Source organism: Bacillus paranthracis (assembly GCF_024296885.1).
Lineage (GTDB): Bacteria > Bacillota > Bacilli > Bacillales > Bacillaceae_G > Bacillus_A > Bacillus_A paranthracis.
Genome location: NZ_CP101135.1, coordinates 3,486,550 through 3,947,922 on the forward strand (window position 1 = coordinate 3,486,550; position 461,373 = coordinate 3,947,922).

The following is a 461,373-nucleotide window of genomic DNA, read 5'->3' on the forward strand; positions in this document are numbered from 1 at the left end:
AGGTCCAAAGAACAAAAATAAAATAATCGCATTTACAATTACAGAAAGCGTTATCACAATAGGAGCATAGCTTTTCTGATTTGTTGATTGATCCACCAAAATGGTCACTCCCTCTTCCTTCAAATATGTATACGTAACCTCACTATTTTAACATACTATTCACAGTGTAAATGTGACAATAGTTTGACACAGCAAGGCAAAACAAAGAAAAAATCCTTCTTAATAAAACTTCTTAAGAAGGATTTTATCGCTTTATTATTCAAATAGCAATGCGATTAGTTTTTGTTAAAAAATGTATCGCTATATGCTTGAAAAATTTCAGACACTTGATATCCCATTAAAGAAATTGCTGTTAATGAAAAGAAACCAATCATAAGAAATCGAAACCACATATAAATCTCCTCCTTGTATTTAGCTTAAAGAACATTCGCTATATTACAAGTTGAGTGGCACTCTTCATCGTCACTTTCCTTTTTCTTTACAATTGCTGTAATAAATCGAATCATAAAGAAAAATACAAAAGGAAATTGTTCGTAATTTACCTTGGCATAGTTCAGCAACGGCTCGCGTTGCATATCGAACGGGGATGAGAAGGAATAGAACATACCTTGCTCTTCCATATATACAATTACAATTTTCATACAAAATACGATTCCTAGAAACGAAACAATATCTTGCCATTCTGTCGTATATAGCAGGTTATACAGCTCTAATACGTACTCTTCCATCGTCATCCCCCCTTCCTTTTTTATCATTTTGCTCGCCTTCGTATAAAAAGTCAAGAAAAAAGTTTATATTCACTATGACAATAGTAATTACTCATTTTTATGATTATATATGATTCTTTTATAGCAATGATTGGGTGTAACTCTCTTCGAAAACAAGAAATTAGAATCGCACAGATTCCTCATTCTTACTTGTAGTATTCGATACTGTACTATTTTTATTTCTATTAAAAATAAAATAAGAAAGTATTATAAGAACAGTAACAAGCATCGTCAAAAGTGCTTGTGAACGTAAAGATTCAATTGCAAGCATCGCAACTAAAACAGCTATAATAGCGGCAATTGTAACATACGTTACATACGGGAAAAACCACATTTTCACTTTCAAATTTTGTTGTTCTACTTTCCCCATTTTTTTACGGATCTTTAAATGCGAAACAGCTATAACGAGATAAACGAGTAACGCAATTCCGCCAGATGCATTGACTAAAAATAAAAAGACTTTATCTGGAGATATATAACTAAAAACAACTCCAATATAAGCGAAGAACGTTCCGAATAAAACGGCCCGAACTGGAACACCACTACTATTCAATTTCAAAAATGCCTTTGGAGCATCTCCTCTTTCTGCCATTGAAAAAAGCATTCTTGAGTTCGTATATAAACCAGAATTTAAACAAGAAAGTACAGCTGTTAAAACGATAAAATTCATAATTTGTGCTGCCGCTGGTATCCCTATATGTTCCAGTACCGCTACAAACGGACTTTTTAATATGTTCGCTGAATTCCATGGAAGAAGTGTAACAACTACAGCAATCGATCCAATGAAAAATACGAGAATACGCCAAATTACACTATTTGTTGCTGTTTTTACTGCTTTTACAGGTTCAGCAGATTCTCCAGCAGCTACTGCAACAATCTCAGATCCCATAAATGAAAATATAACGACAGTAATTCCAAGTAGCACCGAACTTATACCGTTTGGCATAAATCCTCCTTGTCCTACTAAATTCGAAGTGCCAGGTGCTTCCGTTCCTGGTACAAATCCTAAAATAACAGCTAGTCCAAGACAAAGGAACAAAACAATACTTATTACTTTAATAAAAGAAAACCAATATTCAAACTCTCCAAATGATTTCACAGAAAAAACATTCGTCAATGTTAATAAAATCGTTAATATTAGGCTTAATAACCAAAGAGGGATTTCTGGAATCCAGTATTGAATAATACCAGCACCTGCTGTGGCTTCTATTGCAATAACAATTACCCAGAAAAACCAATATAGCCACCCAATTGTATAACCGGCCCATGGACCAATTGCTTCTCTTGCATATGTTGCAAATGACCCACTTGTCGGGTTAATAGCTGCCATTTCCCCAAGCATTCTCATAACGAAAACGACTAGAAGTCCTGCTAATGCATATGAAACGATAGAACCTGGTCCTGCTGAATGCACAACTGCCCCACTTCCAACAAACAAACCAGCTCCTATTACGCCGCCAATTGAGATCATTGTAATGTGGCGTATTTTGAGGTCTTTCTTAAGATTTTTATCCAACTCTTATACATCCCCTTCCAAACGTAATTTTGAAATTTATGTAAGAGTATTATGTGAAAACCTTGCCTACACTTTAAAATATATCAAAATATTCTGAATTTAACAATTGTAATGCAAGCTCCTATAAAAATTATTACATTAGGTTTAATAATTTTCCATATACAATTGTTGAGAAAATTATAGCTACCTTACGAAAGAACGAATTTTCAGATATCATTAAATAAACAAGATTATACATCTAGACAACTTTTTGTATAGGAGTGTTGATATGTTAAACAAGTTCAAATTCATTTGTTGTACGTTATTCATTTTTTTACTGCTACCACTAGCCCCCTTTCAAGCACAAGCAGCAAACAATTTAGGATCAAAACTACTCGTTGGATACTGGCATAACTTTGATAACGGTACTGGCATTATTAAATTAAGAGACGTTTCACCAAAATGGGATGTAATTAATGTATCTTTCGGGGAAACTGGTGGTGATCGTTCTACTGTTGAATTTTCTCCTGTGTATGGTACAGATGCAGAATTCAAATCAGATATTTCTTATTTAAAGAGTAAAGGAAAAAAAGTAGTTCTTTCAATTGGTGGACAAAATGGAGTCGTTTTACTTCCTGACAATGCCGCTAAGCAACGCTTTATTAATTCCATACAATCTCTCATTGATAAATACGGTTTTGATGGAATAGATATTGACCTTGAATCAGGTATTTACTTAAACGGAAATGACACTAATTTCAAAAACCCAACTACTCCTCAAATCGTAAATCTTATTTCGGCTATTCGAACAATCTCAGATCATTACGGTCCCGACTTTCTATTAAGCATGGCTCCTGAAACAGCTTATGTTCAAGGCGGTTATAGTGCATACGGAAGCATCTGGGGTGCATATTTACCGATTATTTACGGAGTGAAAGACAAACTGACATACATTCACGTTCAACACTACAACGCTGGCAGCGGGGTTGGAATGGACGGTAATAACTACAATCAAGGTACTGCAGACTACGAGGTCGCTATGGCAGATATGCTCTTACATGGTTTTCCTGTAGGTGGTAATGCAAATAACATGTTCCCAGCTCTTCGTTCGGATCAAGTAATGATTGGACTTCCTGCAGCACCAGCGGCCGCTCCAAGTGGTGGGTATATTTCTCCAACTGAAATGAAAAAAGCTTTAGATTATATCATTAAGGGAATTCCTTTCGGAGGAAAGTATAAACTTTCAAATGAGAGTGGCTATCCTGCATTCCGCGGCCTAATGTCTTGGTCTATTAATTGGGATGCAAAAAACAACTTTGAATTCTCTAGTAACTATAGAACATATTTCGATGCGATTCCCTTGCAAAAATAATGAAAACAACAATAGGTTTTATATGACCTATTGTTGTTTTTTATTTACCACCAATTAACATCGCTCGTTCATCAAAATCAAATTGAGAATGATGATGTGGAATTGAATACATTAGTTACTCTTTTGCTTCAATATAAATACTGAAAGTTCAGGTACACTCCAAAATCTAACAGGCATTCGGGTTGTCCCAATACCACGATTTACATATAAATATAACGGCTTACTCTTCCCCTCTACTTCATACATACCTTCAACATGACTCTCAGCTAGTTTTGTCGTAATGAATGGACCGATAAAAGGAATTTGAACTTGTCCTCCGTGACTATGGCCTGACATTTGAAAATCAACTGGGTAACGTGCTACTTTGTCTACAACATCCGGCTCATGTACTAATAACATATTGAAATCTTGTTGCCTTACATGTTTTAAAGTTGAGTCTATTTGCGGCTTACCTAATAAAAAATCATCCAAACCTGATATTGTAATATATTTGCCGTTTTCCGCTTTAATTTTCTGCACTTCATTGACTAACACAGCGAAACCAGCTTCCTCCATATATTTTTTATAAAATAAACTACCTCCGCCGCCTCTATCATGATTCCCAAACACTGCATATTTCCCTAAGGGTGCATGTATTTTTTGTAAAATCCCTTTCGCTTCTTCTCTTTCGGCTTTATACGATCCAAACTTATCTATTAAATCCCCTGTGAAAACTACTACATCCGGACTTAATGCATTTATCTTCTCCACCAAATTTTCTAATTGTTTCAGTGTGAATTCTGGCCCTAAATGTACATCTGAGAACTGCAATATTTTTTTATTATGAAACTCTTTAGGAATTGTAGAAGATTCTATTTCATTCCACGTAACTGTTACTAGTTTTCGTTCTATTTCTGTCGCATAGAAATACAAACTTATAGAAATCATTACTACACTTACAAAACTAATTATAGATACCTTGACGATTGATTTTTTTTGTTCTTCTTTTACGTGATACGTATTCATGTTCTCACCTCTAGAAGTACTTTAAAACCTTATTGTTACATGAATGTGACAACACGAACAATGTTAGTTATATTTAATTCCAGCCCTGCTCACTTTGACAAATTTATACAGAAGTCATAACATATTTTTATAATACATAGATTCTTAAAAATGTTCCATTTATTCTTTTATCATTTTATTAAGGAGAGATTATTCATGTCTGTATTTACACCAGAAGAAATTACGGAACTTGCTGCTAATTCCGGAAGAAAAAAAGCTCATTTATCATTACTCCCTATGCTAATTCTCGGTTTTTTTGGCGGTGCTTTCATAGCATTAGGGTATTTACTCGATATTCATGTTATTGGAACAATGCCAAAGGCTTGGGGATCATTTACTAGTTTTCTAGGCGCTGCTGTATTCCCTATCGGTCTTATTCTCGTTATTCTTGCAGGCGGTGAACTAGTAACTGGTAACATGATGACAGTTTCCATGGCCTGGCTTCAAAAGAAAATTACTTTATTTTATTTCATACGAAATTTAATTATTGTTACATTGAGCAATTTCATAGGTGCTGTATTCGTTGCTTATTTTTTCGGTCATATCGTCGGATTAACAGAGGGAGCTTTTTTAGCAAAAACAGTTTCTATTGCGCAAGCTAAACTACAAGATCCACCACTACAAGCCTTCATTTCTGCAATCGGATGTAATTGGCTCGTTTGTTTAGCTGTTTGGCTTAGTATGGGAAGTAAAGAATTTATCGGAAAGATTATCGGCATTTGGTTCCCAGTTATGACTTTTGTTGCAATTGGATTTCAACACGTTGTAGCCAATATGTTTGTCATCCCAGCTATAATTTTTGCAGGTCATTTAACTTGGTTTGAATATTTTCCAAACTTCATTTTTGTTTTCTTCGGAAACTTAGTAGGAGGTATGTTATTTGTAGCGTTACCTTATTTCATATCTTATAATAAGAAACTACCTTCTACTAAAGAACAAACGGAATTAAAGAAAAAATCTGTATCCGCTTAAATGGAACGACTATACAGCAATCCTGAAAAATATTACAAATTCCATTTTTTTTATGAATATATGTGCGTACACTTGTTCTCGAATGTTTTATACGTTATAATAACAACTTAAATAGCATTATTTACATATGAGGTGAAAAACATGAACAAAACAGAATTAATCAAAAACGTAGCACAAAATGCTGAGATTTCTCAAAAAGAAGCTACTGTAGTTGTACAAACTGTAGTAGAATCAATCACTAACACTTTAGCTGCTGGTGAAAAAGTACAACTTATCGGATTCGGTACATTCGAAGTTCGCGAAAGAGCTGCTCGTACAGGCCGTAACCCACAAACTGGTGAAGAAATGCAAATCGCAGCTTCTAAAGTACCTGCTTTCAAAGCTGGTAAAGAACTAAAAGAAGCTGTAAAATAATGAAAAATAGCCTTCTCGTTTACGAGAGGGCTATTTTTTTCATTACATAATTAATAAAAATCTGACCATTATGCTCTTTCTTTTGTTCCTTTATGCAAATAAAGCCTTTACTTTCAAAAAAGGGTTTTGCTGTAATACTTGCTTCTGTATAAATCCCCCTATGCCCCAAGTTCACTGCTTCTTGTTCTAACTTTTGTAGTATGTATGAAGCTATCCTTTTCCCTTGATAATCTTTATGTGTAAATAAACGATCTACGTAATGATCCTCATTATAATCCCCAAATCCGACTATCATACCGTTATAATCCGCTACATAACTAATATTCTTTTCTAAAGACTTTAACCAGCTTTCCCTATCTAGTTGATCTGGTGCCCATGCCTGTAGCTGTAACACGTTATAATCTTTTGCATTAATTGTATGAACTGTTTCATAGAACAACTGTAATACTTGTTCTAAATCCTCTTTATGGAATGTTCTAATGATCATATCTTTTAACATATATGAACCTCCTTACTACACTATCATTTAACTTTTCTACCATCTAGTATTCAATATTTCTGCTTTATTATATCTTTTTTCTTTCTATATAAACAAAAAACAATACTTATTTCAAAGTATTGTTTTTTGTTTAAAAGCCTATGAAATTACTCTATAGATTTACATTTTTATTATTTTAACTTCACTCTTTGCAATCGTAATGCATTTAATACGACCGATACAGAACTAAATGCCATCGCTGCTCCTGCAACCCAAGGCGCTAAGAAACCAAGCGCTGCAATCGGGATTCCTAAGCCATTATAAGCTAGTGCCCAGAATAAATTTTGCTTAATATTTCTTATCGTCATCTTACTCATAAAGATTGCATCAGCAATACTATTTAAATCGCCACGAATTAACGTAATATCTGCCGCTTCCATCGCTACATCCGTTCCTGTTCCAATTGCCATACCGATATCCGCTGTAGCAAGTGCTGGAGCATCATTTATTCCATCTCCAACCATTGCTACTTTCTTACCTTGCGCTTGAAGTTTTTTCACTTCTTCTGCTTTTCCTTCTGGTAATACTTCTGCAATTACGTGTTCAATACCAACTTGCCCCGCAATCGCCTGAGCAGTTTGCGTATTATCTCCTGTAATCATAACAACGTCTAGACCCATTTTCTTAAGCCTTGTAATAGCTGCTTTTGAAGTATCTTTTACAGTATCTGCAACAGCCACTATACCAGCATATTCTTTATTAATTGCAATAAGCATTGCTGTTTTACCTTCTCGTTCTAACTCTTCCATCGATTTAGAAACTTCTTCAATATCAATATTGAATTTCTTCATTAATCGGCGTGTACCAATTAATAATTGTTTCCCTTCTACGACTGATTCAATACCGAATCCAGGAATCGCTTCAAACGTTTCTGAACTTGGAATATCAATTTTCTTTTCTTTAATTCCTTCTACAATCGCTTCTGCAAGTGGGTGTTCAGAATTTTTTTCTGCCGCACCTACTAAACGTAATATTTCTTCTTCATTGAATCCATCTGCGACAATTACATCCGTTAACACTGGCTTTCCATTTGTCACAGTACCTGTTTTATCTAGAATAACTGTATCCAATCGATGCGTTGCTTCTAAATGCTCTCCGCCTTTAAATAAAATACCATACTCAGCTGATCTTCCTGATCCAGCCATAATAGATGTAGGTGTCGCAAGACCTAATGCACATGGACAAGCGATAACAAGTACTGCTATCATTTTCTCAAGTGCTCCGCCAAAATCACCTGGTGTAACAAATATCATCCACACTGCAAATGTAATAATAGCAATCACAACTACAACCGGTACGAAAATACCTGAAATTTGATCTGCTACCCTTTGAATAGGAGCTTTTGAACCTTGAGCCTCTTCTACTACTTTAATAATTTGAGCTAATGCAGTATCTCTTCCTACCTTAGTTGCTTTCACTTTTAAAAATCCATTTTTATTCATTGTAGAACCGATTACTACATCCCCAATTGTTTTATCAACTGGAATACTTTCACCTGTTAACATCGATTCATCTATTGCTGACTTTCCTTCTACAATCTCACCATCTACCGGAATTTTTTCACCAGGCTTTACATAAACGATATCACCAGCTACTACTTCTTCGATTAAAATTTTCATTTCTGTTCCATCTCGCACAACTGTAGCTGTCTTTGCTTGTAAACCCATCAACTTTTTAATTGCTTCTGATGAACGTCCCTTTGCTTTTGCTTCAAATAATTTTCCTAAAATAATTAGTGTAATAAGTACCGCACTCGTTTCAAAATATAAGTCTGTCATATGTTCCGAAGAACCGATAGATTGAATACTTAAATATACACTATAGAAATAGGCGGCCGACGTTCCAAGTGCCACAAGAACATCCATGTTAGCACTTTTATTACGTAACGCTTTATAAGCCCCAACATAAAACTGTCCACCAATGATAAATTGAACTGGCGTTGCAAGAGCTAGTTGCACCCAAGGGTTCATAAGCATATCAGGTAAATAAATAAACGATGTAAATGAGAAGTGACTTACCATTGCCCACAGTAACGGGAATGATAAAATAAACGAAATAATAAACTTCTTCTTTTGTCGCTCAATTTCTTGTAAGCGATGATCAGTTGATCCATCTTGCTCATCTGATTTCACTTCCAATTTATATCCTAATTTCGTAATTGCACTCTTCATTTCATTTACATTAATTTCATCAGGATTAAAATCTACTGTAGCCGATTCCAAAGCGAAATTTACTGTCGCCTCGTTCACACCTTCTAACTTATTTAAACGCTTTTCTACTCTATTGGCACATGCTGCGCATGTCATTCCTGAAACAGTAAATTCAGCTTTATCACTTACAATTCCATATCCTAATGATTCAACTTTTTCTTTAAACTGTTGCGGATTTGTTTTTTGGGGATCATACATTATTTTAGTTTTTTCAAGTGCAAAATTTACATTTGCATCATGAACACCTTCTACTTTTTTTAGACCTTTTTCAATTCTATTTGCACATGCTGCACATGTCATTCCTGATATTTGAAGATTGGCCTCTTTTTGTTCATTCATGTCTCTCACCTCTATATACCCTTATGAGGTATAATTATTAGCAAAATAAATCGTACTTCCTATAAAGTACGATTTATTTCCATATCTAAAAATAATTATTGAACATCGTATCCTTGATCTTCAATTACAGCAACGATATCTTTTAATGTTACAGCAGACGAGTCGATAGTAACTTCAACAGTTCCTTCTGCTAATTGAACTTTCACTTGTTCAACACCGTTTAGCTCTTTCACACTGCTTTCGATAGCATTTACACAATGTCCACAAGACATACCTTCAACTTGTAATGTTAACTGTTCCATTTAAAATCCTCCTCTTGTTTATTCATTGTTTGTTAATCACAGTTACATCTTACCATACCCCCCTAAGGTAATCAATGGTTTTTTATCATGATTTTTCAATTATTTTCTAAAAGTTTATTTTACACACACTTTTTCACACCAATACAAGGATAAACAAAAAACAAGCTAGTTACACACTAGCTTGTTTTTACGCTTTTGAAAAACGTTCAAATACTGTCATTAATTCTTCGATTGCTTCGTCACCATTACCATTTTTAATTGCACCTGAAACACAATGACTCGTATGGTTTTTTAATACACCCATTCCTACTTTTTTCATCGCTGCATTAATCGCTGAAATTTGCACTAAAATATCCACGCAATACCGATCATTTTCAATCATATTTTGAATACCCCGAACTTGCCCTTCAATTCTCTTCAATCTATTTATAATTTGCTCTTTTTCTTTTTCTGATCTATGTGTTACTGCTTCATGCTCTTTATGCCCCATATTATCACCTTCTTAAAGTTTCTCTTCATCCAATAAAACAATTACTTTTACGAGTATACCAATTATAGCATTAAATATCTATGCATGATACCCCATATGAGTATATTTCCACTTTATGATTATTCTTAACACATTGTTAGCTTCTCAGTCTTAATTTTCATTATACCCTTTCCTTTTTTTAAAAAACAATAATAAGCGAGGGTTGTCCATCCCCGCTTATTATTCATTCCCAAATATAAAAGCCTCAATCTTCACACATGTAAATTGAGACTTTTTCTTCCTATATATAATTATTGCTGATCACATACTTTTGTATCATTCACTACTGAAGTTCCTTCAACGGTTACCGTATGAAAACAGTCATTTACACGAACTGTCACAACATTATCTTGCCGATCAATGATATGATATTCATTAAAATTTTTATTTAGAGCACTGCGAATTTGTTCTCCTTCATAAATTGGGATACCATGCGATAAAACCCAAATAAGTCCAGCGATAGCGAGAATAGTTTTCATACGATCTACCTCCTTGAGAATATAGTGAACTTTTCATCCGTGCTTTTTCAGCTCTACGAATCATAATTGGAATGAACCAAGCCTTTTCGGCAATAAGTTCATTTCGTCTATTTTATGTTTATGCTAATTGTGAACGAATTGTGACAACTTTTTGTCTCTTTAGACGAAAAATTGAAACAAAACTTTCAAAAAGGACAATTCTACCTCTCAAAACAAAAGGCTATGGAGAATTTCTCCATAGCCTTTTGTTTGCACTTTATTAAACAATCGTTTTATTATCTAACCTACTACAGATCATAGAAAAATGTGGATTCACTCAAATCACTAACCATTTAATCGATGGATACTTGACTAATGAATCTCAATCCTTTACTTAAAGAAGTCGGTACAACAGATGCATGGTTCTCCCCTTCCGCCTCATAAAACGTAAATCGAAACTGATCGTGTTTTACTTTGAAAAGGCGCTCTGATAATTCGTTTGCCCCTACAACCATATGCTCTCGTTCAAGTGAACCAACTGTAAGAAATACTCCTGTTTTAACCTTTGCCTTGTTTAATTCATTTATAAGATTCCCTTCTTTTTCAAGCACAGATTGGTTATTCCACCAAATAGATGGACTACTAATAAAATAATTTTGAAAGGCATTTATGTTTGTAAATAATATATGTAAAGCAAATAGTCCACCTAAAGAATGCCCAAATAGTGTTTGCTTTCCTTTATCAATTTCAAAATTCTTTTCAATTTGCGGCTTTAATTCTTCTTCAATAAAAGTAAAGAAATGATGTGCTCCTCCTGTTTTAGGCCAAGGTTTACCATCTGGTTTTAAAGCCGCATCTTTTGAAATTACGCTAGGCGTAAAATCATAACATCTTTCTTCACCTGAAAATGCCCCTTCGATTGGATAACCAATACCTACTATAATGGCTGGTGAAACACCTGTTTTTTCCGCTCTAACTGATTGTATTTTAACCGCTTCATGGAATGTTTGAAAAAAGGCATTACCATCTAATACGTAAATGACAGGATATCCTGAATCCAGTGCTGGTTGCCTCGGCTTTGAAATATGAATTTGATATTCCTTACCATCTAATTTTGAATACATGTTCCACTGTTCAGTATTAGATGTTACAATCTGCTGTTTTTCAATCGTAGTGTTCATCTTATATCCCCCCTTCTTAACTCGTTACATATATTTCTACTTTTTCTTCTTGAAATACAACGCTATCATAACCGAAGCAAACAGGAGACCCATTATACGGATCAATCATGACACGTGCATCAATATGAAATACTTCTTTTAACACTTCATTTGTAATGATTTCTTCTGGGCTACCAGTTGTAACGATTTCTCCTTCCTTCATTGCAATAATTTCATCTGAAAACCTTGCTGCATGGTTAATATCATGTAATACCATAACGACCGTACAATTATGGTCTTTATTTAATTTCTCCACAATTTGTAATACATCTAATTGATGAGACATATCAAGATATGTAGTTGGCTCATCTAATAACAACACTTCTGTCTCTTGTGCCAAAGCCATCGCTAGCCATACCTTTTGTCGTTGACCACCTGATAAATTTGCAATTTGTCTCGTTCGAAATGCAGAAGTTTTCGTTATATCTAATGCCCAGTCAATCATCTCTTTATCTTTTGAAGTTAACTTATTTACATTATTTCGATGTGGATAACGTCCATAAGAAATTAATTCTTCTACTTTAAGCTCTCCTGGTGCAATTGGAGTTTGCGGAAGTAGAGCTAACTGCTTCGCAATTTCTTTCGTTGGAATTGTATGTAAATCCTGTCCTTGCAAATATACTTTACCACTCTTTTGCTTTAAAATTCTTCCCATCGTTTTTAACAGTGTCGATTTACCGCACCCGTTTGGTCCTATAATTGTCGTTACTTTTCCTTCTTGTATTTCCACATTTAAATCGCGAAACACTGTAAGCTTTTCATAACTTGTTTCTAAATTTTTCGCACTTAAAATACTCACTTTTATTCCTCCTCTTACGCTTTCGCCTTATAAAGTAAATATAAGAAATAAGGTACACCGACAATAGAAATAACGATTCCAACTGGTAACTCTACAGGTGTGAAAACTGTTTTTGCGATAAAGTCTGAAGCAATTACAAGAAACATTCCAATTACTCCGCACGTAGGAATGACATGCTTATGCTGAATACCGACAAGTCTTTTCGCTATATGCGGTGCCATTAATCCGATGAAACCAATACTTCCTGAAACTGCAACACATGCGCTTACAAGTCCGATACTACTTAATAGTAAAATTGATTTCTCTCTTTCTACTGAAACACCTAAACTTGTAATACTCGTTTCTTCCAATTGAAATAAATCTAATAAATAAGCTTTCTTTTGTATAAGTGGAATTAGTATGATAAGCCACGGTAACATTGCAATAATATACTTCCAGTTTGCACTATATATACTGCCTGACACCCAAACTGCAGCCATCTCGAAATCAGTTGACTTCATTTTGAGTGATAGGTACATAGAAAATGCTCCAAATCCTGATCCAATTGCAATCCCTGTTAATAAAAGACGCTGCGAATCTAACTTACCATTTTTCCAAGAAAACAGATAAATGATGATAGCTGCACCTAATCCGCCTACTAAACCAAACATTGGCATCATCATAATAGAAACCCAGTCTGTGCTTTTTAATTGCCCTTGGAAGAAAAACATAAAAATGACGATTGCTGTTCCTGCTCCTGCATTAACTCCTAAAATACCTGGGTCTGCCAATCCATTTCTCGTAATTCCTTGAATAACAGCACCTGCAACACCGAGACCTACCCCTACTAATCCCGCAATTATGATGCGCGGGAGACGAAACTCAAAAATAACTAAATCATGGTCTGGTACTGGATCTATTCTAAGGAGTGTTTTACATACATCTGTAATCGTAATATCAAACGTACCATTCGTTAAACTAATATAAATAGCACATAGTATTAAAAATATACTAATCCCCATCGTCATTCCAAAACGTTGACTTGAACTTTTAAGCATGTCTCTCTCCTCCTCTTGTACGGATTAAATAAAGGAAGAAAGGAATTCCAATTAAGGAGGTAACGACTCCAATCGGTGTTTCAAATGGATAGTTTACAAACCTACTTAAAATATCACATAACGCTAGAAAAACGCCGCCAATAACGCCTGCGCATGGCAAAATCCACTTATAATCTACCCCAATTATAAAGCGAGTAATGTGCGGAATAATTAAACCTACAAAACCAACTTTCCCCACCAAAGCAACTGCCGTTCCTGTTAAAAAGATAACTGATAAAATAGCCATCGCTTTAACTAGTTTTGTACGCTGCCCTAGGTTAATAGAAACTTCTTCTCCTAAAGAAAGAATCGTAATAGATTTTGATATTAACAGCGCTAAAACTATTCCAATTATCCCAAACGGTATCGTAATTTTAATGATATTAGGGTCTACTTGGTCTAATTTTGCATTAAACCAAAAACTAACATTTTGAGAAATTTGGAAGTATGAAGCCATTGCAGCAGACACACTGCTTAAAAATGTTCCAATAACTGTCCCAATAATCGCTAACCGAACTGGCGATAAACCATTTTGAAGGAGCGAACCAAAACCAAATACGATACCGGCTCCTAATGCAGAACCAATCATTGAACATACAACCATACCAATCGATGACATTCCCGGAAGAAAAATCATACAAAGTGTAATAACAAAAGCTGCCCCATCCGTCACACCCATAATAGAAGGGGATGCAAGATAGTTTCTTGTCATCCCCTGCATAAGTGCTCCTGATATGGCTAGAAATGCTCCAACTAAAAGAGCTGCAACTACCCTTGGTAAACGTGAAGTAATAATAATATTATGATTTACATCACTTGAATCAAAATGAAATAACGCGTTCCACACCGTTTCAGCATCAATACTTTTCGCCCCATACAAAATAGAAAGTATAACTGTAAATAAGATGAGTATGGGTGCTATACATAATATAGTTACTGGTACTGCATTTGTTTTCTGCATATCATTCAACGCACCTTACTTATTGTATTATTTAGATAAATTTTTCACTGCTTCTTTTAAGAACGCTGTTTTACTCCAAGCAGTACCACCTTGTGCCATTGGATCAACAACGTTTACAAATACTTTCTTTTCTTTCGCAGCATTCATACTTTGCCAAATTGGATTACTTTCAATTTCTTCTAGCACTTTCGGGTTTTTATTTTCAGTTGTTTCATATTGTAAGAAAATATAATCTGGGTTTAGTTCAGCAAGTTTTTCAAATGAAATTTTCTCTTGTGCTTTTACAGTTTTCAATTGTTCTGGAACAGTTAATCCAAGATCTTTATAAATTACAGGGTTGAAGTATACTCCTTCTGGGTATAGGAATAATTCGTTTGCTCTTAGTCTAATTACAAGGACTTTTTTGTCTTTTAACTTATCTCCTAGTTTTGCTTTTGCTTTTTCAGCGTCCGCATTGTAATCTTTAATAATTTTTTCAGCTTTATCTTTTTTACCAGTTAATTCTCCCATTAACTTTAAGTTATCCTCCCAATTTGTTGAAACATGTGATACCGGGAATGTAGGAGCTACTTTCGTAAACTTTTCAGCTGTTTCTGCTGGGAATTTCGTACTAGATGTAATAACGTCTGGTTTTAATTGAAGTAATGTTTCGAAATTTGGTTGCATTTTCTCACCAACAGATTTCGCACCTTCTAAATCTTTCTCCAGATACTTTGGTAATTTACCACCAACCGTAATCGCACCAACTGGTTTAATTCCAAGTACTGCTGCATCTTCCATTGACTCTAAACTAGCTGTTGCAATTTTATCTACTTTTGCTGGCACTGTATATTCTTTACCTAAATATGTAATTTTTCGTTTTTCGTCTTTTTTCGTCTCACTAGCCTTTGTCTGTTGAGTTTTTTCTCCTGAAGTTTTATCCGCACTATTACATGCTGCTAGTCCTACACTTAAAACTGTTACCATACCTAATGTAAATAACTTCTTATTCATCTTTAAATATCTCCTCTCGAATTTCCAAACTATATTCTCAATAAAATTTAACTATATGAAACTTGTCCTACATATATATTTTATTAGATTAATAATTCTATCCAGAACTCATTCTCATTCACTTCCCCTAAGCTATAATTCTTTTATACCTCACCCATTGATAATATTTTTCATTGATAATGATTATCGTTACTAATTATATATTTAATATGCAATTATTTCAAGAAAGATTTGAAAAATTTTAACAAACTGAATTAAAAAAGAAGTATCCGCCTCATGTTAGGTAGATACTTCTTTTTTAGAAATTTATATGTAATTCAACTGGGCAATGGTCTGACCCCATTACTTCACTATTAATTTTCGCCGCTGTTATTTGGTCTTTCATTCTTTCAGAAACAACAAAATAATCTAAACGCCATTCAATATTTTCACCTTTGTAATCTTGCTCTTACATTTATGAATACATACATACACACTTTATTCAGGTTATACTAATTTCAGAGGTGATGTTCTTTGCACAATGAAGGAGTTACGTTAACAAATGAACATTGGCAAGCAATTATCCATAATGATCCTTCCTATGATAGTAAATTCTTTTATGCTGTGAAATCAACTGGAATCTTTTGCAGGCCATCATGCAAATCAAGAATACCGAATAAAAACAATGTACGAATTTTTCATCATGCAGAGCAAGCATTAAATGAAAACTTTCGCCCGTGCAAGCGTTGTAAACCAAATGGGCTCACTTTACCTAATGAAGAGTGGGTAGAACAAATTAAAGAGTATATCGAAAAACACTTTGATGAATTATTAACTCTAGACATACTTGCGGAAATGTGCCATGGTAGCCCCTTTCATTTACAACGCACTTTCAAAAAAATGACAGGAATAAGTCCGATAGAATATATACAGCAGTTCAGAATTGTTAAAGCAGCAGAACACCTTTTACACACAAATCAACCCATTAAAGAAATTAGTACTGCCGTCGGGATAGAAAATCCAGAATATTTCGCAACTTTATTTAAAAAGAAAACTGGATTTACCCCTACTGAATATCGAAAAAAGAATGAAATGAAAGAGGGATACAATAATGAATTCTTACAAAAATAATTATATATATTGGACGCTACTTACACATGCAAATTGGAAGTTTCATATTGCTGCAACTGAAACTGGACTATGTTTCATCGGATCACAAAACGAAACCTTTGAAGAAGTAAATATATGGGCTAGAAAAAAACTGCCTCAACATATATTGATCCATAGTCCAGATTACTTACAAGTATATACAAAAGAAATTATCGAGTATTTAGAAAACAAGAGAGAAACCTTTACATCCCCTATCGCTGCTTACGGAACTGCATTTCAATTATCTGTTTGGAGTACGGTACGTGAAATTCCTTATGGAAAAACATATTCTTATACAGAAATTGCAGATAGAATTCAAAAACCTACAGCGGTACGTGCCGTTGCGTCTGCTATTGCTGCCAACCCAATTCTCATTATGATTCCTTGCCACCGTGTTATTGGAAAGAATGGTAAACTAACTGGTTTTAGAGGGGGATTAGAAATGAAGAAAGAATTGCTTGCATTAGAAAAATTACAGGTGGAATTCATATGACAGCCGAATATAGTAACGCATTAACTTTAACAGTTCCAACAGAATTTAGTTTTCAAGAAAATTTACGCTATCTATCCCGTTCTAACAATGAATGTATGTTCCACATTGAACATAACAAAATTTATAAAGTTATCCCTGTTCACGATGTAAATCCTTTAGTTGAAATTAGTATGAATGCGGATGATACTATTCAAATACGTTTTTTAGGAGAAGCCTATATCTCTGCAAAACCGATACGCGATGCTGTAGCTAACTATGTAACTGAATGGTTTGATTTAACTACTGATTTAGCTCCCTTTTATACATTAGCTAAACATGATGTACTCCTTCAAAGACCAATTGAACAATATTATGGCCTTCGTACTTTAGGTATTCCAGACTTATTTGAGGCACTTTCCTGGGGAATTATCGGGCAACAAATTAACCTCACTTATGCTTATACACTAAAAAGAAGATTAGTCGAGACATTTGGAAGTTATGTAGAATGGAACGATAGAAAGCATTGGATATTCCCATCACATGAAACAATTGCCAATTTACACGTAGAGGATCTCAAAAATTTAAAAATGACGACTAGAAAATGTGAATATTTAATCGGTATTGCAAAGCTTATTACAGAAGGAAAACTATCAAAAGAATCTTTACTACAAACACAAGATGTAAAGATTGCTGAAAAACAATTAACTGCTATACATGGTATAGGTCCATGGACTGCTCACTATGTTTTAATGCGCTGTTTACGATTCCCTTCCGCTTTTCCAATTGACGATGTTGGTTTGCACAATGCAATTAAATATATAACAGGTTCTAAAAGTAAACCGACTAAACAGGAAATAAAAGATTTTGCGGCAAATTGGATCAACTGGGAGTCTTACGCAACTTTTTATTTGTGGCGAGTATTATACTAAAAAACCAAGTAGCGTTTTTGCACTACTTGGTTCTTTTTTAAGCTTGTTCTTCAAATCGTCTTGCAATTTCTATAATAACTTGAACAGCTTTTTCCATAACATCTACCGAAACATACTCAAATTTACCGTGATAGTTTTCACCACCTGTGAAAATGTTTGGGGTTGGTAATCCCATATACGATAATTGTGATCCATCTGTTCCACCGCGAATCGGATGAATATTTGGTTCGATATTTAAACTTTTCATTGCCTCATATGCAATATCAACAATTTCTCTCACTGGTTCAATCTTTTCAAGCATGTTATAGTATTGATCATTCATTTCTAAAACGACTGCATCTCGTCCATACTTCTCTTGCATTTGCTTCACAATATTTTCAACGTTATGTTTACGCGCTTCAAAATTTTCACGATCAAAATCTCGAATAATATAATACGCTTTACTTTGCTCAACATCACCATTTAAAGAAAGTAAATGATAGAATCCTTCATACCCCTCTGTATATTCTGGTGCCTCTTCTACTGGTAAATAGCTATTAAACTCCATAGCAAGTTTAGTTGCGTTACGCATTTTATTTTTCGCTGTTCCAGGATGTGTATTTGTTCCGTTAAACGTTAACTTAGCACCTGCAGCATTAAAGCTTTCATACTCTAAACCACCTAATGGACCTCCATCCATCGTATAAGCAAATGAAGCGCCAAACGCTTCTACATCAAAATGCGCTGGGCCGCGGCCAATTTCTTCATCCGGCGTAAACGCAACTCTAATTTTCCCATGTTTAATTTGCGGATTATGTATTAAATAATTCATTGCAACCATAATTTCTGTAAGACCAGCTTTATCATCTGCTCCTAACAGTGTTGTACCGTCCGTTGTAATAATCGTATGACCTTTATAAGACGGTAATTCTGGGAACTGTTCTGGTGTTAATACAACATTAAGCTCTTCATTTAATGTAATTGCGTTCCCGTCAAAGTTTTCATGAATTTGTGGTTTTACATTTTTCCCAGTAAAGTCTGTTGCTGTATCTAAATGTGCTAAAAATCCGATTACAGGAACATCCTTATCCGTATTAGCCGGAAGTGTTGCCATTACATATCCGTTATCGTCCATCGTTACTTCTGTTAACCCAATTTCTTTTAACTCTTCAACTAATAACTTACCAAACTCAATTTGTCCTGGTGTTGTTGGCACTGTATGACTGTCTTCATTTGATTGCGTATCAATCTTTACATATCTCGTAAATCTTTCAATAAGTTCTTGTTTCAAATTCATTCACTCCCTTTTATACTTCTTTCTCTATTATAATCCTTGAGACGAAATATTTTAACTTTTTTGACTGTGAATACATATATTTCATTTGTATTTTAGCTATTTTAAATACCGGCTGAAAAGTCGTAAAATTTGTACATTAAAACCCTTACATGTAATATACATAATTATACAATATGGGAGGTTTTAAAAATGAGGCTAACTCTCTTTCGCTATTTTCTTTTTTTCTTAGGGTTAATCTTCTTTGGGCTTGGAAATGCTCTTGCAGTCAAAGTAAAATTTCTCGGTTTACATCCTTGGGAAGTTTTAAATATGGCTCTCTACCAAAGGTTTGGATGGACGATTGGTACGTGGAGTGTCATATGTGGGTTATGTCTCGTTCTCATTTCTTTACTAGTAGATCGAAAATATATAAATGTGGGAACATTTTTAAATGCACTACTTATCGGTCCCATTATGGACTTTTTCTTACAATCAAATATTCTTCCAAACGCTAGTGATTATTTATGGATAAACTTACTCATTTTATTTTCTGGTATTGCCATTACAGGTATCGGTGGAGGTATGTATGTTGCGGCTGGAATTGGTGCTGGACCTCGTGATGGATTCATGCTTACTATTTCCGACAAAACAGGTCTATCTATTAGCCGTGCTCGAATCATTGTAGAATGCATTGTACTAGTTATTGGATTTATGCTAGGGGGTCCTGTTTTTATCGTAACTTTTCTGTATACCTTTATTCAAAGTCCAATCTTTCAGCAATCATTTAAGGTATTTCAAACACTTTTACATACTCTACATAACAAAAAGAAAATTAATGAACATGTTTAAAGTACAATTTAATACAAATAAATTCACCCTATTTACGATTCTCACCGCAAATAGGGTGTTTCTTTTTTATTCCATAATTTAAGAAGATATACTAACCATTCACAATAAAAGTATATACATCGTTATAAATACAACCATTTACCCTAATAACGTACTTCCCGGGTTTACTAAAACGAATTGTGTATTTATTTAGCTGAATTGCTTCTTTATCTCCAGAAAGAATATCAATGCTTCTGCCACTTAATACATATAATTCATTTAGATTCATCGATACATCAATTGCATTGAAATTCTCCTCTTTCACTTGCTGTAATTCCGCAGCGCTTATACTTGGTTCTAAAAACAGTAGTCCACTTAATCCAATCGTCCCCGCTAAAGCAACTCCCGCAAACTTTTTAATTTGTTTCATTACAATGACCTCCTTATAGATTTTGCGTAAAGGTGATGTCCTCCCTTACACCACAAAGCCTATATGTAATGAAATAAAAAGTAAACGAGGACAGTAAGACAAACTTCTACATCTTTTTCTCCTATTGAATATAAATCCAACGTTTGGAGTTTTGTCACATTTAAAATTGTTTACTTAAACCAACTTTCAATTATATTATTCAGAAACTGAATAATTACTTATTGATTTAACATTCTAAAAATAGTTGATAAAAATGCTTTCTATTGAAATAAAAAAGATTTTGCTATAAAAGTAACTTTTACAACAAAATCCATACAACCAACTTTATTCCGCTTTCCATAATCTCTCTACATTCATTAATTGTTCTTCATTAAATTCCATCTTATATATATCTGGTTTTGACGTATTCATTAAAAATTCAAAAAAGCCTTTATCATTTTATATGCAATTTTGCATCTCTACTTTCAAATCACTAAAAAACCTTTACAATTCAAAAGATGACTAAATATACAATTTCTATTTAAAATCTTTATACAGTATATACTATCAAATGCAATATTTTTCATTTTTTAGAGCAATTACACTTTTCAAAACTTCCTTATAAACATGATTTTTATAAGGAAATCTGATACAATTCTTAAATAATATTATTATGTATAGATATTACGAATATAGTGCATAATTAAAGAAGGTGATTTTATTGAAATTAAATAAAAATTTACAGCTATGTATATTAATTGGAACATTAATGTGTTATTCAATCTATTTTATGTTTTTCTATCTGTTCCCCACTCATTTTTCAAATTCGGATGTACGCTTCGCTTCACTTATTGTTGAAGCCATTACATTTGTATCACTCATTTATTCTATATATTCTAAAAAAGTTAGTTCAAATCCGTTTTGGATATGTATCACGATAGCAATTGGTAGTTTTTTATTAGGAAAAATAGTATATACATATCAAGAGAGCTTCTTCAAAATTCCAATACATCGTTTTACTATTTCTGATGTGTTTTATATGCTTTTTCTACTCTTCTGTCTTATCGCTTTCTGCTATAAAATCCTAAAAGAATGCGATAAATGGGAAAAAGCGTTCTTTATTTGTGATATATGCATAGTACTTACTTCCATATTCACATTGGAGTGGTATTTATTTAATCAACCAAATTTAAATATATTCTCTCTGTCACTAGGAGATGTTTTCCTTTCATTTCTATATCCAATTGCAGATTTATTATTTCTTCTACTAGGTGTTAGTCTCTTTTTCCGTCCAACAATTTTTAATTCTAAACGGAAAATTTATATCTTTATTTTTGTATTAATAAGTTCTGCAACTTTTAACTATATTTATTTTTACTTACATAACCATTTATCAACTGAAACGATAACATTATTACGTCTTTTATATAGAATACCTATATTACTTATTGCAATAGCTGGATCTATTTCAGAAGATCATAATAGCCATAAAAATTATTTCATTGTTAACCCTATAATAGGAAAGAAAGCTTTAGTTATATTTCCTTATCTTGCCGTTGCAATACTAATCGGGTTTACGTTAAAAGAACAAACAGCATCTTCCATTCTCATTACGGGAAATTGTATTGCTTTTATTTTCGTACTCATTCGTCATTCTATTGTACGTATGCAAAACAATTCCCTAACCAAACGTTTACAAGTATTCAATGCCCAATTGGAAGAAAAAGTTAGATTACGAACTTCAGATTTAGTTCATAAATCAGAGGCTCTATCTCAAAAGCAACAAAAATTCAAATCATTATATGAATATCATCCTGACCCTATTTTTACAATTGATTTAAATGGCGTATTCTTAAATGTAAATAAAGCTGGAAGTATACTACTCGGTGCACCAACGGATGAGTTACTTGGTGAAACTTGTTTTTCGATTATTTTAGATGAAGACAAATATAAACTAGCATCTGCATTAGAAAAAGTGAAACAACAAGAATCAGCATCCTTACAACTTAGTTCTCAATATAAAGATGGATTTACTTATTCTTTATACGTTACCATCGTCCCTATTATGATAGACGGGCAAATTTCAGGAAGCTATATTATGATGAAAGATATTACTGCGCTAAAAAAACAGCAAGAAGAAATAAAATATTTAGCATTCCATGATACTGTAACGAAAATTGGGAACCGTGCCTTTTTTCATAAGAAATTAAAAAGAATTATAAAAAATGCTAAAACGACAGAAAGCGAGTTTGCATTATTATATTTGGACTTAGATCGCTTTAAAGCAGTTAACGATACACTTGGACATTCGGCAGGAGACTACATATTAGAAGAAGTAGCGAAGCGATTCCAATCCTGTCTTCCATCACATACTCATCTATCAAGAATCGGTGGCGATGAATTTACAATCTTAATTGAAAACTATACTGACGAAGATTCCTTATTCCAGTTATGCAACCAGTTATTTAAATGCATGGAAAAATCGTTTGTCATATATGAACATACATTAACTTTATCAATAAGTATCGGCATCGCTATTTATCCACATTCTGGAATCGATACCGCTACACTTCTGAAAAACGCTAATGTTGCAATGTATGATGCGAAAGCAAAAGAACTTAATTCTGTCTCTATTTATGATGATGTAATTGCAAAAAAAATTGAAAGACGATTACGATTAGAAAAAGATTTACCAAATGCAATTCAAAATGAAGAATTGTTCCTTTTATATCAACCTCAAGTTGATAGCAAATCTAACAAAATTATCGGTGCTGAAGCTTTAATTAGGTGGAATCATCCTGAATTAGGTGTTATTTCTCCATACGAGTTTATTCCGATTGCAGAAGAAACGCTACAAATCATTCCAATAGGAAAATGGACACTACAACAAGCTTGTGAACAAATGAAACGTTGGCACACAAGCGGATATTCACATTTGAAAATAGGTGTAAATTTATCTGCTAAAGAATTTGAACAAGAAGATTTTGTAAAGTCTATTTCTGCTACATTAACAAATACTGGTTTACCAGCAAGTTCTCTCGATCTTGAATTAACAGAGCGAATTGCAATGATGGATGAGCGAGAAACATTAATAAAACTACGTACACTAAAAAGTTTAGGGATTCATATTTCAATCGATGACTTTGGTACAGGCTATTCTTCGCTAGCTTACTTACCTTTATATCCAATCGATACGTTAAAAATCCCACGAGAATTTATTACAATGTCTGAAACATGTGACGATGGAATGGAAATTATTAAAACAATCATCACATTAGCAAATACATTAGGAATGTCAGTTATCGCTGAAGGTGTAGAAACGAAAAAACACGTGAGTTTCCTTCAAAAAAATAATTGTCAATTGATTCAAGGCTACTACTACAGCAAGCCTATTCATGCTGATTCATTTTCTACTCTTCTCAAAAAAGGTGTTCGTTATAACCATTAGCGCAAATACATACAAGAAAAAGGAAGAAGAGCCCGTCTCCTCTTTCTTTTTTTGTGCTTTGCAACTTTTCATTTCCTTCACATATCATTTATGTAAGTAGTTACTAATATATTTATGATAACAGACTTGAATTGGAGGGAATTACATGCAGCACGACAATCCAAATCATAAACTTTACAAAAACATTCCCCTATCCCTCTTCTCAATAAAAAATGAGCTAAAACAAAAATGCACCAACGCAAATAACTTTCTTTACCCCTTTTCGAAAGAAGAAGAAATATTAATACATACAATTAAAGAAAGAACAAAATTATTAAATCAAAATAATGTGACAAGAACTCGCGCTTACTATCAATTTTACAAAAGGTATCCTGAAATACATTGGGCATTACTTGGACATATGGTTTCGCGTAACGGCGGTTGGAACATGACAGATTTAAAGGGGGATTTATATACGAAGTTGTTATCTGAGAAAGATCAATTTACTTTCTTTTCTTTTTTAGAACGGGGGAATTGGCTTATCTTTCAAGATGTGTATCCACAATTTTTGTTATATGAACAGAGTGTAAAAAAATCCAAAAATCTTTTTTATCTCCTCCCTCATCTCAATGTGTCAACATTTATGGAAACGATGTGGAACTTTTTTTGGAAAACCGGAAACAAACAAATATTAGCTATTTCCACTATTATTAATGAACAAAACTACTTAGAAAAAAGAGTAATTCAAAATAAACACTTCAAAAAAAATGTACTAAATAGTATTGGATTCAAACTTTTTGATTTCTTTCAATTTAATCATATCCTCTTCCCTTTCTGCGAAGAAAAGCCTATACAGAAAACAAAATTAATTGGTGATACAATGAAACACTTCACTTCCTTACACGAACGAATTTTGCTCGGAAAAAGATTATATGCACTATTATTTCATGATGAGCATGTTTTAGCTCGTATACTACAATGGGCTGACACTCATCCACACACTGGATCACGAAAAGATTATTGGCCACATTTATTTTCAAGCGTAAATGAATCCTTTTCAAGAGAGTTTTATAAACGAAGAATAAAGAAATGCCAATTAAAAAGTGATGCCTACCGTATATATAGCCCTGCACTTATGTATGCATGGAAAAATATGAAACATGAAGAAGCAGAATATGAAGATTGGTTTAACGACTGGCAAGTCATACATTATTTAACTGATAAGGAGGAAAGGATACATGGACAAATCACAGAAGACTACTGTAAAACACTCGAAAAGATTGAACTGGCCATTCTTGCAAAGAAAAATGTTCTCCTTCGAGAAGAAGAATAACCTTTTCGCATTAGTCGTTACAATCTTACTCTCTTCTATTATCGGCACTTGCTTAGATGCTTTCTTTGTTGCGAAACAAATATATTCCTTTCCGGTTAGACCATTCTCATCCATATTTTCAGTTAACATAGGCTTTACTTTGTTTGTACTACCGATTTTAACAACAATTTTCATACACATTTCAAAAAACCTATCTGTATTTTCTAGGATTCTATTTATTCTTACAATAGGTATTTGTGCTAGCATTTTTGAACAGATTGCTGAAAGATTAGGTTTCTTTACTCATAGTGTAGATTGGAATCATACATACTCTTTATTTGGCTATATGATATTCTTTTTTTTTATTTGGAAAGTATATCATTGCATAAAAAAATAAAGAGATCATTATAGATCTCTTCTTAAGCATAATCTTTAGTTATTACTAATGGTGCACGGGTTTGAAGGCTTTTAGATCGTAAACGATAGGCAACGACTTTCTTCTTATATTGCTTTATTACGTCAACGTGTTCCTCATAGCTGTATAGAGAAAATCTAATCTCTTTATTCCCTTTTTTCGTATCAATGACGATTGGTATTCCTTCCCCGCGCGGTGGAAAATAATGTTTATCTAAAAATAAAGCTTCATTAAATTCATGAATAACTTGTAGTTTCGTTTCTCCCTCTATATTTTTTCCATCTATCGATATAGAGGTATTCTCCTCATCAAGTTTTTGATGTAATTCAAATCTACTAATAATAGATTCTACAACTGAAGTTGGCATACTAGAAACGAGTACTTTAAGGGCACCAAAAATAAATAATGTAACTATAAACCATGTTGTCACTTTCATCATCTCCATTACAATTTAAAATATAAATTTCGTTCCATATGGTATAAATATACTGATGAGTATTCCTGTTACAATCATAGTCACCGAACCGATTGTCGCTTCTTCAAACCACTTTAATGGTAAAATACGAGTGGAAAGGAGCAGAAACAGCATTAACATCCCTATTAAACTTCCTAGCATTGATAAATGGAATACTCCATCCACGTACCAACTAAACTAAATACATACAGCACGCCTACTTGAAGTAAAAGCATCACGTACTTCATTTCTTTCCCTCATTCCAATATTACGCCTCTCTATTATGAAATCTCATTTAACGTTTCAGCAAACCTCGTCATTCCCAGCTGAATTTGTTCGGCATTTACTCTCCCAAAAGTAAAACGAATATATTCACTTTTAGTACCTAAAACACTACCAGGGACAAACGCTACACCATTTCGTATAGATTCACCTAATAAATGATACTCATCAAACGTTCCTTGCACTTTGCACCATAAATGTATTCCACCCTCTGGAACAAAAAATTCAACCTGGTCTCCTAATATTTCTTCAAGCTTTCTAATTAATACATCTCTTCTTTCTTTCAATTGTCTACGAAGCATTGTAATATGCGCATGAAAATCGTCTGATTCTAAAAATTGATTTGCTACCCACTGCGTAAATACACTGTGCCCAAAATCAACTTGCTGCTTCGCATCCGCTAAACGTTCTATTACACGCGTAGGACCAATTACCCAGCCAATACGTAATCCCGATGCAACAATTTTTGATAATGAACTTACATAAAGAACATTCCCGTTTTGATCCATTGATTTTAATGTTGGATTCACTTCTCCATTAAAGGACGTTAAACTATACGGATCATCTTCTACAATCGGTATACCAAATTCAGAAGACAGTTCTAAAATCTTTTTACGTCTTGCTAATGACAGCACAGTTCCCGTTGGATTTTGATAATCTGGATTTAAAAATACCATGCGAATACGATGCTTTTTATGCAAATCAATTAGGTCATCTGGATTCATTCCATGCTGATCAATAGGTAAATGAAATATTTTCAAACCAGCAGATTTAAACATCGGCAATGAGAAACAATACGAAGGGTCCTCAATTGCAATCGCATCACCAGGTTTTAATAAGCACTGAACGATAAGATTAAGTGCTTGTTGTGCTCCAGATGTAATAAGAATAGAATTCGAATCTGCTTCAATTTGTTTATATTGCTGAACATGTGCTACAATTGTTTTTCTCAACATTTCATTTCCAAGTGGATGGTCATAACCGAGGTTTTCCATAAATGTTTTCTCCGACAAGATCGTTCGGAATCTATCACTTGGAATTAATTCTGGTGATAATTCACCACTCGCTAAATTAATTAAGTCGTCTTTTTGCGTTTCCGTTCGAATTTGTTGAACGAGTGGTACGTTAGGTAAGAACGATCCATCCTCAACGTACCTACCCCAGTTCGGTATTCGTTTATGTGACACACCCCATATGTCTGTATTCACCCGTGTTCCGCTTCCTTTTTGCCGTTCTACTACTCCAAGTGATTTTAATTCTTCATATGCAGCAACTATCGTACTCCGGTTCACTTGTAATTCTTTTGCTAACATACGCTCAGAAGGTAACTTGCTATCAGAAGGAAACTCACCCGAAGAAATACCCCTTTCAATATAATCTGCGATTTGTTTATATACAGGCGTCTTATCTGCACGATTTGGTTTCCATTCCATATAGTTGCCTCCTTTCAAAGCTAACTATCCTCAATTTATTACTAACAGTATTTACCGTAAAAATAGTATTAATTAGTCACATTCTCTCATCCTAAAATGGATATATTAAAATAGCTCCGTTTCTGATTACTCGATAGCTTCTGAAATTCCAGCTTCATACTCTCGTTGCAGTTCTGTTACAAACTATCAAATTATTACCGCATACCACGTTACCCCAACAAGTAGTACGAAAAGAAGGATAATATAAATAGTTGATAAGTTTTTCACATTTCTCTTTGTAGACTTGCCGTAATTCTCCTCCACATTCCGTGCAACTAGTACGGTTCCAAACAGTGATCCAATTACAATAATAACGACTAGTGAAATCGCAAAGCTCATAGTACTTTCACCTCTCTAAGGCCAGTCTATTTTTATTAAGAACTTCCTCTTTAAAACGTTAATAACATACTACCTTTCTTCTCTTATCATAATAGATGTTTACAAAAAACGGACCAACCACTTTTATGTTTTTTTGCTCATCCACTTTAAAAATAAAAAGCAACTGAACACTTATGATTAGTTGCTTTTTTGCAGGATTATTTATGCTAATTTTCATTTGAAATTAATTTGATTTAAAACTTTAGCCTCTTCATAATGAAACATCGATTGAGATAACTCAAAAATTGTTCCATTTACAAGATACACTGTTTTTTAATAAGAAGCGACGTATTTTATCGCTTCTTACTCTCATCATCTTTAATCTCTTATTAATGATTTATTCGCTCTTATAACTTCTTGATACAGCAATGGTGACCACTTTTCATTTATGTAGTCTTGAATGATCCAACCTACTCTTGTAGGACTCTTTTGTTTTATATAGTTTGCAATTTCAGGATTTATGTAAGAGGCGTAGTAATATGGACTATTCCATGCTGTACCACCAGAAGACAAGCTTGCAAAATTAATATATAGATGATGTAAGTCCTCACTATTATTCATCGTTTCATTGATCGTATCTTTAATAGATTTTACTTTCTCATCATAACCCACTTTATATTTATCTTGTACCGTTACATTTACGTTGTGATTTACAGTTGTCGTAAACGTCTCATTATCTGGCCAATAAAAATTATTATATCCTCCAGATTCATTACTACCGCCATATCTTTTTAGTAGTACAATTTTCCCACGAGCATCTCCAAGTTTTATATTTCCTTCTGTTTTTAAAAAGATAGGATCAACAAAATAATTTTTTTCAAACGTATTACTAAAGGAACCTTCTGCTCCTTTCATATCCTCATACTCTTTTTTTAAAGACATAATAATTGTTTCACTCGGGTTATCTTTTAAAAATTGTTTCGCTTCATTTATGAATTCATGCAGTGTTACATAAAGATATAATGGCCCATGATGAAGAACTATCGTATTATCATCTGTTAAGCGTCCTCTTATATCAAAAATGCGAGCTCCATGATCCATTTGATAGCGAAAATCATACTCTTGCGTCATTCCCCATACTTGCTTAATCGGATTTTGCAACTTAAACGTTCCACTATCATGTGTTCCTGGAATTGAAATTCGTGCTAATGGGATATTATCAGGTATAGGTTGCATCCACTTTGACCAATTTTCAAACTCATTAACAGAGCTAGCCGCAACTACTTGCTCATCATGTAAAGCAAATACAAATGTGATAAATATCGTACTACATATAAATAATTTCAAAATAAATTTCTTACTGCTCATTATCATTCCTCCTTTTTCTGTTTTATATCAAACTTATTGAATATAATATAATCTGGTGAGTAAAAAATAAATAACATTTCATAAATATGAAATATTACATAGAAGTAAAGTTAAAAAATCATTCACATATCCTAAATTAGAAAAATTTAAAGGAACTTCAATGTATTTTTATATGCAATATTTCATATTCGGACTCTACACTAAATAAATAAGAAACTTATAATGATTATTTATTTTATATGTGCTAATATACTTACATTAAAATATTATATGTAGACATTTTAAGCTACATTACTTAACCGTTTTACCTTATTTTTCCTAGGAGGATTTACAATGAAATTATTAAAAATAAAACATATAATCCCTTTATCTGCGGCTGCAATTACATTCGTATGTAGTCAAAGTACAGCTGAGGCTTCTACCATTCATACAGTAAAAAAGAATGATACACTTTGGGGCATTAGTAAACGATACGACGTTTCAATACAATCCATTAAACAGGCTAACCATAAAGGAAACGATCAAACTTTCATTGGCGAACAGTTACATATTCCAGGTTCCGTCAACTCAAATGAAATCACTGTTCACCAAAACGCCAAACCTGCGAACATTTCTGAGCAAATTATTTATCAAGTACAACCGGGAGATTCATTGGAAACGATAGCAAAGCGTTACAATGTTACCGTTCAATCTATAAAACAAATTAACAATACAGTCGGAAACAAGCTCTATGCAGGACAACATTTGAAAATCAACTCAAGCATTTCAGAAAAAGAAAAAGACTTAATGGCACGCTTAGTTACCGCTGAAGCAGGTGGAGAATCGTATAAAGGAAAAGTAGCAGTAGCGAAAGTTATACTAAACCGTGTAAACGCAAAAGGTTTTCCAAATACAATAACAGGCGTTATTTATGAACCTATTAAATACGGATATGCATTTACTCCTGTTACAGATGGAAGAATTAATCAGCCTGCAAGCGCAGAAGCAAAAATGGCTGTAGAAGAGGCTATCTCCACAAATGGAATACATTCTGATTGGCTTTATTTCTATAACCCGAAAACATCAACAGACAAGTGGATTACGACACGTCAAACAGTAGCAGTAATTGGTAACCACGTCTTCGCTAAATAACATTTAAAATCATTAACAGACCTCTTCACTTAAAAGGTCTGTTTTTTTGTATGTAAGAATTTATTTATCATGTGATATAGTGGGCTTTGAAAACTAATTCTTCTTGTAAATAAAGACACTTGTATTTACTTCATCACTCTAAGAAATTAAAAAAGCGTCAAGTTCAAAAACTCCCCTTTATTAATAAAATTTATTTCTTACCTTCATAAAATTGTTATACACTAGAAAAATAAAAAACAAACTATTCGTTAGCAGGTGAAAGAATATGTATGATGTTACAATTATCGGCGCTGGAGTAAGTAGCATTTTTATGGCTTATTTACTAGTTAAAAGTAACAAAAAGGTTTTAATTGTGGATAAAACTCAATAATCATTTTGAAACGAGTATACATGGACTATTTTTAGTTGGGGATTGTTCAGGCGTCACTCATTCATTATCTCAAGCTGCTGCAAGTGGGTTATATGTTGGAAAATATTTATCTGACATCTAATTGCATAATTAAGATACCAATCAAATATTTTAAGTTTCACAACGTTTTATTTATGTAGTAATAGCATAAATCACTATCCTCCCTCCGCTAACGATTATCCCACAAGGAATCGAGATTTCATGAGATACATATGTAATATAAACGTGTATATATAACTATTGACATTCAATTCTAACAAATTGAATGTCAATAGTTTTACAAGCCTCTATTCAGTTCCACCTTCATTTGTTCGATATTTTGTAACATCATCATAGTGTTTAATATGTTAGGATGTCTATAAGTATTTTTTACTACAACTATGACTTTTTCTGCCTGTTCTAAAAAATAGATTGGCGCTTGAAAATTCCTCATTGTACGTATGTGAATACTTTATATTTTTACCTTTAGAAACCATTAGCTAATTGATTCATTACACTCTAATAGTTATAAAAATATAATATATAACACAAGTTAAACAAATTATATAAAGAAGGAGTAAAAATGAAAAATAAAATCAATTTACAAATGCAAAATATAAGCTTTGTTTTAATAATTGCTTTAGCAGTATGGTTAAAAACATATCTTATTACAAGATTCAGTTTTGATTTAAAAATTGAGTCTTCTACACAAGAGCTGATTTTATTTATTAGCCCTCTCGCTGCTTCATTAGCTTTTGTCGGATGCGCATTATTTGCAACCGGTGAAAAGCGAAATTATATCGCGCTATGTATTAATTTCTTATTAACAATTGTACTTGTTGGGAATGTAATGTTCTATGATTTTTATAGTGATTTCGTTACGTTACCAGTACTTGGACAAACATCAAACTTTGGCCAATTAGGCGGTAGTATTATAGAAATATTGAACTACAAAATTATACTCGCATTCGCAGACATTATTTTCTTCTTTATTTTATTAAAGAAGAAGGCACTAGTCTTCCAAACGGGGCGCGTAACTCATTCGGCACGCTTGTTATATTTTCTCTTAACGATTGGTGTATTTTTTGCAAATCTACATCTTGCAGAAAAAGAGCGACCTGAATTACTAACGAGATCATTCGACCGAGTCATGCTTGTTAAAAATTTAGGACTATACACGCATCAAGTATATGATTTAACACTACAAGTAAAAGCAGGATCACAAAAGGCACTTGCTGATAGTAGTAAATTACAAGAAACAGAAAACTACGTGAAGGCAAACGAAAGTCAGCCGAATCCTAACATGTTTGGTGTAGCGAAAGGAAAAAACGTAATTGTTGTTACTCTTGAATCCTTACAAACCTTTTTAATAGGCGCAACAGTTAACGGACAAGAAGTTACACCATTTTTGAATGAATTCATAAATGAAAGCTATTACTTTGATAACTTTTTCCACCAAACTGGGCAAGGAAAAACATCCGATTCTGAATTTCTAATTGATACGTCGTTATATCCATTAAATCGAGGAGCTGTATTCTTCACACACGGTAACAATGATTATACTGCGACTCCAGAAATTTTACGTCAGCAAGGTTATTTCACTTCTGTATTCCATGCGAATAACGCAACATTTTGGAATCGTAATATCATGTACTCTGCTCTCGGTTATGATCGTTACTATAATGAACTTGATTACAAAATTACGCCCGAAACTAATTTAAATTGGGGATTAAAAGATATCGAATACTTCGATCAATCAGTAGATATATTAAAAACTGTTGATCAACCATTTTATGCTCGTTTCCTTACTTTAACGAACCATTATCCATTTACGTATGATGAAGATACAAAATTCATTGAACCATATAACTCTGGTAATGGCGTATTTGATCGTTATATCGTAACAGCACGTTACTTAGACGAATCAATTAAAAAATTTATTGAGCGTTTAAAAGCCGAGGGAATGTATGATGATTCTATTATTGTATTATACGGTGATCATTATGGCATTTCTGAAAAACATAATCGTGCAATGGCACAGTTTTTAGAAAAAGATCAAATAACAGAATTTGATACTTTAAATTTACAACGTACACCTTTATATATTCATGTCCCTGGACAAACAGAAGGTCAAACGATTTCAAAGCCTACGGGACAAATCGATATGAAACCTACTATTCTCAATTTATTAGGGATTGATACTACGAACGATATTCGTTTTGGTCATGATATGTTTTCAGATGAATATACCGGTTTTGTTGTTTTACGTGATGGTAGCTTCATTACAGACAAATATGCATACAAAAACAACACTTTCTATGACCGCATAACAGGTGAAATTGTAGATTTACCAAAAAAAGAAGCTCAAGCACTCATTAACCGTGCACAAAATGAATTACGAATGTCTGACAAAATTATTGAAGGAGATTTACTACGTTTCTCAGAAAGTAATAAAATTAAAACTGGCGAAGTACAAACTAAAATTAAAGAAACTGAAAAATAATGTGAATATGCAAAGGGAGCAACTCATTACAGTTGCTCCCTTTTACTCTCTTATAACATGTGATGCAATTTCACATAAAAAATCTTATATATTTTACTTTTATTCTGCACTTGTTTCTAAAATTACATCTGTATAAGTATGATCATCACCCATATGTAAAATTACTTCACATTGACGTAATCTCAATTCAAAGAGCATGATAGAATCATGATAAACTTCAGGGTTTGATTTCATTTTATGTAACATCTCTTGTTTTTCTTGTATTTCTAATTGCATATTTTCTACAGCTTGTTTCAAGGAGTTAAATGGATTCCTAAAGAATATATGAATATCTCGCTCTTGTGTGTTTTCGAATAGCTCAAATTGCAAGAAAAATTTCTTCATAATAGAATCCGTTACCTCAGTATAATCTTCATTTTCTACATACTGTTTGTATTTGTTATATAACATAGTTTTATTTTTAGGAAGAACTCCAAATAATTTACCGGCACTTTTCAGTAAAAATTGTGCTGGCGTAAATCGACGTAAAATATTTACTTCATCCATTTGTATGCTAGTCGTCATTCTGTCAGTATCTCTGCGCCAGTCATCCAGCACTTTAAAGTCACATTCTAACTGTATTCGATTTTCTCCAAATAAAGAATTAAGTCCTTCACTAAGTTCTTCTAAGTACGATTGACTTTGAAGGAGCTCATTATGAGAAGTTGCAATCCAATTTTGCATAGAAAGAGCAAGATGAGGTAATACCGTTTGTTCTAAATATTTATGCACTCTTTCATTCATTGCTTTATTTAGTTGCGTATCCATGTGACCGAAATCGCTTTCTTCACTTATTAAATCAGAACAACTCTGTAATATCTTCGGTATATTTTCAGTAAGATCATTCGTAATTTCCGTTTTCATTGTACGATATGACTCTGTAATGAAATGAATTTTTTCCCTCTCAAATGCAGTAAGGTTATTCATGCTACCGTTTAGTTTCACTAGCATATCTTCATTCCACTTAATCGCATCCACTAGATTGTTTTCTTTCTCAACGCGTTTAGCTAAAAGATATGTAATTGTTTTTCGGATGAAGAACAATAGCTTTTCAGTACGTTCTGCATCAATATTTTTATAATTAAAGTTAAAATGAATAAATTCAGTTAACTCATTCAATTGTTGATTACTCGTATATAACGAAGAATAAGGGAAAATCCTCGCATGCGGGAAATATGTGTTTATTCTCGCTGCCGTATCATGTAATACTCTTTTCACTTCTGCTTCACTATAAATGTTATCAATTTTATTTAATAAGAAATGCACTTGTAAATTTGGTGTATGTTCTTGAATGCTTAATAGAATATCACGCTCTTTATCAGTAAAAGGTGAATCCGCATTCAATACAAACAATAATTCATCTATGGAATTTAGATATTCAAATACCTCATCCCTAGTGTCGTTATTCCTATTAAAGCCAGGTGTAACTACAAATGTAAGTTTATTTTCACTTAAAAATTTGCATGGTAATTTAAATTCAACACATGCTCTATCTCTATACGTTTGATGGTGTTGAGACATCATATTATGATAATCAGAGATATCTTCCGTTGTTGTAATTGCAGCATCTGTTATGGCGTTAATTTCTGTATGAGCACCATTTTTTAAAACTACTACATTCGAAATTGATTTTTCTAATATATTTTCTCCTAATATAGAGTTGATAAATGTAGTTTTTCCGTTCCCTGAAGTTCCTGTTACTAAAATACGATTTGTTCTTAAATCTGCAAGTTCGTCAACTAACCATCTAAATCGTTGACCTATTTCTATATTGTTCTTTTGTGCCCACTGTGTAATAGATTCAAAAAGATGTAGACTGTACTCTAAACCATTCACATGATTCATAGAATATGACAGTAGCTTTTCCGCATGTTGTATATCGCCTGAATCTATTTTAGATGGAAAAATCTCATCCCATGCCAATACAGCTGCTGATGGAAATACAGCATAAGACGGATTGACTACTTTTAACCAATTTGTTAAAAGACTTGGAATGATATCGTGTAATCGTTTAAGCATATATTGCCCTTGAATTAATGCAAAGTATGTTTCTTCGTAAAGAGAAGAAATTTTGTCCCATATATCGGACGACTCTATTTCAATATGTAAGAAAAATTCATTTATTGTGTTAAGCCACAATAAGTAATTTTGTTCATTTTTATAACTGTTCCAAAGTGATGAAACCATTTGCGTAAATTGTACTTGATCTACATTATTTAATGTAACTAATGCATCATAAAAATAATCTGGTGAAATATGTTTAGTAAATCCTTTATCGATATATCCTTTTAACACCTCAAACCAAGGATAAGATTCTATTCGAATTAACTCATTCACAGCAAGCTCTACTGCACTATCAAAATCTTGTTGTTCCTCATAAAAGGAACGGGCAATTTTTGTGACATTCGGATAATCCGGATTTAAAGAAACCGCTTCTTTAATAACAGCGAAAGCTGCTTCAAAATTATTTTGCTCTATGTAAAGAGAAAGTAATTGTAATCTAATTTCTGTCATCAATATTATATTATCAGTAGCAATGGAAGTATAAACATTTTCAGCAACTGCTAATTGATTCAGTTCGAAATAAGCATCCGCAATATTTTTTTGTGCCCATGGTGCTAATTCATTACTAACCTTCTCCCATTTAAAAATAGCTGCTTCAAAATCTTGATGCTGATAATAAAATTCACCTTGCGCAAAACGAATATAAGATCCATCAGAAATCTCATTTTTTTCTTCGTTTACATAAGCTTCTCCAAGTACGTCAAGAGGTGATTTTGTTACATTCTCCATTAGGAATGTTTCATAATACATCTTTTTTATTAATTGTTTTTCTATTCTCATCTTTTCCCCCACTATATCTTGAAAATACGTTTTTAAGATATGTCAACACTTTATTTATGTATGCTTTTTATCTTAACAAAGAATATCTTTTGGAAAATTTCATTTTCCTTTCATTTTTCAAGTTAGATTGAATTTTTATGAGAAAAATTTCAGTTTTTTTTCAATTCCCTTTCAGTTATGAAACAGCATTAAATGTTCCTAATAACATAATAACACTATAATATTCCGCATTATATTATCAGGAAAAACCTATATGAATCATATTATAAAAACAATTTATAACGAATATATATGCAAAAACACCTCCCCAAACAAATAACAAAAATCAATATCATATATTTCACAAATTATTTTCCTTTAAAATATTTCAGTAGTTTCGTAATTAAATTCCATTAACCTCTATAAATAACTAGTCCAAAAAAAATCTATATGCATATCATGTTATAGTAAAGAATTCAGGAAATCCTAAAAGGAGGCATTTTCATGTTTGAAGATAAATCTAAAATAAACTACCCATATGAATTTACTGAAACTACAACAATCCCGCTAAAAAACCCTATCAATAAAAATTTCAAAAACGGCTCTGGTACACATACTTTCCCAATTAAGAAGCATTATAAAGAGCAGGTGCTATATACGGAAAAAATTAATAATAATAAAAATAAATAAGCGTATAGGCTCTTATAACAATTAATCAAATAAGAATCTATATTAGACCTTGTATAGTTATAGGTAATATATAAGTTTTTCTTATACAACTCATGTACTTTTAAAAAGTGCTGATATACAGCGCTTTTTTATACATAGATAATAGAAGAACCAAAAAGGTATGGATATGTTCCACACCTTTTTGGTTCTTTACTATTTATAAATAAATTCCACCTTCACTGCTCCTTAGCCAATGCTCCTAGCAGCAAAATTCTACTCGTTGGAGTCATTGAAGAAAGGAGTAGATTTATGATAAATCCCAAAGTTAAAGAAGCATCCAAGAATGATATAAACCATTATTGCTCTATTATATATATTCAAAAATGCACCAAACATTGTTTCAAAGCTACTTAGTTTTCATAAAATATTTTTTGTTTCCGTTGGAACGGATAGGCTTTAATCTCATCTGTATCTAAATTTTCATGAAATAAATGAACAGCTATAATTTGTCTACAATCGTAAGTATGATAATAATATGTTCCGGACTCCATACACATTACGCTTGTATATATGGTATTATCTAATGCACCTTCTTCTGTTATTACTCCGCCTTTAGGTACCTCGCAATTTGATAAGATATGAAAAAGGGCGGATACTCCCTCTTCTTCACTATCTATACCTTGAATGTTTTGTTTGCCATATGCTGCCCGCACAAACCTCGATGGCGGGGTGAAATCCCCTGGAAGTCCCATTGAGCCTGAGCCCTGGCCAAAAGCACTTAATGGTAAATTACTCCATTCTGTTGGCGCGAATGGCTGCGATTTAAGGCCAATATATTGTCTTAAATTTTGCAAATGCCAATTAAACTCCGGACTATTCGTCATCACTCCTAGTGGGTTATCATACATCTTTAATCCTTCATTTGTCGGCTCCAGTACAATGCAATCTCCCCATTTATCGGCTAAGATCCAATGTAGCGGTGGCGTAAGTCCTAAATCCGGTAACGGTATATCCAAAAAGGTAATGCTATCTACAGATTTCTTTAACTCTTTGACAGAATTGAATTGTGTAAGACTCCAAGCTACAAAATCAAATGGAGCTAAATTCGTTTTATTGTCATCTATGCTTTGACTATAAGTAGCGAATCCTGGAAAATAGAGTGTTGCACATGTCATACCTGCTTCATTTACTCCGTCCCCCATAATGATCCTTCCTTGATGATTAATTCCCATTCCGACCGTAGCATGTTTCGTATTAATGATTTCACCAGTTATATTATTCCACTGGTAATGCCGAGGAATGATTATTACTTCTTGATTCATATCTAATGTGAAATCCATCGTTCTTGCAAAAAGATGCTGACCGTTTTTTGTCTCTAATGTCAAACTAGTACACATAAAGAACACCCCATTTTATGGTTTTATCTACACTTTACATAATTCTGATAAGTCTGTAAATTAAAAACCTCTTTCCTTACAAACAAATTAAGAACGTACATATAAATTACAAATAGGTTGAGGTTATCTCTAGTTTATAAATGAATTTTTTACATATAGTTGTAAAAGAATTATATTAAAAAGGAGCGAATTGTTACTATCGCTCCTTTTGATTTCTCTCTATATTTTACTAAAATAACCAGAAATCATTTTTTCACTATGAACATTATCCCTACATAACCCTCTTAAACATCTTCTCCAACTCATAAGTAGAATGATGCACAAGAATTGGTCTTCCGTGCGGGCATGTGTATGGGTTTGTTGTTGTACGAAGTTCTTCCAGTAAAGCAAATATTTGATCGTTCGTTAAATATTGATTTGCTTTAATTGAAGCTTTACAGCTCATCATGATGGCTGCTTCTTCACGTAATTTTTTAATATCAACTTTTTTTAGTTTAACGACCTGCTCCATCATTTCATCGATAATTTCTGTTTCTTGCCCTTTCGGGAACCACGTTGGATGCGAGCGAACGATAAAGGATTGATGGCCGAATTGCTCCAAAAATAGTCCAACTTTTTTTAGTTCTTCTAGTTGCTCTTCGACACGTAAAAATTCGGTAAGAGATAAATCGATACGATATGGTACGAGTAGTTCTTGTACTTCTTGTGCTACTCGTCCTACTTTATCACGGAAGTATTCATAATTAATACGTTCCTGCGCGGCATGTTGGTCAATCATATATAAGCCTTTGTCATTTTGAGCGAAAATATATGTTCCATGCATTTGTCCAATTGGATAAAGCGGCGGTAAATCATTACCGTTCATTTCGATTTCTTCTATTTCCTGAACTTCTTCTTCCAATTCCTCTAATTCAAAGTCTTCATCGTTACTGTTCCACGATTTCTCTTCTCGAATCGGTTCTTCTATTATCGATTTTGTAGATGGTTGCCAACTTTGTTCTTCTCTCACGAGCGACTGTGGTGGTTGCCATTCTTGCTTCGGTGGTTGCCAAAGCTGCGCTGGCTGTTTCACAGCCTGCGGTTCTTCTTGTTTTTCATCCATGCCCGTCGGTAAAACGATCTCCGGCATAGATGGCTCCTTCGGCTTCGCATGCTCAAACTTGAACTGTTCTTGCACACTTTCATCTTTTTCTTTTTTCTTCGTTGTCACACCCGCATCTGGAATGAGCTGTATTTTTTTGAATGCTGCTTGCAATGTTTCTTCGATAAGCTTTAGCAATTCTTGTTCTTTACTAAAACGAACTTCTAATTTCGCAGGATGTACGTTAACGTCAACTAGCATTGGATCCATTTCAATCGATAAGAAGCCGATTGGATATCGTCCGACTGGCAATAATGTATGGTATCCTTGCTGAATAGCTTTCATTAATACGAAATTTCGAACGTAACGACCATTTACAATCGTTGACATATAATTTCGAGATGCTCTCGTTACTTCTGGTAATGTTACATAGCCTTTAATTGTGAAATCTAAAGATTCCGCTTCAATTGGAACAAGCTTCTTTGCAACTTGAATGCTATAAATCGATGCAAGTACTTGTCTTACATCACCATTTCCTGATGTATGAAGCAATTTCTTTTCATTATGAAATAGCTTTAACGATACTTCTGGGTGTGACATTGCAATACGATATACGATATCTGTAATATTCCCAAGCTCTGTATGAATAGTTTTCATATATTTAAGACGCGCTGGTGTATTAAAGAATAAGTTTTGTACTGTAATATCTGTTCCTTTTCGGCTCGCTGTTTTCTCCTGCTTTATAATGTCTCCACCTTTAATAATAAGGTGCGTACCAGGTGCATCACCTGTGCTAGTGATTAATTCTAATTCACTAACTGAGGCAATACTCGGCAATGCCTCACCTCGGAAACCGAGTGTTCTTATGCGAAACAGATCGTTTTCATCTTTAATTTTGCTCGTCGCATGTCGTTCAAAAGCGACAATACAATCTTCTTCTGCAATACCATCACCGTTATCAATGATACGAATTTTCGATAACCCAGCTTCTTCTAAGTGGATTTCAATAGATGTACTATTCGCATCGATAGAATTTTCCACAAGTTCTTTTACAACTGAGGCCGGACGCTCTACTACTTCCCCTGCCGCAATTAAGTTTGAGAGTTGGTCATCGAGTTTGCGAATTTTCCCCATCTACTTACTCATCCTTTCTTTAACTTTTTCTGTAAGCGATACAGTTCATTCATCGCTTCTAAAGGTGTCATATCAAGTAAATCAATTTTTTTAATTTGCGCAAGTACTGCCGTTTCTTTTGTATCTAGAACTGGCTTGTCTTGTTTTTTCGGGGACTGTTCTCCACCAAAGAATGATAGTTGTGATTCTTCTTCATTCTCTACCTTTGTTTCTTCTATTTCTACTGGCGCTTCTTTTACAACTACAGGTTCTGGAATTACTTCTTGCTCTTGCATTTTCACTTCTACACGCTTTGGAATAATAATTTCTTCTTGTCCTTCTAATTGCGCTAACACTTCTTTCGCACGAGCAATTAAGCTATCTGGAAGCTCCGCAAGTTGCGCAACGTGAATTCCGTAACTTTTATCTGCTGCCCCGTCTTGAATTTTATGAAGGAATACTACTTTTCCGTTCTCTTCAATAGCTGAAACGTGTACATTCTTCAGTTGATCCAAACTTTCTTCTAGCACTGTCAATTCATGATAATGTGTAGAGAATAACGTTTTTGCACCAATTTGGTCGTGAATATGTTCAATGATCGCTTGTGCAAGTGCCATACCATCATACGTAGATGTACCGCGTCCAATTTCATCAAATAAAATTAAACTTCTTTCTGATGCGTTTGCAATTGCATTTTTCGCTTCTAACATTTCGACCATAAATGTACTTTGACCTGAAATTAAATCATCTGCTGCGCCAATTCTCGTAAAGATTTGGTCAAATACAGGTAATACTGCTTCTGTTGCTGGTACGAAACAACCGATTTGCGACATAACCGTTACAAGTGCTAATTGTCTCATATACGTACTTTTACCAGACATGTTCGGTCCTGTAATTAAAAATACATCCATATTCTCTGGCATAATACAATCATTCGGTACATACAATTTCCCGTTCAATACTTTTTCTACGACAGGATGACGACCATCTTTAATGAAAATTTCGCGCTTCGTTGTTAGTACAGGTTTTACAAACTGTTCCTCTTCACTCACTGTCGCAAAACTTTGCAGTACGTCTAATTCACTAATCACTTTCGCTAAATGCTGTAATTTCGGAATAAATACTTTTACTTCTTCACGAAGCGCTGTAAATAAATCGTATTCTAGTTGTACAATTTTTTCTTCAGCTTCTAAAATTAATGTTTCTTTTTCTTTTAGTTCATCTGTAATGAAACGTTCCGCATTAGCAAGCGTTTGTTTACGCTCATAACGGCCTTCTGGTAATGCTCCAAGGTTCGCTTTCGTTACTTCAATGTAGTAACCGAAAATACGGTTGTATCCGATTTTTAACGATTTAATTCCTGTAATATCACGCTCTCGTTTTTCAAGCTCAGCAATCCACGTTTTTCCGTTTTTACTCACGTAACGATATTGATCAAGCTTGTCATTATAACCATCTTTAATAATATCTCCATCTTTAATAGAAAGCGGTGGATTTTCTTGAATACTTCTTCCTAGTAATTCTGTTAAGCTCTCGCATGGATCTGCACCTTGAATTAATCTCGCTGCATACGCGTTATCTAACAAACTAATCGCTTCTAAAATAGCTGGTACTTGCAGTAAAGATCGTCTTAACTGTAATAAGTCCCTTGCATTTACATTACCGAATGCCACTTTCCCTGCTAAACGTTCTAAATCATATACTTCTTTTAACTTTTCTTTTAAATCTTCACGCAAGAAGTAATCATTTACAAACGTTTCAACCATTTCTAAACGCTCTTCAATTCGTTCTTTCTGTATAAGTGGACGTTCCATCCACTGTTTTAACATACGACCACCCATAGCAGTCTTCGTCTTATCTAATAGCCATAATAATGATCCTGTTTTTTCTTTCGTTCGAAGTGTTTCTGTCAGCTCTAAATTTCGCTTTGAATGCACATCAATTTTCATAAATTGATTCGTATAATAAATTTCCACTGGCTGCAAATGATCTAATGAACGTTTTTGCGTTCTTATTACATAGTTAAATAAGCGTCCAACTGCTTTAATTAACTTTGCTTGTGAAACGTTTTTCACAAGATGTTCTAGCCCTTCAGGAATTGCCGTTGCATCTTCATATGAAATCGTCATTTTTAACGTTTCAGTTAACTTGTTTAGTTCATCTTTAGAAAAGGAAGAATCTACAACAATTTCTTTCGAACCAGTTGCATACACTTCTAATAAAATATCTTCAACTGAACCAGTCAATAACGTTACCGTATTTTGTCCAGTCGTTAAATCGTTACAAGCTAACGCATATGATCCATCTTCAAAATGTGTTAATGCGGCTAAAAAGTTATTTTCTTTCTCATCAATCGTACGCCCTTCCATCATCGTTCCTGGCGTAATTAATTGTACTACTTCACGGCGCACTACACCTTTAGCTGTTTTTGGGTCTTCTACTTGCTCACAAACCGCTACTTTATATCCTTTTTCAACAAGTTGTTCAATATAGTTTTTAGCCGCATGATACGGTACACCGCACATCGGTATACGTTCACTACTACCACCGTCTCGGCTCGTTAATGTAATTTCAAGTTCGTGGGCTGCTTTAACCGCATCCTCAAAGAACATTTCATAAAAATCACCTAAGCGGAAAAATAAAAAGGCATCTTGATAGTCTGCCTTAACTTTTAAATATTGCTGTATCATAGGCGTATATTGCGTCATACTTATCCTCCATAATTCTTACATAATAATCTATATTCATATATGTCACATTTCACGGACACTCTTATCTCCTATTTCAGGAGTCTTTCTTCATTATAGCACATTTCATTAGCAATCATGTTCATCTAAGCACCACTTATGTAAAGTAAAAAGCTAGGAAGAACTTCTCCCTAGCTTTCTATTACTCTTCTTCTGCATCAACGATAAAGTTCGGATCTAACTCTTCAAACTCATCATCTTCAATTTGGAAAGCATCATCTGATTCTACACAACCTTCAGGGTTTACACTTACACAAATTTTCGTTTCGCCAACTACTTCTGTTACAAATTCACGTTCTACCGTTACAACAATTTTATTACCATTTGGTGATACAAGAGCTTCTAAACAATTTGGTGGCTGAATGACACGAGCAATAATTTCTAAATCATCACCAGAAAAGTTTTTATCACGATATCCAATGCTTACTTCATCTGTGTAGTTTACACGTTCTGTTACAACTTCTGTCTTTGTATTGCCATCGAATGAATACCAAGTGTTCACATCGTAGAAACCTTCAATTTCCACATGTTTTCCATTCTTTCTTGCTTCGTACGAGTGGTTAATTACCCAGCACCCTAAAATACTTGTTGGCTCATTATTCGATTCACATGTATGCGTTGACTTTGTATACTTACGTCCTTTTCCAACCACTGCTTTTGTAATAATCTCTCTAAATTCGGACATTCGTAACCCTCCTCAATCACTATTCACTTAATCATATGCGTGACAATAGCGGAATGTGTCATTCTTTTTTTGAGAAGAACTTACGTTTAATTCACTAAAAAAAGAGATGTCAATTCGACATCTCTTTAACAACCACAATTTCCTTTTTTACTTTCTACCGCTGCGCCCGTTTCACCCTTCAATACATCGCCATTAGTTGAAATTAATATTTCATCTGTTACGTTGTTAGAAATCGTACTTGCAACTAGCTGTAGTAAGTCATTTACATATGTTTGTGAAGATTTAAATTCTTGTACAACTGGGATACTATCTAACTTATCTTGCAGGGCATCAATTTCAGCTTCTACTTTTTTCAAAGCTTCCCATTTCCCGTAATGTTGCAAGTTTACTGCTTGTTTTTGCAGTGCTTTAATTTCATCAATTGCGCGCTTCACATTTTCATTTTTATGAATTTGCGCCTCTGCTTTCTTAAAGAAATCAACTTCTTCTGTTTCAGAAATCATTTTTGCTAATTCTTTCGCTTGCTCAACAATTTCATCTTTCGAATATACTTTCATCTATTATTCCACCTCAATCGGCTCTTCAACTAATTCTCCGTTAAGAGACCATGTTTTTGCATCCGTTACTTTTACTTTCACAAGCTGACCAATTAAAGACTTTGGAGCAACGAAATTTACAAGTTTATTCGTACGAGTATAACCTGCAAGTACTTCTGGATTATTTTTACTTTCCCCATCAACTAACACTTCTACAATTTGACCTTTATAACGATTATTCTTTTCAATTGCCAATTTATTTACTAATGCATTTAAGCGTTGCAGACGTTCTTTCTTTACTTCCATCGGTACATTGTCTTTCATTTTTGCAGCTGGTGTACCTTCACGCGGAGAATAAATAAAGGTAAAGGCAGTATCAAACCCTACTTCACGATATAACGACATCGTTTCTTCAAATTGCTCATCTGTTTCATTCGGGAAACCGACGATAATATCAGTTGTTAATACCGCATTTGGAATTGCTTCTTTAATTTTTCTTACAAGCTCTAAATAATGCTCACGTGAATATTTACGCGCCATAATTTTTAACATTTCTGTGCTTCCAGATTGAACTGGTAAGTGAATATGTTCTACTAAGTTGCCACCTTTTCCAAGCACTTCAATTAAGTGATCATCGAAATCGCGTGGATGGCTCGTTGTAAAACGAATACGGGCAATATCAACTTTACGGAGTTCGTCCATTAAATCGCCAAGACCGTATTCTATATCTTCAAAGTCTTTACCATATGCATTTACGTTCTGTCCAAGTAACGTAATTTCTTTATAACCATTCGCAGCTAAATGACGAATCTCTTGGATAATGTCTTCTGGACGTCTGCTTCGCTCTTTTCCGCGTGTATACGGTACGATACAATATGTACAGAACTTATCACAGCCATACATAATATTTACCCAAGCTTTAATATCACCACGACGTACTTTCGGAAGATTTTCAATTACGTCTCCTTCTTTGGACCAAACTTCAACTACCGTCTCCTTCGAGAACATTGCATCTTTTAGAATGTACGGTAATCTATGAATATTATGCGTTCCAAACACCATATCTACATGCTGATTTTTTTGCATAATTTTATTTACAACAGATTCCTCTTGGGACATACAACCACATACACCAATTAAAAGATCAGGATTTCTTCGTTTTAGTGCCTTTAAATGCCCTAGTTCACCGAACACTTTATTTTCAGCATTTTCACGAATAGCACAAGTATTTAATAATACTACATCTGCTTCTTCAGTTGAAAAGGTTGGTTCATATCCAAGTGCAGTGAAAATACCCGCCATTACTTCTGTATCGTGCTCATTCATTTGACAACCATATGTACGAATATAAAACTTTCTTCCTGTACCGAAATTGCGAAACTCTTCAGGTAAGCCAAAATCCCGTTCAATTTTAACTTCTTCTTTCCCTCGCTTTTTCGCGTCTTTTAAGGAAGGTGGTTGGTATACACTTTCAAAGTATTTGCTATAATCTTTCTCTTCTTTTTTCGTAGAGGAATTCACTTGTTGACTTGCTAATCGTTGTTGCTCGTTCATCGGTAATCTCCTTTCACCCTTAACTATACACACTTTGTAGTCCATTTTAATGCGCTTAGACCCACCTCAAAAATGGTTAGATAGCTTGAGAGATACTTGTCCTTTGAAACTTGAGTAATCAATCTAATCATCTATAAGAATGAAGTCTTCCCCACACAAATAGACATTCCCTTTTTGTATTTCTTTTGTCCTACTCAAAAGCATATTGCTTTATCCCTATACACATTACCATAGTATGAAGTGTTTCGCCAATTTTTACAAAGAAGAAGGCTTATCCTATTATTACATTTCCTAGTTAATGAACATGCAATTTTCATACAACGATTTATATATTATTTTACCATTCTGAATTTTCCAAGTAAATAAGACTGCTTTATATTTTTACTCATTAAAAAAGGCTGCCAAATGGCAACCTCCTCTTCTTACATTACATAAATTCAGCAACAAGCTCATCAAACATTTTCTGATCCATGTTTAAATCAGATTGCACTAAAGGCTTCTCACTATAGCCTTTTACTAGTTCTTGGTATGAAGGCTGCGCTGTATTTTGATAAATTAACCCTGTTACTAATCCGTTGTTTTCCATTAATGTTTGCATAGCCATCATGCGATTAGACGGATCATATCCCTCTACTGTACTTAGTTTTGTTAAATTCTCTTTAAACCAATCATAAGTATTTACTTTATTGTAAGTAACACATGGGCTGAATACGTTAATTAATGAAAATCCTTTATGGTTAATACCAGCTTCAATAATTTGTGTTAATTCTTTTAAATCACTTGAAAAGCTTTGTGCCACAAATGTTGCACCAGCTGTTAAAGCCATTTCCATAACATTTAGTGACGGTTCAATTGAACCTTGTGGTGTACTTTTCGTTTTAAATCCAGCTTCACTACGTGGTGAAGTTTGCCCTTTTGTTAATCCGTAAATTTGGTTATCCATTACGATGTACGTAATGTCAATGTTACGACGAATAGAATGGATCGTATGTCCCATACCAATCGCAAATCCATCACCGTCACCACCTGATGCGATAACTGTTAAATCACGGTTTGCCATTTTTACACCTTGTGCAATTGGAAGGGCACGACCATGAATACTATGCACACCATATGAATTAATATAACCTGAAATACGACCTGAACAGCCGATACCAGAAATAACAGCAAGTTCATCTGGATTTAAGCCAACGTTAGCTGCCGCACGTTGAATTGCAGCTTGCACCGAGAAGTCTCCGCAACCTGGGCACCAGTTTGGTTTTACACTGTTACGAAAGTCCTTAAATGTTGCCATTTAATACAACCCCTTTTTTGCATTCGTTGTAAATCTCTTTCGGCAAGAATGGGTTCCCATCATATTTTAAAAGACTAGAAATTTTCTCACCGTTACCAAGATTCATTTTCATAATGTTAGCAAGTTGACCTGTTGCATTGTTTTCTACCACTACAACACGCTTCGCATTTTTCACAAGTGGATCGATTTCAGCTGTTGGGAACGGGTGAATTAAACGCACATGAGCATGGTTTACTTTCATACCCTCTTGTTCTAAGCGCTCCATTGCTTCTTCGATCGCACCACGAGTTGAGTTAAATCCAACAAGCAATACGTCTGCTTCTTCATGCTTAACATTTTTATAAACAGGGGTATTAAACTTCAAGTTCTCCATTTTACGGAAACGTTTGTCCATTTGATCTTTACGGTTTAATGCTGATTCAGATGGTTTACCAGTTTCATCATGTTCTACACCTGTAACATGGTGAACACCATTTTTCATACCAGGTAAAACACGTGGTGAAACGCCATCTTCTGTTACTTCATAACGCTTGAAGTATGCTTTATTTTCACGTTCTGGTAATTCCGCTTCTAAATCAAGCTTACCACGACGAATTTCCACTTTATCTAACTTAAGTGGTTCTACTGTCTGTTTCCCTAAAGAAAGCTGTAAATCTGTTAAGAAAATAACAGGTACTTGATATTCTTCAGATAAGTTAAACGCTTCTACAATATCATAGAAAGCTTCTTCCACTGTACTTGGCGCCATTACGATTTTTGGAATTTCACCGTGCGTACCGTAAATCATTGCCATTAAATCAGACTGCTCTTGTTTCGTTGGTAATCCTGTACTTGGACCACCACGTTGTGTATCAACAATTACTAATGGCGTTTCTGTAATACCTGCTAAACCAATCGCTTCCATCATTAAAGATAGACCTGGACCAGCAGATGCAGTTAATGTACGAACACCAGCATAGTTTGCACCGATTGCCATTGTACAAGCTGCAATTTCATCCTCAGTTTGGATTACTGTTCCGCCGACTTTTGGCAATTTTTTAATTAAGTATTCCATAATTTCAGATGCAGGTGTAATTGGATATGCAGACATAAAGCGAGCACCACCAGCTACTGCACCAAATGCGATCGCATCGTTCCCAATCATAAACATGCGCTTCTGACCATCAGCTTTTTCAAGCTGCATCATGTTTACTTTCTCACCTAGTAACTCTTTCATATATTGAGAGCCGCGCTTAATTGCGTCCATGTTCTTTTGAACGACTTGCTCTCCTTTACGACCAAAGATCTCTTCAACAACATCTAAATAAGCTGTTTCATCTAATCCTAATACCGCACTTGATGCTCCAACAGCAACCATGTTTTTCATTAATGATGTGCCTAATTCTGATGCAATATCTGTAAACGGTATCACATATAGATTTACATCTGTATTGTCAGGTATTGTCGGATTAAATTTCGCATCTGCAACTACAATCCCGCCCGGACGTAGTTCGTGGAAGTTAAAATCAATTGTTTCTTGATCAAAAGCAATTAAAATATCTAAATCATCTGAGATCGCGCGTACTTCTGTTGTACTTACACGAATTTTATTATTTGTATGGCCGCCTTTTATACGTGATGAGAAGTGGCGGTAACCGTATAGGTAATATCCTAATCGGTTTAATGCAATACAGAAGATTTCTCCTGTACTTTCAATTCCTTCACCTTGTTGGCCTCCAACTTTCCATGAAAGTTGACTAATCATCTCCTACACCCCTTTTGGCTGCATTCATTGTAGTGTATTTTTTTACAGTAATAGTTTAGCATTTTTTATGCAAATAAACTACAATGGACGCAAATTATGCCTCTTCTGATTTCCCTGAATCTTTAGTATAAAGCTATTTTGTTTTTCATTCTAGTATTAGGTCTTAAAAAAAGCAATAATATCAAATGAATTAATTCTAATTTTTCTGGATTTTTAAAACAAAAATTTTAAAAGCTTATATGTTCAACAAAATTATCATATAAAAATCGCTCTACAGTAGATGCAGCATAGTGTTTACAAAGCTCGTTCATTACATTTTCATAATCTCGATACGCTGATACATCTACAACCGTTTCTAATATCCCATCAAAATCCGAACCAAACCCTATATTGTTCTCTCCACCTAATGAACAAATATATTCGATATGTCTTATTATATCTGTTATATTCGCTTGTTTTTCATTTGTTAGAAACTGCGGTACAAAAGTGACACCGATCATGCCATTTCGCTTTATAAGAGCTTTAAGTTGTTCATCGTTTAAATTACGTGGGTGCTGACAAAGTTTCATACAATTTGAGTGGGAAGCAATAGGATTTTTTGCAATTTCAATCACATCCCAAAAACTTCTTTCATTCAAATGAGACACATCAGTCCATACATGTAACGCATTCAGTTCTTGTACAACATGTTTACCAGAAGTCGTTAAACCTGCCCCACGTGTCTCTAGCGCACCATCAGCTAATAGATTGGCATAATTCCATGTTAGTCCAAAAGAACGTACTCCTAGGCGATACAACAACCGTAATTTCATTGCATCTTTTCCAATTGCTTCGCATCCTTCTAATGTTAATATCGCTCCAATCTCGTCCTGTTTTAACATGTTCATATCATCTTTTGTCTGAATAAACTTCACACCTGGTAAGGATAAAATTTCATTATAAAAAATATCTACCATTTGCAATGCTACTTCAAATCGGTTTTCATATGCCACTGTTTCTGGCACATATATAGCAAAACATTGTATACTTCCTTTTCTGTTCTTTAACTGTTCAAATGTAATATGTAATTGCGAATCATGTTTAAAATCCTTTCTCCCTTGTGCACTCCATAACTGAAGAAGCACATCACAATGAGCATCAAAAATTTTCATTTTCATTCCTCCATTATAAAAACAACCTGTTTGCATACTGCAAACAGGTTGTTTAAACTTAACGAGGTTCTACAATTAATTTTATTGCTGTACGCTCTTCCCCATCAATCATAATATCCGTAAACGCTGGGATACAAATCAGGTCCAAACCACTAGGCGCTACAAATCCTCTTGCAATTGCTACTGCCTTTACCGCTTGGTTCAATGCACCTGCACCAATGGCTTGAATTTCTGCTGTTCCGCGTTCGCGAATAACACCTGCAAGTGCACCAGCTACAGAATTAGGGACCGACGTTGCTTTAACTTTTAATATTTCCATTCCGCGTTTCCTCCTCGTTTCTATAAAAAGTATTAGCAATTATTTCACTTTAACTTATATTCACGAGGAATGACACGTATTCCTGCTAAATTTCTGTAATTTTTCTAAAAAATTAAAAAATAATAACTTATCTAAATTTTAATAGGAATTACTCAAAAAATGGCTGATCATCATTAATTAAGATACGCTCAATTTTCTTAGCTTTTCCCGTATTAGGGTCCACATCAATTAGCACTGCACTTAATTGTGTTCTACCATTTGTCACTTCAAATCGTACTGGTAAGTTTGTTAAAAACTTCTTCAATACTGCTTCTCGGTCCATACCTAAAATTCCATCGTACGGCCCTGTCATACCGACATCTGTGATATATGCCGTTCCGCTTGGTAAAATGCGATTATCTGCTGTAGGAACATGCGTATGTGTACCTACTACCGCTGTAGCACGACCATCTACATACCAACCTAACGCTTGTTTTTCGCTTGTAGTTTCCGCATGGAAATCAACAAAAATAATATTCGTACGTTTTTTCGCAATGTTAATTAATTCATCCACTTTACGGAATGGACAATCAATCGGAGGAAGGAACGTACGTCCTTGTAAGTTAATAACTGCAACTTCTGTTCCATTACAGTTCACAAAAATAAGCCCTTTTCCTGGAGTGCCTTCTGGGAAGTTAGCTGGTCTTGCAAGATATTTTGCATCATCAATAAATTCAAATACTTCACGGTTATCCCAAGCGTGATTTCCAAGTGTAACCGCTTGTGCTCCGCATTCTAAAAAGTTTCGGTATATTTTTTCCGTAATTCCACGTCCACCTGCTGCATTTTCCCCATTAATAATGGTTACTGTAGGTGTATATTTCTTCTTTAATGCCGGTACGTATTGTTGAATCATACCTCTACCAGGAGATCCTACTACATCCCCAACAAATAATATTCTCATATGTCTTACCCTTCCTATGTACTACATTTTTTATTACTATAGCTTCAAGTAATTATCTTACAATATATTTATTATAAGTTTGTTTCACTTGTATGCTAGGTATAACTAATTTCCTTTATTTTAACCAATTCCAACACAAAAAAATAAAGTGGTGTTTCACCACTTTATTTTGCGTATTCCACTGCGCGTGTTTCACGAATAACAGTTACTTTAATATGCCCTGGGTAATCCAGTTCATTTTCAATACGTTTTCGAATATCACGAGCTAAACGATGAGCTTCTAAATCATCAATTGTATCTGGTTTTACCAGAATACGAACTTCTCGTCCTGCTTGAATTGCGAAAGATTTTTCTACGCCTTCATAAGACTCTGAAATCTCTTCTAACTTTTCAAGACGACGAATATAGTTCTCAAGTGTTTCACTACGAGCTCCAGGTCTTGCAGCTGATAATGCATCTGCTGCTGCAACTAAAACTGCAATGATAGAAGTTGGTTCTGTGTCCCCATGGTGAGATGCAATACTGTTTATAACTACAGGATGCTCTTTATATTTCGTTGCGAGTTCAACACCAATTTCAACGTGGCTACCTTCTACTTCATGGTCAATCGCTTTACCGATATCATGTAATAGACCAGCACGTCTTGCTAGTTTTTCATCCTCACCAAGCTCTGCTGCCATAAGTCCAGTTAAATATGCAACTTCCATAGAGTGTTTTAAGACGTTTTGCCCGTAACTTGTACGGTATTTTAAACGACCTAAAATCTTAATTAAATCTGGATGTAAACCGTGAACACCCACTTCAAACGTTGTTTGCTCTCCGACTTCACGAATATACTCGTCCACTTCACGTCTTGATTTTTCGACCATCTCTTCAATACGCGCTGGGTGAATACGTCCGTCCTGTACTAGTTTATCAAGAGCGATACGAGCTGTTTCACGACGAATTGGGTCGAATCCAGAAAGGATAACCGCTTCTGGTGTATCATCGATAATTAGGTCAATACCTGTTAACGTTTCTAACGTACGAATATTTCGACCTTCACGTCCGATAATACGTCCCTTCATTTCGTCATTTGGAAGATTTACAACCGAAACGGTTGTTTCAGCAACATGATCAGCTGCACATCTCTGCATTGCAAGAGATAAAATCTCTTTTGCTTTCTTATCTGCTTCTTCTTTCGCACGAACTTCACTTTCTTTTACCATTACGGCAATTTCATGAGAAACTTCACTTTCTACTTTACCAAGAATAATTGCTTTCGCTTGTTCGCGTGTCAGATTGGAAATGCGCTCTAATTCTGTTTGTTGCTTTTGAACTAACTCTCCCACTTTGCTTTCCAACTCTTCAATCTGTTGTTGTCTCGCTACAAGAGAATCCTCTTTCTTTTCTAACTGTTGCTCGCGTTTATCGAGCGTTTCGTCTTTACGATCAAGGTTCTCTTCTTTTTGCATTAAACGATTTTCTTGTTTTTGTAATTCGCTTCTACGGTCACGAATTTCTAATTCAGCTTCTGTACGAAGTGTATGAATTTCATCCTTTGCTTCTAAAAGCGCTTCTTTCTTAAGTGCTTCAGCTTCACGATTCGCTTCATCTATAATACGTTTCGCTTCATTAGCTGCACCATTAATCTTCGCTTCAGCAATAGACTTTCGAACAAAAAAGCCAACAACTGCACCGACTGTTGCAAGCAAAATGGAGATGAGTATCCAAACTGCAGTACTACTCATGATTTCACCTCCCCTTGCTATGAATGAAAAAAGACTGTCGGCATGTACATTGAATAACAACATACAGCAAAGACCGTCGTCCCGCTTTTTTAAGGGACTTTCTTCATTTCACAATTAAAATGTCATATTATTATTTCGGCAAGATTTAAGTCTTACTCCGAATATTACTTCTCTTCTTGAGAAGAGTGTTTCGTATATAAGAAAAAATATACATTCTCATTGTATCTATCGCAATTTTCATTGTCAAGCGTTGTCTACTTTTACTTTCTTTACCTTCAGCTCTAATTTATATAGGAATTTAAAAAGCAGAGAGCATATTATCCTGGAAAACCTTAGTAAATTCCAGTTTATTCATGTAAAACACGCATATATCCCTCTGTACACATACTGTTTTAGATGGATTAAATATTTTATCTCCAACGATATACAACGCTTTCATAATGATACAAAAATAAAAGACACGAAGCCGTGTCTTTTATCCCACTTTAATCAAGAAGACTTGGATCTTCCATATCTTCAGCACCTGAATCTTCGCTAATTCCGTGATGCTCACGAATAAAGAAGGCAATTTCTTCTCTTAAATCCGTATTTTCTTTTAAGAACTGCTTCGAATTTTCACGACCTTGCCCTAAGCGTTCTTCATTATAAGAGTACCAAGCACCGCTCTTTTGAACGATATCAAGTTCAGAAGCCATATCTAAGATTTCACCTTCTCTTGAAATACCTTCTCCGTACATAATATCAACTTCCGCAACACGGAATGGTGGTGCCACTTTATTTTTAACTACTTTTACTTTTGTTTTATTACCAACAATGTCGTTACCTTGTTTTAATTGCTCCGCACGACGTACTTCAAGACGAACAGTTGAATAGAATTTCAACGCACGACCACCTGGAGTTGTTTCTGGCACTATCTATAGATTTTCCATCTCTATAGTCCGGACTATCTCTTCATCTCTTTACAGAGAGCCTTGCACTTCCAGCAGTAGCCTATCATCTGCCGTACCCTACTCAGTTAACTAAAAGTTCTTTTCGGTAGTCTCTACACCTTCCCCATATCACTATGGAGCTTGGCACGGTATTACCCTAAATAATGGTGGGCTTCACCGTTAGCAACTATATGGATAGTTACACCCTTAGGCAATAAGGTTCACAAGGTTTTTAACATGCTATCACTAGCAAGGGAAACCCATGGTAAACTCCTTAATCTTTACGATTAAGCAACTTGTAGTTGATTTCCGAACATAACCCCAACTTTTTCACGAATTTGGTTAATAAAGATTGCGATTGTTTTTGATTTATTGATTGCACCTGAAAGTTTACGAAGTGCTTGAGACATTAGACGAGCTTGTAAACCTACGTGTGAGTCACCCATGTCTCCTTCAATCTCAGCTTTTGGTACAAGAGCTGCTACAGAGTCAATTACGATAATATCAACCGCACCACTTCGTACAAGTGCTTCTGCGATTTCTAAACCTTGCTCCCCTGTATCAGGTTGTGATAATAGTAATTCATCGATGTTAACACCTAATTTTTGTGCATATACAGGATCCATTGCATGCTCCGCATCGATGAATGCTGCTTGTCCACCTTGGCGCTGTACCTCTGCAATTGCATGTAATGAAACTGTTGTTTTACCTGAACTCTCAGGTCCATAAATCTCGATAATACGGCCACGTGGGTATCCGCCTACCCCTAATGCCACATCAAGTGCTAAAGAACCACTAGAAACTGTAGAAACTCTACGCTCCGCTTGTTCTCCTAATTTCATAATTGAACCTTTACCGAATTGCTTCTCTATTTGTTTTAACGCCATATCTAATGCCGCTTGACGATCACTCATTCAAAATTCCTCCTTAACTGAATTGCTAATCTTATTATACCTATTTTCAATTCAATTTGCCAACAAAAATCGAACATTTATTCGTTTTTTTTATTTTTCATTAAATATAACCACATTTAACCATTAAAAAAAGCTAAAAGAGACTTATATCTCTTCTAGCTTTTTATACAAATGATAAAATCCATATTTTGCTGAGCGTTCCCTAATTTGTTGACGACTTCCGCTTAAATTTAGAGGAAAGACTACAGTTGGTTCATCTTTAATCGCCAATCCAACAAATACAGTTCCCGGCTCTTTATGTTCTGAAGCATCCGGTCCTGCTACCCCAGTGAAACTAATTCCGATATCCGCTTTTAATAATTCTCTAACATTTTCAGCAAGATAACGAGCACATTCTTTACTAACTGCACCGTCAGTAGACAAGACTTCCTCAGGTACATGTAATACATGTTGCTTCACATCATTATGGTAACAAATGACACCGCCTTTAAATACGGAAGACACACCAGCGTTTTCTGTTACTTGATTACCAAATAGACCACCTGTTAAACTTTCCGCACACGCTAAAGTTAATCCTTTTTTCTTCAATAACTCTATCGCCTTATAATGTAGAAACTCTTGGTCATACCCGTAGAAAAATTCTCCAACTCTTTCTAAAATCAAATCTTCCACATGCTGAATGAGTTTCTCCGCTTCATGAACATTTTGATGTTTAGCCGTTAAACGTAATGTTACTTCTCCATCATTGGCAAGCGGGGCGATTGTCGGATTCGTTTGTCCATCAATTAAATCTTGAACTTTCACCTCTAATTGAGATTCCCCAATTCCAAAGAAGCGAAGCACGCGAGAATAAATGTTTTCTCCTGTTGTAAAGTTACGTAAAAAAGGCTCTACATAACTTACATACATTGGCTTCATTTCTTTCGGTGGTCCTGGTAATAAGATATAAACTTTTCCGTTCTTATTTAACCCCATACCAGGTGCCATACCGTGATCATTTGCAAATACAGTTCCTCCATTCAAAACGAGTGCCTGCTTTTTATTATTTTCAGTGAACTCACGACCTGTACGTTTAAAATAATTACTTATTAATGCTAATGCATTTTCATCATATACAAGCTTTTCCTCTAAGCTAGACGCAATTGTTTCTTTCGTCAAATCATCTTTTGTCGGGCCTAATCCACCTGTAAAAATAAGCATGTCCGCACGTTCTTCTGCAACCTCAATCGCCTGCTGTAATCGTTTGTTATTATCTCCAACTACTGTATGGTAGTACACATTAATGCCGATTGAAGCTAACTTTTCAGATAAAAACTGGGCGTTTGTATTTGCAATTTGTCCAAGTAATAATTCTGTTCCAACCGCAATAATTTCAGCATTCATCCCAATTCCCCCATAAACTTCTATTTTGAGTTTACAAAAGCAGCTCTATTTTTCCAGAAATAATCCCATCCTGAAATAACAGTAAAAATTAACGCAATCCATATAAAGATATCAGCAACTGGAATATGGATTAAATTTAAAGGTACATCGTGTAATAAGTATGCCGCAATCGCGATGATTTGTGTCCATGTCTTAATTTTCCCTAGTTGATTTGCCGCAACTACTTCCCCTGTTCCAGCAAGTACAAGACGTAAACCAGTTACCGCAAACTCACGGCTTATAATGACAATAACGATCCAAGCAGGTACGTATTGCATCTCAACTAACGTAATAAGTGCTGCTGAAACAAGTAATTTATCCGCTAACGGGTCAAGGAACTTCCCTAAATTTGTTACAAGATTATACTTTCTCGCGTAATGTCCATCAATCCAATCTGTAGCCGAAGCAACAATAAAGATAAGCGCTCCTACTAAATGTTGAATTGGTAAATCAACATCACCAATTGTGTATGAACCCCAATCAAAGGGTGCTAACATAATTACCATAAAAATTGGAATTAAGCAGATTCTAGATATTGTAATTTTATTTGGTAAATTCACAGCTATTCCTCCATCATATCAAAAACATTTGTTCATTGAAAAAAGTCATCGAAGCGATGACTGTTATTGTGCAGGTTGCTCTATCCCTAGATTTTTAATCAAGAATTTTTGATGATAATTCTCTTCTGGATTCAACGGGAATGTAACCACTTGGCCATTTAATTTAAATTCAACATTCGGTGCACTTCCTATATTAAGGTTTACCACTTTCGCTGTTGATAAATCATATTTTTGAGTTTGACCTTCCTCTATTGTTCCACTAAAGATATCATTTCCTGCCTCATTTTTAATACCTACATAACTTGCACCTTTTGTTGTAATTTCTAATTCTAACGTTTTATTGTTATGAATTTCCAAAGTAGACTCCTTACCAGTTGTCCCAACTACTTTGATTTCTTGTTGTCCTGTTGGTTGCGCTGGTTGTTCTTCTTTCTTTGGCTCTTCTTTTTTCGATTCTTCTTTTTTTGGTTCCTCTTTTTTCGGCTCTTCCGCTTTCACTTCATCTTTCTTCGTATCTAACGGAGAATTTTCCGCTTTTTTAACTTCAATTTTCTCACTTTGAGCATTCGGAACCTTCTCATCACCTTTTCCAGTTAACGCTTGGAAAATAAACCAAATTACCACTCCAACTGCGATTACTAACAGCGCAACTAAGATTTTCGGCATATGATCTGCAATTGGCCATGATGAAGATTTCTGCATTGTTTCTTGTGTTTTTTGTCCGGTTGACACTTGTGGAACGTCGCGTTTTTCAGATTGTGGTATCGTACTCTGATATTCTACAAGCAGTTCCTCTCCATTTAATCCAACCGCATCTGCGTATTGTTTAATGAATGCACGCGCATAAAAAGCTCCTGGCAATACATCATAACTGCCTTCCTCAATTGCTACTAAATGGCGTTTTTGAATTTTTGTAATCTCATGCAGCTGATCAATAGACAAGCCTTTCGTTCCTCTTGCTTCTTTCAGCTTTTGTCCTAATTCTGTCACTACTAACACCTCAATATTTCTTTAAAAGTCAAACATAGAGAAATTATTTTGCGTACCTTGCTCAATTTCATCTACTAAATTATATTGAATTTCTTCATCATAATCGTTACGCAACTCGATAATATAATCAAAATCATCCAATGTGTATTCTGACTGACTCACAAATACGTCAGGATGTTCCACAACTTTCGTTGCAGGCAATCTCATAATTTCACGAACAAGCTGCCAATGCCTTTCGTTAGCACGCTTTGTTGACACGATTCCATCTAAGATGAAAATATTGTCGTCGCTATACTCATCTTCAATCAATTGACTACGAACAGTTTGCTTAATAAGAGTAGACGATACAAATAACCATCTTTTATTTGCACAAACACTTGCGGCAACAATGGATTCTGTTTTTCCAACACGAGGCATTCCTCGTATACCAATTAGCTTATGGCCTTCTTTTTTCATTATTTCAGCCATAAAGTCTACAAGTAACCCTAATTCATCACGCACAAACCGAAATGTCTTCTTATCATCTGCATCTCGTTGTATGTACCTACCATGTCTAACCGCTAGCTTATCTCTTAGCTTTGGCGGACGATATTTCGTTACCGTTATGTTATCCATCGTATTTAAAATTGATTCTAGTCTAGAGATTTGCTCTTGATTATCACACATAAGGAGTAATCCACGCCTTGCATTATCTACACCATTAATTGTGACAATATTAATGCCGAGCATACCGATTAACGAAGAAACGTCACCAAGCAAGCCAGGTCGGTTTTTATGTATTTCATATTCAAAATACCATTCAATCATCCAAGATCACTCCCCTTGCTTACTTTACACCTACGTACTATATTATATGATTTCACCTTAATAGGGAAGCTAAATGTATAATCTATCCCTTTCAATTATTATACAAAAAAAATAGAGAGGAGAATCCCCTCTCTATTTTTTACTTATGTTGTACAAACTTTACCATTAAGTTTGCGATTGTATGTTGCTCTTGTTCGTCAGCAACTTTCCAAAGTTCAGCTAATAATTTCTCTTGATCGTTGCGTGCTTCTACTTCATTTGCTAAATAATCACCAACACGAAATGCCATATCTGATACAGCACCACCATCAAGACCTTTTCCTTGCGCTTGTTCTAAACGTTCTCCTAAAAAGCTCTTCCATTGATCAAAATTATCTAAAACTGACATGTGTAAGCACCTCACTACTTAGTAATAGAATCATGCTTAATTTGTACAGTTTTTCATTTTTTATGTAAGAAATTTTTAGCAATGCCACCCGCCATTTACTCCAATAATTTGTCCAGTTATATAAGATGCACCTGGTGATACGAGAAATGACACAGTTTTTGCTACTTCTTCCGGTAATCCTAATCGTCCTAACGGAATCTCTTCCGCAATTTCATTCTTATCCTCTTCTGAAAATACGTTTAACATTTCCGTTTCAATTGCACCTGGCGCCACCGCGTTCACTCTTATTCCACTTAATGAAACCTCTTTTGCTAAAGCTTTCACATATGAATTTTGCGCACCTTTTACCATCGAGTAAAGAACTTCACATGACGCGCCAATTTGTCCCCATATAGACGAAACAAGTACAATATTACCGCTTCTCCGTTGAATCATAGATGGCAATGCCATCGATAATAATTTATAGATACTCTTCACTTGAAGTTCTACCATATCATTCAATTCATCGTTCGTTACATCTGTTACGAGTCCAAAAATACTCTTCCCAGCTGCATATACGATAACATCAAGAGGATGTTCAATTTGTTTCCACAATTGCTCTGCTCCATCAGTAGAAGCTAAATTTGCTTGAACAGGAATTACTTCACCCCATTCTTTCTGCAACTCATTCACTTTCTCTTCACTGTTATTATAATGAACATATACTGTATATCCATCTTGAATTAATTGTTTCGAAATAGCAGAGCCAATCCCTCCGCTCCCTCCAGTTACTAATGCATACTTTTTCATACAATTCCTCTCTTATCTCAACAAAATCTTTTCCCTACAAATAAATAATACCCTCATCTTACAATTTATCAATGATAAGATGAGGGTATTATTATGAAACCTTTTATTTTTTTGGTAACACTTGACAAACGCTCATTTTTTCTTCTGATAATAATAATTTTGCTACTTCTTGTAAATCTTGAACAGTTAAACTTTCTAATACAGTCAATGCATCAAACAGACTCGATTCATTAAACGCATATCTTGTAAATTGATTTGCAATATATTCCGGTGAATTCAAGGAACGTAAAAAGCCACCTATTTTCTTTTTCTTTACTCGTTCTAATGCCGCCTCATCTAATTGATCATAATTTGTATTTAATAAAATACCTTTCAAACGCTCTTCCAGCTCATCAGGTTGCTTCGTATCGCCGCCAACCATTGCAAAACCGAAGTTATTCTCTTCCGTATAATCATACGAGAACGAATCATCAATGAGCCCTTCATTATATAAAGATTCGTAATGAACGGAGCTTTTCCCAAATAAATAATCTAAAAGTAACGTAAGCGCAATTTCTTGTTTTAAAAGGGCTTCCCCTTTTTCTTTTAAGTTTGTCGCTTTAATACCAACTAAACATTTCGGAGTTTGTACAGGCATTGAAATAATTTTCTTCTTTTCATTTACCTCATCTGGTTCTTCTTCGAATGAACGTACTATTTCTGGTTGGTTTTTATAATCTTTTTTCGCTTGATTTTCACGTATCAAATCCATCGTTTTCTCTGGATCAATTGCACCTACAACAAACATTAACATATTGCTTGGATGATAAAACGTTTCATAACATTCATATAGTAGATCTTTCGTAATTTTACTAATAGACTCGATTGTACCCGCAATATCAATTTTAATCGGGTGCTTTACAAACAAGCTATCAATTAACCCAAAATATAAGCGCCAATCTGGATTATCTTGATACATTTGAATTTCTTGCCCAATAATACCTTTCTCTTTTTCAACTGTTTTTTCAGAAAAGTAAGGCTCTTGTACGAAATTTAACAATGTATTTAAATTTTGTTCTACATTTGATGTACATGAAAAAAGGTAAGCTGTTCTTGTGAATGATGTAAAAGCATTTGCCGATGCCCCTTGTTTACTAAACAATTGGAAGGCATCGTGATCTTCTTTTTCAAATAGTTTATGCTCAAGAAAATGAGCAATCCCATCCGGCACACGAATCATTTCTTCTTTACCTAGTGGTACGAATGTATTATCCACAGAACCATATTTTGTCGTAAACGTTGCAAATGTTTTATTAAATCCTTGCTTCGGTAAAATATATACATCTAATCCATTAGGAAGTTTTTCATAATAGAGTGTCTCTTTTAATTGCTCATAAACAATTTTCTCCATTTATTCTCCCTCCGTTCCGTGTAAAAAGTAAATTGTATCTAATTCAATATTTTTAGCAACTTTCACAATCTCTTCTTTCGTCACACTTTCAATACCTGTAAGCCATTCTTCAACCGGACGCGTACGATCTGAAATAATACCATGATACAGCATTTCCACAAATCCACGCGGTGTATCAATTGCTTCTAATATTTGATTTCGAATAACACTTTTCGTTTGATGCATCTCTTCTTCAGAAAAATCACCATTTTGCATTGCAAGCATTTGCTCTTTAATAATCTCAACCGCTTTTTCATAATTTTTCGCTTCGATTCCTGACATGACAAATAATAAACCTTTATGACTTTCAAAGCGAGATGCTGCATAGTACGCTAAACTATTTTTTTCACGAACATTAACGAATAACTTCGAATGAGAAAATCCTCCAAACAATCCATTAAACAATTGCAGCGCAAAATAATCTTCGTCTTTATACGTAATAAATGTACGATATCCGATGTGTAATTTACTTTGTTTTAATTCTTGTTTTTCCACAACTTCTTTTTCTTCATTATTTCTCTTATGAAGAAGTACATTTCTTTCCCTCACAGGACGTGCTGAAATAGAAAAATACTTACTTACAAGATCAACTGCGTTTTCTGAAATATCACCAATAATGTATAGGTCCATTTCATCTTCCGCTAACACTTTTTGATAATATTGATACAAACTTTCATTTGTAATAGAAGAAACACTCTCTTTTTTCCCATTTGCGCTTAAACGATACGGTTCTACTTTGCACATTTCTTCAATTAAACGCTCGTTTGCATAACGCATTTTATCATCATACGTCGCTTCAATTCGTTGTAAGAGCGCTCTCTTTTCACTTTCTACAATAGAAGGCAGAAAACCATTCCCCTCTTTCGCTGGATGTAAAACGATATCCGATAACATAGAAAGCGCTTTTTCAAATAACGGTGGTGCATCATGTAAATATACTTCATTTGCAATGTCTACATAAATAGAGATGATATGATCTTCTCCTTTTTTACTTACATCTACCGCCAAAGAAGATCCGTATAATTCTTCTAAATATTGACGAAGACGAATTACAGAAGGAAGCTTTTCTGTCGCACTTTGCAATACGTATGGCAATAGGGCACGCTCTGTCACCGTCTCCTCATTTAAAGGTGCTTTCAAACGAAATACAAATGTATTTGTTTTATATTTATCAGTTGGAATAATATGTACTCGTAAACCACCTAACTCATGTAACTGTTGTTCCATCAGTTTCATTTATAGCCCTCCTTTACGTATATAGGAATATTCCTCTTCAATATACAGTTTTTAGAAATGAAAAATCAACTTTTCTTCCTCACTATACTTACATTAGGCCCTTTCTAAAAACTGTAATATGTAAGGAACATAGTAAAATTCCGTATTAAATATAGTCTATGTAAAAAAGCCCGCACTAATGTGCGAGCTTTTTTTATACTTATCGTTTTCCTTTTTCATAAGGAGTTCCTAATGCTTTCGGAGCTTCAGAACGACCTACAAAACCAACAAGCGCTAATATTGTGAATACATACGGTAATATCGTTAAGAATACACTTGGAATTTCTTTTAGTACTGGAATTGTACCGCCTGTTATTCCTAATGATTGAGCAAATCCGAAGAACAGAGCCGCTCCAAGAGCACCGAGTGGATTCCATTTACCGAAAATCATTGCTGCTAACGCCAAGAAACCTTGTCCAGTAATTGTAGCACCTGAGAAGTTACCAGAAATCGACATAGCGAAGACCGCTCCACCAACTCCTGCAAACATTCCAGATATAGCAACTGCAATATAACGCATTTTATATACGTTAATCCCCATCGTATCCGCTGCCATTGGATGCTCACCAACCGCACGAAGACGAAGACCGAACGGCGTTTTATAAATGATATACCAAACGACAAACGCTAAAATAATAGCAATATATGATGTTAACGGTACATTAGAGAAAAAGATTTTTCCGATTACCGGAATATCCGAAAGACCCGGAACATCGATTTTTTCAATGCGGTATTGAATGAAATCAGTTTGTCCTTTGCCAAAGATTTTCTTAATCGCAAATACTGTTAAACCAAGTGCTAAGAAGTTAATTGCTACTCCGCTCACTACTTGATCTGCACGGAATGTAATGGATGCTACTGCGTGAAGAAGTGCAAACAATCCACTACCAATTGCTGCTAATAATAATGCAATCCAAGGAGTCATCGATCCCCACGTATCACCCATTAATAACGTTGTAACAATACCAATAAATGCACCAAATAACATTAAACCTTCTAACGCTATATTTACAACTCCAGAACGTTCACTGAACACTCCACCTAACGCCGTAAAAATAAGTGGCGCTGCCGTATATAACGTACCCGTCACAAGAATGGCTAAAATATCTAAAAAGCTCATTTATTTCCCCTCCTTGCTCATGCGTGTAAGTGCCCAGCGTAAAACATAACTGCACGCTACAAAGAAAATAATACATGCAATAATAACGTTAATTAACTCCGAAGGTACATCTGCTTCGAAATTCATTTGTGGTGCTGCACTTTTCAAACCACCAAACAGTAAAGCTGCTAATAGTATACCAAATGGATTATTTCCGCCTAAAAGTGCTACCGCAATCCCATCAAATCCAATACCAGTAAACGAAGACATTGCTGTCATACTTTGGAATGTCCCTAATCCTTCCATAGCTCCACCAATTCCTGCAAAAGCACCAGCAATTGTCATTGATAATACAACATTACGCGATACTTTCATTCCTGCGTATTGAGAGGCATTTTGGTTAAAACCAACCGATTTTAATTCATACCCTAACGTTGTTCTATCTAATAAGAACCACATTACAATCGCAATGATAATAGCCACAACAATTCCCCAGTGTAAACGAGATCCATCTGTCAATGAAGATAACCAATCAGAAGCTAACGAAGCACTTGCTTGTACGTCATAAGATTTTTCATTACCTTCGTGGATAAAACGTTTAATAAGATCATACGTAACATAAAGTGCAATGTAGTTCATCATAATTGTAACAATTACTTCATTTACTTTAAGTTTCCCTTTTAAATATCCAGGTATAAAGCCCCATAAACCGCCGACAATTGCCGCCACTAAAATAGATAACGGAATATGCAAAATTGCTGGTAACGACACTGCATATCCAAACCAAACAGCAGCGAGCCATCCAACTAATAACTGTCCTTCCACCCCAATATTGAAAAGACCTGTACGAAATGCAAATGCTACTGAAAGACCAGCTAATACAAGCGGAATCATCGTACGCAACGTCTCACCGATAGCTTGTGGATTGCCAACCATCCCTTCCCAAAGCGCGGCATATCCAACAATTGGATCATATCCACTAACTAACATTACAATGGCACCAACAAGTAAACCGAAAACTACGGATAACACAGGTACTAAAATATTAATTGTTCGTTCTGTTAAAAATTTTTTAGCCATTTGTGTTCACCTTCTCTTTCCCTGTCCCGCCGGCCATTAATAATCCAAGCTGTTGTTCATTTGTTTCTTTCGCATCCACAATTGCTACAATTTTCCCTTCATATATAACAGCCACTCGATCGCTTACATTTAAAATTTCATCCAGTTCTAAAGATAAAAGCAATACTGCCTTACCATTATCTCTCTGCTCAATTAATTTTTTATGAATAAATTCAATCGCACCTACATCTAAACCACGTGTCGGCTGTGCTGCAATTAGTAAATCTGGATTACGATCTACCTCACGTGCAATAATTGCCTTTTGTTGGTTTCCACCAGATAGAGCGCGAGCTAACGTTTGTTCACTAGGTGTACGTACATCAAACTGTTCAATAAGTGCTTTCGCTTTTTCTGTAATTTTACTAAAATTTAAAATCCCTTTCTTTGAAAATGGATTTTTATAGTATGTTTGTAAAACAATATTGTCCCGAACAGAAAAATCGAGAACAAGCCCGTGTTTATGACGGTCTTCAGGAATATGACCAATCCCCTCTTCTGTTATTCTTCGAACAGGCCAATTCGTTATTTCTTTTCCTTTAATTGCAATAGAACCTGACTCAACTTTTCGTAAACCAGTAATCGCCTCTATTAATTCACTTTGACCATTTCCATCAATCCCTGCAATCCCAACGATTTCTCCTGCACGAACAGTTAAGTCAAGGCCTTTTACAGCAGGTAACTTGCGCGTATCATGAACAATTAGGTTTGCAATAGATAGTACTTCTTCCATTGGTTTAGCTTCTATTTTTTCTGTTTTAAAATTCACTTGACGTCCGACCATTAACTCTGCAAGTTTATGCTCATCCGTTTCCGCTACATCAACAGTACCAATCCCCTTACCTTTACGAATAATTGTACAACGATCGCAAACTTCCATAATTTCTTTCAACTTATGTGTAATAAGGATAATAGATTTCCCCTCTTGCACAAGCTTTTTCATAATTTGAATCAACTCATGAATTTCTTGAGGAGTTAACACCGCGGTTGGCTCATCAAATATTAAAATCTCAGCACCACGATAAAGAGTCTTTAATATTTCAACCCTTTGCTGCATCCCAACAGAAATATCTTCAATTTTCGCATGTGGATCAACAGCCAAACCATACTGTTCAGATAATTGCTTAATTTCTTTTGCCGCTTCTTCAACAGCAATTTTCCCGTTTTTCTTCGGCTCATTTCCAAGAATAATATTCTCTGTAACTGTAAAATTATGAACAAGCATAAAATGCTGATGGACCATCCCAATACCAAGGTCATTTGCTATATTCGGATTTGTAATTTTTACAGGTTTTCCTTTAATTTTAATTTCACCTTGTTCTGGTTGGTACAAACCAAATAGTACATTCATCAATGTGGATTTCCCTGCACCATTTTCTCCAAGTAAAGCATGTATTTCTCCCTGTTTTACTTGCAGCGTAATATCGTCATTCGCTACAATGCCTGGGAATACTTTTGTAATATTGTTCATCTCAATTACGTATTCCATTTTGTTCCTCCTTTTAGCAGGGAACACTCCCTAATTACACTCTATTAAAAGTATTTTTATATATGCAAAGGTTAGTTCTACGAACTAACCTTTGCTATTTCTCTATTATTATTTCTTTAGAGAAGCTTCATATGTTTTATATTCTTCATCAGTTGCAGGGACTTTAATTTCACCGTCAGTGATTTTCTTCTCAAGCTCTTCTACTTTTGTTAAGATTTCTGGATTTACTTTTTTCACATTGTCAGTAGTTTTCGCAATACCAACACCGTCATCTTTTAATCCGAATTCTTCTACTTTACCGCCTTTTAATTTACCGTCTTTCGCTTCTTGTGCTACTTTTGCTACTGCAATATCAACACGTTTTACCATTGATGTTAAAGTTACGTTTTCAGGCATACCTTCTTGATTTTGGTCACGGTCAACACCGATTACCCAAACGTTTTCACCTTTTTTCTTACGGTTTTTCGCTTCTGTGAATACACCGTTACCAGTTGCACCTGAAGCATGATAAATTACGTCAACTCCACCACCGTACATTGCTGAAGCTAATACAGAGCCTTTTTCTGGTTTATCAAATGCATCAGCATATTGTGATACGATTTCGATATTTGGATTTACTGCTTTTGCACCAGCTTTAAAGCCTGATTCAAATTTTGTAATTAATGGGCTTTTTACACCACCAACAAACCCAACTTTATTTGATTTTGTCGTCATCGCTGCTACAGCACCAACTAGGAATGAACCTTCATGGTCTTTAAATGTAATACTTGTTACGTTTGGCTTCTCTACAACTGTATCTACAATCGCAAATTGCTCTTTTGGATATTGTTCAGCTACCTTTGCAATTGATTTTTCCATTAAGTAACCAATACCAAATGTTGTGTTATAATGATCTTTCGCAAACTTCGTTAAGTTCGGGATATAATCAGCATCTTTACTTGATTGAAGATAACGATATCCTTCATTTTTCTTTAAATTATTGTCTTTACCGAATTTCGTTAAACCTTCCCAAGCTGATTGGTTAAATGATTTGTCATCAACGCCCCCAACATCCGTAACCATACCAACTTTAAACTCTTTTTTGTCGCTACTCGCTTTATCCGAGTTACCACATGCACCTAACACCGCACTTGCTGCTAATGTTAATGATAATAAAAGACCTGTTTTTTTCTTCATACTAGAAACCCCTCCTGAAATGATTTGTCTATTTTTTATACGCTGCTGTCCCTAACTTCTTGCTGTCACCTCCCTAAAAAGGAACCTACCTACATACGTTTTCTTAATACGTGGAAGCTAAACTTATCAGCTCTAAAGTAATTGATAGAATATAAGATTGGCTCATCATTTTGATCATAGTGCATTTGTTTTAATACTAGCAATGCCGTTTCCGGTTCACATTCCAAAATCGGTGAGATTTTCGGATGATAGCCAATTGGCTCAATATGAGCAACTGCGTATGTGATACGTTTGTGCGTATTGTTATGTATCACTGTAAGCAATGATTCTTCGTTGTATCCCGATAAATCTGGCAAGATTTCTTTTGCAAGTTTATCGATACAATATACAACAGGTTCCCCATCTGCTGTACGCACACGCTCAATCATCACTGCATTAAAACCATCTTCACTATTAAACTTCTCTTTTTCTTCTTCTGTTAAACTTGTTGTAGATGATGATAAAAAGATAGTTCCTGGTGTTTTCCCCACACTAGAAATCATATCTGTAATACTAGAAAGTTGTTCAATCCCAGAAGAAAATAACGGTTTTGCATTTACAAATGTTCCTACACCATGTCTACGAATGACAACATTTTCCTCTTCTAAAATACGCAGCGCTTCCCTTAAAGTCGCTCTACTTACGCCAAGTTCTTTCGCTAAATCAAACTCTGATGGCAACTTTTGTCTTTCTTTGTAAGCCCCATCTTTAATCTTTTCTTTGATGTGATCAATCACCCGTAAATATAGGTGACGACTATCGGATTTTACTGACATAAGACTCCCCCGCATTTCAATTATTCGACCTCTGATGTAAGACTTCTTTTCTCTTTTTTCAACTTACAACATAATAAAAATTGCTAAATACTAAAAATAAGCATAATTGTCGAATAAATATTAATAATTTTTTAAAATAAAATTTTCACTCTTTACTGCATAAAAAAAACTTTGCACCATAAACATTCCTCATAGCGAGAAAAAGTTCGGCACAAAGATCTCTTACATCCTTTGTTACACACTTTTCCCCTCATAGTCTAGCAATTCATGGTTGCCAGGTAGAAACTTATGGACCTTATCTCCAAGATTATATGAGGCAGTGATTCTTTTCGAAGTAATCTTACCACTTGCTCCCATACGTGTCAACAAAATTTAACATTTTTCTACATTAAATATCGAACGTTCACAAAAAACCATACAAAAGTATTCGTATTCTAAAGAACCACCTTAAATGTAAGCCCTTTCTTTAACACTGAATATAGTATATAACAAAACCAGCATATAAAAAAGCCTAATTGTAAAAACAATTAGGCTTTTTTCATGAACTTTTTTCTTGTACATCATTAATGAGCACTTCACGTGGTTTACTACCTTCATACGGACCTACTACACCATTCATTTCCATTGCATCAATTAATCGGGCAGCACGGGTATAACCAACTCTAAACCTACGTTGCAACATAGAAACAGAGGCTGTTTGCATTTCCACTACGAGCTGAACTGCTTCATCATATAATTCATCTTCTACTTCCTGCTTCGTATCAGGAACATCTTGCGGGATCATATCTTCTTGATATTGCGCTTTTTGCTGACCAATAACATATTCTACAACTCTCTCAACTTCATCATCTGATAAAAACGCACCTTGTACACGTACAGGTTTCGATGCACCAATTGGTATAAATAGCATATCCCCACGACCTAGCAGTTTCTCTGCACCACCGCCGTCAAGAATTGTACGAGAATCTGTTTGAGATGATACAGCGAATGCAATACGTGACGGAATATTCGCTTTAATAACTCCCGTAATGACATCAACTGATGGACGTTGCGTTGCAATAATTAAATGAATACCGGCAGCACGAGCCATTTGCGCTAGACGCATAATCGCATCCTCTACATCCGACGAAGCAACCATCATTAAATCTGCTAACTCGTCCACAATTACGACAATATAAGGTAATTCCGGTTGTTTCGCTTCTGATTGATTATTATGCTCTTTTATATAATCATTATATCCTTCAATATTTCGCGTGCCACTATGAGCAAATAACTCATAACGACGCTCCATTTCACTTACAACTTTTTTCAATGCTTGCGATGCCTTTTTCGGATCCGTTACAACTGGTGTTAACAAATGAGGCACACCGTTATATACATTTAACTCTACCATTTTCGGATCAATCATCATTAATTTTACTTCATGTGGTTTTGCACGCATTAAAATACTAACAATAATACCGTTAATACATACACTTTTCCCGCTACCTGTCGCACCTGCCACTAGCAAATGGGGCATTTTATTTAAGCGGGCTAATACAGCTTCACCTGTAATATCTCGTCCAAGGCCTATTAACAACTTCTCTTCCGGATGATTGTTAGCTTTAGAATCAAGAACTTCTCTAAGCGTTACCATGGAGACTTCTGAGTTCGGAACTTCAATTCCTACAGCTGATTTCCCGGGAATAGGCGCTTCAATACGAATGTCTTTCGCCGCTAACGCAAGTGCTAAATCATCACTTAAACCGACGATTTTGCTTACCTTTACTCCCATATCAGGATACACTTCATATTTTGTAACTGCAGGACCTCTATGTACTTTTGTTACTTTCGCTTTCACTCCAAAACTTTGGAAAGTACGTTCTAATTTACGAGCATTCTCATAAATTTCCGCATTTTCATTTGTAACTTGCTTATTCTTTGGAAATTTCAATATATCAAGCGCAGGAAGCTTGTAATCTTTATTTTCTACATTTGAAAATTGCATAGGAGGTGCTTGTGTTTCCCCCTCTAGCGATTCAACGATTTTTTCTCCACGCTTTTTCTTCGGCTCTTCAACTGGTGGAGCCTCTTCAATAAACGGTGAAGTGATTAACTCTTCTTCCTCTACTTCAATTCGTTTATCCTCTTCTTCATTTACAGGATAATTCTCAGTGAAATTCGAAATAATCGGAGGATCAATTGAGATTTCTTCCATCGGCTCAATAATTTCTTCATGTTCTGCAGCACGTTTGCTCCTTGTGCTTCTTGTTGTTTTTTTCTTTTCTGTTTGTTCAGCCGTTCTTTTGGCTCTCCAATCTTTATAGTCCCCTTGCATCACTTGAAATTGACTTCTAAGAATTCTACCAACTGGAGCTAACACTTCTCCAATATGCTTATTTGTTATACAAAGTATACCGAGAATAACTAAAATAATACCAATAATATAAGCTCCTACTTCGTCAAATAAGAAGTAACAAGTGGCGAACATAAGTGCACCAAACATGCCACCACCTAAATGAACGCTATCCGGCCCTTTTTTCATTTCAAGAAAGAAATTATCTTTCGTACTTACAATAACAGAAGTATTTTGCACTGTTCCATCTTTCGTAAGAAGGTTAAATAATGTAATATGACTAAACATTAATATCGCCAATACTATTAAATAAAAACCGATTAACCGTTTATTTAAAAGGTTCGGCCATCCACGTTTTATAACGAATGAAACGGATAAAGCTATTACACCTAACACACCAATTATGTACCACTCACCAAAGAAGAAGCGAAAAAATAACACAAACGATTTTCCTACAACACCTAGCTGTAAAATCGTAATGATTGAAAGTGCAAAAAGAGTTAAACCGACGATTTCATAATACAAAGTTGGCTTTATCGTACGTCTTGCCTTTGCCTTCGTCCCTCTTTGCTTTTGTTTTGCCATTTCTTCACCTCGTGATCTACATATAAGTAAAAATTCCTAAAAAACTCTGCTTATATGTTTATTTTCTCTATTTTTTCAGGTCTTTATATCTTCTATTTTTACACTTCTTGTAAAATGTTAAATAAACAGAAGAAAGCAGCCCTCTCATGGCTGCTCAACCGTCTTGTTTTTTATATTATACCATAGCTTCTAAACAAAATCCTTCTTTTTGCTAAAAGGTTATTTTCTGTCCCGGCTCAAACTCTAAGTAGTGAAGCGGATCCGTACTTAACACGCGTACAATAGAATAATACCCATGTTCTTCTTCTGAAACCATTAATTCAACACCATTTATATTTACGACTTTTTGACTTTCACATTGCGAATAATCGGCTGGATACACGAGTTGCTCTGGCATAATTGTATATAAAATCATTGTAACATTGTCCCTTCTGCATGATCATCCGCACGATTATCTATTAATTCGTTTAATTTTCGAATCGCATTTCCGATACCACCGACATCATCTATAAGACCATACTTCACTGCATCTCCACCAATTACATTCGTACCAATATCTCGCGTCAAATTTCCTTTCGCAAACATAAGCTCTTTAAAACGATCTTCCGTTACTTTCGAATGCTTCGTCACAAATCGAATGACTCGTTCTTGCATTTTATCTAAATACTCAAATGTTTGCGGCACCCCTATAACAAGACCTGTTAGACGAATCGGATGAATTGTCATCGTCGCAGTTTCCGCAATAAATGAATAGTCAGTAGAAACGGCAATCGGCACACCGATAGAATGCCCTCCACCTAAAACTAAAGATACTGTCGGTTTTGAAAGTGAAGCGACCATCTCAGAAATTGCTAGCCCAGCTTCAACGTCACCTCCAACTGTATTTAACACTAAAAGCAAGCCTTCAATTTTCGGATTTTGTTCAATCGCAACAATTTGTGGAATAATATGCTCATATTTTGTTGTTTTATTTTGCGGTGGCAACTGAACATGACCTTCCACCTGTCCAACAATTGTTAAACAATGAATACGTGATTCATTCATTTGCGGTACATTCGTTTGTCCAAGCTGTTGAATTTTTTCCACTATTGAAGCTTCTTTGCCAGTTTCTTTCGGCTCAGCCTCTTTCTCTTCATTTGTATAACGATCACGTTCTGTCATATCGCATCCCCTTTCACTCGTATATAATTAGTATTTCTTAAGTTATAAATTTCATTCGATAGAGTGAAAAAAGAAAAAAGATCACCCGTAAAGGTGATCTTTTTTATACTTCCATAATAATCGGTAAAATCATAGGTTTTCTCTTCGTCTCTTCGTACAAGAACTGTCCTAATAATTCACGAATATTTTGTTTTAACATAGACCATTCAATTGAATATTCTTTAATTGATTGCTCAACAATCATACGTACAATCTCTGTAGAACGGTCAATTAACGCTTCTGATTCACGTACATATACAAATCCACGTGAAATGATTTCTGGACCAGAGATAATTTTCTTTTCGTCTTTACCCAGTGTTACAACAACTACTAATATTCCATCTTGAGATAACATTTTTCTATCTCGAAGAACGATATTACCAACATCACCTACACCTAATCCATCAATTAACACATTGCCAGCTTGCACTTTGCCAACTAAGTTCGCTTCATCATCACCAAAACCAATTACATCGCCTTTTTCTACAATAAAGATATTTTCTCTTGCAATACCTACATCTTCAGCTAAGTATGCATGTGCTTTTTGCATACGGAACTCACCATGTACGGGTACAAAATATTTCGGTTTCATTAAATTTAACATTAATTTTAATTCTTCTTGGCTACCGTGACCTGAAACGTGAACTTTTCTTTCACCGTAATAAACAACTTCAGCTCCCGCTCTAAATAACAAGTCAATAATTTTTGATACAGATATTTCATTACCTGGAATTGGAGATGCCGCGATAATAACCGTATCACCTTTACGAATTGAAATTTGTTTATGAGCTTGCTTTGCCATTCTAGAAAGGGCTGCCATCGGTTCACCTTGGCTACCTGTCGTTAAAATAGCTACCTTTTTCTCTGGGAAATTGTCTACTTCTTGTAGTGAAATAACCATACCTTCTGGAACATCTAAATAACCAAGACGTCTTGCGATATCTACCACTTTCACCATACTACGTCCTACAACCGCTACTTTTCGTCCTGTTTCAGCAGCTGCATCAAATACTTGTTGAATACGATGTACATTCGATGCAAATGAAGCAACGATAATACGTCCTTCTGCGCCGTAGAACACTTTAGAAATTTCTACACCAACTTCTTTTTCAGAACCTGTATAGCCTGGACGCTCAGCATTTGTACTATCAGATAATAAGCATAGAACGCCTTCATTTCCGATTTGAGCCATTTTCCCAAGGTCTGCTCCACTATTTCCAATTGGAGTTTGATCGAATTTAAAGTCTCCCGTATATACGATCGCACCTTTTGATGTATGGAAACAAACACCAACAGAATCTGGAATACTATGTGTCGTTCCAAAGAATGACACCGTTGTAGTATTGAACTCTACTGTTGAATTTGAATCGATTGTTTTTAAATCTACACGGCCTAACATACCCGCTTCGCCAAGTTTTTCTTGTATAAGTCCTACCGTTAATTTCGTTGCATACACTGGAATTGATAATTTACGAAGTACGTAAACAATGCCACCAATATGATCTTCATGACCGTGAGTAATAAATAAACCTTTTACTCGCTCTTGGTTTTCTACTAAATATGTAATATCAGGAATAACGATATCAATTCCAAACATTTCATCTCCCGGGAACATTAACCCTGCATCTACAATAAAGATTTCAGAATCAATTTCAACACAGTACATGTTTTTCCCGATTTCACCTACTCCACCAAGAGCAAATACTTTAACAGACTCATTCTCTTTTCTCTTCATGTTGTTGCCTGGTTTAAAAATCTTTCAAACACTGATTTCACTAAAATTGCAGAGACACCAGGGGAAACTCTACAACCACCATATATTCACCGTCCAAGACGAATGTCCTTACCGTTATGCGATATCATGTCCTTGTTTATTTTTTAAACCAGGTTTCACCTCTCTTTCATTATATAAATCAAATATCTTATTCGATATGATATGAAAATGTAATCAAATTATAATTTTTACCAATTTTGCTAAGCATACCCGTACTAAGCTACTTAGCCATATTATACCTGATACAAGAAATAGAACACAAGTTAAATCGTGCGAAAGAAAAAGGAAAAGAACGCATTCCCAACAAACTTATCGAACTGATGTCCTTTATATTTACTCCGATTTCGTACCCCATATCGTTTTGAAGAAATAGCTATAAATACTCTAAATTTATTTCATAATATAGATTTTAAAGACTTATTTTTCTAAAATTGAACAAAAACACTTACAAAATGGAGTTTTTTTATGAATTACATCCTATTTGAAGGATTTTCTCTAAAAACAAAACCGGTAGTTTATTATGTTCATACAAATGTTTATTCTATAATGACTATGATTTTTTAATTCCTTTAAAGGGGTACGATTATTTTCTTATACATGTTGCAATACATAACAAAAAAGTGATTAGTTAGGTGCATAATATAGATCTTATAAGAATGTATCTAGATGAGAATAGAGAAGAAAAGATTTCATACCAATAAAAAAATGACCTAGTTCTACACTAGGTCATTTTTTATTAACGAGGGATAGATTGCATAACAGATTGTAACGTTACTCTTTCTTCTTCTGTTAATGGAAGAAGTGGTAAACGTACAGAACCTACATCTAATCCAACCATTTGTAACGCTGTTTTTACTGGTGTTGGACTTGGCGCCATAAATAATGAATCCGTTACTCTTACAAGTAATTGATGTAATTTTTGCGCCTTCTTAAATTCACCTGCTTGGAACGCTGCAATCATTTCTTGCATTTCATTTCCGATAACATGAGATGCTACAGAAACGATACCTTTCGCTCCAACTGCCATAGCTGGTAGCGTTAAACCGTCATCACCGCTGTATACTGCAAAGTCGTCCGCTGTTTTTTCAATGATTTCTGTCATTGTTAACACATCGCCGCCTGCATCTTTAATCGCAACAATGTTTTCTATTTCTGATAAACGAACAACTGTATCAACGGAGATTTGTACAATAGATCGTCCTGGAACGTTATATAGCATAACCGGAAGCGGCGTGCTTTCAGCAATTGCTTTAAAGTGCTGATACATTCCTTCTTGACTCGGTTTGTTATAATACGGTGCTACTAGCATTACTGCATCAACACCAACCTCTGTTGCCTTTTTTGTTAAGTCAATAGAAGCATGCGTATTATTACTACCTGTTCCAGCGATTACGGGCACCCTTTTATCGACAACAGATACGACATGGCGATATAACGCTACTTTTTCTTCTGAAGTTAATGTAGGAGATTCTCCTGTCGTTCCTCCTACCACGATTGCTGTTGTACCGTTATCAATTAAATAATTTACCAATTTCGTTGTCTTTGCAAAATCGATATTGCCGTTTATATCAAACGGTGTTACCATCGCGGTTGCAATTGTCCCAAAATCTATCATGGTCTCACTCCTTATTGTTCCAGTTGCTTTTCTTTTGAAAGCTCAAACGCACTATGTAATGCATTTACAGCCTCCACTAAATCAGTTTCTTTTACAAGAACCCAAATAGTTGTATGACTATCTGCTGATTGCAGAATTTGAATACCTTTTTCAGCTAAAGCTGTAACGATTTTCGCAGTAACCCCTGGGTATCCTGCCATTCCAGCTCCTACAATAGATACTTTCGCACAATGCTCTGTCACAATTGGCTCATATCCAAGGTTTTGTAATAGTTCAACTGCACGATTTGATACATTATCACTCACCGTATAAGCTACCCCAGTAGGTGAAATGTTAATTAAATCGACACTGATTCCTTCATTCGCCATTTCTTTAAACACATGCTGCTGCAAATCATATGCTGTTTCTTTTGCAAGTACTTTAATTTGCGTCACATTTGATACATGTGCAATACCTGTAACAGGACGTTCTTCTACATCACGGCCTTTTGTAGCGCCGTCAGATGCTGAAATAAGCGTACCTTCACTATCAGAGTACGTAGAACGTACACGAAGCGGTACTTTTGCATGCATCGCAATTTCAACTGCACGTGGATGAACGACTTTTGCACCTTGGTATGCCATGTTACAAATTTCGTTATACGTTACAGTTTGAAGATGACGTGCATCTTTTACAATGCGAGGATCCGCAGTCATCACACCTTCTACATCTGTGAAGATATCGATATATTCAGCATGAAGCGCAACACCTAAAGCTGAAGCTGAAGTATCACTACCTCCGCGTCCAAGTGTTGTCGTATCACCTTTTTTCGTTTGTCCTTGGAATCCTGTCACAACGATTACATCTACATTTTCTAGCTCTTCGTGTATACGATCACAATTCATTTCAATAATCTTAGCATTTGTAAAATCATCATTTGTTACAAAACCAGCTTGTGCACCATTTAATGCCGCCGCTTTTATACCGTTCTCATTTAACATGTTAGAGAAAACGATTGCTGAGATTAATTCTCCACATGATAATAATAAATCTTGCTCACGATTAGAAATGTGAGATTCCTCTTGATTTACAAGACTTAACAACGTATCAGTTGCATATGGTTCACCTTTACGACCCATAGCAGATACGACAGTCACTACTTTATAACCCGCATCTAGCGATTTTTTTATATGATGAAGCGCATGCTTACGTCCATTTTCATCACGTACAGATGTGCCACCAAATTTTTGAACAATAATTTTCATATTTTGCACCTTCTCTTAGCCGTTTACACTAATTGTAATTTTACTAAGCGCTCTGCAATTTGAACAGAATTCCATGCAGCGCCTTTTAATAAGTTATCAGATACGACCCAAAGATGGAATCCTTTATCGTTATTTAAATCTTTACGGATTCTTCCAACGAATACTTCGTTTTTACCTACTGCAGTAGCTGGCATTGGATATAATTGCTCTTCTGGGTTATCTTGCAGAACGATACCTTCCGCATTTGCAAGTAAGTTCTTTAATTCCTCTACTGTTACGCCCTCTTTTTCTACTTCAATGTAAACAGACTCAGAGTGACCTGATACAACTGGTAAACGTACACATGTTGCCGCTACTTCTAGCTCTGGCATATGCATAATTTTTTTCGTTTCATTAATCATTTTCATTTCTTCAAATGTAAATCCATTATCTTGGAACTTATCAATCTGTGGAATCGCGTTGAAAGCAATCGGGAAATGTTTCTTATCACCTGATACAGGTAAAACATTCGCCTTCACTTCTTCACCATTTAAGATTGCTTGTGATTGTTCATGAAGTTCTTCAATCGCTGCCGCACCAGCACCTGATACAGCTTGATATGTGGAAACGATTACTCGTTTTAAACCATATTGCTGACGAACTGGCTCAAGAGCTACTACCATTTGAATTGTAGAACAGTTTGGATTTGCAATAATACCGTTATGTTCTTTTAAGTCGTTTTCATTTACTTCAGGTACAACAAGTGGCACGTTTTCTGTCATACGGAATGCACTTGTATTATCAACAACAATCGCACCGCGCTTTGCTGCTTCTGGCGCTAATTGTTTTGATACAGATCCACCAGCACTAAATAGTGCGATATCTACTCCTTCAAAACTTTCAGGAGTTGCCTCTTGAACTGTAAATTCTTCGCCTTTAAATACAAGTTTCTTACCTGCAGATCGTTTAGATGAAAGTAACGTTAACTTCCCGATTGGAAATTCTCGTTTCTCTAAAGTATTTAACATTTGTTCACCAACTGCGCCGGTTGCTCCAACTACAGCGACATGAAAAGTTTTTTGCTTTTCCATCACTATGCCCCTTTCTAGATACCAATCCTTCTATAACTTAGAATGAGAAGGAGTATAGAATACCCCTTCTAATCTTAATAACGTTAATTTTATCATATTCTACAGTAAGAATGATGGTTTCATCAAAAATTGTCCGTTTTTTTTCGTTTTTCAATTCATATATCTGAATTTTTCTACGACAACCGGTTGCAATTGCTTCCCTTGCAGTGCTTCTAATACTGTATCTTCAAGCAGCTCCATGCGAGCTACCATTGAGTTCGGTTTTTTCTCTGGTGCGTCTTGACCGAATGGGACGAAGTAGATGTTTTTTGTGGCCATTAGGCGCATAAGGTTGACGCCAACAGGGTGATGACAAAAAATTCCATCTTAATTTCTTCTATTATAATATAATACAGGATAGTGAGCTTAATTATTTTAATTCAACATAATATGTACTAATTGAAAACTAATAATTAAATTGCTGCAAAATAACCAGGAAATAGAAAGGTGGTTAGGTGATCCCTACAACCCGCCAACTCTAGGGTTTAGGTATAGAGGTGATGAAGTGATTGGTCGATCTATTGTAAGAGGATCTGAAAATGTTTTAGAGGTAACTAATGCTAAAATTATCTTAAAAAAAGACGGACAAGGAAGTTATATTCGAACAGGATATCCCGTAAGATAGAAATTTAGGAGGATACTTATGAATGATAAATATTATATGTATGAAGAATTAAGTGATTTTTTAGATGGAACATTTCATCCAGATATGGGAACAGTAGAAAAAGCCTTAAATGAATTTATAGAAGAAGCTCATAAAGTGTGTATAGAAAATACCGTAAAGTACATAACTGAATTTTTAAGAAGTGATTTATCCACGCAAAAAAAAGAAGCGTTCATTGAATATTATACTGAAATTTTTTTTCCTTCTTTAAAACTTAATCCTATAGAATGGCTTGAACAAACAGTTAAAACGATAAAACAAGCATTAAAAAATAATTAGTAAAAATTGACCGCCCGTAATAGGCGGTCGTTTCTTCGTATTACATAACAAAGCCGTCCAATTATGAAGTGACCCCCAAAAGTTAGACAGGTCGTTTCATTAGGCAGCCTCTAGGGTATGAGCCCGGTATTGTACTGGGCTCATACCCTAGAGGCTGCCTTAATTCTTTTATGGTTATAGTATTCTATGTACTTTGCTAATTCTTGTTTGAAATGTGTTATATTTTCAAATTCTTTTCGATACAGAAATTCCGATTTCATGATACCGAAGAAACTTTTAATAACGGCATTGTCATAACAGTTTCCTTTGCGAGACATACTTTGAGTTATGCCACAATTCTTAAGAGAATGACGGTATTGTTTCATTTGATAGTGCCAGCCTTGATCAAAGTGAATGAGGAGTTTATCCGGATCTGTTACACAATAAAGAGCTTGGTCCAACATTGTGGAAACAAGAGAGTAGGTCGGTCTTGAACCAATTGTATACGTGATAATTTCACCATTAAATAAATCTAACATTGGCGATAGGTATAACTTCTCCCCAACTAACTTAAACTCAGGGCAATTGAACTGTTTTATCCAATAATAGTACGTACTACATGGAATCTTGGCGAGTTGAAGTAACTCCTTGACAGGAAATTCATGCCTTAACTCATAGATTACTTGCGCTTTATCTTGTTTTTGATTTCCCCTTGTTTTGAACTAAGACATTCAACTTTTTTAAATATGCATTTTCCATACGTAAACGCTCATTTTCTGCTTGTAAGGCTTCGATAGATTCTTCCACTACTGATTTTATTTTTATCTTTCATCATGGTTAGACGCCCCTTTTTCTTTGATTGTAGGGCATCCACTCCTCTTGTTTCATACGCTATTTTCCATTTCCGAAGCGTTTCATAAGACGGAATATTGAAAAGTGCCGCTGTTTCTCTGATAGATGTCCCGTGTTCATTCATATAATAAAGTACATCTAGTTTATACTGGGCTGAGTAGAATGTATAGCACTTTTCAAAGGCCTTTTCACCTGAAGATTTATATCGTCTAATCCACTCACGAAGTACGCTAGGAGTAACTCCTATAGATTTAGCAATTGTTTTCCACTTTCTGTACCATCTAAATATCGTTTCACTGCTTGAATTTTTTCTGTTGAAGAAAATTTAGCCATAAAAACTGCACCCCAATTGTTAGACTGTGTCTAACAATTGGGATGCACTTCATTTTCAAATCTTATAGTAAATGATTGTTAAAATGCACTATGTAATGATATAGATTCTTTCTTAAAAACATGTTGATTAAACATATCATCAATATATTCAATAATATTATAATGAATAGTATCACCTTCTAATTGTAATTTTATCGCTTGTTTCTTATACGATTGACAATCAACAATTTTACTCAGCGTTTTATCTTTAATATTATAACGATAAATATCTCCTCCGACACCAACTGTTCCATGCAACATACCTATAATAAGAATTAAGTTTGAATCATCCACCCATACTACATCTTTTACCTTTTCAGTATCCTTATCAATATCCAGTTCTAATTCAGAGCGATCACCTGTCGCTAAGTCTAATAAAATTAACTTGCTGTCTACTTCCCATTCTAATGGTGTAATATACACAATTTTTCTACTGTTTGGAGATAGCTTGGGTTCGCTAGAAAAACTTTCTGCTACTACCTCTCTATGTCCGTTTTCATTTTCCAACGTGATAATACCAGCAGAATCATCATAAGAAAATTTATACATCTAAAATCCCTCCTCTTTAATTTCCATTAACTTCACACCTTCAGGTTCTTCTTTTGTTTTTGGAAATTCGCCTGTTAATAAAACGTGCTCTAGTTCAGGATATTTATGTAAGATTTCTTCTATCTGGACCAATGTAATTAACTGTACTTTACAATTAGCAATACTCTTAAAATGCTCTTCCACATAATCTTTATAATCGTTTTTTTGTGCACTTGGCTCAAGTGGAACAACTAACACCCAATAATCAGGTTTATGCTCTAACGCAGCAGCAAACTCACTCAATAGCACTACTTTATCAGGCATTTTAGACCAACGTTTGCACTGAAAAACCCATTTCCTTTCATATCCTAACCCAAAAGGAAGTTGTTCAAACGTTTTTGCAACAACGTCTCTCCCTTTATCGCCACCACCTTTTCCGAACCATATACGGTTATAAAATTTTTCACCTTCATAAGCAAGAAGATAATACACAAATTTTTCGAAGTATTTATCATCTATTTCATTCCATTTCGTAATCGGCATATCTATTCTCCTAACTATTTATTAACGTAATTTTATCGTAATAATCCTTTTATTGTCCACCTTATCTATTGGAACAAAAACGCAAGCGTTCACAGCTCTGCCACTTTTTATGATTTTATAGTTTTTAAGAATGCCTCTGCACGAGCTGGTCTAGAAATAAGATCATCGACTATGTAATTTATTAACCCAAATAACGTATATGCATATTCCGGCTTATCATCTAAATTTATTTTCCCTGCATGTACTGCAGCATTTCCAACTAATCTTACTGCATTTAATGCTTTATTTATAGGTTCCGAGAGTTTCCCCTCTTTTTGTAAAAGTTTAATATTATCATTTATACTGTTTTTTGAAGGACATTTCAATCCCTCTACAAGTAATTTCTCAACCGCTAATCTTAACAAAGCACAAGCTGACCTTGGAGATAGATTTACAATTCCTCTTGCCTCATTGTATAACTTTTTAACTTCTTCAGGCATATCTTCATATGGATCTTCTATAGTATGACAATTAGGATAGTCAACCTTACTATCCTTCCAAATTAAATGCTCTGAACATATAGTACAAATACTCATATCTATGTGCCACTCTTCTGATGAAAACACCAAATATTTCTCGTCATCTGGTACTTCCATATCTTCTCCTATGTGCCATAATTCACGTCTTTTGGCTTGTATACGATCATTATAAAAATTCGTGGCTTCTATTAATACAGGTTCTTGATCACCACAACCACGTACTAAATACCACATATGCTTCGTTTTACTATTACAGTGTGGACACTGAAATACTTCCGATAAAAATTTCGGTTCTAGTTTTTTACTTTTCATTTGAATCCCTCCTTTTTTAAGGATACACCGTATTATTCAGATTATATAATATCATTAAATCTCAACCCACTTACCCATATCTTATATTTTGTGTAACTGCCCCTGTCGCTGAATCCCTTGCTATTCATAGCTTCATAATACTTTCTCTTTTGAGTTACACAACACAATAAAAATGGTTAACTGTAAAAAACAAACAATAAAAAGGATGCTGCTATATTTTAAATCGCGTCATAGCTTTATCCATTGCATCTTGGTTTACACCTATATATCTAAGTGTAACTTTCTCGCTTGAATGATTGAATATCTCCATCAGTAAAGCGATATTCTTTGTTTGCATGTACATATGGTAACCGAATGTTTTTCTTAATGTATGAGTGCCTATTTCCTTCAATCCAAACTCTTCTGCCGTGCTTCTGAGTATCTTATAAGCCATACTGCGTCTGATTGGTCTATTAGTACCTTCCCGACTCTTAATTACATACTCACTGTCATCTCGTTCTTCAATGTACTAACGTAGTTCTCTTTTTAACGCTGGAGTTAACTGAATGCGTTTTTGTTTCCCAGTCTTTTTTTCTCTCATTGAAATATGGCTACCTTTTAAATCACCTATCTTCAATTTGAGAATGTCACTAATACGTAAACCTGTGTTAATTCCCATTACAAACAAAATAAAATTACGTTCGCTGTTTTCTTTCAGATATTCTTTAATCTGTTGTATTTGCTCTAGATCTCGAATAGGTTGCACAAAATTCATTGTTCGTACCCTCCAATACTCTCTTCTGTTTCATATACCTCTAACCTAAGAGCAAAAGCCCTTCCTCGTATTAACAACAGGTTTTGATTTTGGAATTAAAATCGAGAAACAACATATCATTTAATCCTCACTATCACCCATGGTCCTTACGATCCATTTGAATTATAAAGAAATGTAAAAAACGTTTTCCGCCGTTTCTCACAATACAAATATAACACATCTAAAAACTAATTTCGTCCGCAAATCGTTCGCAAATCCTCCGCGAAAAGTTCGTAAATCGTTCACGAATCGTTCGCATTTTACAAATAAAAAAGCTACTCTTTAATACAAGCAGCTTTTCTAAAACAGTATTTATCTTAGTTCTCTAATCTTATAGTGTGTCACATTTACTAGGTTAACTCTTACATCTTCATCCCCATACCATTTACTAGTTTCAATACCCTGAATTACTTCATTGCGATTAGCAGCCTCAACTACTAAACTTCTTGTATTCTCGTTATCAAAATAAAAAATAATCTTAAAATTTTTCTTTACTTCTTTCATATATATTTCTCCTTCCAATATTAATCTCTTTAATTATCTTTATAAACAAATTTTATGTCAAACGAGGAATTCTATGCCACATAATCTCAAATACTATATAAAACAGATTAATAACGAATACATTTTCAAGCTTTATATATATTTTTTGGTTGAATTTTATCTGTTATCTTTAAAAATGAATTCGCTACAAGTCATATTGTGTTGAATTAACCCATCGCAATTCAGCTTAGAAACATCAAACTTTTCAGTACATCAGCAAAACCAATTCGACACTTTTCTTTTGTAGCAAATTCAAAAATTACATAAAAAAATAAAATTCTTAGATTCTGAATTTCTTTTGATAATCATTTAATGTATCTTGTTCTATTCCAATGTACCTCAATGTTTCTTTTTGATCCTTATGATTTAACATTCGCTGCAAAACAACTACATCTTTAAACTGCTTATAGTGATGATATCCATATGTTTTTCTAAGTGAATGAGTACCAATTCGCTCCAAGCCAAATTCCCTTGCTGCCTGATTCAATATCACATATGCCATGGATCTAGTAATTGGTTTGTTCTTACCGTTTTTACTCTTAATAAGGAATTCATTCTTCGGCCTTCCGTTCACATATTCTCTTATCGCTCTCTTTAGTTCAGACGGCATCTTCACTTCTTTAACTTTCTTTGTTTTCTTTTCCCGGATGAAGATACTCCAGCCTTCTACATCACGTATTCGAAGACGCAATATATCAGAAATCCGTAATCCAGTATTAATACCTAAAAGGAACAAAATGTAATTACGCTCATTCTGTTCCTTAAAAAATTCTTTAATTTCTTGAATAGCTTCTTTATCACGAATTGGCTGAACTAAATTCATGCTCTTTTCACCTCTGCCTGTCTATGATTCTTTTTATATACTTCTATTTTTAAAATGAAAGCCAACCGTAATAATGCTTGTCCTTTCAATTTGTAATACTTTGTTTTTCCCACTCCTAGATCTAGCCAAATATCAGGATCATACCCTGGTAGGTCTCCCATAAATCTTTCTAATATTATTCGATGCTCATCATCCTTTAGACGATTGACACCATCGTAGATCCAACTCATGAATTCGTTTCGTTCCTGCCCGTATTCTATTCTTTCAATAGCAATCTCTTCTGTAGAACTATGAAATGCATTTGTAAATGATGGAGGAATAATAGAATAAGCTGGTGTAACTTTAGGTAAGATATCACTTGGCATTGTTGCTAAATACTGACGATACACTTCGAATACTTCTTCAACCGCTTGTTTCGTTCTCTTTCCATCTACAACTGGCATTTTGAATGATAATTGTTTTTTCATATTAATTCCTTCAAGGTTTTTATTTTTGTCTAAGGGCTCCGCCATGACCGCGCTCATATCTTGGTTTACGGATGCCCATTAATTCCTCTATATCTCGAATGCTTAACTTTTCTTTCTTATGCTGCCTATTCTATTTCTTTTGCTGCTGATTACGAATCTTTTTCATTCCCATCACCTCTAAGCAAAATAAAAAAAAGCGGACACCAAACTACAGAGCAACATTGCTGACACTCTTATAGTTCGATGTCCGCTGGTTCTTCCAGTAGGACTAAATATTTAATTTCTATTATACCATTAATTTACTTACGTATTTTTTTTGAACATATAATACTTATCAAAGGCCGTTTTAATCCCGCCTAAAAGGTGATCACACATTTCTTTCGAAAAAATTCCTTTATTAAAATGCGAAACACTATTTCTATAAGCAAAGATATTTTTCAAATGGCTTACATCTCTTTTATTGATTTTAAATGGTTCTTTTTTTAACTGTCCAATATATTCACCAGCGGTCGAATTTTCATTTGTTTTGATAGCATCTTCTGAAACATGTTGCTCAATTGATAAATATAGTAAATGTTCTAGCACACTACCTAAACCAGCTGCACATACAAAAAACTTTTCATTCTCGTATGCATCAATACATTCCTCTAATTCTAAAGTGAATTGATCATTATTAATTGTTTTAATCATTTCTGCAAATTCATAGATTTCTTTATGAATTTTTAGTGTATTAAAAGAAACTTTCTCAAAAGCAGTACTGAGTTGCGGCTTCCAATTACGGTCATATTCTCTCTCAAAAAGTCGGCTACCTAACTCTCTAATATCACCAGCAAAAAACACACCAGCATCTATAATTTTTTCAGGAGTAATATTAATTTTCTCCTCTTGAATTAAAAATGAAATAATAGAACGTTCATCTAAACTAGTAATTTCATAAGGAATTTTTTGTTGAGTAAAATCATAAAGAATTATTGTTCCTAATTTATCTGTTTTTGAAAAAAAGAAAATTTCATGAATTTTTCTACCATTTTTATAATAAATAACATTAATATCTAATTTTTTTGAAGCCCAAGAAAAATAATCATTCATATTATCTGGTTTTTTACCCAGCCCTTCAATACACTCTATGTAATTTTCATATATAAGTTCATACCCCTCTCTCTTTTCCTCTGACGTTATCTGTTGTATCTTCTCACTAGTTACTTCATATTGAAATACCATGAAAGTATTTCTCATTCCCATATCATTCATCCTCTTTAATTTTCAGAATATCTTTCTCAACTCAATAAATTTTTCTTATCTTATTTTACACCAATCTCACATATCAAACACCAAATTATTCTTATATTCAATTCATATTTCTTAATCCCTCTTGAAAAGGATTATTTTATTTAAAATTACCTTAACAAACAAACCTTTGGTAACCAATTTATCAAAATTACAATTTTAAATATCCAGACAATTAATATATCTTCTAATAAAAAAACAAAGTATAAAAAAGGAAATCAAACTAGTCAGTTTGATTTCCTTTTTCTCAGTACATTAAACCTTATATTTTTATACATTTACTTTTTCATTGCTGCTTTTATAATAATAACTATTTAGAAACAGTTCCTACTACGAAATCCAGTGCATATGCTTTTTTACTTGGTAATGTCATTTTATATTCTTTCATATCATTCTCTAAATCATAAGCAAATAATACATTCTTTTCAGAGGCAGTTTGACTACCAGGTGTTAAAGCATATATGAAATTATCTTTTATTCTCGTTCTTATCCATACATACTTAGAATCTGTCACATTATGTTCTTTTATTACATTATATTCTTTATCTATTTCTACAATATATCCTTCACCAAACGTTACAATGAATTTGTCTTTATATGGATAAAAACCCAGTGTTTCTACATAAGGTAAAGGTATCTCTTTAATAGCCGCTGTATTTTTATCGAATTCTACTAGGGCACCAGGAATTACTCCCTGCGGTTTCTTAGCTCCATCTGGAGTACCCGGCGTACCAGCTTTACCACTTGTACTAAAAATAATTTTATCATTTATTACTTCAAAATTTTTAGGCATACCTATATTAGATGTTTTCAAACTGAATTCTTCCTCTTTTCCAGAATTCACATCAACAACATATATACTATCAGGATCATCTGTAACTTTATCACCATAGATATAAATTTTCCCTCTACTAGAATCATAGTGAATTTGAACAATTACCCCTTTTAATTTTATCTGGTGATTAACACTGCTACTAACAATTTCTAAAGTCGAATCATCTAATCCATCATTGTAACCAACAATATCAATCTCTTCATCTTGATATCGTGCAGAAATACCGTTCTTTTCTTTTTCTATATCAAAATTTTTATTGTCCCCTTGAATAAAAACTCGTTTACCTTCAATAAACGACTGTATTACGCGCTTACCTTTGTATTTATCAGTATCTTCAAAATAGAAAGCTGTTCCGTCAATTTTTGTTGAAGACTGTTCTTTAGCCTCCTGAATGAATACATATTCAGAGTATGGTAAAATATTAGGCTTAAAATACAAAACTCCAATATCTGTAAATAACAAATTGTTCTTTGATGTAGAAGGTGTAGTTGAAATCTTATCCTGCTTATTGCTACTCATATAAAAATAGATAGCTGGGCAACAAATTACTATAACTAAAATAATAATAATATATCTATATTTCATTTTAGTATTCTACCGTTTTACTTGACTCTCTCAATTCCCATGGCCACACTCCACCGTTCCATGCATTAACATCTAAATCATAACCTTGTTTCAACCATGCCATCCAAACTAGTTTAGAACAATAAAAACTTCTTTCATTACGTAGACCATCCACGATAGAATACGGTTTTGCTGCTCTCCACTGTAAAAAAGCATAGTGCTGGGCCGAGCGATATTGTTCTGTATTTGCGCCTCTTATATAAGAAGCTGATTTATCACTATAAGAATGATTCCAATAATTACCTAATCTTTGCACACCTGCTGATTGCCCTTGTTGTGCATTAGGATTTGATTCAAACACCCAACTATTATCATCCGCAACAATTCCTGCATGTCCCCATCTCGGATTCCAACCACCAATATCTTTCCCATTATCTAATGTTACTAGTACGTCTCCCATTGTACCAAGCTTAGGACCAGACCATGCTCTTTGTACACCTGATTCCCCTTCACGTTTCTGGTTATTTTGGGCCTCTTCAGATTTTTGCGAAGCTGCTTCAATCCCTCTAATAAATGCCTCTTTTTCTTCAGGCGTACGATTATTGTACTCTTGAATATACGGATCATTCTTTAACTCTTCTAACCATTTTTTCTCTAACTCTGCAAAATTAGCCTCTTGAACCTTTTGAGTAATTGCGTCTAATTGTTTTGAGCTTTCATTAGACGTTTCAGCCATTCCTACATTAGAAAAACTAGTTAAACAAACACCACTAACAGTCAAAATACTTAAAACTTTTTTCATCCCCATTAAATTTCCCCCTTAAACACTTCGATTATTTTTAATATTCATATTACTCAATTATAATAGCACAAAACCTGTAACAAAAACCATATTTTTATTAAAATTTACCAAAAAAACTTTTTTTAGGTAAATTTTACTTTCATACCCTTAATTATTCAACTCCGATAAAATATTTTTCCGTCTCTAAAACCCATAGTATTCTCTCCATCTCTTAGTTCCTAAATTTGTATTAAAATAACTTATTTTGTTTTATTTTTTATTCATTGAATTAATCCCTATATAGTTCCACCAACTGTAATAACTATCCATGCTATTACAATCGCTATTGTTATGAGCAGCATTCCCATCAATTATGCTGTCCATGAAAGATAACCGTCTCTCTTCCACCGTTTATGGAGGAACAGATTGAACCCCATCATCTCTCTTTCTCCTATATCGTTGTAATAGTGCCAAGTCATAATTCGATTCAACAAATTCGATACATAATGATTTATCGACATCATTACCTAACCTGTCCTAAATAAGATTCATGTCAACTTTACTGAATTTTGTCCCTAACACCCCATTGAATCTTTTTTATACGATTCTAGCTTGGTAGTCACTCAAACTCTTTGCAATCGATTTTGATAACCACCACTGAAACCTTCTAGAAACACAACTTGTGATCCGTTAGTCGTTGCAAATTAATCCGTTCTACAAGTCCAAATTTTACCGTTGTAATGCCCGGCTTCCACACATGTATGTATTACTATTTTATTGCCCTGTTTCAACTTCATTTCTCATTTCCCCCTTTTGTAATTCAATAACACTTTTATTCAATATCTATCTTTTCCACCCCTTAAACATTTGTGTTTAACTTCTTTAAAGCCGAATACCCAATAATATCCTAAGAAGAGATATTTTATTTTAGGATTCAAAGTTATATTCCCTATGGAAGTTTTCATTTCTTACTTCCCCACTTTTCTACAAAATTCAAATTGTATGAAGTTTAGAGGAAAGTAACTTAACAACATTACTCTCCCTCATTGAACTTCTCGTTTAAACTGCCGCTAACGAAAACACCCTCAGTCTTTAAATACTTTTCAACAGTACCATATATTTCTATTTTATTTTTATTAAACATATCCGTATGTACAAACTGTTCTTCTGCCGTATCTAATTTACACCACAATTCATAAACTAACTTCTATTTATCCTTACGTAAACATGTCACTCAATCGCCTACTTTTGTCATTAAAGTAAATTTATGTTTCAATCTTTGTCAAAAACTAAAATATCCGAATGTAACCTTAACGTAAAACACTCGTTAAGATTGCTGTAATTCGCAACATTTGCTTCCCTCTCACAATACGCAAAAAACATTTAATTATTCTTATGTTATTTCATTAAAATGTAATTACAAGTTAACTTGTCTCTTTTTTTCACAAAAAAGAGGAATTACTCCTCAATATTTTCTTTTGTTTGCAATTCATCGATGATGGCCCAACTTGCCTTATAATATGCCCTACGGATTTTATCGATATCCTTTTGTGGTTTCGGCTCAGGAGCCACTACATAAACTTGCGTTTTCCCAAATTTATAAGACGCTGCATATTCTTCTTGTTGGCTCATGGTTTCACCTCTTGAAGTGCTTTCTATATTTGTATGCTGCCGATCTGTTGGTACTGCCATGTTAGCTACTGTAATTTTTCACCTAATTTTATATAAGATATTTCACAAACCACAATTCCACTTTACGTGGAATTGTTATTCAAAAAAATTGCTGGTTTTTCATTCAATACCTTTTCAACACACTTTAATTCCTGTGCTTTAAACGAACATTTCCCTGTCTCCTTCATGTTATAAGCTGTTACAGAAATCCAAAGCTCTTTAGCTACAAATACCTGTGAAATGCCTTTAGAAATTCTTAATTCTCGTATTTTTTGATTAATCTCCAATTTAATATCACCTCATTCCACGAAACGTGAATGTCAACTGATTATTTAACTTTTCGCAAATAAAGTTTCACATAACTTGAAATGTTGTTAAAATAATTAACATAAAGACAAATAATAGAATGGAAGGGGGAATTATGACATTAGGCTATAAATTAAAAAAAGAAAGAGAAAAGCGAAATTGGTATTCCCTTTCAAATTACGAGCGTGACCCCGATACAACAAATTTAGGAAAGTTAGCCGATTTATATGAGGTATCTACAGCCGAACTATTAGGTAGACTTCAAAACTTATCATCTCTTTCCAAAAAAAAAACGCGATATCGCGCGTGATTTAGAAAAAACATTAGAGAAATTAGATAGCATTAATGTTTGATGGGGAACCAACCGACGAACATACAAAGGAAATGATTCGTATTTCTCTTGAAAACTCAATGCGCATGGCAAAGCAACTGGCTAAACAAAAATTCACTCCTAACAAATATAAAAAAGATTGAGTGGAGTGAACTAATGGACATCAAAGAATTCGTACTAAACATTACAGAAAAACACGGAACAACAAATCCATTTGAAATTGCTAAAAACAAAGAAATTATCGTGTTGTTTGAAGACTTAGGGAATACCCTTGGTTTTTACAACACTTATAAGCGGTTTAAATTCATTCATATTAATAATCAAATTGACGAAATCACTCAACGATTTGTTTGTGCACATGAACTGGGGCATGCTGTGCTCCATCCTAAAGCAAATACTCCCTTCTTACGTAACCAAACATTCTTTTCGGTGGATCGCTTAGAAATTGAAGCAAATACATTTGCGGTGGAGTTGTTACTTACAGATGAAATGATTGCTACTTATGAAGATACTCGTTTGTCTATTCAAGAAGTTGCAGAGATTCATGGGATTCCCGGAGGATTCGCTCGTTTAAAAACTTATGGTTGTTAAAAAACATAAGCAATTCAATTAAATTATGGAGGATTAATGATGAAAAAATATCTAGTACCATTTACAGCTCTATTCTTATCTATTGGACTAGTTGGTTGTGATGCTAACAATCCAGAACAGCAAAAGGCTAAGGAAGAAGCTAAACAACAAAAAGAACAAGAAAAACTAGAGAAAAAGCAACAGAAAGAAGAAGAAAAAGAACGTAAAAAGCAAGAAAAAGAACAAGAGAAACAACAAAAAGAACAAGAGAAACAACAAAAAGAACAGGAAAAATTAGAGAAAAAGCAACAAAAAGAAGAAGAGAAGGAACGTAAGCAACAAGAAAAATTAGAAAAACAGAAACAAGAAGAACAAGAAGAACAAGAAAAACAAGAAGAACAAGAAAAAGAGCGTATAAAACAAGAGAAAGAACAAAAAAACAAAGAAAAAAACGAAGATTCTCAGTTTACTACTGATACTAATGTAAAAGATTATGTAGCCAAATTAGATGGATATATAAAAGAGCTAGACTCGGAATATACTAGTCGAAAACCTTCAAACAACATAGATAGCTGGGGCGTATTCGGATCTAATTTCAGAGAAAAAATGAATGCATTTACCAAAGAAATTGACAATACATCTTTATCTCAACAACAAAAATTCTATCTAAAAGTTTCTGCTACTGAGTTAGTTATGCTAATGAGCGCTTATGGAAGTGATTTAAATGGACAAAATCAAGACGATGACATTAAATTATATAAATCTCATATTCAAGAGTACAATGATCAATTAAATGAACTAATGAAGTAGATTATCAACAATTCAAAATATCATTTTTGTTCAGAAAGTGTGCGGTAAAGGAGAATCACAATGGAACAAATAAATACTATACTTTCTTTTTTCACTAAAGAAATTTGGGCTTTTCTAGCTACTATCGCTCCAGTAATTGGTATTATTATTACCTATACAAATAAAAGTAACTTTGACTTACTTTTCGAAACAAAACGAACTCGCTTATTAGTAAAAACGACAAAATTGTTAGTATCATTCTTTTTCTTCTACATAATTTTTCAGGTGGTAGCATTTGCGTTTTCTTATAGTATAAGCAGCTTAAGTTTCCTTACATCTAAGATATTTTATCAATTCATCACAATATCTTTTACCCTAGCTGTACTTATAATTCTTATCTATGTAGTGTTAACTTTCATAAAAACTCAGATACCTCAAAACTGGTATCGTGTATTAAAGTTTTTAGCCTTTTGTACAAAAAATACAGGCTTTATCTTGTACTGTTATTTTTTTATGGCATGTATCTATCTTCAGACTTTATACTATTTAACCCTAAAAGAAGATTTATTTGCACTTAAGTTAACTAAAGAACAAACAATTAATCTTTTCTTCTATCCTTTTATAGCAGTCATATTTCTAATTGCAATTTTATACTTACACCTTATTAATCGAGGTGGAATTAAAAAATATCATTATTTAATGCAAATCCTTACATATGATAAAATAAAACACCTAAAATTAGTACATTTATATACTAAAAGTGAGAACGAATGGATTCTTGTAGAAAAAAACGATGTACATACCCAAAATACTGTATATATATTTAAAAAAGATAGTGAAAAATGCTACAAATATACTAAAGTTGAAATAAATCCCCCTTCCTAGGACTCTTTGAGGGGGATTTTCTTCACACTTCAGTTTGTTTTCTTCTGTTCTTCAATCCATTCCCGTATAATAACTACTAATAAGGAGGTCTATCTATGAAAACCGCAATCTACCTAAGAAAATCCCGTGCTGATCTTGAAGCCGAAGCACGCGGCGAAGGTGAAACGTTAGCAAAGCACCGCACTACCCTGCTGAAAATAGCGAAAGAAATGAACTTAAATGTTTTAGCTGTTCGTGAGGAAATTGTTTCTGGTGAGAGCTTAGTGAAGCGTCCTGAAATGTTAGCGCTGCTTGAAGAAATTGAAGATAATAAATATGATGTTGTTCTTTGTATGGATATGGACCGTTTAGGTCGTGGTGGTATGAAAGAGCAAGGAATCATTTTAGAGACGTTTAAACGCTCAAATACGAAGATTATGACACCTAGGAAGACTTATGACCTTAATGATGAGTGGGACGAAGAATACAGCGAATTTGAAGCGTTTATGGCACGTAAGGAGCTAAAGATTATTACACGTCGTATGCAACGCGGTCGTGTTGCTAGTGTAGAGGCTGGGAATTACCTTGGTACACATGCACCCTTTGGATATGATATTCATCGCTTAAATAAGCGAGAGCGTACTTTAACGATTAATCCAGAAGAAGCTTCAGTTGTAAGAATGATATTTGATTGGTATGCAAATGAGGATATGGGAGCAAATGCAATTAGGAGCAAGTTAAATGATCTTGGCTACAAAAGTAAGTTAGGGAATGATTGGAACCCTTATAGCATCTTGGATATATTAAAGAACAATGTGTACATCGGAAAAGTAACGTGGCAAAAGCGAAAAGAAGTAAAACGTCCTGATGCTGTAAAAAGAAGTTGCGCACGACAAGATAAGTCAGATTGGATTATTGCTGAGGGCAAACATGAGCCAATCATACCTGAAAGCTTGTTTGAACAAGTACAAGAAAAGTTAAATTCAAGATATCACGTTCCTTACAATACGAACGGCATTAGAAATCCTTTAGCTGGCATTATTAAATGTAGTAAATGTGGTTATAGTATGGTTCAACGTTATCCGAAGAACCGTAAAGAAACGATGGATTGTAAGCACCGTGGTTGTGAAAACAAATCAAGTTATACGGAATTAATTGAGAAGCGTTTACTCGAGGCATTAAAAGAATGGTATATCAATTATAAAGCTAATTTTGAAAAACATAAGCAAAGTGACAAATTAAAAGAAACACAAGTGATTCAAATGAATGAAGCTGCATTACGAAAGCTTGAGAAAGAATTAGTGGATGTCCAAAAACAGAAAAATAATTTACACGATTTATTAGAGCGTGGTGTTTACACGGTAGATATATTTTTAGAACGATCAAAAGCCGTTTCCAATCGTATCAATGAAATCACTTCTACAATGGAAAACTTAAAGAAAGAAATAAAAACAGAAATTAAGAAGGAAAAAGTAAAAAAAGATACAATACCTCAAGTAGAGCATGTTCTTGATTTGTACTTTAAAACAGATGATCCCAAAAAGAAAAACAGCCTCCTAAAGTCGGTTTTAGAAAAGGCTGTTTATAAGAAAGAAAAGTGGCAAAGGCTCGATGATTTCGAACTTGTGCTTTACCCTAAGCTCCCTCAAGATGGCGACATATAAGCGTTCGCGCTTTGTCGTCACCTTGTTGGTGCAATTAGATTTACTCCATTAAGCCCTAAAGCATCATTCGTCGAAACAGCTAATACGACAGGCTTGCCATTTCTTAGCGTCGCTTTTGCTGCCATTAGTACTGGAGAGTCTGTCATTGCATTCGCAAATTTACTCATAGAATTTCCTGTTAAAGGAGCAATTACCATACAATCTAATGGGATTTTAGGTCCAAGTGGTTCTGCGCCAACGATTGAATTAATCGCTTTAAAACCTGTTACTTCTTCAATCTTTTTAATCCATTCTGCCCCTTCGCCAAATCTCGTATTTGTTGATTGAACAGTGTAAGAAACAACTGGACGCACTTCAGCTCCCTCAGCAATTAACTTTTCTAAATGAGGCATTACTTCTTCGTACGTACAATGTGAACCCGTAAAACCAAACCCTATTCTTTTCCCTTTTAAATTCATTCCCCATTCTCCTTTCTTGCGATTACATCTTCTGCTAATAACTGAGAAAGAACGTTCGCTAAAATTTGTCCTGCTGTTTTTGGAGCAACAATACCTGGTAATCCAGGTGCTAACAGCGCTTTGACTCCTCTTTTTTCTGCATATCTAAAGTCGGTACCGCCTGGTTTAGAAGCTAAATCAATTACTAACGTATGAGCCGGCATTTTTGAAATGACATTCGCTGTCACAACGAGATGCGGAATTGTATTAATGACAATATCGATATCCCCTACTTCTTTCTCAATGTTCTGCATATGAAAAGGAGAAAACATCATTTCTGTAATACGTGCAATATGTTCCGATCGTCTTGCTCCAACTTTGACATGGGCTCCTAATGATTGAAATGCTCTGGCAACGCTCATCCCTGTTCTACCAAATCCTAAAACCATTACATTAGAACCATGAATTGTATAGTCGGTATGTTGAATTACCATCATTAATGTACCTTCTACAGTTGGTATAGAATTGTAGATTGCCACATCATCACGATCAAATAATTTAATTAGTTTACGGTTTGTAGTAGATACGAGATTTTCCAAGTAAGGCGTACCAATACCTGAATATATAGTAAAATGTTCTGGTGTATTTTCAATTTGTTCTTTCGTTATAGAAACTTTTTCATTTGAAAAAATAGTATCTACTTCTCCCTTGGCATTTGTACCTGCAACTGGCAAAATAATTGCATCTAAAGAAGTGAAATCTAAATTTTGTATACTTTCTTTTGCTGCCCCTGTGAAGCCATGGTCTAACTGATCAAACCCTATCAATGAAAGTTTCGCATCCAATTCAACGAGCTTGCGAATTACTTCTAGCTGTCTTGCATCTCCTCCTATGACAGCAATATGCATCTCAGTCAACATTCCCTAATTCACCTTCTTTTTCTGTCATTTATAAGAAAAGTGCCTACTTTTTCTTTTTCCTCCACATCATATGTAATGTACGAGTTTTAGGTGATTGAAAAACAAAAAGCACCTATCATGTATCCCGCTATTTGTATGTAGGAAGGCCCTACCTCAAAATTCGGCATAGGAAAGATATTCTGTTGGATTTTGCTCTGAGTAAAATGAACAAAAAAAGATGGCCAAAATGGCCATCTTTCACTTCGAATTTGAACGATCTGTAATATCACAAAGAATCATATCATGCCCCACTTTTTTAATTTGCCTCCATGCTACTCTTATTTCTTGTGGTTCCTTTTTGAAACCTCTCCATTTCCCAGCAGGTATAATAAGAGCCTGTATTTGTCCATCCTTCTCATCAACCTCTAAATCCACATAACCTAAAACCCCCATTTTTTCTGCTCTTTCTAAATTAACAATTTCTTTCCCACTTAGTTCACTTAATCGCATACTCTCTCCCCCTACCCAAATTATTCATTTAAGTTATCCATAATTAGTACCTATTCTATATACCCACAAAAAATAACCGTATCTCATTTAAAAGAGATACGGTTATTTTTAAATCATATATAGTAATTACAGTTTTATTCCTTTTGGAAGTTTTCCATTTGGACTAATTAATGCTGCAGAAAATTCATCTGTAAACATGTTACGAATTAACTCATCTACATTTTCTTTTGTTACCGTGTTTACACTTTCAATAATCTCATCAAGTGAACGGTGCTTACGAAGTAGCAATTCATTTTTACCATTACGGCTCATACGACTATTCGTACTTTCTAAACTTAACATTAAGTTTCCTTTTAATTGCTCTTTACTATTCATAAGCTCTTTTTCTGTAATACCTGTATTTTTCAATGTTTCTAATGTTTCTTGCATTGTTTCATACAGTGTATCCAATTGTTGGCTACCTGTTCCACCATACAGCGTTAACATACCTGTATCTTCATAAGAAGAATGGTAAGAGAATACTGAGTAAGCTAACCCGCGTTGCTCACGTACTTCTTGGAATAAACGGCTACTCATACTACCGCCTAAAACGTTATTTAATACAATTAAGTTATAAATATCTTCGTGTCCCATTTGTAAGCCTTTATATCCTAAACATAAATGAGCTTGTTCTGTTTCCTTTTTACGTGCTACCTTATTAAAATGGAAAATTGGGCTATGTACTTGTTCACGGTTTGTCGTTCCTTCATAACTACCGAAATATTGCTCTACTGTTTGTAAAAAGGCTTCATCAATATTTCCTGCAATTGATACAACTACATTTTCAGGTGTGTAATGATCCTTAATATATTGACGTAGCGTATCACCTGTAAACGTATTAAGCGTTTCTTCTGTTCCTAAAATAGGATATCCAAGCGGATGCGTTTCATATGTTGCTTTCGTTAACATATCATGCACAATATCATCTGGAGCATCTTCGTACATTTTAATTTCTTCACATACGACATTCTTCTCTTTTTTCAGTTCTTCTTCATCAAATGTTGAATTAAAGAACATATCTGCTAATACATCTAAAGCATATTTAGCATGCTCATCTAGCACTTTTGCATAGTAACAAGTGTATTCTTTTGAAGTAAAAGCATTCACTTGCCCACCAATGCTATCAAATGATTCTGCAATTTCACGTGCACTACGTGTTTCTGTTCCTTTAAAGAACATATGCTCTAAAAAGTGAGAAATCCCGTTATTTTTTTCATTTTCATTTCTTGATCCTGCATGGATCCAAATACCAATCGCAACCGATCTTACAGTTGGTATATTCTCCATAACTATTCTTACACCATTTTTACAAGTATATTTTTTAATCAAAAACTTTCCTCCTACTGCCAGTTTCTCTAAATAAGTGCTATTATTTAATGATAACAAGTTTAAGGATGAATGTCATGCAAATGTATTTAATCTACACGTTTTTCATCCAGTAATTCTGTTATATTCCCTACTTTATATCCTTGTTCCTTCAATTTTGTAATCATTGTATCTAATGCTTCTGTTGTGGACGAAGTAGGATGCATTAATACGATAGCACCTGGATGTATTTTTCTCATTACTCTCTGCAATAGTACACCTGGCTCAGGTCGCTTCCAATCAATTGTATCAACAGTCCACATAATCGTTCCCATTTGAAAATCATCTGCAATTTTCACGACTTCATCCCGAAAACTTCCACTCGGCGGTGCAAACCATCTTACCTTTTGATTCGTAGCTGCTTCGATCATTCGATTTGTTTTTTGTAACTGATCTCTTATTTCATCAGACGATAACGTTTTCATATTAGGGTGTGTGTAAGAATGATTTCCAACTTCTTGATTTGCATCGACAATCATTTTTGCAAATCGTAAATTTTCTTTCACCCAACGTCCTTCTAAAAAGAAAGTCGCCTTCACATCATGCTTTTTCAATATTTCTAATATACGAGGCAAATATTCATTTCCCCATGCCACATTTATTGTTAACCCGACCATCTTTTTATCCGGATGACCTCTATAAATTGGTGCTGGTGATAAATCTTCTAAGTGGACACTCGGTGATACTTCCTTGAATTCAAGATGTTTTTGATCAAATTTCTTTAACTTCTTCATATTTTTATAGGATGCTTCCATATCAACTTGTCTTCCATTATATCCTGGTGTGGCTTTCCATATCTTATCAATCATCGCATTTTGCGGTGCAATCTCATATTGTTTTGCATGCTTTTGAATTTCTTCATATAAGTTATCCTGTGCAAAAACGGAATAAGAGCCTACACTGACATATAAAAAGAATATACATATGTATGCCAATATACGAGCTTTCATATAAACCCTCCCATTAACTATATAAAAACCATTTTTCTTCTTATCTTTGTTAATTTGAGCGTTATAATGAAAACTATACCTATACTGACATAAAAATATATGTAAATCATATTTTTACATAACAAAAAAAGCCAGTTAAACTGGCTTTTACTTATTGCTGCTCTTGTTTGTTTTCTTCTTTAGCAGCTTCTTTTTCTTGCTCTTCTTTTAGCAATACTTTTCTAGATAAATTCACGCGACCTTGCTTGTCAATCTCGATAACTTTAACTGTAATTACATCACCGATTTTCACAACGTCTTCTACTTTACCTACACGCTCAAGTGCAAGTTCAGAAATGTGAACTAATCCATCTTTACCGCTGAATAATTCAACGAAAGCACCGAATTTCTCAACACGTTTCACTTTTCCTTCGTAGATTTCACCTACTTGTACTTCGCGAACGATATCCTCGATAATTTTCTTAGCTTTATCGTTCATTTCTTGATTTATTGAAGAAATGAATACTGTACCATCTTGCTCGATGTCAATTTTAACGCCAGTTTCTTCAATAATTTTATTGATTTGTTTACCGCTTGGTCCGATAACGTCACGGATTTTATCCGGGTTAATTGTCATTGTAATAATCTTTGGAGCGTACGCTGATAATTCAGTGCGTGGCTCTGCAATTACAGATAACATATGATCTAGAATGTGCATACGACCAACTTTCGCTTGTTGTAATGCCTCTTCTAAAATTTCACGAGATAGACCATCGATTTTAATGTCCATTTGTAGTGCAGTTACACCGTGTGCTGTACCTGCTACTTTAAAGTCCATATCACCTAAATGATCTTCCATACCTTGAATATCAGTTAAAATTGTGTAATGCTCACCTGATTTAACTAGACCCATTGCAATACCTGCAACTGGAGCTTTAAGTGGAACACCAGCATCCATCATTGCTAAAGTACTACCACAAATACTCGCTTGTGAAGTAGAACCATTTGATTCTAATACTTCAGATACAAGACGTACTGTGTATGGGAAATCTTTTTCAGACGGAATTACAGGCTCAAGAGCACGTTCTCCTAGTGCACCGTGACCAATTTCACGACGACCTGGTCCACGCATTGGTCTTGTTTCACCAACACTAAATGATGGGAAATTGTAATGGTGCATAAAGCGTTTTGATTCTTCTACACCAAGGCCATCTAAAATTTGCACATCGCCTAATGCGCCTAATGTACAAATACTTAATGCTTGTGTTTGTCCACGTGTGAATAAACCAGAACCGTGTGTACGAGATAAAATGCCAACCTCTGATGCTAATGGACGGATTTCGTCACCTTTACGGCCATCTGGGCGGATTTTCTCAACTGTAATAAGACGACGTACTTCTTCTTTTACAATTTTATATAAAATCTCATTTACTTGTCCTAATGTATCAGCATCAGCTTCTTGCGCTTCGTAATGCTCAATTACACGCTTTTTCACTTCGTTAATTGCATCTTCACGTGCATGTTTCTCATGTACTTGAATTGCAGAATGCATATCCTTCTCAGCCATTTCACGTACAGCTTGGTTAAGATCAGCGTCAACTTCATAAAGTTTCACTTCTGATTTCTCTTTACCTACAGCTTGTACAATCTCTTCTTGGAATGCAATTAGACGTTTAATTTCGTCATGACCAAACATAATTGCTTCTAACATTGTTTCCTCAGGCACTTGATCTGCTCCTGCTTCAACCATGTTAATTGCATCTTTCGTACCAGCTACAACAAGGTGAATATCACTTTGTTCTTGCTGTTCTACTGTTGGGTTGATAACGAATTCGCCGTTAATACGACCAACTGTTGCACCCGCGATCGGACCTTCAAATGGAATGTCTGAAATCGATAACGCTAATGAAGAACCAAGCATAGCTGCCATTTCAGAAGAACAATCTTGATCAACACTCATTACGATGCTGACAACTTGTACTTCGTTACGGAATCCATCTGCGAAAAGTGGACGAATTGGACGGTCGATTAAACGACTTGCCAAAATTGCTTTTTCACTTGGACGACCTTCACGTTTAATGAAACCGCCAGGAATTTTTCCGACTGCATATAAACGCTCTTCATAGTTTACTGTAAGTGGGAAGAAATCTACATTTTTTGCTTCTTTTGATGCAGTTGCTGTAGATAGAACCGCTGTATCGCCATATCTTACTAATACTGCTCCGTTCGCTTGCTTTGCAAGCTGACCTGTTTCAACTGTTAGCTGGCGACCAGCTAAATCTATCGAGAAGACTTGCTTTTCTTGACTCATTTAAGTACCCCTCTCAATTTAAAGTATTCAATTCTTCTATGTAAATGGATAGTATATCACAATATTCTACCTCTAGTATTACCGAAAATGAAGTAAGCTATAAAGAGTAGAAGATATATTTTTACCTAACAAAAAAGCGGGAATATTCCCGCTTCTTTGACTATCGACGTAAGCCAAGCTTTGTGATTAATTCACGGTAACGTGTGATATCGCTATTACGAAGGTAAGTTAGTAAGTTACGACGTTTACCAACCATCTTTAATAGACCACGACGTGAATGATGATCTTTCTTGTGAGTACGTAAGTGCTCGTTTAGAGTGTTAATTTGCTCCGTTAGGACAGCAATTTGAACCTCTGGAGAACCAGTATCAGTCTCATGAGTTCTAAATTGTGCAATGATTTCATTTTTACGCTCTTGTGTTAAAGCCATCCTATTTCACCTCCTATTAATTAAACCCCCGATTACCTAGCAAGCGTCGGTGAGTCGCAATGCCAAGCAATGGTTGTCATAAAGTACATAACATAGAATACTACTTTTCATTTGAAAAAGCAAGTATATTATTTTCGTTCGCAAAATATTCTTGTGCTGTTTTCTTATCTTTTGCGATTTGTTCAACTAACTCATCGATGCCATTGAATTTCTTCTCTTCTCTTATACGCATATGCCACTCTACTGTAACATTTTGATCATATATGTCTTTGTTAAATTCAAATAAGTGCACTTCAATAGATAGTTGGCGCTCATCTTCTTTAAAGGTTGGTTTATATCCAATATTACATACACCATCGTACCATTCATCGTGAACTTTTAATCTCACTGCATAAACACCTACAGGTGGTAATAGATACTCATCACTTAAACCTACATTAGCTGTTGGGAAACCAATTTGACGTCCACGTTTATCACCGTGTACAACCGTTCCTCCTACTGTATATGCTCTACCTAAAATAGATGGAATTTGCTCCATTTCGCCATTTCGAATTAACTTTCGTAATGCCGTAGAACTTACTTTCTCTTCTTGAAATTCAACTTTTTCAATCACAGTCTGTGTAAACTCCCCTCTTGCATGAAATGGTAAAGTCTCCATCTTTCCTTTTCCTAAACGTCCATATGAATAATCAAACCCTGCTACTACATGCTTTACATTTAAACCAATAATATAATCATCTACAAATTGTTGTGGCAATAAGCCTGCAAATGATTCATCGAATTTAACAACATATAATATATCGATTCCTAAACTCTCGACTATTTTTTCTTTATCACACATTGGTGTAATATACTCCGCATGCGCTTCCTTTTTACCTAAAACAACAGATGGATGCGGATAAAATGTCATCACTGCACTTTTATATCCCTTTTCATCCGCTATTTGTTTCGCAGTTCGAATCACACATTGATGTCCTAAATGAATGCCATCAAAAAATCCTAATGCCATTACAGTAGGTGGTAATTCTAATTTATTTTGTTCATGTGGATGAGTTAAATGAATAAGTTTCACGCTTGAATTCACCTTTTTCTGTAATAATCCTTCCAATAATTCATTATAGCTTTAGTTCTTGATTATTCACAAGTACTTTCATCGGCTTTAGCATACCAGGGTGCTTTGGATGGTGCTCATAAATTGCAAGGCAGCGATCGTTTTTATCAAACACTGTTATAAATGGCGCCGTTATTTGCAATTCATTTTTTAAGAACATACCATTTTTTATTTTTTCTGCTTGCTTTTCATCTACAACCATTTTCGGGAACTTACTTAATGCTTCATCAATTGAAATGAAGATAGACTCTACTGTTCCATTTTGCACGTTTTCTTCAATTTCTTCAAATGATATGCAATCTTCTAATACAAATTCACCTGAAGCCGTTCTTACAAGGTGAGACATATGTGATGGAAAACCAAGTTTTTCACCAATCATTACCGCTAATGTTCTTACATATGTTCCTTTACTACACGTTACACGGAAACGGAATGAAATATTTTCTCCTTCAAACACTTCACGATCATCTAGTAATACAAATTCATGAATTGTAATTGTACGAACTGGACGTTCAACCTCTTGTCCTGCTCTTGCATATTCATATAATTTTTTTCCGTTAACTTTTACAGCCGAAAACATCGGAGGCATTTGCTCAATCGTACCTGTTAATGCGGCAAGAACCTCCTCCACTTCTTTACGAGTAATAACACGATCTACATATTTCGTTTCCACAACTTCACCTGAAGCATCTTCAGTTGTTGTTGAAAACCCTAATGTTACTTCCCCTTCATATGTTTTCGTTTCACTTGTTAAAAATTGTGCAATCTTCGTTGCTCGTCCAACACAAATAGGCAATACTCCTGTTACATCTGGATCTAATGTTCCTGTATGACCAATTCGTTTTTCACGCAATATCTTTCTTAATTTAAATACACAATCGTGTGATGTCATGCCTTTTGGCTTATGTAATAATACTACACCTTCCATATATGTTCACCTCATCGTAATTCTTTCATAATCATTACCTAAAACTTATTTTACATTGAAAAAATGGATAGACAAATGTCTATCCATTATTCTTCACGTTTACCTTCTTTATTAATTTCATGTAAAAGTGTATCAATTCGATGACCATATCCGATAGATTCATCAAATTCAAAGGAAATTTCAGGCGTTTTACGAAGACGAATACGTTGGCCAATTTCTGAACGAATGAAACCTTTTGCCTTCGCTAAACCTTTTAGTGTACTTTCTTTCTGCTCTTCATCACCTAAAACAGAAATATACACTGTAGCAATTTGTAAATCTCCACTCACTTGTACATCTGTTACAGTAACAAATCCGACACGTGGATCTTTAATTTTACGACTGATGATGTCGCCTAATTCTTTTTTCATTTGCTCGCCTACACGGTTTGCACGTAATTTCATAACTCTTCACCTCATTCAATACCATTCCAATTGTGTTATCGTACGTTCAATTTCAGGAAATGAATCAATATACTCAAGTACACGATTCATTTCTTTTTCACAAATAACACGATTTGAGGATACGGAAACAATCGCAATTTCTGTACGTTGCCATACATCTTGATGCCCTACTTCTGAAACAGCTACGTTATAACGCTGTTTCACACGAGTTAACACCCGTTGCAAAATTGCTCGTTTCTCTTTTAAAGAATGCACATCGTAAATCATACACTCAAATGAGAGAGAAGCGATAATCATCGCTTCACTTCTTCCATAATGTACGCTTCAATGATGTCCCCTTCTTTAAGATCGTTGTATTTCTCAATTGTAATACCACACTCATAGTTTTGAGCAACTTCTTTTACGTCGTCTTTGAAACGTTTTAACGTATCAAGTTGACCTTCATAGATTACCACACCATCACGGATAATACGCACGCCGCTATCACGTGTAATTTTACCATCTGTTACGTAACAACCTGCGATTGTTCCAACTTTTGTTACTTTAAACGTTTGACGTACTTCAGCTTGACCGATTACTTTTTCTTCAAATTCTGGATCTAGCATACCTTGCATCGCTGCTTCGATCTCTTCGATTACTTTATAAATAATGCGGTGTAAACGAATATCAACGTTCTCTAATTCAGCTGTACGCTTCGCATTTACATCTGGGCGTACGTTAAATCCAATTACAATTGCATTAGATGCAGAAGCTAAAATGATATCAGATTCTGTAATCGCACCTACGCCTGTATGGATAATTTTAACTTTAACACCTTCAACATCAATTTTACGAAGTGATGCTGCCATTGCTTCTACAGAACCTTGTACGTCCGCTTTCACAATTAAGTTAATTTCTTTTACATCGCCCTCTTGGATTTGTTGGAATAAATCTTCAAGGCTTAATTTAGATTTCTCACCACGTTGAGCAAGTAACGCTTCTTGTGCACGTGATTCACCGATTTGACGAGCTTTCTTCTCATCAGCGAATGCCATGAAACGATCTCCTGCTTGTGGTACTTCATTTAAACCTGTAATTTCAACAGGAGTTGATGGACCAGCAACTTTTACACGACGACCAATATCACTTACCATTGCACGAACACGACCGAATGTAGTTCCAACAACGATTGGATCTCCTACTCGAAGCGTACCGTTTTGAACAAGTAATGTCGCAATAGTTCCTTTACCTTTATCAAGCTGGGCTTCGATTACAGTACCAGTTGCATAGCGGTTTGGATTTGCTTTATACTCTTCTACTTCACTTACAAGAAGAATCATTTCTAGTAAGTTGTCAATTCCTTCGCCTTGAATCGCAGAAATTGGTACGAAAATTGTGTCTCCGCCCCATGCTTCTGGAACTAATTCATATTCTGTTAGTTCTTGCATTACGCGATCAGGGTTCGCAGCTGGTTTATCCATTTTATTCACAGCAACAATAATTGGTACTCCTGCTGCTTTCGCATGGTTAATTGCTTCAACTGTTTGTGGCATAACACCGTCATCAGCTGCAACAACAAGGATTGTAATATCCGTTACTTGTGCACCACGAGCACGCATCGTTGTAAACGCCGCGTGACCAGGTGTATCTAAGAATGTAATTTTCTTGTCATTTACTTCAACTTGGTATGCACCAATATGCTGAGTAATTCCACCCGCTTCACCAGCAGTTACTTTAGAGTTACGGATAGAGTCAAGCAATGTTGTTTTACCATGGTCAACGTGTCCCATGATTGTAACTACAGCTGGACGCTCTTTTAAGTTCTCTTCATCATCTTGCTCATCGATGAATGTTTCAAACTCAGTTTCGCTTACAATTACTTCTTCTTCTACTTCAATACCGTAGTCGTTAGCAATTAACTCAATTGTATCTTTATCTAAATCTTGGTTAATTGTTGCCATAATTCCAAGCATGAAGAGCTTTTTAATAATTTCAGATGGCTCTTTGCTTAATTTCTTAGCAAGATCACCTACTGTAAGACTTCCAGAGAAAGTAATTTTATCTGGTGTTTCTACAGTTTGTGTTTGTTGTCTTCCAGCAAAGTTCTCTTGACGCTTATCTTCGTTTCCTTTGCCTTTTTTCTTTTTCTTATTGCTGTTCTTTTTACTACGAACAACTTTTTCTTCTACTTCAAACTCATCTGCAACAGAAGGTTTTTCAGCTTGATACTCATTATCTAATTTGTTTACTACTTCATCGTCTAACATTGTCATATGATTCGAAACCTCGATATTCATTTCTTTTAGTTTTGTCATAAGATCTTTACTTGAGATATTATGTTTTTTCGCATATTCATGCACTCGAATTTTACTCATACCTTCACCCCCGGTAATTTGTATCGAGCATGCTACGCAGCTTTTTCGCAAAGCCTTCATCTAACACAGCTACAACGACTCGCTCATCTCTCCCAATCGCATGCCCTAATTGTTGTCGATTTTCGACCTTTCTCATTGGTACGTTGTAGTACGTCGTTTTATCCGTGATACGCTTTGTAGTATTTACTGACGCATCCTCAGATAGCAACACAAGTTTTGCCTTGCCACTTCGTACTTCCTTTAAAACGAGTTCTTCACCCGAAATAATTTTTCGAGCCCGGTTTGCTAGTCCTAAAAACGATTTCCAATCGGACACTTATTTCGACTCCTTCTCAACAAGCTCAAGAAGTTCTTCATAAAGAGAACTGTCGATTTTCGCTTTTAGATGATGTTCCAAAACATTTTTCTTTTGAGCTTGAAGAATGCTTTCTTTATCTTTTGATAAATAAGCACCTCGTCCTGATTTCTTTCCAGTTAAATCAATAGACACTTCTCCCTCTTTGGAACGAACAATGCGAACGAGCTCTCGTTTTGATTTCATTTCTTGCGTTGCAACACATTTTCGTAACGGAACTTTTCGATTGCTCATACTCATCACCTCTATTCGATTTCGTCTTCAACAGAATCGAATCCGAATGCGACTACGCTATCTTCTTCTGTTACAATACCAAGTTGTTTCGCATCAGACTCACTCTTAATATCAATTTTCCAACCTGTTAATTTAGCTGCAAGACGTGCATTTTGTCCACGTTTACCGATAGCTAATGACAGTTGGTGGTCTGGAACAACAACTGTTGTTGCTTTTTCTTCTTCATCTACAAGTACTTTCACAACTTGTGATGGGCTTAAAGCATTGGCAACATATTCTACTGGATCATTTGACCAGCGAACGATGTCAATCTTTTCACCTTTTAGTTCGTCTACAATGCGTTGTACACGTTGTCCTTTCGGTCCTACACAAGAACCTACTGGATCTACATCAATGTTCTCTGCATGTACAGAGATTTTAGAACGATCTCCTGCCTCACGTGCTACAGAACGAATTTCAACCGTTCCATCATAGATTTCAGGAACTTCCATTTCGAATAAACGTTTTAAAAGACCAGGATGTGTACGTGATACGTAAATTTGTGGTCCTTTTGTTGTTTTTTCTACTTTCGTAATGAATACGCGAATACGATCATGTGGTTTGTATTGTTCGTTTGGCATTTGCTCACTTACAGGTAATAAAGCTTCTACTTTTCCTAAGCTTACATAGATGAAACGAGCATCTTGACGTTGTACGATACCAACCATGATATCTTCTTCACGGTCACTAAACTCAGAGTAAATAACACCACGCTCAGCTTCACGCACTCGTTGTGTTACAACTTGTTTTGCAGTTTGTGCTGCAATACGACCGAAATCTTTTGGTGTTACTTCAATTTCTAGTACGTCACCATCTTGATAGTTTGGATTAATTTGTCTTGCTTCTTCAACAGAAATTTCAAGACGTGGATCAAACACATTATCAACAACGTCTTTACGTGCTAAAACTTGGATTGTTCCCACTTGTGGGTTAAAGCTCACACGAACGTTTTGTGCTTGGTTAAAATTGCGTTTATAAGCAGAGATTAACGCTGCTTCAATCGCATCAATAATAATATCTTTGCTAATTCCTTTTTCTGACTCTAATACGAGCAAGGCATCTAACAACTCAGTGCTCATGAAGATCCCCCTTCTAACTAAAACGTAACAGCAAGTCGCGCATTTGCAACTTTGTCCATTGGAATTTGGATTTCTTTTTTACGTGTTTTAATTGTTAATAATAGTGTAATTGTAGTACCATCGTAGGAAAGCATTTTTCCTTCAAACATCTTTTCACCATCAATCGGCTCATATGTTTTAATTGCCACTTGTTTTCCTACCGCTTGCTGGAAGTCTTTCTCTTTCTTTAATGGACGTTCTGCTCCAGGAGATGACACATCCAAAAAGTAAAGATGAGGAATTGGATCCTCTTTATCTAAAGCTTCGCTTAAACGTTCACTCACCGCACCGCATTCTTCAATGTCGACTCCCTTTTCAGAATCGATGAATACGCGTAAGAACCAGTCTTGTCCTTCTTTCACATACTCTACATCTACAAGTTCAAGATTTAACTCTTCAACAATTGGCTGCGCAAATGCTTCTACAACTTCTGTGACTTTCTTATCCATAAACAGCCTCCTTCCTGCCGCCATGTACCATTCACAAGAAAAGACCCCGTCCATAGAACGGTCTATCTTATTCTTTCTCGTTAGCTAACAAAAGCCCCTGCCGTTAAGCAGGGAATATCTGTCTTAGTATTACCAAATTTAAGAAGTAAAACTTGTAACAAAATATGTATATACGACAGAAATTTCTTACCTCTCCACATCAATAAAATGTAGATAGTAACACGAAAGAGTGGGTTTCCCCACTCTTCTTTTCACACAATATACATGACATGGTTATCTCGGTTAATAGTATACCATACCAAATGTTGATTTGCAAAGACTTTTCCTACCTATCAGAACAGCGATAACTGGTTTTGATCCGGCAAATCACCTAAACAACCTTGACTATCTAAATACTCAATAATTGTTTTCGAAACCTTACTACGCTGCTGCAAGTCTTCTTTTGATAAGAATTCTCCATTTTTGCGTGCTTCCACAATACTTAAAGCTGCGTTTGTACCAAGACCAGGCACCGCATTAAATGGAGGGATTAATGAGTCTCCATCAATAATAAAGTCTGTTGCATGTGAGCGATATAAATCCACCTTTTGGAATGAGTATCCACGCTCACACATTTCAAGTGTCATTTCTAGTACAGTCAATAAACTCTTCTCTTTCGGTGCTGCATCTAAACCTTTTTGCGCAATTTCATCAATTCTTGCACGTATAGATGCTGAACCTTTTGCCATCGCTTCTACGTCAAAGTCATCTGCACGAACCGTAAAGTATGCCGCATAGAATAAAAGCGCGAAATGTACTTTAAAGTATGCGATACGCACAGCCATAAGTACGTAAGCAGCCGCATGGGCTTTCGGGAACATGTACTTAATCTTCTTACATGAATCAATATACCAACCTGGTACATTATTACTTTTCATGTCCTCTTCCCATTCTTCTGGTACACCTTTACCTTTACGTACTGACTCCATGATTTTGAAGGCTAATGATGGGTCTAAACCTTGATAGATTAAATATACCATGATGTCATCACGACAACCGATAACTTCACTCAGCGTACATGTACCGTTATAAATTAACTCGTTTGCATTACCAAGCCATACGTCCGTACCATGTGATAACCCAGAAATTTGGACTAACTCTGAGAACGTCGTCGGTTTCGTCTCTTCTAACATCTGTCTTACGAATTTCGTACCAAACTCTGGTATACCAAGTGTACCTGTTTTACAGTTAATTTGTTCCTCCGTTACGCCTAACGATTCTGGCCCTGAGAAAATTTTCATTACTTCTGGATCGTCCGTTGGGATTGTTTTTGGATCAATACCACTTAAATCTTGTAACATACGAATAACTGTCGGATCATCGTGTCCTAGTATATCAAGCTTCAGTAAATTATCATGAATAGAGTGGAAGTCAAAGTGTGTTGTTCTCCACTCAGCACCTATTGAATCTGCTGGATACTGTATTGGTGAGAAATCAAAAATGTCCATATAATCTGGCACAACGATAATACCACCTGGATGCTGCCCTGTTGTACGTTTTACACCGGTACATCCTGCTACTAAGCGGTCAATTTCTGCATTTCGAATTGTTAAGTTATGATCATTTGCATAACCTTTTACATATCCATAAGCAGTTTTTTCCGCAACTGTACCAATCGTTCCTGCACGATATACATAATCTTCACCGAATAGTACTTTCGTATAGTTATGGGCACGTGGTTGGTATTCCCCGGAGAAATTCAAATCGATATCGGGTACCTTATCTCCTTTAAATCCAAGGAACGTTTCGAACGGAATGTCATGTCCATCTTTTACATATGGAATATTACAAGTTGGACATTCTTTATCCGGTAAGTCAAAACCAGAACCTACAGAACCATCATTAAAGAATTCTGATTGCTTACATTTCGGACATACATAGTGTGGTGGTAATGGATTTACTTCTGTAATTTCCATCATCGTTGCAACGAATGATGAACCTACCGATCCACGCGAACCTACTAGATATCCGTCTACTAACGATTTTTTCACAAGCTTATGTGAAATTAAATAAATTACGGCGAATCCATGCCCGATGATACTTTTTAATTCTTTTTCTAAACGCGCTTCTACAATTTCAGGTAACTCTTCACCATAAATGCTACGCGCCATTTTATAACTCATATCACGCGTTTCATCATCTGCACCTTCAATTTTCGGTGTATATAGATCATCTTTTACTGGATGAACATCACCAATTAATGATGCAATCTTTTGTGTATTCGTTACGACTATTTCTTTCGCTACGTCTTCACCTAAAAATGAGAAACACTCTAACATTTCATCCGTTGTACGGAAATGTACAGGTGGTAATGAATGTCGGTTTAACGGATTCGCTCCACCCTGTGAACTTACTAAAATTTTACGATACATTGCATCTTCTGGATTTAAGTAATGCACGTTTCCTGTAGCCACAACTGGTTTATCTAACGTCTCACCTAGTTTTACTAAGTTAGAAATAATTGTTTTTAATTGTCCCTCATCTCGAACGAGTTCACGCTCTACTAAATGACGTAACACTTCTGGTGGCATTACTTCAATGTAATCGTAGAACTGCGCAATTTCTTCTACCTCTTCAGGAGCTTTTTGCATCATCGCCTCAAACACTTCACCTTTATCACAAGCCGTTCCTACTAAAATACCTTCACGATACTTTTTTAATAGTGATCTTGGTACTCGTGGTACACGGTAAAAGTAATTTAAATGAGAATATGAAACAAGTTTATATAAATTTTTCAATCCAACATCCGATGTAGCAAGTAATGTCATATGACTTGGACGCCCGCGCTTATATGCATCCCCTTGTCCCATACTATCGTTTAATTGATCGTGATATTCAAAACCTTTTTCAATTACATCTTTTAACATTTTTACAAGTAAATATCCCGTTGCTTCTGTATCATAAATTGCACGGTGATGCTGAGTTAATTCAATGTCCATCTTTTTACACAACGTATTTAAACGGTGATTTTTCATTTCTGGGAATAAGAATCGTGCAAGCTCTAACGTATCTATTACTGGATTTTTTGTTTTTTCTAAACCAGCTTTTTTAAATCCTACGTTAATAAAGCCCATATCGAAGCTTGCGTTATGAGCAACAAGTGTATGGTCGCCCATCCATTCTTCAAACTTTTTAAACACTTCGTCCACTTCTGGTGCGTCGGTTAACATATCATCTGTAATACCTGTTAATTCAATGATCGTTGCCGATAATGGTTGATGCGGATTTGCAAAAGATTCAAAGCGGTCAATAATTTCGCCGCCTTTTACTTTTACAGCAGCTAACTCAATAACTGTATCATATACAGCTGATAAACCTGTCGTCTCAACGTCGAAAACAACATACGTTTCCTCTGCAAGTAAACGATGCGCTTCGTTATACGCTATTGGTACACCGTCATTCACTAAGTTTGCTTCCACACCATATATAACTTTAATTCCAGCTTTTTTCCCAGCTGAATATGCTTCTGGGAATGACTGTGCAACAGCATGGTCTGTAATGGCAATAGCCTCATGCCCCCATTTACCAGCTTGAGCAACAAGCTTAGAAACTGGAGTAACAGCATCCATTTGACTCATTGGCGTGTGAAGATGGAGCTCTACTCGTTTTTCGCCTTCTGGTGCTTTATCTTTACGAGACGGTCCTGTTATTTCATTAATATCATTTGCAATCATTACTAAATCTCGAACAAATGTATCATTTTGAACAGAACCACGAGCCTTCACCCACATTCCTTTTTTCAAGGATTGTAGCATTGGAATATCTTCTTTATCACGTGAGAACATTTTGATCATAATCGAATCTGTATAATCCGTTATTTTTAAAGTTAATAACGTACGTCCACTACGAAGTTCTTTTGTTTCCACATGGAAGACATATCCTTGAACTGTTTTTCTTCTTTCTTCATCTTGAATTTCTCGCATCGGTGTAATCTCTTCATCTGGCTTAATAAGATACCCAAGTGTAATCGGTCCTTCATGCACAACGCTGCTTTCTTCAGCTTGCTTCTTTGCCATTTCTTCCATAGCTTGTATAACACGCTCGCGGTCTTCTTGCTGCGTTTGCTCACGAAACTTTTGCATTTCTTCTGTATTTTGCTGTATATGTGTGTCTAACTGGAAACGCGGGAATCCAAAAGCCTCGTATTGATCCCCTACTGGTTTCGCAACGTTTTTCTTTAAAGCAGTAGATTCCAGCTCATTATTCACATTTATAAGTAACTTCACTCCATTGACCTGCGGAAGCTGCTTCTTTAAATAAGCAAACATAGGTGAAAATGTAATTCGTTCCGTACAAAGTGGCCAATACGCCCTCACTTCTTCTTCAGTAAATTGTTTGTTCTCTGTTTCTAATGCAAATGTTGTTCTTGCAATATGAGAAAATGATTGCTTAAGCTTTGTTTCTAGCAATTCATATAATTCTGTAGGCAAAATACGTGGCACTTGTAAATTAAAATGCCAACTTTTATTCGCTTTATCGATAACGAGCCTTTCAATACCACCGCCTTGTAAATATTGATTTATAAGGTCGTCTGGTATTTGCAACTGCTGGAGCAAAATTTGAAATCGCTCTTTTTGTTCATTTGTTAAAGACATAAGCACTCTCCTTCCATTTGCTATTATAAATTGAAACGTACTACAAAGAAAGATTTCTCCCTTCTTCTTTTACAAAATACGTTTACAAAGAAAGAGAAGGTACCTCATTACGAGGTACCTCTTCCTATTTTAAAATATTAGCAATATATGTTTGAAGTTCTTCTACTTTTACTTCTTCAGACTCACCTGTAGCACGTACTTTCACTTCTACAATACCTTCGTCTGCTTTTTTACCAACTGTCACGCGAACTGGAAGGCCGAATAAATCAGCATCAGCAAATTTAACACCTGCACGTTCTGCACGATCATCTAGTAATACTTCATATCCTTGCTCTTGTAATGAGTTGTAGATATTTTCACCCATTTCACGTTGTGCATCAGATTTCATATTTACTGGAATTACATGCACATGGAACGGTGCAACAGCTTTTGGCCAAACTAAACCGTTCTCATCATTAAACTGCTCTGCAATTGCTGCCACTGTACGAGACACACCAATGCCGTAACAACCCATAATAAGTGGTTGTGTTTTTCCGTTTTCATCTAGGAATGTTGCGTTCATTGCTTCACTATAACGAGTTCCTAATTTAAATACATGACCAACTTCAATTCCGCGTGCGAAAAGAATTGTTCCGTTTCCGTCTGGAGATTGGTCTCCTTCTTGAATGAATCGTAAATCCGTATATTGACTTACTTTAAAGTCACGTTCTGGATTTACATTTACATAATGGAATCCTTCTTCGTTCGCTCCTGAACATCCGTTGACAATTGATGCTACAGCGTGATCAGCAATAATTTCGATATCACCTGTTACACCAATTGGACCTAATGAACCAACTTCACAATGTAATAATTCTTTTACTTCTTCATGAGAGGCAAGCTCAACAACTGAAGCACCGTATACATTTTTCACTTTTACATCGTTTACTTCATGATCACCACGAACAAGTACAACTACTAATTTCTCATCTACTTTAAATACCATAGACTTAATGCACTTTTCAGCTTCGATGTTTAAGAATGCAGATACTTCTTCAATTGCTTTTTGGTCTGGTGTTGCTACTTTTTCAAGCGCTTTTTCTGCTTCGTCACTCTTCGTATACGTAGCTACAACAGGAGCCATTTCAATGTTCGCTGCATAATCAGATGTATCAGAGTATGCAATTGTATCTTCACCAACATCAGATAATACCATAAATTCATGTGTATCTTTTCCACCCATTGCCCCAGAATCAGCAATAACCGCACGGAAATTCAAACCACAACGAGCAAAAATATTAGAGTATGCTTTGTATAAGCGATCGTATACTTCATCTAAGCTCTCTTGCGTAGCATGGAAAGAGTATGCATCTTTCATTAGAAACTCTCTTCCACGTAATAAACCGAAACGAGGTCTTTGTTCATCACGGAATTTTGTTTGAATTTGATATAATGTTAACGGTAATTTTTTATATGATTTCACTTCATCACGTACAAGATCCGTAATTACTTCTTCATGTGTCGCTCCTAATGCAAATTCACGAGCGTTACGATCTTTCATACGCATTAATTCAGATCCGTAAGAATACCAACGACCTGACTCTTGCCATAATTCTGCAGCTTGCATCGCTGGCATTAATAATTCTACAGCACCTGCGCGCTCCATTTCTTCTCGAACGATACGTTCTACTTTGTGTAGTACTTTTAATCCAAATGGTAGAAAACTATAAATACCAGAAGCATTTTGACGCATAAAACCTGCACGAAGTAATAACTGATGACTCTTAATCTCCGCATCAGCTGGAACTTCACGTAATGTAGGACTGAATACCATACTTTGTTTCATCTATTCGCACCTCTTCATTTTACTCTTACACGCAGGAAAACCCCTCACCTCGAGTTAGGTGAGGGATTTTATTCTACGAGCTCTATTTCATTATAAGTTTCACTTTATTTTACAAGAAAAACTTACGAATGTCATTCCAAGTTACAACTAACATAAGTAACATTAATAATGCAAAACCAATAAAGTGAACCATTCCTTCTTTTTGACGATCAATTGGTTTCCCGCGTAACGCCTCAATTAAGAAGAAGAACAAACGTCCACCGTCTAAAGCAGGAACTGGTAGTAAATTAAATAAACCAAGGTTAATACTTAAAACGGCTGCTAAACTTAAAACACGCGTAAATCCATAATCTACAACTTGATCTGTTAGATTATAAATTCCTACTGGACCTGACAACTCATTAATAGAGAATTGACCAGTTACTAATTTCACAAGAGACTCAAAAATTAGTTTCGTCCATTGGTATGTTTGTTCAAAACCTGATTTAATAGAACCCATCACTGTTTTCTCTACAGGAGAGTAAACACCAATTCTACCAACTTCTTCTTTACCTTCTTTATCAAGCGTTGGCGTTACTTTCACATTAAACTGTTCACTATCACGCTTTACTTGTAACGTAATTTCTTTATTTGGATTTTCACGTACAATGGTAACAACATCTTTCCATGTACTTGTGTTTTTCCCATCAATAGCTTGAATTGTATCATTTTCTTTTAATCCAGCTTGCTCTGCTGCACTATTCTCCATCACTTTTCCGACCATTGGTTTGTCAACAGGAACACCTTGTACAAATCCAAGAATCACAAAAATAACAAATGCTAAAATGAAGTTCATTGCAGGACCCGCAAAGATCGTTAAAGCACGTTGACCTAATTTCTTAGAGCCAAACTGTCTATTATACGGAGCAATTTGAATTTCTTCACCAGCAGTAATAATACGAGCCTTTTCATTCACTCGGAATGTTTGAAGCTCTTCCTCGTACTCTTCATAACCCGAAATTGTTAAATTATGCTCTAAATCAGATTGTTCGACTTCAATAACGCGAACATTTGGATACTTTTCATATCCATCAAAAACTAATTTTACAACTTCGTCTTTTTCGTTTAATACAAGGCCAACCTTTTTCCCAGGCTTTAACTCAACTGTATCTGCATCCTCGCCAGCCATTCTTACATAGCCGCCAAGGGGCAGTAATCGAATCGTATACACCGTTTCATTCTTTTCAAATGAGAATATTTTCGGACCAAAACCAATCGCAAACTCACGGCATAAAATACCTGCTCGTTTTGCGAAATATAGATGCCCTAGCTCATGGAAAAATACGAGTGCACCGAAAATTAATATAAAGGCAATCGCTGTATTCAATTCCATACCACCTTTGCTAAATTTGTTCCATCACAAACCGTCTTGTGGCTGCATCAATTTCCAGAATTTCCTCTAAGCTTGGACGTGCAATGACATTGTGATGGTTCATTGCTTTTTCAATGAGGTCTTCCACTGTCAAGAAACCAATTCTCTTTTGTAAAAAAGCTTCAACAGCTACTTCATTCGCTGCATTCATTACAGCTGGCATACTTCCACCTGTTTTTCCAGCTTCATACGCAAAGCGCAAGCAACGGAAACGTTCTTGATTCATTTTCTCAAAATGCAATGTACCCATTTCCCATAAATTTAACTGCTTTGTGTCTGAAAGAGGTAATCGATCAGGATATGTAAGTGCGTATTGAATTGGCACTCGCATATCAGGTGAGCCAAGCTGTGCCATCACACTACGATCTTCAAATTCAACCATAGAATGAATAATACTTTCTTTATGTAAAACAACATCGATTTGCTCGTAAGGGATACCAAAAAGCCAATGTGCTTCAATTACTTCTAGCCCCTTATTCATCATTGTAGCAGAATCAATTGTAATTTTCGAACCCATTGACCAGTTTGGATGTCGAAGCGCATCTTCTACGGTCACATGATGCAATTCATCTCTCGTTTTATCACGGAAACTTCCACCAGAAGCCGTTATAATTAGTCGAGAAATTCTTTTTTCATTTTCACCATTCAAGCATTGAAAAATAGCTGAATGTTCACTGTCTACTGGAAGTAACGAAACATTATGTTTTCGCGCTGCTTCCATTACAAGATGCCCTGCAGTTACTAACGTTTCTTTGTTTGCAATTCCAATTGTTTTTTTCGCCTCAATTGCACGAAGTGTTGGTAACAACCCTACGCTACCTACAACAGCATTTACTACGATCTCCGCATCTGGATGTAATGCTACTTCTAAAAGTCCTTCACTACCATATACAACTTTTGTATTACCAGAGACAGCTTGTAATTTTAAAACATCTTCCTCTCTTTGCACAGAGACAATTTGCGGAGAAAATTCTTGAATGACTTTTACTGCGTAGTCAATATTTTTCCCTGCAGAAAAAGCAACGAGACGGAATTGGTCTGGGTGCGAGCGTAATACATCTAAAGTTTGTGTACCAATTGATCCGCTTGCACCTAATAAACTAATGTTTTTCATGACTCCAACCCCTCGTTCATTTATTAATTGTATTGTAATAAGAAGTAGAGAATTGGTAAAACGAATAACCAACTATCTGTTCGATCTAATATACCACCATGTCCAGGTAAAATTGTACCTGAATCTTTTACGCCATAATGACGTTTAAATGCAGATTGTACTAAATCACCAATTTGTCCAAAAATAGAAATGATAATTGTCAGCACAATTAAAATTACTACATTCGATTCCACTGGGAAAAACATGTTGTAAACAAGCGCTACAATAATTCCACAAACGATGCCGCCTAATGAACCTTCAATCGTTTTATTTGGACTAATTTCTGGCCATAACTTTCTTTTTCCTAATGCTTTTCCTACGAAATATGCGCCTGAATCAGTAGCCCATATAACAAATAATGCGCAAAACACATATTTAATTCCTAAAATTCTCGTTTCATTCAAATATAAGAATCCCATTGCAACATATGTTGTTGCCATTAGTAAAAATGAAGCATTGTCAAAAGTAAATGTATTCTTAGAAAGGACTGTATATGATAAAAGTAATAGAACAATCACAAATGTGATTTCTAATTTACCTAATCCAATCCAAGTAAACAGTTCTGATGCACTACTTGGAATTAAAATAATCCATAATAATACTGCAGCTAAAACTGTTGGTACTGAAATAAGCGTAAGCTTATTCATACGAATTAATTCATATAAACCTATAGAAGCAAGTGCATACACTAAAACCGTAAAAGGCACGCCACCGTAAATTACGATGGGAATGAATAGCGCGGCAGCAACCACTCCAGTAATAATTCTCTGTTTCACTACCAAACCCTCTCTTTCTACACGCCTCCGAATCTGCGCCCTCTATGCTGAAAGTCTGTAATCGCATTTAGCAAATGTTCCTCGGTAAAATCTGGCCAATACACATCTGTAAACCAAAATTCCGAATATGCAATTTGCCATAACATGAAATTACTAATACGTAGCTCTCCGCTCGTACGGATTAACAATTCTGGGTCAGGTAAAGAACTCGTCATTAAGTAGGAAGAAAGCATTTCTTCGCTTACATCTTCAACACGAACTTTTCCTTCCTCACGATCTTTCATCATATGTTGCACAGCAGAAACGATTTCATCTCGACTTCCATAGTTTAACGCGAAATTCAGAATTAATCCCGTATTCTCTTTCGTCTCTTCCATGGCCTTTTCCATCGCTCTGCGTGTATGCGTAGGAAGACGATCTTGTTGCCCTATTACACGGACTTGTACGTTCTCTTCAATCAATTCTGGTAAAAATGTACCTAAAAATTCTTCCGGAAGCTTCATTAAATAATCAACTTCCTTTTTTGGTCTTTTCCAGTTCTCAGTTGAAAAAGCATAAAGAGTTAATACTTTCACATTAAGTTTGCTTGCAAATTTTGTGATTTTCTTTACAACTTGCATGCCTTCATGATGTCCCGCAATACGAGGCATCGCTCTCCTCTTTGCCCACCTTCCATTACCATCCATAATGATGGCAATATGTTCTGGGATGTATCCTTTTTTCACTTCTTCAACGAGATGATCAAACGATGTGTCCTTTTTACCTTTAAAAAAAGGAAAGTTTTTAAACATCATTCATACCCTCCAACAAGCAGACGTATGCCTAAAAGTGTAAAAAGACCCCCTTAAGAAGAGGGTCATATTTGCGAAAGTATCGCTATTACACTTCCATGATTTCTTTTTCTTTGTTTTTTGCGATTTCGTCAACTTTTGCAATATATTTATCTGTTTCTTTTTGGATATCTTCAGTATATCCTCTTAAATCGTCTTCTGTAATCTCGCCAGCTTTTTCAAGCTTCTTAAGATCATCGTTACCGTCACGACGTACGTTACGAACAGCAACTTTTGCTTCTTCAGCATATTTTTTCACAACTTTTACAAGATCACGACGACGCTCTTCTGTTAATGCAGGGAATGCAATACGAATTACAGTTCCATCATTAGAAGGGTTTAATCCTAAATCTGCTTTTAAAATTGCTTTTTCGATATCACCGATAGAAGTTTTATCATACGGTTGAATTACAAGTAAACGTGCTTCTGGAACTGTAATGTTCGCTAATTGCACAACTGGTGTTGGTGCACCATAGTAATCAACTTGTACTTTATCTAATACAGACGCGTTTGCACGACCAGCGCGAACTGTTGCTAATTCGCGTGAATAAGCAGCAACCGCTTTTTCCATTTTTTCATTTGCAGACTTCAATACTTGTTGTCCCATATTTATTTCCCCCTTACAACTGTTCCGATATTTTCGCCTAACACGGCACGTTTAATATTCCCTTTTTCCATAACTGAGAATACAATTAATGGAATATCATTATCCATACATAGAGAAGAAGCTGTAGAATCCATTACACCTAAACCTTCTTTTAATACATCTAAGTAAGTAAGTGTTTCGTATTTCGTAGCTGTTGGGTCAATAGATGGATCTGCATTATATACGCCATCCACATTGTTTTTCGCCATTAAAATTACGTCAGCTTCAATTTCCGCCGCACGTAATGCTGCCGTTGTATCTGTAGAGAAGTATGGGTTACCAGTACCTGCTGCAAAGATAACAACACGTTTTTTCTCTAAGTGACGAACTGCTTTACGACGAATGTAAGGCTCTGCCACTTGACGCATTTCAATTGAAGTTTGTACGCGAGTTTGAATCCCGATGTTCTCCAAGCTATCTTGAAGAGCTAATGAATTCATAACTGTCGCTAACATGCCCATGTAATCCGCTCCTGCACGATCCATGCCCATCTCACTTCCAATTTTCCCACGCCAAATGTTACCGCCGCCAACAACAACAGCAACCTCTACATCTAGTTCTGCAATTTCTTTCACTTGTTCCGCAACTGACTTAATAACAGCTGGGTTGATTCCAAATCCTTGCTCGCCAGCTAAAGCTTCTCCACTCAGCTTTAAAACGACACGATTATATTTCGGTTTACTCATAATGAACCTCCAATTGCTTACATCTTTATTTTAAAAAAGGGAACACAATGTGTTCCCTAATCTGTATTAGTTACTACCTTTTACTTGGTTCATTACTTCTTCAGCAAAGTTGTCTTCGCGTTTTTCGATACCTTCACCAACAGCGTAGCGAACGAATCCTTTTAATGTTGCGCCTTTAGACTCAACGAATTGACGAACTTTCATATCAGGGTTTTTAACGAATGCTTGGTCAAGTAAGCAAATCTCTTCGAAGAATTTGCCTAGACGGCCTTCAACCATTTTTGCAACGATTTTTTCAGGCTTGCCTTCGTTTAATGCTTGTTGTGTTAATACTTGACGCTCATGCTCAACTTCTTCAGCTGTTACAGCATCACGATCGATGTATTTTGGGTTAACTGCAGCGATGTGCATTGCTACGTCTTTAGCAGCCGCTTCATCAGTAGAACCTTCAAGAACTGTTAGAACACCAATGCGTCCACCCATGTGTAGGTAAGCACCGAATGCATCTGCATCAGTTTTTGATACGATTTCGAAACGACGAAGTGTAAGCTTTTCACCAATTTTAGCGATTGCTTCGTTGATGTGCTCTTCAACTTTTTTACCGTTTTCCATTGTTTGAGCCATAGCTTCTTCAACGTTAGCAGGCTTCTTAGCTAATAAGTGAGCAGCTAATTCTTTAATTAATGTTTGGAAACCTTCGTTTTTCGCAACGAAATCAGTTTCAGAGTTTAATTCTAAGATTAAACCGTCGTTACCGTTTGTTTCGATGAAAGTTAAACCTTCAGCAGCGATGCGGTCTGCTTTTTTAGCAGCTTTCGCGATACCTTTTTCACGTAAGAAGTCAATTGCCTTCTCCATGTCGCCGTTAGTTTCTGTTAAAGCTTTTTTGCAGTCCATCATACCTGCGCCAGTTTTTTCACGTAATTCTTTTACCATTTGTGCAGTGATTGCCATACTTTTCATCCTCCTAAAATATGTATTTATACCTTTTATAAAGGTGTTTATACCTTAAAAAAGGTGATAAAAGGCCGAACCCCTTATCACCTTTCCAACTTTGTTACGCAGTAACAGTTTCTTCACCTTGTTTTGCTTCAAGGATCGCGTCTGCCATTTTAGATGTAAGAAGTTTTACAGCACGAATTGCATCATCGTTCGCTGGGATAACGTGATCGATTTCGTCTGGATCACAGTTTGTATCAACGATACCGATGATTGGAATGTGTAATTTGCGTGCTTCAGCAACTGCAATACGCTCTTTACGAGGGTCTACTACGAATAATGCACTTGGAAGACCTTTCATATCTTTAATACCGCCTAAGAATTTTTCAAGACGCTCTAACTCTTTTTTAAGTTGAACAACTTCTTTCTTAGGTAGTACTTCGAAAGTACCATCTTCTTGCATTCTTTCGATGTCTTTAAGACGCTTGATACGCTTTTGGATTGTTTGGAAGTTAGTTAAAGTTCCACCTAACCAACGTTGGTTAACGAAGTACATACCAGCACGAGTTGCTTCTTCTTTAATAGCTTCTTGTGCTTGTTTTTTAGTACCTACGAATAAGATGTCTCCGCCTTCAGCAGCGATGTCACGCATAACTTTGAAAGCTTCCTCAACTTTTTTCACAGTTTTTTGTAAGTCGATGATGTAGATACCGTTACGCTCTGTGAAAATGTAACGCTTCATTTTTGGGTTCCAACGACGAGTTTGATGTCCGAAATGAACACCAGCTTCAAGCAATTGCTTCATAGAAATTACTGACATAATATAGTTCCTCCTAAATGGTTTTTGATATCCTCCGTTTACTTCATCTCTAAGCGAAACTACAAACGTAGCACCAACACTTAAATCAGTAAACGTGTGTACTTTGTACTGACACCACTGCTTACTATATCATACTGAAATATTACAATCAAGTCGAAAATGCGAACAATGTAAAACTTTCTTTGTTCATACTCGAATTCTAGTATTACCAACCTGCATTTCTTTTAAGCAAAAAGTGAAATGCAATTCATGGCTTTTCAAAAAAATGCGATTATGACGCTATGTACGAACAACATCAATCTGTTATACAAAAAAACTCTCCTCAAAAAATGAGAAGAGTTTTATAAATTAGTTTGTTTTTAATTTAGCAAGTTCATGTAAGAATTTGTCGTTTAATACTTTAATGTATGTTCCTTTCATACCTAAAGAACGCGACTCAATTACACCAGCACTTTCTAATTTACGAAGTGCATTTACGATTACCGAACGAGTGATTCCTACACGGTCAGCAATTTTACTTGCAACAAGTAAACCTTCTGTTCCGTTTAATTCTTCGAAGATGTGCTCGATTGCTTCTAACTCACTGTAAGATAATGAGCTGATCGCCATTTGAACAACAGCTTTGCTACGCGCTTCTTCTTCAATTTCTTCTGCTTTTTCACGTAAAATTTCCATACCTACAACAGTTGAGCTGTACTCAGCAAGAATTAAATCATCATCTAAGAACTCTTGACCAAGACGAGCTAAAACTAATGTACCTAGACGCTCACCGCCACCAACGATCGGTACGATTGTAGTTAAGCCTTGACCAAATAATTCTTTATTTTCTACTGGGAATGCTGTGTAAGCACTGTTTACATCTAAGTTTGAAGATGTTTCTGTAATGTTGAATAAGCTTTGTGTATACTCTTCTGGGAATTGACGCTCTGCAAGCATTTGTTTCATACGCTCATTCTCGATTTGTTGGTGAATTGCATAACCTAGTAATTTACCACGACGGCTTACTACGAATACGTTCGCTTCGATTACTTCACACATTGTGTCAGACATTTCTCTAAAGTTTACAGGCTTTCCTGCTGCGCTCTGTAATAACGCATTTAATTTTCTTGTTTTTGCTAATAATTCCATTTCAAAAGTTCCTCCTACATGTTACTCACATATTTTTTCATCACTTGGAAACTAGGGCGAGTCACCTGATGACACTATTACAAAATAAACTGGCTCACATCTTTATTTTTAGCAATCGTTGCTAATTTTTCCTCAACGTATTGAGGCGTTATCGTTATTTTCTCTAACGTAATTTCAGATGCTTCAAACGATAAATCTTCAAGGAGCTTCTCCATAATCGTATGAAGTCTTCTTGCTCCAATATTATCTGTATCCTGATTAACTTGATAAGCAATCTCAGCAATCTTACGAATAGCTTCGTCTGAAAATTCAATTTCTATACCTTCAGTCGCTAATAAAGCAATATATTGTTTAATTAACGCATTGTCAGGCTCGATTAATATTTTAACAAAATCATCCGTCGATAATTTTGTTAATTCTACTCGAATCGGAAATCTCCCTTGTAATTCCGGAATCAAATCTGACGGTTTAGACATATGAAACGCTCCAGCTGCAACGAATAAAATATAATCCGTTTTTACTGATCCGTATTTTGTCGCAACATTTGATCCTTCTACAATTGGTAAAATGTCACGTTGCACACCTTCACGTGATACATCTACACTATTCGACTGCTTACCAGCAATTTTGTCAATTTCATCGATAAAAATAATCCCGAGCTGTTCAGCACGATAAACAGCCTCTTGTGTAACTTCATCCATATCAATTAAGCGCTGTGCTTCCTCATTTGTCAAGACTTTTCTTGCTTCTTTTACAGAAAGTTTACGTTTTTTTGTTTTTTTCGGCATAAAACTTCCTAATGCATCTTGAAAATTCATCCCCATTTGTTCCATGCCAGTTCCTTGCAGCATATCGAACATGGAAGACTGTTGTTCAGTCACTTCAATCGATACAATTTCATCTTCAAGAAGTCCTGCAGCAAGCTTTCTTTCCACATCTTGACGTTTCTTTTCGATTTCAACATCTTCCTGTGAATCTGTTGTTTGATTCGAATTTTGAGCGCCACCAAATAGCATTTCTAATGGGTTTTTAAATCCAGATTGCTTCTCCGGACTCGGCACTAAAATTTCAACAAGACGTTGGTTCGCTTGTTCTTCTGCTTTGTCTTGTACTTTTACTACCATTTCTTCTTTCACAATGCGAACTGACGTTTCCACAAGGTCACGTACCATCGATTCTACATCTCTACCTACATATCCAACTTCTGTAAATTTCGTAGCTTCAACCTTAATAAAAGGTGCTCCAACGAGTTTCGCCATTCGTCGTGCTACCTCTGTTTTACCAACACCTGTCGGTCCAATCATTAAAATATTTTTAGGTGCAATTTCATCACGTAGATTTTCAGCTAATTTACTTCGGCGGTATCGATTTCTTAAAGCTACAGCAACCGCTTTCTTCGCATCTTTTTGACCGATAATGTATTGATCTAATTTTTCCACAATTTGACGCGGAGTAAAATGTAAATGCATATAAAATGCCTCCCTTACGATTCTACAATTCTTCCACAATTATATTGTGGTTTGTATACACACAAATATCGCCTGCAATGTTTAAACTCGCTTTCGCAATTTGCTTCGCTGTTAAATGTTCACTTGCATATTGTTTTAAAGCACGACCTGCTGAAAGCGCATAATTTCCGCCAGATCCAATTGCTAAAATACCATCATCCGGTTCAATCACTTCTCCCGTACCTGAAACAAGGAGCATCGTTGTTTTATCCATGACAATGAGCATCGCTTCTAGCTGACGTAACATTTTGTCACCGCGCCATTGCTTCGCCATCTCAACAGCAGCACGCTGCAAGTTTCCATTATACTCTTCTAATTTCCCTTCAAACATTTCAAAAAGAGTAAATGCATCAGCAACTGAACCTGCAAAACCAGCTAAAACTTTCCCTTGAAAAAGTTTACGAACCTTACGAGCTGTATGTTTCATTACAACAGCATTTCCCATTGTCACCTGGCCATCTCCAGCCATTGCACATTCTCCATTATGATGAACTGCAAATATCGTTGTAGCGTGGAAATTTCCCATAGAAAAAACTCCTTTATATGTTTTTATAGCTTTAAAAGCAATTTATGCCCGTGGGTGATGCTTCATGTAGACAGAACGCAATCTTTCTTTAGAGACATGCGTATAAATTTGTGTCGTAGACAAATTTTCATGACCGAGTAGCTCCTGTACAGTACGTAAATCTGCCCCTTCATCTAACATATGTGTAGCAAATGTATGCCTTAACATATGAGGACTTATACGCATTGTCAGTGAAGCTTTCTTAATGAGTTCATTTAATACATAGCGTACTCCTCGACTTGTCAGCGGCGTGCCTTTCGCATTTAAAAATACCATATGAGATTGTTCTTCAGTTTTCTTGGCTAACTGTTTTCTCCCGTTCTCTATATAAGTAATTAAAGCATCTTGTGCATAGCTCCCGAACGGAATATACCTTTGTTTTTTTCCTTTTCCCATTACTAAAATTGTCCCCACCGCAAAGTCAATATCGGTAAGTTGTAAATTGACACATTCACTCACACGGATCCCGGTCGCATACATCAACTCTAATAAAGCTTGATTCCTTTGACCTAACGGGGTTTCCGTATCAGAAACTTCAAATAATTCCTCTAATTCTTCAGCATATAAAAACTTTGGGATTGACAATTCTTTTTTGGGGAGTGACGCAAGTGCAAACGGATTATCCTTCCGATAACCTTCACGCATCAAAAAACGATATAAACTTCGTAAGCTTGATACTTTTCTTGCGACAGATTTACGGGCTAACTTTTCATCGTGCAACGTCGTTAAGTACAAACGAACATCCGCGTATGTAATATCTAAAAAAGAGGATATGCCTTCTCGCTCCATAAATTGCACAAAATGTTCTAAATCATTTTGATAACTTGCAATTGTATATTTTGAATAATTTCTTTCAATTTGTAAATATCCAACGAATAATTGTAACAATTTCTTCACATTCACACAATTCACCTCAATAAAGGCTACTAAATCGTATCACAACTTAGTAGCCTTTGCAAGAAATTTAACTAAATATTTACAAAATTTCGAATCGTTTCTAAAGCGCGTGTTGCATAGGCTTCATTACGTTCTGCTTTCTTTTTAATTTTCTTCTCTAACGGTGCAAACAGACCGAAGTTTGCATTCATCGGTTGGAAGTTTTTTGCATTTGTCGCAGTAATATAATTCGCCATACTTCCCATCGCAGTTACTGGTGGTAATACAACCGGCTCTTCACCTTTTACAAGTCGAGCAGCGTTGATACCTGCTAGCAATCCTGAAGCCGCTGATTCAACATATCCCTCCACTCCAGTCATTTGACCAGCGAAGAATAAATCATCACGTTGTTTATATTGGTATGTTGGACGAAGCAAGTTAGGTGAATTAATAAACGTATTACGATGCATTACACCATAACGTACAATCTCTGCGTTTTCCAGTCCTGGAATCAACTGTAACACTTCTTTTTGCGGTCCCCATTTTAAATGCGTTTGGAAACCTACGATATTGTATAACGTTCCCGCTGCATCATCTTGGCGTAACTGAACAACAGCATATGGCGTTTTCCCTGTTTTCGGATCTTCTAATCCAACAGGTTTCATCGGTCCAAATACTAGCGTTTGTCTTCCTCTACTTGCCATAACTTCTACTGGCATACAACCTTCAAAGAAAATTTCTTTTTCAAATTCTTTTAAAGGTACTGTTTCAGCAGCGATTAAAGCCTCGTAAAAACGGTCAAATTCCTCTTCCGTCATTGGACAGTTTAAATATGCCGCTTCACCTTTATCGTAACGAGATTTTAAATACACTTTATTCATATCAATGCTGTCTTTCTCAACAATCGGTGCTGCTGCATCATAGAAATAAAAGTAGTCTTCACCCGTTAGTTCTTTTAATTGCGCAGAAAGATCAGGCGACGTAAGTGGACCTGTCGCGATAACAGTAGGACCTTCTGGAATTTTAGTGATTTCTTCATTCACCACAGTTACGTTCGGATGATTTTTCACATATTCCGTTACTTTTGCCGCAAATTCATGACGATCTACCGCTAAAGCCCCTCCTGCTGGTACAGAACACTCATCAGCTGCACGAATAATAACAGAATCCATTAAACGCATTTCTTCTTTAATAACACCAACAGCATTTGTTAATGTGTTTGCGCGAAGCGAGTTACTACATACTAATTCTGCAAATTTATCTGTGTGATGAGCTGGCGTTTGCCTTACCGGTCTCATTTCGTATAATCTTACTTGGACACCACGTTTTGCAATTTGGTAAGCTGCTTCACTTCCTGCAAGACCTGCGCCAATGACGTTTACTACTTGTGTTGTCATATATTTATCACCTTTCCTTTTCTTCCCGAAAAAAATGTGAGCAGTTACGCTCACATTTGTTGTTCTTCTTCATAATCACACGAAATACATTGTACTTGTACGCCTTTTTTCAACTTCTTCTCTACTAGCATACCTTCACACTTCGGACATTTACGGCCAATCGGCTTATCCCAAGATACAAAGTCACACTCTGGATACGTACCGCACCCATAGAAAAGACGTTTCTTTTTATTACTACGACGCTCAATAATTTGACCTTTATCACATTTCGGACAAGTAACACCGATTTCTTTCACAATCGGTTTTGTATTACGACAATCTGGGAAATTCGAGCAAGCCATAAATTTCCCGTATTTACCCATTTTAAAGACCATTGGGTGATTACATAATTCACAATCTTCCCCAGCTGGTTCATCTTTAATTTCCACTTCACGCATTTCTTTTTCCGCTTTTTCTAAACGCGGTTCAAATCCTACGTAGAAATCATCAACAATTTTTACCCAATTCGCATTTCCTTCTTCTACTTCATCGAGGCTTTGCTCCATGTTAGCAGTAAATTCAATGTTAATAATTTCCGGGAAAAACTCTAAAATAAGTTCAATTACTATTTCACCTAGTTCAGTTGGAACGAAGCGTTTATTATCCAAACCTACATATCCACGTTTTTGAATCGTTTCAAGTGTCGGTACGTAAGTCGACGGTCTTCCAATTCCAAGCTCTTCAAGTGTTCTTACTAAACGAGCCTCTGTATAGCGCGGCGGAGGTTGTGTAAAGTGTTGCTTCGGTTCTAAATCCTTCGAAAATACGGTTTCCCCTACTTCTAAAGGTGGCAACATCTTATCCTTCTCTTCAGCCCCATCATCTTTCGACTCTACATACACTTTCATAAATCCTGGGAACTTTACAACCGATCCACTTGCACGGAACTGAACATTATTATTAATGAGTCTCGCTGTCACAGTATCCATTATAGCAGACGCCATTTGACTTGCAACAAATCGCTCCCAAATCAATTTATACAATCGAAGTTGATCACGACTTAAGAAACTCTTTAGTTCCTCTGGCTTTCTCATTACCGAAGTAGGACGAATTGCCTCATGCGCATCTTGTGCGTTCGACTTCTTCGTTTCTTTCTTCTTTTCTGTTCCTATGTATTCCGTACCAAACGCCTCAGTAATGTACGTACGTGCCTCTGTTTGAGCTGTTTCTGAGATACGTGTTGAATCAGTTCTCATATACGTAATAAGACCTACAGTTCCTTGTTTTCCAAGATCAATTCCTTCATACAATTGCTGCGCAAGCATCATCGTTTTCTTTGCTCGCATGTTTAACTTACGCGCCGCCTCTTGTTGCAAGGAAGATGTTGTAAATGGTAATGCCGGATTACGTTTTCGCTCTTTTCTCATTACATTTTCAACTGAGAACGCATTATCTTTCAGCCGTTCAATTATTTCATTCACTTGTGTTTCATTCGTTAATTGAACTTTTTCACCATCTACACCGTAAAAGCTTGCTTCAAATGTGTCTTTCCCTTTCACAAATTCTGTCTTAATTGTCCAGAATTCTTCAGGCTCGAAACTTTGAATTTCTCTTTCACGTTCGATAATTAAACGAACTGCTACAGATTGTACGCGTCCTGCACTTAATCCTTTTTTTACTTTCTTCCATAATAAAGGACTAATATTGTAACCAACAAGACGATCTAGTATACGTCTTGCTTGTTGTGCATCTACTAAATTCATGTTAATCGCGCGAGGATGTTTGAAGGATTCCTTTATTGCATCTTTTGTAATCTCATTAAACACAACTCGGCAATCTGATTCAACGTCCACATTTAACGTATTGGCTAAATGCCAAGCAATAGCTTCCCCTTCGCGGTCTGGATCGGCCGCGAGATAGACTTTCTTTGCTTTTTTTGCTGCTGATTTTAAGTCTTTTAAGACGGGACCTTTACCACGAATGGTAATATACTTCGGGGTGAAGTTGTTCTTTACTTCTATCCCCATTTGGCTTTTAGGTAAATCGCGAACGTGTCCCATAGACGCGACAACTTTGTATTTTTTCCCTAAATATTTCTCAATGGTCTTCGCCTTAGAAGGCGACTCCACGATTACGAGGTAATCTGACATGCTAGTGCCTCCTTAAGAGGTGGATTCAAGTCTTCATTAATCTTATTGATTTCTCTTGTTTTTGTCAATCAAGAATGAATATACCATACAGTGCCTATCTACCATTTGTCAATAATTGTTTAATAAAAACATAAAAATATAAGGTTAATTTGAAATCTCTTCCAGTATATCTTCTGCATTTCTTACTAGTTTCGCTCCTTGTTGAATGAGATGATTTGTTCCTGATGCACTATCTATAAATATAGGTCCAGGAAGTGCAAATACCTCTCTATTTTGCTCTAGAGCAAGGTCTGCGGTAATAAGTGTTCCACTTCTCGATTTCGCTTCTACAACTAAAACACCTTTACTTATGCCACTAATAATCCGATTCCTTTTTGGAAAATACCATTTTTTCGGTGCATAGTGCGGCGGATACTCTGTTAATAACAATATATATTCATTCCACACTTCATATAAATATCGATTCTCTCTTGGATATATATACGATAATCCATGTCCTAGTATCGCAATTGTTGGGCAATGCCTTCTTACTGTAATTTCATGAGACATCGCATCTATCCCTCTTGCAAATCCACTGACAACAAGCCATTCCTTTTCTAATAATGGATGTAAAATAAATTTCAAACTTTCATATCCATATAAAGTCGGTTCTCTTGTTCCAACAACCGCTAATTTATTCACTTTATTGAGAAAATCTTTTTCTCCTTTTCCATATAATACAAAGGGAGGATCTTGTATTTCACGTAATAATTTTGGATAATCTTCATCCCATATTGTCATATAAAAGAATCGATTTTTCTCTAAATAAGATATATATTGTGGGAGATTTGAACTTTGAAGAAAATTTACTAATTCTGAAGATTTTTTCGAGGATATTCCAGTGTAACATTCAATTTGTTTTGCATTAAAATTGTATATTTCCTTCAATTCTGGATCGACATGTAATAGCCTCTCTATCGCCTTCCAATGGTCTGCTAACAAGTAATGAAGATGTAATAATCGTTCTCTTTTCATCACAATTCCCCTTACCCATAATTTTTATTATGTTAACAAGAAGTTTGTAAAAAGACACCTTCAAGCAAGAAGGTGTCTTTCAACAGATTAGTAGTTTTTACAAGTCTCAAATAGACCTTTTTCTTTTAAGACAGAGATTAGCGTTTCACCCATAACTGCTGGAGTTTCCGCTACTTTAATACCACAAGCTTCCATCGTTTTAATCTTTTCTGCAGCAGTTCCTTTGCCGCCAGAAATGATTGCACCAGCATGACCCATACGTTTGCCAGCAGGCGCTGTTTGGCCGCCAATGAAGCCTACAACAGGTTTTGTCATATTAGCTTTTACCCATTCAGCTGCCTCTTCTTCCGCTGTACCACCGATTTCACCAATCATAATTACAGCATGTGTTTCTTCATCTTCATTAAATGCTTTTAACGCATCAATAAAGTCTGTACCGTTAACAGGGTCTCCGCCGATACCTACAGCCGTAGATTGACCAATACCTTCTTGTGTTAACTGATGTACAGCCTCATACGTTAATGTACCAGAGCGAGATACGATACCTACATGACCTTTTTTATGAATGTATCCTGGCATAATACCAATTTTACATTCATCAGGTGTGATAACACCTGGGCAGTTCGGTCCAAGTAAACGTGTATGTTTACCGGCCATATATCTCTTTACATTTACCATATCTAATACAGGAATTCCTTCAGTAATACATACTACTAAATCAATTTCTGCATCAACTGCTTCCATAATTGCATCAGCCGCAAAAGCGGGTGGAACGTATACAACTGAAGCGTTTGCGCCTGTTGCTTTCACTGCATCTTCTACAGTATCAAATACTGGTACACCTTCAATATCAGTGCCACCTTTACCTGGCGTTACACCACCGACAATTTTCGTACCGTATTCTATCATTTGCTTTGTGTGGAATAACCCTTGAGAACCTGTAATACCTTGAACAATAACTTTTGTATCTTTATTAACTAATACGCTCATTTTTCTCCCCCGCTTTCTATTAGCCCACTAGTGAAACAATTTTTTGTGCACCGTCTGCCATAGATTCTGCTGCAACAATATTTAAGCCAGACTCATTTAAAATTTTCTTACCTAACTCTACGTTTGTACCTTCAAGACGTACAACTAAAGGCAATTCAAGACCTACTTGTTTCGTTGCTTCAATAACACCTTCTGCAATAACATCACACTTCATAATGCCACCAAAAATGTTAACGAAGATACCTTTTACATTTTTGTCAGAAAGGATAATTTTGAATGCTTCTGTAACCTTTTCAGCTGTCGCACCGCCACCAACATCTAAAAAGTTAGCTGGATCGCCATGGTAATGTTTAATGATATCCATAGTAGCCATCGCTAAACCTGCACCATTAACCATACAACCGATATTTCCATCTAAAGGAATGTAGTTTAAGTCATATTTAGAAGCTTCGATTTCTTTTGCATCTTCTTCATCAAGGTCACGAAGTTCTAAAATGTCTTTATGGCGATATAAAGCATTAGAATCAAAGTTTAATTTCGCATCTAATGCCATAACTTTACCATCACCTGTTGTAACAAGTGGGTTAATCTCTGCGATAGAGCAATCTTTTTCGATAAAAGCACGGTATAAGCCCATCATAAACTTCACAGCTTGTCCTACAAGCTCTTTTGGAATATTGATGTTAAATGCAATTCGGCGTGCTTGGAAGCCTTGTAAGCCTACTGCTGGATCAATATATTCTTTAAAGATTTTTTCAGGTGTTTTTTCTGCTACTTCTTCAATTTCTGTTCCGCCTTCTTCAGAAGCCATTAAAACAACTTGAGAAGTTGCACGGTCTAAAACAAGACCTACATAATATTCTTTTTTAATATCGCAACCTTCTTCGATAAGTAAGCGTTTTACTTCCTTACCTTCAGGACCTGTTTGATGTGTCACAAGTGTAGTTCCTAAAATGCTCTCTGCATATGTACGAACTTCATCTAAATTTTTTGCAACTTTTACTCCGCCAGCTTTGCCGCGTCCACCAGCGTGAATTTGTGCTTTCACTACACATACATCCGTTCCTAATTCTTTCGCCGCTTCTACAGCTTCTTCTACTGTAAATGCAACCTTCCCGTTCGGAACGCTAACCCCATAGCTTCTAAGGACTGCCTTACCTTGGTACTCATGGATATTCATGGTCCCATCCTCCCCTGTTTTCCTGTTTTACTCGAAAAGTTTTTTAATGTTTAAAAAACATTACATTGCCATTGTATAAGATGATTGGCACGCTGTCTACAATAAAGTGTCAGAAAACTGAAATCGCTTTATTCTTTTTGGAAAATAGTAATGTTTATATGTCAAAATACAAAATAAGCTGCGTTTTCGCAGCTTATTTTTGAATCATATCTTTAATTGGCGCAAACGATTTTCGATGTTCTTCTAATATGCCATGCGCTTCAATCGCTTCTAAATGTTGTTTTGTGCCATATCCCATATGTTGTTCAAATCCATATGCAGGATACTTTTCTCCAAGCTCTTTCATCATACGATCTCTCGTTACTTTCGCAATAATGGATGCAGCTGAAATAGAAATACTTTTCGCATCACCTTTAATAATAGATGTTTGCGGAATTGGTGTAGGGAGTTTCATCGCATCAATTAATAAATATTGTGGTGTACAAGATAAATTCGCAACAGCATCTAACATCGCTTGTTTCGTCGCTTGATAAATATTTATTTCATCAATAACTTGCGGTGATACAATTCCAACTCCAATTGCAATTGCTTGCGCTTTAATTTCATCATAAAAACGCTCACGTTTCGCTTCACTCAACTTTTTCGAGTCATTTAACCCCGGAATATAAAAATCCTCAGGAAGAACGACAGCTGCCGTCACAACAGGCCCAGCTAACGGTCCACGACCTACTTCATCTATACCTGCGATATATGTGAGACCTTTTTCACGTAACGCATTTTCATACTTAGACATTTCTAGAAATTTTTCTTTTTCCTTTTGCGCTAACTCTTTTTGTTTATACCACTTAGAAATGAGCTTTTGTACCCCTTTACGTTCATCTTTTATTAATATTTGAAAGCGGTCGTCCTCTTCACTCATAATTTCTTGTAGTAGATGTTCCGCCTCTTGAATAGTCACTTTTTGCATTCATGCCACTCCCTTTATATACAAAAAAAGAAAAGACGTACAAACGCACGTCTTATACTTCTTCTACTTTTTCTGCATCTTCTGTCTGCTCCGCAAACTCTTCTGGTGTTTCAAACGTCATTTTCCCAAGTTTGCCACCACGAAGCTCACGAAGTATAAGTTCAGATGTTTTATCATAATCAATCATTCCGCCGCCCATTAAACAGCCTCTATTTTTTCCAATCGCATCAAATAACTCCACGATGTCTTCTGGAATGTCATTTAAATTATAGCGCTCTTTTAATCGCTCTGGGTAATGTTTCTCCATAAAACGTAGCGCATAAACAGCTACGTCTTGTAGATTTAAAATAGAATCTTTAATTGCACCAGTCGTAGCTAGACGTAACCCAACTAATTGGTCTTCAAATTTAGGCCATAAAATACCTGGCGTATCTAACAGCTCCATTTCTTTCCCAACCTTAATCCATTGCTGAGCTGTTGTCACACCAGGACGATCCCCTGTTTTAGCAATATTTTTCTTCGCTAACTTATTAATCAACGTAGATTTACCAACATTCGGTATCCCTACAATTAATGCACGAATCGCTCTCGGTCTAATACCTTTTGCAACCATTTTATCGAATTTCTCTTTCACTAACACTTTACAAGCCGCCGCAATTTCCTTCATGCCTTGTCCAGCCTGTGCGTTAATTGAAATTGCCATATGGCCTTTTTCTTTAAAATATGCGATCCATTGCTTTGTTAAACGATCGTCTGCCATATCCGCTTTATTTAAAACAACAAGCCTCGGTTTATGTGTAATAATCTCATCGATCATCGGATTTCGAGAAGATAAAGGTAATCGAGCATCTACAAGCTCAATTACAACATCAATTAACTTTAATTTTTCTGTTACTTGGCGTCTAGCCTTTGCCATATGTCCCGGGAACCATTGAATTACCATGTTGCCACCTTCTTTTTCTTTTATTTCACAATACGAGCATCTTTTAACGGCCAATATAGTATATTTGCCTTTCCAATCACTTGGTCCATTGAAATTGTACCAATCGAACGGCTATCTTTACTAAAACGACGATTATCGCCTAAAACAAATAATTGACCTTCTGGAACAGTTTTCTTCCCTGTCATTTCTTCAAGAGTGAAATCATATGTAAGCGGTCCGTCAGCAATTTGTTTTTTCTGCTTGTCTAAATACGGCTCCTCATAAGCCTTTCCGTTAACATATAGTTTATCATTACGATACTCTATTTCATCGCCTGGCAGGCCGATAATACGCTTAATATAATCTTTATCTTCCGTTGCTCGGAATACAATAATATCAAATCGTTTCGGATCTCCTATGTGATAACCAATTTTATTAACAATCATTCGATCGCGATCATGTAATGTAGACGCCATCGATACTCCATCTACGAGAATTGGCGCAAAGAAAAACTGTCTAATAACACCTGCTAATACAACAGCTATCAAAATTGCCTTGATCCATTCCCAAAGTGAACTCTTTTCTTTCTTCATGCTTTTCCCCTCCACGATTATGTAAGCTGATCGTATTATATCAAAATTTTATATAGATTGGAAAAAGGGAGCTTGTGCATTTACAAGCTCCCATACATGTCTTATCGAATTTCTTTAATACGTGCTTTTTTACCGCGAAGGTTACGTAAGTAGTATAACTTAGCACGACGTACTTTACCACGGCGAAGTACTTCGATTTTCGCGATTCTTGGCGTGTGAACTGGGAATGTACGCTCTACACCTACACCGTAAGAAATCTTACGAACTGTGAATGTTTCACTGATTCCGCCACCACGACGTTTAATTACAACACCTTCGAAAAGCTGAATTCTTTCACGAGTTCCCTCAACTACTTTTACGTGTACACGTAAAGTGTCTCCAGGACGGAATGAAGGAAGGTCAGTTTTTAATTGGCCTTTTGTAATTTCTGCGATTAATTGTTGCATATTAAATTCTCTCCTTTAAACAGATGCTCTTATAAAGTCTAAATAAATTACAGCGGAACATCGTTAATACGGCTACTGATTTCAGCAGCACAAGTGTTATAATAGCATATTGCTAAGGCTGTTGCAATAGAAAATATATCAAGCACTTATTTGCCTTCTTTAATCTGTTCTAGCCACTTCTTTTCTTGCTTAGACAATTCTCGTTCTTCTAGTAAATCCGGTCTACGCGTGTACGTACGACGCAACGATTCTTTATGTCGCCATTCATCAATATTTTTATGATTTCCCGACATTAATACATCTGGCACTTTCATACCACGAAAATCAGCTGGACGTGTATAATGAGGATGCTCTAATAAACCTGTACTAAACGAATCCTCGACTTGTGAAGCATGATTTCCTAGTACTCCTGGAAGGAGACGTACGACACTATCAGTTATAACCATAGAGGCTAACTCTCCACCCGTTAATACATAGTCACCGATAGAAATCTCATCTGTTACGAGATGTTCACGAATTCGTTCGTCATATCCTTCATAATGCCCACATACAAAGATTAAATGTTCTTCCTCTGCAAGCTCTTCCGCTTTCTTCTGAGTAAACCTTTCACCTTGCGGACACATTAAGACAACTCGCGGCTTCCGCTCCGTTTCTTTCGTTAAATCTTCTACAGCATCAAAAATAGGCTGAGGAGTTAACACCATCCCAGCGCCGCCACCATACGGATAATCATCCACACTATTATGCTTACTCGTTGTATAATCGCGGAAATTGACAACACGGAGCTCTACCGCTTCTTTTTCTTGTGCTTTCTTTAAAATTGAAGATCCAAACACACCTGTAAACATATCTGGAAACAAAGTTAAAATGTCAATTTTCATTATAGTAGCCCTTCCATTACATGAATGGTTACTAATTTATTCTCAATGTTAACTTGAAGTACAACATCATCAATATAAGGAATTAACAGATCTTGACCTTTTGGACGTTTAATTACCCAAACATCATTTGCACCAGGAGATAAAACTTCTTTTATTGTCCCTAACGCTTCTCCTTCTTCCGTTACAACGTTGCAACCAATAATTTCATGATAGTAGTATTCGCCTTCAGCTAGTTCGCCTAATTGATCTTCAGGTACTTTTAAAAGAGAACCTTTAAACTGTTCTACTTCATTTACATTCCCATATCCTTCAAATGTCAATAAATCAAATGTTTTATGTTGACGATGAGAAGTAATCTTTACTGGGAAAGGCTCTCCACCTTTTTCATTCGATATGTATAACGTATTCCCTACCTTATATCGCTCTTCTGGAAAATCAGTACGAGAAACCACACGAATTTCTCCTTTTACGCCATGAGTATTTACAATTTTCCCTACGTTAAACCATTTTGTCATAAACAGTATGTCACCCCTGGTTTCTATATAAATTAAGCATCCCCATTTCACATATGGAACATGCAATTTCTCTTTAAATGTTAAAAAAGGGAGAGGAAATAACTCCTCGCCCTTTTTACGTTTATTGAATTTCCAGTGTTACTTTTTCACTATTGTGATGTCCCACTGAATACAAGAGCATTCGAATTGCTTTCGCAACTTTCCCTTGTTTTCCAATGACTTTTCCAACATCCTCAGGATGTACAGTTAATCGATACTTTATCTCTCCGTTGTAAAGTTCCTGTGTAACTTTTACATCTTCAGGATAATCGACAAGAGGCTTGACAATCGTCTCGACTAACTTCTTCATAGTCATTGCCTCAATTACTTACCTTGTTTAGATAAGTGGAATTTCTCCATGATACCTTGGTTAGAGAATAAGTTACGAACTGTATCAGATGGTTTAGCACCATTTCCTAACCATTTTAATGCTGCTTCTTCGTTGATCTTAACTTCAGCTGGTTGAGCAACCGGATTGTAAGTACCGATTTCCTCAATGAAACGTCCGTCACGAGGAGAACGAGAATCTGCAACAACTACACGATAGAAAGGAGTTTTTTTAGCTCCCATACGTTTTAAACGAATTTTAACTGCCATTTATAAAGCACCTCCGAATTTATTTCACACAGATAATTATATTAGCAAAAAGACTATTGCTTTGTAAAGTATTTTTTCTTAACAGAGCCATCTTTTTTCCTTACATGAATGGAAACTTCAATCCACCTAGTCCTTTTTTCTTACCTTTTTGCATTCCAGTCATCGTTTTCATCATTTTTTTCATATCATCAAATTGCTTGATTAAACGATTGATTTCTTGTACCGTTGTACCGCTACCTTTGGCAATGCGTTTTTTACGACTAGCATTGATTATTTCCGGTTGTTCTCGCTCTAATTTAGTCATAGAACGAATAATTGCCTCAATATGCCCAATTTGTTTTTCATCAACTTGTGCATTTTTCAGCCCTTTAATTTTATTTGCACCAGGAAGCATTCCTAACAATTCATCAAGCGGTCCAAGTTGACGCACTTGTCCAAGTTGTTCTAGGAAATCGTCAAGTGTAAACGAAAGCGTACGCATTTTTTGCTCAAGTTCTTTTGCTTTCTCTTCATCAACTGTAGCTTGCGCTTTTTCAATTAATGTTAAGACGTCTCCCATCCCTAAAATACGGGATGCCATACGTTCTGGATGGAACGCTTCAAGTGCATCTAGTTTTTCACCCATACCAGCAAATTTAATTGGCGTATTTGTAACAGCTTTAATAGACAATGCCGCACCACCGCGCGTATCACCATCCAGCTTCGTTAATACAACCCCTGTTAAACCTAGCTGTTCATGGAAACTTTGTGCAACATTAACCGCGTCTTGTCCTGTCATCGCATCGACAACAAGGAAAATTTCATCCGGTTTCGCAACTTCTTTCACTTGCGCTAATTCATCCATTAGTTCTTCATCAATATGCAGGCGACCTGCTGTATCAATTAAAACATAATCATGATGATCTTCTTTCGCTTTTGCAATCGCTTGTTTCGCAATTTCAACAGGACTTACTTGATCTCCTAAAGAGAATACAGGCATGTCCAATTGCTTCCCTAATGTTTCAAGCTGTTTAATCGCTGCAGGACGGTAAATATCCGCCGCAACAAGCATTGGTTTACGGTTATGCTTTTTACGAAGCAAATTCGCAAGCTTACCTGTCGTCGTTGTTTTACCTGCACCTTGCAGACCAACCATCATAATAACAGTCGGTGGCTTATTAGCAACAGCAATTTTGCTTTGCTCTCCGCCCATAAGTTCTGTAAGTTCTTCCTGTACAACCTTAATTACTTGTTGTCCAGGTGTCAAACTTTTCATTACATCTTGTCCGACAGCACGTTCAGATACACGCTTTACAAAATCTTTTACTACTTTAAAGTTAACGTCCGCTTCTAAAAGAGCTAGACGAACTTCTCTCATCATTTCTTTCACATCGGCTTCAGAAACTTTTCCTTTGCCGCGGATTTTTTGCATCGTCTGTTGAAGTCGGTCGGCTAATCCTTCAAATGCCATATTGCCGCCCTCCTAATCTAATTTTTCGATAGCTTCAACAACTTGTTTCATTTCTTCATTCACATGCTCTTCTTCGCTGATTAGCTGTTTTAGCTTTGCAACAAGTCGCTGTCGCTCTTGAAACTTTTGAAGTAATACTAATTTTTCTTCATATTCTTCAAGCATCGCTTCAGTCCGTTTAATGTTATCATACACGGCTTGGCGACTTACATCAAATTCTTCCGCAATTTCACCAAGAGATAAATCATCTAGATAATAAAGCGACATATAACTTCTTTGTTTTTGCGTTAACAACGATTGATAAAAATCAAATAAATAGTTCATTCTCGTTGTTTTTTCGAGCATGTTGGATCATCCTTTGTTAAGTGATTTCCCTTTACATGAATTAGTTTACATGGAGTACAAAAGAGTGTCAAGTTTTTTTCTTAACATCTCATATTTTTATAGAAAAAGAAGCGGAAAATACCGCTTCTTTCACTTATACTTCTTCTGTTTCTACTAAGTTCGCAAATAAACCATATACATATTGTTCTGGATCGAACTGTTGCAGATCATCCATTTGCTCTCCTAATCCAACGAATTTCACCGGTACATCCATTTCGTTACGAATTGCTAATACAATACCACCTTTAGCAGTTCCATCTAACTTCGTTAAAACAATACCAGTCACATTCGTTGCTTCACGGAATGTTTTCGCTTGACTTAAACCGTTTTGTCCTGTTGTTGCATCAATAACAAGTAATACTTCATGAGGAGCTCCTGGTACTTCACGCTCAATTACACGCTTTACCTTCTCTAACTCTTTCATTAAGTTTACTTTATTTTGTAAACGTCCTGCTGTATCACATAGTAATACATCTACTTTACGTGCTTTTGCAGCTTGTACAGCGTCATACATAACCGCTGCTGGATCAGACCCTGATCCTTGTTTAATCACTTCTACCCCAACGCGATCGCCCCATACTTCTAATTGTTCAATCGCTCCAGCACGAAATGTATCTCCTGCTGCTAATAAGACAGACTTACCTTCTGATTTAAACTTATGAGCCATCTTACCAATTGTTGTCGTTTTACCTACACCATTCACACCAACAAATAAAACAACTGTCAAGCCATCCTTTTGCTCATTAATTTCATTAGTAAAATCACTGTCACCTTTATAAATCTCTATTAATTTTTCCGAAATAACAGCTTGTACTTCTTTTGGATCTTGAATATTACGGCGTTGCACTTCTTCTTTCAGCTGGTCGATTAATTCCATCACTGTCGAAACGCCAACATCTGCACCGATTAAAATTTCTTCTAATTCTTCGAAGAAATCTTCATCTACTTTACGGTAACGAAAGACTAAATCATTTACTTTATCTGCAAACGAATTTCTCGTTTTTTCTAATCCTTGTTTAAACTTCTCTGTTACCGTATCTGTTTGTTTTGAAATTTTTTCTTTTAGTTTTTTAAAAAAGCTCATACTGTCCCATCCTTTCTATTTGCTTGCAACTAGTTCTTCTCCATCATCTAAACGAACCGAAACAAGTTTAGATACCCCTGACTCTTGCATTGTTACACCGTACAATACGTCAGACTCTTCCATTGTACCTTTTCTATGTGTAATTACAATAAACTGTGTCTCATCACTAAATTTCTTTAAATACTGAGCAAAACGGGCAACGTTTGCCTCATCAAGAGCAGCCTCTACCTCATCTAATACACAGAATGGGACTGGGCGCACTTTTAAAATACCAAATAGCAGCGCAATTGCCGTTAAAGCACGCTCTCCACCTGAAAGTAAACCTAAGTTTTGCAGTTTCTTCCCTGGCGGTTGCGCTACGATATCAATACCCGTATTTAATAAGTCCTCTGGATTCGTCATAACTAAATCCGCTCTACCGCCTCCAAATAATTCAGAGAACACCGATTGAAACTCCATTCGAATTCCTTCAAACGTAGTAGAAAAGCGTTTTTTCATTTCTTCATCCATTTCAGTAATAAGTTGGTGCAATGTCGTTTTTGCTTCTTCTAGATCATCTTTTTGCTCTAGTAAGAATGTATGACGCTCTGCCACACGCTCATACTCATCAATTGCTCCTAAGTTTACTGTACCTAGCTCTTCGATGGAGAGTTTAATTAGTTTCACCTTTTTACGTGCATCCTCAGCAGGCATCACCATTGTATACTTCAGTTTTGCCGCTTCAAATGAAATCGTATATGTTTCACGTAAATGTTGTAATCTATTTTCTAACTCTACATCAAGTCGGTTTATTTTTACCTCTTGATCTTTCAACATCTCAAGAATGTATTTATGTTTACCTGTTGTTTCTTTCAGGTTACGCTCTAACTGTTCTACTCTCTCTTGTAACGATACACGTTGTTCACGACGAGAGCGAATTAACTCTGAAGTTTGATTACGATCATATGCTTTCTTCTCAATCATATTCGTAATTTGTTCTTCACCACTTGAATTCGATGTCATTTCTTGTTTTAAGAATGCTAAATCCTCTTTCGTTTTGACAAGCGTTGCATCGGTTTCTTCTTTTTCCTTCGTCAATCGTTCTACTTTTTCTTTTTGATTAGATAAGCGTTGTTGCTTTTCAGCTGCTAACACTTTTAACTCAGTCATTTCTTTTTGAACTTTTTCTTTCGAAGAATGTTGCTCACTTTTTTGTTTTGTTAAAGTTGTGATTTTGCTATCTAATTCCGTAATCTCCGCCTGAAGAGTCGCCAAAATCTTTTCTAACTCTTCTTTACGGCCTTGCATTTTCACTTGGTCTTGCAAGAACCCTTCAATCTCTAAATCGTAAATAGATAAACGATCATTAATACGATGTTCTTCTAATTCTAAGCGACTAATTTCTTCTCTTAATTTCTGTTCATCTACACGCTCTACTTCTACACTTTGCCTTAGTTCGCGTATTTGCACTTCTTTTTCTTGAATCTCTTGTTTTACTGCTTTAACAAAGTTTTCTAACTTCGTCGTTTTTTCTTCCATATCAGTTAACTTGCTCGTCCACTCTTCTAATTCACGTTGACGCCCTAATAAAGAAGATTTTGCTTGTTTTACCGCTCCACCCGTCATAGAACCGCCAGGGTTTACTACATCACCTTCGATTGTTACTATGCGATAACGGTATTGCAATTGTTTCGCCAACTCATTCGCTCCGCGTAAATCTTTTGCAACAATAACAGTACCTAATAAATTTGAAACTACATTTTCATATTTATTGTTATATTGCACGAGTTCTGCTGCCACACCTACAAACGATGGGTGCTGATTTACAATACGTAATTGCTCAAATGATAACGATCTACCTTTAATAACAGCTTGCGGTAAAAACGTTGCTCGTCCATGTTTATTTTGTTTTAAAAACGCAATTGCATTACGAGCATGTTCTTCTTTTTGTACAACTATATGCTGCATCGCTGCACCTAGAGCAATTTCCATTGCAATTTCATATTCTTTCGGTACCGTTAGCAGTTCTGCAACAGCACCCTCAATACCTTGCAACCTACTTTCTCTAGCTTTTAATACTTCACGTACCCCTTGATAGAAACCAGAGTAGTCCTCTTGCATCTCTTCTAGCATTTCTTTTCGAGAACGTGCCTGTTGTACAAATTGATATGCTTGATACAGTTTTGTTTCGTTTTCACTATACTGCGCCTTGCATTTCCCAAGTGCCGCTTCTGTCTTTTGTATATTCGAAAGGATTCCAGCTACTTTTTCTTTTACTTGTTCATAACTTTCCACAAGTTTTGTCTTTTTCGCTGTAATTTCCATACGCATTTCTACATATTTCGCATTTTCTTCATCAAGGCGTTCATTTTTTGAGTTTTGTTGTTTAGATTGTTCTTCAATCATAGATAACTCATTACGATGACTAGCTTGTTGATTTAAAAGTTCAATATAGTCACCTTTTAAATTCTCAATTTGCTCTTCTAAATTGTCAGCAAACGTTGCAAGTAATTGCTCATTATCATGCAATTTCGTCTCCAACTCTTTTACATGATTTACAAATTGCATCAATACTTCTGTACTCGATTCAATTTCACCATCATAACTTGTAGCTTTCTCTGTTAATTCAACAATTAACTGTTCGAGTTGTGCACAATGCGTCGTTGCATTTTGCTTTCTCTCTTTTAATAGCTCACGCTGTCCTTCTAACTTTTCTAGCTCTTTACTAGAAAGTAAAAGTACTTCTTGCAGGGAATCTACAGACTCATCTACTGCTTGTAATTGGCCTCGTAATTCTTCTAGCTCTTCTTCACCTTTTTGTAAATGCGTTGACATTTTCGCTTCTTCGTTTTTATTATGCCCAAACTGATTTCGAAGCGCTTCCCATTTCTCATGTAATTCTTCAATTTCATGTACAATAAGCGCCGCTTCTACTTTCTCTAATTCTTCTTTTTTCTCGAGATAATCCTTTGCAATAGAAGCTTGTCTTTCTAAAGGTTCTACTTGACTACTTAATTCGTGAATTATATCTTGTACACGATTTAAGTTTTCTTGTGTGTCTGCTAATTTACCTTCAGCTTTCTTTTTACGAAGTTTGTATTTCAGCACTCCCGCCGCTTCTTCAAATACACCACGACGTTCTTCTGATTTACTACTTAAAATTTCTTCAACTTTCCCCTGGCTAATAATCGAAAAAGCTTCTCTTCCCATACCAGAGTCCATAAATAAATCGATAATATCTTTCAACCTGCATGATTGTTTATTAATATAAAAATCACTATCACCAGAACGAGATACACGACGCGTTACACACACCTCATTATATTCAATCGGTAAACGTTGATCTTCATTATTTAAAGTTAATGTTACTTCAGCAACATTAACCGCTCTTCTCGTATCACTACCTGCAAAAATAATATCTTCCATCTTTGCACCACGTAATGATTTTGCCGATTGTTCACCAAGTACCCAACGAATGGCATCAGTAATATTACTTTTCCCACTTCCATTAGGTCCTACTACAGACGTTACACCTGGGACAAAATCGACAGATACACGCTCAGCAAAAGACTTAAATCCTGCTATTTCTAATCTTTTTAAAAACACGAAAGGCCTTCCTCCTATTCTCCGTTGCTATAAATGTTGTTTATACAAAAACAAACGATTATACGGATTTCATTTCCTTACATTTATAAACGAAAGGAAAGTTTCATTCTATGCACAAGGAATCCCCCTCATTCAAAGGGGGATTCCTTATAGTTGTTCTTTTAACTTTTTCAACGCTTCTGCAGCAGCTTGTTGCTCTGCTTCTTTTTTCGACTTGCCACTACCAAGACCTAAGGCCACGTTATTTAACGTAACACGTGACACAAATTCTCGATTGTGAGCCGGTCCTTTTTCTTGCAAAATTTGATACTCAATATTGCCACTACCATCACGCTGAATCAACTCTTGTAATTGACTCTTATAATCCATCACATGAGAAAAAGCACCTTCATTAATTTTAGGGTATACAATTTCTTTTAAGAAGCCCCATACTGTTTCTAGCCCTTGATCAAGATAAAGGGCACCAATAAACGCTTCAAAGACATCCGCTAATAAAGCTGGTCGTTCACGTCCGCCTGTCATTTCCTCACCTTTTCCTAATAAAACTAGGCTACCAAATGACAACTCGTTTGCAAAACGAACAAGAGATGGTTCACATACAATAGCTGCACGTAGTTTTGTTAACTCTCCTTCGCTCATTGTCGGATATTTTTGAAACAGATACTGCGATACAGTAAGTTCCAATACTGCATCTCCAAGGAATTCGAGACGCTCATTGTCTTCATGCGGTTTTTTTCGATGCTCATTCACATACGATGAATGCGTAAATGCTTGAATCAATAATTTTTCATCTGTAAACGTAATACCTATTTTTTCTTGAAATACTTTAAACGCTTCACGATATTTTGTTTCGTATTTTTTTTCTCTATATTTACGGTACGGCATAGGTCCCTCCAGATATAAGCCGAGAAGCCCCGCTAAAAAACGGGACTTCATTCAAGCATTATAGATGACTCTCTATGTAAGTCACAGCATCGCCAACAGTAGCAATCTTTTCAGCATCTTCATCAGAAATTTCCATTTCGAATTCGTCTTCTAATTGCATTACAAGTTCTACTACATCTAGGGAGTCTGCTCCTAAATCTTCCTTGAAGCTTGCAGCTGGTACTACTTCTGTTTCTTCTACTCCTAAACGATCAACGATAATTTTTGTTACACGCTCTAAAACATCTGCCATTCCATTCACCTCCCCTCAAATATTATATTAAATATTGTCCAAAAAAACTAGCTGAAATCGATTCTTTTATTACATTACCATACCGCCATCAACATTTAACGTTTGACCTGTAATATATTTGCTTTGATCAGAAGCAAAAAACGTTACAGCATTTGCGATATCTTGTGCCTCACCAAACTGAGCTGCAGGAATTAATTTTAACATTTCAGCTTTTATATTTTCATCTAATACGTCTGTCATATCTGTCGCAATAAATCCAGGAGCAATTGCATTTACAGTAATATTACGGCTCGCTAACTCTTTCGCTGATGTTTTTGTTAATCCGATTACACCCGCTTTAGCAGCAACATAGTTTGCTTGTCCTGGGTTTCCCGTTACTCCGACAACAGAAGCGATATTTACAATACGTCCATGACGTTGACGCATCATATATCGAGATACTGCCTTTGTACATAAGAATACACCTTTTAGGTTTGTATTAATAACTGTATCCCATTCTTCTTCTTTCATACGCATTAATAAATTATCTTTTGTTACACCTGCATTATTTACAAGAATATCAACTTGTCCAAATACATCTACAGTTTGTTTCACCATATTTGTAACGTCTTCAGCATTTGCAACATCTGCTCTTACTGCAATTGCATCCGAACCTAATTTCTTTATTTCATCAACTACTTCATTTGCCTTTTGCTCGTTACCAGCATAATTTACTACAACATTTGCCCCTTGTTTTGCTAAATCAATCGCAATTGCACGACCAATTCCACGTGAAGCACCCGTTACTAATGCTACTTTCCCTTTTAACATCAACTTTCTCCTCTCAAATTCGAAATGGTATCTTGTAATGTCTCTTCATCGTATATCGCGTATGCTTTCACTGATGAATCAATTGACTTCATAAGTCCAACAAGTACTTTCCCAGGTCCAATCTCAATAAATGTATCTACCCCTTGACTCACCATATATTCAATGGATGGATACCATAAAACAGGCGAATAGAGCTGCTCGATTAACTTTTCTTGAATATGTGCACCACTTGTAATAACGTCTGCTGTTACATTTGCGATTACCGGAATATTCGTATCTTGAATTGTAATTTCATTTAAGACACTTTGGAATTTCTCCGCCGCTGGCTTCATAAGCGCAGAGTGGAACGGTCCACTTACTTTAAGCGGAATTGCTCTCTTTGCACCATTTTCTTTCGCTCTTTGAGAAGCAATCTCGACTCCTTGCTTTGTTCCAGAAATCACAATTTGCTTCGTACTATTCATATTAGCAATTTGTACTGCATATCCTTCACTTGTTACTTCTTCTGTAACTTGTTTCAGCATATGTGGATCAGCACCTAAAATAGCTACCATTGCACCTTCTCCGCCAGGAACAGCTTCTTCCATATATTCCCCACGTTTCCTTACAGCATATACTGCATCCTCAAAAGTTAATGCACCCGCTGCTACAAGAGCGCTATACTCACCTAAACTATGCCCTGCGACAAAGTCTGGTGTAATATCATACTCTTTTAAAGCTGTTAAAATAGCAAAACTCGTTGTTAATAAAGCAGGTTGCGCATTTGTTGTTAACGTAAGCTTTTCCTGCGGCCCTTCAAAAATCACTTCTGAAAGTGAGTCTTGCAACACCTCATCTGCTTTTGCAAATACATTTGCAACCTCTTTATTATTCTCTGCTAACTGTTTACCCATTCCAACTGCCTGTGAACCTTGGCCCGGAAAAAGAAATGCTAGTTTTCCCATTTCAAATCCTCCTCTTATTGGAGTGGCTCTTTCTCCATTACGCTTGAAATAGTAGGAATAACTTCTTTCGCTACCATTTCTCTCGTTTGACGAATCGCACTAAATATCGATTGGTCATTGGAAGAACCGTGAGCCTTAATGACAGGAGCCTTCAATCCAAATAATGCCGCTCCTCCATACTCCGAATAATCCATTTTATCTTTTAATACCATAAGTTTTGGCTTTAATACCGCTGCTGCTAATTTGCTCGTAAACGAACTCATTAACTGCTCTTTTAACATAGAGAATAATGCAAGTGCTGTTCCTTCTAATGATTTCAGTGCTACATTCCCTGTAAAACCATCACATACAACAACATCTGCTACACCTTGCAATAAATCTCTTGATTCAACGTTCCCAACGAAATTAATTGGGGCATCTTTAAGCATTGCAAAGACTTGTTTTGAAAGCTCGTTACCTTTACCATCTTCTGTTCCAACGTTTAAAAGTCCAACGCGAGGATTTTTAATTCCTCTTACTTTCTCAGCATATACAGATCCCATTACTGCATATTGATATAAATGAATCGGTTTTGCATCAACGTTCGCTCCAACATCTAACATAACAAAACCTTCTCCATCAACAGTTGGCATTGTAGGGGATAAAGCTGGTCGCTCAATTCCTTCCATACGACCTACAACAAACAATCCAGCCGCCATTAAAGCTCCTGTACTACCAGCTGATATACAAGCATCCGCTACACCGTCTTTCACTTGCTGCGCCGCAAGTACCATTGAAGCTTGTTTTTTTCGACGAACCGCTCTTACTGGTTCATCTGTCGATTCAATTTTTTCGTCTGTATGAAGTATAGTAATTCGTTCTTCACTCGTTAAGTATTGACGAATTTCCTCTTCTTTCCCCACTAACGTAATATGTAAATCAGAATATTCCTTAATAGCTTTCATTGCTCCTAGTACGACAGCCTTTGGAGCATGATCGCCGCCCATTGCATCTATTGCGATTTTCATAAGTTGTTACCTTCCTCACTATAATTACTAGATCGATACATTTCAAAAGTGCCTGTAAAAACAAGTTCTTCTCCAACAAAGCTACGCACTTTGACAACCGTCCGCCCTTTATCATTCTCTACATCTTCCACGCGCGCTTTTGCAACAACACGCTCTCCTAATTTTACAGGACGAATGTATCGAATGGTAGACTTTGCAGTTAAAGCTAATTCTTCATCAATAACCGCAACAGCTAGTGAGTTTGCTTGTGCAAACAAATGATGCCCACGGGCAATTTGATTTCTTTTAAATACGTGTTCTACCTTCACTTCAAAAATAGAAATCGCATGTCTATCTAATTCTATATCAATAATTTCTCCGACAACCTCTTCTAACGGTAAAGATTTCACATCTTCTTCATGTTGCTTTGTAGCTACATGTTTAATTCTTTCTCTTAATTCAGGAATAGATAATTCCATACGATCAAGACGTACAGTTTGTATACTCACTTGAAATTTTTCTGCTAAATCTTCATCCGTAATAAAAGGATTCGTTTCTATCGTTTGTTGTAATAATTCTTGTCTTTCTTTTTTACTTCTTCTTTTTTTCATACCGCACCATCCATTTTTATGACTAGGTACTAACAGTAGTATATAATCATTAAAAGTAGAATGCAACAAAAACTTTTGTTGCCTCCCTTTAATCGAGCTTCTCTCCCTGGAACACACCTGTCCCGTCAAGATATGTACGCAACGACGCATATTGATCATTATGCCAAAACGCTTCTGAATCTACTAGTAACGCCGCATCTTGTCTAGCTGTTTCTAGCGCCCGATAATCATGTACCATATCAGCAACCTTGAATTCTGGTAAACCACTTTGCTTACTCCCAAAGAAATCTCCAGGACCTCGTAATTCTAAATCCTTTTCTGACAATACAAATCCATCATTTGTTTCAGTCATTATGCGCATTCTTTCTTTTCCTGTTTCTGATTTAGGGTCTGCTATTAATAAACAATACGATTGTTCACTACCACGCCCAACACGTCCTCTTAGCTGATGAAGCTGTGATAAACCGAAACGCTCTGCATCATAAATAACCATTACAGTCGCATTCGGTACGTTCACACCCACCTCAACAACTGTTGTCGACACAAGAATTTGCACTTTATTTTCACTAAATTGCCCCATTATCTCTTCTTTTTCTTGAGATGATAATCTTCCATGCATTAATCCGACTTGACATTTCCCCTGATAATGATGAGTCAGCATACTATGTAAGTCGATTGCATTTTGTACATCAAGTTTCTCAGATTCTTCAATTAGAGGACAAATAACATATGCTTGTCTTCCTTTTTTTATCTCTTTCTCTACAAAACCGAGAACACGATCTAACATGTCATGTTTTGCCCAGTATGTTTCAATTACCTTTCTACCAGCTGGCATCTCATCGATTATAGAAACATCCATCTCTCCAAATGCAGTAATTGCTAACGTACGTGGAATCGGGGTCGCTGTCATAAATAATACGTCTGGACTTTCACCTTTCTCACGTAAAACTCGTCGCTGCGCTACACCAAATCGATGTTGTTCATCAGTAATCACGAGACCTAACCTATGAAAGATAACTTCATCTTGAATTAAAGCATGTGTTCCAACAAGGATATCTATTTCTCCTTGTTCTAATTTTGCCAAAATCTCTCGGCGTCTCACACCTTTAACTGAACTTGTTAACAATTCAACCTTCATACCAAAGCGCGAGAACGTCTCTGCGAGCGATTGATAATGTTGTTCTGCTAAAATTTCTGTTGGAACCATTAAAGCACCTTGATAATGCGCTAATTTCGCTGCATAAAGACCAATTGCAGCGACTACCGTTTTACCAGAACCTACATCACCTTGCAACAGACGATTCATTCGATAAGGAGATGTCATATCTTTCATAATTTCATCTACAACTCGGCTTTGCGCACCAGTTAATGGAAACGGAAGTGCATCGATAAACTCTTGCAATTCTTCTGAAGGAATTTCTTTTTTCGTCCCTTTCGAATTTTCCCTCTCCATTTTTCGTAACGTTTGCATTTTCAACTGAAATAAGAAAAACTCTTCATATACAAACCGGCGACGCGCTTGCTTCAAGTCTTCCTGCCCCGATGGAAAATGCAAAGCCCGAAGCGCTTCATAACGTGGCAGTAATTTATACCGACTTAGCAATCCATCTGGTAACACTTCAACTATAGAGTCTCCATACTCCTTTAACGCTTGTGCAATAAAACGGCGCATCTGTTTTACTGTAAGTTTCCCTTTCACTGAGTACACAGGCTCCACTTCTTGTTGACGTACAACCGGTCCAAAATGAAGTTCTGATACCGCAATCGTTTGACGATGCTGGTCCCATTTTCCAGTAATCGTTACCGTTTCATCTAAATTTAACTTCTGCTTATAGTACGGCCTATTAAAACATACAGCTGTAATTAAATAACGACCTACGAGGACACGAACCGTAAGACGCGACTTCTTCTTCCCGTAATATTGCAGTAAAGGAGCACTATGAACTTTCCCCTCAACTGTTACACGTTCATCATGCTTTACTTCTGCAAGATCTTTCATCGCATAGTCTTCATAACGGTACGGAAAATGTTCTAATAGATGAGAAACTGTATAAATTCCCATCTCGTGTAGTAATTCAGATGTTTCTCCTCCGATTCCCTTTACATCCGTAACAGGAACTTGTACAACTTCATTCAAGATTCTCACGCTCCGTCACATTATTTTTTGATTCATTATCCATTAACATGATTGACATCTGTAATCGCTCTCTTTCACCCTATATATTCTATCATAGGCATTCTAAGAGAAACTACTCAAATCCCTCATAAACAACACGAAAGAAAAGAGCCTCACTATTAGCAGCAAGGCTCTTTTTTATCTTCAATATGCTAGCCTTTTGAATAAAAACTAGTAATAAACTTCATATTACTACTTATTATCCATTAGCAAGTAAGTAATCCATTTATTTTCAAAACGAATTTTTTTCTTATTCTACAGAGAAGATGAAAGAATACACCGGTTGGTTTCCAGCATGTACTTCTACTTCTGCATCTTCAAAATTCTCTTCTACAAACTCAACTAATTCAGCTACTTCTTCATCAGTTGCATCTTCACCTTGTAGAATCGTTACGATTTCAGAATCTTCATCAATTAGTGCTTCTAGTAATTGCTTCGCAGCTCCTACTTTTTCAGCATTTGTTGATACGATTTTTCCATCTGCGATACACATGAAATCATCTTTTTGAATTGCCACACCATCAATTTCCGTATCACGTACAGCATACGTAATTTGACCTGTTTTCACATGAGATAAAGCTTCTTTCATGTTTTCTTCATTTTCCTCTAGCGTTCCAACTGGATTAAATGCTAACATTGCAGCCATACCTTGAGGAACTGTTTTTGAACGAACTACAATCACTTCTTGATCCACAACTGACGCTGCTTGTTCTGCTGCCATTACGATATTCCCGTTGTTCGGTAAAATAATGATTTTTTCAGCGTTTGCTTCTTCAATCGCCTTCACGATATCCTCCGTACTTGGATTCATCGTTTGGCCACCTTCGATAACTTTCGTCGCGCCAATGCTTTCAAATAAAGTTTTAATACCAGATCCCATAGCTACAGTTACGATACCATATGGTTGTTTCTCTTTAGGCTGGCTAGTTGGCTCAGGCATCATAGCAGGCTCATCTAATAAAGCGGTATGCTGTTCACGCATATTCTCTACTTTAATCTTGATTAAACTACCGTAACGTTGTCCGTAGTTCATAGCGTCTCCAGGATGCTCTGCATGAATATGAACTTTTACAATTTCATCATCAGATACAACTAGTAATGAATCACCATACACACTAATATCTTCACGGAATTTTTGTTCAGAGAAATTATGTTCTTTCACTTTATCAGCTTCTAATTTCACCATGAACTCCGTACAATATCCATACTTAATATCTTCTGTACTCAATTGGCTTTGTACACTACGGTGATGTTCTGCGCGCACCATTTCATTCATAGATGGTTGGGCAGGTGCATCAGAAGAAATCGTTTCTCCTTTTAAGTCAGCTAAAAAACCTTCGTAAACTACTACAAGACCTTTACCACCGCTATCTACAACGCCAACTTGTTTTAATACAGGTAATAAATCTGGCGTACGATTTAACGATGCATTTGCTTCTTTCACAACGTCTTCCATAAACAAAACAAAGTCGCGCTGTTTTTTCGCAACTGTTACTGCATATTTACCCGTTTCTCTTGCAACCGTTAAAATCGTTCCTTCAATCGGTTTCATAACCGCTTTGTAAGCCGCCTCTACTCCAGCCTCTAAAGCTGCAGCAAAATCAACTGTTGTTAATTCTTCTTTTTGTTCAATGGATTTCGAGAAACCACGGAACAACTGAGATAAAATAACTCCAGAGTTACCACGAGCTCCCATTAATAATCCTTTGGCTAAACTTACGCCGACTTTACCAGCATGTTGTGAAGGATTTGCTTTCACTTCACGTGCGCCTGAAGTCATAGATAAGTTCATGTTTGTACCGGTATCGCCATCTGGAACTGGAAATACGTTTAATGCATCAACAAGCTGAACATTATTCGTTAAATTATTCGCTCCTTGAATGATCATTTGTGATAAACGTTTTCCATCAATTTTTTGAATTGACACAGATTTTCCTCCTTAATGCACATTACAAGTTTATTACTTTAACTCCTTGTACGTAGATGTTTACAGAATCTACTGCTAGTCCTACAGTTTGATCTAATGTATATTTCACTTTCGTCTGCACGTTATGTGCTACTTCTGAAATTTTCGTACCATAGCTCACAATAATATACATATCAATATGTACTTCATCTTCATCTTTACGAACAATAACACCTCTAGTGAAATTTTCTTTTCGTAAAATGTCTGTTAATCCATCTTTTAACTGATTTTTTGATGCCATACCTACGATACCGTAGCAATCTACCGCGGCACCTCCAGCAATTGTTGCAATTACATCTGTACTAATATCAATTTGACCGTACTTCGTTTTAATTTCAATTGACATCTCGTTTTCCCCCTTCATAAATGGTGAAAGTGAGTTAGACTACTTTAGTTACTATCATATAATCTTTTTAACGAAAATTCCATCGTTCTTTCTTTTTCACTCTCATATTTTATGTTGAAAACTACACTTTTTTATGATGAGCAAAATAGTCCATTGTTATTATACAACATGTATCACTATAATATGTCAAGCAATTTTTCTTGATTTCAACTTTTCTTCATTGACATATAGTGTCAAGTAATTTTTCTTGATTTCTTTTTTCTACAGTGTTGCATTCTCTTTTTAGTTGTGTTAAATTATAGTAGTGTTTTTAGCATCGCATAAAAGACTAACATTGAAAAATTACGTATGGTAAGGTATCAAGGGAGGGAAATATAAATGGCTCGTGTTTGTGCTATTACTGGAAGAAAAGCTCGTTCTGGTAACTCTCGTTCTCACGCAATGAACGCTACAAAACGTAAGTGGGGCGCTAACCTTCAAAAAGTTCGCGTACGCATCGACGGAAAAGTTCAACGTGTTTACGTTTCTGCTAGAGCATTAAAATCTGGCAAAATCGAACGTGTTTAATAATAAAAAAAAGAGCCGCTAGGCTCTTTTTTTACTATACCAATGGAAAAAGCACCGGTAATAGGTGCTTTTTTTAATCTTTTTTGAAGGTATTTAACATGGCACGAACAATTCCACCAAGAAATTTAGGTAACTTAATTGTATAAAATCTCATGGTTTCCCTCCTAATCCCCATTACTCCATTTGGTCACTATATGATGTAAGGAGCAAAATTGTTTCTTTAATCAGTGCTTCTTATCACCATTAATATGCCAGAAGTAAATGAAAAAGTACCTTTTTCCTCAACGAGTTCATTACTAATACAAAGTGTGGATCCCCACTCTATTTTTTTATTCGTTAGAGGATATTTAAAACCAAGTAATGTAATCCCTTCCACTATTTCAGTAACAGGCACAAAAGATACATAAGGGAAATTTTTATTTTCTTCAATTATATGTGTACCCACTCTTTTTACACTTATTTCATTTTGATTGTCTACAATACACATCTCTATTCCTACTTCTAATCCTTTTAAAAGCATTTGTATATTCGCTAAACCGTGATCAAGTCTTCCGCCAGTAGCACCAAAAATACGAATGAGTGCCGGCTTTTGTTCTAACGCCCAGTTAATAGCAATTTCTAAATCAGTTTGATCTTTTTCACGAGGAACAATATGTAAATCATTTGTTTGTTGCCCCATCCATGCTAATTCTTCTTCCGTAACCGAGTCATAATCTCCAAACGCAACAGCAGGAGTAATACCTCTTTTTAATAAACGATATACTCCTCTATCAACTGCCGCCCACACTACTTTCTCATTTTCATATGAAGAAAAATCTGCACAATATTCCGCGGGTCCTCCCGCTAAAATATGAATAATCATGTTTCCTTCCCCTTCTATTGTAAAAAGGCAATCTGCCATTCGGTAGATTGCCTTTTTATATATTTTTTCTCTACCCTTTATAAATAGTGAAAACTTACTACACTAGAAGATTCACTGGGATAAAGACTCGTTCATTCATTATCCACGAATGACACGAATTGCTTCACCGCGGTCTTTTTGATTGTATACTGCTGACCCAGCTACAAGTACATTTGCTCCTGCTTCTACACAAAGTCTTGCTGTTTCAGCGTTTACACCACCATCAACTTCAATTTCTACTTCTAGATTGCGCTCTTTAACCATTTCTGCAACTTGTTTAATTTTCGGTAATACAGAATGGATAAATTTCTGCCCACCAAATCCAGGGTTTACTGTCATAAGTAATACCATATCAATATCTTCTAATACATGCTCAATCACTGAAACTGGCGTATGCGGATTTAATACAACTCCTGCTTTAATGCCATGAGATTTAATTAACTGAATTGTACGATGTAAATGAGGGCAAGCCTCTACATGAACAGTAATAATATCCGCTCCCGCTTTTGCGAAAGTCGGGATATAGTTATCAGGATTTTCAATCATTAAATGTACATCTAACGGTAACGATGTGATCGGACGAATTGCTTCTACAATTAATGGTCCAATCGTAATATTTGGTACGAAATGTCCATCCATTACATCGACGTGAATGTAATCCGCTCCGCCTTTTTCTACATCTTTAATCTCTTCCCCTAATTTTGAAAAATCTGCTGATAAGATCGATGGTGCAATTTTAATCATAACTAATACCTCGGCTTTCTCTCTCTAATTTCTTCTACAAATTGTTTGTAATTCTTATAACGATATTCTGTAATCTTCCCCTCTTCAACCGCAGCCTTCACAGCGCATTTCGGTTCAGAAAGATGTGTACACCCTCTAAATTTACAGTATTGGCTCGCTTCTTTCAACTCTGGAAAACAATATGTAAGATCTTCTACCTCTATATCTATGAAATCGAGTGAACTAAAACCAGGTGTATCTGCAACTAGTCCGCTTCCAATCGCAATTAATTCTACGTGTCTTGTCGTATGTTTCCCGCGTCCTAAATGTGAGGAAATATCATTCGTTTTCAGTTCTAATTCTGGACGTAAGACGTTAAGCATAGAAGATTTTCCAACACCAGATTGCCCCGCAACAACGGAAACACAACCTTCTAAGAATGGTTTTAAAATATCAATACTTTCCGATGTATTTATAGAAGTAAATAATACATCATATCCCATCTCACGATAGTCATTTGCATAAGATTCAACAGTTTCTCTCATTTTTTCATCCACTAAATCCATCTTACTAATGCAAATAATCGGCTTAATGTTATGATATTCAATCAGCACTAAAAATCGATCTAACAGCCCCGGATTAAAATCTGGTTCTACTGCTGAAAAAACAAGAATTGCTTGATCAACATTAGCAATAGGAGGCCTGACAAGTTCATTTTTTCGATCAAATACTTCAAGCACGTATCCTTCACTCGGATTATCAGCCTGAAAAACAACTTGGTCTCCTACCAGTGGTGTAATTTTATTTTTTCTAAACACACCACGCCCGCGACATTGTGTAATCCCTTCTTCATGCTGCACATAATAAAATCCACTTAGAGCTTTTACAATTTTTCCTTCTGGCATATAATTCTCCTTTATTCTGTATAAAGTGAAGCTGGAATTCATATTGAATGGATTATCATTCTTTAAATAAAGATTTCAAAACCCGTCATATATACACATTAATATATTTAATCTACCATCAAATTTAAAATATTATTTATAACAGTATCACTTTTATATCTTTTTGAATCATATATTTTTGCCTGTTATACAGTCCACTATATGTAGACAGCATAACAGGCAGAAGTAATACATTCCATTCTCTTTGGAGATAAAATGGAATTCATTATTATTGAGTTGGGTATGGTACTTCTTTGTCAATAATCGTTACACCATCTCGTACAATTTTATAATGTCCTTTTGTACCTTCTTGAATTACAAATTCTAATGAAATAGTTGCCGACTCTGAAATTGTTCTAGTTTCAATTGGTCTATCCATTTTTTGTTGCATATCTTCTTTATAAATTTCTATCGTTTGCGGTTTTTTCTCACCTATTATAGAAGACTCATACGGAATAGAAATATTATCCACTTTCACTGTTTTCGTTACTTTCGGCTTAGGACCATCTGAAATAACAATCGTCACTTTATCTCCTTCTTTTAACGGCGTTCCTGGTTTTGGAGATTGCGAAATTACAAGTCCTTTATCAACAGTATCAGAATACTCTCGTTTTATATCTGGAGTTAGTTTTCTCTCATTCAGATAACCAGTTGCACTATTTTCAGTCCACCTTGAAAAATCACCCGGTCTAATTTGATAAGGACCTTTACTCACCCAGATTTTCAGTTCTTGCTCGGCCTCTACCACCATTTGGTCAGACGTCGGAAATTGCTCTACGATTGCACCTTTTGGCCTATCATCTTCAATATAATATACTGTAACTTGTTTATATTTCTCTTCTAACTCTGTTCTTATACTCTCTAAATCTTTTCCTGTGAAATCAATCATCTTACTTTTCTTTTTCCCACCTGATTGATAGATAGTAATTTTAGAGTTTTCTTTCACGACTCTTCCTGCCACAGGGTCTGTTTTTATAACATCACCGGTTTCAACATCATCTGTATATACAATATTAGGTTCCGTAACCTCAAAACCCTTTTCAACTAATGTATTTACTGCGGTCGTATATTTCATACCAGCCACATCAGGGACTTTTACATCTTTTGGAATAAAGAATCCTGGAATAACAGTAAGGGCTAACGTTATTCCGATCGCTAAAAGTAAAAATGTTGTAATTAAAACTTTGAGCCATTTATTACTTCGTTTTTTCTTCTTATTTAAATCCTCATCTTCTTTTCTTGCCTGTTCATCCACTTTACTTCCTTGTAAAACAATTGTTTCATCAGTTACATTTTCGAATAATTGTTCCTGTTGAATAACCGGAATCGCTTTTGTCGCTTCCATATCTTCCGGTATGTAAAATGGCTGCTCATTTATCCTCTCTGGATATAGCGCAGTTTCAATATCTCGTTTCATCGCATTAGCAGATTGATATCGATGAAACGGATCTTTCGCAGTTGCCTTTAATATAATATTTTCGACACTTTGCGGAATACTTTCATTCCATCTTTTTGGAGACGGAATTTCACTTTGTAAATGTTTTAAAGCTATAGCAACAGCAGATTCTCCAGAAAATGGTTGTCTTCCTGTTAACAACTCAAACATAACAATCCCTAGGGAATAAATATCTGATTGTTTATTTGCTATCCCGCCACGTGCTTGTTCTGGTGATAAATAATGCACCGAACCGAGTACTGAATTTGTATGTGTAATTGTTGTTGCACTTGTAGCTGTCGCAATTCCAAAATCTGTTACTTTTATTACTCCATCAGCTCGAATTAAAATATTGTGCGGTTTAATATCGCGGTGCACAATTTCAAAATGATGGGCGTGTGCCATGGCGGATGTTAGCTGCTCCATAATATCAAGAGCTTCTCCTATCGGTAACATTCCTCGCTCAATTATGTATTGCTTCAATGTTTGTCCTGGTACATACTCCATTACAAGATAATATATACCATCTTCTTCTCCGACATCATACATATTCACAATATTTGGATGCGACAACGTTGTAACAGACTGCGCTTCTCGATGGAAACGTTTAATAAACTCTTCGTTATTTGAATAGTCGAGTCTTAATATTTTCACCGCTACATCTCGGCCTAGTATATCATCATGAGCTAAATACACATTGGCCATTCCACCGCCACCAATCATTTTCAGTAGCTTATAACGGTCATTTAAGCGTTTTCCAATCAGCACGTTGCACTTCACCTACTTTCGTTTGTCGAACCCGCATAATCAATGAGAACAAGGGTGATATTATCTTCCCCGCCACGATCATTCGCCAATTGAATGAGACGTTGTCCCTTAGTTTCTAGCTGTTCATTTAACTGTAAAACTTGTTGCATATCAGCAATAGAAACTTTGTTAGATAGTCCATCAGAGCAAAGAAGTAACTGATCATCTTCCTCTAGCACTAATGTTTTCACATCTAATCCGACTTTCTCTTCTGTTCCTAATGCCCTTAACAAAACATTCTTTTTCGGGTGATATTCTGCGTCTTCTTTTGAAATTTCACCATGTCTCACAAGTTCATTGACAAGTGAGTGATCTTCCGTTACAAGCGAGATTTCCCCCTCTGATACCATATAACAACGACTATCTCCTATATGACCTATCGTCACAAAATTTGGTGTACAAATCGCTATTATAAGTGTTGTTCCCATACCATTACATTCTACATGTTGCTTAGAGTATTCATATATACGCTCATTAATAATCCCCACGCTAGTATGTAACCACTCTTCTACTTTTTTTGGCTCGTTCATATTATGCGTTTGCTTCCAATAATCATGGAATAATTGAATGGTCATCGAGCTAGCTACATCACCAGCTCGATGACCTCCCATTCCATCTGCTACTACCGCTAAAATATTTCCATCTAAATTGTGAAAAACTCCTGCACTATCTTCATTATGTTGACGAACTTTTCCTTTATCTGATAGAAACACGGCTTTCATCTCGTCACCTCGTCTCTTCTTTGCGCTCCTTCGCACGCAACTGACCGCAGGCTGCATCAATATCATGACCTTGTTCACGGCGAATCGTTACATTTACTCCACGATCTTTTAACGTTTTTTCAAATAAGAAAATTTGTTCACGTGGCGTACGTACATAATCACGTTCAGGTACGTAGTTTACCGGAATTAAGTTCACATGACATTTTACACCTTTCAAGAGCGCAGCAAGCTCTTCAGCGTGCTCAACTTGGTCATTTTCGCCTCCAAATAGTCCATATTCAAAAGTAATACGACGCCCTGTTCTATTTACATAGTATTTAATAGCTTCCATCAAATCTGGTAGCTTATAAGCACGGTTAATCGGCATTAATTTTGAACGTAATTCTGAGTTTGGAGCATGCAGTGAAATCGCAAAATTAATTTGTAAATCTTCTTCAGCGAACTTATAAATTTTCGGGATGATTCCACTTGTCGAAACTGTCATATGTCTCGCACCAATATGAAGTCCTTTTTCATGATTAATGATGCGTAAGAATCCCATTAAATTATCATAGTTATCAAATGGTTCTCCAATTCCCATAACGACAAGAGAACTTACACGTTCTTCTGATTCATCAAGTGCACGTTGCACTTCTACTACTTGTGCTACAATTTCTCCAGCTTCTAAGTTTCGCTTTAAACCGCCAAGCGTTGAAGCACAGAACGTACACCCAATACGACAACCTACTTGTGTTGTTACACAAATGGAATTTCCATATTCATGTCGCATTAATACCGTTTCAATAGAATATCCATCATATAATTGGAATAAGAATTTAATTGTTCCATCCGAAGACGTTTGTTTTACTAACGTATTTAAAGTAGTAATATCAAAGGAATTCGACAATTTTTCACGCAATCCTTTAGAAAGGTTTGACATATCCTCATAATTTTTTACACGTTTTTTATATAACCAATCAAAAATTTGTCCAGCACGGAACTTTGGTTCTCCTTGCTCCTTTAACCAATCTTGCATTTCATGAAGTTGTAAAGAGTAAATTGATGGTTTTTTCGTTTCTAAATTTTTCTTTTGTTTTCTCACAGTCGTTTCCACGATGCTACACCTTCTTCCTTAAACAAGCAATATAAAAGCCATCTGTTGCAAAATAATGCGGTAAAATTTGTACTTGACCTTCATCAATATACGGACTTAACTTTTCTGGCATACGCTCTTTTATCGTAGTATCCCACTCAAACTCAGGATGCTCTTGTAAAAATCGTTCTATTACTTGTTCATTTTCTATTTTTTCAATTGTGCACGTACTATAAACAAGGCGACCACCTTGTTTTAATAACGGTGCGATTTTTTCTAGTATTGCAAGTTGGATCGTCGATAATCTTTCACTATCGCCTTTATCTTTACCTAACTTAATATCAGGCTTACGTCTAATTACACCAAATCCAGAACATGGGGCATCTACTAATATTTTATCAAACGTTTCATTTGCAAAATGTTCTTGCACTTTTCTAGCATCTAATGCCTTTGTTTCGACATTTCCTAGACCAAGTCGCTCTGCTTGTTGTTTAATTAAACGTACTTTGTGTGCATGTAAATCAAGGGACATGACTTGACCAGTTCCTTTTAATCGCTCTGCGATATGTGTTGTTTTTCCACCTGGAGCAGCACAACTATCAAGAACTACATCTCCCTCATCTGGTTCTAAGGCACGTGCTACCAGCATAGAACTTTCATCTTGAATAGAAAGAAAACCTTTTTTAAACGCATCTGTGTGCGCTACATTCCCTTTTTCAATTTGAATTGCATCATCTGATAAATCGCCACGCTTCGCTTCTATACCTTCACTAGCTAATAATGCAATTGCTCCTTCTACTGTTATTTTATCAACATTTACACGCGCTGTTGGTACAGGCGGTAACATGTTCACTTCACACATTTTCTCAGCAGTTTCTAAACCATATTCTGAAGTCCACTCTTGGACAAGCCAAATTGGATGACTCGTTGCAATTGCCAAACGTTCTACTGGATCTTTGATTTCATCTACAGAAGGTACACCTTCTCTTTGAATCGAACGTAATACACCGTTCACCATACCAGCAATTCCTTTATGCCCGCGACGCTTTGCAATCTCAACGGCTTCATGAATAGCCGCTCTTTCAGGCACTCGGTCTAAATAAATCATTTGATATAAAGATAAGCGAAGTAATACTCTTACCCACGCTTCAACTTTCTTTTTTAAAAAAGGCTGTAAATAATAATCTAATGTATCACGACGTTGGATTGTTCCATATACAATCTCAGTTAATAAACCAATATCTTTTCTATCAATTGTACTTTTTTCAATTAGATTATTTAAAAGTAAGTTACTGTATGCACCACTTTTTTCTACTTGAATTAAACCATCAAGAGCTAATTCACGAACATTTTGTCTCATGCATTTTCTCCTAACTTCGTTCCAATTTCAGGTTTTGTTCCACGTAAAAATTGTGAACAGCTCATACGCTTTTTACCAGAAGGTTGCAATTCTGTAACTTTAACACCCGTTTCATTACCAGTTGCTACAACGAAACCATCTTCTTCGATCGCAACAATCGTACCTGCTTCAGCTGATTTCGTTACAGGTACTTTTTCTCCCCACCATACTTTAACAACTTGTCCTGCTAAAGTTGTATAAGCAACTGGCCATGGATTCAATCCGCGAATGTGATTGTATACTTCTTCACCTGTTTTTGTCCAATCAATTTTCTCTTGCTCACGTTTTATATTATATGCAAACGTTACTTCTTCCTCGTTTTGTTTAATTGGTTCTAACTTACCTTGAATTAGTAAAGGTACTGTTTTAGATAGAAGATGTGCCCCTGCTTCACTTAACTTATCAAATAACGAGCCTGTCGTTTCACGCTCTTCAATTTCCACTTCTACTTGCGTTAAAATATCACCAGCATCCAATTTTTCTACCATATACATAATTGTAATACCTGTTTTTTCTTTCCCTTCCATAATTGCATAATGGATTGGTGCACCACCACGAAGTTCAGGAAGTAAAGAAGCGTGGACGTTAATACATCCATACTTCGGTGCTTCTAAAATTTCATTTGGTACAATTTGACCGAACGCAGCTGTTACAATTAAATCTGGCTCTAATGCCAATACTTTTTCATATTCGTCTTTTTCACGAATTCTTAACGGCTGTAACACCGGAATACCATGCTTTTCTGCTTCCACTTTAACAGGTGTAGGTGTTAATACTTTTTTTCTGCCTACCGGACGATCTGGTTGCGTAACAACACCTATTACATCATAGCCATCTTCAATAAGACGACGAAGCACCGGCACTGAAAAGTCCGGTGTTCCCATAAATACTACTTTTATCATTTAAAAACCGCTCCTTTTAATACCTATTCTAATTCATTTTCCTCATAATATCTTGTCACTTTCGATGTAAATAACACACCGTGTAAATGATCGATTTCATGTTGAATTGCACGCGCTAAAAAACCCTCTGCTTCTAGTAAAAATACTTTGCCTCGACGATTTTGCGCACGCACTTTAATATAATCCGCACGTTCCACTTCACCATAAAGTCCCGGGAAGCTTAAACAGCCTTCGGGACCTACTTGTTCACCACGTTTTTCTAATATCGATGGATTGATTAACTCAATTTTCCCAGTATCATCACCGATATCAACTACCGCCACTTGCAAGCTTACCCCTACTTGAGGCGCAGCTAAACCGACTCCGTCCGCAATTAACATTGTTTCATGCATATCTTTCAACAATTTCACTAACTTTTTATCAAAGTTAATTACTCTTTCACACGGTGTTTCTAACACTTCATTTGGATGCTTTACTATTTCTAAAACTGCCATATTTCCCTCCGCTACATTAACATTGTTGGATTAAAATCAATTGAGATTTGTAGCTCTTTTTGCATTTCTGCTTGATAATGTTCATTTACCATTTTGAGCACGTTCTTTAAGTTTGGTTCCCGTTTGTATTTTATCATGCATTGATAACGATATCTATCTTTTATCCTTGGAATTGCTGAAGCAACCGGTCCTAACACCATCGTTTGCTGCGAACAATGCGTCCGTAAATACAAGGCAATTTTTTCCGTCACTTGTACTGCCTTTAATAATTCCGGATGAGATACCGTCACAAGTACAACATAGTAATAAGGTGGGTATTGTCTCGTTCGCCTCATTTGCATTTCTTGATCAAAAAACACATCATATTGTTGGTTCTTTGCTAACTCTATACTATAATGTTCTGGCGTATACGTTTGAATTATAACTTCCCCTGGCAATTCATGTCGGCCTGCTCGTCCACTTACTTGCGTCAATAACTGATAAGTCTTTTCACTCGCCCGGAAATCAGGTAAATGAAGCATCGTATCAGCAGTTAAAACACCAACAAGCGTTACTTTCGGAAAATCTAACCCTTTTGCAATCATTTGTGTTCCAAGTAATATATCTGCTTTTTCTTCCCCGAACGCCTTTAATAATTTCTCATGCATTCCTTTACGACTCGTCGTATCTACATCCATTCGAATGACTCGTGCCTCTGGAAATAGTTTTGTAATTTCTTCTTCTACCTTTTGCGTACCTGTACCAAAGAAACGAATGTATGTACTTTGACAAGCAGGACACGCAGTCGGCATATTTTCTTCGTAACTGCAATAATGGCATTTTAAACGATGATTCATTTTATGATATGTCAGCGAGATATCACAATGCGGACATTGTACAACGTACCCGCAATCACGGCACATAACAAATGTAGAATGACCTCTTCTATTTAAAAAGAGCACCATTTGTTCTTTCTTTTCTAACCGATCTGCTATTTTTTCATGCAGTGCCTTTGAAAACATGGAGCGATTCCCGTCACGAAGTTCTTCACGCATATCAACAATCTCTACTGTCGGTAAAGCTTGTTCGTTCATACGTTTTTCCATCGTCAGTAATTCATACACACCTTTTTTCGCTCTTGCAAACGATTCAAGCGTCGGTGTTGCACTACCAAGAACGATAGGGCATTTATGATATTGTCCTCTCCACACAGCTACATCCCTTGCATGATACCTCGGATTATCTTCTTGCTTGTAGCTCGATTCATGTTCCTCATCAATGATAATAATCCCTAAATTTTCAAAAGGAGCAAATACAGCTGAACGTGCACCAACTACGACTTTCACTTCTTTTCTTAAAATCTTACGCCATTCATCATATTTTTCTCCAACAGACAGCGCACTATGAAGAACTGCAACTTGTGAGCCAAATCTACCTTTAAAACGATCTACCATCTGAGGCGTTAGTGCAATTTCAGGAACAAGTACAATAGCTTCTTTTCCTTTCTCGAGCACCGCTGCTATAGATTGTAAATATACTTCTGTTTTTCCGCTTCCTGTAACACCATATAGTAAAAATGGATTGTAAGTTTCATTTGTAATTGATGATAAAATCGGTGTAATAACTTGCTTTTGTTCCTCAGTAAGTGGGAATGGTTTCGTTTGTTCAAAATCGTCATCGTCATACGGATTTCGGTACACTTCCACATACTTTTCTGAGAGTAGTCCCTTTTTAACAAGTGCTTTAATTGGAGCATCTGTTATTTGTAACTCTTCTGTTATTACTTTCAACGGTACACTTTTATAATTTTCCACAAAATAATAGAGGACATCTTGTTGTTTTTTACTTTTCAGTTCAAATGCTGCTAATTCTAATTTATCTTCTGGCAACTCCGGTTGAACGACTCTTTGTTTCTTCTTTTGTACTTTATCTTTTACTTGATAAACGACTTCAATCGTGCCATGTTTAATTTCTTGTTGAATCGTGCGGTATAGCTGTGGCTGCGTCTCAATCGCTTCCCAATCTATCGCTTCTTTGTCCTGAAATAAAAACAGTAGTTCAGGTGCTACTTCTTCTTGTTTACGAAGTTGTAGACGTTTTTTATATGTTGCTTTTATCGCCGTTGGAAGCATAACTTGAAAAGCTGAAATCATATAACATAACGTTTCACTTGTAAGCCAATACCCTAGCTTTAACAACTCTTCATTTAAAACGGGTGTTACATCTAAAATTTCATGAATTGTCTTTAACTTCTTACTTTCTACTTCAACCGAATCTTTAATCCCAATAATAAAACCTTGCAATTTCCTTGGGCCAAACGGAACTACTACACGCATGCCTGTCTGGACAATATCTTCCCATTTTTTAGGGATAATATAATCAAATGGTCGATCTGTCTGACGTGCAGGTACATCAACAATTACACTTGCAAATTTCATAGACGATCATCTTCTAACATCATTTCAATTTGCTTTAATATTTCACGAGCAACCTCTTTCTTCGTTAAAAGTGGCAACTCTATAACTTCTCCATCTTTTCTATACATTGTTACAATGTTCGTATCTGTACCAAATCCAGCTCCTTGCGCCTTTACGTCGTTTGCAACAATCATATTCGCATTTTTCTCACGTAATTTTTTCGTTGCATATTCCTCTACGTTTGTCGTTTCAGCCGCAAAACCGATAAGTAACTGTTTGTCTTTCATCTCACCTAACGTTTTTAAAATATCTACTGTTCTCTCAAGTTCAATTACAGCATCGCCATTTTTCTTTTTCATTTTATTATCATGAACATATTTCGGGCGATAATCTGCAACTGCTGCTGTTTTAATAACAACATCCACGTCTTCATAATGTTGAATAACCGCCTCTAACATATCTTGTGCAGATTCCACTTGCACCGTAGTTACATGTAATGGTGGATGTAATGCTGTCGGTCCCGAAACGAGTATAACATCAGCGCCTAAGTTCGCTGCCACTTCCGCAATCGCGTATCCCATTTTTCCAGAAGAAAAATTGGTCATAAAACGAACTGGATCAATCTTTTCACGTGTTGGACCAGCAGTTATTAATATTCTTTTTCCATACAATGGTTTTTGTTCTGAAAAAGCCTCTTCTAACCGTGCGATAATCGCTTCAGGTTCTTCTAATCTTCCTTTCGCTACATAACCACACGCTAAAAAACCTTCGCCAGGCTCAATAAATGTATATCCTAACGTTTTTAACGTCATCATATTTTTTTGAACAATTTTATTTTCATACATATGCACATTCATAGCAGGTGCAATCCACACTGGGGCTGTAGTAGCTAACAAAGTAGTTGTAATCATATCATCTGCAATACCGTTAGCTAACTTTCCAATACAATTGGCTGTAGCAGGTGCAACAAGTACAACATCTGCCCAATCTGCTAAATCGATATGAGCAATAACAGCTGAGTCTTTCTCATCGAATGTATCCGTATATACATCATGGCGAGAAAGCGCTTGGAATGTAAGAGGTGTAACAAATTTCATTGCCGACTCACTCATCATTACTTTTACAATAGCACCAGATTGTGTCAATTTACTCGTTAACGCAGCCGCTTTAAAGACCGCAATGCCTCCTGTTACACATAAAAGTATCTTTTTCCCTTTTAGCATATGGCTCGTCCTCTTTCTTTTTCAAACTTATAATACTGAAACAAGATTATCAGCTCATCAGTATCAATATTTCTTCCCTACCGTAAAAAAATAACAACCTACTTGTAAATAGGTTGTTACCGTTACATAGAAAATTATAAAGTCTATGTTTTAAATTGTCGAAGACAAAGTCTTATTCAGTTACTTTATCTTCACTTGGTACGTAGCTTAACGCTTCCATATCGATTTCTTCTAATGCTTTACCTACACATTTATGAGAAACTGGTTTTTCTACAACACAGTTATTAGCAAGTTGCATTTCGCGCGCACGTTTTGCAGCCACTGTTACAAGTGTATATTTAGAATCGATTTTTGTTAATAATGAATCAATTGATGGATTTAACATAATTATAGACCCTCCGTCATTTCTTTATAATATTTTGCTACTCTTTCGCGGCGGCAATGTTCGCCAACCACAATTGCTTTAATTCTTTCACAAGCTAGTTCAACTTGGTCGTTTTCTACAACGTAGTCGTAAGCGTCCATCATATCAATTTCTTCTTTCGCTACCGTTAAACGATTTTCAATAACATCTTCAGTTTCTGTACCACGACCGACAATTCGGTTCTTTAGTTCAGATAAACTTGGAGGTGCTAAGAAAATAAATACACCTTCTGGGAAAGCTTTCTTAACTTGAATTGCTCCTTGCACTTCAATTTCTAAGAATACATCTTTTCCTTCTTGTAATGTTTTTTCAACATAGTCAATTGGTGTTCCGTAATAATTACCTACGAACTCAGCCCACTCAAGTAATTTTTCATTACGAATCATTTCCTCAAATTCTTCTCTCTCTTTAAAGAAATAATCCACACCATCCACTTCACCTTCACGTGGCTTACGTGTCGTTACTGAAATGGAGTACTGAAAACGTGTATCCTCATGACTAAACAGCTCTTTTCGAACCGTTCCTTTACCAACCCCAGAAGGTCCTGAAAGAACGATGAGCAATCCTCTTCTACTTCTCATAAATATGTAAAACCTACCCTTCCTCACTTAACTCTTCTTTATTATTCAAACGATGTGCAATCGTCTCTGGCTGAATTGGACTTAATACAACATGCCCATCATCCATAACAATAACCGCCCTTGTTTTTCTCCCATACGTAGCATCAAGCAAAGCATTATGTTCGCGTGCTTCCTGTACTGTTCGTTTAATAGGAGCTGACTCCGGACTTACAATAGCAATAATTCGATGAGCAGATACAATATTTCCGTATCCAATATTTAAAAACCGCATGGCCATAGTTTGCGCCTCCTAGTAAGTCTATCCGATTTCTCCACCACGTATAACTTTATATATTTTTTGAAAGCTACTCAATATTTTGTACTTGTTCACGAATTTTTTCAAGGTTATTTTTCATTTCTACAACATATTTTGAAATTGTTAAGTCATTTGCCTTAGAACCAATCGTATTAATTTCTCTATGCATCTCTTGCACGATGAAATCCATTTTCCTTCCAACAGGCTCTTCAATCTGCAGTGTTTCACGGAATTGTTCTAAATGACTTTGCAAACGAACTAACTCTTCGTGAATATCACAACGCTCAGCAAAGATTGCAACTTCTGTTAGCAATCTTTGTTCATCTAGATCTTGATTATGTAATTCCTTTAAGCGATTTTCTAATCGTTCACGATATTTTTGTGTAACAATTGGTGCATGCGGAATAATAGCATTTACACAATTATGAATCTCTTGTAAGCGATACGCTATATCTTTATGTAATCGTTCTCCTTCGCCATCTCTCATCGTTTTTAACATATGAGCAGCTTGGCGAACAGCCTCATATAAACTGTTCTCAAATTGTTCATTTACGTTTTCTACCTCTTCAATCGCTGTTACTTCTGGCATTGCCATTAATTGCTCGAGTGTAATAGAATCTTGTAATTGAAATTTTCCTTTTATATCTTCCATAATCGATTGGTACTGCTCAAGAAGCGACCAATTCACACTTAATTTTCTTTCAACAAGCCCTTCACCCGCTATACTAATAGACACTTCAATACGTCCACGGCGAACTTGCTGTGCAATTATTTTACGAATTTTGTCTTCAAATACCGTCATTTGCTTCGGTAGTCGAATACTCATCTCTAGAAAACGGTGGTTCACCGATTTCATTTCTACTGTAATTTGAAAAGTATCACTCTCTACTTTCGATCTTCCAAATCCTGTCATACTACAAATCATTTTTTATCACATCCAAGCCATGAAATAACTCAATGAAAAAGGTAATAGAGACAAGGCTCTACTACCTTCTGTAAATTATATCACATTTTCATATCATTGACTATTTCAAGTTTAATCCCTTCTTATATAATATTGGCTTTTCCTTCTTCCCCTTTTTCCCTGTTAATAAAGAGCCTACTAATAAGAAGGTCGGAATTGACGATAAACCTCCAATTAACAACCAATCTCTCGCTTGTATTGGCATCGTGCTAAAAATCGGTTGTAACGGTGGATAATATATAACGACTAGCATGAGTAGTAATGAAATGATAACCGCTCCTACTAAATACACATTTCCAAACGGATTACGGTGGAAAACAGAATGCTCACTTCGGCAATCAAATACATGAATCAGCTGAGCAAGTACCAATGTTGCAAACGCTACAGTTTGTGCATATTTCAGTTCATTTGGATGTTGATTATACGCAATAATAAATGCTACTAGCGTCACTGCCCCAATTAGAAAGCCACGACTTATAATTTTCCAGGCAAGCCCTCTAGCAAATACCCCTTCTTTCGGATGACGCGGCGTTCTCTTCATCACGTCTCCCTCGGCCTTATCCAAACCTAACGCCATCGCCGGTAAACCGTCAGTAACTAAATTCACCCATAAAATTTGAATTGGAACCATCGGCAGCGGTAGTGCAAGTAACATGGCAAATAACATGACCAAAATTTCTCCAACGTTCGATGCTAATAAATAACGAATAAACTTACGTATGTTCTCGTATATATTTCTACCTTCTTTAATTGCTGATTTTATTGTAGCGAAATTATCGTCCAGCAATACGAGAGATGAAGCTTCTTTTGCAACATCTGTCCCTGTAATTCCCATCGCTATCCCAATATCCGCAGTTTTTATAGCTGGAGCATCGTTTACTCCATCACCTGTCATCGCCACTATATGTCCTTTATTTTGCAACGCCTTAACAATTTTCAATTTATGTTCTGGTGATACACGAGCAAATACATACGTATCTTCTACAACATTTTCTAATTCTTCTACATCCATAGTTGCGAGTTCTACCCCTTCAACAACGCGTCCACCTGGTGGTAAAATGCTTAATTGTTCTGCAATCGCCATTGCAGTCACTTTATGATCACCTGTAATCATCACTGTTCGAATACCAGCTTCTCTGCACTCTTTTACTGCCTGCTCTACTTCTGGTCTTGGCGGATCAATCATTCCTTGTATTCCAACTAACATAAAATCTTTTTCAACGTCTCTTTCATGTTCAATTGAGTCTGTTACTTTTAAAGGCTTAAAAGCAACTGCAATTGTTCGAAGTGCTTGACTACCTAAGCTATGAATAGCCGCCTGTACTTCTTTTCTATACAACTCACTTAATGGTTGCTGCTTATCCCCCCATAAAATCGTTTGACTCATTTGCAGAAGGACATCTGGTGCTCCCTTCGTAACGACAAACTTTTTCCCCTCTCGATCTCGTACAATAACACTCATCATTTTTCGAGTTGAATCAAACGGAAATTCACGAATAATTTCAAATTTCCCTTTCAGCGCCTCACGCGTTATCCCCGCTTTCATTGCTGCAGCTACAAGCGCCCCCTCAGTTGGATCTCCATCTAATACATACGCCTTTTTCTTTTGAATAATATTTGCGTTATTACATAGCGAACCAAATGTAAGTAGTTGATAAAGTGATTTCGTCTTAGCTGGATTCACTTCTTTTTCACCTTTCATAAAAGAGCCATTAGGTTCATACCCTTGGCCTGTCACTTTCCACAATTCTCCACCTGACCACATATGTGTTACCATCATTTTGTTTTGCGTCATCGTTCCTGTTTTATCAGAGCATATGACAGAAGCACAGCCTAACGTTTCTACTGCTGGTAACTTCCTTACAATTGCTCTCTTTTTTATCATACGCTGTACACCAAGCGATAAAGCTACTGTAACGATTGCTGGTAACCCTTCTGGAATAGCAGCAACAGCTAGCGACACGCCAGCTAAAAACATATGATATACTTCATTCCCTTGATACACACCAGCTAACACGACAAGCGCTGTCAAAATAAGAGCTACAATAATTAATATTTTTCCAAGTTGCTCTAATCTTCTTTGCAATGGTGTTTCCATTTGCTCTGCATTTTGCAACATATTTGCAATTTGGCCCATCGCTGTATTCATACCCGTTGCTACAACGACTCCTGTTCCAGACCCTCGTGTAATCATCGTACCCATAAAAGCCATATTTTTTTGATCACCAATTGAAACATCTTGCCCTTGCAACGCTTCTACTTTCTTCTGCACTGGAACTGACTCTCCTGTTAAAGCTGATTCTTCAATATATAAACTCGACGCCTCAACAAGACGTACATCAGCTCCAATACGATCGCCACTAGAAAATTTAATAACATCACCTAAAACGAGTGCTTTAGACGGTGCCTTTATCCACTTTCCATTTCGCAGTACAGTTACTTGTGGGGCGGCTAGCTCTTTTAAAGCTTCCAAGGACTTTTCAGCCTTTCTTTCTTGAAAAAATCCGAGAATACCATTGATAATAACAATTGCCACAATCGCAATAGAATCAATGTATTCCCCTAAAAAAGCCGAAACGATTGTTGCACCAAACAAAACAAGCACCATAAAATCTTTAAATTGCGCCAAAAATACCATTAGTGCAGAAGGCCTCTTTGCTTCATCTAGTTCATTTGTACCAAATTTTTTTATTCGCCCTTCTGCTTCTTTCTCTGTAAGTCCAACCTTCACATTCGTATTCGTTCTTTCTTCCACTTCATGTGCACGCATTCCATACCAGTTCATCCTGCTATCGACCTCCTGATTCCAGACATACTCTATTGAAAGCTTATTCAGCCTCGTCCAAAAAAATGCTATAATTAACTTTTAGTTAGAAAGGAGTGTTCATTTATGGCATTCGATGGATTATTTACAAGAGCGATTACACATGAAATTGCAAATTCTCTTTACACGGGAAGAATTTCAAAAATATATCAACCTTCAAAATACGAGATTTTATTACATATTCGAGCAAACGGAAAAAATCAAAAACTGATTCTTTCCGCTCATCCGACATATGCACGTTTACACTTAACAAATCAAAATTATGATTCACCTGCACTTCCGCCAATGTTCTGTATGCTTCTTCGTAAGCATTTAGAAGGTGGATTCATTGAAAAAATTGAACAAATTGATTTAGAGCGTATTATTCAAATTACCGTTCGTAGCAGAAATGAAATTGGTGATGAATCGCTAAAAACATTAGTAATTGAAATTATGGGACGACATAGTAACATCATTTTAGTAGACACAAAAACAAACAATATTTTAGATAGCTTAAAACACGTTTCCTTAGCAGTAAACCGACATCGAACTGTATACGCTGGAGCTGAATATATTGCACCACCAGCACAACATAAAATTAACCCACTTCAGATCGAAACAAATGATGAATTTATTAGACCGCTAGACTTTCTATCTGGAAACATGGATAAACAGCTAGTCGGAACCTTTACCGGAATATCACCGTTATTCGCAAAAGAAGTAGTGAAAAAAGCAGGTATGGTAAATGAAAAAGCATTAGCTGACGCATTTTTCTCCATACAAAAACCATTATTAACTCATACATATTCACCAACAATGACTACTTCAAATGGGAAAGAATTCTTTTATCTTTTCCCTCTTGCGCACTTAGCTGGAGAAGACAAGACATTCTCATCTGTTAGTGAATTGCTAGACCGTTTCTTTTTTGGAAAAGCAGAGCGTGACCGTGTAAAACAACAAGCTCATGATTTAGAGCGCTTTATGCAAAACGAAAAAAATAAAAATGAGAAAAAACTCATTAAACTAGAAAAAACATTACAAGATGCTGGAAAAGCAGATAAATATCAACTATTTGGAGAACTACTTACAGCCAATATGTACGCTTTGAAAAAAGGCGATAAAGATATTGAAGTCGTTAACTATTATGATGAAAGTGGTGGAACTGTAAAGATCGCATTAGATCCTTTAAAAACGCCATCTGAAAATGCACAACGCTATTTCCAAAAGTACCAAAAAGCGAAAAATTCAGTTGTTGTTGTAGAAGAACAAATCGAAAAAACAAAGGAAGAAATTCTTTATTTCGATAGCTTACTTCAACAAATGGAAGCTGCTTCTTCAAAAGATATTGAAGAAATTCGTGAGGAATTAGCTGAAGAAGGTTATATGCGCAATCGTAAAACGAAAAACGGAAAGAAAAAGCCTACTAAACCAGTATTAGATAAATATGTAGCAAGTGATGGCACAGAGATTTTCGTCGGTAAAAACAATAAACAAAATGATTATTTAACAACGAAATTTGCCCGCCGTGATGAAATTTGGTTACATACGAAAGACATACCTGGTTCTCACGTTGTCATTCGTTCTTTAGAACCTGCTGAAGAAACTTTACTAGAAGCTGCCAAAATTGCTGCTTATTACAGTAAAGCAAAAGAGTCTAGCTCTGTACCTGTTGATTTCACCAAAATACGCCATGTGAAAAAACCGAGTGGTGCAAAACTTGGTTTTGTTACGTACGACAATCAGCAAACTGTTTATGTAACACCCGATGCTGATACTGTAATGAAATTAAAAGCTTAAATAAAAAAATGCGTTGCTTATAAGCAGCGCATTTTTTATTCTTTTCCATTAGTTCGTAATATCTTTCTTTTGTCATTTTATATATTGTCAAAAAGATTGACAGTGTTATTCCATACCTGTATAAATTTTTTTACAGTATGTATATAAAGCACGACTCAAATCAATGTTTCTTCATCCCTACCAATTATTTATAAATGACCTGTCTCCTACAAGTGGCTAGCTATTTTTTCACTTCAACTTAAATATATGTAGTTCTTATCCTTTCTTCAAATATACACTTTGGCACGCTATTTGCTTTATTCAATACTGTGAATAGGGGGAATTAACATGACTTTAAAAATGAATAAAATCCAAAATCAACTACAAAACTATGAAATTGACGGATTACTGATTACAAAAAAAGAAAATCGCCAATATGCAACAGGCTTTACAGGTAGTGCTGGCGCCGTCTTAATCTCTGCGGATAAAGCTGTTTTTATAACTGATTTCCGCTATGTAGATCAAGCAAAATCACAAATAAAAGATGCTGAAATTATTATGCATAAAGGAAATTTAGAGGAAGAAGTTGCAAATCAAGTATCAAAATTAAACATTCAAAAACTCGGAATTGAAGAAAACAACATGACATTGCAACAATATAAAAACTTGCAAAAGTACGTACAGGCGGAAATGATTCAAGTGTGCGAAATTATCGAAAATATTCGTATCATTAAAGACACGCCTGAAATAGAAACAATGAAAATTGCAGCTAATATTGCGGACGAAGCATTTCACCACATTCTTACGTTTCTAAAACCAGGAATAAGTGAAAATACTGTACGAGATGAATTAGAATTTTTCATGCGAAAAAAAGGTGCTGCATCTTCATCATTTCAAATTATTGTAGCTTCTGGTGTTCGTTCTTCCCTTCCACATGGAGTTGCATCAAATAAAATAATTGAACGAGGCGACATCGTTACATTAGATTTCGGTGCACTTTACGACGGATATTGTTCCGATATAACACGTACTGTAGTAATCGGGGAACCATCAGAAGAATTCAAAAAGATATACAATATTGTACTTGAAGCATTAAAACGCGGGACTGAAGCGATTAAGCCTGGAGAAACTGCAAAACGTATCGATGATATAACGAGAAACTACATTACTGAGCATGGATACGGTCAATATTTTGGACATTCTACTGGTCATGGTCTTGGATTAGAAATTCATGAACCTCTCCGCCTATCCCAAGAAAGTAAGGCTACTTTAGAAGAGGGTATGGTCGTTACAGTTGAACCAGGTATTTACATACCGAACTGGGGCGGTTGTAGAATTGAAGATGATATTGTCATTACAAAAGACGGATATGAAGTTATTACAAAATCAAATAGAGAACTAATTGTAATCCCTTGTTAATATTTTGAAATTTTCAACAGGATTTTTTCTCTGCACATAGAATTCCTTCTCTGGAGTATTCGTTTCAAGAGGGGGAATTGTAATTGAACTTTGTAATCGATAAAATAGATGGTTTACATCCTGAATTTTCCAAACTAGTTTCCATGATGAATTACGCTCGCTATACAACAATGCAAGCGGTGGAAGATTTAACAATGGAAGAACTTGATTATTTATATAACGAGGAAGCAAATTCAATCGGCATGCTATTATATCACATGGCTGCTGTTGAATTTTACTACCAGATTCATACTTTTGAAGACCGCGAACCAACGGAGGCCGAACTAGAAAGATGGTTACCTGGCCTCGAGTTAGAAGCTCTTGGACGTGAGAAAATAAAAGGAAACTCTATAGAATTTTATATTGATACATTACAAGAAGTACGTTCCAAAACAATTGAAACATTCCAATCGTTACCTGATGAATGGCTGTTTAAAACGACAGACTTTTGGTATGACAAACAAGCAAATAACTATTTTAAATGGTTTCACGTATTTGAAGATGAAATCAATCATCGCGGACAAATTCGTTTAATTAAGAAGATGCAGAAAGCTCATTCAATAAAGTAAGAAAGTGCCACCAGATAAGGTGGCACTTTCTTCTATTCATTAACGAATAGCTTTTCATTTACTGTTTTAGTGACTACCGCTACCAACATTAAAATGCAAATTAAATATAGCAATTTCGCAATAAATAACCACCCTTGAAACATTACAATTCCATCTATTATCTCATTTCCCTTCAGTAACAAAAACGGAATCGTACTAATTATCATGACAAACTCAATACTGAATACAATTTTCTTTTTTCGGCTATATGCTTTCCACTCATCCCAGCGATACATAGGAGCAAAAATCAATACTCCTATACATAATATAACTGGTACCCATTCACTTTTAAAAAATTGCCCTGAAATAACTGATAATAGTAAACAAACGAGCACACCATAATATCCTATTTTCTCTCTCATTCGTACTCCCCCATTCTACTTCTCCTTTAATATGTAACTTGCTATGCTTATAACAATTCTTAGAAAAATAACTACTACAATTACAATATAAAGACTTTTTGCAGACGACATCCATTCTTGAAAAATAGACATTTTCTCCATTTGTTTCTGACCCTCTATTAAAATAACTCCTACGAATAATGAACAAACAACGATGATACCTATCATAATTCCAATACTTTTCTTGCTATATTGTTTCATATCATCCCAGTTATATAAAAGTATAAGTACAAACCCAAAAACAGGTATAATACTGATCCATTCATTGCTTGTAAACAAATTTAAAATGCTTAATAGACTACAAGAGAGGATAAAGCCCCAAAACCCAATTATTTTGCGCATAAGCCCTCCTTTCATTCCATTTTTAGGATTAATTGTATTTTAACATCCATTTTTTATTCTTACCATTACAGTACATGAAATTTTACCTTTTTTCTGTTTCTTATACTCACATACTTTCCCTACTTTCATACAATAAACTACACGATTGCCTAAGGATGTGAATGTTATGGGAGTTGAATTAACGCTATTACACGCTCTCTATGTTATTTGTTTACTCACCATTATTACCTTTTTTATTTTCCGAAAGGATACGACGATTATTTGTATCGTTTTCATCTTTTTATTAGCATTAACTGCTACAAGTTCTATCCCTCTTGCCGTTAGCGGCATTTTTCAAAGTTTTATTTACGCTATTACTGAGCTATTACCAACTATATTAATCATTTCCATTATCGTATCCATGAGCAATTTACTCGTTCATACTGGCATAAATGATACAATGATTTCACCATTTACAAAGATGATTCGTACCCCTATCCTCGCCTACTGGATTATCGGTCTTTTGATGATGACAATTTCTTTCTTCTTTTGGCCTTCTCCAGCTGTTGCCTTAATGGGAGCTATTTTATTACCGGTTGCTGTACGTGTCGGCCTTCCGCCAATTGGAGTGGCAATTGCTATGAACTTATTCGGTCATGGGATTGCTTTATCCGGCGACTTCGTTATACAAGGCGCACCAAAATTAACCGCGGACGCTGCTGGTCTTCCTGTTTCTAGCGTTGTTTCTGCCAGTGTTCCTCTCGTAATTGTTATGGGCATTGTGACAACTTCCGTCGCTTTTTTCTTCTTACGAAAAGAGTTTCATACAGGCTTATCTATACAAGAGTCTATTTCATCAACTACGTCTTCTAAAACGCTCACTTCATTATCTACTCGGACAAAAAAATGGCTCGCTATTTGTATTCCGATCGTATATGCCATCGATATCCTTTGCATGATTCAATTTAAACTACAAGGAAGCGACGCAACTGCACTTATCGGCGGAACAACTGTTATTATGATTATCATCATTTCTCTCATCGCCTACAAAGGTAATGGACTGAATAAAACGACCGATTACTTTATAGAAGGGCTCCAATTTGGCTTTAAAATTTTCGGACCAGTTATTCCTATCGCTGCACTCTTTTATTTAGGAGATAGTGGCTTTGTGAAAATTATCGGGGACTATTTACCGAAAGGTTCACACGGAATCATTAACGACTTAGGCATCGCTTTATCTCAAACTGTTCCTTTAAATCAATATGTATCGGCAGGGACATTAACTATCGTTGGTGTCATTACCGGCTTAGATGGATCAGGTTTTTCAGGTATATCACTTGCTGGTTCCATTGCCAATCTTTTCGGAACAGCACTTGGCCATGGAACAGCTACATTAACAGCACTCGGGCAAATTGCAGCTATATGGACCGGGGGCGGGACGTTAATTCCTTGGGCACTTATTCCTGCCGCTGCGATTTGTAAAGTCGATCCATTTGAACTTGCACGTCGAAACTTTTTACCAGTTATGATTGGCTTAATTGTCACCACGATTGTTGCGATGTTTATTCTATAGCGTAAGCAAGTGTTCTCTTGCTTACGTTTTTTGCTTGTAAAATTCATCATGAATTATCAGTTTTCAAGAGGGATTCGTTATTACTTAGCGAAATTATATTAGGAGAGTAATTATTTCAAAACGTTTATAAGAAACAGATTACTGCAATTAGAAAAGGGGACATACCTATGAATGAATTGATTTTCGTCTTATTAATTTGTCCGTTATTTATCTTTATCGTATCTGTTATTGGAACACGCAAAACGAAAACGTATTACGTAATGCCGATTGTAACGTTTGCTAGTTTTTTAATAATAGGTGTTATCGCCTTTACTCCAAAATTTTTCTTTTGGGTTGGCATGTACAGCATCTTCTCATTTCTTGTTTCTTATATGACGCTATTGTTTGTGAAAGGATATGAGGTTGCTGAAAACGCTAAATAGTTGTTAGCAAGGAGACAGGAATATGATTTTCTTTGATATTGATGGAACTTTACTTGATTATGAGGCTGCTGAAAGAAATGGTATTATTGATTTTTTTCAAATATATAATACTATTTTTTCAGGCAATGAATTAGAGGCAACAGAAGTCTGGCATGAATTATCAGAAGAATATTTCAACAAATTTTTATCCAGGGAATTATCTTTTCAAGAACAACAATTAATGCGAATGTATCATTTATTTAAAACATATGGAGTAAACCTATCACCCAAAGAATCTCAGCATAGATTCAATCAATATATAGAACTATATAAGAAAAACTGGACCCTGTTTGAAGATGTACTCTATACATTACAAAGCTTACAGCAAAGAGGACACTCACTAGGTATCATTAGTAATGGTGAATATGAACAACAAATCGAAAAATTAACAGCCTTAAACATTCTACAGTATTTCAAATATATTTTTACTTCTAGTGAAATTGGGGTATCAAAACCAAACATTGAAATGTTTCACAGAGCCGTATTACAATTGAATCTTGAAATGAAAGATTGCTATTATATTGGCGATCGATTAGAGACTGATGCAATTAGTAGTACAGCAGCTGGAATGCAAGGGATATGGTTAAATCGGGATAACTCGCAACTCAAGTACAATATTCCTACTATATGCTCTTTACATGAAGTTTTAACAGTGATATAAAAAGACGACCGCGTTCCCCCGCAGTCGTCTTTTTTCGTTTTACGCTGTGATCCAGGCTTCGTTAGCTGGATCTTTACGCCACTCTTGTAATTTTTTCGTTTCAGCTTGTCCGATCATACCTTTTTCTGCTGCAACTTCAGTTAATGCACTGTAATCACTTAAAGAATATGATGCTACGTTAGCTGATTCTAGCTTTTCTTTTCCTGCTTCTAGCTCATATGTGAAGATTGATACGATTCCTAATACTTCACAGCCAGCTTCGCGAAGTGCTTCTACACATGTAATTGCACTACCGCCAGTTGAAATTAAGTCTTCTACTACTACTACTTTTTGACCTTTTTCAGCTTTTCCTTCGATTTGGTTCCCTTTACCGTGACCTTTTGCTTTACTACGTACGTAGCACATTGGTAAATCCATACGATCGCTTACCCATGCAGCGTGCGCAATACCAGCAGTTGCTGTTCCTGCAATAACTTCTACAGTTGGGAAGTGCTCTTTAATTAACTCTTCTAATCCAGCTGCAATTGCTTGACGTACTTTCGGATAAGATAAAGTTAAACGGTTATCACAATAAATTGGTGATTTCATACCTGAAGACCATGTAAATGGATCATTCGGTTGTAAAAATACTGCTCCAATTTCTAATAAATGCGATGCGATTTCTTTTTTCATACTGTTACACCTTCCCACTGTTGTTTTACTGTTTTATACGCTTCAAGCGGATTTTCTGCTTTTGTAATACTACGTCCAACTACGATGTAGCTTGAGCCAAGTTCCCTCGCACGTTTCGGTGTTGCTACGCGCACCTGGTCATTTACATCATCGCTTGCAAGACGAATCCCCGGTGTTACTGTTACAAATCCATCTCCGCATACTTCACGTAATTTTGGAACTTCAAGCGTTGAGCAAACAACGCCATCAAGTCCACTTTCTTTCGTTAATTTTGCATAATGAGCAACCGCTTCTTCTAACGTTTTCTCAATGCCGATCTCTTTTTTCATCATAGCTTCCGAAGTGCTTGTTAGTTGTGTAACTGCAATACAAATCGGTCTCTCTTTTCCTTCTTGCTTACCTTCCTCTAATCCCTCAATCGCAGCTTTCATCATGCTGTTTCCCCCAGCAGCATGAACATTTACCATATCTACATCTAGACTAGCTAGGCTACGCATAGCGCTTTTTACTGTATTTGGAATATCATGAAGTTTTAAATCTAGAAAAATCTTATGTCCTTTTTCTTTTAAGTACGTAATAATTGCAGGGCCTTCTTTATAAAATAACTCCATACCAACTTTGACAAATAACTCTTCCCCTTCAAAGTGGCGCAAGAATTGTTCTACATCTTGTTTCCCCGGAAAATCTAGTGCAACGATTAACGACTGTGACATGTTTGCTTCCAGCTCCTTCCTTGACATTCCGAAATGTGATCAAATCCTAATTCATCTAGTAATGCTGGTAACTCTTCAATAATTGTCGGACATACGAACGGATCGATAAAGTTCGCTGTACCTACTGCAACTGCGCTTGCGCCAGCGTAGAAGAATTCAATTACATCTTCCGCTGTTTCAATACCGCCCATTCCGATAATTGGAATGTTAACCGCTTGACTTACTTCATGTACCATACGAATTGCTACTGGCTTAATCGCAGGACCTGATAATCCGCCTGTACGGTTTGCTAAAATTGGTTTAGCTGTTTTTAAATCTAGACGCATACCAAGCAATGTATTAATCATCGTTAAACCATCTGCACCTGCATTTTCAATCGCTTTTGCAATTTCCACAATGTTTGCCACGTTCGGTGACAACTTCACGTATACAGGTACTTCAGAAACCTCTTTTACTCGCTTCGTTAAATCAGCAGCAATTTCAGGATTTGTACCAAAGGCGATACCACCTGTTTTTACGTTTGGACAAGAAATATTTAATTCTAGTGCATGGACATTAGGCGCTTTAGAAATTTCCTTTGCAACCGCTACGTAATCCTCAGCTTGTGAACCTGCAACGTTTGCAATGATTGGAAGATCAAATTGTTCTAACCATGGTAATTCAGAATTCATTACTTTTTCTAATCCTGGGTTTTGAAGTCCGATTGCATTTAACATGCCGCCCGGTGTTTCAGCAACACGAGGCGTAGGATTTCCATAGCGTGGTTGTTCTGTCGTCGCTTTAATCATGATTGATCCTAGTACACTTAAATCGTAAAACTGTGCATATTCACGACCAAACCCAAAGCATCCAGATGCTGGTATAATTGGATTTTTTAATGATAATCCCGGTAATTCAACTTGCAATCTGTTCATAGTACAACCTCCCCGATTGGAAATACTGGTCCGTCGCTACACACCTTCTTGTAAGAATGTCCACTTGGATCTTCTTGTAAGTGGCATACACATGCGAAACAAGCTCCAATACCACAGCCCATACGTTCTTCTAATGAAATATAGGCTTTTTTCTCTTTGTAACGTCCTTCTAATGCACGAAGCATCGCTAACGGACCACACGAATAAAGAATATCAAAGTCAATTCCGTAATGATCAATTACATCTGTGACAAATCCTTTTGTACCGTGTGTACCGTCTACTGTCGCAACGTACGTATCACCAAGTTCTGCAAATTTTTCTTCATAGAAAACAACATCTTTCGTTTGAAAACCTAAGATGTGAATTACGCGTACACCTTTTGCAACGAGGCGCTGTGATAATTCATAAAGTGGTGGTACACCAATTCCCCCGCCTACTAGTAATGCTGTTTGACCAGCTTCTGCTTCTTCTACAGGAAAACCGTGTCCTAACGGTCCTAGTACGTCTACCATTTCACCTTGTTTTCTAGTTGCTAATGTTTTTGTCCCTTGTCCTTCTGCACGATATAGCATTGTAAATTCGTTCTTCTCTTGATCTACATTACAAATACTAATCGGGCGGCGCAGAAGGGGCGCAATGCCCTCTGCCACCTTAATGTGTACAAACTGCCCTGGTTCGTTCATTTGCTGTACTAAAGTTCCTTGAAGCACTAATTCGTAAATGTTTTTTGCGATTTCTTTTTGATTAACGACGATCATATTTTGCTTTTGCATCATGCATGTACCACCTCGTGACGCTTTGTTTGCGTAATTTCTTTCATTGAATGAGCTGAGAATGTCATAGATTCTAATACTCGTAAGATTGCTCTCGTTGTATCAAGTGATGTTAAGCAAGCCACACCATTTTCTACTGATTCACGGCGAATGCGGAAACCATCACGCGCTGGTTGTTTGCCTTTTGTTAATGTATTGATTACAAACTGTGCTTTTCCTTGACGGATAATATCAAGTAAGTTGTATTCTTCAGAATCAATTTTATTAACAACTTGCACTGGAATGTTTTGCTCTGCTAACGATTGTGCTGTTCCAGCTGTTGCTAATAAGTTATAGCCGATTTCGTGGAAACGTTTTGCAATTTCCATTGCTTCTTCTTTATCTTTATCCGCTACAGTAATGATTACTGATCCGTGCGTTGGGATGTTAATTCCTGAAGCAACTAACCCTTTGTATAATGCTTTTTCAAGCGTTAAATCTTTACCCATTACTTCCCCTGTTGATTTCATTTCAGGTCCTAATGTTGTATCAACTGAGCGTAGTTTCGCGAATGAGAATACCGGAGCTTTTACATATACTTCTTTCTCTTCTGGGTGATAACCCGTTCCGTATCCTTGCTCTACTAGGTTTTGCCCTAAAATAACTTTCGTTGCAACGTTTGCCATTGGTACACCTGTAATTTTACTTAAGAATGGTACTGTACGGCTCGCACGTGGATTTACTTCAATTACGTACACTTGATCTTTGAATACTACAAACTGGATATTTAGTAATCCAACAATGTTTAATCCTTTTCCAAGTGCAATAGTATGTTCAATGATTTGTTCTTTTAATTTTTCAGATAAGCTTTGTGGCGGATATACTCCAATTGAGTCACCAGAGTGAACTCCAGCGCGTTCAATATGTTCCATAATACCTGGAATGAATACATTCTCACCGTCTGAAATTGCATCTACTTCAATTTCTTTACCGACCATGTAACGGTCGATTAATACTGGGTGATCTGCGTGAACTTTAACTGCATTTTTCATGTAGTGCAGTAGTTCTTCTTGACGATATACGATTTCCATCGCACGTCCACCTAGTACGTAAGATGGTCTTACTAATACTGGGTAACCAATTTCTTCTGCGATTGCTACCGCTTGTTCTACAGTCGTTGCTGTTTTACCAACTGGTTGTGGGATACCAAGTTTTGTTAAAGCAGCTTCGAATTTATCACGATCTTCTGCACGGTCTAAGTCTTCAAGTGATGTTCCTAAAATCTTCACACCATGTTCTTCTAATTTTGCCGCTAAGTTAATTGCCGTTTGTCCACCGAACTGAACGATAACACCTTCTGGTTTTTCTAAATCGATGATGTGCATTACATCTTCAATCGTTAATGGTTCAAAGTATAATTTGTCAGAAATACTGAAGTCTGTTGAAACAGTTTCTGGGTTATTGTTAATAATAATTGCTTCATATCCAGCTTCTTTAATTGCCCATACTGAGTGAACTGTTGCATAGTCAAACTCAACACCTTGACCAATGCGGATTGGACCAGATCCTAGAACTACTACACTCTTACGATCTGTTACAATTGATTCGTTCTCATCAGCGTATGTGCTGTAGTAATACGGTGTTGCAGATTCAAACTCTGCCGCACAAGTATCTACCATTTTGAATACTGGCGTCATATTATTTTCTTTACGCATATCGTAAATTTCGCGCTCCGTTTTGTTCCAAGCTGCTGCGATGTAGTGATCGCTGAAGCCCATTTCTTTTGCAGTTTGTAGTACTTCCATATTTCCTACATTCGCTTTTACTTCGCGTTCCATATTTACGATGTTTTCAACTTTTTGTAAGAAGAAGAAGTCCATTTCACACCATTCGTTAATCTCTTCTTTCGTTACACCTTGACGAATTGCTTCTGCTACGATAAACAGTCGCTCATCATCTGCTTTAATAATGCGTTTTTTCATTGTTTCTTTATCAAGTTCTTTTAAGTGGTCTAATTCTAAGTGATAAATGCCAAGCTCTAAAGAACGAACCGCTTTTAATAATGATTCTTCTAAGTTACGTCCGATTGACATAACCTCACCAGTTGCTTTCATTTGCGTTCCAAGTGTTCTGTTCGCTGATTCAAACTTATCAAATGGCCAGCGTGGAATTTTTGAAACAACATAGTCTAATGCTGGCTCGAAGCAAGCGTAAGTTTTTTGTGTTACTGGGTTTACGATTTCATCTAATGTTAAGCCGACTGCAATTTTCGCTGCTAATTTCGCAATTGGATATCCAGTTGCTTTAGATGCCAATGCAGATGAACGACTTACACGTGGGTTTACTTCGATTACATAGTATTGGAAGCTATATGGATCTAGTGCAAGCTGAACGTTACATCCACCTTCAATTCCTAGTGCACGAATAATTCGTAATGAAGTATTACGTAACATTTGGTATTCACGGTCGCTTAGCGTTTGGCTCGGTGCTACAACGATAGAATCACCTGTATGAACACCAACTGGATCGATGTTTTCCATGTTACATACTACAATCGCGTTATCATTTGAATCACGCATTACTTCATATTCAATTTCTTTACAACCAGCAATACTTTTCTCTAATAAACATTGTGTTACTGGGCTATGTTTTAAACCACTTGTTACGATTTCAATTAACTCTTCTTCGTTATGGCAAATTCCGCCGCCCGTTCCGCCTAATGTGAATGCTGGACGAACGATTACTGGATAACCAATTTCGTTTACAAAGCCATATGCTTCATCAAGGTTATGAATAATTTCACTTGGTGGTGTTGGTTCATTTAAATCTTGCATTAATGTACGGAATAAATCACGATCTTCCGCTTGCTCGATTGCTGATAATTTTGTTCCTAAAATTTCAACTCCGCATTCTTCAAGTACGCCTGATTTTGCAAGTTCAACAGCCATGTTTAAACCTGTTTGACCGCCTAATGTTGGTAAGATTGCATCTGGACGTTCTTTACGAATGATTCGGCTTACGAATTCTAATGTTAAAGGCTCAATGTATACTTTATCTGCTGTTGCAGTATCTGTCATAATTGTCGCTGGGTTAGAGTTAACAAGGATTACTTTGTAACCTTCCTCTTTAAGAGATTGACAAGCTTGTGTTCCAGAGTAGTCAAACTCCGCTGCTTGCCCAATTACAATTGGTCCTGATCCGATTACTAAAATTGTGTTAATGTCTAGGCGTTTTGGCATAACTCTTCCCCTTCTTTCTTGAAGTTTTCAATCATTGTTAAGAAATCTTCGAATAAATCATTTGCATCTTCTGGTCCTGCTGAAGCTTCTGGATGGTATTGAACTGTAAATGCTGGGAACTTCTTATGACGAAGACCTTCTACTGTTCCATCATTTAAAGCAACATGTGTAATTTCAAGTTCTGTATTTTCAACTGATTCTTCTTCTACTGCGTAACCATGGTTTTGAGATGTAATTGCTACTTTTCCAGTTGCAAGATTTTTTACTGGATGGTTTAAACCACGGTGACCGAATTTTAACTTACTTGTATTCGCACCAGACGCTAAAGCGAATAGTTGGTGTCCTAGGCAAATTCCGAATAAAGGAACTTTACCGATAATGTCTTTTAACATTTCGATTGCTTCTGGTACATCTTTTGGATCCCCAGGTCCGTTACTTAACATAATTCCATCTGGGCTAAGGCGTAAAATTTCTTCAGCTGTCGTGTTGTAAGGAACTACAATTACATCACAATCACGTTTATTTAATTCTCTTAAAATACCATGTTTCATGCCGAAGTCTACTAATACAACACGATGTCCGCGGCCTGGGCTTGGGTATGGATCTTTCGTTGATACTCGTTTTACATGGTCTGTAAATACTGTCGCTTTTAATTGGCTTACGATGTATTCTACATCTGCATCCATGTTACAAAGGCGTCCGCGTAATGTACCGTATTGACGAATTTTTCTCGTTAATTTTCTCGTATCAATTCCTGCTAATCCTGGAATGTTTCTTTCTTTTAAGTAGTCATTTAACGAAATTTCATTACGGAAGTTTGATGGGTGATCACAAATTTCGTTTACGATTAAACCATTTACAGATGGGTGAATCGATTCAAAATCGTCACGGTTGATGCCGTAGTTTCCGATTAATGGGTACGTGAATGTTACAATTTGACCGCAATATGATGGATCAGATAATGTTTCTTGATATCCAGTCATTCCTGTTGTAAATACAACCTCACCTGACTTTTCGATTTCTCCTCCGAAACCTGTTCCAATTAATACTGTTCCATCTTCTAAGATAAGTTGTCTTTTCATACTAATGCACTCTCCTTTTGCCATGCGATCTTACCACCAACGATTGTCATTACCGGCCATCCTTGGCATTTCCAACCTGCGAATGGTGTGTTTTTTCCTTTTGATAAGAATGTTGTTGGATCAATCTCTTCTTCTTGTTCTAAATCAATGATTGTAATATCAGCTGTTCTACCTTCTTTCAGGCGACCTGCTTCTAAGCCGAATGTATCAGCTGGCTTTTCTGTTAAGAATTGAATTAACTGTTCTAGTGTAATAATTCCTTTTTTCACAAGGTTTGTGTATAGAAGTGGGAATGCTGTTTCAAAACCAGTAATTCCGAACGGTGCTCTTTCAATTCCTTGCGCTTTCTCTTCCGCTGTATGCGGTGCATGATCAGTTGCAATCATATCGATTGTTCCATCTAATAAACCTTCAATTAATGCTGCATGATCTTCTTTTCCACGAAGCGGTGGGTTCATTTTAAAGTTAGGATCAGCTGATGGGATATCATCTTCACATAACACTAAGTGATGGGGTGTTACTTCTGCTGTTACTTTAATTCCAGCGCGTTTCGCATCACGTATTACACGTACAGATCCTTTCGTACTTACATGACATACGTGATAGTGACAATCTGCCGCTTCAGCAAGCAGTATATCCCTTGCAATATGTACAGATTCACATACTGATGGGATACCGTTTAATCCGTGTTTCTCAGAAAACTTCCCTTCATGTACACAACCTTTATTAATAAGAGTATTCTCTTCACAGTGCGCAACTACTGCCATATTTAATTTCGCTGCACGTTTCATAGCAGCTAACATCATGCTAGCATCTTGTACACCTACACCGTCATCAGTGAAAGCAAATGCTCCAAGTTCTTTTAACGTTTCGAAATCTGTCATTTCAGAACCCGCTTGACGTACTGTAATTGCTCCATATGGTAGTACGTTAACATGCGCTTTTTCTTTAATACGATTTTGTAAGTCTTCCATATGTTCTCTGCAATCTGGTACTGGGCGTGTATTTGGCATTGCGCAAATTGTTGTGAATCCACCTTTTGCCGCTGCTAGCGTACCTGTTTCAATTGTTTCTTTATGTTCACCACCTGGTTCACGAAGGTGTACGTGTACATCTACTAATCCAGGTGCGATTAACTTTCCGTTCACATCGATTACTTCAGCATTATCTGCCGTAATATTTTCTGCTACCTTAGCGATTTTACCGTCTTGTACGAGAAGATCCGTTGCTACGATTTTTCCTTCTTCATTCATATAACGACCATCTTTAAACAAATAATTCATGTTTCATTCCTCCTAATACATTTGGTAAGGCGCGTTTTAGTACAGCCATTCTTACGTAAACTCCATTTTCCATTTGTTTAAATATGCGTGAACGCTCACACTCAACAAGTTCACTTGCAATTTCAACATCTCGGTTTACAGGAGCTGGATGCATAATAATGCTTCCTTCTTTCATACGCTTTTCTCTTTCCACTGTTAATCCGTGTTTCTCATGATACTCTTTCATAATGTCTGTTTCATAATGATCATGACGCTCATGTTGTACACGAAGTAACATCATTACATCCACTTCCGGAACAAGTTCATCTAATGGTTTGTATGTTCCAAATGTGTTGTCTTCATCTTTCCACTCTTCTGGACTTGCAAAGTAAATTGTTGCACCTAGCTTCGTTAATGCTTCTGCATTAGAACGTGCTACTCGGCTATGACGAACATCTCCTACTATTGCAATCTTCAAACCTTCAAATCTTCCAAACTCTTGTTTAATTGTAAGAAGGTCGAGTAGGCACTGCGTTGGGTGGTTTCCACATCCATCTCCAGCGTTTAAGATCGGGATATTCACCTGATCTTTTAGTTCATCGAAGTAGCGATCTTGCTCATGGCGGATGACCACTGCTTTTGTTCCGATTGATTCTAGTGTTCTTATCGTATCGTATAAAGTTTCTCCTTTTTGTACGCTAGATGCATCAGCTGAAAAGTTTAAAACATCAAGTCCTAATCTCTTCTCAGCAACTTCAAAGCTAAATCTTGTTCTCGTACTATTCTCAAAGAACAAGTTCGCAACAAAAGTTTGCTCTGTCGTTTTGCTCTCTTTCCCATTCGCAAAATCTTCTGCGTCTTTTAGGATTTCTGAAATTTCTACTTCCGATAATTCACTCATCGTTAACAAATGGCTCATCGTCATCCCTCATCTTTCTGATTTTTATGTTACCACTTTTGTATTTTTATAACAACCTTTGCATAAAAATACCCTAGTCATGTGAGACTAGGGTGCAAGAAAGAAGCCACCCTTTCCGGTCTCACAGGACTGAATTAAAAGGTTATTATTATGAAGCAATCTGCTTAGATTGTTTTATTTGTTTCGTTTCTGGTAGTAGTAGATTTAACAGTACACCTACAATTGCTGCTAGTGCCATTCCTTCTACTTGGAATGATTCTCCTACGTGAAGTACCGCTCCACCAATACCGATTACTAGTATTACTGATGCAATCATTAAGTTTCGTTTGTCACTTAAATCTGTTTTATCGTCTACCATCATGCGTAATCCGCTTGATGCGATTACACCGAATAGTAAGATTGATACACCACCCATAACTGGTGTTGGGATCGAATGAATCAGTGCAGAAATCTTACCGATAAATCCGAACATGATTGCGAATACCGCTGAACCGATGAATAAGTATACACTGTACGCTCTTGTAATTGCTAGCACGCCGATGTTTTCACCATACGTTGTATTCGGTGGTCCACCGATTAGCGATGCGATTAATGTGGCTACTCCATCACCGAAGATTGAACGGTGTAAACCTGGTTTTTTAATTAAATCTCTTTTAATAACATTTCCTAATACAATTTGATGTCCGATATGTTCTGAAATTGTTACTAGTGCAACTGGTACCATCAAGAGTACAATCTTCCATGAAAACTCTGGTGTGTATGTTACAAATGGTACCGTGAAATCTGGTACAACAAACCATTTTGCCTCAGCTACCGGCTTTAAGTCTACTAACCCTTGGAAGTAAGCGAAAATATATCCGCCGATAATGCCAAGTAACACTGGTATGATACTGAAAAATCCTCTTCCGAATATTGAGCATATGATTGTAATTGCTAATGTTACTAATGCTACTGAAAAGTGTGTAAAGCTATATTTGCCATCCGCACCATTCATCGCCATGTTAACTGCTGTATGTGCTAAAGCTAGCCCGATTACCATTACTACTGGACCAACTACGATTGGTGGTAGTAATTTCATAATCCACTCTGATCCTGATTTCTTAATTCCGAGTGAGATTAAGATGTATACAAGTCCTGCTAGCAAACCACCAAGCATTGCTGCTCCAGGTCCCCCTGCCGTTTTCGCTGTTATAATCGGTGCGATAAAGGCGAATGATGATCCAAGATAGGCAGGTACTTGACCTTTCGTTATAAGAAGAAACGCTAACGTTCCTAATCCACTTGATATTAATGCTACTGACGGATTCAATCCTGTTAAAAACGGAACAAGCACTGTTGATCCAAACATCGCGAACAAATGTTGTATACTTAAAAATAACCATTTTCCCGGTTTCGGTACTTCATTAACGTCTAACACTGGCTTTTGTTCCATTGTTACATCCTCCTTCAGTTTAAATCTTTGCAATAAAAAAACTCTTTGTGCCTGTGCACAAAGAGTCCTACACTTTCGTATGCCAAATTTGACATATGAAAGCCAAGACCCTTTGGCAGCCTCACAGGACTACATTTAAAAGGGCTTTACTTATCGTATATGCTTACTCGATCTTGTTGATCTGTCTCTTGCAAATCAACTTCGATACGCTCTTCACTTGATGTTGGAATATTCTTTCCTACATAATCAGCGCGAATTGGTAGTTCACGATGACCTCTATCAACAAGAACCGCTAGTTGGATTTGTGATGGTCTACCTAAATCCATAAGAGCATCCATTGCTGCTCGAACAGTTCTGCCTGTATATAATACATCATCCACAAGGATAACTTTTTTCTTCGTAATATCTACAGGGATATCAGAACCTTTTACAAGTGGTTCTTTATTTTTCGATTGTAGTGTTAAATCATCTCGATATAACGTAATGTCTAACTCTCCAACTTCCATTTCTTTTCCTTCAATTTGACCAATTCGTTCTGCCAAACGTTGTGCAATAAAAATTCCACGAGTTTTAATTCCGACAAGAACACAATTATCGACACCTTTATTTCGTTCCACGATTTCATGACTAATTCGTGTTAAAGCGCGGCGAATCATTTGGTCATCTAAAACGACAGCTTTCTCTTGCATGCTCTACACCTCCAAGCTTTTTTCTTGCGTGAGAGTAATGGTATAAAAAAAGTCCTCTCAGCGTGTGCGAGAGGACTTTTGAAAAAGGGTACAGCATACCCTATGTATTTCAAACCGTTACCTTCTCAACCTCACGGGGCTGTGTTAAAGGATCATTATTTAACTGTTGTCAGTATCTCAGTTTTCTTATGATTTGTCAATACTATTTTCGTAAAATATTTAATGCATCTTCAAACACTTCTGGAATCGGTGCCTCAAACTGAATATATTCACCAGTACGAGGATGGTCAAATCCTAAAATACCTGCGTGAAGTGCTTGTCCATTCATGTCTAATGTTTTCTTTGGTCCATACTTTGGATCTCCTGCAAGTGGATAGCCAATATATTTCATATGAACACGAATTTGGTGTGTACGCCCTGTTTCTAAGCGACATTCTACAAGTGTGAAATCTTTGAATCGCTCTAACACTTGGAAATGCGTAACAGCATGCTTACCATTTTCATCAACCGTCATACTTTGACGCTCTTTCTTATCACGAGCAATCGGAGCATCAATCGTTCCTTTATCATGCGGAATAACACCGTGTACAATCGCTTTGTAACGTCTCGTTACTGTTTTTGCTACAAGTTGATTTACAAGTGATTCGTGTGCCATATCATTTTTAGCAACCATTAATAAGCCTGATGTATCTTTATCAATACGATGCACGATACCTGGGCGCATTACACCGTTAATGCCCGATAAGTCTGTACAATGGTGCATAAGACCGTTCACAAGTGTACCACTTGTATGACCTGGTGCTGGATGCACAACCATACCACGCGGCTTATTAACAACAAGTACATCTGCATCTTCATAATAAATTTCTAAATTCATATCTTCTGGCTGAATATCTAACTCTTCTGGCTCAGGAATCGTCACTGTAATTTCATCATTTTCTCTAACTTTATAATTCCCTTTTACAGCTTTTCCATTAACTGTAACAACGTTATCTTTAATCCATTGTTGTACTTGTGTACGTGACCATTCATTATTTATTCCTGCAACGAATTTATCAATTCGCTCATTTTTTTGTTCTTCTGCAACTGTTACTTGTACTACTTCACTCATTCAATTACTCCTTCGTTTTCTTGCCTTCTAATAATGTTTGAATAATAATTAATACAACACCAATACATAATGCTGAATCAGCGATATTGAATACTGGATAGTTGTACGAGAAAATATACACGTGAATGAAATCCACTACTTCTTGTCTAAATACACGATCAATAAAATTACCAATTGCTCCGCCTAAAATTAGACCTAATGAAATTCCTAGAAGCTTGTCTGTTTTTGCATATTTTTTCATATAAAATACGATAAATGCTACAAAAACGACTGTAATAATGTAGAAAAACCACATTTTATTTTCTAAAATGCCCCAAGCAGCTCCTCTATTTCGATGTGATGTTATGTATAATACATTATCGATAATCGGAATACTCGTACCCAATTCCATGTTCTTTACAATTAGCCATTTCGATATTTGATCGATGGCAATGACGAATAACGCTATTACATAATATATCATTTTCATTTCCCCCACAAAGACAGTGTACCTCAAAATTTTAGCATAGCTGCAACCTTTTCACAATGAACCTTTATAGAAGAATAAAATAAATTAAAAAAAGGTAATATAATATCGTTGTGCACATTCATACATTTACTTTTTCATAGAAAAATTCATGAATGGTACGTGCAGTCGGCATCGTTTTCATTTGTTTTACCGACATTACTCTCCCTGTGTCTTCACAAATACCATACATATCTATTTCCATTTTAAATAATGCACGTTCTACATCTTTTAAATCCTCTTTTATATCATGTAATAAAAGTTTTTTCTTTATCTCTTCCTTAATTTCATACCCAAGCTCTTCGCTAAACTCTGTATTATATTTGTACATAACCTCTTTAGCTAGCCTCTCTTGTAACTCTTTTCGCATCAATTGCAATTCTTCTTTGATTTCCATATACATTTCATTCACGTGTACATTCCTCCCAGTTGCAATGTACGATTAGTGTGTCCGAAATTTATATGCTTACCTCTCACACATTTTTCCTTCATAGGAAAGAGAGTGAAAGTTATTTCAATATACTGTTAACCAAAAAAATGACTGCACTTTACGTGCAGTCACCCCTTATTATTTTACATAATTTTCTTTAACAACCGTTGCACAACGCTCACATAATGTTTCATGTTCAGCATCTTTACCAATTGTTTCTGAAACTACCCAACAACGTTCACATGTTTCACCAGTTGCTTGAACAACAACAACCGCTGTATGTTCATACTTCGGTGCATCTGCTGGCGCTTCTTCCATCATGCCACCAAGTTTGTACTCAGAAACGATGAATAATTGCTTTAAGTCTTCGTTAATAGACTCTAACATAGCTTTCATTTCTGCAGTTGGATATAGCGTAATGCTTGCATTTAATGACTTACCGATTACCTTTTCATTACGAGCTACTTCTAACGCTTTTAATACGTCATCACGCAATGTCATAAATGCATCCCATTTTGTTTTTAATGCTTCTGCACCATCTAATTGTACAGCTTCTGGCATATCAGTTAATTGTACACTTTCTTCTGTTACACCTGGAATGTATGGCCATACTTCATCAGCTGTATGCGGTAAGATTGGTGTTACAAGTTTCGTCAATGCAACAAGAACATCATATAATACAGTTTGAATTGCACGACGATCTTCATGGTTCGCACCTTCAATGTATAAAATGTCTTTTGCAAAGTCTAAGTAGAATGAACTTAAATCAATTGTACAGAAGTTATGAATTGCATGATATACAGCAGCGAAGTCGTATGTCTCATATGCTTCTTTTACTTTTGTAATTAAGTCATTTAATTTCACTAACATGTAACGATCTACTTCACGAAGTTCAGCTACAGCTACTGTATTTTCACTTGGCTTAAAGTCGTCTAAGTTTCCTAATAAGAAACGGAATGTGTTACGGATTTTACGATACACTTCTGCTACTTGTTTTAAAATATCATCCGAAATACGTACGTCAGATTGATAGTCAACAGAAGATACCCATAAGCGTAAAATATCTCCGCCTAATTGATCCATAATTTTCTTCGGTACGACGATGTTTCCAATCGACTTACTCATTTTACGGCCTTCACCATCTAATACGAAACCATGGCTTAGTACGCCTTTATATGGCGCCTTACCTGTTACAGCAACTGCTGTCGATAATGAAGAGTTAAACCAACCACGATATTGGTCAGATCCTTCTAAATATAAATCAGCTGGACGTTGTAAGTCATCGCGCTCTTCTAATACCGCTTGGTGAGAAGAACCTGAGTCGAACCATACATCCATAATGTCTGTTTCTTTACGGAATTCACCATTTGGGCTACCTGAATGTGTAAATCCTTCTGGTAATAGATCTTTCGCTTCACGCTCAAACCATACGTTAGAACCGTGTTCACGGAATAAATCTGCTACGTGGTTAATTGTTTCATCCGTAATAATTGGATCACCATTCTCAGCATAGAATACTGGAATTGGCACACCCCATGCACGCTGACGAGAAATACACCAGTCACCACGGTCACGAACCATGTTATGAAGACGAGTTTCGCCCCATGCTGGTACCCATTTTGTTTCCGCAACAGCTTCTAATAACTCTTTACGGAATGCTTCAATAGATGCAAACCACTGTGCTGTCGCACGGAAAATAATAGGTTTTTTCGTTCTCCAATCATGTGGATATGAATGCGTGATGAATGTTAGTTTCAGTAACGCGCCTACTTCTTCTAATTTTTCTGTAATTGGCTTGTTAGCTTTATCATAGAATAAGCCTTCAAATCCAGGTGCTTCCTCTGTTAATACACCTTTATCATCAACTGGGCAAAGTACTTCTAAGCCATACTTTTTACCAACAATAAAGTCATCTTCCCCGTGTCCTGGTGCTGTATGAACACAACCTGTACCTGCATCTGTTGTTACGTGATCTCCTAGCATAACTAATGAATCACGATCGTAGAATGGATGCTTTGCAACTGTATACTCAAGCTCGCTACCTTTTACTGTTTTCACAACTTCAGCGTTTTCCCACTCTAACGTTTTTGCAACTGTCTCAAATAGTTCAGAAGCAATAATATATTTTTCACCATTTACTTTTACAATAGCGTATTCAAGTTCTGGGTGAACAGAAATACCTAAGTTTGCAGGCAACGTCCAAGGCGTTGTTGTCCAGATAATGTATTTCTCATCACCTTCTAATACGTTCTTTCCATCTTTTACAGGAAATGCTACGTAAATAGATGCAGATTTTTTATCTTGGTATTCAATTTCAGCTTCTGCTAAAGCTGATTCACTCGTTGGTGACCAATAAACTGGTTTTTGTCCTTTATAGATATAACCTTTTTTCGCCATATCACCAAACACTTTAATTTGTTGTGCTTCATATGCTGGCTCTAAAGTAATGTATGGGTTATCCCAATCAGCACGTACACCTAAACGCTTAAATTGCTCACGCTGACGTTCTACTTGTTCATATGCATACTCTGCACATAACTTACGGAACTCAGCAACTGTCATTTCTTTACGCTTCACACCTTTATTTGTTAAAGCTTGTTCAATTGGTAAACCGTGTGTATCCCAACCTGGGACATATGGTGCACAGAAACCAGTCATTGATTTATAACGAACGATAAAGTCTTTTAATACTTTATTTAATGCATGTCCCATATGAATGTCACCATTCGCATATGGAGGTCCATCATGCAGTACAAATAAAGGACGACCTTTCGTATGTTCTTGTACCTTTTCATAAATATTCATTTCCGCCCACTTTTCTTGCATTGCAGGCTCACGTTTTGGTAAATTCCCACGCATCGGGAACTCTGTTTTTGGCATTAGTAATGTATTTTTGTACTCCATGCTCAATTCCTCCTTACATGTATAAAAGAAAGACCTAAAAAACGGAATAAAAAAGAGACTTTCTCATCCCAAAAAGGGACGAGAAAGTCTCCCGCGGTACCACCCTAGTAGATTCTATACGTATGTATACAATCCTCTTTATATTCTTAACGCGAATATACGCCTACGCTTACTCTATTTGTTCAGCGCGGAACTCCAGGGTGATATTCCCATTATCTCCTTATCCTGAGCTTACACCATCCTCAGTTCGCTATATAAGGTATGAAAAAGGTACTTATCCCTATCTTCGTTTTTCTTAATAAATATGTTGTTTAAAATTATATGTAATAATGCGAAAAACGTCAAGCTTACACTGTTTCTTCTTTTTTCAACAGCTCGTCTACTTCGTCTTCTAACTCAATTAGTTTATCCCAATCATCGTTGTTTAACATTTCAAGCTGTGTTTCTAATAACATACGGAAACGAGTGCGGAATACTTTCGCTTGTTTCTTTAGCTCTTCAATATCAAAAGCAACTTTTCTTGATTTTACTAAAGCTTCGTTAATAATACGGTCTGCATTCTTTTCAGCTTCACGTACAATTAATTTTGCCTCTTTTTGCGCATTACGTTTTACTTCTTCCGCTGCTTCTTGTGCAACAACGATAGATTTGTTTAACGTATCTTCAATATTAGAGAAATGATCTAACTTCCCTTCTAATTGCGCAACTTGTTCTTCTAAAGCTTTTTTTTCACGAATGACTAATTCATAATCTTTGATAATTTGATCAAGAAACTCATTTACTTGATCCTCATCATAGCCACGGAATCCGCGACCAAATTCTTTGTTATGAATATCTAATGGTGTTAACGGCACAACGCCACCTCCAAGTAGTTATCTAAATTTCCTCTTTCAATTATATCTTTTCTTCGACAAAATAGGAGGATTTCCTTCTAAAAAACCAATCATTTTAGTATACCATACAAAATTCTCCATTTGTCGCGCTTTGTTCTACCTTCTACAGAAAACAATTTACTGCGTCCATATCCTCTCACTGAAAAAACATCTCCTGGATAACATTCATAAGAGGTTTGCTCCACTGTTTTCCAATTCACTTTTACTAAACCATTTTTTATGAAAGGTTGTACTTTTTGCCTAGATATATGTAACATTTCAGCTAACATAACATCTAAACGAAGTGAAGAAACCGTTCCGGATTTCTCCCCCCACGTTTCTTGTATCTGTAGAATTTTTTCCCCTTGCACTGGTGATAAGGAGACTTTCACTTTTCCTATAGATTGTAAGTTCATCTCAATATAAGATACAACTTCTTTCGCGACTACAATTTGGGCACGATCTTCTTGAAGCAAAATATCACCACATTTTTCTCTCGTTAAACCGAGAGACATAAATGTACCTAATATTTGCCTATGCTCTAGCGTATAAAACTTGGAAGGATAGTCAATTTCCAATACTTCTACTTGAAATTCCTCTTCATTTATTACTAGATAGTCCGGATAAATGAGTGCTCTTTTGCGCTCTGCTTGAGACGTTGCACCATCAAATTGTACAGCAACATCTCCTTGTCCTATTACCATCGTGACAATTTGTTGTTGTCTTGGATCAAGAAAGTCTGTTAACTTCACTTGATGGTACTCTGCTGCTCGCTTCCACTCTAACACTTTATCCACAAAGACCACTTCATCAGGTCTAAAATGCTCGTAGATGCTCATGTATTTAACCTCTTACTATAAGAAATAGCCGAATAAAGTTACTAAACCACTTGTAGCAAGTCTCAACGCAAAAATCGCAACAAGTGGTGAGATGTCAATCATACCAAGCGGCGGAATAAATCTGCGAAATGGTTCTAAATACGGTTCACAAATACGGGCAAGAAAATCTCCGAAAGTTGATTCCTTTGCACCTGGGAACCATGATAGGAGAATGTAAATAATAAGTGCCCACGAGTAAATCTCGATAGCAGTAACTAAAAGCCTTAAAACTGTTTCCATGGCGTATTACCACCTCTTTATATTTGTGTCTTCTTCTTCACCGAATAACTCTGAAATTGCACCAACTATATCTACATTTTCAGGCGTACACATAAATGTTTTCGGTCCTATTTTTTGAATGTCCCCGCCTATAGCGTATACAGTACCACTTAAAAAGTCAACGATACGTACAGCTTGATCCGTAGACATTCGTTGTAAATTAATTACAACAGCTCGTCTACCTTTTAAATGGTCCGCAATTCCTTGCGCTTCCGAATATGTGCGTGGTTCTAATAAAACAACTTTTGAGGATTGCTTCGCTGTTTCAATGCTCACAACATTTTGTTTCGTTTGCGCTTTTGGAAACGTAACATCTTGTTGTTCTGGCGGATCTTGCTGCTTCTTCATGTCCGTTTGCTCCTTTTCATAACTATATTGAGCTGCTTCTTTTTCTTCAGGTGTATCAAAAAAGAAGTATTTTACTTTTGACCAACTCATAATAAGATTCTCCTTCCTTTTACGCTTTTCCTACTAAAATCGTCCCCAAACGAATATATGTAGCACCTTCTTCAATTGCAATGGTGTAATCATTAGACATTCCCATTGATAATTCTTTACATGGCGCATGTAATAATTCTAACTCCTGCACCTCTGTTTGTAGCATACGTAATGTCTTAAAACAGCGTCTGATTTCTTCCTCTTCTTCTGTAAACGGAGCCATTGTCATTAGTCCAACCACTTCAATCTTATCCAATTCTTGCAAACTTTGAATAAAAGAAACGGTTTCTTCTATTGCCAATCCTTGCTTTGATTCTTCAGATGATGTTTTCACTTGAATAAAACATTTCACTTTCTTATCCGCACGTTTTTGAATTTCTTTTGCAAGTGAAAGACGATCTAATGAATGTAAATAATCGATTTCATTAATGATTTCTTTTACTTTTCTCGTTTGTAATGATCCAATAAAATGCCAATTCACTTTTGAACCGAAATGTTCATACTTCTGTAAGAAACCTTCATTTCTATTTTCACCTAAATCGATAATTCCTGCTTCAATTACTTCGTTTGTTTTTTCAATTCCTACCGTTTTTGTAACTGCAACGAGTTTAATATCTTGCAAAGAACGTCCCGCTCGCGCGCAAGATTGTTTAATTGCTTCGTTTACAGTTGTTAAATTTGTTTGTACTGTCACTTGCTTTCATCCTCCTTAAAACCTATGAAACTCAACATTCTCCCTGTCTTACCTTGATCACGACGATGAGAGAAAAACAGTTGCTCTTCACAGCTTGTACAAAGAGATGACATTACAATATTCTCTTCTTTTATGCCTGCTTGTACACATAATATACGATTAATTTCTTTTAAATTAATTGCGTACTGCCCGTCAGAAACTTTTTTATAAGGAACAGAACCGTTTACTACTTGCTCTGCTGCTGTTAACACTCGATCATCAACAATGTAACAACAAGATCCAATTGCTGGTCCAATCGCAACATGAATTTCATCACTCGAAATCCCTTCTGCATTCCATTTTTGAATCATTTCTTTTGCAATCTCTTTTACAGTCCCTTTCCATCCAGCATGCGCAAGTCCTATCATACCATGTGATGGTGCATAAAAATAGAGTGGAACACAATCCGCATAACAAGATGTTAAAAGAACATCATTATTAGTCGTATAAATGCCATCTGTTTTTGAAATGCCGTCTTCATATGAATAAACGCCACTTCCTTTTTCCTGTTGTCCTACTTTTTCAACATGATGATCATGAACTTGTTCAGAGCAAATCCAGTTTTCTAATGGTTTTTGTAACTTATTTGCTAAAATGCGTCTATTTTCATGAACGTTCTCGGCAATATCATTCACATGTAATCCTAAATTCATTGCATGAAAGGAGCCCGTACTTACCCCACCATCTTTTGTCGTAAATCCAGCAGTAATGTTTCCAAGTTCTTTCCACGCTTCTAAATACAGTATACCGTCCACATATTTAAATGGTTCTCTCATAACAGCGGCTCCTTTTAATTAAAATAACATAAAAAAGCATGGTACTTCCTGTCTATTTTACCATACTTTTATTTTTTCATAATCCTAACAGAAAAAAAAGAGGAATTTGTAATATTCTTTATGAAATTGTCGGTGTTTGTATTGATTCTGTTACAGAATTAACAGGATTTACTCTAACAAGTATGACATCTTCCCCAATTTTCACAATTTCTTTCCAAGGAATTACAATTTCTACGTCTTTCCCAAAAACCCCAAACATACGTGCCTGTTTAGAAATAATAATAGAATCGATCTTCCCTGTGTTCATATCAATTTCAATATCACCAATATTCCCCAGTCTTTTTCCGTCTGAAACATTTATTATATCTTTCATCTGCAATTCCGAAATTTGTATCACTTTCATCCTCTCCCTTATATATGACGAATCGAAAAAACATTGTTTCACAAATGAACAGGAAGCACCCTCTTACCAACCTCATATTATTTTCATTATATGAACACAACTATCCTACTATGAGCGCAAACAAACTATATGACATATAAAAAGGTCTCACCATAAATGGTGAAACCTTATCCTTGAATCGTCTTATTCATTTGTTTAATAGCTGATTTCTCTAAACGTGACACTTGTGCTTGAGAAATCCCAATTTCTTCTGCAACTTCCATTTGTGTTTTTCCTTGGAAGAAACGTTTTCGAATAATCATTTTCTCACGATCATTTAAACGCTTCATTCCTTCTTTTAGAGCTAACTCTTCAACCCACTGCTCGTCCTTTTGTTTTTCATCACTTAACTGATCCATAACAAAGATAGGATCCCCCCCATCGTTATAAATCGGCTCAAATAATGAAACTGGATCTTGAATTGCATCTAAAGCAAAAACGATTTCTTCATGAGTCACTTCAAGCACTTTTGCAATATCCATTGCTGTTGGTTCTTTTGAATTTTCTGCAATCAACTTTTCTCTTACTTGTAACGCTTTATACGCAATATCTCGTAATGAACGAGATACGCGAATCGGATTGTTATCACGCAAATATCTGCGTATTTCCCCAATAATCATCGGCACAGCATACGTTGAAAATTTTACATTTTGGCCTAAATCAAAATTATCAATGGATTTCATAAGTCCGATGCAACCAACTTGAAATAAATCGTCAACATATTCTCCTCTGTTATTAAATCTTTGGATGACGCTCAGTACAAGACGTAAGTTTCCATTCACTAATTTCTCTCTTGCGCTTATCTCTCCACTTTGCATTTCACGAAATAATTTACGCATTTCATCATTTTTTAGTACGGGAAGTTTAGCTGTATCAACACCGCAAATTTCTACTTTGTTTCTCGTCAAAGTGTTCCCTCCTATCGGGAGTTGCTGTACAGTGTAAAGTATTTCCTTTGAAGGGGATTTTATGCATGCGGTTTTCTCTTCATTTTTCATTTTCGTTGTCCTTCCTCATACAACGAAAGAGAATAAGACCAGCCTACATAACGGCTGGTCTTATTCTTTACACCATTTTATTAAATTCTTTTCTTAATCTTTTTATGATTCTTTTTTCTAAACGCGAAATGTATGACTGTGAAATCCCAAGCATATCCGCTACATCTTTTTGCGTCTTTTCCTCTCCTCCAGCAAGCCCAAACCGAAGTTCCATAATTTGTTTTTCACGATCATTTAATTGATGTAATGCTTTCATTAGAAGATGACGATCAACCGTAGCCTCTAAATCTTTTGTAATAATATCATCGTCTGTCCCTAATACATCTGATAATAAAAGTTCATTCCCGTCCCAATCGATGTTAAGCGGTTCATCAAAAGAAACTTCTGAACGATTTTTATTATTCCGGCGCAAATGCATTAAAATTTCATTTTCTATACAACGTGATGCATATGTTGCTAATTTTATTTTCTTTTCTGGATTAAATGTATTTACCGCTTTAATAAGCCCAATTGTTCCAATGCTAATTAAATCTTCAATATTTATCCCTGTATTTTCAAACTTTCTTGCTATATATACAACTAGCCGTAAATTGCGTTCAATCAGTAACGACCTTGCTGCCTGATCTCCTTTTGGCAATTTATTCAAAAGAACTTCCTCTTCTTCTTTCGTTAACGGCGGTGGTAACGCTTCACTTCCACCAATGTAATAAATTTCATCGGTCTTAATTCCTAATTTCAACAATACTTTATACCAAAGGTATACTAAATAAAATTTTAATTTCATCATATTATCCCGCCTCCCATTATTAAGCAATTACCATTTTTTGCGAAATTAACATTTTCGGATGCACAATACATTGATACTCTCCATTGGTTGACAACTGTTGTGTATTTAATCCAATCAATACTTTATTGACGACAATAGAACTACCTTCATGATAAATTTGTACACTTTCTGGCTTAATTGCCCATAAAAATTGATTCTCTACTCCTACTGCTCGGAAAGGAATTAAGCGTAATTTTGTCGCCCACCCAGAATCATTTTCTGGTATTTGAGGAATCTGTGTTTTGGAATAAATTTGTTCTGTTAACCAAGCTGGTAAACAATGTTCTAACGATGAAATATGCATAATCATAACAGGTGTTTTCGTTAACGGGTCGTAAAGTTGATTCCCACTATCAATTAAACCTGCGAGTTCTAGTTCCTCTTCAGCTAATTGAATTTTCAATTTCACAATTTGATCATAGTGTATTTTTGTAACCTCTACGCTTTCAATACGCTTTTTAGAAAAATAATAAATGATTGGAAAACCAAAAATAACGAACAACCAACTAATTGGGTCACCATAAGAAATTGATTGAGATTGAACCAACCCATTTACCATTTCATTCGTTTGCAAAAAGAAATGAGTGCCCATTAATCCTCCGCCAACCATAAAGGTTACAAAGTAAAAAGTAAAAACAGTTTGTGCATAATTTCTAAATGTTGTAAACCCAAATGCTGTATACACAATAAGTAACGAGTACAGTAGTTTCATAATTGGATGTGTCATCATAGAAGCAAAAGGAGTAAAGGCAAAAATAACAATGGTTGAACCTATAAATGCCCCTAACACAAGCCTCCATCTTTTGATCTTCTTTTTTAACACGGTAGCCGTTAATAAAAGTAAAAGAAAATCAATGCAGGCGTTTAACAACCAAACAACGTCGGCGTAAACAACCAAACAATTCACCTCTTTTTTTAAGTTGAGACTAGTATAATGCATATCCAATAGGAAAGTGTGTCAATTTGCGGAGGTGTTTTTTTGTTATTTTGTGCTTTCTAGACATAATCTGTCGGTAAAAAATAAAAGTATATGTTTCATAGAATGCTATATTTTTTTCAAACTTTAATCAGTGGGGGTTTTCTTCATCCCCCCACTGATTATTAGCCCTCACCAATCGGGCTTTAATGGGCAGCCCGATCCCCACCTAACTTCTTTGCTTTCGCTGCATTTTGAGGTGGGGTCTTACTGCCCATTAAAGCGGGATAAAGTGAAAGCTTAATCTGTACGCACCAATTGGGCTACCCAGCAAAAAGCGGAATAAATTACAATAAAAAAAGACCTGCTTAGCAGATCTTTTCCCTGTATAAAACAAAAAGGAGCATAAATGCTCCTTTTCTTTTATCGTCTACGACGATTACGTAAGAATGCTGGAATATCGATATCATCTGAATCTGAATGACGCTCATGTACAACCGGCTCTTCACGCTTCATTTCACGTTTTACTTCACGTTGTTTTGGTGGTTGAGCTACTGGCTGTTGCTGTTGTTGCGTGTGATTCACATTCGGACGGATAATTGGTTTTGGTGGTTGAGTTGCAATTGTATCATCAAAACCAGTTGCAATTACAGTTACAACGATATCATCTTTTAATCCTTCATTAATAACCGAACCGAAGATCATATTTACTTCTGGATCTGAAGCTGAAGCTACAATGTCTGCCGCTTCTTGTACTTCATATAAGCTTAAGTTAGCTCCACCCGTAATGTTCATGATAACACCTTGAGCTCCATCAATAGATGTTTCTAATAATGGACTAGAAATCGCTTTTTTCGCAGCTTCAGCAGCACGATTTTCTCCATTACCAGAACCAATACCCATTAAAGCAGAACCTCTATTAGACATAATTGTCTTTACGTCTGCGAAGTCTAAGTTAATTAAACCTGGTGTTGCAATTAAATCAGAAATACCTTGAACACCTTGACGTAATACGTTATCTGCTTCACGGAATGCCTCTAACATTGGCGTGTTTTTATCAACAATCTCTAATAAGCGATCGTTTGGAATTACAATAAGTGTATCTACATTTTCTTTAAATGCCGCAATACCAGATGCCGCTTGTGTTGCACGCTTACGTCCTTCAAATGTAAATGGACGTGTGACAACACCAACTGTTAATGCACCTAATTCTTTTGCCACTTGAGCAACAACTGGAGCTGCACCAGTTCCAGTTCCGCCGCCCATACCAGCAGTTACGAATACCATATCAGCACCACGAAGTGCTTCTTGGATCTGTTCTTTACTTTCTTCTGCAGCTTTTTTCCCTACTTCAGGGTTTGCTCCTGCACCAAGTCCACGTGTTAATTTTCCACCAATTTGCATTTTCGTTTCAGCTTTTGATAGATTTAATGCTTGTGCATCAGTATTCACAGCGATAAAGTCTACACCTTGTACACCGTGTTCAATCATACGGTTTACAGCATTGTTTCCGCCACCGCCGACACCGATAACTTTTATATTCGCTAATTGATCTTGAGTAGTATCAAACTCTAACATGTCGAAATCCCCCTAGAACCTCATTTTTCGTGTCCAATTTTAATCCCATAAATAACGGAATACACGTTTTACTTTTGACATCATACGGTCATCATTTTGATTATTATTGTTTTGATTACGCGTTTTTTGTTTCGCAGGTTGCTGTTGTACCGGCGTTGGAGCTGGTGCTGGTACTGGTTCAAAATGCTCTTGTTTTTCCTGCACATTTTTCCCACGCAACTTAGCTTTTTGATAAGAATGTTTAATTAATCCTACTCCACTTGTATATTGGGGCTCACGCACGCCAATATAATCAGGAGTTGCTATACGAACATTTTCATGTAAAATATCATATGCAAGATCAAGAACACCTGGCATAGAAGCAATTCCACCAGTTAGTACATAACCAGAAGCTACTTGCTTTACTCCTAACTTACGCACTTCATCTTGAACAAACATTAAAATTTCCTCTACACGAGCCTCTATTATATCCGATAATTCCAACTGAGAATATTGTTCTGTTTGATCGCTTCCCATAATAGGAACCGTAAACATCTCTTCTTCAGACGCTGTATCATAAAAAGCATGTCCATATTTCAACTTAATTTGATCTGCATTTTCTGTTGAAGTTTTCAACCCAATCGCAATATCCTTCGTTATATGGTCTCCACCTAATGGTAATACGCTCGTTGCTTGTAACTCTCCATCTTTAAAAATAGATAGAGTTGTAGATCCTCCCCCCATATCAACAAGGGCTACTCCTCTATTTTTTTCATCTGAAGATATAGCAACTGTTGCAGCCGCTAAAGGTTGAAGACAAATATCAACAATTTCAAGACCTGCTTTTTCTACACAACGAAGTAGGTTATGTAGTAAAGTTCTCGAGCCTGTAATAAGTGTACCTTCCATTTCTAATCTTACACCGATCATCCCGCGCGGATCGTTAATCTCGTCAAGACCGTCTACAATGAACTGTCGAGGTACCACATCAATAAACTCACGTTCTGGAGCAATTGACACAACTTGTGCTGCATCTAGAACGCGTAAGACATCTTCATTCCCGATTTCACGATCTTCATTTGAAACAGCGACTACTCCGTGACAAGGGAGTAGCTGTACCTGGTTTGCATTGACACCTACTACAACTTGCTCAATGTGGATTCCCACCATGCGCTCAGCTTGTTCAATTGCTTTTTTAATTGATCGAACAGTCTCGTCTATATCAACTATCGATCCCTTCTTTAAACCATTTGATTTTACATTTCCAACACCAATAATGTTTAAGCTGTCATTAACCATTTCACCAATGATGACTTTAACATTGGATGTACCGATGTCAAGACTAACATATATTTCATTGCTGTTCATTCTTTGGCACCTCCTTCTTTATTTATACCATACAACTCAATATATGGAACAACAATCGCAACTTTACTATTTATAAGAAAAATATTCAACGTCTTTATACGTTTCCCTTTTTTAACCCTATATTTTTCTTATTTTTATTTAACATTCATTTAAGAATATCGCAGTAAACTGTGAATAACTGCTTATCTTGAAATAATTCTATTTCAAGTGTAAAGATTACCGCCAAGTATAAGTCTACACTAAGATGTACTCATAGAAAAGTGAAACTTGTACCAATCCTAGTATGAATCTAAGAATTTTTACATATTTTTCATCAAATGAACCATTCTTGTAAATTCAGATACATCAAACCGAACGTATGTCCCTTAATTACGTTTATACAATTATAAAAAATGCTATTTTACTGTTCCTTTTCTTCACCATCTAAATATTTAAGGTATGCTCCTACCTCTAAATGAATTAGAGCTTTTCTACCTGGTTCAATTTGCTTTATCATTAGTGGATAAGCTTCCATACGTTTTGCGAAATTTTGAATCGTAGTGCTCACTTCATACCCTTCATTCATATATAAAGTAAGGTGGTCTTCATTCGCATTTGTCGGTGAATAACGAATTTCAGAAATAGACCTTAAAATAGTTGGTGTTAATTTTTCAAGCTCAGCAATTAACTCCTTCATTTTCTCCTCTTTAAAAGGTTCAAAAATTGGCGCTGCAACAGGAAGTTTTCCGTTCGGGAGTACATCAAGTGTTTTCCCGTTCTCTAATAACGGTTGTAATTTCCCATCTTTGTTTATATAACCAATTGTTAAATATTCTTCAATATGAACGTCAATTTTATTTGGAAAACGCTTCTTTACATTTACTGCTTTAATTTCTTTTCGTTTCGTTAAGTTTTCTTCTGCTTTATGTGCTGTCACTCGGAAATAACTTGTATCATATGTCACACCTGATTCCTTCATCACTTGTTCATCTGTCATATAATGATTTCCAAACACGCTTATCTTTTTTATATTGCTAAGCGGAGACCGAAAATAAATTAAAAAGAGAACTAATAAAAATAAAATTGATATGTATAAAATCAACCGATGATTAACATTTTTCTTGTTTTTTTTCTGTTGATTTTTTAACTTTGGTACACGATCCTGTAGTTTAATCACTTTACTATTTTTCATGTACGATCCCCCTACGTAACATAAAGAACGGCATGTTCCTCATGCCGTTCTTATCTTCTTATTATAACATAAATGATAATGAGCGGAACGAATAACCGTTATCTTCCAATGATTTCTACTTCTGTATGCATTTCTACGCTAAATTTATCCTTGATTGTTTGTTTTACTAATGCTATTAAAGATAATACATCTTGCGCGCTAGCTCCACCAGTATTAATAATGAAGTTCCCATGCATTTCAGAAATTTGAGCTCCACCTATTTGATAACCACGAAGCCCCGCCTTCTCTATTAAATCTCCTGCAAAGTATGGAATTGGATTCCGAAACACACTTCCTGCACAAGGGTGATTCCATGGCTGTGTTTCACGACGGTAATCTTTATTCTTTTGCATGACACTTACAATTCCCTCACGCTCTCCTATCTGCAATTGAAACTCAGCTTCCAAAACAATACCAGGACGTTTCGTTTGCAATACAGATGTACGATAGGAAAACTCCATTTCTTCATGCGTTAACCAGTCAATTGTTCCGTCTTCAAACAAAATAAGAGCTTTTGAGAATATGCTTGATATATCCGATTTATGTGCTCCTGCATTCATATACACTGCACCGCCAACACTTCCTGGAATACCACTTGCGAACTCCAGACCAGCTAGCCCTTGACGACTAAGTAAAGTTGATAATTTAATCAGGGGATACCCACCACCAACTCTTACTCTATGTTTTTCGACTTCTAAGTGGTCTAATCCTTCTCCTAAACGAATAACGACACCTTCTATACCTAGATCAGATACAAGAAGGTTCGAACCGCGACCAATTACAGTCCACTTTGTTTTATATTTCTTTACTAACTGCAACGTTTTTTCAATACCGGCAACATGCTTTGGCACAATTAAAATATCAGCTGGTCCACCTATTTTCATAGTTGTATAACGTGCTAACGGTTCATCCACTAACACACGACCAACATTTGCTTCTATAAGCTCATTTACTAATTGCTCCATAAACAATCTCCCCCATACTAAGCATCCTTATTACAGTAGTATGCAGGGCGTTCACCTAACGTTATTTTTTTACAAGCTTATTCATGACTTCATACAGCTTATTTGCTGCATCTGGAATACCTAATTGCCCAGCAGCAAGCTTCATATTTTGTAATGTTTGTGCATCTAATAGAATCTCATCAATATCACGAATAAGTGTTTCAGCTGTTAAATCTTTTTCAAGCAACATTTTTGCTGCTCCTTTATCGACAACAGAACGTGCATTTTTTTCCTGATGGTTATTTGTTACATAAGGACTCGGAATTAACACACTTGGCTTACCTAACGCTGTTAATTCTGCAAGTGTTGTTGCTCCAGCCCTTGAAACAACAAGATCTACACCTGTAAGTACTTCTGGCATATTATGAATGAAAGGTTTAATAATAACATTATGCGGGTTCCCTTTTTGCTTCACTGCATCCATCACTTTATCGTAATGAACTTCACCTGTTACATACAATATTTCGTAACTTTTATTTCCAAACTGTTCAATTGCCTCTACGAAAGCGTCGTTAATTGGTCTAGCCCCACGGCTGCCACCAAAAATAAGCACGGATTTTTTAGGAAGAGATAAACCTACTGAACGTTTTCCTTTCATTCCATTTTGATCCATTACTTCTGACGCTCGTGGGTTTCCTGTCATGACCACTTTTGACTGCGGAAAATGTTCTGCAGCCGCTTCAAAACAAACTGCAACTTTATCAACATAGCGGCTTAAAAATTTATTCGTTACACCAGGTACACTATTTTGTTCATGTACAATAGTTGGAATACCTAATTTTGCCGCAGCATATACAACAGGTCCACATACGTATCCACCTGTTCCAATTACAATATCTGGATTGAAACGACGAATATATCGTTTACTATCTTGTACACCTTTTAGGAAACGCATCACCGTTTTCACGTTATCTAACGATATTTTACGCTTAAATCCACTTATAACAATAGATTGAAACGGTATACCTGCTTTGGGCACGATTGTGCTCTCTAATCCATTCTCCGTACCAATATATAAAAACCTTGCTTCCGGATTTAATTTTTTTATTTCTCTTATTAAAGCAAGAGCCGGATAAATATGACCTCCAGTGCCCCCACCACTTACTAATACACGCACTACTAACTCCTCCGCTTCTCTTTTTCTTATTACAGTCTTATTTATTTCTATATACATATTGTTTCTTCGTACACATACGAAAAACCCTGTCTTATAAAACAGGGTTTAGTAGCGAGAATGGCGACTTATATTTAATAATACACCTACTGCCATTAACATTAATGTCAAACTTGATCCACCATAACTTAAAAACGGCAAAGTAATACCCGTAACAGGCATCAATCCTGTTACAACACCAACATTAATCATTACTTGAATCGCAATCATCGCCACAATACCTACTGCTAAAAACGTACCATATAAATCTGGCGCTCCTAAAGCTATACGAATCCCACGCCATAATAATAGACTAAATAATAATAACACAAATGAACCACCAATAAAACCTAATTCCTCGGATAAGATAGCAAATATAAAATCTGTTTGCGGTTCAGGTAAATAAAGAAACTTTTGTCTACTTTGTCCAAGTCCAAGCCCGAATAATCCACCTGGTCCAATTGCGAGTAACGATTGAATAATTTGAAATCCACTTCCAAGCGGATCTGACCACGGGTCTAAATATGATGTAATACGTTTCATCCGATACGGTGCTGATGCAATTAGCCCTACAAATCCTGCTACACCAAGCAAACCAAACATTGCAAAGTGAAAGACTCTTGCTCCTGAGATAAATATCATAATGATACATGTCCCAACCATTACCGTCCCTGTACCAAGGTCCGGCTGTAACATAATCATTCCAAAAGCAAGAAATACAAAACCTAAAGCTGGTAGTAAACCACGTTTAAAAGAGGTAATTAATTTTTGTCGTTCCGCTAAAAATTTCGCTAAGAAAATAATCATCGCAAACTTCATAAATTCGGACGGTTGAATGGAAAATGCCCCGATTCCAATCCAACTTCGCGCTCCTCCTCGAACAAGACCTACTCCAGGAATAAGAACGAGAATAAGAAGAATGAAGCAAACTAGCAAAATTACTTTTGAATACGTACGCCACACCCAATAATCAATTTTCATAATAAAAAACATAGCCACTACACCAAGACCTGCGAATAGCAATTGCCTTTTTGCAAAAAAGAATGAGTCCCCCATTTTATAAGAGGCCCAAACCGCACTCGCACTATAAACCATAATCATTCCGATTGTTAACAACGCAAGTGTAACGATGATGAGAATAAAATCAGGCGTTTTCTTCATTACCCATAAACACCACCTCTTTAGGCAGAAACTTTTGCCCTATGTAACAAAACATCAGTAGGTGTTAGCCTACTGATGTTTTGATTTACTTTATATAAGTTTATGCACAGCTTGTATAAAAATGTCTCCTCTTTCTTCAAATGTTTTAAATTGATCCCAGCTTGCACATGCTGGAGAAAGAAGAATTACATCGCCATCTGTAGAATGAGCATAAGCTTTCACTACAGCTTCATCTAAAGTATCGACACTTTCAATTGTATCTAATCCCGCTTTTTCTGCAGCTCTTACTAATTTTGGAGCTGTTTGTCCAAATGTTACAATCGCTTTAACATTTTTGAAATACGGAATTAAATCATCGAATTCATTTCCACGATCCAGCCCACCTGCTAATAACACAGTCGGTTGTGTAAACGCAGATAAAGCTTTCTCTGTCGCTAACATATTCGTTGCTTTTGAGTCATTATAAAACTTACGGTTGTTTATAGTTGTTACGTATTCTAAACGATGTTTTACACCTGTAAAACGTTTTAAAACTGCCGTAATCGCTTCATTAGAAACACCCAATAATTTTGCGATACTCATCGCTGCTAAAATATTTTCTAAATTATGTTGACCAGGTAAAACGATATCGCCTACTTCAACAACTTTTTCACCTTTAAAATAAAGAGCATTATCTTTTATACACGCACCATCTTCAATTTCTTTCGTTGTTGAGAACAGTACTTTTTGACCTTTACTATAAGCAGATAAAGCCATCACATCTGCATCATCTGCATTTATTACACTATAATCATTTTCTGTTTGGTTTTTAAAAATATTCGCTTTTGCTAAACCATATTCTTTTTTCGTCCCGTGATAATCTAAGTGGGCCTCAAATAAATTTAAAAACGCAGCAATTTTAGGTTGGAACAATTCTACTCCCATCAATTGGAACGATGAAAGCTCTGTAACTACAACTTCATTTTCTTTTGCATCCTGTGCTACTTCACACGCAACAGTTCCAATGTTCCCTGCAATTACGGGATGCTTTTGTCCTTCTTTTAGCATTTCAAATGTAAGCATTGTCGTCGTCGTTTTACCGTTAGACCCCGTAATCCCAACAAATGGTGCTTCTGAAATACGATATGCTAATTCAACTTCCGTAACAATTGGAATTTGCTTTTCTTTCGCAGCAACTAATATTGGATTAGAATACGGGATTCCTGGATTTTTTACTACAAGAGAAATATTTCTCTCTAATAATTCTAAAGGATGACCACCGCATACAACATCCATTCCTTTTGCTTGTAATTCTGCAGCAAGTACATTCTCTGCTAAAGGTTTTCCGTCATTTACAATAACATTTGCCCCTAACTTTTGTAACAATGTAGCTGCTGCATAACCACTTTTTGCAATGCCTAATACAAGAATATTCTTATTTTGAAATTCAGTTACAGTTTTCAATTACATCCACACCCCGATATAAATTCCTAACACAGCTAATAAAAATCCTACAGACCAAAACGTCACAACAACACGCCATTCTGACCAACCACATAATTCATAATGATGGTGTAATGGACTCATTTTAAAGACACGTTTTCCTGTTGTTTTAAACGAAATAACCTGAATAATAACCGATAAAGTTTCCATTACGAATACTCCGCCAATGATTACAAGTAGCAATTCTTGTTTTAATAAAATTGCTACAGCTGCAATGGCTCCACCTAAAGCTAATGAACCTGTATCTCCCATAAACACTTTTGCTGGATTCGCATTGAATACTAAAAATCCAAGTACAGCTCCTACAACTGCCATACAGAATATCGCTACTCCAAATTGCTCTTGTGCCACAGCAATAATACTAAATGCTCCAAATGCGATAGCAGCTGTTCCTGATAATAAACCATCTAAACCGTCAGTTAAGTTAACTGCATTTGATCCACCAATAAGCATAAATAGTACAAGTACAAAATACGCCCAACCTAATTCAAACTTAACATCCGTTCCCGGAATCATGATGTACGTGTGGAACGCTTGCCCTTTTCCAATTAAAAAGAACGCAATAGCAATAACAAGCTGACCTACTAATTTTTGTTTTGATGTTAAACCAAGATTTCTCTTCTTAACTACCTTTATGTAGTCATCTAAAAATCCAATCAATCCGTAACCAAATGTCACTAATAGTAATAACGATACCTCTGCACCTAAATGATTAAACTTAATCGCCATAATAAGTGAAGTTACCATCATAGATACGTATATGACGATACCACCCATTGTCGGTGTCCCTGATTTTTTTTGATGTGATTTTGGTCCCTCATCACGAATACTCTGTCCGAACTTTAATTTTCTTAAAAATGGAATAAACAATGGCGAAAGGGCAACAGAAATTAAGAATGCTACCCCAGCCGTTACTAATAAACCTTGCTCAAGCACATGTAGTCCTCCTCTCACGTTGTTACTCTTCGTTGTTTAAACGCTCTGTAATTGCTTCTTTAGCGATTTCACGATCGTCAAAATGATGAACATCTTTACCAATAATTTGATATGTTTCATGACCCTTACCAGCAATAATGATGATATCTTCAGCTTTTGCGTTAGCAATTGCATGGTATATCGCTTCTTTTCTATCAATAATTACTTCATAATTTTTTCCATTTGCACCATGTACCATATCATCTAAAATAGCTCCTGGCTCTTCACTTCTTGGATTATCTGAAGTGTAAATGGCGTGAGTTGCATATCGTGTTGCAACACTTGCCATGATTGGTCTCTTCGTTCTATCTCTATCACCGCCACAACCGACGATACAATATACGTCACCTTTTGCAAACTGTTTTGCTGTTTTCAATACATTTTCTAAGCTATCTGGTGTATGTGCATAATCAACAATAACTGTATAATTTTGTCCACCATCAACTACTTCAAAACGTCCTGGAACTCCAGCTAGTTCCTTTATTACATCAATGATTGTTTCTAAACTTACACCAGAAACAAGTCCTGCCGCTGTCGCAGCTAGTACGTTATATACATTAAATTTCCCAATTAATTTCATCGTAACATTTACACTCTCATACGGTGTTACAAGCGTAAATGTAGTTCCACCACTTGTCATAACGATATCTTTTGCCATAACATCACTTGTTGTATCAATTCCATACGTTACAACAGTTGCTGCAGTACTTCTCATATATTCCGCTGTTACAGCATCATCGTTATTCAATACCGCGTATTTTTCACGATTATGATTATAACTATTGCCAAGTTGCGCAAATAGCAACCCTTTTGCATGTTTATATTCTTCCATCGTTTTATGATAGTCTAAATGATCTTGTGTTAAATTTGTAAACACTGCTACATCGTAATCACATCCGTGTACACGGCCAAGATCTAAAGCATGTGACGAAACTTCCATTACTGTGCTATCCACACCGTGTTCAACCATTTTTGCAAACGTCTGTTGAAGTGTTAGTGCATCTGGTGTTGTATTTTTCACCTCAAATGTTTCATCACCGATTTTCATATTAATCGTTCCAATTAGCCCCGTTTTATGACCATGTGCGCGCATAATCTCATCCATAATATGCGATGTTGTTGTCTTTCCATTTGTACCTGTAATACCGATTAAATGTAACTTGTGTGTTGGTTGACCATAAAAATAATCAGCTAAAACCGCTAACGAACGAAAAGTATTTTTCACAAGTACAACTGGAACGTCAACATCAATTGGTCTTTCCGCAACAATAGCAGCCGCTCCTTGTGCCGCTGCTTGCTTAGCAAAATCATGGCTATCAACCGTATATCCTTTCATACATACAAATAAGCTTCCTTCTTTCACTTTACGTGAATCAGCTTCTATAGATGTGATTTCTGGATTTTCTTTTGGAACAACTGGAAAATCATGCAAACATGATACAAGTGTATGCAACTTCATTTCACTAAACCCTCTCTACATTGTGTATTTATCTCTTTTATTAATAAGCAACACGTTACCTCCTAATTATGTAAAATAGGAGGTAAGTGCTACTGTGTCTAATAAATAGACCTATTTATAACCGAGACTCTTGCGGTCTCAAATTAAGTAACTCTTCTATAAAGAACTCACTTCCACCAATTGTACCATAAAACGTACTAGGTTACCTTTAATTCCCGAAGTAAATTCTAATTTTTGAGCCTTCTTTCACTTTAGCTCCTGCTTCTGGGGACTGTTTAATGACTTTCTCTCCATCTCCGCTTATATCAAGCTTCAAATCAACGAGTTGCGTCTGTAAGTCTTTCTTTTTCATACCAATTAAATTCGGAACTTCCACAGTTGGTGTATCGCCCCATTTATATTCTCTCTCAACTTGTTCTTTTCTCGGTTTCACTCCCATAACAGGAAGTGCATCCCGCAGAATATTCCCAACAATTGGAGCTGCTACTACTCCACCAAATTGCGTTACACCTTTCGGATTATCAACAGCAACATATACAACAATTTCTGGATCATCTGCTGGAGCAAAACCGATAAAAGATACGATATAATTATTCTCTAAATATTTACCATCTTTCACTTTTTGGGCCGTACCTGTTTTTCCGCCTACACGATACCCATCAATAAAAGCACCTTTACCAGATCCCTTTGCTACAACATTCTCTAATGCATACCGAACTTTTTCTGAAGTTTCCTTGGAAATAACTTTTCTTTTTTCCACAGGTGTCTTTTTACTTACAACTTGATTGTTTTTCGGATCAATAAATTCTTTAGCTATATACGGTTGATACAATGTTCCACCGTTTACAGCTGCTGCTACCGCCGCCACTTGTTGAATTGGCGTAACAGAAACACCTTGACCGAATGAAGTTGTTGCTTGCTCGACTGGACCGACTTTGTCTAAATTAAATAAAATCCCACTACCTTCACCTTGCAGGTCAATTCCGGTTTTTTGTCCAAAACCAAAATTACGAATGTATTTAAACAATCGGTCTTTACCAAGACGATCACCCAGTTCGATAAATCCTGGGTTACAAGAGTTTTGAACTACTTCTAAAAACGTTTGGCTACCGTGGCCTCCTGCTTTCCAGCATTTCAATCTTGCTCCACCAACTTCAGCTGCTCCATCATCATAAAACGTATCTTTCTCTAAGTCTACTAAATTTTCATTCAAAGCTGCGGCTAACGTAATGATTTTAAATGTTGAACCAGGTTCATACGTACTCCATACTGGTAAATTTCTATTGTACACTTCTGGAGAAACACTTTGAAAATCTGCCGGATCAAAACTCGGCCGACTCGACATACCTAAAATTTCACCATTTTTCGGATTCATCGCAATCGCAATCATACCATCTGGATTATATGTCGACTCTGCAATATTCATTTCTCTTTCCATAATTCTATTAATACGTGCATCAATTGTTAAACCTAAATTCAAACCAGCTTCTGGTTTTTTGAAATCATCACCAACATTAGGCATCCTTTGCCCTTTTGCATCTGCAAAAAAGCGCACATGACCTTCATCACCATTCAGCTCTTTATCATAATACTTTTCTAGTCCCATAAGACCTTGGTTATCACTACCTGCAAACCCTAATACGTGTGATAAAAAGTTGCCAAATGGATAGTACCGGATAGAGTCCTCTGCGATATAAACACCTTTCAAACTTAATCCTCTTACCTCTTTCGCCTTATCATGTGATATTTTCCTTCCGCCTTTATCTAACCTTACAATTGATTCTTTTTTTGTAATCCTCTTATAAATCTCATCTTTTTCCACACCTAATACTGCAGCTAACTTCTCTGCAGTCTCTGCTGGTTTTTCAATTTGCCTCGGTACAACAAAGACAGTTGGAGCACTTTTATTCGTGGCAAGTTCCACACCATTTCGGTCTAAAATTTTTCCACGTTCAGGTTCAAAAGTAATATTACGACTCCATGAATCTTTCGCACGATCCGTTAACATATTCCCAAGAAAAAATTGCACATATCCAAGACGAATATCGATGATAGTGAAAATAAGTATACCTGATATGAGTATAAAAATAAGTCGTTTTCTAACTGTTACATTTGATACACGCATATTGGAACAAGCCTCCCTTACGCCTAGCTTGTTCCAATATATGCTTGTACTTATTTAATTAGAACTTCTTCTCTTTTACCATTACGGCTTTTCTGCTTCTTGTTGTGGTTCAAGTGGCGGTACAAGTGTTACACCTAACTCTGTACCAGGTTGCAACAATGTTCCTTCTGGCACACTTTGTTCAGTTACGTATCCGGTACCAGTAGGTTTTAAGTTAAGCTTTAATGTTTTTGCTAAATTCATAACATCACGAAGTGCCCAGCCTTGTATATTTGGCATTGTAGGTTGATCTCCCACTAAGAACACTCGGTCACCCTTCAATGTTTGTTCAGTCGCTTTCGGTACTTGTTGCTGTACTTTCCCTTCACCTAATACGATTGGGCGAAGTTTTGCTTTATCAATAGCTTTTTTCGCTTCTTCCATCGTTTTTCCCGTTACATCTGGAACAGCAGTTTGCTGCTCTTTCACATATTTCTTCGGATCTTTCACTTCATTAGGCTTAATCTTTAAATACTCTAAACTATTCTTCGTTACATATTTAAAAATATCAGCTAAAGGTTGTGCACCACTCTCATCATCTTTCAACTTCGGTTTTTTAACAGCTACATATACAACAAGTTGCGGATCATCCATAGGTGCCATACCTAAGAACGAGAATATATAATTCTCTCTTCCTGTCATATAGCCACCTTTTCCATCCGGAATTTGCGCTGTTCCTGTTTTACCACCAACTGAATATCCATCGACTTTATAAGCAGTTCCTGTTCCTTTCGGTGATGTAACAACACGTTCTAATAACTGCCTTACTTGCGCTGCTGTCTCTTTTGTAACCGGTTTGCCCACTTCTTCTGGCTTATGTTCTAATTTTACTTCCCCTGTTATCGGATCTACAATTTTATCAATTGTATAAGGTTTCATCATTTTCCCATCGTTCGCAATAGCAGTTGCAGCTTGTACAAGCTGAATTGGTGTTACAGTAGAACCTTGTCCAAAAGCTGTCGTTACTTGCTGTATTTGCTGATCGAATAAAATGGTATTTGAACCTTCATCAGGTAAATCAATATTCGTTTTTTCATCTAATCCGAAAGCATGGATATATTTCCGGAAACGGTCTGGACCAAGTTTTTGATCACCTAAAATAGCAAACGCTACATTGGAAGAGCGCTCTACCCCTTCATCAAATGTGATAGATCCCCATCCAGCACCGCCATTATGATCTTTTATTTTGCGGTTCCCGACTTGATATGTACCAGACTGATAATAATCTTGTCCCTTATACACACCTTCATTAATAGCTGCTGCTAGCGTGAAAATTTTCATTGTTGATCCAGGTTCAAATGCATTTGCAATTGCATCATTATAATAATACTCATTAATTTCCTGGTTCGGATCATAACTAGGTTTACTAGACATCGCTAATATTTTCCCTGTTTTTGGATCCGCAACAATTCCTATTAAGCTTTCCGGTTCATAATGTTTACTCGCTTCTTTCATCGCGTCTTCTAAATAACTTTGAATACGTTGGTCAAGCGTTAAATAAACATTATCACCATTTTTAGGTGCCTTTACATTCACTTTTCCACCGTCAAGAGATACTCCTTTACGGTCACCTGTATAAGCTACTTTTCCATTAGCAGCACCTAAATACTTATCCAAACTCTTTTCTAAACCAAATCGTCCTACAGCAATTCCTTTATCATCAGGTTTCGCGTAACCTACAACATAAGATGCGAAATCACCATTTGGATACACTCTTGCATTTTCTGTAATAAAAGATATGCCTGGCAATTTCAATGCTTCGATTTGTTCCTTCTGTTCCTTCGTCAAGCCCTTACCTAAATTCCCAAATTCTACTTGACTTCTACCTTCTTTATTTAACGTATCTAAAATCTTCTTTTCATCTTTTCCGAGTACGCCCGCAATTTTCTTGGCGGTATCCTCTTTATCCTCAACCGGCTTCGCACCTTTTAGTTCCGCTACAAGTTTATAAGAGTTTGCATCTTGCGCTAACACATGACCGTTTTGATCATAAATCGTCCCGCGATTTGCTTCGAGAACTCCTGTTTTACTATGTTTTTGCTGAGCGAGTTTATCCAAATCCTGATTATGCACTGTTCCTGTCGCTTGTATGTAAAAAAATCGGGCTAATAACAGCAAAAAGAGCAGGAGGAATAAAATCATAAAATACCCTGCTCCCTTATTGGTATGAAATTTAGTCATGTTTCTCTTCATTTTCCCTTCACACCTATTGCCTTATTTGAGGCCTTTCACATTATTCGCATTAATTTCTAGCCCGTGTTTTTTTGCAACTTCAGCGATTCGTTCATAACGACTTAACTTCTCTACTTCAGCCTGTAACTCTTGATTTTCTTTTTGCTGCTGTACAATTTTTTGTTCTATTGTCGCAGCTTCTACATTAACCTGATAAAGGCCTGCTTTATTTCCAATAAATGCTACACAGGCATACAATAAAAAGCCAATAAACGCTACATACAACAGTTTTTCGATTCTTGTAATCTTCGCTTTAGCTTTTGGCTGAACCATCTGCTGTGGGGGCGTTTGAATCTGAACCTCTTCTTGCGCTTGTTGCTTGTACTTTACAGCTAAGTTACTCATACCTCTCTCCCCTTTTTATCGTTTTTCAGCGATTCTCAATTTCGCAGAACGCGCTCGATTATTTTCTTCTAACTCTATATCAGAAGGTAAAATCGGTTTTCTTGTAATAAGCTTTAATTTTGGCTTAAATTCATCAGGAATAATTGGTAATCCTGGTGGCAATTGTGGCGTTGTACTATTTCGCTTAAACGTCGTTTTACAAATACGGTCTTCTAAAGAATGGAATGTTATAACGCTAACTCTTCCGCCTGGCTTGACCATCTCAATTGCAGATTCCAACGCTTCTTCAAATACTTTCAATTCATCATTTACCGCAATACGGATCGCTTGGAACACTCGCTTCGCAGGATGTCCACCCGTTCTACGAGCAGGAGCTGGAATACCCTCTTTAATTAGTTCTACTAATTCCCCTGTCGTTTCAATAGCTTTATTCTCACGATACGCTTCAATTTTTCTTGCTATTTGTTTTGAAAATTTCTCTTCGCCATACTGGAAGAAAATTCTTACAAGTTGTTCATATGACCAACTATTTACAACATCATAGGCTGTTAATGGGGCATCTTGATCCATTCGCATATCTAACGGTGCATCATGATGGTAACTAAAGCCACGCTCTGGTGTATCTAATTGCGGGGATGAAACACCTAAATCAAATAAAATACCGTCTACTTCTGTTATACCTAATTCCTGTAGTTTTTCAGATAGGTAACGGAAATTACTCTTTACTGTTATGAACTGCTCACCGTATGAAGAGAATTTTTCTTTCGCATTTTGAATTGCTATCTCATCTTGATCAAACGCGATTAATCTTCCGCCTTCAGTTAATTGGGATAATAAATAAGAACTATGTCCTCCTCCCCCCAGTGTACAATCTACATATGTACCACCTGGCTTTATATCTAAGCCATCTACTGTTTCCTTCAAAAGCACTGTTACGTGATTAAACATTGTTGCACCTACTCTTTTTCCAATTAATTATGTTGAATGTATCTCCTCCTCTAAACGCATATTTCACGACTAGAGAACGAAATACTATGAAAGAACGACTCATTTAACTTGCCTACAAAGGCAGCATACTATACAAATCGCTATTTTCTTTTATTATATACTAAATTTTATCATCTTTTGCGGGAATTTAAATAAAAAACTGTCGAAAAAGATAATAATACGTTTACATTTTGTGCTATTTTGTCATATATTTAAGTATCCTGCATAATTACGATATTAGCTTTTTTAAAATTAATAATTCAGAAAAATTTCACTTCACAGTAAATTCAACGGGATAAAAATAAAATCCTGCTCCTAAGAGCAAGATTTTATAGTTTTATAACATGATGTTTTCCATTCCAAGAAAACGGTTTTTCCATTACACGATCAACGAAATCTAAACCGAACTGATTTAAATAGTAACATACATTCCACACACGCTCTTGTGGCGCTCCCAATGGACGGATTGCAAATTGTATACGACGGAATTTATTTAGTTCCACTTCATGTTTTTTCTCAATATTTCTTTTCAACATTCTTTCCAACAGTTCAATTTGTTCATTAATTTTGAACTCATTTTTCCCTGCAAACGAACTTAATCCAGGATCTATTTTCTTCACAAACTGTTGTAATGACTTATGAATATCAATTATTTCTTTTTTCGCCTCTACAAATCGTTCATCTATCGGTTCCTCTATTTGATTAGATAGCCAGTTTTCACGCAACTTATCTACGTTATTTAAAAACGGGTCACTCTCTTGCAATTGTAAATCGTGTAAATCTGTCGCTATATCCCTCTCAATATAAGTAATTGTAATACGAGGAACGACAGGCGGCATTCGGAAACCGATAGTATGGAAGACTTGTTGTAATTCACTCCAGTAAGCTAATTCCCCTGGACCTCCAATAAACGCCAACGTAGGAAATACATACTCTTGCATAAGAGGGCGCGTTACAACATTATTACTAAAGCGCTCTGGGCTTCTTTCCATCTCTTCAATCAATTCCTCATATGAAAAGGAATACGTCCCATCCTTCCCAACAAACTTCCCTTGATTGTCTTCAAGCAACACTCGCTCATTATCAATTTCCATGAATATATGTACTGCATTAGACTTTGTTTCAATAATTGGCTTATATCCTAATTCTTTAATTACTTCCTGTTGGTTATGAAGCCCCTCTTGCACTTCTTTATACTTACTTACAATTTGTTTAAAAAACGGCACTTCTAATTTTCTTAATTCAGGATGATGCGAATCGACAAGAATTAAACCAGAATTTATGAACATTTTCATAATAAGGTGACCAAAGAAATCTACATACGTATTCGATTTCCCTAAAGAATCATCAATAAATCGCAGTACATCCTTTGTAAAATTCGTTTCAGGGTATGTTTTAAAAATTTCTTCAATCCACTTTCTACAGTCTTCCAAAGAAAGCTCAGATTCTGAAGCACTCGCCTTTTTCGGATTACGATCATGAAAAATAGTCTTTTTTATTTTTTTATTCTTCGTTACAAAAGTATGATTAATTTCATCCATATCATGGTCTTCACCAGCAATCCAGAAAACAGGAACAACTTTAACGCCTAAACTTTCTTCCTTTTCCTTCGCAAGCTGTAAAACTGAAATAATTTTATGAATCGTATAAAGTGGCCCAGTTAATAACCCAGCTTGTTGTCCAGCTATAACAACATATGTATCTTCATCTTCAAGCGCTTTTACATTTTGAATTGTAGCTTCTCCCGCTTGTAATTTTGTATTATATTCTAATAAATGCGCTACTAAATCTTGGCGGAAAAACTCCCTCTCACGCAAATCTTGTACACGCTGTTTAAAAGCATCTTCTGTTAACATATAATCAAAACACGACTGTATCTCTTTTTCACCGTTCATATAGTCCGCTACAACACCTTGTTGCGGAACAGAGATTTCTTTTATCTCCATATAATTCTTCCTTTCGTATCCTGTTCTCTCACCAATCCACATTGTAGTCAATGTTTCACGTAAAAGCAAAGAATTACACTTATACTTTTACTTCTAACCCTTTTATTGCATCGAACAAAAATTGAAGTGTCGGAACGGATCGTTGCTGTTTCATAGCTTCTTCTAATACATATCCAACAATCGCACCAATCTCTGTTTGTCTATTCGCCCTTACATCTGCCAGCATAGATGATGTATTATGAGATGTTCTTTCACATACATGACGTACCATTTCCCATACCATTTCTTTTTCTTCTTTAACGAGAAAAACGACTTCCTGGAATACTTGCTCCATCATCTGATAAAAAAACGGGTTCGTGATCAATTCTCCATTCTTGACCTGTAATAATGCCGTCAATGGATTGATACATACATTCACTACTAATTTTTTGTGCATAACATCCTTCCAATTATCTTCTATTCGAATTGGAAAATGCGGAAAAGGAAAGCAATTAAATATTTTTTCAAAATGTATAGACCGACCGCGCACGATTCCAAACTTCGTTACACCTATCCCTGTATGATAAACGATATGTCTTTCTTCTTTTTTCGCACCATGCTCTACAATTCCAACTGCAATATTTTCATTCTCTATTTTCTGCATAGCATGAAGGTGTGACATTCCGTTTTGCAAAAAGACTACTGAGGATTTCCCTCGCACAAAAGGTAGTATGTCAGTTATATGATATTGCTTAACAGCAATAAATATATAATCTAGCTGCTGGTCTAGCATACTTTCTATTGGTAATACTGGCGGGAATACCGTTTCACGTTTCCCCTCCCTAATACAAGTTACACCCGTTATATTTAATTCGTCAGCCTGCTTAGCTGTCCTTGTAAACAACGTAACATCTTGATTACTTTTTTGTAAATAAAATGTATACAATAGACCAATAGCTCCCGGTCCCACAACTCCAATTTTCATTTTCACACAAGGAACTCATTTGAGCACGATACATAAGTCCCTTTTTCCCCTCCTCTTTTATTCCGCGAACCCCCGATTCATACGGAATCATAATTAACTAAAGATGATCAAATGCCACCTCTTCTTTCAATATGTATATACTACTTATTACTATGCTTCTACTCTTAGTTTAGCAAATCCTCAAAAAAATAATAAAAGAAATACACTATCATCTTCATAAAAATAAAAAAATGAGTTATAATATTATTATAAATATTTTCACTTTTCTGCATTCATTGAGACAAAAAGGATGTGATGTTATGGGATTCCCAAAAGTTGAGCGCTTGCTCATCAATTATAAAACATTAGACGAGTTTAAAAAATTTAAAGGCTGCGGAGCTCAAGAACTATCCATGTTAGAAGAATTACAAGCAAACATTATTGAAAACAATAGTGAATCTCCATTTTACGGTATTTATTACGGCGGATCACTCATTGCACGTATGAGTCTATACATGAAAAGGAACGGCGGGGAACCATTCGAAATTACAGGTACTTACCTAGAACTTTATAAACTTGAAGTATTACCAACTTTCCAAAAACAAGGATTCGGAGAAATGCTTGTAAATTATGCGAAGGGACTGCAGTTCCCAATTAAAACGATCGCACGTATCCATTCAGCTGGTTTTTGGGATAAATTAAATTTCCAACCTGTGTCAGTACCTGATGGTGATTTTTACGTTTGGCACCCAGAAACAAATTTGAATGCGGTTACAAATGAAGAGTCTGCATAAGAAATAAAAAAACAGCTACATAGCAGCTGTTTTTTTATTTCTTTAACTTCTCTAATTTCCCATTCGAACGAGCGCTATTTCTTTCCGCTACCATTACACTTCTTTTTTGATCGATATAATCAAGCAATGTTCTATATTCTTCCTCATATACTGATAATCGCTCCAACAGGCTCTCTTTCTCTGTTTGTAACGATTCAATTTGCTGTTGCAACACCACTAAAGAGTTTTCATCTTTATAATTTTGCAAGAAATCAATAACATCATTCAATGTAATTGACGTAGGTTCTAATACCTTCGTCTCTTTCACTTCATAATTTTCCACTTTACGCAGTTGCTTCGCTTCTTCAATACGTTCTTTGTATTGCTTTCTAACGTAAGAATTCCATCTAAAGCCACATGCTGCTGGTGTACGAGATAAATGTCTTCCCACTTCTTTAAAGGCAGATAATTGCGTTCCACCTTCTCGAATATGCCGGAGTACTACTTCTGCCAGAAGCAAATCTTCATCATCAGTCCAAGCATCTTGTCTTGTTGTCGCCATCTCTCTAGTCCTCCCTATGCATTTTTTATTAAACATATGCAGTTACTAGAAAAGATAGAATACAACAAATGAAGAATAAGACAAAAAAAATAAACGTAGAAGATATCTTCTACGTTTATTTTCCCGCAATTACTTGCTAATTACTTCTTTACCTTTGTAAGTACCGCATGCTTTACATACACGGTGAGCTAATTTCGCTTCACCACAGCTTGGGCACTCTACCATACCAGGTACTGATAATTTGAAATGCGTACGACGCTTTCTTTTTACTGTTTTAGAAGTTCTTCTAAAAGGTACAGCCATTCTTCCCACCTCCTTAAAAGAAATAGTTATTTTCATATGAAGGCCTGAACCAGTCTTCCGATTATTTGTCAAAAAACTTTGCAAGTCCTGCCAATCTTGGATCAACAGGCTTTTCTTTGTCTTCTTCCGAAATCACTTGCCAGTCTTGACCTTGCGTCGGTGCTCCACCAGAAACATCATCACTGAAAATTTGCATTGGAATCTCCAAAAGTATATTTTCCTTGATTACGGGCAGTAAGTCAAGTACTTCTCCTTCTAAACAATGAATTTCAGCTTCAGTTTCAAATTCTTCTTGTGAAGTTTGGAACACCTCAGTTGTTTTAATGTCAAATGGTAATGTCACATCTACTAAAGAGCGAGAACATGGTAAAACCATGCTTCCAGTTATATGTAGATGGAACGTAAACTTACCGGAGCCAAAATCAACTCTTCCTGTTACGTGAACAGGATTAATTTCACGAATATCTTTCTCGACCTCTTTTAGCTCACTTACATCTACCATCTCATCCAATGTCAATCCTTTATTTCTCAATTTATTCAATTGATGGATGGACCATTTCATATCATATCACCTCAAGGCAACAAACAAAATTATAGCTAGCCATTTTATATTTGTCAATGTTTTTTCTTTACACTATAATGAAGTCATCATAGTAAATAATATATAGAGTATCACGTTTTTCAAAAAGATGCTACATCGAAAGGAGAGATTACCATAAAAGCCAGTGGTATTGTTGTTGAATATAACCCTTTTCATAACGGTCATGCTTATCATGTGCAACAAACAAAAAAGTTAACACACTCTGATATTACAATCGCTGTTATGAGTGGCCCTTTTTTACAACGTGGTGAGCCAGCACTCGTATCCAAATGGTATCGTACCAAAATGGCCTTAGCATGCGGTGTAGACCTCGTTGTAGAGCTTCCTTATGCCTTTTCAACGCAAAAGGCCGAAACCTTTGCAAATGGCGCTATTTCTATTTTAAACGCCCTACACGTTTCTGAAATTTGTTTCGGCAGTGAAGATGGACAAATCGAAAATTTTTATAACACCATCTCTGTGCAGAAAAATGAAGAAGAGACTTTTAATCGTCTTGTAAAGCAATTTATGAACGCAGGTAATAGTTACGCAAAAGCTACATCTGAAGCTTTCCTACACATTTTATCTTCTGAAAAAAATATAGACATGTCACAACCAAATAACATTTTAGGCTTCCAATACATAAAAGCAATTCTAATGCAAAATAGTTCTATGCAAGCACAAACGATAAAAAGGTTCGCATCTCATTATCATGATGAAACATTTAACGACCAACATATTGCAAGCGCAACAAGTATTCGCAAACAACTTTTTAGTGAAAATAGTTCCTTTAAAGAAATTGAGCCTTTCATCCCAAAAGCGACTGCTTCTCTTTTAGCAAGTTATAAACAAAACTACGGGACATTACATAATTGGGAACAATACTTTTCATTTTTTAAATACAAACTTATGACAATGTCTCCAGAAGACTTACGACATATATATGAAATTGAGGAAGGTTTAGAGCATCGTATTTTATCAAAAATACAAACCAGTTCCTCCTTCCATTCATTCATGGAAGCGTTAAAAACGAAACGTTATACGTGGACTAGATTACAAAGAGCTTGTACACATATTTTAACAAATACAACAAAAGAAGAAATACATTGCGCAAATATAGAGCAACATGCACCATACATTCGTCTATTAGGCATGTCACAAAAAGGACAAACGTACCTTTCAAAAAACAAGAAAAAAATAGAGCTTCCAATCCTTACCCATACAAAAACATTTGACCATCCTACTTTACACATAGAGCAAAAAGCCAATTCTGTATATTTCTCCATCATACAAGAACCATTACGAACACAACTACTAAAACAAGATGCAACACATCACCCAATTCGTTACGATGAAACAACTGCAAAATTCCTATAAAAAAATCTCTCTTTTCAGAGAGATTTTTTTATTTCTTGCCCATTTTTTCCAAATACATTAATGCATCATCCAACGTATCAACTGGCACAATTTTCATTTTCGTTTTAATATCTTTCGCAGCCTCAAGTGCATCTTTATAATTCGATTTCTCCGCACCTTTTTCATTTGGTGCAAAGAACACTTCAGCACCAGCATCACTTGCAGCAACCACTTTTTGCTGAATACCACCAATCGGGCCAACTTCTCCCTTTTCATTGATCGTCCCTGTTCCAGCTATTTCATGCCCTCTTGTTAAATCATCTTCCACCAGTTGATTATATATTTCTAATGTAAACATTAGGCCTGCCGATGGTCCGCCTATTTCATGAGAGTCAATTTTCACTTTCGGATCTACCACTAATTCTCTTTCCGTAACGATAGAAACACCTATACCAACACGTCCATTTCCATTCGGAATAGTCTTTACATTTAAATTTTCTTTTAACTGTTTCCCATCCCTCTTGTACTCAATATTTACTGTATCTCCTTCTTTTTTCCCTGTCATATATTCAATAAATTGTTCTGTCTTTTCAAATGTTTTTCCGTCGACGGCAATGATAACATCTCCAAGTTTAAGCTTTCCTTCTGAAGGCATCCCTTTCGCTACACCAGCAACCAACACACCTTTATTTTCAAAAGAAACAGTACGATTTGCACGTTTATAGGCATTATAAATCGCTGCATTTTGCGAATCTTTCATTGCATAATTTTGGCGAAATTGATATTCTTCATCACTTTCACCTTTTTGCAATATTTCTTCCGCTTTTGAAATATGTGTATATTTATTAAACTGTGCCGCTATTAAATTCACTACATTTGCCGGTCCCATTGAAACCGTAACAAGCATAAAATCACCAGATTCTTTTGTTCCCCCTTCAACTTGAACATAAGGCTCTAATTTGGCAGCCATTCCTGGTTTCGTTACATAATACGGCAGGCGTACATAAACAAGTAACATTGCCAATATAACCCCTATTAAAATTGCATATATAAACCGAAAACGCTTAAACATTATGTTTCTCCTTCCACTGCTCAATTAATAAATGAATATTTGCAACATGCTTTTCCGCTTCTACCTCTCCAACTCGAATAATGTCTTCAATGTTTGTAAAAGCCCGGGAACTAAATTGTTCTACAGCTGGGCGCATCATTAAATCAGATGCAATTTGCCGATTTATCACAAGCTCATGTTGCATAATTTCAATACTCTGCATAATTACATCATAAATAGACGTAACCTCTCCATTTACTTTAATCGGGGATACATCAACAGCAATGACAATATCGGCACCTAACTCTTTCACAACCGATACTGGGATGCGATCAATCACTCCGCCATCTACCAATAATCGTCCATCTATTTTCTCTGGCACAAACACTCCAGGTACAGAAATACTCGCTCTCACCGCCTCTGCAACTGGACCACTTGTAAAAACAACTTTTTCCCCCTTTAAGATATCAGTAGCCACAACAGCCGTCGGGATATCTAATTCTTCTAAATTTTTATTATATGTAAACATTTTAATCATATCTTTGACACGTTTTCCAGAAATAAATCCCATTTTCGGAACCGTAAAATCTAAATAATATTTCCTCTTAAAAACATTTGCCAGTTTATACAGTCTTTCAACGTTTGAACTAGCCGCATAAAATGTACCTACTAAAGCCCCCATACTACTTCCTGCAATCATATGAATCGGTATATCATTTTCCCTTAAAACCTTTATAACACCAATATGAGCAAAACCTTTTGCGCCCCCAGATCCAAGAGCTAAGCCAATTTTCGGTTCTTTCACTTTTCTCACCCTTTAATTTTTTTCGTTCCTTTTTCATACTTATGGTCTAAATTCACTACGTATCCACGTATACTGAAATGAACGTTTTTTGGGACAAAGGGGGATTTACTTACATGTATGAAAAATGGAAAACGGCTTTCCTTACCATATCAACACTTTTTTTAACCTTTTCTCTTGTACTCCACCCCCAAGCTGCTTTACAAGCTTCCATTCGAGGGTTAAATATATGGTGGGAAGTTGTATTCCCTTCACTTTTACCGTTTTTCATCATTGCCGAACTTCTCATTAGTATTGGTGTTGTAAAATTTATAGGCGTTATATTAGAACCACTTATGCGACCACTTTTCCGCGTTCCAGGAATAGGCGGATTTGTTTGGGCAATGGGAATGGCTTCAGGCTTTCCCGCTGGCGCCAAATTAAGCGCTAGACTGCGCAAAAGCAATCAGCTAACACAAATTGAAGCAGAGCGCCTCGTATCTTTTACAAACTCATCCAATCCACTTTTTATTTTTGGCGCTGTTTCTATCGGTTTTTTCAATAATCCGAAATTAGGAATCGTATTAGCTGCTGCACATTATGTAAGTAATTTTGCTGTCGGGTTACTGATGCGTTTTTATGGCAATAACAACCGTTCCACGCATGATAAACATGTTACTAAAAAACACCCTTTTCAAAACCCTTTTTCAATTCTACATGAGACACGTATGCAAGAAAAAAGACCAATAGGAAAATTACTTGGGGACGCTATCGTTTCTTCTATTCAAACGCTACTTATGATTGGTGGATTTATTATTTTATTCTCTGTTTTAAATAAAATGATTACTGTATTTCATATTACAGCAGCCCTTTCTTTTATTATGCAACATATTTTATCATTCTTCCAACTAACTACTGAATTTAGTATCCCAATATTATCTGGCATGTTTGAAATGACACTTGGAAGCCAAATGATTAGTCAAATAACTGAAACACCCCTCCTGCAGCAAGCTATGGTAACAAGCTTTATTTTAGCATTTAGCGGCCTTTCTATTCAGGCACAAGTCGCTAGCATATTAGCTGAAACAGACATTCGATTTAAGCCCTATTTTTTCGCACGAATTATCCAAAGTATTCTTGCCCCTATTTTTACTTTTATATTTTGGAAACCATTTTATGAAAAAGTAAGCTCTTTTTCACCTATGCAAAAAGATATCCCTGTCTTTTTATCGAATCATTCTTCTATTCTGCATGAATTTTGGACATCTTTTATACACTACGGACCGATATTTACATTATTTTGCTTATATGTATATGTCATCTTATTATTTTTTCGGAGCAACAAAGAAAAACCCCGTTCACTTTAACGGGGTTTGAAACTTTTCTTTTAAAGCACGTTCTACAACAGGAGGTACAAGATCTACTACACTTCCTCCATATCTCGCAACTTCTTTCACAATGCTCGAGCTTAAAAATGAGTATTGATTGTTTGTCATAATAAAAAAGGTTTCAATGTTTTCATCTAACTTTCGATTCATAGAAGTAATTTGCATTTCATATTCAAAATCAGAAACTGCGCGTAATCCACGTAAAATCGCGTTCGCATTACGCATTTTTGCATACTCAACTAGTAGTCCACTATGTGAATCTACTTTGACATTAGGAATATCCTTTGTTGCTTCTCGAATTAAATCTAAACGCTCTTCCACTGAAAAGAACGGTTTTTTTGACGAGTTGTTTAAAACTACTACGTATACCTCGTCAAATACTTTTGCTCCCCTTTTAATAATATCCAGATGCCCAAGGGTAATTGGATCAAAACTGCCCGAAGAAATAGCTATACTTGTCATTCCGTCCCCTCACCTTCATACTTATAAATCGATATCGCTGTAATGCCATAATTTTCAGCTCGTACTTTTACAAGTCTTCCTATAGCCTCAGGTAAAACTACATCATTACCATGCTCCGCCATAATTAAACCATCGTTATGTAGCAATCCATGTTGATCCATTACACTAATTAAAGATACAATTTTTTGATCTTTATATGGAGGATCAATTAATATAAGATCAAATGATATTTCACGTTTTATAAGTGCTTTTATCGCACGTTCTGCATCATTCCGATATACTTCAGCTTGTTCCTGTATTCTACAACTTTCTAAATTTTGATGGATTACCTTTATCGCTTTATTGTCTCGATCAACAAAAATCGCTTTATCAATCCCTCTACTTATAGCTTCGATTCCAAGACCACCGCTACCACCAAATAAATCAAGAGCGACACCCCCATCAAAATAAGGGCCTATCATATTAAAAATGGATTCTTTTACTTTATCAGTCGTTGGACGTGTTGTATTACCTGGCACCGCTTTAAGTGGGTGTCCTTTACATTTTCCTGAAACTACTCTCATCTGTTGTCACTACCTTTATTTCAATCTATCGAGCAATTATAGAAAGCCCTTCTCCATTCGGTAACCGCTACCAAACTTTACGATTCCATTCATCTTCCAACGAAGACTAGAAGAACTTAGCTTAAAATAACCGCTCTGCATTTTTATGTATTCATCTCACCATTCGCTAACACGAACTATTCGTTTCACTTTATCTTTTTTATCCTATCATAAAATAAAAAAAAGAAAAATAAAAAGCCCAACATAAAATTTAATTTCATCATGTATATCTTCATTTAGATTGGACATAAATAACTATAACAACATCACCTTCGATGTTGTTGCCAACCGCGGAGAAGACTTACGTTTCCCCATAAGTTCTTCCTCCGGTTTCTCCTCTCCCTTTGCCTTCTTACTAGTACATGCTAGTATAAGAAGGGCCCTGCTTTGCAGGGTTTTTTTTCTTTGTCTACTTTTCATTTAAAAAGTGAGATGGTACAGTAAAAGAAAGAGGAGGAAAAGATATGATTCAACGCTTTATAGAACTCGGAGAGGGCTACTCTGATTTATATGAATTACTTGAAATTGCCAAAGCAAATCAAGAACGTATAACACATATGTTACAATTTGAAACAATTAAAAATGAAAAAAAAGTGTGCTCACTTGTTGTAATATTAAAACCAACTACTACTGGTGATTTCCAACCATTATACATATGTCGTGAAGGCATTCCTGTACTTGAAAATAAAAAAAGTAAACGCGTCATTTTATTTGAAGAAACGGCAGAACAACTTGGAAAAAAAGTGACTACCTTTACGGTAAAACCATCCACAACTTTCCCAGAAAAAGAACTGTTTTTCAATCATTTAATTGGTATTTTACGAATGAATAATTTTATTCCTCCAATGAAATAATGTGTTATTTCAAATAAAAAATCCCCTGTTAAAATTAGCAGGGGATTTTTTCTATTAGCTATAATCGTATTCTTTTGCCCGATCAGGACGTGAATTTTCAAATTCCGTTTTTAAATACGGGCGGTACGACTGTTCTATCTTTTTCACAAAAGGAAGTTTGTTCAACTTTTGCATCATATGCTCAATTTGTTCCATATCACAATATACTACTGCATATTTTAAACGTTTTGATATGTAATGTATGTTACCATATTTTCTTAAAATCTTGGCATGTTTCAATGAATGTAAATAAACAATCATACTTTGTCGTTGCCCGAACATAATCTTCTCCATCTTCTCCTTTTAAAAACATATATTTTATATTTTATGAAAACCAATCAGAAATTTATGACATTACAGGACAAACTCTGTATACGTTTTCTTCTACCTTCTAAAAAACGGGGTGATTTACCCCGTTTTTTTACAACCGCAACCTCCGCCGGTACCACAACCGCCACCACAGCCACCAGCATCAAAAAATGGATTTCCTGTTGGAACTTTGATGGAAGAGGACACCTCAGAACCGATTGCTACACTAACTTCATCTAACAACTTTTGTAAAGCCGTTTCTACTCGTTTAAAAGCTGCAATCTTATCATGTAAATCTACAGAACGCTTCAATTCCCTCATTTTCGTCGAAACGAAAGTATAGTCAGGATGATATTTACCGAAACGTTGCACTTCCTCATATCGTTCTTTCATCGCTGTAAATTGCTGAATTAACGTCTGAACTTCCATATCTTCATGCAAGTCTTTATAACATTTACGGTAATCTTCTGCTATATCTGAACAGATGATCGCTTTTGCAAGCTGCTCTGCCTTATCTAATATTAATACGCTTTCTAGCGTCGCTACAATCATGAGAGACACCTCCGAGTATTTATCATACCACATTTAGAATAGAACTACTAATTGAAGTGTCTCACTAAACAGAAAGATATCATTCTAACTATTTTTTAATAATTTCAGTACACATTTATACATTAATATGTTCCGCGATGTTGTATTTAACAACATCCCACTTCCCACTATTTTCATTCACATAACTAATACATGCGTTTTTTAACGGTGTCTTAAACGAAATATCTTCCGGAGCAATTGCATGTAAAATTGCTTTTATCGCATGAGAATGGGCTACAATAATAATACGTTTGCCAGAATGAGTTTCTGCAACATCTTTTACCGCAGCAAAACAACGAGCTACAATTTCTTCATCTTGCTCCATACCTTCTACTTTACCTTCTGCAATTAATTCCCTAACAGTCGCAACTGGCTTCCCAGAAGCTTCACCAAAATTACGTTCAACAAATCGCTCATCTAATAAAATTGATTGTAATCCAGTTGCCTCTGCAATTTCCTTAGCTGTTTCTTGCGCTCTAATTAATGGGCTACTTATAATTATATCCCATGCCTCCGCTTGCAAAGCAGCTGCACTTTGACTCGCTTGCTTCTTCCCCACTTCATTAAGCGGAATATCTTCACGTCCCTGAATAATCTCTTGAAAATTCCAATCAGTTTGTCCATGTCGTACTAAACAAATTTCCGTCATGCTCATGCTGCAACTCCTTTTTAAATAATCCGCTTCTATTGTATCAAAAGTTCTGCATGACGGACATAGTTTTCCCTTCCAATTATGTTGCATTTTGCTGCTTCATATACTGAAACATATCAATCATAATGGAAGCAACTGCCAATTGATTTTGAAATTTCTCAACTTTATCTGGTATCGTTTTTTTGAAATGTTGCATAGCTGCTAACTCAAATGCCTCTTTTTCTTCAGGGTTTCGCGTTAGTTTTCTATACCAGTAAGGTTGCTCCCTAATATAGCGAGATAAATCCTCATCAGCCTTTATAAACTCCATAATTTCTGCTCTCATCCGCTTTCCTCCTAATCCTTCTGAAAGAAAAATGGATTATTTTCGGAAGTACTCTCTTCTTGCTGCGTGCGTTTTCCTTGAAATTGTTGAAAAACTTGTTGCACACTCCCAATAGCACTCGTCACATTGGCTAAATGATGTTGCATTTGTTCCACGTCTAACTTTTTAAAGAAAGAAAGCATTTGTCCCATCACATCAGCAGTTTTTTCCTCTTCAGTTCGAGTATCCTTTTCTTTTCCATTTTCTTTTTTCTTTTCTTTTACCGAAGAAAAAGCAGGCGCTCCATCCGGTCTAAAAGTTGCCCATATTGGATCTTCTTCACCAAGTAAGTACCATTCCTCATAAAACTGTTGCCAAGTTTTATGACCACTTCGAACTTCATGAAGCATTTTAGGGTGATGGTTTACAAACTCTTTAAACTGTTGAACCGATGGATGTAACGGTCCTTTTGTTGTCGGCATAATCCTCACCTCTTCATGTATATCTACTATATAATAAGAAAAAAAAGGCGCATGGTTCGCCTATTTTTAGACGATTCATGCACCTTTTTATCCTACTATTTGCATAGGGGAAGATTCCCATCCACAATTTACAGTTTCATTTTATTTCCGAATAAAATTTTGTGTATAAAACTTATCGTATACGCCAACACCTAATCCTGTAAATTGTTCATTCAATAAATTCTTTCGATGTCCCTCACTATTTAACCAACCTTGCAATGCCGCAACCCCATCACTATGTTGCGCCGCTATGTTCTCACCGGCAAGTTGAAATCCTACTTTCCCGCGCTGTAAACGATCTCCTAACGTACCTAATGTAGGTGAATCGTGTGAAAAGTAATTATTATCCTTCATATCTTTACTATGACCGATTGCCACCTCTGCCGTTTGTTGGTCCCACGCTAATAACGGTAAATTATGACGACTTCGAATAATATTTGTTAAATCAAAAATTTGTTGCATATTCCCATTCTCTATTTGTTTCATTTTATCTGGAGTTAATGGTTGTTCTGCTAATAATTCACCCGAATAAACGAGCTGATACGGTCTTTGACGCAATAACGTTTCGTCATCCATATAACGAACACCGACAAGCTCATGCGTAAAATGATCAAAATATAATTGTGCCCAACCATCTTCTACTGGTACTAATGGTTGTTCCATCACTTCGGTATCAGATAACTCAAATTGATAACTATTCTTTCCTCTTTTTAACGAAATCTCATGAGAAAGTGGATTCTTTTTATACACATCTTCATACTTTTCATTTATATAATAAGGTGGCACCTTAACTTGCTCACCAGCGACATACGCCGTTACAATTTTACGTTCAGCAACCCCAAATTGAACATACTGAGCTAAATCTTGATTGTATACCCACCATTCATATCCATAAGCAGATGGTTCTATTCGAGAAGGTTCGCCCCATTTTGCTAATAAATTTTCAGAGTCCCCACCAATCATATTTAAAACCGTATCGGAAGAGTCTTCATTTACTTGTTTTTTCTTTTTCACAATTTTATTTTCTTGCTTTGATTGAGATGGGGTTAATATATATTGTGAAACGAGTAATTTCCCGTATAAATCAACAGCTAAAATTAAAATTGTAATCATTACGATACGCAATAATTTCTTCAATCGATATACCTCCTGCACAAAACATAAAATTGAGATATACACAAATCCTTTTCTTTCCTTTTTTTGTGTGTACCGTACTCTTTTCACTATATCATATTTTCGCAAAAAAAGTCTGGATTATCCCTTTTCTCTCAATATGAATTGCACTTTCTTATTATTCATACTATTATAAAAATAATGGTGTAACATTAAAAAAGGAGGTATTTTATGCAATTTACAAATACGAAATTTAATGGGGCAGTCGTTGATTTAACACTATTAACAGAGATTATGGAAAAGAACCATTTTGTACTTGCTGGACAGTGGGATTATGAACGAGTTACATACGATTATAAATTCGAAATATTAAACGATGTTTATTATTTACGTGTACAAGGTTTAGCTGTTGAAGGTGACATTGGCAGCAGACACGCTGAAATAAAGCTACTCCCTCCCTTATTAGGTAAACATTATTATCCTCACGGCGTTGAATATGGTGATGGTGAAACTTTCCCAACGAATGTAATTCAAAAAAGCGAACAACTCCTACAAAATATCGAAAAAGAGTTAAAAGAATTCCAAATCATTGAGTAAATAGAACAAGCGCATCAATATGATGCGCTTGTTCTATTTATCTTACTTAAGAATGAATCGTCTTTTTGACTGGATACCCATAAATAGTTCCATCCTTTACTTTAATCTCATCTTCCCAAGGAACCTTATATTTACCTTCAGCTAAATCTTTTACAAACGTATATGGGTTTTCTTTCACCCCACCAGGAGTCGCTACATATCCCCTTGAACCTAAATTATATATATTATTTTCGAGACCCCATCCTAATCTAGCTTGATCTGCTAGCTCTGGATATACTTCAGCAGTAACAATCTCCCAAGGATTTCGGTGTCCCTGCACTAAAGTAGTCCCATCAAAATTACATACTTGTCCTTCACCAAAATAATAAAATACACCATCATAACCGGCTAAGTTCACCGACAATGTATACATTAAATTTTGCCATGCATTCGAACGATTAGTTAACATCCATTGTTCACTAACTTGTGTGCTATATCCAGAAATACGAATCAAGACATTTGCACCTTTATAAGCTGCTTCACGAGCTACTTCAGGAAACATACCATCATGACAAATACAAACAGCTAATTTACTTCCTCCTGGTCCATCACAAACAGGTAAACCTAAATCTCCAGCCTTCCAAGGTTCAACTGGCACCCAAGGATTTAGCTTACGATACTTCAAAATCATTTATGATGATAGGTAAGGCTTTGATGTAATCTCCACCTTTTCCCCCACCTCACACCGTACGTGCTAGTTTCCTAGCATACGGCGTTCCATCGTTTCCAACTGACTTTAAAATCAAATTATGTTACTATCGGTTCATTTCCAGCTTTAGTTCTTAGCACATTCAGTTTATCCATTTGTTTCTTGTTAAGTTTAAAAGACCGAAGGTAATGTGTAATCTTATTAAGATTCGTCATGTGAATCAGTTTGTGTATAAACCAATCTACAATTACCAAGTTGTTGTACTTGTCATCCCCACCTTGTTTAATGGGAACAATGTGATGACAATGAACACGTTCAATACCAATTTCCTCACCAGTTACATAACACTTACCATATTGAGCAACGTATTTTGATATCCTATTATCGTTGTACTCAATACTTTTATTCTTCGAATAAGTCCTCATAACTTGGTTGAGAACATCCTTAGGTATTGCCTTAAGATTACTATGTACTTTATTACGCCCCGTTTCCGTATAGTTACAGATAACCTGCGAAAAATTCCACGGGTTTTTATGATGTATTCCTGTAACTGGTAAGAGTGGAGTGTTCTGTACAACGTAAATCTTAGTGTTAGGTTGTATTCCTTTGGTCTTCCTTTTAAAATTCACAGATGTTTCACAGAACTTCATGTGCTTCATATTGTTTCTAAGTCTGGTTCTTATGACTCTTCGCAGAGAGTAATTTACCTCCGTTAAATCCATGTAAATTGTAACCGCATATTTAAAGTAATTTTGTATACCAAGAAGGGTTGAATTAAATTGAGTAACTTTCTCTGAAGTGGGCTCCTTTTGAATTCCTTTGATTCGTTCTTTTAGTTGTCTTTTAGCTTTTGTAATAGCTTTGTCGGACATACTGGTTTTTGCAATATATCCAAATTTAGCTTTACCTTGTTTAACCACTTTGATTTTGAATCCAAGGAAAACTGACGAGTTTTTCTTGAGATTAACCACTTTGGACTTTTTGGGGTTAATTTCTAATCCCAAGCGGGATTTGAGAAAATCAACTGTCGCATGATAAAAGCGTTGTGCTTCATCATAAGTCCGACACATTATTTTGAAGTCATCCGCGTATCTCACTACATAACCACATTTTAGATTCGTGTACTTCCTAGCATATTGTCGAAACCCTAAATGCCGAGTAGAGATTCTGTGAGGTTTGTAGGTTTCCCATTGGCTACTTATCCACCAATCAAGTTCATTTAGAACAATGTTGGAAAGTAAAGGAGAAATAATTCCTCCTTGCGGAGTACCCTTATTGGGAATACCCTCTCCTTCTATCTCAGATTTAAGGATTTTTGAAATAACACATAGAAGTGATTTGTCTCTTATTCCCAGAGTCCACATTTGCCTTAATAGCTTTTTGTGGCATACATTATCAAAGAACCCCTTAATGTCAATATCAACACAGTAGTGTTGGTGACCTATGTTAATAAGACTTACAACTCTACTTAGTGCATGGTGTGTACTTCTGTTCGGTCTAAATCCATAACTATGGTTATGAAACTTAGCTTCACAAATAGGTTCCAATACTTGGAGGATAGATTGTTGTACTAATCTGTCCCAAATTGTTGGAATCCCCAGGGGTCGCTTCTTATCACTGCCCTCTTTTGGGATAAGGACTCTTTTAACTGCTTGTGGTTGATAGTTATTTAATCGTTTCCTAACTTCATGAATAATCTTTGTATCGTTTAGGTGCCAAATATCTTTAATGGTTAAATTGTCAACTCCAGCCGTGTTACTCCCCTTATTAGTTTTGATGTTGCGGTATGCTAATCTAATATTTTCTTCCGAACCGATAATATCAATTAATTTATAGAAATTGTTACCATTAAGGCTATTAGAATATAACTCATCATACTTTCTTTGCATGTCGTAATATTCACTGTGCCTTAGTTTAGTTTTCTTTAACATGGGCTGTAACCTCCCCTTATTTACTGGAGGTTTACATCTCTTTAGTCTTACTCGAAACCATGTCAACCATAAGTAACAGTCAGTTTTCAATCGACTAGTGGCTATCCCTCCACGTTCATTACACGTTTCATAGGTACTGTGCCACCACTTTCACTGTCATAAACCTAGGTTATACAATTTACAATTGTTTTCCCTAGAACCACTTCATCGGAAGCAAGCCCTCAGTGTTGACAGCTTACCACGTTCCGTCATTCCTATCTGTGCATATACCGTTAGGTTTCTCCTATGAGCCTGCTACCTTGATATTGCCTGTAACAATATATGGACTTTCATAAAGGCGAGTTTTACTCATCCACAGTAGCGACACTAATTGTGTCAGTAAGCCTTTCGACTTACTTCCGATATAGACCCGTACCATCAGAGATTCGTCCGCACATACCATACTCTATTGGTTCATAGTGCATACTAACCATAGGTAATTTATAGACTTCCGGTTTATAGGTTACACCACCCACCTCTGAGTGACTTTCGTATCCTATAGGATTACGGTAACTCTCAACCGACTTCACCGAGCTTCATACAGTTCAGTTCTTGCTAACTTCACTGCATGTCGGAGTATTAAAGGAAGCCCTTCAAGGCGTTACCCTATCATTTGACTTCTTGGAATGACAGTTCACTGTTGAACTGTAAGTTCGACAATGCCTAAGCTTTTCACTTAGGAACGTGTCGCACCACCTTGTGGATCAATAATTATTGCTGTATTATACGGTTCTCCACCATCAGGATTTCTTTCCATTAGAGAAAAAACACCATATACTTCAGACTCTTTACATGCCTCAGCAAACAAGTCTGTTTCTGGCCCAGGGACTGTACATAAAAACTCTTCTGTAGTCCATTTTTTTGTATTAAGCCCTTGCGTACTATATTCTGGAAATACTATCAATTCCAATCCAGGATACCCTGCTTTAGTTGAATGAATTGTTTTTATGATCTGTTTAATTTGTTTATCAATGTCTGCACGTGACTCTACTACCGGTACTGGATATTGTATTAATGCTGCTAAAAAACCACTAATTGGCTTTACCATACTTCCACTACTACCCATTTAAATTCCCCCTTAAAATAGTCCTTGTTTTATTAAAGATAACAATATAAATTTGTAACTCTCAAAAAAACTTGTACTACACATGGAATTATTATGCATTAAAGCTAGTAGTAAATCTTATATCCACTTTAGTACATGCCTACACTAACTTAACATAAATAATTAGAAAATTCAATCTATTGAAGTTTAGTAAAACTAAAAAAGTGTATGGAAACCCATACACTTTTTTACTTCGTTTGTAAATACGGCGGCAATTGTTGTAACTGCTCTTTATCCTTTTCACGCTCTCGACGCGCCCATCGAAAGAACACATAACCAATAATTGTACCGTACACTATTTCCTGGACAATTTTCATAATGATGCCGCCTGTTTGTTGGTCTTGTACGATCGGCATCCAGTGTAAAAATTCTGGTCCAGTTATATTTAAATCAGATAAAGTTCCCGCCGGTACACATAGTTCCATCGCCTTCATCCAAGCAGCCGGATCCGTATATGTTGCAAACAACGGCGCCGTTGCAAAAATAATTAACGCGCAAGCTGGCGTTAATAATATACCGTTAGCAAACATATAACCAAGTTTCTTTATATCACTTAACGTTTGATATTCTGGTAATGGATTTAGCATCGGCCACCACATCATGATTGCCGTAAAGAACAATATAGCGAGACAGATAGGATGAGCAATTTGACTTTGTTTTACTGCATCAAAAACAACTGGTAAATGATAAAAAGAAAACAGGCCATTAAATACAAACAATGCAATAAGTGGCTTAGCAAATATCTTTAATATAATTTGAACGAACTTAAAAGAAGTAATATAACGATATAACCAAACTGGTATACCAAGCAACAACAAAGGCGGAACGGCAATATACATAACTGCCATTTCAAACATATGTGCACTAAATATAATATGACCAATTAAATCAATAGGCCCTCCCTTTACAAAATACAAAAGAACAATTCCAGTCGTAAAATAAAAAACTTGCTTCTTACTTACCTTTGTCGCATGTTCAAATCGCATTCTATACGGCCCAATAATTAAAAAATATCCAATGAGGATCGAAAGCATAAATAATAAAAAGATTGGACTCCATAGCGCTTGAAAACCAAATATCCACAAGTTACTCATTTTCACACCTACCTTCTTAAGGTTATCCGTTCACATAACATGAAGAGGGAGCTGTGTCAACACAAGCTCCCTTATTCTTCACTTTTCAAATCCACACAATTGTCATAAAAGCTAAAATTGTAATTAATCCGATCAACAGACCAGAATAAAGAAAGAAACTTGCCGCTTCATGTCCTTTATGACTCATATGCATAAAATAATACAATTGAAAAATTACTTGTACCACCGCTAATAGTAAAATAAATGGTACTGAAAAAGTCGGACTAAAAGTTTTCGGATATGCTACCGCTGCAAATGCAACTAATGTTAAAAAAATCATTAATGCAAATGTAATAACTTGATGCTTCATTTCCTCCGCACTTTTTCTTTTCCGATAAACAAGATCAACTTTAGGATTATTCGTTTGCTTTATCGCCATTGTTTATCCCACCATTCCCATTAAATATACTACAGTGAAAATAAACACCCAAACTACGTCAATAAAGTGCCAATAAATCGATGCAACATAAAACTTCGGTGCATTGTATAAATTTAGACCTCTCTTCGCATTCCTAAAGATTAATGTTAAAATCCAACACAATCCAAACAATACGTGGAGTCCATGTGTACCAACAAGAGCATAAAACGCGGAACCAAATGCGCTACTTCTCATAGTATGCTTAAATTCATGCGTATAATGATAAAACTCATATATCTCAAATCCTAAAAACCCTAAACCTAGCAACACTGTTACTAGTAGCCAAAGTTGCATTTTCTTAAAATTAAAGTTTTTCATATGATACATCGCATATACGCTCGTTAAGCTACTCGTTAATAAAAGCATCGTCATAATGAAAACGAGTGGCATTTGGAACATCTCTTGAGATGTTGGTCCGCCATTTGTAGAATTCTTTAACGCTAAATATGTGCCAAATAAGGAAGCGAACAATACTGTTTCGCCTCCAAGAAATAACCAAAAACCGACAAACTTATTTTTCCCCTCAAGGGTTGCTTTTTCAGGCTCTGCTGGAAATGTTTCATTCGTTAATTTTTCATCTACATGCATTACGCCTTGCCCCCCTTATCTTCCAAATCTTCTTTATGAATATGATATCCATGATCATCAATTACTGAACGTAGGAACATTGTACCAAACGTAATAATTAAACCGATAATTGCTACTAATAACCAAAACTTATCTTTTCCACCCTGCATATACATTGCACCGAATGCCGCTATAAACAATCCTAAAGAAATGATAAATGGTGAAAATGATGGATTTGGCATATGAATATCACCCACTGGTTCCGCCGCTGTCATCTCTTTATTCCCTTCACGTTTTTCAATCCAAAACGGATCTAACCCGCGAACAAATGGTAATTGTTTAAAGTTATATTCTGGTGTAGGTGCTGGCATTGTCCATTCTAATGTACGTCCATCCCACGGATCACGACCAGCCTTTTCTTTTGATACTGTTGTTTTAATTACATTGAATAGAAGAACAATCGTTCCAAGAGCCATAAATACCGCTCCAATAGAACTAATCATATTGCCCATTTCCAACCCTTGACCTTCAAGATATGTGTAGTAACGACGTGGCATACCAATTAAGCCAAGGAAATGCTGAATAAAGAACGTTAAATGGAAACCGATAAAGAATAACCAAAATGTTATCTTTCCTAACGTTTCATTCAATACTTTATTAAACATCAGCGGCCAATAATAATGGGCTCCTGCAAGTAAACCAAATACAACACCACCGACAATTACATAATGAAAGTGAGCTACTACGAAATAGTTATCATGAAATTGATAATCAGCTGGTGCAGATGCTAGCATAACACCTGTAACTCCTCCCATTACGAATGATGGAATGAAGGCTACTGCCCACATCATCGGTGTCGTAAAACGAATACTTCCGCCCCACATTGTAAAGAGCCAGTTGAATATTTTAATACCGGTCGGAACGGCAATCGCCATTGTTGCAACTGAGAAAATAGCATTTGCAACTGGACCAAGCCCAACAGTAAACATATGATGCGCCCATACCATAAACCCTAAAAATCCAATTAATACTGTCGCAAACACCATCGACGAATAACCAAATAATCGTTTTTTCGAAAACGTCGCGAAGATTTCTGAGAATATTCCGAAAGCTGGGAGTATAAGAATGTATACTTCTGGATGACCGAAAATCCAGAATAAGTGCTCCCATATAATTGTATTCCCGCCCAGTGCTGGATTAAAGAAACTTGTTCCAAATAAGCGGTCTAACATTAAAAGTCCTAATCCTACAGTTAACGGTGGAAAAGCAAATAATATTAATGAAGATGTTACAAATGTCGTCCACGTAAACATCGGCATACGCATATACGTCATCCCTGGCGCACGCATATTAATAATGGTTACAAGGAAATTAATACCTCCAATTAATGTACCTATACCGGAGATTTGCAAGCCAAGCACATAAAAATCAACACCATGGCCTTTAGAGGCTAAAGCTAAAGATGCATAAGATGTCCATCCTGCATCAGGCGCTCCACCTAAAAACCAACTTAAATTTAAAAATACTCCACCAAAGAAAAATAACCAAAATCCGAGTGAATTCAAAAACGGGAACGCTACATCACGTGCACCAATTTGAAGTGGTACAGCGGCGTTCATAAATGCAAACACGAGTGGCATAGCTGCGAGGAAAATCATTGTTGTACCGTGCATAGTTAATACTTGATTATAAGCATCCCCAACAAGAAAAGCGTTGTTAGGAATCGCTAATTGAAGGCGAATAAATAGAGCTTCTATTCCGCCTATTATAAAAAACAATCCACCTGCAATTAAATAGAGAATGGCAATCTTTTTATGGTCTACTGTCGTTAAATAATCCCATATGACAGCACCCATCCCCTGTTTTTTTGCTACAGAACTCACGTTTTCAACCTCCCCTTCGCGAATAATCCCTCTTTACTTTTCAACTTTTAACGTTTGTAAGTATGCATTTAATGCATCAATTTGATCGTCTGTTAAGTTGCCATATTTACCAGTCATTTTATTTCCTGGTTTCATATTTTCAGGATCTTTCAGCCATTTTTTTAAGTTTTCTTCATTGTTTTCAGCAATGCCGGCAACTGTATCGCGATCCGCAAAGTTTGCTAAGTTTGGTGCGATACGAGCGGAAGGTGGTCTACTATCATTAGATCCAACTGCGTGACAACCAATACAGCTTTTATTAAATATTTCTTGGCCTTCTTGCGCCTTTGTTGAAGCTACTTCTTTCTTCCCATCAATTTTCTTCATATCAGCAAGCCACTTTTTGTACTCGCTTTCATCTAAAGCTTTCACTTTGAATTGCATTAAAGAATGTGATGGGCCGCAAAATTCTGTACAAAAACCATTATAAGTGCCCGATTTATCTGCCTTTAACCACATTTTGTTCACATTATCTGTATTTGTATCCATTTTCCCAGCTAAAGATGGAACCCAAAACGAATGTTTAATATCGGCACCCTTCAAATTCAAATACACTTTCTTACCTGTGGGGATGACTAAATCTTGAGAAGTTACTATCTTTTCTGATTTATAAGAAAATTCCCACCAATAAAGATTCGCTGTTACATCAACAACGATAGTATCTTTATCAATATTCTTTTTCTCCATCGCACTTACATCAGCAAGTTTGAATGTATATGTAACCGTCGGAACAGCTAAGATTAGCAAAAGAATAATCGGAATAACTGTCCATATAATTTCTAGTTTGTGATTCCCTTCAACTTGCTCCGGAATATAATCTTCCTGACCTTTCTTTTGTCGGAAACGCACAATTACATATAAGAAAATAATAGTAACTACTAGTACTACTCCTACCATGATTGCACTTGCTAGTAAGAGCAGATCATATTGCATTTTTGCTACTTCTCCTTGCGGAATTAAAGTAGATTGAAAGGCTTTACCGCATCCCCCTAACAGTAAAGCCAGCAGTGAAACGAACGAAAGCAGTCGCCACTGTTTCTTCATACAAACAACCCCCACTTTCCTTGTGAATTAGATTGTACTTTATAGTTAAGTAAAGTAAATCTCAACGTAAAGAAATCCAATTATGTCGTTGTCTTAGAAGAATGTAACTACAATCATTGATACAAATAAGATTGTTAAATAATTTAGGGAATAAACAAACATTTGCACAGACCATTTGATGTCATCTTTCTTACGGAAGCCATAAAATCCTAAAACGATCCATCCGATGTTAAGCAGTGTTGCAATTACCATAAATGTTATCCCTAGTCCACTCATATAAAATGGTAGTGGTAATAAACATACTGTCCAAATCATAATTTGGCGTTTCGTAATTTCAAATCCATGAACTACAGGAAGCATTGGAATTCCTGCGTTTCGATATTCATCAACACGTTTCATTGCTAATGCAAGGAAATGTGGGATTTGCCAAATAAACATAATTAAAAATAACATCCAAGCAATTGGATGGCCTAAAGATGGATCGATTGCTGCCCATCCAATTAAAGGTGGAACTGCACCAGATATACTACCTACAACAGTATTTAGTGTATACTTTCTCTTTGTCCATAAACTATATAGAACAACATATGTGAAAGCACCAATAAATCCCATTAAGACTGCCATTGGTGTTGTTAATAATAAAAATACAAAACCAAGAAGTAATATAACTAGTCCAAATGTAAGTGCAAATCCTGGTTTATACTTTCCAGTAACCGTTGGACGGGTCTTTGTTCTTTCCATTAATGGATCGATGTCTCGATCAATGTAGTTGTTTAAACAACATACCCCTGCCATAACTAATCCAGAACCAACGATTGTAAAGAATAACTTATCCAGATTGTCCATTACACTTAATCCATTAAAGTGTAATGCCAACCAAAATCCTGTAAATACAGTAAGTGTATTTGAGTTTACAATCCCCATTTTAACGAGCGCTTTTAAATCTTGTAACCGAGTTGTTTCCGGTACGCTTGTAACAGCAGACTCATCATGCAGCTCAATTGTTGCATGGTTCATCACTTTAACCCCCTCTTAAAACTTTCGTCTTTCTTTTTGCGCCTATTTCAAATTGAAATATTTCGCTTCTATATAGCAATATTATTACAGTAGAAACATTGTTAACCCATTCTACTACTAATCTACGCCCATACTCCAATATATTAAATCATATTTCCCGAACATTTTGTGAAGAAAACATGAACTTTTTGTGTCGAACATAAAAAACTTAATTGTTACTTATCCATATCATAACATGATGTTACCTTCTATAATAAACTTTTTTGTCATATTTAACACGTATTCTCCCCATTTCTTTTCAAAATAGCCTATTCTTCACCTAAAAATTTCCTTATAAACCTTATTTCCACACCCGTTTTCTCTTCCCTGTCTTCCCCCTCCATTTCTTTGCTATTTTATTATTTTTTATATATCATAGGAACTAGCGCGTTTTATTCTATACATAATGGAATGAAAATATTTCGCAATAACTTCATAGCAGAAAGATGGTGAAAGAGATTGCAACGCTTTATTAAATGGTTAGCAGTCATTACGAGTCTTGATTTATTAATAGTTTTATTAGGAGGCGCCTTAGTTACAAAAACAGGCTCTGGCCAAGGATGCGGTAAATCATGGCCACTTTGTAACGGTGAATTTGTTCCATCTAATTTATCAATGGAAACTATTATTGAACTAAGTCATCGCCTTACATCAGGATCAGCAGGAATTCTTGTCACTCTCCTTTGTATTTTGTCCTGGAAATATTATAAACATGTGCGCGAAACAAAAACGTTAGCAATTTTATCCTTCGTATTTTTAGTTGCACAAGCATTAATGGGAGCCGCAGCGGTTGTTTGGGGGCAAATGCCAGCTGTACTTGCTATCCATTTCGGTATTTCCTTAATTTCATTTGCTTCTGTCATTTTATTAACGTGTCTTATCTTTGAAATTGACCAAAAATTCGATGCACGTTCACTTATTATGGACAAAAAAATGAAATTTCATATTTATGGTGTAACAATTTACAGTTATATTGTTGTCTACACAGGGGCTTTAGTACGTCACGAACGAGCTAGCTTAGCCTGTCCAGACTTTCCTTTATGCAGCAAAAATAGACCTATGCCAACTCAATTACATGAATGGGTTCAAATGGGACATAGAGTTGCAGCGATGTTAATTTTCGCTTGGATACTATACGCGATGATTCTCGCTATCCGCCATTACAAACAGCAGCCTGTCGTATACTGGGGATGGATCATCTCATTTATCCTTGTTACACTTCAAGCTATCGTAGGAATTTTAGTCGTATTTACAAATGCTAGTTTATCAATGGCATTATTACATTCCCTATTCATTTCTTGCTTGTTTGCTGTACTATGCTATTTAGTTATGTTAGGTACAAGAAGTAAAGTGAATGCAAAAGAAGCTGCATCAATTTCTAAACAAACAAAATAAATGAAAATACCTTGCCCGAATTGGCAAGGTATTTTTTCGTAATAAAAAAGAGCTGTGTTTCCACAACTCTTTTTTATTTTAGTGATCTAATTCAATGAGTAAGTCACCCGTTTGAATTGCATCTCCATCGTTAACATATACTTTTTTCACTTTACCATTAAACGGCGCTTGAACTGTCGTTTCCATTTTCATCGCTTCTGTAATTGCCATAGAATCGCCTTTTTTCACTTCATCGCCTTCTTTTACAACTACTTTAATAACCGTTCCTGGCATTGTTGCGCTAATGTGGTTTGGATTTTCACGGTTTCCTTTCACACGTTGTGCAACTGTCGCTTTCACACTTTCGTCTTTCACAACAATCTCACGTGGTTGACCGTTAAACTCCAAGTAAAGCACACGATTTCCATCCGGCTGAGGCTCTCCAATTGATACTAGTTTAACCATCAGTGTCTTACCTTGTTCAATTTCCACATCGATTTCTTCACCAAGTCTCATACCATAGAAGAATGTCGGTGTATCAAGCACAGATACATTTCCATAAATCTCAGCAACTTTTTCGTAATCCATAAATACTTTTGGATATAATGCATATGCAACTACATCAAACATCGTCACTTCGCGTCCAAGTTTATGGAATAGCTCTTCTTTTAACGCGTCGAAATCTACTGGTTCTAATAATTCACCTGGTCTTACTGTTAATGGTTCTTTCCCTTTTAAAATAATTTCTTGTAACTTTTTCGGGAAACCACCATATGGTTGTCCTAAATCTCCAGAGAACATTTCAACAACAGATCCTGGGAAGTCCATAGAATGTCCACGCTCTAAAACATCTTGTTCTGTTAAGTGATTTTGAACCATGAATAATGCCATATCACCAACAACTTTAGATGATGGTGTTACTTTAACAATATCACCAAACATGTCATTCACACGGCGGTACATTACTTTCACTTCATCGAAACGATCGCCTAAGCCAACCGCTTTCGCTTGTTGTTGTAAATTACTATACTGTCCGCCTGGCATTTCGTGCATATATACCTCTGTATGAGGAGCATTCATACCACTTTCAAACGGTGCGTAGTATTTACGTACATCTTCCCAGTAATGAGATAATTTTTCTAATGAATCTATATTAACATCTGGCTGTCTTTCGTTTCCACCTAACGCATAGTATAGCGTGTTCGCACTTGGTTGTGACGTTTGACCAGCCATAGAACTTACTGCTACATCGACAATGTCAACACCTGCTTCAATTGCCTTCGTATACGTTAATATACCATTTCCACTCGTATCGTGTGTGTGCAGGTGAATCGGAATCGATACCGTCTCTTTTAATGCTGAAACTAAATCATATGCTGCATTTGGTTTTAGTAAGCCCGCCATATCTTTAATACCTAAAATGTGAGCTCCTGATGCTTCTAATTCTTTTGCTAAATTTTTATAGTAATTTAAATCATATTTACTACGCAGTGGATCATGAATATCCCCTGTGTAACACATCGTTGCTTCTGCAATTTTACCAGTATCTCGTACAGCATCAATCGCAACTCTCATACCTTCTACCCAGTTTAAGCTATCAAAAATACGGAACACATCAATTCCAGCTTGGGCAGAACACTCCACAAACTTTTGAATTAAATTATCCGGATAGTTTTTGTAACCAACCGCGTTTGAAGAACGAAGTAACATTTGGAATAAAACATTTGGCATTTTTTCACGAAGATCTAGTAATCGTTCCCACGGATCTTCTTTTAAGAAACGATATGCAACATCAAACGTTGCACCGCCCCACATTTCTGCTGAAAATAAGTTCGGTAACATTCTCGCTGTCGGCTCTGCAATTTGGTGTAAGTCTTTTGTGCGAATACGCGTTGCAAGTAATGACTGATGCGCATCACGGAATGTTGTATCCGTTAAAAGTACACGTTTTTGATCTTGTACCCATTTTACTAATCCGTCTGCTCCACGCTCATCCAAAATTTGTTTCGTTCCATTTTGGATTGGCTCTGAGTGTAATACATTCGGTATACGAGCATCTGGGAAAATTGGTTTCTCTTTTTTCCCTACCCCCGGGAAGCCATTTACTGTTACTGTCCCAATGTAATTTAACATTTTCGTTCCGCGGTCTTTACGTTTCGGGAACAAGAATAGTTCAGGTGACGCATCAATAAATGAAGTGTCATATTCCCCTGATAAGAAGTTTTTATGTTTTACTACATTCTCTAGGAATGGAATATTCGTTTTAATACCACGGATACGGAATTCTTTTAAGTTACGTTCCATTTTTGCAGCAGCTTGTTCAAAAGTAAGCGCCCATGTTGTAACTTTTACGAGTAAAGAATCATAGTACGGTGTAATAACAGCACCTTGGAAACTATTACCTGTATCAAGACGAACCCCAAATCCACCACCTGATCGATATGCCATAATTTTTCCTGTATCCGGCATGAAATTATTTAGTGGATCCTCAGTCGTTACACGAGATTGTATTGCAAATCCATGTACAACAACTTCCTCTTGCTTTGGAACACCTACCATTTTACTATGTAATGCATGTCCATCAGCTATTAAAATTTGTGATTGAACGATATCGACTCCTGTAATCATTTCTGTAATTGTATGTTCTACTTGAACACGCGGATTCACTTCAATGAAATAGAAATTATCATCTTTTACAAGAAATTCAACTGTTCCTGCGTTTAAATAATTTACATTTTTCGTTAACTTTACAGCAGCATCACAAATACGCTGACGCAAATCATCTGAAAGCGACACACTAGGTGCAATTTCTACTACTTTTTGATGACGACGTTGTACAGAACAGTCTCGCTCGTATAAATGAACAACATTGCCCTCTTCATCTGCTAAAATTTGAACTTCTATATGTTTAGGTTTTTCAACGAATTTTTCTACGTATACTTCATCATTACCAAAGGCTGCTTTTGCTTCTGACTTCGCTCGATTATACGATTCTCTTAATTCTTCACTAGTACGTACAATACGCATACCACGACCGCCCCCGCCAAGGGAAGCTTTAATAATAATCGGGTAATCATACTTTTCAGCAAATTTTTCGACTTCTTCTAATGAATCTACTGGCCCATCACTACCAGGAATAACTGGAATTTGTGCTAGCTGCGCTTGTGTTCTTGCTTTTACTTTATCTCCAAACATATCTAAATGCTTACTTTTTGGACCGATAAAGATAATCCCTTCTTCTTCACAACGTTTTGCGAATTGAATATTTTCTGACAAGAAACCATATCCAGGGTGGATTGCATCTACATGATTACTTTTCGCAATCTCAATAATGCCCTCAATATCTAGATAAGCATCAATTGGCTTTTTTCCTTCCCCAACTAAATAGGATTCATCGGCTTTATAACGATGATAAGAACCACTATCCTCTTTAGAATAGATTGCAACTGTTTTTAATCCCAGTTCCGAACAAGCTCGAAACACACGAATTGCAATCTCTCCACGGTTAGCTACCAATACTTTTTGAATACGTTGCAGCTTTGTCATGATTTTCCCCCTCTACTTTCCTACCACTCTAGAGATAAAATATATACACACCATAAAGAGCGTGAAGTTCTTCACTTTCCACATTATATTATACTTAGAAAGCTTCACTTTATTTTTATCCATCATACCTTATTTTTTAACAAATGATAAGTTTTCTGAGCAATTTGTCTCACAAAAATAGTATAGCATACCTCTTCCTTTTCTAACAACTTAATTGTATATCACTTTTTTATTAATGTGATATACAATTTACTTGAAAGATAAATTAATACATCATATTTAAAACTACTTAAAAATAAAAAACACATCATGCTCTAAAGCACAATGTGTTTTATTTTACAACTACAAGATGTGGTCCACCTTGTTCTCTTTCTTTAACTCTCTCGTTCTGTTGTTTCTCTTGTCGTTTTACATGACTAGCAATATTGAGTAATATCCCCATCGCGAGTAGATTAGCTAATAAGGAACTCCCGCCATAACTAACAAACGGTAAAGGAACTCCTGTAAGTGGTATTAATCCAGACATACCACCAACATTAACAAATGTTTGGACTCCAAACAAACTTGCAATTCCGATAGCTATTAAACTTCCAAATGGATCTTTACACTTTTGTGCAACTCTAAAGGCCCGAATAATTATAAGTAATAAACAGATTAAAATAATAGCCACCCCTATAAAACCAAGTTCTTCAGATATAATTGCCATTATAAAATCCGTTTGTGGTTCTGGTAAGTAACCATACTTTTGTACACTATTTCCTAATCCTCTACCATTTAGCCCTCCCGAAGCAATTCCAATAAACGAATTTATTAATTGAAATCCATCCTTTTGCGGATCGCTAAATGGATCAAGAAAAACAGAAAACCGTGCTTTTTGGTACTGACTTAATTTATAACTCCCAAGAAAATACAACGCCGGAGCCCATACTATAGATGTTAACAAGAATCTCTTTATCCATAAATTTACATTAACTCCTGAACAAAGAAACATAATTCCTACTGTTCCCGCAATTAACATATCGGTACCTAAGTCATTTTGCTTTAAAATTAAAAACATGATTAAACCAACACCTAAAAGTACTGGTCCTGATCCTTTAAAAACAGACGTATTCGTTTCTTGCCTTTTCGCAAAGAAATGGGCCAATACGAGAATAACTGTTATCTTAACAAATTCCGCAGGCTGTATTCCAAATATCCATCCATTTGCACCATTTACCGCTTTAGCAAAGAAGGCAGCTGCTGCTAATAATGCTACACTAATTCCATAACTCCCCAATAAAAAGATTCGTTTTCTCCACACTTTATATGGGATAATAACAAGAATTATTAATACTATTGTCCCAGCAGCTAAAGTAATTAATTGTCTTTTAAAAAAGAAATTTGCTGGTTTATCAAACCTCGAAATCGCAACAATGGAACTAGAACTATATACCATTATAACTCCCAGCACACATAAGATAACAAGAGGAAGTAATAATGAATAATCCATTGATTTCCATACTCTTTTCATTTCATTTCCTCTCTCTGTTTCAATTTAATTATTGTTGTATTCCATATGTACATTGATTCTTCCTGCTTTATTATACAAATAAAAAGCTCAAACTTTTTCAGTTTGAGCCCCCTTATTTGAACCCGTTATTGTTGTTTGTTTGTAAATGCTTCATGAAGTGCAGATAACTCACGTTCAAGCTCTCCTAACATTGCTTTCCCTTGTTCTTCTGCAATAAGACCAAGGCGAACTGCAAAATCGACTTCGCGGGATAGTCCAAACATTTGTGTGTCTAACACTTCTTCATATAATGGACATTGCGGCATTGTAAGATGGTCCATTTGCACCTTAATAAGTCTTAAAATCTTCTCCGCATCCGCTTGTAGAAGGGCTAGTGCCTTTTCCTGATGATTTGATACTGTCTCAGACGCCAAATTGATTCCCTCCGTTTCCGTCCTACTCTCTCCTATCTATTAATATTAGCGATAGTTTTAATAAATTGCAATAGAAACATTTTTTGTGACAATAGTGTCTAATACTATTATACTGAAAAGTGGGAGTATAACACAAATGGGGGAACAACAATGAGCGAAATTTTATTTATTAATGGAAAAGTTCGTTTTCCAATCACTATCGATCCAACCGTTTGGATCTTTGATGATCGAAAAGTAGATTTGACAACTTACTTTGATGAAACGAGAGAAAACACTTCAGAACTAGAAGTTTATTTAAAAAACACTTCGGAACATTGGGATCGCGAAATCCGTGATGGTGCTGCTTTCCCGCCGATACAACAAAGTGTAAAGAAATTTAAAAAAGAACAGCTAATTACTGGAACGTTCGGTATACCATTTCAACCTTTTCTTGCTAATGCCGAAATTTCAGATGACGCTACGCAAGTCGAGATCGAAACAGTAGATGATACAATAACGCTTCCATTAGAAACTGTCAAACATGCTATTCTTGGTTTTTCAAAAGAAGGAAAACCATTAAAAGAAGATGGACCTGTTCATTTATATTACAATGATGGATCTAATAGACAAAATCCAATCCGTAACATCCGCAAATTTACAATTATTTAAAGAAAAGGAGTGAGCTTTTGCTCACTCCTTTTTATAGTAAATCTGCGGCTAGTTGAGCTAAATTAGATCGCTCCCCTTTAACAAACTTTACATGACCACTAATACGTTGCTCTTTAAACTTCTCTACAACGTATGTTAAACCGTTATTATATTCATCCAAATACGGATGATCAATTTGCTGAGGATCTCCCATTAATACGATTTTACTTTTTTCTCCTACCCTCGTTAGTATCGTTTTCACTTCATGCTTCGTTAAATTTTGTGCTTCGTCAATTATAATGAATTGATCTGGAATACTTCTCCCGCGTATATACGTAAGAGCTTCTACTTCTATCGAACCCATTCCAGCTAAAATAGCATCTAACTCTCCTGGTTTTTTCGTATTAAATAAATACTCTAGATTATCAAAAATCGGTTGCATCCACGGTCTTAACTTTTCTTCTTTTTCTCCCGGTAAATAACCGATATCTTTCCCAACTGGAACAATTGGCCGTGCAACGAGTAGTTTTTTATATAACCCTAAATCTTCCGTTTGCATGAGCCCCGAAGCTAAAGCTAGTAATGTCTTTCCTGTACCAGCTTTCCCTGTTAGCGTAACTAGTGGAATATCTTCACGAAGCAACAATTCTAATCCCATAATTTGCTGCACATTTCGTGGTCGTATTCCCCATACTTGTTCATTTGGAAAAATAAGTTTCTTTACCTTCTTACCTAAATGATCCACAATACCTAGTGCTGAACTAGATCCACCTAACGCATCTTTCATTACTACAAACTGATTTGGATAAAAAGGATGATTTGCAATTTCGGATAAAGGCAATTCGCCTTTTTCATAAAAATAATCCAATTGTTCTTTTGATATATATCCTTCTAAAAATCCTGAATATATATTTTCCACTTCAATAACCCGATCACTTAAATAATCTTCCGCCTTTAAACCTATTGCATCTGCTTTTACCCTTACGAGCACGTCTTTACTTACTAAAATAACAGACTTCCCGTCCTCTTTTTCTTGTTCTTCTAAAGATAGATTTTTTGCTACAGCTAAAATTCGATTATCATTTGTTTTTTCTACAAAAATATCTTGTAGTTGGACAAACGAACGATGATTTAATTCAATACGAAATGTACCGCCGTTTTCTAGCGGAATACTTTCATGCAGTTTTCCTATTTCACGAAATTTGTCTATTAACTTAGATACATAACGAGCGTTTCGTCCTACTTCATCCATATAACGTTTTTTCGAATCAACCTCTTCTAATACAACTGCTGGAATCACTACTTCATTGGTTTCAAATGAAAAAATAGATAAAGGATCCTGCAAAAGTACATTCGTATCTAACACATAAATTTTATCCAACCTGTTACCCCCTGACTCCACTTTTAAATTTGTAGAACAAGGGTTTCATCCATAAAATATGGACGAACCATTGTTATAATTATATGTACCGTATAAACGAGGTAGAATCGAAATTTATAGCCATTAAACCTTTTATTTATTTTTTATTCATTTCTATTCAATATATTACTTTTAATTATAATTATTAACATAAAATCACAATAAGTGATTACAAAAGTTAATAACTGACTTTCTTATTTATCACATTTATAATTCTTTCATTCCTGCTAACACTTGGTTATCGAGCTTTTTAGCTGCACGAAGATCATACGTTTTTTCATATGTTGGCTCAATTGCAAGTTTTGCACCATAAAACATAACATCACGTACTTCTTGTACATTTACTTCTATTACAGTTAATTTTAGAGGAATGCCTTCCATTCTATCAGTCAAAATTTCACCTGCACCACTTATGGAAAATACGGATTCATTCGCCATTATAGTCAATACCACTCCAGTACTATGTCTTATATTTTCCACAATACGTGAACGTTGATCTACTGCAAATCGAATACTAGTTTTACTCACTGCATACACCCAAGAAATAGCACTTACGTTAGGAACTTGTTTTTCAAAATCTGTTGTTGCTACCATAACAATACACTCTTTACGTAACGTTTGTACTAAATCATCTGTTAATGTGGGCTCTACTACATTCGCCATATTTCCACCTCCAAATATACTTCATATATCCTTATCATAACCTATTTTTCGAATTGCGAAAATATTATTTTTTCCCACTATTATTCAAAAACATTACACTTCCATGATATACTTATACTGATAGAATTCGTATTGAGGTGACGAAATGAGAGTCAAATGTATGATTTGTGATAAAAAAGATATGTTAGATGATGAAAATCCTATGGCAAAAAAGCTGCGTAATCGCCCTATTCATACATATATGTGCATGGAATGTTCGGAACGAATTGCTGAACGTACGATGGAACGTCATGCAAGTGGTAATTTCCGATTATATCGTGATAAAAAAGTCGAAGACGATTGGTAAAATATAAATAAGTCCTTTATCAATATGATAAAGGACTTATTTATATTTTTCAGGTTCGCGATTCATTTGATCCAAAAAACAATCAATAGCTTCTAATGGAAACCTTGCAGATTTTCTTTCTCCATTTATTTCATATGTAACTAAATACATTTCCTCGTTCTTCTTAACTTCCACATTTCTCAATTTATGTTCTTCATATATCATATTTTGAAATAACAAATACGTTTCTTTTGCAGCACTATCATCCGGACGTGCTTCGGCAACTGTTTTAATTGTTAACCAATTATATAACGCATCTTGTACGGAACGCATAAAACTCCCCCTCATCCTGCTTTTTGTTGTCTTGCTTGACGTAATCGCAACCTATAAATCCCAAGTACAATTGCTGCTACAACAAGCCCCTCTCCAACAGGTAAAAAAACTGCAAAGAAAGTTAACACTGTACACCCAATCGCTAACGATATATATATCACTATATTTTTTATTATAGATAGTTTTCTTGCAAAACCTAAATTATACACAAGTGCACTTAATATAATAATGACGCCATACAGTAACCACATCCCTAGCTCTGGATTTTCATCAACTTTACATAACTTCGCAAAAAACGACATTCTTTCTAACACCATTTATCCCCCTTCCTCATAAATCAAACCATTTTTCTTTATGTACTTAATACAAGAGTAACCTGTGAAAAAAATACTGTCCACAAAAAGAGTAAATATTCTAAAAAATAAACATAAAAAAACAGCTACCTTAATTAAAGGTAGCTGTTTTACTATTTTACGCTTCTACAGATTTCTTTTTCTTAGCAGCTCTTTCACGTTCGCTCTTATCAAGAATCTTTTTACGTAAACGAATTGATTCTGGAGTTACTTCACAGAACTCGTCATCGTTTAAGTACTCTAATGATTCTTCTAAAGTCATTAAGCGTGGTTTTTTCATTGTTGAAGTTTGATCTTTCGTCGCAGAACGAATGTTAGTTTGTTGTTTCATTTTCACAACGTTAACTGTTAAGTCATTCTCACGAGTGTGTTCTCCGACAATCATACCAGCATATACTTCTGTACCTGGTTCAACGAAGATTACACCACGATCTTCAACTTGCATAATACCGTATTGTGATGCTTTTCCTGTTTCAAGTGAAACTAGAACACCTTGACGACGTCCACCAACTTGTCCAGCGTGTACTGGTTGGTAGCAATCGAATGTATGGTTTAAAATACCGTAACCACGAGTTAATGTTAAGAATTCTGTTGTGTAACCAATTAAACCACGTGCTGGAACCATGAAAGTAAGGCGAACTTGACCGTTTCCGTTATTCACCATATCTAACATTTCACCTTTACGAGCACCCATAGATTCCATAATAGAACCAGTGTATTCTTCAGGTACATCGATTTGTACACGCTCTACAGGCTCACATCTTACGCCATCAACTTCTTTAATAATTACTTCTGGCTTAGATACTTGTAGTTCATAACCTTCACGACGCATGTTTTCAATTAAGATAGATAAATGTAGTTCCCCACGTCCAGATACGATCCATGCATCAGGAGACTCTGTATTATCTACACGTAAACTTACATCTGTTTCTAATTGTGAACGAAGACGCTCTTCAATTTTACGAGATGTAATATATTTACCTTCACGACCTGCAAATGGACTGTTATTTACAAGGAACGTCATTTGTAGTGTTGGCTCATCAATACGTAATAATGGTAACGCATCTTGATGTTCAACTGGACATACTGTTTCACCAACGTTAATGTCTTCCATACCAGAAACAGCTACTAAGTCTCCAGCTTTTGCTTCTTCAATTTCTTGACGTTTTAATCCCATGTAACCAAATAATTTTGTTACGCGGAATTGTTTTACGCTTCCGTCTACTTTCATTAAAGCAACTTGTTGTCCAACCTTCATTGTACCGCGGAATACGCGTCCAACTCCAATACGTCCAACATAGTCGTTGTAATCAAGAAGTGCTACTTGGAATTGAAGTGGCTCTTCGCTGTTATCAATTGGTGCAGGAATATGTTCAATAATTGTATCAAATAATGATTTCATATTCTCTTCTTGATTTGCTGGGTTTGAATCTAAGCTTGCTGTTCCGTTCATTGCTGATGCAAATACAACTGGGAACTCTAATTGATCTTCGTTTGCACCAAGTTCGATGAATAAGTCAATTACTTCATCAACTACTTCATCAGGGCGAGCGAAGTCACGGTCAATTTTATTTACTACTACGATTGGAGTTAAGTTTTGCTCAAGAGCTTTCTTTAAAACAAATCGTGTTTGTGGCATACAACCTTCATATGCATCAACAACAAGTAAAACACCATCAACCATTTTCATAATACGTTCTACTTCTCCACCGAAGTCAGCGTGACCTGGTGTATCTAAAATGTTAATTCTTTTATCTTCATAGTGAATCGCAGTATTTTTCGCTAAAATTGTAATACCGCGCTCTCTTTCTAGATCATTTGAATCCATTGCGCGCTCTTCAACGTGTTCGTTCGCACGGAAAGTCCCCGCTTGACGTAATAACTGGTCAACAAGTGTTGTTTTACCATGGTCAACGTGGGCAATAATTGCTATATTACGTAAATCTTGTCGTTTTTTCAACATGTCCAACTCCTAATGTCTTTTTAATCCTTCTCTATTATAAGAGCGAAGGGGATACAATAGCAATTAAAATAAAATCAAGAATGAAAATATAGTTGTATTCTTACTTTTGTGAAAGTAAAATGAGATTGGAGGGTGAAGAAATGGAACACATTCAATATCGCTTTTTATTAACTGCAATTATCGGTGTTATTTTCTTAATTGGTATCGGCATTATGATTGCTGAAAATAGTCCAATCGGTATTATTATTTGCATTATCGGCACATTTGTTACAGTTGGATACGGTTTTGTAACAAAAAGAAAAATGCGTAAATCGCAATAACGTCAAAAAGTAAGAAGCCTGTATACAGCCTCTTACTTTTTTTGTTACTTGGATATAAACGATAACACTTCTTCATACACCCCTGGCTTCGCAACTAATACGCTACTCTTCTCTACGATAGAAAGTGGCGCTCCGGAGAATGTTGTTACCTTGCCTCCAACTTCCTCTACAATTATCTGTCCCCCGCCAAAGTCCCATGGCGATAACCTAGGCGTTACATATGCATCGATTCTTCCAGTTGCAACGTATACCATCTCTAATGCTGCACAGCCATATGATCTCGTGCCTCTTGCTTTCTTAACAAGTGCCATCATACTTTCCATATTAAGCAATGGATTGTCGGTAAGCCATATCGCATTTAAAGCTACAATACCTTGCTCTACAGTACCTTTTTCTAATAAAGGTATCGGTACTTCATTACAAAATGCTCCAGCCCCTTTTAACGCATGATATAATTCATCATGAACTGGATCATAAATAAGTCCAATCTTTCCGATACCGTTCTCATAAATTCCAATTGAAATCGCAAAATTTCTTTTTTGGTGAACAAAGTTCATCGTGCCGTCAATTGGATCAATTAACCAAACAACCCCGTCAGAAGAAGTTACCTCGTCTCCATAGCCCTCTTCACCTAAAATATGATGATGTGGGAATGTTTCTTTAATTTTCCCAATTAAAAACTGTTCTATTTCTCGGTCCATATTTGTTACTAAATCAGCTGCATTTGATTTTGTTTCTATAATAAGTGCTTTTTTCATTGATGCCATTAAATGCTCTCCCGCATCCCGAATCCACTGTTTGGCGTGTGCATCGATGTCTTTCCATACTTCTTGCATGTTTAAACACTCCGATCTATACTGTTCACAGAAAAAACGAACCCTTTATAAGGTTCGCACCAACTAATTTTTTATACATATACTATTATTACGCTTCTAAACGAATCATTTCAAGTCTTAACACTTCTAACTTTTGTACACACTCTTCTTTTTTCTGTTTATCATCTTCCATCATCGCATCATATAAAGTTGCTAATTCATAATCTAGCTCCAAACGTAGCACCGGTATTCTCTTTTCAGCATCTGTTCTCTTTAACGCATTAATCACCTGTCTCATATTATTTGCCTCCTCCCAATATTCGTCTGCCCTCGGACTAGAATTAATTCAATTTTCTGATTTTTTGTTTTATACTATACTATGTTGGATAAATCATCTATGCAACAAAATTATATTTTTTTATTTAAATTTTTTTGTGCTGTTTTTTTTATGAATAGTACAAGCTATGCTAAAATAAAAGCAAAATAGGAGTTGGAGGAACAATCATGACACTACAAACATTCAAATCAACTGATTTTGAGGTCTTTACAGTTGATGGTCTCGAAGAACGAATGAGTGCAATTAAAACGAACATTCATCCTAAGCTAGAAGCTTTAGGGGAACAGTTTGCAGCGTATTTATCCAAACAAACTGATGAGAACTTTTTTTATCATGTAGCAAAACACGCACGTCGCAAAGTCAATCCACCAAACGATACTTGGGTTGCTTTTTCAACAAATAAACGCGGATATAAAATGCTACCACATTTCCAAATTGGATTATGGGGTACTCATGCCTTCATATACTTTGGTTTAATCTATGAGTGTCCACAAAAAGTGGAGACGGCTCACGCCTTCTTAGAACATATAAATGATTTAAAAACAAATATTCCAAATGACTTCGTTTGGTCCATTGACCATACTAAACCAAGTGTAAAATTACATAAAACACTTGAAACAAATGATTTACAAAAGATGATTGAACGTCTAGCTACTGTAAAAAAAGCAGAATTATTAGTTGGTATTCATATATCACCAGAGGAGTTTTCAGCAATGACCAACGAACAATTCCTTGCTAAGATTGAATCTACGATGCAATCACTCCTTCCTTTATATGCACTTTGTAATCGATAGTAGAAAACGGACAATTTATATTGTCCGTTTTTAGTTGTTATCACATTATATCACTTCAGTTTTTATTTTTCAAAATATTTTTTACATTTTCACAAGCTTTTCTTCTTCAATTTCTTTAGCCTTCTGAATCGCACGGTATATAGAATATCCACTTACTTCTTGAAACTCTTTATCAATTTTCTTTTCTTCTGCTTTCGATGGAACAATCTCTTTAAAACGACGATATAAACCCATTAATTCTTCTCTTACAATTCCTTTTTCATATGCTTTCTCAATCGCTTCATAAAACTTCACAATTGTAACCATTTCCTCATTTGACCAATCATAATCTAACGGATATTGATATTCCATTTCGCACCTCATTTATCATTTCTTCTTATTTCAATACGCTATCTTAAAGTGATTTTTTCTACTTCACTATAGTCACTTTGCATTATACACTATTTATTCATTTTAATGGAATTGCCTTCCACTAGAAGTTAGTAGGCAGCTACTATTTAACATACTCACCGTAAAAATATTTTTTGCTATACATCTATAATTATTGGTGATATAATGCTTTTGTTTTATAGGAAATAAAGTGAAGCTCCCATCTCAAAAAAGCTTTTGTGAATGGCAGAAAAACAAGTCTCATTCTAAAAAAGAACGTAACTTTTTTAGAACAAGATTATATAAAACAAACTCTAATAAATATAAAAAAAAGAAGGGGTGTATAGATTGTCCCAATACGAAACACCATTGTTTACCGCTTTAGTTGAGCACAGTAAGCGAAATCCAATTCAATTCCATATTCCAGGTCATAAAAAAGGGCAAGGCATGGATCCTGAATTTCGCGAATTTATTGGGCATAATGCATTAGCAATTGATTTAATTAACATTGCGCCGCTCGATGATTTACATCATCCAAAAGGTATGATTAAAGAAGCACAAGATTTAGCAGCCGCTGCATTTGGTGCGGATCATACTTTCTTTTCTATTCAAGGTACAAGTGGCGCAATAATGACAATGGTGATGAGCGTTTGCGGTCCTGGTGACAAAATACTAGTGCCACGAAACGTGCATAAATCAGTAATGTCAGCTATTATTTTCTCAGGTGCAAAACCTATTTTCATGCATCCTGAAATCGATCCAAAACTTGGTATTTCACATGGAATCACAATCCAATCTGTCAAAAAAGCACTTGAAGAGCACTCAGATGCGAAAGGCTTACTTGTTATTAATCCAACATACTTTGGCTTTGCTGCGGACTTAGAACAGATTGTACAATTAGCACATTCTTACGATATCCCTGTACTCGTTGATGAGGCTCATGGTGTTCATATTCATTTTCACGATGAACTGCCGATGTCAGCGATGCAAGCCGGTGCAGATATGGCAGCAACGAGTGTTCACAAATTAGGTGGATCTTTAACGCAAAGTTCTATTCTTAATGTAAAAGAAGGCCTTGTGAACGTAAAACATGTTCAATCTATTATTAGCATGCTTACGACTACATCAACGTCTTACATCTTGTTAGCCTCCCTAGATGTTGCTAGAAAACGTCTTGCTACAGAAGGAAAGGCGCTCATAGAACAAACAATACAATTAGCGGAACAAGTTCGTAATGCTATAAATGATATTGAACATCTTTACTGTCCAGGGAAAGAAATGCTAGGTACGGATGCTACTTTTAACTATGATCCTACAAAGATAATTGTATCTGTAAAAGATTTAGGTATTACAGGCCATCAGGCTGAAGTATGGCTTAGAGAGCAATATAACATTGAAGTAGAACTCTCAGATTTATACAACATACTATGTCTTGTCACTTTTGGGGATACAGAAAGTGAAACGAATACACTTATTGCGGCATTACAAGATTTATCAGCAACATTTAAAAATAAAGCTGATAAAGGTGTTCAAGTGCAAGTAGAAATTCCAGAAATACCTGTGTTAGCACTTTCTCCTCGAGATGCTTTTTATTCGGAAACAGAAGTCATCCCATTTGAAAATGCAGCAGGTCGTATTATAGCTGATTTCGTTATGGTTTATCCGCCAGGGATTCCAATCTTTACTCCGGGGGAAATTATTACACAAGACAACTTAGAGTATATTCGTAAAAACTTAGAAGCAGGTTTACCTGTACAAGGTCCTGAAGATATGACATTACAAACATTACGCGTGATCAAAGAGTACAAGCCTATCAGTTGATAGGCTTTTTTTTCACCCTTTTTCCCTTTTCTCATACGATATTATGTAATGTAACGTATAGGTGGGGATACTACTATGATTGTAATAGGCCGTTCTATTGTACATCCTTATATCACAAATGAATATGAGCCATTTGCAAATGAGAAACAACAAATTTTATCTATAATGGCAGGAAATCAAGAAATCTATTCCTTCCGAACATCTGGTGAACTCAGCTTTGATCTAAATTTGCGTGTTAATATTATTACTTCTGCATTAGAACTTTTTCAAAGTGGTTTTCAGTTTCGCACATTTCAACAATCTTTTTGTAACCCTCAGTATTGGAAAAGAACGTCTCTTGGAGGATTCGAGCTCCTTCCAAACATACCCCCTTCCATTGCCATACAAGATATTTTCAAAAACGGAAAACTATATGGAACTGAATGTGCCACCGCTATGATCATTATTTTTTACAAAGCTTTACTAGCATTATATGAGGAAGAAACTTTCAACCGTCTCTTTGCAAACCTTTTACTTTATACGTGGGACTACGATCAAGATTTAAAGCTCATAACAAAGACAGGTGGCGATCTTGTCCCAGGTGATCTCGTTTACTTTAAAAATCCACAAGTGAATCCAGCTACAATCGAGTGGCAAGGAGAAAATACTATCTATCTAGGAAATTTCTTTTTTTATGGGCATGGCGTAGGTGTAAAAACAAAAGAAGAAATTATATACGCATTAAATGAGCGACGAGTCCCTTACGCTTTCATTTCCGCTTTCTTAACCGATACTATTACCCGTATTGATAGCCGTCTCATGAGCTACCACGCTTCTCCTAGCACACCACAGACATCCATAGGATTTATTCCGATTAGAGATGATGCAATTGTTGCAACAGTTGGCAACACAACTACAGTTTATTAAAAAAAGCACCTACATATGTAGGCGCTTTTTTTATTTAAGCTTTTGAATGTTCTTTATGGTCACAGTCGCAATGAGATCCACATTTCCCGTATAGTACTGTTGATTTTTCATCTTCAAAATGTCCGATTGTTCCTTCACATACTTGGCATACGATTGTTCCCATTTTTCATTTCCCCCTGAGTTTTAATAGTAATCTATTTATTTATCATTAAGCTTTCGCATTATCTCTACTAGCACAGTCACAATTTGTTCCGCATTTTCCGTAAAGCACTGTCGTTTTTTCATCTTCAAAATGTCCGATTGTTCCTTCACATACTTGGCATACGATTGTTCCCATTCTTCATTTCCCCCTAAGTTTATGGTCCTAAAAACTTTCAGCTGTCCATTTCCTATCAATTATTGGGCATTTGTATGCTCTGTGTGATCACATCCGCAAGATCCACATTTCCCGTAAAGTACTGTTACTTTCTCATCCTCGAAGTGTGCAATTGTACCTTCACAATCTTGACATACGATTGTTCCCATTTTTCATTTCCCCCTAAGTTTATAATCCCAAAAACTTTTTGTAACCGCTTAACTTTCTGTCTTTATTTTAATATGTTATACTTTTTACGTCAATAGGTTTTTAGTATAACACATTAAATATTTTAAATTTAAATTAGTATGCGATATTCAAACAAAAAAACAGCCATATTTATACGTACGACTGTTTTACATTATTTATTCTTCGTATTCCGCATGCAAAGATGTAGATGGAACTAGAAATGAGAAAAACTGAGATAACTCAGCTGCTTCCTCTTCTGAACCTAATTTGAAAACTTCCTGTAAATGTTGAACATTCTCTACATCATCTCGTCCAAGTAAAGTAGACCTTCCTGTTTGCATGCAAACAATAAGTGGCTTTCCAAAAAACATATTTGTATAAATAACACCAAAATCATAACGATTATCATGTGTCATAAACCCCAAAAATCGTACCTTCACACTTTCATGCTCATCATACAATTTTTCAAACATCGGTTTCCACCTTTCTACATCACCTTTCATTAGTATATTAAACAAAAAAAGGAATACTCCTTTTAATTGTCAAAAAATTCAGTAGGATGTAGAATGAGAGTATTCTACTAAGTTAGGGGGAACTTATATGCAACATGCCTTTATTACGCTTGTACCTAAATCCAATCAACAATCTGTTTCAATAGATGATATAAAACAACTTTTTCATTATTATAAAACAGTTACTTCCAAAACTGGTGTTCAAATTAATTACGCTTATACAAATACCGCTTTTCCGTATGAAATTTTAGATACATCAGCAACAACATTCAAACTACAATCTACTCACGATCGATATGACTCCATTTATGTTGGTGTCGGTATAGAAAAGGAACAAACTTATATTCAAGTTTCTTTACCACCTAATGCAACATTTGGTGATAAAGGAAAAGCAAATGAATTTTGCCGTTTTCTAGCGAAGAAATTAGAAGGAGAGTTAAAATTATTTAATGGAAGAACAATGTATTTCTATAAACGTTAATTTAAAAAATAGAAAATATAATTAAGAAAAGTATGCAATTTGAACACGTAAGGAATAATGCCTGCTTTCTAATTTTCAATACAAAATATGCGATCACATATGCTAAATAAAGAAATACAAAAAATAGAATAACTTTATAATGCAACTTATCACCATTTGATAATGATAACACAACGGAAAAACCACTCCATAATAAAAAATGATAAAATATAACATGTAATATTCTCATGGAACCTTCTCCTTTGACATGCTCTATTTTATTAATATATGGTATTAAGTTTGAATCAATTACATATTACACGAAAGCATATATATGGCTTTTGGATTTATATATGTTTTAACAATTCAATTAAATTATTATATATTCATTCGACAAGTACGTATAAAGACCTTGCAAGCCACTTTTATTATAAAATAAAAAATAGCCCATCTCTTTAAATAAGAGATGGGCTATTTTCATTACTTAAATTATTTTACAATGTGAATTGGCATTCCAAGAGCAACTTCAGCTGCTTCCATTGTGATTTCACCTAATGTTGGGTGAGCGTGGATTGTTTGAGCGATATCTTCTGCTGTCATTCCAGCTTCGATAGCTAAACCAATCTCAGAAATAATATCAGAAGCGCCTGCACCTGCAACTTGAGCACCTACAAGAAGACCATCTTCTTTACGTGTTACAAGTTGTAAGAAACCGTCAGTGCTGTTTAATGATAATGCACGACCGTTAGCAGCGAATGGGAACTTAGATACAGTTACAGTCATTCCAGCTTCTTCAGCTTGTTTCTTAGTGTAACCAACAGATGCTAATTCTGGATCAGTGAAGCATACTGCAGGAATTCCGATGTAATCGATAGCTGACGCATGGCCACTAATTGCTTCTACAGCTACTTTACCTTCGTAAGAAGCTTTGTGAGCTAATGGTGGTCCAGGAACGATATCACCGATTGCATAGATGTTTGGTACATTTGTACGACATTGCTCATCGATTTCGATGATGCCGCGGTCAGTCATTTTAACTCCAACTTGCTCAAGACCGATTTCTTGAGTGTTTGGACGACGACCTACAGTTACTAATACGTAATCTGCTTCTACAGTTTGGATTTCACCTTTAACTTCGAAGCTAACTTTTACGCCAGTTTCTGTTTCTTCAACGCCTTTAGCCATAGCTTTTGTATGGATTGTTACGTTACCTTTTTTCTGTAGAGCACGTTTAACAACAGAGCTCATAGCTTTTTCGAAACCAGCTAAGATTTCGTCGCCAGCCTCTACTACAGTAACTTCTGTACCGAAGTTAGCATATGCAGTACCTAATTCCATACCGATGTAACCGCCGCCGATTACAACAAGTTTTTTAGGAATTTCAGGTAAGCTTAAAGCACCTGTAGAGTTGATAACACGTTTAGAGTATTTGAATCCTGGAATTTCGATTGGTGTAGAACCAGTTGCAAGAACAGCATTTTTAAACGTATAAGTTTGAGCTGCATCTTCAGTCATTACGCGTAATGTGTTAGCATCTACGAAGTAAGCTTCACCGCGAATGATTTCAACTTTGTTACCTTTAAGAAGGCCTTCAACACCGCCAGTTAATTTCTTAACTACGCCGTTTTTCCATTCTTGAACTTTTGTAAAGTCAACTTTTACGTTCTCTGCAGTGATACCCATGTCATCAGAATGCATTGCATTCTCATAACGATGACCTGCATTGATTAACGCTTTTGAAGGAATACATCCAACGTTTAAGCATACGCCACCAAGGTTAGCTTTTTCAATAATCGCTACCTTTTGACCTAATTGTGCTGCACGAATTGCCGCAACGTATCCACCAGGACCTGCACCAACAACGACTGTATCTAATTCAATTGGGAAATCTCCTACTACCATTGTTATTACGCCTCCATTACTAATAATTGTGGGTCATTCAATAGACGTTTAATTTGGTTTAATGCTTTTTGAGCAGTTGCGCCGTCAATTAAACGATGGTCAAAGCTTAGAGATAATGCTAATACTGGAGCTGCAACGATCTCACCGTTTTTCACAACTGGTTTCTCAGCGATACGGCCGATACCAAGGATTGCTACTTCTGGGTGGTTGATAACTGGAGTGAACCATTGTCCACCTGCAGAACCAATGTTTGTAATTGTGCAAGAAGCGCCTTTCATTTCAGCAGGAGCTAAACGACCTTCACGTGCTTTACCAGCAAGATCATTGATCTCGTTAGAAATTGTGAAGATAGACTTGCGATCTGTATCTTTAACAACTGGTACTAATAGACCTTTGTCTGTATCAGCTGCGATACCGATGTTGAAGTAATGTTTATGAACTACTTCTTGAGAAGCATCATCTAAAGAAGTGTTTAACATTGGGTATTCACGTAATGCAGATGTTAAAGCTTTAACAACGTATGGAAGGTAAGTTAATTTAATACCTTTGTCAGCTGCCACAGCTTTGAACTTCTTACGATGAGCAACAAGTTCAGTTACATCTACTTCATCCATTAATGTTACGTGAGGAGCTGTATGTTTAGAGTTAACCATTGCTTTCGCAATTGCTTTACGGATACCACTCATTTTCTCACGAGTTTCTGGATATTCACCAGCTGGGATTGGTTGTGCTTTTGGTGCTTCTTCTTTCGCTGCTGCTGGAGTAGCTTCTACTGCTGCTGGAGCCTCAGTTGCTGCTACTGCTTGTCCACCATTTGCAAATGCATCGATGTCAGCTTTTACGATACGACCGTTCTTACCAGAACCAGCTACTTTATGAATGTCTACGCCGTTTTCACGAGCATATTTACGAACAGATGGCATAGCGATTACGCGCTCATTTACTACTTCTGCAGTTGCTGCTGGAGTAGCTTCAGCTTTAGGAGCTTCTTCTTTTGCTTCTTCAGCTTTAGGAGCTTCGTCATGATCGTCGCCTTTAAATTTAAGGTTTTCGTATCCAGGAGCATCAAATTTAATTAATGTATCTCCAACTACTGCAACCGTACCTTCTTCTACAAGTACTTCAAGTACTTTACCTTTAACAGGAGAAGGAATTTCTACTACTGCTTTATCATTTTGTACTTCAAGAAGTACGTCGTCTTCGTTTACTTCGTCGCCTGGTTTAATAAACCATTTTACGATTTCACCTTCGTGGATACCTTCACCGATATCTGGTAGTTTAAATTCAAATGCCACGGAATTCAGCCCCCTGATTCATTTCTTTATTATGGAATATGGCAAAAGAAATCAGCATGTGCTGATTTCTTTTGCACATGAATAAGTAAAAATTAGAAGTTCATTACTTTGTTAACAGCTTCAACAATATCTTTATGGTTTGGTAACCATACGCTCTCAGCTTGAGAGAATGGGAATACTGTATCAGCAGCTGCAACACGTACAACTGGAGCTTCTAAGTTTAAAATTGCACGGTCGTTAATTTCCGCTACAACGTTAGCTGCAATACCAGCTTGTTTTTGAGCTTCTTGAACTACAACTACGCGGCCTGTTTTTTCAACAGAAGCGATGATTGTTTCGATATCTAATGGTTGAACTGTACGTAAGTCAACAACTTCTAAAGAGATACCTTCTTTTTCAAGTTCTTCAGCAGCTTTTAATGCAGCGTGAACCATAGCACCGTAAGCGATAACAGATACATCTGTACCTTCACGTTTGATGTCAGCTTTGCCTAAATCAATTGTGTATTCGCCTTCTGGTACATCTTGACGGAATGAACGGTACAATTTCATATGCTCTAAGTAGATAACTGGATCGTTGTCACGAATCGCAGAGATTAAAAGACCTTTTGCATCGTATGGAGTAGATGGAATAACAACTTTTAGACCAGGTTGTTGAGCCACTAAACCTTCTAAGCTATCAGCATGTAGTTCAGGAGTATGAACACCACCACCGAATGGAGAACGAACTGTTACTGGAGCAGTCCAACGTCCACCAGAACGGTAACGCATACGAGCTAATTGACCAGAAATTGAATCCATTACTTCATAAACGAAACCGAAGAATTGGATTTCTGGAACTGGACGGAATCCTTCAAGTGCAAGTCCAACTGCAAGTCCACCAATACCAGACTCTGCAAGTGGAGTATCCATTACACGGTCTTCACCGAATTCAGCTTGTAAACCTTCAGTAGCACGGAATACACCGCCGTTTACACCAACGTCTTCACCAAACACAAGTACGTTAGGGTCATTTTTCATTTCAACGCGTAAAGCATCAGTGATTGCTTGAATCATTGTCATTTGAGCCATGGCTTACTTCGACTCCTTTTCTTTGTAAATTTCATATTGTTCAGCTAAGTTGTAAGGCATTTTTTCGTACATGATTTCCATTAAATCAGTAACTTTTTGTTTTGGAGCTTGGTCAGCCTTAGCAATTGCTTGTTTGATATCTTCTTTTGCTTCTTCGATTACTTTCTCTTCAACTTCTTGAGACCATAGGCCTTTGTTTTCTAAGAATGCACGGAAGCGTACGATTGGATCTTTTTGTTCCCATTCGTTCTCGATATCTTTTGTACGGTAACGAGTTGGGTCATCACCAGCCATTGTATGTGGACCGTAACGGAATGTTAAAGTCTCGATTAAAGTAGGACCTTCTCCATTTACTGCACGCTCACGAGCGAAAGCAGTTGCTGCGTATACAGCTAATGGATCCATACCGTCTACTTGAATTCCGTAAATACCTGCTGCTACTGCTTTTTGTGCTACAGTTTTAGCTGCAGATTGCTTTTCTACTGGAGTAGAGATTGCATAACGGTTGTTTTGTACAACGAAGATTGCTGGAGCTTTGAATGCACCCGCAAAGTTCATACCTTCGTAGAAGTCACCTTGTGAAGCACCACCGTCACCAGTGTAAGTAATTGCAACAGATTTTTTACCACGTAATTTCATACCTAACGCAACACCAGCAGTTTGGATGATTTGCGCACCGATGATGATTTGTGGAGCAAGTGCATTTACGTTCTCAGGCATTTGGTTACCCATGAAATGTCCACGAGAGAATAAGAATGCTTGGTATAATGGTAAACCGTGCCATACTAATTGTGGCACATCACGATATCCTGGTAAGATGAAATCTTCTGCTTCAAGTGCGAAATGACTTGCTAATTGAGAAGCCTCTTGTCCAGCTGTTGGTGCGTAGAAACCTAAACGTCCTTGACGGTTTAAAGAAATAGAACGTTGATCTAGTACGCGAGTATACACCATACGGCGCATTAATTCTTTTAATTGATCATCAGATAATTCAGGCATAGCTGCTTCATTCACAACTTCGCCTTTTTCATTTAAAATTTGTAATGTTTCAAATTGAGCTGCGATAGCTTTCATTTGCTCATCAACATTAAATAGGGTCTTTTTTGTTTTAGTACCCATTCCGTTCACCTCTTCCTCTCTTGAACCATATTCTGAAACGCTTTCACTATCTATTAGCTAGATGGAAACCGCAACAATGTAAACCAACAAATTTATTTGTCGGTTGAGAATAATTTTGTGTACCTAACAATCTGTACTAATGTTTTTTCAGAAACATATTAATACAATCTTGATCACGTTTTTTAGTTTACAACTATTCTAATTACGATGTCAATTACTTTGAATACGTTTTTTTATAAATAATCTGCAGGTTTCTCCTACACAAACGTGTTTTTATTTTTCACATCTGTATTAGTAAGCATTAACCTACTGTTATATTATTCCCTTTTTAACTTGTTTTTTCTCTTAGAATAATATGTAAACGATTTAATTCCCTTTAGTTTTTCTCTCTTCTTAGCAAAAATATACAAACTCTTCTTCCTTTTATAGGTAATTACCCATACATTTCTACTCTTCCCTCCATACATTATAGTAACCGCAGTATTAGCGGGAAATGATAAAGGAGGTCATCTCATGTACGGATATTCATATTGCTATCCAACTTGTTCATATCCTTCCTACGGTTATGGCGGTTCTTGTGGTGGGTCTGGACGCGGCTTCGCCTTAATCGTTGTGTTGTTTATTCTTTTAATTATCGTTGGTGCTGCTTGCATTCGCTAATGTAAAATGAAACAACTATGGAAAGAAAGAGACGGCTCTGCCGTCTCTTTCTTTTTATTCCTACATAACCGATCTATCTTCCCCTTACTTGCCGATGACTTTTTCCATCTCCTTTGGTAGACTAAAAAGGAAAGGAGAGATTACATATGCTTACAATGAAAGATGTAATTCGCGAAGGAGATCCTATTTTGCGAAACGTTGCAGAAGAGGTAGTACTACCAGCGAGCGAAGAAGATACAAATACTCTTAAGGAAATGATTGAATTTGTAATAAATAGCCAAGATCCTGAAATGGCTGAAAAATATAGTTTACGCCCTGGAATCGGATTAGCGGCTCCGCAAATCGGTATTTCAAAAAGAATGATTGCGGTTCATGTAACAGATACGGACGGTACGTTATATAGTCATGCATTATTTAATCCAAAAATCATTAGCCATTCTGTTGAACGTACATATTTACAAAGTGGTGAAGGCTGTCTATCAGTAGACCGTGAAGTACCTGGTTATGTCCCTCGTTATACAAGAATTACAGTGAAAGCAACTTCTATCAACGGCGAAGAAGTAAAATTACGTTTAAAAGGGTTACCAGCAATTGTATTTCAACATGAAATTGACCATTTAAATGGTGTTATGTTCTATGACCACATTAATAAAGAAAATCCATTTGCCGCTCCTGACGATTCAAAACCTCTAGAGCGATAGTAAAAAAGGCGGAATATACTCTTCCGCCTTTTTACTATATGAAATAGATTCCATATTTACTTATAGCAATCCAGCCCATTTTAAACCATGATATATACCGTCTTCACTAACATCCTTTGTCACATGATTTGCAAGTTTTTTCAAGTCTTCATGACCATTCCCCATCACAATACCTGTCCCAACTGCTTCAATCATTTCTAAATCATTTAAGCCATCCCCAAATGCATACACTTGTTCACGGTTAAATCCTAATTTTTCAATGAATTTCTCAATCCCTTTTGCCTTAGAACCACCATTTGGAATAATATCCATTGAATACGCATGCCAGCGAATAAAATGAAAGTCTGGGTACTGATTTATAAACTTTTCTTCTTCATTTACTTCACAGAAAAGAAGTGTTTGATAAATATTACGCTTCTCATAAAAATCAGGTTCATATGCCGGATGCTCAAAATGTAAACTGCCAAACCCTTCTTTCACATAATCATGATATTCCACTGATGCTCTCATTTCTTGATGATCAAGATATACAAGTGGATATCCTTCTTGTTTTGCAAACTGAGTAAACTTATGTAGAGCAGCTGGATGTAATGGGTTATTAAATACTACCTCATCTTCAAATACAACGTACTGTCCATTAAAGCTAACATAATTGTGGATATTAAGTTCCTTACGAATATCTTCGAACATAAATGGCGCACGTCCTGTCGCAATTGCTACATGCACGCCTTTTTCTTGTAACTGCCTTACTGCGTCTCGCGTAGATTGCGGAATCTTCTTATCATGATCTAATAATGTTCCATCAATATCAAAAAAGACAATTTTATCATTCATTTGTCAAAATCCTTTCTGTTACTCTATATTCCTATTTTGATTATCGCTTTTCAAATGCTAAAAAAAAGTATAACATATTAAACATCTGTGAAGAAAGCGTTCACTTTCTGACCTTATTTATGAAACCTGCATATATATATTAGTAAAAAATGTGGATACTTGTTCGTATGAATTTTCTTTTCTATTCTTTCTCATACTATAGCTATAACTAACGGCTACTAATCGTTACTATAGAATAACTTTCTCTGTATGAGAAAAGACAAGATTCAACATTCACTTTTGTCCTCTTTCTTATATCAGAGACGGCGTTTTCACTAGTAATATGCATGTTTAAAATAAGGAAAGGAAGGAGTAATCATGCTGAAGAAGCTGAAGAAAAAGCTGAAGCGTTATTTAAAAGATCTAGTCCGTAAAAAGACGATCGCTTAAATTGTGCCCATTTCGGGCTTTTTCTTCATTCTCATTCGAAAAAACATGAAAATCGTGACTGTTTGCTTTATAATAAGTAACAGATAATGCAAAACATAGACAAGGAGAGGTTTTCCAAATGATTTTTAAAGTATTTTATCAAGAAAAAATGACTGAGGTTCCAGTACGTGAAAATACAAAAGTTTTATATTTAGAGGCTACGTCTGAGAAGGATGTTCGTACAAAATTAAATAAGTTCGCATATAATATCGAATTCGTTCAGTCTGTGACTGGCAATCATCTTGAATATGAAAAAGAAAACGCTGATTTAACATTAGCGGAAATCGTATAGTCATATGAAATTTCTAAAGAATGATCAAGCAGCCGTTTTTGCTTTAGGTGGTCTTGGTGAAATCGGTAAAAATACATATGCTGTTCAATTTCAAGATGAAATTATTATAATTGACGCTGGAATTAAGTTTCCAGAAGACGAACTCCTCGGAATCGATTATGTAATACCAGATTACACTTATTTTGTGCGAAACGAAGATAAAATTAAAGGATTATTCATTACACATGGTCACGAAGATCATATCGGTGGAATTCCTTACTTATTACGTCAAGTGAACATTCCGATTTATGGCGGAAAATTAGCAATTGCACTAATCAAAAACAAATTAGAAGAGCACGGATTACTTCGTAAAGCAAAACTTTATGAAATTCAAGAAGATGATGTTATTAAATTTAAAAAGACATCTGTTTCCTTCTTCCGTACAACTCACAGTATCCCAGATTCATACGGAGTTGTTGTGAAAACACCTCAAGGACAAGTAGTTCATACTGGAGATTTCAAATTTGATTTCACACCAGTTGGTGAACCAGCGGACTTAACAAAAATGGCTGAAATCGGAAAAGACGGTGTACTTTGTCTCTTATCTGACAGTACAAACAGTGAAGTTCCAAACTTTACAATGTCTGAGCGCCGTGTTGGTGATAGTATTCAAGATATTTTCCGCAAAGTAGAAGGTCGTATTATCTTCGCAACCTTTGCATCAAATATCCATCGCTTGCAACAAGTCGTTGAAGCCGCTGTTGAAAACAATCGCAAAGTGGCTGTATTTGGCCGAAGTATGGAAGCGGCAATTGAAATCGGACAAAACCTCGGTTATATTCGCTGTCCGAAAGATACATTCATAGATGCGTCTCAACTAAACCGCCTACCAGCTAATAAAGTTGTTATTTTATGTACAGGTAGTCAAGGTGAGCCAATGGCAGCACTTTCACGTATTGCTAATGGTACTCATCGTCAAATTCAAATCATTCCTGGCGACACAGTTGTCTTCTCTTCTTCACCAATCCCTGGTAATACAATTAGCGTAAGCCGTACAATTAATATGTTGTACCGTGCTGGTGCTGATGTAATCCACGGAAAACTGTCAAACATTCATACGAGTGGACATGGCGGACAAGAAGAACAAAAACTAATGCTTCGTCTAATTAAGCCGAAGTATTTCATGCCAATTCACGGTGAATATCGTATGCAACGTATGCATATGAAATTAGCAAATGATTGTGGCATTCCAGAAGAAAACTGTTTCATCATGGATAATGGAGATGTTCTTGCCTTACGTTCTGATGAAGCAAGTGTAGCTGGTAAAATACCATCCGGATCTGTCTATATTGACGGAAATGGTATTGGAGATATCGGTAACATCGTATTACGCGATCGTCGTATTCTTTCTGAAGAAGGACTTGTTATTGTCGTTGTAAGCATTGATATGAAAGAATTTAAAGTTGCAGCAGGGCCTGATATTATCTCACGTGGTTTCGTTTATATGCGCGAAAGTAGTGATTTAATTAATGATGCTCAAACATTAATTACAACTCATTTAGAAAAAGTAATGGAACGTAAAACAACACAATGGTCTGAAATTAAAAATGAAATTACAGACACATTAGCACCATTCCTATATGAGAAAACGAAACGTCGCCCAATGATTTTACCAATCATTATGGAGATATAAGAAAAAGGACAATACCTTTATGGTATTGTCCTTTTCTCTTATCTTAAAAAGTGCTTGAAACGATCTACTTCATCGTCATGACCAATTACAATTAATATATCTCCCGCTTGAATGTTTTCCGTAGCTCGAGGAGATACAATAACTTCTTTACCACGTTTAATCGCTACAATATTCAATCCAAACTTCGCACGAATATCTAATTCGATTAAAGAATGACCATCGATTTTTTTATTTGCAATAATCTCTACAATACTATGCTCATCTGAAAGCTCAAGATAGTCTAATACATTACTTGATGCAATATTATTAGCAATCCTTTTTCCCATATCACGCTCTGGATGCACAATGTGATCTGCTCCTATTTTACTTAATACTTTTTCATGGTAATCATTTTGAGCTTTTACAGTAATATTTTTTACACCTAACTCTTTCAGAATTAACGTTGTTAAAATACTTGAATTTAAATTGTCTCCAATAGCAACCACTACATGATCAAAATTACGAATACCAAGACTTTTTAATACCATCTCATCTGTTGAATCGGCAATTACAGCATGTGAAGCTATATTTGCAAACTCATTAATTTTATCCTCATCTGAGTCAATTGCCATTACTTCCATTCCTAATTGAGCAAGTTCCCGGCAAATACTTCCACCAAAACGCCCAAGCCCAATGACAGCAAATTCTTTCTCTTTTTCACCCACAGGAATTCCTCCAATAACATCGAATACTATGTATTTTTATTGTAACATACTTTAGATTTGCTACAAAAACCTGTATATCATTCTTTATTTTTGTTTTTGCATATAAAAATACTGTTGTAAATAAAATGCGATACTGAAAATTAACATACCAAATACAAATATGTTTCCAAATGAACTAAACGTTTCAAAAACGAATAATAACGTTTCTTGTCCGAAGAAGGCAAATAATAGTTGTGTAAACGCGAATAGCAATGCCAATATATAATGGTGTTGATGGAATAAATAATGCGTTGCGCCTAAAAAAGCGATAAACGAAAGAATGAAAATCCACCAATTTTCTAAAAACAGTTGCCAATTCGTAAATTGATACCCATTTACTAATATCGCAATAATTGCTATAACCGCCATCGTTGGCACACTCCATAACAATGCACGCCCTCTAAAGAAATGCGTACCTTTTACATCTCCCTTTTCATTTGCAATATATGTTAGCACGACAGTACTTATATACAACACAGAGAGAATTGTTAAAACAATTATGAGCCAAAAATGCAACTGATAATATTCATGTTCTATATTCGTCACGATAGCAGCTAGCATACACGGTATTAGCATTCCCGTCCAACCATCTACTTTTCTCTCATTCCAAAATACCGTATTACCAATACGAATTCCTAATAGCATAAAAATAATGATACCTAGTACAAATAATGTAGTCTTATTTCCTACTAAGCTCGTTGAAAAAGCAATTAATCCAATAAATAAAAAAAGAACAAACCCATTCATAATTTCTAGTACAGGTGATAAATACCTTTTCACCCAGTTGTATGTCTCTTCATATTCATTATTATTCGCTAAACGGTAGGCATAAAAACTTATCCCAAAATAAACCGCCGCAATAATAACATATGCATATAAAACAAAACATAAAATCGCACTGCTAATCTGCACGTAATTCCCCACCCTTTTTTCTACGTTTCACCTTGATTTTACACACTTTCCACACGAATTGTAAACATATATAAGCTAGTTAACTAATCATCTTCTCAATAAGCGATAATGAATAATGAGCAGCGGCTCAAAACCACTGCTCATTATTTTATCCATTTGTATGCCGATGTGTATTCAAAACAAATATGAAAGATGTTTTCACCTTTGAACTAACGAATACCCACTTTAAATTGTTACATAGTTGGCGAGCAAATTTACTTTCTAGTTCCCTTCCACTTTACATATTGATCTAAAAATACGATAGCTTTCTCAATAGCCTCTTCATCTGGCTTTAATTTTGCATGATGTAAACCATATTCTGAATTTACCCCAAGCCAAAACATAAATCCAGGAATCTCTTGAAGCATATAACCAAAATCTTCACCTGTCATTGCCTCAGTACATGTAATTACTTTCATATCAGTTTGTTCACTTACAAATTGCATAAACTCTCTCGTTAATGCTTCATGGTTATATACTTGATGATACATCGCTCCGTAGTCAATAATCGCTTCACATTGGAAGGAAGCTTCTATACCTGCAACAATTCCCTCAATCCTACTTTTAACACGACTCATTGATTCCACTGATAACGTTCGGATCGTTCCTTCTAACCGAGACTTTTCTGCTATGATATTTTGAACTGTACCGCCTGTTATTTTTCCGATTGTAATTACTGCACTGTCAAGTGGGTTTACATTACGACTAATAACGGACTGAAGCTGTGTAACAAGATGACTAGCTGCGACAATCATATCATTTGCAGTATGAGGGTAAGCTGCATGTCCACCTTTCCCCTTTAAATCAACATATAACTCTGATGTATTTGCAAATAATAGCCCCTCTTTTGTAGCAATTGTTCCTACAGGGTATTCAGGTGCAATATGAAGACCGAGAATTATATTCGGCTTCCATTCTTTTAACTCTTCACTCTCTAACATAGGAAGAGCCCCTCCAGGCCCTTCTTCAGCTGGTTGGAATAGAAATACAAGGTCATCATCTATTCTTTCTGTTACAGCTGCTGTTAGAAGGCCTAAACCGATTGTCGTATGTAAGTCATGTCCACATGCATGCATCATTCCTTCATGAACAGAAGCGAACTCATATCCAGTTTCCTCTGTAATTGGTAAACCGTCTATATCTGCGCGATAACCTATAACTTTTTCTGGATTTTTTCCCTTTACTTTAACAATGACACCCGTTCTCCATACTTTCACTTCCACATGTTCATTCGAAAGCGTTCCTATGTAATCTAAAATATACCGCTGTGTTTTCCACTCTTTAAAACCAATTTCCGGTATTTTGTGTAAGTCTCTACGAATTTGAACGAATTTGCTTACTACCATTTTTGCACCTCTATCTATAAAAAGCGTAAGAGCCTGTTTATGCTCTTACGCTTTTTTTGTTTTTATTTCTCTGGGTTTAATTGACGAAGCTCTTGTTTAATTTCAGTTTTTGCTTTTGTCTTCTCATCAATCTCTTTAATTACACGTGCTGGAGTACCTGCAACAACTGTATATGGAGGTACATCTTCTGTTACAACGGCTCCTGCTGCTACAACTGCGCCTTTACCTACTGTAACTCCCTCTAACACAACTACGTTAGCACCAATTACAACATCGTCTTCAACGATAACTGGTTTTGCTGAAGGTGGCTCAATAACACCTGCAAGTACTGCACCTGCACCTACGTGACAGTTTTTACCAACAGTTGCACGTCCACCAAGTACCGCGTTCATGTCGATCATAGAACCTTCACCAATTACAGCACCGATATTAATTGTTGCATTCATCATAATAACAGCGTTGTCGCCGATTTCAACGTGGTCACGAATAATCGCGCCTGGCTCAATACGAGCTTTAATACCTTTTAAATCAAGCATTGGAATTGCAGAATTACGACGGTCATTTTCAACAACGTAATCAACAATGTACTTGCTATTTTCATCTAGAATTGTCTTAATTTCAGACCATTCTCCAAATAATACACCAGACTTTTTATTTACAAATGCTTGTACCGTTTCAGGGAATGTTACTTCTTTTAAATCCCCTTTTATGTATACCTTTACAGGAGTTTTCTTTTCACTTTTTTGAATAAACGAAATAATTTCGTTAGCGTCCATCATTTTCATTCTTGTTGCCTCCTAAATCCATTTATAATGTTACTCTACCAAACGATAGAGCGAGTAGCAAGATAATAATCCTATTTTTCCATTTGAATTTCTTCTATAATTTCTAAAAATGCTTGTACTTGCTTCAATTGTCTAGCTGATTCACTCGTCAATAACCACGTTTCTCTCGTTAATTGAACAGGTGTTTTATACATATTTTCCTGTACTTCTTTTAAAACAGTAGAAGGTAAAAGAGCATAACCTATACCATTTAAAACGAGTTGTTTGCAAGTCTCAATTTGATCGACGACAATTGTTCTCTTAGGGGGATTAGAAAATAAACCATACCACCAATTTTGTATTTGTCCATAATAAGTCGAATCACTTTTAAATTGAATAAATGGTCTATTTGTTTCTTTTAACATCGAAATATCTTTTATTTCTTTATCCACTAAATAAAGTTCATCTTCAAATAATTGTTGCTTCTGGCCTTTATATTCTTGTGTTCCTCTCAATATAGCAACATGAACGTCACCTTCATAAAATTGCTTTTGCACTTCACTACTCCAGCCAGTAAACAGCGATATTTTCACAGAAGGATATTTATGCACAAACTTTTTCAAAACAGGAGGGAGCCAATATTGACCAATAACTGATGCGACAGCTATTTTTAACGTCCCGTGAGTTTCTGTTCTAAAAACAGCTAACTCACTTTTAATATCCTCTTCCCTTTGTAGCATTTCTTTTGCGTAATTTGCTACTTTTTCCCCTTCAGGTGTAATTGTCAATCCTTTTTGTGAGCGAATAAAAAACTTCATTCCCCATTGTTTCTCCATAGATTGTAATCGTTGACTAAGCGCAGGTTGTGAAACAAATAAACGTTCCGCCGCTTTTCTCATATTTGATTCCTGTGCTAACACAACCATCATTTGAAAATCATCAATTTGCAACTTTCTCCCTCTTTCCTTAGCTTCCATACACCTTATCTCAATAAGCTTTTCATCCTTAATTTAACTACATACGCTTATATTTTTTATCTTTTTAAATATAATACATACACAACTGATATGCACGAAAAAAAAGTGACTTCTTCGGTTCTATGAAGTCACTTTTCTCACATTATCGATTATGTTGCCTTACTTTTTTATTCAACAATTTTAAAATCGCTCGACGTGTTAAAATCCCCTCAAAATACCCATCTTCATTGACAGCGCAAATAAATGGATGATCAATAGTCATTTCTAATGCTTTTGCAAACGAATCTTCTAACTTAAGAACCGGAATATCTTTCTTCATTACCTGCTCTACTTTCATTTCGTCAAGTCTTTCAAACTCAATGCGTTCTAGCCCTAACATACCGTCTAAAATCATAGCAGTACTAATTAACCCGTGCAATTTGTAAGTCGGGTCCAAAACAGGTATCGCCGAATATCCAGATTTCACAAGTACGAGTAAAGCATGCTCTAAACCATTCCCTATTTGAACGTGTGCTACTTTTTCTGATGAAATCATTAAATCTTTTACAAAAATTTGTTGAAACTCGTCTTTTGGAATACTAATCATATTACATCCCCCATTTTCCCTTTTTCCTGCTTATAATCACCGGCTCTATTCACATTTTATGACAGCGTTTTCATATTATTATTTTGTCCTTACATTCTTTCAGTAAAAAACAAAATTACACAGCTATTTTAGCATATAACACAAAAAAAAGACTACCATTCCGGTAGCGCTTAATACCCTTTATTTTTTAATCTGTAAAATAACCTTGTGATTTTTTTATATTGCATCACGTCTGTCTTTTTTAAACCATTCTCGATATCTGTAAGTTCCACAGCTAAAATTTCACTCGCATAATTTTGCTGAAATAAAATATCTAGTAACAAACTTTCCTCTTCTTCCGTTAAAACAAATTCCCTTTTCATATACCCCTCTCCTTATACTCGCATCGTTACCATTATTATATAAAATTTTCAGCCTATTTAATAGATGTAATATTCAGTTTTTAGTGAAAGAAATATATAAATTGTTTTTATTTCGTATATCGATTTGCATAACTAAACGCCGCATAAGCATCTGGCTTAATTTTTGCAGTTAATCCCATCGCTTGAATTTTCGCTGTCATATCTAGAATAAATTCTTTTGTTAAACCATCATTTCCGATATCTAAGTGAATCTCCATTATAAAACCAGCCCCATCTTGAGCATATGGATGCAATAAATCCCATATTGTTTGTATATGATTTGGAGTAAATAGGCATGCAATTTCTTGACTAAACTGCGTCTCTAAATATATTTTCTCACGTAAAGTTTCTGGCTTATCTTTTACTGATTGATGGTGTAAACACCCCCAGGCTCCTTTTCCAACGCGATGAATATGAATTGCCGTAATAAACCTCGTATCCTTTTGATGTGCTTGTGAGTCTGTCCCAATGGATAAACGATATAAATTTCGCGGATCCTTTTCAATGAAGTTACAAATACGGGTAAAGACCATATCAAAATTTAAATGTCTCTCTGAAACATTATAAAATTTATGTTCACCGGCCACATAGTCACGTCCTTTCAATTAGACAGACTTTTCGTATTCTCATTGTATGGGACAAAAACAAAAATTATAACTCCCTACCCTTTATTCGTTTCAATATTCCGAATTACATAATGGCAAACTTGGCACGTATAAATTACGTTTTGATTCGATTGAGCCGTTAGTACATGAATAATCTCAGCAGAATTGTGACAATTAGGACAAATCACAACTGGTAAACGTTCCATATAACACACCTCCTCACTATTTTCATCCCGCTATTTACTATCCGTCCTCAATTGGTGATGGATAATAAGCTGTATAGGACGAAGAAACCCTACTAATTACACTTTCACTTTATTACCATTGTAGGAAAAATGAAAAATCCTTATACATATATACTAAAAGTAATAGAACTAAAAAAGGTGTTGCCCTATGGCAACACCTTTTTTATATGTATCAAGAAATGATATCGTAAATCTCAATTGCAACCATGTCGATATTATCGAATTGATACACTTGAGGTTTTTCACCTTGTTGATACACTTCTAACTCATACATTTCACTTTTATCGAAAAATTTCACGCTACATTTGCGCTCACCGTTCACTTCAAAATAGCGTTGTGCTACTTCACCGCTTTCAGCTTGTTCTTGTAGACTAACAAGTCGAGTTAAAATTCCTTGGAGTAGAGACATGAAATCTCTCCTTTCTCTGATCTTCCTACCAATAGGTTTTACAGCTATACTCATTCTATCCGTCATAACAGAAAAAATGTTCCACACTCTAGGATAAAGGTTATTGGCCAGAAACTCAACTAAAAATTTGTCGAAATACGAAGGAAAAAACAGAAAGAACATCTTTTCCCTTCTTTATTGCGATTTTTATACTGGAAGAATATAATAAAAAACAGTAAAAAGGAGGAATTGCAATGAAAAAAATTGAGGTTTACACACAACCTGATTGTCCGCCATGTGTCATTGTGAAAGAATTTTTAAAGCATAATAACGTTGTATATGAAGAATTTGACGTAAAAAAAGACGCTGCTGCACGCAATCGTCTTTTATATGACTATGATTCTTATTCAACTCCAACGGTTGTAATTGACGGAGAAGTCGTTGCTGGTTTTCAAATTGAAAAATTACAACAACTACTTAATATAGAATAGGAATAGGTAAAGACCTATTCCTATTCTTATCCCGCTATATTTTGGAAGTATACATCCGATTGTGGCGGGTTAATATTCAACGGGGTGTGCCCCCTATTAATTAAAGTTTCACTTTATAATTGTTGTAACCTTTTTATTTCAGTTAAAAGTTCTTGACTTTCATGATATCCGGCCAATTTCCATTTCCCTTGATCTCTTTGCAATGTTACAATTTGATATTGCCCACTTTTCGCCCGCTCATAAACATATAAAATTTTATGCTCTTCATCATATGACATTTTCGTTTCTGAATTAAAAGAAAATGGCGCTTCTTTTGCTGGAAGTAAATATTCACCACTTTGTTTATCACTTCTACTATTTTCATCTGTAAATACTTGAAGGAAATTCTCTGTAAAATATGGTGATAACGTTTCTATCATCTTATTCATCGGCAAACGCTTCCCACGAATTGAAAATTGGCTTTCATAGCCTTTTTGTATCGTTACAAACACTTCTTTCCGATCGACTTTCACTTCCTCTTTTCCTAAAACAGTTGTAACACTATAACCAACTAGAAAGGCAACGCATACAAATAGAACTAACCATATTCCATATTTTCTCATTTTTTCACCTTCCTTTTAAGAAAACTTGTCTTTGTAGTATTCATTGTAACAATGATTATGCAAAGAAAGGGCTGGTTTCGTTCGTAAAATCTTTACAACGATAGACAGCATTTTCGGCACCATTTTCACTATTACCAATTTATGATAAAAACAAACAAAAAATGCACGAATCTCTTCGTGCATTAAAATAAAACATCTTCTTCATATAAATATTCATACGATAAATCTATAAATAAAAAGTTTTCATCATCAATCGGGAAAGAAAATGTTCGTACCATCTCACCGGTTTCAATATCAGCATATAAATCTGAAAGTCTTGCCTTATTCTCAAAACGCATTTTCATAATATTCTCTAGAAAATACGGGCGCCAACTCCAGTTCTTCATATAATACTCCGGCATCACAATCCATTCCCCATCTTTTTTCATAACGTTTCCTGATTGTTGGAAACCATCTTCGTTACAAATAAATATACGAAAACTACATTGTGATACACTTTGGCTAAATTGTAATAACCAATCATTTATATCTTCATTCTTTTTCTGTTTGGCTAAAACATCGCCAATTCGATCACGTAACATTTCTGTTAAATTATAAATCTTTTGTAGTTTTTTCTTCTCATGTTGAATAAATTGATGACACTCATTACCAAGTCGTTCTTTCAAAACGTTCGTTTCAATAAAATCAGGTAAGCATTCTTTCAAATAATTCCCTTGATAGTACCTACCACCGTTTTTCCATGCATATTGTAATTGATAAAAAGCATCTATTTCTTCATATAACAATGTCGCACCAATTCTTCTAGCAAGTAATGATAAAGAATATAAAATATCTTGATAAGATTGTAAAAGTGCAGTTTGCCTTAAATTTGTTAAATCTACTTTTAAAATATCAGGTGCTAACACGCTAATACGTTCTAAATTACTTGTACCTGTTCCGACTTTATTAATCGAAATTTGAATACCATATGTACGATAATACATAAGCAAATGATTAAATTGCTCTATATCTTCTTTACATTCATGTTCTGTAATCTCTAAAACAATGTTTTTCAAATTTAAACCTTGTTTTTCATACATCAATAAAAGTTGAAGCAAACTTTCATCATCATCGTTCATTAATACGTTAGCATTTCGATGTATAAATAATAATAGTTTTTGATCACTTTCTAAATAACGATTTAAAGCTTTTTCTACTATAATGTTATCCGCTTCTAGTTGAAACTCACTTGGAATAGAGTCATCATGAAAGAAAGAAGCTAAACTTTGTATGCCCTCTTCTGTTTGAATACGCCCTACTACTTCATATCCAATTACAGTATGTTCATCAGCACTAAAAATTGCTTGATAATAAGGAAGGACTTTATCCAAGTTACTCATTACATCTAATGCATCTATCAACGTGCTTCCCTCCCTTTACTTTTCAAAAATTATAACATGATATTTACGGAAAAATAATAAAAAATCCCTTCAGTTTTCCTGAAGGGATTAGAGGGGTAAAATGCTAAGGGGAATTAGCAATTCTACTATGAAGAAAAAAGAGGTCTTAAATATAACGTATATATGACCTCTTGTAAACACTTTTCTTTCATATGTCACAATTCCGTCACATTTTCCTTATCCCTTTTAAAATGGATATTGATGTAAATGTTGTCCTCCATCCATTGTCATACAAGTTCCATTTATGTACGCAGCTTCATCTGAACATAAATAATAAGCTAGACCTGCAATTTCTTCTGGCGTACCCAGTCTTCCAAGCGGAACACTTTGTATCGTACGCTTAGCCATTTCTTCTGAAATCCATAATTTATCAGCACCGCCCGTACGTTCAATTGGTCCTGGCGCAATAGCGTTAACTCGGATTCCATATTTACGTCCCCACTCAACAGCGAGTGTTTTCGTCATTGCTAATACTCCAGCCTTCGCTGCAGCCGAATGAATAACTCCCGGACCTGCATCCCACGCATATGTTGCTACCATGTTAATGATATTTCCTTTTATACCTTTTTCAATCCAATATTTTCCGACAGCCTGGCTACAGTAAAATGTACCGTTTAACACAATATTAATAACCGAATTCCAGCCGTTCACGGATAAATCTTCTGCTGGACAAATAAAGTTTCCAGCTGCATTATTTATTAAAATATCAATTCGTCCAAACTTCTCATCAATCTGTTCAATCATTTTCTGAATATCATCCGTATTTCTTACATCCATTTGTACCGGTAATATTTGTCCTGGAAATTGTTCAATTTCCAATTTTGTTTCCTCTAGTTTTTCCTTTGTACGTCCTGTAATAACAACTCGTGCCCCTTCTTTTGCAAAACGAGTCGCCATTCCTTTTCCCATTCCGCTCGATCCACCTGTTATAATAACTACTTTTTCTTTCATATATATCCCCTCCAAAAAATGAATATACATTCATTTTATCATTTTATTTAATAGAAATCTTTATATTTTTAAACTTTTCTGATATTTTAACGTAAAGAGATTTCTTTTCATTCGTTTTTTCGTAATCAATACTACTTTTTTATTATTTAAAATATATTTCAAATAAACTGAAAAGGAGGTTTGAGTAACCTGTAAATAGAACGAACATATATGATATAAGTCAAATAGGTATACTCATATTTTTATGAAGAAAATTACAAGAAGAGATTTTTTAAAAACTGGAATGCGAACTTGTCTATATTCATTTATAACGACTAGCATCGGATACTATTATGCTAAATATATTGAGCCTCATCTACTCTCTTTTACAGAACATACACTGAAATCACAACTCATACCAAAAAGTTTTCATGGTATGAAGATTCTTCAATTTAGCGATTTACATCTCGGATACTATTTCTCTCTCCACCATTTATCTAAAATCGTTTCTAAAATTAATGCTGTAAAACCCGACATTGTTCTTTTTACTGGTGATCTCATTGATAACTATCAAACATATACTGACACTCCTTTCGTTGCATCTATTTTAAAAAATATACAAGCACCCTTCGGTAAATTTTCTATTTATGGTAACCATGATCACGGCGGATATGGAACGGAATACTACGAACACATCATGCGTGAATCTGGATTTGAACTGTTACTAAACAGCGAAAAGAGAATCCGTCTACTGGATAATAGTGAAATTTCAATTTTCGGTCTTGATGATATACTATTAGGCAAACCCAAAATAAAGGAGACACTACAGCGCGCTCGGAAAAACATTTATAACATTGTTCTTGTTCACGAACCAGATATTGCACCGCAAATCGCTAACTATCCAGTTAACTTACAGCTTTCTGGTCATAGCCATGGCGGACAAGTACAAATTCCTTTTTTGGGCGCTATTATTACCCCAGCACTTGCTAAAAACTATGTAGAAGGTTTCTATACGATCCAAGATTTAGCTCTCTATGTCAACCGAGGCCTCGGAAGAACTCGTGTCCCCTTCCGATTTATGTCAAAACCTGAAATTACGATTTTCACGCTCCAACATTTATAATCATTCGCCTATTTTCTTACATATCCTTTCTTGTACGCGCTCATCCACGTTTCATTTACCATATGATAAAAGTGAGTCCAATAAAGGAGGTTTGTTCATGTATCCATATTATCAACCAATCCCAGTCCGTTCAGCACCTATTGGTCCAGTAGGCGACTCACGCTTCTTTCCGTTTTTTGGCGTCCCATTTCTAGCTGGTATTGCTGGTGGACTGCTTGGCGGAGCATTAGCTTTCGGTCCTAGACCGTATTACCCACCATATCCACCACCTTTCCCACCGCCAGCACCTTACCCTTGTTATGGTGGACCTTGTCAACAGCCATACTATTATTAATGTACCGCAACAATTCTACCAATGTTATTCCCTCTCTTAACCGATTCATAATCCATTAACATGCTTATAATAAAAAGTATTCTCTCTACGCATCCTTTATAATAAGTAGAGAACAAAGTAAAAAACCTCTTAAAAAAGAGGTTTTTTACTTTGTTCTCATTATTCGGCATCTGTGTTTTGATACGCCATCTTAAATAACTTCAATTGGCTATCAATCTCTTCTGCCCCATTATTAATAACATAATAATAGTCACCGTCTTTATTTTGTTCACGTGTTTTCACATTATCAGCTAAAGTAAGCTGTAAAATCGCCTTAATTCTCGCCTTCATTTCAATATCTAATATCGGGAAGGATATTTCTACTCGCTTCTCCATATTCCGCGTCATCCAGTCAGCTGAAGATAAGTATATTTTCTCTTCCCCATTATGATGGAAATAATAAATTCGACTATGTTCTAAATATCTCCCAACAACACTAACTACCCGAATATTTTCACTTACATTTGGAATACCAGGTCGTAGGCAACATGTTCCTCGAACGATGAGCTCTACCTTTACTCCAGCTTGTGATGCTTCATACATTTTTTTAATGAGTGGTTTATCAGTTAATGAATTCATTTTAGCAATGATATATCCATTTCCATATTGCCTATGATAACGAATTTCTTCATCTATTAAATCCATAAATTGCTCTCTTATATCAAATGGCGCAACCGATAAATGATGAAAATGCGGTTTTGTTGTATAACCACTCAAATAATTAAAGAAATTTGTTGCATCGACCCCAAAGTCTTTTCGCGATGTAATATAGCCAAAATCGGTATATAGCTTTGCGGTTGCATCATTGTAATTTCCGGTCCCAAGATGTACGAACCTTTCGATTTTTCCGTTTTTTCTTCTTACAACTAGTGTAATTTTACTATGTGTTTTCAAATGACTTACACCGTAAATAACATGACATCCCGCCTGTTCTAATTCTTTAGCCCAATGCACATTATTTTCTTCATCAAATCTTGCCTTTAATTCAACTAATACTGTCACTTGCTTCCCTTTTTCAGCCGCTACCTTTAGCGCCTGAATAATCGGCGAATCCCCACTTACTCGATATAATGTTTGTTTAATTGCAAGTACATTCGGATCGTCTGCCGCATCACGAATAAAATCAACTACTGGCTGAAACGATTCAAAGGGATGATGTAATAAAATATCATGCTCAATCGCTTTTTCAAATACATCTTCTGCATCCCCTAAGTCTTGAGGCCGTTGCGGAATAAGAGCCGGATATACTAGATGCTCATATAAAGGAGCTAGTTTTTTATATAAAGAAAATAGACATGTTAAATCTAACGGTCCATCCATTATATACACATCTTCATCCTTTACTTCCAACACCTCATATAATAATGCTAATACTCTTTCATCAATATGCTCTTTGCCAACTTCTAAACGTACAGCAGCTCCCCACTTACGCTTTTTTAATTCTTTTTCAATTACCTTTAATAAATCTCTCGCACCTTCTTCGTGAATTGTTAAATCCGCATTGCGTGTAATACGGAAACGAGTAACAGATGATACTTTATATCCTGTAAATAATTTATGAGTAAAACTACTAATTACGTCTTCTAATAAAATAAATTTATGCTTTTGTCCTTCACTCGGTAAAAATATGAAACGTTCCAGTAGTGAAGGAACTTGTACAATTCCTAACTTCGTGCGGTTTTCTTCTTCCACTTGTTTCTCATCATATAAAAGAGTAGCTAAATTTAAACTTTTATTTAATAACATCGGAAATGGACGATATGCATCGATAGCCACAGGTGTTAAGACTGGGAAAATTTGTTCATCAAAATACTCTTCTATAAATTCTCTCTGTTCTTTCGTCAAATCATGGAATGTTAAACGCTCAATCCCCTCTAACTCCAGCGCTGGCAACACATAATTTTTAAACGTACCATACTGTACGGTCATTAATTCATGTGCTTTTATCGCAATTTTATTTAGTTGCTTTTTTGGTGTTAAGCCGGCCTTATTTTCTGGTTGGTTAAAACCAGCACTCACTTGATCCTTCAATCCTGCCACGCGTACCATAAAGAATTCATCTAAATTTGAGCTAAAAATGCTAATAAACTTTAATCTTTCTAAGAGTGGATTCGTTTCATCTTGTGCTTCTTGTAGTACACGTTCATTAAATGCTAACCAACTTAACTCTCGATTGTTGTAATAAGCTGTATCATTTAAATTTACTATATTCCCCTTCGATAATTCCATTCTCTTCACACTTCCCCTTGAAACTTTTTTACTATAATTTAGTTACTTTCATTTTAGCAAATTACAATATTATAAAGTGTAAATTTTTTGTAAAGACATCCGTACAACTCAATGCTTTAATTTAAATAATAAGGTAATATTTGTTTTCAATACTCTTTCTAGCTGTTTCTTCTGCTTTTCAGCTTGCACTTTTTCCGCTAACGCCGATTGTTCACATACAATTTCAAATGTTAATCCTTCTTTACTTTCTGTTATAGATATTGATTCAACAAGCGATCTTTGTCTTATATTTAAAGCTGCTGAAAATTGTAAAACAGCCCCTAAAAGGCGAATTTTCTTTTGTTCATTTTTATCAAACCATCCTTCAAATGGTGACAAATGTTGTTTGAATAACATTTTTGATTTATAAGACGCAATAAGCGCTAATCTTACTCGCTCTTTGTGCATCATACCATCAATTGTTTTATTCGCTAATAAATAAAACGTATGTAAGCGGCTCGCTTCTTCGTCTATATATTTGCCTATATTAAATACTTTCGCTGCTTGATGGAATACTTCCCAGTCTTTTACTGACATAGAAATCAGCCCTGTTTGTTCAAGTTGTTGACAAATCAATCTTCCATGTTTAATAAGCTGCATTACAAATTCCATATCCATTTCATATTCATGTGATAATAAATACAAACTTTCTTCGACCACGTTCGGATAATATGAAATCCCCAAATCTTTTGTCAACTCTTCATAGAAAACACCTTCTCGTAATCCTTTTCTACTTAATACAAATGATGGCGCCTCTATAACATTAACAAGCGTATGAAATACTTCGACTGCTGGAACAATTGTATCTGCTCGATCTTTTGCCAATCCTTCCAATTTTTGAAGTTCTATGAACGACAATGCTTCTAATTCTTCTTTCACATTTTTAATATCTTCTTCTTTCATCTTATATAAATGTACCCCTGCTATAGGATAACAAATTAAATTTTGATGAATTTTCACTAAGTTCCTCGCACTACCACCAATTGCAATAAGAGGCAACTTCTTATCAATTAACCATGGTAATGTTCGAAATTGATATTCTAAGTACGTTCGAATCTTTTCCAACTCTTCTTCAGTAGGTATGTCCTCTTTAATAAACTGCTTTAAAGAAAGTGCTCCAAAAGGAAAGCTATGATACTCTAAAATCTCTCTATTTCGAAAGTATGTAACTTCCGTACTTCCTCCACCAATATCTACTGTAATTCCTTCAGAGAACGAAGTTGAATTCATAACTGCTAAATAGCCGTAACGTGCTTCTTCATATTCTGATAATACTCTAAGAGTAAAGTCTGTTTGTCCTTCAACAAGTTTTTTAATTTCCTCTTGATTCTCAGCCTGCCTAATTGTTGCTGTTGCAACACAAAGTACATGGCGCAACTGATGGAATCGTGTACTTTCTTGAAATTGAAATAATGTTTGTAACAATACCTCTATTCCTTCTTCAATCAACACACCATCGACTAAGTAATTCCTTAACCGTGCAACCACTTTCGTATTTTCAATCTCTTTATAAAAACCTCCGTTTTGCTTTTCATAAATAACTAAACGCATTGTATTAGATCCAATATCTATAATGGCATATTGCTGTTTTAATATTTCTTTCAAACTTCTCACTCTTTCATTATCAAATTTCTAAAACACATTCTATTACTATTATACAAAATAGTTGTTTTTTGTAACAATATTGCTTTAATATTGAAAATATATACAATCACTTTTTGCATATAATAAAAATCGCTTTTTACTTATGGTATAATAATGAAAAATTGAAAGGAGATTTAATATGAAACCTTCACAACCACAATCTCAATTACAAAACCAACATTCTATTAATCGACTAGCTCAATCTATTTTCGTTGTGAATCGTCATGCTAAAGCTGCAACTAATCCGAAGTATTTATACTGGTTAAAAAAGACAGCTTTAGAACGCTTAATTACTGAAAAAAAAGCTATTAAAGAAGGATTACATTTCTCTAGAAATCCACGTTTTAGCCAACAACAATCTGATGTTCTTATACGTTTAGGTGATTACTTTTTCCATATTCCTCCTACAAAAGAAGATTTTCGAATCCTACCACATCTCGGTCATCTTGAATCCTCCTATCGAAATCCGAAAACAACCTTATCTTTAACAGTAGCAAAAAAAACACTTCAAGATTATATTGGTCCTGAAGCGCTAAAACAAGAAAAGAAATTAAGTGAACCTGTCCCATGGTATAGTCGTACCTATACAAAAAAATAAAACAGTTTGGCCAATTGTAGGCCAAACTGTTTTATTTTTTCTCTTCTTTAATTTTAATATTTGCTTGTTTATAAAAAGCAATTTTTTCTGTATTATAAGACTTCGTAAATTCATTAAACTTGTCTTTTTCTGATTCAATATCTTTATAAGACTGATTTACTACTTTTACTTTTTCACTAATATCTTTTAATTTCGTACCTTTATCTTGTAACATTGTATATAATTCTTTTTCTTGTTTTAACGATTTATTATAGCTATCATACATTTTGTTAAATGAATCATGTCGTTTCTCATATGTGCTTTTCACTTTATCCGCTTGATCTTTCAATTTCTTATCTTCAATTTTCTTCACATATTTATCTGCCGATTTCACTTCTTCTTGTGCCTTATTTAAAGATTCTTTTTCTTTTTTAAGCACTTTTTCTCGTTCATCTGTATTTTTCACTGCTTGGTTTAGTTTTTCCTTAACAGTTTGATTATTATCTTTTCCTTCTTGAACAATCTGGTTATATAATTCTTGTCCCTCTTTCTCTAAAGTTTCAAGTTTTTTTGCATCTTCAAACATTGTTTTTTCTTGCTTTGCAGCATTTTCAAATGCAACATATAATTCCTCTTCTGGTTTCGGCCCGAAACAACCCGCTAGTAAAGTCATTGATAATGCAGTTACAATTGCTAATTTACTATATTTCAACATCTTTTTCCTCCTACTTATATACGATCATCGTGTAAAAAGCTATGAAATTATATAACCTTCTATAAACTCCACACTCGCACCTTTTTCACGAAAATCATTCATATTGTTTATAATGCTTGTACAAATTGTATTACTTGAAATTACATTTTCCGTTTTTGAACTAAATAGCAGTTCCATATCCATCTTTTACTTGGCACTTTTTAAAACCTATTGATATTATGTATTACACAAAAGTACAACGGAATTCATCACAACCATAATAATTTGAAGAACAACAGTAATCATTCACCTGATAAAAGATGTTCGTTGTTCTCACACGTCTATCATTCTATCATTCCCTTTCCCGCTTTCTATCAAATAATCTCTTCGTTCATTTTACACAGTATAAATGCTATCTTGCAACAACTTACAATTATTCTTGCCATTCCCTAAAAAGGAAAAGTGTAGAGTATACTTTCCTCTACACTTTTAAAATGAAACACATTGTGCAAAATGCATTGACACATCCATCATAATTATATGCCTATTTCATATATTTTTAAAGACTTTTATTACAAAAAAAGTTCTTTTTGTAATAAAAGTCAAAAAAATGTTACAATAAAAACTTCTTCATATCATATTTCTTCAAATCAAAATTTCACTTATTTTTTTACAAATTTCTATGCTGGTACAATTGATTTTGTGCCTTTCTTAACAATTCTTCAAACGTTTTTCCTTCTATAGGATAACTAGCAGCCCCAAATAATAGAGTCATACTTAACAAACCATTTTCTATTTCACTTTCAATATTTTTCATTAATCGGTTTGTTATTGTCGACTTTTCATGTCCGTTATCAATTGCCACAATCACATACTTATTTTCATCCCACTTCGTAACGACATCGCCTTTACGAATTGTCTTTACAATCGTGCCCTCCAATTTTTGTACTAACACCTCCAATTTTTTTTCTTGCACTGTTTCTTTTAGTCCTTTCCATTCTTTCACAGAAAGAATGTACACTGTAATATTATGAGAATCTCGTTCTGATAAAGCAGCTACTTTCTCAAAAAAATCAACTACAAAATCATTACTTGCCATTCCTCCTACTTCCGTATCCATACGCCCACTCGCTTTTTTATCATACCAATGTCCAAAATAATAGCTGAGTATCATTTGCAATATATAAATAATAAAGACGGTATAAAATGATCGCGAATCCAGTTTTGTAATTACATCCTGAAGCGCAATCCATTCTGTAACTGCCACTGTATTCCCAAGTAATAATCCACTAATTTTCCCTTTATGTTTCATACTTCACCTCCCTTCTATACCAATATATGTTTCTATAACAATTATGTTTTTCTACAAAATAAAAAATGTACATATTGAGTGTACATTTCCGCTTAAGCTTGTCTACCATTTCTATTCTATTTCATATATATGCCATGCATCATTTTAGAAATATGGTGACCTACATGCTACAAAAGAAAAATCTATCAGATATTATACGTTTACTATCGGGGTTTCTGTAGTCGCTAAAATTACTATTTAATTCTTTCGGAGTAAACTTCATTACATACAATCAAATCGACGCTATTGTAAATATGGATCGAACAAAAAAGGGAATCAAAAAGGAACCTTTCATACAGGTTCCTTTTTATCATTGCCGTACAACAACTTCATTTGTTTGCAACGGACCATATGATACTCCGTTATATTGAAATGTATATGTAGCCTGAAATAGTGTGTTTTTGAGTTCTTTATCTTTATTTGCTTTTATTTTACAAATTAACTCTACCTTCTCATTTGGTAATAAATTATCGATTCTCCACCTTACAAGCTGGAACAGAAACTCGCTCATCCCCTTATCAACCTTTAATGAATTTGGAATATAGGCAAAATAATCTCGAATCATATGACTTACTACAACTCGTGAAATCATTTCCATTCCTTTATTTTCAACTTCAATTCGAATAATAAGTATGTCGTTTACATCATAGGTCAGTTCATATGAAAATTTTTCTTTATACATACTACGGATTTGTAATGTAACTGCTACGTTAGGACATTCATTTTCCTTTTTTGAGCCATCAATCCATAATACCGGTTGTAGCGGTATTGAACGCCTTCCTTGATCCGGAATTCGTTTCCATATTTTCATAATAATATTCACCCCATTTCAGATGCATCATATCCATACGACCTTATTCTGCCTCTCTACACAATATTAATAAAGCTCGTTACAAACGATATATAGTTATTACTCTTCCTTTTATCCTATTCGACAAAGTAAAGAAAAAACCATTTTTCATCTGTTAACAGCAGGTATTCTTACTGAAATATTTTTTTACAATTTCCTTCATTGACTTTTTACCAATACTAAGTATTACTCACTCTTTCGCTGTCCATACAACAGAATATTTTGACGGAAGAAAAAGTTTGCCTTTTAGTCAAACTTGACTATAATATTCTTTATGGCTTTGTCAGTGCACTTGTGTAAATTGATTTTTAAAAATATATTTATAATTTTTATGCGCTGCACTCAAAACTTAATATAGTTTACTTATTATTAAAGGAGGGTTATCTTTGGAATCTCAATTATCAAAAAAAGACTCCAGCAAGACAAAATTTGTTGTTGCGGGTTTACTACTTGGTATTTTAATGGCGGCAATGGATAATACAATCGTTGCAACAGCAATGGCAACAATCGTTGGAGACCTAGGAGGATTTGACAAGTTCGTTTGGGTCACGTCTGCATATATGGTAGCAACAATGGCAGGAATGCCTATCTTCGGAAAACTTTCTGATATGTACGGACGGAAACGCTTTTATATTGGTGGCCTTATTCTTTTCTTGTTCGGTTCTGCACTTTGTGGAACAGCATCTAGTATTGAGCAATTAAGTATTTATAGAGCAATTCAAGGAATTGGTGGCGGAGCTCTTATGCCTATCGCCTTCACTATTATGTACGACATATTCCCACCAGAAAAGCGCGGAAAAATGACAGGGCTATTCGGTGCTGTTTTCGGAACATCTAGTGTATTCGGCCCTTTATTAGGTGCTTATATTACAGACTATATAAGTTGGCACTGGGTCTTCTATATTAATATTCCATTAGGACTTATCTCCTTCTTCTTCATTACGAAATATTATAGTGAATCTCTAGAATTTAGAAAACAAAAAATTGATTGGGCTGGCGCTATTACACTTGTTATTAGTATCGTTTGCTTAATGTTCGCATTAGAACTTGGTGGTAAAGAATACGCATGGAATTCCACTGTGATTATCGGCTTATTTACAACAGTTGTTATTATGCTTATTATTTTCTTCTTCGTAGAACGAAAAGCAACCGAGCCTATCATTTCTTTCCATCTATTTAAAAAACCTTTATTCGCAGCTAGCCAAGGTGTTGCCTTTTTCTATGGTGCCGCTTTTATCATCTGTACAGTTTATATCCCAATCTTCGTTCAAGGTGTTCTCGGTGGTTCAGCCTCAAATGCTGGATTAATTTTAACACCTATGATGATTGGCTCTGTAATTGGAAGTCAAACGGGTGGACAGTTAGCTTCTCGAACAAGTTATCGTAACATTATGATGGCATCTGGAGTTTTCTTCGTTCTTGGCATTTATTTACTAAGCACTTTAACAATGGACACACCTCGCCTACTCGTAACACTATTTATGGTTCTCGCTGGACTTGGTGTTGGTTTCTCATTCTCAGTTTTAAGTATGTCTTCGATTCACAAATTAGAAATGAGAGACCGTGGTTCTGCTACATCAACAAACTCATTTTTCCGTTCACTCGGTATGACTCTTGGTGTAACGATTTTCGGTACAATTCAAAATCATATTTTTACAGATAAACTAAACACTCTCTTCCCACCTGAACTAGCAAAATTAGCTCCAAAGGGTGGAGACACAAGTTTCTTATTATCACCAGGTGCTACCGATAAAATACCAACTGAAATATTAACTGGTATTAAAGAAGCTCTAGCTACATCTATTGCCAGTACATTCTTCTGGGCACTGATCCCGGCTGTACTAAGTATTATTTGCATTTTACTTATGGGAAATGAGCGTCTTTTTACAGGACCAAAAACGAAACAAAAACAAAAGCAAGTAAGTTAGTATAGAAAAAAGAAACGGCATACCCTTTATGAAAAAGGGTATGCCGTTTATAATATATAAAGTAAATCTTTGATCAGTAAGGAACCATTCCTACTGGTTATTATCCCTCACCAATCGGGATAAAGTTTCTATATACAGGAGAAAGAAACAGTAAACAAAAACATAGACAAAAGTGTGCATATATAGCAAAAAAGTAATTATGAAACAATATAAACCAAAAGAATTTTCAGAAATGCTTAATGTCTCTGTTAAGACATTGCAAAGTTGGGACAATCAAGGTGTTTTACCTGCTTACCGAAACCCAAAAGGAAGATATTTTGTATCTGTACTTTGCGAATTGGAAGAAATGGCAACAAAGTTAGCACTCAATAAAATAGGTCTAGGGATTGATTTAGGAGTGAAGGATTTTGCTACACGTAGCGATGGTATCGTTCATGAAAACATCAACAAAACAATAAAAGTAAAAAAGATAGAAAAACGGTTAAAACGTGAACAACGCTCTTTAGCACGTAAATTTGAAAATCTAAAAAAAAGAGGTGAAAAATCTGTTACTAATAAAAGAGTGGATATAGATAAAAATGTTCTTAGAGTGCAAAAGTTGCATGCTCGATTAGCGAATATTCGAATAGAGTATGTAAAGTCTATTGTAACGAATGTGGTGAAAACCAAGCCAACGTTTATTACAGTGGAAGATTTGAATGTGAAAGGTATGATGAAGAATAAACATTTATCTAAAACAATTGCCAAGTAGTCTTTTTTTTGCATTTAAAACGTGGCTTTTGACGAAATGTGAGGAATATGGAATTGAATTACGTCAAGTAGACCGGTTTTATCCATCGTCAAAGTTATGCTCATGTTGCAGTCAAAAGAAAGCGGATTTAAAGCTATCTGACCGAGTATATACATGTGAATGTGGCAATGTAATGGATAGAGATTTGAACGCAGCGATCAACCTTTTACAAGCAAAAGAATATACAATACTAACGTAAATAGTTTGTATATATGTACGGTGGGCTACATCGGAATTTACGCCTGTGGAGTGTCACAGCAAACTGTAGTGGCAAGTGATTAGCGAGGCAGGGCACGTAGAAGCAGGAATACTCTAAGAATATACATTTGTCTATATTTTTAGTAGCAGTTGAGACAGAATGAGCATGAAATTAGTCATTCTCGGTTTGCTACTCGAAGGGGATAAACATCCATATGAAGTGCAACACATCATGAAAGAAAGACAAATGGATTGTTATATTAAATATGCAAAAGGATCACTTTATTACGCCTTCGAGCAATTAGAAAAGCAAGGTGCAATTCGTGTTACAACTATTGTTCGAGATACAAATAGACCAGATAAAACAATTTTTCATATAACAGACGAAGGTAAACGGTTATTTCACACATTACTATTAAAACAATTCGAGGCAAAAAATCAAATATATAAACCAATTTATTCGGCACTCTCTTTCGCTCATTTTGGTGATGACCAAGAGTTAGTTCCGATTTTAGAAAAAAAGAAAAATGATACCATTCAATATTTACATAACATGCAAACTATTTATGACTGTAGCAACGGACAAATTCCACGTGCACAACTATATATTTTGCAAAGTGTTATTGAACATATTACAGTTGAATTGCAATGGTTAAACACCCTTCTTGCAGATGCTGTTGCCGGGCGACTTTCAGAAATTGATATTGATACGGATTAAACTTTTAAAATAGAAACTGTAAAATGACAATATAGTTATTTTATTTCAAAGTCTAAAACAAGTATAACCCCATTCTAATTTAGGTTGGGGTTATGCTTGTTTAATTTTCTATATAAGATAAACCAATTATTTAATAACATAACTGGCATCTTATGTATGTATAGGTACCCATTTCTTTATAAATTTAATCGCACTTTATTTCAATTCTCCTCATGTTTCTTCACTCTAAAAAAATCAGAAAAATACAAATAATTAAAATAAAAAACTTTAGAATTTTCTTATTTCAAAACAGTAGACAAAATTCCAAAAATTGTGTTAGAATTTGTTTCAATATCATATCGCTTGTTAAATTCCTTTCAAAAGGAAAATGGGTACACGAACAGTTTGTTTCGTGTTTAAAAGGGAAGCTTGGTGAAACTCCAACACGGTCCCGCCACTGTAAATGCTGAGATTTCTTTTTAATGCCACTGTGAAAACGGGAAGGTGAAAGAAATCATATGAAGCATAAGTCAGGAGACCTGCCTGTTTTAACAACACTGATAGATTCACGGATGATGATGAGGTGTTAAAACAAAAAGGAAGGCTTATTTTCTATGCCTTTATACTTTTTGTTATAGGTATTTCCTAGTAAACGGAAATGCTTACTTTCAATTAGGGAGGAATTTGAAATGGCAATTCAAACAAGTAACTTAGGTTATCCACGTATCGGACTACAACGAGAGTGGAAAAAAACATTGGAAGCTTTTTGGTCTAATAAAATTGATGAAGAACAATTTTTAACAACAATGAAAGAAATTCGTCTTAAACACGTTAAAGCACAGCAAGAAAAAGGGATTGAACTTATTCCAATTGGCGACTTTACATATTACGATCACGTTTTGGATACTGCTTATATGCTAGGATTTATCCCATCACGTTTTTCTGAGTTTACATCTTACCTTGATGTATATTTCGCAATGGCGCGTGGCTCTAAAGATCACGTAGCTTCCGAAATGACAAAATGGTTTAACACAAACTATCATTATATCGTTCCAGAATATGAAGAGGGATTACAAATCTCTTTAAAAGATAATCGTCCACTTCGCTTATACGAAGAGGCAAAACAAGAATTAGGAGTAGATGGAAAACCTGTTATTTTAGGACCATATACTTTCTTGAAATTAGCTAAAGGCTATACACAAGAGCAATTTGCTACTATTTTAAAACAGTTAGTTGCACCTTACGTACAACTGCTTTCAGAACTACATGCAGCTGGTGCACAAATCATTCAAGTTGATGAACCGATTTTCGCTTCTTTAACGAAAGAAGAAGTTCAACAAGCAAAAGAAATTTATGAAGCTATTCGTAAAGAAGTTCCAAATGCGAATCTTCTTTTACAAACATATTTTGATAGTGTAGAAGAAAACTATGAAGAAATCATTACATTCCCAGTATCAAGTATTGGATTAGATTTCATTCATGGTAAAGAAGGTAATCTACATGCTATTTCAAAATATGGATTCCCAGCTGATAAAACTTTAGCTGTTGGTTGTATAGATGGCCGTAACATTTGGAGAGCCGATCTTGATGAAGTTCTTACGTTATTTACAACGTTACAAAAACAAGTCCAAACGAAAAACTTCATCGTTCAGCCTTCTTGTAGCTTATTGCATACGCCAATCGATAAAACAGAAGAAACTCACTTATCGACTGAGCTATTTGACGCGTTGGCATTTGCAAATCAAAAATTAGAAGAGTTAGTTCTTATTCATTCCGCTCTAACTCAAGGTACAGAAAGCATTCGTAATGAGCTGGAAACATATCGAAATGTACATCATACAATTCGTTCATCTGCTGCACGTAACCGAGAAGATGTCAAAGCAGCACGAACAGCACTAAAAGAAGAAGATTTTTCACGACCTCTTCCATTTGAAAAACGATACGAATTGCAACAAGTTGCTCTGAAGTTACCGTTGTTACCAACAACAACTATCGGTAGCTTCCCGCAAACAACTGAAGTTCGCCAAACGCGAAAAGAATGGCGTAACGGTGTTATTTCAAATGAACAATATGAACAATTTATTGAAAAAGAGACAGAAAAATGGATTCGTTACCAAGAAGAAATTGGTCTTGATGTTCTTGTACATGGTGAGTTTGAAAGAACTGACATGGTCGAATATTTTGGTGAACGCCTTGCTGGTTTCTCATTCACTAAAAACGGTTGGGTGCAATCATACGGTTCCCGCTGCGTAAAACCACCTGTTATTTATGGTGATGTAGCCTTTATTAACGGAATGACTATTAAGGAAACTGTTTATGCACAAAGCTTAACAGAGAAAGTTGTAAAAGGAATGTTAACTGGACCTGTTACGATTTTAAATTGGTCCTTCGTTCGAAATGACATTCCAAGAAAAGAAGTTTCATATCAAATTGCATTAGCTCTTCGTCATGAAATTGAACTACTTGAATCTTCCGGAATTCGAGTAATTCAAGTCGATGAGCCAGCACTTCGTGAAGGAATGCCACTAAAAGAAAAAGATTGGGACGCTTATATTACATGGGCAGTACAATCCTTCCTTTTAGCCACTTCATCTGTAGCAAATGAAACACAAATTCATACTCATATGTGTTACAGTAACTTCGAAGATATCGTTGATGCGATTCGCGCATTAGATGCAGATGTGATTTCTATCGAAACATCAAGAAGTCACGGTGAATTTATTGATACATTAAAACATACAACATATGAAAAAGGCATCGGTCTAGGTGTATATGATATTCATAGCCCACGTGTACCAAGTAAAGATGAAATGTATAAAATCGTAGAACAATCTTTAAAAGTATGCGATCCTAAATATTTCTGGATTAATCCTGATTGTGGTTTAAAAACGAGAAGAACAGAAGAAGTTATTCCAGCTTTAGAGCACATGGTGCAAGCGGCAAAAGACGCTCGTTCCTTGCTAAAAACAAACGCATAATAAAAATGGGGTATCCTTTTTGAGGATACCCATTTTTTATTCTTTACTTTCAAAAAAGAATTCATATTGTATTTTATATAATTCATCATCCGTTGGTTCTTCAAGGGGTGTTGCCTGTAATACAACCGTATACTCACCATTTGGAATAGGAATTTGAAATTTATTTGAAAGAATACTTGTTACAACGATACATTCATTTTCAACTGTAAAAGGAACTGTAACCGTTCTAATTACTTCTTCTTTCTCAATATGTTTCCCTGGGGTCACTTTTACTTCACAAGTATAATCAGAAAGTGCTTCAAAAATAACAGTTCCATCCGCCTTCGCATAACCTCTCTCAAAATCTTCATCCGTCCAGTCAACGTAAGGCTGCTCACCGTCATAATTCATTAACATTAATTGCGAATACGAAATTGTTAACTCCATCGTTTCCCTCCTCCTTCATTATGAAATATACAACTACTACTTTACGTCAAATTTTACACGCGTACCATCTGGGTATTTATCTAACTTATTTCCTACCCAAGAGCCTGCTCCGCGATTATCTGCTGGACTTATATATTCGATGTGCGCTCCTTTTCCGCCTTCTTTACACATCGCCATTGGCCATTCATCACGATCATACCCTTTTTTTGATGGGTATGGAGCTAACGATAATTTTCTTCTATCCGCAGCTCCACCACGGTCGATTGTACACACTTCTGAATGCCCTTCTTTTATAGCATCCGTAATATGTTTCCCTGTCTCTGGGTATCGATCTTTCGGAAATTCTAGAACTTGATCATACGCATTTGTTTTTTTAATACTTGTTTCCTCTGGAACAAGCACTTCATACACCGCTACTACAATAGAAAGAATTGCAATAATTGAAATGATAATACCTTTTAATTGCTTCATGTATACCTCCATGATTCTACCAGTTTCTTCTCCTCAGTTATTATAACAAACTTCTCCTGTATATGTTTTCAGACATTATTTTAGCTCTTCTTCGCCATTCCGCCAAAAACTCTCATTTTTCTTCATCTTTTCACTAATGCTGTAGAAAACTAATAACCTTCCGACATTCTTTTTCAAAGGAAGTCCTCATAAAAGATTGAAATGATATATACGATACTTTTTGGGGAGGAAATATTATGGAAGCTACCTATAAAACGAAAGATGTGACAAATAAAACAGGCATCCCAAAACATATAGTCCGCAAATATAGTCAACTGTTAGAAGAACATGGTTATATAATTTCCAAAACAGCTGATGCTCGTATTTATAAACTTGATGATTTAAAACTATTGAAATCTATACATGAAAGAGCTGCTACATTGCAGGAAGATATTTCAGAAACGATACCAATTATTTTAAAAGAAAAAGAGGCCCCACCTGTACCAGTTATACAAAATACGCAAGAAATACAACCGAAAGAAAAAGAAGATGGGCGCAACTTCGAGGAATTCATGTTAAAACTTGAAATGCTCGCTCAACTAAATGAAGCCATTATTCATCAAAATTCTACCCTTATTACCCAAAATCGTTTAAAAGATGAAAAGCTAGATGAGTTGATGCAACAAGTTTATGTAAAAGAAGGATCTCAGGAAAAAATGCTACAAGAGTTAGTGGATCATGCCGCTCAAACAGATGCTCTGCAAAAAGAAAAGATGGACTTATTAATGAATCATATGTATAAACGAGAATCTAAACAAGAAGAAAAAATGAATAAACTCGTAAATCAAATTTATAATAAAGATAGCAACCGTGATGCACAACTTATGCAAGTAATTCGCGAAATTCAAGAAACAAAAAGATTAGTCGCCGCCTCAAAAGAACAAAGTTTTTTCCAATCATTTAGAAGTTTATTTAGCCGAACAAAACAAGAAAAAACAACTGAATAGCATATATTTTTTCTAATATAAAATAAAAAGTTACCTTCTATCGGTAACTTTTACTCCTTATTTCTTACAGCTGGTAATATAATAATCGCTTCAGTTCCTTTCCCACTTTCACTTTTATATTCCAGCGTACCATTATGCGCTTGTAAAATACTAAATGTTACCATTAGTCCTAATCCTGTCCCTTTTTCTTTTAAAGAATAATACGGTTGTCCGAGCCTTGCTAATTGTTCTTTCGTCATCCCAACACCACTATCTTTAACTCTTATTACAATCGTTTCATCTTTTTGTATAGCCGTTACTTTTAAATATCCTTTATTTCCTTGAATTGCTTCAATACCATTTTTAACAACATTCATAATAGCTTGCTTCAATTTCGTTTTATCACCGATTGTATAAAGACTTTCAGAAATCTCAACTTGCAAATATACACCTTGCATCGCTGCAAATGATGACATAAGAGTTGTCATTTCTATTAATTGAGCTGATAAGCAAATATGTTCTTTTTTCTCAATTTGTGGCCTTGCTAAATTTAAATAATCTGAAATAATTTGTTCTGCCCGGTCCAATTCAGCTAATACGAGACGCATATAATCCTTGTTCTTCACATCTTCCGTACTTTCTAGCAATTGAATAAAACCACGAACAACAGTGAGCGGATTTCGAACCTCATGTGCAACACTTGCTGCTAACTCACTTACAATATTAAGTTTCTCTGACTTTTGCATCTCTGTACGTAGTATTGCATTTTCATTTAAATATTCTGTTAAGTACACCTGAAATACCATTGTCATAACCATAATAAGCGAAGCAAATATATATCCGCTATATAAGTGCGAAACATATGGTGTAAACCCCGTTTCTAACAGAACGTTAATCATACCAATCACTAAAGAAACAAGTACGTACAATGATGAAATCATAAATGCTAAAATTAGCTTCTTATCCCTTGAAAATAGAGACCATTTCTTTGATAAAAATAATGGAACTATCAATAGAAATATTACTTCTATGACTGGAAGAAGGTTTATGCCCTTTAGCGCCCATTCATAGACAACAAAAATAACGGCCGGGATTAAACCAACAATCCCACCATATAAAAAACCACTAACAATTGGGATTGGGTGAAAGTTATACCCGCAAACGTCCCCAAAACAAATAGAATATGTCATAGAGAGAACGAGTGTAATGCTAGATAAAAACATAATAAAGTAGCGGTTCGGCTTCGGAGGCATTTCTTGATAACGATTTAAACGAATCGCTTCGTATAAAAATAGTGGCAAAATAATGATTGCAATTTGGATCATTAAATCACGGATAAGCTCCATAGCCTCTCATCCCCTATATGTATTTTGATATGATTATATCATTTTACAGGTTTGTTTGTTTTAAAATTTTGATTTTTCTTAACATATTTGTTAATTCTTTGTTAACAACACATAATAATTGTTACAGATTTTCGAAATGAATGTAAACCCTGTACCAAATTTCTGCCCGACAGTATACAATGAATACGGATTACAAAGAAAATAAAAAATACTTCATAAGACGGACAACTATAGCAAAATACAGCATATAATCCATACTATCTATGTTTACAAATAAGTGATCATTATTTTAGTAGGAGGAAGATAAATATGGCGGGTACTACGCTTGTTTTAAAAGAAGAAAATTTGGTCGTTCTAGAAAACGTTGAAAAATCAGTGTATGAAGAGTTACAGCATAAAACAGGAGAAGAAAATTGCACATGCGCTGTGAATGAATCAGTTGTTCACCTTGGCAAAGTATCCTCTGTACTTTGGAATGAAGATGAAATAGATTGGGAATACGGATATTAAAAAGTCGCTTACAGCGGCTTTTTTTCTATTATCCCTCTCTTTCTACATACCATATACGCAAGCGAAATGATAGAAAATATGTTAAAATGAACTTAATTTTCAAACGGAAGAAAGGGAGATACAATGGAACAATTCATTAACCCTAGAGTAAAGGACATCCAAATTTCTGGAATCCGTCAATTCTCTAACATGATTCAAAACTATGATAATCTTATCTCTTTAACAATTGGACAACCTGATTTTCCTACACCTTCTCTCGTAAAAGAAGCGGCGAAACGGGCTATTACAGAAAATTATACAAGCTATACACATAACGCTGGTTTACTAGAGTTACGCAAGGCAGCTTGTAACTTTGTAAAAGATAACTATGATTTACATTATTCACCTGAAAACGAAACCATCGTTACAATCGGTGCTAGTGAAGCAATTGATGTTGCATTTCGAACGATTTTAGAGCCAGGAACAGAAGTCATTTTACCTGCCCCTATTTATCCAGGGTACGAACCGATTATTCGATTATGCGGCGCAACACCTATTTTTATCGATGTTCGTGAAACTGGCTTCCGTTTAACAGCCGAAGCACTGGAAAAGGCCATTACAGAAAAAACAAGATGCGTCGTACTGCCGTATCCTTCTAATCCAACTGGTGTAACTTTATCAAAAGAAGAACTACAGGATATTGTAAATGTTTTAAAAGATAAAAATATTTTCGTTCTTTCTGATGAAATTTATAGCGAACTTGTATATGAACAGACACATACATCGATCGCTCATTTCCCAGAAATGCGTGAAAAGACTATCGTCATTAACGGTTTATCAAAATCACATTCTATGACCGGCTGGCGTATCGGTCTATTATTCGCACCAAGATATTTAGCTGGGCATATATTAAAAGTTCATCAATACAACGTAACGTGCGCTACTTCAATCGCTCAATATGCTGCAATTGAAGCTTTAACAGCTGCTAAAGATGCACCAAAAATGATGCGTCATCAATACAAAAAACGACGTGATTACGTATATAATAGGCTCATTCAAATGGGCTTAACAGTTGAAAAGCCAACAGGTGCATTTTACTTATTCCCATATGTTGGCCATTTAACATCTTCATCATTTGATTTTGCACTTGATCTTGTGAAAGAAGCTGGACTTGCCGTCGTTCCTGGAACAGCATTCTCTGAATATGGTGAAGGCTACCTTCGCTTATCCTATGCATATAGTATTGAAACTTTAAAAGAAGGCTGTGACCGTTTAGAATCCTTTCTACAACAAAAAAGCTAAGAGTTAAACTCTTAGCTTTTTTTATGCATAATGATCGCAAGTTTGACGCTTCAGTAATTTATGCGGAATAATGATACACTTTGCAGTAGACTCCGCATTCTCTACTTTATCAACTAAAGCTTTTGCTGCCTCATATCCTAGCTGATATATATTCACGTCAACTGTTGAAAGCGGAGGACTCGCAATTTCTGATAATAAAGCATTATTAAAGCTTACAATTGAAACATCCTTCGGTACAACGAATCCTTTTTTAGAAAGTGCACTTAGCACACCAAGTCCAATCAAGTCATCCGTTGCCATAATTGCTGTCGGTGGTTGCTTTAGCCCCATTAATTCCTCCACGGCTTGTTGACCACTTTCTCTTGAAAAATCAAAATGTAAAATATACTCTTTCGGCAATACAATGTCTGCTAATTTTAAAGCATCACTCATACCAGCCAAACGATCTCTCGTCACAAGTAAATCTGATCCACCGCCGATGAACGCGATTTGTTTATGACCTAATGAAATCAAATATTCTGCTACTTCTCTTGCAGCTGTATAATTGTCATTATCTACATATGTAATTTCTTCTTTACGATCATATGGTTTCCCGATTAATACGAACGGGAAATTTTGTTTATGTAAATATTGAATAATCCGATCATTCTCTCTTGAATATAAAAGAATAATGCCACCAATTTGGCGCCCCTGCACCATCTTTACAACACCATTAAAAATTTCATCTTCCGTTTCACCTGTCGACATATAAAGCGCATACCCTTCCACATGTGCAAACGAACTAATCCCTCTTATAACTTCTGGGAAAAACGGATTTTGAAAAGCTTTACTTGCAGAACTTGGCATAACAAGGCCAAGTGTTTTTGTTGTTTGGTTAGCTAGGTTTCTTGCGTTTAAATTAGGATGATACCCTAGTTCACTCATTACTTTCCGAACACGACGCTTTGTTTTTTCACTTATACTTGGATTATCAGCAATTACACGAGAAACGGTAGATGGTGCTACATTCGCCTTCTTCGCCACATCTTTAATTGTAACTGTCATAAAAATCCCCCTCCTTTCACTTCTCTGCCATTTTATATATTTTCATCTTGCACCCGTTGCAAGTAATAGGGGAAGTCATAAACTTTCATTGATTCTATCTTGTAAAACCTATCATATTCTCCCTCTCCATGTATTGTAAGGGATAGAGCTCTTTTTTCCTATACTATAATATACTATTTATTTCACTTCTTTTCATATGGGATGTCAAATCTCTTTTCATCTCCCTATAAAATGTTTTATAGGAAGATGAAAAGAAAAATGGGACATAATGTCCCATTTTTCATCCTTTCGTACCTCCAGCAGTTAAACCAGAGATAAAGTATTTTTGTAGTGATAGGAATAAAATTGAAATTGGGATTGCAATCAATACGGAACCCGCTGCGAACGTTGTAAATTCATTCCCAAATTTCTTCGCCACCATTTCATATAATCCAACTGCTAACGTATAATTTTCTGGTGTGCGCAAAATAATACTCGCTAAAATAAAATCTGTAAATGGGCCGATGAAAGTAAATAACGCTACAACCGCTACGATTGGCTTTGCAAGTGGCATAATGATTTGCCAAAAAATACGGAAATGCCCTGCTCCATCCATACGAGCTGACTCATCCAATTCTTTCGGAATCGTATCAAAATACCCTTTCATAAGCCATGTGTTCATTGGAATTGCCCCGCCTACATAAATTAAAATTAATGCAAGGTGCGTATCAATTAATCCTGTTAACTGTGCTAATACGTATAAAGCGATTAACGCTGCAAAGTTTGGAATCATTTGCAAAATTAAAAATGTTAATAAACCATTTTTTCTTCCAACAAAACGGTATCTCGAAAATGCATAAGCAGTAAAACTAATTGCTAACACTGAAAAAATCATCGTTAAAACACTTACTTTTAATGTGTTTTTATACCATAGTAAATAATTACTATTCTCTAAATCTAATAACTTACGATAATGATCTAGTGTTGCATTTTGCGGAATAATACTTGATCCAGATAAACTATCACCCGGATTAAACGATGAGCCAATAATCCATAATAATGGATAGAAAATGATGGCACACATTACGAAAATAACGAGATAACTTAATGAGAGACGTAACATCTTTTGTCTTTTAATATTCATTTACATCATATCCTCTTCTTGGAATGATTTTGTTCTCTTAAATTGCCATAACGCAACTGTAATAACGATTAACGATAAGATCATTGTAAGAGCTGCTGCTTTTCCGTACTGCGCGGAAGTCATCGTTAACTTATAAATCCATGAAATTAAAATATCTGTTCCACCTGCGTCTTGTCCAGCTACAGCAGGACCTCCGCCGTTAAATAGATAGATGATACTAAAGTTATTAAAGTTAAACGTATATTGCGTAATTAATATTGGTGCTGTTGCATATAGAACAAGTGGCAATGTAATTTTACGAAACTGTTGCCAAGCTGTAGCTCCATCTACTGTAGCCGCTTCGTATAATTCTCCTGGAATCGATTGCAGTATACCTGTTGTCATTGCAAAGACGAACGGGAATCCAAGCCACGTTTGAATCATAATTAAAGCAATCTTCGCCCAAAATGGATCTGTCATCCAAGCAATCTTTTCCATTCCGAATAAAGCTAATACTTGATTGTTAATCGCTCCAAATGTTTCATTAAACATACCAGAGAAAACAAGAATAGATACGAATGCTGGGACCGCCCACGGTAAAATGAAGATTGTTCGAATAATCGCCTTCCCTTTAATACCAGGCTGATTTACGATAATCGCTAAGAAAATACCAAGTGCAACTTGTAATGTCGTTGCAACGAATGTCCAGATGACAGTCCAAGAAAATACACTTAAAAACGTTTCTCTCCACATCGGTAATGTAAAGATATCAATAAAGTTTTTAAATCCTACCCAATCTACTAATTTAGCTGGAGGAGAATGATATAAATCATAGTTCGTAAATCCAATTAAAATTACGAAAATGATTGGAAATACAACGACAAAGATAAGTAATAAAAACCCTGGTGAAACCATTAAATACGGAAAACCTTGGTCTAGTAAATTACGGTATTGCTCTTTTACAGAGTTTAACGGTGTTCCTATATCCCGTTTCTTTCCGTTTTGGTATGCATCATATAAATTAAATGCATATATTCCGAGTCCAAACACGATGACAATGAGTGCCAAGATTCCTTCTACTAATAGAAAGACAGAATGGTCACGTGGAACTTCTGTACCAAGCGTTACAATTCCCCATAATCCCATATTTAATAAATCAGCAAAGGCTACAATAAATGAACCTGTTAATACTAGAAAAATAAGACCTTTTACAAATTGTTTATTATACATTTGGCCCACGCCTGGAATGATTGATAACATGGTTGCCATTTTCCTATGTTTTGAACCGTTTAAGCCGTTTGCTGGTTCCATAGATGTTTGCATGTTCCTTCCCCCTTTTTTCTTGGGAGAGAATTCGTGCCCCTCATATTAGAGGCACGAATTTCACCTTATTTTTTCTTACTATGATTTGCCTCAATATTACCTTTAATTTGCTTCACTGCATTATCAAGTGCTGCTTTTGGTGCCTCTTTATCCGTAACAACTAATTGAAGCGCATCTCCAGCTGGTTTCCATACTTCTTGCATTTCTGGAATGTTTGGCATTGGAATTCCATTTTCAGATTGTGTTGCAACTGCTTTTGCAGCTTCGTTATCTTTAATAATTGGATCTTCCATTACTGCTTTTACTGGAGGAATTTCTTTCGTCTTCTCAAATCGAGTTTTTGCGTTTTCTTCATTCGTTACCCATTCAGTGAACTTTGTAGCTAAATCATTTTGTTTAGAGAAACTTGTTACATGCCATCCTTTAACCCCAACAAACGTTTTCATTGGTTGACCATTTGGTAATTTCGGCATTGGAGCAACGCCATAATCAATTCCGTTCTTTTCCATTGCTTGGAACGCCCAAGGGCCGTTCATGATAGATGCTGCTTTTCCTTCATTAAATAGCCCATCAGCAGCAGGTCCACCAGATTCACCGATAATACCTTTCGGGAATAACTTTTCTTTGTACCATTTTTGAAGATACTCAGCACCTTGTACTGCTCCGCTATTATTTAATCCAACATCACTTGCATTTGGCTTTCCATCTTTTTCACCAAACACATAACCACCCATACCTGCCATGAATGCATTAGCAAAGTAGAAGTTATCTCCTAATGCTAAAAATCCGTACTTGCCATCTTTCGTAAATTCTTTTGAGAAGTTAAACAGCTCGTCCATCGTTTCTGGCGCTTTTGGCATTAGTTTTTTATTGTAAATAAAGACTGGTGTCTCAATTGCTTTTGGTAAACCATATAATTTTCCGTTATATGTCTGTGCTTCTATTGATGAATCAGTAAATTTACTCTTTACAGCATCATCAGCTTTCACTTCAGAAAGTAAACCTTCTGTTACTGCATTTCCGATTTGATCATGTGGCAATGTTACAACATCTGGTCCCGTCCCCGCTGGTCCATCAAGGCGTAACTTCTTCACTTGATCTGTCATTTGCATTTCAACAACTTTTACTTTTACTTTATATTTTTCCTCAAAGCTTTTCACTGCTGGTTCTAACCCAACACCTTTTTTATCATCTTCCCAAACGAGTAGATCGTAATCTTTCTTTGCTTTACTTTCTTCTTTTTTCCCTGAATCTTTCGGTCCACATGCAGATAACATACCAATTGATAATGCTGAAACCGTTAATAATGATAATGCTTTCTTCATCCCAAAAACCTCCCTGAATTGTATATGTACCTTACTAATTGAAAACGTTTGCATTGAATAGTTTAATAGAAGCGCAAACGATATCTTAATCTATGAAAACGTTTGCGCTATTTGTCTATCATTATACATTCTTTTATTCATTTTGCAAATATTAATTTTTAAAATATTATTACTACACTCTTTATAGATTGACTTTATATGAAATGAATACTACTCTTATAAGCAATATTAAAGCTATGCAAAAAGCAATCGTTTGCAACATATGCTTTAATATTATACTTAAGGGAACAATATGCATAGAGATAGTAAAGGGGGATTTTTTATATGCTTAAAGACGCCATCTATCATAGGCCAAAAGATAATTACGCATACGCTTACGATGAAAAAACGATTCATATCCGAATACGTACGAAAAGAGACGATGTTCAAAGCACCAATCTTATTTATGGTGATCCTTATGAATGGACAGACGGGAAGTGGATTTCTTCAAGTGCACCGATGAAAAAAACTGGTTCTACTGCATTATTTGATTATTGGTCCATTTCCATCGAGCCAAAATTTAAGCGCTTACGTTATGGATTTGAATTAAAAGCAGAGACAGAAACGCTTATTTATGCAGAACGCGGATTTTTTTCCAGCATTCCAAATGATGACGTTGGTAACTTTTTCTGTTTTCCATTTATTCATGCAAATGATGTATTCAAAGCACCTTCCTGGATTAAAGATACTGTTTGGTATCAAATTTTCCCAGAACGGTTCGCTAATGGAGATCATACGTTGAATCCAGAAAACACCCTTCCTTGGGGCAGCGCTGAACCAACTCCAACTAATTTTTTCGGCGGAGATTTTGCTGGTATTATGCAAAACCTCGATTACCTTGTTAAGCTTGGAATTTCAGGAATATATTTCACACCTATTTTCAAAGCACATTCAAACCATAAATATGACACAATTGACTACATGGAAATCGATCCTCAATTTGGCACAAAAGAAACATTCAAAGAACTTGTTGAGGCATGTCATACACACGGTATAAAAGTAATGCTCGATGCCGTATTCAATCACAGTGGATACTTTTTCGATAAATTTCAAGACGTACTAAAAAATGGTGAACAGTCAGCATATAAAGAATGGTTTCATATTCATGAGTTCCCAATTAGAACTGAGCCACTTCCGAATTATGATACTTTCGCGTTTACACCGTATATGCCGAAATTAAACACTGCACACCCGGATGTAAAAGAATACTTACTTGAAGTAGGGCGTTATTGGGTAAAAGAATTCAATATAGACGGTTGGCGCCTTGATGTAGCAAATGAAGTCGACCATAAATTTTGGAGAGAGTTCCGAAGTGAGATAAAAGCATTAAATTCTGAAGTATATATTTTAGGAGAAATTTGGCACGATGCACTTCCTTGGCTACAAGGAGATCAATTTGATGCTGTAATGAGCTACCCTGTTACAAACGCTCTACTGTCTTACTTTGCTAACAATTCCATTAAGGCAAATGAATTTATGAAACAAATTATAGAATCTCTACATTCCTACTCTATGAATGTAAATGAAGCAGCATTTCATTTATTAGACAGCCATGATACACCAAGAATATTGACAACATGTAACGGAGATAAAAATAAGTTAAAGTTACTTTATGTATTCCACCTTTCTTTCATCGGCTCTCCTTGTATTTATTATGGAGACGAAATTGGTATGGATGGCGGTATGGACCCTGATTGCCGCAAATGTATGGTTTGGGATACGAAAGAACAAGATCATCTATTATTTACACATGTACAAACATTAATTTCGTTACGAAAGCAATATAAAGCATTTGGAGGACATGGTACTTTCCAATTCATTGAAGCAAATGATGAACATAATTATATTTCTTATACAAAAACATATGAAGATGAAACTATCTTTTTCGTTTTAAATCCGACTAATAGTGATATTACAGCTTCACTGCCTCTCCATGTTACTGGAAAGAAAATCATTAATATTTATACAAACGAAGAATTTTCAGCGGAAGCAAGTGTATTACAAGTTACACTTCCTCCATATGGATTCTCCATATTAAAATGGTAACCAAAAAAATCCTTATACCAAAGTGGTATAAGGATTTTTCTTATTTCAATTTGAACACGATTGCTTCATACGGACGTAATGTCATGTTATCTATCGGTCCATTCTCTACGTCGTAATTGTGTATAAATAACTCTGCTTCACTATAACTAATGTCCTCAGGCAATTCAAATACACATTCTTCCGCAGTAAAGTTTGCAATAACAAGAAGTTTTTCTTCTCCATACGTTCTTACATATGCAAAAATAGATGGATTATTCTCCAATATTAAATCATATGATCCATACACAACTATTTCGTTATTTTTGCGTAACTCAATTAATTTTTTATAATAATAAAAAATTGAATCTTTATTTTGGATCGCTTGTTTCACATTGATTTCTTTATAGTTAGGGTTTACCGTAATCCAGGGCTCACCTGTTGTGAATCCAGCATGATCTTTATCATCCCACTGCATCGGTGTTCTAGCATTATCTCTGCCTTTTATATAAATAGACTGCATCACTTTATCTATATTTTCACCGCGCTCTATCACTTTTTCCTTATACATATTTAATGTTTCAATATCTCGATATTCATCAATCGATTCAAATCGAACATTTGTCATTCCGATTTCTTCGCCTTGATAAATATAAGGTGTTCCTTTCATCATATGAAGCACCGTCGCTAACATTTTCGCAGATTCAATGCGATACATTCCATCATTACCAAAACGAGATACAACACGAGGCTGATCATGGTTATTCCAATACAGACTATTCCAGCCTGTATGTTCTAATGCTTTTTGCCACTTCGTTAAATTCTCTTTTAAAGTAAGAAGTGAACATGGTTTTACATCCCATTTTCCGCCTTCTCCTGAGTCTAAATCCATATGTTCAAATTGGAATACCATCTGCAGTTCTTTTCGTTCTTCCCCGGTATACAATTTCGCTTCTTCTGTCGTTACACCAGGCATTTCACCAACCGTCATAATATCATAATGAGACAATACTTCTTCATTCATTTCATGTAAATATTTATGAATGTTTGGACCGTTCATAAAATACTTATGACCTGAAACATACCCCTCTTCTTCTGTTTCAACAGCTGGTAATCCCTCTTCTTTAGAAATAAAATTAATAACATCCATACGGAAGCCATCAATTCCTTTTTCTAACCAAAACTTCATCATTTCATAAACATCTTGTCTTACCTTTTCATTATCCCAATTTAAATCTGGCTGTTTTTTAGAAAACAGATGTAAATAATATTCATCTGTCATTTCATCATACTGCCATGCAGATCCGCTAAACGCTGCTCCCCAGTTATTCGGCTCTTTTCCTTCTTTTCCAGGGCGCCATATATAGTAATCTCTATATTTATTATCTTTTGATTTACGTGATTCAATAAACCAATTATGTTCATCAGAAGTATGATTAACAACTAAGTCCATCATAAGTTTCATATTACGTTCGTGCATTTCATGTAATAGCTCATCCCAATCTTCCATTGTTCCGAACTCATTCATAATTTTACAATAATCACTTATATCATAACCATTATCATCATTTGGAGATTCATAGACTGGTGATAACCAAATTACATCAATCCCTAATTCTTTTAAGTAATCTAACTTTGAAATAATACCACGAAGATCCCCGATGCCATCACCGTTGCTATCCATAAAGCTACGAGGATAAATTTGATATACTACACTTTCTTTCCACCACTGTTTTTCCATTATGCTACCCCATTTCATTCATAATTCGATTTTCTCTTTTTAAGGCGCAAACGTTTTCATTAATGAATGATAACAGATTCTATCTTAATTTAAAATAGCGCTTACAACTTTTATTCTTATTTTTCTAAGAAAACATATGAAAATCACTAATAACTATCCAATATATGAAAACGTTTTATTTTTTTGTTTATTTTTTGAATCTATTCGTTTATAATGAACTCAAAGAAAACGTTTGCATAATTATTTCTAGGGGGAAATACCATGGCAGAACTGAAATTAGAAAACATTTATAAAATATATGATAATAATGTAACAGCTGTAACAGACTTCAATTTACACATTCAAGATAAAGAATTTATCGTATTTGTCGGTCCTTCTGGATGCGGAAAATCTACAACATTACGAATGGTTGCTGGACTAGAAGATATTTCAAAAGGAGAGTTTTCAATTGATGGTAAGCTAATGAATGATGTCCCTCCAAAAGATCGCGATATCGCAATGGTCTTCCAAAACTATGCCCTATATCCACATATGAGTGTATATGATAATATGGCATTTGGATTAAAACTTAGAAAAATACCAAAAGATGAAATTGATCGTCGTGTAAAAGATGCAGCAAAAATTTTAGGACTGGAACAATATTTAGATAGAAAACCGAAAGCATTATCTGGTGGACAACGTCAACGTGTTGCGTTAGGGAGAGCAATCGTTCGAGACGCGAAAGTGTTCTTAATGGATGAGCCATTATCTAACTTAGACGCTAAATTACGTGTTGCAATGCGCTCAGAAATTTCTAAGTTACACCACCGCCTTGGTACGACAACAATTTATGTAACGCATGATCAAACTGAAGCGATGACAATGGCTTCTCGTCTTGTTGTTATGAAAGACGGAAAAATTCAACAAATCGGTACTCCAAAAGAAGTATATGAAACACCTGAAAACATTTTTGTTGGTGGATTTATCGGCTCTCCAGCGATGAATTTCTTCCGTGGTAAATTAACTGAAACCGATTTCGTTATAGATAATGCTGCAAAAATTAAAGTAACTGAAGGAAAAATGAAGATATTACGTGAACAAGGCTATGTAAATAAAGACATTGTTTTAGGTATTCGTCCTGAGGACATTCATGATGAACTATTATTTTTAGAAGCTTCACAATCTACTGCCTTCACAACAAAAATTGAAGTTGCTGAGTTATTAGGTGCTGAATCTATTTTATATATGAAACTTGGAAATCAAGATTTTGCAGCACGTGTTGATGCAAGACATACATTTTCACCTGGTGACCAAATTAAACTAGCATTTGATATGAATAAAGCGCATTTCTTTGATAGTCAAAACGAACAACGCATTCGTTAAAAAATAATTTTCATACAAAAAAACCGTCCACATATATTGAGGGCGGTTTTCACTATTATACGAGGGCTTCTACTGTATGAAATGATTGTCCTTTCGTGCTAATAATACCGAAAATCGGTAAGTCACTTAGCACCACTTCTTCTTGCTGTTTCATAAAAGATGACGTTAATTGTTTTATCTCTATCCATACGTCATTAATACAAAGTACATTGGAATCGTTCTCTTGTTGGCGTGAAAATATAGAATCTATTTTATATAAACCAGCATTTTGAAAAAGCATATCAATGCGACTGAATGCATTCAAAGTAATGCTGATTACGCGTTGCCAATCTCCTTGTTTTTCCATATTATAGGATACAAAAAGTGCTTCTCCGCCTAGATTCGTAATTTCCTCCACTGTTGCTTGTCCACTTTCTTGATCAATGTCCGTCACAATTACTTTTGCGCCTTGTTTAGCCAACAAAAGAGCTGTATTACGTCCAATACCGATGCCACCGCCAGTTACGATAGCAACTTTTCCTGCAAGCTTCATTTTCATTACCCCTTCTATAAGTCTTACCGTCATTCAGTATACTCCTTTATGAGATTAGTCTGCAAGCAAGAAAAGTTGCTTACTCATTTGTAAACGGTTACTTTTTTACTCCTTCTTTTTTCTTATTATTACGCTGATCGAAAACTAAACCGATGAAAATTAAAATCCCCCAAAAGATTACGCTACCTCCAGTCACTTCAATTTCCCCCTTATTATATAAACATATTATTTTAATCATTATAACATTTTCTTAATTTTCAATCTATTAAATTCGAAAATGATATAGATTAACTTTTTCCCTATTATATATCCATTAAAATATATTTGTATAACAAAAAGAGACCTTTTTACATAAAAAGGTCTCTTTTTGTTATACAAGACTTATCACTTTCGTTTTTGTAATTAAATCCTGAAAACCACAATTATCTTTGCGGAATAACATCATATATACGTTACATAATATCGGAATTCCAAGCAGTAATATGTTCGGTAATAACAATACAAAAAATCGAATCGTTAATGTTTGTAATGTTAACTTTTCACTCTTCAATGAAATTAATTTTATTCTCGTTACCTTTTTACCAAGTGTTACACCGTTCCAAATAAAGGGTAGCAAAATAAAATATATCGCCATTAATATAAAAACTACTGCAAGATCATATCTATAATCGCCAAAACTAATATTAAAGCGATTAAAAATAGCACTATAATTTCCAGTCATAACAGCTACTACTGCACCATACATAACCGAGATTAAAAACATGTCAATTAGGGAAGCACCTATGCGGTTCATTACAAGCGCTGGACGATGCATCTTTAACTTCATTTTTATGTCGACTCCTTCATATCCTTCTTTACCCGTCTCATCGTACCACTTCTAAAAAACATTGTAAACTAGCGTTTCTCTTACTTTTCTTGTACAATGTGTTACAACAGCATTGTAAAGGAGGTTCCCATATTGAAAAAATGGATAATCCTATTCGTCGCATTCCTATTAGCCGGTTGTGCTGGAAATACAAATCATATAACATATACGATTAACGATGAATACGAACTCATACGTACTTCTGGAAATGCATTTGAACTTTTCCCCACGCAAGATGCTGTATATGCCACACAATACATTCCTGCAAAAATTACAGACATAGCCTGGGATGATAAATACATTATTGCAAAACAAACTGAGGAAAAGTCAGATCCTAATAATCCTGACGCAGCAATTGCAAATAAAAAAAGCGAGCATTATTGGATTATTGACGTAAAGCATAATAAACGTTTTGGCCCCTATAATGAAAAACAATTTCATGAACAAAAAGATGCGTTTAAAATTAAGGTACCTTTTCAAAGTGTAGATTCATACATAGAAGAACAGAAAAAACAGTCAGCATAATAGTTTGAGCGCTGACTGTTTTTTTCTTACATATATTTAAAAACAACTTACTCAGAAAGTGAGATGTTAAAAGTTTGTGGCTCTTTTACAACATCTTGCGTTTCTGTATTTGCTGCGATTACATTATCTGTTGTAAATTTAATATCCTTTACCTTTTCTTTTCCATCATCAAGTATTAGGCCGATAATACCATCTCTTGTTTCACCAGGCTTATAGTCTTCCCTTGATACATTTTTTGTACCAACGAGCGTATCTTCATCATATAAAAAGTTTTGCGTTGCTACTTTAAAATGTTGTTTATCATTAATCGCAACATCATTCATAGAGAAAAATTGTATATTTTTATTCCCGCTATTTTCCACCTTATATGTAATTTCAACGTAACGAATCGTATCACTAATCTCTGTACCACTTAGCGATGCATATAACTCCGCATCTTCTTGACTGACTTTATCTCCTAATCTACGCTTTACTTCTTCAGGAGTTAATGCCGTATATACTTTTAATGTATTTTTTGCATCTTTACTCATCTGTGATAAAGAGATTACTTTCACATCTTGTACGTGAATTTTCATTGGTGCTACTTCAAATGTTTGATTTACTGAATGAATCTGCTCTAACTTAAAAGTACCCCATCCAGTTTCTTTCACTTTTTGTCCTACTTTTTTCAGCTCACGCCCACCATATTCTTTTGTTTCAGGAATAGATTCTTTCTTCTTCGGTTCAACTTTCTTTTCTTCTTGATGGAAGCAACCACTTAACATAAGAAGAAAACTACATAAAACAAAAATACTTTTCCATGCTTTCATCATATAATTTCTCCTAACACTATCATTCATTAATATTAATTAGTCCTTTGCTTTGTAAACTATAGAAACAATGAGAAGTCCACAAAACGAACTTGTCAGTCCAGATACTATTATACCCCCTATTTGGAAAATATGAAAATAGGGATCTACGAACGCGTGCACGATAAATATAATAGCTGCCACAACAATTATCGGAATCCAATATTTTATTTTTTCCGAAGCTAAAATAAGGTCTTTACCCATTTCATTTCTACACTTCCATAAAACGTATACTAATAACAGAAAACCAATACATGTACTTCCATGTTGCATATATTTATAAACAGAGATACCGTACCATTCTCTTTGCAATAATGGTATTTTCATAACAAAATAGCCTGTCTTATGAGTGAATGCATCCCAAACAACATGCGTTAACATACCGAATAATGCTGAATAACAAAATACAAAGAAATCTTTCCTTGTATAAAGCCCCCACCTCTCATCTACTGCATATGTATAGTAGCCAGCAAATGGTTTAGGTAAATGTGTTATAAACGGCTTTTTTAAAATGTAGTGATATATGTATGCTAATAAAAATACGAGTGGTAAATTAAAATATAAGAATCCAAGCCACGTATGCCCAATTACACCATACGGTCTAAAGTGTAGGAAATATTCAAAGTCAGGCGCCATACTACCTAATATAAGAGCCGTTACTGAAATATGTTGAGAATACTTTTTTGCAAAAGGAAGAACTGCTGCTGGATGTGCAAATGTAAACGGCATGTTTTAACTCCTTTTTATAATTACAATAGATTACATACTATCATAACGACATGAATAATCTCCATGCAATATTTATTTTCACATTGGAATATGATAGTTTAAATGATATAATCCACATAAAATATTCAGAAAATAAGGAGGGATTCACGTGTCATTAACACTTGTCTTTTTTCTTGTTCTGTTTACCTTGTTTTTAAGTACATACATTGGCTTCTATCTATGGAAGCACTACAAAATTATAAAATATATACCTGCTCTCGTTGGTTTTATAAGCATTCTTTTTATTTTCATATGGAAGAGAATGACTTTCGGCTGGGAAGGTCTTGGCTTTGGCGCACTTCAATATACAATACTATTTGCAAGTTGTCTTACCCTTGTATTTGCTGCTTTTTTAGAATCAAAATCCGTTATGAATTGAGGTTTCTATATTGATTGACGTACCCTTTTTACAAAATGTCACATTAAAAAAAGAAAATATCCCTAGTTTCTCCGCATATCCTTACTGTTTACCCGCTATTCGAACATTACAATCACTAGCTTTCCATCCAAATGTAACATTCATTATTGGAGAAAACGGAACGGGGAAGTCAACATTACTCGAAGCGATTGCAATTGCTTTAGGATTTAATGCAGAAGGTGGAACGAAAAACTTCCGTTTTAGTACAAACGATTCACATTCATCTTTACATGAACATCTTCGAATTTCCAAAAGTTTCAATACACCAAACGATGGTTTCTTTCTTCGTGCTGAATCGTTTTATAATGTTGCTTCTTATATTGATGAAATGGATGCCGATTCAGAAGCACGTGGAAATCCAATTATTGACTCATATGGTGGTACTTCACTACACGCCCAATCACACGGTGAGTCATTTTTCTCCTTATTTATGAATCGTTTTTCAGGACAAGGCTTATACATTTTAGATGAGCCCGAGGCCGCTCTATCACCAATGAGACAACTTTCTATGCTCATTCGAATGCATGAACTAGCGGAACAAGGTTCACAATTTGTTATCGCAACGCATTCTCCTATTTTAATGGCTTATCCTGAATCCACTATATATTCTCTAACACAAGAAGGGATTCATGAATCCACATTAGAAGAAACTGAGCATTACCAAACGACGAAACTTTTCTTTGAAAATCGTGATCGATTATTTCATCATTTATTTGAATCATAAAAAAAGAAGCAGCGATTGCTGCTTCTTTTTTTATAGTGCTTCTATAAATAATGCTACCCCAATACCGCCGCCGACGCATAGAGAGGCAATTCCTTTTTCTAATCCGCGTCTTTTCAATTCATGAATTAAGCTTACAGTGATACGAGCTCCTGTACAACCGATTGGATGTCCAAGTCCTACACCACTACCGTTTACATTCACCTTTTCACGATCTAAACCTAATTCTTTCTCTACAGCTAAGTATTGTGCAGCGAAAGCTTCGTTAATTTCCAGCAAATCTGCATCTTCTAATGACCAATCTACTTTTTCTAACCCTTTACGAATTGCTGGTGCTGGTCCAATACCCATAATTTTTGGATCTACTCCAGCTACTGAATATCCAACAATTCTAGCTAACGGTTGTAAGCCTTTTTCTTTCGCTTTTTCTTCGCTCATTAATACTAGAACCGCACTTCCGTCATTCAGGCCAGATGCATTCCCTGCCGTTACAGATCCGTCTTTACGGAAAGCTGGTTTTAATCCTGCTAATTTTTCTGCTGTAATGTCAGCACGTGGATGTTCATCCTTTGAAAATACTACTTCTTTTCTACGTTCTTTTATTGTAATAGGAACAATTTGATCGTCAAAGTATCCAGACTCGATTGCCTTCAATGCCAATGTATGACTACGAAGCGCAACTTCATCTTGTTCCTCTCTTGTAATTTCATATTGTTCAACTAAATTTTCCGCTGTTTCCCCCATCATAATATGATGAATTGGATCTTCTAATACTTCCCACACCGTATCACGAATTTCTCCGTGTTGTAGGCGTTGTCCCCAGCGGTGTTGTTTTAATGCATAAGGGCTTGAACTCATTGCTTCTACTCCACCTGCAACGACAACTTCACTTACACCTAATTGAATTTGCATTGCAGCCGACATAATTGCTTGCATACCTGAAGAACATTGGCGTTGGATTGTATAACCTGTAACTGTGTCAGGAAATCCTGCCGCTAATGCAGCCGTTCTTGCCGTATTTGCTTCATCAGTTCTTTGAATACAATGACCTAAAATCACTTCATCAACTTCGTGTGGTTCTACCCCGCCTCGTTTTACAGCTTCCTGAAGTACAGGAACAGCTAATTCTACTGGCGTTACATTTTTTAGCGCTCCCCCAAAAGTTCCAATTGGCGAACGAACTGCAGCTGTAATAACAACATTATGCATTTTGCACTTGCCCCTCTCTTATGTACCCTAGTCAGTTTTTAGGTGAAATTCCATAAGATGTATGTCTACACCTATCATACTATAAACATACTAAAAAATCAAAATATTTAATATAATAAAAATAGAAGGAATTAACCTTCTATTCTGTTAATGCATATAGAAATTTTTGTAAAATTTTCTCAGTTGTTTTATTCAAATTCGGTAACTTATCTACAGGAAAATATTGAAGCTGTAATCCTTCATGGTCAAGCCTTAATTCCCCGCTCACATGATGCCCCTGATACAGATGAATGACATTAAAAATTTCATCTCCATTTGGATATTGGAAGTACACTTCTTTTCCCGAAAGAACCCCGATAAATTGCATAATTTTCGCATTTAGTCCCGTCTCTTCAAATAGTTCTCTACGAGCAGTTTCTTCTGTCGTTTCTCCTAGCTCCATCGCTCCACCAGGTACACCCCAATCATATGTATCTGAACGATATTGAAGCAATACTTCTTGATTATCATTTAAGATAATAATTGCTGATCCTACTAGAATAAGCGGCCTTGTACCAACGACTTTGCGTAACTCTTCAATATACCCCAATATGTAAACTCTCCTTTCCTCACCCTCCCTTATCATAACAAAATTTTTCTCCTTTTGTTGATGTAATTTTAAAGAAAAAAAGGAAGCTTTCGCTCCCTTTTTTCACCTTTATTTCTTAAAACTTTCATATTTTACAGCTTCAAAAGCTTCTTCTATTTCATCATTACGATAATGGACATATGTAAAACGCCCTAATTCTACTAATCTTGCTATTTCTTGTAACGCTTTATGTTGCTCATATGTTTCCTCAAGCTTAATATGTACATAAAATTTCATTAAAGGATGTTCATATAAAGGTTCTCCCACCTCTACATATACATCTTCCACCCCTTGTACAACTCTTACATAACTTGCAAATTGATACAGTGCTTCTCTGTCTGAAACGATTTTTAATGTATACATATATTCTCCCCCTTTCCTTTACTATATCAAAAAGACAGCCAAACCATGTTATAGAACTATGAAATTTTTTCGACTTGTAATAAACAAGGCGTTTATCCATACATAGGATCTTTTCCCAACATATATTATAGAAAGAATTTTTTCAGTTGAGGTGTTCCTTATGGATCCATACGTCAATATATGTATTTGCATTACGCCAGGCGCCGATATTTCTGATGACCGTATTGCAAAAGATTTAGCAGTTGCAGAATCAATTTGGCACCCCATTACATTTCAAATTCAAGAAGTAATTGTTTTAAATGAACTTTTTCGTTTTTCTGACCGTGAAATTAGTTATAAAGATTCTATTCAAAGTCAGGAAAAATTAGCATCCTTTTTTCAAACTTGTGTAAATGAAGCTCCTGAATGCGACCTTTACATTTGTTATATTGGCAGTGATTATTTCAAAGAAACAGCAGTAATTGCCTGTGCCTACTCTTTAGCAAAACAACAGCAACTTACAGGGTATATCGTTTTAACAAACTCGGCTGCTCCTATGAAAAATATATATACGCTCGCTCATGAAATTGGTCATATTTTATTTACAAGACGTGTTCACGGAAAACTTACTCACGCAGATCCTCATTCCCCAACTGGCTCGGAGCACCATCCTTCTCCAACAAATCTTATGTATCCGATCGTCCCTCGCCCTGAAAATGTCCATATTCAGTCTCTATTAACGAACGAACAAAAAGCTCTCTCTTTACAAAGCTCTTTATTGCAAAGAAAAAAACAGTAACGATTTTGTTACTGTTTAAAACAATAGATTCCAATCAATAAACCACATTCCGGCTGCAACGGATGCAAATATACAACTAAACATAAATACAATTACTCTAAAAATCCCTATATAATATTTCTTTGGAAATATTTTTTTGCATATCCAGAGCAGCCACTTTCCTATTAAACCGAAGAACAAAATATATCACAATATTATAATATAAAATATAAATATGATTATCCTTTGTATTTCTAGAGCTTCTTCTTAGAAATACACTCTGACTATTTGTTCAACCATAAATATCATAAAAATTGGGATTCCTAAAACAAGTAAACCAATCCAACCAAGAGACCGAACATTCACAATCGTTGTTATCAATAGCATAACTCCTCCAATTAAATATCTTCCTAATTGAGGGAGTTCATATAAAGGAAAACTGTACCAACCCTTTAAGAACATTATTAATATTGGTAAATAAGTGAGTATTACTGCTCCAAATAGCAGTAAGCCTTTTTTCAACATACTCCTTTGAAAACTAGCACCTCTTAAAAATAAAACCCCTCCCATAATCATTAACAGTAAGATAACCGGATATCCGATTAATCCTATTAAAGAAATGGTATAAGGTTCATTTAAATTTCGAAATAAAAGATCTGGAATAGTCCAATAGCATAATATACTCATAACAGCTGTAGCTAGCCATCCTAAATTCCGTTTATAATCAACTTGCATTTCTTTTACAAGTTGATTTGCATATTCCTTTGGTGAATCACCAAATATATCCTCTACATTCTTGCCTCTTTTTTCACCTTCTATTAAATGAAGCTCTGCATCTTCTAAAAAGGCATCCACATCTTCTTCTTTCATTCCTTTTGTTGATAAATACACTTTCGTATCGATTAAAAACTTTTCTCCTTCTTTAGAAATCTGCATGATACTCCCTCCCTTATTTAATCGCTTCTCTTCTATTCGTCTTCATCATAATTTCAACAAAAATTAAAATAAACAAACTTCCGTATAAACATATAATTTGAAATAACATTGGAACAAGGTCTTCTGATGTAAATGTTTTAAACACTAACATAATAGAAAGCGGGATGATTAAATATAAGTTTTTAAACCATCCATTAAAATATATATTGATTGCTACTGTAATGATGAAAATACTACCAGCTAATATATAACTTTGCATTTGGGTGAATATAAACATTTTTGTAGGATAAATCACATCTAATATCGTTACAGCCCCTATTAGAAACATTGGTGCGATTATGACTAACGACCACATAGCAAACCATGTTTTTGTAAAACTTGTTACGAAGGTCATTTTGCGAAGTAGAAAATTAGGACCTATCACAACTAAAATCAATGACAAACTATATCCAACGCACTGAATAAGTGACATCTGTAATAATCCGTTATTCACTATTAGGATAGAAGCAATAATCCAAAACGATACGATATTCATTACTGTAAAACCAATTTGCTTCCACGTTTCCTGTCTATCCCTTTCCATCACTTTTACAAGTTCATTTGCATATTCTTTCGGTGAGCTTCCGAAAATTTCTTCTACACTTTTCCCATCACTCTCACCTTCTATTAAATGAAGTTCTGCGTCTTCAATAAAGCTTTCAATATCGCTTTCTTTCACACTCTTTGCAGTCAAAAACAATCTCATATCTAATAAAAATTTTCGTGCTTCATTTGATAGCATTATTTTCTTCTCCCCTTCCCTTCAAGTAGACGTTCCACACTACTTTGCATCGCTTCCCAGCGATCCATAAATTCATCCAGTGCATCTTCGCCATTTTCTGTTAACGTATAATACTTCCGTTTTGGACCAGATGGGGATTCCTTCATTACACTTTTTATGAATCCTTCTTTTTGCATTCGTATTAATAACGGATAAATACTTCCCTCACTCGCCATTGTAAAGCCATACTTTGCTAGCTTCTCACTCATTTCATAACCGTATATTTCACCTTCAGAAATAATAGCAAGTAAGCATCCTTCTAAAATCCCTTTCAGCATTTGACTTGTCGACATAATTCAAATCCTCCTACTATCTTGTTTTACAAGATAGATAAGCGTAAGTATCTTGCTTTACAAAATAGTATAGCAGAAACTATTTTGCAAAACAAGATAGCCAACAATATTTTTCCAAATCTTTGCAGGATTTTTCTTATCCACTCTCTAAATAGAGCAATATGAGAACTTTATTACGAAGGGATGTTTTTCATCATGGTTACAAATCGAGTTGTTTTTTTAACAGGTGCTGCAAGTGGTATTGGATATGAAATGGGAAACGCTTTTGCAAAAGAAGGGGCAAAAGTTGTTATTACCGATCGTCTTGAAGAACGTGCAAAAGAAGCTGCTGAACAACTACAAAAAGAGGGCTTTCAAGCTATCGGCTTAAAATGTGATGTTACATCCGAAGAAGAAATAGAAGCATCCATTTCTCAAACTGTTACTCATTTCGGTTCATTAGACATATTAATTAATAACGCAGGCATGCAACACGTTTCACCAATTGAAGATTTTCCAACCGAAAAATTCGAGCTACTCATTAAAATTATGCAAATCGCTCCTTTTATCGCCGTTAAGCATGCCTTTCCCATTATGAAAAAGCAAAAATATGGCCGAATTATTAATGTAGCTTCCATTAATGGCCTCGTTGGATTCGCTGGAAAAGCTGCTTATAATAGCGCAAAACATGGTGTAATTGGATTAACAAAAGTTGCCGCTTTAGAAGGGGCTACTCACGGAATTACTGTTAATGCGCTTTGTCCCGGTTATGTCGATACCCCTCTCGTACGGAATCAATTACAAGACTTGGCCACTACACGAAATGTACCACTTGAAAATGTTTTAGAGGATGTCATTTATCCACTTGTCCCACAAAAACGCTTATTACAAGTACAAGAGATTGCTGATTATGCGATGTTTTTAGCGAGCGAAAAAGCTAAAGGTATAACTGGACAAGCTGTCGTTATCGATGGTGGTTATACTGCTCAATAAAAAATAAAGTTTGCTCACGAAGAGCAAACTTTATTTTTTATCGCGAGGATCATCATACTGTAGTAATTGCCGTGGCAACTTCTCTATTGCAACAATTACCCCATCTAATTTACTTTCAATTCGATGAAGTAAATATAATGTTACAACAATTGGAAACCCTACATTACCTATCATCTTGATCCACTCTTCCATCTTTTTCTCCTCCCTTCATTATATAAATAAGAAAAAAGAACACATTTAGGCATAGAAAAACAAGCTATTATGTATTAGCTTGTTTTTTCAAACAATGATGCAATTTCTCGCTTATAATCTCCACGTATAATACCTTGCTCAGTAATAATACCTGTAATTAATTCATTCGGTGTTACATCAAATGCAGGATTATAAACAGTAGTTCCAACTGGCGTTACCTGTTTCCCAAAAATTTTCGTAACTTCTGTTTCATCTCTTTCTTCAATAACAATTTCTGCACCTGTTTGTTTCGTAATATCAAATGTAGATAGTGGAGCTGCAACGTAGAACGGGATATCGAAATACTTTGCTAATATAGCTAAATTCATCGTTCCGATTTTATTTGCTGTATCCCCATTTGCGACAATTCGGTCCGCTCCTACAATAATTGCGTTGATTTCTTTCGTTTGAATAGCATGAGCTGCCGTATTATCTGTAATAAGTGTTACATCAATACCTGCCTGTTTTAATTCCCAGGTCGTTAAGCGACCGCCTTGTAAAACCGGTCTCGTTTCACATGCATATGCATGTAAATGTACACCTTTTTCTTTCCCAATATAAAACGGTGCTAATGCAGTACCATATTTAGCAGTTGCAATACTGCCAGCGTTACAAATTGTTAAAATGTTATCACCGTCTTTAAAGCATGTTAATGCATGTTCTCCAATACTCCGGCATACCGCTTCATCTTCTTGCTGAATACGAAGCGCTTCTTCTTCTAATATTTTTTGCGCTTCTTTTATTGTAGTAATTTCTTGAATAGATTCTCTCATACGATCGATTGCCCAAAATAAATTGACTGCTGTCGGGCGTGACGTCCCTAAATAATTACAATCTCTATTAAACTTCTTTTGAAATTCTTCAATATGTAAAGTAGTATATTTTTTTGATGCAAGCGCCAAGCCAAATGCAGCTACAATTCCAATTGCAGGTGCTCCTCGTACTTCTAGCATGACAATACTTTTCCATACCTCTTCAATCGTCGTTAATGTTTTGTATTCTGTGCTATGCGGCAACTTTGTTTGATTTAATACTGCAATGGCATCACCTTTCCAACTGACAGACCTCGGAATCGTAACAACTGTACTCATGCTTTTACCCCTCCAGAAACTGTCTGTTGGAATAATGCTCGGAACAGTTGAATATCAGCGTTCTTAGATTCATATTTTATTAGTTCTCTACCTAAGGATAACGCTTGTTTCTTAGCTTGAATTCTCGTTTCTTTATTTGCTATTTCATCTAAATCAGCTACATGTGCTAAGCCAATTGTTCTTCGGATAAGCTCACATCCAGCAAATCCGACCACATCCGTAAAAATATTTTGCAAAATAATCGGCAACCATTGTTTCTCTTTCGTATATGCTTCTACACCTTCTCCAATCCATAACTTCGTAAAAGTGTCTACGAAATAGCTCCATGTTTTCTCAATATGGAAAAATAGCACACTTCTCTGTTCTTCCTCTCTAGATAGAGCATTTAATAATAGATTTGCAATAAATTGCCCGATGTCAAATCCAAATGGACCGTACGTTGCAAATTCTGGGTCAATCACTTTCGTTTCAGAAGGTGATGAAAAAATACTTCCAGTATGTAAATCTCCATGAATGAGTGCCTCTTTTCTCGTTAAAAATTTATATTTATATTGCGCTACTTTTAGTTTTAAAGTTTTATCACTCCATAGTTCATCTACAGCCAATTGTAACTCCGACTCATAATCATTCGTATCGTAATGCCCAAACGGATCTGTAAACACTAAATCTTCTGTAATTTTGCAAAGGTCTGGATTTACAAATGTACCTTCTAGTACCCTTTTCTCTTCTGACTGTAAACCAAAATCTGAAGTATAAAATAAAACATTCGCTAGAAAACGACCGATATGCTGGGATAGAAGTGGATACTCTTCTCCATCTATTAATCCTTTTCTTGTAATAGTTAATTTTGATAAGTCTTCTATGATTGTTACCGCTAATTCTTCATCATGACTATACACTACCGGCACATATTCCGGCACATACTTTGCAAAAATTTGCAGCGCCTTACTTTCAATCGTCGCTCTTTTTATAGACAACGGCCAGCTCTCACCAACTACTTTCGCATATGGTAGTGCTTGTTTTATTATAATAGACTTCTCTCCATCATCTAATTTGAACACGTAATTTAAATTTCCATCTCCAATTTCATGACAAACTACATTTGCTTTCTTTTCAAAATAGCCATGTTCTTTCGCATATTGTACAGCGGTTACTTCTGTTAATGAATAATATCCCATCGTCTTCTCCCCCTTTTTTTAATTCAGAGGTTTTTCTAACACAGAAAAACCTCTTTCCACTAAGAAAGAGGTTTGAAGTTTATCTTCTCCCCTCTTATCTGCCAGAAAGTTTTACTTTCTGCTGGAATTAGCACCGTGCCTTTTGGCGTCATAAACGCCCCATTTCACAATGGTATTACGGTCGGTTGCTGGGCTTCATCGGGCCAAATCCCTCCACCTGCTCTTGATAAGAGTTGTATAATTTTTTAGAATTTTTAACTTTATGTTGAAGACTATACCAAGAATAAAAATCACTTGTCAACATTTTATTTGTATAATTCTGGACGTCGATCCGCAAAAACTGGAATTCCTTTGCGTACTTCTTTAATTTTCTCGAATGTAAGCTCTCCAAATAGAATTGATTCTTCTTCATTTGCTTCTACAACAACTTCGCCCCAAGGATCGACAATTAAAGAATGGCCAGCAAACTCATTATTTGGATCCTTCCCTGCCCTATTACATGCTACAACATAACACTGATTTTCAACTGCTCTTGCTTGTAATAGTAAACGCCAATGCGCTAAACGAACTAATGGCCATTCAGCTACAACAAATAAAACTTTTGCACCTTTAGCAGTATGAACGCGCATCCACTCCGGAAAACGAATATCATAGCAAATGGTGCCGGCGCACTCTACATCATCTAACTTAAATTCACCAGTACGATTTCCAGCGATTAAATATTTATGTTCATCCATAAGCTGAAATAAATGCACTTTACTATATTCATTGACTAGTTCTCCTTTATTCGTTACAACATACATTGTATTTGTAACACCTTGTTCCGTTTGCTTTGCTATAGAACCACCAACAATATGTACACCATATTGTTTCGACCATTCTATCAACTTTTCTTTCGTTTCCAATCCATCCCTATCTGCAATTTCAGAGAGTCTCGTTAAATCATAACCTGTTGTCCATAGTTCTGGTAAAACAATAACATCTGGTCTTTCTTTCATCGCTTCACTTATTTTATTTTTAGCATTCTCAATATTTTTTTCTACATCTCCAAAGACAATATCCATTTGAATACATGCGACTTTCATTTTTTCAGCCCCATTCTTATTTTTTTCTTTACAAAATACTGGAAAGATTATATCATTTGTCACTAGAATTGTAACAACTTTCAAAAGAGGTGGAAAGTATGAAATCATTTCAACCTTCTGAGATAGTAACATCATTGCCAACACAATTTTTCGCTTCACTTGTTGCAAAAGTTAACAAAGTTGTAGCAGCTGGTCACGATGTTATTAATCTAGGTCAAGGTAATCCAGATCAACCAACACCGCAGCATATCGTAAAAGCTTTGCAAGATGCTGCAGACAAGACCATTCATCATAAATATCCGCCATTTCGCGGACATGAAAGCTTAAAAGAAGCCGTGGCAACATTCTATCAACGTGAATATGATGTAGTAGTAAATCCGAAAACTGAAGTTGCTATATTGTTTGGTGGAAAGGCTGGATTAGTAGAATTACCAGTTTGCTTTACAAACCCTGGTGATACCATTCTCGTTCCCGATCCAGGCTATCCAGATTATTTATCAGGAGTTGCTTTAGCGAAAGCACAATTTGAAACAATGCCGCTTATTGCAGAAAATAAGTTTTTACCGGATTATACAAAAATTGACGACTCTATTGCCGAGCGTGCAAAATTAATGTTTTTAAACTATCCAAATAATCCGACCGGTGCTACTGCATCAAAAGATTTCTTTGATGAAACCATTCATTTTGCTAATAAACATAATATATTAGTCGTTCATGATTTTGCTTACGGTGCGATTGGATTCGATGGTCAAAAACCTGTTAGTTTCTTACAAGCAGATGGTGCCAAAGATACAGGAATCGAAATTTACACATTATCGAAAACTTTCAATATGGCTGGCTGGCGCATCGCTTTTGCGGTAGGGAATGAAAGTGTCATTGAAACAATTAACTTATTACAAGATCATATGTATGTTAGTATTTTTGGTGCCATTCAAGATGCTGCCCGCGAAGCACTATTAAGTTCACAGTCTTGCGTCATAGACCTTGTAAATAGTTACGAATCTCGAAGAAACGCTCTTATTTCAGCTTGTCACTCAATTGGTTGGAATGTAGACATTCCAACAGGGTCATTTTTTGCATGGCTTCCTGTTCCAAAAGGATATACTTCTGAGCAATTTTCTAATATTTTACTAGAAAAAGCACATGTCGCAGTTGCTCCTGGTGTTGGATTTGGTGAGTATGGTGAAGGGTACGTCCGTGTTGGTCTCTTGCATACAGAAGATAGATTACGAGAAGCCATTAATCGAATTGATAAATTAAATTTTTTCAAAAAGTAATTGACAACATGAAAAATATCTGACAAAATTCAGTTATCTTAAAAATTTAAACATTTCTAAATACTTCTTATCAAGAGCAGGTGGAGGGACGAGCCCGACGAAACCCGGCAACCGATCTACAATTGTAGACACGGTGCTAATTCTCGCAGCATTACGCTGACAGATAAGGAGCTGGTTGTAAAAAAACCTCTCCTTAGCTGAGAGGTTTTTTTATTTAACTAGGAGGTTATAACAATGAGCGGAATTATAGCGACATATTTAATCCATGATGATTCACATAACTTAGAAAAAAAAGCTGAACAAATTGCACTCGGTTTAACAATTGGCTCTTGGACACATTTGCCACATTTATTGCAAGAACAATTAAAACAACATAAAGGCAACGTCATTCATGTTGAGGAATTAGCTGAACATGAACATACCAATTCGTATTTACGTAAAAAAGTAAAACGCGGAATTATTAAAATTGAATATCCGTTATTAAATTTCAGTCCAGATTTACCAGCTATTTTAACAACTACATTCGGAAAGCTATCTCTTGATGGCGAAGTAAAATTAATTGACTTAACTTTTTCAGACGAGTTAAAAAAACATTTTCCTGGTCCAAAATTCGGGATAGATGGTATTCGAAATCTTTTACAAGTACATGATCGTCCCCTTTTAATGAGTATTTTTAAAGGAATGATTGGACGAAATATTGGGTATTTAAAAACGCAATTACGCGATCAAGCAATTGGTGGTGTAGATATCGTAAAAGATGATGAAATATTATTTGAAAATGCATTAACACCACTTACGAAACGCATCGTATCTGGAAAAGAAGTTTTACAATCCGTATATGAAACGTACGGACATAAAACGTTATATGCCGTAAATTTAACAGGACGAACTTTTGATTTAAAAGAAAATGCGAAACGTGCAGTGCAAGCTGGAGCCGATATTCTATTATTTAACGTATTCTCTTACGGACTAGATGTACTACAATCACTTGCAGAAGATGATGAAATCCCAGTTCCTATTATGGCACATCCTGCTGTAAGTGGTGCTTATTCAGCATCCAAGTTATATGGAGTTTCATCACCATTATTACTTGGAAAGCTACTACGTTATGCTGGGGCTGACTTTTCATTATTCCCATCTCCATACGGAAGTGTTGCGCTAGAAAAAGAGGAGGCTCTTGCTATCTCAAAATATTTAACTGAAGACGATGCATTTTTCAAGAAGAGCTTTTCTGTTCCGTCTGCTGGTATTCATCCTGGTTTCGTTCCCTTTATTGCACGAGATTTCGGTAAAGATGTTGTTATTAATGCTGGTGGCGGAATACATGGACATCCAAATGGGGCGCAGGGCGGCGGTAAAGCTTTCCGTGCTGCAATTGATGCTACTTTGCAAAATAAACCACTCCATGAAGTAGATGACATAAATTTGCATAGCGCACTACAAATATGGGGAAATCCCTCTCATGAGGTGAAATTATGAGTATTCAAGTATTTTGTGATTTCGATGGCACGATTACAAATAATGATAACATTATGTCCATTATGGAAAAATTCGCACCACCAGAAGCTGAAGAAGTAAAGAATAGAATTTTATCACAAGAGCTATCTATTCAAGAAGGTGTTTCTCAATTATTTCAATTCATACCTACTAATCTGCACGATGAAATTATTCAATTTTTAATAGAGACTGCTGAAATTCGTAACGGTTTTCATGAATTTATACAATTTGTAAATGAAAACAACATTTCCTTTTATGTTATATCAGGTGGAATGGATTTCTTCGTCTATCCACTCTTACAAGGACTCATTCCAAAAGAGCAAATTTACTGTAATGAAACAGATTTTTCAAATGAATACATTACGGTGAATTGGCCTCATCCTTGTGATCGTCTTTGTCAAAATCATTGCGGATTATGTAAATCATCACTCATCCGTAAATTGAGTGATACGAATGACTTCCATATTGTAATTGGAGATTCAATTACCGATTTACAAGCTGCGAAACAAGCGGATAAAGTGTTCGCTCGTGATTTCCTTATTACAAAATGCGAAGAAAATCATATTTCTTATACAGCATTTGAAACGTTTCACGATGTTCAAACTGAATTAAAACATTTGTTGGAGGTGAAATTATGAAACAACTTTTTCGTCAATGGTATGACTTAAGCGAGATAAAAAAAGAATTAACAACACGAAATTGGTTTCCAGCAACGAGTGGTAATATTTCTATAAAGGTTAGTCATGAACCACTCACTTTTCTCATTACAGCAAGCGGTAAAGATAAAACAAAAACGACTCCAGATGACTTTCTACTAGTAGATCATCTAGGGGTTCCCGTATTAGAGACTGAATTACGCCCTTCAGCAGAAACAATCTTGCATACACATATTTATAACAATACGAATGCTGGGTGTGTCCTTCATGTTCATACAACTGATAACAATGTTATCACAAATTTATATAGTGATGCAGTCACACTTCAAAATCAAGAAATTATTAAAGCTCTCGATATTTGGGAAGAAGATGCAACAATTCACATTCCTATTATCGAAAACCATGCTCATATCCCAACGCTTGGAGAAAACTTCCGCAAGCATATACAGGGAGATTCGGGGGCAGTATTAATCCGTAACCATGGTATTACCGTATGGGGCCGAGATAGCTTTGATGCAAAGAAAAGATTAGAAGCTTATGAGTTTTTATTCCAATTTCATATAAAACTATTATCAATTCAAGGAGGCGTTTCTAATGGCGCAAATTCGTATTCATGAAATAAATACTCGCATTGAAAATGAAGTGGAAGTATCAAAATTTCTACAAGAGGAAGGCGTTTTATATGAGAAATGGAATATTTCCAAACTTCCTACTCATTTAAAAGAAAATTACTCATTAACAGATGAAAACAAAGCTGAAATATTAGCTGTGTTTTCAAAAGAAATTGCTGATGTTTCAGCACGCCGAGGTTATAAAGCACATGATGTAATTTCACTTTCAAATAGCACACCTAACCTTGACGAATTATTAATTAATTTTCAAAAAGAACACCATCATACTGATGATGAAGTTCGCTTTATTGTTAGTGGTCATGGCATCTTTGCCATTGAAGGAAAAGATGGGACATTCTTTGACGTTGAACTTGAGCCAGGCGATCTCATATCTGTTCCTGAAAATGCAAGACATTATTTTACCTTGCAAGATGATCGTCAAGTTGTAGCTATTCGTATTTTTGTTACAACTGAAGGTTGGGTTCCAATCTATTAAGGTAGTTAGTTGAATAAAAGGTCTTGGACCCCCTTTTCCAACCTTTTATTCACTCTACATATATACATCCTCCTATGGAACAGGCTTATTTCATTTTGAAATAAGCCTGATTTTTTATGGTTCTAACCGTATTATTCCTTCTTTTCAGTACAATCTCTTCCTTCAATTTTTCAAGTATATTTATTAATACTTTTTGAACATTTATTGAACTTTTTTTGAATTTTTTCTGAAAATTCTGTTTTATATATGATATACTACAATTAACTAAGAAGGAAAAAATATCGCAAACAGAGGGGGATAATCATGAGTTTACTTATCGCACTTATACTAGGGGTTACGTGTGGAGCACTTCCTATTATTCTAGGAGCTATTATGGAAGAATTAGAAGTTGGTGTTTTAGGTTTTGTTGCATCTTGTGTAAGCGCTTTATTTTTTGGTTTGTTCGGTGCTATTCCTGTTTCAATTCTGTGTGCATTTTATATAATACGCCATGCTCGTACAAAACAATTTGGTCCTAATCACATCGCACAAGTTATTCCATTCCCAATGGAACGATGCCGCCGTGCTTCTAGCTTATAATTACAAAATTAAAAATAAAAGTCCTCAAATGAGGACTTTTATTTTTTTTCTTCTAGAAATTGAAACAATTCTTGTAGGTGCAAAGCGTCTTCACTATAGCTAACAGATACATGATATATACCATCAATCTCCGCTTCCATGTAAAGGTCAACTCCATCTCGATCATATTTCAATGCCAAATAAAATTCCATTTCTTCTAGCATCTTTTTTGAAGTTCGAATAACGTAATGCCCTTTCTCATCTCTTCCATATTCGAAATTCGGTTCAAAATCATATTTTTGTTTAAAAGCTTCTTTTTGTTTTTCATTAATTTGTATACATGTTGCTCTTTGTACAGTATCAATCATCTCATCAAATTTTTGAAGATCCATCTCATTTACCCCCTTACATATTTTTTGTATAACACTTGTGTTCCGCTATTTTCTTCCCCATCTTTTATTAGCTCTTCATACAATTCCTTCGCCAAACTTAAACCTGGTACTGGCAATTGTAATCTTTCAGCCTCATCTAACGCGATCTTCATATCTTTCATAAAATGCTTTACATAAAAACCTGGTTCAAAATCTTCCTTTAACATTCGAGGAGCTAAATTACTTAATGACCAGCTACCTGCTGCTCCCGTTGAAATACTCTCCAATACTTTATCAGGATCTAATCCAGCCTTTTTTGCATAAGCAACAGCTTCACATACTCCAATCATATTAGAAGCAATCGCAATTTGATTGCACATTTTTGTATGTTGTCCACTTCCAGCAGGCCCTTGCAACTGAATATTTGTTCCTAGTTTTTCAAATAACGGTAAACATCTATCATATATTTCTTTCTCTCCACCGACCATAATTGCGAGTCTTGCTTCTTTCGCACCAACGTCTCCTCCAGATACAGGTGCATCTAACGTATATACATTCTTACTTTTACCGGCTTCATTAATACGTTTTGCCAATGTTGGTGTAGATGTCGTGAAATCAATTGCAATCGTACCTTCATTTGCATTCTCCAAAATTCCATCTATCCCAAAGTACACTTCTTCTACATCATGTGGATACCCAACCATAGTCATTACAACATCAACTTGCTTTACTAACTCTTTCGGTGTATCACACCAATTTGCACCATCTTGTACTAAAGAGTCTGTTTTCGATTTTGTTCTATTATATACATATACTGTATGACCGTCTTGCATGAAATGACGCACCATACTTTTTCCCATTACACCAATACCAATGAAACCAATTGATACATTTTTATGTTTCATTTTCTCATCCCCTTTGTTCTAATAAATCACTTACCATCTTTCGGAAATCTTTATTGAAGTCATCATCCATACTATTTTTCACATTTGAAAATAAAATAACAAAAGTCCCTTTTTCTTTATTAAAATTATTGAAAGTGTTCCAACCAGATAGTACACCATGATTATGAAAATAATCCGGATATATGTAAAAACTAAATGCATATTTTCGTTCTGGTGAAGGTGAAAACATCGCTTGTATACTTTGTTCAGAAAGAAGTTTTCCATTTATAATTGCTTCGTCTAATTTCTTCATATCTCCAACTGTCGTATACATCTCACCACAACCATATAGCCAATCCATGCCTACCTTCTGCGCTGGTACAAGCTCTTGATTTTTTTTCACATAACCCTTTGTAAAATTTTTATCTCCAGGTACCATATTTCCCATACCAGATTCATGCATATCTGCTTTTGCAAATATATTTTCTTTTATATAATCTCCTAAAGGTTTTTTCGATATATGTTCTATTATATAGGCAAGCACCATATAATTATAATCTGTATATCTCCAACCTGTTCCTGCAGGAAATTCTAAATTTTGACGTCCAATCCAATTAATTAACTGTAAACGGGAAGCAGCATTAACATTGCCTTTTGCGTGTTCAGGTAAACCAGAGGTATGCGTTAATAAATGATATAACGTAATATTTTTATTCTCCGGAAATGAAGGAATATATTTATTTACATTATCTTGAATATTTAGCTTACCTTGATCCTGCAGTTGTAAAATAGATGTAGCCACAACTGTTTTCGTAATAGAACCGATACGATATTTTGTGTGAGGCGTATTTTCTATTTTATTTTGAACATCAGCATACCCATATCCTTTATTCAATATAACATGCTCTTTATCTGTTACCAAAACTGTTCCATTGAATTGCTTTCCGACTAAATATTGATCTAATTTTTGAGATATGCTAGCGTAATCAATTTGCTTTTCTTTTTCTTCTTCTATATTCTCTTGTACTTCTGATTCAACAGCAGGATTCACCTTAGTTGTTAATTCTTTATTTTCCTTTATATTAGAATTATAGAGAAAATAGTATACTCCTCCACAAACTAAAGCACATATTGAAACTATCATCATTATTTTTTTTATCATTTTGTTCCTCCATAATTCCTTCGTTCAAAATCCCCCCTACACTCTATTATCAAGTAATAAAAAAAAATCGCAACAATTTGTTGCGAAAAATCACTTTTTTTCTTTTCTATATACACACACTTGATTTTTTCCATTTTTTTTCGCTTCATATAATGCAATATCCGCTCGTTGCATTAATTCTTCTCTTGTAATCCCTTTTTCATATAATGCAACTCCAAAGCTCGCTGTTAATTTCGAAATTCCTGAGAATTGCTTTGTTTCAATGAAAAATCGTAATGATTCCGCAACTTGAAATGCTTCTTTTTCTACTGTATTCGTTACTAAAATAATAAATTCTTCTCCTCCCCACCTAGCAAATACATGTTGCTGCTCCACTTTAGATTTCATGAGCTCTGCAAGCTCAATTAATGCTAAGTCACCAAAGTCATGGCCATACGTGTCATTTACTGCTTTAAAATTATCTATATCAAATAAAATAAGTGCTATGTTTTCATTATTACGCATCGCATTATCCCATTCTGCCTCGAGTATTTGTTGGAATTTCAAACGATTATAAATCTCTGTTAACGAATCTATCATAGCAAGTCTTTCTTGTTCTTGATAGATTTCATCTAATTCGGTAATCTCTGTACACTTCACAATAAATCTTGATAAATCTTCTGGCAATGGTGTCGCACGCAATAAAAAAGTTGACACTTCCCCTTCATAGTTGGACATCTTAATTCTTCTATCATATGATAATGTATCATCTAACCATGTTATATCATGAGTTGTTGAATAGTATCCATTTTCTCTAATAAGATGTTCAGCAAATACTAAATGTTGCTCACGATAAGCAAACAAATTTTCATATCCGAAAAACTCTAAAAAATTTGTATTACAATCAACAATCTCATCGTCTTCTACTATAAATAATAGATCATTTCGAAAATCAAACATCGTTTGAAGTAGTTCTTGTTGCAAACTTACTTGCCGCACTAAAGAAAGCTGATATAAACTTTTATTTACTTCCTCTAACACCATTTGCGGAGTCACAGGGGCTATCACAATATTACGTATTCCTAACGTAAGCACCTCTGCAAACTCGCTTGTTATTTGTTGATCCCAAATGACAATAAATGTACTCTGTGGATTATACATATTCTTTATATATTTTATTTGAGAAAAATCTGTTACATACATAATTACAATATGTGGTTTAGTCCTCTGAAATAATACTTCTCCTTCTTCAAAACTATTTGCTATAAACATACATTTTGGATGGATATTTTCTATCGTTTGTTGATGTGTGCATCCATTTTCTATATAAAGGACATTTAACTGAAGATCTTGTAATACATTTTGGAAAACCGTATTCTCTAATAAAAAATGTAGTATGTTCATCACTAGTCTTCACTCACTTCATATATCTTGTTCTACAGAATTCCTCACAAACATTTTATAAAAAACTGTTCTCTAAAAACTTTAATGAGTGAGGGATACATGTTAACAAGCTAATTGAGAATGTTATCTTTGCTTTTTCACTCTATAAATTCCTTTTTTAGTGTATGATTATAGGAATTGTATCGTTTGTATGAATGCCCTAGCTTCCGCTTGAAAACTTGACAATTAAAATAAAGATATTATATTCTTAAATTCGATAACTTACAAAATGTAAGTAGAATATATTACATGTATTTTTTTCATAATTTGATATGTAATTTGGAGGATATATAATGACAAACGAAAACTTTTTTAATGTTTTATATGAACGCACATCTACACGTGCATTCAACCCAGAGAAAGAAATTTCATCTACAGAGTTACACGAGATTTTAAAGGGAGCTGCCCAAGCACCTTCCGCTTGGAATTTACAGCATTGGAAATTCCTTGTATTCCAAGGTGAAGATGTACAGAAACGATTACATCCAATTGCTTATAACCAACAACAAATTCTTGATGCTTCTGCTGTAGTCGCTATTTTAGGTGATTTAGAAGCTTATAAAAACGTTGAACCCGTTTATGGTCCAATTGTAGAACAAGGATTTATGAAAGAAGAAGCAAAAGAACGCTTAGCTAAAAATATTGAGTCTGCATATGCCCGTGAGCAATTCCCAAGAGATGCAGCCTTTTCAAATGCATCTTTAGCAGCAATGCAACTTATGCTTGCAGCTAAAGCGACTGGCTGGGATACTTGTGCGATTGGTGGTTTCAACCCACAAGCACTTACAGAAGAATTCAATGTTTCATCTCGCTACGTACCAATTATGCTTATTACAATTGGGGAATCCACTTTAAAAGGCCATCCTGCACCACGAATGAGCGTAGAACAAGTGAGTGAATGGGCAAAATAATAAAGCGAAACTTGAATCAGTGTGAGGGTCTTACTGCCCTTTCATACGAATAAAAAAGAAACGAAGGTAATTTCATTACCTTCGTTTCTTTTTTATTCTGTCACACATCCGTAATACTAAAATGTATGATTCGACATCCACACATAAAAAACAGTAAATTTCATGCTATTCGCATACATATAAATGACGTTTCGTGTCGAATTTTGTTAAAGTATCGAAATATAACCGTGTGTTTTTGTTACAATTATGATACAATGATAACAAATAGATAACAAGAGAGGGATTTTCATTGAGTTCATACGGAAGCTTTATTGCACTTTTATGTTACATAGTAACTGTACTGCTTCTATATTTTATTGGCGATGCTGCAAATATTTCAGTTTTACAATTTCCAAAAGAAGAAGCATTCCAATTAGAATCAGAAAAACATACTGCACGATCCATTGTACCGCTACTGTTAGCTCTTCCTGTATATATCATCGTTTTATATAAAAGCAAAAAAGTGTAAAGGCTACCTATTTCATTCATTTCGGTGGTCTTTACACTTTTTTGTGATATCTATCCTATTTTAAACATCATTCCGTAATAAACACCCAGCTAGTCTTTTAAAATGAGAAATTCCCCTAGAAAAAATTCCACTCTCTGTCCAGTCACTCACTACCGAACTTACATAGATTATAAGTGTGAAGGGGGTGATGAGGATTATGTTTGGATCATTTGGATGCTGTGATAACTTTAGAGACTGTCATCATCATGAAAGAGAGTGCAGACATCATGAGAAAGAGAAAGAGAAAGAAGTAGTTAGACCACAACAACCAGCTGTATGTAACGTACTTGCTAGCATTTCAGTTGGAACAGAGCTTTCTCTATTAAGCGTTAAAGGTGTTGGATCTTTCAACAATGTAATTTTTGAAGGTTTCTGTAACGGTGTTGCTCTTTTCTCTGCTTTAGCTCGTAATAACAATGACAAAGATAACAAAGATAACAATAAAGACGATAAGCACAATCAAAACCGAAATACTTTTACTGGTATTTTACGTGTATGCCCAGCTGATATCGTTGCTATCGCTATCTAATTTTGTTCCTTATCTTCAAAAGTAAGAAAATAAGTTTTACTTTTCTCATAGAAAAAACCTGAGACCGATTTCAAATCGACTCAGGTTTTTTTATTGATTATATACTTTTAACTAGTTCAACAACTTCTTCAGCAGTTGACATCATTAATGCTTTTTCTGCTAATGTTTCCATTTCTGCTTTTGACAACTTGCTTAGTTGTGTTCTTGCAGGAAGAATAGATGTTGCACTCATACTGAACTCATCTAAACCTAATCCTAATAATAATGGGATCGCAAGTGAATCTCCCGCCATCTCACCACACATACCAGCCCATTTGCCTTCTTTATGAGCAGCATCGATAACCATTTTTACAAGACGTAAAATAGATGGGTTATATGGTTGGTATAAGTAAGATACTTGTTCGTTCATACGGTCTGCAGCCATTGTGTATTGAATTAAGTCGTTTGTTCCGATAGAGAAGAAATCAACTTCTTTTGCAAATTGATCTGCTAATACTGCTGAAGCTGGGATTTCAACCATCATACCAACTTCAATAGAATCAGAAACAGTTGTACCCGCTTCTACAAGTTTCGCTTTTTCTTCTAATAGGATTGCTTTCGCTTGACGGAACTCATCAAGAGTTGCAATCATTGGGAACATAATTTTTAAGTTACCGTATACGCTAGCACGAAGTAATGCACGAAGTTGTGTACGGAACACATCTTGCTCATCAAGACATAAGCGAATTGCACGGTATCCTAAGAATGGGTTCATTTCTTTTGGTAAATGTAAGTATGGAAGCTCTTTATCTCCACCGATGTCAAGTGTACGAACAACAACAGGTTGACCTTCTTTTACACCTTCAAGAACTGCTTTATACGCTTCGAACTGCTCTTCTTCTGTTGGAAGATTATCACGGCCCATGTATAAGAATTCTGTACGGTATAAACCAACGCCTTCTCCGCCATTATCGATAATACCTTGTACATCATTTGGTGTTCCGATATTTGCAACAAGCTCAACGTGATGTCCATCACTTGTTACAGTAGCTTGATCTTTTAATTTTGCCCATTCAGCTTTTTGCTCTTCAAATTTCGCTTTCTTTTCTTCAAACGAGCGAAGAGTTTCTTCTGATGGATTAACAATTACTTCTCCATCTAAACCATCGATGATTACGATATCGCCGTTTTGGATTTTCTCCATAACAACTTTCGTACCAACAACAGCTGGAATTTCCATAGAGCGAGCCATAATTGCAGAGTGAGATGTACGTCCACCGATATCAGTTGTAAAACCTTTTGCATACTTACGGTTTAACTGAGCTGTATCAGATGGTGTTAAATCTTCAGCAATAATGATTACTTCTTCAGAAATTGTACCAGGATTTGAGAAGTTAATGCCTAGTAAATGTGCAAGAACACGTTTTGTTACGTCACGAATGTCCGCAGCACGTTCTTTCATATATTCGTTATCCATGTTTTCAAACATAGAAATAAACATTGATGCAACTTCATCCATTGCAAATTCAGCATTTACTTTTTCACTATTTACTTTATCTTTTACTGGGTTTACTAGTTCTGGATCATTTAACACTAATAAATGTGCTTCAAAGATCGCAGCTTTGTCAGCACCTAGCTCAGCAAAAGCGTGGTCTTTAATAGCTTCTAATTCTGTTTTTGCTTTCTCAAGCGCAGCTTCTAAGCGTGCAATTTCTGCAGCTTCGTTTGTAATTGATTTCTTTTCGATGTTAAATTCAGGATTTTCAAGTCTGAAAGCCTTTGCAATAGCAATCCCACTTGATGCAGCGATCCCTTGAATGTTAAGAGTCATTATTCTCCTAATCCTTCGTTTTTCATAGTTTCTTCGATAGCTGCTAGTGCTTGAGCTGCATCATCACCATTTGCAGTGATTTTAATTTCCGCGCCTTGTTGAATACCTAAAGACATAACGCCCATGATTGATTTTAAGTTAACGTTCTTTCCGTTATACTCTAAGTTAATGTCAGAACCAAATTTGCTTGCAGTGTTTACAAGTAGAGTTGCTGGACGAGCATGAATTCCTGAGTCGCTAGTTACTTTAAAGATTTTTTCCATGATAATTTATCTCCTTTAAATTACAGTATTTTTTTAGTTGTATAGACGTGAGTACTACATCATCTATTGTATATAATAGGCGATGTTCGGTCAACCACATCACCTATTATAATTATAAACATTTTGCGTCAAATTCCTACTGAATGTCAATAATAGCGTTTTCGCCCTTCTTAACATTTCCATCTTTTTTCAATTCGACTTGCTGCCCTTGCTGTAAATTCGTAAATACAATTGGTGTAATGATAGATGGTGCATTTTCTTTTACAAATGCAAGATCTACTTTTAATAATGGTTGTCCTTGTTTCACTTTGTCACCTTGCGCTACAAGTGCTTCAAAACCTTCACCATTTAATTTTACAGTATCAATACCGAAGTGGATTAAAATTTCTTTTCCACCTTCAGATTGAATACCAATTGCATGCTTTGTAGGGAATACGTTGACAATTTCACCGTTAACTGGAGAAACTACTGTTCCTTCTGTTGGCTCAATTGCAAATCCATCTCCCATCATTTTTCCTGAGAATACTTGATCCGGCACTTCTGTAATAGGTAGGATTTTCCCTTCAATTGGTGAAACGATTGTTTCGTTTTCATCAACTTTTTGAGGAGCTTCTTCTACTTTTACAGGCTCTGCTTTTTCAACATGAGGTGTACGACCTGACATAATATCATGAATTTGTGATTTTAATGTGTCAGATTTCGGTCCAAAAATAGCTTGAATGTTATTTCCAACTTCAAGTACACCAGCTGCTCCAAGTTCTTTCAAGCGATCTTTATTTACATTCTTTTGTTCGTTAACTTGAACACGTAAACGAGTAATACAAGCGTCTAAAGAAGCAATGTTTTCTTTACCACCAAGTGCTACTAATACTTCACGAGGAAGTTCACCTGCTTCTGCTTTTCCTGCACCTTCATTCGCATTTGCAACTTCACGGCCAGGTGTTTTTAAATCCCATTTACGGATTGCAAATCGGAATCCGAAGTAGTAAATAACCGCTAGTACAAGACCAACAATAATTACCCACCACCATGCCGTACGGCCTGGTAGTACACCGAATAATAGGAAGTCGATTAAACCACCAGAGAATGTCATACCAATTTTAACACCTAAAATTTGCATTGTCATAAATGATAGACCAGCGAATACAGCGTGAATTCCGAATAATACTGGTGCTACGAATAAGAATGAAAATTCAAGTGGCTCTGTAATACCTGTTAAGAAAGATGTTAATGCAGCAGAACCTAAAATACCAGCTGCTAATTTTTTATTTTCTGGGCGTGCTTCATGGTACATTGCTAAAGCTGCTGCTGGAAGACCGAACATCATGAACGGATACTTACCAGTTGTAAATGTACCTGCTGTTAATTCTACACCGTCTTTTAACTGTGCCATAAAGATTTTTTGGTCACCACGAATTAATTCGCCAGCCGCATTTGTATACTGACCGAATTCGAACCAGAACGGTGAATAGAAAATGTGATGTAATCCAAATGGAATTAATGAACGTTCAATTAAACCGAATATGAATGCTGCTAATGTTCTATTTGCATCAATCATTTGATGTGAGAACGTGTTTAAGCCACCTTGAATGTATGGCCAAACGAAGCACATGATAATACCTACTATTAAAGAGAATGTTGCAGTTGCGATCGGTACGAAACGCTTACCTGCAAAGAAACCTAAGTATGATGGTAATTCAATGTTGAAGTATTTATTATAACAATATGCCGCTACTATCCCGACGATAATACCACCAAATACTCCTGTTTGTAGCGTTGGAATTCCTAATACGTTTGCATATGCTGGATCGGTAAATCCAATTTTTACTGGATCTGCTCCAGAACTTGTTACTTTCACTAGCTTATCTACTTCTAAGAACACACTCATCGTTTTGTTCATAATTAAGTAGCCAACGAATGCTGCTAAACCAGCTACTCCGTCTCCACCAGCTAAGCCAATTGCTACCCCAACTGCGAATAGTAATGCAAGGTTAGCGAAAATAATATCACCAGATTGTTCCATAATTTTTGCTACCATTACGAACCAATCTGCTTTTAAAGCAGGAATAACATTTGTTAACTGTGGATTTTGAAATGCATTACCAAATCCAAGTAAAATACCTGCTGCCGGTAAAATCGCTACTGGAAGCATAAGCGCTTTTCCGACTTTTTGAAGAACACCAAAGATCTTCTTAAACATGGAAACCCTTCCTCTCTTATCTATATTGATACCTTCCGACAAACGCCAAAAAGGCATGAGGAAAAAAAGATAGAACGATAGCTATACAAAGGGTAGTATATCCCTTTCTCTAGCTTACATTCCTTACTTTTCTCCACTCATGCCTGATCGAATCAGTAACACGTGTCAAAAATAGGTTTACGTATAAGTTCACTATAATTAAGGCAAACGTTTTCGTTTTATACCTTAATGTGTTTGTCGAAATTTGTATAACTTTGCAATAGTTATTATACATAACTATTGTAAGCGATTCAATGATTTTTTTTAACGTTTTCATTTTCGACAAAAATATATGTCATTTTACACATGCTCTGCCTTCACTAAGCGCTGCAGGTGCATCGTTAAATATATACTCTCTGCTTCATAAACAGGAAGTTGCAATTCTTTTTGCATAACCTTAACTAGCTTCCAAGCTAAATTATAACAGACAGGATATTCCGCCTTTAATAAATCAGCAAAACTTTGCGATTCCTCTACTTTTTCTCCTTTTTTCACCCTCTCAATAGCATATTGAAGATGACGAATAAGGCGTAAATAGTGAATACTTTCTTGGTCTAATGTAATTTGTAAGTTCGTCTCAATTAAAGATACAAGCTGTGCGATGAGACGGGAGTTTTGATTAACTGAAGATAAATCTGAATTTGTAAGTGAACTGTAAATATGGAGTGCAATAAACCCGATTTCTCCTTCTGGCAATGTAATTTGCAAACGAGAATTTAAAAGGTTTACAACACCTTCAGCAATTTTATATTCCTCTGGATAGAGCATTTTCGTTTCAACTAAAAAAGGATTATCAATTGTAAACCCTTGTTTTAAACGCTTAATTGCAAAAGAAATATGATCTGTTAAAGCGATATGAATATGTTCATTCAATGGGGATTTTGCTTTTTCTTGAATATAGAACATAATATCATTCATTAATTCAATTAATTTTTCACTCACATGCGGAACTAGCAGTTTGTATTGTTCACGATCACGTTCATTTTTTAGAACAAACATTTTTTCAATTTGTTCTTGCTCCAATACATCTTTCGCTTTTTTCCCAAATCCAATTCCTTTACCAATCACTACTACTTCCTCATGTTCAGGATGGCTAGCAATGATGACATTATTATTTAAAACTTTTTTAATTTCTAGATAATTACTCATATAACACCACCCTCGTACTTAAATAGCCTGCTTTTATGTTACAGAATATTCTTCTTTGTCGTCAATGTAAAACATCTACCATTTCATAAAAATTCATTTTTTAGACATGTTTATATATGATGCGTATAATGTAAGAGCAACTGTACATAGAAAGGAGATAACAACATGATTAAAATGTTTGTAAGTGATATCGACGGTACAATGATGCAACACGGAGGTTTAATTGACGAACAGGATATTGTAGCACTTCGTAGTCTTGCTGAACAAAATGTGATTCTTTGTTTCGCTTCTGGCCGACTTGATAATGAAATTGCAGACTTAATGAAAGCTGTAAATACAAATTTTCACCGCATTAGTGTTAATGGTGTTTTTGTATATACAAATGAAAATAAGCAGCTATTATCTGCAACTTTTGATTCCAGCATTCTTCCTGAATTGTTACACATGACGAATGAAGATCCTTATTTCCGTTATGTTAGTGATGAACATAATTACTACATTGAAGAAAAAACACCGTTTATTCACGAACTTGAGCAACAAGTAACGATGACTTCTGTCGAAGAACCAAATTTATTACAGAAAATAGATGATACAATTTTCCCGAATAAAATTTCTGTCGGTGGAACAAAGGAGAGCTTACAACTCCTTCAGAAAAAAATTGATGAAAAATTTCATGGAAAAGTTAGTACGTTCATTTCAGCAGAACAATGCTTAGATGTAATGCCACCTAATATTAGTAAAGGTTCTGCTATTTCTGTTTTATTAAAAGAGTTTCAATTACAACCAGAGGAAGTTGCTTGCATAGGGGATTCTTATAATGATATTCCAATGTTTGCTCTAACTCCTCACAGTTTTGCTATGGCTCAAGCAGATGACGCAGTAAAAGAACACGCTCACTATGTAGTAAATACAGTTAAAGATGCTGTTAACCACGTAATTGCTCATAATAAAAATACGACTCACTCCTTGTAAGGATGAGTCGTATTTTTTCTTTACATGTTAAACAATTTGACATTTACTGTACTTCACAAACTGAAATATATTATTTGTTACGTGCGATGTTTGTAATAAACTTATAACGATCTCCACGATAAATACATTTCACATACTCTAACGGTACTTCACCTTCTGAATATGACCATTGACGCATGACAAGCACTGGCGCCTTTTTAGGAATATGCAGATGTTCCGCTTCATTATCCGTTGCAATTGAAGCTTCAATTGATTGAGTAGCGCTAACAAGTTTGAAGCCCAGTTTTTTCTCTAAATGTTCATATAAAGATTGTTGCAATATTTCTTCGTTAATATCTTTTACAAGAGCTGGCGACAAATATGTCGTCTCAAAAGCAATCGGTTCATCGTCAGCTAAGCGAATACGCCTCACTTCATAAACCGACTCTCCCTCCTGTATTCTCAGCCGGTCTGCTATTTTCACAGTAGCTGGAACTAGGCGGAAACTTAATAATTGACTACTTGGGTTCATCCCACGAGAAATCATATCTTCCGTGAATCCTGTCATTCCTTGCAGTTTTTGTTCCACTTTCGGAAGTTGGACAAACGTACCGATTCCACGTTTCCGATATAAATAACCTTGTTCCACTAAATTATTAATCGCCTGTCTGATTGTCATACGACTCACTTCGAACTTATCGCAAAGTTCATTCTCAGATGGGATTTTATCTCCCGGCTTCCATTCGCCGTCCTCAATTAGCTGTTTCACCCACTCTTGAATCTGATAATAGATCGGAAATGGTGAATACTTGTCGATGTTCATCAGCAATCGCCTCACTGCATAAAGATAGAGCTTCTTGATCAGCGATTACGGTTACATTCGGATGACGTTGTAAAACTGTAGCAGGACACGCTTCACTATATGCACCTTGCAATAATTCTTTAACAGCTTCTGCCTTTTTAGAACCCATAGCAACAAGTAGAATTTGTTTCGCTTTCATAATGCTTCCAATTCCCATTGTAATTGCATGAGTTGGCACATCTTCTTCTTTTTCGAAGAAGCGAAGGTTTGCTTGGCGTGTAGATTCTGTTAATTCAACAATGTTTGTTGGAGAATTAAACGGTGTTCCTGGTTCGTTAAATCCGATGTGACCGTTTTCACCGATTCCAAGAATCTGTAGGTCAACTGGGTTAGCAGCTAGAATGCCCTCGTAACGTTTGCACTCTTCCTCTAAATCACTTGCCATCCCGTTTGGTACATAAGTTTGTTTAAATGGAAGATGATCAAACAACTGTTCTTGCATGAAATAGTGATAGCTGTTTTTATCTTCATGTGGTAAATTTACGTACTCATCTAAGTTTACAGTGGTTACACGGCTTGTATCAAGTTTATTTTTTCGCATTTCTGCATAAATACCTAATGGAGAGCTTCCTGTAGCCATTCCTAATGTTGGATTTTCTTTTGTTTTTACAACTTCTTCAATTAATTTATAACCTGCTTCTGCTAGTTCTTCTGGAGTTTTTACAACAAGAATATTCATTTCATTACTTCCCTTCCTTCATATGAATTCCTAAACGAACCGTATCATATACATGTAAATCTTCATTCATCACAACAAAGTCTGCATCTTTTCCTACCGCTAATGCACCTTTATTATTTAATCCAAACTCTTCTGCTTGGTTCACTGATGTCATTAGTACTGCATCTTCGATTGAACAACCTGTAAATTCAATTACATTTCGGAAAGCTTGATCCATTTTTAGAATACTACCAGCTAACGTTCCATCTTCTAATCGAGCACTACCATCTTTTACATGTACTGGCTGTCCGCCAAGCTCATATAATCCATCTTCAAGACCTTTTGCACGCATTGCATCAGTAATAACACTTACTTTTTTCGGTCCTTTTAATTTATATGCTAATTTCACCATATCCGGGTGAATGTGAATACCATCTGTAATTACTTCAACCATTACATCTGGATTTAATAACACATGACCAACAACTCCTGGTTCACGGTGATGTAATCCACGCATTTGATTGTATAAATGCGTTGCATGTGTAATGTTTCTATTTTTTAGTTGCGCATCAATTGCATCGGTATGTCCCATTGTGCCAACAACACCAGTTTCAGTAAGATATTGCTCAAACTCTAACGCACCTTCTTCTTCAGGTGCATATGTTACTAATTTAATTAAATTTCCGCTTGCTTCCTGCCATTGTTTAAATTGTTCAATATTCGCAGGAACAATATGTTCAAGTGGTTGTGCACCCGCACGTTTTTTTGAAACATACGGTCCTTCTAAGTGAATATATTCGAAATGCGCTCCTTTTTCTTTCGCTTCCTTCGCAGCATGTAGTGCTGCTTCGATTGCTTCTGGAGCTTGTGTCATTGTTGTTGGGAAGTAAGTTGTAACTCCTTCTTTTAACATTTCTTTCCCTAGAGTTACTAACCCATCGCTATTTGCATCCATCGCATCAATATCGTATCCACCATGAATATGAACATCAATCATACCTGGAATCACAATTTTCCCTGCCGCATCTAAAACAGTTTCATTTTCTTGTGATACATATTGAGCCATCAAACCAATTTCTTTAATTGTTTCTGCGTAACGAATAAATCCGTTTTCTACTACTTCTTGACCTGTATAAATTTTGGCATTGATGACAACTTGCGTTTTCATTTTCATCGATCCTTTCCCATGAAATACCTACTTGTTATTATTACCTTATTCGCCTAATTCCATCTTAATATATGCACGAGTAGTTGTCTATACATTCTAATGAAATTTCCTCTTTGCTTAACAAAAAGGAAGCTTAGTACGTCTCTCGCAATTATAATATATGTTATTCATTTTTTCCAAAAAGGAACAATATCATCTATTGTATGAATCACTTAAGTAATGGCATTAATCCGCTAGACCCTATTGTAATATGTTCGCCGTCTGTTTCCATTTCTACCGTACGTCTATTTGTTCCATACATCATTATACCATGCTGTTTTAATCGTCTCACTACACTTTGATGCGGATGCCCATACGGATTTTTGCTACCATAAGAAAGAATCGCGAACTGTGGTTCTACCTTCTTTATAAACCTTTCACTTGTTGAAGTATATGAGCCATGATGTCCCACCTTTAGCACATCTGCATGTACATCAAATTGCTTTAATATTTCAGTTTCCGTCCGCACATCAGCATCACCCATTAGTAAAAAATCTGCCTTACCATACCGAACCTTTAATACAATTGAAGATTCATTATTTTCATCTTTGGACTTCCCATTGTTTAATACTTGTATGGAAACATGCGGATCTAGCGGTATGTATTGGCCCTCTTTTACTGAAATGAAAGGGATTCCCCTTTTCTTTATATGATTTCGATACGTATGATAAGTAAGAGAACTATATGTTTTTCCACTATCTAATATAAGTGATACCGGCATTTGCTCTACAATCGGAATGAGCCCTCCAATATGATCCATATCAGGATGAGTACTGACGATAGCATCTAAATGGTTAATTCCTTTTTCAATTAGCTTTTGGATGATAACCTCACCAGCTTCATAAGGTCCTCCATCAATTAACATCGTTTGTCCATTTGGCAATATAATAAGTGTTGCATCACCTTGCCCAACTTTTAAGAAACTCACTTTCATTTTACCAAAATGTTGCCGCTGCATATGTAAAGGAGACGCGGTATGAATAGACATCATATACCTTTTTGCCGATGCACTATTTAAAGAAAAGCATAACAAAACAGAAACTAATAATAAAATACTTCGTATACCTCTCATAACTCGTCTCCTTTTTTCAATTAGTATGGCACGGTATATAATTGATATACAAAAAAAGCTTAGCAAAATGCTAAGCTTTTATTTCGATATCTCTTGTAAAGAACCAAAGAATAAATCCGCTTCATTCATTTGTTCGTTTTCTTCAGAAAGCGGAGGTAAATCATCTAATGTTTTTAATCCAAACGTGTCCAAAAATTCTTTCGTCGTTCCATATAAAATCGGACGCCCAGGTCCTTCTGCTCTTCCCATTTCTTTTATAAGTAAGTGTGATACTAACGTTTGTAACGCCTTATCAGTTTTTACTCCTCTAATCTCTTCCATTTCAGTTCTTGTAATGGGTTGACGATATGCAACAATTGCTAACGTTTCTAGCGCAGCCTGAGAGAGTGAAGCAGCTGTTGGGATATCTATTAGTTTTTGATAGTACGACGCATGTTCTTTCTTTGTAGCAAAACGATATACTTTTGCATACTGTACAATTTGCAAACCGCGGTGTGCACCTTCACATTCTTTTTGCATTTCTTCTAAAATATTGATTACTTCGTTTCCTTCAATTTCAAGGACTTTTGCTATTTGTTCAGGAGAAATCCCTTCATCACCAGAAACAAATAAAAGCCCTTCAATGATTGATTTCTGTTCTGTTCTATCCATTTTACGAGCTCCTTCCTCCTATTTTCTCCATAAAAATACACATCAAAAAACCGAATCACAATCAATGCGTTCGGTTCAATATTTTTTCTCTTGTTCCAAACGATACATTCAAACCTAGCATGAGATATACTATTTCTATCCCATTTTCCATACTAACTCTATGCAGATTTAGTATAGCTTGATACGAAAATTTCATCAAAATTATGTTCTTGTTCAATTACGATTTGTTGATTTTTCATAAGCTCAAGAACCGCTAAAAATGTTACAACCATTATTTCCCGTTCATCATCAACAAACAAATCATAAAAACTTTGACGACCACCTTGTATTTCTAACAGCTTTAAAATATCCGTCATACGCTGTTCAATTGGTATTTCTTGACGAGTAATACGTGTTGTCACAGGTTTCTTTGCTTTTTTACGGCGCATTAATTTTTGAAATGCCGCTAGCATATCATATAACGTAACATCAAGAGGCAAGCTTGTCTCCTCTTCTTGTTGCAACGATGTAAAATCAATTGGCGGACGTGTATATAGCTGTGCTCTTTCTTGTTCTCTTTCTTTTAGTTCAGTAGCAACTTGCTTATATTTCTTATATTCAATTAACCTCTCCATCAATTCTTGACGAGGATCATCTATAAAGTCATCACCGTTATCAAGTACATCTTCTTCATGTTTCGGCAACAACATTTTACTTTTAATTTGTAATAACGTTGCAGCCATTACTAAATACTCACTTGCAACATCTAATTGTAATTCTTTCATCGTATGAACATAAGATAAATATTGCTCTGTAATTTCCGCTACAGGAATATTATATATATCAATTTCATAACGATGTATTAAATGTAACAATAAATCTAAAGGCCCTTCAAAAGCCTCTACTTTAAAATTATACTGCACAAAGCATCCCACCACATTTTTTCTATAACAACATAAGTATAGAGCATACTCATGTTCTATCCAACCTTTTTAAGAAATTTAATTAAAAATAGACCTATGCCTATGGCATCATGCCCACCACTTCATATGATAACAGTGTAGTAAGAACAATGTAGGAGGTCAAAAAACTATGGGTCACGTTGATTGTGGTTTTAGCGGTGGGTTCGCATTACTTGTTGTATTGTTTATTTTACTCATTATTGTAGGGGCAGCTTGCTTCTGCTAATATGAACAATAACGACTAGGGAGAAATTCCCTAGTCGTTTATTGTTCATATTTCTATGATAAACTTATACTTATAACCGTTAGATAGGGGCGAAGAAAATGTATCCTACGGAATACATACAGTTTTTAATTCATTTTCACGGAGATTATGATTATTTTGAATGCCACGAAATACTGGAAGAATATTGGAAAACAAAACCGAGAGGAAATCGGGATCATTATTTAGTCGGCCTCATTCAAATTGCAGTTTCTTTATACCATCACAGACGCTCTAACTGGAATGGCGCAGAGAAGATGATGAAAAGCGCCATAACGATTTTAGAAAAAAACAGTGCACATTTACTTCGTTTAGGAATAAATGAGGCACAACTTCTGTTCTTACTCAAAGATAAATTGCAATCTATCCAGAAAAAAGAAAGTTTTACACCGTTATTTTTACCATTGTCGGATACAACATTAGAAAAGTACTGCATAGAATTATGTCAGAAACAAAACCTTCCTTGGAAAGACGTGAATGCTACTTCTAATGAATTTATAATACATAAGCACACATTACGTGATCGAACAGAAGTCATCGCTGAACGAAACGAACAATTACAAAAAAGAAAGCAGAGATAATAAACTACTTATCTCTGCTTTCACGAATGTATATTTTGTTCAAGCCCTTTACACTTTTTGCAAAAACTTGCTGTTTGCTCATTTCCGCAAATTGTAAATTCAAGAAATTTACTCTTTAACTCTTGAACCATCTTCGTCCCAATACCCATATGACGGTGAGATGGATTCACACTCAAATGCTGAATTTCCAAAACTTGATTCTCTTTTTTTACAATCCCCATTATCCCAACAAAATCTTCGTTTTGTTTCCACAAATACAATTGCCAATCATCCTTTGCTTCATAATCTTTCATAGTCAATTGTAATGTTTTCACATCTTTTTCAGTTGGCATAAATGAAAGAAGCCCCATTGCAATCTTTTCATAACTTTTTTTAAAACGAATTAACATAACCCTTATCCCTTCTTACAAAAGTTACAAACTATTAAATCCCCTCAATCACTCTTTTCATATCACATTCATTTTACAATATTTTCAACAGAGTGAGAAGAGCTTAAAACAACTTGATAATCATACAAAGCGAAAAGAAGAAAGTCAAATATACATTTCATTACTATTTTTGTTAAGTAGATAAAAGAAGAAACACTGTTATATGAAAGTGAAAAGAAACATCCACCGCTCATTATCACTTCACTATTCATCACCTTAGAGCAGATGAATTCTAGCAAAATGAATGTAATAAACAACTTTTATTGAAATGTGGAATCTAATGTATTCTATGTAATTTGTTAATATTTTGTTCTCATAAGCGACTTATTTTCACTACAATCACATTACTACTTGTATCATGTACCGTAAACGAAATACCCATTCCTATTAAAAAAAGAGAGCAATAGCTCTCTTTTCTCATTCACTTATTCTTCCCAAACTTTAACTTCTTTCATTACATCACCTTGACGCATGTTTAATACTGTTTCAATACCGCTTGTTACTTTACCGAATACAGTATGTACACCATCTAAGTGTGGCTGCGGCTCATGAACGATAAAGAATTGGCTACCGCCTGTGTTACGGCCAGCATGAGCCATAGAAAGTGATCCTACAAGGTGTCTATGAGGATTTCCATCAGTTTCACATGGGATAGAGTAACCTGGGCCACCCGCACCCGTTCCTGTTGGGTCTCCACCTTGGCTTACGAAGCCAGGAATAACGCGGTGGAATGTCACACCATCATAAAATCCTTGCTCTGCTAGTTTTTTAAAGTTTTCTACTGTTTTTGGTGCCTCTTCTGGGAAAAATTCCAAATCGATTTTTTCACCATTTTCCATTACTATGTATCCTAAAGTTTTCATACGTATATGTCTCCTTTCAACTATCTCAGCACTATATTACCACATTCATGACTAGAAACAAAAAGAATCCGACAATCTACATACTTCTTTTTTGAAATGTGGAAAAAGCTAGGTGACAAATAAGAAATATATACTATAATAACTGTGTTGCCCGAAAATTTTAGAAAGAGAAAGGGAGCGATTTTTCGTGAAAACGAAATTACTAGCTCTGCTATTAGCTGTAGCAGTATTTATTATGCCAACAGCTTCGTTTGCAGACATCATCGAAGGAGAATCAATTGTTACACTAGGAGAAAACTTGTCTGAACAACAAAAACAAGATCTGTTAAAAGAAATGAAAGCACCAAAAGATGCTACAATTATTACTGTGTCTAATGCGGAAGAACATAAATTTCTAGAAGGGATTGTTCCAAAAGCGCAAATTGGTACGAGAGCAATTTCCTCTTCTATGATCACATACACAAAGCCAGGTTCTGGTCTCATTGTACGTTCAAAAAACATTAATTCAATAACAGATGCAATGTACACAAACGCACTTATTACAGCAGGTGTGAAAGATGCAGAAATTCAAATTACTGCACCATTTAAAGTTTCTGGAACTGCTGCTTTAACTGGTTTAATGAAAGCCTATGAAACAACATCAAACAAAGCAATTCCTGAGGAAGTAAAAAAAGTAGCCAATGAAGAAATGGTGCAAACATCCCAGCTCGGCGATAAAATTGGTGAAGAAAAAGCAGTTCAACTTGTTGCGAAAATTAAAGAAGAAATTGCCAAAGAGCAGCCAAAAACGACTGAAGATTTACGTTCATTAATTAAAAAAATTGCGGATCAACTTGGTATTACATTAACGGATGAACAGTTAGATAACTTAGTTGCTCTATTTGATAAAATGAAAAATCTTAACATTGATTGGAATCAAGTTGGCAGTCAGTTAAATAAAGCAAAAGAACACGTTTCTGCCTTTTTAGGATCTGAAGAAGGGCAAAGTTTCCTAGATAAAGTGAAAGATTTCTTCTCAAGTATCATTGATTTTGTTAAATCGTTATTCAAGTAAAAAGAAGCTCGCTAGTAGCGAGCTTCTTTTTTATACAAGTAACGGCAATTTCATAATAGCTTCTTCAACCGAACGAACAATATGATTCGCTTTCTCCTTCACATATGGATGAGCATGGTGCAGAGTAAATGAATGCGGGGTTATTTCAAACATAGAAATATCATTGAAAGAATCTCCAATGCATGCAACTTCATTTGCTTCAATTTGCAAATGTTCCATTAGTCGTCTTAAAGCACTCCCTTTACTTACTCCCCTTGGCATAATGTCAACATAGCGTTTACCAGACATAAAAACTTCCGCTTCGTTCTGAAATGTATCTCGTAATTCTTGATCTAATGCTTCAATTGTCTCTTCTTCCCCAAAAACAAACAATTTCGCAGGATGTACAGTTTTACCAAATTCCTCTTCTAACGCTTCAATTTCAGCGATATGCACTCCCATATACGCTTCAAAATTATGGTGATGTTCATTCTTCCTTTTTGTATATCGCTGCTCATTTGCACAAACAATATCCGCTAGTCCTTTTTTATGTATATATCGATATATTTCCTGGGCAACCGTATTTTCAAAACTCGATTCATAAAATAAATTCCCATCCGGAAGTAACATTGTCGCTCCATTTAAGCCAGTTGTGTAATATGGGAATTCAAACCTATTTACGACTTCATCAATTCGATGAGTAAAGCGGCCTGAGGCAAAACAAATATTTGTCCCTTTTTCAGCTAACCAACAAATTGCACGTTCATCTTCTTTTTGCATATGATTTACATTGTAAACGAGCGTGTCGTCTAAATCACTTACAAATAATTTAATCATGTCCTCTTCCCCTTCCATACACAATATCTACTCTAAGTGTACACAAAAAACGTTTGATTTTTGTTAAAAAACAATAAATTTTTGCTAAAAAAATAAACGGGTGTATAATCCCGTTTATTTTTGTCTTTTTACATTTTGAGGTCTTACAATACTTGGTCGTACTTTTAAACTAGACATCGTCGGACGGAGTAGAATTTTTGTTAATGCGCCCCAATCAAATGGTAAAAACGGCCATAAATAAGGGGTTTGCAAACTTTTTATAGACGTTAAAAATAAAATCAATATCGTCATACCAATTACAAAGCCCATCTCATGGAAGAGACCTGTTAAAATAATAACAAATAATTTTCCAACCTTATTCCCTAGCCCTAATTCATAGCTCGGTGTTGCATAAGCACCGATCATAGAAACTGCTACATACAAAATAACTTCTGGTACAAACAAACCTACATCGATTGCTATTTGACCAATTAATATGGCAGAAATTAATCCTGCTGCTGACGATAACGGCGTTGGAGTATGAATGGCTGCCATCCTTAAAAATTCAAGTCCTACTTCTGCCATTATCACCTGTAATAAAATTGGTAAATGTGTCATCTTAGTCGGTCCAATAAAAGCAAGATTTTCTGGTAAAAGAGTTGGATCAAATACAAACACTAACCAAAACGGTAGTAAAAACAAGGAGAATAAAACACCTAAAAAGCGTACCCAACGTAAAAATGTTCCGACTGCTGGATTTTGTCTAAACTCTTCTGCATGCTGTAAATGATGAAAATATGTTGTTGGCGTAATCATAGCACTCGGTGATGTATCAACTAGTACTAGAACATGTCCTTCTAATAAATGATTTGCTGCTACATCCGGTCTTTCTGTATATCGAATAAGCGGGAATGGATTATAGCTTTGCTTTACAACAAATTCTTCCACTGTTTTATCCGCCATCGTAATGCCATCGACATCGATATTATTTAATTCTTGTTTTATAATCTTTACTAAATCTGGATTTGCAACATCTTGTACATATGTAATACAAATATCCGTTTGCGATCGATCCCCTACTCGAATAATTTCATTTCGAAGACGTGGATCTCGAATTCTTCTACGAATTAACGCTGTATTTACAACGATATTTTCAACAAATCCATCCCTCGCACCGCGTACTACTTTTTCAGTATCTGGCTCTGTCGGTGTTCGTCCTGGATAGCTACGAACATCTATCACGAACGCTTCTGTTTCGCCTTCCACAAATATAACAATAAGCCCTGATAACGCTTGAAGCATTACTTCATCCATCGTTTTCACTTTACTTACTTGCTGATGAATTAAACGATTCTCTAAAAGCTTTACAGTATCTTCTTCAACATCCCTTATTTCATTCGTATCCACAGCTTCTTCTAAAATAGGAATAATATAATTTGTATCACAAAGTCCATTTACGAATAATACTGCAATTTCTTTATTCAAAATTTGAAATTTACGAATACCAACATCAAATGTGACGCCTAATCCAGCCGTTTGTTTTAAATAATTTTCATTGTCACTTATGAAAGTTGAAATCGGAATATCTATTTTTTTAGGCTTCGTCATAAAATCCACTCCTTTCCAAAATTAACTGAATTGCTTTTTTCGTAATTGGTGAGCCTCTCTCCCATTCATCGTTTCCACACATCTTACCAATATCACCAACACCAACAATGACGGGAACATTCAAATCATCTAAACAATAAATTGTATCTCCGCTAATTCTGCCAATTTCACCATCTGGAAGTCCAAATTTATCAACACCATATTCCGTTAAATTCCCGTTCCGATCTACACTTACATCTACACGTGCCCATTCCCAATGGTGTGTATTAGACGCTACTGCCAAAATCCCAAGTACATCAATTTGTTTATGCGTGGCTACATATTTTAAAGCTTTTTCACCAGATCCTTCTCCAATAAATCCACTGTCATCAAACATGACAAATACAGGGTCATATGGCGTTTGCATAATAAGCTCAACAACTTTCTTCCCTGTCAATTTGGTTGGATTACTTTGTGATGCTGAAATACACCTTCCCCCAAATTCCTTCGTTAAAAGCTCAATTGTTCGCTTTGCATATTCATCTCCATCTGTGACCAAAACAACCCTTCGTCTCATTTGATTTATCCTTTCGGTTTACATATAAGTGCTACAAAAAATGAAAATAATATTGCTGCTGAAATACCTGCAGACGTTAAACTAAACATACCCATACCAATCCCTATATATCCGTGTTTCTCTGCAGCATGCATTGCCCCGTGTAATAGGGAATGTCCAAAACTTGTAATAGGAACTGTCGCCCCAGCACCAGCAAACTTTATAAGCTTATCGTACAATCCGAATCCATCTAAAACTGCTCCTATCACTACAAAAGTAGCCATTAAATGGGCTGGTGTTAACTTTGCGAAATCTAACAATACTTGCCCAACTACACAAATAGCGCCTCCTACAAGAAATGCATATATATAATCCACAATTCACTCTCCCTTCACTCTCTCAAATACGACACCATGTGCAATTGTTGGAATTGTTTCTTTTTGTTGCATCATCATCGGGCTTAATAACGCACCAGTAGCAACGACAAAAATTCGTTGTAAATTCCCTTTTTGCATCTCGCTTAATAAATGACCATATGTGACAACAGCTGAACAAGCACAACCACTACCACCAGCAAATACTTCTTCTTGACCGGGATCATAAATCATTAATCCGCAATCGTTATATATATGCCCAATATCATAACCTTCTTCCAGTAACAGTTGTTTCGCGATCGGTGTCCCAATAGCTGATAAATCACCGGTAACAATCAAATCGTAATCGGCTGCACTTCTCTTCAAATCCTCAAAATGTTGCTGAATTGTATGAGCTGCAGCAGGTGCCATCGCCGATCCCATATCTAAAGGGTTCGCAATTCCTAAATCTTGCACTTTTCCAATCGTAGCCGCTTTGATTTTAATGGCACTTTTTTCTTTACTAATTAATATGGATCCCGCACCTGTAACAGTGGAATTTGCTGTTCCTGGTTTTTGTCCCCCATACTCTGTTGGATAACGAAACTGTCTTTCAGCTGTTGCATTATGACTACTTACCGTCGCTAAAACACGATTTGCGAATCCACCATCTATAAAGGCTGATCCGACCGCTAAAGTCTCCATCGAGGTCGCACAAGCACTAAACATGCCTAAAAAGGGAATTCCCCACTTACGCGCAACGTAATTTGCTGTTACTGTTTGATTTAATAAGTCACCCGCTAAAAAGAAATCAATTTGTGATGTTTCTACATTTGCTTTTTGCATGACTTGTTGAATAGAATCTGACATTAATCTTCGTTCCGCAAGCTCCCAGTTTTCCTCTCCGCAATGTAAATCATCATATGAAATATCAAATTCCTTTCCAAGAGGGCCTTCAGCTTCTTTTGGACCGACGGCAGTACCGGTTGCATTCACATAAATATCATTTTGAAATACCCACGTTTGTTTTCCTGTCAACCTCATACTAGCCCCTCCTTTAAGACATAAAAATTTTAAAAGTATATCTTATTAACCCAATAATGTACGCACCGACAACACCAAAAACGATTACACTTCCCGCTAGCTTAAACATGTTTGTAGCAACCCCAAGTACAATTCCTTCACTCTTATGCTCTAGCGCAGCACTTGCCATAGAATTCGCAAATCCCGTAACAGGTACGGCCGAACCTGCTCCAGCAAATTGACCGATTTTATCATATACACCACAACCTGTTAAAATCGCCGATAATAGTACAAGAGTTGCGACTGTTGGATTCCCTGCCTCTTGTTCACTAAAATGAAAATAATGTATATAAAATTTCATCAATACTTCTCCGATTGTACAAATGAGTCCACCTACAAAAAATGCCTTAACACAATTTATAAAATAATTTGGCTTCGGATGGTATTCCTTCACTTTATTTACGTAATCGTCCTTTAGTTTTCGCCCTGTCATTTATATATTGCCTCCTATTTTACGAAATAAATCCAGTGAAACAACGAGCCTATTACTTTTCCAAGTACAAGAGCAACGAGTAAAACAACAATCTTCCCCTCTACCCCTACTCGTTTCGCTAAAATAGGTAGAACATTTAACACTTCCGTTAATGCGGCAGCGAGCATTCCAATGAATGTACCACAAAATATTCCTAATATAACAAGCCAATATTGCGACGTTTGAAATGTAATGTTTTTCAAACTACACCAAGCTCCTGTTAACGTACCTGCAATAACTGCCCACTCAAAATATTGAATGTGCTTTCCACTTCTCGTTAATTGAGCTAGACGAGGGATTATACCAAGTACAGCTAAAAACGCAACATATCCGCTACCTACAGCAATTCCTCCTGCTAAAGCAATTAAAATAACGAATCCAGACTCAATCATCGGTAAGTTGTTTCATATTATCCTTGTTTTCATGAACAATTACATATTGGTCAAGTGATTGCTGGTATTGGAACATCTCCACTTCTAACGGACTCGGCTCTTCATTAATACGCTTTTGAAATACATGATTAAAAAATAAAACCATGCCTAGCCCAAGACCTAATGAATAAGGAATTTGAAATAAAAGTGGTTGTGCCTTAAATTCTCCCGTAATCATGTAATATAACCGTTGGTGCACTTGTTGCATGCTTACATCTTCATGAAAATATATGATGGCAAGAGCTGCTCCAATGAAAAGTAACAACCATACAAGTCCTAAAAAAATCGGATGTACTTTCTTTTTTTCATATATAATTTCAACAAGAGTTTGTCCAGAACCGAGTAAATTAATTTGTATATGAGCGGTTTTTCGCCTAATAATCTCAATTATTTTCATAACATCAATTACAACATGCGTTTTATCACGCGCTGTAATTTTATAAATTACCTCATCCTGTAACGACTGAACTACTGCAGCATCTCCGGCAAGTTGAGCAACATCTCCCAGCTTTACTTCATACGTAGGAGAAACTTTTAATCGATTACGCATTTTAATATAAATTGTTTGTTCCAATTTCCATTCACCTCTTCACTCTTCCTCGTAGTTGTAGTATGGTTATTCAATTTTTTTCTAATACAATTTTTTCATAAAAAAACATCTGTACCATTTCGGTACAGATGTTTTTTAGTTTATGCTTTTTTCTTAAATAAATTTGCAATGCTTAATGCGAGCCCTCCCCAAATGACTACTATTCCAATAACCATCATCATAATCGCTGATCCACTCATTATGAAACACCTCGATCTTTCCATTCTTTTTCAAGCTTAGCAGAATCTGAATGTATTTGTGCATTCCATTTCTTTAAACTAATGATTAGCGCAATGATAAGGAACGCTGCTGCAATTGACCAACCATATGTTACGACAAACTCCGTTGGGTAACCTCCATAGTTCTTTTTAATATTTTGGATTGTACCATCAATTAACATGTACCCTAACATAAGCGGAGTAATAACGAGTAAACTCACTCTCCAAAACGTCCCTAACTTAATATCAGATACGAAGTTTGCGTGATTTTGATAAACTGGTAAACGACGTAAAATGAGTCCTATCGTAACTACTTCCGCTAGAGCAATTGTAATTAATCCGAAGTTATTAGCGAAGTAATCCACAACATCTAGGAACATAAGCCCGCCACGTGTCGCAAAAACGAGAGAAACGAGTACGAGAAGCGTCCCCATAATTCCAATTGTTTTTTGGCGACTTAAGCTGAACTTTTCAGATACAGCAGCAAAACATACTTCCGCAAGCGAGATGAGGGATGTAATTCCGGCAACCGTTAATGATAAGAAAAATAATACGCCAAATAAAGGTGACATCGGTAATTCATTAATAATTTGCGGGAATACTACGAACGCAAGCCCTACACCAGCACTTGCCACTTTATCAACTGGTACTCCCATATTATTTGCCATAAATCCAAGAGCCGCAAAGACCCCAATCCCTGCTAATAATTCAAATCCTGAGTTTGCAAATCCAGTAATAAAGGCATTATTTGTTGTATCTGAGTTTTTCGGTAAATAACTAGAATACGTAATCATAATTCCAAATGCTAAAGATAAGCTAAAGAAGATTTGACCGTAAGCAGCAAGCCATACTTTTCCGTCAAAAATACGACTCCAATCTGGTTTAAAGAATGCATCTAATCCTTGCATTGCACCTTCCATCGTCACTGCACGAACTACGATAATAAGGAACATAACAACTAGTAAAGGGATGAAAATACGGTTCACAACTTCGATTCCTTTTTTAACTCCTTTAAAAGCAACACCAAGCACAATAATCCAAACGAGAGCTAGTGGAATTAATACTTCCGGTACGAGCCCTCCAAACTGTCCCGGTTTATCTGCAACATGTAAATACTCTTTAAATAAAAATGATTCCGTATCTTTCCCCCATGCGCCAGTAATTGCAAAATACGTATAAGAAATAGACCAAGCAATAATTACTGCATAATATGTTGAAACGATAAACGTTACACACATTTGCCACCATCCGATGAATTCAGCACGCGGATGAATACGGAAGAACGTAAGTGGTGCTGAACCACGGTGACGGTGCCCAAGAGCAAATTCAAACGCCAATAGTGAAATACCAGTCGTTAATAATGCGAATAAGTACGGTAAAAAGAATGCGCCTCCCCCATTTTCATACGCCGTATAAGGAAAACGCCATATGTTTCCTAATCCAACGGCAGAGCCGACCGCTGCAAAAATGAATCCAGCCCTCGTTCCCCATTGTTGCCTCGTTTCCATATTTCCTTCCCCCTTTGTGACAAGTTCATAATTGGATTATATTTTAAATTTACTAAATTATCAATAAATTCTGTTAATTTTTAAGAAAGTTTACAATCTCCTCCTATTAAAGTCATAAAAAAAGATCGAATAGATAACTATTCATCTATTCGATCTTTCATCTGTTTTAATATTTTCTTTTCAAGTCTTGAAACTTGCACTTGCGAAATACCTATTCGCTCTGCTACTTCTGATTGAGTTTGGTCTTTATAATAGCGTAAATATACAATTAAACGCTCTCTCTCATCTAATTCTCTAATTGCTTCTTTTAAAGCAATTTTATCAAACCATTTCGTTTCAGATTGATCTGCAATTTGATCTAAAATAGTAATTGGATCTCCGTCGTTTTCATACACCGTTTCATGTATGGATGAAGGGGCACGACTTGCTTCTTGCGCCAGAACCACTTCCTCTGGCGTTAGTTCTAACGCTTCAGCTACTTCATTAATCGTTGGAGCCCTTCCGAATTCTTTCGAAAGCTCATCTCTCATCTTTCGAATTTTGTTTCCTGTTTCTTTTAAAGACCTACTTACTTTCACTGATCCATCATCACGTAAAAATCGTTGTATTTCGCCAATAATCATGGGAACTGCATATGTTGAAAATTTCACGTCGAAAGATAAATCAAATTTATCTACCGATTTTAAGAGTCCAATACATCCAATTTGAAACAAATCGTCTGGTTCGTATCCGCGATTAAGAAAACGTTGCACAACCGACCATACGAGACGCATATTACTTTGAACAATTGTATCTCTTGCTTGTTGATCTCCATCTTGACTTTTTTGAATTAACGCTTTTAGCTCGTGGTCCTTTAACTGAGGTTTCTTCTTCTCATTTTTGACCTCTATGTCCATAGGCTATTCTCCTTAATTGCATAGAGCGTTACTATTTGATAAGTATTTTGTCAAATGGATTGTTGTCCCGAAAGATTCGTTTGAAATAACTTCTACTTCATCCATAAAATTTTCCATGATAGTAAATCCCATTCCGGAACGCTCTAATTCAGGTTTAGTTGTAAAAAGGGGTTGTCTCGCTTCATCTAAATTAAAGATGCCAATCCCTTCATCTCGAATCGTGAGTTTCACCATTGCTTCTTCCAAAATTACAGAAATATAAACAACACCTTCTGCATTTCCTTCGTACCCATGAATAATTGCATTCGTAACCGCTTCTGACACAACTGTTTTAATCTCTGTAAGTTCTTCCATCGTAGGATCTAGTTGTGCAATGAAAGCAGCTACTGTAACGCGAGCGAACGATTCATTTTGACTTAACGCTGAAAATTGAAGGTTCATTTCATTTCTCATTTATGCCACCCCCAACGTCGCGAGCGCATGCGCTTCACTTTCTTCTAAGCGAACAATTTTAAATAAGCCCGACATTTCAAATAAACGTTTAACAGGCGGTGAAATTGCACAAACAACCATTTCTCCACCTAATCCCTTTACATGCTTATATCGGCCTAATATAACACCTAAACCAGAACTATCCATAAACGATAAGTTCTCTAGGCTCAAAACAATATGATGAACACCATGTGTCTCAATCATATCTGTTACTTTCGTTCGCAACTCTTCAGCAGTATGATGATCTAATTCACCCGCTAGCCTCACACATAGGACGTCACGTTTTACTTCTAATTGCATGGAAAGACTCACACGATTTCCTCCTTATGCTCAAACTTTACTCATTTACATACATAAAGATTTTCGTGATACAACATAAGAATCCTTCCTACTGACAAAAGAAGAACTATTTCGCCATAAAGTGAAACCATTCAGCAATTATTTACTTACATACGAATAGAAAAGCGGCAAAATATTTGCCGCTATTTTGATGTTGAAAACATCCCAAAACTTCTTTTAAATAACTCCCACCAGCTCGCTGCAGCAACATCTTCTTTTGCTACAATTGTTTGTTTTAATAAAACATCTTGATCTTTTTTTATAACAAGTGTACCAAGCGCATCGCCCTTTTTAATTGGTGCTTTCACTTTCTTTTCAGCAATTACTTCTTGCTTTACCTTGTCCATATTTTCGCCCTTCTTCATAAGAAGAGATACATTATCTGACGCAACTAAATCTACTTTTTCTTTTTTCCCTTTTCCTACTTGGACAGTCTTAATTTTTTCGCCTCGTGTATACAATTTCTTTGTCATATATTGACCAAATGCGTAGTCAAGAAGCTTCGTTACTTGATTGTTCCGTTCTTTCGATGTAGGTGCTCCCATAACAACTGAAATAACACGCATCCCATTCTTTTCAGCCGATGCTGTTAAACAATATTTTGCTTCTGTCGTAAAGCCCGTTTTTACACCATCTACTCCAGGATAAAAACGCACTAACTTATTCGTATTAACGAGCCAAAACTTCTTATCCGTATCTTCACGTAAATAGTCTTCGTATTTTCCTGTGTATTTGCGAATAAGTGGGTACTTCATCAATTCTTTCGCCATTATAGCCATATCATTTGCTGTGGAATAATGATCTTTAGCCGGAAGACCTGTCGGATTTTGAAAATGAGTATTTTTCAGTCCTAAATCTTTCGCTTTTTTGTTCATCATATTTACAAAACCTTCTTCTGAACCAGCGATATGCTCTGCTACTGCAACAGACGCATCATTTCCAGATGCAATTGCAATACCCTTTAGCATTTCATTTACGGTCATCTCTTCTCCAGGCTCTAAAAAGATTTGTGATCCACCCATTGAAGCTGCATGCTCACTTGCTCTCACTTTATCGGTCAGTTTTAATTTTCCTTTTTCAACTTGTTCCATAATTAATAGCATTGTCATAATCTTCGTCATACTAGCAGGTGGTAACTTCTCATTTGGATTTTTATCAAACAAAACTTTACCTGTATCTTGTTCAATTACAATTGCTGATGACGCTTGTTCCGCTAACTTCGGCGTTGTTTCTTCTGTTTTCTCCTGCTTCGTCTTCTCAGATTGTGCGAAACTAACTGAAGTACCAGAAAGCAATAACATGAAACAAACAAGTATTCCAAAAACTCGCTTCATGACTAACCCTCCATTCTATATCAAACCTATTTTTTCCAATTTACTGTTTTTTAATACCATATTTTTCTAACATTTTCAGTTGACAAACACATTCATCACCTTTATTGTATTAAGTGTATTACTCACAATAGTACACTTAATACAAGTTAGAAAGGAGACATTGCTCTTGCATATTCAACTTGATCCAAGAAGCAACACTCCGATATGGGAACAAATTGTTCAAAATATAAAAGAACTCGTATTAAAGAACATGTTAGCTCCAAGTGACAAACTACCTTCTGTACGAGAACTCGCTTCTTTACTCGTTATAAATCCAAATACAGTGAGTAAAGCGTATCAAGAGTTAGAGCGACAAGGGATTATTGAAACATTACGAGGAAAAGGAACATTTGTATCCCAATCGATTACCCCAACATTAGACGAAAGGAAAATCGCTATGGTTGAAAAGCAATTTCATCAATTACTATTAGAAGCCTCTTATCTTGGTGTGACGAAAGATAAAATTCATGATTGGATAGATTCATACTATAAAGAGATTGGAGGAAATACAGATGCTGAAAGTGACAAGCTTGAAGAAAACAATTGATAATCAAACGATTTTAGACGATGTTTCTTTCACATTGCAAAGAGGGAGTATCATCGGATTACTCGGAAGAAACGGTGCAGGGAAAACAACTTTATTGCGAACGATGGTCGGTATTTTAGACCCTGATGAAGGGACCGTTACATATGAAGATACAAACATTCATCAGTGTCCTGAAATAAAGCAAAAAATCGTATATGTTCCGGATTCTACTAACATACTGAACGGCTATACGATAAAAGAAATTGTAAAATTTTATAAAGCCGTTTATACAGCATTTGATGAACAGTATTTCTATGAACTGTTAGAACGTTTTAACTTACCAAACAAACGAATTCGTAGCTATTCAAAAGGAATGAAAGCACTGCTCGCCATCATTTTAGCTGTTTCTACAAAAGCAGAATATATCATTTTAGATGAACCGACAAATGGACTTGATCCTATCGTGAAAAGGCAGATTTTACAGTTTCTCGTTGGAGAAGTTGCAGAAAAAGAAATTACCATTTTCATCTCAACTCACCATTTAGATGAAGTGGAACAAATTGCAGATACAATCATTATTTTAAAAGGCCATACTATATCTTCTATTACATCACTAGACGATGCAAAATCACGATTTGCTAAAATCCAAGTAGCTTATGAACGTTCACTACCTCAAAAACTAGAAAACTTAAGCAATATTAAAATATTAAATCAAACAGGAAAAGTATATACAATCTTAATTCAGGGAAATGTGGCTACAACACTGGAGAAGTTTTATAAAGAACAACCTATACTCATTGAAGAGTTAACAATGTCACTTGAAGATATTTTTATCACTACATTTGAGGAGGATTCACATGTTTCATAAAGCTTTATGGATGAGGCAATGGAAGCAAGGAAAATATATAATTCTATTATTTTGGTTAACTAGTTTATATCAACTACCTTATAAATATTATCAAGAAGCGCAAATGCAACTAAAACTATCAAAAATGAAGTTTGGTGACTATACATATTACTACTCCTACTATTTCCAGACATCTGATGGTACCGTCTTCTTTCAAGGAGCTACTCTAATTGCACTCGCTTGTCTTTTAATTGGATGGGAACGTAATAATCAATCAAATGATTTTCTATTCTCGATGCCTTTTAAACGAAAGGATATTTTTTTAACAAAATGGTGGCTTGGTGTTTTCAATATTATTACAGTACAAATTGTTTGCTGGATTAGTATGTACGGAATAAAGAACATGTCGTTTCACAATGAGTATCAAACCTTTGCTCCGTTCTATAGTTACTTTCTATATGCTACCGTTGTACTTACCGCTATTTATACATTCGCCTTATTTATCGGGACTATTACTGGACATATATTTTCTCAAAGTATTTTAACTATCATTCTATTATTTTTACCATACGGTTTTGGATTGTTAATTTCCGGATTCATTTATTCACACACACAATGGTCTGTAGATGCAATGGGAGAAATAGAGTACCATACTCATGAGTACTTACAACATATAGGTATCATTTCACCATTAGAATATTTTTCTATTACTTATGATTACCACCCGATAGAAACATTTGATGACTATGGCAATAAACTTCCCAGTGCATCACAGGACAATCCTACGGAGCGTATTTCTGTACCTTCTCCTTGGACACTATTAACACCATTTTCTTACATCATTACCTTTTTATCAATAGCAACCTTTCTATACACACGTACACCGAACGAACAAAGTGGAAAAATACTATTGTTTCCTAACTTGCAAAAATGGTTCATAATTTGCACTGTTCTATGCTTCGGACTACTTGGTGGTAGAATATTAGGCGGACGAGATGCACTTCTGTCTTATTATGTTGGATTTTTCCTATTCGCTACCATAAGTTACTTCATTTTTACACGTCTATTAAAATTGAAGTTTGCTTTTGCAAGGAAATAAATATGCCATGAATTATTTAACTGTTATATGAACCAAATAAAAAAAGCATTGCACAAGAGCAATGCTTTTTTTTATATATCCCGATCCAAATAAAGAGGTTATTTCACATTCTCTCTTCTTTTCCCATACTCTTTTTCTTGTTTCGTTCCAAACCCGTCACCATTTGCGACAATTTGATCTGTTGGAGCAACTATACTTTCAGCAATTCTCCATTCTCCACCTTGTTGAATAAACACTTGCATAAAATAATTCATTCCATTTAATTGATACGGATTTTCTTTTTTTACTTCATAACGCGCTGCAACATAATACACTTGCACATTCTCAGCCTCAAACTTAGAAATATATTGTGATAATCTCGGGATGTACTGTGATGCTTTTTGAAGTCGAAGTTGTTTTACTTTTACAAGAGAAGACTTCGTTACATTGCTTATCGTATCTTCATGCCGAATGTTATCACTGTGATGAAATAAAATAGCATTCTGCATAGAGCGAATCCATAGTTTTGAATATAAAACAGGTTGCTTATTTGAAATATGTTGTAATTCTTTTTGAACGACTTGAAGAGGCGTTGCGGCATCCACGAATTGATGAAAACAGAAAAAACTTCCAATCATAATGAAAAGCGTACAAATACGTTTCATTATTTTTCACTCCGATTCTTTTTAATTAAAGTATTGGAGTTTCAAAATGTTTTTATTCAAAAGAAAAAGGATAGGAAAGCTTTCGCTCCCTATCCTCATTTATTATAATACGCGGCCAAATAGCTCTAACACCATTTCTATTTCTTGGTCGCTCCAACCTTTAAATCTCTCTTTATAATATTCTTTTCGTACAGCTTCTAGTTTTTCAGTTACTTCTCTTCCGTGCTCTGTAATTTCTAAGTACACGATACGACGGTCTGAATTAGAACGTTTTCTTTCTACTAATCCTTTTCGTACAAGACGATCTGTAACAGCTGTAATATGACTGGAGGTTACGTTTACTTCACTCGCAATTTGCGAAGCCATCTGTGGACTGTTTAAAAATAACGCGCGTAATACAGAAAATTCATTATATGGCATATGTTCTGCAAAACGTGTATTAATATCATTTTGTAATAAACGTATCATCTTTCGAAATGATCCGGATAACTCTAAAATCAGTGTTTCTCTTTTTTCGTTCACTAGCCTCGTCCCTTTTTTATCATATTTACACATATTATAATCTATAAATACCCTCGTTGTATATGCTTTCTTTCTTTAACATTCCCATTTATGTAACTTTTTCATACAAATTTCTTTTTTGTTCACACATATACATATAAAAAGGATGGTGATGGAAGATGCAAGGTGGAATGAATCCTTATTTACACAATGTACGCACAGCTAATACTGGTAAAGAAGCGACTATTACTGTACAAGGTGAGGGTATTGTCAAAGCGAAACCAAATGTCGTTATACTAACACTTGGCATTCGAACTGATAGTAAAAATGTGAAACAAGCGCAAGAAGAAAATGCAGTGCAATCAAAACAATTGCTGGATGCACTTAAACAGCTTGGTATCGCTGATAAAGATATAGAAACGATTTCTTATACAATCACTCCTCAATACGAGTATGTAAATGATAAAGCATTACTACAAGGATATCGGGTGGAACATTTGTATGAAATTACCGTTTTAAATGTACAAAAAGCAGGGGAAGTATATGATATAGCCGTTTCAAATGGAGCAAACGTAGCAAAAGGTTTACGGTTTCGAATATCTCACCCAATTAAATATTATGAGCAAGCTCTCATTCAAGCCCTGCAACAAGCTGTAGAAAAAGCTCGTGCTATTGCGAGTATATACAATTTAAACATTAATCCTGTTCCACTCTCATTCGTTGAAGAATCTGCTCAATTACCAAGGGAAGTCGCGTCCTATGCTACTTTACATGCACAAGCAGCTCCTCCCATTCAATCGGGAGAATTAGAGATCATTTCTACAATACGGGCGATTTTTACGTATTTATAAATAATTCTATTTATAAGTAAACGTTATCATTTTCCTTGTTGTAAAAACATGATGTTCTGATATAATAAAGGACGGTGAGCTCTTACGAAAGAGATATCACGGGTGGGAGAGGGATATGAAAAAGAAGGTTTAACATGAAAGGAATACTTGAAAGAACATTTAAATTAGGTTTACACGAAACATCACCAAAACAAGAAGTTTTAGCTGGAGTTACGTCATTTTTTACGATCGTATATATTATGATTGTAAATGCATCCATTTTATCCGATGCTGGCATTCCTCTTGAAGCTGGAATTTTAGCAACTGTTTTCAGTTCATTTGTCGGATGTCTGCTCATGGCATTTTGGGCAAATGCACCTGCTATTCTTGTCCCTGGTATGGGTGTAAATGCATTCTTCACGTACACTGCTGTCCATACGCTCGGATTAACTTGGCAGGAAGCATTAGCAGCTGTCTTCATCTCTGGTATTATTTTTGCAATTGCTGCGTTTACACCAATCGCTCGCGTGCTTTCAGTATCGATTCCAAAGTCACTAAAGGAAGCTATCACTGTCGGCATCGGATTATTTTTAGCATTTATCGGATTGCAAAAAGGTGGTTTAGTCGTTTCGAATCCAAATACTGCTGTTGCAATGGGTAAATTAAGTAGCCCTGTCGTTCTTGCGACCGTGCTTACTCTTATCGTTGCACTCGTATTATTTATTCGTAACGTACGTGGAAACTTTTTATGGACGATTGCAATAGGAACTGGTATTGCATGGCTGTTTGGCCTTGTTGATACAAGTCAAATCGGAAATAGTTCATTCTCATTCGCTAATTACGGCGATGTGTTTGGGGCTATGTCATTTGGCAAACTTTCTTCCTTACCATTTTGGATTGCAACATTCTCCTTAAGCATGGTGCTTATTTTTGAGAACATGGGACTTCTGCACGGTTTATTAGAAGATGACCGTAAATTCCCACGTGCTTACCAAGCCAATGCAATTTCAGCAATGACATGTGGTCTATTTGGCACAAGCCCTACCGTATCAACAGTAGAGAGTGCCGCAGGTATTACTGCAGGCGGAAAAACAGGTCTGACGTCTATCGTTACAGGGTTGTTATTCTTTGCATCACTGTTTGCACTTCCGTTTGTCAAACTAATTCCTGATAGTGCCATTGCACCAATCTTAATTATTATTGGCGGCCTGATGATTACAAGCATTCAACAAATTCCTCTGAACGATTTTTCAGAAGGATTTCCAGCGTTCTTAATTATCGTCATGATCCCGCTCACATATAGTATCGCTGATGGCATTGCGTTCGGATTTATTGCTTATCCTATCTTAAAAGTTGCTCTTGGAAAGCGTAAAGAAGTCGCACCGTCTATGTATATCATTACATGCTTATTCTTAGCCATGTTCGTATTACATGCTATTGGTTAAGTAAAAACACCGAGGAATTTTCCCTCGGTGTTTTTTACTTAAACCATCCTTTTTTATAAAACCAAGCCATCATGCCGCCACCAATTAGTGCCATAATAAGTAAACAAATAAAATAACTATATTGTCCACCGAGCTCTGGCATATGCGTAAAGTTCATTCCATATACTCCCGCAATAAATGTTAATGGCATGAAAATAGTCGAGAATACAGTTAATGTTTTCATAATGTTATTCATATGATGCGAGTTTAATGAAAAATAGCTATCTCGAATATCTGCTGTTAACTCCCGGCTTGCTTCAATCATTTCGGTCAATTTAAGCAAATGATCATGTATATCTTTAAAATAAATTTCATGATCACTTATACCGTAAAAACGAGTCGAATTTAAAATACGATACAATAAATCACGCATCGGAATAATTGTACGTCTTAACTTCGATAAATCTGCACGTATATCAAATACTTCTTCTAGTACACTTCCTGCCGTTTCACCCGTTAAATTATCATCAATTGCATTTAAATGATCCTCAATGTAATATACAGGCGCAAAATAGTCATCTACAATTTGATCGATAATTGTATGCGCTACGTGCAGGGGACTATTTTTAATACGCTTCTTTTCTCCAAGCGTTTTCCATACTCTTTCAATTGCATTGTTATGCGAAAAGTGGAAAGAAACAATATAACGATCACTAATAAATAAATCAATCTCGTGAGGTTCTAATCCATCCTCACCAAATGCATGAAGAACTAAAAAGTTATATCCATCATAAAAATCAACTTTTGGCCTCTGTACATATTCTATGCAGTCTTCAATTGCAAGGGGATGGAACTTAAAATGATCTTGCAAAATGTATGTATACTCTTCTTTCGTTGGCTTATATAAATCTAGCCAATACCATACAATATGGTCTTTCTTTGTTTCCTCTAACGAAACATCATATAATACTTCATCTGTTTTTGTTATTGCACAAATTCTAATCATATTTTCACCCATTATTATTATAAACAAAAAATAGTAAAAAAAGCCAAGGAGAAATACTCCCTGGCCCTTCTTTATTATTCAGTAACGATGCCGTGCACTAATGTTGGTGCATCTACATGCTCTTTAGAGATCTTCATGTTCTCATAAATTTTTGCTTTTACGTCTTCTACATTTTCACGGTTTGCGTAAATGGTAACAAGGGATTCACCTTTTTTCACGCTGTCCCCTACTTTTTTACGAAGCATTAAGCCAACTGCTAAATCAATTTCAGATTCCTTCGTCGCACGTCCTGCTCCTAAAAGCATTGCTGCTGTTCCGATTTCATCTGCAACGATTTCTGATACATAACCGTCTTCCTTCGCTTCCACTTCAATTTTAAATTGTGCTTGTGGTAATTTAGAAGGATCATCAACAACAGATGCATCGCCGCCTTGCGCTGATAAGAACGTTTTAAATGATTCTAGCGCCTTACCGTTGTTCATTACTTCAATTAATTTCTCACGCGCATCTTCTAGAGATGAAGCTTGTCCAGCAAGGTATACCATTTGACTTCCAAGCGTTAAACATAACTCTTCTAAATCTTTCGGTCCTTTACCTTGTAATGTATCAATTGCTTCTTGTACTTCAAGTGCGTTACCAATAGCCTCACCAAGTGGTTGACTCATATCAGAAATAACAGCCATCGTATTACGACCAACGTTATTACCAATGCGCACCATTGCTTCTGCTAAACGTTTTGCATCTTCATCTGTTTTCATAAATGCACCTGCTCCAGTTTTTACATCAAGAACAATTGCATCTGCACCAGCAGCAATTTTTTTACTCATAATTGAGCTTGCAATAAGCGGAATTGAGTTTACTGTTGCCGTTACATCACGAAGTGCATACAATTTTTTATCCGCAGGTGTTAAGTTTCCACTTTGACCAATAACTGCGATTTTATTTTCATTTACAAGACGCATGAATTCATCATTTTCGATTTCAACATGGAATCCTGGAACTGCTTCTAATTTATCAATTGTACCACCAGTATGTCCTAGACCACGTCCAGACATTTTTGCAACCGGTACACCTAAAGCGGCTACTAATGGACCTAATACAAGTGTTGTTGTATCACCAACGCCACCTGTCGAGTGCTTATCTACTTTTACTCCTTCAATAGCTGATAAGTCGATTGTATCACCGCTATTTACCATTGCCATCGTTAAATCTGCACGTTCTTGATCGTTCATATCTTGGAAGAAAATTGCCATTGCAAGTGAACTTACTTGATAATCAGGAATATCACCATTTGTATATCCTTCAACAATAAAGTTAATTTCTTCTGTCGTTAATGCATGTCCGTCACGTTTTTTTGCAATTAGGTCCACCATTCTCATTGTGAGGTCACCCCTTCATTTGTTTTACGATTGCTTTTACTAATGCTAAGAAGTTAGCTTTAACACGTTCTGTCGTTTCGATTACTTCATCGTGGTGAAGTGGCTGATCTAAAATACCAGCTGCCATATTTGAAATACAAGAAATACCAAGTACTTTCATACCAGCGTGACGCGCTACAATTACTTCAGGTACTGTTGACATACCAACTGCATCTCCACCAAGTGTGCGAAGCATACGAATTTCAGCAGGTGTTTCATATACAGGACCTGTCATTCCAACGTATACACCTTCTTGTACTTTAATATTTAAGTCTGCTGCAACTTGTTTCGCCATTTCGCGAAGCTCTACTGTATATGATGTAGACATATCAGGGAAACGTACACCCATTTCAGAATCATTTGGTCCGATTAATGGATTTGTACCCATGAAGTTAATGTGATCTGAAATTAACATAAGATCGCCTGGTTCGAATGATGTATTTACACCACCAGCTGCATTTGTTACAACAACTGTTTCTACTCCTAGTTCTTTCATAACACGAACTGGGAATGTTACTTTTTGCATATCATATCCTTCATAGAAGTGGAAACGTCCTTGCATTGCTACTACCGTTACACCTTGAAGTGTACCAAATACTAGTTGACCTGCATGGCCTTCTACAGTGGAAACTGGGAATTCAGGGATTTCACTGTAAGGTACTGTTACTGCATTCTCGATTTCATCTGCTAATACACCTAGTCCAGATCCAAGGATTAGTCCTACTTGTGGTGTCTCTTGAAATTTCTCTTTTAAATATGAAGCTGATTTTGTAATAAGTTCACGATTCATTTGTTTATCCCCCTATTTCTTTAGCTCGTTTAAGAAGCTTGTTCCGTATTCTGGCATTTTCACACCGAAGTTTTCTGCTACAGTTGCACCAATATCAGCAAATGTTTGACGAAGTGGTAACTCTTTTCCGCCTTCTTTCATGCTTGGGCTATATGCTAATAACGGTACATATTCACGTGTATGATCAGTACCATGATGCACTGGGTCATTACCGTGGTCTGCTGTAATTAATAATAGATCATCTTCTTTTAGTTTTTCGAATACTTCTGGAAGACGTGCATCATATTCTTGCAGAGCTTCTCCGTATCCTTGTGGATCACGACGGTGACCGAATAATGCATCAAAGTCAACTAAGTTTAAGAAGCTAAGACCTGTAAAGTCCATATTTAATGTATCTACAAGCTTATCCATTCCATCCATGTTAGACTTCGTACGAAGTGATTCAGTTACCCCTTCACCATCATAGATGTCAGAGATTTTACCGATAGCAATCACATCATAATCACTATCTTTTAATTCATTCATTACTGTACGGCCGAATGGTTTTAATGCATAGTCATGACGGTTCGGTGTACGTGTAAAGTTTCCAGGCTCACCAACGAATGGACGAGCAATAACACGGCCTACCATGTACTTCTCATCTAACGTTAATTCACGTGCAATTTTACAAATTTTATATAACTCATCAAGCGGCACTACTTCTTCGTGTGCTGCGATTTGTAGTACGCTATCAGCAGAAGTGTAAACAATTAAAGAGCCTGTTTCCATTTGTTCTTGACCAAGTTCATCAAGAATTTCAGTTCCAGAAGCTGGTTTATTACCGATGATTTTACGGCCTGTTTTTTCTTCTAATTCATCAAGTAATTCTTTTGGGAATCCTTCTGGGAACACTTGGAATGGTGTATCAATGTAAAGACCCATGATTTCCCAGTGGCCTGTCATTGTATCTTTACCAGTAGATTTTTCTTGCATTTTTGTATAATATCCAAGTGGTTTTTCTACTTTAGAGATGCCTTTCATTTCACGAATGTTACCAAGACCTAATTTCACCATGTTAGGCATTTGTAACCCATTCATATGTTCAGCAATGTGACCAATTGTGTCAGATCCTAAATCACCAAATTGTTCAGCATCTGGTGCTTCACCGATTCCAACAGAGTCCATTACGACTAGGAATATACGTTTATATTTATTCATAACTGCGACCTCCTATAAGTTCAGTTCTACTTCTTGTAGTATGTTCAAAACGCTATAAAGTGAAACTGTTCTCCATAAGAATTATCTTTCGTTCTCATTATCAAACAGTACTTCTTTAAATCATTCTCTAACCTATTTCGTTTACCTTGAAACGACTCAAAAACATTTCTAGTTTTTTCTAAGTCAGATGTCAGACATCTGATACTGATATCATAACATGTTTACGCTTTCTTTTTAATACATTTTCGTAGAATTTCTCATTTTCTTCACACTTCTATTGTAATCCATTATGCACAGAAGTGCTAATCATTTTATGATTTATTTCTTCATATAAAGTGAAATTTTAATCAGTGGCGGTTTTGTTCTTTCCCACTAATCATTTTCAGAATAAAAATAAAAAAAGCAGCTCTAAAGAGCTACCTTTTTATTTTACTTCTACTGTTTCTTCTTTATGTTCATGCAATTCGCCTTTTTTAACATGAACTTTCACTTTGTAAGAACCCTTTTCTTTGAAAGTATGTTTCGTTTCATACTCCCCTTTATTTCCTTCTTTTGCTGGAATGAATTCGTGTTTTTCCACACCATCTTTCCAAATCTCAAGTTGTACTTCAGCACCAGTTAAAGCTTCTTCTTTTTGTTTTAAATGAACTTTCATTGTTGATTCAGCATTTGCTTTTATGTCACCAGCCATAAGGTGAATCATTGTATCGCTTTTATGATCGCCATGTCCTGCACCATGATCACTATTTTCTTTTTTCGCATCTTCTACTTTCGCATTTCCTACAGCCACTTTTACTTCTGGCATAACATGCATTTCACGCGCATTTGTGTGAGCGATAATATGGTATACGCCATCCGTCTCGAACGTTTTCTCTACAGCATAAACACCTTTTCCTTTATGCTTACCTTCTAGCATCTCGTGCTTTTCGTCGCCAGCTTTCCAAATTTCAAACTTTACATCATCAGCATCTGTTACCTTTTCTTTTCCTTGTGTAACAAGTGCTTGTACTTCTGTTTTTTCACCAGGTTTAATTTCTTTCGGATTTGTTTGAACTGCTACTTTTACAGCTTCTAGTTTCTGTTCTTTTTTCGGTTCTTCTTTGTTTGTATTACAGCCAGCCAATGCTAGCATCGCGATAAATAAAGTCATAATAAGTTTTTTCATCATCATTTCCTCCTTCATACTTTATTTAGTATAGAGGAAATACATTGTAATATTCTAGTCTTCTGCTGAAAACAATGTACGAAATGTTTGTGAAGTTTCTGTGAAGTGCTATAGCCTTTTGAATCTATGAAAAAAGAGCATAGTACCTATGCTCTCGGATGAAACTGTTTATATACATCTTTTAATCTAGTTTTTGAAACATGCGTATAAATTTGTGTCGTTGAAATATCTGCATGTCCAAGCATTTCTTGCACAGCACGTAAGTCTGCTCCATTTTCTAATAAATGCGTAGCAAAAGAATGACGTAATGTATGAGGTGTAAGCTCTTTTTCAATATTTGCTTCTTTCGCTAATCGTTTTAAAATTTTCCAAAATCCTTGTCTTGATAATCGATTGCCATGATGGTTTAAAAAGAGTGCATCTACTACTTTTTTCCCCATCAATTCTCTTCTTCCCTTTTCAATATACTTTTGAATCGCTTCCGTCGCTAAACTTCCTAGTGGAATAATTCTTTCTTTATTCCCTTTCCCTATGCATCGAACAAATCCCATCGTTAAATGTACATCTTCTAAATTTAATGCAATTAATTCTGAAACACGAAGTCCTGTTGCATACAATAACTCTAGCATCGCTTTATCACGAACTCCAAAAGCGCTCGTCATTTTTGGTGTCTGCAGTAACGCCTCTACTTCATCAACTGACAATACTTTCGGTAATTTCCGTTCTCCTTGCGGCGTTTCAATATGTACGGATGGATCGTGCTCTACCGCTCGTTCACGAAGTAAAAATTGGTGAAACGAACGAATCGATGCAATATGACGTGCTAATGTTTTCGAAGATTTTCCGTTTTCTTTTAAGTGCTGCAGAAAGTTAACAATGTGCAAGCGTGTCACTTCGTGAAAGCTTTTCGCTTGTTCTACATTTTGCAAATACTTTACATAACTTTTTAAATCACGTTCATAAGATACTACTGTATTTTTCGCTAGTCCTTTTTCAACAACCATATAATGAATAAAATCTTTTAATTGATCTTCCAATCTACACTACTCCCCATTTTCATAGAAAAACATCATTCTATTTACGAAAGCATCCTTTGCCGGCTCTTCATTCCCTGATACTTTTTCTACAGTCTCTTCTTTTGGCTTTTCATAACGATGATAGCTTTCATATTCTTCATTTATCCATAGTATAGCGAAATAAAACAAAATCGTACAACTTGTAAATAATAAAAATACTTTTATCCCATCAAAAGTTAATTTTAAAGCTCGGCGCATTGTAAATTCCTCCAAAATATAAGTTATTACAACATATGCCAAGCTTTCACCAATTTATACCTTATTCAAATAAAAAACCTCTTCCTAGTTAAATAGGAAAAGGTTATTTTTCATCCGTTTCATTTTCTTGACAATTTTTACAAATCCCATGGAATGTTAAACGATGATCCTTCACCTTAAAGCTCCAGTCATGTTCTACTTTCCTTTCCACTTCACCAAGTAAATCTTCTTGTATTTCTTGTACAGCACCACATTGTGTACAAATCAAATGATGGTGGAAACGCTGCGCACCTTCTTGGCGTAAGTCATAGCGTGAAACACCGTCTCCGAAGTTAATCTTATCGACAACTTTTAACTCAGATAATAGTTCTAAAGTTCGATAGACGGTTGCTAATCCGATCTCTGGCGACTTTTCTTTTACAAGGAGGTAAACATCTTCTGCGCTTAAATGATCTTCTTCATTTTCTAGCAGCACACGAACTGTTGCTTCACGTTGCGGTGTTAATTTGTAGCTCGCTGCATGTAATTGCTTCTTAATTCGTTCAATTCTTTCTTCCATTCGGTACTACTCCCTCCTCGCCACTCTTACACCATTATATCAGAAGAAGGGCTTCTGTCAAAAGAAAAACAATAAAAACAAATTGATAATTATTCTCATAAAGTATTTATTGTTTATTAATAGCCTCAACGACTTCTTTCATTAAAACTGGTGATGCATAAGCCTCTACACTAGAAGCAAGAGCTAACACCGCTCCAATTACAAGAAAGAAGCATGTATAACGGATCAATAATGGTAATAGCGGCTCAGTTATTTTTCGGATAAATTGATGCCTAATCATGCGTAAGGAAAAACTTGCGGCAATTGTTGTCATAACGAGAAATACTGGGATGATAATGAGATTTTGTGGCAATACAGAAACGAATGCTAATAATAATCCATTCCATCCATGCTGACTTACTAAGAAACCTACTGTAAATCCGACAACTACTCCTTTTGCAAATAATAAAATAAAAATGAGTGGCAATCCAATAATTGAAATCCCTAAAATCCAAATAAATCCAATGTATTTTAATTGTGAAAAGTAACTTTCTCGAAACATTTCGCCTGCAATAGCAAATTCTCCTTTAGAAACTTGTCCAAAAAAACGTTGCAAATAAAATGATAAATCTTGTTTTTGATTTAATTGTAAACTATTTACAAGAATCGCTCCAAATATTACTCCCATCAATAACAAAACAGCGTTAAATATATATAATGAAGAGTTTTCCTGTATGTGAGACATTACACGGTCTTGCCAAGTTTTTCTCCACATTTTTCTTCCCTCCGTTCACACTCTTACTAAAAATGTATGAAAGAAAGAAAAAAGTATGACGAATTAACATTGAAATTCCGCTCTACTTTGCTAAACTAAAAAGTAGAGAATAGGAGGGATTTCTCTTGAAACCATTATTATTAGATTTTCCAACATTATTTCAAACTGAACGCTTACAGGTTCGTAAGCCATTTCCAGGTGATGGTGCAGAAGTGTATGAAGCAATACAAGCTTCTCTAGAAGACTTAGTACCGTGGATGCCAATTAACGCTGAAACAGAAGAAAGTGCTGAAGAAATCGTTCGTAACGCTCACGGACAGTTTTTACTTCGTGAAACACTTGATTTTCACTTATACGATAAAGTATCTGGTACATTCATCGGAGCTATAACGCTCAAGCCTGAAAACTGGGATATTCCAAAGTTTTCACTTCACTTCTGGCTACATAGCGCTTATACAAAACAAGGCTATATGACCGAAGCTGTGAAAGGTGCCATTCAATTTGCCTTTGATAAGCTAAGCGCTCGAAGAATTGAAATTCGTATTGATGCAACAAATACAAATGCATGTAACTTAGCAGAACGTTTAGAATTTATTCTAGAAGGTACAATGGAAAATGATTTCATAGCACCAGATGGTAGCTTACGTGATGCACGCGTATATGCAAAAATTAATTAAAAACACTCGCCTTTGGCGAGTGTTTATTTTTGTAGTTGTAAATATTGTACTGCAAACATCGTCTTCGCATCGTGAATACGAAGATCTTTCATAAGAGTAGTTGCTTCTTCTAATGATACTTCCATTAATTCCACAAACTCATCTTCATCTAACGCAGCTTTATTTTCTTTTTTCGTCAAACCTGTCGCTTTATATACATATAAAATTTCATCTGCAAATCCTGGAGATGTATAGAAAGAAGTAATAAGCTCCATATTTTCACATACATAACCTGTTTCCTCTTCTAATTCACGAACTGCTGTCACCTCAGGTTTTTCACCTGGTTCTAACTTGCCAGCCGGAATTTCTATAATCGCCTTTTCAAGCGCTTTACGATACTGCTCAACAAGCACAATTTTCCCCTCATCAGTAATAGCAATAATAGCAACTGCACCAGGGTGATTTACAATTTCACGTTTACTCATTGCTCCATTTGGTAATACTACATCATCAACACGAACTTTTATAACTCTACCATCAAAAATCGGCTCAGTTTTTACTGTTCTCTCTGCAAGATTACTCATACTACTTCATCTCCCTGTTCTATTTCCTATTCTTTCCTCATACATTTTACCACATTGAAAGGAGCGTGATAGAAATGAAAGTTTATATTTTACCAAATCGCGTCACTTTAGTCGGAAAAGCATGGCAAATTCGCCATAAGCTAAAACAATATGGCAAAGAGTATACAACTGTACAAGAGTGGATTACAGCAACTAAAAAGTAAACGTTTGTCAACCTCTTTTCCCTTGCGTACAATAAGAATAAGGAGAAGGAGGTTGACTTATGAAAAAACGTCAATTAGGAAACTCAGATTTATTTGTGACAGAAATGGGACTTGGCTGTATGTCTCTCGGTACATCTGAAAAAGAAGCCTTGCGTATTATCGATGAAGCAATCGATTTAGGAATCAATTTTTTTGATACAGCGGATTTATATGATTATGGATTAAACGAAGAATTTGTTGGAAAAGCCTTAAAAGGAAAACGAGACCAAATTATTCTTACAACGAAAGTTGGAAATCGATGGACAGAAGAAAAAAACGGCTGGTCTTGGGATCCTTCTAAAAATTACATAAAGGCTGAAGTGAAAGAAAGTTTACGTAGACTTCAAACTGATTATATTGATTTATATCAACTTCATGGCGGGACGATTGAAGATTCTATAGATGAAACAATTGAAGCCTTTGAAGAATTAAAAAAAGAAGGTATCATTCGCCAATATGGTATTTCTTCAATACGTCCAAATGTCATCCGTGAATATGCAAAACGTTCAAATATCGTTAGTGTACTAATGGAATATAGCCTTTTGAATCGTCGCCCTGAAGAATGGTTCCCACTTCTAAATGAACATCAAATTAGCGTCATTGCTCGCGGACCACTTGCAAAAGGAATTCTAACTGACAACAATGCAAGAAAGATAGATAGAGTAAAAGAAAAGGATTACCTTTCTTATTCTTACGATGAATTATATGAGACACTCGCGAGTGTAAAAGAATTAATCGAGGAAAGCTCTTTAACAGGAACAGCTATTCAATATTGCTTACATAACGAAACTGTTGCAGCCGTTATACCTGGTGCAAGCTCTATTGGGCAATTACAAGAAAATGTACAGTCTAGTAAACAAACAAAGTTAACAACAGCAGAATATATACAGCTTCAGCAAATTGCGAAATGTGATACGTACGCTTTACATCGTTAAAAAGACGCTACCATACTGGTAGCGTCTTTTTATAACGTATCATATTTATCAGGATTCGTTCCTACATGTAAATTACGATTTAACGTATTAATTTGAGTCATCTCTTCTTCTGTTAATGAAAAGTCAAAGATAGAAAAATTCTCCTGAATGCGAGATGGTGTAACAGACTTAGGAATCGTCACAATCCCGCTTTGAATATCCCACCTTAATATAACTTGCGCAGGTGTTTTTTCATATTTAGTAGCAATAGCCTGAATAATCGGGTGCTGAAATACTTCGCCGCCTCTCATTAATGGGCTCCATGCTTCCATTTGAATTTGCTCACCTTGACAAAAATTACGCAATTCAAATTGTGTTAACATCGGATGAAGTTCCACTTGGTTTACCATCGGCTTTACTTTGCAATTTGGTAATAGCAGTTCTAAATGATGTTTATGGAAATTAGAAACGCCAATCGCGCGCACTTTACCTTCTTCATACAGTTTTTCTAACGCTCGGTACGTATCAACATACTTCCCTCTTATTGGCCAATGTATTAAATATAAATCTACATAGTCCATTTGTAATTTTTTTAAGCTTTTCTCAAACGCCTCAAGTGTTTCCTCGTATCCTTGATCGTCATTCCAAACTTTTGTTGTAATAAAGATGTCTTCTCTCGAAATTCCTGATTCACGAACCGCTTCTCCGACACCGCTTTCATTTTCATATACAGCTGCTGTATCAATCGAACGGTATCCAACTTCTAGCGCTGTTTTTACTGCTTGTTTTACTTCGTCGCCTTCTTTCGCTTTATAAACGCCTAAACCAATCATCGGCATTTTTACGCCATTATGAAGTGTAGTTGTTGGAATGTGCACAGTCGTCTCCCTTTCATCATTACATTTTTTTATAAGCCACCACTTTATTTGAACAAGATTCAACCAAAAAGTCAAAACATATGTACAGTTTACATAATAAACTTATATACTTTCTAAAATAATGCGAGCTCATTCATTCTCATTATTTTCCATCCATTTCTTCGCTTTTTCATCAACATTACGTACAAACTCAGTTTTCCCTTCCGAATATAACGCACCTTCATATGTATACTTTTCAGCTAATTCTTTCTTTAAAGTTGCATACGCCTCAGCTTCTTCACAATGAGCCATCATATAATCACGAAATGCTAAATGCCTTACTATCTCAGGGTTTCCTTTTTCAAACACGTGTAAGTGATACGAGCGTTTTTCCTCCGTTCCATGAATAAAATAACGGCGTCTTGAAATACCATTCTCCCCTTTTGCGATGTAACCAAGCTTTTCAAAACATTCATTCCAATGATCTACTCTGTCGATACTCTCCACTTCCATAATCATATCTATAATTGGTTTAGCTGCCAGTCCCGGCACTGACGTACTTCCAATATGATGCATTTTCACCATTTCTGGCATCGCTGCTTTTAATCTTTCAGCCTCTATTTGAAATTTTTCCCCCCAATGATTTTCATGCGGAACAACTACAATTTTTCTCATTCTAACTCCCCTTTTCTTACAAGCTCGTCAAAAAAATGATCAGCGTTATTTCACTGATCATTTTCGTTATTATTTAAAGTCTTTCCAAGTAAGGTTACTTTCACTTAACAGTTCTTCAAATGATTTATTCTTTTCACGTTCTTTTTGTTCTTGACGCTTTCTTTCCAGTTCTGCTGCCTCTTTTTTCTCTTCTCTCACTTGCAACTCTTTCTTCTTATTTTTTAATTGTTGCATAAGTGAATCGTTTAATTGATCACCTAATGTAAGAGATTCTTTCTTTGGTTGATTCATTTGCGATTGTCTTTGCATTTGTCTTTGTTTCTTTTTCTTCATGCTGCTCACCTTTTACTTTTTTCTCCATTATAGTAGATACACCATGAAATCGACAACAAAAAAGGAGCGTTACTCTATTATTCACTTTTGTAAATATGTTAATTTTTCGAAAAAACTAAATTTTTATATAGATATAATCCTATGAATCTATTAAAATTATGTCGTATGATGTCAGATTATAAAAAAAGGAGAATTATATTATGTGGAAAAAAATTATTCCTACTGTTGCCGTTTTAAGCACCATTACTTTTTCAACCGTATTTGCCGCTCCCCCATCTCAGACTCCAGCTGAACAAAACCGCTACATAGACGTACAAATGCTTGGTATTAATGATTTCCATGGACAACTAGATACTATTAAAAAAATTAATAACAAAGAAGCTGGTGGTGCTGATTACTTAGCTACTTATTTAAAAGAACGTAAAAAGCAAAATCCTAATACACTTCTCGTACATGCTGGCGATATTGTCGGAGCTAGTCCACCAGTTTCAGCGTTGTTACAGGACGAACCAACGATTGAATTTTTAAATGACTTAAAGTTTGATGTTGGTACAATTGGAAATCACGAATTTGATGAAGGTATCGATGAAATGAAACGCCTCATTTACGGTGGCTATCACGAAAAAACAGGCAATTTCAAAGGAGCTAACTTCCCTTATGTCGCTGCAAACTTCTATAATAAATCCACTGGTCGCTTATTTTTACCGCCATTTACTGTAAAAATGGTAAACGGTGTGCCTATAGGATTCATTGGCGTCGTTACAACTGATACACCAAATGTCGTGATGCCTACTATGCTTAAAAATGTAGAAATCACTGACGAGGTAGAGGCAATTAATAAATCAGCGCAACAATTAAAACGTCTCGGTGTTAAATCCATTGTTGTCCTTGCTCATGTCGGTGGAACAACAGATGAGTCTGGTGTTACAAATGGAGACCTTACTCGAATTGCAAATGAAACAGATCCGGAAGTTGATGTTATTTTTGGTGGACATAGTCACACGTATGTAAATGGTACTGTAAATAATAAACTAATCGTCCAAGCGAACTCTTACGGAATGGCTTTCTCAGATGTAGATGTAACAATTGATCGTAAAACAAAAGATATTGTAAAGAAAAAAGCTGAAGTTGTTACAACATACCATGAAGGTGTAGAGCCTGATAAACAAGTAAAGAAAAAACTAGATCAATATAAAGAAAAAATTGCACCGCTTGTAAATGAAGTTGTCGGAAAATCTACAGCACCTATCGACCGTAAACAAAATGATGCTGGTGAGTCCACTCTTGGAAATTTAGTTGCCGATGCCCAGCGCCAAACGATGCAAACTCAAATCGCACTTATGAATCCGGGCGGCATTCGTAATGACTTAGATGCTGGCGATATTACATGGGGCGAATTATACGGCATTCAGCCTTTTGGAAACCAATTAATTAAAGTAGATTTAACAGGTCAAGATATTCGCGACATTTTAAATCAACAATGGCAAAAAGGAACGACGAGAATGCTTCAAATTTCAGGTATTCAATATACGTGGGATGCAAATAAACCAAACGGTGAAAAAGTTACAAATATACGTTTAACAAACGGTGAAGAATTATCTCCATCTAAAACGTATAGCGTAGTGGCAAATGCCTTTTTAGCTTCTGGCGGTGATGGATTTGTATCATTTAAAAATGGTAAAAATCCAGAGACTGGTCCAAACGACTTTGAAGCGCTAGTCGATTACGTAAAACAATTAAAAGAACCTATTCAGCCAATTATCGATGGTAGAATTCAAAAAACAAATTAAGTACACTCATAATAAACAATCTTAATTTTTTACCGTAAAAGATACACATAAACCTTTTATCCGTCATATATGTGAAACCTAAAAAGGATACTCGTTCTTACAATGAACATAGTATCCTTTTCTTTATTTATCAATATGTGATGTGTTGTTAAAATCATATTGTTGTAAAAATTGTTGTAACGCCTCTTCTACAAGTTTAGATTTTTGAATTCCTTTCGATTCTGATATAACGTCTAGTTTTGCTAATATTTCTTTATTAATAGAAAAGGTACGTTTCTTTTTTTCTGTACTTATATTCATCATGGGCGCAATTACTTCTTCTTTCTTTCTTAATAACTCATAAATACTTTGTAATTGTTCATAAATTAATAGTTGATAATCCGTTTTCGCATATTGAAGGGCTGTCGCTTCTTGGAGTTGTAAGTGACGCGGTTCTTCTCCATCTCCTACAAAAATACGCTTTTTCTGTTCTCCATCATATTCGTATCCAATCAATCTTAATTTCTTCGATAATGTATACGGGCTTATTTCAAGACGTTTTGCTATAATAGCGATGGATTCACGCCTATTTAAACAATCGATAATTTCTCCAATCGTCACAATTTCCCTCCTCCCATATTGAAATGACACTAGTATGGTATGTTACAATGATTTTCTAACAGTATATGCAAAACGAATAGCCTGTGCGATTCATACGATTTTAGAAAAGGAGGTTTTCAATATGCTTTTTCGTAGCAATACCCCGCAGTTCTATAATGAAAATAAAAAACTCATTCCTAATAGTATCGCTACGATAGAAAGCGTTATGATTAACAACCGAAAACAAACTCTCCTTATGCGCGGGCAAAACGTAGAGCAGCCTATTTTATTATGCTGTCACGGTGGACCAGGCATGGCACAAATCGGATTTATTCGTCATTTTCAAAAAGAATTGGAGAAACACTTCATCGTAATTAATTGGGATCAGCGCGGGGCAGGTAAATCCTTTTCAATGAAAGATTTCGGAGCAAATTTTACAATCGAACAATTCATTTCCGATGCAAAAGAAGTGATTCAATATGTACTTAAAAAGTTCAATAAACAGAAACTATTTCTCGCTGGTCATTCTTGGGGAAGTATTATCGGGCTTAACATAGCACACCAATATCCACAATATATCGAGGCTTATATCGGTATTGGGCAAATTGTACATATGAAACAAAACGAGGAATTACTATATCAGCATTTAATTCGTTCTGCAAAAAAATATAATCATAAAAAAGCATTAGCGTCCCTTTTAAAATTAGGAAAACCGCCATTTTTAGATACGAGACGCCTTATTATTCAAAGAAAATGGCTTGGCACATTGGGAGGTGCAATCCAAAACGGATCTTCCTTTTCTTTCATACGAAAAGGCTTCTTTTCCCCTGAATATACGCTATTAGATTGGTTCAAGTTTCTCGCAGGGAATTTAAAATCTGGCGTTTTATGGGAAGAAATGTTGACAATCGATTTCTTTTCTTCTATTACTAGTTTATCTATTCCAGTTTATTTTTGTTCTGGTCGCTATGATTATCAAACTCCTTATGCACTCGTTCAGGAATATTGTGATGTAATAGAAGCACCGATAAAAAAGATGATTTGGTTCCCAAATTCAGCACATTCTCCCGATTTAGAAGAGCCAGAATTATTCGCTCGTTCTTTACAATCCATTAAACAAGAGCTAGCTTTTCACCATTAGTAACAAAAGGCTCTTTTACATTTCATAAGAAACAATTTATAATAATATGTCGCAACTATGTATAAATCTAGCAAGGTGATTCATATTTCCTTGCCTTAACACAATAAAATTTTGGGGAGATTACATTTATTATGAATGCTGTACTCATTGCAGTAGCAGTTATGCTATTGCTTAGTTTGTTACGTGTCCAGGTCATTGTCGCCATCATTGTTGGAGCTTTAACAGGCGGACTTATCGGCGGACTCGGTATTTCAGAAACGATTAACACTTTTACAACTGGTCTTGGAAACAGTGCTCCAATCGCTTTAAGTTATGCAATGCTTGGTGGTTTCGCTATTTCTCTTTCCAAAACCGGACTTCCAGATGCCATGATTCAAACTGCATTAAAGTGGATTGGCAATGAACAAGACACGAAAAAACAAGTTTACTCTAAAATACTTATTCTATTTATCATTTTAACGATGGCTTGTTTCTCACAAAATGTGATTCCTGTTCACATCGCTTTCATCCCCATCTTAATTCCAGCACTTTTAAAAGTATTAAATGAGCTGAAAGTGGATCGCAGACTTGTTACATGTATTATTACATTCGGATTGATTACTCCTTATATGTGGATTCCAGCAGGGTTCGGAAAAATTTATCATGACGTATTACAAACAAATGCTGCGCAAAGCGGTCTTACATTTGATGTCGCACTTATTCCAAAAGCAATGACCATTCCAGCAATCGGTATGATTATCGGATTATGTGTGGCAGTATTTATTACGTACCGAAAACCTCGTACGTATGAAACAGAACAAATTCATACTACTGAAAATGAAATCGTTCCCTATACAAAACGAAGCATTACTTTCGGGCTAGTATCTATCTTAGCTACATTAACTGTTCAATTAGCAACAGAATCAATGATTTTCGGCGCTCTAGCGGGGATTATCGTTTTATCAGTTAGTGGTAGTCTACCTCTTAAAGAAGCTGATGCAATTTTAACAAGCGGAATGCGTATGATGTCCTTTATCGGATTTGTTATGATTTCTGCCGCTGGGTTCGGAGCTGTTCTTCGAAAAACAGGACATGTTGAATCTCTTGTACAAACGAGTGCACATATAATTGGGAATAACAAACCACTCGCTGCATTTCTTATGCTTGTAATTGGACTGCTCGTTACGATGGGGATTGGATCATCTTTTTCAACCATCCCTATTTTAACAACCATTTTTGTACCTCTTTGTATTCAGCTTGGATTTAGTCCAATGGCCACCATTGCAATTATCGGTACAGCCGGAGCGCTAGGAGACGCAGGTTCTCCAGCATCAGATAGTACACTTGGACCAACATCCGGTTTAAATGCTGATGGTCAACACCATCATATATGGGATACGTGTGTACCAACTTTTTTACATTACAATATACCGTTACTTATATTCGGCTTTATTGCCGCAATTACATTATAAAAGGTGCGTTTTATACGCACCTTTTACTTTTTTATTTTTCCCTTTAATTGTTGCAATGCTATTTTCCCATTTTCTTCGATACAACTTTCCATTTGCATAAATGACGGACCTGCCCACTCACTGTCTATACTCCCGTTCAGTCCAATAATTTTCAATTTATCCGGTATACGGATATTTAATTTTTTTGCTGCTCGAATTAACTCAAAGGTAATCTTATCACTTGAAGTTACAATTCCATCTATATACGGATAAGTTTGCAATAATGTAACAAACTGTTTATTCGTATACCCTTGTACACATTCTTCTCGATAAGAGATTCCTTCCTCCCAAACAACGTCTAAAAATCCTGATATGTACTCTTCCATTTCTTCACTATCTTCGCCCTCACCGAAATAAGCAAGAAAGTGACAACCTTTTTCTTTTAATAAAGAGACCGCTCTTTGGCCACTTTCATAATAATTTGCATGAGATTTTTTTTCATCAATCACAACAAACGGAAGTGGGATTTCTCCTATACTTTTAAAAACGGATCTTGTCAAAATAACACCTGCAACGTTATTTTCCTTCAACATATGTATGTATCTATCTTTATTCTCTATATTACAAACAATAATTTGATATCCTTCTTTATACGCTATTTCCTCAATACAATGTAGCAAAGTGATGTTTGATGGGTCATATAGATTATCTACAAGTAATGCAATTATCGTTGAATTCTCTTTAAATAGTGGCTTTGCTGCACTATTTGGCCTATAACGTAATTCCTCAATTGCTTCCTTTACTTGTTTTACTGTGTCCTCATGAACGTATCCTTTTTCATTTATAACTCGTGAAACGGTTGCGACTGAAACACCTGCCAATTTTGCAACATCACGTATAGTTGCCACATCGTCACCCCTTAATATGGTAATAGATTACAATTTTACGGTAACCTAAATTACAATATTCGTCAAGGTTAATAATTTATATTTCTGAAAATTGTTACATCATTACACTAAACTATATTCTAATTGAATTTCATGTAAAATCGGGATATTATCATACCCAATGCGCGGAATTTCTTTCTTTATTTTTCGTGCCTCTTCCACCGCATTTACATATAAATTCGTCATCAAAAAATTACGTTTTTGGTAAAAACGTAACGCATTCATATTATCATTTGTTGTTATAAGCCAAACCTGCCTGCACCGTTCTTCTTCTGCAACTCGTAATACACAATCTACAAGTTTTGTCCCTATTCCTTTTCTTTCTTCAAAGCTATCTAACGATACAATTTCGCACATATTTCCGATTACTTCATACGTTATAATTCCGATTATTCTGTCTTCTGAGAGCGCAACAAATCCTGGCAACTCTTCTAACTGATGTCCCTTACCACGTGAAACCATCAATGAACTCCCCCAGTTCTCACACATGAACATTCGGATTGTTTCTTTCATCGCTGGCGTAATTTTTTGTATATGCACCATTTCCTATTTCTCCCCTTTTCTATCCTTGTGATACAATATAAGTGTATCACATGTAACGGTATTTGGAGGATGAGGTAAAGTATGAAACGTTTTTTTGCAGCATTGTTTACTATACTAGGTGCGATAACTGCCCTTGGGATTTTCTTTACAAATAAGGTGATGTACTTAAAGAAAAAAACAGAGGAAGAAATACTCGAAAGAGAAACGAAAAAACATTTTCGTATAGAGGATTTTGAAGCTCTTCATAAAGAAGAAATTCATATTCCTTCGCAATTCGGATATGATCTTCACGGATATTACATTCCTGCTGGTCATTCCAATAAGTTTATGATTTTCTGTCACGGCGTAACTGTAAATAAAATGAACTCTATAAAATATGCAAGGTTATTTTTAAACAGAGGATATAATGTCGTTATTTATGATCATCGTCGTCATGGTAAGACTGGGGGAAAAACGACAAGCTATGGATACTATGAAAAGCATGATTTAAAATCTGTAGTTGACTGGCTAAAAAGTCGTTTTGGAACAAATATAACACTCGGTATTCATGGTGAATCGATGGGAGCTGCAACACTTCTTCAGTACGCAGGACTTGTAGAAGATGGTGCTGATTTCTATATTGCAGATTGTCCTTTTTCTGATTTCTACGGACAATTACAACATCGTTTAAAGGTTGAATTCCATTTACCGAAATGGCCTTTATTACCTTTAGCAAATGCTTTCTTAAAAGTGCGTGACGGTTATACGATTCGTGAAGTTTCACCAATCGATTGTATAAAAAACATTAACAATCCCGTCCTCTTTATTCATAGTAAAGATGATGATTATATTTTAGCTGATATGACGAAAGCGCTCTATGAAGCGAAGGAAAACAATAAACAACTTTATATTGCAGAACACGGCGCACACGCTTGCTCTTATAACGAAAATAAAGAAGAGTATGAAGCAGCCGTTGATCAATTTTTAAACTCATATGTAAAAGAAACAAAAAACAGGCTTGCATAAGCCTGTTTTTTTATTGCGCTAAAACGTCTGTAACTTGTTCCATATTTTCAGAAATCCACTTTATTGCATCATCTAGCGTTGGAAATTCTGTCGTTTGAAATGTTACCTCATCTTGCAGTAACCAAACATCCTTTGACTCTTGTCCTACACCAGCAATGGACCAGTGTAACAAACTATATGGATGATTATCATTCAAAAATGAAGCCCACGTGCGCTCATTTGCAATATTTCGTAATGTACGTAATTGTTTATCCATCTTTCGTCACCTTACTCTAGTCAGTTATAAAAAACATTATAACACTCTCTTCTCTTCCAAAGAAAGTGCTCTTTTCATATTGTCAAGTACTTCTCTTGATTATATGATGAAATTAAGCGTTTGGGAAGGAGGGATAGCGTTGGCTAAAGTACAAATTAAAGTAAATGATAATGGCTCTTTTCGCGTTACAGGGGACGTGGAATTAGTTGATTCACAAGGGAATGTATTCCCAGCAAAACCGGCATTTTCTTTATGCCGTTGTGGTTTATCAAAAAATATGCCTTATTGCGATGCTTCGCATAAAGGTAAATTCGAATCTGTTGTTAGAGCACCAGAGGCAGAATAATTTTACATGTGACATGCACATTTTTTTGTGCATGTTTTTTCTTTTTAGCAACTCCGTTATATCCCTTATCCTTACAACATTTCTAATACTTTTGTCTCCATCTCAGCCTACATATATTTTCACACAATTCTTCACATTCGAATACTTTTTACTAGCCTTTTATTTTTTTTGTGCTATAATTTGAGCAAACAGCATCCTTCGGGGTCGGGTGAAATTCCCAACCGGCGGTGATGAAGTGCAAACTTCTAAGTCCGTGACCCGTTTTCAACTCGAAAACGGTGGATCTAGTGAAACTCTAGGGCCGACAGTATAGTCTGGATGGGAGAAGGATATGTTTTCTAGTAATTTTATATAGCGAATACACTTTTATTTCAGTATGCATATTTTTATAGATTCAATTCAAATCTATATATATGTTTTATTTTGTATACTTATCTTTCTATGCTGAAATAAAAAGATACGACTAGCGTTTGAAAAATTTGATATTTTTGCTAGGTTTCTTCCTTATGCCAAAATATTAATCATCGTTAGGTTTCTTTCCTATACTTTCGTATTCGAACTATATTTCTAGAAATCACGTCTCCCAAACCCCAAGGATATTGAAATCCTTGGGGTTTTTTGATTTTTTTAGGAGAGGTGAAGAAAATGACAGATCAAGAATATATGAGGATTGCTCTGCAATTAGCAGAAGGAACATCTGGGCAAACAAGTCCAAATCCTATGGTTGGTGCTGTTGTTGTAAAAGACGGAAACATCGTCGGTATGGGGGCTCATTTACGTGCTGGTGAAGAACACGCAGAAGTTCATGCTCTTCATATGGCTGGTGACAAAGCAAAAGGAGCCACCGTGTATGTAACACTTGAACCGTGTAGCCATTTTGGAAAAACACCACCTTGCTGTGAATTGCTCATCAAAAAAGAAGTCAAACGGGTTGTAATTGCTACTCTTGATTGCAATCCTCTCGTTTCTGGTAATGGAAAAAAAAGATTAGAGGAAGCTGGCATCGAAGTAACTACTGGTGTTCTGGAAGAAGAAGCAGTTTTATTAAATCGCTACTTTTTTCACTACATGAAAACGAAACGTCCATTTGTAACAATAAAAACAGCGATGAGCTTAGACGGAAAAACAGCAACCGTAACCGGTGAAAGTAAGTGGATTACAAGTGAAGATGCACGAGCTGATGTTCATCAATATCGTCACACACACGATGCAATTCTTGTTGGAGTGAATACAGTTATAGCTGATAATCCGCATTTAACAACAAGAATTCCTAACGGAGGGCAAAATCCTATACGCGTTATTTTAGATACCCATTTACGAACGCCACCATCTTCTCATGTCATAACAGATAGTTTAGCACCGACATGGATTATAGTTGGTAAGGATGTAAATCCAGAGAAAATAGCTTCTTATGAATCTGAAAATATAGCTATATTCCAAATGAAAACGAAACAGATTGAAATACAGGATGTTTTACACCTACTCGGCGAAAAACAAATTCTTTCTCTTTTCGTCGAAGGTGGTCAAACCGTTCATGCAAGTTTCTTACAAACAAAGTATTTCAATGAAATTGTAACTTATATAAGCCCAAAATTAATTGGTGGAAAAAATGCCCCTACTTTATTTGGCGGCAATGGTTTTTCAACATTACAAGATGCACTTTCCTTGGAAATTCAAGAGATGAAACAAGTTGGCGATGACATAAAAATTGTTGCGCATGCCCGAAGTGAGGTGATGGAATGTTTACAGGAATTGTAGAAGAATTAGGAACGATTGCAAACATGCAACAAAGCGGCGAAGCGATGAAGTTAACGATTCATGCCAATAAAATTTTATCAGATGTTCACTTAGGTGATAGCATCGCGGTTAACGGTATTTGCTTGACTGTAACGAGTTTCACAACAACTTCATTCACAGTAGACGCAATGCCTGAAACGATGCAATCAACATCACTTCGCATGCTTAAACCGCAATGCAAAGTAAATTTAGAACGTGCAATGGCTGCAAACGGACGATTCGGTGGACATTTCGTTTCAGGACATATCGATGGCATCGGAACGATATTAAACAAAAAACAACACTATAATGCCGTCTATTACAAAATAGCTATTTCTGATGAATTGCTACGCTATTGTTTGCATAAAGGGTCCGTTGCTGTTGATGGAACGAGTTTAACAATATTTGATATAGACGAATCTTCCATTACAATTTCACTCATCCCGCACACAGTAAGTGAATCTGTTATCGGAGAAAAGAATGCCGGTGACATTGTAAACATTGAGTGTGACATGATTGGTAAATATATCGAACGCTTTATTTCTAAACCAGTAAAACGAACAGGTTCAATGACCGAAAGCTTTTTACAAGAAAACGGATTTCTATAAGGGGGAAGCATTATGTTTCATCGTATTGAAGAAGCTCTAGAAGATTTAAAACAAGGAAAAGTCGTGATCGTATGTGATGATGAAAACCGTGAAAATGAAGGCGATTTTATCGCTTTAGCAGAGTATATTACGCCAGAAACAATTAACTTTATGATTACACATGGACGTGGTCTCGTTTGTGTACCAATTACAGAAGGGTACGCAGAACGTCTACAATTAGAACCAATGGTAGCTCATAATACAGATTCGCATCATACTGCATTTACAGTGAGCATTGATCATGTTTCTACAACAACTGGGATTAGTGCCCACGAACGTGCAACTACGATACGAGAAATGTTAAATCCTGCATCAAAAGGTGCTGATTTCAATCGTCCCGGACATATCTTTCCATTAATTGCGAAAGAAGGTGGTGTCTTGCGCCGGGCTGGTCATACAGAAGCTGCTGTCGATTTAGCACAGCTCTGCGGAGCAGAACCAGCTGGCGTCATTTGTGAAATTATTAATGAGGACGGTACGATGGCACGGGTACCTGATTTACTACAGTGCGCAAAACAATTTGATATAAAAATGATTACAATAGAAGATTTAATTGCTTATCGCCGCCACCATGAAACATTAGTGACGCGAGAAGTGGAAATTACATTACCTACAGATTTCGGTACTTTCCATGCAATTGGCTATTCTAATTCCTTAGATTCGAAAGAGCATATCGCACTCGTAAAAGGTGATATTTCAACAGGAGATCCTGTACTTGTACGCGTTCATTCAGAGTGCTTAACAGGAGATGTATTTGGCTCGTGCCGATGTGATTGCGGACCACAACTCCATGCTGCACTTGCTCAAATTGAGCGTGAAGGAAAGGGCGTTCTTCTTTATATGAGACAAGAAGGACGAGGCATTGGGCTTCTGAATAAGCTTCGCGCTTATAAGTTACAAGAAGAAGGATTCGATACTGTAGAAGCAAATGAAAAGCTTGGCTTCCCTGCTGATTTGCGGGATTATGGTATTGGCGCTCAAATATTAAAAGATTTAGGTTTACAACATTTACGATTATTAACGAATAACCCAAGAAAAATTGCTGGCTTACAAGGTTACGATTTAGAAGTAATCGAGCGTGTACCGTTACAAATGCCAGCAAAAGAAGAGAATAAAACGTATTTACAAACGAAAGTAAACAAATTAGGACATTTACTAAACTTATAATTAAAGGAGAGATTTATTATGGTATTCGAAGGTCATTTAGTTGGTACAGAATTAAAAGTTGGGGTTGTTGTTGGACGTTTTAATGAATTTATTACAAGTAAATTACTTGGCGGCGCTTTAGACGGATTAAAGCGTCACGGTGTAGAAGAAGCTGATATCGATGTTGCCTGGGTTCCTGGTGCATTTGAAATTCCTTTAATCGCTAAAAAGATGGCGAATAGCGGGAAATATGATGCTGTTATTACGTTAGGCACTGTCATTCGCGGTGCTACAACACATTACGATTACGTTTGTAATGAAGTAGCAAAAGGTGTTGCATCTTTATCACTACAAACAGACATCCCCGTTATTTTCGGTGTATTGACGACTGAAACGATCGAGCAAGCGATTGAACGCGCGGGCACGAAAGCTGGTAATAAAGGCTATGAATCCGCCGTCGCTGCAATTGAAATGGCTCACTTATCAAAACAATGGGCATAAAAAAAGAGGCTGCGGCCTCTTTTTTTATTTCTTCACTTTTCTCCGTACATCTTTTATTAATTCATCCATTGTCTTTCCTTCTGTTTGTATACGAAGCGTCTGTGCTGTTTTCCATACATTCTCTCTTTTCTTCGCTTCTTCTATAATAGTAATTTCTTTTCGTACTTCCTTTAAATCTTTCCCTTCTGTTTTCAATCCAAAATGTTCAGCTTTCGTTCGAAAATGTTGTTCAATTCGTTGTTGCATCTCTTTTTGTTCAGGATTTTCGGCGGCCTTAACTGGATCAGCGCTTATCGCTTTTAGTAAAATGAGACAAGTCATAATCGCTAATATATATTTGTGCATGTAAAATCCTCCAACCCAATGTAAATTACATATTTACTATGTACAATTGGGGCTTGGAAAATTCGTCCACCAAAATTCTTTTTTTCGCTCAAAAGCCAATAGTATCAAGCGTTCACAATTATTTATTACATTTTATTTACAAAAAAGCAAACTCTTTTATAAGTTTGCTTTTTTCTATCTTATAATGCACATTCCTCAATCTCAAATCCTAAATCTTCAATCATACCCCAGTCTGCAGTCGGTTCTTGTCCAGCTGTCGTTAAGTAGTCTCCAACAAAAATAGAGTTTGCTGCAAATAAACCGATTGGCTGTACAGAACGTAAATTGATTTCACGCCCTCCTGAAATACGAATTTCTTTCGTTGGGTTTACAAAGCGCATCATCGCCAGTACTTTTAAACATTCTACTGGTGTTAACTCTTTTTGTCCTTCAAGGGGCGTACCCTTTACAGCAACAAGGAAATTACATGGAATTGAATCGGCATCTATACGTTGTAATTCGAATGCAATTTCAGCACGCTCTTCTATTGTCTCCCCCATTCCAAAGATCGCTCCTGAACATGGTGAAATACCCGCTTGTTTCGCTTTTTGAACTGTATCAACACGATCGTCATACGTATGAGTAGAGCAAATGCTTTCGTAATTATTCGCATGTGTATTTAAGTTGTGGTTATAACGATGTACACCCGCTTCGGCTAAACGTCCTGCTTGATCTTCGTTTAAGAACCCTAAACAACAACAAATCTTCAAGTCTGTCGTTTCACGAATCTCTTTAACTGCTCCAATTACGTGATTTACCTCTTTATCAGTCGGACGACGACCAGATGCCACAATACAATACGTACCCGCTTTACGGCGAATTGCTTCGTGCGCTCCTTCTACAATCTTTTCCTGCGTTAGCCATGCATATTTATCAATCGGTGCTTCTGAGATAATAGACTGTGAACAATACCCGCAATCTTCAGGGCATAATCCAGACTTCGTATTAATAATCATATTTAATTTTACTTTCTTACCAAAGTGATGGTGGCGAATGATATACGCAGCATTCATAATTTCTAAAATCTCTGTATCGTCAGCCTCTAATATCGCTATTGCATCTTCTTTCGTAATCACTTTCTCTTCTACGACGTCGTATGCAAGTTTTTTCCAATCCCTTTTTGTTTGTACTTGTTTCATTTCATCTCTTCCCCTCTTTTGTTATATGCACAAATAAAGCATGATACGTTGCCATTATCCCTTCATTTCCCGTGAAGTCTCTTTCGTATATGCGAAGCATCGCACGAAAGAGTGAGGGACTTTGACAATATGATTCTTCATTACTATTGGTCGCTCCTACTTTACGAATAGAATGTAGAAACTCCCTAACTTCTGTAAATCTCTCTATGTAACACGTTTCAGAAACATGTACATCCCCTGTTTCTATCTCACATATATGGCGCAACTGATTTTTCGAATAAAAACGTTGCCCAATCGATGTTTCATTTTGTATATTTTTTTCTTCTTTCGCCCGCTGGAACGAAGCATGCAATTCTTGAAATGTTTCCTGTCCAAATGTTGAAAAGAGTAATATCCCCTCTATAGATAAATGACGAAATAAATTTCTTATCACTTGTTTTAAATCATTTAGCCATTGAAATGTGGCATTTGAAATAATGACATCATACGTTTCTTCTAGTCGTAATCTTTCGATATCCTCACAATAAAATGTTACATTGTTTACATTTTGTCTAGTTCTCGCAACTGCAATCATACTTTCAGCAAAATCAATAGCTGTAATTTGTGCTTTCGGAAATAAGTTTGATAATTGCTCTGTAACATATCCTGTCCCGCATCCAAGTTCTAAAATACGTATCGATGAATTTGCACTATATCGCCGATTCAATGTAGAAAGTAATGAATGCGCCATCTTTTTTTGTACATTTGCATATTGATCGTAGGATACAGCTGCCACGTTAAATCGTTTTTGTAGTAACGTTTTGTTGATCATGTCGTATCCCCTCTACAAATTGAATGATTTCATTTGCGCAATATTCGAAATTCGTTACGCATAATGCATGTCCAGCCTCACTTACTACCTTGAGTGTGGCAGTTTCATTCTCAGCCATACTACATGCTGCAGACAATGGGCATATTACATCCCGCTCTCCGTGAATAAGTAGTATAGGGACGTTAATTTCTTTCAATGCTGCTCTCATATCTGTTTCTATTAAATAATCCAAACCGAATTGTAAAGACTGCATAGAATCACCTTTAAAATGTTTTACGATGCCTTCAAAACTTTTATTCTCTTTCAACTCATCTTTCGTAAACATATTTTCATAGAACCGCTTGAGCGTATCTTCTTTCCTTCTCTCCAAATTTCTTTTCAGCCGTTCTACATGCAAAGTATTCCATCCACTACTATAGTCACTTGTATTTGTAAATTTAGCAGTACCACCAATTAGCACGATACCCTTTGCCTTAATTTTTTTATAAGCTTGAATTGCCGCTAACGCTCCTAGTGACCATCCAACTAAAATTACATTGTCATCCTGTGCTACATCTATAATCCGATCCGCAAACTCACTTTGTTCTTTCACATTACGCCAATCAATACATTGAACAGGATATTCTTTTAAATGCGGAAGTACTAAATCCCAAATATTTTCTTCCATTCCCCATCCAGGGATAAAAATAATCTTCAGCTCTTTCATACGAAAAGCTCCTCTTCTTTCGCAATGTGGATAATTCGGTCAATAGCCCATTTTAAATCAGCTATTGTATGTTGAGATGTAACTGCAAAGCGAATTCGAGAACTATTGATCGGTACAGTTGGCGGACGAATTGCAATAGCTGCAATACCTGCCTCTTGTAACCTTTTGCTAAACCGTAAAGCATTTTCATTTGAACCGACTACAATCGGTACAATATGAGTTGAACTATTCCCTATATTAAATCCGGCGTCTCGTAATTTGCTTCTGAAGTATTCCCCATTTGCTATAAGGTTTTCTCTTCTCTTATGATCTTCTTGTACAATTTCAATTGCTTTTTGCACTGCTCCTAATGTTCCTGGCGGTAATGCAGTAGTAAAAATAAAACTTCTCATCATATTGTGTAAATACTCTATATAAATTGCATCGCCTGTCAAATACGCACCATAACACCCTAAAGCCTTACTAAACGTCCCCATATGTATATCTATTTTTTGAGCAAGATCTTCTATATGAGATAATCCAGCTCCGCCAATTCCATATATTCCACTCGCATGTGCTTCATCAACTATAAGAATTGCCCCGTATTTCTCTTTCAGCTCTACTAACTCCCTCAAATACGCAGTATCACCATCCATACTAAAAACAGTATCTGTTACGATTAATTTCCGCTTTTCAGGTGACGCTGTTTTTAATAACTTCTCTAAATGATCCAAATCATTATGACCATACCTTTTATGCTCTGCCCCACTTAATATAATTCCATCAACAATGCTTGCGTGATTTAATTTGTCACTAAACACAATATCGTGACGACTCACTAATGAAGAGATCACTCCAATATTTGCGGTATATCCACTATTCACAACTAAGGCTTTTTCAGTGCCTTTCCAATCGCATATACTTCTCTCAACCTCTTCATACAGTGAATAGTTTCCTACCACGAGCCTTGATGCTGTCGCCCCAGTCCCATATTTTCTTGTACATGCGATAGCAGCTTCTTTTAACCTTTCATCTCCAGCTAACCCTAAATAATTATTTGACGCTAAATTTAGCATCCTTTTCTCATCTCGAATAAGCCATGTCTCTTCTGCTTGTTCTGTTACATGCAAATTACGATACTGCTCTCGCTCATGTAATTGTTGCAATTTAGATTGAAGATGTGTGCGCCACGTTTGATTCATTTCGGATAAGCTCCTCTAATTTTGAAATCATTATATATTCTTTAGCAGATTCCAAGACTTCTTCTCTTGTAAACTCACCTGCAAAGAATGGTAATAAACCTAAAACCGGTACCCCACTTAGCTCTTCAATCATTTCTTTATTTTCTTGCACTCTTTCCATTTCGCATTCTTTGCAGCCAGATAAAATGACACCTGCTACTGTTAAACCATATGCCTTTGCGTAAGCAATCGTTAAAACTGTATGATTTACTGTTCCTAATGTAGGGCGTGCTACTACAATAAGTGGAAGTTGTAATTCTTTTGCGAAATCAATTACTAAAGCGTCCTCTGTATATGGAACAGCTAATCCACCTGCTCCTTCTACAAGTAGACTATTAAAATCTTTCAATCGTTCATTATAGTGATGAATAATGTCTTTTAACGTTACTGTCCTTCCGGCTCTTTTCATGGCAAGTCTCGGGGCAAGCGGCTCTTCAATAGAGTAAGGGCAAATTTCATCTTCTTTTGTCGGTACACCTGATAATGCCTTTAGCCTTGCTGCATCTCCTTCTGGATTTGATGCAACATGTCCACTTTGCAACGGTTTATATACCCCGATGTTATATCCCAGTTCTCTAAATACACCTGCTAATGCACCGGCGACTACAGTTTTCCCCACTTCAGTATCCGTTGCTGTTATAAAAAAGCCACTCATTATTCTCCCTCCGTAACATCCGAGATTGCTTTATACAAAATACGTAACATATCATCAATCTCATCAATTGTAGAAGCAAGAGGGGGCATAAATACAATCGTATTACCGAGCGGGCGCAAAATCATACCTAGTTCTCTTGAGCGTTTACATACTTGAACACCGACTCTCTCTGTCCATTCAAACGCTTCTTTCGTTTCCTTATTCTTCACAAGTTCAATTCCAACCATTAACCCGCATTGACGAATGTCCCCTACATGTTTATATGCAAAGAGGTCTTCTAATTGCGTCGCCACATATTCTGTTTTACGTGCCACCTCTTCTATTAAATTTGTTTTCTCGTATAGTTCTAGATTTGCAATTGCTACCGCACACCCTAACGGATTCCCTGTATAACTATGTCCGTGGAAAAATGTTTTTTGTTCTTCATAGCCTCCTAAAAAGGCATTATAAATTTCATCTGTCGTTACAGTAATTGCAACTGGTAAATATCCGCCTGTTAAACCTTTTCCGGCTGTCAAAATATCCGGTGTTACATTTTCATGTTCACATGCAAACATTTTTCCAGTACGCCCAAATCCAGTCGCTACCTCGTCTGTAATAAATAGAACATTATATTTTGTACATAAATTACGTAGCCCTTTTAAGTATCCTTTTGGCATTGTAATCATACCGCCAGCACCTTGCATTAAAGGTTCTACAATAATCGCCGCAATCTCTTCATGTTTATCTTTCAGCAGCTCTTCCATTTCTTCTAAATGTTTTTTTACAATTTCCTCCTTATTATTTCCATAAGGAGAACGATATGTATATGGATAAGGCATTTTAATTGCTTCAAATAAAAGCGAACTATACACTTGGTGAAACAAGTCTATTGCTCCCACTGAAACAGCTCCAATTGTGTCACCATGATACGCTTCTTTTAATGTAACAAATCTTTGTTTCTTCGGTTTTCCTTTATGCTGCCAATATTGAAAGGCCATCTTAATTGCAATTTCAACAGCGCTAGAACCGGAGTCTGAATAAAACACTTTCTTCAAACCTTCTGGTACAACTTCAATTATTTTTTCGGCTAATAAAATAGATGGAACGTTAGCAAGCCCTAACATAGTAGAATGGGAAATTTTATTTAATTGCTCACGAATTGCCTCATCTAGTTCTGGCACTTGATGTCCATGAACATTTAACCAAATAGACGAAACACCGTCCCAATATTCATTTCCATTTACATCGTATAGCTTTCTTCCCTCTCCCCGTTCAATAATGACAGGATCTTCTTCTAAATAATCCTTCATTTGTGTAAATGGATGCCATACATAGGCTTTATTTTTCTCCGATAACTCTTCATATGTATATGATGGTTTGTCAGTCGTACTCTTACTAAAAGTCACAATTGTCACCCCTAATGTTAACTAGTTTATAAATATAGTTAACATTAAATCTAAATGACTGTCAATTATTTTTAAATCGAGTAGTTCTTAAAAAAGAACAACTTATCATAAGATAAGTTGTTCTACTTTCCATGTTGTATCTTTCCGATTTCTAAAATAATCTCTTCGTCTTTTTTTCCTTCTGTTTCAATTCCAAGTTGTTTTGCATGTTCAATCAATAGATCATGGCGCTTCTCAAATCTTGCGGTATTTACTTCTTTCGCAACCTCTTCTTTTGTTTTTCCTTCCGTAGAAACCCCTAGTTTATCAGCTGCCTTTTCCATCGACTTCTTCTCTTCAGCTTCTTTCGCTTTCTTCACTTCTAACTGCTGTATTTGCTTTTGCTTCGCCTGCTCTGATTCAGCTGCAAAAGCTGTGTAAATGCCAGCACTTCCGCCAATGACTAGTAAAGTGGTAAAAAGAATTATTTTTTTCTTCACTTTTTCCTCCCCTTTCAAATTCATTATAACGCACATTTTCATAGGATTAAAATCGTTCTCCTTTATTTCCCTAAAAAATCATTGAATATTTTTATTGACATGTGAGACGAATATATGATAAAAATTTAACTAACATCATATGAATCGGCATTGATAGGATTTAGTAGTATTTCGATTTCTGCTTTCAGAGAGCTGGTGGTCGGTGCGAACCAGTACAGAGCGAATTATGAATTACCCCCTGGAGCTTCTTTTGCGAAACGTAAGGAGTAGTGAAAGACGGTTATAGACCGTTATATCTAAAGAGTGGTGAAACGACACTGTTTCACAATTTAGGGTGGTACCGCGAACTTTTCGTCCCTGCATATGTTGCAGGGGCGTTTTTATTTTATTAGCGCATATCATACGACCCTTTATTTTGTGATACATTCATTTCACAAGCTAGGGTGGTACCGCGATTTCTTCGTCCCTGCATAATTATATGCAGGGACGTTTTTTTATCCAATCATTTCCGTATCATATTGAAGAATCAACTATTACCGGTAATTTGTCACAAAATTCTAAATTTTAGAAGGAAATAAACAATATTGGTGAATTTTATATAAAAAAGAGCTATTTTAGATTACTTAGGAGGGGAAAACAATGGTTTCAAAAATTGAATCTGTTCTTTTAACATTTTTTATCTTTTTCTGCATTGGCTTTAGTGTTATCAAATTAGAAGTTTCACCACACATCCCGATTTTATTTGGCATCGTTCTTTTATTAGCATTTGGATTTATGAAAAAAATTGATTGGTCTACGATGGAAAAAGGAATGATAAGTAGTATTTCAGCTGGTATTCCATCTATTTTTATATTCTTACTTGTAGGCGTATTAATTAGTGTTTGGATCGCTGCTGGAACAATTCCAACTTTAATGGTATACGGCTTCCAGCTTGTATCTCCAAAAATTTTCATTCCAACTGTTTTTGTAGTTTGTGCAATTGTTGGAACAAGTATCGGTAGTGCCTTTACAACTGCCGCAACTGTAGGACTTGCCTTTATGGGCATGGGTAGTGCGCTCGGATACGATCCAGCTCTAATCGCTGGTGCAATTATTTCTGGTGCATTCTTTGGAGATAAAATGTCTCCTTTATCTGATACAACAAACTTAGCGCCAGCTGTAACGGGTGTAGATTTATTTGAGCATATTCGTAACATGCTTTGGACAACAGTTCCAGCTTTCATTATTGCTTTTATCGCATTTTTCATTTTAGGAAGCGGTACTAGTGGAGACGTTGACTTCACAAACTTCATTAGCACATTAGAGAAAAATGCAACGATTTCTATCTTTACACTTATTCCAATTTTATTACTGTTCCTATTCGCATTTAAAAAAGTTCCAGCAGTTCCAACATTACTTGCTGGAATTATAGTAGGGATCATTATCCTATTTATATTTAAACCTAGTACTTCTTTAACTGATTTAATGAAAATTATGCAAGACGGTTACGTTTCTAAAACGGGTATGAAAGATATTGATAGCTTATTATCTCGCGGTGGCCTGCAAAGTATGATGATGTCAATCGCTCTTATTTTCCTAGCTCTTTGTATGGGAGGATTATTACAAGGAATGGGTATTATTACGCAGCTAATGAATATCATCTCTAGCTTCGTAAAAACTAGCACACGCTTAATTATTTCTACTGCTTCAACTGCAATCGGTGTGAACTTCTTACTTGGTGAGCAGTACTTATCTATCGTTTTAACAGGACAAGCATTCGCTAATAAATATGATGAAGTCGGTTTAGAACGTCGTAATTTATCACGTGTATTAGAAGATGCAGGTACAGTTATTAACCCGCTCGTACCATGGGGAGTAAGTGGCGTATTCTTATCGAACGTCCTTGGCGTTCCAACTTTTGATTACGTTCCATTCGCAATCTTCTGCTTAGCTTGTCCAGTTGTAACAATTATCGTCGGCTTTACTGGATTTGGCCTTTCATGGAAGAAGGAAAAAGCTGTAACACTTTCATAATATATCAAAAAGGATTACCTGAATCGGTAATCCTTTTTATATTTCTCCACTATCTATTTGCTTTCTTTCTTCTAAATAACAGAAGGAATCCTGCTCCAACAAACGCCAAACCTGCTCCAATTGTAGAAACAACACTTGTACCTGTTTTCGGTAAATCACGTTCTTCTTTCTTTTCACTTACAGTTGTTGTTTCTTTTACGTTTTGATTATCCGTTGTAGTTTGTCCAGATCCTGTATTATTACCTTCACCTGTTGGTGGTGTCGTTGGATTTTCTCCATTATTTCCTTCACCTGTTGGTGGTGTCGTTGGATTTTCTCCATTATTTCCTTCACCTGTTGGTGGTGTCGTTGGATTTTCTCCATTATTTCCTTCACTTGTTGGTGGTGTCGTTGGATTTTCTCCATTATTTCCTTCACTTGTTGGTGGTGTCGTTGGATTCTCTCCACCAGTTTCCTTATCATCATCGTTCTTCTTCGTTATATCAATTGCATATTTAGCGAATTCATTTTCAGATGGTCCAACATATGATATGTTCCCATCTTTCTTTATATACTTTTGTGCATTTGGTGAAGAATCGAATGTTGTATGTAATTTATCTGCAACAATCGGTTTAAATGCCCAATTTTTATCTGCTGCCGGATCAATAACTGGTGTTTCTTGCATATACTTCACAATGATTTGACGTGTTTCATCTTGTGATTGGTATACAACTTCCCCTTTACTTACGCCTGGGAACGTTTGGCTGCTTCCGCGATAGTTATTTGTAGCGACGATAAACTCTTGATTGTCAGCTACTGGCTTACCTTCATATGTCATATTTATAATACGATTCGTATTAGCATTTATAACTTTTCCATCTTTATCGTATTTCGCTGGTTGTGTTACATCAATTTCGTATTTTAAGCCATCTAAAATATCAAAGTTATATGTAGGGTATCCGATATTTACTAATGGCTGTTCTTCTGTTTTCTTTGGATCAATTTGATTAAACTGACCTGCAGACATTTCAAGCCATTCTTTTACTTGTGCCCCATTTACTTTTACAGCATATAACGTATTTGGATATACATATAAATCTGCAACGTTTTTAATCGCTAACGTTCCAGCTGGAATATCCGTATAATATGTAGCACCGTTTCGGCCACCTGCTTTAAATGGTGCACCTGCAGATAAAACTGGAATTCCTTTATATTTACTATACTGTCCATTTTCAGCAAATAACTTTTCTACATACCATTTCTGTGCATTTGTCACAAGTTGTACAGAAGGATCATCTTGTACTAATGAGAAATAACTATTAATTGGCGCTGTCGTTTTTCCTACAGCTGTATTCACATAATCAATTGTCGCTTGGTGATCATCTTTAATTTCATTAACTAAATTTTGATCAGATTGTACGAGTGGATTTCCTTTACTATCAGCAATCGGACGAAGTTGCGGCTTCGATTGCTCTTTTTGTACTTCCCATTTTCCATTTACTTTTTTCAATTGCATATCTATAATACCTAAGTTACTTCCAAAGACACCAGGCATTACAACTGGAACACCATTAAATACGTCCTTCACTTCCGTATGTGAATGTCCCATTAATACCGCATCTACACCAGGAACTTCTGTTAAATAATACGATGCGTTTTCCATGCCAACGTTGTAACCACTCTTATCAACACCTGAATGCGCTAGTGCAACGATAACATCGGCACCTTCTGCTTTCATTTTTGGCACCATTTTTTTCGCTGTTTCAACTATATCTTTTGCTTTCACTTTTCCTTCTAGATTTGCTTTATCCCAGTTCATAACTTGAGGTGGAACAAATCCCATTACGCCAATTTTCACTTTTTGTTTTTGACCTGATTCATCTTCTACTTCTTTTTCAAAAACATGATATGGTTTAAAGTAATTTTGATCATTCTCTTCATTATTATCTTTATCATCTTTATAGACGTTCGAGTTAATAACCGGGAATTCTGTTTTACTAATTACTTTGTTTAAATAATCTAAACCGTAGTTAAATTCATGATTCCCAAGAGAGATGACGTCATACTTCATTAAATTCATTAAACGATATAATGGGTGCGTATAACTAGGATCCACAGGCTTCTTCGGATCATTTATTTTATTCGCTACATAATCTCCAAGCGGTGTCCCTTGTAATGCATCCCCATCATCAAACAGGACAGAGTTCTTCGCTTCTTCACGCGCTTTATTAACAAGTGTTGCAGTTTGCACGAGCCCTACCTTATTATCTGTTTTCGTTTGATAATAATCGTAATTCATTAAGTTAACGTGAATATCTGATGTTTCTAGAATTCGTAAGTTAACCGTACTCTCCCCAGTTTGCTCATCCGCATGAGCTGTTGCTGGCAATACTTGCGGCGCTATAACACCAATAGCAAGAGTTGCTCCAGCTAGCATTTTTTTTGACTTTTTCACAAAAAATCCCCCTTATACAATTACCAAAAATAATGAAATGAATCCGTCTCTAATCACATACCTTTTTTCTTCTATTGGAGATAAGATTTTCATTTCATCCTGCGTTAATGAGTAGTCCTCTTAAACGCTCGATTGGTGAGATTTTACTCATCGGGAAATAAAGCCCTACTAATTAAAATTTCACCTTATCTGACATTATCATATATAATGTACTTTCATATCGTCAATATTTTTTGACATACTTCTACAAATTTTCTGTAAAGTTATTGTAAACTTTTCATAAACATATAATATGCCCTTACATTGTTAATACTGCGGAATATGATACAATTACCAATTACAAGGAGGATGAATTATGAAAAAAGTCATCTTAACAATTGTTTGTCTCCTCCTTCTAATCATTTCTTATTCTTATTTTGAAAAGAACGATGAGACAAAACAAAATGAACCCGAAGAAAAAACAGAAAAAACATCTACTCCAAGTTGGATTGATAAGCAAACAAACGATTCCTTTTATCATCTCGTACTAGGTGATTCGCTCGCCAAAGGATATGGATCGACACAAGGTGGATTTGCTGAATTAGCCTCTAAACAAATAGAAGCACAAATTCATAAACCAATTACTGTAGAAAACCTTGGGATAAACGGTCTTACAACAGATCGTCTCGCTAAAAAGGTTGAATCAGAAGATGTAAAGCAAAAAATTAGAGCAGCCAATATTATTACAATTAACATTGGGGGAAATAATTTATTTCGCTTAAATCGTGATGTCGGTGTTATAGACGGTATTAAAATGTTAAATAAAGAAAAAGCTCATTTTGAAGCGGATGTAAAAAATATTGTAAAGACAGTCCGAGATCAAAATCCGGATGCTTTACTCATTCTTTCTGAACTCTATAACCCGTTACAACTCGATGACTCCATCGCAAGTTATGCAGATATGTTTTTAGACGGATGGAATGAATCCGTTTATTCCATTGCAAAAGCAAATCAACCATCTATCGTTTTACCAATTCGCAAATTAATATCGAATGATAAGAAAGATTTACTCTTTGACCAAGTACACCCAAATGATAAAGGCTATTCGATTATTGCCGATTCCTTTACAAAAAAAGTGTTGGCCTACAAATATTAAAATTCGCATGAAACAATTCTATTTTTATAACATGTCTTTTTTGTTACAATGAGAGTGGAAGGGGGCCTTTATATGGAATCACGCGAGTGGGAACGTATTGTTGATCATCTTCTTTCGCTAGTGCCTCTTTTTTATCGCAAATTTATGCTTCCTGGAGAATTTTCTTCTCAAAGACATATGCCGCCATCACATACACAAGTATTACTGCTTCTGCATGAAAATGGCACATTAGCAGTTTCCGAAATCGGCAAGCGGCTAGCGATTTCACGGCCTAACATGACACCTCTATTAAACAAACTGATCCAAGAAGAACTAATAGAGCGTCATTATAGCGAAAAAGATCGACGGGTCATTTTAATTTCCCTGACAGCTGAAGGGAAATTGTTAGTAAATCAGTATCAACAATTCATTTTAGACAAATTAAAAGAAAATTTCCAAACGTTATCTGAGGAAGAACGTGAAAAACTCATTCACTCTCTTCAAACCATTCAAAATTTAATTTTGAAAACAAACGTATAAAGCTGCTTCTAAATAGAAGCAGCTTTATGATTCGTAATAATTGCCATAGTATACATTTGAATATGGCCATGTCGTTAAATATGGTTTTTGATCTTGCGTAGGTTGTTGCGATGGTATTTGCGGTAGTTGTTGTTGTCGATATAATTCATATTGCCTACTCGTATCATAAACCGGATAATAATTTACATATGGATATACTTGCGGTACGTAATAATAATACATTCATTCTCTCCTCCTTTTTCTTAAACATATTCAAAGGAGAAAATGAGTGTGACACTCTTTATATTTGCATGAGTGGTTCTCTCACTCTTTTCTTTCTGTTCTTCAAACGTAACTTACGGTTCTTTTCATATAAATAATGCACAACGAAATATGAAACTACACCAAACACAACCCCTAAAATCGTCATTCCAATTAATACATACACTTCACTCTGTAATAAGCTCTTTAATATCGTAAAAATGTGACTTGAAAACAAGTCCGATATTGTAAAGGGTTCATGATGTATTTTTTGCACATGAAATGGATAAATCATTTTCCCTAGCGCATACGCAAGCGGAAATAAAACTACTGGGAGAAACGATATTTTTCCAATAATATTGCCAATCACCGCGGCAGGAAAAGATCCCTTTGCTAACCTGACGATTGGATAAAATATTAAATAGACGAGCGATGCTGTATATATAACCAACATCTCTAAACCAAAACCAATCGCAAAACCTAACGATACTTTCTTCGCTCCTTCTGGTGATCGAAGCAACTTATAATATTGAAACTTTAATATTCTCCACATCCGCTGAAAAAACGAATATGTTTTCTTAGTTGTTTTCACTCTCATCATCTCTTTAACTATATTTTTATACCTAGTATGCCCTTACACACTTCGAAAAACAAATTTCATTTTCTCTTTTATTATAGATGATATCGAAATGGTTAACTAAATATACATATGACATTTCAATAAAAAAAATACACCTCCAATTGTTATTTGTGTCTCACAACTGGAGGTGTACATCATTTAGGAAAGCTCTTCTACATTTTTAAATAAACTTACTAATAATGCTTTTTGCGCATGCAATCGATTACCGGCTTGCTCAAATACGATAGATTTTGGCCCATCTATAATTTCGCCTGTTACTTCTTCTTCACGATGGGCAGGTAAACAGTGTAAGAAGCGATATGTTTGCTTCGCATGCTTAACAAGTTCATTATTGATTTGGTATGGTTGAAACAACGTATATTTCTCTTCTTCGCCCTCTTGCCCCATGCTCATCCAAACGTCAGTATAAATGAAATCTGCTTCATTCACCGCTAATTCAGGGTTATGCAAAATTTCAATTTCAGCTCCTGTTTCCTTGGCAATCGCTAACGCTTTTTTTACAATCTCTTCATTCGGTTCATACCCTATAGGCGTTGCAACAGTCATATGCATTCCAACTTTTGCACTCGCTAACAACAATGAATGACATACATTATTTCCATCACCTACGTAAGCCAATTTTATTCCTTTAAATGTATTTGTTTCTTCGTATATTGTCATTAAGTCTGCCAATGCTTGACAAGGATGATGGTCATCCGTTAATCCATTAATAACAGGTATGCTCGATTCTTTTGCAAGCTCTTCTACATCCGCATGTGAGAATGTACGTATCATAATCCCGTCAATATACTGCGATAATACTTTCGCAGTATCTGAAACAGTTTCTCCTCTTCCCATTTGCATCTCTTTTCCACTTAAAAACATACCATGTCCCCCGAGCTGTACCATTCCTGCTTCAAAAGATACACGAGTACGAGTTGAATGTTTATCAAAGATAAGACCTAATATTTTGCCTTGCAGTAAAGGCTCTTGCTTATTCTTTTTTAAATATATTGCGAACTCAATTAAAGAAATAATTTCTTCTTTCGTTAATTCTTCTAGTGTTAAAAGGTCTTTCGTATTTAATTTCGGTACTTGTACAGTTGACATGAAAATTCCCCCTTATATGATTGATACATTTTTTGTACAAACTACTTTTTTTATCATATATACTGCCTGTTCTAGTTCTTCATTCGTTACAATAAGTGGCGGTAATAGTCTTATAACATTAGGTCCTGCTTGTAATACGAGAAGTCCTTCTTCTTCTAGTTGTTCTATAAAACTTGCAACTTCATGCGTACATTCAATTCCAACCATAAGCCCTTTACCACGTATATTTTGAATACATTCGACATGTCGTAATTCCTCTTGCAACTTCTGTAATACGTACTCGCCCTTTTCCTTTACTTCTTTTAAAAACGATGGTTTCTTAGTTATTTGCAATACTTCTTTCGCCGCAGCCATTGCAATATAATTTCCACCAAACGTTGAACCATGTGACCCTGCAGGAAACGATATTCCAAGTTCTTTCCGGCCAATCATCGCTCCGACAGGAATCCCGTTTCCAAGCGCCTTAGCGGTAGTAACGATATGAGGATTTATTCCCATTTGTTCGTAAGCAAATAATGTCCCTGTTCTTCCGATCCCTGTTTGTACTTCGTCTATAATAAATAAGGAACCGAACTTCTTACATAATGCTTCAATCGCTTTCAAAAAAGATAGATCAGCAGGTATGACTCCTCCTTCTCCTTGAACAACTTCTATCATTACTGCCGCAACTTCTTCATTCATTACTTCCTCTAATGCCTTTATATCGTTAAATGGTGTATGTAAAAAAGATGGAAGGAGCGGACCAAATCCTTCTTTCACTTTATTTTGTCCCGTCGCACTCATCGTTCCGAATGTTCTACCGTGAAAAGATTGCTCGCATGTTACGACGAGAGATTTTTCAGTATGCTTACGGGCTAGCTTCAAAGCAGCTTCATTCGCCTCTGCCCCGCTATTACAGAAGAACACATAATCTAATGCTATGTTTTCTGTTAATAATGACGCGACTTCTTCTTGTAAGCTGTTTGTAAACAGGTTAGATATATGCCATATTTCATGCAGTTGCTCTTGTACAGCTTTCATAACAGTAGAATGACAATGTCCTAAATTACATACACCGATTCCTGATGTGAAATCTAAATATTGCTTACTGTTATTATCAATGACTTTCGTTCCTTTTCCCTTTACAAACTCAATCTTTCTTCTCCCATACGTTTGAAAAAGATGACTTGTCATGCAATACTCACACCCCTCGTTACCGTCGTTCCGATACACTCACCTGTAACCTCGGTAAAATCCTTCGTCCCATTTACGATACTAACCTTTTGCACTCCCATTTTTAATGATGCTAGTGCTGCCTGTACTTTCGGAATCATCCCACCGGTAATAACACCGTTTTCTATAAAATTAACAATCTCAAATTCGTCGGTTTTCTTTACTAACTTTCCTTCATGCAATACCCCATCTACATCTGTAATAAAAATGAGTTCTTTTGCAGATAACGCGGCCGCAATTCCAGCTGCGGCGGTATCTGCATTTATGTTATAAATCTCATTATCATTTATGCCGACCGGAGCAATAACAGGAATATAATTCATATTTATTAATCCTTTTAGTAAGGCCGTTTCGACATACCTTACTTCTCCCACATATCCTATCTCCTCACTGACAGGTTGAACTTGAAGTAGATTGCCGTCACATCCTGAACAACCTACCGCTCGTAAATTATGCTTTTGTAAATTCATTACAAGTTTTTTATTCGTACTTCCACATAACACCATTTGAACAACATCCATAACTTCTTTTGGTGTTACTCGTAATCCATCTCTTTTTTCTGCGTTGATGTTACAATCTTTTAATTGGGCATCAATTTCTGGGCCACCGCCATGGACAATCACTACTTTATACTTCTGTTGCAATTTCTTTATGCAATCAAAAAACAGATCATTTAATTGATCCAACATACTACCGCCGCATTTCACTACAATATAATCACTCATCTTCCCTCTCCTTATGTACGATAACAAGCGTTTATTTTCACATATTCATAGCTTAAGTCACAGCCCCAAGCTGATCCGGTCTCTTCTCCTAAATGTAAATACACATCAATCATAATTTCATGTTCTTGTAACCTCATTTTCATTTCCTCTTCAGAAAACATTTGAGGTTCACTATTTTTCAGCACCGCAATAGATTGAAGAGTAATATCAATTGTATTTGGGTTAATCGTGACTTCACTTTGTCCAATGCTACTAATAATTCGCCCCCAGTTTGGATCTTCACCATGTATTGCTGTTTTCACAAGACTCGAACCGACTATTTGCTTTGCAATTTTTTTTGCCTCTTCATTCGTTCGAGCTCCTAACACATTTACTTCTATTAACTTCGTAGCGCCTTCACCATCTTGTGCAATTTTTTTCGCTAAATCTTCACATACCTTCTGTAAAGCAAATATGAAAGTTTCCCAATCTGCATGTTCCATATCAATTGGTTTCGTTTCTGATAATCCACTTGCCATAACGATGACCATATCATTCGTAGAAGTATCGCCATCCACCGTAATTTGATTGAATGTATGATTCGTGATTTGTGATAATGCTGTTTGTAATACGTCATGCTCTATATGAGCGTCTGTCGTAATAAAACTTAGCATCGTTGCCATATTTGGATGAATCATCCCTGAACCTTTCGCAACACCAGCAATCAGCACTTTCTTCCCATCAATCACCATTTCATAGCAAGTTTCTTTCGTTATAAGATCCGTCGTTAAGATCGCTTCAGAAAAAGAATGAGCTTCCCTTTCTTCCTTCGCCGGGATAAGAGTAGCAATCCCATTTCGGATTATATCCATCGGCAGCGGAACACCAATTACACCTGTTGAAGCTACTGCAACGTAATTGTCTTTCATTCCAAAATGTTTCGCCCCTAATGCACGCATCTCATAAGCATCTTGTAATCCTTTCATTCCCGTACAAGCATTTGCATTTCCACTATTGACGATAATAGCTTGTAATTTCCTCTCAGTCGTTATACTATCCTTCGTTACTTGCAAGGGAGCTGCTTGTATTTGATTTGTTGTATAAACAGCAGCACATGATGCTGGTATATCACAAATGATTGCCCCTAAATCCTTTTTCTCCTTTTTCAAACCAATTGCATTGCCAATGGCCGAGAAACCTTTTGGAGTTACAATCGAACCATTTTCTACTTTTGTAATAGACGCTACTTTAATCATCATGTCCCCCCTTATAGATAAAGCGGCATATGTTGTAAACCTGTTGTTTCTTCTAGTCCCGCTATTATGTTTGCATTTTGAATTGCTTGCCCAGCCGCACCTTTCATCATATTGTCTATAACAGAAACGACTGTCACTCTTCCTGTTCTTTCATCGTAAGCTATCCCCATATCACAATAATTTGAGCCCCTCACTTCTTTCGGACTTGGAAACTCTCCTTGCAGACGAATTCGAATGAAAGGCGATTGTTCATACGTTTCTTCATATAATTTTTGAAGTTGTTCTATTTCCATTTCTCGTTTTACTTTCGCATAAAGTGTAACCATAATCCCCCGTGATATCGGTATTAAATGTGTACTAAACGTGATTGGCTTCGTTTCCCTATTCCACTCCGCAAGCATTTGCTCAATCTCAGGAACGTGTTGATGCTCATTTACTTTATAAATACGCAAGTTATCGTATAACTCAGGAAAGTGAGTCATCGTTGTTGGCGTTTTTCCTGCTCCAGATACTCCTGATTTCGCATCAATAATAATCGAATCTTCTTCAATTATGCCGCTACGAACTAATGGCAATGTCGCTAATAATGCAGCTGTAGCAAAACATCCCGGATTTGCAATTAAATTTGCATTTTGAACCTCGGACCTTTTCCATTCACTTAGCCCATATACAGCTTTACTAAGAATTTCTTCTTTTGCAGCTGCCCTTTTGTACCACTGTTCATATATGAAAGGATCTTTCATACGAAAGTCTCCAGATAGGTCAATTACTTTTAAACCTACTGCTAATAATTTTGGAGTTAGCTCTGCTGATACTCCTGCCGGGGTTGCCAAAAATACAATTTCTGCTTCTTTCACTATTTCCTCCGCATCAATTTCTTGTAACGTATGAACAAGAACATTTTGAAAATGCGGATATACATTTGTTATACACTCGCCAACTTGTGAAAAAGAATGGAGAGATGCTATCGAAAAATATGGATGTTGTTCTAATAACCGAATTAACTCAATACCTCCATACCCAGTTGCTCCAATAATCGCGACCTTCATATGCTCCTCCTCATATCGATTCTTTAAATTAAGTATGATTATAATATTGTATATTTATAGAGTCAATTAAATATTTATTAATTTTACAAACTTAAAAAACTTAATTTTACTAGAAAAATAATATACACAACAGAATTTTTATACATAAATAGTGTATAGTAGTTTTTTTATTTCACTTCAAGTACAATAAAACAATACATACGTACATACAGGCGGGGAAAACATGAATGAAAAATTAATTGAGAAAATGATTATAAAAAGTTTTCAGCAATATCAATGTAATCCTATGTCAAATGAGGATCAGGAACTGCTTGTTAAACATATTCAAACGATTATTCATTCAAATACTAAAATTGATGTATACGAGGCAGTTGAGGATATCGTTTACGATTATGTGACTGGAAAATAAAGTGAAACTTTAATCAGTGGAGGTTTTCTTCATCCCCCACTGATTATTAGTTGAACCAATCGGACTTTTATGGGCAGCCCGCCCCCCCACCTAACTTCTTTGCTTTCGCTGAATTTTGAGGGGGGTCTTACTGCCCATTAAAGCGGGATAAAAAAATAGGAGATTTCCATATGGAAATCTCCTATTTTTTACTTAATGATTTACCTGCAACACGCTCAAATAAACCTGGGAATAAAGCATACAGTTTCGGACCAATACCCATCCATTTCGGTAAGTTTACTTCACGCTTTTTCGTTTGCATCGATTTTACAATTTGCTCTGCTACATATGTTGGTTTTAACATGTATCGTCCCATATTTTTCACATATGTACCGGATTGATCAGCTATTTCAAAAAAGTTTGTATCTATCGGACCTGGATTAATCGCTGTTACGAAAACATTCGTACTAGACAACTCCATGCGTAAACTATTCGTAAATCCTAGTACTGCATGTTTCGTTGCTGCATACGCACTCGATTTCGGCGTTGCAATTTTCCCAGCAAGTGAAGCAATATTAATAATATGCCCTTCGTTTCTTTTCACCATATAAGGTAGTACCGCTTTCGTGCAAGCTACTAATCCAAATACATTTACTTGGAACATATCTTTCACTTCATCCATTGACGCATCTTCAAACGTTTTAAAAATACCAAATCCCGCATTGTTTACTAATATATCAATACGTCCTACCTCTTGTAATACTTTTGAAAAAACAGATTGTACTTCCGTCTCTTCACTTACATCTAATACATAATAATAGCAAGGCGTATTATAAGTTTCTTTAATTTTGTCTGCTAGCGCTTTTAATTTCTCTTCTGTTCTAGCCATTAATACTGGAGTCGCCCCCTGCTCTGCAACTTGCATTGCAACTTGCTCTCCAATTCCACTAGAAGCACCTGTAATGACGATTACTTTATTTTGTAAACGTCCCGTCATTGCTGTCACCTACTTTGCATAATAAATCAATTGTTGCGAAGATTCATCAATCATCACTTGTTGATTATATGCTAAAAAGTCTAATTGTCCAACCGTTTCTGAAATAGTAAGTGGCAATTGTTCCTTATACAATACCGGAAATAGTTTTACACATACTTCAAATGCTGTCATTGGTTTTTCCTTTAATAACTCAAGCACTTTAAATGCACGTGTTTCTTGCTTTTGTAATCTCGTTTCAATAAGTTGTTTCACATTTAGAACATCTTCTCCATGTCCTGATAAAATGCGTGAAATATTCATTTCACTTAAACGCTTTAACGTTTGATTATATTGTAATAACGGGCGCGCCCTTTCTGTTTGTCCTTCATATGGTGGTTCTAATATTGGATTCGAAGAAATATGACTAATGAGAGCATCCCCTCCAATTAGTATTCCATCAGATTCTCTATATAATGAAATATGAGTGGAAGCATGACCCGGTGTTTCAATTACTGTAAAACCAGGCATTGAATCAATACGATCTCCCTCTCTCACATTATGCGTTAACGATCTATTACAAGAATATTTCAGTGTCCTTGTCGTCAATAACGCCTCGTCTTTCAAAAATGCTGCTGGAACACCAAATTGTAAAGCCGTCTCTCTAAAAAAATCATGATATTGCTTTAAAAATTCTGGATTTTGCGTGATCCACGGCTCATTCCAAGGGTGTCCAATAATGTTCGTCTTCTCAGAAAATATATTTAAAAGCCCACAATGATCCGCATGATGATGCGTAATAACTACTGTTTTAATATCTTCTATCGTATATCCTAATGTACCTAACTGACTTTCTAACGCATTTCTTGCCTCTTCTGTATTCGTCCCTGTATCAATTAATGTTAATGTCTCCCCCTCAACTAAAAACACATTCACAGTTTCAACTGCAAATGGCACAGGAATCTCCATTCGGTGAATCGCCGTCATGCTTAGCCCCCCTGTCTCTTTCCGGTTCAAAAATGAATACTTCTTCAGTTTACAACTTCCTTATATATTTGTCATTATTTTCAGATAAAAAGAGGTGTTTCCTAGAAAAAAACGAATGTATGTACATTTATAAGAATTTCTAACCAAAATTAAAGGAGGAACATCATGTCTATTCAAAACATTTCCTTTCTCGGTGCGGGCTCTATTGCTGAAGCGATTATTGGTGGCTTGTTACATGCAAATGTTGTGAAAGGCGAACAAATTACTGTAAGTAATCGTTCTAATGAGACAAGGTTACAGGAGCTACATAACAAATACGGTGTCAAAGGTACACATAATAAAAAAGAACTACTTACTAATACAAATATTCTTTTTCTAGCAATGAAGCCAAAAGATGTTGCAGAAGCGCTTACCCCTTTTAAAGAAGACATACATAATAACCTGCTTATTATTTCGTTATTAGCAGGTGTTTCTACTCATTCAATTAGAAATCTACTTCAAAAAGACGTTCCGATTATTCGTGCCATGCCAAATACATCTGCAGCTATTTTAAAATCAGCTACTGCTATCTCATCTTCAAAACATGCAACAAAGGAACATATTCAAACTGCCATAGCTTTATTTGAAACGATCGGTCTCGTCTCTGTTGTAGAGGAAGAAGAGATGCATGCTGTCACTGCATTATCCGGAAGCGGGCCTGCTTATATTTATTACGTAGTAGAAGCGATGGAAGAAGCTGCAAAAAAAATCGGTTTAAAAGAAGATGTTGCAAAGTCACTTATTCTCCAAACGATGATTGGTGCTGCTGAAATGCTAAAAGCAAGTGAAAAACACCCGTCTATTTTGCGAAAGGAAATTACCTCTCCTGGTGGAACGACCGAAGCGGGCATTGAAGTATTACAAGAACACCAATTTCAACAAGCGCTTATTTCCTGTATTACACAGGCAGCGCAACGATCACATAACCTTGGGAAAACGTTAGAACAATTAACAAAAGAAAAATAAAAAATGGAGCTCAATCTTACTTGAGCTCCATTTTTTATAAACATATATTTTTAGTTATTCGTCTTCCCAAAAATCTCTTCTTGCAGACGGCGACCAGTCGGTGTTGCTGCAAGTCCACCTTCAGCTGTTTCACGAAGTGCTACTGGCATCGTTTGTCCGATTCTAAACATCGCCTCAATTACTTCATCACATGGAATAGTACTCGTTACACCAGCTAATGCTAAATCAGCTGAAATCATCGCATTTGCAGCTCCTGCTGCATTACGTTTTACGCAAGGTACTTCTACAAGTCCTGCAACAGGATCGCATACTAAACCAAGCATGTTCTTTAATGAAATTGCCATCGCTGTAGCTGCTTGCTCTTGTGTTCCACCAGCCATTTCAACTGCAGCTGCAGCTGCCATTCCACTTGCTGAACCAACTTCAGCTTGGCATCCTCCCGCTGCACCAGAAATACAAGCGTTATTCGCAACAACCATACCGAAAGCTCCCGCTGTAAATAAGAATTCAATCATTTCTTCACGTGTAGGCTGCAATTTTTCTCTTAGTGCAAATAGTACACCTGGCACTGTTCCAGCAGACCCTGCTGTTGGTGTTGCACAAATAATTCCCATCGCTGCGTTTACTTCATTTGTTGCAACAGCTTTACTCACTGCGTCCAAAATCGTATCTCCAGATAAGCCTTTTCCACTCTTCATATACGCCTGAACTTTTACAGCATCTCCACCAGTTAAACCAGTTGGTGATTTCACTCCGCGAATACCACGTTCTACCGCTTGCTCCATCACGACTAAGTTCTTTTCCATACCAGCAATTACTTCTTCACGTGAAATACTTCTTGTTTCCATTTCACATTGAATCATAATTTCTGCGATTTTTACATTTTGTTCTTTAGCTTGCGCCACTAGTTCCGCTGCGTTCCGAAACATGGTGTGTCCCCCCTGCAATTATTCCATAATAGTTACTTGACAAATATTTTGTTGCGCTTTTATTTCTTCAATCACTTCATCTGCTAATATTTCATCTGTTTCGATGACCATAAGCGCTCTTCTTCCTTTTTCCTTACGAGAAACACTCATTGTACTAATGTTAATCTCGTGTTTCGCAAGGATTGAAGCTACTGCTGCAATAGCACCGAAGCGATCGTTATTTACAATAAGTAGTGCTGGACTCGTGCCTGATAATTGAAGATCGAATCCGTTTAATTCTACAACTTCAATTTTACCGCCACCAATTGAGCAAGCAACAACTTCAATTTCTTCTTCACCTTTATACAAACGAATTCTCGCTGTATTTGGGTGAGGTGCATTGGCATCCTCTTCAATAAATTCCACTTCAATTTCGCGCTCTTTTGCTATCTCTAGCGCCTCTGGAATACGTAAGTCATCTGTTTCAAACCCTAATATCCCACCTATTAGCGCTACATCTGTACCATGCCCACGATACGTCTTTGCAAATGATCCATATAATGAAATGCTTACTCTTTCTGGTTCATGACGAAACAGCTGGCGAGCAACTTGCCCCATTCTTGCTGCGCCTGCTGTATGTGAACTTGATGGACCAATCATAACTGGACCGATAATATCAAATACTGAGCGATACTTCATCATAACTCCCCCTAAACCTCTATGAAAAAATTTTTTACTATTCTATTAAGCTACCAAATCGGTTGCTTTTCCAGTTGTACTACGAATTTGTCCCGCTGTACGAATTGGATCGTTTTTGAATAACAGTGAAGCGATATATCCTGAAATAATACCAGTTATAATATGAAATAAGAAACTTAGTATTACCTTCATTTACACATAATATAAGATAATCTACAGTAAAGTCTTGTAGCAATCCAAAGTTTAACACAGAACCCCTTACAAGCATAGCATAAACAAGTGAAACTATAATCAGCGGGAGTTTTGTCCATTCCCAATAATTATTAGCCCACAACAATCGTGCTTTTACGAGCAGTTATCTCTCGCTTAAATTCCTCGCATTCGCGAATTTTGAGGTAGAGTCTTACTGCCCATTAAAATGGGATAAATTATAATCTGCCCTCATTATAACTTGTTTTTAATAAAACGCTTACTTTTAATGAATTTTAAAAGTTCTGAATAAAAATCCATTTTTGCTATTTGTATCATTCGTATGTCGTCTGACTTATATAACAGTTTTTCTAAATAATCGATACTATGTATTTTTATCCTATATTTTCACATCATTAAAACTTTCTGTTTCATCTAATATAAGCATAAAATGATAACAGTTTTATTTTAATTTTTTTAGAAAAAAAAATGGCAACCTCTCGTCGCCATTTTTTCATATCATTATTATCTTTCTACTGGAAATGATTTTAAATCCGTTGCTATTTCTGTATTAGAAAATAGCTCTCTTGCCTCTTTCAATAATTCCTTATACGTATCCCCTTGATAACGAGAACTAATATGAGTCAATATTAATCGTTTTGCATTTGCCTGAAGTGCAATACTCGCAGCTTGCTTAGATGTGGAATGAAAATAATCATACGCTTGTTGTTCATCTTCTGCCGCAAAAGTTGCTTCATGAACTAGTACGTCAGCGTCTTGTGCCAGCTCTCTACTCGCTTCACAAAATCTTGTATCACCTAAAATGGTAATAATTCTTCCTTTTTGAGGTGGGCCGATAAAATCTTGTCCGTTTAGTATCGTACCATTTTCCAATTCAACCACTTCTCCATCTTTTAAACGCTTAAAGAGTGGACCTGGTTTCACACCCATCTCCAGCAATTTATCGACTAAAAGGGCGCCTTGTATATCTTTCTCTATAATACGATACCCAAAACATTCAATACCGTGTGACAATCTTTTCGTTTCCACATGAAATTCATTATCTTCAAACACGGTACCTTCTTCTGTTATCTCAACAATTTCAAGTGGGTATTTTACATGTGTCGTACTTACTGATAATGCTACTTCAATAAATTGTTTAATTCCTTTTGGTCCATACACTGTTAAAGGTGTAGTCCCTCCTTGAAACGAACGGCTTCCTAATAAGCCAGGCAATCCAAAAATATGATCACCATGTAAATGCGTAATAAATATTTTTTCAATGCGGCGTGGACGTACTGATGTATGTAATATTTGATGTTGCGTCGCCTCGCCACAATCAAATAACCAAGTTTGTCCTCGTTCTTCTAACAATTGCAAAGCAATTGCTGAAACGTTCCTTCCTTTCGAAGGAACACCTGCACCAGTTCCTAAAAATACAAATTCCACTTTCTTTCCTCCAGCTCTTTATATAATCTACCTTTCATCTTACGGAATGTTATTTCAAATGGCAAATCGAATTTACATAACCAATCATCTAGACAACTATATATCACGAACATTATACTCAAAAAGTTTGGATATCGTTCGTGTTTTATGTTAAAATGATTATACTACATTTTAAGGGAGCGTTTTATTATGAAAGAAGCATTTCGTTTACAAACTGATTTTTCGTCTTCATTTGATCGCTGGGTAAGTTCTTTCGTGTCTGATCACCCAGCACAATTAGAATGGACGACTTTGAAAGAATTAATCCATGAATATACAACAACACATACAAATGATTCGTTACCAACATATATTTCTTCAGCTTTAACATATTATGCACAACGTGTTTCAACAGCAAATAACTCAGAGATTGTTATTTTTGAAAATCATACAATCTCTTAATCTATCGTAAAAAGCACTGGTTACAGTGCTTTTTATTTATACTTATTTAGCAAATCGGCATATTCCGTCAAAAAATTTGTATACATACTTAAATCAAATTCATCTAAAATTATCTTTTTACTTGAGTTATTATTAAATAATTGTTTTGCTTGTAGTGCAAAAACGACACTTTCTATTTTTATAAAAATAGAAAGTGTCATGATATGTACAGCTTCATGACACCTTCTACATAAACTTATTTTCTAATTTTTGCTGAAAAGACTTTTCTTGCTTACGTAATAATTGACTACCTCGTTGTAAAAGCGGCATTCCATACTTATCATTAATTTGATCAATGACAGCAAGTAACGGCTCTTCTTTCGCATCTTCTTCAAATGAAAACAAATCTAATTGCTTCACCGATTCAGTCTTCCACTCTATTTCAGTAGCTGTAACACCTAATAAACGAACGGAATCGCCGTCCCAATGTTGCTTCCATAAACGAGAGGCCGCTTGAAAAATATCTCGTTCTTCCCAAATGGCATTTTTCAATTGCTTACTCCTCGTTACTGTCCGCCTATCATGATATTTAATCATAATCTGAATATTATAGCTGACAAGAGTTCGCTTTTGTAATCTTTTACTCACTGATTTTGATAGCCTTTCTAACATATCAAGTAATTCTTTTTCTTCATCCATATCCTTTGAAAAAGTCATCGAATTACCAACGCTTTTATGTTGTCCCATTTGACTCGGATCAACTTCTCTATCATCCACACCTTTTGCCCTTCTTTGTAAATCAACACCATGCTTTCCAATTTTAGCGCGAATGATATGTTCATTTCCTTTTGCTAACTGTTCAATTGTTTGTATATGAATATCTTTTAATTTCTCAGCTGTTTTTTCTCCAATTCCATGCATCGCTCCAACCGGAAGCGGCCAAATCATTTCTGGAATATCTCGTTTTCGGAGCACGGTAATACCGAGAGGCTTTTTCATATCAGAAGCTGTTTTTGCTAGGAAAAGGTTTGGAGCAATTCCGATGCTACACGGCAACTGTAACTCTGTTAATAACACTTGCTGAATCATCTTTGCTATTTCAAGAGGCGAACCGAGTGCGTAACAATCTGTAATATCTAAATATCCCTCATCTATTGAGACTGGTTGTATTTTTTCCGTAAAACGGGAAAGAATTTGAAACATTTGAAATGAAGCTTCGCGATATAATGTAAAATTAGGGCGCCTTACAATTAATTGCGGACATAACCTTTTCGCTTCCCAAAGTGGCATCGTTGTACGTATTCCATATTCTCTCGCCTCATAACTACATGTTATGATAATTCCTTTTCTTTCTTTTTCATTTCCAGCAACCGCTAACGGCTTCCCTTGTAACGATGAGTCATGAGCAATTTCAACAGATGCGAAAAAACAATTCATATCTACATGTAAAATAACACGACCTTTTTTTGGATACATTTCTCGCATAGTACTCACCCCCTAATCAGAACGTTCGTTCTTTTATTATAGCAAATTTTGCACAATAATTATAATTATTACTTGTTCTTTTCCATCATATTTATTGCTATAATTTAAATGAAGTGGATATTTTTGTAATTAGGGGTGATTATTATGAAATCAACTGATAAACTCAATTATACGTTTCTCATAATTATACTAATCGTCGCAATCAATTATTTACTTCTTCCTATATTTGATATAAACATAGCTGGTTTCTTTCCTCGTCTAGTCCATGTAGTAACAACTTACATACTGCCATGGATTTTCTTGTATTGGCTTATCCGCCTTGTAAAAGCAATCGAATCAAAGTAAAAAGCGTGTAAATCACAATTGATTTACACGCTTTTTTGTTATATTATTTCGCTACTTCCTCTATGATTGCAACAACTAATTCTGCTGTTTTCGCTAATTCTTCAACAGGAATCTTTTCGTTTGTTGTATGAATTTCTTCATAACCAACTGCTAAGTTAACTGTTGGAATTCCGTGTCCAGCAATTACGTTTGCATCACTTCCGCCACCACTTTGGTGAAGAGAAGGTGTACGACCAATTTTTTCAGCTGCGCGTTTTGCAACTTCTACAACGTGATCGCCATCAGCAAATTTAAATCCTGGATACATAACCTTTACTTCAACATCTGCTTGGCCGCCCATTTCTTTTGCAGTTGTTTCAAATGCTTCTTTCATTTTCGCAACTTGTACTTCCATTTTTTCATTGATTAAAGAACGCGCTTCTGCAAAGATTTGTACATGATCGCAAACGATATTCGTTTGTGTACCACCTTCAAAACGTCCAATATTTGCAGTTGTTTCAGAATCAATACGACCAAGTGGCATTTTCGCAATTGCTTTCGCTGCGATAGTAATTGCAGATACACCTTTTTCTGGTGCTACACCAGCATGAGCTGTTTTCCCGCGAATAATCGCGTTCACTTTCGCTTGTGTTGGAGCTGCAACAACGATTTCGCCAACTTTCCCATCGCTATCTAACGCGTAACCATATTTCGCTGTAATGCGCTCACGATCTAATGCTTTTGCACCAACAAGACCAGATTCTTCTCCAACTGTAATAATAAATTCAATTGTACCATGAGGGATATTTTTTTCTTTTAAAACACGGATTGCTTCGAACATGGATGCTAATCCCGCTTTATCATCCGCACCTAAAATCGTAGTACCATCTGATACGATATATCCATCTTTAATAGAAGGCTTAATTCCATTACCAGGAACTACTGTATCCATATGAGAAGTAAAGTAAATTGTATCAACACCATCTTTTGTTGCTGGTAATGTACAAATTAAGTTACCTGCACCATGCCCAGTAACAGCCATTGTGTCATCTTCAAATACTTCTACACCTAAATCTGTAAATTTCTTTGTTAATACTTTGCAAATTTCTGCTTCAAATTTCGTTTCAGAATCTACTTGTACTAACTCCATAAATTCATTTACTAAACGTTCTTGATTAATCATAAGACTGCGCCTCCTGCACTACCATTATGTATGTAACACTATTAATTATAACAGAATTTCGCAAAAGTTTCGAAATACAAGACAAAAAACAGACGGTTTATATGTCTAGATAACCATCTGCTTTCTATTACTCATTTAACAATACCCAGCGCATATGATCTTCCCACACTCCATTAACCATTAACATCTTCCTAGACACGCCCTCATACTGAAAACCTATCTTCGTTACGACTTGTATAGATGCTAAATTTCGTGGCATAATCGGTGCTTCTATACGATGTAATTGAAATTCCTCAAAAGCAACTTGAATCGCTTTTCTAAGCGCTTCTGTCGTATAACCTTTGTTTAACTCTTCCTTATCTAATTTATAGCCGAGTACACAAGATTGGTAAATTCCACGAACAATTAAATTAAATGAAATACATCCAATTATTTTCGTATCATCACCTTTTTTAAAAATCCAAAGTCTGATGATTTTACCTTCTGCGATCTCTTTTCTATCCTTTTGTAACTTTTTCTTTTGATAATCTAACGTAAAAAAATCATCCGGTCTATACTCTTCCCAGGCTTTTAAAAATTCACGATTTCTGTCGTAATATTGAAGAACTTTTTCAGCATACGACTCATCAATTTCCCTTAAATGCAAACGATTTGTTTCATATATTTTCATCATCGTATCTCCATTCTTCAGCTTGCATAACAAAAAACTTATACCCTATCATTCTTATATATTCTCTACGTACATACAAATTTCCTGTTATACTTTACACACACTTCTCGAATTTTGTCATTTCTCTCCCCCTTGTCCACAATATCATTTCTCGTTACAATGATATTGTACTGATTTGCAAGGAGGTTTAACGATGCATAAAAAAGCTCAAAAAGTTATGATTTATGTAATGCTAATTTCTATGCTTGTAACAACATTACTTGCTGGCGCAAGTATGTTTTGGTAAAAAGGACGATCTGTTCGTCCTTTTTTTACTTTTTACACATAATAAAATAAACCATCTCGAAATCGAGATGGTTTATTTTATGTAAAGCACAATCGCTACAATACTAAAGAAAAATGACATTACAAGTGCTATCACAAAACTTGTATATTGTTTCTGCTGAAATGCCCCAATAACAAAAGTAAGATTGAGTAATGCCATACATACAATCGCTACAAGATAAGAACATATATTAAAAGTTGCCAATATGAATGTAATAATAAATAGAAATCCCATAAAAAACTGCATATACGAAAGTTTTGGATTCAAGTACATATGAGCAACCCCTTTATCTCATTTTATCTTTCTATACTCTCATTAACGCATGGTTATGTACACATGTCAAGACAACTTATTACAATAGAAAAAGCCAACTTTTTCGTTGACTTTTTCATATGCAATGGCTCCTTTTTCTTTTGCCAATTGCTGAAATGACTTTTTCGATTTTACAATCCATACTTTCGTTCCAATTGGAATGCGATCAAATAAATATTCCACATCATTTTTCTTCATTCTTATACATCCTTGTGAAATATACTTTCCAATTGAACTCGGTTGGTTTGTTCCATGTATTCCATATTTACTCCCATCAGTTCCTCTTGCATTAAATCCCATCCACCTAGATCCAAGTGGATTTTTCGGTGATCCCCCAGGAATATTCTTCGCAATATAATATGGGTCCTTTGCTTTCATTACAATATCAAAAGTTCCCTCTGGGGTTAATTCATTTGTTTTTCCTGTCGCGACTGGAAAAACCTTTTGAATCTTTCCATCGTCAATATAAGCTAGTTTATTCGTCGCTTTATTTACAATAATGAAAGGATCACCGGCACGCGGATTATCACCAAGAGGCCAAATAGGCGATAAAGAAAGACATAATAGGAAAGAGAGAAGATACGGCATAGATAATTCCTACCTTCTATATAAGTTCTTTTATATTATCCTTTCCTTTAAAGCGACTTTTAATGAGTAAATATTGTTCCATTTCGTATACAAGTTGAACAAGTTTCGCACGTATCTCAAATTCTTCACGTGTAGCCGGCAATGGCATATCTCTAAATAATTCTCGCATTTCTTGAAGCTGCCTTAAAGAAATAACCCCGGTACTCTGAGGGCTAATAGCATTTCCAATGTTTTCAACCACATCCGCAATCATGTCCGCTTGTTCATATGTCCATGATAAAGAAGCTGCTAACGGAATCATTCGCTCTAAAATTTCGAATTGTTGCATACGCATATTGAAATAGCGATAGTAATAGTCATCTTCTCGCATAAATGCATTCTCAAGTTTCTTAAACGATAAATCTCTAGCTTCATTTAGCATCTGTTCAGTTTCAATAAGTTCTGCCCCGCTCCAACTACTTTCTCGGTTTCGTAAATATACAACCATTTCAAACAAAATCGTTTTAAAATTATTTTCTATTTTACCTTGATACTCTTTTAGCTTATTTTCACTACTTGGCATATACATATTTACTAATAGAGCCACGCTAATCCCTATCGTTAATATCGCAATTTCATTCCCAACAATAAGCCATGTAATTTGTTTCAATGAATATAGATGCATCACAATAACTGAACTCGTAACAATACCTTCTTGAATTTTAAACATGACTGCAGTCGGAATAAACGTAAGTAATAGTACGCTAATTGCTAGTGGTGTATATCCAATTGTTTCAAAAATACAAAACGCGAACACCATTGATAATACACAGGCTAAAAAACGGTGTAACGACACTTGAAGTGATTTACGTTTCGTATTTTGTACGCATAATATAACTAAAATACCCGCTGAACTATAAAATTCCAACCCTAATAACTGTGCAATAAAAACGGCTGCGCCTGTCCCTATTGCTGTTTTTACTGTACGGTATCCAATTTTGAACATATCATTGCTCCTATATGTATAAACGTATTTACAGTTAGTATAAAAAAAGGATGACACAATGTCATCCTTTTCTACTTATTATTCACGTAACCTTTACATATTACAATATCTTTTGTAAAAATTGTTGCGCACGCTCACTTTTCGGTGCTGCAAAAAATTCTGCTGGCGCACTATCTTCTACAAGCTTTCCACCATCTAAAAAGAGAACACGATCTGCTACTTCTTTTGCAAATCCCATTTCATGTGTAACAATCGCCATTGTCATTCCTGTCGTAACTAATGATTTCATAACTTCTAACACTTCTTTTACCATCTCTGGATCTAGTGCTGATGTCGGTTCATCAAATAACATTACTTCTGGTTCCATTGCTAACGCTCTTGCAATTGCTACACGTTGCTTTTGTCCTCCCGAAAGACGATTTGGATACGTATCTTTTTTATCTAATAAGCCGACCTTTTCTAAAAGTTTTTCGGCTTTCTTTTCAGCTTCTTGTTTCGTTACTCCTTTTACATTGATAGGAGCATACGTAATATTTTCTAATACAGTCATATGAGGAAATAGGTGAAAATGCTGAAATACCATTCCGACATTTTCACGAACGTGCATAATATTCGTTTTTGGATTCGTTACTTCTTCCGTTCCAATCCAAATGTGACCATTTGTCGGTGCTTCTAACACATTCATACAACGTAAAAATGTTGATTTCCCTGATCCAGACGGTCCAATAATTGCTACTACTTCCCCTTTTTCAATCGTTGTTGTAATCCCTTTTAATACTTCGTTTTTTCCAAATGATTTATGAAGGTTTTCAATTTTAATCACTTTTCTTCATTCTCCCTTCAATTGCCTTCCCGACTAATGTAAGAATAATGACTAGCATATAATAAATGAGTCCAACAAAAAGTAATGGTTCAAGGTATTTAAAAGTCTCCCCGCCTACGATATAAGCACGACGCATTAAATCCGTTGCTCCTATTACTGTTACTACAGCCGATTCTTTCGTAAGTGTCGCAAACTCGTTTACAAGTGCCGGTAATATATTTTTTAAAGCTTGAGGAAAAATGATATTTCGCATCATTTTTCCGTATGGAATTCCTAAAGCCATCGCCGCTTCTGTTTGTCCTTTATCAACCGCTTGAATGCCGGCACGGATTACTTCTGACATATATGCACCTGAATTTAAGCTAAATGCAAGTACAGCTGCTAAGAATGCCGGTATTTCATAACCAATTATTTGCGGGACACCGAAATAAATAATCATTAATTGCAATACAAGTGGTGTACCACGGAAAATTGATGTATAAAGATCTGCCGCTATATTTAATGCTCGTATTCTAGCAATTTTGCAAAGTGCTAATAACGTCCCTAAAAGAAACCCTGCTAAAGCTGATACTGCTACAATTTTCAAAGTAACTTCTAGACCTTTTAATATATATGGTATCGAAGGCGTAATCGCCGAAAAATCTAAGTTCATTCTTTTCATTCCCCTCACAGAAAAGTGAAAGGCAGCTTATTTTTCGCTGCCAAACCATTTCTTCACTAATTTATCCATTTCTCCATTTTCTTGCATTTTTTTAATTACTTTATTAAATTCTGCTGTTTTATCACTGTTTTTCGGAAGGGCAATTGCTGCTCCAACTTCTTCTGGAGCTTCTTTAATTTCAATTCCTTGTAACTCTTTCATTTTCTCTAAATAATTTTTAGCAACTGTGTCTTCTATAATTGCAGCATCAAAACGACCAGCTTTAATTTCTTGTACGATTTCTGGTATACGGTCACGTCCCTCAACTTTGAAATCTACTTGTTTTTTAAATTCTGCTGCTTTCTCTTCTTGTATAGATCCTGTTTGTACCCCTACTTTTTTCCCTTTTAAATCCTCTACAGATTTAATGTTAGAGTCCTTTTTAGAAACGACCATGTTTTTCGCAACAAAGTAAATATCTGTGAAATCAACATTATTTTTACGCTCTGCAGTTGGCGTCATACCTGCCATTACGAAATCAACTTTTCCTGAGCTAAGAGATGCTAATAAACCACCAAAATCCATATCTTTCACTTTCACTTCATAACCAAGTTCTTTTCCGATATATTTAGCAACATCAACATCAAAGCCGATAATTTCATCACTCTTTGAAGCTTCTACGTATTCATATGGTTTATAATCTGCTGAAGTCCCCATAACAAGTACTTTTTTATTTTTTCCAGTAGCCTTTTCTTCCCCATTACTACAAGCACTAAACATACTTACAATTAAAATAAGTGCAAACGATATTGATAATAACTTCTTCATCTTTCTTCCCCCTAATAATGTATATTTAAAAGTTTAATAGAATATTTATTCGATGTTTGTATTGTATCAGCACTTTTATTTTTATGCAATATATAAAATAAAAATAAATATAAAACAAGTCAAAATACAGTTATCCGTGTATAAAAAGATGCATAAAATAACAAAACTATGCATATCCCACAAATTTTAATACGAAATAAAAAAAGGCGGTATATCCACTTGAGTGTGGACGTACCGCCTTTTCATTTATTTTTATAAGGACTTATAATCAGTTGGGATGAACCACCTCCACTGATTATAGTTCTTCGCAATTCTCTTCGAAATACGATTGTAGTTTTGCAATAACTTGCATCGGTTCATGACCTTCAATTTCATGACGCTCTACCATCGTTACAATTTTTCCATCTTTTAATAAAGCAAATGATGGAGAAGATGGTGGATACCCTTCGAAATATTCACGAGCTCTTGCTGTCGCTTCTTTATCTTGACCTGCAAACACCGTTACAAGGTGGTTAGGACGTTTATCATAATGTACAGAATGCGCAGCAGCAGGACGAGCAATACCGCCTGCACAACCACATACAGAGTTTACCATTACAAGTGTTGTTCCATTTCTTTTAAACGCTTCGTCTACTGCTTCTGGCGTTGTCAATTCTGTATATCCAGCAGAGACAATCTCTTCACGCGCTTGGCGGACAACATCATTCATAAAAAAGTTAAAATTAATCAATCTTTTCCCTCCTCTAAAACTACCTATTTGTATCTTACCAGTTAATGTTTATGAAATACAAGTAAGTTTACTTTTATTTGGATATAGAAAAGGTGTTAGAACCCTGTTCTAACACCTTTTTGTCACTTTTCCATAATCTTCATATATTCAGCAATCATTTTTTTATGCGACCCAACAATATAGTCAGGTAGTTCTGTTAGTGGGAAGAATTTAAGCTGAACCGCTTCTTCTTTGTTCATAACAAAATCTCCATCGTATTCGTCCGTATAATAAGCGGTCGTTACAGATTGAAATTCATCACCGTTTGCTAATTTTGTAAAATAGTTCGCTCCAGAAAACACATTGATTAATCGTAGGTTCTTCACCTTTATTCCTGTTTCTTCGTATACTTCACGAAAAGCAGTTTCTTCTGGTGATTCACTAAGCTCCATTAATCCGCCAGGCAGCCCCCATTTTCCGTAAGGCTCTGTTCTTTGTTGTAATAATACATATCTATTTTCATTTATAACGAGTACAACAGCACCAACTAAAATTAAAGGGCGATGACCAACTATTTTCCGTAATTCTTCTACATATCCCATCGTATCCCTCCTTTTTCGTTGTCCACACTATTGTATCATATGTATGAAACGACAAAATGCGTATATTTTTCATTTTTTTAACAAAATATTTATTTTATGTGTTTCATCAACTGTAGCTAACAAAATGGATTCAACTTCTGCGTTTTTCTCTAGAAATTCTCTCGCCCATTCTTCTGTTTTCCCTAATAAAGCAAGAACATCTTGCTGAATGCTCCCATCCTTTACTAATACAAAAGAAACTGGAGATTTTTTTCCTGCCACTTTTAGATCAAGTCGGGAAACTGCCTCATATTCTGGATACCGAAATATAGAAACGACACCGTTCGCTTCCCATAATGCTAATTTGATTGTTTGAATATCGCTCACATTTCGCATACGAAGTTCTGAAAATAAATATTCCACGGTAATTCTCGCTTTTTTCAAATTGCTAAAATCAATGGAGCCGTTGTGTATAAGAATGATAGGTGCTGGCTCTAAAAAGCGTCTCCATCTATCCCATTTCAACATTAAAACTGAACTTATAATATGAAGTACAACGAGTATAAACGTTGTAATCATCGAGCCCATTAATCCTACTTTTTCATCAGACAATGCGTTAGAAATATTCCCGCCAAGCAATAACACCAATACAACATCTAAAAAGCGAAGTTGTGCGATGGACCTTTGCCCCATCGCTTTCGCAACTAATATTAAAAATATGTATGCTATAATAGCCCGAATAACCCATTCACTATTAGAAAGATGCCGTGCTCCTTCAAAAATATGCATATGCATCACTTTGCACTCCTTACCCGTCTCAAACTGCTATTCTGTTTTAGTTTGCAACGTTTATGAGTATATATGTAAAAAAGCTGGTTCGTTTAAAAACGAACCAGCTTTTTTTACTTAACGGAAAACATATACTTTTTATACGTTTTTCGTACCGATAATATGAGACCCATCATAATCATATTCGAGAACAAGGAACTTCCCCCATACGATAAGAAAGGTAATGCAATCCCTTTTACAGGCATTAATCCAACGATCATACCGATATTTTGGAATATTTGAACCGTTAATATCCCAATCGATCCAGCACATAATAATGTACCGAATAAATTATCAGCAGAATAACCGATAATAATTGTTCTATATAGTAGTAATAAGAACAAGAATACAACTAACGCTGCTACGATAAATCCACCTTCTTCGGCAATTGTAGCGAAAATAAAGTCTGTATGCTTCTCAGGGATATAAACATTCCCTTCGCCAAACCCTTTCCCTTCCATACCGCCACTACCTACAGCTAAAATTGATTGCTGTGTTTGATAACCTTGATCTGTATGTTCAAATGGATCTAACCAACCTAAAATACGTGATTGTTGGTGCGGTTTTAGTAGCGTAACTAACTTATTAAAGAAGAAATCCTCATACCTTACGTAAATAAATATTAACGTGGATAGTATGGTGACTGGAATAACTGTACATAACGCTATCAATTTCTTCTGAATACCTGACATAAATAAAATACATGCAATGGCAGCAGCGTATAAGAACACCATCCCCGTATCCGGTTGGCTATATACAACAGCCATAGGCGGGAGGGATACTAGCATAATTTTACCTACTAATTTTAAGTCCGTTTGAAATGTCCTTGCCATATACTGCGCATTATGTTTCACTGCTATACTTGCTACTACGAGAAGCAATGAAATTTTGAAAAACTCAGATGGCTGAATTTGTCCAACTAACGGAAATACAAACCATCTTTTTGCACCTAATTTTTCAGGTGTGAAAGTGGAAACCGGTAGTATTTTCAAAAGAATAAGTGAAGCAAATCCAACGATATAAAGTGGCCAAGACAATTTTTGTAATTGATCTAAGTCGATGCTTGCAACAAGCAATAACAATACAACCCCAATTATGTAGTTCAAACCTTGTTTCATCGCAAAGTTTGCCTCTCCATATTGACCAGTTTGCTGACTGCTATATATAGCAGCTATACTCGTGACACATAATGCAAACAAAATTAATATTAATTTTACATCTAAACTTTTTAGAAACTCGGTACTTCTTTTCATGACATCCTCCTGAAACATTGTTACAGCAAAATAAAAAACCAGGAGTCAACATTCTTCATGTTTTGACGACTGATTACACATTATCTATAAAACACTTATATAGAATAACTCTCTTTTTCATACAATACAATATATTATACTACAGTTTCGTCAGTAAGATTTGCCAAAAAAATTATTCTTTTCTTATTTTATATCCATATACCATATATCAGCAATGTATTTTCATAAATTCCTAATACATAATGGTTCATTGTAAGATTACTGGGAAAGGTATTATACATATAGTAGGATGTAGATGAAGAAATAAGATGATAAAAAGCTCGCATAAGCGAGCTTTTTATTTAATATACAGATGTATTATTTTCTGACGTATTTTCTAAAATTTCTTTTACACGTCCTAAGAACTTACCACAAATTAAACCATCTAGTACACGGTGATCAAGTGATAAACATAAGTTAACCATGTCGCGAGCACCGAACATACCATTTTCCATAATTACTGGGCGTTTTACAATTGATTCAACTTGTAAAATAGCCGCTTGTGGGTAATTAATAATACCCATAGATTGAACAGAACCGAATGATCCTGTGTTATTAATTGTAAATGTTCCGCCTTGCATTTCGTCCGCTTTTAACGATTTCGTACGTACTTTTCCTGCAAGTTCTGTAATTTCACGAGCGATACCTTTAATTGTCTTCTCGTCCGCGTGTTTAATTACTGGTACAAATAGTTCGTCCTCTGTCGCAACAGCGATAGAAAGGTTAATATCTTTCTTCTGAACGATTTTATCGCCAGCCCACATTGAATTAATTTGAGGATACTCTTTTAACGCTTGTGCTACTGCTTTTACGAAGAAAGCAAAGAACGTTAAGTTAAAGCCTTCGCGTTTTTTGAAATCACCTTTAATTGAATTACGGTATGAAACAAGGTTTGTCACATCTACTTCAATCATCATCCAAGCGTGTGGCGCTTCGTGTTTACTACGTAACATGTTCGCTGCGATTGCTTTACGTACACCTGTTACTGGAATTTCGATATCGCCAGGCATTGTTGGTACAGAAACTGGTTTCGCAGCTTCTACTTTTTGTGCTACTGGCGCTGCTTTTGGTGCTTCCGGACGCGCTTCTACTACTACCGCTTCCTCTTTCTTCGCCGCACCTGCTTGCGGAATATTTCCTGATTCCACTAGCTTTAAAATATCTTTACGAGTGATACGGCCGTTTGCTCCCGTACCTTCTACTAGATCTAAATCAACGTTATGTTCACCTGCAAGTTTTAACACAGCTGGTGAAAAACGAGGTTTTCCATCAGTTGGTTGTTTTGCTTTCGGTGCTTTTTCAGGCGTAGCTACTTCTGCCTTTGGTTCTTCTTTTGTTTTTTCCTCAACAGCTGTTGCTGCTACTTCATCTGCGCCTTCTACTTGAATCACACAAACTACTTCACCTACAGCTAACGTATCACCTTCACCAGCGATCAACTCTTTCACAATACCAGTGAAAGAAGATGGTACTTCAGCATTTACTTTATCAGTCATTACTTCTGCAAGCGGATCATATTTGTTTACGTGATCGCCAACATTAACGAGCCATTTACTAATTGTACCCTCTGTAACGCTCTCCCCGAGCTGAGGCATTGTAATATTTTCTACAGCCATGTATAGTCCCCCCGATTAAAATTCCGCAAGTTCACGCATTGCTTTTTCAACTTTATCTGGATTTACCATAAAGAATTTTTCCATTGTTGGTGCATATGGCATTGCTGGAACGTCTGGACCCGCAAGACGCGCAATTGGTGCATCTAAATCAAATAGACAGTTTTCAGCGATAATTGCTGCCACTTCACTCATAATACTTCCTTCTTTATTGTCTTCTGTTACAAGAAGAACTTTACCTGTTTTAGAAGCTGCTTCAATGATTGCTTCTTTATCTAATGGATATACAGTACGTAAATCAAGAATGTGTGCCGAGATGCCATCTTGTGCTAACTTTTCAGCTGCTTGAAGAGCAAAATGAACACATAATCCGTATGTGATAACAGTAATATCATCACCTTCACGTTTTACATCCGCTTTTCCGATTGGTAATACGTAATCATCTTCTGGCACTTCACCTTTAATTAAGCGATATGCACGTTTATGCTCAAAGAATAATACTGGATCTTCATCACGAATTGCAGCTTTTAGTAAGCCTTTTGCATCATATGGTGTAGAAGGGATAACGATTTTTAAACCAGGTTGGTTTGCAAACATCGCTTCTACAGATTGCGAATGATACAATGCACCGTGAACACCGCCGCCAAATGGCGCACGAACTGTAATTGGACAAGTCCAATCATTATTAGAACGGTAACGAATTTTTGCTGCCTCAGAAACAATTTGGTTTACTGCTGGCATGATGAAATCCGCAAACTGCATTTCAGCGATTGGACGCATTCCATACATTGCTGCACCAATTGCGACCCCAGCAATTGCAGATTCTGCAAGTGGTGTATCTAGCGCACGATCTTCACCAAATTGATCATATAATCCGTGTGTCGCTTTAAATACGCCACCTTTTTTACCAACATCTTCACCTAAAACGAATACTTTCTCATCGCGTTCCATTTCCTCGCGCATTGCTAATGTAATAGCATCAATATAAGACATTACAGCCATGAAACGTTCCCCCCTATTCTGCGTATACGTGCTTCAATGCATCTTCAGGTGCTGCATACGGAGCATTTTCTGCATATTCTGTTGCTTCGTTTACGATATGCATAATTTCGTCTAACATTTGTTTTTCAGATTCCTCAGTTAACACGCCAACCTCTTTTAAATAAGCAGCAAATGTTACAATTGAATCATTTTTCTTCGCTTCTTCTACTTCTTCTTTATCACGATAAACGCGATCATCATCGTCACTTGAATGTGCTGTTAAACGATATGATACTGTTTCAATTAAAGTTGGACCTTCACCACGGCGGCCACGGTCTGCTGCTTCTTTTACAGCTTTATATACTGCAAGCGGATCGTTTCCGTCTACTGTATATCCAGGCATACCGTATCCAATTGCACGGTCTGATACATTTTTACATGCTAATTGTTTTTCAACTGGAATAGAGATTGCGTATTTATTATTTTCACACATAAAAATAACAGGTAACTTGTGTACGCCAGCAAAGTTTGCACCTTCATGGAAATCACCTTGGTTGGAAGAACCTTCACCGAATGTAACAAACGTTACTAAATCTTTCTTTTCCATTTTTCCAGCTAATGCAATACCAACTGCATGTGGTACTTGCGTTGTTACTGGAGATGAACCTGTCACAATACGATTTTTCTTTTGACCGAAGTGACCAGGCATTTGACGACCACCAGAGTTTGGATCTCCAGCTTTCGCGAAACCAGATAGCATCAGTTCTTTCGCTGTCATACCAAACGCTAGTACAACACCCATATCACGGTAGTATGGTAATGCATAATCTTTCTCTCTATCAAGAGCAAATGCTGCTCCAACTTGTGCTGCCTCTTGTCCTTGACAAGAAATTACGAATGGAATTTTACCAGCACGGTTTAATAACCACATACGTTCGTCGATTTTACGTGCAAGTAACATCGTACGGAACATTTCTAATACTTGCTCATCACTTAAGCCAAGCTCTTCATGGCGCTTTTCTTTTACTTCTGCCATTTTTCATAACCTCCTAAATCCACATTTTTATGCGTGTAACGCTTTTCCATCTACAGCTAATGCTGCTTCACCAATCGCCTCAGATAATGATGGATGCGGATGAATTGTATGTGCTACTTCCCAAGGTGTTGCATCAAGTACTCTTGCAAGACCCGCTTCAGAAATCATATCTGTTACATGCGGTCCAATCATATGAACACCGAGAATATCATTTGTTTCTTCATCAACTACAAGTTTTACGAAACCATCTGATTCGCCGTATACAAGCGCTTTTCCGATTGCACGGAATGAGAACTTACCTACTTTTAGCTTATAGCCTTTTTCTTTCGCTTCTTGTTCTGTTAAACCGACAGAAGCAACTTCCGGACTGCTATATACGCATTTTGATACCATAGAATAATCAATTGGTGTAACTTCTTTACCAGCAATATGTTCTACTGCAACAATTCCTTCATGAGAAGCAACGTGAGCAAGCTGTAAGCCACCAATTACATCACCGATTGCGTAAATATGAGATTCTTTCGTTTGATAAAACTCATTTGTTTGAATGTATCCTTTTTCCACAACGATATCCGTATTCTCTAAACCAATATTTTGCGTATTGGCTTGTCGTCCTACAGATACAAGCATTTTTTCTGCTTTAAATTCTTTATTCTCACCGTTATGTTCAGCTTGAATTGTTACTCCATTATCTTTTACCAATGTTTCTGGTAATACTTTTGCACCAGTTACCACTTTAATACCTTTTTTCTTGAATAGACGTTGCATTTCTTTTGAAACGTCTTGGTCTTCTAGTGGTAGTATCGTTTTCGCATACTCTAATACTGTAACTTCTACACCGAAGTCAGCAAGCATAGATGCCCACTCAATACCAATTACACCGCCACCAACGATAATAATCGAGCTAGGAAGCGTTTCCATTTTTAGGGCATGATCGGAAGACATTACATACTCTCCGTCTAATTCTAAACCTGGTAATGAATTCGGACGAGAACCTGTTGCAATAAGTACATTTTTTGGAATTAACATTTCATTCTCTTCTCCACTTGCAAGTTCAACTGAAATTATCCCTGGCATCGGAGAGAAAATAGATGGGCCAAGAATACGGCCAATACCTTCAAACACATCAATTTTACCTTGTTTCATTAAGTGCTGAACACCTTTATGAAGTTGCGTTACAATCTTCTCTTTACGCTCTTGTACTTTCGCAAAGTTTAGTTCTACATTACTTGCAATAACTCCGAACTCTTCACTTTTTTTAGCAGTTGCGTATACTTCCGCACTACGTAAAAGGGCTTTACTAGGAATACATCCTTTGTGTAAACAAGTACCACCAAGATTTTCTTTTTCAACAAGTGCAGTTTTTAACCCTAGTTGTGATGCACGAATTGCAGCAACATATCCACCAGTACCGCCGCCAACGATGACTAAATCATATTCTTTTGCCATTATCTCAACCCCTAGCTACCGTTTCTTTTTCACGTACAATATATTCTTTTGGAGCTTCTTCTTCACGTAGTACACGAAGTGCCCCTTCTGCTAATGCTTGTAATTCATCTTCTCCTGGATGTACGATAACATCTGCAATCCAGTCTACTCGTTCTTTTATTTCATCAACAAGGATTTTACTGTAAGCAAGTCCACCAGTTAATACGATTGCATCGATTTTCCCGTGAAGTACAGCGCTAGCTCCGCCAATCTCTTTTGCAACTTGATATGCCATAGCTTTATAAATAAGAGTTGCTTCAGGATCACCTTTTTCAACCATTTGTTCTACTTTAATCGCATCATTTGTACCGATAAGACTTACAAGTCCACCTTGTCCGACAAGTTTTTTAATCATTTCATCTCGGTAATACTCACCAGAGAAACACATTTCTACTAGTTGCCCTACTGGTACTGTACCAGCGCGCTCTGGACTAAATGGGCCTTCTCCGTTTAAACCGTTATTTACATCGATTACTCTTCCTTTTTTATGAGCACCAACTGTAATACCGCCGCCCATATGTGTAACTAATAAATTTAAATCCTCATATTTGTGATTTAACTGTTCAGCTACTTTACGAGCAACTGCTTTTTGATTTAATGCATGGAAAATACTTTTGCGTTCCATACCAGCAATACCACTTATACGAGCAATAGGCTCCATTTCATCTACAACGACAGGGTCTACAATGAATGCCGGAATATTTAATCCAGAAGCTATTTCATATGCTAAAATGCCCCCAAGGTTTGAAGCGTGATGACCGCTAAAACCATTTTTTAAATCTTCTAACATCGCATCGTTTACTGTGTATGTTCCGCCTTCGATTGGACGAAGTAATCCCCCACGGCCACAAACTGCGTTTAATTTTGAAATGTTAATACCGTGAGAATGTAGAACTTCTAAGATCGTTTCTTTACGAAACTCATATTGGTCGATAATTCGCTTATATTTTCCAATCTGTTCTTCGTCATGACGAATAGTTTCTTCTAAAACGGGTCTTTCATTATCAAAAACACCAATTTTTGTGGATGTACTACCCGGATTAATAACAAGAATTCGATTTACAGACACTGTTGCTACCTCCACTAATAAATTCAAAAGGAGGTGGAAACCTCATAAGAGGTAACCACACCTTTTGTAAAAGTAATATATGAATGATTAGCGACGGCTAATAATGTCGTGACCGTTGCGTAAGTATGTGCTACGAGAGTTTTTCAAGCTTGCAATGCGCTCTTCAGCTAGACGATCAGCTGCTACATAAGTTGCAATGCCATCGCGTTTTGAAATTTCGATTACTTTTGCAATTGTGTCATAAATTGATTCTACGCGTTTTAATGCACGTTCTCTATTGTATCCATATAACTCGTCTGCTACGTTAATTACGCCACCTGCATTAATTACATAGTCTGGTGCGTATACAATACCCATTTCATGAATGATGTCGCCGTGACGATCTTCTTTTAATTGGTTATTTGCAGAACCTGCAATTACTTTTGCTTTAAGTTGTGGAATAGTTTCGTCATTAACTGTTGCGCCTAATGCACATGGTGCGTAAATATCACATTCAACACCGTAAATTTCATTTGGCTCAACTGCTGTTGCACCGAATTCTTCTACTGCACGTTGTACAGCTTCTTTATTAATATCTGTAACGATTAGTTTTGCGCCTTCAGCGTGTAAATGTTTGCATAGGTGATATGCTACGTTACCAACACCTTGAACAGCAATTACTTTTCCTTCTAAATTATCAGTACCGAAAGCCTCTTTCGCAGCAGCTTTCATACCACGATAAACACCGTATGCAGTTACTGGAGATGGGTTACCAGAAGAACCGAATGATGGTGAAATACCTGTTACAAAGTCAGTTTCTTCGTGGATAATATCCATATCATCTACTGTTGTACCAACATCTTCAGCTGTAATGTAACGTCCGTTTAGTCCTTGAATATAACGACCTAATGCACGGAACATTGCTTCGCTCTTATCTTTACGTGGATCACCGATAATTACTGTTTTCGCACCACCTAAGTTTAAACCAGCTGCTGCGTTTTTGTATGTCATCCCTTTTGCAAGACGCAATGCATCTTCAATCGCCGCTTCTTCAGAATCATATGTCCACATTCTTGTTCCACCAAGAGCAGGTCCAAGTGTTGTATCATGAATTGCAATGATTGCTTTTAAACCTGATTCTTTATCTTGACAAAATACTACTTGCTCATAATCATATTTTTCTAAGTATTCGAAGATTTCTAATGCCATTGTCGTTTCCCCCTAATGTTTTACCCTATTTGGTTTATTTTGAAGCAGTGGCAACTGCCAATGCTAATGAATATACTTTTGTTTCTGCTGAATCAGCACGAGATGTTAAAACAATCGGTGCTTTTGCGCCAGCAATCATTGCTCCTACTTTTGCATCCGCAAAGTATACGAGTGATTTATATAGTACATTTCCAGCTTCAATTGTTGGGACGAGTAAAATGTCTGCCTTACCTGCTACGTCACTTACTATGCCTTTATGTTCTGCTGCAATTTGTGATACTGCATTATCTAAAGCAAGTGGTCCATCAACGACACAATTTTTTATTTGTCCGCGGCGATTCATTTGAGTTAACATCGCTGCATCAATTGTCGCTTGCATCGCAGGATTCACAACCTCTACCGCTGCAATTGGTGCTACCTTCGGCAAATCAATTCCTATTGCCCGGGCAACTTCTACAGTATTTTGTATAATAGCAGCTTTTTGTGTTACATCAGGTGCAATGTTCATCGCTGCATCTGTAACAAAAATGAGACGATTGTAGTTTGGAACTTCAAATGCTGCAACGTGTGAAAGTACGCTACCTTTACGAAGTCCCCACTCTTTATTTAATACAGCTTTCAAAATATTTGCTGTTGGGATGTTCCCCTTCATAAGCACATCTGCTTCGCCATTTCTTACAGCTTTAACAGAAAGTTCTGCAGCCTCAGCACTTGACTGTGTTGCAATCACTTCAATATGTTCTGAAGTTTGTAAACTATGTTCTTGTAGCATCCCCATTATTTTTTCTTGATTTCCATATAGACGAAATTGAGCTAGCTGTAATGTAATTGCTTTCGCTACAGCTTCAATTACTTCATGATCTTCAGCTACTGCTACAGCCACAGTTTTTTTAGGCTGGCCTGCCGCTTGATCAATTAAGTGTTCTAACTTCATATTTTGTAATCAACCCTTTCCGTCGTCCCTCGTCTTTTTATTAAGCAAATACCGTGCCAACTTTCAAAAGTGGTCTTACCAATAATGAAAACGCATTCAAAACACAGTAAAATCAATACTTTGGAAAATAACGAAAGATTCTGTCTTATTTTGTCGCTTTTTGTATACCATGCAATAAATTGCACGGTACGCAATTTATTGCATGCTATTTTTTGCACACTCATACTTTTCTAGCTTGTAATATAAATTTCGAACCGAAATTCCTAACGCTCTTGCTGTTTGTGTTTTATTTCCACCAAATCTCTCTAAATATTCATGAATGATATTCCCTTCAAACTCCGTCACTAAATGCTCAAGTGGCTTTTCTTCTAACTCAGGCAATAAATGAGCTTGCTTTGACTCCACTTGCTCTTCGTTATGTAATGGCGGTAAATGTTGTACATCAATATAGGTCTCGTTATAATTCATAAAGATAATAGCTCTCCCCAAAATATTTTCAAGTTCCCTCACATTTCCTGGCCATTCATATGATTGTAAATATGAAATAGCAGAATTAGTGAGCCCCTCTATATTTCGGCCATAATCTTGGTTAATTTTTTGAATTAACCTGTCTGCGATTGCCGGTATATCCCCTTTACGCTGACGAAGAGATGGGATTTGAATTGGAATTTTATTTAATCGATAATATAAATCCTCCCTAAACTTCCCTTCTAGAATGGCTTTTTCTAAATTCACGTGCGTCGCTGCAATTACTCTGACATTGATAGGAATTGCTTTCGTTCCACCAACTTTTACAATTTCTTTCTCTTGCAAAACGCGAAGGAGTTTCGCTTGCGTATTTGCAGATAGTTCCCCTATTTCATCTAAAAAGATGCTGCCGTTATTCGCTTCCTCAAAGAATCCACGTTTTCCCCCTCTTTTCGCGCCAGAAAACGCCCCTTCCTCATAACCAAACAATTCACTTTCTAACAACGTCTCCGAAATAGCTGCACAATTTACACGAACAAACTTATTATATTTCCGATTACTTCCATTATGGATAGCATGCGCAAACAATTCTTTACCTGTCCCTGACTCCCCGCGTAACAACACTGTTGCTGGTGTATTCGCCCCCAGTTTCGCCTGTTCAATAGCAGCCGTTGTTTCATCTGAATTTCCGACAATGTCATCAAATGAATATTTCGCTTCTAACGTTCGAATGATTTGCCTTGCTCTATTCAGTTCATTTGTTAATTTTTGAATTTCTGATACGTCGCGAATTACACCGACGCTCCCTTTCAATATTCCATCCACAATAACTGGTGCTACGTTTACAATTACATCTCGCTTTTTTTGTCCGATTTTCATATGTATGCCTCGTACCGCCCTACGCGTTCGAAGTACTTTCATATGCATACTTTCACCTTCTACAATATCAGTTGTAGCCGGCTTTCCAATAATGTCCTCTTCTGTTAAACCTGTTAATTTCGTATATGCAGGGTTAATTACTAACCCTCGACCTTTTTCATCCACGACCGAAATAGCTTCCTCAGACGAGTTAATAATCGCCTCAAGTAACGTTTGAATCTCCTTTAAATCTGTAACTTCTTCCGCAAGATCTACAACCTCTGTTATATCTTTAAAAATCGCAAATGCCCCTTGCACTTCTCCTCCCTCTTTTAATATTGGAATACGGGTTGTAATAATTTTCTTTCCATTCTCAAGCGTCAGTTCATAATTTACTTCTATTTGTTTCGTACGTATAATACGAAGCAACTTACTAGTCGGAATAACTTCTAAAATATATTTCCCTACCGCATCTTCTTTTTTATATCCGATAATACGTTCTGCACTTTTATTGAATAGGCGAACTTGTCCTTCTTGATCAATCACTATCATACCGTCATGCGTAGAGTTTAAAATTAAATCCCCTTGCTGCGTTTGCTCTTCTAACTTTCCAATTAAATTTTCCTTCTCATGTGCTAATCTCGTAACAATTTTTGCAATATCACCTGGTATAAGAAGAGTATCTTTATGCTTTTTCTTTAATAAATCTTTATGTAAATCATCGTCACCTGTCATATCAAACATTACATCAATATGCATAGAAAGAAACGGAGTCACACTCTCTCCAATTGCAATCCCGTATTCCTTTGCCATCTGTAACCCTTTTGCTATCGGATTTATATCAATAATCCCTATAATTTGAAATATATTCGAACTCTGTAACAGACGCAGCAGTGTACTACCACCTTCACCTGCACCAACAATTAAAACTTTTTGTTTCATATATTACACTTCCTCTCGGAGTATCTCTGCAAAATTTTTCACACCCTTATCTTACTCGTTCAGCCCCCTCTTGACAAACCCCCTTTTCATATAACATCATTAAAATAAACAAAATAATCTGAAAAGGAGCGTTTATATGCAGCGTTACCTTGCTCTATTATTAGCACTCATCCCTATTTCATTAGCTGTGTTTGGCATTAAGTTAATGAGAGATACCGTATTCGGGATTTTATTTCCTCCACTCTCTATACTATGGTTACAATTTTTAATCGGGGCTCTCTGCTTCGCGCTCGGATTTTATATCTTTGGTGGTTTCGTCTTACACCGAGATCGTAAACGAAATAAAGTACAAGCTCGCTTTCGAAGATAGGAAAGCCCTACTATTTACAAATAAAAAAATGAGACCGTTACAAGCGGTCTCATTTTTTTATTGGCAATAATGTTCTTGCCGTTTCAGGATAATCCGTAATAATCGCCGAAATATTCATATCAAAATATTTACGCATAAGTGTTTCTTCATTAATTGTATAGGGCCGAACCTCTACATCACTTTCCATCGTTAGTTCGGCAACAGCATCTTGAAGATAACGATAATTAGGATGCACTGCTGTAGCCCCCATTTTTTTTGCATATGCCCACGGACTATGCAAACCTTCGCGATATAAAATCGCTGTTTGAATATCTGGAGCCATCATATGACACCTTTTCATACTATAATGATTAAATGAAGAAAATATAACACGATCTTCTAGATTAAATTTCCGTACAAGCGTTATAACTTCTTCTTCTAAACCTCTGTATGGAATTTTATTATTTTTAAGTTCAATATTAAGTAACAACTCTGTTTTTTCAATCCATTTTAACACCTCTTCTAAAAGAGGTATTTTACAAAATCCTACTTTATCACCAAATTTATAACTCGCATCTAATTTACATAAATCCTCATATACATAATTTCGAACCGCACCTTTTCCATTCGTTGTCCGATTCACTGTTTCATCATGAATGACGACAACCTTTCCGTCTTTCGTTAATTGAACATCCAGCTCAATTCCATCTGCCTTAAAAGATTCAGCTGCTTCAAATGAAATCATCGTATTTTCTGGGTACGTTCCCGCTGCACCACGATGCGCAAATATAAGAGTCATCCTCACTCCCCCAATCTTATGCTATACTATACGAAAAAGGAGGTACTTCTATGAAACCATTACAAATTTCTCCAGACACTGCAGTCCGCCTATCAAAAGCATTAGGCGTTCCACTTGAACAACTTATGCATATGCCGCAGCACATTTTAATTCAAAAGTTAGTTGAATTAGAAAAACAAAATAAAGACGAAGAATAATACAGTCCTGTTTCGCAGGACTTTTTATTATTTTCTATTATATCATGGATGGCTTCCTTGCTAAAATCCCTCATTGGATATACCATGATTCAATTTAACCTTCACTTCGAACATGTACAATAAAAAGACCAACGAATTCTAACATTCATTGGTCATTAATTAAAAAGTTCATTGGTTTTAAATTTACTATCGAGTATACATTTCAAGAATTATTAAGCTTTATTAAAACTTAAATCCCTTACTTCTTCTATTCTCAGCTAGCCTTATGTTCAAGTCTCAACTTATCCGCAACCATTGCGATGAACTCAGAGTTCGTAGGTTTTGCTTTTGACATAGATACTGTATAACCGAATAAGGACGAAATAGAATCGATATTCCCACGACTCCATGCTACTTCAATTGCGTGACGGATTGCACGCTCGACACGGCTTGCTGTTGTATTATATTTCTTCGCGATATCTGGATACAATACTTTCGTAATAGATCCCAGTAATTCGATGTCATTGTACACCATAGAAATTGCTTCCCTTAAGTACATGTACCCTTTAATATGAGCAGGCACACCAATTTCATGAATGATACTCGTAATGCTTGCATCTAAGTTTTTCGGTTTTCCATCTACTGTTGTTGCTGATCGGAAAGATGGCAGTGGACGTTTAATAGTAGCGTTCGCTTTACCGCTCACTTGACGAATATGACTCGTTAAATTCTCCATATCAAATGGTTTTAATATGAAATATGACGCACCTAAGTCAACTGCTTTTTTCGTCACATCTTCTTGTCCAAACGCTGTCAACATAATTACGCTAGGCTGTCTTAACCTTTCAATATGGCGCATTTTCTCTAGTACAGCTAACCCATCTAAATGTGGCATAATAATATCTAATACAAGTACATCCGGCTGCTTATCTTTTAATAAATTTAAACACTCTTGACCATTATAAGCAGTACCAATTACTTCCATATCCTCTTGAGCAGCTACATAACTCTCTAGCATTGATACTAATTCTTTATTATCATCCACAAGACATACTTTAATTTTCTCCACAGCTTTTCCTCCCTTACCGAATCGATTCTCCGACATGTGTATCCTTCTAGGCTACATGAATTGTTCGACAATTGTGTGAAAATTCCCTTTTAAAGTTTGTTACTTTCCGATAAAATCACAAAAAAATATGTTTATCGTTTAATTATTCCTTTTCGCAACACATTCCATCATAGAAAAACAACGAAACGTTCAACCCTTTCCTTTTATTTTACAACAAAAAACACCTCTTGCGGAGCTTTTACAAAATTTCAACGAATTTTTCAATAGAAAAACGAGCTAATTATTAATTAGCTCGCTTTTCTTTCTTGATCATAAATGTTAATTCCAGCCTCATGTAACATCCATTCAATATGAACACCATATCCTGATGTTGGATCATTTACAAATACATGTGTAACAGCGCCAATTACCTTTCCATTTTGTACAATTGGACTTCCGCTCATCCCCTGTACGATACCACCTGTTTTCGCTAATAAACGTTTATCTGTTACTTTTATTACCATGCCTTTTGTTGCCGGAAACTTTTGCGGTACTGTACTCACAACTTCAATATCAAACGCTTCCACTTTATCTTGATCAATAACCGTTAATATTTTTGCTGGTCCTTCTTTTACTTGATGAGATAGTGCAATAGGCATTGCTTTATCCATTACGCCATTTGTCATATTTGTATTCAATTTGCCAAAAATACCAAATGGACTATTTATTGTAATATTGCCAATCACTTCACGATCAGGTGAGAACCTCGCTAATTTCTCCCCTGGATTCCCATGACTACCTCTTTCAATTGATGTAACTGTCGAACGCATAATTTGTCCATCTTCGACTTGAATCGGCTTTTTCGTATCATTATCAGAAATAACATGACCAAGTGCCCCATATTTCATAGAATCAGGATGAACAAATGTCATTGTTCCGATTCCAGCTGCCGAATCACGAATATATAAACCAATGCGATAAGACGATTCTCCACTGTCTTTTTGTGGTGTTAATTTAGTGCGGATATGCTTTCCATCCCTTAGCAAAACGAGATTAAGCGGTTCGCCTGTTTCCCCACTATTATGAATAAATGGTGCTACATCACTCATTCTTTCAATTGTTTTACCATTAATTTCAGTAATCATATCTCCAATTTGCACACCAGCTGTTTCACCAGGAGATACTTTCCCTTTTTCAGTTTGAATTAAATGATGGCCTACAACAAGTATCCCTTTTGTGTTTAACTTTACACCAATTGATTGTCCACCTGGAATAACTTTGAAATCTTTTAATACTCTCACATTTACTTTTTTCACTGGAAAACCAGCAAGCTGAAACACCATATCTGCTTCACCATTTTGATGAGAATTTACCATAAGTCCTTGTTTTTGTTCATTTGAACTTACTGTAAACACATGACGATCTGTAGATGAAGCTTTAAATACTGGTAATGAAGCTATTTCTGATTGTTGTCCTTCAAAAACAACAAGTTGCTTCGGAGATGAAATAAACGTCCGAAGCGGTTTAAAACACCCAATAAAAACTAAAGAAACAAGGAGAAAAATACCTATTATTTTGCGAAATCTTTCTAATTTCAATTTGTTCACTCTCCTCGCTCCTACCCCACATTCAGCCTTTTGGCTTCACTTTTTAATCTCTCCTTGCAATGCTTTATTTATAACCGGAAGAATTAAGAAATCATCATTTGAGAAAAAAAGCTATCCATTACTGGATAGCCTCTGCTGTCTGTTTAAAATGATGCGCTTGCGTAAGTAATTCTTTCGCATGTTCTGTCGTTAAATCTGTAATTTCCACACCAGAAATCATTCGAGCTATTTCTGTTACTTTATCCTCCATAGTTAAAACGGTAACTGATGTAATTGTTCGATCATTTGCTACTTGTTTTCGAATAAATAAATGCGAATCCGCCATTGAAGCTACTTGAGGTAAGTGCGTAATACAAAGTACTTGTGAGTTTACTGATACTCGATAAATCTTTTCCGCAATAGCCTGTGCGACCCGGCCACTTACACCAGTATCCACTTCATCAAAAATAACAGATGCAACACCTTGATGCTTAGAAAAAATGCTTTTTAAAGCTAAAATAATACGGGATAACTCTCCGCCAGAAGCAACCTTTGAAAGTGGTTTTAGCGGCTCACCCGGATTTGTTGAAATATAAAATTCCACATGATCGTAACCATCCGCTGTAAGTCTTACCGGTGCTCCCTCCACGAGAGGCTCTTCTGCATTTCCTTCTCGCTTCATAATTCTCACTTCAAATTTTGTTTTTTCCATATATAATTCTTTTAATTCCTGATGAATGGCATTTGTAAGATGTTCTGCAAGTTCATGACGCATATTACTTAACAACGTTGCTTCTTTCAGAATAACACTTTCTAATTCCTTCAACTGTTTCTTCGTCGTTTCAATATGAACGTCTTTATTTTCAATCGTAAAAATTTCTTGTTCAATTTTATCAGCATACGCTAAAATCTCTTCTACAGTATTTCCATATTTTCTCTTTAGCATACGAATTTCATTTAAACGCGTTTCAATTTCATCTAAGCGATTCGGATCATATTCCATCATATCGAGCTTTTCTCTTAGTTGATAGGCAACTTCTTCTAATAAATAATAACTATTGGCAATGGAATCATGATTTTCTTGATACACTTCATCTAAATGTGTAATACTCTCCATTTGTCCCATTGCGCTTCGTACATTATCTAACCCTTGTCCGTCAGCACTTAACGAGCGATACGCATCCCCTAATGCTTTGTAAATTTTTTCGAAATTAGAAATTTGCAATCGTTCTTCAGTTAAGTCATTTTCTTCATCTATCTTTAAATCCGCTTTACGGATTTCTTCATGCTGAAATTGAATTAAATCTAAACGATGTGCCATTTGTTGTTCATTTTCACTTAACGATTTCAACTGTTTTTTTAATTTCTCATAGTCAGCATATACGTTTTGGTATATATCTAATTGTTTAACGATACGCTCTCCATCAAAATGATCGAGCATAAATAGATGACGTTCTTCATTCATTAAGTCTTGCGTTTCGTGTTGTCCATGAATATCAACAAGTGTTTTTCCAATTTCTTTTAATACACTAAGGGTAACTAGTTTTCCATTTACACGACATACACTTTTTCCGTTTGCAGCGATATCACGCTTCAAAATAATCATGCCGTCTTCTATTTCTATATCCAACTCTTCTGCTTTTTCAATACATGGATGCTTATCATCTTCCACATAAAATAGCCCCTCTATCTCAGCTTTTTCTGTTCCGTATCGAACAAATTCTGCTGAACCACGGCCACCTACAAGTAAACTAATCGCATCAATAATAATCGATTTTCCGGCCCCTGTTTCACCACTTAAAACCGTTAATCCTTTTTGAAAAGAAATATTTAATGCCTCAATAATAGCAAAGTTTCTAATCGATAATTCCGATAACAATGCCCCATTCACCTCGTTATAAACTAATCCCCTATGAAGGGCTTTTCTCAGTTCTTTATTCAAATAGTCATACTATATGTTTGTATGTATAAATTACTTTTCTAACCGCTCCATTGTACCAAACATTTGTTTTACGGGTCAATCCACCTATTTCCTAATTTTATTCAAAGAAAATATTATATTACAATTAAGAATTCACGTTTTTAACCAATAAAAATATCCTGTTCGCTTTCCACTTTACAGAGGAAAGCAAACAAGATTTTTTATTACAGCATATTTAAGAAACGATCAGAGACAACACCTGTATCTTCAGGTGTACGGCAAATAATTAAGCAAGTGTCATCACCACAAATGGTTCCGATAATCTCATCCCACTCTAAATGATCAATAAGTGCTCCAAGTGAATGAGCGTTACCAGGCAATGTTTTTAGCACAAGCATATGTCCTGCCGTGTCTAATTTTACAAATGAATCCACTAGATTACGTTTTAATTTTTGTAACGGGTTAAATCGTTGATCTGCTGGCAAACTATATTTATAGCGACCATCATGTAATGGCACTTTCACTAAGTGCAATTCTTTAATATCGCGCGATACTGTTGCTTGCGTTACATTAAATCCCTCATTACGTAAAATATCAACTAATTCATCTTGTGTTTCAATTTCTTTGTTCGCAATAATTTCCCTGATTTTAATATGGCGCTGACCTTTATTCATACATTTGCACCTCACACTATCTCTTACCATAGTTTAAACATTGGTATACTTCACTTATTTATGTTAACTTATAATTCGTTACTTGTACACAATTGTTTTTACAATCATTATACAATTACAACAAAAAGAGGAACAACATATGTTATTCCCCTTTCCCTTTTTGTTTTAGGACATCATGTGCCTCTGTAACTACTTGCTCAACAGAAACTGGAGAATGATTTTCGCCATTCTCACGTTCACCATGCCATTTCAGATGAATTAAAAATTCAATATTACCATCCCCGCCCGTAATTGGTGAGAATGTTAAGCCTTCTACGTCGTATCCTTCTTTTATAGCAAAGTCGACAATCATTTCTACGACAGCCTCATGTACTTTTCGATCGCGAACGATACCCTTTTTACCAACTTGCTCTCTTCCAGCTTCAAACTGCGGTTTAATTAACGCTGCTACATCCCCGTTCGGCATAAGCATTGTTTTTAAAACTGGCAATATAAGTTTTAATGATATAAACGAAACATCGATACTAGCAAATTGCGGTAAACCACGTTCTAAGTCTGCTGGTGTTACGTAACGGAAGTTCGTTCGTTCCATTACGACAACACGCTCATCTTGACGCAATTTCCAAGCAAGTTGATTGTACCCTACATCTAATGCATAAGATAATTTCGCTCCATTTTGAAGCGCGCAATCGGTAAAGCCACCAGTTGATGAACCAATATCTATCATAACTTTATCTTGTAAATCAAGATGAAATGTCTCTAATGCCTTTTCAAGTTTATAACCACCACGGCTTACATACGGCATAACTTGCCCCTTCACCGTAATCTCTGTATCTTGTGGGATTTTCTCCCCTGGCTTATCCAATCTCATCTCATTCGCATATACAAGGCCGGCCATAATGGCGCGTTTTGCTTTCTCACGTGTTTCTATAAGCCCTCGCTCTACTAATAGTACATCTACTCTTTCTTTTTTCGCACTCATTTGTTACGCCCTTTTTTGTTTTGATGGAATCATTGTATGAATACGGTCTACAACAGCATCTGTCGTTAAACCGATTTCTTCTAATAATTTTGTTACACTACCGTGTTCTATGAAACGATCTGGAATACCCATTCGTTCAACTAACGCACTATGGTACCCGTTCTCAGACGCAAATTCAACTACTCCTGTTCCAAAACCACCAATTAAGCAAGCTTCTTCAATCGTTAAAATTGGTATATTTTTTCCTAAGAGATCATGTAAATATGCTTCATCCATTGGTTTAATGAAGCGAGCGTTCACTACTTTCACTGAAATACCAGCCTTTTCAAGACGCTCAGCCGCTTCCATTGCCATTGGTATTGTCGTACCAAATGTTAAAATAGCTGCTTGTGTACCTTCTTTTAACGTTTCCCATGAACCGATTGGAATCGCCTTTAATTCTTCATCCATATGAACGCCAAGTCCATTACCTCGCGCATAACGTAATGCGATTGGTCCATCTTCATATTGCATCGCCGTGTATACTAAATGTTGCCCTTCATTTTCATCTTTTGGCATCATAAGTACCATATTCGGCAAGTGGCGTAAGAATGAGATATCAAATACACCTTGATGCGTTTCACCATCTGCTCCTACTAAACCAGAGCGATCAATTCCGATGAAAACATTTAAATTTTGGCGGCATATATCATGAACAACTTGGTCATAAGCTCTTTGTAAAAATGTTGAATAAATCGCTAAGAATGGTTTCATACCTTGCGTTGCCATACCCGCTGCCATTGTTGTAGCATGCTGTTCTGCAATACCTACATCAATCATACGATCTGGGAATTCTTTTTGGAATTTCTCAAGTTTCGATCCAACAGGCATTGCAGGTGTAATTGCAACGATACGCTCATCCGTTCTCGCTAACTTAAGTACTGTTTCACTAACAACAGCACTCCATGCTGGTGCAACTTCTTTCGGTTTAACGAAGTCACCTGATTCAATTTTATAAGGTCCTGTTCCATGCCAAGTGCCAATAACATCACTCTCAGCTGGTTTGTAACCTTTTCCTTTTTTCGTAATAACATGAACAAGCACTGGGCCTTTTGTTTTCTTTGCATATTGCAACGTTTCGAATAACTTTTCATAATCATGTCCATCGACTGGACCTAAATATGTAAAGCCTAACTCTTCGAAAAAGACACCAGATACTAGTAAATATTTAAGACTATCTTTTATTTTCTCTGCTGTCGCAGCAACTTTCCCACCGACAGCTGGGATTTTCTTCAAAATATACTCTAGCTCATCTTTTACCCAATGGTATTTTCCTGCGGTACGTAGACGTCCAAGCACATTATGAAGCGCACCAACGTTTGGCGCAATTGACATTTCATTATCATTCAAAATAACAATCATGTCTGTTTTTTCATGTCCAATATGGTTCAATGCCTCTAAAGCCATTCCGCCCGTTAAAGCGCCATCACCAATGATTGGTATAACATATTCTTTCGTTTTCTTTAAATCACGTGCTAGAGCCATTCCCATTGCAGCAGATAATGATGTCGAGCTATGGCCAGTTTCCCATACATCGTGCTCACTCTCACAACGTTTTGGGAAACCACATAGACCTTGATATTGCCTTAATGTGCCGAATTCTTTTGCACGTCCAGTTAAAATTTTATGTACATAGGATTGATGTCCTACATCCCATAAAAATTTATCTTTCGGACTATCAAATAATTTATGCAGAGCAATTGTGAGTTCTACTACACCTAAATTAGGCGCAATATGTCCACCTGTTTGAGAGAGCTCTTCAATTAAAAACTTACGAATATCCTCACTCAATCCCTCTAGTTCACTGATAGACATCTCTTTCAAAAAACTAGGGTTTTGAATTTGCGTTAGATCCACATGGATCACTCACTTTCATTTCATAATCTGTCAACATGTCAAATATTATAAAAAACATTTACACAAAACAAGAAATTCTCTTTTTTTATTTTTCACCTTGTCCTGCTATTAACCAGTCTATTGCGCCCTAATCTTATTATAAACCATATTTCTTTAGGCGATGAAAAAAATAGCCGCTAACACGAAGTGATAACGGCAATGTAATCTACATATATTTTTGCCAATAACAAGAAAAGAAAAACCTTTTCCTACATTTATATCATAAAATGATGAATGACTCAACAAATGAAAACGCTGTTATATTAGTTATTACGTTTTGCAATCAAATCGCAAATAGATAGTAAATATTCATCTTGTAATTGCAAGGAACTAATAGCATCTTTTGCTTTTGCAATCGTTTCTTCTAAAATATCCTTTGCTCTATCTACAGTAAATAACGTCGTATATGTGCTCTTTTCGTTAGAAACATCACTACCAATCGGTTTTCCAATCTCTTCTTCGGTTCCTTCCACATCTAAAATATCATCTCGGATTTGGAAAGCTAGGCCGATATATTTCGCAAACTCAAGTAATTTTTCTTCCTGTTCTTCTGTCGCATCAGACAGTATCGACCCTGCAAGTACAGCGAATTCAAGTAGTTTTCCAGTCTTATGCTTATGAATATACTCTAGCTCATCGATCGTAAGCTGTTTCCCTTCCGCTTCCATATCTGCTACTTGTCCGCCAACCATTCCTTCTGGCCCTGCCGCTTTTGCAAGCTCAAGTACAAGTCTTACTTTTTTCTCAGCAGAGATTTCCTTTTGTTCATATGCCATAATAACTTGAAAAGCATATGTCAACAAACCATCTCCTGCTAAAACTGCCATCGCTTCACCAAATACTTTATGATTTGTGGGCTTCCCTCTTCTTAAATCATCATCATCCATACAAGGTAAATCATCATGAACTAACGAGTATGTATGTACCATTTCAAGAGCACAAGCTGCACCTACACCAAGATTTTTTTCTTTACCAAACGCTTGTAATGTTGCAAATAAAAGTAACGGGCGGAGACGCTTTCCACCCGCTTCCAAAGAATATGCCATCGCTTCACGAAGTACATTTGGACATTGTAATTCATTTGCATAGCTTACAAGCTTCTCTTCTACGAAAGTTTTACTTTCTTTCAAAAAAGTATCAAAAGCAATTGTCACTATGCTTCATCTCCTAAAGCAGTAAACGGTTCAAGCTCTCCATCTTCCCCAAGAATAACTGCCATTTGTTCTTGTACGTTCTTCAACTTCTCATCACAAAGCTTAGATAATTCCATACCCTCTTTAAAATAAGAAATTGCTTCTTCTAAAGGTACGTCACCTTGCTCTAATTTAGAAACGAGGTGCTCAAGTTGCGAAATTGCCTCTTCAAAGCTTAATTTATTTTCCATTATTCAATTCACGCTCCTCTATTCCTGATACGCTACAATCTAATATTCCATCTTGTAATTGAACTGAAACAGCATCTCCAAGGCTAACATCTTTCACACTTTTTAACACTTGCTTCTCTTCATCATATACAAGCCCGTACCCTCTCATCATTACTTTAAGCGGACTTAGCGCTTCAAGTTTTTGAGCAGCTCTTACAAAGGCAAATTCTTTCGTTTGGAGTAACGTTTGCATTTCACGTTGCAATTGCTTTTGCAATGTTTCAACTGCTACCTTTGTTTGCATAATTTTTTGAGATGGGTGGTGCTTCTCTAAATAAAATGAAAGCTGTTTTAACTGATTTACCTTTTTATCAATATAGCGCTCTTTCGCTAACACAAGCTGTTCTAACGCTCTATCCAATTGCTCTTCTTTTTGCTCATATACTTGTCTTGGATAACGGAACGCATAAGATTTTTGCAATACTTGTAGTTTTTCTTCTTTTTTATGTACTAACTCTCTCATTGCTCTTTGCAACCTTAGAGTTCTTTGTAATACCTTTTCTTGTAACTCGATAATATTAGGCGCTGCCAGCTCAGCCGCTGCAGTTGGTGTTGGTGCTCTTAAATCGGCAACAAAATCCGCAATTGTAAAGTCTGTTTCATGGCCTACTGCTGAAATAATAGGGATCTCACTCTTGAAAATAGCTCTTGCAACCATTTCTTCGTTAAACGCCCACAATTCCTCAATAGAACCTCCACCGCGCCCAACGATTAGGACATCTATCCCTTCCATTTCATTCGCTGTACGGATCGCTTGTACAATTGAGGGAGCTGCTGACTCCCCCTGTACAAGTACTGGAAACACAATAACATTTCCAATTGGATAACGACGTTTAATCGTTGTTATAATATCACGAATCGCTGCTCCTGTTGGTGACGTAATCACACCTATTGTTTTCGCATAAGGAGGGATTGTTTTTTTATAAACTTGAGAAAACAATCCTTCTTCCTCTAAACGAACCTTTAATTGTTCGTAAGCTAAATGTAGGTTTCCGACTCCGTCAGGCTGCATGTCTTGAATATAAATTTGATAAGAACCACTCGCCTCGTAAACAGAGATTTTCCCTTTCACGAGTACCTTCATCCCATTTTCAGGTCTGAATTTAATATTACGATTATGACCCGCAAACATAACCGCTGCGATTCTTGCATTTTCATCTTTCAATGTAAAATACATGTGGCCACGGCTATGATTTTTAAAGTTGGAAATTTCACCTTTTAACCAAACAGACTGTAAATGCGGATCATATTCTATTTTTGTTTTTATATAGCGTGTTAACGCTGTAACGGTTAAATATTGTTTCTCCATTTCTCTCTCCTCATAGCCGACTCAAATTATTTACAAACGACACCTGCACGCTTAGCCGATTCAACAGTATTATGAAGAAGCATTGTGATCGTCATTGGACCAACACCCTTTGGCACAGGTGTAATGTAACCTGCAACATCTAGCACGTAGTCAAAGTCAACATCACCACAAAGTTTCCCTGTTTCTAAACGGTTTACACCAACGTCGATTACAACTGCTCCTTCTTTTATATAATCAGCTGTTACCATTTTAGGTCGTCCTACTGCTACGATTAAAATATCAGCTAATTTCGTTAACTCTTTCATATTTTGCGTCTTAGAATGACAGTATGTGACAGTTGCATTTTCATTTAAGAACAATTGTCCCACTGGCTTGCCGACAATATTACTTCTTCCAATTACTACAACATGTTTTCCTGAGATATCAAGATTTGTTTCTTTTACTAACTCTACAATACCATGCGGTGTACATGGAAGGAATGTATCTTGTCCCGTCATCATACGTCCTACGCTGATTGGGTGAAATCCATCTACATCTTTTTCTGGTGAAATTCTTTCAATGATAGCTTTTTCTTCAATATGTTTTGGTAAAGGTAATTGCACTAATATGCCATTAATGCGGTCATCGCCATTTAAGCGATCGATTTCAGCAAGCAAACGCTCCTCCGTAATTGTTTCAGGAAATTCAATTAGCTCTGAATAGATTCCTACTTGTTCACAGCCCTTTTCTTTTCCTTTTACATAAGAACGAGATGCTGGATCTTCTCCAACTAAAATAACTGCTAATCCTGGTACAATCCCTTGCTCTTTCAACTTCACAACTTCTTCTGTTAATTGTGCTCGTTTTTTCTCCGCAACTTCATTTCCTTTGATGATTACTGCTACCATTTTAAGATTCCCCCTTAAAGAAATTACAGTGTATCTTTTATATTAGATAAAACGCCGTTAATAAAACGACGAGATTCCTCATCCCCAAATGTTTTAGCAATTTCAATTGCCTCGTTAATTGTTACGTTGTGTGGAATTTCTTCCATGTATTTCATTTCATACACAGCTACACGTAAAATACTGCGATCAACAATACTAATACGCTCAAGCTTCCACTTTTTTAAATTTTGACGAATCGCTTCATCAATTACTTCTTTATTTTCTACAAAACCTACAACAAGTGATTCTAGAAACTCATTTGTTTCTTCACCTTCATCTAGCGTGTTTTCCACTGCTACTTTCGGTTCTAATTCACCTGTAATATCCATTTGATATAATGCTTGCATAGCTCTTTCTCTAGCCGTCCTACGTTTCATTGTAACTCTCCTTTATGCTTCAAGTCTTTCCTTATGCTTTGTTATATTATTATAATTTATAAGCCGTCAATTCACTTACTCTTACAGTTTTCATTGATTTTCCAACCTTATAATACAATGATAATAACACAATTTATCGTTTCACACACGGGTTACAAGGCTGAAAAATAATAAAAAGATTAACTTCAAGTTCCATATCTTATCACAATGTACGTTTTTTGGTAAAACGAAACATTTTCTTTTTTATTTCTCATTTTTTGAAATAGTATAATAATTAGAGGGTTGTAATTTGTGAAGAAATGAAACGATAAAAAAGATGCCTATGTTACTAGGCACCTTTTTCATTCTTACACTGGTTCGATTTCTGTTTTTTGTGTTTCGAATGTTACGCCAACGATGTGAACATTCACTTCTTTTGGCTCAAGCCCTGTCATTGTAAAGAGTGCTTGGCGAATGTTGTCTTGAATCTTTTGTGCAACAACTGGAATTGCTACGCCAAAATACATTACAACATAAAGGTCAACGATAATATCTTCGTTTGCTAATTCAACCTTTACACCTTTACCATGATTTTTCTTACCTAACTTCTCAACAACATCTGTAGCAAAATTACCACGCATTGCCGCTACGCCTTCTACCTCAGCAGCTGCAATACCTGCGATTACTTCAATTACTTCTGGTGCAATTTCTACTTTACCAAGAGTTGTATCTTGACCCATATCTAACATATGTTCAGCCATGAAAAAAACCTCCTTTAATGTATCACTGCGTCACAAGTTCATGCTCTTCCAAAAATTTCGTATTAAACTCACCTTTTACAAAATCAGGATGATCTAACAATTGCAAATGGAACGGGATTGTTGTATGTACGCCTTCAACGACAAACTCACTGAGTGCACGCTTCATTTTTGCAATTGCCTCTTCACGTGTTTTTCCGTGAACAATTAATTTAGCAACCATCGAATCATAGAAAGGTGGGATTGAATATCCCGGATATACAGCTGAATCGACGCGAATACCAAATCCGCCTGGTGGCAAGTACATTTCTACTTTACCTGGAGATGGCATAAATTTTTTGGCAGGGTTTTCCGCATTAATTCGGCATTCAATTGCCCAACCATTAAATTGTACTTCTTCTTGCTGTAACGATAACTTTTCTCCAGAAGCAACAAGAATTTGTTCTTTAATTAAGTCTACCCCTGTTACCATTTCAGTAACTGGATGCTCAACTTGGATTCTCGTATTCATCTCCATGAAATAAAAGCTTTTCGTTTTATATTCATAAATAAACTCAACCGTACCAGCACCTGTATAATCAACCGCTACCGCCGCTTTAACTGCCGCCTCACCCATCTGCTTACGCACATTTTCATCAAGTGCTGGTGATGGACTTTCTTCTAGTAGTTTTTGCAAGCGGCGCTGAATCGTACAATCACGCTCTCCTAAATGAATGGCATTTCCGTGTGTATCTGCCATTATTTGAATCTCAACATGGCGGAAATCTTCAACGTACTTTTCTAAGTATACACCAGGGTTCCCAAAAGCGGTACTAGCTTCTTGCTGTGTAATTTGAATTCCTTTTACAAGCTCCTCTTCATGACGCGCAACACGAATACCTTTTCCGCCGCCACCTGCAGTCGCTTTAATAATAACAGGATATCCAATTTGATTCGCAAGTTCGATCGCTTCTTCGGTATTTTTAATAATTCCTTGTGAACCTGGTACAATCGGAACCCCTGCTTCTTTCATTGTATCACGAGCAACGTCTTTTGTGCCCATCTTTGAAATAGCTTCTGGACTTGGACCGATAAAAATTAAGTTACACTCACGGCATAACTCTGCAAAATCTGCATTCTCTGCTAAAAATCCGTATCCCGGATGAATTGCATCGCAGCCTGTTAACTTCGCAA

General features: G+C 35.8%; 468 protein-coding genes, 18 pseudogenes, 5 riboswitches and 2 other annotated features (2 of these 493 cut by a window edge). Of the genes and pseudogenes, 106 read left to right on the forward strand and 380 right to left on the reverse strand.

The genetic code is table 11. The features are described 5' to 3' along the window. The 3 genes from NLJ82_RS17935 to gabP all read right to left on the reverse strand — a co-directional run. Positions 1-99 carry the 5' portion of a DUF420 domain-containing protein gene (locus NLJ82_RS17935; RefSeq protein ID WP_000228315.1) on the reverse strand. 444 nt of this gene lie to the left of the window's left edge, so only the first 99 of its 543 coding nucleotides appear in the window; the start codon lies at positions 97-99; its stop codon lies beyond the left edge, outside the window. A 317-nt stretch (positions 100-416) separates the two neighbouring features. Next, positions 417-755, reverse strand: a complete 339-nt coding sequence (locus tag NLJ82_RS17940; RefSeq protein WP_002028298.1) for a hypothetical protein — start codon at positions 753-755, stop codon at positions 417-419. Positions 756-888: 133 nt separating this feature from the next. Continuing rightward, entirely contained in the window at positions 889-2,283 is a 1,395-nt protein-coding gene (gene gabP / locus NLJ82_RS17945; protein ID WP_000360126.1) for a GABA permease, read from the reverse strand. Between the two features lie 268 nt (positions 2,284-2,551). Here gabP and NLJ82_RS17950 point away from each other — a divergent pair, with 268 nt between their 5' ends. Beyond that, the gene (locus NLJ82_RS17950; RefSeq protein ID WP_000932456.1) at positions 2,552-3,634 is read left to right on the forward strand and encodes a chitinase; all 1,083 of its coding nucleotides are present in this window, start codon (positions 2,552-2,554) and stop codon (positions 3,632-3,634) included. Positions 3,635-3,745: 111 nt separating this feature from the next. Here NLJ82_RS17950 and NLJ82_RS17955 read toward each other — a convergent pair whose 3' ends face one another. Continuing rightward, positions 3,746-4,639 carry a metallophosphoesterase gene (locus NLJ82_RS17955; RefSeq protein WP_001099528.1) on the reverse strand — a complete coding sequence of 298 codons (894 nt, stop codon included), beginning with the start codon at positions 4,637-4,639 and terminating at the stop codon, positions 3,746-3,748. A 195-nt stretch (positions 4,640-4,834) separates the two neighbouring features. On the opposite strand from NLJ82_RS17955, the gene NLJ82_RS17960 reads away from it, so the two are divergent. Together NLJ82_RS17960 and NLJ82_RS17965 are read left to right on the forward strand one after the other, a co-directional pair. After that, positions 4,835-5,650 (forward strand): formate/nitrite transporter family protein, encoded by an 816-nt coding sequence (locus NLJ82_RS17960; protein WP_000110526.1) that lies wholly within the window; start codon positions 4,835-4,837, stop codon positions 5,648-5,650. Positions 5,651-5,791: 141 nt separating this feature from the next. Further along, on the forward strand, positions 5,792-6,064 hold the full coding sequence (locus NLJ82_RS17965) for an HU family DNA-binding protein (RefSeq protein WP_001043904.1): 273 nt from the start codon (positions 5,792-5,794) through the stop codon (positions 6,062-6,064). 19 nt (positions 6,065-6,083) lie between these two features. On the opposite strand, the gene NLJ82_RS17970 is transcribed toward NLJ82_RS17965, so the two are convergent. The 11 genes and pseudogenes from NLJ82_RS17970 to NLJ82_RS18020 form a co-directional block, all read right to left on the reverse strand. Next, a complete protein-coding gene (locus tag NLJ82_RS17970; RefSeq protein ID WP_000910298.1) occupies positions 6,084-6,563 on the reverse strand; it encodes a GNAT family N-acetyltransferase in 480 nt (159 codons plus the stop codon). 170 nt (positions 6,564-6,733) lie between these two features. Then, the gene (locus NLJ82_RS17975) at positions 6,734-9,151 is read right to left on the reverse strand and encodes a heavy metal translocating P-type ATPase (RefSeq protein ID WP_001005294.1); all 2,418 of its coding nucleotides are present in this window, start codon (positions 9,149-9,151) and stop codon (positions 6,734-6,736) included. A 95-nt stretch (positions 9,152-9,246) separates the two neighbouring features. Then, the gene (gene copZ / locus NLJ82_RS17980; RefSeq protein ID WP_000436973.1) at positions 9,247-9,453 is read right to left on the reverse strand and encodes a copper chaperone CopZ; all 207 of its coding nucleotides are present in this window, start codon (positions 9,451-9,453) and stop codon (positions 9,247-9,249) included. A 187-nt stretch (positions 9,454-9,640) separates the two neighbouring features. Continuing rightward, complete coding sequence (locus tag NLJ82_RS17985; RefSeq protein WP_000509877.1) at positions 9,641-9,943, reverse strand: metal-sensing transcriptional repressor; 303 nt, start codon at positions 9,941-9,943, stop codon at positions 9,641-9,643. A gap of 290 nt (positions 9,944-10,233) precedes the next feature. Continuing rightward, positions 10,234-10,461, reverse strand: a complete 228-nt coding sequence (locus NLJ82_RS17990; protein ID WP_000849103.1) for a hypothetical protein — start codon at positions 10,459-10,461, stop codon at positions 10,234-10,236. Between the two features lie 332 nt (positions 10,462-10,793). Next, positions 10,794-11,621 (reverse strand): alpha/beta hydrolase, encoded by an 828-nt coding sequence (locus NLJ82_RS17995; RefSeq protein ID WP_001098335.1) that lies wholly within the window; start codon positions 11,619-11,621, stop codon positions 10,794-10,796. Between the two features lie 16 nt (positions 11,622-11,637). Beyond that, complete coding sequence (locus NLJ82_RS18000) at positions 11,638-12,459, reverse strand: ABC transporter ATP-binding protein (protein ID WP_000025757.1); 822 nt, start codon at positions 12,457-12,459, stop codon at positions 11,638-11,640. 14 nt (positions 12,460-12,473) lie between these two features. After that, a complete protein-coding gene (locus NLJ82_RS18005) occupies positions 12,474-13,496 on the reverse strand; it encodes a FecCD family ABC transporter permease (protein ID WP_000920466.1) in 1,023 nt (340 codons plus the stop codon). Beyond that, on the reverse strand, positions 13,489-14,496 hold the full coding sequence (locus NLJ82_RS18010; protein ID WP_001173060.1) for a FecCD family ABC transporter permease: 1,008 nt from the start codon (positions 14,494-14,496) through the stop codon (positions 13,489-13,491). Before NLJ82_RS18010 ends, NLJ82_RS18005 begins: the two co-directional genes overlap by 8 nt. Positions 14,497-14,523: 27 nt before the next feature. Further along, positions 14,524-15,489 carry an iron-hydroxamate ABC transporter substrate-binding protein gene (locus NLJ82_RS18015; RefSeq protein WP_001035495.1) on the reverse strand — a complete coding sequence of 322 codons (966 nt, stop codon included), beginning with the start codon at positions 15,487-15,489 and terminating at the stop codon, positions 14,524-14,526. Between the two features lie 298 nt (positions 15,490-15,787). Continuing rightward, a pseudogene (locus tag NLJ82_RS18020) lies at positions 15,788-15,925 on the reverse strand (exodeoxyribonuclease III); the annotation flags it as partial. Between the two features lie 77 nt (positions 15,926-16,002). Here NLJ82_RS18020 and adaA point away from each other — a divergent pair. The 3 genes from adaA to alkA are packed head-to-tail and all read left to right on the forward strand — an operon-like array spanning position 16,003 to position 18,018. Continuing rightward, the gene (adaA, locus tag NLJ82_RS18025; RefSeq protein ID WP_000551306.1) at positions 16,003-16,599 is read left to right on the forward strand and encodes a bifunctional transcriptional activator/DNA repair enzyme AdaA; all 597 of its coding nucleotides are present in this window, start codon (positions 16,003-16,005) and stop codon (positions 16,597-16,599) included. After that, complete coding sequence (locus NLJ82_RS18030; RefSeq protein ID WP_001089826.1) at positions 16,580-17,110, forward strand: methylated-DNA--[protein]-cysteine S-methyltransferase; 531 nt, start codon at positions 16,580-16,582, stop codon at positions 17,108-17,110. The genes adaA and NLJ82_RS18030 overlap by 20 nt, the downstream gene beginning before the upstream one ends. After that, positions 17,107-18,018 (forward strand): DNA-3-methyladenine glycosidase II, encoded by a 912-nt coding sequence (gene alkA, locus NLJ82_RS18035; protein WP_000123537.1) that lies wholly within the window; start codon positions 17,107-17,109, stop codon positions 18,016-18,018. The genes NLJ82_RS18030 and alkA overlap by 4 nt, the downstream gene beginning before the upstream one ends. A gap of 37 nt (positions 18,019-18,055) precedes the next feature. Here the strand turns inward: alkA and pepT are convergent, their stop codons facing one another. Next, positions 18,056-19,288 carry a peptidase T gene (gene pepT / locus NLJ82_RS18040; protein WP_000806991.1) on the reverse strand — a complete coding sequence of 411 codons (1,233 nt, stop codon included), beginning with the start codon at positions 19,286-19,288 and terminating at the stop codon, positions 18,056-18,058. Positions 19,289-19,483: 195 nt separating this feature from the next. On the opposite strand from pepT, the gene NLJ82_RS18045 reads away from it, so the two are divergent. Next, positions 19,484-20,122, forward strand: coding sequence for a YczE/YyaS/YitT family protein (locus tag NLJ82_RS18045; RefSeq protein WP_001241262.1), 639 nt, complete (start codon positions 19,484-19,486; stop codon positions 20,120-20,122). A gap of 91 nt (positions 20,123-20,213) precedes the next feature. On the opposite strand, the gene NLJ82_RS18050 is transcribed toward NLJ82_RS18045, so the two are convergent. Beyond that, on the reverse strand, positions 20,214-20,531 hold the full coding sequence (locus NLJ82_RS18050; RefSeq protein ID WP_000809485.1) for a hypothetical protein: 318 nt from the start codon (positions 20,529-20,531) through the stop codon (positions 20,214-20,216). 324 nt (positions 20,532-20,855) lie between these two features. Then, positions 20,856-20,954, reverse strand: a pseudogene (locus tag NLJ82_RS28925) (histidine phosphatase family protein); the annotation flags it as partial. A 277-nt stretch (positions 20,955-21,231) separates the two neighbouring features. Between NLJ82_RS28925 and NLJ82_RS18055 the strand changes: the two are divergent. From NLJ82_RS18055 to NLJ82_RS18065, 3 genes are all read left to right on the forward strand, one after another. Continuing rightward, entirely contained in the window at positions 21,232-23,958 is a 2,727-nt protein-coding gene (locus NLJ82_RS18055; protein WP_000773573.1) for a putative bifunctional diguanylate cyclase/phosphodiesterase, read from the forward strand. 145 nt (positions 23,959-24,103) lie between these two features. Next, the gene (locus NLJ82_RS18060; protein ID WP_001163389.1) at positions 24,104-25,270 is read left to right on the forward strand and encodes a DUF2515 domain-containing protein; all 1,167 of its coding nucleotides are present in this window, start codon (positions 24,104-24,106) and stop codon (positions 25,268-25,270) included. After that, entirely contained in the window at positions 25,176-25,646 is a 471-nt protein-coding gene (locus NLJ82_RS18065; protein WP_014297950.1) for a CBO0543 family protein, read from the forward strand. Before NLJ82_RS18060 ends, NLJ82_RS18065 begins: the two co-directional genes overlap by 95 nt. 22 nt (positions 25,647-25,668) lie before the next feature. Here NLJ82_RS18065 and NLJ82_RS18070 read toward each other — a convergent pair whose 3' ends face one another. From NLJ82_RS18070 to plcA, 6 genes and pseudogenes are all read right to left on the reverse strand, one after another. Next, positions 25,669-26,094, reverse strand: coding sequence for a YfmQ family protein (locus tag NLJ82_RS18070; RefSeq protein WP_000214618.1), 426 nt, complete (start codon positions 26,092-26,094; stop codon positions 25,669-25,671). Positions 26,095-26,169: 75 nt separating this feature from the next. After that, positions 26,170-26,366 (reverse strand): annotated as a pseudogene (locus NLJ82_RS28930) (CidA/LrgA family protein); the annotation flags it as partial. Positions 26,367-26,399: 33 nt separating this feature from the next. Further along, positions 26,400-27,833: a MocR-like pyridoxine biosynthesis transcription factor PdxR gene (gene pdxR, locus NLJ82_RS18080; RefSeq protein WP_000454973.1), complete on the reverse strand. Its 1,434-nt coding sequence runs from the start codon at positions 27,831-27,833 to the stop codon at positions 26,400-26,402. 186 nt (positions 27,834-28,019) lie between these two features. Continuing rightward, a complete protein-coding gene (locus NLJ82_RS18085; RefSeq protein WP_000006450.1) occupies positions 28,020-28,211 on the reverse strand; it encodes a hypothetical protein in 192 nt (63 codons plus the stop codon). Between the two features lie 213 nt (positions 28,212-28,424). Then, positions 28,425-28,520, reverse strand: a pseudogene (locus NLJ82_RS18090) (GntR family transcriptional regulator); the annotation flags it as partial. A 48-nt stretch (positions 28,521-28,568) separates the two neighbouring features. After that, on the reverse strand, positions 28,569-29,558 hold the full coding sequence (gene plcA, locus NLJ82_RS18095) for a phosphatidylinositol diacylglycerol-lyase (RefSeq protein ID WP_000095606.1): 990 nt from the start codon (positions 29,556-29,558) through the stop codon (positions 28,569-28,571). Positions 29,559-29,891: 333 nt separating this feature from the next. On the opposite strand from plcA, the gene NLJ82_RS18100 reads away from it, so the two are divergent. The 4 genes and pseudogenes from NLJ82_RS18100 to NLJ82_RS18110 all read left to right on the forward strand — a co-directional run bounded on the left by NLJ82_RS18100 (position 29,892) and on the right by NLJ82_RS18110 (position 33,580). Next, the gene (locus NLJ82_RS18100; RefSeq protein WP_000771014.1) at positions 29,892-30,689 is read left to right on the forward strand and encodes a cell wall hydrolase; all 798 of its coding nucleotides are present in this window, start codon (positions 29,892-29,894) and stop codon (positions 30,687-30,689) included. Positions 30,690-30,999: 310 nt separating this feature from the next. Next, positions 31,000-31,059 (forward strand): hypothetical protein, encoded by a 60-nt coding sequence (locus NLJ82_RS28800; RefSeq protein ID WP_350494402.1) that lies wholly within the window; start codon positions 31,000-31,002, stop codon positions 31,057-31,059. After that, a pseudogene (locus NLJ82_RS18105) lies at positions 31,046-31,180 on the forward strand (NAD(FAD)-utilizing dehydrogenase); the annotation flags it as partial. The gene NLJ82_RS28800 and the pseudogene NLJ82_RS18105, both read left to right, overlap by 14 nt. A gap of 480 nt (positions 31,181-31,660) precedes the next feature. Then, complete coding sequence (locus NLJ82_RS18110; protein WP_000791044.1) at positions 31,661-33,580, forward strand: LTA synthase family protein; 1,920 nt, start codon at positions 31,661-31,663, stop codon at positions 33,578-33,580. A 99-nt stretch (positions 33,581-33,679) separates the two neighbouring features. Here the strand turns inward: NLJ82_RS18110 and NLJ82_RS18115 are convergent, their stop codons facing one another. Next, a complete protein-coding gene (locus NLJ82_RS18115) occupies positions 33,680-36,463 on the reverse strand; it encodes a dynamin family protein (RefSeq protein WP_001217654.1) in 2,784 nt (927 codons plus the stop codon). A 483-nt stretch (positions 36,464-36,946) separates the two neighbouring features. Between NLJ82_RS18115 and NLJ82_RS18120 the strand changes: the two genes are divergently transcribed. Further along, positions 36,947-37,132, forward strand: coding sequence for a hypothetical protein (locus NLJ82_RS18120; protein ID WP_000461128.1), 186 nt, complete (start codon positions 36,947-36,949; stop codon positions 37,130-37,132). Positions 37,133-37,521: 389 nt separating this feature from the next. On the opposite strand, the gene NLJ82_RS18125 is transcribed toward NLJ82_RS18120, so the two are convergent. From NLJ82_RS18125 to spoVFB, 35 genes and pseudogenes are all read right to left on the reverse strand, one after another. Further along, a complete protein-coding gene (locus NLJ82_RS18125) occupies positions 37,522-38,508 on the reverse strand; it encodes a choloylglycine hydrolase family protein (protein ID WP_000337581.1) in 987 nt (328 codons plus the stop codon). Positions 38,509-38,779: 271 nt separating this feature from the next. After that, positions 38,780-40,723, reverse strand: coding sequence for a DNA mismatch repair endonuclease MutL (gene mutL, locus NLJ82_RS18130; protein ID WP_000516454.1), 1,944 nt, complete (start codon positions 40,721-40,723; stop codon positions 38,780-38,782). An 8-nt stretch (positions 40,724-40,731) separates the two neighbouring features. Further along, positions 40,732-43,410 carry a DNA mismatch repair protein MutS gene (gene mutS, locus NLJ82_RS18135; protein WP_000196017.1) on the reverse strand — a complete coding sequence of 893 codons (2,679 nt, stop codon included), beginning with the start codon at positions 43,408-43,410 and terminating at the stop codon, positions 40,732-40,734. 181 nt (positions 43,411-43,591) lie between these two features. Continuing rightward, the gene (cotE, locus tag NLJ82_RS18140) at positions 43,592-44,134 is read right to left on the reverse strand and encodes an outer spore coat protein CotE (protein ID WP_001288798.1); all 543 of its coding nucleotides are present in this window, start codon (positions 44,132-44,134) and stop codon (positions 43,592-43,594) included. A gap of 125 nt (positions 44,135-44,259) precedes the next feature. Continuing rightward, positions 44,260-44,691, reverse strand: a complete 432-nt coding sequence (locus NLJ82_RS18145) for a YlbF/YmcA family competence regulator (RefSeq protein WP_000870462.1) — start codon at positions 44,689-44,691, stop codon at positions 44,260-44,262. Between the two features lie 3 nt (positions 44,692-44,694). After that, positions 44,695-46,224, reverse strand: a complete 1,530-nt coding sequence (gene miaB, locus NLJ82_RS18150) for a tRNA (N6-isopentenyl adenosine(37)-C2)-methylthiotransferase MiaB (protein WP_001005403.1) — start codon at positions 46,222-46,224, stop codon at positions 44,695-44,697. A 427-nt stretch (positions 46,225-46,651) separates the two neighbouring features. Further along, the gene (locus NLJ82_RS18155) at positions 46,652-47,518 is read right to left on the reverse strand and encodes a 2-oxoacid:ferredoxin oxidoreductase subunit beta (RefSeq protein ID WP_000190154.1); all 867 of its coding nucleotides are present in this window, start codon (positions 47,516-47,518) and stop codon (positions 46,652-46,654) included. Continuing rightward, positions 47,505-49,262 (reverse strand): 2-oxoacid:acceptor oxidoreductase subunit alpha, encoded by a 1,758-nt coding sequence (locus tag NLJ82_RS18160; RefSeq protein WP_000625425.1) that lies wholly within the window; start codon positions 49,260-49,262, stop codon positions 47,505-47,507. Before NLJ82_RS18160 ends, NLJ82_RS18155 begins: the two co-directional genes overlap by 14 nt. Positions 49,263-49,489: 227 nt before the next feature. Further along, a complete protein-coding gene (locus tag NLJ82_RS18165) occupies positions 49,490-50,413 on the reverse strand; it encodes a dipeptidase (protein ID WP_000688054.1) in 924 nt (307 codons plus the stop codon). Positions 50,414-50,471: 58 nt separating this feature from the next. Beyond that, the gene (gene spoVS, locus NLJ82_RS18170) at positions 50,472-50,732 is read right to left on the reverse strand and encodes a stage V sporulation protein SpoVS (protein WP_000404341.1); all 261 of its coding nucleotides are present in this window, start codon (positions 50,730-50,732) and stop codon (positions 50,472-50,474) included. 148 nt (positions 50,733-50,880) lie between these two features. Continuing rightward, positions 50,881-51,675, reverse strand: a complete 795-nt coding sequence (ymdB, locus tag NLJ82_RS18175; RefSeq protein ID WP_001221095.1) for a 2',3'-cyclic-nucleotide 2'-phosphodiesterase — start codon at positions 51,673-51,675, stop codon at positions 50,881-50,883. 164 nt (positions 51,676-51,839) lie between these two features. Beyond that, the gene (gene rny / locus NLJ82_RS18180) at positions 51,840-53,405 is read right to left on the reverse strand and encodes a ribonuclease Y (RefSeq protein WP_000099355.1); all 1,566 of its coding nucleotides are present in this window, start codon (positions 53,403-53,405) and stop codon (positions 51,840-51,842) included. Between the two features lie 485 nt (positions 53,406-53,890). Next, positions 53,891-54,313: pseudogene (locus NLJ82_RS18185) on the reverse strand (recombinase RecA family protein); the annotation flags it as partial. Between the two features lie 326 nt (positions 54,314-54,639). Beyond that, positions 54,640-55,248: pseudogene (gene recA / locus NLJ82_RS18190) on the reverse strand (recombinase RecA); the annotation flags it as partial. Positions 55,249-55,392: 144 nt separating this feature from the next. Continuing rightward, positions 55,393-56,631 carry a competence/damage-inducible protein CinA gene (gene cinA / locus NLJ82_RS18195; RefSeq protein WP_000990720.1) on the reverse strand — a complete coding sequence of 413 codons (1,239 nt, stop codon included), beginning with the start codon at positions 56,629-56,631 and terminating at the stop codon, positions 55,393-55,395. A 20-nt stretch (positions 56,632-56,651) separates the two neighbouring features. After that, on the reverse strand, positions 56,652-57,230 hold the full coding sequence (gene pgsA, locus NLJ82_RS18200) for a CDP-diacylglycerol--glycerol-3-phosphate 3-phosphatidyltransferase (protein WP_001052965.1): 579 nt from the start codon (positions 57,228-57,230) through the stop codon (positions 56,652-56,654). A 63-nt stretch (positions 57,231-57,293) separates the two neighbouring features. Continuing rightward, positions 57,294-58,220, reverse strand: coding sequence for a helix-turn-helix domain-containing protein (locus tag NLJ82_RS18205; RefSeq protein WP_000137489.1), 927 nt, complete (start codon positions 58,218-58,220; stop codon positions 57,294-57,296). A 21-nt stretch (positions 58,221-58,241) separates the two neighbouring features. After that, positions 58,242-59,027 carry a DUF3388 domain-containing protein gene (locus tag NLJ82_RS18210; RefSeq protein ID WP_000574107.1) on the reverse strand — a complete coding sequence of 262 codons (786 nt, stop codon included), beginning with the start codon at positions 59,025-59,027 and terminating at the stop codon, positions 58,242-58,244. Between the two features lie 139 nt (positions 59,028-59,166). Further along, entirely contained in the window at positions 59,167-59,415 is a 249-nt protein-coding gene (locus NLJ82_RS18215; protein WP_000114454.1) for a DUF3243 domain-containing protein, read from the reverse strand. Between the two features lie 75 nt (positions 59,416-59,490). Then, a complete protein-coding gene (gene ymfI / locus NLJ82_RS18220) occupies positions 59,491-60,204 on the reverse strand; it encodes an elongation factor P 5-aminopentanone reductase (protein ID WP_000759622.1) in 714 nt (237 codons plus the stop codon). A gap of 103 nt (positions 60,205-60,307) precedes the next feature. Then, positions 60,308-61,594, reverse strand: a complete 1,287-nt coding sequence (gene yfmH, locus NLJ82_RS18225) for an EF-P 5-aminopentanol modification-associated protein YfmH (RefSeq protein WP_000411947.1) — start codon at positions 61,592-61,594, stop codon at positions 60,308-60,310. After that, the gene (yfmF, locus tag NLJ82_RS18230) at positions 61,595-62,869 is read right to left on the reverse strand and encodes an EF-P 5-aminopentanol modification-associated protein YfmF (protein WP_000772430.1); all 1,275 of its coding nucleotides are present in this window, start codon (positions 62,867-62,869) and stop codon (positions 61,595-61,597) included. 199 nt (positions 62,870-63,068) lie between these two features. Beyond that, positions 63,069-64,028, reverse strand: coding sequence for an ABC transporter permease (locus NLJ82_RS18235; protein WP_000008845.1), 960 nt, complete (start codon positions 64,026-64,028; stop codon positions 63,069-63,071). Beyond that, on the reverse strand, positions 64,029-65,087 hold the full coding sequence (locus NLJ82_RS18240; RefSeq protein ID WP_001074499.1) for an ABC transporter permease: 1,059 nt from the start codon (positions 65,085-65,087) through the stop codon (positions 64,029-64,031). It abuts the gene before it with no gap. After that, positions 65,080-66,612 carry an ABC transporter ATP-binding protein gene (locus NLJ82_RS18245; protein WP_000456919.1) on the reverse strand — a complete coding sequence of 511 codons (1,533 nt, stop codon included), beginning with the start codon at positions 66,610-66,612 and terminating at the stop codon, positions 65,080-65,082. The genes NLJ82_RS18240 and NLJ82_RS18245 overlap by 8 nt, the downstream gene beginning before the upstream one ends. 108 nt (positions 66,613-66,720) lie before the next feature. Continuing rightward, positions 66,721-67,788, reverse strand: a complete 1,068-nt coding sequence (locus tag NLJ82_RS18250) for a BMP family lipoprotein (protein WP_000730594.1) — start codon at positions 67,786-67,788, stop codon at positions 66,721-66,723. Between the two features lie 89 nt (positions 67,789-67,877). After that, positions 67,878-68,603: a GntR family transcriptional regulator gene (locus NLJ82_RS18255; protein ID WP_000114176.1), complete on the reverse strand. Its 726-nt coding sequence runs from the start codon at positions 68,601-68,603 to the stop codon at positions 67,878-67,880. Between the two features lie 233 nt (positions 68,604-68,836). Continuing rightward, positions 68,837-68,938, reverse strand: a riboswitch (purine riboswitch). A gap of 203 nt (positions 68,939-69,141) precedes the next feature. Next, a complete protein-coding gene (locus NLJ82_RS18260) occupies positions 69,142-71,523 on the reverse strand; it encodes a DNA translocase FtsK (RefSeq protein ID WP_001118796.1) in 2,382 nt (793 codons plus the stop codon). Positions 71,524-71,734: 211 nt separating this feature from the next. Further along, positions 71,735-71,938: a YlzJ-like family protein gene (locus NLJ82_RS18265; protein WP_000605027.1), complete on the reverse strand. Its 204-nt coding sequence runs from the start codon at positions 71,936-71,938 to the stop codon at positions 71,735-71,737. Beyond that, a complete protein-coding gene (gene tepA / locus NLJ82_RS18270) occupies positions 71,935-72,684 on the reverse strand; it encodes a translocation-enhancing protein TepA (protein WP_000139815.1) in 750 nt (249 codons plus the stop codon). The genes NLJ82_RS18265 and tepA overlap by 4 nt, the downstream gene beginning before the upstream one ends. Positions 72,685-72,787: 103 nt before the next feature. Further along, a complete protein-coding gene (locus NLJ82_RS18275) occupies positions 72,788-74,458 on the reverse strand; it encodes a ribonuclease J (protein WP_000823085.1) in 1,671 nt (556 codons plus the stop codon). Positions 74,459-75,233: 775 nt separating this feature from the next. Next, a complete protein-coding gene (dapA, locus tag NLJ82_RS18280; protein WP_000564761.1) occupies positions 75,234-76,112 on the reverse strand; it encodes a 4-hydroxy-tetrahydrodipicolinate synthase in 879 nt (292 codons plus the stop codon). Between the two features lie 11 nt (positions 76,113-76,123). Further along, entirely contained in the window at positions 76,124-77,356 is a 1,233-nt protein-coding gene (dapG, locus tag NLJ82_RS18285; protein WP_000692473.1) for an aspartate kinase, read from the reverse strand. 23 nt (positions 77,357-77,379) lie between these two features. Then, a complete protein-coding gene (asd, locus tag NLJ82_RS18290; protein ID WP_000414848.1) occupies positions 77,380-78,426 on the reverse strand; it encodes an aspartate-semialdehyde dehydrogenase in 1,047 nt (348 codons plus the stop codon). 150 nt (positions 78,427-78,576) lie between these two features. Continuing rightward, positions 78,577-78,765, reverse strand: a pseudogene (spoVFB, locus tag NLJ82_RS18295) (dipicolinate synthase subunit B); the annotation flags it as partial. A 124-nt stretch (positions 78,766-78,889) separates the two neighbouring features. On the opposite strand from spoVFB, the pseudogene NLJ82_RS18300 reads away from it, so the two are divergent. Next, positions 78,890-79,090: pseudogene (locus tag NLJ82_RS18300) on the forward strand (RNase A-like domain-containing protein); the annotation flags it as partial. Positions 79,091-79,108: 18 nt separating this feature from the next. Beyond that, a complete protein-coding gene (locus tag NLJ82_RS18305; RefSeq protein WP_254754551.1) occupies positions 79,109-79,408 on the forward strand; it encodes a contact-dependent growth inhibition system immunity protein in 300 nt (99 codons plus the stop codon). Between the two features lie 99 nt (positions 79,409-79,507). Here NLJ82_RS18305 and NLJ82_RS18310 read toward each other — a convergent pair. From NLJ82_RS18310 to NLJ82_RS18370, 13 genes and pseudogenes are all read right to left on the reverse strand, one after another. Next, a pseudogene (locus NLJ82_RS18310) lies at positions 79,508-80,572 on the reverse strand (IS3 family transposase). A gap of 78 nt (positions 80,573-80,650) precedes the next feature. Continuing rightward, positions 80,651-81,160: a DUF4652 domain-containing protein gene (locus NLJ82_RS18315; RefSeq protein WP_254754552.1), complete on the reverse strand. Its 510-nt coding sequence runs from the start codon at positions 81,158-81,160 to the stop codon at positions 80,651-80,653. Next, positions 81,161-81,682 carry a restriction endonuclease gene (locus NLJ82_RS18320; RefSeq protein ID WP_254754554.1) on the reverse strand — a complete coding sequence of 174 codons (522 nt, stop codon included), beginning with the start codon at positions 81,680-81,682 and terminating at the stop codon, positions 81,161-81,163. A 107-nt stretch (positions 81,683-81,789) separates the two neighbouring features. After that, positions 81,790-82,512 (reverse strand): DUF4145 domain-containing protein, encoded by a 723-nt coding sequence (locus tag NLJ82_RS18325; RefSeq protein WP_254754556.1) that lies wholly within the window; start codon positions 82,510-82,512, stop codon positions 81,790-81,792. 211 nt (positions 82,513-82,723) lie between these two features. Beyond that, positions 82,724-83,266, reverse strand: a pseudogene (locus NLJ82_RS18330) (site-specific integrase). Between the two features lie 351 nt (positions 83,267-83,617). After that, positions 83,618-83,809 carry a hypothetical protein gene (locus NLJ82_RS18335; RefSeq protein WP_254754558.1) on the reverse strand — a complete coding sequence of 64 codons (192 nt, stop codon included), beginning with the start codon at positions 83,807-83,809 and terminating at the stop codon, positions 83,618-83,620. Between the two features lie 319 nt (positions 83,810-84,128). Next, a complete protein-coding gene (locus NLJ82_RS18340; RefSeq protein ID WP_254754560.1) occupies positions 84,129-84,671 on the reverse strand; it encodes a tyrosine-type recombinase/integrase in 543 nt (180 codons plus the stop codon). Beyond that, on the reverse strand, positions 84,668-85,138 hold the full coding sequence (locus tag NLJ82_RS18345; RefSeq protein WP_254754562.1) for an ArpU family phage packaging/lysis transcriptional regulator: 471 nt from the start codon (positions 85,136-85,138) through the stop codon (positions 84,668-84,670). Before NLJ82_RS18345 ends, NLJ82_RS18340 begins: the two co-directional genes overlap by 4 nt. A gap of 303 nt (positions 85,139-85,441) precedes the next feature. After that, a complete protein-coding gene (locus NLJ82_RS18350) occupies positions 85,442-86,380 on the reverse strand; it encodes a hypothetical protein (RefSeq protein ID WP_254754563.1) in 939 nt (312 codons plus the stop codon). Positions 86,381-86,735: 355 nt separating this feature from the next. Then, positions 86,736-87,845, reverse strand: a complete 1,110-nt coding sequence (locus NLJ82_RS18355) for a hypothetical protein (protein WP_254754565.1) — start codon at positions 87,843-87,845, stop codon at positions 86,736-86,738. Between the two features lies 1 nt (position 87,846). Beyond that, positions 87,847-88,632 carry a hypothetical protein gene (locus NLJ82_RS18360; protein ID WP_254754567.1) on the reverse strand — a complete coding sequence of 262 codons (786 nt, stop codon included), beginning with the start codon at positions 88,630-88,632 and terminating at the stop codon, positions 87,847-87,849. Positions 88,633-90,063: 1,431 nt separating this feature from the next. Next, positions 90,064-90,312 carry a hypothetical protein gene (locus NLJ82_RS18365; RefSeq protein WP_254754682.1) on the reverse strand — a complete coding sequence of 83 codons (249 nt, stop codon included), beginning with the start codon at positions 90,310-90,312 and terminating at the stop codon, positions 90,064-90,066. A 47-nt stretch (positions 90,313-90,359) separates the two neighbouring features. Beyond that, on the reverse strand, positions 90,360-90,563 hold the full coding sequence (locus NLJ82_RS18370) for a helix-turn-helix transcriptional regulator (protein ID WP_254754569.1): 204 nt from the start codon (positions 90,561-90,563) through the stop codon (positions 90,360-90,362). A gap of 134 nt (positions 90,564-90,697) precedes the next feature. On the opposite strand from NLJ82_RS18370, the pseudogene NLJ82_RS18375 reads away from it, so the two are divergent. The 5 genes and pseudogenes from NLJ82_RS18375 to NLJ82_RS18395 all read left to right on the forward strand — a co-directional run bounded on the left by NLJ82_RS18375 (position 90,698) and on the right by NLJ82_RS18395 (position 94,800). Continuing rightward, positions 90,698-91,056 (forward strand): annotated as a pseudogene (locus NLJ82_RS18375) (transcriptional regulator). A 13-nt stretch (positions 91,057-91,069) separates the two neighbouring features. Continuing rightward, on the forward strand, positions 91,070-91,504 hold the full coding sequence (locus tag NLJ82_RS18380; RefSeq protein WP_254754571.1) for an ImmA/IrrE family metallo-endopeptidase: 435 nt from the start codon (positions 91,070-91,072) through the stop codon (positions 91,502-91,504). A gap of 39 nt (positions 91,505-91,543) precedes the next feature. Beyond that, positions 91,544-92,293 carry a hypothetical protein gene (locus NLJ82_RS18385; RefSeq protein WP_254754573.1) on the forward strand — a complete coding sequence of 250 codons (750 nt, stop codon included), beginning with the start codon at positions 91,544-91,546 and terminating at the stop codon, positions 92,291-92,293. Positions 92,294-92,353: 60 nt separating this feature from the next. Continuing rightward, entirely contained in the window at positions 92,354-93,157 is an 804-nt protein-coding gene (locus NLJ82_RS18390) for a hypothetical protein (RefSeq protein ID WP_254754575.1), read from the forward strand. Between the two features lie 95 nt (positions 93,158-93,252). Then, entirely contained in the window at positions 93,253-94,800 is a 1,548-nt protein-coding gene (locus NLJ82_RS18395; RefSeq protein ID WP_254754577.1) for a recombinase family protein, read from the forward strand. Positions 94,801-94,832: 32 nt separating this feature from the next. On the opposite strand, the pseudogene dpaB reads toward NLJ82_RS18395, so the two are convergent. From dpaB to NLJ82_RS18675, 56 genes and pseudogenes are all read right to left on the reverse strand, one after another. Further along, positions 94,833-95,258 (reverse strand): annotated as a pseudogene (dpaB, locus tag NLJ82_RS18400) (dipicolinate synthase subunit B); the annotation flags it as partial. Further along, complete coding sequence (gene dpaA / locus NLJ82_RS18405) at positions 95,255-96,157, reverse strand: dipicolinic acid synthetase subunit A (RefSeq protein ID WP_000954725.1); 903 nt, start codon at positions 96,155-96,157, stop codon at positions 95,255-95,257. The gene dpaA and the pseudogene dpaB, both read right to left, overlap by 4 nt. A 237-nt stretch (positions 96,158-96,394) precedes the next feature. Continuing rightward, the gene (locus NLJ82_RS18410; protein ID WP_001239754.1) at positions 96,395-96,646 is read right to left on the reverse strand and encodes a YlmC/YmxH family sporulation protein; all 252 of its coding nucleotides are present in this window, start codon (positions 96,644-96,646) and stop codon (positions 96,395-96,397) included. A 126-nt stretch (positions 96,647-96,772) separates the two neighbouring features. After that, positions 96,773-98,014 carry a M16 family metallopeptidase gene (locus tag NLJ82_RS18415; protein ID WP_000592995.1) on the reverse strand — a complete coding sequence of 414 codons (1,242 nt, stop codon included), beginning with the start codon at positions 98,012-98,014 and terminating at the stop codon, positions 96,773-96,775. An 86-nt stretch (positions 98,015-98,100) separates the two neighbouring features. Next, the gene (locus NLJ82_RS18420) at positions 98,101-99,000 is read right to left on the reverse strand and encodes a polysaccharide deacetylase family protein (RefSeq protein ID WP_000647527.1); all 900 of its coding nucleotides are present in this window, start codon (positions 98,998-99,000) and stop codon (positions 98,101-98,103) included. Between the two features lie 151 nt (positions 99,001-99,151). Further along, a complete protein-coding gene (pnp, locus tag NLJ82_RS18425; RefSeq protein WP_000076746.1) occupies positions 99,152-101,290 on the reverse strand; it encodes a polyribonucleotide nucleotidyltransferase in 2,139 nt (712 codons plus the stop codon). 160 nt (positions 101,291-101,450) lie between these two features. Continuing rightward, the gene (gene rpsO, locus NLJ82_RS18430; RefSeq protein WP_001229392.1) at positions 101,451-101,720 is read right to left on the reverse strand and encodes a 30S ribosomal protein S15; all 270 of its coding nucleotides are present in this window, start codon (positions 101,718-101,720) and stop codon (positions 101,451-101,453) included. Positions 101,721-101,820: 100 nt separating this feature from the next. Next, positions 101,821-102,792 carry a bifunctional riboflavin kinase/FAD synthetase gene (gene ribF / locus NLJ82_RS18435; RefSeq protein ID WP_000766710.1) on the reverse strand — a complete coding sequence of 324 codons (972 nt, stop codon included), beginning with the start codon at positions 102,790-102,792 and terminating at the stop codon, positions 101,821-101,823. A 43-nt stretch (positions 102,793-102,835) separates the two neighbouring features. Next, entirely contained in the window at positions 102,836-103,759 is a 924-nt protein-coding gene (truB, locus tag NLJ82_RS18440; protein WP_000399358.1) for a tRNA pseudouridine(55) synthase TruB, read from the reverse strand. 86 nt (positions 103,760-103,845) lie between these two features. After that, positions 103,846-104,202 (reverse strand): 30S ribosome-binding factor RbfA, encoded by a 357-nt coding sequence (rbfA, locus tag NLJ82_RS18445; protein ID WP_000776443.1) that lies wholly within the window; start codon positions 104,200-104,202, stop codon positions 103,846-103,848. Positions 104,203-104,217: 15 nt separating this feature from the next. Then, positions 104,218-104,499, reverse strand: a complete 282-nt coding sequence (locus tag NLJ82_RS18450) for a DUF503 domain-containing protein (protein ID WP_000582364.1) — start codon at positions 104,497-104,499, stop codon at positions 104,218-104,220. Next, a complete protein-coding gene (gene infB, locus NLJ82_RS18455; protein ID WP_000036342.1) occupies positions 104,496-106,556 on the reverse strand; it encodes a translation initiation factor IF-2 in 2,061 nt (686 codons plus the stop codon). The genes NLJ82_RS18450 and infB overlap by 4 nt, the downstream gene beginning before the upstream one ends. 4 nt (positions 106,557-106,560) lie before the next feature. After that, the gene (locus tag NLJ82_RS18460; RefSeq protein ID WP_001286523.1) at positions 106,561-106,872 is read right to left on the reverse strand and encodes a YlxQ family RNA-binding protein; all 312 of its coding nucleotides are present in this window, start codon (positions 106,870-106,872) and stop codon (positions 106,561-106,563) included. Beyond that, on the reverse strand, positions 106,873-107,145 hold the full coding sequence (rnpM, locus tag NLJ82_RS18465; RefSeq protein WP_000071128.1) for an RNase P modulator RnpM: 273 nt from the start codon (positions 107,143-107,145) through the stop codon (positions 106,873-106,875). It lies immediately after the preceding gene. A gap of 11 nt (positions 107,146-107,156) precedes the next feature. After that, positions 107,157-108,263: a transcription termination factor NusA gene (gene nusA / locus NLJ82_RS18470; protein ID WP_000102609.1), complete on the reverse strand. Its 1,107-nt coding sequence runs from the start codon at positions 108,261-108,263 to the stop codon at positions 107,157-107,159. Positions 108,264-108,280: 17 nt separating this feature from the next. Then, a complete protein-coding gene (rimP, locus tag NLJ82_RS18475; protein ID WP_000359097.1) occupies positions 108,281-108,751 on the reverse strand; it encodes a ribosome maturation factor RimP in 471 nt (156 codons plus the stop codon). A 332-nt stretch (positions 108,752-109,083) separates the two neighbouring features. Continuing rightward, positions 109,084-113,385 carry a PolC-type DNA polymerase III gene (locus NLJ82_RS18480; protein WP_000059980.1) on the reverse strand — a complete coding sequence of 1,434 codons (4,302 nt, stop codon included), beginning with the start codon at positions 113,383-113,385 and terminating at the stop codon, positions 109,084-109,086. Positions 113,386-113,509: 124 nt separating this feature from the next. Beyond that, a complete protein-coding gene (locus NLJ82_RS18485; protein WP_000814304.1) occupies positions 113,510-115,210 on the reverse strand; it encodes a proline--tRNA ligase in 1,701 nt (566 codons plus the stop codon). A gap of 109 nt (positions 115,211-115,319) precedes the next feature. Continuing rightward, complete coding sequence (gene rseP / locus NLJ82_RS18490) at positions 115,320-116,576, reverse strand: RIP metalloprotease RseP (protein ID WP_001090248.1); 1,257 nt, start codon at positions 116,574-116,576, stop codon at positions 115,320-115,322. Between the two features lie 16 nt (positions 116,577-116,592). Then, positions 116,593-117,735 (reverse strand): 1-deoxy-D-xylulose-5-phosphate reductoisomerase, encoded by a 1,143-nt coding sequence (dxr, locus tag NLJ82_RS18495; protein ID WP_000790352.1) that lies wholly within the window; start codon positions 117,733-117,735, stop codon positions 116,593-116,595. 23 nt (positions 117,736-117,758) lie between these two features. Continuing rightward, the gene (gene cdsA / locus NLJ82_RS18500) at positions 117,759-118,550 is read right to left on the reverse strand and encodes a phosphatidate cytidylyltransferase (RefSeq protein WP_000813584.1); all 792 of its coding nucleotides are present in this window, start codon (positions 118,548-118,550) and stop codon (positions 117,759-117,761) included. A 17-nt stretch (positions 118,551-118,567) separates the two neighbouring features. Beyond that, positions 118,568-119,344, reverse strand: a complete 777-nt coding sequence (uppS, locus tag NLJ82_RS18505) for an undecaprenyl pyrophosphate synthase (protein ID WP_000971300.1) — start codon at positions 119,342-119,344, stop codon at positions 118,568-118,570. An 85-nt stretch (positions 119,345-119,429) separates the two neighbouring features. Then, complete coding sequence (gene frr, locus NLJ82_RS18510) at positions 119,430-119,987, reverse strand: ribosome recycling factor (RefSeq protein ID WP_000531500.1); 558 nt, start codon at positions 119,985-119,987, stop codon at positions 119,430-119,432. A 2-nt stretch (positions 119,988-119,989) separates the two neighbouring features. Continuing rightward, a complete protein-coding gene (pyrH, locus tag NLJ82_RS18515; RefSeq protein WP_000042663.1) occupies positions 119,990-120,712 on the reverse strand; it encodes a UMP kinase in 723 nt (240 codons plus the stop codon). A gap of 66 nt (positions 120,713-120,778) precedes the next feature. Beyond that, positions 120,779-121,666, reverse strand: a complete 888-nt coding sequence (gene tsf / locus NLJ82_RS18520; protein ID WP_001018580.1) for a translation elongation factor Ts — start codon at positions 121,664-121,666, stop codon at positions 120,779-120,781. Positions 121,667-121,769: 103 nt separating this feature from the next. Beyond that, the gene (rpsB, locus tag NLJ82_RS18525; protein ID WP_000111483.1) at positions 121,770-122,471 is read right to left on the reverse strand and encodes a 30S ribosomal protein S2; all 702 of its coding nucleotides are present in this window, start codon (positions 122,469-122,471) and stop codon (positions 121,770-121,772) included. A 348-nt stretch (positions 122,472-122,819) separates the two neighbouring features. Beyond that, positions 122,820-123,599 (reverse strand): GTP-sensing pleiotropic transcriptional regulator CodY, encoded by a 780-nt coding sequence (codY, locus tag NLJ82_RS18530; RefSeq protein ID WP_000421288.1) that lies wholly within the window; start codon positions 123,597-123,599, stop codon positions 122,820-122,822. Between the two features lie 77 nt (positions 123,600-123,676). Further along, a complete protein-coding gene (hslU, locus tag NLJ82_RS18535) occupies positions 123,677-125,068 on the reverse strand; it encodes an ATP-dependent protease ATPase subunit HslU (protein WP_000550081.1) in 1,392 nt (463 codons plus the stop codon). Positions 125,069-125,090: 22 nt separating this feature from the next. Then, complete coding sequence (hslV, locus tag NLJ82_RS18540; protein WP_000526273.1) at positions 125,091-125,633, reverse strand: ATP-dependent protease proteolytic subunit HslV; 543 nt, start codon at positions 125,631-125,633, stop codon at positions 125,091-125,093. Positions 125,634-125,675: 42 nt separating this feature from the next. Then, positions 125,676-126,575 carry a tyrosine recombinase XerC gene (gene xerC, locus NLJ82_RS18545; protein WP_001101228.1) on the reverse strand — a complete coding sequence of 300 codons (900 nt, stop codon included), beginning with the start codon at positions 126,573-126,575 and terminating at the stop codon, positions 125,676-125,678. 65 nt (positions 126,576-126,640) lie between these two features. Next, positions 126,641-127,945 carry an FADH(2)-oxidizing methylenetetrahydrofolate--tRNA-(uracil(54)-C(5))-methyltransferase TrmFO gene (gene trmFO, locus NLJ82_RS18550; RefSeq protein WP_012644562.1) on the reverse strand — a complete coding sequence of 435 codons (1,305 nt, stop codon included), beginning with the start codon at positions 127,943-127,945 and terminating at the stop codon, positions 126,641-126,643. A gap of 50 nt (positions 127,946-127,995) precedes the next feature. Continuing rightward, entirely contained in the window at positions 127,996-130,074 is a 2,079-nt protein-coding gene (topA, locus tag NLJ82_RS18555; RefSeq protein WP_088296495.1) for a type I DNA topoisomerase, read from the reverse strand. A gap of 144 nt (positions 130,075-130,218) precedes the next feature. Next, a complete protein-coding gene (gene dprA / locus NLJ82_RS18560) occupies positions 130,219-131,088 on the reverse strand; it encodes a DNA-processing protein DprA (protein WP_000818030.1) in 870 nt (289 codons plus the stop codon). A gap of 87 nt (positions 131,089-131,175) precedes the next feature. Continuing rightward, positions 131,176-132,078, reverse strand: coding sequence for a succinate--CoA ligase subunit alpha (gene sucD, locus NLJ82_RS18565; RefSeq protein ID WP_000115178.1), 903 nt, complete (start codon positions 132,076-132,078; stop codon positions 131,176-131,178). 19 nt (positions 132,079-132,097) lie between these two features. Further along, entirely contained in the window at positions 132,098-133,258 is a 1,161-nt protein-coding gene (gene sucC / locus NLJ82_RS18570; protein WP_001020785.1) for an ADP-forming succinate--CoA ligase subunit beta, read from the reverse strand. 193 nt (positions 133,259-133,451) lie between these two features. Beyond that, positions 133,452-134,225: a ribonuclease HII gene (gene rnhB / locus NLJ82_RS18575; protein ID WP_001174724.1), complete on the reverse strand. Its 774-nt coding sequence runs from the start codon at positions 134,223-134,225 to the stop codon at positions 133,452-133,454. A 52-nt stretch (positions 134,226-134,277) separates the two neighbouring features. After that, positions 134,278-135,168, reverse strand: coding sequence for a ribosome biogenesis GTPase YlqF (ylqF, locus tag NLJ82_RS18580; protein ID WP_000236698.1), 891 nt, complete (start codon positions 135,166-135,168; stop codon positions 134,278-134,280). 20 nt (positions 135,169-135,188) lie between these two features. Further along, positions 135,189-135,740, reverse strand: coding sequence for a signal peptidase I (lepB, locus tag NLJ82_RS18585; protein ID WP_000711857.1), 552 nt, complete (start codon positions 135,738-135,740; stop codon positions 135,189-135,191). Between the two features lie 101 nt (positions 135,741-135,841). Then, entirely contained in the window at positions 135,842-136,186 is a 345-nt protein-coding gene (gene rplS / locus NLJ82_RS18590; protein WP_001186516.1) for a 50S ribosomal protein L19, read from the reverse strand. A gap of 146 nt (positions 136,187-136,332) precedes the next feature. Next, positions 136,333-137,067 (reverse strand): tRNA (guanosine(37)-N1)-methyltransferase TrmD, encoded by a 735-nt coding sequence (trmD, locus tag NLJ82_RS18595; protein ID WP_000686892.1) that lies wholly within the window; start codon positions 137,065-137,067, stop codon positions 136,333-136,335. Then, a complete protein-coding gene (gene rimM / locus NLJ82_RS18600; RefSeq protein WP_000170268.1) occupies positions 137,067-137,582 on the reverse strand; it encodes a ribosome maturation factor RimM in 516 nt (171 codons plus the stop codon). Before rimM ends, trmD begins: the two co-directional genes overlap by 1 nt. A gap of 121 nt (positions 137,583-137,703) precedes the next feature. Further along, positions 137,704-137,931, reverse strand: a complete 228-nt coding sequence (locus NLJ82_RS18605; protein ID WP_000737403.1) for a KH domain-containing protein — start codon at positions 137,929-137,931, stop codon at positions 137,704-137,706. Positions 137,932-137,945: 14 nt separating this feature from the next. After that, positions 137,946-138,218, reverse strand: coding sequence for a 30S ribosomal protein S16 (gene rpsP, locus NLJ82_RS18610; protein WP_000268750.1), 273 nt, complete (start codon positions 138,216-138,218; stop codon positions 137,946-137,948). 100 nt (positions 138,219-138,318) lie between these two features. Next, positions 138,319-139,668, reverse strand: coding sequence for a signal recognition particle protein (gene ffh, locus NLJ82_RS18615; RefSeq protein ID WP_000863464.1), 1,350 nt, complete (start codon positions 139,666-139,668; stop codon positions 138,319-138,321). A 12-nt stretch (positions 139,669-139,680) separates the two neighbouring features. Beyond that, positions 139,681-140,013, reverse strand: a complete 333-nt coding sequence (locus tag NLJ82_RS18620; protein ID WP_000891062.1) for a putative DNA-binding protein — start codon at positions 140,011-140,013, stop codon at positions 139,681-139,683. Positions 140,014-140,146: 133 nt separating this feature from the next. Continuing rightward, a complete protein-coding gene (gene ftsY, locus NLJ82_RS18625) occupies positions 140,147-141,136 on the reverse strand; it encodes a signal recognition particle-docking protein FtsY (RefSeq protein WP_000007646.1) in 990 nt (329 codons plus the stop codon). 15 nt (positions 141,137-141,151) lie between these two features. Next, on the reverse strand, positions 141,152-144,721 hold the full coding sequence (gene smc / locus NLJ82_RS18630) for a chromosome segregation protein SMC (protein ID WP_000479001.1): 3,570 nt from the start codon (positions 144,719-144,721) through the stop codon (positions 141,152-141,154). A gap of 147 nt (positions 144,722-144,868) precedes the next feature. Next, positions 144,869-145,606: a ribonuclease III gene (gene rncS, locus NLJ82_RS18635; protein ID WP_001146876.1), complete on the reverse strand. Its 738-nt coding sequence runs from the start codon at positions 145,604-145,606 to the stop codon at positions 144,869-144,871. Positions 145,607-145,664: 58 nt separating this feature from the next. Further along, positions 145,665-145,898, reverse strand: coding sequence for an acyl carrier protein (acpP, locus tag NLJ82_RS18640; RefSeq protein ID WP_000786062.1), 234 nt, complete (start codon positions 145,896-145,898; stop codon positions 145,665-145,667). Between the two features lie 69 nt (positions 145,899-145,967). Further along, entirely contained in the window at positions 145,968-146,708 is a 741-nt protein-coding gene (gene fabG / locus NLJ82_RS18645) for a 3-oxoacyl-[acyl-carrier-protein] reductase (RefSeq protein ID WP_000911784.1), read from the reverse strand. Next, positions 146,708-147,652 (reverse strand): ACP S-malonyltransferase, encoded by a 945-nt coding sequence (gene fabD / locus NLJ82_RS18650; RefSeq protein ID WP_000516954.1) that lies wholly within the window; start codon positions 147,650-147,652, stop codon positions 146,708-146,710. The genes fabG and fabD overlap by 1 nt, the downstream gene beginning before the upstream one ends. Positions 147,653-147,666: 14 nt before the next feature. Continuing rightward, the gene (plsX, locus tag NLJ82_RS18655; RefSeq protein ID WP_000684108.1) at positions 147,667-148,659 is read right to left on the reverse strand and encodes a phosphate acyltransferase PlsX; all 993 of its coding nucleotides are present in this window, start codon (positions 148,657-148,659) and stop codon (positions 147,667-147,669) included. Continuing rightward, a complete protein-coding gene (gene fapR / locus NLJ82_RS18660) occupies positions 148,656-149,249 on the reverse strand; it encodes a transcription factor FapR (protein ID WP_000747352.1) in 594 nt (197 codons plus the stop codon). The genes plsX and fapR overlap by 4 nt, the downstream gene beginning before the upstream one ends. A gap of 88 nt (positions 149,250-149,337) precedes the next feature. Then, positions 149,338-151,386 (reverse strand): ATP-dependent DNA helicase RecG, encoded by a 2,049-nt coding sequence (recG, locus tag NLJ82_RS18665; protein WP_001006881.1) that lies wholly within the window; start codon positions 151,384-151,386, stop codon positions 149,338-149,340. Between the two features lie 289 nt (positions 151,387-151,675). Further along, entirely contained in the window at positions 151,676-153,352 is a 1,677-nt protein-coding gene (locus NLJ82_RS18670; protein WP_000027110.1) for a DAK2 domain-containing protein, read from the reverse strand. Between the two features lie 22 nt (positions 153,353-153,374). Beyond that, on the reverse strand, positions 153,375-153,737 hold the full coding sequence (locus NLJ82_RS18675; protein WP_000021109.1) for an Asp23/Gls24 family envelope stress response protein: 363 nt from the start codon (positions 153,735-153,737) through the stop codon (positions 153,375-153,377). A gap of 378 nt (positions 153,738-154,115) precedes the next feature. Here NLJ82_RS18675 and rpmB point away from each other — a divergent pair, with 378 nt between their 5' ends. Next, positions 154,116-154,304: a 50S ribosomal protein L28 gene (rpmB, locus tag NLJ82_RS18680; protein WP_000124776.1), complete on the forward strand. Its 189-nt coding sequence runs from the start codon at positions 154,116-154,118 to the stop codon at positions 154,302-154,304. Between the two features lie 73 nt (positions 154,305-154,377). Here rpmB and spoVM read toward each other — a convergent pair whose 3' ends face one another. The 17 genes from spoVM to NLJ82_RS18765 form a co-directional block, all read right to left on the reverse strand. Continuing rightward, positions 154,378-154,458, reverse strand: a complete 81-nt coding sequence (gene spoVM, locus NLJ82_RS18685) for a stage V sporulation protein SpoVM (protein ID WP_001213599.1) — start codon at positions 154,456-154,458, stop codon at positions 154,378-154,380. Positions 154,459-154,524: 66 nt separating this feature from the next. Beyond that, positions 154,525-155,205, reverse strand: a complete 681-nt coding sequence (locus tag NLJ82_RS18690) for a thiamine diphosphokinase (protein ID WP_001998094.1) — start codon at positions 155,203-155,205, stop codon at positions 154,525-154,527. Positions 155,206-155,304: 99 nt separating this feature from the next. Next, entirely contained in the window at positions 155,305-155,949 is a 645-nt protein-coding gene (gene rpe / locus NLJ82_RS18695; protein ID WP_000589966.1) for a ribulose-phosphate 3-epimerase, read from the reverse strand. Positions 155,950-155,951: 2 nt separating this feature from the next. Continuing rightward, the gene (gene rsgA, locus NLJ82_RS18700; RefSeq protein WP_001113936.1) at positions 155,952-156,833 is read right to left on the reverse strand and encodes a ribosome small subunit-dependent GTPase A; all 882 of its coding nucleotides are present in this window, start codon (positions 156,831-156,833) and stop codon (positions 155,952-155,954) included. 268 nt (positions 156,834-157,101) lie between these two features. Next, positions 157,102-159,075: a serine/threonine protein kinase PrkC gene (gene prkC / locus NLJ82_RS18705; protein WP_000904766.1), complete on the reverse strand. Its 1,974-nt coding sequence runs from the start codon at positions 159,073-159,075 to the stop codon at positions 157,102-157,104. A gap of 8 nt (positions 159,076-159,083) precedes the next feature. Next, positions 159,084-159,836: a Stp1/IreP family PP2C-type Ser/Thr phosphatase gene (locus NLJ82_RS18710; protein ID WP_000648696.1), complete on the reverse strand. Its 753-nt coding sequence runs from the start codon at positions 159,834-159,836 to the stop codon at positions 159,084-159,086. Between the two features lie 4 nt (positions 159,837-159,840). After that, complete coding sequence (gene rlmN, locus NLJ82_RS18715; RefSeq protein ID WP_000450543.1) at positions 159,841-160,929, reverse strand: dual-specificity RNA methyltransferase RlmN; 1,089 nt, start codon at positions 160,927-160,929, stop codon at positions 159,841-159,843. Between the two features lie 4 nt (positions 160,930-160,933). Further along, entirely contained in the window at positions 160,934-162,268 is a 1,335-nt protein-coding gene (rsmB, locus tag NLJ82_RS18720; protein WP_001249674.1) for a 16S rRNA (cytosine(967)-C(5))-methyltransferase RsmB, read from the reverse strand. Further along, positions 162,265-163,209, reverse strand: a complete 945-nt coding sequence (gene fmt / locus NLJ82_RS18725; protein ID WP_000598791.1) for a methionyl-tRNA formyltransferase — start codon at positions 163,207-163,209, stop codon at positions 162,265-162,267. Before fmt ends, rsmB begins: the two co-directional genes overlap by 4 nt. Positions 163,210-163,232: 23 nt before the next feature. Next, entirely contained in the window at positions 163,233-163,703 is a 471-nt protein-coding gene (def, locus tag NLJ82_RS18730) for a peptide deformylase (RefSeq protein ID WP_000279468.1), read from the reverse strand. Positions 163,704-163,714: 11 nt separating this feature from the next. Then, positions 163,715-166,120 carry a primosomal protein N' gene (priA, locus tag NLJ82_RS18735; protein ID WP_000666726.1) on the reverse strand — a complete coding sequence of 802 codons (2,406 nt, stop codon included), beginning with the start codon at positions 166,118-166,120 and terminating at the stop codon, positions 163,715-163,717. Beyond that, positions 166,117-167,322 (reverse strand): bifunctional phosphopantothenoylcysteine decarboxylase/phosphopantothenate--cysteine ligase CoaBC, encoded by a 1,206-nt coding sequence (coaBC, locus tag NLJ82_RS18740; RefSeq protein ID WP_000911758.1) that lies wholly within the window; start codon positions 167,320-167,322, stop codon positions 166,117-166,119. Before coaBC ends, priA begins: the two co-directional genes overlap by 4 nt. Before the next feature lie 172 nt (positions 167,323-167,494). Further along, a complete protein-coding gene (gene rpoZ / locus NLJ82_RS18745) occupies positions 167,495-167,707 on the reverse strand; it encodes a DNA-directed RNA polymerase subunit omega (RefSeq protein WP_000933970.1) in 213 nt (70 codons plus the stop codon). 2 nt (positions 167,708-167,709) lie between these two features. After that, positions 167,710-168,327, reverse strand: coding sequence for a guanylate kinase (gmk, locus tag NLJ82_RS18750; RefSeq protein WP_001257738.1), 618 nt, complete (start codon positions 168,325-168,327; stop codon positions 167,710-167,712). Positions 168,328-168,340: 13 nt separating this feature from the next. Continuing rightward, on the reverse strand, positions 168,341-168,604 hold the full coding sequence (remA, locus tag NLJ82_RS18755) for an extracellular matrix/biofilm regulator RemA (RefSeq protein ID WP_001251458.1): 264 nt from the start codon (positions 168,602-168,604) through the stop codon (positions 168,341-168,343). Positions 168,605-168,671: 67 nt separating this feature from the next. After that, positions 168,672-169,547: a YicC/YloC family endoribonuclease gene (locus NLJ82_RS18760; protein ID WP_000564125.1), complete on the reverse strand. Its 876-nt coding sequence runs from the start codon at positions 169,545-169,547 to the stop codon at positions 168,672-168,674. Between the two features lie 100 nt (positions 169,548-169,647). Further along, entirely contained in the window at positions 169,648-172,371 is a 2,724-nt protein-coding gene (locus NLJ82_RS18765) for a calcium-translocating P-type ATPase, SERCA-type (RefSeq protein WP_001104743.1), read from the reverse strand. Positions 172,372-172,476: 105 nt separating this feature from the next. Here NLJ82_RS18765 and NLJ82_RS18770 point away from each other — a divergent pair, with 105 nt between their 5' ends. From NLJ82_RS18770 to NLJ82_RS18780, 3 genes are all read left to right on the forward strand, one after another. Beyond that, entirely contained in the window at positions 172,477-174,186 is a 1,710-nt protein-coding gene (locus NLJ82_RS18770; RefSeq protein ID WP_000863255.1) for an Rqc2 family fibronectin-binding protein, read from the forward strand. A gap of 327 nt (positions 174,187-174,513) precedes the next feature. Continuing rightward, positions 174,514-175,584 carry a M24 family metallopeptidase gene (locus tag NLJ82_RS18775; RefSeq protein WP_000172894.1) on the forward strand — a complete coding sequence of 357 codons (1,071 nt, stop codon included), beginning with the start codon at positions 174,514-174,516 and terminating at the stop codon, positions 175,582-175,584. An 83-nt stretch (positions 175,585-175,667) separates the two neighbouring features. After that, complete coding sequence (locus NLJ82_RS18780; RefSeq protein WP_001012019.1) at positions 175,668-176,192, forward strand: DinB family protein; 525 nt, start codon at positions 175,668-175,670, stop codon at positions 176,190-176,192. A 32-nt stretch (positions 176,193-176,224) separates the two neighbouring features. Here NLJ82_RS18780 and NLJ82_RS18785 read toward each other — a convergent pair whose 3' ends face one another. Both NLJ82_RS18785 and NLJ82_RS18790 read right to left on the reverse strand, forming a co-directional pair. Then, a complete protein-coding gene (locus NLJ82_RS18785) occupies positions 176,225-176,593 on the reverse strand; it encodes a YoqO family protein (protein WP_001208253.1) in 369 nt (122 codons plus the stop codon). 15 nt (positions 176,594-176,608) lie between these two features. Further along, a complete protein-coding gene (locus tag NLJ82_RS18790) occupies positions 176,609-176,989 on the reverse strand; it encodes a YoqO family protein (protein WP_002028235.1) in 381 nt (126 codons plus the stop codon). Positions 176,990-177,140: 151 nt separating this feature from the next. On the opposite strand from NLJ82_RS18790, the gene NLJ82_RS18795 reads away from it, so the two are divergent. The 3 genes from NLJ82_RS18795 (at position 177,141) to NLJ82_RS18805 (ending at position 179,648) form a co-directional block, all read left to right on the forward strand. Next, positions 177,141-178,526: a hypothetical protein gene (locus NLJ82_RS18795; protein WP_000537897.1), complete on the forward strand. Its 1,386-nt coding sequence runs from the start codon at positions 177,141-177,143 to the stop codon at positions 178,524-178,526. A gap of 167 nt (positions 178,527-178,693) precedes the next feature. After that, a complete protein-coding gene (locus tag NLJ82_RS18800) occupies positions 178,694-178,948 on the forward strand; it encodes a YbeF family protein (RefSeq protein WP_001003921.1) in 255 nt (84 codons plus the stop codon). Positions 178,949-178,970: 22 nt separating this feature from the next. Beyond that, positions 178,971-179,648 carry an HAD family hydrolase gene (locus NLJ82_RS18805; RefSeq protein ID WP_000575789.1) on the forward strand — a complete coding sequence of 226 codons (678 nt, stop codon included), beginning with the start codon at positions 178,971-178,973 and terminating at the stop codon, positions 179,646-179,648. Positions 179,649-179,687: 39 nt separating this feature from the next. Here the strand turns inward: NLJ82_RS18805 and pyrE are convergent, their stop codons facing one another. The 39 genes from pyrE to panE all read right to left on the reverse strand — a co-directional run bounded on the left by pyrE (position 179,688) and on the right by panE (position 223,443). Beyond that, positions 179,688-180,320, reverse strand: a complete 633-nt coding sequence (gene pyrE, locus NLJ82_RS18810; RefSeq protein WP_000711452.1) for an orotate phosphoribosyltransferase — start codon at positions 180,318-180,320, stop codon at positions 179,688-179,690. Beyond that, complete coding sequence (gene pyrF / locus NLJ82_RS18815; RefSeq protein WP_000083491.1) at positions 180,317-181,033, reverse strand: orotidine-5'-phosphate decarboxylase; 717 nt, start codon at positions 181,031-181,033, stop codon at positions 180,317-180,319. The genes pyrE and pyrF overlap by 4 nt, the downstream gene beginning before the upstream one ends. Beyond that, complete coding sequence (pyrD, locus tag NLJ82_RS18820; protein WP_001081057.1) at positions 181,018-181,947, reverse strand: dihydroorotate oxidase B catalytic subunit; 930 nt, start codon at positions 181,945-181,947, stop codon at positions 181,018-181,020. The genes pyrF and pyrD overlap by 16 nt, the downstream gene beginning before the upstream one ends. Further along, on the reverse strand, positions 181,944-182,723 hold the full coding sequence (pyrK, locus tag NLJ82_RS18825) for a dihydroorotate oxidase B electron transfer subunit (RefSeq protein WP_000983358.1): 780 nt from the start codon (positions 182,721-182,723) through the stop codon (positions 181,944-181,946). Before pyrK ends, pyrD begins: the two co-directional genes overlap by 4 nt. After that, positions 182,720-185,938 carry a carbamoyl-phosphate synthase large subunit gene (gene carB / locus NLJ82_RS18830; protein WP_001126110.1) on the reverse strand — a complete coding sequence of 1,073 codons (3,219 nt, stop codon included), beginning with the start codon at positions 185,936-185,938 and terminating at the stop codon, positions 182,720-182,722. The genes pyrK and carB overlap by 4 nt, the downstream gene beginning before the upstream one ends. Then, on the reverse strand, positions 185,923-187,020 hold the full coding sequence (locus NLJ82_RS18835) for a carbamoyl phosphate synthase small subunit (protein ID WP_000828682.1): 1,098 nt from the start codon (positions 187,018-187,020) through the stop codon (positions 185,923-185,925). The genes carB and NLJ82_RS18835 overlap by 16 nt, the downstream gene beginning before the upstream one ends. Then, positions 187,017-188,303 (reverse strand): dihydroorotase, encoded by a 1,287-nt coding sequence (pyrC, locus tag NLJ82_RS18840; RefSeq protein WP_001108357.1) that lies wholly within the window; start codon positions 188,301-188,303, stop codon positions 187,017-187,019. Before pyrC ends, NLJ82_RS18835 begins: the two co-directional genes overlap by 4 nt. Next, complete coding sequence (pyrB, locus tag NLJ82_RS18845; RefSeq protein ID WP_000018849.1) at positions 188,287-189,201, reverse strand: aspartate carbamoyltransferase; 915 nt, start codon at positions 189,199-189,201, stop codon at positions 188,287-188,289. The genes pyrC and pyrB overlap by 17 nt, the downstream gene beginning before the upstream one ends. Positions 189,202-189,349: 148 nt before the next feature. Further along, positions 189,350-190,633 carry a uracil permease gene (uraA, locus tag NLJ82_RS18850; RefSeq protein WP_000435929.1) on the reverse strand — a complete coding sequence of 428 codons (1,284 nt, stop codon included), beginning with the start codon at positions 190,631-190,633 and terminating at the stop codon, positions 189,350-189,352. Positions 190,634-190,779: 146 nt separating this feature from the next. Continuing rightward, positions 190,780-191,322, reverse strand: a complete 543-nt coding sequence (gene pyrR / locus NLJ82_RS18855; RefSeq protein ID WP_001156491.1) for a bifunctional pyrimidine operon transcriptional regulator/uracil phosphoribosyltransferase — start codon at positions 191,320-191,322, stop codon at positions 190,780-190,782. A gap of 202 nt (positions 191,323-191,524) precedes the next feature. Next, entirely contained in the window at positions 191,525-192,433 is a 909-nt protein-coding gene (locus NLJ82_RS18860) for an RluA family pseudouridine synthase (protein WP_000005842.1), read from the reverse strand. Positions 192,434-192,437: 4 nt separating this feature from the next. Then, positions 192,438-192,896, reverse strand: a complete 459-nt coding sequence (gene lspA, locus NLJ82_RS18865; protein WP_000642177.1) for a lipoprotein signal peptidase LspA — start codon at positions 192,894-192,896, stop codon at positions 192,438-192,440. 124 nt (positions 192,897-193,020) lie between these two features. Then, positions 193,021-193,350 carry a TraR/DksA C4-type zinc finger protein gene (locus NLJ82_RS18870; RefSeq protein ID WP_001004664.1) on the reverse strand — a complete coding sequence of 110 codons (330 nt, stop codon included), beginning with the start codon at positions 193,348-193,350 and terminating at the stop codon, positions 193,021-193,023. Positions 193,351-193,506: 156 nt separating this feature from the next. After that, positions 193,507-196,272 carry an isoleucine--tRNA ligase gene (gene ileS2, locus NLJ82_RS18875; protein ID WP_000455936.1) on the reverse strand — a complete coding sequence of 922 codons (2,766 nt, stop codon included), beginning with the start codon at positions 196,270-196,272 and terminating at the stop codon, positions 193,507-193,509. Positions 196,273-196,343: 71 nt separating this feature from the next. Next, positions 196,344-196,568 (reverse strand) — a binding site (T-box leader). A 51-nt stretch (positions 196,569-196,619) separates the two neighbouring features. Further along, positions 196,620-197,126, reverse strand: coding sequence for a septum site-determining protein DivIVA (gene divIVA / locus NLJ82_RS18880; RefSeq protein WP_001131612.1), 507 nt, complete (start codon positions 197,124-197,126; stop codon positions 196,620-196,622). An 89-nt stretch (positions 197,127-197,215) separates the two neighbouring features. Then, positions 197,216-197,983, reverse strand: coding sequence for a YlmH family RNA-binding protein (locus tag NLJ82_RS18885; RefSeq protein ID WP_000029725.1), 768 nt, complete (start codon positions 197,981-197,983; stop codon positions 197,216-197,218). Positions 197,984-197,998: 15 nt separating this feature from the next. Next, positions 197,999-198,262 carry a YggT family protein gene (locus NLJ82_RS18890; protein ID WP_000450919.1) on the reverse strand — a complete coding sequence of 88 codons (264 nt, stop codon included), beginning with the start codon at positions 198,260-198,262 and terminating at the stop codon, positions 197,999-198,001. A 6-nt stretch (positions 198,263-198,268) separates the two neighbouring features. Next, a complete protein-coding gene (locus NLJ82_RS18895; protein WP_000119138.1) occupies positions 198,269-198,739 on the reverse strand; it encodes a cell division protein SepF in 471 nt (156 codons plus the stop codon). 19 nt (positions 198,740-198,758) lie between these two features. Then, positions 198,759-199,433 (reverse strand): YggS family pyridoxal phosphate-dependent enzyme, encoded by a 675-nt coding sequence (locus tag NLJ82_RS18900; protein WP_000218169.1) that lies wholly within the window; start codon positions 199,431-199,433, stop codon positions 198,759-198,761. Then, entirely contained in the window at positions 199,430-200,248 is an 819-nt protein-coding gene (gene pgeF / locus NLJ82_RS18905; RefSeq protein ID WP_001209000.1) for a peptidoglycan editing factor PgeF, read from the reverse strand. The genes NLJ82_RS18900 and pgeF overlap by 4 nt, the downstream gene beginning before the upstream one ends. Before the next feature lie 118 nt (positions 200,249-200,366). Then, positions 200,367-200,651: a YlmC/YmxH family sporulation protein gene (locus NLJ82_RS18910; protein WP_012644570.1), complete on the reverse strand. Its 285-nt coding sequence runs from the start codon at positions 200,649-200,651 to the stop codon at positions 200,367-200,369. A 167-nt stretch (positions 200,652-200,818) separates the two neighbouring features. After that, positions 200,819-201,598 carry an RNA polymerase sporulation sigma factor SigG gene (sigG, locus tag NLJ82_RS18915; protein WP_000197753.1) on the reverse strand — a complete coding sequence of 260 codons (780 nt, stop codon included), beginning with the start codon at positions 201,596-201,598 and terminating at the stop codon, positions 200,819-200,821. Positions 201,599-201,755: 157 nt separating this feature from the next. Then, the gene (gene sigE / locus NLJ82_RS18920) at positions 201,756-202,475 is read right to left on the reverse strand and encodes an RNA polymerase sporulation sigma factor SigE (RefSeq protein WP_000976948.1); all 720 of its coding nucleotides are present in this window, start codon (positions 202,473-202,475) and stop codon (positions 201,756-201,758) included. Between the two features lie 19 nt (positions 202,476-202,494). After that, a complete protein-coding gene (gene spoIIGA, locus NLJ82_RS18925) occupies positions 202,495-203,412 on the reverse strand; it encodes a sigma-E processing peptidase SpoIIGA (RefSeq protein ID WP_000261978.1) in 918 nt (305 codons plus the stop codon). A 441-nt stretch (positions 203,413-203,853) separates the two neighbouring features. Further along, positions 203,854-205,008: a cell division protein FtsZ gene (gene ftsZ / locus NLJ82_RS18930; RefSeq protein ID WP_000888991.1), complete on the reverse strand. Its 1,155-nt coding sequence runs from the start codon at positions 205,006-205,008 to the stop codon at positions 203,854-203,856. A 39-nt stretch (positions 205,009-205,047) separates the two neighbouring features. Further along, complete coding sequence (ftsA, locus tag NLJ82_RS18935) at positions 205,048-206,355, reverse strand: cell division protein FtsA (RefSeq protein ID WP_001087553.1); 1,308 nt, start codon at positions 206,353-206,355, stop codon at positions 205,048-205,050. Positions 206,356-206,755: 400 nt separating this feature from the next. Beyond that, positions 206,756-207,526, reverse strand: a complete 771-nt coding sequence (gene divIB / locus NLJ82_RS18940) for a cell division protein DivIB (protein WP_000798234.1) — start codon at positions 207,524-207,526, stop codon at positions 206,756-206,758. Positions 207,527-207,624: 98 nt separating this feature from the next. Beyond that, a complete protein-coding gene (murB, locus tag NLJ82_RS18945) occupies positions 207,625-208,530 on the reverse strand; it encodes a UDP-N-acetylmuramate dehydrogenase (RefSeq protein WP_000437039.1) in 906 nt (301 codons plus the stop codon). 61 nt (positions 208,531-208,591) lie between these two features. Beyond that, positions 208,592-209,686 (reverse strand): undecaprenyldiphospho-muramoylpentapeptide beta-N-acetylglucosaminyltransferase, encoded by a 1,095-nt coding sequence (gene murG, locus NLJ82_RS18950; protein WP_001265414.1) that lies wholly within the window; start codon positions 209,684-209,686, stop codon positions 208,592-208,594. A gap of 105 nt (positions 209,687-209,791) precedes the next feature. Continuing rightward, entirely contained in the window at positions 209,792-210,883 is a 1,092-nt protein-coding gene (spoVE, locus tag NLJ82_RS18955; RefSeq protein WP_000753510.1) for a stage V sporulation protein E, read from the reverse strand. 90 nt (positions 210,884-210,973) lie between these two features. After that, on the reverse strand, positions 210,974-212,326 hold the full coding sequence (gene murD / locus NLJ82_RS18960; protein ID WP_000860122.1) for a UDP-N-acetylmuramoyl-L-alanine--D-glutamate ligase: 1,353 nt from the start codon (positions 212,324-212,326) through the stop codon (positions 210,974-210,976). Then, positions 212,327-213,301: a phospho-N-acetylmuramoyl-pentapeptide-transferase gene (gene mraY, locus NLJ82_RS18965; protein WP_000893058.1), complete on the reverse strand. Its 975-nt coding sequence runs from the start codon at positions 213,299-213,301 to the stop codon at positions 212,327-212,329. Between the two features lie 22 nt (positions 213,302-213,323). Continuing rightward, a complete protein-coding gene (gene murE / locus NLJ82_RS18970; RefSeq protein WP_000766299.1) occupies positions 213,324-214,799 on the reverse strand; it encodes a UDP-N-acetylmuramoyl-L-alanyl-D-glutamate--2,6-diaminopimelate ligase in 1,476 nt (491 codons plus the stop codon). Positions 214,800-215,007: 208 nt separating this feature from the next. Then, the gene (locus NLJ82_RS18975; RefSeq protein ID WP_001266227.1) at positions 215,008-216,924 is read right to left on the reverse strand and encodes a stage V sporulation protein D; all 1,917 of its coding nucleotides are present in this window, start codon (positions 216,922-216,924) and stop codon (positions 215,008-215,010) included. A gap of 81 nt (positions 216,925-217,005) precedes the next feature. After that, positions 217,006-219,156 (reverse strand): penicillin-binding protein, encoded by a 2,151-nt coding sequence (locus NLJ82_RS18980; RefSeq protein ID WP_012644572.1) that lies wholly within the window; start codon positions 219,154-219,156, stop codon positions 217,006-217,008. A 21-nt stretch (positions 219,157-219,177) separates the two neighbouring features. After that, on the reverse strand, positions 219,178-219,540 hold the full coding sequence (ftsL, locus tag NLJ82_RS18985) for a cell division protein FtsL (protein ID WP_000067081.1): 363 nt from the start codon (positions 219,538-219,540) through the stop codon (positions 219,178-219,180). A 15-nt stretch (positions 219,541-219,555) separates the two neighbouring features. After that, entirely contained in the window at positions 219,556-220,488 is a 933-nt protein-coding gene (gene rsmH / locus NLJ82_RS18990) for a 16S rRNA (cytosine(1402)-N(4))-methyltransferase RsmH (protein WP_000481789.1), read from the reverse strand. Between the two features lie 368 nt (positions 220,489-220,856). After that, positions 220,857-222,473: a bacillithiol biosynthesis cysteine-adding enzyme BshC gene (bshC, locus tag NLJ82_RS18995; protein WP_000403033.1), complete on the reverse strand. Its 1,617-nt coding sequence runs from the start codon at positions 222,471-222,473 to the stop codon at positions 220,857-220,859. A gap of 79 nt (positions 222,474-222,552) precedes the next feature. Then, the gene (gene panE, locus NLJ82_RS19000; protein WP_254754581.1) at positions 222,553-223,443 is read right to left on the reverse strand and encodes a 2-dehydropantoate 2-reductase; all 891 of its coding nucleotides are present in this window, start codon (positions 223,441-223,443) and stop codon (positions 222,553-222,555) included. 293 nt (positions 223,444-223,736) lie between these two features. Between panE and NLJ82_RS19005 the strand changes: the two genes are divergently transcribed. Next, positions 223,737-224,210 (forward strand): N-acetyltransferase, encoded by a 474-nt coding sequence (locus NLJ82_RS19005; protein ID WP_000506707.1) that lies wholly within the window; start codon positions 223,737-223,739, stop codon positions 224,208-224,210. Between the two features lie 34 nt (positions 224,211-224,244). Here the strand turns inward: NLJ82_RS19005 and NLJ82_RS19010 are convergent, their stop codons facing one another. From NLJ82_RS19010 to NLJ82_RS19020, 3 genes are all read right to left on the reverse strand, one after another. Further along, positions 224,245-224,751 carry an RsfA family transcriptional regulator gene (locus NLJ82_RS19010; protein WP_000246478.1) on the reverse strand — a complete coding sequence of 169 codons (507 nt, stop codon included), beginning with the start codon at positions 224,749-224,751 and terminating at the stop codon, positions 224,245-224,247. A gap of 129 nt (positions 224,752-224,880) precedes the next feature. Then, the gene (gene rpmF, locus NLJ82_RS19015; protein ID WP_001984764.1) at positions 224,881-225,054 is read right to left on the reverse strand and encodes a 50S ribosomal protein L32; all 174 of its coding nucleotides are present in this window, start codon (positions 225,052-225,054) and stop codon (positions 224,881-224,883) included. A gap of 61 nt (positions 225,055-225,115) precedes the next feature. Further along, entirely contained in the window at positions 225,116-225,616 is a 501-nt protein-coding gene (locus tag NLJ82_RS19020; protein WP_000872145.1) for a YceD family protein, read from the reverse strand. A gap of 153 nt (positions 225,617-225,769) precedes the next feature. Here NLJ82_RS19020 and NLJ82_RS19025 point away from each other — a divergent pair, with 153 nt between their 5' ends. Then, positions 225,770-227,011 carry a nucleotidyltransferase gene (locus NLJ82_RS19025; RefSeq protein ID WP_163170607.1) on the forward strand — a complete coding sequence of 414 codons (1,242 nt, stop codon included), beginning with the start codon at positions 225,770-225,772 and terminating at the stop codon, positions 227,009-227,011. A gap of 28 nt (positions 227,012-227,039) precedes the next feature. On the opposite strand, the gene NLJ82_RS19030 is transcribed toward NLJ82_RS19025, so the two are convergent. Then, positions 227,040-228,062: a SepM family pheromone-processing serine protease gene (locus NLJ82_RS19030; RefSeq protein WP_000476302.1), complete on the reverse strand. Its 1,023-nt coding sequence runs from the start codon at positions 228,060-228,062 to the stop codon at positions 227,040-227,042. Beyond that, on the reverse strand, positions 228,055-228,846 hold the full coding sequence (locus NLJ82_RS19035) for a patatin-like phospholipase family protein (RefSeq protein WP_000662598.1): 792 nt from the start codon (positions 228,844-228,846) through the stop codon (positions 228,055-228,057). The genes NLJ82_RS19030 and NLJ82_RS19035 overlap by 8 nt, the downstream gene beginning before the upstream one ends. A gap of 113 nt (positions 228,847-228,959) precedes the next feature. On the opposite strand from NLJ82_RS19035, the gene ylbJ reads away from it, so the two are divergent. Then, on the forward strand, positions 228,960-230,189 hold the full coding sequence (gene ylbJ, locus NLJ82_RS19040) for a sporulation integral membrane protein YlbJ (RefSeq protein WP_000273097.1): 1,230 nt from the start codon (positions 228,960-228,962) through the stop codon (positions 230,187-230,189). Here the strand turns inward: ylbJ and coaD are convergent. Beyond that, complete coding sequence (coaD, locus tag NLJ82_RS19045) at positions 230,181-230,672, reverse strand: pantetheine-phosphate adenylyltransferase (RefSeq protein WP_000200598.1); 492 nt, start codon at positions 230,670-230,672, stop codon at positions 230,181-230,183. The two genes, ylbJ and coaD, sit on opposite strands and share 9 nt — an antisense overlap. Then, complete coding sequence (gene rsmD / locus NLJ82_RS19050; RefSeq protein ID WP_001266987.1) at positions 230,669-231,235, reverse strand: 16S rRNA (guanine(966)-N(2))-methyltransferase RsmD; 567 nt, start codon at positions 231,233-231,235, stop codon at positions 230,669-230,671. The genes coaD and rsmD overlap by 4 nt, the downstream gene beginning before the upstream one ends. 503 nt (positions 231,236-231,738) lie before the next feature. Between rsmD and NLJ82_RS19055 the strand changes: the two genes are divergently transcribed. Next, positions 231,739-232,128: a DUF7147 family protein gene (locus tag NLJ82_RS19055; RefSeq protein WP_000616011.1), complete on the forward strand. Its 390-nt coding sequence runs from the start codon at positions 231,739-231,741 to the stop codon at positions 232,126-232,128. Between the two features lie 54 nt (positions 232,129-232,182). On the opposite strand, the gene NLJ82_RS19060 is transcribed toward NLJ82_RS19055, so the two are convergent. The 6 genes from NLJ82_RS19060 to NLJ82_RS19085 form a co-directional block, all read right to left on the reverse strand. Next, complete coding sequence (locus NLJ82_RS19060; RefSeq protein WP_002080814.1) at positions 232,183-232,449, reverse strand: YlbG family protein; 267 nt, start codon at positions 232,447-232,449, stop codon at positions 232,183-232,185. A gap of 126 nt (positions 232,450-232,575) precedes the next feature. Beyond that, complete coding sequence (locus NLJ82_RS19065; RefSeq protein ID WP_000634351.1) at positions 232,576-233,028, reverse strand: YlbF/YmcA family competence regulator; 453 nt, start codon at positions 233,026-233,028, stop codon at positions 232,576-232,578. A gap of 115 nt (positions 233,029-233,143) precedes the next feature. Continuing rightward, on the reverse strand, positions 233,144-233,716 hold the full coding sequence (locus NLJ82_RS19070; protein WP_001998138.1) for a histidine phosphatase family protein: 573 nt from the start codon (positions 233,714-233,716) through the stop codon (positions 233,144-233,146). An 82-nt stretch (positions 233,717-233,798) separates the two neighbouring features. After that, the gene (locus NLJ82_RS19075) at positions 233,799-234,044 is read right to left on the reverse strand and encodes a YlbE-like family protein (RefSeq protein WP_001200990.1); all 246 of its coding nucleotides are present in this window, start codon (positions 234,042-234,044) and stop codon (positions 233,799-233,801) included. An 11-nt stretch (positions 234,045-234,055) separates the two neighbouring features. Continuing rightward, positions 234,056-234,505, reverse strand: a complete 450-nt coding sequence (locus NLJ82_RS19080) for a YlbD family protein (protein WP_001143326.1) — start codon at positions 234,503-234,505, stop codon at positions 234,056-234,058. 141 nt (positions 234,506-234,646) lie between these two features. Further along, on the reverse strand, positions 234,647-235,681 hold the full coding sequence (locus tag NLJ82_RS19085; RefSeq protein WP_000735391.1) for a CAP domain-containing protein: 1,035 nt from the start codon (positions 235,679-235,681) through the stop codon (positions 234,647-234,649). A 207-nt stretch (positions 235,682-235,888) separates the two neighbouring features. On the opposite strand from NLJ82_RS19085, the gene NLJ82_RS19090 reads away from it, so the two are divergent. Continuing rightward, positions 235,889-236,254: a YugN family protein gene (locus tag NLJ82_RS19090; protein WP_001160940.1), complete on the forward strand. Its 366-nt coding sequence runs from the start codon at positions 235,889-235,891 to the stop codon at positions 236,252-236,254. A 46-nt stretch (positions 236,255-236,300) separates the two neighbouring features. On the opposite strand, the pseudogene NLJ82_RS19095 reads toward NLJ82_RS19090, so the two are convergent. The 9 genes and pseudogenes from NLJ82_RS19095 to ctaB form a co-directional block, all read right to left on the reverse strand. Next, a pseudogene (locus NLJ82_RS19095) lies at positions 236,301-236,924 on the reverse strand (formamidase); the annotation flags it as partial. 116 nt (positions 236,925-237,040) lie between these two features. Beyond that, a complete protein-coding gene (gene ltrA, locus NLJ82_RS19100; protein WP_000914978.1) occupies positions 237,041-238,873 on the reverse strand; it encodes a group II intron reverse transcriptase/maturase in 1,833 nt (610 codons plus the stop codon). Between the two features lie 733 nt (positions 238,874-239,606). Further along, positions 239,607-239,978 (reverse strand): annotated as a pseudogene (locus tag NLJ82_RS19105) (nitrilase-related carbon-nitrogen hydrolase); the annotation flags it as partial. 227 nt (positions 239,979-240,205) lie between these two features. After that, complete coding sequence (gene ctaG / locus NLJ82_RS19110; RefSeq protein WP_000069012.1) at positions 240,206-241,111, reverse strand: cytochrome c oxidase assembly factor CtaG; 906 nt, start codon at positions 241,109-241,111, stop codon at positions 240,206-240,208. A gap of 85 nt (positions 241,112-241,196) precedes the next feature. After that, positions 241,197-241,529 carry a cytochrome c oxidase subunit IVB gene (ctaF, locus tag NLJ82_RS19115; RefSeq protein WP_000985699.1) on the reverse strand — a complete coding sequence of 111 codons (333 nt, stop codon included), beginning with the start codon at positions 241,527-241,529 and terminating at the stop codon, positions 241,197-241,199. 3 nt (positions 241,530-241,532) lie between these two features. Beyond that, on the reverse strand, positions 241,533-242,156 hold the full coding sequence (gene ctaE, locus NLJ82_RS19120; protein WP_000557861.1) for a cytochrome c oxidase subunit III: 624 nt from the start codon (positions 242,154-242,156) through the stop codon (positions 241,533-241,535). Then, entirely contained in the window at positions 242,156-243,991 is a 1,836-nt protein-coding gene (ctaD, locus tag NLJ82_RS19125; protein ID WP_011040617.1) for a cytochrome c oxidase subunit I, read from the reverse strand. Before ctaD ends, ctaE begins: the two co-directional genes overlap by 1 nt. Before the next feature lie 60 nt (positions 243,992-244,051). After that, on the reverse strand, positions 244,052-245,101 hold the full coding sequence (gene coxB, locus NLJ82_RS19130; protein WP_000745271.1) for a cytochrome c oxidase subunit II: 1,050 nt from the start codon (positions 245,099-245,101) through the stop codon (positions 244,052-244,054). 93 nt (positions 245,102-245,194) lie between these two features. Next, positions 245,195-246,118 carry a protoheme IX farnesyltransferase gene (ctaB, locus tag NLJ82_RS19135; protein WP_254754583.1) on the reverse strand — a complete coding sequence of 308 codons (924 nt, stop codon included), beginning with the start codon at positions 246,116-246,118 and terminating at the stop codon, positions 245,195-245,197. Positions 246,119-246,616: 498 nt separating this feature from the next. Here ctaB and ctaA point away from each other — a divergent pair, with 498 nt between their 5' ends. Beyond that, entirely contained in the window at positions 246,617-247,552 is a 936-nt protein-coding gene (ctaA, locus tag NLJ82_RS19140) for a heme A synthase (protein ID WP_001188736.1), read from the forward strand. A 78-nt stretch (positions 247,553-247,630) separates the two neighbouring features. Here ctaA and pyc read toward each other — a convergent pair whose 3' ends face one another. From pyc to NLJ82_RS19155, 3 genes are all read right to left on the reverse strand, one after another. After that, complete coding sequence (gene pyc / locus NLJ82_RS19145; protein ID WP_000164061.1) at positions 247,631-251,077, reverse strand: pyruvate carboxylase; 3,447 nt, start codon at positions 251,075-251,077, stop codon at positions 247,631-247,633. A 331-nt stretch (positions 251,078-251,408) separates the two neighbouring features. Beyond that, positions 251,409-252,587: an FtsW/RodA/SpoVE family cell cycle protein gene (locus NLJ82_RS19150; RefSeq protein WP_000832766.1), complete on the reverse strand. Its 1,179-nt coding sequence runs from the start codon at positions 252,585-252,587 to the stop codon at positions 251,409-251,411. 125 nt (positions 252,588-252,712) lie between these two features. Continuing rightward, positions 252,713-253,000, reverse strand: a complete 288-nt coding sequence (locus NLJ82_RS19155) for an Fpa/YlaN family protein (protein ID WP_000135695.1) — start codon at positions 252,998-253,000, stop codon at positions 252,713-252,715. Positions 253,001-253,150: 150 nt separating this feature from the next. On the opposite strand from NLJ82_RS19155, the gene NLJ82_RS19160 reads away from it, so the two are divergent. After that, positions 253,151-253,648: a molybdopterin-binding protein gene (locus NLJ82_RS19160; protein WP_001289816.1), complete on the forward strand. Its 498-nt coding sequence runs from the start codon at positions 253,151-253,153 to the stop codon at positions 253,646-253,648. A gap of 31 nt (positions 253,649-253,679) precedes the next feature. Here the strand turns inward: NLJ82_RS19160 and NLJ82_RS19165 are convergent, their stop codons facing one another. Next, positions 253,680-255,008, reverse strand: coding sequence for a PhoH family protein (locus NLJ82_RS19165; RefSeq protein WP_000358084.1), 1,329 nt, complete (start codon positions 255,006-255,008; stop codon positions 253,680-253,682). Positions 255,009-255,254: 246 nt separating this feature from the next. Beyond that, positions 255,255-255,710, reverse strand: a complete 456-nt coding sequence (locus NLJ82_RS19170) for a pyridoxamine 5'-phosphate oxidase family protein (protein WP_000024588.1) — start codon at positions 255,708-255,710, stop codon at positions 255,255-255,257. Positions 255,711-255,855: 145 nt separating this feature from the next. Here NLJ82_RS19170 and NLJ82_RS19175 point away from each other — a divergent pair, with 145 nt between their 5' ends. Continuing rightward, on the forward strand, positions 255,856-256,056 hold the full coding sequence (locus tag NLJ82_RS19175) for a YlaI family protein (RefSeq protein ID WP_001995040.1): 201 nt from the start codon (positions 255,856-255,858) through the stop codon (positions 256,054-256,056). 36 nt (positions 256,057-256,092) lie between these two features. On the opposite strand, the gene NLJ82_RS19180 is transcribed toward NLJ82_RS19175, so the two are convergent. The 3 genes from NLJ82_RS19180 to typA form a co-directional block, all read right to left on the reverse strand. Beyond that, positions 256,093-256,368, reverse strand: a complete 276-nt coding sequence (locus tag NLJ82_RS19180) for a hypothetical protein (protein ID WP_001258148.1) — start codon at positions 256,366-256,368, stop codon at positions 256,093-256,095. Positions 256,369-256,379: 11 nt separating this feature from the next. Beyond that, the gene (locus NLJ82_RS19185; RefSeq protein WP_000893666.1) at positions 256,380-256,682 is read right to left on the reverse strand and encodes a YlaH-like family protein; all 303 of its coding nucleotides are present in this window, start codon (positions 256,680-256,682) and stop codon (positions 256,380-256,382) included. 157 nt (positions 256,683-256,839) lie between these two features. After that, positions 256,840-258,684, reverse strand: a complete 1,845-nt coding sequence (gene typA / locus NLJ82_RS19190; protein WP_000914763.1) for a translational GTPase TypA — start codon at positions 258,682-258,684, stop codon at positions 256,840-256,842. Positions 258,685-258,824: 140 nt separating this feature from the next. Here typA and NLJ82_RS19195 point away from each other — a divergent pair, with 140 nt between their 5' ends. Further along, the gene (locus NLJ82_RS19195) at positions 258,825-259,004 is read left to right on the forward strand and encodes a DUF5325 family protein (RefSeq protein ID WP_000400127.1); all 180 of its coding nucleotides are present in this window, start codon (positions 258,825-258,827) and stop codon (positions 259,002-259,004) included. Positions 259,005-259,048: 44 nt separating this feature from the next. Here NLJ82_RS19195 and NLJ82_RS19200 read toward each other — a convergent pair whose 3' ends face one another. Beyond that, on the reverse strand, positions 259,049-259,840 hold the full coding sequence (locus NLJ82_RS19200; protein ID WP_001158693.1) for an inositol monophosphatase family protein: 792 nt from the start codon (positions 259,838-259,840) through the stop codon (positions 259,049-259,051). An 88-nt stretch (positions 259,841-259,928) separates the two neighbouring features. Beyond that, entirely contained in the window at positions 259,929-260,117 is a 189-nt protein-coding gene (locus NLJ82_RS19205; protein ID WP_001250164.1) for a YkzI domain-containing protein, read from the reverse strand. A gap of 206 nt (positions 260,118-260,323) precedes the next feature. Between NLJ82_RS19205 and NLJ82_RS19210 the strand changes: the two genes are divergently transcribed. Continuing rightward, positions 260,324-260,950, forward strand: coding sequence for a YktB family protein (locus NLJ82_RS19210; protein WP_000175082.1), 627 nt, complete (start codon positions 260,324-260,326; stop codon positions 260,948-260,950). A gap of 81 nt (positions 260,951-261,031) precedes the next feature. Here the strand turns inward: NLJ82_RS19210 and NLJ82_RS19215 are convergent, their stop codons facing one another. Then, positions 261,032-261,301, reverse strand: a complete 270-nt coding sequence (locus NLJ82_RS19215) for a UPF0223 family protein (protein WP_000456556.1) — start codon at positions 261,299-261,301, stop codon at positions 261,032-261,034. A 366-nt stretch (positions 261,302-261,667) separates the two neighbouring features. Here NLJ82_RS19215 and speA point away from each other — a divergent pair, with 366 nt between their 5' ends. Continuing rightward, positions 261,668-263,140, forward strand: coding sequence for an arginine decarboxylase (speA, locus tag NLJ82_RS19220; protein WP_000084882.1), 1,473 nt, complete (start codon positions 261,668-261,670; stop codon positions 263,138-263,140). Between the two features lie 75 nt (positions 263,141-263,215). Further along, the gene (locus tag NLJ82_RS19225) at positions 263,216-264,046 is read left to right on the forward strand and encodes a protein-glutamine gamma-glutamyltransferase (RefSeq protein ID WP_000635351.1); all 831 of its coding nucleotides are present in this window, start codon (positions 263,216-263,218) and stop codon (positions 264,044-264,046) included. A 34-nt stretch (positions 264,047-264,080) separates the two neighbouring features. Here the strand turns inward: NLJ82_RS19225 and NLJ82_RS19230 are convergent, their stop codons facing one another. From NLJ82_RS19230 to NLJ82_RS19245, 4 genes are all read right to left on the reverse strand, one after another. Continuing rightward, positions 264,081-264,209 carry a GapA-binding peptide SR1P gene (locus NLJ82_RS19230; protein ID WP_000536793.1) on the reverse strand — a complete coding sequence of 43 codons (129 nt, stop codon included), beginning with the start codon at positions 264,207-264,209 and terminating at the stop codon, positions 264,081-264,083. Positions 264,210-264,254: 45 nt separating this feature from the next. After that, positions 264,255-264,383 (reverse strand): GapA-binding peptide SR1P, encoded by a 129-nt coding sequence (locus tag NLJ82_RS19235; RefSeq protein ID WP_000536805.1) that lies wholly within the window; start codon positions 264,381-264,383, stop codon positions 264,255-264,257. Positions 264,384-264,442: 59 nt separating this feature from the next. Continuing rightward, positions 264,443-264,571, reverse strand: a complete 129-nt coding sequence (locus NLJ82_RS19240) for a GapA-binding peptide SR1P (RefSeq protein WP_000536779.1) — start codon at positions 264,569-264,571, stop codon at positions 264,443-264,445. Positions 264,572-264,766: 195 nt separating this feature from the next. Continuing rightward, positions 264,767-265,063, reverse strand: coding sequence for a DUF3055 domain-containing protein (locus NLJ82_RS19245; protein WP_001993838.1), 297 nt, complete (start codon positions 265,061-265,063; stop codon positions 264,767-264,769). A 127-nt stretch (positions 265,064-265,190) separates the two neighbouring features. On the opposite strand from NLJ82_RS19245, the gene NLJ82_RS19250 reads away from it, so the two are divergent. Continuing rightward, a complete protein-coding gene (locus tag NLJ82_RS19250; protein WP_001163309.1) occupies positions 265,191-265,583 on the forward strand; it encodes a DUF1885 family protein in 393 nt (130 codons plus the stop codon). 1 nt (position 265,584) lies between these two features. On the opposite strand, the gene NLJ82_RS19255 is transcribed toward NLJ82_RS19250, so the two are convergent. From NLJ82_RS19255 to pdhA, 5 genes are all read right to left on the reverse strand, one after another. Next, positions 265,585-265,812 (reverse strand): hypothetical protein, encoded by a 228-nt coding sequence (locus tag NLJ82_RS19255; RefSeq protein ID WP_001221350.1) that lies wholly within the window; start codon positions 265,810-265,812, stop codon positions 265,585-265,587. A gap of 239 nt (positions 265,813-266,051) precedes the next feature. Further along, a complete protein-coding gene (lpdA, locus tag NLJ82_RS19260) occupies positions 266,052-267,464 on the reverse strand; it encodes a dihydrolipoyl dehydrogenase (protein WP_000260111.1) in 1,413 nt (470 codons plus the stop codon). 5 nt (positions 267,465-267,469) lie between these two features. Further along, a complete protein-coding gene (gene pdhC / locus NLJ82_RS19265; RefSeq protein WP_000863427.1) occupies positions 267,470-268,759 on the reverse strand; it encodes a pyruvate dehydrogenase complex dihydrolipoyllysine-residue acetyltransferase in 1,290 nt (429 codons plus the stop codon). 92 nt (positions 268,760-268,851) lie between these two features. Next, positions 268,852-269,829: a pyruvate dehydrogenase complex E1 component subunit beta gene (gene pdhB, locus NLJ82_RS19270; protein ID WP_000068166.1), complete on the reverse strand. Its 978-nt coding sequence runs from the start codon at positions 269,827-269,829 to the stop codon at positions 268,852-268,854. 3 nt (positions 269,830-269,832) lie between these two features. Then, positions 269,833-270,948 carry a pyruvate dehydrogenase E1 component subunit alpha gene (gene pdhA, locus NLJ82_RS19275; RefSeq protein WP_000536893.1) on the reverse strand — a complete coding sequence of 372 codons (1,116 nt, stop codon included), beginning with the start codon at positions 270,946-270,948 and terminating at the stop codon, positions 269,833-269,835. Between the two features lie 513 nt (positions 270,949-271,461). Here pdhA and NLJ82_RS19280 point away from each other — a divergent pair. Further along, on the forward strand, positions 271,462-271,608 hold the full coding sequence (locus tag NLJ82_RS19280; protein WP_000274562.1) for a YjcZ family sporulation protein: 147 nt from the start codon (positions 271,462-271,464) through the stop codon (positions 271,606-271,608). Positions 271,609-271,754: 146 nt separating this feature from the next. After that, entirely contained in the window at positions 271,755-272,309 is a 555-nt protein-coding gene (gene def / locus NLJ82_RS19285) for a peptide deformylase (RefSeq protein ID WP_000957059.1), read from the forward strand. 60 nt (positions 272,310-272,369) lie between these two features. On the opposite strand, the gene NLJ82_RS19290 is transcribed toward def (NLJ82_RS19285), so the two are convergent. Beyond that, positions 272,370-273,143, reverse strand: coding sequence for a Cof-type HAD-IIB family hydrolase (locus tag NLJ82_RS19290; RefSeq protein ID WP_000998288.1), 774 nt, complete (start codon positions 273,141-273,143; stop codon positions 272,370-272,372). Positions 273,144-273,690: 547 nt separating this feature from the next. Between NLJ82_RS19290 and NLJ82_RS19295 the strand changes: the two genes are divergently transcribed. Together NLJ82_RS19295 and rnjA are read left to right on the forward strand one after the other, a co-directional pair. Beyond that, the gene (locus NLJ82_RS19295; RefSeq protein ID WP_000576444.1) at positions 273,691-273,903 is read left to right on the forward strand and encodes a DNA-dependent RNA polymerase subunit epsilon; all 213 of its coding nucleotides are present in this window, start codon (positions 273,691-273,693) and stop codon (positions 273,901-273,903) included. A gap of 4 nt (positions 273,904-273,907) precedes the next feature. Beyond that, on the forward strand, positions 273,908-275,575 hold the full coding sequence (rnjA, locus tag NLJ82_RS19300; RefSeq protein ID WP_000670368.1) for a ribonuclease J1: 1,668 nt from the start codon (positions 273,908-273,910) through the stop codon (positions 275,573-275,575). 38 nt (positions 275,576-275,613) lie between these two features. Here rnjA and NLJ82_RS19305 read toward each other — a convergent pair whose 3' ends face one another. The 10 genes from NLJ82_RS19305 to NLJ82_RS19350 all read right to left on the reverse strand — a co-directional run bounded on the left by NLJ82_RS19305 (position 275,614) and on the right by NLJ82_RS19350 (position 282,602). Continuing rightward, a complete protein-coding gene (locus tag NLJ82_RS19305; protein WP_000504032.1) occupies positions 275,614-276,279 on the reverse strand; it encodes a potassium channel family protein in 666 nt (221 codons plus the stop codon). An 84-nt stretch (positions 276,280-276,363) separates the two neighbouring features. Next, positions 276,364-277,230 (reverse strand): hypothetical protein, encoded by an 867-nt coding sequence (locus tag NLJ82_RS19310; protein WP_001167310.1) that lies wholly within the window; start codon positions 277,228-277,230, stop codon positions 276,364-276,366. Positions 277,231-277,484: 254 nt separating this feature from the next. After that, entirely contained in the window at positions 277,485-278,615 is a 1,131-nt protein-coding gene (locus NLJ82_RS19315) for an N-acetyldiaminopimelate deacetylase (protein WP_000261648.1), read from the reverse strand. A gap of 62 nt (positions 278,616-278,677) precedes the next feature. Beyond that, a complete protein-coding gene (gene dapD, locus NLJ82_RS19320; protein ID WP_000783248.1) occupies positions 278,678-279,400 on the reverse strand; it encodes a 2,3,4,5-tetrahydropyridine-2,6-dicarboxylate N-acetyltransferase in 723 nt (240 codons plus the stop codon). 71 nt (positions 279,401-279,471) lie between these two features. Next, positions 279,472-280,356: a transcriptional regulator CcpC gene (gene ccpC / locus NLJ82_RS19325; RefSeq protein WP_001984809.1), complete on the reverse strand. Its 885-nt coding sequence runs from the start codon at positions 280,354-280,356 to the stop codon at positions 279,472-279,474. A 142-nt stretch (positions 280,357-280,498) separates the two neighbouring features. Then, positions 280,499-280,942 (reverse strand): cyclic-di-AMP-binding protein CbpB, encoded by a 444-nt coding sequence (cbpB, locus tag NLJ82_RS19330; RefSeq protein WP_000623570.1) that lies wholly within the window; start codon positions 280,940-280,942, stop codon positions 280,499-280,501. Positions 280,943-281,112: 170 nt separating this feature from the next. Next, positions 281,113-281,304 (reverse strand): antirepressor AbbA, encoded by a 192-nt coding sequence (gene abbA / locus NLJ82_RS19335; RefSeq protein WP_000817794.1) that lies wholly within the window; start codon positions 281,302-281,304, stop codon positions 281,113-281,115. A gap of 107 nt (positions 281,305-281,411) precedes the next feature. Then, on the reverse strand, positions 281,412-281,930 hold the full coding sequence (locus NLJ82_RS19340) for a ribonuclease H-like YkuK family protein (RefSeq protein ID WP_000896651.1): 519 nt from the start codon (positions 281,928-281,930) through the stop codon (positions 281,412-281,414). 74 nt (positions 281,931-282,004) lie between these two features. Beyond that, complete coding sequence (locus NLJ82_RS19345; RefSeq protein ID WP_000440537.1) at positions 282,005-282,154, reverse strand: hypothetical protein; 150 nt, start codon at positions 282,152-282,154, stop codon at positions 282,005-282,007. Positions 282,155-282,365: 211 nt separating this feature from the next. Then, positions 282,366-282,602 (reverse strand): YkuJ family protein, encoded by a 237-nt coding sequence (locus NLJ82_RS19350; RefSeq protein ID WP_000055151.1) that lies wholly within the window; start codon positions 282,600-282,602, stop codon positions 282,366-282,368. 233 nt (positions 282,603-282,835) lie between these two features. Between NLJ82_RS19350 and NLJ82_RS19355 the strand changes: the two genes are divergently transcribed. Then, complete coding sequence (locus NLJ82_RS19355; RefSeq protein ID WP_000717880.1) at positions 282,836-283,072, forward strand: glutaredoxin family protein; 237 nt, start codon at positions 282,836-282,838, stop codon at positions 283,070-283,072. 113 nt (positions 283,073-283,185) lie between these two features. Here the strand turns inward: NLJ82_RS19355 and NLJ82_RS19360 are convergent, their stop codons facing one another. The 3 genes from NLJ82_RS19360 to fadH all read right to left on the reverse strand — a co-directional run bounded on the left by NLJ82_RS19360 (position 283,186) and on the right by fadH (position 286,064). After that, positions 283,186-283,674 carry a DUF3993 domain-containing protein gene (locus tag NLJ82_RS19360; RefSeq protein ID WP_001233820.1) on the reverse strand — a complete coding sequence of 163 codons (489 nt, stop codon included), beginning with the start codon at positions 283,672-283,674 and terminating at the stop codon, positions 283,186-283,188. Positions 283,675-283,856: 182 nt separating this feature from the next. Beyond that, positions 283,857-285,074: an EAL domain-containing protein gene (locus NLJ82_RS19365; protein ID WP_000564304.1), complete on the reverse strand. Its 1,218-nt coding sequence runs from the start codon at positions 285,072-285,074 to the stop codon at positions 283,857-283,859. A 225-nt stretch (positions 285,075-285,299) separates the two neighbouring features. Next, complete coding sequence (gene fadH / locus NLJ82_RS19370; protein ID WP_000660909.1) at positions 285,300-286,064, reverse strand: 2,4-dienoyl-CoA reductase; 765 nt, start codon at positions 286,062-286,064, stop codon at positions 285,300-285,302. A gap of 244 nt (positions 286,065-286,308) precedes the next feature. Between fadH and NLJ82_RS19375 the strand changes: the two genes are divergently transcribed. Together NLJ82_RS19375 and NLJ82_RS19380 are read left to right on the forward strand one after the other, a co-directional pair. Further along, entirely contained in the window at positions 286,309-287,166 is an 858-nt protein-coding gene (locus tag NLJ82_RS19375) for a metallophosphoesterase (RefSeq protein WP_000724509.1), read from the forward strand. 97 nt (positions 287,167-287,263) lie between these two features. Beyond that, the gene (locus NLJ82_RS19380; protein ID WP_000283743.1) at positions 287,264-287,500 is read left to right on the forward strand and encodes a hypothetical protein; all 237 of its coding nucleotides are present in this window, start codon (positions 287,264-287,266) and stop codon (positions 287,498-287,500) included. Positions 287,501-287,659: 159 nt separating this feature from the next. Here NLJ82_RS19380 and NLJ82_RS19385 read toward each other — a convergent pair whose 3' ends face one another. Together NLJ82_RS19385 and ppx are read right to left on the reverse strand one after the other, a co-directional pair. Beyond that, on the reverse strand, positions 287,660-289,768 hold the full coding sequence (locus tag NLJ82_RS19385) for a polyphosphate kinase (RefSeq protein WP_000423557.1): 2,109 nt from the start codon (positions 289,766-289,768) through the stop codon (positions 287,660-287,662). Positions 289,769-289,876: 108 nt separating this feature from the next. Further along, the gene (gene ppx / locus NLJ82_RS19390) at positions 289,877-291,412 is read right to left on the reverse strand and encodes an exopolyphosphatase (protein WP_000658868.1); all 1,536 of its coding nucleotides are present in this window, start codon (positions 291,410-291,412) and stop codon (positions 289,877-289,879) included. 178 nt (positions 291,413-291,590) lie between these two features. Between ppx and NLJ82_RS19395 the strand changes: the two genes are divergently transcribed. Continuing rightward, on the forward strand, positions 291,591-292,049 hold the full coding sequence (locus NLJ82_RS19395; protein ID WP_000804868.1) for a YkyB family protein: 459 nt from the start codon (positions 291,591-291,593) through the stop codon (positions 292,047-292,049). A 31-nt stretch (positions 292,050-292,080) separates the two neighbouring features. On the opposite strand, the gene NLJ82_RS19400 is transcribed toward NLJ82_RS19395, so the two are convergent. Then, on the reverse strand, positions 292,081-292,743 hold the full coding sequence (locus NLJ82_RS19400) for a YkyA family protein (RefSeq protein WP_000922491.1): 663 nt from the start codon (positions 292,741-292,743) through the stop codon (positions 292,081-292,083). 649 nt (positions 292,744-293,392) lie between these two features. Then, positions 293,393-294,034, reverse strand: coding sequence for a diguanylate cyclase domain-containing protein (locus NLJ82_RS19405; protein WP_000680835.1), 642 nt, complete (start codon positions 294,032-294,034; stop codon positions 293,393-293,395). 164 nt (positions 294,035-294,198) lie between these two features. Between NLJ82_RS19405 and NLJ82_RS19410 the strand changes: the two are divergent. Next, positions 294,199-294,444: pseudogene (locus tag NLJ82_RS19410) on the forward strand (hypothetical protein). Here the strand turns inward: NLJ82_RS19410 and NLJ82_RS19415 are convergent. Beyond that, positions 294,384-294,884: a hypothetical protein gene (locus tag NLJ82_RS19415; protein WP_000708168.1), complete on the reverse strand. Its 501-nt coding sequence runs from the start codon at positions 294,882-294,884 to the stop codon at positions 294,384-294,386. The pseudogene NLJ82_RS19410 and the gene NLJ82_RS19415 overlap by 61 nt on opposite strands. Positions 294,885-295,309: 425 nt before the next feature. On the opposite strand from NLJ82_RS19415, the gene NLJ82_RS19420 reads away from it, so the two are divergent. The 5 genes from NLJ82_RS19420 (at position 295,310) to metE (ending at position 301,514) form a co-directional block, all read left to right on the forward strand. Further along, positions 295,310-296,851: an MDR family MFS transporter gene (locus NLJ82_RS19420; RefSeq protein ID WP_000445753.1), complete on the forward strand. Its 1,542-nt coding sequence runs from the start codon at positions 295,310-295,312 to the stop codon at positions 296,849-296,851. Between the two features lie 199 nt (positions 296,852-297,050). Continuing rightward, entirely contained in the window at positions 297,051-297,602 is a 552-nt protein-coding gene (locus NLJ82_RS19425; protein ID WP_079994077.1) for an RNA-guided endonuclease TnpB family protein, read from the forward strand. 28 nt (positions 297,603-297,630) lie between these two features. Then, positions 297,631-297,840, forward strand: a complete 210-nt coding sequence (locus NLJ82_RS19430) for a zinc ribbon domain-containing protein (RefSeq protein WP_157405038.1) — start codon at positions 297,631-297,633, stop codon at positions 297,838-297,840. Positions 297,841-297,999: 159 nt separating this feature from the next. Next, positions 298,000-298,557, forward strand: a complete 558-nt coding sequence (locus NLJ82_RS19435; protein ID WP_000062073.1) for a PadR family transcriptional regulator — start codon at positions 298,000-298,002, stop codon at positions 298,555-298,557. 352 nt (positions 298,558-298,909) lie between these two features. Next, a riboswitch (cobalamin riboswitch) is annotated at positions 298,910-299,097 on the forward strand. A gap of 128 nt (positions 299,098-299,225) precedes the next feature. Further along, entirely contained in the window at positions 299,226-301,514 is a 2,289-nt protein-coding gene (gene metE / locus NLJ82_RS19440; RefSeq protein WP_001007591.1) for a 5-methyltetrahydropteroyltriglutamate--homocysteine S-methyltransferase, read from the forward strand. Between the two features lie 36 nt (positions 301,515-301,550). Here metE and comJ read toward each other — a convergent pair whose 3' ends face one another. Beyond that, entirely contained in the window at positions 301,551-301,940 is a 390-nt protein-coding gene (gene comJ, locus NLJ82_RS19445; RefSeq protein WP_000424028.1) for a competence protein ComJ, read from the reverse strand. Between the two features lie 36 nt (positions 301,941-301,976). Then, a complete protein-coding gene (gene nucA / locus NLJ82_RS19450) occupies positions 301,977-302,411 on the reverse strand; it encodes a DNA-entry nuclease (protein ID WP_000811499.1) in 435 nt (144 codons plus the stop codon). Between the two features lie 236 nt (positions 302,412-302,647). Between nucA and NLJ82_RS19455 the strand changes: the two genes are divergently transcribed. Continuing rightward, on the forward strand, positions 302,648-303,397 hold the full coding sequence (locus NLJ82_RS19455) for a DUF3967 domain-containing protein (protein ID WP_000388462.1): 750 nt from the start codon (positions 302,648-302,650) through the stop codon (positions 303,395-303,397). A 50-nt stretch (positions 303,398-303,447) separates the two neighbouring features. On the opposite strand, the gene kinB is transcribed toward NLJ82_RS19455, so the two are convergent. Beyond that, positions 303,448-304,722, reverse strand: a complete 1,275-nt coding sequence (gene kinB / locus NLJ82_RS19460; RefSeq protein ID WP_000420386.1) for a sporulation sensor histidine kinase KinB — start codon at positions 304,720-304,722, stop codon at positions 303,448-303,450. A gap of 309 nt (positions 304,723-305,031) precedes the next feature. Here kinB and NLJ82_RS19465 point away from each other — a divergent pair, with 309 nt between their 5' ends. Together NLJ82_RS19465 and NLJ82_RS19470 are read left to right on the forward strand one after the other, a co-directional pair. Then, the gene (locus NLJ82_RS19465; protein ID WP_000929285.1) at positions 305,032-305,232 is read left to right on the forward strand and encodes a protein YkzT; all 201 of its coding nucleotides are present in this window, start codon (positions 305,032-305,034) and stop codon (positions 305,230-305,232) included. Positions 305,233-305,355: 123 nt separating this feature from the next. Then, positions 305,356-306,513 carry an aminotransferase A gene (locus tag NLJ82_RS19470; RefSeq protein ID WP_000434568.1) on the forward strand — a complete coding sequence of 386 codons (1,158 nt, stop codon included), beginning with the start codon at positions 305,356-305,358 and terminating at the stop codon, positions 306,511-306,513. Positions 306,514-306,534: 21 nt separating this feature from the next. Here the strand turns inward: NLJ82_RS19470 and malR are convergent, their stop codons facing one another. The 4 genes from malR to NLJ82_RS19490 all read right to left on the reverse strand — a co-directional run bounded on the left by malR (position 306,535) and on the right by NLJ82_RS19490 (position 311,307). Then, positions 306,535-307,557 (reverse strand): maltose operon transcriptional repressor MalR, encoded by a 1,023-nt coding sequence (malR, locus tag NLJ82_RS19475; RefSeq protein ID WP_000219043.1) that lies wholly within the window; start codon positions 307,555-307,557, stop codon positions 306,535-306,537. 280 nt (positions 307,558-307,837) lie between these two features. Continuing rightward, a complete protein-coding gene (malD, locus tag NLJ82_RS19480; RefSeq protein WP_001022608.1) occupies positions 307,838-308,680 on the reverse strand; it encodes a maltosaccharide ABC transporter permease MalD in 843 nt (280 codons plus the stop codon). Further along, on the reverse strand, positions 308,681-309,982 hold the full coding sequence (gene malC, locus NLJ82_RS19485; RefSeq protein WP_001194991.1) for a maltosaccharide ABC transporter permease MalC: 1,302 nt from the start codon (positions 309,980-309,982) through the stop codon (positions 308,681-308,683). 65 nt (positions 309,983-310,047) lie between these two features. After that, positions 310,048-311,307, reverse strand: coding sequence for an extracellular solute-binding protein (locus tag NLJ82_RS19490; protein WP_000709919.1), 1,260 nt, complete (start codon positions 311,305-311,307; stop codon positions 310,048-310,050). 324 nt (positions 311,308-311,631) lie between these two features. On the opposite strand from NLJ82_RS19490, the gene NLJ82_RS19495 reads away from it, so the two are divergent. After that, entirely contained in the window at positions 311,632-313,392 is a 1,761-nt protein-coding gene (locus NLJ82_RS19495; protein ID WP_000910091.1) for an alpha-glycosidase, read from the forward strand. A 40-nt stretch (positions 313,393-313,432) separates the two neighbouring features. On the opposite strand, the gene malL is transcribed toward NLJ82_RS19495, so the two are convergent. Beyond that, positions 313,433-315,109, reverse strand: coding sequence for an oligo-1,6-glucosidase (gene malL, locus NLJ82_RS19500; protein ID WP_000415194.1), 1,677 nt, complete (start codon positions 315,107-315,109; stop codon positions 313,433-313,435). Positions 315,110-315,370: 261 nt separating this feature from the next. On the opposite strand from malL, the gene NLJ82_RS19505 reads away from it, so the two are divergent. Continuing rightward, positions 315,371-316,471 carry an ABC transporter ATP-binding protein gene (locus tag NLJ82_RS19505; protein WP_000818923.1) on the forward strand — a complete coding sequence of 367 codons (1,101 nt, stop codon included), beginning with the start codon at positions 315,371-315,373 and terminating at the stop codon, positions 316,469-316,471. Positions 316,472-316,526: 55 nt separating this feature from the next. On the opposite strand, the gene NLJ82_RS19510 is transcribed toward NLJ82_RS19505, so the two are convergent. The 3 genes from NLJ82_RS19510 to NLJ82_RS19520 all read right to left on the reverse strand — a co-directional run bounded on the left by NLJ82_RS19510 (position 316,527) and on the right by NLJ82_RS19520 (position 317,829). Further along, entirely contained in the window at positions 316,527-317,036 is a 510-nt protein-coding gene (locus NLJ82_RS19510) for an SDR family NAD(P)-dependent oxidoreductase (RefSeq protein ID WP_000218426.1), read from the reverse strand. 64 nt (positions 317,037-317,100) lie between these two features. After that, complete coding sequence (locus NLJ82_RS19515; RefSeq protein WP_000145651.1) at positions 317,101-317,199, reverse strand: hypothetical protein; 99 nt, start codon at positions 317,197-317,199, stop codon at positions 317,101-317,103. Between the two features lie 174 nt (positions 317,200-317,373). Further along, entirely contained in the window at positions 317,374-317,829 is a 456-nt protein-coding gene (locus NLJ82_RS19520) for an RDD family protein (protein WP_000769088.1), read from the reverse strand. Positions 317,830-317,961: 132 nt separating this feature from the next. On the opposite strand from NLJ82_RS19520, the gene NLJ82_RS19525 reads away from it, so the two are divergent. Further along, positions 317,962-318,393, forward strand: a complete 432-nt coding sequence (locus tag NLJ82_RS19525; RefSeq protein ID WP_000758783.1) for a DUF3997 domain-containing protein — start codon at positions 317,962-317,964, stop codon at positions 318,391-318,393. Between the two features lie 47 nt (positions 318,394-318,440). On the opposite strand, the gene NLJ82_RS19530 is transcribed toward NLJ82_RS19525, so the two are convergent. Both NLJ82_RS19530 and NLJ82_RS19535 read right to left on the reverse strand, forming a co-directional pair. Next, positions 318,441-319,205: a hypothetical protein gene (locus NLJ82_RS19530; protein WP_000973903.1), complete on the reverse strand. Its 765-nt coding sequence runs from the start codon at positions 319,203-319,205 to the stop codon at positions 318,441-318,443. A gap of 36 nt (positions 319,206-319,241) precedes the next feature. Beyond that, complete coding sequence (locus NLJ82_RS19535; protein ID WP_001116877.1) at positions 319,242-319,970, reverse strand: DUF4184 family protein; 729 nt, start codon at positions 319,968-319,970, stop codon at positions 319,242-319,244. Positions 319,971-320,118: 148 nt separating this feature from the next. On the opposite strand from NLJ82_RS19535, the gene NLJ82_RS19540 reads away from it, so the two are divergent. After that, the gene (locus tag NLJ82_RS19540) at positions 320,119-320,388 is read left to right on the forward strand and encodes a hypothetical protein (RefSeq protein ID WP_000059970.1); all 270 of its coding nucleotides are present in this window, start codon (positions 320,119-320,121) and stop codon (positions 320,386-320,388) included. Positions 320,389-320,398: 10 nt separating this feature from the next. Next, on the forward strand, positions 320,399-321,151 hold the full coding sequence (locus NLJ82_RS19545) for an AAA family ATPase (protein ID WP_000567994.1): 753 nt from the start codon (positions 320,399-320,401) through the stop codon (positions 321,149-321,151). Between the two features lie 30 nt (positions 321,152-321,181). Here the strand turns inward: NLJ82_RS19545 and NLJ82_RS19550 are convergent, their stop codons facing one another. The 3 genes from NLJ82_RS19550 to NLJ82_RS19560 form a co-directional block, all read right to left on the reverse strand. Continuing rightward, positions 321,182-322,357 carry an acetyl-CoA C-acetyltransferase gene (locus tag NLJ82_RS19550; protein WP_000552083.1) on the reverse strand — a complete coding sequence of 392 codons (1,176 nt, stop codon included), beginning with the start codon at positions 322,355-322,357 and terminating at the stop codon, positions 321,182-321,184. A 139-nt stretch (positions 322,358-322,496) separates the two neighbouring features. Continuing rightward, complete coding sequence (locus NLJ82_RS19555; RefSeq protein WP_000540524.1) at positions 322,497-322,946, reverse strand: NUDIX hydrolase; 450 nt, start codon at positions 322,944-322,946, stop codon at positions 322,497-322,499. Between the two features lie 108 nt (positions 322,947-323,054). Then, positions 323,055-323,348: a DUF3928 family protein gene (locus NLJ82_RS19560; protein WP_000288327.1), complete on the reverse strand. Its 294-nt coding sequence runs from the start codon at positions 323,346-323,348 to the stop codon at positions 323,055-323,057. A gap of 160 nt (positions 323,349-323,508) precedes the next feature. Here NLJ82_RS19560 and NLJ82_RS19565 point away from each other — a divergent pair, with 160 nt between their 5' ends. Then, positions 323,509-324,126: an ImmA/IrrE family metallo-endopeptidase gene (locus tag NLJ82_RS19565; RefSeq protein ID WP_000371612.1), complete on the forward strand. Its 618-nt coding sequence runs from the start codon at positions 323,509-323,511 to the stop codon at positions 324,124-324,126. Positions 324,127-324,141: 15 nt separating this feature from the next. Here the strand turns inward: NLJ82_RS19565 and NLJ82_RS28675 are convergent. The 4 genes and pseudogenes from NLJ82_RS28675 to NLJ82_RS19580 all read right to left on the reverse strand — a co-directional run. Beyond that, positions 324,142-324,312: pseudogene (locus tag NLJ82_RS28675) on the reverse strand (DNA-binding protein); the annotation flags it as partial. A gap of 60 nt (positions 324,313-324,372) precedes the next feature. Continuing rightward, the gene (locus NLJ82_RS19570; protein ID WP_001167279.1) at positions 324,373-325,041 is read right to left on the reverse strand and encodes a DUF1129 domain-containing protein; all 669 of its coding nucleotides are present in this window, start codon (positions 325,039-325,041) and stop codon (positions 324,373-324,375) included. Positions 325,042-325,054: 13 nt separating this feature from the next. Then, the gene (locus NLJ82_RS19575) at positions 325,055-325,822 is read right to left on the reverse strand and encodes a DUF1129 domain-containing protein (RefSeq protein ID WP_000950442.1); all 768 of its coding nucleotides are present in this window, start codon (positions 325,820-325,822) and stop codon (positions 325,055-325,057) included. Next, positions 325,822-326,154 (reverse strand): PadR family transcriptional regulator, encoded by a 333-nt coding sequence (locus tag NLJ82_RS19580; protein ID WP_000107966.1) that lies wholly within the window; start codon positions 326,152-326,154, stop codon positions 325,822-325,824. Before NLJ82_RS19580 ends, NLJ82_RS19575 begins: the two co-directional genes overlap by 1 nt. Positions 326,155-326,349: 195 nt before the next feature. Here NLJ82_RS19580 and NLJ82_RS19585 point away from each other — a divergent pair, with 195 nt between their 5' ends. Continuing rightward, on the forward strand, positions 326,350-327,126 hold the full coding sequence (locus NLJ82_RS19585; RefSeq protein WP_000258438.1) for a 3-hydroxybutyrate dehydrogenase: 777 nt from the start codon (positions 326,350-326,352) through the stop codon (positions 327,124-327,126). A 30-nt stretch (positions 327,127-327,156) separates the two neighbouring features. Here the strand turns inward: NLJ82_RS19585 and NLJ82_RS19590 are convergent, their stop codons facing one another. The 4 genes from NLJ82_RS19590 to NLJ82_RS19605 all read right to left on the reverse strand — a co-directional run bounded on the left by NLJ82_RS19590 (position 327,157) and on the right by NLJ82_RS19605 (position 330,795). Further along, positions 327,157-327,318: a YvrJ family protein gene (locus NLJ82_RS19590; RefSeq protein ID WP_000393331.1), complete on the reverse strand. Its 162-nt coding sequence runs from the start codon at positions 327,316-327,318 to the stop codon at positions 327,157-327,159. A 74-nt stretch (positions 327,319-327,392) separates the two neighbouring features. Further along, a complete protein-coding gene (gene mtnA, locus NLJ82_RS19595) occupies positions 327,393-328,448 on the reverse strand; it encodes an S-methyl-5-thioribose-1-phosphate isomerase (RefSeq protein WP_000109054.1) in 1,056 nt (351 codons plus the stop codon). Then, complete coding sequence (mtnK, locus tag NLJ82_RS19600; protein WP_000542705.1) at positions 328,445-329,626, reverse strand: S-methyl-5-thioribose kinase; 1,182 nt, start codon at positions 329,624-329,626, stop codon at positions 328,445-328,447. The genes mtnA and mtnK overlap by 4 nt, the downstream gene beginning before the upstream one ends. A 91-nt stretch (positions 329,627-329,717) precedes the next feature. Continuing rightward, positions 329,718-329,859, reverse strand: a riboswitch (SAM riboswitch). Positions 329,860-329,931: 72 nt separating this feature from the next. Then, a complete protein-coding gene (locus tag NLJ82_RS19605; RefSeq protein ID WP_025991622.1) occupies positions 329,932-330,795 on the reverse strand; it encodes a carbon-nitrogen family hydrolase in 864 nt (287 codons plus the stop codon). Between the two features lie 14 nt (positions 330,796-330,809). On the opposite strand from NLJ82_RS19605, the gene NLJ82_RS19610 reads away from it, so the two are divergent. The 6 genes from NLJ82_RS19610 (at position 330,810) to NLJ82_RS19635 (ending at position 335,827) form a co-directional block, all read left to right on the forward strand. Continuing rightward, entirely contained in the window at positions 330,810-331,988 is a 1,179-nt protein-coding gene (locus NLJ82_RS19610) for a pyridoxal phosphate-dependent aminotransferase (protein WP_000834735.1), read from the forward strand. A 64-nt stretch (positions 331,989-332,052) separates the two neighbouring features. Beyond that, positions 332,053-332,158, forward strand: a riboswitch (SAM riboswitch). Between the two features lie 64 nt (positions 332,159-332,222). Continuing rightward, positions 332,223-333,467 (forward strand): 2,3-diketo-5-methylthiopentyl-1-phosphate enolase, encoded by a 1,245-nt coding sequence (mtnW, locus tag NLJ82_RS19615; RefSeq protein WP_000014184.1) that lies wholly within the window; start codon positions 332,223-332,225, stop codon positions 333,465-333,467. After that, a complete protein-coding gene (mtnX, locus tag NLJ82_RS19620) occupies positions 333,464-334,123 on the forward strand; it encodes a 2-hydroxy-3-keto-5-methylthiopentenyl-1-phosphate phosphatase (RefSeq protein ID WP_000027468.1) in 660 nt (219 codons plus the stop codon). Before mtnW ends, mtnX begins: the two co-directional genes overlap by 4 nt. Then, positions 334,120-334,758, forward strand: coding sequence for a methylthioribulose 1-phosphate dehydratase (locus tag NLJ82_RS19625; RefSeq protein WP_000811326.1), 639 nt, complete (start codon positions 334,120-334,122; stop codon positions 334,756-334,758). The genes mtnX and NLJ82_RS19625 overlap by 4 nt, the downstream gene beginning before the upstream one ends. Further along, a complete protein-coding gene (locus NLJ82_RS19630) occupies positions 334,736-335,248 on the forward strand; it encodes a 1,2-dihydroxy-3-keto-5-methylthiopentene dioxygenase (protein ID WP_000057306.1) in 513 nt (170 codons plus the stop codon). The genes NLJ82_RS19625 and NLJ82_RS19630 overlap by 23 nt, the downstream gene beginning before the upstream one ends. 303 nt (positions 335,249-335,551) lie before the next feature. Beyond that, the gene (locus NLJ82_RS19635) at positions 335,552-335,827 is read left to right on the forward strand and encodes a hypothetical protein (protein WP_000054669.1); all 276 of its coding nucleotides are present in this window, start codon (positions 335,552-335,554) and stop codon (positions 335,825-335,827) included. A 38-nt stretch (positions 335,828-335,865) separates the two neighbouring features. On the opposite strand, the gene NLJ82_RS19640 is transcribed toward NLJ82_RS19635, so the two are convergent. The 4 genes from NLJ82_RS19640 to NLJ82_RS19655 form a co-directional block, all read right to left on the reverse strand. After that, entirely contained in the window at positions 335,866-336,198 is a 333-nt protein-coding gene (locus NLJ82_RS19640) for a DUF3909 family protein (RefSeq protein ID WP_000365613.1), read from the reverse strand. Positions 336,199-336,203: 5 nt separating this feature from the next. Then, positions 336,204-337,082, reverse strand: a complete 879-nt coding sequence (locus tag NLJ82_RS19645; RefSeq protein WP_000681094.1) for an NAD(P)-dependent oxidoreductase — start codon at positions 337,080-337,082, stop codon at positions 336,204-336,206. A gap of 4 nt (positions 337,083-337,086) precedes the next feature. Next, positions 337,087-338,223, reverse strand: a complete 1,137-nt coding sequence (locus NLJ82_RS19650; protein ID WP_000591947.1) for a serine hydrolase — start codon at positions 338,221-338,223, stop codon at positions 337,087-337,089. Between the two features lie 90 nt (positions 338,224-338,313). Continuing rightward, positions 338,314-339,606: a GGDEF domain-containing protein gene (locus tag NLJ82_RS19655; protein ID WP_001023204.1), complete on the reverse strand. Its 1,293-nt coding sequence runs from the start codon at positions 339,604-339,606 to the stop codon at positions 338,314-338,316. A gap of 332 nt (positions 339,607-339,938) precedes the next feature. On the opposite strand from NLJ82_RS19655, the gene NLJ82_RS19660 reads away from it, so the two are divergent. The 3 genes from NLJ82_RS19660 to NLJ82_RS19670 all read left to right on the forward strand — a co-directional run bounded on the left by NLJ82_RS19660 (position 339,939) and on the right by NLJ82_RS19670 (position 341,632). Next, positions 339,939-340,556, forward strand: a complete 618-nt coding sequence (locus tag NLJ82_RS19660; RefSeq protein WP_000180604.1) for a nitroreductase family protein — start codon at positions 339,939-339,941, stop codon at positions 340,554-340,556. 289 nt (positions 340,557-340,845) lie between these two features. Continuing rightward, complete coding sequence (locus NLJ82_RS19665; RefSeq protein ID WP_000100487.1) at positions 340,846-341,064, forward strand: hypothetical protein; 219 nt, start codon at positions 340,846-340,848, stop codon at positions 341,062-341,064. A gap of 196 nt (positions 341,065-341,260) precedes the next feature. Further along, positions 341,261-341,632, forward strand: coding sequence for a DUF3915 family protein (locus tag NLJ82_RS19670; protein WP_000468014.1), 372 nt, complete (start codon positions 341,261-341,263; stop codon positions 341,630-341,632). A 97-nt stretch (positions 341,633-341,729) separates the two neighbouring features. Here the strand turns inward: NLJ82_RS19670 and ptsP are convergent, their stop codons facing one another. The 4 genes from ptsP to glcT form a co-directional block, all read right to left on the reverse strand. Next, on the reverse strand, positions 341,730-343,442 hold the full coding sequence (gene ptsP / locus NLJ82_RS19675; protein ID WP_000174221.1) for a phosphoenolpyruvate--protein phosphotransferase: 1,713 nt from the start codon (positions 343,440-343,442) through the stop codon (positions 341,730-341,732). After that, positions 343,442-343,705 carry a phosphocarrier protein HPr gene (ptsH, locus tag NLJ82_RS19680; RefSeq protein WP_000411079.1) on the reverse strand — a complete coding sequence of 88 codons (264 nt, stop codon included), beginning with the start codon at positions 343,703-343,705 and terminating at the stop codon, positions 343,442-343,444. Before ptsH ends, ptsP begins: the two co-directional genes overlap by 1 nt. A 136-nt stretch (positions 343,706-343,841) precedes the next feature. After that, entirely contained in the window at positions 343,842-345,905 is a 2,064-nt protein-coding gene (ptsG, locus tag NLJ82_RS19685) for a PTS glucose transporter subunit IIABC (protein WP_000473192.1), read from the reverse strand. A 339-nt stretch (positions 345,906-346,244) separates the two neighbouring features. After that, positions 346,245-347,093 (reverse strand): glucose PTS transporter transcription antiterminator GlcT, encoded by an 849-nt coding sequence (glcT, locus tag NLJ82_RS19690; RefSeq protein ID WP_000073863.1) that lies wholly within the window; start codon positions 347,091-347,093, stop codon positions 346,245-346,247. Positions 347,094-347,258: 165 nt separating this feature from the next. Here glcT and NLJ82_RS19695 point away from each other — a divergent pair, with 165 nt between their 5' ends. Continuing rightward, positions 347,259-348,065: a Cof-type HAD-IIB family hydrolase gene (locus NLJ82_RS19695; protein WP_000594235.1), complete on the forward strand. Its 807-nt coding sequence runs from the start codon at positions 347,259-347,261 to the stop codon at positions 348,063-348,065. A gap of 70 nt (positions 348,066-348,135) precedes the next feature. Here NLJ82_RS19695 and NLJ82_RS19700 read toward each other — a convergent pair whose 3' ends face one another. The 6 genes from NLJ82_RS19700 to NLJ82_RS19730 form a co-directional block, all read right to left on the reverse strand. After that, positions 348,136-348,867, reverse strand: coding sequence for a GntR family transcriptional regulator (locus NLJ82_RS19700; RefSeq protein WP_012644586.1), 732 nt, complete (start codon positions 348,865-348,867; stop codon positions 348,136-348,138). Next, complete coding sequence (gene nagB, locus NLJ82_RS19710; RefSeq protein WP_001024206.1) at positions 348,797-349,585, reverse strand: glucosamine-6-phosphate deaminase; 789 nt, start codon at positions 349,583-349,585, stop codon at positions 348,797-348,799. Before nagB ends, NLJ82_RS19700 begins: the two co-directional genes overlap by 71 nt. Before the next feature lie 4 nt (positions 349,586-349,589). Further along, positions 349,590-350,732, reverse strand: a complete 1,143-nt coding sequence (gene nagA / locus NLJ82_RS19715; RefSeq protein ID WP_001993693.1) for an N-acetylglucosamine-6-phosphate deacetylase — start codon at positions 350,730-350,732, stop codon at positions 349,590-349,592. Between the two features lie 208 nt (positions 350,733-350,940). Next, positions 350,941-351,843: a ComEC/Rec2 family competence protein gene (locus NLJ82_RS19720; RefSeq protein WP_001214088.1), complete on the reverse strand. Its 903-nt coding sequence runs from the start codon at positions 351,841-351,843 to the stop codon at positions 350,941-350,943. A gap of 78 nt (positions 351,844-351,921) precedes the next feature. Continuing rightward, complete coding sequence (gene scpB, locus NLJ82_RS19725) at positions 351,922-352,494, reverse strand: segregation/condensation protein ScpB (RefSeq protein ID WP_000376223.1); 573 nt, start codon at positions 352,492-352,494, stop codon at positions 351,922-351,924. A gap of 158 nt (positions 352,495-352,652) precedes the next feature. Further along, the gene (locus NLJ82_RS19730; RefSeq protein ID WP_001199760.1) at positions 352,653-353,396 is read right to left on the reverse strand and encodes a segregation/condensation protein A; all 744 of its coding nucleotides are present in this window, start codon (positions 353,394-353,396) and stop codon (positions 352,653-352,655) included. Positions 353,397-353,565: 169 nt separating this feature from the next. Here NLJ82_RS19730 and NLJ82_RS19735 point away from each other — a divergent pair, with 169 nt between their 5' ends. After that, entirely contained in the window at positions 353,566-353,661 is a 96-nt protein-coding gene (locus NLJ82_RS19735; protein ID WP_000510194.1) for a YjcZ family sporulation protein, read from the forward strand. 98 nt (positions 353,662-353,759) lie between these two features. Continuing rightward, complete coding sequence (locus tag NLJ82_RS19740; protein WP_000283586.1) at positions 353,760-354,278, forward strand: DUF309 domain-containing protein; 519 nt, start codon at positions 353,760-353,762, stop codon at positions 354,276-354,278. A 20-nt stretch (positions 354,279-354,298) separates the two neighbouring features. Here the strand turns inward: NLJ82_RS19740 and ribT are convergent, their stop codons facing one another. From ribT to NLJ82_RS19755, 3 genes are all read right to left on the reverse strand, one after another. Further along, entirely contained in the window at positions 354,299-354,667 is a 369-nt protein-coding gene (gene ribT, locus NLJ82_RS19745; protein ID WP_000908397.1) for a GNAT family N-acetyltransferase RibT, read from the reverse strand. A 68-nt stretch (positions 354,668-354,735) separates the two neighbouring features. After that, a complete protein-coding gene (locus NLJ82_RS19750; RefSeq protein WP_002028396.1) occupies positions 354,736-354,918 on the reverse strand; it encodes a hypothetical protein in 183 nt (60 codons plus the stop codon). 213 nt (positions 354,919-355,131) lie between these two features. Beyond that, positions 355,132-355,569, reverse strand: coding sequence for a peptidylprolyl isomerase (locus NLJ82_RS19755; RefSeq protein ID WP_000853792.1), 438 nt, complete (start codon positions 355,567-355,569; stop codon positions 355,132-355,134). A 187-nt stretch (positions 355,570-355,756) separates the two neighbouring features. On the opposite strand from NLJ82_RS19755, the gene NLJ82_RS19760 reads away from it, so the two are divergent. Beyond that, a complete protein-coding gene (locus tag NLJ82_RS19760) occupies positions 355,757-356,623 on the forward strand; it encodes a DUF1002 domain-containing protein (RefSeq protein ID WP_000850502.1) in 867 nt (288 codons plus the stop codon). A gap of 30 nt (positions 356,624-356,653) precedes the next feature. On the opposite strand, the gene NLJ82_RS19765 is transcribed toward NLJ82_RS19760, so the two are convergent. From NLJ82_RS19765 to dacF, 14 genes are all read right to left on the reverse strand, one after another. Then, a complete protein-coding gene (locus tag NLJ82_RS19765; RefSeq protein WP_001993687.1) occupies positions 356,654-357,457 on the reverse strand; it encodes a Cof-type HAD-IIB family hydrolase in 804 nt (267 codons plus the stop codon). Positions 357,458-357,553: 96 nt separating this feature from the next. Further along, positions 357,554-359,026, reverse strand: coding sequence for a spore germination protein SpoVAF (gene spoVAF, locus NLJ82_RS19770; protein ID WP_000165582.1), 1,473 nt, complete (start codon positions 359,024-359,026; stop codon positions 357,554-357,556). Continuing rightward, the gene (spoVAEA, locus tag NLJ82_RS19775) at positions 359,013-359,582 is read right to left on the reverse strand and encodes a stage V sporulation protein SpoVABEA (protein WP_001254415.1); all 570 of its coding nucleotides are present in this window, start codon (positions 359,580-359,582) and stop codon (positions 359,013-359,015) included. The genes spoVAF and spoVAEA overlap by 14 nt, the downstream gene beginning before the upstream one ends. A 5-nt stretch (positions 359,583-359,587) precedes the next feature. Next, complete coding sequence (gene spoVAE / locus NLJ82_RS19780; protein ID WP_000384637.1) at positions 359,588-359,938, reverse strand: stage V sporulation protein AE; 351 nt, start codon at positions 359,936-359,938, stop codon at positions 359,588-359,590. A gap of 3 nt (positions 359,939-359,941) precedes the next feature. Next, entirely contained in the window at positions 359,942-360,958 is a 1,017-nt protein-coding gene (spoVAD, locus tag NLJ82_RS19785) for a stage V sporulation protein AD (protein WP_001241148.1), read from the reverse strand. A 13-nt stretch (positions 360,959-360,971) separates the two neighbouring features. Beyond that, the gene (spoVAC, locus tag NLJ82_RS19790) at positions 360,972-361,430 is read right to left on the reverse strand and encodes a stage V sporulation protein AC (RefSeq protein WP_000147736.1); all 459 of its coding nucleotides are present in this window, start codon (positions 361,428-361,430) and stop codon (positions 360,972-360,974) included. Positions 361,431-361,444: 14 nt separating this feature from the next. After that, entirely contained in the window at positions 361,445-361,861 is a 417-nt protein-coding gene (gene spoVAB / locus NLJ82_RS19795) for a stage V sporulation protein SpoVAB (RefSeq protein WP_000572932.1), read from the reverse strand. After that, positions 361,854-362,474: a stage V sporulation protein SpoVAA gene (gene spoVAA / locus NLJ82_RS19800; protein WP_000438356.1), complete on the reverse strand. Its 621-nt coding sequence runs from the start codon at positions 362,472-362,474 to the stop codon at positions 361,854-361,856. The genes spoVAB and spoVAA overlap by 8 nt, the downstream gene beginning before the upstream one ends. A gap of 116 nt (positions 362,475-362,590) precedes the next feature. Continuing rightward, the gene (locus tag NLJ82_RS19805; RefSeq protein WP_000016826.1) at positions 362,591-362,689 is read right to left on the reverse strand and encodes a methionine/alanine import family NSS transporter small subunit; all 99 of its coding nucleotides are present in this window, start codon (positions 362,687-362,689) and stop codon (positions 362,591-362,593) included. Further along, on the reverse strand, positions 362,689-364,215 hold the full coding sequence (locus tag NLJ82_RS19810; protein ID WP_000450064.1) for a sodium-dependent transporter: 1,527 nt from the start codon (positions 364,213-364,215) through the stop codon (positions 362,689-362,691). The genes NLJ82_RS19805 and NLJ82_RS19810 overlap by 1 nt, the downstream gene beginning before the upstream one ends. Positions 364,216-364,352: 137 nt before the next feature. After that, on the reverse strand, positions 364,353-365,111 hold the full coding sequence (gene sigF / locus NLJ82_RS19815; RefSeq protein WP_000350729.1) for an RNA polymerase sporulation sigma factor SigF: 759 nt from the start codon (positions 365,109-365,111) through the stop codon (positions 364,353-364,355). A 12-nt stretch (positions 365,112-365,123) separates the two neighbouring features. Further along, a complete protein-coding gene (gene spoIIAB, locus NLJ82_RS19820; protein WP_001243400.1) occupies positions 365,124-365,564 on the reverse strand; it encodes an anti-sigma F factor in 441 nt (146 codons plus the stop codon). Beyond that, the gene (gene spoIIAA, locus NLJ82_RS19825) at positions 365,565-365,915 is read right to left on the reverse strand and encodes an anti-sigma F factor antagonist (RefSeq protein WP_000059133.1); all 351 of its coding nucleotides are present in this window, start codon (positions 365,913-365,915) and stop codon (positions 365,565-365,567) included. It abuts the gene before it with no gap. A 170-nt stretch (positions 365,916-366,085) separates the two neighbouring features. Continuing rightward, positions 366,086-367,276 (reverse strand): serine-type D-Ala-D-Ala carboxypeptidase DacF, encoded by a 1,191-nt coding sequence (gene dacF, locus NLJ82_RS19830; RefSeq protein ID WP_000831994.1) that lies wholly within the window; start codon positions 367,274-367,276, stop codon positions 366,086-366,088. 166 nt (positions 367,277-367,442) lie between these two features. On the opposite strand from dacF, the gene NLJ82_RS19835 reads away from it, so the two are divergent. From NLJ82_RS19835 to NLJ82_RS19845, 3 genes are read left to right on the forward strand one after another with little or no spacing between them, the layout of a single operon-like run. Next, on the forward strand, positions 367,443-367,862 hold the full coding sequence (locus NLJ82_RS19835) for a GntR family transcriptional regulator (protein WP_000548040.1): 420 nt from the start codon (positions 367,443-367,445) through the stop codon (positions 367,860-367,862). Further along, positions 367,828-368,709, forward strand: coding sequence for an ABC transporter ATP-binding protein (locus NLJ82_RS19840; protein WP_000922149.1), 882 nt, complete (start codon positions 367,828-367,830; stop codon positions 368,707-368,709). Before NLJ82_RS19835 ends, NLJ82_RS19840 begins: the two co-directional genes overlap by 35 nt. Further along, positions 368,699-369,787, forward strand: coding sequence for an ABC-2 transporter permease (locus NLJ82_RS19845; RefSeq protein WP_000468514.1), 1,089 nt, complete (start codon positions 368,699-368,701; stop codon positions 369,785-369,787). The genes NLJ82_RS19840 and NLJ82_RS19845 overlap by 11 nt, the downstream gene beginning before the upstream one ends. Before the next feature lie 98 nt (positions 369,788-369,885). Here the strand turns inward: NLJ82_RS19845 and NLJ82_RS19850 are convergent, their stop codons facing one another. Together NLJ82_RS19850 and NLJ82_RS19855 are read right to left on the reverse strand one after the other, a co-directional pair. Continuing rightward, complete coding sequence (locus NLJ82_RS19850; RefSeq protein WP_000820922.1) at positions 369,886-370,431, reverse strand: hypothetical protein; 546 nt, start codon at positions 370,429-370,431, stop codon at positions 369,886-369,888. A 102-nt stretch (positions 370,432-370,533) separates the two neighbouring features. Then, positions 370,534-370,953: a MarR family winged helix-turn-helix transcriptional regulator gene (locus NLJ82_RS19855; protein ID WP_001003315.1), complete on the reverse strand. Its 420-nt coding sequence runs from the start codon at positions 370,951-370,953 to the stop codon at positions 370,534-370,536. Positions 370,954-371,111: 158 nt separating this feature from the next. Between NLJ82_RS19855 and NLJ82_RS19860 the strand changes: the two genes are divergently transcribed. Beyond that, the gene (locus tag NLJ82_RS19860; protein ID WP_001161439.1) at positions 371,112-371,783 is read left to right on the forward strand and encodes an SIMPL domain-containing protein; all 672 of its coding nucleotides are present in this window, start codon (positions 371,112-371,114) and stop codon (positions 371,781-371,783) included. Between the two features lie 134 nt (positions 371,784-371,917). Further along, a complete protein-coding gene (locus NLJ82_RS19865) occupies positions 371,918-373,207 on the forward strand; it encodes an NCS2 family permease (RefSeq protein WP_000676253.1) in 1,290 nt (429 codons plus the stop codon). 34 nt (positions 373,208-373,241) lie between these two features. Here NLJ82_RS19865 and corA read toward each other — a convergent pair whose 3' ends face one another. From corA to spoIIM, 9 genes are all read right to left on the reverse strand, one after another. After that, positions 373,242-374,204 (reverse strand): magnesium/cobalt transporter CorA, encoded by a 963-nt coding sequence (gene corA / locus NLJ82_RS19870; RefSeq protein WP_001998197.1) that lies wholly within the window; start codon positions 374,202-374,204, stop codon positions 373,242-373,244. A gap of 62 nt (positions 374,205-374,266) precedes the next feature. Continuing rightward, a complete protein-coding gene (locus tag NLJ82_RS19875; protein ID WP_001243079.1) occupies positions 374,267-375,571 on the reverse strand; it encodes a pyrimidine-nucleoside phosphorylase in 1,305 nt (434 codons plus the stop codon). Between the two features lie 7 nt (positions 375,572-375,578). After that, positions 375,579-376,400 carry a purine-nucleoside phosphorylase gene (locus NLJ82_RS19880; RefSeq protein WP_001078446.1) on the reverse strand — a complete coding sequence of 274 codons (822 nt, stop codon included), beginning with the start codon at positions 376,398-376,400 and terminating at the stop codon, positions 375,579-375,581. A 12-nt stretch (positions 376,401-376,412) separates the two neighbouring features. Continuing rightward, on the reverse strand, positions 376,413-377,597 hold the full coding sequence (deoB, locus tag NLJ82_RS19885; protein WP_001046082.1) for a phosphopentomutase: 1,185 nt from the start codon (positions 377,595-377,597) through the stop codon (positions 376,413-376,415). 424 nt (positions 377,598-378,021) lie between these two features. Continuing rightward, positions 378,022-378,765, reverse strand: coding sequence for a FixH family protein (locus tag NLJ82_RS19890; RefSeq protein WP_001993299.1), 744 nt, complete (start codon positions 378,763-378,765; stop codon positions 378,022-378,024). 143 nt (positions 378,766-378,908) lie between these two features. Further along, on the reverse strand, positions 378,909-379,799 hold the full coding sequence (xerD, locus tag NLJ82_RS19895) for a site-specific tyrosine recombinase XerD (protein ID WP_000390084.1): 891 nt from the start codon (positions 379,797-379,799) through the stop codon (positions 378,909-378,911). Positions 379,800-379,805: 6 nt separating this feature from the next. Further along, positions 379,806-380,036: a YqzK family protein gene (locus tag NLJ82_RS19900; protein ID WP_001250432.1), complete on the reverse strand. Its 231-nt coding sequence runs from the start codon at positions 380,034-380,036 to the stop codon at positions 379,806-379,808. Positions 380,037-380,139: 103 nt separating this feature from the next. Then, positions 380,140-380,595, reverse strand: a complete 456-nt coding sequence (fur, locus tag NLJ82_RS19905; RefSeq protein WP_000392655.1) for a ferric iron uptake transcriptional regulator — start codon at positions 380,593-380,595, stop codon at positions 380,140-380,142. Between the two features lie 106 nt (positions 380,596-380,701). Then, positions 380,702-381,319 carry a stage II sporulation protein M gene (spoIIM, locus tag NLJ82_RS19910; protein ID WP_223290733.1) on the reverse strand — a complete coding sequence of 206 codons (618 nt, stop codon included), beginning with the start codon at positions 381,317-381,319 and terminating at the stop codon, positions 380,702-380,704. 155 nt (positions 381,320-381,474) lie between these two features. Between spoIIM and NLJ82_RS19915 the strand changes: the two genes are divergently transcribed. Further along, positions 381,475-382,026, forward strand: coding sequence for a GNAT family N-acetyltransferase (locus NLJ82_RS19915; RefSeq protein ID WP_000803491.1), 552 nt, complete (start codon positions 381,475-381,477; stop codon positions 382,024-382,026). A gap of 23 nt (positions 382,027-382,049) precedes the next feature. On the opposite strand, the gene NLJ82_RS19920 is transcribed toward NLJ82_RS19915, so the two are convergent. Continuing rightward, entirely contained in the window at positions 382,050-382,589 is a 540-nt protein-coding gene (locus NLJ82_RS19920; RefSeq protein ID WP_000067038.1) for an NUDIX hydrolase, read from the reverse strand. A 74-nt stretch (positions 382,590-382,663) separates the two neighbouring features. Here NLJ82_RS19920 and mciZ point away from each other — a divergent pair, with 74 nt between their 5' ends. Then, a complete protein-coding gene (gene mciZ, locus NLJ82_RS19925) occupies positions 382,664-382,792 on the forward strand; it encodes a Z-ring formation inhibitor MciZ (RefSeq protein ID WP_000870299.1) in 129 nt (42 codons plus the stop codon). Positions 382,793-382,851: 59 nt separating this feature from the next. After that, positions 382,852-383,766, forward strand: a complete 915-nt coding sequence (lolS, locus tag NLJ82_RS19930) for an aldo/keto reductase (protein ID WP_000747191.1) — start codon at positions 382,852-382,854, stop codon at positions 383,764-383,766. Between the two features lie 29 nt (positions 383,767-383,795). Here the strand turns inward: lolS and NLJ82_RS19935 are convergent, their stop codons facing one another. The 3 genes from NLJ82_RS19935 to NLJ82_RS19945 all read right to left on the reverse strand — a co-directional run bounded on the left by NLJ82_RS19935 (position 383,796) and on the right by NLJ82_RS19945 (position 385,610). After that, positions 383,796-384,623 (reverse strand): aldo/keto reductase, encoded by an 828-nt coding sequence (locus tag NLJ82_RS19935; RefSeq protein WP_000547986.1) that lies wholly within the window; start codon positions 384,621-384,623, stop codon positions 383,796-383,798. 129 nt (positions 384,624-384,752) lie between these two features. Further along, positions 384,753-385,277 (reverse strand): GrpB family protein, encoded by a 525-nt coding sequence (locus NLJ82_RS19940; RefSeq protein ID WP_001227156.1) that lies wholly within the window; start codon positions 385,275-385,277, stop codon positions 384,753-384,755. Between the two features lie 69 nt (positions 385,278-385,346). After that, positions 385,347-385,610 (reverse strand): YqkE family protein, encoded by a 264-nt coding sequence (locus tag NLJ82_RS19945; RefSeq protein WP_000727551.1) that lies wholly within the window; start codon positions 385,608-385,610, stop codon positions 385,347-385,349. Between the two features lie 200 nt (positions 385,611-385,810). Between NLJ82_RS19945 and NLJ82_RS19950 the strand changes: the two genes are divergently transcribed. Beyond that, on the forward strand, positions 385,811-387,400 hold the full coding sequence (locus NLJ82_RS19950; RefSeq protein ID WP_000265588.1) for a bifunctional metallophosphatase/5'-nucleotidase: 1,590 nt from the start codon (positions 385,811-385,813) through the stop codon (positions 387,398-387,400). Positions 387,401-387,523: 123 nt separating this feature from the next. Here NLJ82_RS19950 and NLJ82_RS19955 read toward each other — a convergent pair whose 3' ends face one another. Then, the gene (locus NLJ82_RS19955) at positions 387,524-388,000 is read right to left on the reverse strand and encodes a ribbon-helix-helix domain-containing protein (protein ID WP_000151910.1); all 477 of its coding nucleotides are present in this window, start codon (positions 387,998-388,000) and stop codon (positions 387,524-387,526) included. A 121-nt stretch (positions 388,001-388,121) separates the two neighbouring features. On the opposite strand from NLJ82_RS19955, the gene NLJ82_RS19960 reads away from it, so the two are divergent. Both NLJ82_RS19960 and NLJ82_RS19965 read left to right on the forward strand, forming a co-directional pair. Continuing rightward, positions 388,122-389,120: an alpha/beta fold hydrolase gene (locus NLJ82_RS19960; RefSeq protein WP_000898950.1), complete on the forward strand. Its 999-nt coding sequence runs from the start codon at positions 388,122-388,124 to the stop codon at positions 389,118-389,120. Between the two features lie 131 nt (positions 389,121-389,251). Next, positions 389,252-390,571, forward strand: a complete 1,320-nt coding sequence (locus NLJ82_RS19965; RefSeq protein WP_000994774.1) for a Na+/H+ antiporter family protein — start codon at positions 389,252-389,254, stop codon at positions 390,569-390,571. 23 nt (positions 390,572-390,594) lie between these two features. Here the strand turns inward: NLJ82_RS19965 and NLJ82_RS19970 are convergent, their stop codons facing one another. Continuing rightward, positions 390,595-391,458 (reverse strand): LacI family DNA-binding transcriptional regulator, encoded by an 864-nt coding sequence (locus tag NLJ82_RS19970; RefSeq protein WP_000201357.1) that lies wholly within the window; start codon positions 391,456-391,458, stop codon positions 390,595-390,597. Positions 391,459-391,560: 102 nt separating this feature from the next. Then, the gene (locus NLJ82_RS19975) at positions 391,561-392,040 is read right to left on the reverse strand and encodes a GNAT family N-acetyltransferase (protein ID WP_000233412.1); all 480 of its coding nucleotides are present in this window, start codon (positions 392,038-392,040) and stop codon (positions 391,561-391,563) included. Positions 392,041-392,121: 81 nt separating this feature from the next. Between NLJ82_RS19975 and NLJ82_RS19980 the strand changes: the two genes are divergently transcribed. Further along, entirely contained in the window at positions 392,122-393,045 is a 924-nt protein-coding gene (locus NLJ82_RS19980) for an alpha/beta hydrolase (RefSeq protein ID WP_000819217.1), read from the forward strand. 10 nt (positions 393,046-393,055) lie between these two features. Here NLJ82_RS19980 and NLJ82_RS19985 read toward each other — a convergent pair whose 3' ends face one another. Continuing rightward, complete coding sequence (locus tag NLJ82_RS19985) at positions 393,056-393,301, reverse strand: YqkC family protein (RefSeq protein ID WP_000360809.1); 246 nt, start codon at positions 393,299-393,301, stop codon at positions 393,056-393,058. 139 nt (positions 393,302-393,440) lie between these two features. On the opposite strand from NLJ82_RS19985, the gene NLJ82_RS19990 reads away from it, so the two are divergent. From NLJ82_RS19990 to ribH, 5 genes are all read left to right on the forward strand, one after another. Beyond that, entirely contained in the window at positions 393,441-393,647 is a 207-nt protein-coding gene (locus tag NLJ82_RS19990; protein WP_001151582.1) for a CDGSH iron-sulfur domain-containing protein, read from the forward strand. Between the two features lie 190 nt (positions 393,648-393,837). Beyond that, positions 393,838-393,981, forward strand: a riboswitch (FMN riboswitch). Positions 393,982-394,292: 311 nt separating this feature from the next. Beyond that, positions 394,293-395,405 carry a bifunctional diaminohydroxyphosphoribosylaminopyrimidine deaminase/5-amino-6-(5-phosphoribosylamino)uracil reductase RibD gene (gene ribD, locus NLJ82_RS19995; protein ID WP_000131974.1) on the forward strand — a complete coding sequence of 371 codons (1,113 nt, stop codon included), beginning with the start codon at positions 394,293-394,295 and terminating at the stop codon, positions 395,403-395,405. Then, positions 395,387-396,031, forward strand: a complete 645-nt coding sequence (gene ribE / locus NLJ82_RS20000; protein WP_000493918.1) for a riboflavin synthase subunit alpha — start codon at positions 395,387-395,389, stop codon at positions 396,029-396,031. Before ribD ends, ribE begins: the two co-directional genes overlap by 19 nt. Positions 396,032-396,043: 12 nt before the next feature. Then, on the forward strand, positions 396,044-397,237 hold the full coding sequence (gene ribBA, locus NLJ82_RS20005) for a bifunctional 3,4-dihydroxy-2-butanone 4-phosphate synthase/GTP cyclohydrolase II (RefSeq protein ID WP_000468997.1): 1,194 nt from the start codon (positions 396,044-396,046) through the stop codon (positions 397,235-397,237). Between the two features lie 18 nt (positions 397,238-397,255). Continuing rightward, positions 397,256-397,717 carry a 6,7-dimethyl-8-ribityllumazine synthase gene (gene ribH, locus NLJ82_RS20010; RefSeq protein WP_000230887.1) on the forward strand — a complete coding sequence of 154 codons (462 nt, stop codon included), beginning with the start codon at positions 397,256-397,258 and terminating at the stop codon, positions 397,715-397,717. A gap of 24 nt (positions 397,718-397,741) precedes the next feature. Here ribH and NLJ82_RS20015 read toward each other — a convergent pair whose 3' ends face one another. The 8 genes from NLJ82_RS20015 to NLJ82_RS20050 form a co-directional block, all read right to left on the reverse strand. Continuing rightward, positions 397,742-398,062 (reverse strand): hypothetical protein, encoded by a 321-nt coding sequence (locus tag NLJ82_RS20015; protein WP_000549777.1) that lies wholly within the window; start codon positions 398,060-398,062, stop codon positions 397,742-397,744. Positions 398,063-398,241: 179 nt separating this feature from the next. Continuing rightward, a complete protein-coding gene (bioB, locus tag NLJ82_RS20020; protein WP_000815866.1) occupies positions 398,242-399,240 on the reverse strand; it encodes a biotin synthase in 999 nt (332 codons plus the stop codon). A gap of 1 nt (position 399,241) precedes the next feature. After that, positions 399,242-400,051, reverse strand: coding sequence for a malonyl-ACP O-methyltransferase BioC (gene bioC / locus NLJ82_RS20025; RefSeq protein ID WP_000608933.1), 810 nt, complete (start codon positions 400,049-400,051; stop codon positions 399,242-399,244). Then, positions 400,017-400,757 (reverse strand): alpha/beta fold hydrolase, encoded by a 741-nt coding sequence (locus NLJ82_RS20030; protein WP_000661285.1) that lies wholly within the window; start codon positions 400,755-400,757, stop codon positions 400,017-400,019. Before NLJ82_RS20030 ends, bioC begins: the two co-directional genes overlap by 35 nt. Then, positions 400,754-401,938: an 8-amino-7-oxononanoate synthase gene (gene bioF, locus NLJ82_RS20035; RefSeq protein WP_001077307.1), complete on the reverse strand. Its 1,185-nt coding sequence runs from the start codon at positions 401,936-401,938 to the stop codon at positions 400,754-400,756. The genes NLJ82_RS20030 and bioF overlap by 4 nt, the downstream gene beginning before the upstream one ends. Beyond that, positions 401,904-402,632: an ATP-dependent dethiobiotin synthetase BioD gene (gene bioD / locus NLJ82_RS20040; protein ID WP_000012488.1), complete on the reverse strand. Its 729-nt coding sequence runs from the start codon at positions 402,630-402,632 to the stop codon at positions 401,904-401,906. The genes bioF and bioD overlap by 35 nt, the downstream gene beginning before the upstream one ends. Next, on the reverse strand, positions 402,632-404,020 hold the full coding sequence (gene bioA / locus NLJ82_RS20045; RefSeq protein WP_000144318.1) for an adenosylmethionine--8-amino-7-oxononanoate transaminase: 1,389 nt from the start codon (positions 404,018-404,020) through the stop codon (positions 402,632-402,634). Before bioA ends, bioD begins: the two co-directional genes overlap by 1 nt. 122 nt (positions 404,021-404,142) lie before the next feature. Next, on the reverse strand, positions 404,143-404,499 hold the full coding sequence (locus NLJ82_RS20050) for a hypothetical protein (protein WP_000726889.1): 357 nt from the start codon (positions 404,497-404,499) through the stop codon (positions 404,143-404,145). Positions 404,500-404,640: 141 nt separating this feature from the next. After that, positions 404,641-404,861, forward strand: a binding site (T-box leader). 277 nt (positions 404,862-405,138) lie between these two features. On the opposite strand from NLJ82_RS20050, the gene nhaC reads away from it, so the two are divergent. Next, on the forward strand, positions 405,139-406,512 hold the full coding sequence (nhaC, locus tag NLJ82_RS20055; protein WP_000253715.1) for a Na+/H+ antiporter NhaC: 1,374 nt from the start codon (positions 405,139-405,141) through the stop codon (positions 406,510-406,512). 49 nt (positions 406,513-406,561) lie between these two features. Here the strand turns inward: nhaC and cpdB are convergent, their stop codons facing one another. Next, entirely contained in the window at positions 406,562-408,946 is a 2,385-nt protein-coding gene (gene cpdB, locus NLJ82_RS20060; RefSeq protein WP_000748614.1) for a bifunctional 2',3'-cyclic-nucleotide 2'-phosphodiesterase/3'-nucleotidase, read from the reverse strand. Positions 408,947-409,301: 355 nt separating this feature from the next. On the opposite strand from cpdB, the gene NLJ82_RS20065 reads away from it, so the two are divergent. Further along, positions 409,302-410,081: a GDSL-type esterase/lipase family protein gene (locus NLJ82_RS20065; RefSeq protein ID WP_000755836.1), complete on the forward strand. Its 780-nt coding sequence runs from the start codon at positions 409,302-409,304 to the stop codon at positions 410,079-410,081. Positions 410,082-410,153: 72 nt separating this feature from the next. Continuing rightward, on the forward strand, positions 410,154-410,600 hold the full coding sequence (locus NLJ82_RS20070) for a MarR family winged helix-turn-helix transcriptional regulator (RefSeq protein ID WP_000445819.1): 447 nt from the start codon (positions 410,154-410,156) through the stop codon (positions 410,598-410,600). A gap of 24 nt (positions 410,601-410,624) precedes the next feature. Here the strand turns inward: NLJ82_RS20070 and NLJ82_RS20075 are convergent, their stop codons facing one another. From NLJ82_RS20075 to argC, 7 genes are all read right to left on the reverse strand, one after another. Further along, positions 410,625-410,822 (reverse strand): hypothetical protein, encoded by a 198-nt coding sequence (locus NLJ82_RS20075; RefSeq protein WP_000291952.1) that lies wholly within the window; start codon positions 410,820-410,822, stop codon positions 410,625-410,627. 58 nt (positions 410,823-410,880) lie between these two features. Then, entirely contained in the window at positions 410,881-411,441 is a 561-nt protein-coding gene (locus tag NLJ82_RS20080; protein WP_002028428.1) for a DUF2062 domain-containing protein, read from the reverse strand. Between the two features lie 177 nt (positions 411,442-411,618). Continuing rightward, positions 411,619-412,569, reverse strand: a complete 951-nt coding sequence (argF, locus tag NLJ82_RS20085; RefSeq protein ID WP_000108858.1) for an ornithine carbamoyltransferase — start codon at positions 412,567-412,569, stop codon at positions 411,619-411,621. 12 nt (positions 412,570-412,581) lie between these two features. Beyond that, positions 412,582-413,742 (reverse strand): acetylornithine transaminase, encoded by a 1,161-nt coding sequence (gene argD, locus NLJ82_RS20090; protein WP_000200515.1) that lies wholly within the window; start codon positions 413,740-413,742, stop codon positions 412,582-412,584. Then, positions 413,739-414,506: an acetylglutamate kinase gene (gene argB, locus NLJ82_RS20095; RefSeq protein WP_001286775.1), complete on the reverse strand. Its 768-nt coding sequence runs from the start codon at positions 414,504-414,506 to the stop codon at positions 413,739-413,741. The genes argD and argB overlap by 4 nt, the downstream gene beginning before the upstream one ends. Before the next feature lie 11 nt (positions 414,507-414,517). After that, positions 414,518-415,741: a bifunctional glutamate N-acetyltransferase/amino-acid acetyltransferase ArgJ gene (argJ, locus tag NLJ82_RS20100; protein WP_000598418.1), complete on the reverse strand. Its 1,224-nt coding sequence runs from the start codon at positions 415,739-415,741 to the stop codon at positions 414,518-414,520. Between the two features lie 11 nt (positions 415,742-415,752). Then, complete coding sequence (gene argC / locus NLJ82_RS20105; protein ID WP_000861218.1) at positions 415,753-416,790, reverse strand: N-acetyl-gamma-glutamyl-phosphate reductase; 1,038 nt, start codon at positions 416,788-416,790, stop codon at positions 415,753-415,755. Positions 416,791-417,013: 223 nt separating this feature from the next. Here argC and NLJ82_RS20110 point away from each other — a divergent pair, with 223 nt between their 5' ends. Further along, positions 417,014-417,199: a YqzH family protein gene (locus tag NLJ82_RS20110; protein ID WP_001003209.1), complete on the forward strand. Its 186-nt coding sequence runs from the start codon at positions 417,014-417,016 to the stop codon at positions 417,197-417,199. A 181-nt stretch (positions 417,200-417,380) separates the two neighbouring features. On the opposite strand, the gene NLJ82_RS20115 is transcribed toward NLJ82_RS20110, so the two are convergent. Together NLJ82_RS20115 and NLJ82_RS20120 are read right to left on the reverse strand one after the other, a co-directional pair. Further along, positions 417,381-418,175, reverse strand: a complete 795-nt coding sequence (locus tag NLJ82_RS20115) for an SDR family oxidoreductase (RefSeq protein WP_000147804.1) — start codon at positions 418,173-418,175, stop codon at positions 417,381-417,383. A 9-nt stretch (positions 418,176-418,184) separates the two neighbouring features. Next, on the reverse strand, positions 418,185-419,138 hold the full coding sequence (locus NLJ82_RS20120; protein WP_000125137.1) for an MBL fold metallo-hydrolase: 954 nt from the start codon (positions 419,136-419,138) through the stop codon (positions 418,185-418,187). Between the two features lie 165 nt (positions 419,139-419,303). On the opposite strand from NLJ82_RS20120, the gene proI reads away from it, so the two are divergent. Continuing rightward, the gene (proI, locus tag NLJ82_RS20125) at positions 419,304-420,143 is read left to right on the forward strand and encodes a pyrroline-5-carboxylate reductase ProI (protein WP_000027267.1); all 840 of its coding nucleotides are present in this window, start codon (positions 419,304-419,306) and stop codon (positions 420,141-420,143) included. 50 nt (positions 420,144-420,193) lie between these two features. On the opposite strand, the gene sdaAA is transcribed toward proI, so the two are convergent. The 4 genes from sdaAA to rnz form a co-directional block, all read right to left on the reverse strand. Next, entirely contained in the window at positions 420,194-421,072 is an 879-nt protein-coding gene (sdaAA, locus tag NLJ82_RS20130; RefSeq protein ID WP_000489463.1) for an L-serine ammonia-lyase, iron-sulfur-dependent, subunit alpha, read from the reverse strand. 18 nt (positions 421,073-421,090) lie between these two features. After that, positions 421,091-421,750 carry an L-serine ammonia-lyase, iron-sulfur-dependent subunit beta gene (gene sdaAB / locus NLJ82_RS20135; RefSeq protein ID WP_000877446.1) on the reverse strand — a complete coding sequence of 220 codons (660 nt, stop codon included), beginning with the start codon at positions 421,748-421,750 and terminating at the stop codon, positions 421,091-421,093. Positions 421,751-421,829: 79 nt separating this feature from the next. Continuing rightward, the gene (locus tag NLJ82_RS20140) at positions 421,830-422,087 is read right to left on the reverse strand and encodes a hypothetical protein (protein WP_042469397.1); all 258 of its coding nucleotides are present in this window, start codon (positions 422,085-422,087) and stop codon (positions 421,830-421,832) included. Positions 422,088-422,464: 377 nt separating this feature from the next. Continuing rightward, positions 422,465-423,388, reverse strand: coding sequence for a ribonuclease Z (rnz, locus tag NLJ82_RS20145; RefSeq protein WP_000397447.1), 924 nt, complete (start codon positions 423,386-423,388; stop codon positions 422,465-422,467). Positions 423,389-423,577: 189 nt separating this feature from the next. Here rnz and NLJ82_RS20150 point away from each other — a divergent pair, with 189 nt between their 5' ends. Next, positions 423,578-423,829, forward strand: a complete 252-nt coding sequence (locus NLJ82_RS20150; protein ID WP_000656491.1) for a DUF3932 family protein — start codon at positions 423,578-423,580, stop codon at positions 423,827-423,829. Positions 423,830-423,861: 32 nt separating this feature from the next. Here the strand turns inward: NLJ82_RS20150 and NLJ82_RS28805 are convergent. Both NLJ82_RS28805 and NLJ82_RS20155 read right to left on the reverse strand, forming a co-directional pair. Beyond that, positions 423,862-423,996: pseudogene (locus NLJ82_RS28805) on the reverse strand (DNA polymerase IV); the annotation flags it as partial. Positions 423,997-424,054: 58 nt separating this feature from the next. Continuing rightward, complete coding sequence (locus NLJ82_RS20155; protein ID WP_001208843.1) at positions 424,055-425,293, reverse strand: DNA polymerase IV; 1,239 nt, start codon at positions 425,291-425,293, stop codon at positions 424,055-424,057. Between the two features lie 144 nt (positions 425,294-425,437). Between NLJ82_RS20155 and NLJ82_RS20160 the strand changes: the two genes are divergently transcribed. Continuing rightward, the gene (locus NLJ82_RS20160) at positions 425,438-425,638 is read left to right on the forward strand and encodes a hypothetical protein (protein WP_000842869.1); all 201 of its coding nucleotides are present in this window, start codon (positions 425,438-425,440) and stop codon (positions 425,636-425,638) included. Positions 425,639-425,681: 43 nt separating this feature from the next. Here NLJ82_RS20160 and NLJ82_RS20165 read toward each other — a convergent pair whose 3' ends face one another. Both NLJ82_RS20165 and NLJ82_RS20170 read right to left on the reverse strand, forming a co-directional pair. Further along, a complete protein-coding gene (locus tag NLJ82_RS20165) occupies positions 425,682-426,800 on the reverse strand; it encodes a tripeptidase T (protein ID WP_000609811.1) in 1,119 nt (372 codons plus the stop codon). Between the two features lie 127 nt (positions 426,801-426,927). Next, positions 426,928-427,473: a GNAT family N-acetyltransferase gene (locus tag NLJ82_RS20170; protein WP_001993297.1), complete on the reverse strand. Its 546-nt coding sequence runs from the start codon at positions 427,471-427,473 to the stop codon at positions 426,928-426,930. Between the two features lie 190 nt (positions 427,474-427,663). Here NLJ82_RS20170 and prli42 point away from each other — a divergent pair, with 190 nt between their 5' ends. Continuing rightward, positions 427,664-427,756, forward strand: coding sequence for a stressosome-associated protein Prli42 (prli42, locus tag NLJ82_RS20175; RefSeq protein WP_000549038.1), 93 nt, complete (start codon positions 427,664-427,666; stop codon positions 427,754-427,756). Positions 427,757-427,828: 72 nt separating this feature from the next. Here the strand turns inward: prli42 and NLJ82_RS20180 are convergent, their stop codons facing one another. The 18 genes from NLJ82_RS20180 to NLJ82_RS20265 form a co-directional block, all read right to left on the reverse strand. After that, positions 427,829-428,068, reverse strand: coding sequence for a DUF3894 domain-containing protein (locus tag NLJ82_RS20180; protein ID WP_000281163.1), 240 nt, complete (start codon positions 428,066-428,068; stop codon positions 427,829-427,831). 66 nt (positions 428,069-428,134) lie between these two features. Next, the gene (locus NLJ82_RS20185) at positions 428,135-428,695 is read right to left on the reverse strand and encodes a L,D-transpeptidase (protein ID WP_001146558.1); all 561 of its coding nucleotides are present in this window, start codon (positions 428,693-428,695) and stop codon (positions 428,135-428,137) included. 16 nt (positions 428,696-428,711) lie between these two features. After that, complete coding sequence (locus NLJ82_RS20190) at positions 428,712-429,680, reverse strand: aromatic acid exporter family protein (RefSeq protein ID WP_000472680.1); 969 nt, start codon at positions 429,678-429,680, stop codon at positions 428,712-428,714. A 100-nt stretch (positions 429,681-429,780) separates the two neighbouring features. Next, positions 429,781-430,503, reverse strand: coding sequence for an amino acid ABC transporter ATP-binding protein (locus NLJ82_RS20195; RefSeq protein WP_000590218.1), 723 nt, complete (start codon positions 430,501-430,503; stop codon positions 429,781-429,783). Then, a complete protein-coding gene (locus NLJ82_RS20200; RefSeq protein ID WP_001046921.1) occupies positions 430,496-431,155 on the reverse strand; it encodes an amino acid ABC transporter permease in 660 nt (219 codons plus the stop codon). Before NLJ82_RS20200 ends, NLJ82_RS20195 begins: the two co-directional genes overlap by 8 nt. Before the next feature lie 36 nt (positions 431,156-431,191). After that, complete coding sequence (locus NLJ82_RS20205) at positions 431,192-431,971, reverse strand: transporter substrate-binding domain-containing protein (RefSeq protein WP_000735474.1); 780 nt, start codon at positions 431,969-431,971, stop codon at positions 431,192-431,194. 295 nt (positions 431,972-432,266) lie between these two features. After that, complete coding sequence (locus NLJ82_RS20210; protein WP_001998211.1) at positions 432,267-432,680, reverse strand: BrxA/BrxB family bacilliredoxin; 414 nt, start codon at positions 432,678-432,680, stop codon at positions 432,267-432,269. Positions 432,681-432,823: 143 nt separating this feature from the next. Beyond that, the gene (locus tag NLJ82_RS20215) at positions 432,824-433,282 is read right to left on the reverse strand and encodes an NUDIX hydrolase (RefSeq protein WP_000542556.1); all 459 of its coding nucleotides are present in this window, start codon (positions 433,280-433,282) and stop codon (positions 432,824-432,826) included. A 69-nt stretch (positions 433,283-433,351) separates the two neighbouring features. Then, positions 433,352-434,056 (reverse strand): DUF421 domain-containing protein, encoded by a 705-nt coding sequence (locus NLJ82_RS20220; RefSeq protein ID WP_000550968.1) that lies wholly within the window; start codon positions 434,054-434,056, stop codon positions 433,352-433,354. Between the two features lie 107 nt (positions 434,057-434,163). Then, on the reverse strand, positions 434,164-435,342 hold the full coding sequence (locus NLJ82_RS20225) for an FtsW/RodA/SpoVE family cell cycle protein (protein WP_000831195.1): 1,179 nt from the start codon (positions 435,340-435,342) through the stop codon (positions 434,164-434,166). Positions 435,343-435,683: 341 nt separating this feature from the next. Further along, positions 435,684-436,997, reverse strand: coding sequence for a dihydrolipoamide acetyltransferase family protein (locus NLJ82_RS20230; protein WP_000257653.1), 1,314 nt, complete (start codon positions 436,995-436,997; stop codon positions 435,684-435,686). Between the two features lie 15 nt (positions 436,998-437,012). Beyond that, the gene (bfmBAB, locus tag NLJ82_RS20235) at positions 437,013-437,996 is read right to left on the reverse strand and encodes a 3-methyl-2-oxobutanoate dehydrogenase subunit beta (protein WP_000290076.1); all 984 of its coding nucleotides are present in this window, start codon (positions 437,994-437,996) and stop codon (positions 437,013-437,015) included. 13 nt (positions 437,997-438,009) lie between these two features. Then, positions 438,010-439,011: a 3-methyl-2-oxobutanoate dehydrogenase subunit alpha gene (bfmBAA, locus tag NLJ82_RS20240; RefSeq protein WP_000852555.1), complete on the reverse strand. Its 1,002-nt coding sequence runs from the start codon at positions 439,009-439,011 to the stop codon at positions 438,010-438,012. Between the two features lie 27 nt (positions 439,012-439,038). Continuing rightward, the gene (gene lpdA, locus NLJ82_RS20245) at positions 439,039-440,460 is read right to left on the reverse strand and encodes a dihydrolipoyl dehydrogenase (RefSeq protein WP_001051285.1); all 1,422 of its coding nucleotides are present in this window, start codon (positions 440,458-440,460) and stop codon (positions 439,039-439,041) included. Between the two features lie 4 nt (positions 440,461-440,464). After that, a complete protein-coding gene (gene buk, locus NLJ82_RS20250) occupies positions 440,465-441,568 on the reverse strand; it encodes a butyrate kinase (protein WP_000115774.1) in 1,104 nt (367 codons plus the stop codon). 87 nt (positions 441,569-441,655) lie between these two features. Further along, a complete protein-coding gene (locus NLJ82_RS20255; protein WP_001162675.1) occupies positions 441,656-442,756 on the reverse strand; it encodes a leucine dehydrogenase in 1,101 nt (366 codons plus the stop codon). A 34-nt stretch (positions 442,757-442,790) separates the two neighbouring features. Then, entirely contained in the window at positions 442,791-443,690 is a 900-nt protein-coding gene (gene yqiS, locus NLJ82_RS20260; protein ID WP_000763079.1) for a phosphate butyryltransferase, read from the reverse strand. A 195-nt stretch (positions 443,691-443,885) separates the two neighbouring features. Continuing rightward, entirely contained in the window at positions 443,886-445,958 is a 2,073-nt protein-coding gene (locus NLJ82_RS20265; RefSeq protein ID WP_000811008.1) for a sigma-54 interaction domain-containing protein, read from the reverse strand. Between the two features lie 136 nt (positions 445,959-446,094). Between NLJ82_RS20265 and NLJ82_RS20270 the strand changes: the two genes are divergently transcribed. Then, positions 446,095-446,328 (forward strand): DUF2627 domain-containing protein, encoded by a 234-nt coding sequence (locus tag NLJ82_RS20270; protein ID WP_001190187.1) that lies wholly within the window; start codon positions 446,095-446,097, stop codon positions 446,326-446,328. A gap of 49 nt (positions 446,329-446,377) precedes the next feature. Here NLJ82_RS20270 and NLJ82_RS20275 read toward each other — a convergent pair whose 3' ends face one another. Continuing rightward, on the reverse strand, positions 446,378-447,106 hold the full coding sequence (locus NLJ82_RS20275; protein ID WP_000172563.1) for a glycerophosphodiester phosphodiesterase: 729 nt from the start codon (positions 447,104-447,106) through the stop codon (positions 446,378-446,380). Positions 447,107-447,156: 50 nt separating this feature from the next. On the opposite strand from NLJ82_RS20275, the gene NLJ82_RS20280 reads away from it, so the two are divergent. After that, complete coding sequence (locus NLJ82_RS20280) at positions 447,157-447,303, forward strand: YycC family protein (RefSeq protein WP_000803575.1); 147 nt, start codon at positions 447,157-447,159, stop codon at positions 447,301-447,303. A gap of 253 nt (positions 447,304-447,556) precedes the next feature. Here NLJ82_RS20280 and spo0A read toward each other — a convergent pair whose 3' ends face one another. From spo0A to accC, 13 genes are all read right to left on the reverse strand, one after another. Beyond that, entirely contained in the window at positions 447,557-448,351 is a 795-nt protein-coding gene (gene spo0A / locus NLJ82_RS20285; protein ID WP_014297988.1) for a sporulation transcription factor Spo0A, read from the reverse strand. Positions 448,352-448,638: 287 nt separating this feature from the next. After that, on the reverse strand, positions 448,639-449,937 hold the full coding sequence (gene spoIVB / locus NLJ82_RS20290; RefSeq protein WP_012644590.1) for a SpoIVB peptidase: 1,299 nt from the start codon (positions 449,935-449,937) through the stop codon (positions 448,639-448,641). Between the two features lie 118 nt (positions 449,938-450,055). After that, complete coding sequence (recN, locus tag NLJ82_RS20295) at positions 450,056-451,795, reverse strand: DNA repair protein RecN (RefSeq protein WP_000947749.1); 1,740 nt, start codon at positions 451,793-451,795, stop codon at positions 450,056-450,058. A 266-nt stretch (positions 451,796-452,061) separates the two neighbouring features. Continuing rightward, positions 452,062-452,511 carry an arginine repressor ArgR gene (gene argR / locus NLJ82_RS20300; RefSeq protein WP_001032581.1) on the reverse strand — a complete coding sequence of 150 codons (450 nt, stop codon included), beginning with the start codon at positions 452,509-452,511 and terminating at the stop codon, positions 452,062-452,064. Positions 452,512-452,653: 142 nt separating this feature from the next. Continuing rightward, complete coding sequence (locus NLJ82_RS20305; RefSeq protein WP_001274742.1) at positions 452,654-453,493, reverse strand: TlyA family rRNA (cytidine-2'-O)-methyltransferase; 840 nt, start codon at positions 453,491-453,493, stop codon at positions 452,654-452,656. A 3-nt stretch (positions 453,494-453,496) separates the two neighbouring features. Then, entirely contained in the window at positions 453,497-455,389 is a 1,893-nt protein-coding gene (gene dxs, locus NLJ82_RS20310; RefSeq protein WP_000366458.1) for a 1-deoxy-D-xylulose-5-phosphate synthase, read from the reverse strand. A gap of 302 nt (positions 455,390-455,691) precedes the next feature. Next, a complete protein-coding gene (ispA, locus tag NLJ82_RS20315) occupies positions 455,692-456,582 on the reverse strand; it encodes a (2E,6E)-farnesyl diphosphate synthase (RefSeq protein WP_000150364.1) in 891 nt (296 codons plus the stop codon). Beyond that, positions 456,582-456,812, reverse strand: a complete 231-nt coding sequence (gene xseB / locus NLJ82_RS20320) for an exodeoxyribonuclease VII small subunit (protein ID WP_000428423.1) — start codon at positions 456,810-456,812, stop codon at positions 456,582-456,584. The genes ispA and xseB overlap by 1 nt, the downstream gene beginning before the upstream one ends. Continuing rightward, entirely contained in the window at positions 456,802-458,160 is a 1,359-nt protein-coding gene (gene xseA, locus NLJ82_RS20325) for an exodeoxyribonuclease VII large subunit (protein ID WP_000415266.1), read from the reverse strand. Before xseA ends, xseB begins: the two co-directional genes overlap by 11 nt. A 26-nt stretch (positions 458,161-458,186) precedes the next feature. Continuing rightward, positions 458,187-459,047, reverse strand: a complete 861-nt coding sequence (gene folD, locus NLJ82_RS20330; protein ID WP_254754587.1) for a bifunctional methylenetetrahydrofolate dehydrogenase/methenyltetrahydrofolate cyclohydrolase FolD — start codon at positions 459,045-459,047, stop codon at positions 458,187-458,189. 23 nt (positions 459,048-459,070) lie between these two features. After that, positions 459,071-459,463: a N utilization substance protein NusB gene (gene nusB / locus NLJ82_RS20335; RefSeq protein ID WP_000830249.1), complete on the reverse strand. Its 393-nt coding sequence runs from the start codon at positions 459,461-459,463 to the stop codon at positions 459,071-459,073. Positions 459,464-459,810: 347 nt separating this feature from the next. Further along, positions 459,811-460,203 carry an Asp23/Gls24 family envelope stress response protein gene (locus tag NLJ82_RS20340; protein ID WP_000807630.1) on the reverse strand — a complete coding sequence of 131 codons (393 nt, stop codon included), beginning with the start codon at positions 460,201-460,203 and terminating at the stop codon, positions 459,811-459,813. 22 nt (positions 460,204-460,225) lie between these two features. Continuing rightward, positions 460,226-461,373, reverse strand: the 3' portion of a protein-coding gene (gene accC, locus NLJ82_RS20345) for an acetyl-CoA carboxylase biotin carboxylase subunit (RefSeq protein ID WP_000592876.1). 205 nt of this gene lie beyond the right edge of the window; only the last 1,148 of its 1,353 coding nucleotides appear in the window; its start codon lies beyond the right edge, outside the window; its stop codon occupies positions 460,226-460,228.

What these genes read in the sequence shown, in the direction of transcription:
- NLJ82_RS18765 (WP_001104743.1), bottom strand. Translation starts at nt 172,371, where the DNA reads ATGAACTGGTATGGAATGCGTGCACATGAAGTGGAAGAAAGAACGAAT.
- NLJ82_RS19290 (WP_000998288.1), bottom strand. Translation starts at nt 273,143, where the DNA reads ATGAATGATAAAATTGTCTTTTTTGATATTGATGGAACATTATTAGAT.
- NLJ82_RS18325 (WP_254754556.1), bottom strand. Translation starts at nt 82,512, where the DNA reads ATGAAAAGTAAAAAACTAGAACCGAAATTTTTATCGGAAGTATTTCAG.
- rny (WP_000099355.1), bottom strand. Translation starts at nt 53,405, where the DNA reads ATGAGTAGTACTGCAGTTTGGATACTCATCTCCATTTTGCTTGCAACA.
- coaD (WP_000200598.1), bottom strand. Translation starts at nt 230,672, where the DNA reads ATGACAAGTATAGCTATTTCTTCGGGCAGTTTTGATCCAATTACCCTT.
- codY (WP_000421288.1), bottom strand. Translation starts at nt 123,599, where the DNA reads ATGGAATTATTAGCAAAAACAAGAAAATTAAATGCGTTATTACAGAGC.
- NLJ82_RS19585 (WP_000258438.1), top strand. Translation starts at nt 326,350, where the DNA reads ATGGTTACAAATCGAGTTGTTTTTTTAACAGGTGCTGCAAGTGGTATT.
- rpe (WP_000589966.1), bottom strand. Translation starts at nt 155,949, where the DNA reads ATGATTAAAATTGCACCATCGATCTTATCAGCAGATTTTTCAAAATTA.
- argD (WP_000200515.1), bottom strand. Translation starts at nt 413,742, where the DNA reads ATGACAAGTCATCTTTTTCAAACGTATGGGAGAAGAAAGATTGAGTTT.
- NLJ82_RS18005 (WP_000920466.1), bottom strand. Translation starts at nt 13,496, where the DNA reads ATGCTTAAAAGTTCAAGTCAACGTTTTGGAATGACGATGGGGATTAGT.
- NLJ82_RS19250 (WP_001163309.1), top strand. Translation starts at nt 265,191, where the DNA reads ATGCAACATGCCTTTATTACGCTTGTACCTAAATCCAATCAACAATCT.
- NLJ82_RS19860 (WP_001161439.1), top strand. Translation starts at nt 371,112, where the DNA reads ATGCAAGGTGGAATGAATCCTTATTTACACAATGTACGCACAGCTAAT.
- NLJ82_RS19465 (WP_000929285.1), top strand. Translation starts at nt 305,032, where the DNA reads ATGGCGGGTACTACGCTTGTTTTAAAAGAAGAAAATTTGGTCGTTCTA.
- NLJ82_RS19495 (WP_000910091.1), top strand. Translation starts at nt 311,632, where the DNA reads ATGCTTAAAGACGCCATCTATCATAGGCCAAAAGATAATTACGCATAC.
- pdhB (WP_000068166.1), bottom strand. Translation starts at nt 269,829, where the DNA reads ATGGCTCAAATGACAATGATTCAAGCAATCACTGATGCTTTACGCGTT.
- rsmD (WP_001266987.1), bottom strand. Translation starts at nt 231,235, where the DNA reads ATGAGAGTAGTTTCAGGAAAATGTAAAGGACACCCACTTAAAGCGGTG.
- NLJ82_RS19255 (WP_001221350.1), bottom strand. Translation starts at nt 265,812, where the DNA reads ATGAGAATATTACATGTTATATTTTATCATTTTTTATTATGGAGTGGT.
- spoIIM (WP_223290733.1), bottom strand. Translation starts at nt 381,319, where the DNA reads ATGTCTCACATACAGGAAAACTCTTCATTATATATATTTAACGCTGTT.
- NLJ82_RS18795 (WP_000537897.1), top strand. Translation starts at nt 177,141, where the DNA reads ATGGGAGTTGAATTAACGCTATTACACGCTCTCTATGTTATTTGTTTA.
- NLJ82_RS18410 (WP_001239754.1), bottom strand. Translation starts at nt 96,646, where the DNA reads ATGCGATTAAGTGAACTAAGTGGGAAAGAAATTGTTAATTTAGAAAGA.
- spoVAD (WP_001241148.1), bottom strand. Translation starts at nt 360,958, where the DNA reads ATGAGGTTGACAGGAAAACAAACGTGGGTATTTCAAAATGATATTTAT.
- bfmBAB (WP_000290076.1), bottom strand. Translation starts at nt 437,996, where the DNA reads ATGGCTGTAATGTCTTATATTGATGCTATTACATTAGCAATGCGCGAG.
- NLJ82_RS20180 (WP_000281163.1), bottom strand. Translation starts at nt 428,068, where the DNA reads ATGTACTTGAATCCAAAACTTTCGTATATGCAGTTTTTTATGGGATTT.
- spoVAEA (WP_001254415.1), bottom strand. Translation starts at nt 359,582, where the DNA reads ATGAGACGAAGGGTTGTTTTGGTCACAGATGGAGATGAATATGCAAAG.
- bioC (WP_000608933.1), bottom strand. Translation starts at nt 400,051, where the DNA reads ATGATCAACAAAACGTTACTACAAAAACGATTTAACGTGGCAGCTGTA.
- ribT (WP_000908397.1), bottom strand. Translation starts at nt 354,667, where the DNA reads ATGTTAATTCGTTTTAAAAAAAGTTATGAAAAGATTGCAATGGGGCTT.
- dxr (WP_000790352.1), bottom strand. Translation starts at nt 117,735, where the DNA reads ATGAAAAACATTAGTTTATTAGGTGCAAGCGGATCAATTGGTACACAA.
- NLJ82_RS19210 (WP_000175082.1), top strand. Translation starts at nt 260,324, where the DNA reads ATGACACTACAAACATTCAAATCAACTGATTTTGAGGTCTTTACAGTT.
- NLJ82_RS18275 (WP_000823085.1), bottom strand. Translation starts at nt 74,458, where the DNA reads ATGAAGAGAAAAGAGAATGAGTCTGTTAAAGTATTTGCTCTTGGTGGA.
- NLJ82_RS19425 (WP_079994077.1), top strand. Translation starts at nt 297,051, where the DNA reads ATGAAACAATATAAACCAAAAGAATTTTCAGAAATGCTTAATGTCTCT.
- NLJ82_RS18885 (WP_000029725.1), bottom strand. Translation starts at nt 197,983, where the DNA reads ATGAGCATCTACGAGCATTTTAGACCTGATGAAGTGGTCTTTGTGGAT.
- copZ (WP_000436973.1), bottom strand. Translation starts at nt 9,453, where the DNA reads ATGGAACAGTTAACATTACAAGTTGAAGGTATGTCTTGTGGACATTGT.
- plcA (WP_000095606.1), bottom strand. Translation starts at nt 29,558, where the DNA reads ATGAGCAGTAAGAAATTTATTTTGAAATTATTTATATGTAGTACGATA.
- coxB (WP_000745271.1), bottom strand. Translation starts at nt 245,101, where the DNA reads ATGAAGAAACAGTGGCGACTGCTTTCGTTCGTTTCACTGCTGGCTTTA.
- NLJ82_RS20075 (WP_000291952.1), bottom strand. Translation starts at nt 410,822, where the DNA reads ATGTATTATTATTACGTACCGCAAGTATATCCATATGTAAATTATTAT.
- NLJ82_RS18485 (WP_000814304.1), bottom strand. Translation starts at nt 115,210, where the DNA reads ATGAAACAAAGTATGGTATTCAGTCCTACATTACGTGAAGTTCCAGCT.
- NLJ82_RS19560 (WP_000288327.1), bottom strand. Translation starts at nt 323,348, where the DNA reads ATGTATACATTAAAAATCGTTTCAGACAGAGAAGCACTGTATCAATTT.
- malL (WP_000415194.1), bottom strand. Translation starts at nt 315,109, where the DNA reads ATGGAAAAACAGTGGTGGAAAGAAAGTGTAGTATATCAAATTTATCCT.
- murB (WP_000437039.1), bottom strand. Translation starts at nt 208,530, where the DNA reads ATGGAGCAATTAGTAAATGAGCTTATAGAAGCAAATGTTGGTCGTGTG.
- argB (WP_001286775.1), bottom strand. Translation starts at nt 414,506, where the DNA reads ATGAGTGATTATATTGTAGTGAAATGCGGCGGTAGTATGTTGGATCAA.
- NLJ82_RS18305 (WP_254754551.1), top strand. Translation starts at nt 79,109, where the DNA reads ATGAATGATAAATATTATATGTATGAAGAATTAAGTGATTTTTTAGAT.
- NLJ82_RS19240 (WP_000536779.1), bottom strand. Translation starts at nt 264,571, where the DNA reads ATGGGAACAATCGTATGTCAAGATTGTGAAGGTACAATTGCACACTTC.
- dprA (WP_000818030.1), bottom strand. Translation starts at nt 131,088, where the DNA reads ATGAAAAGAGAACGATTATTACATCTTCATTACTTGTTAGCAGACCAT.
- NLJ82_RS20015 (WP_000549777.1), bottom strand. Translation starts at nt 398,062, where the DNA reads ATGCACAAATATATATTAGCGATTATGACTTGTCTCATTTTACTAAAA.
- mutS (WP_000196017.1), bottom strand. Translation starts at nt 43,410, where the DNA reads ATGACGCAATATACGCCTATGATACAGCAATATTTAAAAGTTAAGGCA.
- rpmB (WP_000124776.1), top strand. Translation starts at nt 154,116, where the DNA reads ATGGCTCGTGTTTGTGCTATTACTGGAAGAAAAGCTCGTTCTGGTAAC.
- NLJ82_RS19865 (WP_000676253.1), top strand. Translation starts at nt 371,918, where the DNA reads ATGAAAGGAATACTTGAAAGAACATTTAAATTAGGTTTACACGAAACA.
- NLJ82_RS19755 (WP_000853792.1), bottom strand. Translation starts at nt 355,569, where the DNA reads ATGAAAACTTTAGGATACATAGTAATGGAAAATGGTGAAAAAATCGAT.
- NLJ82_RS19630 (WP_000057306.1), top strand. Translation starts at nt 334,736, where the DNA reads ATGGCGCAAATTCGTATTCATGAAATAAATACTCGCATTGAAAATGAA.
- nagB (WP_001024206.1), bottom strand. Translation starts at nt 349,585, where the DNA reads ATGAATATTCTTGTTGTAAAAACTCCAGAAGAACTAGCAGAAGCAGGT.
- NLJ82_RS18260 (WP_001118796.1), bottom strand. Translation starts at nt 71,523, where the DNA reads ATGGCAAAACAAAAGCAAAGAGGGACGAAGGCAAAGGCAAGACGTACG.
- rpsO (WP_001229392.1), bottom strand. Translation starts at nt 101,720, where the DNA reads ATGGCTTTAACACAAGAGCGTAAAAATGAAATCATTGCACAATTTAGA.
- NLJ82_RS19345 (WP_000440537.1), bottom strand. Translation starts at nt 282,154, where the DNA reads ATGGAACGTTTACCAGTTGTGATTTGTCCTAATTGTCACAATTCTGCT.
- NLJ82_RS19245 (WP_001993838.1), bottom strand. Translation starts at nt 265,063, where the DNA reads ATGTTTGAAAAATTGTATGATGAGCATGAAAGTGTGAAGGTACGATTT.
- ctaG (WP_000069012.1), bottom strand. Translation starts at nt 241,111, where the DNA reads ATGAGTAACTTGTGGATATTTGGTTTTCAAGCGCTATGGAGTCCAATC.
- NLJ82_RS17995 (WP_001098335.1), bottom strand. Translation starts at nt 11,621, where the DNA reads ATGAACACTACGATTGAAAAACAGCAGATTGTAACATCTAATACTGAA.
- NLJ82_RS17965 (WP_001043904.1), top strand. Translation starts at nt 5,792, where the DNA reads ATGAACAAAACAGAATTAATCAAAAACGTAGCACAAAATGCTGAGATT.
- hslV (WP_000526273.1), bottom strand. Translation starts at nt 125,633, where the DNA reads ATGGGAAATTTCCACGCTACAACGATATTTGCAGTTCATCATAATGGA.
- mutL (WP_000516454.1), bottom strand. Translation starts at nt 40,723, where the DNA reads ATGGGGAAAATTCGCAAACTCGATGACCAACTCTCAAACTTAATTGCG.
- typA (WP_000914763.1), bottom strand. Translation starts at nt 258,684, where the DNA reads ATGTTGAAAAAACGACAAGATTTACGTAATATAGCAATTATTGCCCAC.
- NLJ82_RS18320 (WP_254754554.1), bottom strand. Translation starts at nt 81,682, where the DNA reads ATGCCGATTACGAAATGGAATGAAATAGATGATAAATACTTCGAAAAA.
- NLJ82_RS18315 (WP_254754552.1), bottom strand. Translation starts at nt 81,160, where the DNA reads ATGTATAAATTTTCTTATGATGATTCTGCTGGTATTATCACGTTGGAA.
- NLJ82_RS19230 (WP_000536793.1), bottom strand. Translation starts at nt 264,209, where the DNA reads ATGGGAACAATCGTATGCCAAGTATGTGAAGGAACAATCGGACATTTT.
- NLJ82_RS19650 (WP_000591947.1), bottom strand. Translation starts at nt 338,223, where the DNA reads ATGATAAAAAAAATAATGATGATAGTTTCAATATGTGCTTTAGTTTGT.
- sucC (WP_001020785.1), bottom strand. Translation starts at nt 133,258, where the DNA reads ATGAATATCCATGAGTACCAAGGTAAGGCAGTCCTTAGAAGCTATGGG.
- NLJ82_RS19075 (WP_001200990.1), bottom strand. Translation starts at nt 234,044, where the DNA reads ATGAGAGCAGAAATTATGGAGTTTATAAAGGCTGATGAGGATTTATCT.
- NLJ82_RS17955 (WP_001099528.1), bottom strand. Translation starts at nt 4,639, where the DNA reads ATGAATACGTATCACGTAAAAGAAGAACAAAAAAAATCAATCGTCAAG.
- pyrB (WP_000018849.1), bottom strand. Translation starts at nt 189,201, where the DNA reads ATGAGCCATTTGTTAACGATGAGTGAATTATCGGAAGTAGAAATTTCA.
- sucD (WP_000115178.1), bottom strand. Translation starts at nt 132,078, where the DNA reads ATGAGCGTATTAGTTAATAAAGATACAAAAGTTATTGTTCAAGGTATT.
- asd (WP_000414848.1), bottom strand. Translation starts at nt 78,426, where the DNA reads ATGGAAAAGCAAAAAACTTTTCATGTCGCTGTAGTTGGAGCAACCGGC.
- NLJ82_RS19965 (WP_000994774.1), top strand. Translation starts at nt 389,252, where the DNA reads ATGAATGCTGTACTCATTGCAGTAGCAGTTATGCTATTGCTTAGTTTG.
- fabD (WP_000516954.1), bottom strand. Translation starts at nt 147,652, where the DNA reads ATGGGAAAACTAGCATTTCTTTTTCCGGGCCAAGGTTCACAGGCAGTT.
- NLJ82_RS20030 (WP_000661285.1), bottom strand. Translation starts at nt 400,757, where the DNA reads ATGAAAGAGCTGAAGATTATTTTTATCCCTGGATGGGGAATGGAAGAA.
- fapR (WP_000747352.1), bottom strand. Translation starts at nt 149,249, where the DNA reads ATGAAAAAAAGAAGAAGTAAAAAAGAAAGACAAGAATTATTACAACAA.
- NLJ82_RS19490 (WP_000709919.1), bottom strand. Translation starts at nt 311,307, where the DNA reads ATGAAGAAAGCATTATCATTATTAACGGTTTCAGCATTATCAATTGGT.
- NLJ82_RS18790 (WP_002028235.1), bottom strand. Translation starts at nt 176,989, where the DNA reads ATGAAAGGAGGGCTTATGCGCAAAATAATTGGGTTTTGGGGCTTTATC.
- NLJ82_RS19625 (WP_000811326.1), top strand. Translation starts at nt 334,120, where the DNA reads ATGAAACAACTTTTTCGTCAATGGTATGACTTAAGCGAGATAAAAAAA.
- NLJ82_RS19520 (WP_000769088.1), bottom strand. Translation starts at nt 317,829, where the DNA reads ATGAAGTTAAAGATGCATCGTCCAGCGCTTGTAATGAACCGCATAGGT.
- NLJ82_RS20280 (WP_000803575.1), top strand. Translation starts at nt 447,157, where the DNA reads ATGAAACCATTACAAATTTCTCCAGACACTGCAGTCCGCCTATCAAAA.
- malD (WP_001022608.1), bottom strand. Translation starts at nt 308,680, where the DNA reads ATGAATATTAAAAGACAAAAGATGTTACGTCTCTCATTAAGTTATCTC.
- NLJ82_RS19200 (WP_001158693.1), bottom strand. Translation starts at nt 259,840, where the DNA reads ATGCAAGAAGTATGGAAAGACATCGATGCACACGCCAAACAGTGGATT.
- mtnK (WP_000542705.1), bottom strand. Translation starts at nt 329,626, where the DNA reads ATGGGATATTATTCATTAACAGAAGTAACCGCTGTACAATATGCGAAA.
- frr (WP_000531500.1), bottom strand. Translation starts at nt 119,987, where the DNA reads ATGGGACAACAAGTATTGAAGTCTGCAAATGAAAAAATGGAAAAAGCG.
- sigE (WP_000976948.1), bottom strand. Translation starts at nt 202,475, where the DNA reads ATGATGAAATTAAAATTTTATTTAGTATACCTTTGGTATAAAGTATTG.
- NLJ82_RS20255 (WP_001162675.1), bottom strand. Translation starts at nt 442,756, where the DNA reads ATGGCATTAGAAATCTTCGAATACTTAGAAAAATATGATTATGAGCAA.
- spoVS (WP_000404341.1), bottom strand. Translation starts at nt 50,732, where the DNA reads ATGGAAATATTAAAAGTTAAAGCAACGTCGGTCCCTAATTCTGTAGCT.
- NLJ82_RS18980 (WP_012644572.1), bottom strand. Translation starts at nt 219,156, where the DNA reads ATGAAGAGAAACATGACTAAATTTCATACCAATAAGGGAGCAGGGTAT.
- rimM (WP_000170268.1), bottom strand. Translation starts at nt 137,582, where the DNA reads ATGACAAAATGGTTTAACGTAGGGAAAATTGTAAATACTCATGGCGTA.
- NLJ82_RS18060 (WP_001163389.1), top strand. Translation starts at nt 24,104, where the DNA reads ATGCAGCACGACAATCCAAATCATAAACTTTACAAAAACATTCCCCTA.
- yfmH (WP_000411947.1), bottom strand. Translation starts at nt 61,594, where the DNA reads ATGGAGAAAATTGTTTATGAGCAATTAAAAGAGACACTCTATTATGAA.
- NLJ82_RS19960 (WP_000898950.1), top strand. Translation starts at nt 388,122, where the DNA reads ATGCTTTTTCGTAGCAATACCCCGCAGTTCTATAATGAAAATAAAAAA.
- NLJ82_RS18240 (WP_001074499.1), bottom strand. Translation starts at nt 65,087, where the DNA reads ATGGCTAAAAAATTTTTAACAGAACGAACAATTAATATTTTAGTACCT.
- NLJ82_RS19505 (WP_000818923.1), top strand. Translation starts at nt 315,371, where the DNA reads ATGGCAGAACTGAAATTAGAAAACATTTATAAAATATATGATAATAAT.
- NLJ82_RS19840 (WP_000922149.1), top strand. Translation starts at nt 367,828, where the DNA reads ATGCTGAAAGTGACAAGCTTGAAGAAAACAATTGATAATCAAACGATT.
- nusB (WP_000830249.1), bottom strand. Translation starts at nt 459,463, where the DNA reads ATGAAACGTAGGACGGCTAGAGAAAGAGCTATGCAAGCATTATATCAA.
- NLJ82_RS18165 (WP_000688054.1), bottom strand. Translation starts at nt 50,413, where the DNA reads ATGAAAATTTTTGATGCTCATTGTGATGTGCTTCTTCAGTTATGGAGT.
- dapG (WP_000692473.1), bottom strand. Translation starts at nt 77,356, where the DNA reads ATGAAAATTATTGTTCAAAAATTTGGTGGCACATCTGTACGTGATGAA.
- kinB (WP_000420386.1), bottom strand. Translation starts at nt 304,722, where the DNA reads ATGGAGCTTATCCGTGATTTAATGATCCAAATTGCAATCATTATTTTG.
- NLJ82_RS20200 (WP_001046921.1), bottom strand. Translation starts at nt 431,155, where the DNA reads ATGAACTTAGATTTTTCGGCGATTACGCCTTCGATACCATATATATTA.
- rbfA (WP_000776443.1), bottom strand. Translation starts at nt 104,202, where the DNA reads ATGAAATTACGTGCAAACCGTGTAGGCGAGCAAATGAAAAAAGAATTA.
- miaB (WP_001005403.1), bottom strand. Translation starts at nt 46,224, where the DNA reads ATGAACGAGCAACAACGATTAGCAAGTCAACAAGTGAATTCCTCTACG.
- NLJ82_RS19090 (WP_001160940.1), top strand. Translation starts at nt 235,889, where the DNA reads ATGCAATTTACAAATACGAAATTTAATGGGGCAGTCGTTGATTTAACA.
- tepA (WP_000139815.1), bottom strand. Translation starts at nt 72,684, where the DNA reads ATGACAGAACGTGATCGTTATACAAATGAAGAGAAAGAGGCTGAGCCG.
- NLJ82_RS19315 (WP_000261648.1), bottom strand. Translation starts at nt 278,615, where the DNA reads ATGGTAGTAAGCAAATTCGTTCAAATTCGTAGAGACTTACACAAAATA.
- pnp (WP_000076746.1), bottom strand. Translation starts at nt 101,290, where the DNA reads ATGAGTCAAGAAAAGCAAGTCTTCTCGATAGATTTAGCTGGTCGCCAG.
- mtnA (WP_000109054.1), bottom strand. Translation starts at nt 328,448, where the DNA reads ATGAGTACAGTTGTTACGATTCCGAGGTCTGTCAGTTGGAAAGGTGAT.
- NLJ82_RS19985 (WP_000360809.1), bottom strand. Translation starts at nt 393,301, where the DNA reads ATGGATAAACAATTACGTACATTACGAAATATTGCAAATGAGCGCACG.
- NLJ82_RS19980 (WP_000819217.1), top strand. Translation starts at nt 392,122, where the DNA reads ATGAAACGTTTTTTTGCAGCATTGTTTACTATACTAGGTGCGATAACT.
- priA (WP_000666726.1), bottom strand. Translation starts at nt 166,120, where the DNA reads ATGAAATTTGCAAGTGTAATTGTTGATGTACCTGCACGTCAGACAGAT.
- NLJ82_RS18860 (WP_000005842.1), bottom strand. Translation starts at nt 192,433, where the DNA reads ATGAGTGAAGTAGTACAAGTAACAGTTGCAGAAGAACAAAAAAATGAG.
- NLJ82_RS18115 (WP_001217654.1), bottom strand. Translation starts at nt 36,463, where the DNA reads ATGAGAATAGAAAAACAATTAATAAAAAAGATGTATTATGAAACATTC.
- NLJ82_RS19385 (WP_000423557.1), bottom strand. Translation starts at nt 289,768, where the DNA reads ATGGAATTATCGAAGGGGAATATAGTAAATTTAAATGATACAGCTTAT.
- NLJ82_RS18265 (WP_000605027.1), bottom strand. Translation starts at nt 71,938, where the DNA reads ATGATTTTATATACAATTATGCCAGAGCAACTCGTGTATCCAGCCGAT.
- NLJ82_RS18065 (WP_014297950.1), top strand. Translation starts at nt 25,176, where the DNA reads ATGGACAAATCACAGAAGACTACTGTAAAACACTCGAAAAGATTGAAC.
- carB (WP_001126110.1), bottom strand. Translation starts at nt 185,938, where the DNA reads ATGCCAAAACGCCTAGACATTAACACAATTTTAGTAATCGGATCAGGA.
- NLJ82_RS19670 (WP_000468014.1), top strand. Translation starts at nt 341,261, where the DNA reads ATGTTTGGATCATTTGGATGCTGTGATAACTTTAGAGACTGTCATCAT.
- ylqF (WP_000236698.1), bottom strand. Translation starts at nt 135,168, where the DNA reads ATGGTAATTCAATGGTTCCCGGGACATATGGCAAAGGCTAGACGCCAA.
- NLJ82_RS19070 (WP_001998138.1), bottom strand. Translation starts at nt 233,716, where the DNA reads ATGACGGAAATTTGTTTAGTACGACATGGACAAACTGATTGGAATTTT.
- NLJ82_RS19195 (WP_000400127.1), top strand. Translation starts at nt 258,825, where the DNA reads ATGGAACACATTCAATATCGCTTTTTATTAACTGCAATTATCGGTGTT.
- NLJ82_RS18775 (WP_000172894.1), top strand. Translation starts at nt 174,514, where the DNA reads ATGACTTTAAAAATGAATAAAATCCAAAATCAACTACAAAACTATGAA.
- NLJ82_RS20065 (WP_000755836.1), top strand. Translation starts at nt 409,302, where the DNA reads ATGAAAAAAGTCATCTTAACAATTGTTTGTCTCCTCCTTCTAATCATT.
- ctaF (WP_000985699.1), bottom strand. Translation starts at nt 241,529, where the DNA reads ATGGCGATAAAGCAAACGAATAATCCTAAAGTTGATCTTGTTTATCGG.
- NLJ82_RS18385 (WP_254754573.1), top strand. Translation starts at nt 91,544, where the DNA reads ATGAAAAAATATCTAGTACCATTTACAGCTCTATTCTTATCTATTGGA.
- rsmB (WP_001249674.1), bottom strand. Translation starts at nt 162,268, where the DNA reads ATGAGACAAAATGTTCGTGAATTAGCTCTTGATGGTTTAATTCAAGTA.
- NLJ82_RS19660 (WP_000180604.1), top strand. Translation starts at nt 339,939, where the DNA reads ATGACAAACGAAAACTTTTTTAATGTTTTATATGAACGCACATCTACA.
- NLJ82_RS19945 (WP_000727551.1), bottom strand. Translation starts at nt 385,610, where the DNA reads ATGAAGAAAAAGAAACAAAGACAAATGCAAAGACAATCGCAAATGAAT.
- pyrC (WP_001108357.1), bottom strand. Translation starts at nt 188,303, where the DNA reads ATGAATTATTTGTTTAAAGATGGTCGTTATATGAATGAAGAAGGAAAA.
- NLJ82_RS20120 (WP_000125137.1), bottom strand. Translation starts at nt 419,138, where the DNA reads ATGACGGCGATTCACCGAATGGAGATTCCTGTGCCATTTGCAGTTGAA.
- lpdA (WP_001051285.1), bottom strand. Translation starts at nt 440,460, where the DNA reads ATGGCAAAAGAATATGATTTAGTCATCGTTGGCGGCGGTACTGGTGGA.
- divIB (WP_000798234.1), bottom strand. Translation starts at nt 207,526, where the DNA reads ATGAAAAATAGTAAAGTGATTAAACTACAGGATCGTGTACCAAAGTTA.
- NLJ82_RS18125 (WP_000337581.1), bottom strand. Translation starts at nt 38,508, where the DNA reads ATGTGTACTAGTTTGACATTAGAGACAAAAAACGGTCAGCATCTTTTT.
- NLJ82_RS19060 (WP_002080814.1), bottom strand. Translation starts at nt 232,449, where the DNA reads ATGTTCGGGCAACGACAAAGTATGATTGTTTATTTACATTCATTGAAA.
- yqiS (WP_000763079.1), bottom strand. Translation starts at nt 443,690, where the DNA reads ATGAAGTTAGAACACTTAATTGATCAAGCGGCAGGCCAGCCTAAAAAA.
- NLJ82_RS20155 (WP_001208843.1), bottom strand. Translation starts at nt 425,293, where the DNA reads ATGCGAGAAATGTATCCAAAAAAAGGTCGTGTTATTTTACATGTAGAT.
- rsgA (WP_001113936.1), bottom strand. Translation starts at nt 156,833, where the DNA reads ATGCCAGAAGGAAAAATTGTAAAAGCTCTAAGTGGATTTTATTATGTG.
- cotE (WP_001288798.1), bottom strand. Translation starts at nt 44,134, where the DNA reads ATGTCCGAATTTAGAGAGATTATTACAAAAGCAGTGGTTGGAAAAGGA.
- NLJ82_RS19565 (WP_000371612.1), top strand. Translation starts at nt 323,509, where the DNA reads ATGGATCCATACGTCAATATATGTATTTGCATTACGCCAGGCGCCGAT.
- NLJ82_RS19940 (WP_001227156.1), bottom strand. Translation starts at nt 385,277, where the DNA reads ATGAGAAAAATTGTAGTTGTTCCGCATGAAAATCATTGGGGGGAAAAA.
- topA (WP_088296495.1), bottom strand. Translation starts at nt 130,074, where the DNA reads ATGTCAGATTACCTCGTAATCGTGGAGTCGCCTTCTAAGGCGAAGACC.
- pdxR (WP_000454973.1), bottom strand. Translation starts at nt 27,833, where the DNA reads ATGGAATGGAAACCAAATCGTGCAGATAAGACGCCTGTATATAAACAA.
- uraA (WP_000435929.1), bottom strand. Translation starts at nt 190,633, where the DNA reads ATGGAACAAAAGCCAGTGTTAGACGTTAATGAAGTACCGAAACCGGGA.
- folD (WP_254754587.1), bottom strand. Translation starts at nt 459,047, where the DNA reads ATGGTAGCAGTAATCATCAAAGGAAATGAAGTTGCGGAGAAAAAACGA.
- ltrA (WP_000914978.1), bottom strand. Translation starts at nt 238,873, where the DNA reads ATGTTAAAGAAAACTAAACTAAGGCACAGTGAATATTACGACATGCAA.
- NLJ82_RS18910 (WP_012644570.1), bottom strand. Translation starts at nt 200,651, where the DNA reads ATGAAAGTGATACAAATTTCGGAATTGCAGATGAAAGATATAATAAAT.
- NLJ82_RS20115 (WP_000147804.1), bottom strand. Translation starts at nt 418,175, where the DNA reads ATGACGGGACGTTTACAAAATAAAGTAATCGTCATTACAGGTGCTTCT.
- gmk (WP_001257738.1), bottom strand. Translation starts at nt 168,327, where the DNA reads ATGAGAAGTAGAAGAGGATTGCTCATCGTTCTTTCAGGACCTTCTGGG.
- ctaB (WP_254754583.1), bottom strand. Translation starts at nt 246,118, where the DNA reads ATGAACCATGCAACAATTGAGCTGCATGATGAGTCTGCTGTTACAAGC.
- NLJ82_RS19740 (WP_000283586.1), top strand. Translation starts at nt 353,760, where the DNA reads ATGTATCCTACGGAATACATACAGTTTTTAATTCATTTTCACGGAGAT.
- NLJ82_RS19535 (WP_001116877.1), bottom strand. Translation starts at nt 319,970, where the DNA reads ATGCCGTTTACATTTGCACATCCAGCAGCAGTTCTTCCTTTTGCAAAA.
- NLJ82_RS18250 (WP_000730594.1), bottom strand. Translation starts at nt 67,788, where the DNA reads ATGAAGAAAAAAACAGGTCTTTTATTATCATTAACATTAGCAGCAAGT.
- sigF (WP_000350729.1), bottom strand. Translation starts at nt 365,111, where the DNA reads ATGGACATAGAGGTCAAAAATGAGAAGAAGAAACCTCAGTTAAAGGAC.
- cinA (WP_000990720.1), bottom strand. Translation starts at nt 56,631, where the DNA reads ATGAATGCTGAAATTATTGCGGTTGGAACAGAATTATTACTTGGACAA.
- NLJ82_RS20220 (WP_000550968.1), bottom strand. Translation starts at nt 434,056, where the DNA reads ATGCATATGCATATTTTTGAAGGAGCACGGCATCTTTCTAATAGTGAA.
- bioB (WP_000815866.1), bottom strand. Translation starts at nt 399,240, where the DNA reads ATGAAACAAGTACAAACAAAAAGGGATTGGAAAAAACTTGCATACGAC.
- NLJ82_RS19550 (WP_000552083.1), bottom strand. Translation starts at nt 322,357, where the DNA reads ATGCATAATGTTGTTATTACAGCTGCAGTTCGTTCGCCAATTGGAACT.
- NLJ82_RS19055 (WP_000616011.1), top strand. Translation starts at nt 231,739, where the DNA reads ATGATTCAACGCTTTATAGAACTCGGAGAGGGCTACTCTGATTTATAT.
- NLJ82_RS19380 (WP_000283743.1), top strand. Translation starts at nt 287,264, where the DNA reads ATGTATCCATATTATCAACCAATCCCAGTCCGTTCAGCACCTATTGGT.
- NLJ82_RS19950 (WP_000265588.1), top strand. Translation starts at nt 385,811, where the DNA reads ATGTGGAAAAAAATTATTCCTACTGTTGCCGTTTTAAGCACCATTACT.
- NLJ82_RS19720 (WP_001214088.1), bottom strand. Translation starts at nt 351,843, where the DNA reads ATGAGAGGTATACGAAGTATTTTATTATTAGTTTCTGTTTTGTTATGC.
- bioF (WP_001077307.1), bottom strand. Translation starts at nt 401,938, where the DNA reads ATGAATCAAACGTGGCGCACACATCTTCAATCTAAATTGCAACAATTA.
- NLJ82_RS19355 (WP_000717880.1), top strand. Translation starts at nt 282,836, where the DNA reads ATGAAAAAAATTGAGGTTTACACACAACCTGATTGTCCGCCATGTGTC.
- NLJ82_RS17960 (WP_000110526.1), top strand. Translation starts at nt 4,835, where the DNA reads ATGTCTGTATTTACACCAGAAGAAATTACGGAACTTGCTGCTAATTCC.
- scpB (WP_000376223.1), bottom strand. Translation starts at nt 352,494, where the DNA reads ATGGATAGAACAGAACAGAAATCAATCATTGAAGGGCTTTTATTTGTT.
- NLJ82_RS19805 (WP_000016826.1), bottom strand. Translation starts at nt 362,689, where the DNA reads ATGAGTGGATCAGCGATTATGATGATGGTTATTGGAATAGTAGTCATT.
- NLJ82_RS19920 (WP_000067038.1), bottom strand. Translation starts at nt 382,589, where the DNA reads ATGAGTAATCTTGCAGAGAGAACAGTAAAAACTGAGCCGATTTTTGAT.
- NLJ82_RS18620 (WP_000891062.1), bottom strand. Translation starts at nt 140,013, where the DNA reads ATGCTCGAAAAAACAACGAGAATGAACTATTTATTTGATTTTTATCAA.
- ribBA (WP_000468997.1), top strand. Translation starts at nt 396,044, where the DNA reads ATGTTTCATCGTATTGAAGAAGCTCTAGAAGATTTAAAACAAGGAAAA.
- metE (WP_001007591.1), top strand. Translation starts at nt 299,226, where the DNA reads ATGGCAATTCAAACAAGTAACTTAGGTTATCCACGTATCGGACTACAA.
- NLJ82_RS19765 (WP_001993687.1), bottom strand. Translation starts at nt 357,457, where the DNA reads ATGGAAGGGGAAGAGGACATGATTAAATTATTTGTAAGTGATTTAGAC.
- alkA (WP_000123537.1), top strand. Translation starts at nt 17,107, where the DNA reads ATGACAGCCGAATATAGTAACGCATTAACTTTAACAGTTCCAACAGAA.
- NLJ82_RS19875 (WP_001243079.1), bottom strand. Translation starts at nt 375,571, where the DNA reads ATGAGAATGGTGGACCTAATTGCAAAAAAACGTGACGGACATGCATTA.
- fabG (WP_000911784.1), bottom strand. Translation starts at nt 146,708, where the DNA reads ATGTTAAAAGGGAAAGTAGCATTAGTAACGGGTGCTTCACGTGGAATT.
- ftsZ (WP_000888991.1), bottom strand. Translation starts at nt 205,008, where the DNA reads ATGTTAGAGTTTGATACTACTCAAGATCAATTAGCGAATATAAAAGTT.
- NLJ82_RS18350 (WP_254754563.1), bottom strand. Translation starts at nt 86,380, where the DNA reads ATGGGAATGAGAAATACTTTCATGGTATTTCAATATGAAGTAACTAGT.
- NLJ82_RS18100 (WP_000771014.1), top strand. Translation starts at nt 29,892, where the DNA reads ATGAAATTATTAAAAATAAAACATATAATCCCTTTATCTGCGGCTGCA.
- NLJ82_RS18335 (WP_254754558.1), bottom strand. Translation starts at nt 83,809, where the DNA reads ATGAAAGAAGTAAAGAAAAATTTTAAGATTATTTTTTATTTTGATAAC.
- def (WP_000279468.1), bottom strand. Translation starts at nt 163,703, where the DNA reads ATGGCAGTTTTAGAAATAGTAAAGCATCCAAATGAAGTGTTAGAAACA.
- NLJ82_RS19010 (WP_000246478.1), bottom strand. Translation starts at nt 224,751, where the DNA reads ATGGCGACAACAAGACAAGATGCTTGGACTGATGATGAAGATTTGCTT.
- NLJ82_RS20110 (WP_001003209.1), top strand. Translation starts at nt 417,014, where the DNA reads ATGAATGAAAAATTAATTGAGAAAATGATTATAAAAAGTTTTCAGCAA.
- NLJ82_RS20170 (WP_001993297.1), bottom strand. Translation starts at nt 427,473, where the DNA reads ATGATGAAAATATATGAAACAAATCGTTTGCATTTAAGGGAAATTGAT.
- NLJ82_RS19180 (WP_001258148.1), bottom strand. Translation starts at nt 256,368, where the DNA reads ATGCGTTCCGTACAAGATGCGTTATATAATTGGTTAACAATTAAAACA.
- NLJ82_RS18210 (WP_000574107.1), bottom strand. Translation starts at nt 59,027, where the DNA reads ATGATTGAATGGTATTTTGAATATGAAATACATAAAAACCGACCTGGC.
- NLJ82_RS20215 (WP_000542556.1), bottom strand. Translation starts at nt 433,282, where the DNA reads ATGGGATATGTAGAAGAATTACGGAAAATAGTTGGTCATCGCCCTTTA.
- pdhA (WP_000536893.1), bottom strand. Translation starts at nt 270,948, where the DNA reads ATGGGTACTAAAACAAAAAAGACCCTATTTAATGTTGATGAGCAAATG.
- spoIIAB (WP_001243400.1), bottom strand. Translation starts at nt 365,564, where the DNA reads ATGAGAAATGAAATGAACCTTCAATTTTCAGCGTTAAGTCAAAATGAA.
- NLJ82_RS19225 (WP_000635351.1), top strand. Translation starts at nt 263,216, where the DNA reads ATGATTGTAATAGGCCGTTCTATTGTACATCCTTATATCACAAATGAA.
- argR (WP_001032581.1), bottom strand. Translation starts at nt 452,511, where the DNA reads ATGAATAAAGGTCAGCGCCATATTAAAATCAGGGAAATTATTGCGAAC.
- pyc (WP_000164061.1), bottom strand. Translation starts at nt 251,077, where the DNA reads ATGACAAAGCTGCAACGTATTCAAAAAGTATTGGTAGCTAACCGTGGA.
- infB (WP_000036342.1), bottom strand. Translation starts at nt 106,556, where the DNA reads ATGAGTAAAATTCGAGTGCATGAATATGCGAAAAAACATAATATCTCA.
- pyrH (WP_000042663.1), bottom strand. Translation starts at nt 120,712, where the DNA reads ATGAGTAAACCGAAATATAATCGTGTCGTTTTAAAGCTGAGTGGAGAA.
- ctaD (WP_011040617.1), bottom strand. Translation starts at nt 243,991, where the DNA reads ATGGGTGCTGTCATATGGGATTATTTAACGACAGTAGACCATAAAAAG.
- NLJ82_RS20275 (WP_000172563.1), bottom strand. Translation starts at nt 447,106, where the DNA reads ATGACTCTTATATTTGCGCATCGTGGTGCAGCGGGAACGTACCCAGAA.
- NLJ82_RS20070 (WP_000445819.1), top strand. Translation starts at nt 410,154, where the DNA reads ATGGAATCACGCGAGTGGGAACGTATTGTTGATCATCTTCTTTCGCTA.
- nucA (WP_000811499.1), bottom strand. Translation starts at nt 302,411, where the DNA reads ATGAAGCAATTAAAAGGTATTATCATTTCAATTATTGCAATTCTTTCT.
- NLJ82_RS19455 (WP_000388462.1), top strand. Translation starts at nt 302,648, where the DNA reads ATGGAAGCTACCTATAAAACGAAAGATGTGACAAATAAAACAGGCATC.
- NLJ82_RS19170 (WP_000024588.1), bottom strand. Translation starts at nt 255,710, where the DNA reads ATGGCGAATGTAGTAGAGCCCACATTAACAGATGATTTAGTACAAACG.
- NLJ82_RS19400 (WP_000922491.1), bottom strand. Translation starts at nt 292,743, where the DNA reads ATGTTGAAATATAGTAAATTAGCAATTGTAACTGCATTATCAATGACT.
- NLJ82_RS20165 (WP_000609811.1), bottom strand. Translation starts at nt 426,800, where the DNA reads ATGATTAATCAAGAACGTTTAGTAAATGAATTTATGGAGTTAGTACAA.
- ribE (WP_000493918.1), top strand. Translation starts at nt 395,387, where the DNA reads ATGTTTACAGGAATTGTAGAAGAATTAGGAACGATTGCAAACATGCAA.
- NLJ82_RS20305 (WP_001274742.1), bottom strand. Translation starts at nt 453,493, where the DNA reads ATGAGTGCGAAAAAAGAAAGAGTAGATGTACTATTAGTAGAGCGAGGG.
- spoVAB (WP_000572932.1), bottom strand. Translation starts at nt 361,861, where the DNA reads ATGATTGAGTCTGGATTCGTTATTTTAATTGCTTTAGCAGGAGGAATT.
- argF (WP_000108858.1), bottom strand. Translation starts at nt 412,569, where the DNA reads ATGTCAACTGTACAAGTACCGAAATTAAATACGAAAGACCTTTTAACA.
- NLJ82_RS18605 (WP_000737403.1), bottom strand. Translation starts at nt 137,931, where the DNA reads ATGAAGAAGTTAGTCGAGACGATTGTCAAGCCTCTTGTCGATTATCCT.
- NLJ82_RS19570 (WP_001167279.1), bottom strand. Translation starts at nt 325,041, where the DNA reads ATGCAGATTTCTAAAGAAGGAGAAAAGTTTTTAATCGATACGAAAGTG.
- pyrR (WP_001156491.1), bottom strand. Translation starts at nt 191,322, where the DNA reads ATGCAAGAGAAAGCTGTCGTTTTAGATGACCAAATGATTCGCCGCGCT.
- cbpB (WP_000623570.1), bottom strand. Translation starts at nt 280,942, where the DNA reads ATGATTAGTATTCCAAAAGACGAGTTTCAACAAATTTTTGTAAAAGAT.
- acpP (WP_000786062.1), bottom strand. Translation starts at nt 145,898, where the DNA reads ATGGCAGATGTTTTAGAGCGTGTAACAAAAATTATCGTTGATCGTTTA.
- NLJ82_RS19635 (WP_000054669.1), top strand. Translation starts at nt 335,552, where the DNA reads ATGAGTTTACTTATCGCACTTATACTAGGGGTTACGTGTGGAGCACTT.
- rimP (WP_000359097.1), bottom strand. Translation starts at nt 108,751, where the DNA reads ATGGATAAGAAAGTCACAGAAGTTGTAGAAGCATTTGCGCAGCCAATT.
- bshC (WP_000403033.1), bottom strand. Translation starts at nt 222,473, where the DNA reads ATGGAGATAAAAGAAATCTCTGTTCCGCAACAAGGTGTTGTAGCGGAC.
- nagA (WP_001993693.1), bottom strand. Translation starts at nt 350,732, where the DNA reads ATGAAAACGCAAGTTGTCATCAATGCCAAAATTTATACAGGTCAAGAA.
- argJ (WP_000598418.1), bottom strand. Translation starts at nt 415,741, where the DNA reads ATGATTAAAGTAGCGTCTATTACAAAAGTAGAAAATGGTTCGATTGTA.
- dapD (WP_000783248.1), bottom strand. Translation starts at nt 279,400, where the DNA reads ATGAAAATGATGGACGCTAACGAAATTATTTCGTTTATTCAAAAAAGT.
- NLJ82_RS19750 (WP_002028396.1), bottom strand. Translation starts at nt 354,918, where the DNA reads ATGAATAGTGAAGTGATAATGAGCGGTGGATGTTTCTTTTCACTTTCA.
- NLJ82_RS19900 (WP_001250432.1), bottom strand. Translation starts at nt 380,036, where the DNA reads ATGCGCCGAGCTTTAAAATTAACTTTTGATGGGATAAAAGTATTTTTA.
- NLJ82_RS17940 (WP_002028298.1), bottom strand. Translation starts at nt 755, where the DNA reads ATGATAAAAAAGGAAGGGGGGATGACGATGGAAGAGTACGTATTAGAG.
- NLJ82_RS19580 (WP_000107966.1), bottom strand. Translation starts at nt 326,154, where the DNA reads ATGTCGACAAGTCAAATGCTGAAAGGGATTTTAGAAGGATGCTTACTT.
- nhaC (WP_000253715.1), top strand. Translation starts at nt 405,139, where the DNA reads ATGGTTTCAAAAATTGAATCTGTTCTTTTAACATTTTTTATCTTTTTC.
- corA (WP_001998197.1), bottom strand. Translation starts at nt 374,204, where the DNA reads ATGGGTGAAAATATGATTAGAATTTGTGCAATAACAAAAACAGATGAA.
- mtnX (WP_000027468.1), top strand. Translation starts at nt 333,464, where the DNA reads ATGAGTATTCAAGTATTTTGTGATTTCGATGGCACGATTACAAATAAT.
- NLJ82_RS18050 (WP_000809485.1), bottom strand. Translation starts at nt 20,531, where the DNA reads ATGAAACAAATTAAAAAGTTTGCGGGAGTTGCTTTAGCGGGGACGATT.
- NLJ82_RS19205 (WP_001250164.1), bottom strand. Translation starts at nt 260,117, where the DNA reads ATGAGACAGGTGATTAATGCGTTAAAGAGAACAGATGCTGAAAAGAGA.
- pyrD (WP_001081057.1), bottom strand. Translation starts at nt 181,947, where the DNA reads ATGAACAGATTGCAAGTTGAATTACCGGGATTATCATTAAAAAATCCA.
- rnhB (WP_001174724.1), bottom strand. Translation starts at nt 134,225, where the DNA reads ATGCAAAAAGTGACTATTCAAGAGGCGGAACATCTACTACAAGAAATT.
- NLJ82_RS18360 (WP_254754567.1), bottom strand. Translation starts at nt 88,632, where the DNA reads ATGGGGATGAAAAAAGTTTTAAGTATTTTGACTGTTAGTGGTGTTTGT.
- NLJ82_RS19510 (WP_000218426.1), bottom strand. Translation starts at nt 317,036, where the DNA reads ATGACGGTAAGACTTATAGAAGGGGTAATGAAAATGAAGCTTGCAGGA.
- pyrE (WP_000711452.1), bottom strand. Translation starts at nt 180,320, where the DNA reads ATGAAAAAAGAAATCGCATCGCATTTATTAGAAATTGGAGCAGTATTT.
- coaBC (WP_000911758.1), bottom strand. Translation starts at nt 167,322, where the DNA reads ATGCTAAAAGGGAAAAAGATACTTTTATGTGTAACAGGAGGCATTGCG.
- rnjA (WP_000670368.1), top strand. Translation starts at nt 273,908, where the DNA reads ATGAAATTTCTAAAGAATGATCAAGCAGCCGTTTTTGCTTTAGGTGGT.
- ribD (WP_000131974.1), top strand. Translation starts at nt 394,293, where the DNA reads ATGACAGATCAAGAATATATGAGGATTGCTCTGCAATTAGCAGAAGGA.
- malR (WP_000219043.1), bottom strand. Translation starts at nt 307,557, where the DNA reads ATGACAGTTACAATTAAAGATGTGGCGAAGAAGGCGAATGTAGCACCA.
- ccpC (WP_001984809.1), bottom strand. Translation starts at nt 280,356, where the DNA reads ATGGAAGCTAAGGAAAGAGGGAGAAAGTTGCAAATTGATGATTTTCAA.
- rnpM (WP_000071128.1), bottom strand. Translation starts at nt 107,145, where the DNA reads ATGAGCAATCGAAAAGTTCCGTTACGAAAATGTGTTGCAACGCAAGAA.
- NLJ82_RS19435 (WP_000062073.1), top strand. Translation starts at nt 298,000, where the DNA reads ATGAGCATGAAATTAGTCATTCTCGGTTTGCTACTCGAAGGGGATAAA.
- NLJ82_RS19575 (WP_000950442.1), bottom strand. Translation starts at nt 325,822, where the DNA reads ATGCTATCAAATGAAGCACGAAAATTTTTATTAGATATGAGATTGTTT.
- argC (WP_000861218.1), bottom strand. Translation starts at nt 416,790, where the DNA reads ATGAAGGTCGCGATTATTGGAGCAACTGGGTATGGAGGTATTGAGTTA.
- NLJ82_RS18890 (WP_000450919.1), bottom strand. Translation starts at nt 198,262, where the DNA reads ATGGAAACAGTTTTAAGGCTTTTAGTTACTGCTATCGAGATTTACTCG.
- NLJ82_RS19375 (WP_000724509.1), top strand. Translation starts at nt 286,309, where the DNA reads ATGAAGAAAATTACAAGAAGAGATTTTTTAAAAACTGGAATGCGAACT.
- trmFO (WP_012644562.1), bottom strand. Translation starts at nt 127,945, where the DNA reads ATGACAACACAAGTAGTAAACGTCATTGGCGCAGGTCTTGCAGGAAGT.
- ftsA (WP_001087553.1), bottom strand. Translation starts at nt 206,355, where the DNA reads ATGAACAGCAATGAAATATATGTTAGTCTTGACATCGGTACATCCAAT.
- NLJ82_RS18120 (WP_000461128.1), top strand. Translation starts at nt 36,947, where the DNA reads ATGTTTGAAGATAAATCTAAAATAAACTACCCATATGAATTTACTGAA.
- NLJ82_RS19360 (WP_001233820.1), bottom strand. Translation starts at nt 283,674, where the DNA reads ATGAGAAAATATGGAATATGGTTAGTTCTATTTGTATGCGTTGCCTTT.
- NLJ82_RS17985 (WP_000509877.1), bottom strand. Translation starts at nt 9,943, where the DNA reads ATGGGGCATAAAGAGCATGAAGCAGTAACACATAGATCAGAAAAAGAA.
- NLJ82_RS20150 (WP_000656491.1), top strand. Translation starts at nt 423,578, where the DNA reads ATGAAAGAAGCATTTCGTTTACAAACTGATTTTTCGTCTTCATTTGAT.
- lolS (WP_000747191.1), top strand. Translation starts at nt 382,852, where the DNA reads ATGAAAAAACGTCAATTAGGAAACTCAGATTTATTTGTGACAGAAATG.
- NLJ82_RS18155 (WP_000190154.1), bottom strand. Translation starts at nt 47,518, where the DNA reads ATGGCAACATTTAAGGACTTTCGTAACAGTGTAAAACCAAACTGGTGC.
- NLJ82_RS19235 (WP_000536805.1), bottom strand. Translation starts at nt 264,383, where the DNA reads ATGGGAACAATCGTATGCCAAGTATGTGAAGGAACAATCGGACATTTT.
- NLJ82_RS18760 (WP_000564125.1), bottom strand. Translation starts at nt 169,547, where the DNA reads ATGATTTGTAGTATGACAGGATTTGGAAGATCGAAAGTAGAGAGTGAT.
- NLJ82_RS20230 (WP_000257653.1), bottom strand. Translation starts at nt 436,997, where the DNA reads ATGGCTGTAGAAAATATTACAATGCCTCAGCTCGGGGAGAGCGTTACA.
- ptsP (WP_000174221.1), bottom strand. Translation starts at nt 343,442, where the DNA reads ATGACTCTTAACATTCAAGGGATCGCTGCATCAAGTGGGATTGCTATT.
- NLJ82_RS18085 (WP_000006450.1), bottom strand. Translation starts at nt 28,211, where the DNA reads ATGAGCTTTGCGATTTCACTAGTCGTTATTATTGTAATTGGATCACTG.
- sdaAB (WP_000877446.1), bottom strand. Translation starts at nt 421,750, where the DNA reads ATGAAGTATCGCTCAGTATTTGATATTATCGGTCCAGTTATGATTGGT.
- pyrF (WP_000083491.1), bottom strand. Translation starts at nt 181,033, where the DNA reads ATGTCACAGTCGTTAATCGTTGCACTAGATTTTCCGGGGAAACAAGAT.
- ribH (WP_000230887.1), top strand. Translation starts at nt 397,256, where the DNA reads ATGGTATTCGAAGGTCATTTAGTTGGTACAGAATTAAAAGTTGGGGTT.
- NLJ82_RS18215 (WP_000114454.1), bottom strand. Translation starts at nt 59,415, where the DNA reads ATGTCAGTTTTAGATAATTTTGATCAATGGAAGAGCTTTTTAGGAGAA.
- NLJ82_RS20225 (WP_000831195.1), bottom strand. Translation starts at nt 435,342, where the DNA reads ATGAAAAGAAGTACCGAGTTTCTAAAAAGTTTAGATGTAAAATTAATA.
- dpaA (WP_000954725.1), bottom strand. Translation starts at nt 96,157, where the DNA reads ATGTTGACTGAGATGCATATTGCTGTCATAGGAGGAGATGCAAGACAG.
- malC (WP_001194991.1), bottom strand. Translation starts at nt 309,982, where the DNA reads ATGCAAACATCTATGGAACCAGCAAACGGCTTAAACGGTTCAAAACAT.
- NLJ82_RS17950 (WP_000932456.1), top strand. Translation starts at nt 2,552, where the DNA reads ATGTTAAACAAGTTCAAATTCATTTGTTGTACGTTATTCATTTTTTTA.
- NLJ82_RS18245 (WP_000456919.1), bottom strand. Translation starts at nt 66,612, where the DNA reads ATGGAATACGTAATTGAGATGAACAATATTACAAAAGTATTCCCAGGC.
- mciZ (WP_000870299.1), top strand. Translation starts at nt 382,664, where the DNA reads ATGAAAGTTTATATTTTACCAAATCGCGTCACTTTAGTCGGAAAAGCA.
- NLJ82_RS19590 (WP_000393331.1), bottom strand. Translation starts at nt 327,318, where the DNA reads ATGGAAGAGTGGATCAAGATGATAGGTAATGTAGGGTTTCCAATTGTT.
- mtnW (WP_000014184.1), top strand. Translation starts at nt 332,223, where the DNA reads ATGAGCGGAATTATAGCGACATATTTAATCCATGATGATTCACATAAC.
- NLJ82_RS18345 (WP_254754562.1), bottom strand. Translation starts at nt 85,138, where the DNA reads ATGAAAAAACAATTATCATTCAAAATGCCAGTTGTAGATGGAAAGAGA.
- NLJ82_RS18785 (WP_001208253.1), bottom strand. Translation starts at nt 176,593, where the DNA reads ATGAGAGAGAAAATAGGATATTATGGTGTGCTCGTTTGTTTACTATTA.
- NLJ82_RS18800 (WP_001003921.1), top strand. Translation starts at nt 178,694, where the DNA reads ATGAATGAATTGATTTTCGTCTTATTAATTTGTCCGTTATTTATCTTT.
- NLJ82_RS18395 (WP_254754577.1), top strand. Translation starts at nt 93,253, where the DNA reads ATGAAAACCGCAATCTACCTAAGAAAATCCCGTGCTGATCTTGAAGCC.
- NLJ82_RS18835 (WP_000828682.1), bottom strand. Translation starts at nt 187,020, where the DNA reads ATGAAAAGACAACTTATCTTAGAAGATGGAACAGTATTAATTGGAACA.
- uppS (WP_000971300.1), bottom strand. Translation starts at nt 119,344, where the DNA reads ATGATGTTTAAAAACTTTCCTTTTTTTAAAGGTAAAAAGGACACATCG.
- ftsY (WP_000007646.1), bottom strand. Translation starts at nt 141,136, where the DNA reads ATGAGCTTTTTTAAAAAACTAAAAGAAAAAATTTCAAAACAAACAGAT.
- lpdA (WP_000260111.1), bottom strand. Translation starts at nt 267,464, where the DNA reads ATGGTAGTAGGAGATTTCCCAATTGAATTAGATACAGTCGTTGTTGGT.
- NLJ82_RS19280 (WP_000274562.1), top strand. Translation starts at nt 271,462, where the DNA reads ATGTACGGATATTCATATTGCTATCCAACTTGTTCATATCCTTCCTAC.
- murE (WP_000766299.1), bottom strand. Translation starts at nt 214,799, where the DNA reads ATGAAGTTGCATACACTTGTATCATGTTTGCATGATTTTCCAGTTGTT.
- NLJ82_RS20205 (WP_000735474.1), bottom strand. Translation starts at nt 431,971, where the DNA reads ATGAAGAAGTTATTATCAATATCGTTTGCACTTATTTTAATTGTAAGT.
- NLJ82_RS19405 (WP_000680835.1), bottom strand. Translation starts at nt 294,034, where the DNA reads ATGAAACATAAAGGGAAAATTAGTGGATTATTACTTGGGAATACAGTG.
- tsf (WP_001018580.1), bottom strand. Translation starts at nt 121,666, where the DNA reads ATGGCAATCACTGCACAAATGGTAAAAGAATTACGTGAAAAAACTGGC.
- rncS (WP_001146876.1), bottom strand. Translation starts at nt 145,606, where the DNA reads ATGCCGTACCGTAAATATAGAGAAAAAAAATACGAAACAAAATATCGT.
- ctaE (WP_000557861.1), bottom strand. Translation starts at nt 242,156, where the DNA reads ATGCATGTAGATGAAAAATTAACGAATGAAACATTTCCAGCAGAGCCT.
- ylbJ (WP_000273097.1), top strand. Translation starts at nt 228,960, where the DNA reads ATGTATGAAAAATGGAAAACGGCTTTCCTTACCATATCAACACTTTTT.
- NLJ82_RS19215 (WP_000456556.1), bottom strand. Translation starts at nt 261,301, where the DNA reads ATGGAATATCAATATCCGTTAGATTATGATTGGTCAAATGAGGAAATG.
- rpmF (WP_001984764.1), bottom strand. Translation starts at nt 225,054, where the DNA reads ATGGCTGTACCTTTTAGAAGAACTTCTAAAACAGTAAAAAGAAAGCGT.
- proI (WP_000027267.1), top strand. Translation starts at nt 419,304, where the DNA reads ATGTCTATTCAAAACATTTCCTTTCTCGGTGCGGGCTCTATTGCTGAA.
- rsmH (WP_000481789.1), bottom strand. Translation starts at nt 220,488, where the DNA reads ATGTTTAATCACGTAACAGTGCTTTTGAAGGAAACAGTAGATGGCTTA.
- rplS (WP_001186516.1), bottom strand. Translation starts at nt 136,186, where the DNA reads ATGCAACAATTAATCGCAGAAATTACAAAAGGCCAATTAAAAACTGAC.
- fmt (WP_000598791.1), bottom strand. Translation starts at nt 163,209, where the DNA reads ATGATAAAAGTAGTATTTATGGGAACACCGGACTTTTCAGTGCCGGTG.
- spoVAF (WP_000165582.1), bottom strand. Translation starts at nt 359,026, where the DNA reads ATGACGAAGCCTAAAAAAATAGATATTCCGATTTCAACTTTCATAAGT.
- ymdB (WP_001221095.1), bottom strand. Translation starts at nt 51,675, where the DNA reads ATGAGAATATTATTTGTTGGGGATGTAGTAGGATCTCCTGGTAGAGGT.
- NLJ82_RS19530 (WP_000973903.1), bottom strand. Translation starts at nt 319,205, where the DNA reads ATGATGAAAGCATGGAAAAGTATTTTTGTTTTATGTAGTTTTCTTCTT.
- NLJ82_RS18770 (WP_000863255.1), top strand. Translation starts at nt 172,477, where the DNA reads ATGGCATTCGATGGATTATTTACAAGAGCGATTACACATGAAATTGCA.
- pgeF (WP_001209000.1), bottom strand. Translation starts at nt 200,248, where the DNA reads ATGAGAGAACCATTTAAATATGTGGACGGTATACTGTATTTAGAAGCG.
- NLJ82_RS17990 (WP_000849103.1), bottom strand. Translation starts at nt 10,461, where the DNA reads ATGAAAACTATTCTCGCTATCGCTGGACTTATTTGGGTTTTATCGCAT.
- rpsB (WP_000111483.1), bottom strand. Translation starts at nt 122,471, where the DNA reads ATGTCAGTAATTTCTATGAAGCAATTGCTTGAAGCTGGTGTTCATTTC.
- NLJ82_RS19810 (WP_000450064.1), bottom strand. Translation starts at nt 364,215, where the DNA reads ATGGAAACGAGGCAACAATGGGGAACGAGGGCTGGATTCATTTTTGCA.
- rpoZ (WP_000933970.1), bottom strand. Translation starts at nt 167,707, where the DNA reads ATGTTAAATCCATCAATTGATTCATTATTAACAAAAATCGATTCTAAA.
- fur (WP_000392655.1), bottom strand. Translation starts at nt 380,595, where the DNA reads ATGGAAGAAAGAATTGAACGAATTAAGAAGCAATTACATGCAGCGAGC.
- NLJ82_RS17970 (WP_000910298.1), bottom strand. Translation starts at nt 6,563, where the DNA reads ATGTTAAAAGATATGATCATTAGAACATTCCATAAAGAGGATTTAGAA.
- NLJ82_RS19645 (WP_000681094.1), bottom strand. Translation starts at nt 337,082, where the DNA reads ATGAAACATAAAAATGTATCAATTGGTTTCATTGGTATTGGTGTAATG.
- NLJ82_RS18340 (WP_254754560.1), bottom strand. Translation starts at nt 84,671, where the DNA reads ATGAATTTAGTTCAGCCAATTCGTGATAAAGAAGCTATTCAAGAAATT.
- xseA (WP_000415266.1), bottom strand. Translation starts at nt 458,160, where the DNA reads ATGGAGAAACAATATTTAACCGTTACAGCGTTAACACGCTATATAAAA.
- NLJ82_RS19020 (WP_000872145.1), bottom strand. Translation starts at nt 225,616, where the DNA reads ATGAAATGGTCCATCCATCAATTGAATAAATTGAGAAATAAAGGATTG.
- NLJ82_RS18380 (WP_254754571.1), top strand. Translation starts at nt 91,070, where the DNA reads ATGGACATCAAAGAATTCGTACTAAACATTACAGAAAAACACGGAACA.
- NLJ82_RS19150 (WP_000832766.1), bottom strand. Translation starts at nt 252,587, where the DNA reads ATGAAAAGAGTATGGAAATCAATGGATTATTCATTATTACTTCCTCTT.
- NLJ82_RS19610 (WP_000834735.1), top strand. Translation starts at nt 330,810, where the DNA reads ATGAAATCATTTCAACCTTCTGAGATAGTAACATCATTGCCAACACAA.
- NLJ82_RS18390 (WP_254754575.1), top strand. Translation starts at nt 92,354, where the DNA reads ATGGAACAAATAAATACTATACTTTCTTTTTTCACTAAAGAAATTTGG.
- abbA (WP_000817794.1), bottom strand. Translation starts at nt 281,304, where the DNA reads ATGAAAAGGGAATTTGTTTTAACGGAAGAAGAGGAAAGTTTGTTACTA.
- nusA (WP_000102609.1), bottom strand. Translation starts at nt 108,263, where the DNA reads ATGAGCACTGAGTTGTTAGATGCCTTGCTCGTATTAGAGTCAGAAAAA.
- lspA (WP_000642177.1), bottom strand. Translation starts at nt 192,896, where the DNA reads ATGATATATTATGTAATAGCGTTATTCGTCATTGCCATCGATCAAATA.
- bfmBAA (WP_000852555.1), bottom strand. Translation starts at nt 439,011, where the DNA reads ATGGCAGAAGTAAAAGAAAAGCGCCATGAAGAGCTTGGCTTAAGTGAT.
- NLJ82_RS20185 (WP_001146558.1), bottom strand. Translation starts at nt 428,695, where the DNA reads ATGCCGTATCTTCTCTCTTTCCTATTATGTCTTTCTTTATCGCCTATT.
- NLJ82_RS19030 (WP_000476302.1), bottom strand. Translation starts at nt 228,062, where the DNA reads ATGTTTAAGCGTTTTCGGTTTATATATGCAATTTTAATAGGGGTTATA.
- NLJ82_RS18355 (WP_254754565.1), bottom strand. Translation starts at nt 87,845, where the DNA reads ATGAAATATAGATATATTATTATTATTTTAGTTATAGTAATTTGTTGC.
- NLJ82_RS19175 (WP_001995040.1), top strand. Translation starts at nt 255,856, where the DNA reads ATGAGAGTCAAATGTATGATTTGTGATAAAAAAGATATGTTAGATGAT.
- plsX (WP_000684108.1), bottom strand. Translation starts at nt 148,659, where the DNA reads ATGAAAATCGCAATAGATGCAATGGGCGGCGATCATGCTCCAAAGGCT.
- NLJ82_RS18015 (WP_001035495.1), bottom strand. Translation starts at nt 15,489, where the DNA reads ATGAATAAGAAGTTATTTACATTAGGTATGGTAACAGTTTTAAGTGTA.
- truB (WP_000399358.1), bottom strand. Translation starts at nt 103,759, where the DNA reads ATGGAAGGTGTAGTATTATTACATAAGCCAAAAGGCATGACATCACAC.
- ftsL (WP_000067081.1), bottom strand. Translation starts at nt 219,540, where the DNA reads ATGAGTAACTTAGCTGTAAAGTACAAGCAACAAGCGCAAGAAGAGGTT.
- NLJ82_RS19005 (WP_000506707.1), top strand. Translation starts at nt 223,737, where the DNA reads ATGGGATTCCCAAAAGTTGAGCGCTTGCTCATCAATTATAAAACATTA.
- NLJ82_RS19065 (WP_000634351.1), bottom strand. Translation starts at nt 233,028, where the DNA reads ATGATTGTAGCGACGCTAGAAAGCGTATTAATATTAGATAAGGCAGAG.
- NLJ82_RS19735 (WP_000510194.1), top strand. Translation starts at nt 353,566, where the DNA reads ATGGGTCACGTTGATTGTGGTTTTAGCGGTGGGTTCGCATTACTTGTT.
- NLJ82_RS18450 (WP_000582364.1), bottom strand. Translation starts at nt 104,499, where the DNA reads ATGATTATCGCTTCTCTCTCATTTGAGTGTATGATTTACGATGTGCAT.
- NLJ82_RS18675 (WP_000021109.1), bottom strand. Translation starts at nt 153,737, where the DNA reads ATGTCAATTGAAATTAAAACGAAGTACGGTCAAATTGATATTAGTACA.
- NLJ82_RS20270 (WP_001190187.1), top strand. Translation starts at nt 446,095, where the DNA reads ATGCAGCGTTACCTTGCTCTATTATTAGCACTCATCCCTATTTCATTA.
- NLJ82_RS20190 (WP_000472680.1), bottom strand. Translation starts at nt 429,680, where the DNA reads ATGTTCAAAATTGGATACCGTACAGTAAAAACAGCAATAGGGACAGGC.
- def (WP_000957059.1), top strand. Translation starts at nt 271,755, where the DNA reads ATGCTTACAATGAAAGATGTAATTCGCGAAGGAGATCCTATTTTGCGA.
- NLJ82_RS20340 (WP_000807630.1), bottom strand. Translation starts at nt 460,203, where the DNA reads ATGGCTGAACATATGTTAGATATGGGTCAAGATACAACTCTTGGTAAA.
- ffh (WP_000863464.1), bottom strand. Translation starts at nt 139,668, where the DNA reads ATGGCATTTGAAGGATTAGCCGACCGACTTCAACAGACGATGCAAAAA.
- ptsH (WP_000411079.1), bottom strand. Translation starts at nt 343,705, where the DNA reads ATGGAAAAAATCTTTAAAGTAACTAGCGACTCAGGAATTCATGCTCGT.
- NLJ82_RS18010 (WP_001173060.1), bottom strand. Translation starts at nt 14,496, where the DNA reads ATGCAGAAAACAAATGCAGTACCAGTAACTATATTATGTATAGCACCC.
- NLJ82_RS18045 (WP_001241262.1), top strand. Translation starts at nt 19,484, where the DNA reads ATGAGGCTAACTCTCTTTCGCTATTTTCTTTTTTTCTTAGGGTTAATC.
- NLJ82_RS18805 (WP_000575789.1), top strand. Translation starts at nt 178,971, where the DNA reads ATGATTTTCTTTGATATTGATGGAACTTTACTTGATTATGAGGCTGCT.
- NLJ82_RS19080 (WP_001143326.1), bottom strand. Translation starts at nt 234,505, where the DNA reads ATGCCGACAACAAAAGGACCGTTACATCCATCGGTTCAACAGTTTAAA.
- NLJ82_RS19850 (WP_000820922.1), bottom strand. Translation starts at nt 370,431, where the DNA reads ATGAAACGTATTTGTACGCTTTTCATTATGATTGGAAGTTTTTTCTGT.
- ymfI (WP_000759622.1), bottom strand. Translation starts at nt 60,204, where the DNA reads ATGAAAAAGTATGCATTAGTAACTGGAGGGAGCGGAGGGATTGGCTCT.
- NLJ82_RS18975 (WP_001266227.1), bottom strand. Translation starts at nt 216,924, where the DNA reads ATGCGTGTATCAAATGTAACAGTTAGAAAACGACTTATTTTTATACTC.
- xseB (WP_000428423.1), bottom strand. Translation starts at nt 456,812, where the DNA reads ATGGAAAATAAATTAAGCTTTGAAGAGGCAATTTCGCAACTTGAGCAC.
- NLJ82_RS19890 (WP_001993299.1), bottom strand. Translation starts at nt 378,765, where the DNA reads ATGATGAAAAAACTTATTATGACTTTATTTATCGCGATGCTAGCATTG.
- NLJ82_RS20160 (WP_000842869.1), top strand. Translation starts at nt 425,438, where the DNA reads ATGAAATCAACTGATAAACTCAATTATACGTTTCTCATAATTATACTA.
- spoVE (WP_000753510.1), bottom strand. Translation starts at nt 210,883, where the DNA reads ATGAAGAAAACGCCTGATTTTATTCTCATCATCGTTACACTTGCGTTG.
- NLJ82_RS19295 (WP_000576444.1), top strand. Translation starts at nt 273,691, where the DNA reads ATGATTTTTAAAGTATTTTATCAAGAAAAAATGACTGAGGTTCCAGTA.
- NLJ82_RS17975 (WP_001005294.1), bottom strand. Translation starts at nt 9,151, where the DNA reads ATGAATGAACAAAAAGAGGCCAATCTTCAAATATCAGGAATGACATGT.
- ptsG (WP_000473192.1), bottom strand. Translation starts at nt 345,905, where the DNA reads ATGTTTAAGAAGATCTTTGGTGTTCTTCAAAAAGTCGGAAAAGCGCTT.
- trmD (WP_000686892.1), bottom strand. Translation starts at nt 137,067, where the DNA reads ATGAAAATTGACATTTTAACTTTGTTTCCAGATATGTTTACAGGTGTG.
- NLJ82_RS19845 (WP_000468514.1), top strand. Translation starts at nt 368,699, where the DNA reads ATGTTTCATAAAGCTTTATGGATGAGGCAATGGAAGCAAGGAAAATAT.
- rpsP (WP_000268750.1), bottom strand. Translation starts at nt 138,218, where the DNA reads ATGGCAGTTAAAATTCGTTTAAAACGTATGGGAGCTAAAAAAACTCCT.
- NLJ82_RS18030 (WP_001089826.1), top strand. Translation starts at nt 16,580, where the DNA reads ATGAATTCTTACAAAAATAATTATATATATTGGACGCTACTTACACAT.
- ileS2 (WP_000455936.1), bottom strand. Translation starts at nt 196,272, where the DNA reads ATGGAGTACAAAAATACATTACTAATGCCAAAAACAGAGTTCCCGATG.
- NLJ82_RS19880 (WP_001078446.1), bottom strand. Translation starts at nt 376,400, where the DNA reads ATGAATCGTGAACTTATTACAAAATCAGCTTCATATTTAAAAGAGAAA.
- NLJ82_RS20210 (WP_001998211.1), bottom strand. Translation starts at nt 432,680, where the DNA reads ATGAATGATGTTGTCCGCCAAGCGCGTGAAGAGATTGTCTCTGCTGGA.
- comJ (WP_000424028.1), bottom strand. Translation starts at nt 301,940, where the DNA reads ATGGAGTTAACAATTTCGTATTCGCAATTAATGTTAATGAATTATGAC.
- NLJ82_RS18255 (WP_000114176.1), bottom strand. Translation starts at nt 68,603, where the DNA reads ATGTCAGTAAAATCCGATAGTCGTCACCTATATTTACGGGTGATTGAT.
- NLJ82_RS19700 (WP_012644586.1), bottom strand. Translation starts at nt 348,867, where the DNA reads ATGAACATCGACAAGTATTCACCATTTCCGATCTATTATCAGATTCAA.
- glcT (WP_000073863.1), bottom strand. Translation starts at nt 347,093, where the DNA reads ATGAGTAATTATCTAGAAATTAAAAAAGTTTTAAATAATAATGTCATC.
- remA (WP_001251458.1), bottom strand. Translation starts at nt 168,604, where the DNA reads ATGGCCATGCGGTTTTTAAATATTGGATACGGAAATATTGTATCTGCT.
- NLJ82_RS19470 (WP_000434568.1), top strand. Translation starts at nt 305,356, where the DNA reads ATGGAACAATTCATTAACCCTAGAGTAAAGGACATCCAAATTTCTGGA.
- NLJ82_RS19640 (WP_000365613.1), bottom strand. Translation starts at nt 336,198, where the DNA reads ATGGATCTTCAAAAATTTGATGAGATGATTGATACTGTACAAAGAGCA.
- NLJ82_RS20080 (WP_002028428.1), bottom strand. Translation starts at nt 411,441, where the DNA reads ATGATGAGAGTGAAAACAACTAAGAAAACATATTCGTTTTTTCAGCGG.
- NLJ82_RS19695 (WP_000594235.1), top strand. Translation starts at nt 347,259, where the DNA reads ATGATTAAAATGTTTGTAAGTGATATCGACGGTACAATGATGCAACAC.
- NLJ82_RS18235 (WP_000008845.1), bottom strand. Translation starts at nt 64,028, where the DNA reads ATGAGCTTTTTAGATATTTTAGCCATTCTTGTGACGGGTACGTTATAT.
- dapA (WP_000564761.1), bottom strand. Translation starts at nt 76,112, where the DNA reads ATGATAGATTTTGGGACAATTGCAACCGCGATGGTAACACCGTTTGAT.
- hslU (WP_000550081.1), bottom strand. Translation starts at nt 125,068, where the DNA reads ATGCATTTACATTTTACTCCGCGTCAAATTGTGGAAAAATTAGATCAA.
- NLJ82_RS19160 (WP_001289816.1), top strand. Translation starts at nt 253,151, where the DNA reads ATGAGCGAAATTTTATTTATTAATGGAAAAGTTCGTTTTCCAATCACT.
- pyrK (WP_000983358.1), bottom strand. Translation starts at nt 182,723, where the DNA reads ATGATGCAAAAGCAAAATATGATCGTCGTTAATCAAAAAGAAATCGCA.
- NLJ82_RS18420 (WP_000647527.1), bottom strand. Translation starts at nt 99,000, where the DNA reads ATGAAAGCTCGTATATTGGCATACATATGTATATTCTTTTTATATGTC.
- NLJ82_RS19655 (WP_001023204.1), bottom strand. Translation starts at nt 339,606, where the DNA reads ATGAACATACTACATTTTTTATTAGAGAATACGGTTTTCCAAAATGTA.
- NLJ82_RS18710 (WP_000648696.1), bottom strand. Translation starts at nt 159,836, where the DNA reads ATGAAAGCCGTGTTTCTATCAGATAAAGGAAAAGTTCGTCAACATAAT.
- spoVM (WP_001213599.1), bottom strand. Translation starts at nt 154,458, where the DNA reads ATGAGATTTTATACAATTAAGTTACCTAAATTTCTTGGTGGAATTGTT.
- NLJ82_RS19395 (WP_000804868.1), top strand. Translation starts at nt 291,591, where the DNA reads ATGAAACCTTCACAACCACAATCTCAATTACAAAACCAACATTCTATT.
- NLJ82_RS20265 (WP_000811008.1), bottom strand. Translation starts at nt 445,958, where the DNA reads ATGAAACAAAAAGTTTTAATTGTTGGTGCAGGTGAAGGTGGTAGTACA.
- yfmF (WP_000772430.1), bottom strand. Translation starts at nt 62,869, where the DNA reads ATGAAACTGATGGAACAACAGTTACATGAGTTAGGTGGTTTACGAGTA.
- NLJ82_RS18160 (WP_000625425.1), bottom strand. Translation starts at nt 49,262, where the DNA reads ATGATTAGTCAACTTTCATGGAAAGTTGGAGGCCAACAAGGTGAAGGA.
- NLJ82_RS18145 (WP_000870462.1), bottom strand. Translation starts at nt 44,691, where the DNA reads ATGAAAGTATATTCGAAAGATGAAATTGTTGAGCAAGCGAAAGAATTA.
- NLJ82_RS18895 (WP_000119138.1), bottom strand. Translation starts at nt 198,739, where the DNA reads ATGAGTTGGTCAAAAGTAAAATACTTCTTTTTTGATACACCTGAAGAA.
- deoB (WP_001046082.1), bottom strand. Translation starts at nt 377,597, where the DNA reads ATGAATAAATATAAACGTATATTCCTAGTCGTAATGGACTCTGTTGGA.
- NLJ82_RS18480 (WP_000059980.1), bottom strand. Translation starts at nt 113,385, where the DNA reads ATGTCTTTAACAAATGAACAAAAAGAGCGATTTCAAATTTTGCTCCAG.
- NLJ82_RS19415 (WP_000708168.1), bottom strand. Translation starts at nt 294,884, where the DNA reads ATGAAAATATGGAAACGAATTCCGGATCAAGGAAGGCGTTCAATACCG.
- NLJ82_RS18690 (WP_001998094.1), bottom strand. Translation starts at nt 155,205, where the DNA reads ATGGCAGATTGCCTTTTTACAATAGAAGGGGAAGGAAACATGATTATT.
- lepB (WP_000711857.1), bottom strand. Translation starts at nt 135,740, where the DNA reads ATGAAGAAAGAAAAGAGTTCACTTTGGGAATGGATCAAGGCAATTTTG.
- spoVAC (WP_000147736.1), bottom strand. Translation starts at nt 361,430, where the DNA reads ATGACAGGGCGAAAACTAAAGGACGATTACGTAAATAAAGTGAAGGAA.
- sdaAA (WP_000489463.1), bottom strand. Translation starts at nt 421,072, where the DNA reads ATGTTTCGGAACGCAGCGGAACTAGTGGCGCAAGCTAAAGAACAAAAT.
- dacF (WP_000831994.1), bottom strand. Translation starts at nt 367,276, where the DNA reads ATGAAGCGAGTTTTTGGAATACTTGTTTGTTTCATGTTATTGCTTTCT.
- prli42 (WP_000549038.1), top strand. Translation starts at nt 427,664, where the DNA reads ATGCATAAAAAAGCTCAAAAAGTTATGATTTATGTAATGCTAATTTCT.
- NLJ82_RS19975 (WP_000233412.1), bottom strand. Translation starts at nt 392,040, where the DNA reads ATGGTGCATATACAAAAAATTACGCCAGCGATGAAAGAAACAATCCGA.
- NLJ82_RS18110 (WP_000791044.1), top strand. Translation starts at nt 31,661, where the DNA reads ATGAAAAATAAAATCAATTTACAAATGCAAAATATAAGCTTTGTTTTA.
- fadH (WP_000660909.1), bottom strand. Translation starts at nt 286,064, where the DNA reads ATGAAAGAAAAAGTAGTTATTATAACAGGTGGATCGAGCGGAATGGGA.
- bioD (WP_000012488.1), bottom strand. Translation starts at nt 402,632, where the DNA reads ATGAGTGGCTTTTTTATAACAGCAACGGATACTGAAGTGGGGAAAACT.
- NLJ82_RS19350 (WP_000055151.1), bottom strand. Translation starts at nt 282,602, where the DNA reads ATGTCTCTACTCCAAGGAATTTTAACTCGACTTGTTAGTCTACAAGAA.